373 protein-coding genes, 3 tRNA genes, 5 pseudogenes and 1 CRISPR repeat array (2 of these 382 cut by a window edge) are annotated in these 461373 nt (G+C 41.4%); of the genes and pseudogenes, 151 read left to right on the top strand and 230 right to left on the bottom strand.

The window, feature by feature from the left end; all coding sequences use genetic code 11:
* The 7 genes from ID165_RS04545 to ID165_RS04515 all read right to left on the bottom strand — a co-directional run.
* A protein-coding gene (locus ID165_RS04545) for a glycosyltransferase (protein ID WP_192349197.1) crosses the window boundary here: on the bottom strand, window positions 1–881 show its 5' portion. It extends 265 nt beyond the left edge of the window; 881 of the gene's 1146 nt are visible here — the first part of the coding sequence; its start codon is at window positions 879–881; its stop codon lies beyond the left edge, outside the window.
* The gene (locus ID165_RS04540; RefSeq protein WP_192349196.1) at window positions 874–2106 is read right to left on the bottom strand and encodes a glycosyltransferase; all 1233 of its coding nucleotides are present in this window, start codon (window positions 2104–2106) and stop codon (window positions 874–876) included. The genes ID165_RS04545 and ID165_RS04540 overlap by 8 nt, the downstream gene beginning before the upstream one ends.
* A gap of 203 nt (window positions 2107–2309) precedes the next feature.
* On the bottom strand, window positions 2310–4754 hold the full coding sequence (locus ID165_RS04535) for a polysaccharide biosynthesis tyrosine autokinase (protein ID WP_192349195.1): 2445 nt from the start codon (window positions 4752–4754) through the stop codon (window positions 2310–2312).
* 6 nt (window positions 4755–4760) lie between these two features.
* Window positions 4761–5486, bottom strand: coding sequence for a polysaccharide biosynthesis/export family protein (locus ID165_RS04530; RefSeq protein ID WP_225586982.1), 726 nt, complete (start codon window positions 5484–5486; stop codon window positions 4761–4763).
* 143 nt (window positions 5487–5629) lie between these two features.
* Entirely contained in the window at window positions 5630–13444 is a 7815-nt protein-coding gene (locus ID165_RS26970; RefSeq protein ID WP_192349193.1) for a PKD domain-containing protein, read from the bottom strand.
* A 90-nt stretch (window positions 13445–13534) separates the two neighbouring features.
* The gene (locus ID165_RS04520) at window positions 13535–14839 is read right to left on the bottom strand and encodes a nucleotide sugar dehydrogenase (RefSeq protein ID WP_192349192.1); all 1305 of its coding nucleotides are present in this window, start codon (window positions 14837–14839) and stop codon (window positions 13535–13537) included.
* Between the two features lie 263 nt (window positions 14840–15102).
* Window positions 15103–16755: a capsule assembly Wzi family protein gene (locus ID165_RS04515; protein ID WP_225586981.1), complete on the bottom strand. Its 1653-nt coding sequence runs from the start codon at window positions 16753–16755 to the stop codon at window positions 15103–15105.
* 333 nt (window positions 16756–17088) lie between these two features.
* Between ID165_RS04515 and ID165_RS04510 the strand changes: the two genes are divergently transcribed.
* A complete protein-coding gene (locus ID165_RS04510) occupies window positions 17089–18474 on the top strand; it encodes a polysaccharide lyase family 1 protein (protein ID WP_192349190.1) in 1386 nt (461 codons plus the stop codon).
* A 1-nt stretch (window position 18475) separates the two neighbouring features.
* On the opposite strand, the gene ID165_RS04505 is transcribed toward ID165_RS04510, so the two are convergent.
* From ID165_RS04505 to ID165_RS04385, 25 genes are all read right to left on the bottom strand, one after another.
* On the bottom strand, window positions 18476–19264 hold the full coding sequence (locus tag ID165_RS04505) for a glycosyltransferase (RefSeq protein ID WP_192349189.1): 789 nt from the start codon (window positions 19262–19264) through the stop codon (window positions 18476–18478).
* A gap of 13 nt (window positions 19265–19277) precedes the next feature.
* Window positions 19278–20555, bottom strand: coding sequence for a glycosyl transferase (locus tag ID165_RS04500; RefSeq protein WP_192349188.1), 1278 nt, complete (start codon window positions 20553–20555; stop codon window positions 19278–19280).
* Window positions 20552–21646 carry a glycosyltransferase family 4 protein gene (locus ID165_RS04495; RefSeq protein ID WP_192349187.1) on the bottom strand — a complete coding sequence of 365 codons (1095 nt, stop codon included), beginning with the start codon at window positions 21644–21646 and terminating at the stop codon, window positions 20552–20554. The genes ID165_RS04500 and ID165_RS04495 overlap by 4 nt, the downstream gene beginning before the upstream one ends.
* Window positions 21633–22892: a hypothetical protein gene (locus ID165_RS04490; protein WP_192349186.1), complete on the bottom strand. Its 1260-nt coding sequence runs from the start codon at window positions 22890–22892 to the stop codon at window positions 21633–21635. Before ID165_RS04490 ends, ID165_RS04495 begins: the two co-directional genes overlap by 14 nt.
* 1 nt (window position 22893) lies before the next feature.
* The gene (locus ID165_RS04485; RefSeq protein ID WP_192349185.1) at window positions 22894–24000 is read right to left on the bottom strand and encodes a glycosyltransferase; all 1107 of its coding nucleotides are present in this window, start codon (window positions 23998–24000) and stop codon (window positions 22894–22896) included.
* Between the two features lie 2 nt (window positions 24001–24002).
* Window positions 24003–25061: a hypothetical protein gene (locus ID165_RS04480; protein ID WP_192349184.1), complete on the bottom strand. Its 1059-nt coding sequence runs from the start codon at window positions 25059–25061 to the stop codon at window positions 24003–24005.
* Window positions 25058–25714 (bottom strand): glycosyltransferase family 4 protein, encoded by a 657-nt coding sequence (locus tag ID165_RS04475; RefSeq protein WP_192349183.1) that lies wholly within the window; start codon window positions 25712–25714, stop codon window positions 25058–25060. Before ID165_RS04475 ends, ID165_RS04480 begins: the two co-directional genes overlap by 4 nt.
* A 565-nt stretch (window positions 25715–26279) precedes the next feature.
* Window positions 26280–27194 (bottom strand): glycosyltransferase, encoded by a 915-nt coding sequence (locus ID165_RS04470; RefSeq protein ID WP_192349182.1) that lies wholly within the window; start codon window positions 27192–27194, stop codon window positions 26280–26282.
* A gap of 10 nt (window positions 27195–27204) precedes the next feature.
* Window positions 27205–28674, bottom strand: coding sequence for a hypothetical protein (locus tag ID165_RS04465; RefSeq protein WP_192349181.1), 1470 nt, complete (start codon window positions 28672–28674; stop codon window positions 27205–27207).
* Window positions 28671–30680: an NAD-dependent epimerase/dehydratase family protein gene (locus ID165_RS04460; RefSeq protein ID WP_192349180.1), complete on the bottom strand. Its 2010-nt coding sequence runs from the start codon at window positions 30678–30680 to the stop codon at window positions 28671–28673. The genes ID165_RS04465 and ID165_RS04460 overlap by 4 nt, the downstream gene beginning before the upstream one ends.
* A gap of 10 nt (window positions 30681–30690) precedes the next feature.
* Entirely contained in the window at window positions 30691–31773 is a 1083-nt protein-coding gene (locus tag ID165_RS04455; RefSeq protein WP_192349179.1) for a DegT/DnrJ/EryC1/StrS aminotransferase family protein, read from the bottom strand.
* A 42-nt stretch (window positions 31774–31815) separates the two neighbouring features.
* Window positions 31816–32844, bottom strand: a complete 1029-nt coding sequence (pseI, locus tag ID165_RS04450) for a pseudaminic acid synthase (RefSeq protein WP_192349178.1) — start codon at window positions 32842–32844, stop codon at window positions 31816–31818.
* A 3-nt stretch (window positions 32845–32847) separates the two neighbouring features.
* Window positions 32848–33561, bottom strand: a complete 714-nt coding sequence (locus ID165_RS04445; protein WP_192349177.1) for a PIG-L deacetylase family protein — start codon at window positions 33559–33561, stop codon at window positions 32848–32850.
* On the bottom strand, window positions 33539–34219 hold the full coding sequence (locus ID165_RS04440) for a methionyl-tRNA formyltransferase (RefSeq protein ID WP_192349176.1): 681 nt from the start codon (window positions 34217–34219) through the stop codon (window positions 33539–33541). Before ID165_RS04440 ends, ID165_RS04445 begins: the two co-directional genes overlap by 23 nt.
* Before the next feature lie 190 nt (window positions 34220–34409).
* The gene (locus ID165_RS04435) at window positions 34410–35405 is read right to left on the bottom strand and encodes a GNAT family N-acetyltransferase (protein WP_192349175.1); all 996 of its coding nucleotides are present in this window, start codon (window positions 35403–35405) and stop codon (window positions 34410–34412) included.
* The gene (pseF, locus tag ID165_RS04430; protein WP_225586980.1) at window positions 35380–36090 is read right to left on the bottom strand and encodes a pseudaminic acid cytidylyltransferase; all 711 of its coding nucleotides are present in this window, start codon (window positions 36088–36090) and stop codon (window positions 35380–35382) included. The genes ID165_RS04435 and pseF overlap by 26 nt, the downstream gene beginning before the upstream one ends.
* 43 nt (window positions 36091–36133) lie before the next feature.
* The gene (pseC, locus tag ID165_RS04425) at window positions 36134–37348 is read right to left on the bottom strand and encodes a UDP-4-amino-4,6-dideoxy-N-acetyl-beta-L-altrosamine transaminase (RefSeq protein WP_192349174.1); all 1215 of its coding nucleotides are present in this window, start codon (window positions 37346–37348) and stop codon (window positions 36134–36136) included.
* A 1-nt stretch (window position 37349) separates the two neighbouring features.
* The gene (gene pseB, locus ID165_RS04420) at window positions 37350–38363 is read right to left on the bottom strand and encodes a UDP-N-acetylglucosamine 4,6-dehydratase (inverting) (RefSeq protein ID WP_192349173.1); all 1014 of its coding nucleotides are present in this window, start codon (window positions 38361–38363) and stop codon (window positions 37350–37352) included.
* A gap of 6 nt (window positions 38364–38369) precedes the next feature.
* Complete coding sequence (locus ID165_RS04415) at window positions 38370–40148, bottom strand: ABC transporter ATP-binding protein (RefSeq protein WP_192349172.1); 1779 nt, start codon at window positions 40146–40148, stop codon at window positions 38370–38372.
* An 89-nt stretch (window positions 40149–40237) separates the two neighbouring features.
* On the bottom strand, window positions 40238–40837 hold the full coding sequence (locus ID165_RS04410; RefSeq protein WP_192349171.1) for a DapH/DapD/GlmU-related protein: 600 nt from the start codon (window positions 40835–40837) through the stop codon (window positions 40238–40240).
* A gap of 227 nt (window positions 40838–41064) precedes the next feature.
* Window positions 41065–43713, bottom strand: coding sequence for an SLBB domain-containing protein (locus ID165_RS04405; RefSeq protein ID WP_370539735.1), 2649 nt, complete (start codon window positions 43711–43713; stop codon window positions 41065–41067).
* A 131-nt stretch (window positions 43714–43844) separates the two neighbouring features.
* Window positions 43845–44306, bottom strand: a complete 462-nt coding sequence (locus tag ID165_RS04400; RefSeq protein WP_370539734.1) for an ArsR family transcriptional regulator — start codon at window positions 44304–44306, stop codon at window positions 43845–43847.
* Between the two features lie 167 nt (window positions 44307–44473).
* A complete protein-coding gene (locus ID165_RS04395; RefSeq protein WP_192349169.1) occupies window positions 44474–44848 on the bottom strand; it encodes a hypothetical protein in 375 nt (124 codons plus the stop codon).
* Between the two features lie 5 nt (window positions 44849–44853).
* Window positions 44854–47268 carry a penicillin acylase family protein gene (locus ID165_RS04390; RefSeq protein ID WP_192349168.1) on the bottom strand — a complete coding sequence of 805 codons (2415 nt, stop codon included), beginning with the start codon at window positions 47266–47268 and terminating at the stop codon, window positions 44854–44856.
* 139 nt (window positions 47269–47407) lie between these two features.
* Entirely contained in the window at window positions 47408–47983 is a 576-nt protein-coding gene (locus ID165_RS04385) for a DUF2911 domain-containing protein (protein ID WP_192349167.1), read from the bottom strand.
* Between the two features lie 402 nt (window positions 47984–48385).
* On the opposite strand from ID165_RS04385, the gene ID165_RS04380 reads away from it, so the two are divergent.
* Entirely contained in the window at window positions 48386–49429 is a 1044-nt protein-coding gene (locus tag ID165_RS04380) for an endonuclease/exonuclease/phosphatase family protein (RefSeq protein WP_192349166.1), read from the top strand.
* A gap of 8 nt (window positions 49430–49437) precedes the next feature.
* On the opposite strand, the gene ID165_RS04375 is transcribed toward ID165_RS04380, so the two are convergent.
* Window positions 49438–51693, bottom strand: a complete 2256-nt coding sequence (locus ID165_RS04375; RefSeq protein WP_192349165.1) for an RND family transporter — start codon at window positions 51691–51693, stop codon at window positions 49438–49440.
* Between the two features lie 134 nt (window positions 51694–51827).
* Here ID165_RS04375 and ID165_RS04370 point away from each other — a divergent pair, with 134 nt between their 5' ends.
* Window positions 51828–52622, top strand: coding sequence for a thymidylate synthase (locus tag ID165_RS04370; protein WP_192349164.1), 795 nt, complete (start codon window positions 51828–51830; stop codon window positions 52620–52622).
* Between the two features lie 87 nt (window positions 52623–52709).
* Here the strand turns inward: ID165_RS04370 and ID165_RS04365 are convergent, their stop codons facing one another.
* The 6 genes from ID165_RS04365 to ID165_RS04340 all read right to left on the bottom strand — a co-directional run bounded on the left by ID165_RS04365 (window position 52710) and on the right by ID165_RS04340 (window position 59967).
* Window positions 52710–53255 carry a pyridoxamine 5'-phosphate oxidase family protein gene (locus tag ID165_RS04365; protein WP_192349163.1) on the bottom strand — a complete coding sequence of 182 codons (546 nt, stop codon included), beginning with the start codon at window positions 53253–53255 and terminating at the stop codon, window positions 52710–52712.
* Between the two features lie 320 nt (window positions 53256–53575).
* On the bottom strand, window positions 53576–53794 hold the full coding sequence (locus ID165_RS04360) for a hypothetical protein (RefSeq protein WP_192349162.1): 219 nt from the start codon (window positions 53792–53794) through the stop codon (window positions 53576–53578).
* Between the two features lie 96 nt (window positions 53795–53890).
* Window positions 53891–54601, bottom strand: coding sequence for a hypothetical protein (locus ID165_RS04355; RefSeq protein WP_192349161.1), 711 nt, complete (start codon window positions 54599–54601; stop codon window positions 53891–53893).
* A 347-nt stretch (window positions 54602–54948) separates the two neighbouring features.
* On the bottom strand, window positions 54949–55383 hold the full coding sequence (locus tag ID165_RS04350) for a two-component system response regulator (protein ID WP_192349160.1): 435 nt from the start codon (window positions 55381–55383) through the stop codon (window positions 54949–54951).
* A complete protein-coding gene (locus ID165_RS04345) occupies window positions 55370–57745 on the bottom strand; it encodes an ATP-binding protein (protein ID WP_192349159.1) in 2376 nt (791 codons plus the stop codon). The genes ID165_RS04350 and ID165_RS04345 overlap by 14 nt, the downstream gene beginning before the upstream one ends.
* A gap of 878 nt (window positions 57746–58623) precedes the next feature.
* Window positions 58624–59967 (bottom strand): Gfo/Idh/MocA family protein, encoded by a 1344-nt coding sequence (locus ID165_RS04340; RefSeq protein ID WP_192349158.1) that lies wholly within the window; start codon window positions 59965–59967, stop codon window positions 58624–58626.
* A gap of 429 nt (window positions 59968–60396) precedes the next feature.
* Here ID165_RS04340 and ID165_RS04335 point away from each other — a divergent pair, with 429 nt between their 5' ends.
* From ID165_RS04335 to ID165_RS04310, 6 genes are all read left to right on the top strand, one after another.
* On the top strand, window positions 60397–60756 hold the full coding sequence (locus ID165_RS04335; RefSeq protein ID WP_192349157.1) for a phage portal protein: 360 nt from the start codon (window positions 60397–60399) through the stop codon (window positions 60754–60756).
* 364 nt (window positions 60757–61120) lie between these two features.
* Window positions 61121–62542, top strand: coding sequence for a sodium:alanine symporter family protein (locus ID165_RS04330; protein ID WP_192349156.1), 1422 nt, complete (start codon window positions 61121–61123; stop codon window positions 62540–62542).
* A gap of 455 nt (window positions 62543–62997) precedes the next feature.
* On the top strand, window positions 62998–63252 hold the full coding sequence (locus tag ID165_RS04325) for a hypothetical protein (protein ID WP_192349155.1): 255 nt from the start codon (window positions 62998–63000) through the stop codon (window positions 63250–63252).
* A 22-nt stretch (window positions 63253–63274) separates the two neighbouring features.
* The gene (map, locus tag ID165_RS04320; protein ID WP_192349154.1) at window positions 63275–64033 is read left to right on the top strand and encodes a type I methionyl aminopeptidase; all 759 of its coding nucleotides are present in this window, start codon (window positions 63275–63277) and stop codon (window positions 64031–64033) included.
* 83 nt (window positions 64034–64116) lie between these two features.
* A complete protein-coding gene (locus tag ID165_RS04315; RefSeq protein WP_192349153.1) occupies window positions 64117–65244 on the top strand; it encodes an ATP-binding protein in 1128 nt (375 codons plus the stop codon).
* 167 nt (window positions 65245–65411) lie between these two features.
* Window positions 65412–66251, top strand: a complete 840-nt coding sequence (locus ID165_RS04310) for a hypothetical protein (protein WP_192349152.1) — start codon at window positions 65412–65414, stop codon at window positions 66249–66251.
* Between the two features lie 176 nt (window positions 66252–66427).
* On the opposite strand, the gene ID165_RS04305 is transcribed toward ID165_RS04310, so the two are convergent.
* From ID165_RS04305 to ID165_RS04290, 4 genes are read right to left on the bottom strand one after another with little or no spacing between them, the layout of a single operon-like run.
* Complete coding sequence (locus ID165_RS04305) at window positions 66428–69601, bottom strand: efflux RND transporter permease subunit (RefSeq protein ID WP_192349151.1); 3174 nt, start codon at window positions 69599–69601, stop codon at window positions 66428–66430.
* 33 nt (window positions 69602–69634) lie between these two features.
* Window positions 69635–70747 carry an efflux RND transporter periplasmic adaptor subunit gene (locus ID165_RS04300; protein WP_192349150.1) on the bottom strand — a complete coding sequence of 371 codons (1113 nt, stop codon included), beginning with the start codon at window positions 70745–70747 and terminating at the stop codon, window positions 69635–69637.
* A 27-nt stretch (window positions 70748–70774) separates the two neighbouring features.
* Window positions 70775–72094, bottom strand: a complete 1320-nt coding sequence (locus ID165_RS04295) for a TolC family protein (RefSeq protein ID WP_192349149.1) — start codon at window positions 72092–72094, stop codon at window positions 70775–70777.
* Between the two features lie 43 nt (window positions 72095–72137).
* On the bottom strand, window positions 72138–72716 hold the full coding sequence (locus tag ID165_RS04290) for a TetR/AcrR family transcriptional regulator (RefSeq protein ID WP_192349148.1): 579 nt from the start codon (window positions 72714–72716) through the stop codon (window positions 72138–72140).
* A 363-nt stretch (window positions 72717–73079) separates the two neighbouring features.
* Here ID165_RS04290 and ID165_RS04285 point away from each other — a divergent pair.
* The 3 genes from ID165_RS04285 (at window position 73080) to ID165_RS04275 (ending at window position 75365) form a co-directional block, all read left to right on the top strand.
* A tRNA-Leu gene (locus ID165_RS04285) sits at window positions 73080–73161 on the top strand.
* Between the two features lie 115 nt (window positions 73162–73276).
* Entirely contained in the window at window positions 73277–74125 is an 849-nt protein-coding gene (locus ID165_RS04280) for an alpha/beta hydrolase family protein (RefSeq protein ID WP_192349147.1), read from the top strand.
* A gap of 88 nt (window positions 74126–74213) precedes the next feature.
* On the top strand, window positions 74214–75365 hold the full coding sequence (locus ID165_RS04275) for a 1-acyl-sn-glycerol-3-phosphate acyltransferase (RefSeq protein WP_192349146.1): 1152 nt from the start codon (window positions 74214–74216) through the stop codon (window positions 75363–75365).
* Here ID165_RS04275 and ID165_RS04270 read toward each other — a convergent pair.
* Entirely contained in the window at window positions 75340–76560 is a 1221-nt protein-coding gene (locus tag ID165_RS04270; RefSeq protein ID WP_192349145.1) for a GAF domain-containing sensor histidine kinase, read from the bottom strand. The two genes, ID165_RS04275 and ID165_RS04270, sit on opposite strands and share 26 nt — an antisense overlap.
* Before the next feature lie 61 nt (window positions 76561–76621).
* On the opposite strand from ID165_RS04270, the gene ID165_RS04265 reads away from it, so the two are divergent.
* The 9 genes from ID165_RS04265 to ID165_RS04225 all read left to right on the top strand — a co-directional run bounded on the left by ID165_RS04265 (window position 76622) and on the right by ID165_RS04225 (window position 85388).
* Window positions 76622–77263 (top strand): peptidylprolyl isomerase, encoded by a 642-nt coding sequence (locus ID165_RS04265; protein ID WP_192349144.1) that lies wholly within the window; start codon window positions 76622–76624, stop codon window positions 77261–77263.
* Between the two features lie 46 nt (window positions 77264–77309).
* A complete protein-coding gene (locus ID165_RS04260) occupies window positions 77310–78392 on the top strand; it encodes a Gfo/Idh/MocA family protein (RefSeq protein WP_192349143.1) in 1083 nt (360 codons plus the stop codon).
* A gap of 218 nt (window positions 78393–78610) precedes the next feature.
* Window positions 78611–79369: an SDR family NAD(P)-dependent oxidoreductase gene (locus tag ID165_RS04255; protein WP_192349142.1), complete on the top strand. Its 759-nt coding sequence runs from the start codon at window positions 78611–78613 to the stop codon at window positions 79367–79369.
* Between the two features lie 132 nt (window positions 79370–79501).
* Complete coding sequence (locus tag ID165_RS04250) at window positions 79502–80362, top strand: fumarylacetoacetate hydrolase family protein (RefSeq protein ID WP_192349141.1); 861 nt, start codon at window positions 79502–79504, stop codon at window positions 80360–80362.
* On the top strand, window positions 80359–81186 hold the full coding sequence (locus ID165_RS04245; RefSeq protein ID WP_192349140.1) for an amidohydrolase: 828 nt from the start codon (window positions 80359–80361) through the stop codon (window positions 81184–81186). The genes ID165_RS04250 and ID165_RS04245 overlap by 4 nt, the downstream gene beginning before the upstream one ends.
* A gap of 667 nt (window positions 81187–81853) precedes the next feature.
* Window positions 81854–82618, top strand: coding sequence for an SDR family oxidoreductase (locus ID165_RS04240; protein ID WP_192349139.1), 765 nt, complete (start codon window positions 81854–81856; stop codon window positions 82616–82618).
* A 15-nt stretch (window positions 82619–82633) separates the two neighbouring features.
* Entirely contained in the window at window positions 82634–83941 is a 1308-nt protein-coding gene (gene fucP, locus ID165_RS04235; protein WP_192349138.1) for an L-fucose:H+ symporter permease, read from the top strand.
* Window positions 83942–84121: 180 nt separating this feature from the next.
* Window positions 84122–84463 carry an L-rhamnose mutarotase gene (locus ID165_RS04230; protein ID WP_192349137.1) on the top strand — a complete coding sequence of 114 codons (342 nt, stop codon included), beginning with the start codon at window positions 84122–84124 and terminating at the stop codon, window positions 84461–84463.
* Between the two features lie 10 nt (window positions 84464–84473).
* Window positions 84474–85388 carry an alpha/beta hydrolase gene (locus ID165_RS04225; protein WP_192349136.1) on the top strand — a complete coding sequence of 305 codons (915 nt, stop codon included), beginning with the start codon at window positions 84474–84476 and terminating at the stop codon, window positions 85386–85388.
* A 323-nt stretch (window positions 85389–85711) separates the two neighbouring features.
* Here the strand turns inward: ID165_RS04225 and ID165_RS04220 are convergent, their stop codons facing one another.
* Window positions 85712–86011 carry a GIY-YIG nuclease family protein gene (locus tag ID165_RS04220; RefSeq protein WP_192349135.1) on the bottom strand — a complete coding sequence of 100 codons (300 nt, stop codon included), beginning with the start codon at window positions 86009–86011 and terminating at the stop codon, window positions 85712–85714.
* 285 nt (window positions 86012–86296) lie between these two features.
* Between ID165_RS04220 and ID165_RS04215 the strand changes: the two genes are divergently transcribed.
* Window positions 86297–86986 carry an HAD family hydrolase gene (locus ID165_RS04215; protein ID WP_192349134.1) on the top strand — a complete coding sequence of 230 codons (690 nt, stop codon included), beginning with the start codon at window positions 86297–86299 and terminating at the stop codon, window positions 86984–86986.
* Between the two features lie 815 nt (window positions 86987–87801).
* Here ID165_RS04215 and ID165_RS04210 read toward each other — a convergent pair.
* A complete protein-coding gene (locus ID165_RS04210) occupies window positions 87802–89547 on the bottom strand; it encodes an ABC transporter ATP-binding protein (RefSeq protein ID WP_192349133.1) in 1746 nt (581 codons plus the stop codon).
* Window positions 89548–89751: 204 nt separating this feature from the next.
* Between ID165_RS04210 and xerA the strand changes: the two genes are divergently transcribed.
* From xerA to ID165_RS04130, 17 genes are all read left to right on the top strand, one after another.
* Window positions 89752–90858, top strand: a complete 1107-nt coding sequence (gene xerA / locus ID165_RS04205) for a site-specific tyrosine recombinase/integron integrase (protein ID WP_192349132.1) — start codon at window positions 89752–89754, stop codon at window positions 90856–90858.
* Between the two features lie 125 nt (window positions 90859–90983).
* Window positions 90984–91685: a VIT family protein gene (locus tag ID165_RS04200; protein WP_192349131.1), complete on the top strand. Its 702-nt coding sequence runs from the start codon at window positions 90984–90986 to the stop codon at window positions 91683–91685.
* 17 nt (window positions 91686–91702) lie between these two features.
* A complete protein-coding gene (locus ID165_RS04195; protein WP_192349130.1) occupies window positions 91703–92197 on the top strand; it encodes a hypothetical protein in 495 nt (164 codons plus the stop codon).
* Window position 92198: 1 nt separating this feature from the next.
* Entirely contained in the window at window positions 92199–93101 is a 903-nt protein-coding gene (locus ID165_RS04190; RefSeq protein WP_192349129.1) for a bestrophin family ion channel, read from the top strand.
* Between the two features lie 438 nt (window positions 93102–93539).
* Window positions 93540–94133, top strand: coding sequence for a TetR/AcrR family transcriptional regulator (locus ID165_RS04185; RefSeq protein ID WP_192349128.1), 594 nt, complete (start codon window positions 93540–93542; stop codon window positions 94131–94133).
* Between the two features lie 218 nt (window positions 94134–94351).
* Window positions 94352–95107: an SDR family oxidoreductase gene (locus tag ID165_RS04180; protein WP_192349127.1), complete on the top strand. Its 756-nt coding sequence runs from the start codon at window positions 94352–94354 to the stop codon at window positions 95105–95107.
* Between the two features lie 32 nt (window positions 95108–95139).
* On the top strand, window positions 95140–96240 hold the full coding sequence (locus ID165_RS04175) for a zinc-binding dehydrogenase (protein WP_192349126.1): 1101 nt from the start codon (window positions 95140–95142) through the stop codon (window positions 96238–96240).
* Between the two features lie 121 nt (window positions 96241–96361).
* Window positions 96362–97321: an alpha/beta hydrolase gene (locus tag ID165_RS04170; RefSeq protein ID WP_225586979.1), complete on the top strand. Its 960-nt coding sequence runs from the start codon at window positions 96362–96364 to the stop codon at window positions 97319–97321.
* Between the two features lie 104 nt (window positions 97322–97425).
* Window positions 97426–98184, top strand: coding sequence for an SDR family NAD(P)-dependent oxidoreductase (locus ID165_RS04165; RefSeq protein WP_192349125.1), 759 nt, complete (start codon window positions 97426–97428; stop codon window positions 98182–98184).
* Window positions 98185–98678: 494 nt separating this feature from the next.
* Window positions 98679–98822, top strand: a complete 144-nt coding sequence (locus ID165_RS26595; protein WP_225587184.1) for a hypothetical protein — start codon at window positions 98679–98681, stop codon at window positions 98820–98822.
* Entirely contained in the window at window positions 98756–98944 is a 189-nt protein-coding gene (locus tag ID165_RS04160) for a transposase (protein WP_225587123.1), read from the top strand. Before ID165_RS26595 ends, ID165_RS04160 begins: the two co-directional genes overlap by 67 nt.
* 306 nt (window positions 98945–99250) lie before the next feature.
* Window positions 99251–100279, top strand: a complete 1029-nt coding sequence (locus tag ID165_RS04155; RefSeq protein WP_192349123.1) for an efflux RND transporter periplasmic adaptor subunit — start codon at window positions 99251–99253, stop codon at window positions 100277–100279.
* A 3-nt stretch (window positions 100280–100282) separates the two neighbouring features.
* Complete coding sequence (locus tag ID165_RS04150) at window positions 100283–103354, top strand: efflux RND transporter permease subunit (RefSeq protein ID WP_192349122.1); 3072 nt, start codon at window positions 100283–100285, stop codon at window positions 103352–103354.
* A 17-nt stretch (window positions 103355–103371) separates the two neighbouring features.
* A complete protein-coding gene (locus tag ID165_RS04145) occupies window positions 103372–104145 on the top strand; it encodes a patatin-like phospholipase family protein (protein ID WP_192349121.1) in 774 nt (257 codons plus the stop codon).
* Window positions 104146–104147: 2 nt separating this feature from the next.
* The gene (locus ID165_RS04140; protein ID WP_192349120.1) at window positions 104148–105497 is read left to right on the top strand and encodes a TolC family protein; all 1350 of its coding nucleotides are present in this window, start codon (window positions 104148–104150) and stop codon (window positions 105495–105497) included.
* A gap of 504 nt (window positions 105498–106001) precedes the next feature.
* On the top strand, window positions 106002–106586 hold the full coding sequence (locus ID165_RS04135; protein WP_192349119.1) for an SDR family NAD(P)-dependent oxidoreductase: 585 nt from the start codon (window positions 106002–106004) through the stop codon (window positions 106584–106586).
* A 4-nt stretch (window positions 106587–106590) separates the two neighbouring features.
* Entirely contained in the window at window positions 106591–107160 is a 570-nt protein-coding gene (locus tag ID165_RS04130) for a Crp/Fnr family transcriptional regulator (protein WP_192349118.1), read from the top strand.
* A 342-nt stretch (window positions 107161–107502) separates the two neighbouring features.
* Here ID165_RS04130 and ID165_RS04125 read toward each other — a convergent pair.
* From ID165_RS04125 to ID165_RS27055, 3 genes and pseudogenes are all read right to left on the bottom strand, one after another.
* Window positions 107503–108667, bottom strand: a pseudogene (locus ID165_RS04125) (IS91 family transposase).
* A complete protein-coding gene (locus ID165_RS04120; RefSeq protein WP_255505149.1) occupies window positions 108619–109056 on the bottom strand; it encodes a tyrosine-type recombinase/integrase in 438 nt (145 codons plus the stop codon). The pseudogene ID165_RS04125 and the gene ID165_RS04120 overlap by 49 nt, the downstream one beginning before the upstream one ends.
* A complete protein-coding gene (locus ID165_RS27055) occupies window positions 109016–109249 on the bottom strand; it encodes a tyrosine-type recombinase/integrase (RefSeq protein ID WP_370539733.1) in 234 nt (77 codons plus the stop codon). The genes ID165_RS04120 and ID165_RS27055 overlap by 41 nt, the downstream gene beginning before the upstream one ends.
* Before the next feature lie 485 nt (window positions 109250–109734).
* Between ID165_RS27055 and ID165_RS04115 the strand changes: the two genes are divergently transcribed.
* Both ID165_RS04115 and ID165_RS04110 read left to right on the top strand, forming a co-directional pair.
* Window positions 109735–110076, top strand: coding sequence for a type II toxin-antitoxin system RelE/ParE family toxin (locus tag ID165_RS04115; RefSeq protein WP_192349116.1), 342 nt, complete (start codon window positions 109735–109737; stop codon window positions 110074–110076).
* 4 nt (window positions 110077–110080) lie between these two features.
* On the top strand, window positions 110081–110407 hold the full coding sequence (locus ID165_RS04110; RefSeq protein WP_192349115.1) for a helix-turn-helix domain-containing protein: 327 nt from the start codon (window positions 110081–110083) through the stop codon (window positions 110405–110407).
* A 182-nt stretch (window positions 110408–110589) separates the two neighbouring features.
* Here the strand turns inward: ID165_RS04110 and ID165_RS27050 are convergent, their stop codons facing one another.
* Window positions 110590–110787 carry a group II intron maturase-specific domain-containing protein gene (locus ID165_RS27050; RefSeq protein ID WP_370539732.1) on the bottom strand — a complete coding sequence of 66 codons (198 nt, stop codon included), beginning with the start codon at window positions 110785–110787 and terminating at the stop codon, window positions 110590–110592.
* A 1054-nt stretch (window positions 110788–111841) separates the two neighbouring features.
* Between ID165_RS27050 and ID165_RS27045 the strand changes: the two genes are divergently transcribed.
* The 10 genes from ID165_RS27045 (at window position 111842) to ID165_RS04060 (ending at window position 120057) form a co-directional block, all read left to right on the top strand.
* The gene (locus tag ID165_RS27045) at window positions 111842–112012 is read left to right on the top strand and encodes a hypothetical protein (protein ID WP_370539731.1); all 171 of its coding nucleotides are present in this window, start codon (window positions 111842–111844) and stop codon (window positions 112010–112012) included.
* A gap of 159 nt (window positions 112013–112171) precedes the next feature.
* Window positions 112172–112750, top strand: a complete 579-nt coding sequence (locus ID165_RS04100) for a Crp/Fnr family transcriptional regulator (RefSeq protein ID WP_192349114.1) — start codon at window positions 112172–112174, stop codon at window positions 112748–112750.
* 78 nt (window positions 112751–112828) lie between these two features.
* The gene (locus ID165_RS04095) at window positions 112829–113302 is read left to right on the top strand and encodes a DUF2147 domain-containing protein (protein ID WP_192349113.1); all 474 of its coding nucleotides are present in this window, start codon (window positions 112829–112831) and stop codon (window positions 113300–113302) included.
* Between the two features lie 13 nt (window positions 113303–113315).
* Entirely contained in the window at window positions 113316–114281 is a 966-nt protein-coding gene (locus ID165_RS04090) for an NAD-dependent epimerase/dehydratase family protein (protein ID WP_192349112.1), read from the top strand.
* A gap of 533 nt (window positions 114282–114814) precedes the next feature.
* Entirely contained in the window at window positions 114815–116677 is a 1863-nt protein-coding gene (locus ID165_RS04085) for a M1 family metallopeptidase (protein WP_192349111.1), read from the top strand.
* A 164-nt stretch (window positions 116678–116841) separates the two neighbouring features.
* Window positions 116842–117540: a YafY family protein gene (locus ID165_RS04080; RefSeq protein WP_192349110.1), complete on the top strand. Its 699-nt coding sequence runs from the start codon at window positions 116842–116844 to the stop codon at window positions 117538–117540.
* Between the two features lie 69 nt (window positions 117541–117609).
* Window positions 117610–118032, top strand: coding sequence for a DUF1761 domain-containing protein (locus ID165_RS04075; protein WP_192349109.1), 423 nt, complete (start codon window positions 117610–117612; stop codon window positions 118030–118032).
* The gene (locus tag ID165_RS04070) at window positions 118029–118628 is read left to right on the top strand and encodes a YdeI family protein (RefSeq protein WP_192349108.1); all 600 of its coding nucleotides are present in this window, start codon (window positions 118029–118031) and stop codon (window positions 118626–118628) included. Before ID165_RS04075 ends, ID165_RS04070 begins: the two co-directional genes overlap by 4 nt.
* A 37-nt stretch (window positions 118629–118665) precedes the next feature.
* Window positions 118666–119238 (top strand): Crp/Fnr family transcriptional regulator, encoded by a 573-nt coding sequence (locus ID165_RS04065; RefSeq protein ID WP_192349107.1) that lies wholly within the window; start codon window positions 118666–118668, stop codon window positions 119236–119238.
* An 81-nt stretch (window positions 119239–119319) separates the two neighbouring features.
* On the top strand, window positions 119320–120057 hold the full coding sequence (locus ID165_RS04060) for an SDR family oxidoreductase (protein WP_192349106.1): 738 nt from the start codon (window positions 119320–119322) through the stop codon (window positions 120055–120057).
* Window positions 120058–120137: 80 nt separating this feature from the next.
* On the opposite strand, the gene ID165_RS04055 is transcribed toward ID165_RS04060, so the two are convergent.
* Window positions 120138–120557: a DoxX family protein gene (locus tag ID165_RS04055; RefSeq protein WP_192349105.1), complete on the bottom strand. Its 420-nt coding sequence runs from the start codon at window positions 120555–120557 to the stop codon at window positions 120138–120140.
* Window positions 120558–120610: 53 nt separating this feature from the next.
* Window positions 120611–121219 (bottom strand): FMN-dependent NADH-azoreductase, encoded by a 609-nt coding sequence (locus ID165_RS04050; protein ID WP_192349104.1) that lies wholly within the window; start codon window positions 121217–121219, stop codon window positions 120611–120613.
* Window positions 121220–121327: 108 nt separating this feature from the next.
* Here ID165_RS04050 and ID165_RS04045 point away from each other — a divergent pair, with 108 nt between their 5' ends.
* Window positions 121328–121687 (top strand): helix-turn-helix domain-containing protein, encoded by a 360-nt coding sequence (locus tag ID165_RS04045; RefSeq protein WP_192349103.1) that lies wholly within the window; start codon window positions 121328–121330, stop codon window positions 121685–121687.
* Between the two features lie 627 nt (window positions 121688–122314).
* On the opposite strand, the gene ID165_RS04040 is transcribed toward ID165_RS04045, so the two are convergent.
* Both ID165_RS04040 and ID165_RS04035 read right to left on the bottom strand, forming a co-directional pair.
* A complete protein-coding gene (locus ID165_RS04040; RefSeq protein WP_192349102.1) occupies window positions 122315–122710 on the bottom strand; it encodes a DUF1573 domain-containing protein in 396 nt (131 codons plus the stop codon).
* A 705-nt stretch (window positions 122711–123415) separates the two neighbouring features.
* A complete protein-coding gene (locus ID165_RS04035; RefSeq protein WP_192349101.1) occupies window positions 123416–124870 on the bottom strand; it encodes an ATP-dependent RecD-like DNA helicase in 1455 nt (484 codons plus the stop codon).
* 14 nt (window positions 124871–124884) lie between these two features.
* Between ID165_RS04035 and ID165_RS04030 the strand changes: the two genes are divergently transcribed.
* The 4 genes from ID165_RS04030 (at window position 124885) to coaD (ending at window position 127440) form a co-directional block, all read left to right on the top strand.
* On the top strand, window positions 124885–125394 hold the full coding sequence (locus ID165_RS04030) for an NUDIX hydrolase (protein WP_192349100.1): 510 nt from the start codon (window positions 124885–124887) through the stop codon (window positions 125392–125394).
* A gap of 48 nt (window positions 125395–125442) precedes the next feature.
* Complete coding sequence (locus ID165_RS04025; protein ID WP_192349099.1) at window positions 125443–126024, top strand: hypothetical protein; 582 nt, start codon at window positions 125443–125445, stop codon at window positions 126022–126024.
* 11 nt (window positions 126025–126035) lie between these two features.
* Window positions 126036–126854 carry a DUF3822 family protein gene (locus ID165_RS04020; RefSeq protein WP_192349098.1) on the top strand — a complete coding sequence of 273 codons (819 nt, stop codon included), beginning with the start codon at window positions 126036–126038 and terminating at the stop codon, window positions 126852–126854.
* A 130-nt stretch (window positions 126855–126984) separates the two neighbouring features.
* Window positions 126985–127440, top strand: coding sequence for a pantetheine-phosphate adenylyltransferase (gene coaD / locus ID165_RS04015; protein ID WP_192349097.1), 456 nt, complete (start codon window positions 126985–126987; stop codon window positions 127438–127440).
* Here coaD and ID165_RS04010 read toward each other — a convergent pair.
* Window positions 127428–128114 (bottom strand): NUDIX hydrolase, encoded by a 687-nt coding sequence (locus tag ID165_RS04010; protein ID WP_192349096.1) that lies wholly within the window; start codon window positions 128112–128114, stop codon window positions 127428–127430. The genes coaD and ID165_RS04010 overlap by 13 nt on opposite strands.
* Before the next feature lie 99 nt (window positions 128115–128213).
* Between ID165_RS04010 and pyrE the strand changes: the two genes are divergently transcribed.
* Window positions 128214–128858, top strand: coding sequence for an orotate phosphoribosyltransferase (pyrE, locus tag ID165_RS04005; protein WP_304503152.1), 645 nt, complete (start codon window positions 128214–128216; stop codon window positions 128856–128858).
* 168 nt (window positions 128859–129026) lie between these two features.
* Here pyrE and ID165_RS04000 read toward each other — a convergent pair whose 3' ends face one another.
* Window positions 129027–129539, bottom strand: a complete 513-nt coding sequence (locus tag ID165_RS04000) for a gamma carbonic anhydrase family protein (protein WP_192349095.1) — start codon at window positions 129537–129539, stop codon at window positions 129027–129029.
* Window positions 129540–129800: 261 nt separating this feature from the next.
* Between ID165_RS04000 and ID165_RS03995 the strand changes: the two genes are divergently transcribed.
* The 8 genes from ID165_RS03995 (at window position 129801) to secG (ending at window position 137543) form a co-directional block, all read left to right on the top strand.
* Complete coding sequence (locus tag ID165_RS03995; RefSeq protein ID WP_192349094.1) at window positions 129801–130523, top strand: YceI family protein; 723 nt, start codon at window positions 129801–129803, stop codon at window positions 130521–130523.
* 62 nt (window positions 130524–130585) lie between these two features.
* Window positions 130586–131836: an anthranilate synthase component I family protein gene (locus tag ID165_RS03990; protein ID WP_192349093.1), complete on the top strand. Its 1251-nt coding sequence runs from the start codon at window positions 130586–130588 to the stop codon at window positions 131834–131836.
* Window positions 131826–132929: a DNA polymerase IV gene (dinB, locus tag ID165_RS03985; protein WP_225586977.1), complete on the top strand. Its 1104-nt coding sequence runs from the start codon at window positions 131826–131828 to the stop codon at window positions 132927–132929. Before ID165_RS03990 ends, dinB begins: the two co-directional genes overlap by 11 nt.
* A 194-nt stretch (window positions 132930–133123) precedes the next feature.
* Window positions 133124–134599, top strand: a complete 1476-nt coding sequence (gene miaB / locus ID165_RS03980) for a tRNA (N6-isopentenyl adenosine(37)-C2)-methylthiotransferase MiaB (RefSeq protein ID WP_192349092.1) — start codon at window positions 133124–133126, stop codon at window positions 134597–134599.
* Window positions 134599–135888: a sigma-54-dependent Fis family transcriptional regulator gene (locus ID165_RS03975; RefSeq protein WP_192349091.1), complete on the top strand. Its 1290-nt coding sequence runs from the start codon at window positions 134599–134601 to the stop codon at window positions 135886–135888. Before miaB ends, ID165_RS03975 begins: the two co-directional genes overlap by 1 nt.
* Complete coding sequence (lptE, locus tag ID165_RS03970) at window positions 135872–136411, top strand: LPS assembly lipoprotein LptE (RefSeq protein ID WP_192349090.1); 540 nt, start codon at window positions 135872–135874, stop codon at window positions 136409–136411. The genes ID165_RS03975 and lptE overlap by 17 nt, the downstream gene beginning before the upstream one ends.
* A gap of 31 nt (window positions 136412–136442) precedes the next feature.
* Window positions 136443–137162: a hypothetical protein gene (locus ID165_RS03965; RefSeq protein ID WP_192349089.1), complete on the top strand. Its 720-nt coding sequence runs from the start codon at window positions 136443–136445 to the stop codon at window positions 137160–137162.
* Window positions 137163–137174: 12 nt separating this feature from the next.
* Complete coding sequence (secG, locus tag ID165_RS03960) at window positions 137175–137543, top strand: preprotein translocase subunit SecG (RefSeq protein WP_192349088.1); 369 nt, start codon at window positions 137175–137177, stop codon at window positions 137541–137543.
* 123 nt (window positions 137544–137666) lie between these two features.
* Here the strand turns inward: secG and ID165_RS03955 are convergent, their stop codons facing one another.
* The gene (locus ID165_RS03955; RefSeq protein ID WP_192349087.1) at window positions 137667–138377 is read right to left on the bottom strand and encodes a hypothetical protein; all 711 of its coding nucleotides are present in this window, start codon (window positions 138375–138377) and stop codon (window positions 137667–137669) included.
* Between the two features lie 215 nt (window positions 138378–138592).
* Here ID165_RS03955 and groES point away from each other — a divergent pair, with 215 nt between their 5' ends.
* The 3 genes from groES to ID165_RS03940 all read left to right on the top strand — a co-directional run bounded on the left by groES (window position 138593) and on the right by ID165_RS03940 (window position 141113).
* Window positions 138593–138871 (top strand): co-chaperone GroES, encoded by a 279-nt coding sequence (groES, locus tag ID165_RS03950; RefSeq protein WP_192349086.1) that lies wholly within the window; start codon window positions 138593–138595, stop codon window positions 138869–138871.
* 41 nt (window positions 138872–138912) lie between these two features.
* Entirely contained in the window at window positions 138913–140544 is a 1632-nt protein-coding gene (gene groL, locus ID165_RS03945; RefSeq protein ID WP_192349085.1) for a chaperonin GroEL, read from the top strand.
* A gap of 176 nt (window positions 140545–140720) precedes the next feature.
* Window positions 140721–141113 (top strand): response regulator, encoded by a 393-nt coding sequence (locus tag ID165_RS03940; protein WP_192349084.1) that lies wholly within the window; start codon window positions 140721–140723, stop codon window positions 141111–141113.
* Window positions 141114–141207: 94 nt separating this feature from the next.
* Here ID165_RS03940 and ID165_RS03935 read toward each other — a convergent pair whose 3' ends face one another.
* The 3 genes from ID165_RS03935 to ID165_RS03925 form a co-directional block, all read right to left on the bottom strand.
* Window positions 141208–142716, bottom strand: a complete 1509-nt coding sequence (locus ID165_RS03935) for a S10 family peptidase (RefSeq protein ID WP_192349083.1) — start codon at window positions 142714–142716, stop codon at window positions 141208–141210.
* A 67-nt stretch (window positions 142717–142783) separates the two neighbouring features.
* Window positions 142784–144061 (bottom strand): amidohydrolase family protein, encoded by a 1278-nt coding sequence (locus ID165_RS03930; RefSeq protein WP_192349082.1) that lies wholly within the window; start codon window positions 144059–144061, stop codon window positions 142784–142786.
* Window positions 144062–144111: 50 nt separating this feature from the next.
* Complete coding sequence (locus ID165_RS03925; protein ID WP_192349081.1) at window positions 144112–144519, bottom strand: GNAT family N-acetyltransferase; 408 nt, start codon at window positions 144517–144519, stop codon at window positions 144112–144114.
* A 27-nt stretch (window positions 144520–144546) separates the two neighbouring features.
* On the opposite strand from ID165_RS03925, the gene ID165_RS03920 reads away from it, so the two are divergent.
* A complete protein-coding gene (locus ID165_RS03920) occupies window positions 144547–144807 on the top strand; it encodes a hypothetical protein (protein WP_192349080.1) in 261 nt (86 codons plus the stop codon).
* Window positions 144808–144813: 6 nt separating this feature from the next.
* Here ID165_RS03920 and ID165_RS03915 read toward each other — a convergent pair whose 3' ends face one another.
* The 24 genes and pseudogenes from ID165_RS03915 to ID165_RS03805 form a co-directional block, all read right to left on the bottom strand.
* Complete coding sequence (locus tag ID165_RS03915; RefSeq protein ID WP_192349079.1) at window positions 144814–145101, bottom strand: GNAT family N-acetyltransferase; 288 nt, start codon at window positions 145099–145101, stop codon at window positions 144814–144816.
* 5 nt (window positions 145102–145106) lie between these two features.
* The gene (locus ID165_RS03910; protein ID WP_192349078.1) at window positions 145107–145526 is read right to left on the bottom strand and encodes a VOC family protein; all 420 of its coding nucleotides are present in this window, start codon (window positions 145524–145526) and stop codon (window positions 145107–145109) included.
* Window positions 145527–145753: 227 nt separating this feature from the next.
* Window positions 145754–147079: a DEAD/DEAH box helicase gene (locus tag ID165_RS03905; protein WP_225586976.1), complete on the bottom strand. Its 1326-nt coding sequence runs from the start codon at window positions 147077–147079 to the stop codon at window positions 145754–145756.
* 52 nt (window positions 147080–147131) lie between these two features.
* Window positions 147132–147503 (bottom strand): DUF2116 family Zn-ribbon domain-containing protein, encoded by a 372-nt coding sequence (locus tag ID165_RS03900; protein ID WP_192349077.1) that lies wholly within the window; start codon window positions 147501–147503, stop codon window positions 147132–147134.
* A 205-nt stretch (window positions 147504–147708) separates the two neighbouring features.
* Entirely contained in the window at window positions 147709–147954 is a 246-nt protein-coding gene (locus tag ID165_RS03895) for a hypothetical protein (RefSeq protein WP_192349076.1), read from the bottom strand.
* A 4-nt stretch (window positions 147955–147958) separates the two neighbouring features.
* On the bottom strand, window positions 147959–148693 hold the full coding sequence (locus ID165_RS03890; protein ID WP_225586975.1) for a colicin E3/pyocin S6 family cytotoxin: 735 nt from the start codon (window positions 148691–148693) through the stop codon (window positions 147959–147961).
* Window positions 148694–148733: 40 nt separating this feature from the next.
* Window positions 148734–149141 (bottom strand): hypothetical protein, encoded by a 408-nt coding sequence (locus ID165_RS03885; protein WP_192349075.1) that lies wholly within the window; start codon window positions 149139–149141, stop codon window positions 148734–148736.
* Window positions 149134–149403 (bottom strand): hypothetical protein, encoded by a 270-nt coding sequence (locus tag ID165_RS03880; RefSeq protein WP_192349074.1) that lies wholly within the window; start codon window positions 149401–149403, stop codon window positions 149134–149136. The genes ID165_RS03885 and ID165_RS03880 overlap by 8 nt, the downstream gene beginning before the upstream one ends.
* A gap of 366 nt (window positions 149404–149769) precedes the next feature.
* Entirely contained in the window at window positions 149770–150795 is a 1026-nt protein-coding gene (locus ID165_RS03875; RefSeq protein ID WP_192349073.1) for a DUF4240 domain-containing protein, read from the bottom strand.
* A gap of 9 nt (window positions 150796–150804) precedes the next feature.
* A complete protein-coding gene (locus ID165_RS03870; RefSeq protein WP_225587122.1) occupies window positions 150805–151626 on the bottom strand; it encodes a hypothetical protein in 822 nt (273 codons plus the stop codon).
* 641 nt (window positions 151627–152267) lie between these two features.
* Window positions 152268–152930, bottom strand: a complete 663-nt coding sequence (locus tag ID165_RS03865; RefSeq protein WP_192349072.1) for a hypothetical protein — start codon at window positions 152928–152930, stop codon at window positions 152268–152270.
* Window positions 152931–153144: 214 nt separating this feature from the next.
* The gene (locus ID165_RS03860; RefSeq protein WP_192349071.1) at window positions 153145–153549 is read right to left on the bottom strand and encodes a hypothetical protein; all 405 of its coding nucleotides are present in this window, start codon (window positions 153547–153549) and stop codon (window positions 153145–153147) included.
* A gap of 45 nt (window positions 153550–153594) precedes the next feature.
* Window positions 153595–154350 carry a hypothetical protein gene (locus tag ID165_RS03855; protein WP_192349070.1) on the bottom strand — a complete coding sequence of 252 codons (756 nt, stop codon included), beginning with the start codon at window positions 154348–154350 and terminating at the stop codon, window positions 153595–153597.
* A 323-nt stretch (window positions 154351–154673) separates the two neighbouring features.
* The gene (locus ID165_RS03850; RefSeq protein WP_192349069.1) at window positions 154674–154841 is read right to left on the bottom strand and encodes a hypothetical protein; all 168 of its coding nucleotides are present in this window, start codon (window positions 154839–154841) and stop codon (window positions 154674–154676) included.
* A gap of 33 nt (window positions 154842–154874) precedes the next feature.
* The gene (locus ID165_RS03845; RefSeq protein ID WP_225586974.1) at window positions 154875–155273 is read right to left on the bottom strand and encodes a hypothetical protein; all 399 of its coding nucleotides are present in this window, start codon (window positions 155271–155273) and stop codon (window positions 154875–154877) included.
* Window positions 155274–155468: 195 nt separating this feature from the next.
* A complete protein-coding gene (locus ID165_RS03840) occupies window positions 155469–155924 on the bottom strand; it encodes a hypothetical protein (protein ID WP_192349068.1) in 456 nt (151 codons plus the stop codon).
* 1 nt (window position 155925) lies between these two features.
* Window positions 155926–156645, bottom strand: coding sequence for a hypothetical protein (locus tag ID165_RS03835; protein ID WP_255505140.1), 720 nt, complete (start codon window positions 156643–156645; stop codon window positions 155926–155928).
* Window positions 156646–156654: 9 nt separating this feature from the next.
* Window positions 156655–156798 (bottom strand): annotated as a pseudogene (locus ID165_RS27040) (RHS repeat-associated core domain-containing protein); the annotation flags it as partial.
* Between the two features lie 40 nt (window positions 156799–156838).
* Entirely contained in the window at window positions 156839–157255 is a 417-nt protein-coding gene (locus tag ID165_RS03830) for a hypothetical protein (protein ID WP_192349067.1), read from the bottom strand.
* Window positions 157256–157469: 214 nt separating this feature from the next.
* Entirely contained in the window at window positions 157470–158219 is a 750-nt protein-coding gene (locus ID165_RS03825) for a hypothetical protein (RefSeq protein WP_192349066.1), read from the bottom strand.
* Window positions 158207–162787 (bottom strand): DUF6443 domain-containing protein, encoded by a 4581-nt coding sequence (locus ID165_RS03820; protein WP_225586972.1) that lies wholly within the window; start codon window positions 162785–162787, stop codon window positions 158207–158209. The genes ID165_RS03825 and ID165_RS03820 overlap by 13 nt, the downstream gene beginning before the upstream one ends.
* Window positions 162784–163245, bottom strand: coding sequence for a hypothetical protein (locus ID165_RS03815; RefSeq protein WP_192349065.1), 462 nt, complete (start codon window positions 163243–163245; stop codon window positions 162784–162786). Before ID165_RS03815 ends, ID165_RS03820 begins: the two co-directional genes overlap by 4 nt.
* Window positions 163246–163248: 3 nt before the next feature.
* Window positions 163249–166449, bottom strand: a complete 3201-nt coding sequence (locus ID165_RS03810; protein ID WP_192349064.1) for a hypothetical protein — start codon at window positions 166447–166449, stop codon at window positions 163249–163251.
* A 717-nt stretch (window positions 166450–167166) separates the two neighbouring features.
* Window positions 167167–169830 (bottom strand): PQQ-dependent sugar dehydrogenase, encoded by a 2664-nt coding sequence (locus ID165_RS03805; RefSeq protein WP_192349063.1) that lies wholly within the window; start codon window positions 169828–169830, stop codon window positions 167167–167169.
* Between the two features lie 308 nt (window positions 169831–170138).
* Here ID165_RS03805 and ID165_RS03800 point away from each other — a divergent pair, with 308 nt between their 5' ends.
* Both ID165_RS03800 and ID165_RS03795 read left to right on the top strand, forming a co-directional pair.
* A complete protein-coding gene (locus ID165_RS03800) occupies window positions 170139–171398 on the top strand; it encodes an LVIVD repeat-containing protein (protein WP_192349062.1) in 1260 nt (419 codons plus the stop codon).
* 7 nt (window positions 171399–171405) lie between these two features.
* Window positions 171406–172029, top strand: coding sequence for a hypothetical protein (locus tag ID165_RS03795; RefSeq protein WP_192349061.1), 624 nt, complete (start codon window positions 171406–171408; stop codon window positions 172027–172029).
* A gap of 133 nt (window positions 172030–172162) precedes the next feature.
* On the opposite strand, the gene ID165_RS03790 is transcribed toward ID165_RS03795, so the two are convergent.
* Window positions 172163–174697: a phosphoenolpyruvate carboxylase gene (locus ID165_RS03790; protein WP_192349060.1), complete on the bottom strand. Its 2535-nt coding sequence runs from the start codon at window positions 174695–174697 to the stop codon at window positions 172163–172165.
* A 415-nt stretch (window positions 174698–175112) separates the two neighbouring features.
* Between ID165_RS03790 and ID165_RS03785 the strand changes: the two genes are divergently transcribed.
* Complete coding sequence (locus ID165_RS03785; protein ID WP_192349059.1) at window positions 175113–176252, top strand: lactonase family protein; 1140 nt, start codon at window positions 175113–175115, stop codon at window positions 176250–176252.
* Here ID165_RS03785 and ID165_RS03780 read toward each other — a convergent pair.
* Window positions 176249–177331, bottom strand: a complete 1083-nt coding sequence (locus tag ID165_RS03780; RefSeq protein ID WP_192349058.1) for an o-succinylbenzoate synthase — start codon at window positions 177329–177331, stop codon at window positions 176249–176251. The two genes, ID165_RS03785 and ID165_RS03780, sit on opposite strands and share 4 nt — an antisense overlap.
* Window positions 177332–177400: 69 nt before the next feature.
* Here ID165_RS03780 and ID165_RS03775 point away from each other — a divergent pair, with 69 nt between their 5' ends.
* Window positions 177401–178612, top strand: coding sequence for an S-adenosylmethionine:tRNA ribosyltransferase-isomerase (locus tag ID165_RS03775; protein ID WP_192349057.1), 1212 nt, complete (start codon window positions 177401–177403; stop codon window positions 178610–178612).
* A gap of 14 nt (window positions 178613–178626) precedes the next feature.
* Here the strand turns inward: ID165_RS03775 and ID165_RS03770 are convergent, their stop codons facing one another.
* On the bottom strand, window positions 178627–178899 hold the full coding sequence (locus ID165_RS03770) for a hypothetical protein (RefSeq protein WP_192349056.1): 273 nt from the start codon (window positions 178897–178899) through the stop codon (window positions 178627–178629).
* A 302-nt stretch (window positions 178900–179201) separates the two neighbouring features.
* On the opposite strand from ID165_RS03770, the gene ID165_RS03765 reads away from it, so the two are divergent.
* From ID165_RS03765 to ID165_RS26580, 3 genes are all read left to right on the top strand, one after another.
* A tRNA-Ser gene (locus ID165_RS03765) sits at window positions 179202–179290 on the top strand.
* A 407-nt stretch (window positions 179291–179697) separates the two neighbouring features.
* On the top strand, window positions 179698–180090 hold the full coding sequence (locus ID165_RS26585; RefSeq protein WP_255505139.1) for an Arm DNA-binding domain-containing protein: 393 nt from the start codon (window positions 179698–179700) through the stop codon (window positions 180088–180090).
* A gap of 129 nt (window positions 180091–180219) precedes the next feature.
* Window positions 180220–180492, top strand: a complete 273-nt coding sequence (locus ID165_RS26580; RefSeq protein WP_255505137.1) for a tyrosine-type recombinase/integrase — start codon at window positions 180220–180222, stop codon at window positions 180490–180492.
* A gap of 59 nt (window positions 180493–180551) precedes the next feature.
* On the opposite strand, the gene ID165_RS03755 is transcribed toward ID165_RS26580, so the two are convergent.
* The 3 genes from ID165_RS03755 to ID165_RS03745 all read right to left on the bottom strand — a co-directional run bounded on the left by ID165_RS03755 (window position 180552) and on the right by ID165_RS03745 (window position 183413).
* On the bottom strand, window positions 180552–181526 hold the full coding sequence (locus ID165_RS03755; protein ID WP_192349055.1) for a hypothetical protein: 975 nt from the start codon (window positions 181524–181526) through the stop codon (window positions 180552–180554).
* Window positions 181527–181601: 75 nt separating this feature from the next.
* Window positions 181602–182189, bottom strand: coding sequence for a helix-turn-helix transcriptional regulator (locus tag ID165_RS03750; protein ID WP_225586970.1), 588 nt, complete (start codon window positions 182187–182189; stop codon window positions 181602–181604).
* A gap of 477 nt (window positions 182190–182666) precedes the next feature.
* A complete protein-coding gene (locus tag ID165_RS03745; protein WP_192349054.1) occupies window positions 182667–183413 on the bottom strand; it encodes an NUDIX domain-containing protein in 747 nt (248 codons plus the stop codon).
* Window positions 183414–183543: 130 nt separating this feature from the next.
* Here ID165_RS03745 and ID165_RS03740 point away from each other — a divergent pair, with 130 nt between their 5' ends.
* Window positions 183544–186282 carry a PQQ-dependent sugar dehydrogenase gene (locus ID165_RS03740; protein ID WP_192349053.1) on the top strand — a complete coding sequence of 913 codons (2739 nt, stop codon included), beginning with the start codon at window positions 183544–183546 and terminating at the stop codon, window positions 186280–186282.
* A 29-nt stretch (window positions 186283–186311) separates the two neighbouring features.
* The gene (locus tag ID165_RS03735) at window positions 186312–187346 is read left to right on the top strand and encodes a sugar phosphate isomerase/epimerase (protein WP_192349052.1); all 1035 of its coding nucleotides are present in this window, start codon (window positions 186312–186314) and stop codon (window positions 187344–187346) included.
* 234 nt (window positions 187347–187580) lie between these two features.
* Here the strand turns inward: ID165_RS03735 and ID165_RS03730 are convergent, their stop codons facing one another.
* On the bottom strand, window positions 187581–188231 hold the full coding sequence (locus ID165_RS03730; RefSeq protein ID WP_192349051.1) for a 4'-phosphopantetheinyl transferase superfamily protein: 651 nt from the start codon (window positions 188229–188231) through the stop codon (window positions 187581–187583).
* A gap of 229 nt (window positions 188232–188460) precedes the next feature.
* Here ID165_RS03730 and ID165_RS03725 point away from each other — a divergent pair, with 229 nt between their 5' ends.
* The 13 genes from ID165_RS03725 to ID165_RS03665 all read left to right on the top strand — a co-directional run bounded on the left by ID165_RS03725 (window position 188461) and on the right by ID165_RS03665 (window position 219235).
* Complete coding sequence (locus ID165_RS03725) at window positions 188461–188712, top strand: hypothetical protein (protein WP_192349050.1); 252 nt, start codon at window positions 188461–188463, stop codon at window positions 188710–188712.
* A 447-nt stretch (window positions 188713–189159) separates the two neighbouring features.
* Window positions 189160–189741 (top strand): hypothetical protein, encoded by a 582-nt coding sequence (locus ID165_RS03720; RefSeq protein ID WP_192349049.1) that lies wholly within the window; start codon window positions 189160–189162, stop codon window positions 189739–189741.
* 20 nt (window positions 189742–189761) lie between these two features.
* Window positions 189762–190433 (top strand): hypothetical protein, encoded by a 672-nt coding sequence (locus ID165_RS03715; protein WP_192349048.1) that lies wholly within the window; start codon window positions 189762–189764, stop codon window positions 190431–190433.
* A gap of 11 nt (window positions 190434–190444) precedes the next feature.
* The gene (locus ID165_RS26870; RefSeq protein WP_192349047.1) at window positions 190445–191221 is read left to right on the top strand and encodes a hypothetical protein; all 777 of its coding nucleotides are present in this window, start codon (window positions 190445–190447) and stop codon (window positions 191219–191221) included.
* Between the two features lie 7 nt (window positions 191222–191228).
* Window positions 191229–192776, top strand: coding sequence for a hypothetical protein (locus tag ID165_RS03705; protein ID WP_192349046.1), 1548 nt, complete (start codon window positions 191229–191231; stop codon window positions 192774–192776).
* A gap of 50 nt (window positions 192777–192826) precedes the next feature.
* Window positions 192827–202372 (top strand): DUF6603 domain-containing protein, encoded by a 9546-nt coding sequence (locus ID165_RS03700; RefSeq protein ID WP_192349045.1) that lies wholly within the window; start codon window positions 192827–192829, stop codon window positions 202370–202372.
* Window positions 202362–203867 carry a hypothetical protein gene (locus tag ID165_RS03695; protein ID WP_192349044.1) on the top strand — a complete coding sequence of 502 codons (1506 nt, stop codon included), beginning with the start codon at window positions 202362–202364 and terminating at the stop codon, window positions 203865–203867. Before ID165_RS03700 ends, ID165_RS03695 begins: the two co-directional genes overlap by 11 nt.
* Window positions 203868–203871: 4 nt before the next feature.
* Complete coding sequence (locus tag ID165_RS03690; protein WP_192349043.1) at window positions 203872–204813, top strand: hypothetical protein; 942 nt, start codon at window positions 203872–203874, stop codon at window positions 204811–204813.
* Window positions 204810–208781 (top strand): hypothetical protein, encoded by a 3972-nt coding sequence (locus ID165_RS03685; protein WP_192349042.1) that lies wholly within the window; start codon window positions 204810–204812, stop codon window positions 208779–208781. The genes ID165_RS03690 and ID165_RS03685 overlap by 4 nt, the downstream gene beginning before the upstream one ends.
* 24 nt (window positions 208782–208805) lie before the next feature.
* Complete coding sequence (locus ID165_RS03680; RefSeq protein ID WP_192349041.1) at window positions 208806–210197, top strand: hypothetical protein; 1392 nt, start codon at window positions 208806–208808, stop codon at window positions 210195–210197.
* Window positions 210198–210391: 194 nt separating this feature from the next.
* Window positions 210392–217615, top strand: coding sequence for a type I polyketide synthase (locus ID165_RS03675; protein ID WP_192349040.1), 7224 nt, complete (start codon window positions 210392–210394; stop codon window positions 217613–217615).
* On the top strand, window positions 217593–218417 hold the full coding sequence (locus ID165_RS03670) for an aspartyl/asparaginyl beta-hydroxylase domain-containing protein (RefSeq protein WP_192349039.1): 825 nt from the start codon (window positions 217593–217595) through the stop codon (window positions 218415–218417). The genes ID165_RS03675 and ID165_RS03670 overlap by 23 nt, the downstream gene beginning before the upstream one ends.
* Window positions 218414–219235, top strand: coding sequence for a phosphotransferase family protein (locus ID165_RS03665; protein ID WP_192349038.1), 822 nt, complete (start codon window positions 218414–218416; stop codon window positions 219233–219235). The genes ID165_RS03670 and ID165_RS03665 overlap by 4 nt, the downstream gene beginning before the upstream one ends.
* A 1025-nt stretch (window positions 219236–220260) precedes the next feature.
* On the opposite strand, the pseudogene ID165_RS26570 reads toward ID165_RS03665, so the two are convergent.
* From ID165_RS26570 to ID165_RS03615, 9 genes and pseudogenes are all read right to left on the bottom strand, one after another.
* Window positions 220261–220629: pseudogene (locus ID165_RS26570) on the bottom strand (endonuclease domain-containing protein).
* Window positions 220630–221156: 527 nt separating this feature from the next.
* A complete protein-coding gene (locus tag ID165_RS03650; protein WP_192349035.1) occupies window positions 221157–221483 on the bottom strand; it encodes a hypothetical protein in 327 nt (108 codons plus the stop codon).
* A gap of 5 nt (window positions 221484–221488) precedes the next feature.
* Entirely contained in the window at window positions 221489–221983 is a 495-nt protein-coding gene (locus ID165_RS03645) for a hypothetical protein (protein ID WP_192349034.1), read from the bottom strand.
* A gap of 45 nt (window positions 221984–222028) precedes the next feature.
* Window positions 222029–223507, bottom strand: a complete 1479-nt coding sequence (locus tag ID165_RS03640) for a DUF4403 family protein (RefSeq protein ID WP_192349033.1) — start codon at window positions 223505–223507, stop codon at window positions 222029–222031.
* Between the two features lie 1102 nt (window positions 223508–224609).
* Window positions 224610–225032 (bottom strand): hypothetical protein, encoded by a 423-nt coding sequence (locus ID165_RS26565; protein WP_225586969.1) that lies wholly within the window; start codon window positions 225030–225032, stop codon window positions 224610–224612.
* A 158-nt stretch (window positions 225033–225190) separates the two neighbouring features.
* Window positions 225191–225523 (bottom strand): hypothetical protein, encoded by a 333-nt coding sequence (locus tag ID165_RS03630; protein ID WP_192349032.1) that lies wholly within the window; start codon window positions 225521–225523, stop codon window positions 225191–225193.
* A 328-nt stretch (window positions 225524–225851) separates the two neighbouring features.
* Entirely contained in the window at window positions 225852–226754 is a 903-nt protein-coding gene (locus tag ID165_RS03625; protein WP_192349031.1) for a PD40 domain-containing protein, read from the bottom strand.
* A gap of 217 nt (window positions 226755–226971) precedes the next feature.
* A pseudogene (locus ID165_RS03620) lies at window positions 226972–227532 on the bottom strand (GNAT family N-acetyltransferase).
* Complete coding sequence (locus ID165_RS03615) at window positions 227516–227719, bottom strand: hypothetical protein (protein WP_192349030.1); 204 nt, start codon at window positions 227717–227719, stop codon at window positions 227516–227518. Before ID165_RS03615 ends, ID165_RS03620 begins: the two are co-directional and overlap by 17 nt.
* 470 nt (window positions 227720–228189) lie before the next feature.
* Here ID165_RS03615 and ID165_RS03610 point away from each other — a divergent pair, with 470 nt between their 5' ends.
* Window positions 228190–229338, top strand: coding sequence for a hypothetical protein (locus ID165_RS03610; RefSeq protein WP_192349029.1), 1149 nt, complete (start codon window positions 228190–228192; stop codon window positions 229336–229338).
* 650 nt (window positions 229339–229988) lie between these two features.
* Here the strand turns inward: ID165_RS03610 and ID165_RS03605 are convergent.
* The 3 genes and pseudogenes from ID165_RS03605 to ID165_RS03595 form a co-directional block, all read right to left on the bottom strand.
* Window positions 229989–230909, bottom strand: a complete 921-nt coding sequence (locus ID165_RS03605) for a transposase (protein ID WP_192349028.1) — start codon at window positions 230907–230909, stop codon at window positions 229989–229991.
* A 51-nt stretch (window positions 230910–230960) separates the two neighbouring features.
* A pseudogene (locus ID165_RS27035) lies at window positions 230961–231074 on the bottom strand (hypothetical protein); the annotation flags it as partial.
* A complete protein-coding gene (locus tag ID165_RS03595) occupies window positions 231071–231664 on the bottom strand; it encodes a transposase family protein (protein WP_192349027.1) in 594 nt (197 codons plus the stop codon). The gene ID165_RS03595 and the pseudogene ID165_RS27035, both read right to left, overlap by 4 nt.
* A 60-nt stretch (window positions 231665–231724) precedes the next feature.
* Here ID165_RS03595 and ID165_RS03590 point away from each other — a divergent pair, with 60 nt between their 5' ends.
* The gene (locus ID165_RS03590) at window positions 231725–232189 is read left to right on the top strand and encodes a helix-turn-helix domain-containing protein (protein WP_192349026.1); all 465 of its coding nucleotides are present in this window, start codon (window positions 231725–231727) and stop codon (window positions 232187–232189) included.
* A 111-nt stretch (window positions 232190–232300) separates the two neighbouring features.
* A CRISPR array of direct repeats spans window positions 232301–240560; the repeat unit is 30 nt; unit sequence ATTTCAATTCCTGTATGGTGCGATTGAGAG.
* Window positions 240561–240773: 213 nt separating this feature from the next.
* On the opposite strand, the gene cas2 is transcribed toward ID165_RS03590, so the two are convergent.
* The 8 genes from cas2 to cas6 (ID165_RS03550) all read right to left on the bottom strand — a co-directional run bounded on the left by cas2 (window position 240774) and on the right by cas6 (ID165_RS03550) (window position 248539).
* On the bottom strand, window positions 240774–241037 hold the full coding sequence (gene cas2, locus ID165_RS03585) for a CRISPR-associated endonuclease Cas2 (RefSeq protein WP_192349025.1): 264 nt from the start codon (window positions 241035–241037) through the stop codon (window positions 240774–240776).
* Window positions 241038–241077: 40 nt separating this feature from the next.
* Window positions 241078–242082 carry a type I-B CRISPR-associated endonuclease Cas1b gene (gene cas1b / locus ID165_RS03580; protein ID WP_192349024.1) on the bottom strand — a complete coding sequence of 335 codons (1005 nt, stop codon included), beginning with the start codon at window positions 242080–242082 and terminating at the stop codon, window positions 241078–241080.
* Window positions 242083–242184: 102 nt separating this feature from the next.
* On the bottom strand, window positions 242185–242691 hold the full coding sequence (gene cas4 / locus ID165_RS03575) for a CRISPR-associated protein Cas4 (RefSeq protein WP_192349023.1): 507 nt from the start codon (window positions 242689–242691) through the stop codon (window positions 242185–242187).
* Window positions 242692–242773: 82 nt separating this feature from the next.
* Window positions 242774–243844, bottom strand: a complete 1071-nt coding sequence (locus ID165_RS03570; RefSeq protein WP_192349022.1) for a CRISPR-associated protein Cas7 — start codon at window positions 243842–243844, stop codon at window positions 242774–242776.
* A gap of 18 nt (window positions 243845–243862) precedes the next feature.
* Window positions 243863–245179 (bottom strand): hypothetical protein, encoded by a 1317-nt coding sequence (locus ID165_RS03565; RefSeq protein WP_192349021.1) that lies wholly within the window; start codon window positions 245177–245179, stop codon window positions 243863–243865.
* Window positions 245176–247323: a CRISPR-associated helicase Cas3' gene (gene cas3 / locus ID165_RS03560; RefSeq protein WP_192349020.1), complete on the bottom strand. Its 2148-nt coding sequence runs from the start codon at window positions 247321–247323 to the stop codon at window positions 245176–245178. The genes ID165_RS03565 and cas3 overlap by 4 nt, the downstream gene beginning before the upstream one ends.
* The gene (locus ID165_RS03555) at window positions 247323–247910 is read right to left on the bottom strand and encodes a hypothetical protein (protein ID WP_225586968.1); all 588 of its coding nucleotides are present in this window, start codon (window positions 247908–247910) and stop codon (window positions 247323–247325) included. Before ID165_RS03555 ends, cas3 begins: the two co-directional genes overlap by 1 nt.
* Window positions 247911–247915: 5 nt before the next feature.
* Complete coding sequence (gene cas6, locus ID165_RS03550; protein WP_225586967.1) at window positions 247916–248539, bottom strand: CRISPR-associated endoribonuclease Cas6; 624 nt, start codon at window positions 248537–248539, stop codon at window positions 247916–247918.
* A gap of 209 nt (window positions 248540–248748) precedes the next feature.
* Here cas6 (ID165_RS03550) and ID165_RS03545 point away from each other — a divergent pair, with 209 nt between their 5' ends.
* On the top strand, window positions 248749–249030 hold the full coding sequence (locus ID165_RS03545; protein ID WP_192349018.1) for a hypothetical protein: 282 nt from the start codon (window positions 248749–248751) through the stop codon (window positions 249028–249030).
* Window positions 249031–249250: 220 nt separating this feature from the next.
* Here the strand turns inward: ID165_RS03545 and cas6 (ID165_RS03540) are convergent, their stop codons facing one another.
* The 3 genes from cas6 (ID165_RS03540) to ID165_RS03530 all read right to left on the bottom strand — a co-directional run bounded on the left by cas6 (ID165_RS03540) (window position 249251) and on the right by ID165_RS03530 (window position 253129).
* Complete coding sequence (gene cas6 / locus ID165_RS03540; protein WP_192349017.1) at window positions 249251–250051, bottom strand: CRISPR-associated endoribonuclease Cas6; 801 nt, start codon at window positions 250049–250051, stop codon at window positions 249251–249253.
* A gap of 1029 nt (window positions 250052–251080) precedes the next feature.
* Window positions 251081–251494 (bottom strand): two-component system response regulator, encoded by a 414-nt coding sequence (locus ID165_RS03535; RefSeq protein ID WP_192349016.1) that lies wholly within the window; start codon window positions 251492–251494, stop codon window positions 251081–251083.
* A gap of 243 nt (window positions 251495–251737) precedes the next feature.
* Window positions 251738–253129 (bottom strand): OmpA family protein, encoded by a 1392-nt coding sequence (locus ID165_RS03530; RefSeq protein ID WP_192349015.1) that lies wholly within the window; start codon window positions 253127–253129, stop codon window positions 251738–251740.
* Window positions 253130–254439: 1310 nt separating this feature from the next.
* On the opposite strand from ID165_RS03530, the gene ID165_RS03525 reads away from it, so the two are divergent.
* Entirely contained in the window at window positions 254440–255153 is a 714-nt protein-coding gene (locus ID165_RS03525) for a LytTR family DNA-binding domain-containing protein (protein ID WP_192349014.1), read from the top strand.
* 125 nt (window positions 255154–255278) lie between these two features.
* Here ID165_RS03525 and ID165_RS03520 read toward each other — a convergent pair whose 3' ends face one another.
* Window positions 255279–255866, bottom strand: a complete 588-nt coding sequence (locus ID165_RS03520) for a hypothetical protein (protein ID WP_192349013.1) — start codon at window positions 255864–255866, stop codon at window positions 255279–255281.
* Window positions 255867–256663: 797 nt separating this feature from the next.
* On the opposite strand from ID165_RS03520, the gene ID165_RS03515 reads away from it, so the two are divergent.
* Window positions 256664–257053, top strand: a complete 390-nt coding sequence (locus ID165_RS03515) for a response regulator (protein WP_192349012.1) — start codon at window positions 256664–256666, stop codon at window positions 257051–257053.
* Window positions 257054–257186: 133 nt separating this feature from the next.
* Here ID165_RS03515 and ID165_RS03510 read toward each other — a convergent pair whose 3' ends face one another.
* The 9 genes from ID165_RS03510 to ID165_RS03470 all read right to left on the bottom strand — a co-directional run bounded on the left by ID165_RS03510 (window position 257187) and on the right by ID165_RS03470 (window position 273754).
* Window positions 257187–257525 carry a hypothetical protein gene (locus ID165_RS03510; RefSeq protein ID WP_192349011.1) on the bottom strand — a complete coding sequence of 113 codons (339 nt, stop codon included), beginning with the start codon at window positions 257523–257525 and terminating at the stop codon, window positions 257187–257189.
* Window positions 257526–257574: 49 nt separating this feature from the next.
* Window positions 257575–260922, bottom strand: a complete 3348-nt coding sequence (locus ID165_RS03505; RefSeq protein WP_192349010.1) for an ATP-binding protein — start codon at window positions 260920–260922, stop codon at window positions 257575–257577.
* Window positions 260923–261121: 199 nt separating this feature from the next.
* Window positions 261122–263470 (bottom strand): OmpA family protein, encoded by a 2349-nt coding sequence (locus ID165_RS03500; RefSeq protein WP_192349009.1) that lies wholly within the window; start codon window positions 263468–263470, stop codon window positions 261122–261124.
* Between the two features lie 10 nt (window positions 263471–263480).
* Entirely contained in the window at window positions 263481–264437 is a 957-nt protein-coding gene (locus tag ID165_RS03495; RefSeq protein WP_192349008.1) for a type IX secretion system membrane protein PorP/SprF, read from the bottom strand.
* Window positions 264438–264567: 130 nt separating this feature from the next.
* Window positions 264568–269343: a gliding motility-associated C-terminal domain-containing protein gene (locus ID165_RS03490; protein WP_192349007.1), complete on the bottom strand. Its 4776-nt coding sequence runs from the start codon at window positions 269341–269343 to the stop codon at window positions 264568–264570.
* A 490-nt stretch (window positions 269344–269833) separates the two neighbouring features.
* Window positions 269834–270943, bottom strand: coding sequence for an ATP-binding protein (locus ID165_RS03485; RefSeq protein ID WP_192349006.1), 1110 nt, complete (start codon window positions 270941–270943; stop codon window positions 269834–269836).
* A 408-nt stretch (window positions 270944–271351) separates the two neighbouring features.
* Window positions 271352–271786, bottom strand: coding sequence for a DUF3299 domain-containing protein (locus tag ID165_RS03480; protein WP_192349005.1), 435 nt, complete (start codon window positions 271784–271786; stop codon window positions 271352–271354).
* Complete coding sequence (locus ID165_RS03475) at window positions 271779–273092, bottom strand: FtsX-like permease family protein (RefSeq protein WP_192349004.1); 1314 nt, start codon at window positions 273090–273092, stop codon at window positions 271779–271781. Before ID165_RS03475 ends, ID165_RS03480 begins: the two co-directional genes overlap by 8 nt.
* Window positions 273089–273754, bottom strand: coding sequence for an ABC transporter ATP-binding protein (locus ID165_RS03470; RefSeq protein ID WP_192349003.1), 666 nt, complete (start codon window positions 273752–273754; stop codon window positions 273089–273091). The genes ID165_RS03475 and ID165_RS03470 overlap by 4 nt, the downstream gene beginning before the upstream one ends.
* A 113-nt stretch (window positions 273755–273867) precedes the next feature.
* Here ID165_RS03470 and ID165_RS03465 point away from each other — a divergent pair, with 113 nt between their 5' ends.
* From ID165_RS03465 to ID165_RS03455, 3 genes are all read left to right on the top strand, one after another.
* A complete protein-coding gene (locus ID165_RS03465; RefSeq protein ID WP_192349002.1) occupies window positions 273868–274281 on the top strand; it encodes a MerC domain-containing protein in 414 nt (137 codons plus the stop codon).
* Window positions 274282–274284: 3 nt separating this feature from the next.
* Window positions 274285–275478, top strand: coding sequence for a GTP-binding protein (locus ID165_RS03460; protein WP_192349001.1), 1194 nt, complete (start codon window positions 274285–274287; stop codon window positions 275476–275478).
* Between the two features lie 63 nt (window positions 275479–275541).
* A complete protein-coding gene (locus ID165_RS03455) occupies window positions 275542–276513 on the top strand; it encodes a GTP-binding protein (protein ID WP_192349000.1) in 972 nt (323 codons plus the stop codon).
* Between the two features lie 300 nt (window positions 276514–276813).
* On the opposite strand, the gene ID165_RS03450 is transcribed toward ID165_RS03455, so the two are convergent.
* Window positions 276814–278226 carry an alkaline phosphatase gene (locus tag ID165_RS03450; RefSeq protein WP_192348999.1) on the bottom strand — a complete coding sequence of 471 codons (1413 nt, stop codon included), beginning with the start codon at window positions 278224–278226 and terminating at the stop codon, window positions 276814–276816.
* 259 nt (window positions 278227–278485) lie between these two features.
* Entirely contained in the window at window positions 278486–279166 is a 681-nt protein-coding gene (locus tag ID165_RS03445; protein WP_192348998.1) for an ERCC4 domain-containing protein, read from the bottom strand.
* Window positions 279167–279701: 535 nt separating this feature from the next.
* Here ID165_RS03445 and ID165_RS03440 point away from each other — a divergent pair.
* On the top strand, window positions 279702–280421 hold the full coding sequence (locus ID165_RS03440) for an NAD(P)-dependent oxidoreductase (RefSeq protein WP_192348997.1): 720 nt from the start codon (window positions 279702–279704) through the stop codon (window positions 280419–280421).
* A gap of 86 nt (window positions 280422–280507) precedes the next feature.
* Here the strand turns inward: ID165_RS03440 and ID165_RS03435 are convergent, their stop codons facing one another.
* A complete protein-coding gene (locus tag ID165_RS03435) occupies window positions 280508–280924 on the bottom strand; it encodes a hypothetical protein (RefSeq protein WP_192348996.1) in 417 nt (138 codons plus the stop codon).
* A 309-nt stretch (window positions 280925–281233) separates the two neighbouring features.
* On the opposite strand from ID165_RS03435, the gene ID165_RS03430 reads away from it, so the two are divergent.
* Entirely contained in the window at window positions 281234–281431 is a 198-nt protein-coding gene (locus ID165_RS03430; protein ID WP_192348995.1) for a hypothetical protein, read from the top strand.
* Window positions 281432–281511: 80 nt separating this feature from the next.
* Here ID165_RS03430 and ID165_RS03425 read toward each other — a convergent pair whose 3' ends face one another.
* Both ID165_RS03425 and ID165_RS03420 read right to left on the bottom strand, forming a co-directional pair.
* Complete coding sequence (locus ID165_RS03425) at window positions 281512–283920, bottom strand: ABC transporter permease (protein ID WP_192348994.1); 2409 nt, start codon at window positions 283918–283920, stop codon at window positions 281512–281514.
* Between the two features lie 134 nt (window positions 283921–284054).
* Window positions 284055–286433 (bottom strand): ABC transporter permease, encoded by a 2379-nt coding sequence (locus ID165_RS03420; protein ID WP_192348993.1) that lies wholly within the window; start codon window positions 286431–286433, stop codon window positions 284055–284057.
* A 257-nt stretch (window positions 286434–286690) separates the two neighbouring features.
* Here ID165_RS03420 and ID165_RS03415 point away from each other — a divergent pair, with 257 nt between their 5' ends.
* Together ID165_RS03415 and ID165_RS03410 are read left to right on the top strand one after the other, a co-directional pair.
* Window positions 286691–287851: an FG-GAP-like repeat-containing protein gene (locus ID165_RS03415; RefSeq protein WP_192348992.1), complete on the top strand. Its 1161-nt coding sequence runs from the start codon at window positions 286691–286693 to the stop codon at window positions 287849–287851.
* Window positions 287852–288081: 230 nt separating this feature from the next.
* Window positions 288082–288567, top strand: coding sequence for a hypothetical protein (locus ID165_RS03410; protein WP_192348991.1), 486 nt, complete (start codon window positions 288082–288084; stop codon window positions 288565–288567).
* Window positions 288568–288604: 37 nt separating this feature from the next.
* On the opposite strand, the gene ID165_RS03405 is transcribed toward ID165_RS03410, so the two are convergent.
* Together ID165_RS03405 and ID165_RS03400 are read right to left on the bottom strand one after the other, a co-directional pair.
* Window positions 288605–288775: a hypothetical protein gene (locus tag ID165_RS03405; protein ID WP_192348990.1), complete on the bottom strand. Its 171-nt coding sequence runs from the start codon at window positions 288773–288775 to the stop codon at window positions 288605–288607.
* 158 nt (window positions 288776–288933) lie between these two features.
* A complete protein-coding gene (locus ID165_RS03400) occupies window positions 288934–289167 on the bottom strand; it encodes a hypothetical protein (protein ID WP_192348989.1) in 234 nt (77 codons plus the stop codon).
* A 175-nt stretch (window positions 289168–289342) separates the two neighbouring features.
* On the opposite strand from ID165_RS03400, the gene ID165_RS03395 reads away from it, so the two are divergent.
* The 3 genes from ID165_RS03395 (at window position 289343) to ID165_RS03385 (ending at window position 291635) form a co-directional block, all read left to right on the top strand.
* Entirely contained in the window at window positions 289343–289696 is a 354-nt protein-coding gene (locus ID165_RS03395) for a DUF6152 family protein (protein WP_192348988.1), read from the top strand.
* Window positions 289697–289698: 2 nt separating this feature from the next.
* Complete coding sequence (locus tag ID165_RS03390) at window positions 289699–290175, top strand: DUF6644 family protein (protein ID WP_192348987.1); 477 nt, start codon at window positions 289699–289701, stop codon at window positions 290173–290175.
* Window positions 290176–290504: 329 nt separating this feature from the next.
* Window positions 290505–291635: an ATP-binding protein gene (locus ID165_RS03385; protein ID WP_192348986.1), complete on the top strand. Its 1131-nt coding sequence runs from the start codon at window positions 290505–290507 to the stop codon at window positions 291633–291635.
* Between the two features lie 95 nt (window positions 291636–291730).
* Here ID165_RS03385 and ID165_RS03380 read toward each other — a convergent pair whose 3' ends face one another.
* Both ID165_RS03380 and ID165_RS03375 read right to left on the bottom strand, forming a co-directional pair.
* Window positions 291731–294091, bottom strand: a complete 2361-nt coding sequence (locus ID165_RS03380; RefSeq protein WP_192348985.1) for an ABC transporter permease — start codon at window positions 294089–294091, stop codon at window positions 291731–291733.
* A 129-nt stretch (window positions 294092–294220) separates the two neighbouring features.
* Complete coding sequence (locus ID165_RS03375) at window positions 294221–296596, bottom strand: ABC transporter permease (protein ID WP_192348984.1); 2376 nt, start codon at window positions 296594–296596, stop codon at window positions 294221–294223.
* 255 nt (window positions 296597–296851) lie between these two features.
* Between ID165_RS03375 and ID165_RS03370 the strand changes: the two genes are divergently transcribed.
* Complete coding sequence (locus ID165_RS03370; protein ID WP_192348983.1) at window positions 296852–298012, top strand: FG-GAP-like repeat-containing protein; 1161 nt, start codon at window positions 296852–296854, stop codon at window positions 298010–298012.
* A gap of 260 nt (window positions 298013–298272) precedes the next feature.
* Here ID165_RS03370 and ID165_RS03365 read toward each other — a convergent pair whose 3' ends face one another.
* The 4 genes from ID165_RS03365 to ID165_RS03350 all read right to left on the bottom strand — a co-directional run bounded on the left by ID165_RS03365 (window position 298273) and on the right by ID165_RS03350 (window position 303522).
* Complete coding sequence (locus ID165_RS03365; protein ID WP_192348982.1) at window positions 298273–298683, bottom strand: retropepsin-like aspartic protease; 411 nt, start codon at window positions 298681–298683, stop codon at window positions 298273–298275.
* Between the two features lie 581 nt (window positions 298684–299264).
* Window positions 299265–299657: a DUF4143 domain-containing protein gene (locus ID165_RS03360; RefSeq protein WP_304503151.1), complete on the bottom strand. Its 393-nt coding sequence runs from the start codon at window positions 299655–299657 to the stop codon at window positions 299265–299267.
* 654 nt (window positions 299658–300311) lie between these two features.
* Window positions 300312–302720: an ABC transporter permease gene (locus ID165_RS03355; RefSeq protein ID WP_192348981.1), complete on the bottom strand. Its 2409-nt coding sequence runs from the start codon at window positions 302718–302720 to the stop codon at window positions 300312–300314.
* A 385-nt stretch (window positions 302721–303105) separates the two neighbouring features.
* Complete coding sequence (locus ID165_RS03350; RefSeq protein WP_192348980.1) at window positions 303106–303522, bottom strand: hypothetical protein; 417 nt, start codon at window positions 303520–303522, stop codon at window positions 303106–303108.
* A gap of 481 nt (window positions 303523–304003) precedes the next feature.
* On the opposite strand from ID165_RS03350, the gene ID165_RS03345 reads away from it, so the two are divergent.
* The 3 genes from ID165_RS03345 to ID165_RS03335 all read left to right on the top strand — a co-directional run bounded on the left by ID165_RS03345 (window position 304004) and on the right by ID165_RS03335 (window position 305658).
* Entirely contained in the window at window positions 304004–304603 is a 600-nt protein-coding gene (locus tag ID165_RS03345) for a hypothetical protein (RefSeq protein WP_192348979.1), read from the top strand.
* Window positions 304600–304761, top strand: a complete 162-nt coding sequence (locus ID165_RS03340; protein WP_192348978.1) for a hypothetical protein — start codon at window positions 304600–304602, stop codon at window positions 304759–304761. Before ID165_RS03345 ends, ID165_RS03340 begins: the two co-directional genes overlap by 4 nt.
* Before the next feature lie 222 nt (window positions 304762–304983).
* A complete protein-coding gene (locus ID165_RS03335) occupies window positions 304984–305658 on the top strand; it encodes a hypothetical protein (RefSeq protein ID WP_192348977.1) in 675 nt (224 codons plus the stop codon).
* A gap of 383 nt (window positions 305659–306041) precedes the next feature.
* On the opposite strand, the gene ID165_RS03330 is transcribed toward ID165_RS03335, so the two are convergent.
* The 24 genes from ID165_RS03330 to ID165_RS03225 all read right to left on the bottom strand — a co-directional run bounded on the left by ID165_RS03330 (window position 306042) and on the right by ID165_RS03225 (window position 350586).
* Window positions 306042–308477, bottom strand: a complete 2436-nt coding sequence (locus ID165_RS03330) for an ABC transporter permease (protein ID WP_192348976.1) — start codon at window positions 308475–308477, stop codon at window positions 306042–306044.
* A gap of 1271 nt (window positions 308478–309748) precedes the next feature.
* The gene (locus tag ID165_RS03325) at window positions 309749–312160 is read right to left on the bottom strand and encodes an ABC transporter permease (RefSeq protein ID WP_192348975.1); all 2412 of its coding nucleotides are present in this window, start codon (window positions 312158–312160) and stop codon (window positions 309749–309751) included.
* A 1307-nt stretch (window positions 312161–313467) separates the two neighbouring features.
* On the bottom strand, window positions 313468–315852 hold the full coding sequence (locus ID165_RS03320) for an ABC transporter permease (RefSeq protein ID WP_192348974.1): 2385 nt from the start codon (window positions 315850–315852) through the stop codon (window positions 313468–313470).
* A 747-nt stretch (window positions 315853–316599) separates the two neighbouring features.
* Window positions 316600–317211, bottom strand: coding sequence for an ABC transporter permease (locus tag ID165_RS26560; RefSeq protein WP_225586965.1), 612 nt, complete (start codon window positions 317209–317211; stop codon window positions 316600–316602).
* A 75-nt stretch (window positions 317212–317286) separates the two neighbouring features.
* Window positions 317287–318345, bottom strand: a complete 1059-nt coding sequence (locus ID165_RS26555) for an FtsX-like permease family protein (protein WP_225586964.1) — start codon at window positions 318343–318345, stop codon at window positions 317287–317289.
* Entirely contained in the window at window positions 318332–319018 is a 687-nt protein-coding gene (locus ID165_RS26550) for an ABC transporter permease (RefSeq protein WP_225586963.1), read from the bottom strand. Before ID165_RS26550 ends, ID165_RS26555 begins: the two co-directional genes overlap by 14 nt.
* Before the next feature lie 174 nt (window positions 319019–319192).
* Window positions 319193–321628, bottom strand: a complete 2436-nt coding sequence (locus ID165_RS03310; protein ID WP_192348973.1) for an ABC transporter permease — start codon at window positions 321626–321628, stop codon at window positions 319193–319195.
* Between the two features lie 435 nt (window positions 321629–322063).
* The gene (locus tag ID165_RS03305; protein ID WP_192348972.1) at window positions 322064–324424 is read right to left on the bottom strand and encodes an ABC transporter permease; all 2361 of its coding nucleotides are present in this window, start codon (window positions 324422–324424) and stop codon (window positions 322064–322066) included.
* A 652-nt stretch (window positions 324425–325076) separates the two neighbouring features.
* Window positions 325077–327536, bottom strand: coding sequence for an ABC transporter permease (locus ID165_RS03300; protein ID WP_192348971.1), 2460 nt, complete (start codon window positions 327534–327536; stop codon window positions 325077–325079).
* 263 nt (window positions 327537–327799) lie between these two features.
* Complete coding sequence (locus ID165_RS03295; RefSeq protein WP_192348970.1) at window positions 327800–330208, bottom strand: ABC transporter permease; 2409 nt, start codon at window positions 330206–330208, stop codon at window positions 327800–327802.
* Window positions 330209–330516: 308 nt separating this feature from the next.
* The gene (locus ID165_RS03290) at window positions 330517–331449 is read right to left on the bottom strand and encodes a hypothetical protein (protein WP_192348969.1); all 933 of its coding nucleotides are present in this window, start codon (window positions 331447–331449) and stop codon (window positions 330517–330519) included.
* Between the two features lie 152 nt (window positions 331450–331601).
* Entirely contained in the window at window positions 331602–332330 is a 729-nt protein-coding gene (locus ID165_RS03285) for a hypothetical protein (RefSeq protein ID WP_192348968.1), read from the bottom strand.
* On the bottom strand, window positions 332275–332619 hold the full coding sequence (locus ID165_RS03280; RefSeq protein WP_192348967.1) for a hypothetical protein: 345 nt from the start codon (window positions 332617–332619) through the stop codon (window positions 332275–332277). Before ID165_RS03280 ends, ID165_RS03285 begins: the two co-directional genes overlap by 56 nt.
* 842 nt (window positions 332620–333461) lie before the next feature.
* Complete coding sequence (locus ID165_RS03275) at window positions 333462–334484, bottom strand: cytochrome d ubiquinol oxidase subunit II (RefSeq protein WP_192348966.1); 1023 nt, start codon at window positions 334482–334484, stop codon at window positions 333462–333464.
* Between the two features lie 9 nt (window positions 334485–334493).
* On the bottom strand, window positions 334494–335825 hold the full coding sequence (locus ID165_RS03270) for a cytochrome ubiquinol oxidase subunit I (protein ID WP_192348965.1): 1332 nt from the start codon (window positions 335823–335825) through the stop codon (window positions 334494–334496).
* 394 nt (window positions 335826–336219) lie between these two features.
* Entirely contained in the window at window positions 336220–337890 is a 1671-nt protein-coding gene (locus tag ID165_RS03265; RefSeq protein ID WP_192348964.1) for a ribulokinase, read from the bottom strand.
* Window positions 337887–339389: a sodium:solute symporter gene (locus ID165_RS03260; protein ID WP_192348963.1), complete on the bottom strand. Its 1503-nt coding sequence runs from the start codon at window positions 339387–339389 to the stop codon at window positions 337887–337889. The genes ID165_RS03265 and ID165_RS03260 overlap by 4 nt, the downstream gene beginning before the upstream one ends.
* Window positions 339390–339447: 58 nt before the next feature.
* The gene (locus ID165_RS03255) at window positions 339448–340389 is read right to left on the bottom strand and encodes a dihydrodipicolinate synthase family protein (protein WP_192348962.1); all 942 of its coding nucleotides are present in this window, start codon (window positions 340387–340389) and stop codon (window positions 339448–339450) included.
* Window positions 340386–341858, bottom strand: a complete 1473-nt coding sequence (locus ID165_RS03250) for a DUF3748 domain-containing protein (protein ID WP_192348961.1) — start codon at window positions 341856–341858, stop codon at window positions 340386–340388. The genes ID165_RS03255 and ID165_RS03250 overlap by 4 nt, the downstream gene beginning before the upstream one ends.
* An 86-nt stretch (window positions 341859–341944) precedes the next feature.
* Window positions 341945–343108 (bottom strand): sialidase family protein, encoded by a 1164-nt coding sequence (locus ID165_RS03245; protein ID WP_192348960.1) that lies wholly within the window; start codon window positions 343106–343108, stop codon window positions 341945–341947.
* A gap of 22 nt (window positions 343109–343130) precedes the next feature.
* Entirely contained in the window at window positions 343131–344270 is a 1140-nt protein-coding gene (locus ID165_RS03240) for an exo-alpha-sialidase (RefSeq protein WP_192348959.1), read from the bottom strand.
* A gap of 12 nt (window positions 344271–344282) precedes the next feature.
* Window positions 344283–345911 (bottom strand): RagB/SusD family nutrient uptake outer membrane protein, encoded by a 1629-nt coding sequence (locus tag ID165_RS03235; RefSeq protein WP_192348958.1) that lies wholly within the window; start codon window positions 345909–345911, stop codon window positions 344283–344285.
* Between the two features lie 32 nt (window positions 345912–345943).
* Complete coding sequence (locus tag ID165_RS03230) at window positions 345944–348949, bottom strand: TonB-dependent receptor (RefSeq protein WP_225586962.1); 3006 nt, start codon at window positions 348947–348949, stop codon at window positions 345944–345946.
* Between the two features lie 29 nt (window positions 348950–348978).
* Window positions 348979–350586: a fucose isomerase gene (locus tag ID165_RS03225; protein ID WP_192348957.1), complete on the bottom strand. Its 1608-nt coding sequence runs from the start codon at window positions 350584–350586 to the stop codon at window positions 348979–348981.
* A 223-nt stretch (window positions 350587–350809) separates the two neighbouring features.
* On the opposite strand from ID165_RS03225, the gene ID165_RS03220 reads away from it, so the two are divergent.
* A complete protein-coding gene (locus tag ID165_RS03220) occupies window positions 350810–351679 on the top strand; it encodes an AraC family transcriptional regulator (RefSeq protein ID WP_192348956.1) in 870 nt (289 codons plus the stop codon).
* Between the two features lie 93 nt (window positions 351680–351772).
* Here ID165_RS03220 and ID165_RS03215 read toward each other — a convergent pair whose 3' ends face one another.
* Genes ID165_RS03215 through ID165_RS03205 form a run of 3 tightly spaced genes read right to left on the bottom strand, consistent with a single transcriptional unit; the run spans window position 351773 to window position 354069 of the window.
* Window positions 351773–352243 (bottom strand): DinB family protein, encoded by a 471-nt coding sequence (locus ID165_RS03215; protein WP_192348955.1) that lies wholly within the window; start codon window positions 352241–352243, stop codon window positions 351773–351775.
* Window positions 352244–352255: 12 nt separating this feature from the next.
* Entirely contained in the window at window positions 352256–352999 is a 744-nt protein-coding gene (locus ID165_RS03210) for an SDR family oxidoreductase (protein WP_192348954.1), read from the bottom strand.
* Window positions 353000–353007: 8 nt separating this feature from the next.
* Window positions 353008–354069 (bottom strand): branched-chain amino acid aminotransferase, encoded by a 1062-nt coding sequence (locus ID165_RS03205; protein ID WP_192348953.1) that lies wholly within the window; start codon window positions 354067–354069, stop codon window positions 353008–353010.
* Window positions 354070–354171: 102 nt separating this feature from the next.
* Between ID165_RS03205 and ID165_RS03200 the strand changes: the two genes are divergently transcribed.
* The gene (locus tag ID165_RS03200; protein ID WP_192348952.1) at window positions 354172–355620 is read left to right on the top strand and encodes a PLP-dependent aminotransferase family protein; all 1449 of its coding nucleotides are present in this window, start codon (window positions 354172–354174) and stop codon (window positions 355618–355620) included.
* A gap of 327 nt (window positions 355621–355947) precedes the next feature.
* Here the strand turns inward: ID165_RS03200 and ID165_RS03195 are convergent, their stop codons facing one another.
* The 11 genes from ID165_RS03195 to ID165_RS03145 all read right to left on the bottom strand — a co-directional run bounded on the left by ID165_RS03195 (window position 355948) and on the right by ID165_RS03145 (window position 363780).
* Window positions 355948–356448 (bottom strand): GNAT family N-acetyltransferase, encoded by a 501-nt coding sequence (locus ID165_RS03195; protein WP_192348951.1) that lies wholly within the window; start codon window positions 356446–356448, stop codon window positions 355948–355950.
* Between the two features lie 254 nt (window positions 356449–356702).
* The gene (locus ID165_RS03190; RefSeq protein ID WP_192348950.1) at window positions 356703–357677 is read right to left on the bottom strand and encodes a permease; all 975 of its coding nucleotides are present in this window, start codon (window positions 357675–357677) and stop codon (window positions 356703–356705) included.
* 9 nt (window positions 357678–357686) lie between these two features.
* Window positions 357687–357935, bottom strand: coding sequence for a thioredoxin family protein (locus tag ID165_RS03185; protein WP_192348949.1), 249 nt, complete (start codon window positions 357933–357935; stop codon window positions 357687–357689).
* A 97-nt stretch (window positions 357936–358032) separates the two neighbouring features.
* A complete protein-coding gene (locus ID165_RS03180; protein ID WP_192348948.1) occupies window positions 358033–358623 on the bottom strand; it encodes a sigma-70 family RNA polymerase sigma factor in 591 nt (196 codons plus the stop codon).
* Window positions 358624–358645: 22 nt separating this feature from the next.
* On the bottom strand, window positions 358646–359368 hold the full coding sequence (locus ID165_RS03175) for a metallophosphoesterase (RefSeq protein WP_192348947.1): 723 nt from the start codon (window positions 359366–359368) through the stop codon (window positions 358646–358648).
* 186 nt (window positions 359369–359554) lie between these two features.
* Window positions 359555–360619: an ArsO family NAD(P)H-dependent flavin-containing monooxygenase gene (locus tag ID165_RS03170; RefSeq protein WP_192348946.1), complete on the bottom strand. Its 1065-nt coding sequence runs from the start codon at window positions 360617–360619 to the stop codon at window positions 359555–359557.
* Window positions 360619–361677, bottom strand: a complete 1059-nt coding sequence (gene arsB, locus ID165_RS03165; protein WP_192348945.1) for an ACR3 family arsenite efflux transporter — start codon at window positions 361675–361677, stop codon at window positions 360619–360621. Before arsB ends, ID165_RS03170 begins: the two co-directional genes overlap by 1 nt.
* Window positions 361678–361679: 2 nt before the next feature.
* Window positions 361680–362306 (bottom strand): protein-tyrosine-phosphatase, encoded by a 627-nt coding sequence (locus tag ID165_RS03160; protein WP_192348944.1) that lies wholly within the window; start codon window positions 362304–362306, stop codon window positions 361680–361682.
* Between the two features lie 19 nt (window positions 362307–362325).
* Window positions 362326–362796, bottom strand: coding sequence for a DUF6428 family protein (locus ID165_RS03155; protein WP_192348943.1), 471 nt, complete (start codon window positions 362794–362796; stop codon window positions 362326–362328).
* A 60-nt stretch (window positions 362797–362856) separates the two neighbouring features.
* Entirely contained in the window at window positions 362857–363189 is a 333-nt protein-coding gene (locus ID165_RS03150) for a helix-turn-helix transcriptional regulator (RefSeq protein ID WP_192348942.1), read from the bottom strand.
* 300 nt (window positions 363190–363489) lie between these two features.
* The gene (locus ID165_RS03145) at window positions 363490–363780 is read right to left on the bottom strand and encodes a hypothetical protein (RefSeq protein ID WP_192348941.1); all 291 of its coding nucleotides are present in this window, start codon (window positions 363778–363780) and stop codon (window positions 363490–363492) included.
* 546 nt (window positions 363781–364326) lie between these two features.
* Here ID165_RS03145 and ID165_RS03140 point away from each other — a divergent pair.
* Window positions 364327–365385 carry a linear amide C-N hydrolase gene (locus ID165_RS03140; RefSeq protein WP_192348940.1) on the top strand — a complete coding sequence of 353 codons (1059 nt, stop codon included), beginning with the start codon at window positions 364327–364329 and terminating at the stop codon, window positions 365383–365385.
* Between the two features lie 869 nt (window positions 365386–366254).
* Here the strand turns inward: ID165_RS03140 and ID165_RS03135 are convergent.
* On the bottom strand, window positions 366255–367136 hold the full coding sequence (locus ID165_RS03135; RefSeq protein WP_192348939.1) for an SDR family oxidoreductase: 882 nt from the start codon (window positions 367134–367136) through the stop codon (window positions 366255–366257).
* A gap of 155 nt (window positions 367137–367291) precedes the next feature.
* Here ID165_RS03135 and ID165_RS03130 point away from each other — a divergent pair, with 155 nt between their 5' ends.
* The 7 genes from ID165_RS03130 (at window position 367292) to ID165_RS03100 (ending at window position 370549) form a co-directional block, all read left to right on the top strand.
* Window positions 367292–367657, top strand: a complete 366-nt coding sequence (locus ID165_RS03130; protein ID WP_192348938.1) for a helix-turn-helix domain-containing protein — start codon at window positions 367292–367294, stop codon at window positions 367655–367657.
* A gap of 134 nt (window positions 367658–367791) precedes the next feature.
* Window positions 367792–368109 carry a hypothetical protein gene (locus tag ID165_RS03125; RefSeq protein WP_192348937.1) on the top strand — a complete coding sequence of 106 codons (318 nt, stop codon included), beginning with the start codon at window positions 367792–367794 and terminating at the stop codon, window positions 368107–368109.
* A complete protein-coding gene (locus ID165_RS03120; protein WP_192348936.1) occupies window positions 368110–368550 on the top strand; it encodes a VOC family protein in 441 nt (146 codons plus the stop codon).
* A 49-nt stretch (window positions 368551–368599) separates the two neighbouring features.
* Window positions 368600–369178 (top strand): hypothetical protein, encoded by a 579-nt coding sequence (locus ID165_RS03115; protein WP_192348935.1) that lies wholly within the window; start codon window positions 368600–368602, stop codon window positions 369176–369178.
* 217 nt (window positions 369179–369395) lie between these two features.
* A complete protein-coding gene (locus ID165_RS03110) occupies window positions 369396–369710 on the top strand; it encodes a helix-turn-helix transcriptional regulator (protein ID WP_192348934.1) in 315 nt (104 codons plus the stop codon).
* Between the two features lie 21 nt (window positions 369711–369731).
* Entirely contained in the window at window positions 369732–370178 is a 447-nt protein-coding gene (locus tag ID165_RS03105) for an SRPBCC domain-containing protein (protein ID WP_225586961.1), read from the top strand.
* Window positions 370175–370549: a DoxX family protein gene (locus ID165_RS03100; RefSeq protein ID WP_192348933.1), complete on the top strand. Its 375-nt coding sequence runs from the start codon at window positions 370175–370177 to the stop codon at window positions 370547–370549. The genes ID165_RS03105 and ID165_RS03100 overlap by 4 nt, the downstream gene beginning before the upstream one ends.
* Window positions 370550–370646: 97 nt before the next feature.
* On the opposite strand, the gene ID165_RS03095 is transcribed toward ID165_RS03100, so the two are convergent.
* Window positions 370647–370877: a hypothetical protein gene (locus ID165_RS03095; RefSeq protein ID WP_192348932.1), complete on the bottom strand. Its 231-nt coding sequence runs from the start codon at window positions 370875–370877 to the stop codon at window positions 370647–370649.
* A 362-nt stretch (window positions 370878–371239) separates the two neighbouring features.
* Between ID165_RS03095 and ID165_RS03090 the strand changes: the two genes are divergently transcribed.
* Window positions 371240–371635 (top strand): DUF1398 domain-containing protein, encoded by a 396-nt coding sequence (locus ID165_RS03090; RefSeq protein ID WP_192348931.1) that lies wholly within the window; start codon window positions 371240–371242, stop codon window positions 371633–371635.
* Between the two features lie 327 nt (window positions 371636–371962).
* Here the strand turns inward: ID165_RS03090 and ID165_RS03085 are convergent, their stop codons facing one another.
* Both ID165_RS03085 and ID165_RS03080 read right to left on the bottom strand, forming a co-directional pair.
* Window positions 371963–372301 (bottom strand): hypothetical protein, encoded by a 339-nt coding sequence (locus ID165_RS03085; RefSeq protein WP_192348930.1) that lies wholly within the window; start codon window positions 372299–372301, stop codon window positions 371963–371965.
* A 219-nt stretch (window positions 372302–372520) separates the two neighbouring features.
* Window positions 372521–373702, bottom strand: coding sequence for a dicarboxylate/amino acid:cation symporter (locus ID165_RS03080; RefSeq protein ID WP_192348929.1), 1182 nt, complete (start codon window positions 373700–373702; stop codon window positions 372521–372523).
* 318 nt (window positions 373703–374020) lie between these two features.
* On the opposite strand from ID165_RS03080, the gene ID165_RS03075 reads away from it, so the two are divergent.
* Window positions 374021–374581, top strand: coding sequence for an isochorismatase family protein (locus ID165_RS03075; RefSeq protein WP_192348928.1), 561 nt, complete (start codon window positions 374021–374023; stop codon window positions 374579–374581).
* A gap of 71 nt (window positions 374582–374652) precedes the next feature.
* On the opposite strand, the gene ID165_RS03070 is transcribed toward ID165_RS03075, so the two are convergent.
* Window positions 374653–375648, bottom strand: a complete 996-nt coding sequence (locus ID165_RS03070; protein WP_192348927.1) for a PD40 domain-containing protein — start codon at window positions 375646–375648, stop codon at window positions 374653–374655.
* A gap of 477 nt (window positions 375649–376125) precedes the next feature.
* Window positions 376126–377772 carry a glucose-6-phosphate isomerase gene (pgi, locus tag ID165_RS03065; RefSeq protein ID WP_192348926.1) on the bottom strand — a complete coding sequence of 549 codons (1647 nt, stop codon included), beginning with the start codon at window positions 377770–377772 and terminating at the stop codon, window positions 376126–376128.
* A gap of 226 nt (window positions 377773–377998) precedes the next feature.
* Between pgi and ID165_RS03060 the strand changes: the two genes are divergently transcribed.
* On the top strand, window positions 377999–378766 hold the full coding sequence (locus ID165_RS03060) for a TonB family protein (protein WP_192348925.1): 768 nt from the start codon (window positions 377999–378001) through the stop codon (window positions 378764–378766).
* A 240-nt stretch (window positions 378767–379006) separates the two neighbouring features.
* On the opposite strand, the gene acnA is transcribed toward ID165_RS03060, so the two are convergent.
* Entirely contained in the window at window positions 379007–381784 is a 2778-nt protein-coding gene (gene acnA / locus ID165_RS03055) for an aconitate hydratase AcnA (RefSeq protein ID WP_192348924.1), read from the bottom strand.
* 151 nt (window positions 381785–381935) lie between these two features.
* Here acnA and ID165_RS03050 point away from each other — a divergent pair, with 151 nt between their 5' ends.
* The gene (locus ID165_RS03050) at window positions 381936–382985 is read left to right on the top strand and encodes an endonuclease/exonuclease/phosphatase family protein (RefSeq protein WP_192348923.1); all 1050 of its coding nucleotides are present in this window, start codon (window positions 381936–381938) and stop codon (window positions 382983–382985) included.
* Between the two features lie 166 nt (window positions 382986–383151).
* Here the strand turns inward: ID165_RS03050 and ID165_RS03045 are convergent, their stop codons facing one another.
* Genes ID165_RS03045 through ID165_RS03030 form a run of 4 tightly spaced genes read right to left on the bottom strand, consistent with a single transcriptional unit; the run spans window position 383152 to window position 386110 of the window.
* A complete protein-coding gene (locus ID165_RS03045; RefSeq protein ID WP_192348922.1) occupies window positions 383152–384129 on the bottom strand; it encodes an MlaD family protein in 978 nt (325 codons plus the stop codon).
* Window positions 384126–384878 (bottom strand): ABC transporter ATP-binding protein, encoded by a 753-nt coding sequence (locus ID165_RS03040; RefSeq protein WP_192348921.1) that lies wholly within the window; start codon window positions 384876–384878, stop codon window positions 384126–384128. The genes ID165_RS03045 and ID165_RS03040 overlap by 4 nt, the downstream gene beginning before the upstream one ends.
* 2 nt (window positions 384879–384880) lie before the next feature.
* Window positions 384881–385678, bottom strand: a complete 798-nt coding sequence (locus ID165_RS03035; protein ID WP_192348920.1) for an ABC transporter permease — start codon at window positions 385676–385678, stop codon at window positions 384881–384883.
* Between the two features lie 60 nt (window positions 385679–385738).
* Window positions 385739–386110, bottom strand: coding sequence for a response regulator (locus tag ID165_RS03030; RefSeq protein WP_192348919.1), 372 nt, complete (start codon window positions 386108–386110; stop codon window positions 385739–385741).
* Window positions 386111–386583: 473 nt separating this feature from the next.
* Here ID165_RS03030 and ID165_RS03025 point away from each other — a divergent pair, with 473 nt between their 5' ends.
* Complete coding sequence (locus tag ID165_RS03025) at window positions 386584–387957, top strand: TIGR00341 family protein (protein WP_192348918.1); 1374 nt, start codon at window positions 386584–386586, stop codon at window positions 387955–387957.
* 42 nt (window positions 387958–387999) lie between these two features.
* Window positions 388000–388455, top strand: a complete 456-nt coding sequence (locus ID165_RS03020; RefSeq protein WP_192348917.1) for a YciI family protein — start codon at window positions 388000–388002, stop codon at window positions 388453–388455.
* Between the two features lie 148 nt (window positions 388456–388603).
* Here ID165_RS03020 and ID165_RS03015 read toward each other — a convergent pair whose 3' ends face one another.
* On the bottom strand, window positions 388604–389518 hold the full coding sequence (locus ID165_RS03015; RefSeq protein ID WP_192348916.1) for a glutaminase: 915 nt from the start codon (window positions 389516–389518) through the stop codon (window positions 388604–388606).
* Window positions 389519–389794: 276 nt separating this feature from the next.
* Window positions 389795–391945: a GH92 family glycosyl hydrolase gene (locus tag ID165_RS03010; protein WP_192348915.1), complete on the bottom strand. Its 2151-nt coding sequence runs from the start codon at window positions 391943–391945 to the stop codon at window positions 389795–389797.
* Between the two features lie 243 nt (window positions 391946–392188).
* Here ID165_RS03010 and typA point away from each other — a divergent pair, with 243 nt between their 5' ends.
* Together typA and ID165_RS03000 are read left to right on the top strand one after the other, a co-directional pair.
* Window positions 392189–393994: a translational GTPase TypA gene (typA, locus tag ID165_RS03005; protein WP_192348914.1), complete on the top strand. Its 1806-nt coding sequence runs from the start codon at window positions 392189–392191 to the stop codon at window positions 393992–393994.
* A 155-nt stretch (window positions 393995–394149) separates the two neighbouring features.
* Complete coding sequence (locus tag ID165_RS03000) at window positions 394150–395049, top strand: hypothetical protein (RefSeq protein ID WP_192348913.1); 900 nt, start codon at window positions 394150–394152, stop codon at window positions 395047–395049.
* A 29-nt stretch (window positions 395050–395078) separates the two neighbouring features.
* On the opposite strand, the gene ID165_RS02995 is transcribed toward ID165_RS03000, so the two are convergent.
* The gene (locus tag ID165_RS02995) at window positions 395079–396065 is read right to left on the bottom strand and encodes an aldo/keto reductase (protein ID WP_192348912.1); all 987 of its coding nucleotides are present in this window, start codon (window positions 396063–396065) and stop codon (window positions 395079–395081) included.
* A gap of 169 nt (window positions 396066–396234) precedes the next feature.
* On the opposite strand from ID165_RS02995, the gene ID165_RS02990 reads away from it, so the two are divergent.
* A complete protein-coding gene (locus ID165_RS02990; RefSeq protein WP_192348911.1) occupies window positions 396235–396627 on the top strand; it encodes a Dabb family protein in 393 nt (130 codons plus the stop codon).
* Window positions 396628–396800: 173 nt separating this feature from the next.
* Window positions 396801–398120 (top strand): S41 family peptidase, encoded by a 1320-nt coding sequence (locus ID165_RS02985; RefSeq protein WP_192348910.1) that lies wholly within the window; start codon window positions 396801–396803, stop codon window positions 398118–398120.
* Window positions 398121–398143: 23 nt separating this feature from the next.
* Here ID165_RS02985 and hisIE read toward each other — a convergent pair whose 3' ends face one another.
* The 6 genes from hisIE to ID165_RS02955 form a co-directional block, all read right to left on the bottom strand.
* Entirely contained in the window at window positions 398144–398743 is a 600-nt protein-coding gene (gene hisIE, locus ID165_RS02980; protein ID WP_192348909.1) for a bifunctional phosphoribosyl-AMP cyclohydrolase/phosphoribosyl-ATP diphosphatase HisIE, read from the bottom strand.
* 191 nt (window positions 398744–398934) lie between these two features.
* Window positions 398935–399690, bottom strand: a complete 756-nt coding sequence (hisF, locus tag ID165_RS02975) for an imidazole glycerol phosphate synthase subunit HisF (protein ID WP_192348908.1) — start codon at window positions 399688–399690, stop codon at window positions 398935–398937.
* 217 nt (window positions 399691–399907) lie between these two features.
* Window positions 399908–400627 carry a 1-(5-phosphoribosyl)-5-[(5-phosphoribosylamino)methylideneamino]imidazole-4-carboxamide isomerase gene (gene hisA / locus ID165_RS02970; RefSeq protein WP_192348907.1) on the bottom strand — a complete coding sequence of 240 codons (720 nt, stop codon included), beginning with the start codon at window positions 400625–400627 and terminating at the stop codon, window positions 399908–399910.
* A gap of 100 nt (window positions 400628–400727) precedes the next feature.
* Window positions 400728–401327, bottom strand: coding sequence for an imidazole glycerol phosphate synthase subunit HisH (hisH, locus tag ID165_RS02965; protein WP_192348906.1), 600 nt, complete (start codon window positions 401325–401327; stop codon window positions 400728–400730).
* 127 nt (window positions 401328–401454) lie between these two features.
* Window positions 401455–402237: a phenylalanine 4-monooxygenase gene (locus tag ID165_RS02960; RefSeq protein ID WP_192348905.1), complete on the bottom strand. Its 783-nt coding sequence runs from the start codon at window positions 402235–402237 to the stop codon at window positions 401455–401457.
* A gap of 430 nt (window positions 402238–402667) precedes the next feature.
* The gene (locus ID165_RS02955; protein WP_192348904.1) at window positions 402668–402850 is read right to left on the bottom strand and encodes a hypothetical protein; all 183 of its coding nucleotides are present in this window, start codon (window positions 402848–402850) and stop codon (window positions 402668–402670) included.
* A 281-nt stretch (window positions 402851–403131) separates the two neighbouring features.
* Here ID165_RS02955 and ID165_RS02950 point away from each other — a divergent pair, with 281 nt between their 5' ends.
* The 6 genes from ID165_RS02950 to ID165_RS02925 all read left to right on the top strand — a co-directional run bounded on the left by ID165_RS02950 (window position 403132) and on the right by ID165_RS02925 (window position 409565).
* Window positions 403132–404403, top strand: coding sequence for a hypothetical protein (locus ID165_RS02950; RefSeq protein WP_192348903.1), 1272 nt, complete (start codon window positions 403132–403134; stop codon window positions 404401–404403).
* Complete coding sequence (locus ID165_RS02945; protein WP_192348902.1) at window positions 404396–405388, top strand: glycosyltransferase family 2 protein; 993 nt, start codon at window positions 404396–404398, stop codon at window positions 405386–405388. The genes ID165_RS02950 and ID165_RS02945 overlap by 8 nt, the downstream gene beginning before the upstream one ends.
* Window positions 405389–405497: 109 nt before the next feature.
* On the top strand, window positions 405498–405767 hold the full coding sequence (locus ID165_RS02940; RefSeq protein ID WP_192348901.1) for a hypothetical protein: 270 nt from the start codon (window positions 405498–405500) through the stop codon (window positions 405765–405767).
* A 68-nt stretch (window positions 405768–405835) separates the two neighbouring features.
* Window positions 405836–406978 carry a BF3164 family lipoprotein gene (locus ID165_RS02935; RefSeq protein WP_192348900.1) on the top strand — a complete coding sequence of 381 codons (1143 nt, stop codon included), beginning with the start codon at window positions 405836–405838 and terminating at the stop codon, window positions 406976–406978.
* Between the two features lie 380 nt (window positions 406979–407358).
* Window positions 407359–408435 carry a BF3164 family lipoprotein gene (locus ID165_RS02930; RefSeq protein ID WP_192348899.1) on the top strand — a complete coding sequence of 359 codons (1077 nt, stop codon included), beginning with the start codon at window positions 407359–407361 and terminating at the stop codon, window positions 408433–408435.
* 401 nt (window positions 408436–408836) lie between these two features.
* A complete protein-coding gene (locus ID165_RS02925; RefSeq protein ID WP_370539730.1) occupies window positions 408837–409565 on the top strand; it encodes a lysophospholipid acyltransferase family protein in 729 nt (242 codons plus the stop codon).
* Here the strand turns inward: ID165_RS02925 and ID165_RS02920 are convergent.
* The 8 genes from ID165_RS02920 to ID165_RS02885 form a co-directional block, all read right to left on the bottom strand.
* Window positions 409552–410244 (bottom strand): hypothetical protein, encoded by a 693-nt coding sequence (locus ID165_RS02920; protein ID WP_192348898.1) that lies wholly within the window; start codon window positions 410242–410244, stop codon window positions 409552–409554. The genes ID165_RS02925 and ID165_RS02920 overlap by 14 nt on opposite strands.
* Before the next feature lie 11 nt (window positions 410245–410255).
* A complete protein-coding gene (locus ID165_RS02915; protein ID WP_192348897.1) occupies window positions 410256–411623 on the bottom strand; it encodes a pyridoxal-phosphate dependent enzyme in 1368 nt (455 codons plus the stop codon).
* 527 nt (window positions 411624–412150) lie between these two features.
* Window positions 412151–413791: a putative ABC exporter domain-containing protein gene (locus ID165_RS02910; protein WP_192348896.1), complete on the bottom strand. Its 1641-nt coding sequence runs from the start codon at window positions 413789–413791 to the stop codon at window positions 412151–412153.
* A complete protein-coding gene (locus ID165_RS02905; RefSeq protein ID WP_192348895.1) occupies window positions 413784–414500 on the bottom strand; it encodes an ABC transporter ATP-binding protein in 717 nt (238 codons plus the stop codon). Before ID165_RS02905 ends, ID165_RS02910 begins: the two co-directional genes overlap by 8 nt.
* Before the next feature lie 65 nt (window positions 414501–414565).
* Window positions 414566–415492, bottom strand: coding sequence for an aspartate carbamoyltransferase catalytic subunit (locus ID165_RS02900; RefSeq protein WP_192348894.1), 927 nt, complete (start codon window positions 415490–415492; stop codon window positions 414566–414568).
* A 2-nt stretch (window positions 415493–415494) separates the two neighbouring features.
* Window positions 415495–416043, bottom strand: a complete 549-nt coding sequence (pyrR, locus tag ID165_RS02895) for a bifunctional pyr operon transcriptional regulator/uracil phosphoribosyltransferase PyrR (RefSeq protein ID WP_192348893.1) — start codon at window positions 416041–416043, stop codon at window positions 415495–415497.
* A gap of 34 nt (window positions 416044–416077) precedes the next feature.
* Complete coding sequence (locus tag ID165_RS02890) at window positions 416078–417703, bottom strand: transcriptional regulator (RefSeq protein ID WP_192348892.1); 1626 nt, start codon at window positions 417701–417703, stop codon at window positions 416078–416080.
* 107 nt (window positions 417704–417810) lie between these two features.
* The gene (locus ID165_RS02885; protein WP_192348891.1) at window positions 417811–418209 is read right to left on the bottom strand and encodes an EVE domain-containing protein; all 399 of its coding nucleotides are present in this window, start codon (window positions 418207–418209) and stop codon (window positions 417811–417813) included.
* 273 nt (window positions 418210–418482) lie between these two features.
* Here ID165_RS02885 and ID165_RS02880 point away from each other — a divergent pair, with 273 nt between their 5' ends.
* The 4 genes from ID165_RS02880 (at window position 418483) to ID165_RS02865 (ending at window position 422095) form a co-directional block, all read left to right on the top strand.
* On the top strand, window positions 418483–420147 hold the full coding sequence (locus tag ID165_RS02880; protein WP_192351251.1) for a helix-hairpin-helix domain-containing protein: 1665 nt from the start codon (window positions 418483–418485) through the stop codon (window positions 420145–420147).
* 408 nt (window positions 420148–420555) lie between these two features.
* Window positions 420556–420843 carry a hypothetical protein gene (locus ID165_RS02875; RefSeq protein ID WP_192348890.1) on the top strand — a complete coding sequence of 96 codons (288 nt, stop codon included), beginning with the start codon at window positions 420556–420558 and terminating at the stop codon, window positions 420841–420843.
* Between the two features lie 5 nt (window positions 420844–420848).
* Entirely contained in the window at window positions 420849–421511 is a 663-nt protein-coding gene (locus ID165_RS02870) for a YiiX/YebB-like N1pC/P60 family cysteine hydrolase (protein ID WP_192348889.1), read from the top strand.
* 98 nt (window positions 421512–421609) lie between these two features.
* Window positions 421610–422095, top strand: coding sequence for a hypothetical protein (locus tag ID165_RS02865; RefSeq protein ID WP_225586960.1), 486 nt, complete (start codon window positions 421610–421612; stop codon window positions 422093–422095).
* Window positions 422096–422156: 61 nt separating this feature from the next.
* Here the strand turns inward: ID165_RS02865 and ID165_RS02860 are convergent, their stop codons facing one another.
* The 6 genes from ID165_RS02860 to ID165_RS02835 all read right to left on the bottom strand — a co-directional run bounded on the left by ID165_RS02860 (window position 422157) and on the right by ID165_RS02835 (window position 427887).
* Window positions 422157–422810 carry a hypothetical protein gene (locus tag ID165_RS02860; RefSeq protein WP_192348888.1) on the bottom strand — a complete coding sequence of 218 codons (654 nt, stop codon included), beginning with the start codon at window positions 422808–422810 and terminating at the stop codon, window positions 422157–422159.
* A gap of 5 nt (window positions 422811–422815) precedes the next feature.
* Window positions 422816–423310: an RNA polymerase sigma factor gene (locus tag ID165_RS02855; protein WP_192348887.1), complete on the bottom strand. Its 495-nt coding sequence runs from the start codon at window positions 423308–423310 to the stop codon at window positions 422816–422818.
* 273 nt (window positions 423311–423583) lie between these two features.
* Window positions 423584–426109, bottom strand: coding sequence for an ATP-dependent Clp protease ATP-binding subunit (locus ID165_RS02850; protein ID WP_192348886.1), 2526 nt, complete (start codon window positions 426107–426109; stop codon window positions 423584–423586).
* An 81-nt stretch (window positions 426110–426190) separates the two neighbouring features.
* On the bottom strand, window positions 426191–426817 hold the full coding sequence (locus ID165_RS02845) for a WbqC family protein (protein WP_192348885.1): 627 nt from the start codon (window positions 426815–426817) through the stop codon (window positions 426191–426193).
* Between the two features lies 1 nt (window position 426818).
* Window positions 426819–427448 (bottom strand): L-threonylcarbamoyladenylate synthase, encoded by a 630-nt coding sequence (locus ID165_RS02840; RefSeq protein ID WP_192348884.1) that lies wholly within the window; start codon window positions 427446–427448, stop codon window positions 426819–426821.
* Window positions 427438–427887, bottom strand: coding sequence for a (deoxy)nucleoside triphosphate pyrophosphohydrolase (locus tag ID165_RS02835; RefSeq protein WP_192348883.1), 450 nt, complete (start codon window positions 427885–427887; stop codon window positions 427438–427440). Before ID165_RS02835 ends, ID165_RS02840 begins: the two co-directional genes overlap by 11 nt.
* A gap of 86 nt (window positions 427888–427973) precedes the next feature.
* On the opposite strand from ID165_RS02835, the gene mltG reads away from it, so the two are divergent.
* From mltG to rhuM, 8 genes are all read left to right on the top strand, one after another.
* Entirely contained in the window at window positions 427974–429017 is a 1044-nt protein-coding gene (mltG, locus tag ID165_RS02830) for an endolytic transglycosylase MltG (protein ID WP_192348882.1), read from the top strand.
* Between the two features lie 2 nt (window positions 429018–429019).
* Window positions 429020–429436, top strand: a complete 417-nt coding sequence (locus ID165_RS02825; protein ID WP_192348881.1) for a thioesterase family protein — start codon at window positions 429020–429022, stop codon at window positions 429434–429436.
* A 4-nt stretch (window positions 429437–429440) separates the two neighbouring features.
* Complete coding sequence (locus tag ID165_RS02820) at window positions 429441–430421, top strand: YihY/virulence factor BrkB family protein (RefSeq protein WP_192351247.1); 981 nt, start codon at window positions 429441–429443, stop codon at window positions 430419–430421.
* Window positions 430422–430536: 115 nt separating this feature from the next.
* Complete coding sequence (locus ID165_RS02815) at window positions 430537–432384, top strand: DUF885 family protein (RefSeq protein ID WP_192348880.1); 1848 nt, start codon at window positions 430537–430539, stop codon at window positions 432382–432384.
* Window positions 432385–432504: 120 nt separating this feature from the next.
* Window positions 432505–432589, top strand: a tRNA-Ser gene (locus ID165_RS02810).
* Between the two features lie 368 nt (window positions 432590–432957).
* Entirely contained in the window at window positions 432958–433569 is a 612-nt protein-coding gene (locus ID165_RS26545; protein ID WP_225586959.1) for a phage integrase SAM-like domain and Arm DNA-binding domain-containing protein, read from the top strand.
* Complete coding sequence (locus tag ID165_RS26540) at window positions 433570–434172, top strand: site-specific integrase (RefSeq protein ID WP_225586958.1); 603 nt, start codon at window positions 433570–433572, stop codon at window positions 434170–434172.
* 68 nt (window positions 434173–434240) lie between these two features.
* Window positions 434241–435083 (top strand): virulence protein RhuM/Fic/DOC family protein, encoded by an 843-nt coding sequence (gene rhuM, locus ID165_RS02800; RefSeq protein ID WP_225586957.1) that lies wholly within the window; start codon window positions 434241–434243, stop codon window positions 435081–435083.
* 547 nt (window positions 435084–435630) lie between these two features.
* On the opposite strand, the gene ID165_RS02795 is transcribed toward rhuM, so the two are convergent.
* From ID165_RS02795 to ID165_RS02775, 5 genes are all read right to left on the bottom strand, one after another.
* Window positions 435631–436083, bottom strand: coding sequence for a hypothetical protein (locus ID165_RS02795; RefSeq protein WP_192348879.1), 453 nt, complete (start codon window positions 436081–436083; stop codon window positions 435631–435633).
* Between the two features lie 20 nt (window positions 436084–436103).
* On the bottom strand, window positions 436104–436841 hold the full coding sequence (locus ID165_RS02790; RefSeq protein ID WP_192348878.1) for an SDR family oxidoreductase: 738 nt from the start codon (window positions 436839–436841) through the stop codon (window positions 436104–436106).
* The gene (locus ID165_RS02785) at window positions 436838–437191 is read right to left on the bottom strand and encodes a darcynin family protein (protein ID WP_192348877.1); all 354 of its coding nucleotides are present in this window, start codon (window positions 437189–437191) and stop codon (window positions 436838–436840) included. The genes ID165_RS02790 and ID165_RS02785 overlap by 4 nt, the downstream gene beginning before the upstream one ends.
* Window positions 437192–437335: 144 nt before the next feature.
* Window positions 437336–437911, bottom strand: coding sequence for a Crp/Fnr family transcriptional regulator (locus ID165_RS02780; RefSeq protein WP_192348876.1), 576 nt, complete (start codon window positions 437909–437911; stop codon window positions 437336–437338).
* A 285-nt stretch (window positions 437912–438196) separates the two neighbouring features.
* A complete protein-coding gene (locus tag ID165_RS02775; protein WP_192348875.1) occupies window positions 438197–439081 on the bottom strand; it encodes a LysR family transcriptional regulator in 885 nt (294 codons plus the stop codon).
* 82 nt (window positions 439082–439163) lie between these two features.
* Between ID165_RS02775 and ID165_RS02770 the strand changes: the two genes are divergently transcribed.
* Window positions 439164–439820 carry an FMN-dependent NADH-azoreductase gene (locus ID165_RS02770; RefSeq protein ID WP_192348874.1) on the top strand — a complete coding sequence of 219 codons (657 nt, stop codon included), beginning with the start codon at window positions 439164–439166 and terminating at the stop codon, window positions 439818–439820.
* A gap of 265 nt (window positions 439821–440085) precedes the next feature.
* Here the strand turns inward: ID165_RS02770 and ID165_RS02765 are convergent, their stop codons facing one another.
* The 11 genes from ID165_RS02765 to ID165_RS02715 form a co-directional block, all read right to left on the bottom strand.
* On the bottom strand, window positions 440086–440592 hold the full coding sequence (locus tag ID165_RS02765) for a cupin domain-containing protein (protein WP_192348873.1): 507 nt from the start codon (window positions 440590–440592) through the stop codon (window positions 440086–440088).
* An 83-nt stretch (window positions 440593–440675) separates the two neighbouring features.
* The gene (locus ID165_RS02760; RefSeq protein WP_192348872.1) at window positions 440676–441251 is read right to left on the bottom strand and encodes a Crp/Fnr family transcriptional regulator; all 576 of its coding nucleotides are present in this window, start codon (window positions 441249–441251) and stop codon (window positions 440676–440678) included.
* 381 nt (window positions 441252–441632) lie between these two features.
* Complete coding sequence (locus tag ID165_RS02755; RefSeq protein WP_370539729.1) at window positions 441633–442361, bottom strand: LytR/AlgR family response regulator transcription factor; 729 nt, start codon at window positions 442359–442361, stop codon at window positions 441633–441635.
* 2 nt (window positions 442362–442363) lie between these two features.
* The gene (locus ID165_RS02750; RefSeq protein WP_192348870.1) at window positions 442364–443131 is read right to left on the bottom strand and encodes a sensor histidine kinase; all 768 of its coding nucleotides are present in this window, start codon (window positions 443129–443131) and stop codon (window positions 442364–442366) included.
* Between the two features lie 280 nt (window positions 443132–443411).
* Entirely contained in the window at window positions 443412–444629 is a 1218-nt protein-coding gene (locus tag ID165_RS02745) for an ABC transporter permease (protein WP_192348869.1), read from the bottom strand.
* Between the two features lie 10 nt (window positions 444630–444639).
* Window positions 444640–445380: an ABC transporter ATP-binding protein gene (locus ID165_RS02740; RefSeq protein ID WP_192348868.1), complete on the bottom strand. Its 741-nt coding sequence runs from the start codon at window positions 445378–445380 to the stop codon at window positions 444640–444642.
* A 6-nt stretch (window positions 445381–445386) separates the two neighbouring features.
* On the bottom strand, window positions 445387–446619 hold the full coding sequence (locus tag ID165_RS02735) for an efflux RND transporter periplasmic adaptor subunit (RefSeq protein ID WP_192348867.1): 1233 nt from the start codon (window positions 446617–446619) through the stop codon (window positions 445387–445389).
* 4 nt (window positions 446620–446623) lie between these two features.
* Complete coding sequence (locus ID165_RS02730) at window positions 446624–447955, bottom strand: TolC family protein (RefSeq protein WP_192348866.1); 1332 nt, start codon at window positions 447953–447955, stop codon at window positions 446624–446626.
* A gap of 696 nt (window positions 447956–448651) precedes the next feature.
* Entirely contained in the window at window positions 448652–449080 is a 429-nt protein-coding gene (locus tag ID165_RS02725) for a DUF1330 domain-containing protein (protein WP_192348865.1), read from the bottom strand.
* 243 nt (window positions 449081–449323) lie between these two features.
* Window positions 449324–449659, bottom strand: a complete 336-nt coding sequence (locus tag ID165_RS02720; RefSeq protein WP_192348864.1) for a hypothetical protein — start codon at window positions 449657–449659, stop codon at window positions 449324–449326.
* Window positions 449659–450237 (bottom strand): RNA polymerase sigma factor, encoded by a 579-nt coding sequence (locus ID165_RS02715; protein ID WP_192348863.1) that lies wholly within the window; start codon window positions 450235–450237, stop codon window positions 449659–449661. Before ID165_RS02715 ends, ID165_RS02720 begins: the two co-directional genes overlap by 1 nt.
* Window positions 450238–450328: 91 nt before the next feature.
* On the opposite strand from ID165_RS02715, the gene ID165_RS02710 reads away from it, so the two are divergent.
* Complete coding sequence (locus tag ID165_RS02710) at window positions 450329–450673, top strand: DUF6249 domain-containing protein (protein ID WP_192348862.1); 345 nt, start codon at window positions 450329–450331, stop codon at window positions 450671–450673.
* A gap of 20 nt (window positions 450674–450693) precedes the next feature.
* On the top strand, window positions 450694–452352 hold the full coding sequence (locus ID165_RS02705) for a serine hydrolase (protein ID WP_192348861.1): 1659 nt from the start codon (window positions 450694–450696) through the stop codon (window positions 452350–452352).
* A gap of 376 nt (window positions 452353–452728) precedes the next feature.
* Here the strand turns inward: ID165_RS02705 and ID165_RS02700 are convergent, their stop codons facing one another.
* From ID165_RS02700 to ID165_RS02680, 5 genes are all read right to left on the bottom strand, one after another.
* Window positions 452729–454129: a Gfo/Idh/MocA family protein gene (locus tag ID165_RS02700; RefSeq protein ID WP_192348860.1), complete on the bottom strand. Its 1401-nt coding sequence runs from the start codon at window positions 454127–454129 to the stop codon at window positions 452729–452731.
* Between the two features lie 88 nt (window positions 454130–454217).
* Entirely contained in the window at window positions 454218–454889 is a 672-nt protein-coding gene (locus ID165_RS02695; RefSeq protein ID WP_192348859.1) for an SGNH/GDSL hydrolase family protein, read from the bottom strand.
* 42 nt (window positions 454890–454931) lie between these two features.
* Complete coding sequence (locus ID165_RS02690; RefSeq protein ID WP_192348858.1) at window positions 454932–456785, bottom strand: FAD-dependent oxidoreductase; 1854 nt, start codon at window positions 456783–456785, stop codon at window positions 454932–454934.
* Between the two features lie 70 nt (window positions 456786–456855).
* On the bottom strand, window positions 456856–458550 hold the full coding sequence (locus ID165_RS02685) for a RagB/SusD family nutrient uptake outer membrane protein (RefSeq protein ID WP_192348857.1): 1695 nt from the start codon (window positions 458548–458550) through the stop codon (window positions 456856–456858).
* An 11-nt stretch (window positions 458551–458561) separates the two neighbouring features.
* A protein-coding gene (locus tag ID165_RS02680) for a TonB-dependent receptor (protein ID WP_192348856.1) crosses the window boundary here: on the bottom strand, window positions 458562–461373 show its 3' portion. 578 nt of this gene lie beyond the right edge of the window; the window shows 2812 of its 3390 coding nt (coding positions 579–3390); its start codon lies off the right edge, out of view — the gene reads right to left on this strand; its stop codon occupies window positions 458562–458564.

The following is a 461373-nucleotide window of genomic DNA, read 5'->3' as shown; positions in this document are numbered from 1 at the left end:
GCATAAAGACCAAAAGCTTCAAAACGAGATGGAACCACCACAATGTTCATCTGTGCCGTGGCAGGTAAGACTTCACTTGGAGCTAATTTCCCATAAAAGAGAACTGCCCTCCCAATTCCAAGGTCAGCCACCATTTTCTTTAATCTCAGTTCATCGTCCCCTTCACCATAAATCAAAAGCTGAATCCCTTCACTATCTTTCTTCCATAAAATATAAAAAGCTTCAATCAAGGTATCTACCCCTTTTACATAATTAAGTCGGCACACTGTTCCTATACGAATAACTTCATCAGTCGACTGCATGGACGATAACTGGGATACTTCTAGATCAATCGCTGCTGTATCCAAGGAATTGTAAATAGTACAATGTCTAAAAACTTTCTGATAATTCTTCTCCAAAGAAAATTCATGGCTAGATCCAAACCAAGATTCCTCAGTACTCTTGGAAACTGACAGAAAGGAAGTGCATAATTTTGAAGCAGATCTTAAAATGAAACCCGAAAATCTGCCATGAGATGCTGTTTTTGGTTGATGCACAGTAGCAATTACTTTCTTAACTCCCGCGAGTCGGGCGGCTACAATGGGTAGCGCGCCAGGAGCCATATACTGTACATGAAAAATAATCGGATTCAGAGTGCTAATTACATTAACCAGGCATCTGATAAATTGAACCGCACCCATTGACCTAGACCACTGTAGTAATGTGACTCTGGCTCCTGTCTCTTCAAATTGCTTTACCATCACCGGATCAAATTCAAAGTAACAAATCACATCTACTAGATATGTTTCAAAAACAAGTGCTTTGACCAGACTCAATGTTTGGATTTCAGTGCCTCCAACAAGAAGACAAGGAATCCCTATTCCTACAACTTTTTTAGACAAGGCTTTTCAAATGATTGGCTAAAATCAATGTCTGATTTTTCCGTGTAAAACATGAAGGATCAGAGTCCAGTTTAGTTCTCCAAGTGTCTGTCAAATATTTCTGTACAGCATCAGTCAAATAGACCTTCATCTTATCCACCGAATCAATAATTTCACCCACTTGATGTTTTTTTATTAATGCATCTAGCTCAGAGGAGTCTCCGGGTACACAAATAATGGGCTTTTTTACACCTGCATATTCAAAAAACTTCGTAGTCAATACACCTTCTCTTCCTTGATTAGTAATAAGTAGTAAAGCATGGCTGTTATTCATTACAGACACAACTTCATCTAAGGGAATTCTTGGGAGAAAGTTTACAAAAACTTTATTTTCAGGCGTTAAATACTGAATTATCTTGGAATAATCTACCCCATAAAAATTTACCTGAAAGTCATCAGAAGTTAATTTCCTTTCCCTCCTCAATTCGGTAAGTGCTTGAAACAATACTGTTGGGTTATGGTACCACTCACTTAAGATTCTGCCAAGGTATGATATGGTAAACTTATTTTGCTCTGGCTTCTTATCTGAAGGATTAAAAAACTCATCATCATACCCGTTGAAAACTACTTCCGTCTTTTTACCCAGCTTCTTTGAAAGAATACTTTTATGAAACTCAGATACGGTAATAATAAGATCAGCTCTCCTAGTACAGAGGTATCTTCTAATAAGCATTCTATGTTCATGAAGCTTTACTCTTAACGGGCGCTTCTCGAGCATTTCCTGCTCATAAATATCACGAAAGTCCACTACAAATTTGCAATCCGCCTCTTCGGCTAATTTTTCACCCAATGTAACCCCCCACTGATCAGGAGCTGAGGATAAAATCAAATCAAACTTCTGTTCAGAAATCAGCTTTCTCCCAATCGGTAAGGCTTTCTCATAAAAACCGGCAGGTGAGGAGTATTCAGGCAAGATTAAATGCTTGATTTTATCCTTTAACGATCTATTTTTAAGATATGATTCCTCATCTGGAGTACTGATTCTGATAACTCTTTCTTTAAGATTTTCAGGAAGCGCAATTGACATACCCTCATTTATAACCTTATCTTCTGAAGGAAGATATCTGGTCAAGACCCAAACTTCCATATTCTGGAGAGTCAGGTATTTTGCAAACATAGTAGGTCTCACTCCTCCAACATAAGCTTGAGGTGCAAAGAAAGGACATATAATTAGAATTTTGTTCAAATCACCTACGAAGATAGTCAACTAATTAGGCTTTCAAAATCAGAAACAAAGATCCCGTCGTTGTTTATTCAGAAAGTCTTTTACGATTGCGGAAAGTTGTGCTGAAGACATGGTCTAGAATTGATTTCATACATACCAATCAGGGAGAGGAAGTCTATGTAGGCACGCTGCCCCCTGCCAAAAGGAAGCAAGAAATTCCTATTTTATGAAGGTTTTTTCTTGCCAAGTATACGACTTAGCGTACTTGGTTTATCTTCGTTGTAATACCCATAATCTTTTCCATAGCCGTAGCCATAGCCGTAGCCATAACCGTAGCCATATCGGTGGTCAACCTGAAAATCATTAAGGACGGTATATATTCTTTTAATCCCCTCTTTTTCTCTAAGGCTCTCAACAACTTTGATATTGGCTTTGTCAGAATATTTGTGTCTGAAAACGAAAATATTGATATCCGAATATTTAAAGAGTTCCTTTGTTTCTGAAACCAAGCCTACAGGCGGGCAATCCATCACAACTATATCATAGCTCTCCTTGATCTCTTCCATCATTTGAGCAAAGGAATCCTGTAGAATAAGCTCAGCAGGATTTGGAGGAACCGAACCTGAAAGTAAGATATCCAGGTTTTCAAATCCACTATTCTTCACAGCATTTCTCCAATTCATCTTCTTGCTCAGTACTGTACTGATACCCTCTTTGTTTTCCAATCCAAAATCTTGGGCTATTTTAGGTTTTCTAAGATCAAGACCAAGAAGGATGACTTTCTTACCTGAAAGCGCATATACAGATGCCATATTAATAGCACAGAAAGTCTTACCCTCGCCTGATACTGAGGAAGTGAACAAGATTACTACCTTACTTTTGTCTGGAATCAGGTAAGACATGTCCGATCTCAATGATCTAAATGACTCCGTAACTCCTGACTTGGGACTTTCCAATACAACTCGGGAATGGTCAAGAGTTCCTTTACCAATAATTCCCAGAAAAGGAATCTCCAAATGCTTCTCTAGGAAGCGTGGATCATCTACCCTATTATTAAAATAAGTCTTGATAGTGATAAACATAAATGGTATTCCTAACCCAACAAAGAACCCAATAATAAGATTAAGCGTTTTTTTAGGGAATACAGGAGCCAAGCTAGATCTTGCTGCGTTCAGTATGGAGTTTTTAGGAAAGTTAGATGCTTTAGTGATTTGGGCTTCGTAAAGTTTCTCTTGTAAGTAAACGTATATAGACTCATTGATTTCGAACTGACGTTGAATACCTACCAATCTTCGCTCAGTTTCCGGAAGCTTATTGATTTCCCCATCAATAGAATCTATTCTAGAAGTCAATTGGGAGATGGTCGCTTTAATATTTGAAATTGCCGAATTTACATTTTCAGAAAGTACCTTCCTGGTATTGGCAATCCTAAGGTTAATGTCTATGACAGCAGGATTCTGGTCAGAGTAACTTGCCGAAAGACTAGTCTTTTCAGATTGTAGCTGAATAAGATTGCCTACTAGGGTATTCAGTAAGCTATTATCCATATCAGCAATAGATGGAGCCATTAATGCATCAAAATCCTCCCTATCAAGGTATTCCTTTAACTGATTGTAATAACGGAGCGAAATATCAGCCTTAGCCCGCTCATTTTCAAGCTCTAACAAACTCTCATAAACCCTGGATCCCTCCTCACTTAAGTTAAAAATCTTATTATCTGTTCTGTATTGTTGCAGTCGATTTTCAAAGAATGTAAGAGAATCCGTAATTCCACTAAGTTGATTTTGAATAAACAAAATAGTGGCATCTGAGGCCCTGTTTTTCTCAGCAAGCTCTCTTTCCAAATAGGCATCCATCAGATTATTAAGATAATTCTCACCTCTTTTTCTAATGCCTGAGTGAAGAGAGAGCGATAAAATCGAAGCTTTCTCATCCACTAACTGCACTGAAAGGTCGTTGGCCATATCCAGTGCTAATGAAGGAGTATCAGTTATCCTGAAATAAATTTCCTCTCCTGGCAAGGCTCCTGCATTTTTTACTGCAAATTTAGTGAAGTCATTGACTATCAATGAGTCAAAAAAATATTCTCCATCAAATACTGACTGTTTATTCAGGTTAGTGTTATAGAAGGGATCCGAAGGATTATAAACAGACAGTCCTTCCTCTGCCAATGTTAGTTGATACTTGCTAGAATCAACCACTTTCAATTTAAACAACCCTCCCACAACCTGAGGATGTTTCCAGTCCACGTCAAGCATCACAGGTGTATTTCCATACACTTGGGCTTTTTGAAACACTCCATCTCTAAAATAGGAAACATTAAAATTCAAATCCTTAAGTGCCTCTTCAGCCAAAAAAAAGGACTTTAGAATCCAAACTTCATTTTGAGTATTCACTTTATTATTACCCAAACCTGCAGAACTGAATAAATCGGCGGTTATATCCGGTTTTTCTTCATTTAGAATTATGGTACCGTTGATCAAATAAACAGGCATCGCATACTTATTGAAAAAAAATGCCAGGGCTACACAAACAATTACACTGACAAAGAACCATTTCCAATACTTGGTATAGTTGAGAATAATAGCCCTTAGGTCAAAATCTTCACTAGATTTTGATACAGTAAAAACTGGGTAATTATACGGGGTATTCGACTGATTGGTGGACATTGAAAATTACTTTGAAAGATTTAGCACCAAGGCGGCGAAAGTAAAGAGCGTAATCAATAAGGTAAGGGTTTGGGCAGCATTTTCGCCCGCGCCCACTTCTCTTACTTTAAGTGGCTCAGCATACAGCTGGTCATTTGGTCTGATGAAATAAAAGTCACTGTACAGAAGGTCTCGGTCATTAAGATTCACATCGTAAATCTCACTTCCGTCGGCATATTGTCTGATCAGCTTTATATTATCTCTTTTAGCCAAAACAGTTAGATCTCCAGCATTGGCAATTGCTTCAAAAATAGTCATTCTATCCTGAAGTATCACGTATTTTCCAGGAGCTCTAAATTCTCCTAAAGCACTGTATCTGATACCTCCTAACTTAACTCTAACAAAAAAATCACCCCGAATGTAAGCTTTAAGGTCTTCTCTGATTTGTTCTTTTGCTTCATCCAATGTCAAGTTGCTTACTTTGACCTTTCCTAATAGGGGTATATCAATAAAACCGTTTTTGTCTACAGTATAACCGGTCATGTAATAAACATCCCCTCCGCCCTGTCCAGGCTGCATTCCCATAGTCTGCCCAGTTTCAGCGGTATTAAGGCTAAACCCTTTTCTCAAAATCTCGTCATTGGTAATTACTTTCACATCCACGATGTCATTGAACTGCAATCTGTAATCCACCATATGGTGAGGTATCCTTTTTCCTGATTCCAACGCCTCATTATTACTTTGGTTTTGCAAATAGAGGACTTTTTTATTAGAAATGCAGGAAGTAATGAGTCCTAAAAAACAAAGGAATATAAGTGACCTAAAGACAAAATTTGCCTTATCTAAAGTATTTGTGCTATTCATATTTTTTCAAGTGAGTCTATTGGAGTGCAATATTATCTAATTAAAATAAAAACGCCAGAAGTTTCTCCTTCAAAACCTCCACGGCTTGTATATTTTCCCCGGAAAACATAATTCCCATTCTTTGCAGGTGTATTCCTAAATGTTCCGTCCCACCCCTTATCTTCTAATGATGAGGACTCATAAATCAATTCACCCCATGTAGTGAACACGTAAACTTTTAGAGAAGCCAAGCCACGGAATTTAGGGAAGAAATAATTGTTTTTGCCGTCGCTGCGATCAGGAGTAAAAGCATTGGGAAATATAATATCAAAATTGTCCGTTATTTCAATTTCCAATACCGTCGAGCTCTCACACCCCATTTCATCCCATGTTGTCAATATCACCAGATAGGTTCTTATCTCTGCAAATACATGAATCGGATTAGCTTCAGTCGATGTCGCACCATCGCCAAAATCCCATTCCCATCGAACTGGATTACCGATACTACGGTCCAGAAACTGTACCTCATCCCCTATTCCTACCTGCTGATTTGCCACCGGCTGGCCAGCTACCACCTCTACTTCATATTCAAACTCAGCTACCAGTTCTACATCTGCGATTCTAACCAATATACGATCAGTCGCAGTATAACAGTTTGAATTTTTGTTCTTCATTCTAACTTTATACGTTCCTGTCTCAGATACTTGCCTGATATCCTCCATTCTCATCTGATTATCATTTTTGTCAAAAATTTCATAATCATATGTATCTGGATCGAATCCATCTATGTATAAAGATAAATCTACAGTTTGCGTAGGATCACATACTAGAGACGGATTCCGTGTTTTCAAATTTGGAATAGTCTGTACTGTCACGACAGCTGGAGCAAGCTCTCTGCTACAAGGTCTGTTGATGTCCAATTCTGCATAGTAGGTAATAGGTGAATCAGATAGGCTTAATCCTGTAATGGTAAGAACCCCACTGGCATCCACCTCATAGATTAGGTCGCCATCGGTACTTGTGCCTACAGGAACAATTTCTAATCCCTGCCTATCCTTAAACCAAGAATAGGCAAGCCCAGCACCTTGACCTCCTAGTACTCTGGGAGTAAGGACAGCGGCTTCTCCCTCACATATGGATATGTCATCTACAGCTACTTGGAGTGGATCATTTGTAATAGTCAATGCCGGCTCAGTGTCCTCACATTGGTTTGCGTCTGTAACTGACAACTCGTAGTTTCCAAGTGGTTGATTCTCGATGGTGAACCTATTCCCTTCTAAAACAACTGGAACTTCCCCCGAAACACCTACTGCCTTCACATTATAAGGAGCTGTACCTCCTAAAATAGTACCTATTATCATCCCATTAGGACTGAGACAACTGGCTCCTATGGCTGTAGCCTGCAACTCCAAAGGCGCTGAGGGCCCGCTTACAGCATAATTCCCTACTTCAACCACACATCCGTTAGGATTTCTGGCTTCCAATTTGTAAGAACCAGGTGCAAGTCCGTCAATGATATCATTAGGGTAAGCCTGATAAGCACCTCCATTCAGACTGAATTCGAGCAATTGTCCCCCCGGTACTTCCAGCTTAAGACTTCCTCCTTCACCGAAGCATAGCTCATTAATTGGATTCACCTGCACCTGCGGGTTTCCAAAAACTCCTATACCCACTTTCTTTTCATCTCCTGGGCACAATCCATCTCCTGCCACAGTTACCATAAGCTCAAATGGGGCATTATCGACTGTGGTGCCGGTCATATCAAGATCACCTCGTGCATTGAGAATGAAGGTAACGCCATCTATAACTTCACCATCCGAGATTTCATTTGCAGCTGAAACAGTTCCTTTGTACCAAGTGAATACCGCATTGGAATTAGCAGGATTTACTTGAGGACTAATAGAGATAGGCTTGCCATCGCAGCTAGAATATAGCTGGTCTACAATAATCTCGGTTGGACCGTCCTGTACTGTGACAGGATTACCCAAATTAAATACACAACCTTCATCATCTGTAATGGTGAAGGAATAGTTTCCCTGTCCAAGATTGTCAAAAGTATACGCTGCATCAGAAGTGGTATGGGTAAGCTCTGCTCCATCAGATTGTGTAAGCGTGAGCAAATACGGGGGCTGTCCTCCATTCCATTCAAAACTCAGATAGCCGTCTGTCAATCCACAGGCTGCATCCTTGGAGTCCACCAAATCACCACTTAGTTCAAGTGCAGGATCTATAGTTACGGTAAATGATTGTGTACACACAGCTCCTTGGGCATTTACAGTATACATGCCGGGTGAAAAGTCTGCAGCAGCCAATTCGGTTTCATCATAAGTGATATTACTTATTTCGAAAAGCATTCCAGGCTCTACAGTACCGTCAATAATTATTTTACCATCTCCCGCTTGATAGCAACTTTCCTTAACTCCCGTAAATGTCAAGACAGGGAAATCAAACACCTCAAAAGTCACAGGAATTTCCTCCTGAGTACACTCTACAAAAAGATAATAGGTATACACTCCTGCAGGGAGACCATCAATTTTCAATGTAGAATTTACCCAATTAGCAGGATCAACCACAATGGTGTAGTTGATGTTTGAATTTGTAGGATCGACACCATCACTGATTAGACCGGATTGGTCTGGGCCCTTATACCACACTACATTAGTTCTGGCGACTGGATCATTAAGATCCCCTGGGGTGTGAACAGCCTCAAGGGATATCTGCTCTCCAAAACACGCATCAGCAACAGAATTAATTGCATACACAGGATCAGGAGCAATTTCTATCTCGAAATCAAAAATTGCCTCACAGCCTTCAGTATCTGCGACTGTCAGGTAATACATTCCGGGGGCCAAATCCTTTATTCCTGTAATCGGCCCCGTAATAGCCGTTCCGGTAGGGCTGTCTTTTGTCCATTGATGCGTATAATCTCCCCAGCCTCCAGAAATAACTACATTCATGATCTCTCCGTTGTTTTCTCCGCAACTCGAAGGTATAGGAACATTTGGTGCCATTTCAATAGCTCCAGCAGGACCCTCAATAGTAAAATCCTCAGTAAAAAAACAACTATTAAGTCCATTGGTATCACGTACCGACAGTGAATAGTCTCCAGCAGATAACCCCTCAAATAAAGGATCTGATTGCCAAGAAGCTCCATCAATACTATATTCAAACTTACCACTTCCTCCTGTAACATTTCCTATCATTAGATGACCATTGGAATCTCCAAAGCAAACTATAGGAGATGGATCGAGAACTGCAGCAATCTTATCCAATACTATCACCGAAGACTCAGAATCTTTGATACAGATATTATCCCCACCTACTCTGGCGTAATAAGTAAAATTACCTGACGAAAGCCCTTCAATCGAAAGGCTGTAATCCTGTAAAATAGTGAAAGACTCTTGCCCATCCTGAGCTCCATCTAAAATCTCATTGGTATAGTCAGCATTTTTATACCAGCGGATCCTAATTGGAGTACCGGCAGGGGCATCAATATCCGGACGTAAAACCGCTGTAGCTCCTTCACAGATATCCAGCTCTGAAGGTGCAACATCAATTTCTATCCCATCATTATTGGTTAATATAATAGTAGGCAAAGATTTGGCGCAGCCATTCTCATCTACTACGTTAATATCATAAGTATCCGGTCCCAAGTTACTTACGGTGTAAACTGAGCCAGTCTCGATGAAAGAAAAATTGGAAAGTGGGTCTCCATTGATCGTAATATCATAACCCGGATTACCACCCGATACCTCAAAACTTATTTCACCGTTGGGCGCTCCGCAAGTGGGATCGCTCGAAGAAAGCTCTGCAATTAACAATTCAGGTGTAGAATCAATTGTTCTTTCGATTTCCACCGAGCAGTCAGTGACCTCATTCCTGATCACGATAGTATACGTTCCCGCAGCCAATCCTTCAAAAGAACCGGTAGCTGTGTTGAATGAAGCTGGGTTTCCAACTAAGGAATAGGTATAATCTACAGATCCTCCAGAAGTCAGGTTAAGACTTCCTGAAGATTCATCAAAGCATAAAGGTGAAACTGGATCAAAATCTACTTCTGGAATTGGATTGACAGTCAAAACCACAGGAACAGGATCAAGTGGACACTCATTAAAAATATCAGGTCTTAGATAAAAGGTATAGGTACCTGCGTCTGTGATTTCGCTGACAGTAAGTTGTCCAGTGCTGGCATCTACGGTGAACGTCATGCCCAAGTCCGTATCCTCCCCGGAAAGAATTTCATTAGTATCAGCAGCATTTTCATCCTTGTACCAGCGGAAAATCGGAGATGCATCAGGTGTACCGGGATTATCTATGGAAGGAATAAAACTGTGGGATTCATTTAGGCAGATTTCTTCATCTGTCATAGAGTACACCGGAAGGATCTGGGCAACTAAATCTCTGCTATCCTGCGCTGGACAGGAATTCTGATCCTCGATTAGGATAGTGTAATTGCCTTCCGGGAGATTCTCTACTAAAAAAGTATTCGGAGTGGTCTCGCTTATATCAAACGCCGCGAGCTCATCCCCGTTGATTGTGATTGTATATCCACCATCATCCACAGGGGTGCCACCTGAGACTTGGAATAAAATCGTACCATTATCGAGATTGCAGGAAGGGTCAGTTGAATCGAGAATAGTAAAGACAAGTTCTTCAGGATCTGCCAGTATTTCTTCAATGGTACTTTCGCATCCGGTGCCGGTATTTCTTACATGGATGGTATAGTTCCCTTCGGTAATTCCGGAGTCAAATATTGGACTGCTTTGATAACCGGTGTTTATTTCTTCACCCTCAAGCAAAAATTCAAACTCAGTGATGTTTCCATTAGTCACGTTGACCTCTATAAGGCCATCATCTCCACCGAAGCAAGAGGCAGACTGTGAGCGGACTATTTCAACTACAGGTAGAGGATTTACTACTAGTGTCACCGGTAAAGGCTCAAGTAGACAGTCATTTAAAAGATCCGGTCTTAAATAAAAAGTATAGGTGCCCGAGTCTGTGATTTCGCTGACAGTAAGTTGTCCAGTGCTGGCATCTACGGCGAACGTCATACCTAAGTCCGTATCCTCGCCGGAAAGGATCTCATCAGCTTCCGTGGCATTCTGATCTTTGTACCAGCGGAAGACCGGAGCAGCATCAGGTGTACCGGGATTATCCATGGAAGGAATAAAAATATGGGATTCATTTAAACAGATTTCTATAGCTGTTAATGAGTATTCAGGCAAAATTTGAGGGGTGATTAACTGTGTAGAACTGATTTCGCAGCCCTGAGAATCTCTTACAGTAAGTGTGAGCGTGTATGGATTAAGAACAGAAATCAAACCATTTATCTCAAATATATCCTCTCCAACTTTGTTTACAATAGGAGCTGAAGAGTCAGGATATCCAGAGATGGAAACAAACTCATATCCTCCATTTCCTCCCGCAACCTGCCAGCTCACCAAGCCATTATCCAATTCGCAGGTAGGATCTATAGAATTGACTAATTCAATAGCCAATGTATTTTCTGGTCCTAAGACTTCAAATTCGTATTGCTGCAAACAGTCAGGATCCTGAGATGTACCAACTACCGTATAATTTCCTTTTGGCAGTCCTTCAAAAAGTCCCGTGGGTTGAACTGGCCTAAATTCATCTCCGTTAGAGTCAAAAAGCCTATACTCGGTCAATATTTGATTTCCCCTCCGAAAAGTAATATTTATGCTTCCCATATTTCCCATGCACCAATCATCCAGAATAATAGGAGTATCAAAAGTGACCGCTGGATGCACCGTAACCGAAGCTGCAACTTCAAGATCGCCAATCATGGAACAGAGATTTTGACTACCAGATCTATCCACATCTACTTCTACATAAAAATTATAGGTAAACGGATCACCTGCCTGTGAAACCAAGCCATCGACTATTAAATTTCCGTCAGGCGTAACTTCATAGGTAAATCCGTCAGCTGCAGGAACGGAAGGATTGGATAATATGGGTTGTGTTTTAGCTGCATCTTTATACCAAAGAAATTTTGGTGTTAAGCCATTTAAATAAATAGGATCTACTTCTGCAGAAATCGTAACGGATTCACCTTCGCAAACAATAAATTCATCTTCCTCCACAGTGACTGGTGTACCAGTTTCATCTTCAATAAGAGGGATAGCTAGTTGGTCTTCACAATATCCATTCTCACCATCTTCGAGTGGGTTTCGAATCACCAATACATATTGCCCAACATTTACTCCATCCAATACAAAGGAGGCTCCATCCCCATCATTCACTACTTCTCCGATAACCTCTCCCTTACCCAGATTGGATTCCACACCTGCTTTGTTTGTGTAAAGCCAATAGTGATCAAAGCCCTGAACCAAGTTTCCTACTTCAGCTGTGATCTTACCGTCATTCTGACCATCACAGGTAGGTAGCTCTATCAAGGGTTCATCCAAAAATTCTGGAATTGGATTAATCACTACCACCAATTCCTTCGGTTTCGAAGTCAATCCAAAATTATCAGTTACAGTATAATAAATTTTCGATCTCCCCGTGGCGCCAGTATTTGGAGTGAATATCACCTCCACTCTATCCCTAAGATCCTCAAAATTACCATCGTCCAAATCTTCAATTATTGCTACAAATTCACCTAAGGATGTAGAAATTGGAGACAAATCGCTGTTACATGACACACAAATTGGAGTCAAGCCACATTGAGTATGATCGATATCAGAAGAGAAGGTATTCCATGGAGCAGTTGGATTATCAATGTCTAAACCATCCTCATAGAGTTGGATACATCTAATAAACGCTTTATCAGAACTTTGTAAATCCACATCAATAAAAATCTCCAGCTCTTCATTCACACATGTCCTATAGAACTCATCTGAGGCGACGGGCCTTTGCGCCTCTTCTACCTTAGAAACGTCAACTGCTAAGTTTCTGATTTCATGAAAATTCTTATTCTCACCTGTAGCAGCTGAGAATCCCAATTTTATATTTTCAGGAGCATCAAAATTGTAATGGGTAGGACCTATAACATTGTAAACTGCATCTCCTACTCTCATCTGTACAGTCAAATCATATCCTACGTCAGGACGGGGAGAAAGATTTACATACACTTTTCTGTATTCAGGATTAGCGCATGTCAGTCCTGGGAATGGCCCTGTATCAATTGGAAATTGGTCAGCAATAGGTCGTGGAGCAATATTCACTTCTGCGTAATCAAAAACTCTATAATCGTTACTTTCAGGACCTCTAACCCCAACCGTATGAGGATATCTCATATAGCCTGGTAATTTAGGATTTGGCCCCAAGCCATTAGGCTTATTGGGAGGTGACGATTCCAAGCTTATAAAATTACCCCATTCATCAAGTGCGACCCCAATATATGCCCCTGACAAGCCTGGGTGGGTTGTAGCACCTTCTATCCGAGGTGCATACCCTAAAGACCCACCAAAACCACCTATATTAAAAGGTAAAGAAGGGGGCAAATCACCATATTCTCCGTCAAACATGAAGAACACGATTCCATCAGCACCGTCTCCCCCATAGCTTAAATATTCAAAGGAAACCTGAATACCATATTCTGGAGAAAAAGGCAAATCAAGATAAACATAGCCATCTTTATATTGTTCATTTTCAGTAAGACGTATAGATTGTCCCGTAAGCGCTGAGGCTAAATCCCCAGGGCCATTTCCATCACCGAATAAGGTTACATAAGGTCTTCTAATGTCATTAATACCTCCAATAAACGGTTCGCAATAAGGATATCCTTCTCTGGAAATAGCCACCTGAGCAAAAGAAGAAGAGTGTAAAAGCAGCAAAAGCATAATGCTTATCCATAGGAAAGTAGAAATACACTCTGTAAAACTATACCATCTAACTACTTGGATCATTTATAGCCCATTGAAAAGTCCCTATTATCAAATATAAACATATACGAGACAATGAGGGCTTCTATACTTACTTTTCAATCAAACAATTAATTAAAGTCTTGCATCAATCCGATCCTTTTCCAAAACTCCCTTAACATCAAATACCACTTGACTAGCTGATTTGGATATTGGAAGCTTTAGGAATTCCTTGTGTGCCACGGCAAGTATCACCGAAGAATAGGAAGACAAATCAATCGTATTGCTCTTATCCAACATAGTGATTCCATATTCATGAATTACTTCTTCACGGCTTGCCCATGGATCAAATACATCCACCTCCATATCATAAGTCTGTAACTCCCGATAGATGTCTATAACCCGTGTATTTCGTACATCCGGACAGTCCTCTTTAAAAGTAAATCCCAAAATCAAAACTTTGGAATCGATTACCTTGATGTCCTTACGCATCATCAATTTGACCACTTCAGTAGCGACATGCTTCCCCATGCTGTCGTTCAGTCGGCGTCCTGCCAAGATGATTTCGGGGTGATATCCCATTTCTTGGGCCTTTTGTGCCAAATAGAAGGGATCTACCCCTATGCAATGCCCTCCTACCAATCCCGGTTTGAATTTCAGAAAATTCCACTTGGTACCGGCAGCTTCCAGAACCTCATTCGTATCTATCCCCAGTAAGTTGAAGATTTTTGACAGTTCGTTTACAAAAGCAATGTTGATATCCCGCTGGGAATTCTCTATCACCTTGGCTGCCTCCGCCACTTTGATAGAAGATGCTTTGTGAGTTCCTGCCGTAATGACGGTGCGGTAGAGCTGATCTACAAACTCCGCGATTTCGGGTGTAGAGCCAGAGGTGACTTTCAGAATCTTGGCAACCGTATGCTCCTTGTCTCCCGGATTAATCCGCTCCGGGGAGTAGCCGGCAAAAAAATCTTCATTGAATTTCATTCCTGATACTTTCTCAAGTACAGGCACGCATTCTTCCTCTGTAACACCGGGATATACTGTAGACTCATAGATGACCACATCTCCTTTTTTGAGGTACCGACCAATGTTCTCAGATGCTTTCAGCATTGGAGTCAATACCGGGCGATTATGTTTATCTGTAGGTGTAGGCACCGTAACGATATACACTGTACAATCAGCAAGATAGGAGGATTGAGTAGTTACAAGCAACCCATTTGTATCAGGCATATCAAAATTCTTCACGAGTACAGACTGAAGCAACTCATCGGCAATCTCAAGCGTATTGTCCCTTCCTGCATTCAGTTCCCCTATCCGCTTAGTATCAATATCAAATCCGATTGTAGTGTACTTTTTTGCAAACTCCACTGCCAAAGGAAGTCCAACATACCCTAATCCGATAATGGCAATTTTTACGTCTTTTAATTCTGTATTCATATGGTTTGCTTTCGTAGGATAATCCCTCAAAAAGATAATTTTTGACCTCTATTTCTAATGAATTTTCAGCTTCGCCCTTTCAATTACAGATGCGACATAAATCTGTAATCTAGCAACCTGTTCTTTTAAATTCCCTTTTTTCGCAGGGCAATAATTGGGTGACAGATGAATAACACCACCTTAAACTGAGTAACAATAGTACTCAGTCAATACTGTGCAAAACTAACAGAATTTGAGAGAATTAAAATTGAAGGTGTTGTTTGTTACCTACCGATTTGATAGATCAGATTTACAGTTCCATAGAATGCAAAAGGGTTGTATCCTTTGGGAAATTCGGGGGAGCTATCCTCAGCGCTTTGCCACTGGTAATTATAGCTTTTGATGAATTGGGCTTTGCCGCTTAGTATGAAATTATTCCATTGCTGATCCCACAATAGCCCTATACTGTAATCGATCCAAGGCTTTTTCTCTGAATTCTGTCCAAATGCCCGATAGAAGAAGTCTTGATTATTTGCCAAGCGCTCAAGGACAATCCCCCGTTTATCAAATCCAGAAACCTTTGAAATTTCTAGAGTTTGCACATTGGATCCTACCCCACTTCCCACTCCTAGCGTCTGGCCATAGTTTACAAATCCCCGGGCCTTTCCATGCGTATGCCACGACTGATTTCCAGATAGCCCAAGGTATCTGATATAGCGATTGACTGATTCTGACTGATGAGTCATTTCTCCTCTTACCTGAATAAAATCATTTCCCCTAAACGTATTGAAAAGCTTCTGAAAACCAAACAAATATGCCCTGGCGTGTTCAGGGTTCAGAATAAAATCACGCCAATTTAATGCATGATCTCTTCTCCCATATTCGGCATATATTTCAAAGTTGGCCTTTGTAGCCAGATAGCGTAATGATAAGACTACCTGTTGATCTTGACCATTACTATCATACTCTATAGAATTGCCATTTGTTAAAAATTTCTCTTTTTGAAATCCTTCAAATATTGGAAAGTAGCCGCCAAAATCCTTTACGCGGTATTTATTGTATTGCTGAAATGTTCGGCTAAAACCAAGAAACAAACCCTGTAAGAATTTAGGATTGTAAGTAACTGTCATTCCATTGAGGTATCTCCAGTCACCGTCAAAGGGTTCAAAATATCTCCCATTCAAAAACTCATTTTGGGTGGGTTCCAAACCACTATTCTCCAGCGTTCCCATGATAATCTGTGCTTCAAAATTCCCCACAATTGTTTTAATCGGTCGCCTGGTACTCAAATACAAATGTGGAAAACCCTCTGCATTATCACTAAAAACCAATGAATTGAACTGTCCCTGTCCCCACCAAATGTTCTGGGTAGAAACCCCAAAATTTATTGGACCTGCTATCAGATTGAAACGTGATTGCCCCCACCAAAATCTAGAATATGCATCATCTCCAAATCTCTCCGGGGTGTCTGCGTTATTCCAAAAAAAGAATCTGGATTGAATAACTCTAGCAGGAAAATTTTCCGAAAAACCTTGAAAGGATTTATTTTGAGCATATACGTACTCTGGTTGGAACTGTATTTCCAGAAAATGAAATCTGGCATAAAACCCAGTGCTTAAATAAGTCTGAGCACCCACATTGGGAATCATGCCCTTATTGCCCCAACCATAAGGTCTTTTACTATTAAATTCAGAGCTGGAAATTACAGGCAGAATATTGAATCGCACGTTAGGATTGGATGGATTCTTTCCTGCCAAAAAAGATAAAACAGCTCTGGAGGATGACGTAGAGTCTCTACCATCTATACTAATCGGTCTTATTTGAAATGAATAATCAGGATTAAAAGCCCCCTTTACTTGTTCTCTTCGGAGATATTCCTCAAGTACGGGGGTAGCTGTATTTAGATTTTGCGAAAAACCCATTGAACTCAGCCACATAAATAGAACTAAAAGAATAAGCCTCTTTGATATGGGCAGATGTGGCTTTAAAATGACAGATGTTCTCATTCGCTAAATGGGGTATTCCCCTATCCTTCTTCCTGTTAAAGTTTTGTAAATCCTAAGGTTCTTATAGCTGGCTACTTTGTTACAGAGAACGACAGATATTCTTATTTTGAATTTCCCGAAGCAGCACTAATGCGGCGGGATTTTTGAATAATTTTTATTGTAATGGATAAATCCACACAAAGTGAGTCAATTTTTAACTTAAAACCGATCATAAATTATAAATTAAGGATTTAATAATTTATGATCATCATTAACCCTTCTATAATGAAATCAGTGGTATATCTATTTCTCTTCCAACTGTTTTTCCTTTCTGCCTATGCCCAGCAATTGGCTTTTCCTACTGCCGAAGGCTTTGGCAGATATACTTCCGGAGGAAGAGGGGGAAAAGTTTTAATAGTTGACAATCTAAATGATAGCGGTCCGGGCAGTTTAAGAGAAGCTGTGAATTCTTCAGGCAAACGGACAATTGTCTTTCAGGTTTCGGGTAATATTGAACTTCAGAGTAGATTGACCATTAAGAATGGAAATCTTACTATTGCAGGCCATTCTGCTCCCGGCGATGGGATCACAATTCAAAACTATCCCCTGGTATTAGATGCAGATAATTTAATCATCCGCTATATCAGAGTTAGAGTTGGAGATAAAGCCAAAAAGGAGCTTGATGCTATCACAGGAGTAAAAAGGAAAAACTTGATTATTGATCATTGTTCATTTAGCTGGGGGAATGATGAAGTAGCGTCTTTCTATGACAACGAAAACTTCACTTTGCAATGGTCAATTATATCTGAAGGTCTACATCATTCCTATCATGCTACAGGAAGAGCTCACGGCTATGGAGGTCTATGGGGTGGTAAGAAAGCTTCATTTCATCATAACCTAATGGCCCATCTTTATGCCAGACTTCCCCGGTTCAATGGATCCAGGTATCACAAAAAACCGGATGAAGAACTTGTTGACTTTCGCAACAACGTGCTGTATAATTGGGTGAATTATTCGTCCTATGGCGGAGAAGGGGGCAATCATAATCTGATAAATAACTACTATAAGTATGGACCTGCCACTCAAGAAGATCAAAAGTATAGAATGCTTAGAATTATGGAACCTCAAGGAAAATTCTACATCAATGGCAATTTTATCTATGGGGATCCCTCCGGCTCTCAAGACAACTGGCATGGAGGCAATTGGAAAGGACCTGTGAGAGGCAATGAGGTCGCTAAAGCAAGAATGGGTAAACCATTCCCTCTTTCCGAAATATCACAAGACACACCCCAAGATGCTTTTGAAAAAGTTTTGAAAAAGGCAGGAGCTAGTTATAGAAGAGATTTGATTGATCAAAGGATTGTCAAAGAAATAGAAATGGGCACGGCAACTTACGGTGACAATGGAATGATAGATAGTCAAGAAGATGTAGGAGGATGGCCAACATTAGAAAGCATCCCAAATCCTAAAGATTCTGATTTAGACGGCATTCCGGACAGCTGGGAACTCAGTAATGGTCTAGACCCATCTGACCCTGCCGATTCAAAAAATATTGCCGCTAATACCCACTATTCACACCTGGAATTATATCTTGAAGAATTGCTTAATCCTAAAAATGAACCCGCTACTTTATTGGACAGATTATTTAAAATCCTGAAAGGAACCCCTTGATCTACCGCAAAAATGTTTCATAGAAATTCTTACGCAAAGAATTAGGTATAAGCCTAATACATCCCCTAATTATGTAATTTCTAATAAATTCAAGTTTGTTGATGAACCCTATGTCCAAAAAAGTTTTTTGGACTTGGGTTTCTATCTGAAAGTACCTGATCCCTCCTCTACGGTTAAACAAACGCTCATCAACTCTCATATAAACGAGTGATTTTGGGATATTAGCTATCCTAAATCCGGAATTCAGCAGTCTACCCCAAAGATGGTAATCCTGTTGGAATCTAAAATTGAAATAGCTTCCTACTTTATTGATGTCTGACTTTCTATACATTACTGTGGGATGATTCAGGGGGCATCTTTTCTTCGCAAAGAAAAAAAGTTCTTCTGAATCTGAGGGCAGCTTTCTGTAGTTTGAAATTTTCTCTATGGTCTCCGAGAATTCCGCTATCCAGCTTCCGACAACAGCTATTTCGGGATGAGATTTGAGGAAATTATATTGGTGCTCAAATCGTTCCGGATGACAGATATCATCTGAATCCATTCTCGCCACAAACTCATAAGAACATAATTCTAACCCTTTTTTCAGGCTCATTCCCAAGCCAATATTTTCCCGATTAACAAATAATCTGATGGGTAGTCGCTGGCTCCACTTCTTGACAATATTTTCTAAATCAGCTCCTACTTGCCCATCTTGAATCAATATAATCTCATCCGCAGGCAAAGTTTGCCCTTGAAGGCTATAAAATGCCTGTTCTAAGTAATCCGAATTGTCTTTTTTATAAAAAGACATAAGGCATGAAAATTTATCCATAGAGATTTATCCAATGTAATTTTCTTGTCCCACTGTGGACAGAATCGAAGTATACTTTTCTTCCGTCATTGGAAAATCTTGGATGCAGATCGCAGCGTGTCTCCTCAGAGAATTCTAAACTTTCAAAAAACTCACCTAATCTTACCAATTTATCTTTCTCCAAATCATATAAAAACAATTCTTTCATTCTACTCTTATTTGGGTAGGTATCCGTGACCATCAGTTGGTCAAAAACACTTGGGTGACCATCACCAAACCCTTGGATAGTCTCCCTTAACGGAAATACTTCGCCACTACCGACATCGACTATATAATAACAGTCTCCCTGACCTATGACTCTCATATATACAATCAATTGCTCATTGTCTATCCAACTATAATGACTAACCATTTGATCATCCGCCAATAATCTTACGTCATCCCCATACTGATTCGCTACAAACAAACGATCAAATCGTCTACCGTTGATATAAAGCCTGTGAAGAAACACGAATTGTGACCCATCAGGCGAAATCATGATGTGATTAATCTTTTGCTCTTGCAAAGGAACTGATTTCACATCAAAAGAAGCACTAGTAAACTCGTCTTTACTTAAATCTTCAATATTTACTATGCAATTCTGTTTACTTGTTTCTAAATCAACCCGGAAAACTCCTTCTTCATTAAATTTTAGAGTTTCTGCAGCCTCTGTATGGTTTCTATATCCATAGTCAGGTCTTAATTGATGAAGTTTACTAAAATCAAGACTCAGTGCATATTCCTCTGTGCAATCATAAACAGGCATTGACAGGATGTATTCCATGAAACTCCCGGTAGAGAAGTCTACTACTACAGCATGATACCCAATTTCGCTTTTATAGTCATTGAAGATGAATTTAGTGCTACCAAGCCATTGAAGCCTTGCCCCCTGCTGCCAGTTGTAACTTCTAATTTTCCTTTTAAAAACGCACAAACCTTCCGAAATATTCCATAATCTTACTTCAATTTGATGTAACGGTGACGGTTTTTTTTTTGTGGAATATTTAGAATAGTGGTAAAGAATGAATTTTCCGTCATTCGATTCAGGCGATTTATCATAATAACCGAAAAAAGTCTCTCCCTTACCTTCCTGTATTTCTTCTACACGGTAGTCTGATCCGTACTGGTAGTTCTTTTTATAGATCCTATAATTAATCTGTTGGTAGACTTTTTTTAATGTCTTTTTAGCTTGTGGAAAAGCACTGAGAGATTTGGCCAGCAACCTTTCCCAAGAACTAAATTGAGTACTCATAAATTCTGAATGTAAAATTCCTGATAATTCTTTGACATTTTTTCGGCACTAAACTTTTCTCTAATGAGTAAAGGGCCTTCAGTGGGATCTATTAATTGGAAGTCCAAACTTGCATATTGGTTAATCATATTACTTAATTGCTCCTGAGTATGGAATAGTCCTTGCTCAAATGCAGACCCCTCAATGATTTCCTTATGTGGTTCTATTGCTGACAAAATTACGGAAAGCCCGCAAGCCAGACCCTCAAGTACAGCATTGGGCAATCCCTCAGCCAAGGATGCTGAAATCATTACATCCGAACTCTGCAAATAGTCAATAACATTTGGGATATCTCCGACAAATCTAATATTCTTATTCCCCGCTGCATTTTTTAAATTCCCAATTTCAGGTCCATCCCCTATTACAATCAGCAAAATATCCTCCTTATCCACAACTGAAAAAGCATCGATTATCAGCTTTACATTCTTTCTTTCAATAAGACTTCCTACTACTACAAAAATCCGACTTGAAGAAGGCAGACTCATCTTAGCCCTCTTCTGCGCTTTATTTGAGGCTGGCTTGAACAAATCCAAATCAATTCCATTTTGAATTACATGAGATTCTACTCCAACCGAAATCAGTTGATTTGAAATTGCCCGTGAGCAAGACACTACTGAGAGTTTCCTGAAATATTCCAAGTGTTGCCTTGCCATCAAGGTTCCTTTGATTTTCCCATATTTTTTGGGGTAATCAATCACCGGGAAATTTCTCGATGTGGTGATGCACTTTGCCTTGTCCGTATATTCGGTAAGATACCCATCTGACCGAAGTCCCATAGCCTGAATTATATCAGGATTATAATTTTTTACAACTTTATCAATCGCTCTTCTATTGTAAAATATCCCTTTCACCCTTCCGAAATTCAATGACAAAACAGCTATTCCATTTGAAGTAAATTGCCGGATCATTGAATTCCCAGGTTCTTTGGAAAGAGTCAGGACCATTACTTCATACTGACTGGTATCTAGATACTTGATAAGGTAAAAGAGCTGATTTGTCGGCCCCTTTCGTTCAAGAGTAGATACTATATACAGAATTTTAATTTTTGGCATTTCTAATTGCATAGGATTCAGATAACCACAAACCGAATAAGAGAAAAAATATGGCAAAAGGTGATCTGATAGGATTTAAAACAACCATCGTTAACCCCAGATATACCACGGTCCCCATCACCAAAAAAAGACCCCAGTTATCCTTATTAAAAAATAAATTTATCGACTTGACAAAACTTCCTACCAGCAGTAGTGCCAGCACTACAACGAATGGCCATTTTCCCTGTGCGTAATAAGTTAAGTAACCTGAATCAACTAATCCAACCTTACTAACTGCATTTACAAGTGTGCCGTATTCATAAGGCTCAAGTTTCTGAAATACTTTGGGCCAAATGCGTTCTGATCTTGCCGAAAATGATTTGTCAGAAGCTCCTCCTTCGAGCAATCGAAAAAACCGTCCGAACAAAACATCCATGCCTATGTAGTGATCTATAAGTACGAGGGTGAATATGGCAAAACTTAGAAAGACCAAAGCGGTAAGGGCTTTTTGACGTTTCCCGAAAAAAATCCAACCTAAAAACAAGGTAAGACAAGCCGTCAAAACAGCAGCTCTAGATGTGGTGATAACTACAGTAATGAAACTGATTAAGATAAACAGAGCATCCCAACTTTTTTGTTTACCTATAAATCTTGCCAAAAAATAAGTCATGGCAAGAATAGCAAATACTGACAAACCTGTGGTATTCACGAAAAATCCCGAAGCACGTATCCCATCGGTCACGCGAAAGTGATCATCCACAGCGAAAGGTGTCATATAATTGGTGATCAGAAAAGAACCGGGAATCATCTTTAACCTGCTTGCTATTTGCATCAAACCATAAGTAAGGTTAATTACTATACTGATTTTCAAAAGACTATTTACCAAACCATCCAAACGCTCTACTTTCTCCACCTCTGATACATGGATGTAAAGAAAAAACGGCAACCAAATCAAAGCCATGCGTAAGGAATTTGATATCGCTCCAAGCCCCTCATACCCTGACAATAACCCTAAAACAGGATAGGCTAACTCAAAAATTATAAATGCAAGTACAAATGAATTTAAAACGGCATAATCCTTAATGCGCTTCCTTTCAGCTAAAACTACCAAACATAGAAAAATCAGCGGCAAGGCCATTAGATCTGAAACTCTCAGGTTATTTTTACCTATCAGCGGTAATCCATACGGATATAGGAAAATCAGTGTAACCAAATACCCCACCAAAAGAAAATCAATTACAGTCCTTATTTTTATCCTTAACAGCACTTTAACAATCGCTTTTTACCAACAGATCGACGTATTTCTGAACAGCAGCATCTTTAGAAAACCGCTTTAGGCTATTTCTAATTACATCTCTATCCCATTTCGTATGTAGCACTTGAATAACTTCCTCGGAAAATGTACGGACGTGATGGCCTTCAACTAATTTTCCGTTTTCACCATTTATAATTATATCTTCCGGGCCACTTGGGCAGTTGACACATACTGCTGGAATACCATATTCCATTGCTTCCAGGATTACATTAGGGAAGCCCTCATACCATGAGCCCAACAGCATTACAGAAGCTTTGGCGTAAAACTGAGAAACATTCTTTTGCATTCCTGCAAAGGTGACTTCTTTCTCCAACGCATATTTCCCCCTAAGTTCAAGTAATGATTTCATCTCAGGACCATCTCCTACTATAGTAAAATGAAAATACTGCCCAGCTTTTTTTAATTCATGAGCTACTTCCAATAGGAAACCAACATTCTTCTGAGGTTTTAGTTTGCCAACAAAAAGTAAATTACACTGTCCTTCCTGACCAACTCCTTTTCCATCAACAAATAACTCATTCAAAGACCGTAGCTGATGAAAATTAAAAATGGTCTTAATAGTAGTTCGGCCAGTTCCACGTAAATCTTCCAGTTCTTTCTGCATTCCAGAGGATTGCGCTATAATAGTATCTACATCGAAGTAAAATTTCCTGATTAAAAATTGGCCTACGTACTTGTGCCAAAGCGATGTTTCACGTCTAAACTTCTCTGATAAATTATTGATAGCTCTGGCAGTAATTCGAAATTTAAGCCCATATAATTTACGAATGAGTACAAGGACTACACTCAGTTGAAACGTAAAAACCAAAACTTCCCCGTAGTTACTTTTGACCAAAATATTTTTAATAGAGAAAAAAGATTGACGTGCATGGTTTATTTCCAGATTGATCAGTCTGACTTTTGGATTCAGCCTTTCTTGCAATACTGCCTCGCGCAATTCCAATACCATAAGATCAACGGCAATCCCTCTTTCCACAAATGCATTGGCCAATTCAATGCATATTTTCTCCGCACCACCCAAACGTAGCGAGTTGATGACAAACAAAATAGGCTGACCCATAATTATTCTAACTCTATAGGCTTAAAGAGCAGAATGTAACAAATCGACAGCACTGCAGCTAAAAATCCAAAAACCACAAGATTCAGAATCAATTTAGGGCTCGATTCCTTAAGAGGAACGTACGGAGGCTCAAGTACATTAAAAACGGGGGAGGCTCGTTGAACCCTTATTTTAGCCTGTTCTACTTCTTGGGCCAAACCATTATACACATTAAATTGAATCGAAACCTCATTTTGAAGTTGCTCCTCCCTGACTTGTGAGCTGGATCTGGACAGATTAAAATTTCTGTCTCTAAAATTAGCCAAGTTTAGCTGAGCCTTTTCATAATTCAATTTGGCTTCTTCAAGCCTCTCTTGAATAAATGCCAAGTTACGTTTATCTGCACTTGCCTTATAATCCATAATGTATTCGGAGAGGTAACTATAAGTAAGTTCTGTTAATTTGGCAGCCACTTCAGGGTTTTGCATTTTAACCTGGACCGTTACCAACCCCATCGCCAGATCTACCTCTGCACTCACCCTGCTCCTGATCTGTGAAAGTGCGGAGCTTTCTTTCGGGGCTAACTTTTTAGGGTCTTGTTGAATTTGTTCCTTCTCCACAGTTGGATTTTTGGGAGTATTTCCGCTCTTAAACAGTCCTAAGATATTAGACGGAAATCTTTTGATTTTATCGAAAAGTGTTCGCTCCTGATAATCGACGAAATAATCTTCTAAAAGTAGGCTTTCGTCAATCTCCTTAAAATAAAACTCCTGTTTGATAAGATAAAGTCCAAAAGGTGTACTGTTAACGACATCAGGGTAGAGATTAGGAGGGATTGTACTCCCGCTATTTTCATTCAATTGAATCCCCGCAAGCCCAGCCAAACTTCCCAAGCCACCGGGTAGCTTACCGGATTGTTCTATCACAGGCAGAAGTGTTGTCGTGGAAATATACTCGTTAGGAGATCCTAAAAATTGTATAAAACCCAAAAACAATCCAACTAAAACGCTTATCAATATCAGAATACGATTTATTTTTAGTGCTTTTATGATATCTGAAAAACGAATCTCTTTTTCTTTCATGCGGTTGTCTGAGATTTACTCTCCAATAAGCTTAAAAATTCCTTTTCGTACATTAGAATATTCTTATTAGGATTGTAATTATTTCTAATAAATTTAATAGCCTGGGAGGAGACATTTTCCGATTGCTCCTTATTCTTGATAATTTGTATAAATTTCTCTTTCCAACCCATTACGGTGTTAATTGCCAAATAGCCATTGTCTCCATCGATGATATATTGGTTCAAGGGCACCACATCAGAGGCTAACACAGGCAAACCTACTGACATAGATTCAATTATGATTTTGCTCAATCCTTCATAATCTGTAGCAAGACACAATAAATCAGAATCAAGCATTATCTTTTTCAGCTTTTCTTGCTTCATAAAGGGAAAGATTTGAATTCGCTTTTGCAAATTCAAATCTAAAATCAATTCCTCAATTTCTTCTTTTTTCTCCCCTTCTCCTACAAGAGTCAACTCCCAAGCAATACTAGCGTCAAGTTCCGACAAGGCTTTAATAAGAAGATCATGACGCTTAGCTAACTTTGCCATCCTAGTTGCCATCAGTATTTTAAATATAGGTCGTTGGTTCAACTTCCATTTTTCACCTTCTGAAATAGACGGTTCCACACCAATATCTTTGATGAAATACTTGGAACCTTGGGATAAGTCCAATAGGCTGGTAGACTTTAAGAACATATCATATAGGCCACTTGATATGAAATTTAGGGAATCAGCCTGGTAGAAAATTTGCTGGTATTGTCTTTTAAGTGAAGGCTTCAACTTAATAGATTTCTCCCAATGCATTCCCGCCATCCTGACAACCAGCTTAAAATCAAAATTTTTCTGCCTCTTAAATTTCAGAAACCATAAACATGGTCGCAATAGATAATACGTATGGACAATTTCTATTTTATTCTTTCTTAATATGCTGGGCATCAAAAGAAAGGTAAGGTATTCATTGAACCTCTCTTTTATTTTTTTTCCAATTCCGGATTTTGCAAAAGGAAATCCAACCTCTTTTATATGAATAACAGTGACACCATTGATTTGACTTACTTTTTTCAATGGAGTCTGTTCGTCTCTGGCAACATAAATTACCCTATGATTTAATTCTGCGAATTTAGAAGCTATCAATCGCAAAGATGTCTCTGCCCCACCTTGGCTGGTAGTTTTATAAGGAGATCTATTTGAGTAAAAAAGAAGATTCATATAGGAAATAAGCGGGGCATCTAATACTTTAAAATTTCAAAATAAATTGAGAAATCCCCGAAATAAGCTTTGCCATTATTCCTCGCTTTACAAGAATGAATCGATGCTTTTTGTCAATCAAACTGACGCTACCTGATAATTTACGCAAATATAGTTTTGCAGCATTGTGATTCCCTTTTCTAGTAAAGTAGCGATACATCCAATAATGGGTGTTGATTTTATTGGCGATCTTTTTTTCGTTTCCGATATCGGACCAAACACCCCCCGTATGTTGCCGATAAACTGCTGGCTTGATTTCATTGAAATATTTTCCTTTTCCAAATAAGCCTAATTGCGCGGTGATAAAATTATCACCGTTCATAAAGTAACTAGTCTCTTCAGCCTGTTCTTTAATTATATCCAGATTACGGAAGACCATAGACAAAGTCAGAATATTCGTTTTTCCACCGATCAGGTCTTTTTTGGAATAATCCCTTTTACTATGATCAGGCATTTTGGATTTTTTTATTACTTTCTCATTGTCATCTATCACCATTGCATCATGGTAGGTAATGACGTAATCCGGATTCTTCTCTAAAAAGTCTACCTGTTTTTGAAGTTTTGTTGGATCTGTCCAATAATCATCACCTTCACACATGGCTATGTATTTCCCTGCTGCCCTTGGAAAATTATAAGTGGCAGAGACTGCACGGAGACCTTTAGACCATTGATTTTCCTTCTGGATTATCGGCTTGATAATTTCAGGGTACCGAGCTTGATAAGTTTGTATGATTGCAGTAGTCGCATCTGTGGAGGCATCATCGTGGATAAGAACTTCATACAAAAAGTCTGTTTCTTGGGCTAAAAATCCTTCTATTGCCTGCTCAATAAAATTTGCGTGATTATAAGTCAGGCAACATATGCTCAACAGTACCTCAGAAGAGCTGCTTGGATTCACTTTCATTAGTTGGATATTAGCCTTTATTCATTTTGATAAACTTTTTATAAATTTTCTTGATCGGACTGATTAACTTTTTCTTTGTCTGTTTAAAATCAAGTTTCTGCAAATCAACTCCTTTGTATCTTCCGCTGCGATGAGTGAGCGCCTGGAAATACTTATGTTTTATTCCGTGAGTTTTCATGTAAAAACCATATTCAAGGCATCTTTCGTTGGGTTTGGCAGGCAAATTTTCAGTATCCAGCAACTCAAACAATTCTTCCTTTGTAGCAGGCTGATAAACCACATCTAACCTTGAATACAAAGAATGACTTAGTGAAATGGTAGGAGTGCCACTGTAAGCCGCTTCTACACCCACCGTGGATAGATAGCATATCACCAAATCGGCTTGCTCTATGAGTGTATACGTATCAATAGGAGAATCAGGCTTGATGACATCTATCTGATCCGACTCAAGATTATACCACAATTCTTTCTCTCGTCCACTTTGATTAATCAGGTTTGGATGAAGCCGCAGGTATAATTTAGTATTGGGTCTGTTGGAAAGATGGCGTGCTATTTCAACCAATGAATCCTCCTGCGAATCAAAAAGAACATGTGGGTTTACCTCATCTCCCACGGCAGCATATTCTGAAATACTGGAATTGAAATAAACCACATTGAAATTCTCCGTATTCCAAGAACTTGGCAACAAGCCTACCTTTTGGTCCTTGGCAAATACCGTAAACGAATCATTTTTCCTTACTTTTCTTTCTTCAAAAAAATCGCGGCCAATTTTTTGTTTTGTACTCATAGGAAGAACTGACTTTTCCCAGTTTTCCTCCAGTTCATCTTTCCTCATTTCCCAATCATGCCTATAGGTTGGTCCAAGAGAATAATGGAATTTGTCACATGCCCTATCATGAACCAAAAATTGTTGTTTCTCCCTTTGACAAATACGAAGGATTGGACGATAAGTAGCTACTCTTCCATTTCTGAAAAGCACCAGATCCGGAGCAACCTTATCCAACCATTTTTGAAAGGATGTAGCAACAATCTTAGAGGAATGAATGATTCGGTTGATCACCTCTTTATGTACTAAGGTATCCGGATCAAGATCATTGGTGACCGATATATGAGAAGAGGCAGCGGCTAACCCAACATCAATCCCATCCCATACATATGCTTTTAGCTCCTCCAGATTCTTGAATGTCAATTCCTCATTTAACGATTCTATTTCTTGACCAGAAAGCATGGAATCAGTCGCTACTTGGATTTGAGAATTTATTAATTTGTGGGCTAAATTAATTTTGTGCTGAACACTTTTGCGATACAAACTTTTGGAAACCCCCTTGCTGATTCCATTGTACCATTCTACATAAGGGAGTATTCCTCCTATATGAACATAATAAACTTCATGACCGTTTTCTGCATACTCTTCCGCCAACTCCAGACTTGTTTCCAACTGGGGAGCTTCGTGCCAACTTTCAAAAATTAAGACTTTCATTTTCGCTGATTTGAATCAAAAAATGAAACCAGAGACCTTACTGTAGATTCAAGGTTATATTCGGGAGATATGTCCAATTTACGTTCAATTCGTGAAGAGTCCATTCCAAATTTCAAATCAGCCTCTGAGGGTTTCAACTCCAATTCAACAACTGTCTGATTAGATATATCTTCAACTACACGTTTAACCATTTTAGCGATGTCCATTATATTGTAAATGCCATTAGCACCCAAATTGTAAACTGCTTCTGATGAAGGATTTATTTGCTCAGTGAAGCGGACAATATATCTGACAGCGTCACGCACATCCATAATTTCCAACTCTTGCTTTCCTCCAACTATTACAAGATTTTCACCTCTCACCGCCTTTAGAACCAACTTTGAGAGAAGATCGACCGGAACCAATCCCTTTTTCCCACCAGATATTGCTGCTAATCTTAAGGAGGTGGTAGTAATATGCGGGTACAACTTAGAAATTGATTTTAACATTAATTCAGAGGCATATTTAGCCTGCGAATAGGGCATAGTGGGGGCTACAGGATCAGATTCCTTCCATAATGGTGTAAGAGTCTGACCATATACACTCTGAGAGGATAAATTAATAATATACGGAATCTGATGTCGTGCCAAGCATGTAAATAAGTTGGACGTAAAATCCAAGCTTTCTGCTATTTCAGTTTCAGTACAGTGAGGTCTTGCAAATGCCGAATGGATTACAATGTCTATATTTCCTACCGAGAATTCGCCATTGAAAAGAGCCGAATAATCATAAAACTCAATTCCGGACTTACTAAAAAGCTTCTCTAGCTTTTCGGCACTTCTTCCCATAGCAATTACCCGTACCTCTTGGTTGGAATGTAATTCTTCTACCAAGCTTCTTCCCAAATATCCGGAGGCTCCTGTAACTAGAACCGTCTTAGTCAAGGGAAATATACGTGGACTGACTTGTTGGGCGAGTGACTGAGCGAGTTCATTTCTATCAAACGAGAGTACTTTATCAGTAGTCTGCCGTATCCCAAAACGGTTATTGTTGATTTTAAGGTAAACACTCGAATCTATATTAAGCCAACTTTTTATACAAGCTTCTACCTCATTAAATCCCATCAATGCCCGCATACCTGTAATCCCCGTGAATCGGGGATTCATCTCAAAGATTTTGAGTCCCTTCTTGGTCAATCTTCCTTGTATATTCAGAGGCCCCACCAAGCCTTTCTCTTTGAAAACAGGGAGTAGTTTATCCACTACAGCCCAGATTTGATCGTTTTCATAAGGTAAAATCTCAATAGGAACTCCGTTGCTTAATTTATTAAAGGAAGCCATTTTACCAATTATTTCTCCTTCTTGAGATAATACTAGTTGTATTGAAATCTCGGAAACCTGGGGATTCTGGTTCTTGGCTATTCCATTTATATAAAGTTGATAGTTGGGATCATCAGGCAAGGGCACTGCAAGTTCCTGCACAATATGATCATCGGTTATTTTCACCAGATCTGCTTCACTTCTGATAATCTCCACTCCCATAGACGCAAAACCACTTCGGGGTTTTGCAAGTAGAGGATATTCAGCTTCACCACTTTCAATAAGTCCTTGTAAATTATCTTTATCATAGCATTTAACAAAAACGTCTACAATTGGATTTAACTCCAGACTCATCCTTTCCTTGTCTCTACAAATAGAAATTATTTCTTCACCTGCAGCCAAGATTGCGATATTTTCTTGAGCAAATCTTTTTCTATTCTTAGCGTATATCAGTGCTTCATCATCTCTACCGGGAATAAGTAGATCGATTTGATGTTTTTTGCATTTTTCAATTAGCTTATCTACAAAATCTGATGCATATATAGTAGGCGTGTAATCAAATGTATCACATGCATAAGCCCCATAGGCGAAAGGGTTTGTCCCCAGTCCCACAGTCTTCAATGGTAAACCCGACAAACGACAGGAATTAATAACGGACTCACCTACTCCACTTCCAATACAGGAAATCCCAATAGTATAAAATTTCATTAACTAGATTTTAGTTGTTTTTTGCGTTGAGCATAATCCTGCAAATCAGATCTACTTCTTCTACTGCTAAATCATAATAAAGCGGAAGACAGAGAATTCTAACCGCCATGGCTTCTGTAACAGGCATACTGACTGGTGTCAAATAAGGCAAAATTGCGGCTAGCGACGGATAAAAATATCTTCTGGTATAAATCTCCCTTAACTTTAACTGTTCCATACATTTGAGTAAGGTCTCTTCATTCTCAAATATTACCGGCATGTATGCAAAATTATTTGTTGCAGACTTATGCCAAACAGGAGATACTAAATTGGCCTTATCCAAACGTAACCAATATCGCTCAGTTAGTTTCTTGCGCTGTACAAGGATAGAATCCAGGTAATCCAAATTGGCCAAGCCCATAGCTGCGTGGAATTCAGAATTTTTCCCATTGATCCCTAATTCAGCAAATCTTTCAGGACCTGCAAAACCAAAATTACGCATATACTCCATTTTCTTCAGAAGCGCATTATCCTGAGTCACCAATAGACCACCTTCAATAGAATGATAAAGCTTGGTAGCATGCAAACTACAAATGGACACATCGCCGTAATCAAATATAGACTTGCCTTTCAACCTCACTCCAAAAGCATGTGCCCCGTCATATATTACCTTTAGGTTATGTTTTTGGGCTATTTCAGCAATTCTCTCAACGTCGCATGGATTACCGTAAACATGGGTAGCCAAAATTGCGGTGGTTTTCTCAGTAATCGCAGCTTCAATTTTATCGGCATCAATATTCAGGGATGTTTCTTCAATATCAACAAAGACAGGCTGACAACCTTCCCATACAATGCTAGAAGTGGTGGCAATAAAAGAAAATGGAGTGGTAATAATTTCCCCTTTCAATCCCAAGGCCTTTATGGCTATTTGCAAGGCAATAGTCCCACTTGATACAAATAGCAGATGATTCAACCCTTCCCGCTCTTTTATACGCATTTCCAACTCACTGGCAAGCGGCCCCATATTAGTCAGCCACTGCCGCTTCCAAATGCCTTCCAAATAGGAATCATATACATTTTTAGGAGGTAGAAATGGTTTGGTAACTGATATCATTTGATAAATGGATGCAAGGGTAAATGAAAAAACAATTGAAAATTAATCGAGTGTAAATCTATCACCTTTTTCATAATCTCTGGATGCGTAAGTGTCTAAAAGCTTTTCATAATGCTTTGGATGAAGTCCGAAGCCCGGCCTAATAGATCTTAAATTTTGGGCTGTGATCAACTCCCCGGCTTTAATATCTTCTACGGCATAAAGGGATCTGCTGAAATTCCTTCCGGAAAGCTGCTTTTCCGTAGGTGTGTAATTCACTTCGCCAAGTGCTTTTTCTGCATCCCTTACAGCTCTCACCATTTCCGAAAATTCCTGCTCATCCAATGAAAAAGATGAATCTGGACCTCCAATTGATTTATCGAGTATAAAATGTTTTTCAATTATTTTAGCACCAAAGCAAGTAGCCACTATCGGAACAGTAATTCCAAGCGTATGATCAGAAAGTCCAGTGACAACCCCGTATCTTTCGGCCATATCTTTAATCATGATCATATTGGCTTCCTCGATAGGTGCAGGGTAGCTAGAAGTACATTTCAGTAATGCGATATCCCTGTTTCCTGCTTTATAGCATGCATCAAGTGCCAACTCGATGTCTTCTTTAGTTGCGATTCCTGTAGAAATTATAACTGGCTTTCCCTTGGAAGCAACATACTCGATCAAAGGAATATCCGTGATTTCAAAGGAAGCAATTTTATAAGCTGGTGTATTTAATGTTTCCAAAAAATCTACTGCAGTAGGATCAAATGGTGATGAAAAACACTCCAATCCTTCTTCTTCAGCAACCTCGAAAAGGGTTTTATGCCATTCCCATGGAGTATAGGCCTCGGTGTATAACTCATGTAAATTCCGACCCTCCCAAATAGTGCCTTGGATTAAAAAATCATCTTTATCGCACTTTATAGTCATTGTATCCGCCGTATAAGTCTGTAGTTTAATACAGTTAGCCCCTGCTCGCTTGGCTGCACGAATTGTTTCGATAGCCACTTCAAAGCTCCCATTATGATTTGCAGACAGCTCTGCGATAATGAAAATTTCCGAATCATCCTTAAGATTGAAATTACCAATTCTCATACTCTATATATTTATTGTTCTGACAATTTGAAAAGCCTCTGCGTAATTTTTTCCTACAGCAATACCCCAACGCTGTGCTAGAATTTCCAGTGCCTTTGGAGACCTTGGATGAGGAAAGGGACGGCTTTCAAATTCATAAGATTCCATGGCTTTGATCTTAGCATTTAAATTTTCTCTGGATATAGAAACGAAGAAATTGGGAAAAAAATGTCTAGGATCGGAATTAACTCGCCATTCAGTTCCTGAAGGAGTTTCAAATGTTATAATAGTATTTACTTTTTCATGTTCCATAGGTCTACATGAAGTTACTACAGCCTCAAATGTTCTTTGATGATCGATATTGACATCCCCCCCATGATGCGTAAATATTATTTCAGGACTAAATCCCCTCTTTTCTTTTTCTACCACTTTAATAATATCTAACAGTGCGACAGTATCAAATCTATTATCAGGAAAATCATAGGCAATAACCGAATGGTATCCAATTGCCATTTGTGCATTCTTAATATTCTCCTTATGTATTTTCAACTCTTTCTCCCAATTCTTTGAATGCCTCTCTTCTGAGCGCGAAGTAATGCCTTCTCCAAGGATTACTACATGAGTTGTGATGTTAAATTCCAAAATCAAACGGTTCATGGTACCTCCAAGACCAAGTAATTCATCATCCGGGTGGGCAACTACCACCATAATTCTTTTATTTCTTAATGATTCTAACATCTGCTAAAAGTGTCTGATGAGATTCCTTTTTAACCCTTGAAAATTCTAACCTAAAGTCTCCTATATCTACATATGCTTTAGGATAATTCTCTGCATCTAACATTCGGATATAGTCGTAAATTTGTTCTATACTTTTCAATTTTTTAATATCGCTATCTTCTGGTCTCCTTCGTCGGAAATTTGTTACATCTCCTACTTGAGGGGTAGGTTTAGGGTTATCAATAATAATCTTAGCTATCATTTCCTGTATAATACTGGCAGCATTTAAAAAAATCTCTTCTGCGGTTCCATACAGCATAAGAGGGGATTTGATATATATCGAACCTGCATCAATCCCCTTTTCTACTCTTAGTGCAGATATTTTTGTCTCCTTAAAACCTCTGACAATCAGATTTTGAAGAGGACTACCTCCTCTTCCCATAGGCAAATCTGTCATGTGAAAAACTATGCATTCAAATCTGGAATAAATTTCTTCAGGGATTATATAAGACCAATGAGGGATAAATATCTTCTCAGGATCAAGCTCTTGAAGTAATAAAAGATTAAAATCAGCTTTGGAATTAATTAGTATCCAATCGTAATAAGGAAATAAAACTTTTAGATTTAAAAAAATCTCCTCATGCATTTTTTTCTCTGACAAGAGCACTAATTTATTCATTGTTGAAGTATTTATAAATCTCAACTACTGTACCAGTAAAATTTTAAAGTAATATAGAATTCGGTAATCCTGACAACTAACGGGACTAACTAAAACAGCTTTCTGTCATCTATCTTAGCTCTTCAGTGCCTACCAAAGCAGGCAGGAGGTAAAACATAGAAAATATGACCACTGTCATCATTGTAAATAATTATAATATATTCTTTTGAAAAGTGACAAAAGGTGAATCGACATGAATTTGCTCAAACCCCAGTTTCTGAAAGACCTTTAATGAGGCCACATTTTGCTTTTTTACTTTAGCTTTCACCAAACATGGACTTTCAAATTCTGATATTGCAAGTTCAACCATTTTCTTTCCCAAGCCCTTGCCTCTGAATTGCTGATCAACCGAATAATCAATTTCCCAAGTATCGATATTGTAATCAAACCTAATCTGTCCCAAAGGAAGCTTGCCTTGGTAAAGGATAAAAATTCTAGTGAAAGGAGAATTCAACTTGGATTTCAGCCATTTTAAATGGGATTCCCATTCGATGGGATCATTATTTAAAGCACTCTGTCTAACAGCATGATCGTTGGCCCATTGGAACAGAAGTTTTGCGTCACGTTCAGTCGCTACACTCAAAAAGAAATTATCAACTGATAATTTGGAATGAATAATCACATCAATAAATTTACCATGGAAAACACAATGTTCCTTTAACCTTGCTTCTTTTCTATAACCAACTTCTTCAATAACTTCATATAAATAAGGCCTAAGGTCAAATGCAAATGTGAAAATTTTATGAAGACAAAGATTTGTGAAAGCTATCTGTTCTATTAGTCGGAGATATATTTGCCAGAATTTTTTAAAAAAATGATCTTCCAAAGCAGTATCCATTACAAATGAAATTTCAGCATTTTTATCAGTCCAATTAATATGAACAAGTCCCCCATATCCAATACACTTTTCTTCTTCTAAAAATGAAAAAAGAATTTGATCCGGGTTTTGTTGTTTAAAAAGTCTTGCAACTACCTCGTTAAAATAAGTTTCTTGGTCATCAACAGTCAAAGGTTTGGCTTGACGTAAATGATAAATTTGATCATTCCTCCATTTCATAATGGAAAACTTATCCTCATTCCTTATCGGAACTAAAGAATATTTACCAAGAGAGAATTTTTGCTTATTTAAGACTGTGTAGGAGTTCATATTTTAATTCAGCCAGCTTCCAATCTGTGAGGGTATCAATATCCTGAACCTGCAGTCTATCTATCGTTATCCCGCTTGAGTTCTCACCCATCAACTTCTTATTTGTTTGCAGAGTTTCGGTTATAAACCAATACCACTGGCCGGCATCATGGTAAATTTCCTCCAAATCCTGCGATCTTTTATTGATGTTTTCCGGCCATACCATTACCAACTTATCCGATTCCCATTGCAACCCTCTCCAAATTGGATAACCAAAGGAAACAACTGGAAATACGACATTTAAACGCTCGTTGAGAAGCTTTTCTAGCCCTTTGCCCAGGGTCTGCTGCTGAATAAGAGGAGCTGTAGGATAGATACAACAGGCAGCATAAAAATAGACTCCTGTTTTTTTATATTCCGCCAATACCTCAAGAAGGACATCAACGGTAGTCGCATAATCATCTGAAGTCTCCCGGGATCTGAAAAACGGCACTGTAGCACCATACTTTTTGGCTATATCTGCAATCTCTTTATCATCGGTAGATACCATCACCTCATCGAAAAGCCCTGAGTTGAGTGCAGCTTCAATAGAGTATGCAATAATTGGTTTCCCCAAAAAATCCTTAATATTCTTTCGTGGAATGCGTTTGCTTCCTCCCCTCGCAGGTATTATGCAAAGCTTTTTCTCCGGAGTTGGTTTAGACACTACTTTTAAGATATAATTATAAGTTTAGCTAATTCACTAAGGATTATCTCTCATCAGAATAATAGGACAGTATTGTCTTAATCACAAATTCCTGTTCCTCATTACTGAAATTAGGAAACATTGGCAGACTGATACAATTCCTGTAATAGTCCTCGGCAAAAGGCATATCCCCTTCTTTCCACCCCAGCTCTCTGTAATATGGCATCAAATGTGTCGGAATATAGTGAATCTGGGCATAGATGCACTTTTCTCTCAAATAGTTATACAAGCCTAAACGATCTTTTACTTCCAAAATATATAGATGGTAAGCATGTCCTTCGACTACTCCTGATTGACTAAGGACAAAATTCCTATCCGAAAATGCCTGTTGATACCTTGCAGCAATCTCCCTGCGTAGCTGTATCCCATCATCTGCTCTACCCAGCTGGCTTAATCCCAAAGCAGCTTGGATATCTGTAAGGCGATAGTTATACCCAAGTTCCTGCATTTCCATATACCAGGCAGGATAATCCGTCTGTTCTTCCTGCGCAATACCTTTATCCACCCCTGTAGCAAATGTGCCTGTATTCTGATATTTCGAATTATCCTTGACAATTCCGTGAGTTCTAAGCATCAGCAATTTTTCATACAATTCTTTGGAACTGGTGGTGATCATTCCACCCTCACCAGCGGCAATGTGCTTAACAGGATGAAAAGAAAAGATTGCTAATTCAGCATAGTTTCCATTCCCGCAGGACTGTTGATTTTTAGTACTATCCACAAAAAAACCTCCGGGTGCGTGACATGCATCTTCTATAATCCATAGACCATATTCATCCGCAAGTTTACGGAAAGCTTCAAGATCTACCGCCCTTCCTGCAAAATCCACAGGAATAATTCCACTGTAAGTTCCTTTAGGGCTTTTTTCTAACAACTCCCGGACTTTTAATATATCTATCAGATATGTATCGGGATCTATATCCGCAAAAACAACTTCTCCCCCGCAGTAACGAACACAGTTAGCCGATGCCGCAAAAGTAATCGGCGTGGTAATAACTTTTACCCCGGGTTTGACTCCCAGTGCAATGCAATTGAGATGAAGGGCTGCTGTACCGTTGCTTACCGCAACGGCATAGTCTGCACCTACATAATGAGCAAAAGCATCCTCAAATTCTTTGATTTTTGGCCCTTGGGTGAGGTAGTCAGATTTAAGAGTCTGAATTACAGCTTCTATATCTTCGTCCGTGATGCACTGGCGGCCATAGGGAATTGGCATCATCTTATACTATATGAAAGGAAGAGTCTACGTGTTCTTGAATAAGTTTACGCATACTGTCCACAGTTTCCCATTCGGTATTTTCACCTGAGTTGTATTGAAAACCCTCCTTTACTTTTATTGCAGTGAATTCACTGATAAAATCATCCAACTTCCATTTATGGCTAGCCGGAAGAATTGCGTAATACTTTCCAAGATCGTAGGTGAAATATGAATCAGAGGAAGTGATCATTTCTTCATGTATTTTCTCTCCAGGTCTGATTCCAACAATTGGTTTTTCACAATCAGGACCTATTGCTTCCGCTACATCCATAATTCTATAGGATGGTATTTTAGGAACAAACAATTCTCCACCCCAAGCATGCTGTAATGCATGAATCACCATTTCTACACCTCCCTGTAAGGATATATTGAATCGGGTCATTTGAGGGTCTGTTATCGGCAAAATCCCACTTTCTTTTCTGGAAAGAAAAAAAGGAATAACAGAGCCGTTTGACCCCATTACATTGCCATATCTGACTACAGAGAATCTTATTGGATTTTCTCCTTTAATATTATTTGCTGCAATAAACAGCTTATCGGAAGTCAACTTGGTAGCACCATACAGATTAATAGGAGCGCATGCCTTATCCGTGGACAATGCGACTACGCGCTGGACTCCTGTCATAAAACAAGCGTCAATCACATTTTGAGCACCATACACATTTGTTTTGATGCACTCATCGGGGTTATACTCAGCTATGGGTACATGCTTCATGGCTGCCGCATGAATGACGAAATCTATCCCTTTCATGGCCCTGACCAATCTTTCTTTGTCCCTGACATCACCGATAAAAAACCTTATCATTGGAAATTGATCTGAGGGGAAGTCCAGAGCCATCTGATATTGCTTTTGTTCATCTCTGGAGAAAATAACCAAGCGCTTAGTTTTTGGATACTTTCCCAAAATATGCTTGGTCAGTGCGGTTCCCAAGGAGCCGGTTCCTCCGGTAATTAAAATTGATTTGTCAGTAAACATCTTTTATTAAACTTCTTGTAACTCTACAATCTTGCGAACTTGGTCTGATTTTTCAACTAAGGTCTTGAAATCACCACTCGCTACAATTTCACCTTTGTCTAAAAGAAAAATCTGATCAGCAGCTTTAATAGTCGAAAGCCTATGAGCCACTATAACTATAGTGTATTGGCCTTTCAAAGAATCTATATTATCCTGAATGATTCGCTCTGTCTCAGAGTCAAGTGATGAGGTGGCCTCATCCATGATCAAAATTTCAATATTTTTATAAAGTTCTCTAGCAATTGAAAGACGTTGCTTTTGGCCTCCACTCACCTGAATACCATTGTTTCCCAATAAAGAATCCTCCCGATTTGGCAATTCTAAAACAAAATTATCAATTGATGCTTTTTTTAGTACGTCCCAGAATTTTTGAATATTCTCTTCTGTCTTAGGTGCCCACTGGGTAATATTATTGAATATAGAATCAGAGAAGATCACAGGATCTTGTGTAATATACCCAATGCGACTTTGGTAGCTTTGTTTTTGTAACTTGTTAAGCTCAGTATTATCTAAAAGAATAGAACCCTTTTCAGGTTTAAACAATCCTGCTATAAGATTTACCAGTGTTGTCTTCCCACTTCCACTCTCTCCTATTAAAGCAATAGTAGTCTTGGATTTTATCTTCAAGTCTATATCTTTCAAAACAGCCTTGTCGCCGTAAGAAAAGCTTACCTGCTGAAATTCTATTGAGTCATTTAACGTACTGAATTTCTCATCACCGTCGGTGTCCTGAGAATTATTTAAGATCCTACCAAATTCTATCATATTATGAAGAGAACCGGTTACATTCAAAAAATTGTTCCACTGATTTTGTAATTCTACCAGTGAGTTTAAAGAGCGATAGAAAAACAGTAAACTAAGGATAATTGCACCGATACTTTCTGAAAACACCTTTACCTGAATCAAGATTGTCAAAACAACTACGGTTATTACCATTGGTTCTCTGGCAGCAACAACAAGGGAATTGTAAAAACCAATTTTCTTATTACTATTCTCTATATAATCAATTGAGCTTTTGATTTTTTCAAAAAATTTATCCATTAAACCCGTAGCTTTTAAATACTTAAAAAAAGCCACTTTTTGAATGATAAGCCCTTGATACGCGTGACCTCCCTTAGTTATTTTCTTGGATGTTTCTTTAGTTCGTTTATAAATCCTATTGTAGAGAAGGTTGGATAACCCGCCCCCTACAGCAACCAACAATGCAAACTGGAAATTTGTAATCATGGCCAATGCCAAATAAACAAACACCATAATTCCCGCCTGAATGGTACTGAAGTAAGTTTTGAAAGCAGTAGAAACACGCCCTACCTCTCCTCCAAGGGTATTTTGAACCATTCCGGAATCTATGTTGACGAAAGACTCAAATCGGAAATTTCCTAATTTTTTGACATAATCGGTTCGCAGTTTTTTGATAAACAATTGCTGCGTGATGACATTATAATAGCCTTGGCAGAATTTAAACAACCCTTTCAGAATGAAAAAAAACATGATGGAAAATAGCACCGTCTGAAGCGTCAGCCCCAAACCTACCTGCTCTAATCCATCAACAAGAAATTTCATCCCTCCGATATTTTCTGAGCTTGGACTGCTGCTATTGTCTATCATCTGGAGTAGCGGGATAAACATCGCCAAGCCAAACCCATCTAAAACACCCACTGCCAGGCTTAATCCCAAGGATATGAAGACCCGATATCTAAGATGGGAATAGAAATAGCTAAAATTGCTAAAATATCTCTTAAACATTATTTTAATTATTCCCACATTATTTTAATTCAAAACGTCAAAAGAATATTCTCTGCCGCAAGTACTACCACTGTGCTTAAATAAACAACTTACTTTGCAGGAACGCCTTTAATTACTGTAGATTGAAGATGGTTTTTAGTAACAACAGCACCGGCTCCCACTACAACCTCATCCCCTAATTTCACTCCAGGCAAGACCACTGCTCCTGCTCCTATTCTGCAAAACCTTCCTACTTTGGCTCCGCCAAGAAGCATTGCTTGAGGACCAATTTCAGAGAATTCTCCTACCGAGCAATCATGATGAATCTGCCCCCCACTATTTAATAAAGCACCTTTGCCCATCAATACATTTGGACCAAGAAACGTCAAAGGCATTAAATCTCCTTGACTTTGATTTTCGACGCCCGAAAAATTCAAAGGATGATATTGACCTCCTATCTTAGTCATGAAATTATAAAGATTTCTTCTAGAAATGGGGGCTCCTACCCCCAGACAAAAACCAGGGTCTTTAGCAAGCTGATCCATCAATTCAGATAGGGATGAAAACACCGGTATTTTATAGGCATTAAAACTAACAGCTGTGCATTCTTTATTCTCATCGAAAAAGCAGATAGTTTCTACATCATATCCTGAATTATGCAAAGAATACAATACTTCTTTCCCATGTCCCCCAGCACCTGCAATTATCATTTATTCTCTGTCTCTATCAATGTACAATTAATCCTTTGAGCATATCCTGAGGGCGATACAAACTGCTTAAACCCGAAATACCACTATTTTTAAAAATCACTGCAGTCTAAAATAGCTTTCACATCTTATTATCGTCAGGAATTTTAAGGGCTTGTCGGGACATGCTCTTACACAAATCCCAACAGGCCATTATCAAGGCTGCGGTTATCGACAATAAATTTAAGCGATTAGGGCAGTAGTCTATCAATCAAAATACCCAAGGTGGCCAAACTTGAGGCCAATCCTATCCAACCGGCAGCACTTAATCTATCACGTTTTGGTTTAGTAGGAACCACAATTTCTGCACCTGGCTCTAATGCGGGGTAAATATTAATCCCTATAAAATTTTGCGTACTTCTTACATCACCATTGGCATAGACCACATAGGTTTTAGACTTTCTTGCCTCCTCGGTGAATCCACCGGCTTTGGAGATGTAATTTTTCAAATTGCTCCTTTTATCAAACCTAGTAGTTGTAGGTAACAGTACCTCTCCCACCATCCTTACCGTTTGCAGTTCCTTTGGAATCTGAATCACATCCCCTTCCAACAAAAGAAGGTCATCATCTGAACCTGGATTTTGCATGATTTTAACCAAGTCTATCCCCACCAAATCTTGCTTTTTCATCCGCACTGCATTCAAGGCCGAATCCAATCTCAAAGAATCCATGGCAGAAAAACTGTTAGACATTTTTTTCCTCTCCTCAGCTTCTTTTTTCTTCAAAAGCTCTAACTCACTCCTCGAAATTTTTGTGTCAATTCTTTCAAATAGAATTCTTTCAGCCTCATTGTTATTTCTATTGGTGGAAGAATCAAGATTATTTTTCAATTCTTTTAACAGCTCCAAGCGTTTTTCTTCTTCCGTCAAATCCTCAAAATAAACCGTTCTTCTAACCAAGCTGGCTCCTTTGGGATAGGCAAATTGAGACAACCCACCTGCACGCCTAATCACATCAGAAATACGCTCATTCGCACTGCTTATTGCAAAATCCCCCGGATACATAACTTCACCTTTGACGCTGACCACTTGCTCTTTTTCAAACCCGGGACTGATTCTTATAAATACATGATCAAAGGGTTGGAGAGGCTGGTTTTTTTCTGCCTCTGTCAATTGCAAATCAGCATCGATTGTCAAAGTAGAAATCTCAGCAATTTTACCTGATGCCATGTCCCGAACCCGTCTTGCAATTTCAATGGAGGAATTAGAAGCAGATTCCAAGAGTCCACCCGATCTCAAAATCAAATCTCCCACTGTCATATTTGAAGCAAAAGGATAGGTGCCCGGCATGCTGATTTCACCAGATATTTTCACATAATACTCTTCTTGAATATCATATCTACTAGGAATAAAAAGCAAGTCCTCATTTTTCAATACTATATCCTCTGCCGTGCCATTTAATATTCCTTTCAAATCCAGAGATTCTGCTGCCAAAGTGAGGTCTTCACTAGTCCTATAAAGCGTCGCTCTGTTGGAAAAAGCCTCAGGACGCAATCCATCTGCCTTCTCTATAAGTACTTTTACGGTCAGCGGCTCATCTCCCAATGAATATTCTCCCGGACGATTGACCGAACCACTCACTTGTACCCGATTAGAAAACCTGTCTAGCGCCTCACCAATTAAGATTTCATCACCATCTTTCGGGGAAAATGCTGCAAAATCGCTAGATGCTACATCAATCACTTTTCGTTGATTATTCTCAATTCTCCTGACAGTCACCCTATCTCTATAGGCTAAACTTTTAAAACCACCTGTGTAAGTAAACAATTCATCCAATCCTTCCCCCTGCTTTACTTCGAAAAGCCCTTCTCTTCGCACAGGGCCTATTACTTCTACTCTGGTTTGTACAGGCTGTACTATGATCACATCATTATCCTGAAGCGTAATGTTGGCATCTTGAATTCCCTTAGACAGAAACTCATAAATATCTACCGTAGCCACCAATCGACTATCTCTATAAATCTGGATTTTTCTGAAGGCTCCATCTTCATTTGGTCCACCAGCAGCATAAAGCGCATTGAAAACTGTTGCAAATGAGGGCAAAGTGTAGGTGCCAGGCATGGTAAGTTCACCAACCATCGAAACTTTAATTGACCTGATATTTCCCAGCCTCAGTTGGACAAATGTGTTTGGGTTGCTTCCCGACAAGCCTGAATATATTCTAGATAGGGCTGTGATAATCCTCGCAGTTGCTGCTTCTATACTGGCACCGGCCACCTGGACAGGCCCTACGTTGGGAATTAACACCCTCCCTTCAGGCGAGACGCTTAAATCATAAGATTGCTGGGATGCGCCATAGACATCCAACAGCAATTGATCACCTGATCCTATAACATAGTTCTGGGGTGTAGGAACATTGAGACTGGGACTAAAATCCAATGCCTTATTATGAAAAAGCTTATATCCAAAAATCTTCTTTTGCTTTAAAGTTAGGTCATAATAGGGATCCGATCTCCTTATAGAGTCAAACATATCTTCCTGCTGGAAGCCATTCACTTGCCTCCCATTCCCGAAATTCTGCGAGTTTTTGTTATTATTCGTAGAAGTTCTCGCTTGCAAAGAATTAATTCGATTTCTGAGTTTTGCCGCCTCTACGGCAGGCATTCCCCGCTCTCTGGCTAGTGATTCTATTTGGCCAACAGCAATCCCGCTTGACTCCGCCCGTTTGATCAATTGCTCGATCTGGGCATCGGACAAATCGTCTACCTTGAGATTCTGAATATCTGATAAGCTCTGACTCTGCGCTGCAAAGGCCACCAATAAAAAGATTGCCAGCGCAAGGCAATTTCTAAGATCAATCAACCAAGTATATTTTTTCAATTCAATAATTTTCGTTTTCAATTCAATTTTTGCTAATAACCAGACTGCTAATTTCAGCTTTTTCGCCGATTCTCAAACAATTCCGCACAGCTTCGCCCTTTCAGTCACAAAAGCGCCTATCTCCAAAACCAACAACCAAAGCCCTGAGCAATCTAAGCTCCTACTTCTCTATCAAACAAAACCAGACCCGTGGAACTCATCCTCTCAGCCAGCAATGTCAATACCACTTTTCTATCTATCAACTCCTCTATCTTAGCAGAAAGATTTAGGATATAATTCTCATTCAAATTATCGCCCGTAACCACTACGTCAATTTTACCCGAATCGATACCTCTGGAAAGATCACCTACCAGAATTACTTGGCCTACTTCTCCCATTCGCTCTAATATCTGTTCGAGTAATTTATCCAGCCCCAGATACTTACGGATGATTTCTTGAATATTAGAAAAAAATGGGTGCAGCACATTGGCCTTGTAAGCAATTTTATTCTTATCAGTTTCCTTTACCAAAATCCCAGCCTGAGTCAAATTATTCAACTCTTTGCGTATCGCATTGGTAGATTCCCCAAACTCATCGGCCAATCCTCGCAAATGGCTCTGCGTTTGGGAGTTCACAAAAAACTTAATAAGCAACCTCAATCTTGTCTTAGAGGTAATTAAGGATTCAAGCATAAAAAGTCACCCTAATAGTGAGTAACAAAGGTACTCATTGCATTGAATAGGAAAAACAAATTGTAAGTTTTTGATTAAAAATGACGGCTCACAACTAGTTTCTATTTAAATCAATAACTTTTATAAATATTATCCGGCTTCCGCTTGAACAGTTTCCTCAATAAGCCTCCTGTCCATGCACTAAAAGCCCCAATTAAAAACCCTAAGAATCCCGTGATGACAAAAAGGACCATATCCGACCCCAGCCCCATCAATTCTCCCATTTTCTCAGGTAATGAACTTCCGGAAATAGTGGTGATGTACAAACTCTGACCCAACCAAGCCAGTCCCATTCCAAAACCGCCTGCAAAAAAAGCCCTTCCTCCAGGACTATCGGCAAACGCAGCAAGGATTGCTACAGCTATCATTACAGCCCAATAAGGCATAAATGGGTTGAGCAGTAGCACAAGTATAGCTGTAAGAAAGGTGAGTAAAATAAATTTCATAACTCTTAGTTTAAACTAGTTTGGAACAATATGCCTTCAGTCTGATCAGAAGTTCTGATATCGAAATTCAAATACTCACCATTTGCCCACTTCTGGATAAAATTACTGTAGTATCTACTCCCTGGATTGCCCGATTGTCCTCCGGGATATATTCCGAAAGCCTTTACTTCCGACCCTAGTTCCACTACCATTCTCCAGCTTGCCCCATGTCTTCCGCTAGTAGCATTCAGAATACCCGAGCCTCCACCAGTGTATACATTCTGCACTGAAAATGGTTTAAACTGGGGTACAAGATGCTGGATTGTAGTCCTTTTGTAATTTGCCCACGAAAAATCACCTTCATCCGCTTCCCACCTCTTCATGTCGGAAAGCATCTCTCCGAAACCTTCTCTTGCATGAGTCGTGGCAGTCTCCAGTCCTGCAGTATTTTTCAAATCAAATAATGCTCCATCAGGCTCATTCTTTAAGAAATGAACGGTCTGATAGTAACTCGGTAATACGACCGGCACTGTCTTTTCTGATAATTCTTTCCAAATCTGATTATACATTTTCCTCCACCAAATATAAAATAGGGTCGGTGCTTTTTGATTTGGGTCAGCATAATAATCCCACTCTTTCAATAGAGCCAGATATTTCTTTCCATCAGCGTCATTTGAATATTCTCCTCCGAGCAATTCCAGCATAACCGGTAATGCTTCCGAAGCATGTAGATAATAATCGTCAAATTGAAGCCCTTGCATATCTTCAATGGTAATGTTGCCCATTTCCTCAAGTCGGCGATTCAACCGACGATTTCTATAAAACTCATAGCTATTGTCAAAAACATAATAGGGATAGGTGGAATCTGTAGGGTGCTGATTGGCTGAACTCACAAAACCACGGGGAGGATTCAATGTAGCTGCATTTTGTTCATTTGGGATATAACCCTGCCATTCCATTCGTGGATCAGCCCCGTCCATAAAGAATTTCCCTTGACCTTTCCATTTCAAAGGGAATTTGCCCTGAATACGCATGGCTATATCTCCATCTTTGGATGCAAATACGAAATTCTGGGCAGGCGCAGTGAAATGATCTAAAGCGGCATTGTAATCCTCATAGTTTTTGGCAGAATTCAACAAAAGAAAAGTTTTCTGTTCATTTGAGCCTTCATGTACATTCCATTTCAAGGCAAAATTCACATCCTGACGACCTGAATTAAAGGTCTTATCATAGACTACAGGCCCGTAGTGTGTATAGATTACAGTATCTAGATAAACTTCTTCATTTTTCACCTTTATTTCTTCTATTCTAAATGTAGTCTGCTCCCACTTTTCGCCATAGCGATAAGCTTTTCTTGCATTATCCTGAAAAGTGATTTTATACCAATCCCGCGTATCTCTGGTTGCGTTGGTGACACCCCAAGCGATATTTTCATTAAATCCCGAAATCACCCCCAGGGCACCGGGAAGTGTAGCCCCCTTGACAGAATGCTCAGGTGTGGTCAATTGCATGGAATACCAAAGCGAGGGAAGATTTAAACTCAAATGCGGGTCATTGGCTAAAATCGGATTTCCACTTTTGGTTTTCGAACCTGATACTGCCCAGTTGTTCGAACCTGTACCTTCCTCAGGCTGCGGCAAAGGATCAATCACCAAAGTATCATCAGGGTAGTTAATGCTATCAGGTCTTGAAACCGAAAGCGGCTTAAATCCCCACTTGTGGCCGGGTTCTATTATTGGTTCTACCCCAATTGGATATTCCGGGTAAAGTTTGTCCAGCATCACTTCCCCTAGAATTTTACGTAAGTTAGAATACTCCAAATCCCTGTCGCCAACCAGCATATCTGTCATGTACTTCAACAGAAGAATTGACTTGAAAGCCGACCAGTGTTCCGGTCTATAATTAAGGATTTTGTATTCTACAGGTAATCTGGCATCTGACAACTGATCAATATACTGATTCACGCCGTCTGCATAGGCTTCAAGCAACATGAAAGACACTGAATCATTCTCTTGGATGAATTTCATTCCCATTTCAGCCCCATAAGCCAGTCCTTTTCTCCGGGTCATTCTATCCAGATCCAATGCAATTGGCCCTACAATTTCGGATATTCTTCCTGCTGCGGCCATTGTTTGGAATTCCATTTGCCAAAGTCTGTGTTTCGCAGTGATATATCCCTGGGCTCTATATAAATCAGTTTCGTTAGCTGCAAATACGTGAGGAATCAGATTTTCATCGTAAATCACCTTAACCTCACTGCTTAGATTATTGAGTTCCAATTCATCTACAGCCAATGCGTCTTCAGAAAGGGTGTTCTGCCAAAACCCGTGGTAAGGATCCAGCAAAGGTGCCAACGGTGGAATAGCTCCAAATGGTTGGGAAACCACTAGTGCAAGTGTGATTGACAGAGCCAAAACAACTAAAAAGCCTACATACTTCATGGGGTCAAGTTTAGGTAAGGGTAAGGTGACTAATTTAGCCTAATCCTATAATTATTAAGCAATTTCTGCCTTCCTTTTAAGGTCTATCCAATAAAAAAGCCCCCAAATTATTGAGGGCTTAACAAATGTAAAGTTTTTTCTAATTGATACTGATGGGCAACTTTAGTTTTTCCCAGCGAATCACTATTCCCGGGCTTTCAATGTCCATTGATAAAGACTCTTGGCTGGACTCTTCCCAAATGGGAGTCACATCTACTCTTAGCACATCATTTTTTTCGTCATACTGAAAATGTCCATGTTCCAAATCCCATTCTGAATTGAAAATCACTGTCCACGGACCACTCTCTTTTGGAATTGTAAACAGAGAGTATTTGCCTGCAGGCAGTCTATCTCCTTCTACAGTCATGTCCTCAGCCAACTCCACATAAGAAGCTTCATTGGCACCAGTCCTCCATACCACATTATATGGCACCAAGTCTCCCCACAGTTCTCTGCCTTTCACCGCAGGAGAACCGTATTGTATTTTAAATGTTTTGCCGGCAATCTGCCCTGTCTTTTCCATCAACGGGCTTGGTCTGGACTCCACCGTCTCGGCAGCTTCCTTAGTCTCAACGGCAACTTCGGACTCAGAGGATTCAGAAGTCTTAGATTCACTGCATGAAGTAAACACCATGGCAATCAATGTTGCCGATAAAATAGTTTGGTACGTTTTCATAGTGGTAATTTTCTATCGAAATAACTAATAATTGGCAAATGAGCAAAATTATAGGCTCTCTTTCATCATTTAAGTAACATTCATTTGCTTCAACTTCAAAAATTCTACCTTTACATATAAGGAAAATGAAACATGGAAGTTATTTCTCACTTGGATCGAAGATTGCTCTGGATATAATACGTTCAACAACTTGAAAAGGATCATGATTTATCGTACAATGCTTTGCCTGATCAATTTTAATTCATGAAATCATACATGACCCTAAGAGTCTCACAGTGGGATGATTATCTATCAAGCGAGAGCTCCTGCCCTCAGGGAGACGGATCCCAAAGGTCGGGCAGGCTATCCCGTTTCCTTAGTCACGGGACAGATTATGACCGCTGAAAGACAAATTATAAACAGATGAAAATTATCACTTGGCTTATTTTTGCCACTTCGCTTTTATTGTTTTCCAGCGTTTATATCTCACCTGAGTATTTCCGATACGTGGGATTATTGCCTTTTTTCATTCCGGTCATTTTATTGCTGAATCTATTTTTGCTTGTGATATTGATTCTTTCTTGGAGGAAACTGGCTTTTTTACCATTTCTGGCTTTACTGATCGGCTACAAATTCTTGATAGCTACCTTCCAGATCCATCCCAAAAATGAGGAAGCTAAAGGACTTAAAGTCCTTACCTACAATGCCCACATGTTTTATTACAATCCAAAAAGTGAGGTATCCCCAGACTCAAATGTACTCTCATGGCTACAGGAACAGCCGGCTGATATAAAGGTCTTTCAGGAATTTCTGCAAGACAACACTACCCCTTCCAAGGATGCTGTCAAAATCCTCGGCAAGGATTCAAATTATAAAGTCTCCTACCAAATCACCGATGGAAATCCTAAAAAAATGTCCAATGGGTTGGCTATTTTCTCCAGGTTCCCAATCATCAATGAGGGCAAGGTGTTCAACTCTCAAGGAACAAACGGGGCTATTTTCGCAGATATATTAGTTAATAACGATACGATCAGAATCTACAATGCACATTTGGAATCTATGAGGATTAATTCTGAAGGATTGGAAAATCTTGAAGGTTTCAAGGAAAATTACAGACAAACACTAGGCAAATTGCAAAGAGGCAGTTTGGCACGAAACAAACAACTTAAAGTTCTTTTGGAACATATGAATAACAGTCCCCACCCTTTGATCCTAATGGGTGACTTGAATGAAATCCCTTATTCCTATACGTACTTCAAATTGGGGGAAAATTATGAGAATGCCTTTGAAAACGCAGGAAGAGGCTTTGGGTTCACTTACAATAGAATACTCTTCTTTCTAAGGATTGATCATATTTTCTCCAGCGAAAAACTCAAGGCCGTTCAGTTTAGAACCCACAGAGAAGTAGATTATTCTGACCATTATCCTGTGTCTGCCACTTTTACTTGGGAAGGATTCAGCAAGTAGCAACTACTTTATTCTTCCCGGAATTTTTCCTCCCATATTTTCTTCAAAGGCAAAAGCAAAAGTGGAAGCAGCATCAAATCAGCTAAAAGAGCAAAAACCATCGAGGCAGAAATCAACAATCCTGTAAAGTGGGTCACTCCAAACTGACTGAAAATCAACAAGCCAAATCCTGTGGTCAGAACTAGAGTAGTCAAAACAATTGCTTTTCCTGTTTCCAAATAAGTACGTTTGAGCGCATAGATCAGATTTTTCCCTGAAGCCAGCTCAAACTTCAGCCTACTCATAAAATGGATGCTATCATCCACCGCTATACCAAATGCCACAGTAAACAGAATCGCAGTGGTTAACTTAAACTCAATCCCCAGCACATACATCAGCCCAAGCATCCAAATAAGAGGAATTAAATTTGGGATCAAAAGAAGAAATGATATTCGCCAAGATCTAAACAAAAATCCTGCGATTACCCCCACCAAAAGAAATGCAACCCCCAGACCTTTTGCCATCTGCAACGTCACAGATGAATGCCCTTTGTCTATCAAATAGGCTGTGCCTGTCCATCGTACTTTCAGCAAATCAGGGGTCACCTCTTCCAGCACAAATTCGTCCAACTTCGCACGGAGTGCTGTCATCTTCAGTGAGCCGAGATCAGCTGCTCTAGTACTTATTCTGCCTGATTTTCTATCAGCACTCAACACTTTCGGCTCTCCAGTTTCCAAGGCTGCTTCGAGCCATCGATTCATACGCTGTAGCTGTCCTTTTGAAGGCAATTGAAAAGCCTGCGGATTACCTCGGTTCTGGGCTTGATTGATGGATTTCACCAGTGTCAATGGAGAAACGGTCTGCCCTCCCCCAAATAACTCTTGGATTTTTGATTCTACCTTGTTCAGTTCTCCTAGCACATCATAGTCCAACAGAGAATTTGCCCCTTTTCCTACAGACAGATGGAGCTCCAAAGGGTTTGAACCGCCAAATTGCTCATCAAAAAACGTAAAGTCTTGCTGAATAGGATGATCTAAAGGAAGATTATCAAGAAGGTATCCATTAATCTTCAAGTTCAACCCCAAGAAAACACACAGGAGAGTAACCGCAAGGAATGAAATCCGGATCCCGTTTCTATGTTTTAACTGCCAAGAAAAAATCCTAAGAAGCAGGTTGGATTTTTCAGGCTTTTGATGAATAGGAGAAGTTTTAATCGGGAGTAAATATAACAATCCGGGAGCTAGAAATATAACTGCCAAAAACATCACCAACACCCCCAGACTGGTAGACCATCCAAAATCCTGTAAAGCTGGAATACTGGTGAAATAGAGGGACAAAAATCCCAATGCAGTCGTCATCACGGTCAACCACACAGGTATAGTCAACTCTCTGAAAACGGCATAAATCGCTGTCTCTTTTTCATCTCCCGCCTTCAGCTTTTTAAGCAAGTGAGTGAAAAAATGAATCAAAGCACTTAATCCCACGATCAAAAAAATAGTTGGCTGCATTACCGACATGACATCTAGCGGTTTGCCTAAGTAAATCAGCAGTCCAAATGCCCATGCAACCCCAATGACGAGAACAAAAAATGGAATAAGTACTCCCCACCAAGATCGAAAAATCAAAAAGAGCAAAAGCAGAATTAATAAAATCGAGTACCCAAAAAACAACCCGAATTCATCTTGCATAAGGATAATAAAATCTCCCTGGGTTTGGATTTTACCGGCTACCGCTATGGGCTTTATGCTATATCGAGTGAAGATATCCTTAATTGAATTGTACAATACATCTCCGTCAGATTTTGAAATATTCTGTTCGTTTTTGATCCAGAGCAAAAGAGAGTTTCCGTCTTTCGAAAGCAGCTGGGAGCGGTATTGATCCAGATTTCCGGAAGTTCTTACCTGCGAGCTCATGTCCGACCAGTCCAGTACTTTTCTGCCGGTCACTCCAAATACGCCGATGATTGGTTGCTCCAAGTCCAAAAGAGAAATCACTGTATCGACTTTATCCAACTTCCGAATTTCGGATTGTATAGCATTGGCTTTCGTCAAAAAATCAGGATTAAAAAGCTCCCCTTCACCATTTCCCAGGGCTACAAGCAAATAGTCATTGTCATTTTCAAATTGCTTTTTGAAGCTTTGATAGAAATCAAGGCTCTCGTCATCCTGCGGAAAGAATGTTTCGAAATTGTAATTGAACTGTGGAAGCGGTCGGAAAATCGCCAACAAAACACAAAGCAAAACCGCCAGAACAAGTAAAGTGTAAGCTGTTAATTTTTGAAACATTTATTCATTCACATAAATTTCCATCCCTATTTCCTATCCAAGTATAACAAGAATGAAGCTGCTTTGTGCTAAATCAATTCCATTTATTCTCCGAACTGATTAACTTGCCAAAAGTTGAAAATCAAACCAAGAAGATGAAGCAATACCACGAGTTGATGCGCAAAATCCTGAACGAGGGAGCTGTAAAAGGGGATAGAACAGGTACTGGAACCCGGAGTATTTTCGGTCATCAAATGCGGTTTGATTTATCCCAAGGCTTTCCTGTAGTCACCACTAAGAAGCTTCACCTCCGCTCGATCATCATTGAGCTACTCTGGTTTCTAAGAGGAGAATCCAACATCAACTACCTCAAAGACAACAAAGTATCTATCTGGAATGAGTGGGCTGACGAAAACGGAGACTTGGGACCCGTCTACGGCTATCAGTGGAGACATTGGCCAGATGGCAAAGGTGGTGAAATCGATCAAATCAAAAACCTAATCCACCAAATCAAAACTAAACCTGACAGCCGTAGGCATATCGTTAGCGCTTGGAATGTAGCCGATGTCGACAATATGGCTTTGCCTCCCTGTCACACGATTTTCCAATTCTATGTTGCAGACGGTAAACTGAGTTGCCAACTCTACCAGCGAAGTGCAGATGTATTCTTGGGTGTCCCTTTTAACATCGCCTCCTACGCATTGTTCACTATGATGGTAGCTCAGGTATGCGGATTGGAGGCAGGCGATTTCGTTCATACCTTTGGGGATGCCCATTTGTATTCCAATCATTTAGAACAAGCTGAACTCCAATTAAGCAGGGAGATCAGAGAATTGCCTACAATGAAAATCAATCCCAATGTTACCGATATTTTTGAATTTAAATATGAAGATTTCGAATTGATCAATTACGATCCGCATCCACATATCAAGGCCGCAGTTGCAGTGTGATAAATGCCTTAATTGTGTCTTCTGAAAAAGTTAGATTAGTGAACTTGGTAAGCCATCACTATGGTAAAATTACTCGGAACAATGGTATCAGTTCCGGAGAATTTCCGTTTCGAAGCCGTCAATACTTTGGGTATTCTTGCTTTCCCAGTATTTTTCTATTCCTTCTATCCCCTGTTTTGATGACCAAGCATTCAACGTATTCCGCTCTTCCTTGAAATCCATAAAAGGAACTGCAAAACCACAGGAAGTTTGAACCAAGTGTACATCCATCTCTATAATCTGCCTTGAGCCCGTATTTTCCGGAAACAAACCAATATGCTTCTGAAACTCACTGTCTCTGCGATGGTAAATTTTCGCATTTCCATACAGTCTAAGTATCAACGGCTTTCCTTCGAAGGCACAAAACATAATGGTCATTCTGCTATTTTTCAATAAATGTGCAGCCGTTTCATTTCCACTTCCTGTTAAGTTGAGCCAAATGATCTTATTTTCATCAATGACCCTAAACGAGTCGGTACCCTTGGGGGAAATATTCACACTCCCTTCATCAGCAGCAGTTCCCACAAAGAATATTTTTTGGTCTATAATAAAATCCCTCAATTCAGGAGTTATAAATTCGAGTTTCTTTCCCATGTTTACAGTTAATAGGTAAGGCAGAGACAGCTATTTGAAGACGTATGATCCAATTTAAGGCATTGGTGTCCCATTTAGTTCCTAAAACCGCAAATTTGAGAACCCTAAAAGTTAAAAATAAGATCCGTGTCCAGCCGGCTGCAATCAGTATACTACGAAGACATGTGATTCAGTATTAAAAATCTTTTGAGAACTGAACCAGATCTACTTGAATCGGTTTTTCCATAGGCTTAATCGAGAATATTTCAATTAACGGCCAGTGAAGGTCTCTTCAGCATTAATGTAATACTTACCGGCAAGATACGAAGACTGGCAAATTCTCATAAAACTTCATCATCAAAGCTACCCGAATGCAATCTGCTCCCACTTCTTAATATCAAATATCCTCCTGCTATGCCTAGAGCTATCCTTAGCGCTATATTACGTTTCGTTACGGCAAGAGACAAAACATACGTACCGGCTATAAGGGAAGTCACCCCTTCAGAAAAATGAGTGATTTTTCTTAAACCATACATGACATTGTGTTTTTCATCATTCATAGTAATGTTATTATATCATGGAATTAAAGTTCTTACTCACACTTAATTTAATTATTTCAATCCAGATGAATCAAAGATTATTAAATCGACTTCTCTTTAGCAAGCAATCTCAGTAGTTGACACTTGTACGTTTGGCAAAGGTTTTGAGTTTGGACGAATTTCTATTTCTAATCCTTTAGCCTCAAAGAGACTTCTCAACGTCCGTTCATAGAAGCCAGTGCTCGAACTCCATAAATCCTCTCCGTCCTTATCCACCTCAATATGCTCAATATTTTTCAGAAACTGAGATGACACTAGTTTAGTGATCCACTCAAAGTCAACCGTTTGTATTTTACCGAGACTTACTTTTTTTCCCAAGTGCTTCGCCCAAGTAGCTGCAAACACTACATCCTCTGCAAAGATATTTTCAGGGATTTCCTCTTTCATTCTGCAAGAAGGATTTCTCCATAATTCGATCAAGTCGAAATGCTCTCCATGCACAACAATGAAGTGCTCAACTATTTCCGGCAAGGTTTGTTTCTTAATCAGTGACTTGCCCGGGCTTTTGGAGAAGTTATCAAAACATAGTTCTAAATCAAAACTATCAGCTAAAGTAGGCAAAAGCCAATCGTACCACTTTTTCCCTTTTTTGGTGCTAAATTCAGCGCAATCTATCCCCAATCTCAGATAGTCAACACCTTCAGATTGAAATCTACCTATTTCGAGCATCACTTCCTTTCTATTTCTAACAGGGAACCATACAGTACGTTCTGTTGGGGGTTCAACGGGATTATTAGCTATTTTAGCTGAATTAGAATTTGGGATCATAATGTCAAAAATTTTAGATTGAATAATTGGCTGGTACCGGGAGCCTCTTTCTACACTGCTATCCAAAAAACTACCAAAACGAAAAATCACTTTATAAGCCAAAAAAAGGCTCTTTGAGAACATTAGCTCATAAAAATCAGAGACAATTATTGCTCAATATGTGGAAATCGGTCGTATCCCATCTTCGAATATCCGGAAAAGAATTAAGACAAACCGACTAGACATTCTGCCAAAGCCATGTGCAATCCTGTCATTTTTAGAGCTCTCATGGTTCTTTTAATTACTAACCGAGTTGCAGGAATTTAGAACACCTTAATTTACTGTAAGATCAAAATAAACCTGCTATTTCACATTTTTTGTGCTATCTCAACAAGATTAGAGTAAAAAACACTGATTTTCAATGGATCAAGAGGCTTCGTAATATAATTACAAACACGTCCAAAACTCTTGGCTCTATCCTTATCAGACTCATTGTCAGATGAGCTATGTAGAAAAACACTGATATTTGATTCAGGATCAGCCTCGTCAAGCATATCCAAAAATGTCCAACCATCCACTCCAGGCATGTTTATATCCAGCAATACGGTAGTAATCCAACCATTCGAATCGCGTATATCCGGATCTGAATCGCATTCTAAAACTTGACTAAATGCTACTTTAGAATCCTGAAAAGCTTCGAGCATGTAATTGAAGTCCGAAGGCAGATACTTCTTAAGGAGCTTTTTAGCAATCAATAAGCTTAAGGGATCATCATCTATTACTATAATTCTAACTTTCTTCATCAGGCAATTCAATAGAAAATGTGCTTCCAATATCAGGCAAAGAATCCACTTTCAAATTACCTCCTATCGCGCCTATCCTAACTCTGGACAAATACAAACCCGTTCCCTTAAATTCCCGGAATGGGATGAGGGTTTCATAAAGTTTAAAGATCCTATTGGCATACATCAAAAGATCAATCCCTATCCCATTATCTTTGAAACAAATAGTACATCGACCGGAATCCTTGAAGGCGTTAATTGTCAAATGGAGATTTCGGTTCTTTGATCTAAAACGGATTGCATTCGAGATCAGTTCTTTCATGGTGGATTCTAAATATCTTCTTACCGAAACCACTTCAAGTCCCTCAGGAATGTCCACCTCCACTCTAACAGACAAATTTACTATGTCTTCCCTAAACAAATTCAGAATGTTATCAATTGCCTTTTTGATGTCAATAGTTTCCAGCAGTGGCTTCTTATTATTTTGAATATTGAGAACCGTAGAAACGATTGAGGTGATTTCTGCCAAGTTCTTCACTGTTGACTCAAGATGCTCGAAATATTCTGACATTTCATCAGGGTTTTTCATTAAGTCTATCAGCTGGATGAGTCCCTGAAGATTGGCAACCTGAGAATGTATATTGTGATTGACAATGTTTCCAAACTCAATAAATCTTTCATTTTGCTTAGAAACTTCGTCAAGCAACTTCAAAAGCTTTTCCTTACTCTTCTTGAGCTCTGTGATGTCAATTCCGATAAAGAGTACATTGGGAGCACCATCTGTATTGCTTCCTATTGTACAGCAATCCCATTTTGTAAGTTTGTTATTGGAAAAGGCGTCCTCCCTATCCAAAAGCAGAGGAAAGGATATCCTTGGATTTTCCAGACATTTCGAAATTATCTTCTTTATTTTCTCACTATTTTCTGTAGAATAAAATGAAGGTTCATGTCTGCCTAGCAGCTCCGAGTTTTCGTCAACTCCGGCAAAAATCCGATTGTATGGTTTATTCGAAAAAAGCAAGTTGCCGTCTTTGTCTAGCAATAGAATAAAAATGTTACTGCTATTGACCAGTGACTTGTAAAAATCAACCTGATGTTCTACGTTGGTTTTAAGAATTGAAAGTAAATCATGATTAGCCTTATCCTCTGAAATATCCTGGATAGTACCTACCAACCGCTCACAAATATCTCCTTTAAATACAGGTGCTCCATTGATTCGGATTGTCTTTTCAGCAGCATGGCTTTCTTTATAGGCAATGATTACCGAATGTTCTTTTCTTTCGGCTATTGCCTCACTGAAATCATTTTCAAGTGTTTTTAAGTTTTGAATCTTTTGCCCCAAGTGTAAAGAATCAAAATTAGCTGTTGGAACAGGCTTAATACCAAGGATTTTTGTAGCGTTTTTTGAAAACTGAAATTCCTTATTTTTAAAATTGTACTCCCATCCGCCCGTTTTCGCCAGTGACTCCACCTCCTTAAGAAAATTCCTTTTCCCATAATCCCCCTTCGCCAAATCCACAACTCTACTCTCGTTCTTCAACACAACATAAACATCATCACCATTTCGATGATAAATCATATTCACATACAATATTCGGGGTAGCCCAAAATTAAAGGTGAAAAGACGGGAATACCCGGAAACTTCCGGGTTTTGAATTAAAAGGCGAATGCTGTCTATTAGTTTTAGAACATCTTTATTAGCCTTAAAATGAGGAGTAAACAAAGGGTTGATCAGATCATTGAATAGCGGACACCAATCCTCTTTGATGTTGAGTATTCTATTGTTGGCAGGATTCCAATACAAATAATTGCTAGCTGTATTGGCGTAAAAACCTCCATAATCTCCGACTGAAGACACCTTTCTGACGATGCCCATTTCATCAGAAGAACGGCCAATCAACTCTACGAATCTGCCGGTAGGCTTTTCCAGCAGGTGACTTATCACCCCAGCTTTTTCCACAAGTTTTGAAAGCTGTAAGGGAGACGGTTTGTAAGGGACTTCATCAAAAACACATAATGCCCCTATGACTTTTCTATCATCGGTCATCAATGCTGCACAGGCAAAAAAACCTAACCCGGCAACAGCGTGGGCATAATGATTTTTATATTTTTCACTCTTACCCAAGTTCTCTATTACTAGTAGATCCTTCGTATTGACTAGCAAACCTCTAGAAATAGACTGTTCATTCCCTATTTCATCTATCAACACCCCGTGTCTTGCCTTAAACCACACCCGATCTTTGTCAAAAATTGAAATCGTTGAACCCGATACCCCAAACTCCCGTGCTATCTCGCGAACATTTTCATCAAAAACTACTTCATAAGGAGAATCCAGTATCTCACTAACTTCAATTGGGCCATTTTCTTGGGGGTTATTATGCATTCCAAATTCAATCAAATAGTATCAAAAGGCATGAAAGATCGATAAAAACCAAATCAAAATACCATTCAGTTTACCGACCTATTAATATTCTCATACAAAGTCAATCTCAATTTGACCGTAGTTTTTTCAAATAAGAACAATATATCATGACTTATTTTTTGTTGTATATCAATCACAAAGGTTTTCTGTATTAAGAACAATCAATTAATCACCAAAATAATCAGGTTAATCCCCACTCATCGTCAATATAAACACTATAGCTCAACATATTGATAATTAGTAACTTAATAACTTCTACAGACATCTTACTAATTCTATCTCGTTTATCAAGTTCACCTAGCACAATCTCATAATTCAACTATAAGCCCCTCGTAATCAAGCATGCGGGCTGTTCTTTCAAGCCACATATACATCAAAATCAGCTCTTGGTCTAAAGGCAAAGGATTTATGTCGAGAGTGAGGTATTAAAGAAGTGAAATTACGAAACTCCTTTCTCTAAATATACATATCCAAAAAAAATACGTATTTCTACCCATACTAAATAATAAAGAACAAAATAACATATTTAAAATACAATTAAATATGTTTAAAATTATTTATAGCTTATCAGCACTAAATTTATCCGAACTTAAATTCGGCATCAAAAAATAGGTACGCATACCTTACCCTGCACTAAAAGGGGGGCTCTAAACTCCGGCTTTTCACTTGAAGAATGGATGCTCTCAAGCTAAAGGATAACATAGACAAGGCAATCCACTCCCAGACTGTTCTGTCTATGTACTCCAAGATGCAATAGATCTGATCTTTAGCTCTATCAATCAAAACTACCACAACACAAGTTACCCGAGTCAGTAAGCACTCCTCCAAATTCCGGCAAGTTAAACCTTATCAGGAACCTCAAATCCTGGTCTGTACTTGCGTGTCAACATCTCATCTGCCTCAGAATCATTGACAAAAGTCTCTGACTTCGGATCAAACTCCAGAACTCGATCCAATCGATAAGCAATATTCCCCAAGTGAGCCAAACCAGATGATAAATGCGCTGTCTCCACCGGACCATTCAGGATAGACTTATCATGTTTACGGACAGCTTCGATAAAGTTGGCAAAATGGACATCCGTGCCGCCGGCTCCCCGATCCATACCGGAAGCTGCTTCCCCGCCGTCATTGCCTGATTTGCCGGGAGTTCTGTCATTTCCCAAGAAGGAAGCATACTTATCGTAACCGTCTATTACCATATAGCCCTTATCTCCATAGAATATATTACCTACAGTAGCCCCTCCTTCTGTATTGGTGTACCATGGCCTTACTTCAAATTGGATAATTTTATTTTCCTCGGGGTAATTATAAATCGAAGTCAATACTTCCGGTACCTCCTTACTGTCATTCCAGAGGTATTTGCCTCCCATGGAAGTGATTTTGGTAGGAAAACCGACATCGAGTCCCCACATACAAAGATCTGTTTCATGAATACCTTGGTTTCCCACATCACCATTTCCATAATCCCAATGCCAATGCCAGTTGTAATGCACTAGATTATGTGTGAATGGACGCTTCGGTGCAGGGCCAGTCCATAGGTCATAGTCCAGGCCATCAGGTACAGGCGACAGTCCTTTATCACCAATATCTCCCCGCATTCTAAAAACAAGACCACGGGCCATATATACCCTTCCGATATAACCATCCCGCATCAGTTGAACTGCTTCCTGCACAGCCGGAGAGCTTCGCAGCTGGACTCCATGCTGGACTATTCTATCGTATTTATTTGCCGCTTCTACCATCTTACGGCCTTCATATATATTGTGAGAACCCGGCTTCTCTACATATACATCCTTGCCTGCCTGACAAGCCCAAATTGTTGCCAGTGCATGCCAGTGATTTGGGGTAGCAAGACTTATCACGTCAATGTCCTTATCATCCATCACACGTCTCAGATCCTGCTCCAAGCCCACATCAAGATCATATTTTTCCTTGAAGGTTTTTTGGCCTTCAGTCAGCAGATTCATATCTGGATCACAAAGCGTAGTGACCTGAACGTCTTTCTGAGACATAAAACCTTGAATGTGACTTTTCCCTCTGCCGTTAATACCAAGGACGGCGGCGTTAATCCTGTCATTTGCCCCGAAAGCTGAAGCAGGAATAATTGTAGGTAAAACCAGTGCTGCCGAACTGGCAATAGCCGTTTTTTTAATGAATGTTCTTCTAGATGATTCTTTACTCATTGTTATAAGGTTTTTAGGGTTTATGTTTTCTTACTTTCCATGTTCAAGACCGGTTATCCAATTTCTAAATATTCCGAAAACAGACGATAAAAACCGATAGACAATTCTGAAATACAGTTCCTGAAAATGCGAAAAAATACGCAGTTAACCCTCCTGTTCATCCAAAAAATGCTTATCAAGCCAAATATTCTTCCAAATCAATTGGATTTACCAAGAACAAAGCTGTGGAAAAAACTAGTGATTAATTGAGAAGACCTTTACTTCTCGGCAGATTGGAAACCTTTAGCCGCACTGTAAATTCAAAATTTCATTTGCTTCCTGATAAGGGGCAATCAGGTTGAGTTCTTTAGAGATGGTTTTTCATGAGTTTTTATGCATTTTTATTTTCTGAAATACTTATGAGAGATCTTATTAAAACAAAAATTAAGTATGATTGAGATTGAGAATCTAGACCATATCCTTATCACTATACCCCTCCATTCACGTGAAGAGGCAAGGAGGTTTTACACAGAAACGTTATTGCTCAAAGAAGTCCCGGGAAATCACCCAAATGGAGCTATTTGGGTGCAACTTGGAAATATAGAATTGCATATACGCGAGGAAGAAATTCATCAAAGTAATTCTGCCAGGCATCCGGGATTGGTAGTGAAGGACTTGGATAAAGCCAAAGCTTTCCTTAAAAAAGAGGACATTGATGTCAGCTATTCATCAGCAATCGAAGGACGTGATCGCTGCTTCTTCAGAGATCCTTGGGGTAATAGATTTGAATTAATTGAATTCGCCAAATAAGAAAAATTAAGTTCATTGGACTCTGAGGTCTTTTCTACTACTGGCTATTCTGGTTATTGGCGGCAAATTCACTTTAAAGCTCCCTCATAGATTCTCTTTCATTATCCGCATCTGTCGATTCATGCCGCTTAGCTGATGGATTTTATGCCGAAGTAAGCATAAGGAAGATTAATACTAATTTGATCATCCTATCAAAAAGTATACTTTTTCTACTTTGAACTAATTTTCAAAGACAATCAATCAGGAATTAAGTCCATTTAAAATGATTCTTCTGCTTAAATCGCTGATTTTTTCCTTTCTTCGGGTTCAAAACGAACCCAAATTAAACTTCTCAACAGAAATTCTAAGTTTTTAAAATCAAAATATGAAAGAAATAATAGAAGCTATTAACGCAGTTGTTTGGAGTAATGTGCTCATTTTTCTTTGCCTGGCAGCAGGAGTTTATTTCTCCTTCGCCACCAAATTTCTTCAGGTCACCTATCTGAAAGAAATGATTCAGCTCTTGTTCAAGGGCGAATCATCTGAGGAAGGCGTTTCCTCCTTTCAGGCATTCGCAATTGCCATTTCCGGAAGAGTAGGTACAGGAAATATCGCAGGCGTAGCCACCGCGATTGCAATGGGAGGTCCGGGAGCTATCTTTTGGATGTGGGTGATTGCATTTCTCGGTGCTTCTTCCGCATTTGTAGAATCTACTTTGGGGCAGATCTACAAAGAAGTAAACGATGGTCAATATAGAGGTGGGCCTGCTTACTATATAGAAAAAGGAATAGGCAAAAAATGGTATGCCATGCTTTTCGCTTTTGCCACGATACTGGCAACAGCCATTTTTATGCCTGGCGTGCAGAGTAACAGTATCGCATTGAGTATGGCAAATGCCTTTGATGTTCCCGTGATGTACACAGGTATAGCGGTAACATTTTTTATGGGATTGATCATTCTTGGCGGTGTGAAAAGAATCAGTAAAGTCGCCGAAGTAATAATCCCATTTATGGCAGGTGCTTATATTCTCATGGCGGTACTTATTATTTCCTTAAATATCACGGAAGTACCTGCTGTTTTTGCTCTGATCTTCAAATCAGCATTCAATATGGAAGCTGCTTTCAGCGGGGTATTTGGCATGGCTATAGCCTGGGGTGTCAAAAGGGGGATATACTCCAATGAAGCCGGACAGGGAACTGCACCACACGCAGCAGCAGCAGCTGAAGTAAGCCATCCTGTGAAGCAAGGACTTGTCCAGTCTTTCTCTGTTTATGTAGACACACTTTTCGTCTGCACGGCTACTGCCTTGATGATTCTATTTACAGGACAATTCAATGTGGTCAATCCCGAAGGAGGTTTTTTAGTAGAGAATCTTCCGGGGGTTGCTTATGGACCTGAATACACGCAATTTGCCGTAGCCTCCCAATTTCCTTCCCTTGGTGCTGGTTTTGTTGCTATTTCCCTATTGTTCTTTGCATTTACCACGATTATGGCATATTACTATATTGCAGAGACCAATCTGAGTTACATGATCAGAAAGACAAACAACAAATGGGGCATATGGGTATTGAGATTCGCTATTCTGGGAGCAACCTTCTACGGCACAATCAAAACTGCGGAAATGGCCTGGACCATGGGTGATATTGGCGTAGGATTGATGGCTTGGCTTAATATTATAGCGATTATTCTTCTCCGTAAACCGGCTTTCAAAGCTTTGGCTGATTACAAAAAACAGAAGAAAGAAGGTAAAGACCCGGTATTTATCGCCAAGGATGCAGGGATAGACAATGCTGATTTCTGGAAGTAAGGTTGTTTTAACCAAAAAGTACATGACGATCCGCAAAGGATAAATCATAGCCGCCGTTCGTGTCATCACGGACGGCCTTCTACAACCATTTTTCTGTGAGTAAGATCACGGTGATGGGGAAATTAATTTCTCTTCCAACCAAACCGGCTATGCTTCTCTACATGACTATGCGGTAAAGCTATTCAAACCACATAGAATTTTAGGACTCATAGTTTTGTCCACGATATAGACTTGCTCTCTAGGTAGCTCAGTCAATTTATGGCTTTCCAGCTATTGCTACTCACCACGATACAAGAATATTTACAAAGGATATTGAAGCCAACCTGTAGAACCCTTGAAGGTTTCTTTAGAGTAAAACGATTTCTCAGGCCGGCAATTTTATTGTTGGCATTTTTAGTAGGTTTTGAGAAAATTGATTCTTCGATGAACAATGATTTGCTTGGGTAGCTATAGTTATGCTGTCATGTAACACGGATGATGAAGATATTATGAAAACCGGAAATGGAGAAATATGGCGTAGTGGAGGCTTATATTATTGTGCAGAACAAATACATCTTAATAATGATGACACGTTAATCGTCCACATTCGGGATGTGGACGATTATGCAGGAGGAGATCGAATAACTATTATATTTAAAGAACTAGGCAGGAATGAAAACTGTTGCTACGAAATCAATTGCCGGATTATTGAGCTTAACAAACTAGAATAAAGATTAGCTGAATCAAAAATATATGTCAATCACAAAAGAATCCGAACTAATCGGAATGAAAAAAATCAGTGAGGTGGTGGGAACAACTCTTAAACTGATGACTGAATATGCTAAAGTGGGTATGTCCACCAAAGAACTGGACGAATACGGAGGCGGCATTCTGAAAAGCTACGGTGCTAAATCTGCTCCCTATGTAACGTATGGATTTCCGGGTTATTCCTGTATCAGTGTGAATGAAGTAGCTGCTCATGGGATACCTTCGGAGAAGGTGCTGTTGAAAGAAGGAGATTTGATCAATATTGATGTGTCCGCCGAACTCAACGGATTTTGGTCGGATAACGGAGGTTCCTTTGTACTTGGAAAGGATATTCATAATCATCAACCTCTTGTCGATGCATCCAAGCAGATTCTGCACAAAGCCATCAACGCGATCAAGGGTGGAGTGAAAATTGCCGATATAGGTTACCTGATAGAAACTGAAGCCAGAAAATCAGGTTATAAAGTAATTAAAAACCTAGCAGGACACGGAGTAGGCAGAAGCTTACACGAGGAACCTTCCGATATTCTGAATTATAGGGTGAAATCCAACCGGGAACGGTTTAAGAAAAATACCACAGTCGCCATAGAAACTTTTATCTCCACCCACTCCACTATTGCTGTTGAGCGGAATGATGGTTGGACACTGGTCGGTAATAAAGGCGGATATGTGACCCAGCATGAGCAGACAATTTTGATCACTGATGATACTCCGGTCATTCTGACAGAAGCTAATGGGATTTGAGATTAATAGGCTACAAACTGATTTAATCGAGAATTTACATGTATATTTTCGGTTATAGTCGAGAATTTACATATTTTTAATTCATGATTTCTCGACAGATTGAATCAGAATTACGAAAAAGAATTCATCAAGGAAAGCTTTTGGTGATAATTGGCCCTAGACAGGTGGGGAAGACTACGCTTATGAAGCAAGTCTTAGATTTTCCGAATGACAAAGTATTGTGGCTGAATTGCGACAATCCAGATGACCGGTTGAGTCTGCAGGAATCAACAACTTCTGCTCTTCAGGCACTTATTGGAACATACAAATTAGTAGTTATTGATGAAGCCCAACGAGTTCCGAATATTGGGCTTACGCTGAAAATTATGGCGGATGAATTTCCCCAAGTTCAAGTTATTGCTTCAGGTTCATCAGCTTTAGATCTCACCAATTCAATCAAAGAGCCACTTACTGACCGCAAACGGGAATTCCAACTTTACCCAATTTCTACGCAAGAACTTTGCCTACATACTTCTCCCCGGGAGGAGAAACGGCTCCTAGAGCAGCGGATGATCTTTGGCTTTTATCCTGAAGTGATTAATCATCCAAGCGAAGCTCAAGAAGCACTTCAGGAAATCACAAACAGTTATCTCTACAAAGAGATTTTGAGTCTGGCGGAAATCCGCATGCCTGCAATTTTACAAAAGTTATTGCTAGCCTTGGCACTACAGGTCGGATCCGAAGTCACATTCAACGACCTGGGAAATACGGTTGGAATAGATAAGGAAACAGCAGAAAAGTATATTGACTTGTTGGAAAAAGCATTTGTGATTTTTCGGTTAAACTCATTTAGCCGGAATATGCGTCGCGAGCTCAAAAAAAGCCGGAAAATATACTTTTGGGATAATGGGATACGAAATGCTATTATCAACAATTTCAATTCTCTGGATCTAAGGACAGATAAAGGAGCTCTCTGGGAGAATTTTCTCATCAGTGAGCGGATGAAATATCTAAGCTACCACCGGATTCATTCTAACGTTTATTTCTGGAGAACCACGACAGGAAAAGAACTGGACTGGCTGGAAGAGCGAGAAGGAAAGCTGTTTGCTTTTGAAGCAAAATGGAATCCCGGACGTAGAGCCAAGCTACCGCTGGGGTTTGAAGAAGCCTATCCTGAAACTGAGTTTCAAGTTGTCCATAGAGAAAATTATTTGGATGTGCTGACCCAATAAAGAGAATTCCGACGAACTGAAGTTTGCGCGAAATATATTCTCCTCTCCGCATAGCTAAATGATCTTGATGAAATCCTTAATTTAGGATAAGTGAAGCCCAGAGAACTGGAGACAACAGCTATTAACAGCTATTAAGTGTAAGTAAATAATTTGGTGTTCATTGATAAATGAAGAAAATTTTCACCCTAAGCATTCTACTCATTACAAATCAGCTTCTGTTTGCTCAGGAATTCCCAATTTTTCCCAAAGAAAGAATTGACTTTTATAACTCGAATTTCACAGAGGATAAAGCAATTCAACTTCGAAAAGAGCTAAACGAACTTGAAAATTATTTTGTGAGAAAAGGTCTTTTAGCTGATAAATCCGGGATCAGTTACTACGCTGTATATGAGAGAATAGCCAAAGAAAATGACCTTAATTTTGAAATTGATACAACCTTCGAGTTGTTGGAAACTATTGAATTTCAAGAATATACAGCTTGCTTTTATAAAGTTTTAACTTCCGAACAACTATCCCAAGTGAATTCTAAACACTTAGAAGCTGCGGAGAAGATAGCAAAAGGTAATGATAGTAATATTACTCCGGGAATAGTCGCTCAAAAAATCATTAATAATCTCGATGCAAGTGATTTTGATCTAGAGTTTTACAAAGCGTCATCACTTTTGGCTTTTTACCGTATTGCATCTCCAGTGACATCATTGAACTTTGGGTTACCGGAATTTGGTAAAACTACTGCTTCAAATATTCAAACAATTAAAGTAGAGCTAGATAAGGATAGTAAACTCAAAATTGACAATAACACGTTGACTATGGATGAAGCAAGGCAACGAATTCATGAATTCTTATTAATAGAACCGAATTTAAAAGGAATCGAATTAACCACATTTAGAGACACACCTTATAAATCTTATTTGGAAGTTATTGAAATGTTTAACTTTGTTTATTCTGACTTAAATGAAAACAGGGGTAATGTGTCGAAGAAGATTATAATCAATGACCTTAAATAAAAAAACATAATAGTAGCCAAGTTAATCCCCGTCTAGTCCAGCTTCCGGAGAAGCAGGATAACAATGCTTTGTGCTCTGCGTAATCCTCCGTGCCCTCCGCGGTTAAAAGCAAAATGCCCCCGTTAAGCTCTTCGCTTTCCGGGGGCATTTCAATTATAACTAACTTTTAATCTTACTTAATGATTTTCGTGCTTAGTTGGATCATAGCTGGCTTCCAATTCTGCCAAGCCTTTCTTACCGTACGCTATCTTGGTAATCACCACATACAGCACCGGTACAAAGAAGATCGCAAGGAAGGTAGCGGCAAGCATCCCTCCGATCACCGTAAAACCAATCGTCTGTCTGGCCACAGCACCCGCACCGTTGGATATCGCCAAGGGAACCACTCCCAGGATAAAGGCCAGCGATGTCATGATAATCGGACGAAGCCTTAGCTTCACTGCTTCCAGCGTAGCCTGAATCAATGGCATCCCCACATCCACACGCTCTTTGGCAAATTCCACAATAAGAATTGCATTCTTGGCCGCCAAACCAATCAAGGTAATCAGACCAATCTGTGCATAGACGTTATTATCAAGTTTCGGCAAGAAGTGCAGCGCAATGATCGCCCCAAAGGCTCCCAATGGCAAGGCCAGCAAGACTGAGAATGGAACAGACCAGCTTTCATACAAGGCCGCCAAGAGTAAGGACACAAGAACTATCGCCAAAGCAAAAATCAGGATCGTACTACTCCCCGAAGAAAGTTCCTCTCTACTCAAACCGGAAAAATCATAACCGTACCCGGCAGGCAATGTTTCTGCCGCTACTTCCTCCAAAGCAGCCAGTGCTTGCCCACTACTGAATCCGGGCGCAGCATTTCCATTTATTTCGGCTGAGCGGAATAAGTTATAATGAGAAATTACGGGAGCATTTTCTACTACATCATATTTCACCAAGGCACTCAAGGGAACGGATTCCCCTCCATTGCCCTGCACATAATATTGTTCCAGATTATTGATTCCTGCCCGATAAGCAGTATCCGCCTGTGCCACTACCCTGAAGTTTCTACCATACCTGGTGAAATCGTTGACATAGGTACTTCCCATGTAATTTGACATGGTCGTAAAGATTTCGGTAAGCGGAACGCCTAATTTTTTAGCTTTTTCTCTATCCACAGTCACATGGTAGCCGGGGGTTTTGGCAGTAAAGAAGCTATATGCCATAGCGATTTCAGGACGCTGATTTGCTGCAGCAAGGAACTGTCCCATCGCTTGCTCAAATTCCTTGATATCTCCTGTGGCAGACCGCTGCTCCAGCATAAAACTAAATCCACCGGTACTGCCCAAACCGGGAATTGCAGGCGGTGGAACCACCACAATATTTCCCTCTGTGATAGCCGCAAACTTTTGGTTCAAAGTACCCAAAAGACCTCCCAACTGGAGAGAAGGATCCTTTCGCTCACCCCATGGATCCATCTGGACAAAGAAAGTTGCCGCATTTGGCTTAAATGAAAAGTTGATCACATTCAATCCGCCAATACCGGTGACGTGATTAATCCCATCAGTTTCTTCCAAAATCTTATTCATCTGTTGCATCACCTGCTGCGTTCTGTTGCTTGCAGATCCTTCGGGCAGCTGCAACGTTACAAATAGTCTTCCCTCGTCCTCTGTAGGTAAGAATCCTGTAGGCTTGGTCTGAAATAACCCGAACGTGCCCGCAAAAATACAAACCAGCAAAATCAATACAAGCGGAGCTCTTTTAATACTGGTTTTTACTCCATTGGTATAGCTGTTAGTAGTTCGTTCAAACCATAGATTAAACTTGTAGAAGAACTTATTGAGTCCTTTTCCATGCTCATTTACTTCAGAAGGTTTCAGAAGAAGTGTACACAATGCAGGTGTCAAACTCAACGCCACAAATGCAGAAATCAATACTGAGATCGCAATTGTGATCGCAAACTGCTGGTACATTCTTCCGACAATACCCGGAATAAATCCTACCGGAATAAATACTGCCGCCAGAATCAATGCAATCGCAATTACCGGTGCAGTGATATCTTTCATAGCCAAGCGCGTGGCTTCTTTTGCGGAGATCTTCCTCGAATCTATGTAATGCTGAACAGCCTCCACTACCACAATAGCATCATCCACTACAATACCAATCGCCAACACAAACCCAAAGAGCGTCAGTGTATTGATTGTAAAACCCAGTAGGGGAAAGAATATAAAGGTACCGATGATGGAAACCGGAATCGCAAGGACAGGAACCAAGGTAGCTCTCCAACTCTGCAAGAACAGGAATACGACTATAATCACAAGTATCAATGCCTCCACGAAGGTGTGCATTACTTCGTTGATCGAAACTTCAACCACGGATACTGATTCAAATGGAACCGTATACTTCATGTCTGTTGGGAAGCTTTTCTGTAACTCATCCAACGCTGCATATACACCTTCTGCGGTTTCCAAAGCATTACTTCCCGGTGCTTGATATACCAACAAAATTGCCGCTTCCTCTCCATCCAACGTAGAGTATCTACCGTAGTCGAATTGACCCAATTCGATTCTGGCTACATCCTTTAGGTAAACCAAAGAACCGTCCTCCGGATTAGTTCTTAGGATGATATCATCAAATTCCTCCGCTCTCTCAAGACGCCCGTTCACCGTGATTGGGTATTCAAATGCCTGCGTTTCATACTGAGGCATACTGCCTACAGTTCCTGCCGCTACCTGTAAGTTTTGTTCCTGAATGGCAGCTGTCACCTCTCTGGCTGAAATACCGTATTGTGCCAGTTTATCAGGCTTGAGCCAGACCCGCATACTGAAATCCTGCCCAATTGCCGTAATATCCCCCACACCGTTTACACGGAGTAATGCATCCTTTATGAAAATATTGGCATAGTTGGAAAGAAATTTACTATCATGAGTTCCCTCAGGGGAAGTGATACTCAACACCATCATAATGGATGGGTTTCTCTTTCTTACGGTTACTCCCAATCGACGAACGGCCTCAGGAAGAGAAGGCTCGGCGATGGACACCCTGTTTTGCACATCCAAGGTAGCAATATCGATGTCTGTACCTACTTCAAAGGTGACATTCATCTGCATCTGTCCGGTACTGGTATTGTTGGAGGAGATATAAGCCATCCCCGGAGTACCGTTTACTTGAGTTTCAATTGGCGTAGCCACCGTCTGCTCCACTGTCTGGGCATCTGCACCTGTATAATTGGCCGATACCGATACTACCGGAGGCGTAATGTCAGGATACTGGGTAACGGGGAGATTTAGAATCGCCAAAACACCGACCAGTACGATGACGATCGAAATCACCATTGCCGTTACTGGCCGTTTTATAAATACGTCTGATATCATTAGTAATTAATCAAGTCTTATTGAAAAATCGATTTATTGGGCTGCAGTCTGCTCAGTAATCTGGGCTCCTTCCCGTAGCTTCTGAATACCGGTCACTACGATTTTGGCACCTTCCTGCACACCACTTCTTACTACAATCCCTTCTGCTATCCGAGTACCTAAGATCACATTTTGTTGCTTCACCGTGTTATCCTCCTGCACCACATAGACGAAATATTCCCCCATCTGCTCAGTCACCGCTTTGTAAGGTATCACCAATTGCTCTCCTATATCTTCATTCAGCACCATGAGGTTCACTGTCATTCCGGCGATAAGATCGCGGTCTGGATTAGGAAATTGTACCCGCAAATTAATCGTACCTGATTGTCTCCCTACAGCTCTGTCTATCGTGGTGAATTTACCATTGTAGGGGTAAACTGTGCCGTCGCTGAATTTTATTCTGAACAGTGAATCCGGTGCATTCTCTGCCTTTAACATTTTATTGAACCGTGGAATTTCACGTTCATTGACCACAAAATTCAAAGCCATCGGATCGTTTGAAGACAGGGTGTTCAATAAAGGCTGGCCGGGGGAAACCTGCGTCCCAAGTCTCACCTGAGAAATACCGACTGTACCATCAAAGGGAGCCACCAATACGGAATAATTAAAATCAGTACTAGCCGATTGATATTGGGCTTTGGCCGAACTGACCTGCGCTTTGGCATTCAATACTTCCGTCTGGGCATGATCCAGCGTTTGCTTAGCGATAGCATCCTCAGCATCCAATTTCTTATAGCGTTCATAGTCTTTTTCCATTCTAGCCAGATTTGCCTCAGCACTCTGTACCAATGCATCAGCCTGCTGCACAGTAGCCGCATATTTGCTACGGTCGATTTCATAGAGCTTCTGGCCCTTCCTCACTTCCTGACCGTCCTGTATGTAAATATTGGTAATGTACCCGCCTATTTGCGGACGGATTTCCACCTCATTCAGGGGCACAAGTGTAGCAGGGTATTCGTCAAGTCCCGTTACGGATTTTTTCACCAAGGTATAAGTGGTGACCGCTGTGGCTGCCGGAGCCTGCTGTCCGGTCTGCTGCTTTTGCCCGCAAGAAAAACCAGCTATAATCAAGGCTGAAAAAGCCACTAGTTTGTATGATAAGTTCATGTGATATTAAATTTAATGCTGTTCTAATTAATTGATAGTGCCTAAAGCTTTTTCCAGGTCAAGCTTATCTTCCAGTACCTGGTAAAAAGCATTGATATGATTAATCTGGGCAGTTTGCAGATCAGTCTCAGCTACGACTAAATCCACATAGGCTTTGATACCTTCATCGTATTGCATCTTGATGATATTGTACACTTCTTCAGCCATTTCCATATTCTCTCTGATCAGCTGCCATTCGTAGATACTACTGTTGTAATCCGCCAAAGCGGTGGAGTATTCCGTTTTTATCTGATTTCCCAGATTTTCGATTTCAACGTTTCCCCGCTCTACTTGAAGTTCGGCAGCCTTCACTTTATGAACCCGTTTTCCTCCCTGAAAAATCGGAATAGACAAATTCAATCCCACTGCCGAAATTGGATATGCTGTATTGTATAAATTGGAGAAATCCTGACTGAAGTAATTCCAATTGTATCTGTAATAGGCAGACAGCTGAGGCAAGTAATTCCATTTTTCATACCCTGTTTGGATTTCATTGAGCGTTTGCTGGGTTTTCAAAAGCTGATACTCAATGCGGTTCTCAAGTACTAATGGATCTGCAGCATTCCCTCCGATATTCCCCGCAGCACCTTCCAAGTCAAACTCAATCCTAAAATCCAGACTATCCGGATAACCCATCAATTGCTTCAGATAGTCATATTTGGCATCAAAAGAGTTTGCCACTCTATTTCGGTCACTCTTCACGTTAGTCAGTGCAATCGACGCACGCTGGTAATCTGTCTTGTCCACCAGCCCGGCGTCAAAGCGGCTGTAAGCGTCCTTATATTGCTTCTCCAGACGATCCAGATTTTGGTCAAGGATATTCAATTGCTCCTCGGATAATAAAATAGAGTAAAAAGCTTTACTCACATCCACCACGGTATTGATCCGCGCATCTTCTATCACCTGGTGAAGTTGCTGACGGTAATACTTCGAAGATTTCGAGGCGAAAAGCTGATCTCTATTGAACAAGGTCTGGTCTGCCTGAAGCAAAATATTTGAATTGTAAGGCTGCCCAAAAGTGATCAGCTGATCACCAATAATCTGCTGCTGAAGCTTGATATTATAGGCTCCGGCAGCAGAGGCTGTAATCTGAGGATACCAGTCCGCCAAATTGGATTTGATATTGCGGTCTCCTATTTCCCGGTCTAGCTGTGCCTGTCGGATGATCGGACTCCGCTCCAGAGCAAATTCCACCACCTGATCCAAGGTTAGCACGCCTTGGGGCACAGTACTTTCTTCCTGACTGTAGGCAGCTTTTGACAAGAGTAAAATACTCAAGCTCACCAACAGTAAACGTTTTTTGAACATCTGTGTAATAATTAATTGGTTTAGTTTGAAAAAGGTTTTTGGGTCATACGCTCTTGATACCATCCCAGATCAGCTGGGATATCTCTTCCAGATTCACATTATTTCTGGCTAGCTTGTTTTTGAAATTCATTTTGACTCTCACGATAGATTTTATATTGCCATTGACCAAAATGGATAATACTACGGGATTGATGTCACGGATAGCTCCTTCATCCATGCCTGACTGAAAAAACCCGTGAGCCCATTCATGCCAAGCATTGGGTTTATTTTGAGTCTCCTCCGAATTGAATGGAGAATTCAGAAACTGATCATAGAACCCATGAAATGAAGGGTTTAACTCATAAAAATCGGTTAAATTTTTCCAATAATTATAAAATCGATCTTTAAATACCAGCGTAGTATCGTCCCGATCTGAAACATATTTCTTGATTTCCTCGGCTACATACTCGTAAATCCCAAAGATCAATGCCTCCTTATTTTCAAAATAAGTATAGATGGTACCCGCAGCAACGCCGGCATTTTTTGCAACTTGACTTACAGGGCTAGCATGAAACCCATGCTCCTGAATCAAATCAAGCGCGCTTAGGATGATACACTTCTTTTTATCTAGCAAATTATGCATGGATTTTTAGGATGAATGAACGTTCAATCACCAGACTGTTCCAAAAGTTCCAACATGCTGAAAAAAAATCCAACTATTCTAAGAATGGCATTTATCCTTTATAAGTAGACTCTATGGAACCGTGCACATAGCCGACCATTAAATGGAAGTAAAAATTCTTAGCCCCGGCAGAGAGAATAGCTCAAATTGATCTTTACCGCCGGTTTCATAACTTACGTGCAACGATGCGGATAATCAGAAAAATAAATCAATTGAAAATGAATAAGTTCCACACTCCCAAAGTACTTTCCGACATTTTACATAGGGATTTAATATTATTTTAATCCAATAATTGGTAACATTGCAACCCAATTGAAAACAGCTGCGGATGTGGCGAAATTGGTAGACGCACTAGACTTAGGATCTAGCGCCGCGAGGCATGGGGGTTCGAGTCCCTCTATCCGCACATCAACCTCCCGAACTATCGGGAGGTTTTTTATTTTTGTCAGGGTTACATCTTAGGATAATCTTTTTTATAATCCGTATTTTGTCAACTCTTCTAGCCCACTTAACCCTATTCTATGAAAAATTGCTCACTCCTTCTGGTTTTACTTCTTCCAACATTTGTTTTTGCCCAGGCTAAAGTTGACACTATAGAAGTATTTAGCCAAGCAATGAACAAAACGCTGAAAGCAGCAGTCACTACCCCCCCTTCATATGATGGCACTAAGCAATTTGCCACGCTGTACCTACTGCATGGAGGAAGCGGTGCTTTTAGTGATTGGCATCAAAAGGTTACCCAGCCCGGACTTGTCAGCCGAATGGCTGAAGAACACGAATTGATTATTGTCACTCCTGGCGTAGGGCCACATAGTTATTACTTCGATAGCCCAAAAATGGATTCAGTGCAATATGAGACTTACATCACCGCTGAATTGATTCCCTACATAGACAAAACTTACAAGACCTTGGCTCAAAAAGAATCCAGGGCAATCACCGGCTTATCAATGGGCGGGCATGGTGCCATAATACTCAGCGCAAAGCATCCCGATCTATTCAACGCCGCTACCAGCATGAGTGGCGTAATGAACATCGACACCCGCCTATGGAAAGTTCCTGCAGAATTCAGTACCCTTAGGCAAAGCCAACAACAAGAAATGCTTGGAGAGGATCTTCTGTATGATGCGCCGTTCAGCACTTATACTGCAGTAGGATTAGTTGACAAAATGAAAGAGAACAGAATCGCTTTGCTAATGGACTGTGGTGTGGATGATTTCTTATTGGAAACCAACAGACAAATGCATCAACTACTCCTGGAAAACGGTACCCCCCACGACTACACTGAGCGTCCGGGTGCCCATACTTGGGAGTATTGGACCGACGCACTTCCTTTTCATCTCCTCTTTGTGGTTAAGCACCTCACCAGATAATTCGAGAGAACATTAACTAAGATACATGTAAATTAGCTTAGAATTCTGATCTAAAATTTGCTTTTTGCAGACCATCCAAAAGATAATTATGTCGCAATTTGATACAATCAGGCCTTTTTATGACGCAGAAGCCAACGCTGCAATCCGCAAGATTGTAGATGACCCTATGCTTGAGGCTATGATGAGTTTCACCTTTCCGTCTGATACTAAGGAGCATTGGAAAGACCTGATGGTCCATACGCATTCGCTAAGAGACTTCCAGGTCAACTTTATTTACCCTGGAGTACAGAAAGTCTTGGAAAAAAGCTCGGAAGGTTTGAGTACGGGCGGTTTTGAGCAATTGGAATCCAATACTGCTTACCTATTCATATCAAATCACCGGGATATTATCCTCGACACTTCATTGCTGAATGCATGCCTATATGAAAATGGCCTGGTCCTCACGACTTCTGCTATTGGGGACAATTTGATCCAAAAACCATTCTTGCATACGCTTTCCCGGCTAAACAGAAATTTTGCGATAAAACGTGGACTTCAGGGAAGGGCTCTCCTCGAAAGCTCCCAATTAGCCTCCGCATACATAAAGAAGTCACTTCTTACCGAAAATCGATCGGTATGGACCGCGCAGCGGGAGGGAAGAACCAAAGATGGCAATGACGCTACGCACAGAGGGGTACTGAAAATGCTCACGCTGGCAGAAGAAGCAAATCCCTTTGGCTTTTTTGAAAAAATCAAAGTGGTACCAGTCTCCATTTCCTATGAATACGACCCTACTGATGTCTTGAAGATGCCCGAATGGCTAGCCAAGTCTAGGGATGAAAAGTATGTCAAAGGTGAAAATGAAGACTTTTTGAATCTTCTTCGGGGAATCATCGGCTCCAAAAAAAGAATCCACCTACAAGTAAATGGTATTTTGGAAAAGGAAATCCGGGAAATCTCAACTATGGAACTGAGTCAACCCGACAAACTCAGCAAGCTGGCAGAGTGCATTGACCAAAAAATCTGGACTGGATACAAGCTTTGGCCTAGTAATTACATCGCACATGATTTACTCTATGGAGATAGGGAATATATGGAGTTCTACACAGATGCTGAGAAGATATCCTTTGAAAAAAGAATGAATGAAAAGGTCAACACTAAGAATGAATTTCTAATCAAAAGCTTCTTGGCAATGTATGCCAATCCGGTAAATAATCAAAAAGCGGCCCTTAATCTTAATTCACCTTCATCTCAATCCTAAATCTCGTCCCTTTCCCCAATTCGGAAGCTATTTCCATAGTTCCATCACGCTGTCGGACAAGGTGCCTTACCAAACTCAATCCTAAACCAAATCCCACTTCACCTCCCGTTCCTTGATTCGTAGAGGTTCCTCCCTCTAAAATTTCACTGATTTTTGCATAATCCATCCCCATTCCATTGTCTTCCACGCTAAAGTCTAAAATCAAATCCAACTCCCTTCGTTTCAAATTCATTTCTACCTGAATTTCACCTTGCGGGTTGGTGAATTTGATGGAGTTGGATAGTAAATTACCCAAAATCTGAAGAACATAGAGCTTGGAAAAGCATTCTAGTTGATTCTCTTCACTTAGTCTTACTGTGAATTTGATTTGTTTGACCTTTATCTGGGGAGCCAATAGACGCAAGATTGTTTCTTTGAGCTTGATCAGATTTGTTTCCCCTTCTTTTAAATCACGGATTCTATGTATACTCCTGTCAAATTCCTTTGAAAGAATGTCTTTGGACAAATCGAGCAATGACAAACTGCTCTGCTTAATCATTTCTGAATATTCCCTTATTTCTTCCCTCCCTATGGGACTACTTTCATCCAAAATCAAATCTGACAGCCCTATGATCCCTCCTATCGGGCCACGGATATCATGAACCAGCTTTTTTTGGGACAATTCAGATTCAAGAAGATTATTTTTAAGATTGGCCACCAGATTATTTACCCGCAGTCTATCTACAATCTGCAATGCAATCAATCTCAAAATTGCCTTTACATCCTCAGAAAGATATTTCAGGTTACTATCCATCACACACAACGCCCCCAGATTATATCCTTCCGGTGAAGTCAATGGCACCCCCATATAATAGCGTAGATTAGGTGATCCTTTTACATAGAACTTATTTTTAAAACGCTCATCTATACTTAAATCCTCCACTTCAAAACCCTCATTAGAATAAGTTTGGATGGTGTATTGGCACACCGAATCTTCTCTGGGCATTTGTGTGATGTCCAACCCAAATGAAGACACGCTCCACTGTGTAAAGGAATCTATTAGATTAACCAAAGAGATTTCTGTCCCCGAAATCTTAGCCGCAAGCTCTGTAAGGAAATTCAGGCCTTGCTTTGGCTCATAGTAGTCTATTCCCAAATTACTGAGTGCCAATAGTCTGTCTAATTCATTCTCGTGTAAAGAAGATATTTGATTCATTTCACTACTTTTATTTCTCAGGTTACAAAAAATCTATATTTAGAATTCCTATCCAAACGAAATGAACATTTCTTTTCTGCCTTATATCCAATTAAGCAATTTCAAGGTTCCCTATCCCCTTTCAATAGGAACGGTACTAATTATCAATCTATTAATTTTCCTACAAGGAATAACCTTTGCCCAAACTCCCCCGGAAACAGTACCTGTAGGCCAAATCATCACGCCCTATGGTGAGATTTTGATTCGGCTCGATGACCGAACACCAAATCACAAAGAAAGCTTCATAGCCCTGGCAAATGCAGGTTATTGGGACTCGCTGACATTCAATCGAGTGATCCCAAACTTTGTAGCCCAGGGTGGATGTCCTGATACTGAGGAAGGATTCAACGATCCCGAATACTTACTGAAGCCGGAGTTTGTACCTGAGCTCACTCATGTCTATGGTGCAGTAGGTGCGGGTAGGGATGACAACCCGGGTAAATTATCTGCAAGATGTCAGTTCTATATCGTTCAAAATCCCGATGGATTACATAGGCTGGATGGTGACTACACTGTTTTTGGTCAGGTAATCAAAGGAATGAGTGTGATAGAACAAATCGTCCGTGTGAAGCGCGATAGTACAGACGAACCCATCAAGCCTGTCACCTTATCTGTGAAAGTCATCCAACTTTCGAAGGAGGAAATGATGAAAAAATCCAATTGAGCCGTAGTTCGATTTCAATAAAGATCACAAGACCAATAGTTCCAGAATGTCAACACAAAACAAACCGATCAGAATTCTGGTCGTCGGCTGTGGGAATATGGGAATTGCCCATGCCGCAGCATATCACAAGTTTCCCAAGTTCGAAATCTGTGGACTGGTATCCAGAGGTGATTCCAATAGGAAACTTAATGGGCAGCTTCGAGCCGACTATCCCTTATATTCAGATTTTGGGAAAGCTTTGGCAGAGTCAAAACCTGATGCAGTGTGCATTTCCACTTATCCCGACACCCACGAGGATTTTGCCGTAAGATCATTGGAGGCCGGGTGCCATATTTTCATCGAAAAACCTCTTGCCGACTCCATCGCAGGATGTGAGCGGATTATTGCAAAAGCCCAGGAAGTCAACAAAAAAGTAGTTGTAGGCTATATTTTGAGACATCATCCTTCCTGGATACGATTTATTGCAGAAGCTGAAAAGCTCGGAAAACCGCTTGTGATGCGAATGAATCTCAATCAACAAAGCCAGGGCTACATGTGGGATGTACACCGTAAACTGATGAAAAGCCTCAGCCCAATCGTAGATTGTGGGGTGCATTACATCGATGTGATGTGTCAGATGACGGGATCCAAACCTGTCTCTGTTTCGGCTATCGGTGCCAGACTTACTGAAGATATCGCTGAAGATAATTACAATTACGGCCAACTTCAGATCCGCTTCGAAGACGGCTCGATCGGCTGGTACGAAGCCGGCTGGGGACCTATGATCAGTGAGACAGCTTTTTTTGTGAAGGACGTTTTTGGACCGAAGGGAGCCGTTTCTATTACCGCAAAAGACGCCGGTGCAAGCGGACAATCCGATAATGTGGATTCACATACAAAAACTGAGTCCATCCGAATACACCATGCTGCAATAGATTCTGAAAACAAGTTTACAAAGACTGATGAATGGATCGATCTCGCTGACGAACCCGGTCACCAGGAGCTTTGCAATCGCGAGCAGTTGTATTTTCTGAAAGCCATTGAAGAAAATCTTAATCTGGACCATCACTTGGAAGATGCCCTAAACAGCCTCAAAATTGCCTTTGCCTGCGATGAATCGGTCAAAACCGGTGAAACAGTAATGCTTTGATATAATCAGCTGTAAAGATTCCGGAAGCCATGTCTTCTTTGGTTTATGTGGCTAGAAGACGGGCGAGAGAAGACCCAAGCGGCAATGGCCATGCATTTATCATTGCTTGTAATGCTTTTAAAACCCTTCCGGTAAAAAAGCGACGATACATAAACTAATCTGTACAAAATTCTTTGGCACTAAAAAATGCAGGTGCTACCTTCCATTTTGATTTAAGCATGGAAAATAAAACAGTACTCATTACAGGCGGAGCATCCGGAATCGGACTCGCCATGGTTCAGCTATTCGCATCCAAAAAAACTAAAGTCTATTTCATCGACATCAACCCTGAAGTGGGTGAAAAAGTGGCGCAAGAGGAACGATCAAAAGGCCACGAGGTCACATTTCTTTGCGGAAGCGTAGCTGATCCTGCAGAATCAGAATCCCTAGTCCAATCCATCCCCGGCAAAATCGACACGCTGATCAACAACGCCGGGGTTTCCCATATAGGAAACCTGGAGACAACTTCCACCGAGGATTTTGACAGAGTGTTTCAGGTGAATGTGAAAGGAATGTTCAACTGCACCAAAGCGGCACTGCCAAAACTGAAGGAAAACGGTGGGGGATCCATTCTCAACATGGCCTCTGTAGCGGCTACTATCGGCATTCCGGATCGATTTGCGTACAGCATGACCAAAGGAGCGGCTCTATCCATGACACTCAGCATAGCCAGAGATTATGTAGCAGACGGGATCCGCTGTAACTGCCTGTCACCGGGAAGAGTGCACACACCTTTTGTGGATGGTTTTTTGGCAAAAAACTATCCTGGTAAAGAGCAGGAAATGTTTGAAAAACTTGCCGCAACCCAGCCCATTGGCAGAATGGCCACTCCGGCAGAGATTGCCGAGCTCGCCTATTTTGTGAGTGCGGATACGGGAAGCTTTATCACAGGAACCAATATTCCGATAGACGGAGGATTCTTGGGATTGAAAATGTGATTCGATTTACGAGTTAGGAATTACGATTTACGAGCTCAATGCATTTATTCAACTCAATGACAACCTTGACTCTTGACTCTAACTTCTTGACTTTACTTACTTGATACTATAATCTAATTATTTGATACTACTATGAAACTTATACGATTCGGCGAAGCCGGCAAAGAACAGCCTGGAATCCAGGACGAAAATGGCAAATACCTGGACTGCTCAGCATTTGGCGAGGACTGGAATGAGCAATTTTTCACTGACAACGGTTTGGCCAGACTGGAAGAGTGGCTAAATGCCAATCAGAAGAACTTAAATGAAATTCCGTCCGGCTCCAGACTTGGTTCTCCTATCGCCCGGCCTTCCAAAATCATCTGTATAGGTCTTAATTACCGTCAGCATGCCATAGAATCAGGAATGGCAGTTCCCGAGGTCCCTATTATTTTCATGAAGGCAACTTCTTCGCTTTGTGGACCTTTTGACAATATTTTGATCCCGAAAAACTCGGTAAAAACGGACTGGGAAGTAGAACTGGCAGTGGTCATCGGCAAGCGGGCCAAGTACGTGAGCAAAGAAAATGCGATGGAATATGTGGCCGGCTACTGTGTCCACAATGATGTCAGCGAGCGCGATTTCCAATTGCATCATGGAGGACAGTGGGTCAAAGGCAAAAGTGCGGACAACTTCGCCCCGTTAGGGCCTGTCTTGGTCACCAAAACTGAAATCGAAGATCCGCACAACTTAAGACTCTGGCTGAAACTGAACGGAAAGATGCTTCAGGACAGCAACACCTCTGATCTGGTTTTTGATACTCCTACACTGATCGAGCACCTGAGCCAATACATGACATTATTGCCCGGTGATGTGATTTCCACCGGTACTCCGGCAGGCGTTGGCCTGGGCTTGACCCCTCCTACCTACCTGAAAGAAGGTGACGTGGTAGAACTGGGCATCGAAGGACTTGGCGAAGCCAAGCAAACAGCAATCAACGACCCTGAAGCATGAGACTGGATTCCCACCAGCACTTTTGGAAGTACCATCCCCAGAAACACTCCTGGATCACCGACGATATGAAGGTGATCCGGCGGGACTTTCTTCCCGAGGATCTACTGCCCATTTTAGCGGAGCATCAGATCAATGGTTGCGTAGCCGTGCAGGCGGATGAGAGTTTTCGGGAAACAGCCTACTTGTTGGATCTTGCAGAAGAGCATGAACAAATCAAAGCCGTAGTGGGCTGGGCAGACCTCGCAAGTGATGAGCTGGACAAGGATCTGGATCAGTTTGCTTCGCAAAAAAAGCTGAAAGGCTACAGGGAAATCCTACAGTCCAAAAATGTGGACTATATGCTGCGAAAGGACTTCATCCGGGGCATAGAGAAGATCGGGAAGCGTGGCTATACCTACGACATTTTGATTTTCCACAATCAATTGGAAGCAGCTCTACAATTTGTAAAAAAAGCCCCGGAGCAACCCTTTGTCATCGATCATCTGGCCAAGCCAAATATCAAATTGGGCATTTGGAGAGAATGGAAAAAAGAGTTGTCGCCACTTGCAGAGCGGGAATATATCTTCTGCAAAGTATCCGGAATGGTCACCGAGGCTGATTGGAAAAAGTGGACAGCAAAAGACCTACAGATTTATTTGGACGTAGCTCTTGAGTTATTTGGGCCAAAGCGGCTGATGTTTGGCAGCGACTGGCCAGTCTGCAAGGTGGCGGGAGAATATGAGCAAGTATTGGAAGTAATCGAGCGGTTCACGGATAGGCTTTCCAATTCGGAAAAAGATGCAATTATGGGAAATACAGCTATGGAGTTTTATGGGGTGGTATAATTGTGATTATCTGTATCAGATAGCCATCGGATGATGCCAGTAGCTATATTCTCTTTGCTTTACTGGACGGAAGACCGAAGACGGGTGACCGAAGTACCCTCACGCTAGTGTTTTCCGAATCCTATGATGCTATCATTGCTTTACTGCCGGAAAAGCGAATATACATGTAGAATTATCTTCTACTTTTAATAAGAAAAAAACAGAATGATTCAGGTTATGAAAGTATTTCAAGATTATCGAATTGTCGTGCCACTGGAACGACAATTAAGTTGGTCGAATTTATTAGACTTATCCAATTGAAAAAGTCAGAGGTAATATATTAAGCTGTGAATAAAAATATGAAGGTACATATTAAGCCTGAGGGGCTGACAGAATTATAGCTTTTCGTTATTTTTTGTGAACATCAACCCCAAGGGGGTGATATTATCCGCAGAATTGATAGAATTAGCAGCTATAATTTCACCCTTTCAGGGTTAGGGTTAGCCTATTAAAATTTTTTTTATTGCTATAATAATTTCAACTCCTCGGGCTTGAATAAATTGGAAAAAGAAAAATCTTCTCTGAGTGGGTTAGCTTGCTAGTTTATTTGGCTAACTACAAAAAGTGTCGCCAGTGGCGACAAAATTGTGCTGGAATTATCTTAGTTAACAAAAGAAACTTTTATAAAATGAACCTAAACCTAACCAATAAAGTCATTCTGATATCCGGTGGAGCCAAGGGAATCGGCGGTGCCATTTCCAGAGGATTGATAGCTGAGGGAGCGATTCCTGTGATGATCGATCCTTCAGAAAAAGAAGGAGCCGAAATCCTTGCTTTGGGAGAAGCTTTTCAGATTCCCATCCGGCTGTTCGAAGCTGTGGATTCAGAAAAAACAGTAAAACTTACCCTTGAAAAATACGGAAGAATAGACGGCCTTGTCAACAATGCAGGAGCAAACGACAGTGTGGGACTGGAAAATGGAAACCCGGATGCATTTGAAAAATCCGTGGCCAAAAACCTTAACCATTACTATCATTTGGCACATTTTGCTTTGCCTAATCTGAAGAAATCCAAAGGAAGTATCATCAATATTTCCAGCAAAACAGCGGTGACAGGCCAGGGAGGAACTTCCGGCTACACTGCTGCCAAAGGTGCCCAGCTTTCCCTTACCCGAGACTGGGCGGTGGAACTTCTTCCCTACGAAATCACCGTCAACGCCATCATTCCTGCAGAAGTATACACCCCGCTCTATGAAAACTGGATCAACACATTTCCCAACCCACAGGAGAAGTTAGCTGAGATCACTGCTAAAATCCCTTTGGGAAAACGCATGACCACGCCGGAGGAAATTGCTGCTATGGCTATTTTCCTTCTTTCCGACAAAGCCGCCCATATCACAGGACAGTATCTCTTTGTAGATGGCGGATATACCCATCTTGACCGAGCTTTATAACAAATAACCATCCCCATGACCCAAAAACCTGCCCTAGTCCCCAAGGAACTTCTGCTTCCTTTTATTTTAATCACTTCCCTCTTTGCACTATGGGGCTTCGCAAATGACATCACCAATCCTATGGTGGCCGCATTTAAGCGTGTACTCGAACTGAATAATACGCAAGCTTCCTGGGTGCAAATGGCCTTTTACGGCGGCTATTTCACCATGGCCTTGCCTGCAGCTTTTTTCATCAAGAAGTATTCTTACAAAACAGGAATTCTGCTCGGTCTGGGACTTTATGGCTTCGGGGCATTGCTGTTTTATCCAGCCGCAGCCTGGGAAAGCTATGGTTTTTTCCTTGCCTCTCTATATATTTTGACCTTTGGACTGGCCTTCTTGGAGACTACTGCCAATCCTTATATTTTGTCCATGGGTCCGGAAGCCACGGCAACTCAGCGGTTGAATCTGGCGCAGGCTTTCAATCCCATGGGAGCATTGGCAGGGCTGTTTGTAGCCAAGCAATTTATATTGAATGCACTTCAATCGAATGCAACGGATGCCGATGGGAATATCATTTTCTCTTCGCTGGATGAAGCTGCCAAAGCCGTGATCCGTACGTCCGATCTTCTGGTTATCCGCAATCCTTATGTAATCCTGGGATTGGTGGTGATTGCGATTTTGGTGATTATTGCTTTGGTGAAAATGCCAGAGAGCAAGGAGACAGGAAAGGTAGAATTCACAGCCACTATGGGCCGTCTGTTGAAAAACAGAAACTTTGTGGAAGGCACACTGGCACAGATGTTCTATGTAGGTGCCCAGATCATGGTCTGGACTTACATATACCAGTACGCCGAGGTACTTGGAATCTCCAATGCCGACGCGGTTAATTATGGTTACACCGCTTTGATTGTCTTTTTGGTAGGCCGGTGGATTTGTACATTCTTGCTTCGCTACATCTCCCCTACTAAGTTGCTTAGTATATTTTCCATACTTGCAATTCTCTTCACGGCAGGGGCTATTTTTCTACCCGGAATAAGTGGACTTTATTCTTTGGTGGCAATCTCCTTCGCTATGTCCTTGATGTTTCCGACGATTTACGGAATCGCCCTGGATGGATTGGGAGAGGATTCCAAATTTGCTGCTGCCTATCTAGTCATGGCAATTGTGGGCGGAGCGATCATGCCCACACTACAGGGAATGATCCTGGACATCGGTGGAGTTGGATATGATGATACATTGATTTTAGGGGTTCCCGAAGTCAATTTCTCATTTATTTTACCCCTTTCCTGCTTTGTGATGGTGTTGTTGTTTAGTTTACGAGTGAAATCGTTGAAAAATTGAAAAATCGGAAGATTACTACGCGGCTTTTGGAGCAAGTCTCATGTGCCAATCATATTGCAGTCTCCTGACTGCCAGTTAAAAGAAAAACTCCAACTTTTGCAGTCTGAAGACTGCATTGTAATGTGTCCAAGTCATGAGACTTGAACAAGAGATTTTGAATTATTTGATTAAGATAGAATTATGAAAACCCAAACCTTTGTATTGATCTGTGATCTAAGAGACGATGAGGAGGCAATTCAAGCCTATGTGGAATGCCATAAAGCCGTAGCTCCCGAAATTATAGAAAGTATCCGTGAGGCAGGAATTCTACAAATGAGCATCTATCGCTGGCGACACCGACTGAGCATGATACTGGTAGGAGACGAAAACTTTACTTTCGAAAAGAAAGCCGCCCTGGACAATGCCAACGGGAGAGTACAGGAATGGGAAGCTTTTCTCGGACAATACCAAACCAATCTGCCCGGCACACCCGATAATTGGCGCTGGCAATTAATGGACAAGATTTTTGAATTCAACGCCTAAAATAACACCTATGCAAAAGTACCTTTTAGTAATCAGCCTTATCATGTGTAGCATGATCGTAAATGCCCAAGAAATCGTCCTTCCACTATGGGAGGGAACCCCTCCCCTTCAAAATGACATGGGATTGGAAGAAAAAGCCATAGAAGAAGGAATTATCCGTATAGAAAATGTGCAGATTCCCCAGATCGAAGTTTTTCTGCCAAGCAAGCAAGTGCGCACCGGACAGGCAGTTGTGATTTTCCCCGGAGGAGGATATCATATTTTGGCGTATGATTGGGAAGGAAGAGATTTTGCCAAGTGGCTGAATACACAGGGGATAGTGGGAATAGTGGTCAAATACAGACTTCCGGACTCCAAATCCCTGACTGATGCCAAAGAGGTTCCCCTGCTTGATGCGCAGCGTGCTGTGCGCCTTGTCCGACATCATGCAGAAGAATGGATGATTGATCCCGACAAAATCGGTGTCATGGGCTTCTCCGCCGGAGGACATTTGGCCTCTACAGTCAGCACCCAATATGCCCATGATGTGGAAAGGTCAAAAGACGCAATTGATGCACTTTCTGCCCGTCCTGATTTCTCCATTTTGGCCTATCCGGTTATCTCATTCCGGGATGCGGCTGCCCATTCAGGTTCGAGGAAAAACCTAATCGGAGACAATGCCGACCAAGAATTGATTGACCGCTTTTCCGGAGAACTGAATGTCACTGCGGAAACGCCACAAACATTCCTTGTACATGCCCAGGACGACAGCGGAGTTCCTATAGAAAATAGTTTTCTCTACTACAAAGCCCTGCATGCACATCAGGTTCCCGCTTCCCTCCATATCTATCCCAAAGGCGGTCATGGATTCGGTTTTGGTCTGGGAAAAGGTGCTGTGGCGGGCTGGAGAGACGTGTTGTTGGATTGGCTGGGAGATTTAAAATAGTACCGTCATTGCGAGGAGGTACTACGAAGCAATCTCTGCTTGTTAAACCGGATTGCTTCGTGCCTCGCAATGACGGGAAAGTTATTTCCTTCTTTCAAGATAAAGCACCTACAACTGTAAATTTCTACGTCATTGCGAAGAAGGTATGACCGAAACCTGCCTTACGCAGGCAGGCAATCTATGCTTTGGTTAACGTCATTGCGAGGAGGTACAGCCTGTCCCGCACTTTTGTCAGGAACGAAGCAATCTCGATTTTCATAATAGGATTGCTTCGTACCTCGCAATGACGATAAAAAAAAATGCTATACGACACCAAGGATTAATTACCATTCCCTAATCTCATCCCATAAATCTTTCCAATTGGGGTTCATTGAATTTATCAAATCCTCCTTTCCCTTCCTATTGCCACCTTTAATCTGCTTCTCCCTTACAATTGCCTCATCAATGGAGTGAAAAGATTCAAAAAACACTAGCTTAGTCAAATTGTATTTAGTTGAAAATGAATTAGGATTGAGTTTGTTTCTATGTTCATATACTCTCCTTAAAAGATCATTCGTAACCCCAGTGTACAGTACTGTATGTCTATGATTGGTCATGATGTAAACAGCTCCACCCTTTTGCATAGTTTTAAATTAATAAAAAATAATATCCCTGAGTCGAGGTGCAACGATGCAATTTCAAATCATCCCGATTTATTAGATTGCTTCGTGCCTCGCAATGACGGATTGTATCCCACGTCATTGCGAGGAAGTACGACTGAAGCAATCAAGTGAACGTCATTGCGAGGGAGGTACGACTGAAGCAATCTCTGCTTTGGTAAAACCGGATTGCTTCGTGCCTCGCAATGACGAAAACTGTCCTTAACTTTACAACTCCCGAATATTACACTATTTCAATTTTACAATTCCATGATCAAAGTAATCGCTTTTGATGCCGATGATACCCTATGGGTAAATGAACCCTTTTTTCGTGAGGCGGAGGAGGAATTTGGAAGTCTGATGGAGGATTTCATGCCTAGGCACAGCAGCATAAAAGAACTTTACCGCACAGAAATAGAAAATTTGGGCTTGTATGGCTACGGCATCAAAGGCTTTATGCTATCCATGATCCAGACAGCCCTCCGCATTTCAGGACATAAAATCCCGGTGAAGCTTATCGATAGAATCCTGGAGATCGGCTATGATATGATGCAAAAGCCGGTGGAAATCCTCCCCGGCGTAGAGGAAGTCTTGGCAGAATTACACGACGACTATCGCCTAGTCATGGCCACCAAAGGAGATCTGGTAGATCAGGAGAGAAAACTCAAGAAATCAGGTTTGGATCATTATTTCCATCATATTGAGATTATGAGTGAAAAAAGAGTAGAAGATTTCGCGAAGCTTGTCAGGCATCTCGATGTCTCCCCGGAGGAGTTTCTGATGATGGGAAACAGTCTAAAATCTGATGTTCTTCCGGTATTGGAACTTGGCGGTCATGCCATCCATATTCCATTTCACATTACTTGGGAGCATGAAAAAATCGAACATGAAATCGAACATGACAACTTTTATCAGGCAGAACATATCGCCCAGGTGGTGAAGATGATTAGAAAAATGTAGGATGACGGGTGTTGGGTGATCTCCCTTCGCATCAGCCTCTCCTATTCTATCTTTCGGATCTCAGTTTTCAGATTTGGGATTTGCACCCTACCAAAATCAGGATTCTCCGCTGTTGCTTTCGAAAACTATTCTTTTTAAAACCCATTTAGGGCTTGCTGAAAAAGTCTCAGCTATGCCAGCTTCAAGGCGGCCGAATGAAGATGTATGCTTATACTTCGAATGAGGCCAACGTAGAAGATGGTATGGCTGAGGCTAGCCTAAAAATCACGATTTTAGGATTTTCCAGTGCATGAATAATGACCTATTGTCGTTAAAAAGCTTGCACTTGCTGAAAACCGCTCACATAAAAAAATAGCTTTTAAATTTTTTATCGGCGTTTTTCAGCATGCCCTATTTATTCAGAGATTTAAGTTGCTGAATATCTAACAAATCCTTGGGTCGTGCTGCCCTTCTTTTGCTTACCGGCAAATCATCTAGACTAAATTGGTCAATACTTTCTTTCCATTCAAGGCCCATCTTAATTTTTCTTTAATACAAAATTCTTCCGGTTTGAATCAGTCTTAGCTTCAGTGGGGAACCTTAGAATCCGTCTTGATAACTCAAAAAAGGACATAACTCGCTCGGCTGGACTAAGTTTCAAGAACTCTTCCTGCCTAAGCTTATTACTTTCCTCTTGGGTCATAAACCTGATTTCCATACGCCAATTTAACAAGGATTTTACTCATTCACCTGAGAATTTCTACTTTCTGATTGTACAGCTGATACAAAACAAGAGATTGCCACACTCCTTCGTCGTTCGCAATGACGATCAAACCCTAGATCCTCGCCTGATAAGTATACAGCTGATAATACCTGCCTTGCAGCGCAATAAGTTCATCATGCTGCCCCTGCTCCACGATAGTGCCTTTTTCTACCACCAATATTTGGTCTGCCTGACGGATTGTACTCAGTCTGTGGGCAATTACAAAAGTGGTTCTCCCTTTCATCAACTCCTTCAGACTCGCCTGAATCAATGTTTCAGATTCGGTATCCAAATTAGAGGTTGCCTCATCCAGAATCAGGATTTTGGGATCAGCCAAAATAGCTCTCGCAATCGCTATACGCTGCCTTTGCCCACCGGAGAGCTTCACTCCCCTCTCCCCGATCAAGGTATCCAAGCCATCCTCAAAGCGATCGGTAAACTCCTGCACATGCGCAGCAACTACCGCTTTCTGCAAATCTTCCCCGCTTGCATTGGGTCGCGGAAAAAGGATATTCTCCCTGATCGTGCCTTCAAACAGAAAATCGTCCTGTAGCACCACGCCCAACTTAGCCCGAAAAGAGTCCAGTGTTACCGTCTGCAGGTCGTGCCCATCCAGCGAAATCCTTCCCGAATCCGGGTTCAAAAACGTAGCCGCAAGTCCGGCAATGGTTGTTTTACCGGAACCGGAAGTTCCTACCAATGCAGTCACAGAACCCGCCGGGGCATGGAAACTTACTCCCTTGATCACTTCTTTGCCTTGCTCATAGGCGAATGACACCTTGTCAAATCTGATGTCCCCACTAAAATCGGTTAATGCCAGCGTTCTGGTACGGTCATCCGCTTCCAAGGGAGTATTCATGATTTCCTCCGTACGGTCCAAACCCGCAAAAGCCTCGGTAAGCTGACTGCCTATATTGGACATCTGCACGATCGGAGCAATCATAAATCCCAAGTAAAGTGTGAAGGCAAGAAAATCCCCAAAAGTCATCTCTCCCTGCATAATCATATAGCCCCCCATTCCCATGATTCCCGCCGATGCCAAGCCCAACAGCAAAGCGCCCATAGAAGTCACAAAACTTGTCGCGGTCAGGCTGGCTTTAACATTCTGAAACAGCTCATCTACTCCCCTAGCAAAGGTATTAATCTCCTGCTGCTCTGCATTGAAGCCCTTGATCACCCTGATTCCGCCTAGGGTTTCGGTCAATCTTCCCGTGACCTGTGCATTGATTTTGCCGCGTTCACGGAAAATCGGCCTGATTTTCCCAAAGGCTTTCAGGGAAACCAACCCAAAGATCACCACCGGCAAAAGCACATAGAGCGTCATCATCGGGCTGATACTGATCAGCAGAAAAAGGGAAATAACAGCTGTCAATAAACCGCCTATCATTTGGGCAAATCCGGTTCCGACCAGATTTCTCACACCTTCCACATCGGTCATAATCCTGGACACCAACTCCCCCGTTTTTGCATTATCAAAGAACCGGATCGGGAGCTTGATGATATGTGCCTGAACCTGTGATCGGAGCTTGGAAATCAGATTTTGGGCTTCCACACTGAGGATCTGGGTCAGCGCATAGGAAGTGGATGCCTGCACCACAATTGCCAGCACCACGCCTCCGATCAGCCATTTCAGCATAGTCAAATCATTGGAGGGAATCACGTCATCAATCAAGATTTTACTCGCTCCAGGCAGCACTAGGCTTGCTAGACGGGAGATAATGATCAAAAACAGTCCTAAAAACAAATGCTTTCTCCGGGGCCAAATAATGGTCTTAAAGACCTGCCCCATGGTGACCTTACGCTCAGCTGTTCTAGCCATGAAATAGTAGAGTTAAGTCTGCAAAACCCGATTTGAGTAATTCAGGTTCATAATCAGAAAAAACAACTTGGGAAACAGAAAGAATTCAATTGCTCACTTTGCCGTGGAGAAGCTGACACTCGCCCTTTCCGAAGGCTTCAATAGATGAAATTAGGCATTCTATCAATTTTTCTTAACTTTCATTTTCATTTCATTTTTTTGACCATGAAAACAATTTTTGCCACATCTACAATCTGGAAGAAGAAAGCAGTGGTATTGCTCCAATTCGATTATGACCAAGAGCTTATAGAGTTGGTAAAAACCCTGTCTATGGCAAAATGGAACCCCGAACGAAGAGCTTGGTCGCTCCCCTATTCGGAAGGCATTGTGGAAGAACTTCTCATCTTATTCAAAGGCAAAGCATGGATAGATTATTCCGGTTTCAAAAAAATAAAAGCAGTACAATTACCTGCAAACCTGCCTGAATTGGCACCCAACTTAGACCAAGAAATCAGAAAGTTTATAGCCTGGATGCAGAACAGACGCTATGCCGAATCCACGGTAAAAACCTACAGCCAGAGCCTTAGCCTATTTTTCCGCTATACGGAAAACAAAAAGCCTGAAGAAATCAGCACTGAGGATTTGGAAAATTTCCACCAAAATTATATCCTTAAGAGAAAATACTCAGTTAGCTTTCAATCTCAGGTGATCAATTCGGTAAAGCTGTACTTTTCGAACAAACAAAAACGCAAGCTCGAACCAATAGAGATCGAAAGACCCAAAAAACCCAAACAGCTTCCCCATGTACTCAGCAAAGAAGAGGTGAAAGATATACTCCAAGCGCACAAAAATGTAAAGCATCGGACGATGCTCAGTCTCATCTATGCCTGTGGACTAAGAAGAAGTGAATTATTGAACCTCAAACTGGAAGATGTGGATTCAAAAAGAGGAATGTTAAGAATCAATAAAGGGAAAGGTGCGAAGGACAGGATGGTACCGATCAGTGATAAAATCATCGGGATGCTCAGAGCGTATTACCTAATGGAAAAGCCAGGAAGCTATTTATTTGAAGGGAGTAAAAAGAATACAGCCTATAGTGAAGGAAGTTTGCAAAAAGTATTGAAAACCGCATTGAGTAAAGCCGGGATCAAGAAGCCGGTGACTCTTCATTGGCTAAGACACAGCTACGCCACCCATCTTCTGGAAAGCGGAACGGATCTCAGGTTTATTCAGGAGTTATTGGGGCATAGTTCAAGCAAAACGACTGAAATCTATACCCATGTGAGTCAGAAAAGTCTCCAAAAAGTAAAAAGTCCATTTGATGACCTTTAAAAAAACAATACCAAAAGTGCACATATCCACCCGAAAACGGTTGGATATGTGCACCAAAGGTGCATAAATAAATAAGTTAGGCGTAATTTTAAGACGACCGAAATTAACAAAACAAATAAAAGAAAATGATAACAATTGACAACTACTTAGACAGCCATTACATACACCGTAGCAACTGGTTGAGAGCTGCCGTTCTTGGAGCGAATGACGGTATAATTTCAATTTCAAGTCTGGCAATTGGTGTTGCAGCAGCAAGTGCGACAAGAGAACCTACAGTTTTAGCTACAGTAGCAGGACTTGTAGCGGGAGCATTATCAATGGCGGCTGGTGAATATGTTTCGGTAAGTTCACAAACAGACACCGAAAAGGCAGACATCCAAAGAGAAATAAAAGAACTAAAAGAAATGCCAGAAGCAGAACTAAATATTTTGGCTCAAATCTATGAGAAACGTGGACTAAAAAAGGAAACAGCTATGCAGGTAGCCGTTGAACTTACAGAAAAGGACGCATTAGGAACACATATTAGAGATGAATTAGGAATTAACGAAATTAGTCAAGCAAACCCTATACAAGCTGCATTGGCTTCAGGAGCCTCTTTTACAGTTGGCGGAATACTACCACTTTTAGTTGTCCTCTTTGCCCCAGTGAAAGGTATGGAGTATTGGCTCTATGGCTTTACTATCATTTTCTTAATCATTCTTGGAGCAACTTCAGCTAAAACTGGTGGTTCTAGCATTAGAAAAGCTATCTTACGAATTACTATTTGGGGTACAATTGCAATGGTACTTTCTGCGTTAGTTGGTTATCTATTTGGAGTAAATGTTTAATTTTAAAATACAATAATATGAACGGAGCACATTGGCATTTAGTGGTAAATCATTTACCAATCATTTTCCCCATCGTGGGAGTAATTGTAATGATTACAGGACTTGTTTCAAAATCAGAAGCTGTTAAACGAACAGCATTTATGATTTTTATTCTTAGTGCATTAGCTGCAATAGCAGCTATGTCAACTGGTGAAGGAGCCGAAGAAATCGTGGAAAAAATAAGTGGTGTAACAGAAAACTACATCGAAAATCACGAAGAAACAGCTGAAACCTTTGCCTTGCTATCTTATATTTTAGGTGGCATTTCGTTACTTGGTCTTTGGGCAAGTTTTAAGCAAAAATCTTTTTCGTCCATTATTTCAATAGCAGCATTAGTTTTTGCATTTGTGGTATTATTCTTTGCCAAACAGACAGGTACAACCGGTGGTGAAATAAGACATACAGAAATTAGAAGCGGAAACAATTCACCTGCATTAGAAAAGAATAACGCTGAAAAAGACGAAGACGATTAATATGATAAAAACAGAAAAACAAGGTTTATTTCACTTGCTGAAAATTGCGACACCGTTTATTATAATCACAACGGTTTATACAATTTTAGTGCTTGCTCTTGAAGAATATTTTGGTGACCACATATACAAAATATCAGGACAAATAGGTTCAGTATTTGGACTTGCAGTTGCTTTTTTCTTGGGCTTTAGAATGAATTCCGCTTATGACAGATGGTGGGAAGCAAGAAAAATATTTGGTGAATTGACTAACAATACACGAAGTTTTGTAGCAAAACTTTTTGCCTATTACGGTAATGAGCAACATTTCAAAGAAATCAAACAAAATAATCTAAGTCTTAAAGGACGAAAGGTTATAGAGTTAAGCATTTTATACATTAGACAGCTAAAAAATGAGATGCACAATAACGCTCATCCGACATTTGACAGTCAATCTCTTGAACTTATTTCCGAATTTAAAATCAATGCTGATAATAAAATTTCAAATGAGATTTTACTAGCTATTACCAAAGAAATTGAAGATGATTTTGCACCAATAGCCCGAATTGAAAAAGGAGATTTGATGCAGCACATCAATCGTTTTTATGAAATTCAAGGAAAAGCAGAAAGAATAAAGAACACACCATTTTTAATGATTTATAGTGCATTTACTAAATTAATAGTGAGTTTCTATGTAATCCTAATCCCTTTGTTTATTGGTGACATTGACTTAGGTGGCGAAGAAAGTGGTTTTGAGTTTTTAGCTGTTCCAATAATGGTAATAATAAGTACTGCATTTTTGACAATCAACAAATTGGCAAACTTATTTGGCGAGCCATTTTCGGAAAATAAAACATCTGTATCAATAGATGAAATTTGTAAGACAATTGAACAGAATTGTAAAGAAGTATGCGACAAGTTGAAATAAAAACTACGCCTAACAGCGGTTTGGCGTAATGGCGGATTCAGTGCCTCGTATGACAGTTTTGTGGTAGGTTAAAGTGCAGTTCTTCGATTGAGCTTTTGTGCTAAAAATCCGCCACTACGCCAAGCCGCAAAACGTTAGCGGCAATGGTGGACAGACCCTGCAAGACCCGACCGACCTCTGACAGACGACCACGCCCCGACAACTGCTGACACAGAAAAAAATTAAAAAAAGCCCACCGCACAGGAAAAAATTTTTAGCCAACGCCATTGGCACATTTGCAAACCGCACCAAGCCAACCCACCACCCAAAGTTTGCAAAAGAGCCAATCCCATCCCACAAATACAGGCAACAACAAAAAAAGCAAAAAAAATTTGCACAATCAAAAAACTGTTTATACTTTTGTCGAACAAAATACGATTTTAGTCAAAAAGTATGATAATGGAAAAAGAAGAAATTATTGTTCAGGACATCATAAATGGCGCTAAAAAACTAATTCAGCAATATGGTTTAAACAAAACCACCATGGAGGATATTGCAAAGTCGGCTGGTAAGGGTAAAAGCACTTTATACTATTATTTTAAGGATAAAAACGAGATTTTTAATGCGGTTATAAACCTTGAAATGGATGAATTCTTTCAAACTGTTAAGAAAGCTGTTAATAAAGAAACCAACGAAATTGACATGCTAAAGACTTACATCGTAACCAAAATTAAAACCCTACAAGAAAAAACCAATTTATACCGCTTTGCCATAGAAAATGATTTAGAGGGCAGGTTTAATAAAGATTTCACCAATCTTCGGAATAGATATGATAATGAAGAGAAGAATCTTTTGAGTTCTATTTTAAGAAAGGGTGTAAAAGCTAACTTTTTCACTAAAGAAATTACCATGGAAATTGAAACGTTGAGTGAACTTCTGGTAAGTTGCGTAAGAGGTATTGAAATGGATATTTTAATAAACAATAAATTCAAATCATTGGCAGATAAAGCAGAGTTGTTAGTATCTGTTTTAATCAATGGCATTAAGAGATAGAGCAATTTTTTTTTAACCGTATTTCGACCAAAAAACTTATTTAGTCAAAATGTTTTTTATATTAAAATCCTACTGCCAAATTTGTATTCTACTTCTAATGAATATGAAAAACGAAGAATTAATTAAAACAGAAATTTTGCCAATTTCAAAAAAGCACTTGGAGTATAATTTTTAAATACAGATAACAAAATTTAAAATCAAATAAAAATCAAAAAATTATGAAAAAGAAACTTGAAAACAAAGTTGGAATTGTAACTGGTGGTGCTACCGGAATGGGTCGCGCAAGTGCATTAGCCTTTGCTAAGGAAGGGGCCAAAGTAGTTGTTGCTGATGTCGTAGATGCCAGTGAAACTATCCAATTAATTAAAGCAGAAGGCGGCGAAGCCATTTACATTAAATGTGATGTTTCAAAGGAAATGGATGTGAAGTCCATGGTTGAAAAAACAGTATCTACCTATGGTAAATTAGATTTTGCTTTTAACAATGCAGGTATAGAAGGAAAAGTAGCTCCTATAGCTGAAACTACTTCTGAAGAGTTTGATAGGTTGATGAACATCAATTTAAAAGGTGTTTGGCTATGTATGAAATACGAGATTCCGGAAATGCTAAAAAATGGCAAGGGATCAATTGTAAATACGGCATCAGCTGCAGGGTTGGTAGCCGTTCCTACTCTTCCAATCTATGTGGCATCAAAACATGGTGTAGTAGGGTTGACCAAGACCACTGCAGTTGATTATGCAAAACAAGGATTGAGGGTAAATGCTATTTGCCCTGGAGGTATTAAAACTCCGATGTTTGAACGAACCGTAGGAGGAGATAATGTACTTGAGGCCCAAATTGCAGCACAGCAAGTTATTGGTCGTTTGGGAACTCCCGAAGAAATTGCTAATGCGGCTGTTTTTTTATGTTCGGATGATGCCTCTTTTATAACAGGAATAGCACTACCAGTTGATGGTGGTTGGATAGCACAGTAATTTAAAAATTTAAAAATTTAAAAATATCGGAGATGAAAATATCAATAGTAGAAAAAGTAAAAACGCCATTCGTTACCAAAGAAGCAGAGATAGATTCGCCAATGGAACACGAAGTGTTAATTAATGTAAAAGCATCAGGATTATGTCATTCTGATGCCCACTTGCAACAAAATGATTTTGGTTTATATCCTTTTCCTATAGTAATGGGGCATGAACTTGCTGGTGTTGTAGAAAGTGTGGGAAATAGAGTAACAGAGTTTCAGGTTGGTGACCATGTAGTTGGATGTTTAATTCAATATTGTGGAGAATGTGAATCTTGTTTGTCTGGTCATACACATACCTGCCAGCATCCTGAGAAAACACTCAGAAAACCAGGTGATAAACCAAGATTAAGTATGAAAGATGGTAGCAGTTTAACACAGGCTTTCGGTTTAGGAGGTTTTGCTGAAAAAGCACTCGTCCATCAAAATCAATTGGCTAAAATCCCTAAGGAAATGCCCTTTGCTCAAGCCTGTCTTTTAGGATGTGGTACCGTAACAGGAGCTGGTGCCATAATCAATACTGCCAAAGTTCGTCCAGGAGATTCGGTTGCAATAATTGGGGCGGGTGGCGTAGGCTTAAATGCCGTTTCAGGAGCTAAAATAGCTGGTGCTACAACCATAATTGTGGTAGATATTCAGGATGATAAATTAGAGTTTTCTAAAAAATTTGGAGCCACCCATATCATCAATTCCAAAAATGAAGACCCAATTGCTAAGGTTATGGAAATTACCGGAGTTGGAGTAGATGCTGCTTTTGAAGTTATTGGCTTGCCAGTAACATCCAAACAAGCTCTTTCTATGGCAAAACGAGGAGGCAGTGCTTACCTCATTGGTATGCATACTCCAGGAGTTCAAACAGAAGTTGACGGAACGGTCGATTTTATCATACCAGGCAGAAAACTGGAAGGCGTAATGATGGGGTCTTCCAACTTGAAAAGGGATATTCCTATGTATGCCAACCTTTATTTACAAGGACGGATGAATTTAGATGATCTCATTCATCAGGAAATTAACATCGATGATATTCAAAGAGCTTATGATGAGCTTGATGAAGGAAAAATTATAGGACGTTCGGTGGTTACTTCCTTTTAAGCTATTGAAGACACTCTTAAATAATTTTTATTAGACCAAAGTGGCTGTTGTGGGTACTGAATATGGTATCTTCTATTGGAATTTTGAGCTAACAGTCATTTAAAAGATAAATTAGGAACAAATGAAAGTAACTAAAGAAATGGTTCATCAGGATCTAAAGACCCTTTTTTATCCTCTTAAAATTGTAGCGTACTTATTAACCAAAAAATGGGGAATCAAGCTGATGGATCTTCGAACTAAACTTGTTAAAGGCAAAGGTATCGATGGTTTAGATTGTCAAGAAATATTCATACACAGTAATAATAATGGCCCAAAAATTCGAGTAAGAATATTTAAACCTTTAAATCAAAAAGAAAAGTTACCAGTAATGCTATACTGCCATGGGGGCGGATTGGTTATCGGAACTCCTGAAGAGTATAGAAATTATTATGAATCCTTTATTAAAAAGAGACCCTGTATTATAGTAGCCCCAGATTATAGGAAAGCAGTTAATGACCCTTATCCAGCAGCTTTTAATGATTGCTACGATACCTTATTATGGATAAAAGATAATATTGACAAACTAGGAATTACCAAAGACAAATTTATTATTGCCGGGCACAGTGCCGGTGGAGGATTGGCCGCAGCTGTAACCCTAAAAATCAGAGATACCAAGGATGTAAATGTGGCATTTCAAATGCCTATTTATCCTATGATCGATGATAGGGCTATTACAGAATCAGGCAGGGATATGGATGTTCCTTTATGGAATTCCGATTCCAATAATTTTGCTTGGAAATTATATCTAAGAGATTTATCAAAAAGTGGGGCAAAAATACCTTCCTATGCCGCTCCTGCCAGAAATACCAACTATAGAGACCTGCCACCTGCTATAACTTTTGTAGGTGGCTTAGAACCATTTAGAGATGAAACGATAAACTATGTAGAAAGTTTGAAAAGAGAAAACATCCCGGTAATCTTCAAATTTTATAAAACCTGCTACCATGGTTTTGATATTATTCTAGGTAATAAAGGTGTAGGGAAAGATGCTCTTGATTTTACATACAATTCGTATGCAGAATTTTATGATAAATATATATAGTATAATCGTTTAAAGGGGCAAAAAAGACAACACACTCTACTGTGAATGATCTAAGAGTTGTAGCAACATATATAGTAATATTTTAATAATTAAATATAATTAAAATGAATAGATTAGAAAACAAAGTTGCCCTTATAACAGGCGCATCAAGAGGAATGGGAGAAGCCCATGCTAGAGAATTTATCAACCAAGGAGCTAAAGTCATCTTAGCAGATGTCAGAGAAGAAATGGGTGAAGCTTTAGCCAAAGAACTAGGCGAAAATGCACTTTTTGTGAAGCTGGATGTTACCAATGTGAAAGATTGGGAAAATGCAGTAAAACAGGGCGAAGCCAAATTTGGTAATATCAATGTCTTGGTAAACAATGCAGGGATTTTAGGTCCAGTAGCTGGTGTAATGGAACTTAAATATGAAGACTACCTTAAAGTCATTGATATTAACCAGCACAGCATTCTGTTGGGGATGCAAGCTGTCATCCCTTCAATGTTGAAAGCTGGAGTAGGCTCAATAATCAATGTATCATCCATAGCAGGAATTGTTGCCTGTTTTGGATTCCCAAATATTGCTTATATGGCCAGTAAATTTGCTATTAGAGGCATGACCAAAGCTGTTGCCTTTGAGTATGGACCAAAAAACATACGGGTAAACTCCATGCATCCAGGTTTTGTACTTACACCTATGATGATAGAAGCTACCGATAAAGATGCATCCAAAGAAGGAAGAAGTGCTTTAGATGAAATACCGTTGGGTAGAATTTCAGAAACAAGGGATTTAACAGGTATTGTAGTGTTTCTAGCATCAGAAGAAGCCTCATTTATTACAGGGCAAGAACATATTGTAGATGGCGGTATGACCATACATTAATGTAAAGATTAGAATCTTAATACAGTAATTAACACCCCCCATAATAAATATATGAAACTGTTAGAATAGGTTAATTTTGTTATTAGCTACTATTATTTTTTTCTCGCCTCATCAAAAGTCTTATTACGTTCCCTGTAGATCAGATTTTTGTTAGTTGTAAATTCCAAAAAATAGTTTATTAATATTCGAAATGGCTTATTCTAATAGTTTTTATTGGACACTAGAATAATTTACCCGTTGTAATTCTAATTCTATTATTTATAATACTTTATATAGTATCGGAGAACATTTTATGTTCCAGAATTTGCTATAAATAATCCATCTAAAACGATATCCTTGATGATAGAAAACACAGGACATAGTTATTCTTAACCGTTGTACGGTATAGGCAGCGAGCAAGTGTAATTGATGTGCTACTGAAATATATCGGTACATGGCTGCTTTTTTCAGAAAGTTTAGATTTAGAGTAATAATTTTAACGTCAGGAAAAAACAATGAAAAAATCAAGATTTACAGAAACTCAGATTTTAAAGGTGCTGCAGAGCCAGCAGGGAGGCAGTAAAGGGTGGAGATCTGCCGGGAATACGGTATTTCCGAACAGACATTCTATAACTGGAAAAGCAAATATGGCGGTATGACCCTCTCGGAACTTCAGCGGGTGAAGGAGCTGGAATCGGAAAATGCCCGCCTCAAGCGTATCGTAGCAGATCAGCAGATTTCGATTGATATTTTGAAGGAGATCAACTCAAAAAAGTGGTAACACCTTATCAAAAAGAGCGTTGTATTGCTTATATCGTGGAGAAAAGACCGGATGTAAGTTATGCTAAGGTGTGCCGGATAATGGGACGCTCACCAAGTTCAAAATATTATAAAAAACGTATGCCGGAGAAAGATGAAAAAATAACAAGAATAAAGTTTTGGAGGACAAAGCAGGTATGCTGGTTGAAATTTTAATCAAGGGTATAGTCAAAAAAAAAAAGAATGTGCTTTTCGGAGCATTTTTTTTGAGTCAAAAACCGACTAAAAAACGTATTTAGTCAAATAGTAAAATTAAAAAAACAAAACAATGAATAAAGTAAATTATTTAGCATTAGCGGGAATACTTGTATTAGCAAGTTGCTCACACAAAGAGAAGGAGCAAACCGCAGAAAAAAACAATGTAATCAATGTTCAAACGGAACAGCCCACAAGCTACACAGGGCTTATTCAATCGGGCTATTCGGGTGTGGTAGAAGCCCAAAAAACAACAGCTTTAAGTTTTGCCACAATGGGGACAATTACTGAAATATTTGTTGAGGAGGGGCAAAACGTAAGGAAAGGACAGTTGTTAGCCAAAGTCAATGCTTCCAATGCACAAAACGCCTATCAAGTAGCATTAGCAAGCCAGCAACAGGCAGAAGACGCTTACCGGAGAATGAAGCCAATGAAAGAAAACGGCACATTGCCCGAAATAAAATGGATAGAAGTGGAAACAGGTTTGGCACAGGCAAAAGCAGCCGTAGCCATTGCACAAAAAAGCATCAGCGATTGCTACCTGTATGCACCTGCAAGTGGTGTGATTGGAAAGAAAAATGTACAGGCAGGTATGAATGTAGTACCATCAGTGACAGTACTGGAGTTGCTGAACATACAAACCGTTTACGTCAAAATCCCTGTTTCTGAAAACGAAATAAGCCAATTCAAAAAAGGAGAAAATGCACAAATTACTATCACTGCCATTGATAAAACTGTAACAGGAACAATAAAAGAAATTGGCGTATCGGCGGATATTTTATCACATACCTATCCTGTAAAAATTGAAGTTCAAAACACAACAGGCGATATAAAGCCCGGAATGATTTGTTCCGTTCAAACTACCGCACAAGACAAACGTTCGGGCAGTTTAATTTCAAACAAAGCCTTGCAAAACGATGTATACGGCAATCAATTTATCTATGTTGAGCAAAACGGAAAAGCAGAAAAAATAGCTGTAAAAACCATTGCATTGATTGACAACAAAGTTTTGGTACAGGGCGAAGTTCTGCAAAACGCAAACATCATCATTTCAGGGCAACAGAAATTAAGCAACGGCACACCTATCCAAATCATCAAATAAACTATGGAAAAAAGGAATTTCAATATCATAGAATTGGCTATGAAGCATAAGCAAATAGCCATCATCATCACGGCTATTTTAGTACTGTTTGGCGTATTCTCATTGTTGGTAATGCCAAGAAACGAGTTTCCCGAATTTACCATTCGTCAGGGCTTAATCATAGGTGTTTACCCGGGAGCAAATTCAGCACAGGTAGAAGAACAGTTAGCTACCAAAGTGGAAAGTTTTCTGTACGGATTTGAGGAAGTGAACAGGGAAAAAACCTATTCCATTTCCAAAGAGGGAATGTTGATTGTATTTGTAGAAGTAAACAACAGTGTAAAAGACCCCGATGCCTTTTGGGATAAAATAAAATTTGGGCTGAACAATCTGAAAGCTGAATTACCGCCCCAGGTCTTAGCCCTCATTGCCAACAACGATTTCGGTAACACATCAGCTATTTTGCTGACGGTACAATCGGATAGTAAAACCTATAAAGAACTTGACCGTGAACTGAAAGTGATTGAAACCGAATTGCGAAAAATAAAAGCAGTGTCAAAAGTAAAGCACTTTGGCTTAACGCAGGAACAGATTACCATTTATCCCGACAATGATAAGTTGGCTTATTATAACGTAAAACCAATTAGTGTTTTGGCGGCAGCACAGTTGGAGGGAGCAGTTTATTATGGTGGGGAATTAGACAATGCGGAGCAGATAACCCCCATACACATTCCCACTTCTTACAACACAGAAGAAGACATCAAAAACCAAATCGTTTATACCGACCCCACAGGTAATGTTATCCGTGTAAAAGATGTAGCCCGTGTAGTAAGGGAATATCCAAAGCCCGATGCTTACATTAAAAACAACGGCACAACCAGTCTGCTGATTTCATTGGAAATGCAACCTGGCAACAACATTGTTGCTTTTGGTAAAACCGTAGATGAAACTTTACAAACATTAAAAGGTAAAATTTCGCCCGATGTGCAGGTAGCAAAAATAGCCGATATGCCGCAAGCGGTTGGGCATTCCATTACGCACTTTTTAAAGGAATTTGCCATTGCCATTCTTGCAGTAATTATTGTAACAATGTTGTTGTTACCTTTTCGTGTGGCAGCAGTTGCAGGGGCAACCATTCCAATTTCAATTTTCATAACCATAGGTATTTTATATGCGTTGGGCGTAGAGCTGCACACCGTTTCATTGGCAGGTTTAATTGTGGTATTGGGTATGGTAGTGGACAATGCCATTGTGGTTTTAGACGGACATATTGAAAAATTAGACCACAAGGAAACCCCTTGGAATGCCGCTTGGAAAAGTGCCAAAGAATTGTTTGTCCCTGTATTTTCCGCAACAATGGCTATCATAGCTACTTACGTTCCAATGGTGTTTTTCCTTGACGGAATGGTAGGCGACTTTGTAGGTTCGTTGCCTATCACAATCGGTGTAGCATTAATTGCTTCGTTGCTTATAGCTTGTTTGCTTGTTCCCTATATGAGCTATGTATTTATCAAAAAGGGAATTAAAAAAGAAGAAGGTAAAAAGAAGAAAAAATCATTGTTGGACAGTGTACAGGCAGTGTATGACCGTACATTGGAATGGGCTTTTCGTCTTCCCAAAATCACTATCCTGATAGGTGTTGTTTCAATAGCGTTAGGCGTTGCCATTCTTGCATTAGTGCCACGTCAGTTATTTCCGAAAGTGGATAGAAATCAATTTGCCGTTGAAATATATTTGCCGGAGGGAAGTACTTTAGAGCAAACCGCTTTTGTTTCCGACAGTTTGGAACAAATGCTGATGAAAGACAAACGAGTTGTAAATGTAGCTGCATTTGTTGGTACAAGTTCGCCACGTTTCCACACCACTTATGCACCTAATTTTCCCTCAAAAAATTATGCTCAGTTGGTTGTCAATACGCAAACGGCTGATGATGCACTTGCCATTTTGAACGAATATGAAAGTAATTACAGAAATCTTTTTCCGAATGCTTATGTGCGAATGAAACAATTAGACCTGTTGAGTACCACCGCACCGATTGAAGTGCGTATCAGTGGGGATAATTTAGATAGCATTAAAACATTGGCACAGCAGGTAAAAACCATAATGGAAAAGAACGAAAACATTATTTGGGCAAGAACCGATTACCTCAATCAACGACAAGGCGTAAGCGTTCAGATAAACGATGAAATCGCTAACCGATTAGGTTTAACCAAAGGCGTAGTAGCCACATCATTAGCAGCAGGTTTGTCGGGCTTACCAATCGGTACAATATGGGAGGGCGATTATCCTGTAAGCATAAAACTGATGAACGAACCCAATCAAAAAAACAGTTTTGACGACATTGCCAATCAAAATGTAACATCGCCATTAACAGGGGCAACCGTTCCTGTAAGACAAATAGCAACAAGCATTACCAACGATTGGAGCGAGGGGCAAATTATCCGTAGAAACGGCACAAGAACAATTACCGTTCGTGCTGATGTGAAACGTGGTGTATTGCCTTATAAAGTGTTGTCCGATTTAAAAACAGAAATCAAAAAAATATCCAAGTCAGAGCAAACAACCTTATCGTATGGAGGCGAAGAAGAAAGCGAAGTAGAAAACTATATCCCATTGGCTAAAGCGTTGTTTGCAGGTGTGTTGCTTATCTTCTTTATCCTGTTGTTTCAATTCAAAAATCCAAAATTGGTTTTCTTGGTAATGATGACAATGCCGTTGAGTTTTTTGGGTGCAGCATTAGGATTGGTCATTACAGGTTATCCGTTTGGTTTAACTTCTTTTTTAGGCATTATGAGCCTTATGGGTATTGTTGTCCGCAACGGTATTATCCTGATTGATTATGCAGAAGAATTAAGAAGTAAAAACGGAATGTTGCCTTCCAATGCAGCCATAGCCGCAGGTAAACGCAGAATGCGACCCATTTTCCTAACATCATTTGCGGCAGCAGTTGGCGTTGTGCCAATGATAGTAAGCGGCTCTACCCTTTGGGGGCCTCTTGGAGCGGTGGTTTGTTTCGGGTTGTTGGTATCGATGATACTCACGCTGTATATGATACCTGTACTATACAATCAATTATTAAAAAAGAATTACACGTAAAAATTTAAGGGATGATAGTGAACAATAAAATAGGAATTACACTCTCTGGTGGTGGGTTCAGAGGTATTGCACATTTAGGTGTCTTGCAATATCTGAAAGAACTGGAAATCGAGTTAGATGCGGTTTCAGGAGCAAGTGCAGGAGCATTGGTAGGGGCATTTGTCGCTGAGGGTTATACACCACTTGAAATTTTCAGCTTCGCCAAAGAGGAAAAATTCTTCAGCTATTCTGATATATCAGCAAGGAACGGTGGAATATTCAGCACGGATATATTTGAAAAAATTATAAAAAAGTACATCCCCCACGACAGTTTTGAAGCCTTAAAAGTTCCGTTATATGTTTCCGTTACCGATTTAACAAATGCTAAATCTTTGATATTCAATCAGGGGTCATTGTCTTTTGCAGTAAAAGCTTCCTGTTGTTTTCCATTGGTTTTCCAACCTGTATTGTACAGAGAAGACACCTATCTGTGTGATGGAGGCTTACTGAACAATTTTCCCGTAGAACAGATAAAAGCAACCTGTAATAAAAGTATAGGAATTAATATCAATCCCATTAACAAGGCAGAAGGCAGATTGGGTTATAAGGAAATAGTAGGCAGAATTATTCGCATTACTACGTCAAGTATAAAAGCAGATGCCAGTAGTAACTGTGATGTATATATGCAACCCGATGAAATCAATCGCTTTGGCACATTCGACACCAATAAATCAGACGAAATTTACCAGTTCGGTTATGAATATGCCCAAACATTTGAAAAAGAATTACTAACAATTAAAAAGAAAATGTAACAATGAGAAAAATAATCACAATAGCTGTTGTTATCATATTTTCGGCAACAGCATACAGCCAGACAACATTAACGTTGGAAGAAAGCAAAACACTTGCGCTGAAGAATAACAAAGCATTACAAAACAGTTCGTTGGAAGTAGAAGCAGCACAGCAGGTAAAGAAAAATGCTTACACCAACTATTTCCCGAAAGTGAGTGCCAATGTGTTCGGATTTCAGGCAATCAATCCACTAATTGAATACAAAATGGGAGGTGGCAACCTGCCTGTATATGATGGCAATCCTGCCAACTTGCCCACAGCAACGCAGTTTGCCTATTTCCCCGGAATGGAATTAAGTATGATGCAGCGAACAGCAATAGGTGTTTTGAACATTGCACAACCCATATATGCAGGTGGCAAAATAACCACAGGCAACAAATTGGCAGCCCTTAATGTAGATGTGAAAGAAAAGCAACAACAACTAACCGAAAATGATGTGTTGCTTAAAACCGAACAACAATATTGGCAACTGATTTCCTTGCAGGAAAAACAAAAAACGCTTGAAAAATACGAACTTTTATTAAAAGACATTCGCAAACAGGTAGATGATGCTTTTAAATCGGGTTTGATTATTAAAAACGATGTGCTGAAAGTTCAAATAAAGCAAAGTGAATTAGAAGCGAATAAAAATAAATTGCTCAATGGAAAGAAATTAGCCACAATGCAATTCTGCCAAACCATAGGAATACCGTATGACAGCACATTGATATTACAGGAAGTAATTGATGTAAGCCAAAGCCCCAATCAATATTACACCGATAACCAAACGGCATTAAGCGGTAGAACGGAATATCAGTTGTTGGAAAAATCGGTAGAAGCCACACAATTACAAACTAAAATGAAAACAGGTGACTATATGCCCACCGTTGCAGTTGGATTGGCAGGTTATCATATCAATATGTTGGAAAAAGGAGCGAACAATATTACTAATGGATTAGCTTATGTTTCCCTTTCTATTCCAATATCCGATTGGTGGGGCGGTAGCTATGCCATTAAAGAGCAGAAAATAAAACAACGGATTGCAGAAAACACATTTAAAGACACCAAAGGTTTATTAAACCTGCAAATGGAAAAGGCTTGGACAGACGTAAACGAAGCGTGGAAGCAAATAGCCATTATGAAAGAAACAACCATACAAGCGGAAGAAAATTTAAAAGTAAGCCAAACAGGCTACAATAGCGGTGTAGTAACCCTATCCGATTTGTTGGAAGCACAAGCATTAGTAACCGAAACAGCCGATAAACTGACAGAAGCACAAACGCAATATAAATTGGCAGTTACTACTTATTTGCAGGTAACGGGGCGGAAATAGAAACTGCCGACACACAGGGACAAGCACATTTGCAAGTCGCACAAGCCGACACACAACCAAAACTTGCAAAAGAGCTTGCCCCTTTTCCGACACGATATAAAATTTTTCCTTCCCTTTTTTTTAAATTTTTCCCGACACACAACCCAACATACACAACAACGCTGACAACGACAGACCACGCAGAACCACAGCCGCTAACAAGGGCTTGGTGAAATGCGGGGTGAAGTGTTTCGTATGAACATTATTGCTAAATTTGAATTTCGGTGCTTCGATTGAAGTGTAGTGCTAAAAGTCCCGCACTTCGCCAAGCCCCGAACCGTTAGTGGCAATGGCAGGGCTACCCCAACCAACAGCAGAACCCGACCAATTGAAACAGCAAAATTTTAAATGACAATAGAGCTAAGCTCACCCCACCACGCAAAACTCACTTTTTGCCAAATGACAAATAATTCCATTTTTTATTGAGCCAATTTTGCACCATCAATAATTTAAAAAAAATAAAAAATGGCAAAGACAGTCTTAGTAACAGGTGCTTCGGCAGGAATTGGAAAAGCAACAGCAATTTATTTAGCACAAAACGGTTATAACGTTGACGGTGCAGCACGTTTAATACAATTGGCACTGCCCACTATGCGAAAAAACAACTATGGTAAAATTGTAAACATTTCATCGGTTGGTGGTAAAGTTACCTTGCCAATGGGCGTATGGTATCACGCAAGCAAATTTGCCATCGAAGGATTGAGTGATGCACTTCGCAAAGAAGTAAAATCCTTTGGAATTGATGTAATAGTAATTGAGCCAGGCGGCACAAAATCTGAAATGACAGGACTTGGAACTGAATATATGACAAGAGTTTCGGGGAATTCCGAGTATAGTTCTTTGGCGAAAGGCGTAATCAATATGTATGCAAAAGTAGAGAAAAATGCTGCCGACCCAATTGTCATTGCAAAGCTTGTCAAACAAGGCATTGAAGCAACTCATCCGAAAACAAGGTATGTTGGTGCTTCGGGAGCAAAAATGATGTTATTTTTCAGAAAAATTTTGTCGGATAAACTATTTGACAAAATGATAATGAGCCAAATGAAATAAAACTATGGAAGCACTTTTCAATTATTTATTACAATTCGGAAATTTAAACAAACAGCAAATTGACTTCATTTCAAGCAAGTCAACGGAATTAACACTTCGCAAAGAAGACTATTTTTCAGAAGCAGGCAAAATTGCGAAACAAGTTGGGTTCATTTTGGACGGCATTCTTCGGGTTTGCTATTACAACAACAAAGGCGAAGAAATCACCAAGTATTTTATAAACGAAAACAATTTTGTTGTAGACCTGGACAGCTTTGATAACAAAATTCCTTCTTCAGGATATGTGCAAGCTGTGACGGACTGCAAACTAATTGTATTTCCCAAACAAAATTGGGAAGAAATTGCCAATACCATTGTTAGTTGGGAAAGTATTGTAAATAAAATAGTCAAAAAATCATTAATACAAAAGATAGAGAGAAGAAGTCCCTTGGTTTCGGAAGATGCCACAACCCGCTACTTGGCGTTTATAGAGAAATACCCGCAACTTGCCAATCGTATTCCGCTTTCCTATTTGGCGTCCTACTTGGGGGTTACGCAATCTTCGTTGAGCAGAATTAGGAAAAATATCCGTTAATTTTCCTTCTCCTCTTTTTATTTTTTCAGTAGATAAGAAGCGTAACCAGACACGGCTGACAACGGACGACTGAAAGCCACAGCCACTTTCAACTAGGTTTTCGTTGCGTGCGTAGCACGAACAATGAAACCGCTGTTGCACGGAACCAGAAAGGTTCTTATGGGGATTGAGTAAGGTTTTTCAGGTGTTATTGTAAATGAAATTGACCTAAAAATGGGATGTCAGCTTCCCTTCTGTCTTCAAAAGTTTGATTTTTTATAATTCATATTCCCTTCCAGCCCTGTTTTGAATGGAATTTTTTATGAGTAGGGCATGGCTATCCAGACCCAAGCATTTTGGGATTTAAAAAGTGGCTTTCTTAGGAAGGTATTTGCTTTTTGGTGGTCCTCGTTTGGGGATCCGCTGTATGCTGATAATGGATTCTTTGTCACAGCAAGCACAATACCTTGGATTGTAGGTTTCCAAAACTCTTTTTTCCTTTTCAGGTGGAAGACTTCCAAGTTCCTGATGGATCAGTGGAATGCTCACTGCTTTGGCCGAACTTCCAAGAATGCCAAAGTGCCGGATCCGTACCAATCCTTTGGGTAAGATGTGCATGGAAAACCTTCTGATAAACTCCAGATTATCCAGAGTCATTTCCAGCTTCTGGGCTCCCTGACGGTAATCTTTGTAACTGAAGTTGATTTTTTGTTCGTCTATATCCAGAATACGGTGGTTGGAGATGGCGACCTTGTGGGTGTATCTACCTAGGTATTCCAGCACCGCTTTGGGATGTCCGAACGGCCGTTTGGCGAAGACAACCCATTCTTTTTGGAACAGTGCACTGATCAGTTCCTTATCGGGATTGATTCTGGATTTTAGTGCTTTTACGTACTTGGCCCGGAATATCTTGCTCATAGCCTTCACCGGAAAGAGATATTTGCCTTTGCTTTTGGCTGTTTTCCACTTTCCTTTTTTCGTCAGCCCACCTCCCGGTACGATGCAGTGCAGATGGGGATGAAGGGACACCGTCTGTCCCCATGTCTGTAGAATGGCAATCATCCCGGCTTTTGCACCTAGATGCTTTGGGTCTTTGGCAAAGCATGACACCGTCTGCCAGGCGGCTTCAAACAAGCTATCATAAACCACCTTGGGTTGATGCAACGCCAGTTGGTTTAAGGTATCCGGCAAAGTAAATACCACATGAAAATACGGTACAGGAAGCAGTTCTGCTTCACGTTTGGCGATCCAGTCCTCCCTGTTTTTACCCTGACACTTCGGGCAATGTCTATTCCTGCAGCTATTGTAGCTTATTCGGATGGTGCCGCATTCGGTACATGCATCCATGTCCGCCGAGATCTGCAGTTCGGCAGCGTCTTAGGGCAGAGAGTGTCCGTAGCTGCCAGCCGTTAATATGGGGATGCTTTTCTACCTCAGTCCAGTGTTGCCTAAATACATGAGCCACTTCAAAGTGGGCTTTCACTTTCTGGACAGATAGAGTCTGTCCAGGGGACTGAAGGCACGGCATTTTTCTGTCTGGGCGACATGCAGATAGATCATGGTGGTGTCGATGCATTCGTGTCCCAGCAGATCTTTAATGGTCAGAATATCCAGTCCTTCCTCTAGCAGGTGGGTAGCGTAGGTATGCCGGAGCGTGTGGACGTTCATAGGTTTGAGAATCCCTGCTTTCTTTTTAGCTTCATTTACCGCCCACTGCACCCCTCGCTGGGAGTAACGGCCGTCAAAGTCTCCCCCGGCACGACCGATGATCTGTTCACCTTTACTGTTGAACAGCCACTCAATGGGCTGTTCAGCTTCCAGATAAGTCTTAATTCCACGGATCAGGATGTCTGCTAAAGGAACGTATCGGTCTTTTTTACCTTTGCCATCCTTTAACGTGAAGTATCTTTCGATCAAAGTCCAGGTCGGCAATCCTGAGATTCCTGACCTCAAAGCAGCGGAGTCCACAGCCGTAAAGCAAGGCTATCAGGATGTGGTGTTTGAGCAGTTTGGGAGCTTTGAGAAGCTTTCGCACTTCTTCCTGGCTGAGAACGGCCGGAAGCTTCTTACTCCGCTTGATGGTAGGCAATTCGATCCGTTTGTCCTTCATCCCTTCGATGCGGTATGCGAATCTTAGAGCATAAACAGTAAATTTAAAGTAGGACTCTGAAGGGGTATGATGACTCCGTTTGACCAGATGCAGGTAATCGTTGACCCGGTCAGGGTCCACTTCAGTGGGTAGTTCGTTGAAGTGGATGGCCGGTTTTGCCAGACGTCTCGCATAGTTTGACAGCGTACTTTTGCTTTTTCCGGCAACAACAACTTTTTGTTCAAACTTGGCAAGTAGTTCCGCAAAACCTGCTACATTAGAACAGGCAGTCTGGAGGAGATTTTCTTTTTTTTCATGATTGATATGAGGTTAAGATTGAATTAAAAAGTTACCTCTTTCTGACTGCTCTTGAAACTACCGCAGGTTTAGTGCAACATGGGGTGTGCGTCAGCTTAGAAAACCGAACCGACAGAAATAATCAGGACTTTGGTTTCTAAATATAGAAACTTTGTTTATCTTTGTGACGTTTAACAAGACAATATTGAATGAAGTATTTTGAAACCAAATTTTTAGCAGAAGCAGACGAGTTCATTTCAAAACTTGACTCCAAGACTATCAAGAAAATCTTTTACAATATTGACCTTGCTGAACAAACAAATGACCCAAAACTTTTAAAAAAACTTCAAAATGATATTTGGGAATTTCGGACAAAATACGCAGGACTTCAAATCAGACTTCTTGCATTTTGGGACAAGACTGATAACAAAGAAACTTTGGTAGTAGCGACCCACGGTTTTATAAAAAAGGTTGACAAAGTTCCGAAAAACGAAATTGACCGAGCAGTTAGACTTAAAGACAATTATTTCAACAACAAACAAAAAAAATAAAGATATGGCAACTAAAGAAATCAAAACTTATTCGCTTGCCGAAATGAAGGACAAGTATATCGGCAAAGTTGGTACAGCTGACCGAGACGAATACGAATACGAACTTCGTATGGACGTTTTAGGGAAAATGATAAAGTCTGCAAGACAACAAAGACACTTGACACAAGAAGAACTTGGAAAACTTGTTGGCGTACAGAAAGCTCAAATTTCAAAACTTGAAAGCAGTGCCAATAGTGCGACAATTGACACCATTTTGAAAGTGTTTAAGGCATTAAAAGCAGAAATAAACTTTAACGTAAAACTTGAAGACAACTTTGTTAAACTCGCTTGACAATAGAGAAAGCCGAACGCACAGTCGAGTAGGTAAAGGGGAATTCCACCCCTAAACCTCTCACAGAACCGTATCCCGACACGCTTTGCTATCGGGACAGGCAGTGAACCTCCCAATTCATACGGCTCTTATTATGCAGTCGGTATTAGTCCACTAGACTAACTTGTAACCCAACCTCAGTGCTAGAACAGGTTTGGATAGGAGACAGTAACCTGTCTAAGCCATTTTACTGCTTTGGCCTTGCTTCCTTTGAAGCTTTTGTACTTGTTCAGAATCCATCTGATCATTCGATGGTGCAGGTAATAAAACACAGGCCTTAAACTTCTGCGACTAATTTTTCCGTAATAATCCACCCATCCTCGGATCTTTGGATCCAGCATTGTAGCCAAATCCTGAATACCCCTTTGGTTTTGTTATGAAAATTTAGCTTTCGGAGTTTTCCGTTGATACGTACTTTGGACTTTCGGCTCATCTTACAATCAAACTGCAGATAACTTCCCCCACTTCTCAATTTATAGCTTACACAGCACACATCGAGTAGACGGCCCCGCCAGATCTCTCTGACGAGGTGCGCCTACGCCACGGCGCACAGGTCTCACCACCGTAAGTACGGGTTTCGTACCCTCCCGCATGCCCGGCTCATCGCTAAAATGACCTAAAGAGGTCATTTCTTAACGCTCTGCCCCAGTTCACCGGATTGTAGGTTGTGTTTTGAGGGAATAGGAAAGCATCGATTCGTAGCCTTTTCTTCTCAGGCGTGACAGAGTTATTGTAATAATCAAAATCGGACTTTGATCCGCCGCGGCGGACCATACACCTTTTCTGCCTCCCCTGCTTCCCGGCTCCTTCACTACCATAGCTACCCGCAGCATGCCCCCTCACTAAAATCTTCCACAGGAAGATTTCTTGACGTTCGGCTCTCCTTTGACTCCTTTCTGATACGTCGAAACAAATGCATGGCCCAATCTAATGAAGTTTAGTGCTGAAAAGCCCTTCCTTCGCAAAGCGGCAAAACGTTATGCCTCATGCTAGCAGTCAGGAAAGAACAGGAGTAAAAATTACCATCAATTTGTCAACGAGTGTAATAATTCACCATACTTACCCGTATTGAATTTATAAGTGTAATATTTACCTTTGTTTTATACCTGATTTTGACCGAAATACCCCTTTTAACGACCTCCCTTTACTGCCTCCCAAATTTGAGTTGGAGACTAAAAAAGTGCTGTTAAAGACAATTTCAGCAAAAGGAATGTAACAGAGAACAATGCGTGGGAAGAATATCTCTTATACATGCTGGATATGGTTGAAGTAACCGCAATGAATGGTCTGAAGAGATTAGAACAAATAATTCCGTTGATGGATACCATGTCTGAGAAAATTAAAAGAGACTTACCCAAAGTCTATTCAAAGGATTTGATAGAAGTACTATTTTAATTGCCATATACTAAAAGACAGTTTTTAATAGATGCCGGATTAGGCTCTCCAAAAACTGTTGGTAATTATCTCCATGATTTAGAGGAAAACAAGTATTTAAAATCAATAAAGATTGGCAAAGAAAAATTATACTTGAATTACCAACTCATGAAAATATTGGAAACGAAATAAAAAGCACGAAGGCATAACAGCACCTGCAAGAAATTGGCGGTTCAGTGGTTAAATGAAGTTCAGTTTTTCAATCAAACATTAGTTTTGTTCTTCTAAATCGCCACCTTCGGGTAGCTGCAAAACGTTGTAGACAATTTAAAAGACAACCACTCAATAAAAATGACAGAGCAATTTTTCATATACACCGACAAATTTGTAAACTTTTCTCAAACAGACAGAGAAAGGCTTGAAACGGCAATGAAATTTAGAGAAGTCAGTCCAAAAACAGAATTGGTTTCCTTTGACAAGCAAACAGACGAGTTGTTTTTTCTACTCAAAGGTTGTATCAGGAAATATTACACAAAAGACGGTGAACAAATCACTATTTACATAATGACTGAGAATAACTTTATTGGAGCATTTGACAGTTTCATTACAGGAAAAAAAAGCAATGAAACCATTGAATGTCTTGAACCTTGCGAACTACTGATTTTGAAAAAGGCAGATTTAGACCGGCTTTACAAGAAAATTCCTTTGATGAACGAGTTTGTGAGAAAAATTTTAGAGCAAACGCTCATTCAGTTTCAACAGGCTCTGACTTCTTTCATTTTAGACAGCCCAGAAGAACGATATACAAAATTGCTGTCTCAAAATCCTGAAATCCTGCAACGTGTTCCGCAACATATGCTTGCTACCTATTTGGGAATTACCGCCACATCATTGAGTCGTATCAGAAAAAGAATTTTTGAGAAGGCGTAGCGTTTCTTGTCTTTTGTAAACGTTTTTTACCTCAATCGCCTACCAACTTTGCATTGTAAAATTTAAACAATTCAAAGTATGGACCACATCATTTTCGGATGGAGCAGCCTCAATAAAGGCAAACTCGCCGCATTGCTCATAGGCTTTCTATTTCTAAGCCTGACACTTACTGCCCAATCTTCCAAAACCGCCATTGTAGGCACTTGGCTCAACCAAGAAAAAGCTGCCAAAGTTGAAATCTATCAACAAGGTGAAAAGTTCTTTGGTAAAATCATTTGGCTTAAAGAACCAAAAGAAAGTGGCAAACCCAAAACCGACAACAAGAACCCCGACAAATCAAAACACAACGACCCAATCATAGGATTGGTCATGTTGAAGAATTTTGAGTTTGATGGTAAATCCACCTGGGAAAACGGTACCATTTACGATGCACGAAGTGGAAAGACCTATTCGTGCTATTTGACACTGAAAGCCGACAATACACTTAAAGTTCGTGGCTATGTAGGTATTTCACTATTCGGTCAAACCAACATTTGGACAAAAACCAACTAAAATCTACAAAGCAATGAAGCAAGTATTTGTAACGGGCGGTTCGGGTTTTGTAGGGCAAAATCTAATCCCAATGCTGATAGAAAACGGCTACAAAGTAAAAGCGTTAGCACGTTCGGCACAAGCCATTCAAAAGGTAGAGCAATTAGGGGCTACAGCCGTAAAAGGCGATTTAAATGATAAACAAACTTTGGAAAATGGCGTAAAAGATTGTGCTTCGGTATTTCACTTAGCAGCTTCTGTTGATTTTTTTGCTTCTGAAAAAGAACTCAAAAAACTGCACGTTGATGCCACTGAACTTCTGTTGGAAGTTGCCCAAAATGCCAACGTTCAGAGGTTCGTGTATTTAAGTGCCGCTTCGGTAATTATGAATGGTAAACCAATCGTAAACGCTGACGAAACTTTTGTTTCAGACAACATTATTGACGGCTATTCACGAACAAAACTGCAAGCAGAAAAATTGGTATTGAAAGCAAACAAAAAAAACTTTCAAACCATTGCCGTAAGACCACCATTGGTGTGGGGCAAAGGCGACCCTAATACATTGGTTGGTGTTATGGAAGCTACTAAAAAAGGAAGAATGCAATTTATTGACGGAGGCAAACACCATTTAGTAACCTGCCACGTTTTAAACGTTTGCCACGCTTTAATCTTAGCTGACCAATCAGAGCAAAACGGCAAAACCTATTTTATTACAGACGGTGAAACACCTGTATTCAAAGACTTTATTAAAAAGTATGTGGCTACGCAAGGCGTAACTATTCCTGACAAAACTGTTTCGTTGGCAATGGCAAAACGTGTGGCGACTGTAATGGAATTTGTATGGAAAATAGTTAATTTGAAAGGACACCCGCCACTTTACAAAGGGCTTGTAAATGTATTGGGTGTAGCCTTTATTACAAACGACAGCAAAGCAAGAAAAGAACTCGGCTATAAAACATTTGTAACAATTGAGCAAGGACTTGACCTAATGAGAAAATGAAAAACTGCCGCCAATCGAGTAGGTAAAGGGGAATTCCACCCCTAAAACTCTCACAGAACCACATCCCGACACGCTTTGCTATCGGGACAGGCAGTGAACCTCTCGATTGTTCATGAGAGATTATATGCTATGGTATTCACGAAGCAATTGTTTTTCATTGGTGTTCATGAATGCTTCGTATTTCACCCTCTGGAATAATTTGATATCTTCGATACAGGATGCCCATGCCAGGCACACCCCATGTATAGCTCATTGCAATGAATTCCTCATCGAAATTCATTGCAATTTGCTATCTTTCGTTCACGGCGGAAATCCTTGCGGATTTCCCGCAACCAGCCGTACACAAAAACCATAATGCCCAATTTGGAAAATTTTGTTTTATTCTGAATTTAATAAATCATAACACTTTACTTTTGGCTCTTGTATTCAAAAATCAAGGATAGGGATCTAGCAATAGTAAATGCTATTAATGTTATGATTTTTTACTGCCCATATACGTGTATTTTAATACTAAAGTGCTAAATAATAATTGAATGATATCAATTAAATACTTAACTATCATATTGATTCTTACTAGTCATTTTTGCTTTTCTCAAGCTAGTTTACCCATACCAACCAATTTTAAAGCAGCCTATGAAAGGGACACAAGGGATAAGGCCGGCATTCCTGGTAAAAATTACTGGCAAAATGCAGCTGATTACCATCTTAAGATCAAATTCAATCCTGCCACCCGCTTACTTCAGGGTAGGGTTAGCATAGACTACTCCAACAATAGCCCGGATACCCTGCATCAGGTTGTTTTTAAGTTATTTCCGAATTTATATCAGGCAGGCGCCATCCGTAAAATTCCTGTTTCGCCAGAAGATGTAAGCCAGGGTGTGAAAATCCAATCGATACAAATCAATAACCAGTCACCGGCTCCGGAAAATTTCAGGATTAGAGGTACCAATATGACGGTTAGGGATGCCTATATACTGCCGGGACAAAAAGCTCAGTTTGAAATCACCTATGCTTATGAGTTAAACAAAAATTCTTTTATACGTACAGGGCAAGTGGATTCCGGAGCTTTTGTGATTGCTTACTTTTTCCCACGCATTGCTGTGTATGACGACATAGATGGCTGGGATGACTATCCGTATACCGGTAGAGAAGAATTTTATAATGACTATGGGGATTTCAGAGCTGAAATTACTGTTCCTGACAATTACCAAATTTGGGCCACAGGTGATCTGAAAAATCCTGATTCGGTGTACGAACCTGAATTTGTACAACGCATTCATAAAGCATCTGTAAATGATGAGATAACTGATATCATTACAACCTCGGACCTGCAGAAAGGAAATATAACGCAAAAACATGGATGGAACACATGGATATTTGAGGCCGAAAATGTAAGTGATTTTGCATTTACTGCCAGCAACCATTATATATGGAAAGCCTCCAGTGTTGCGGTTGACACTGTTTCAAAAAGGCGCACTCGGGTAGATGCCGTTTTTAATCCCGATCATGTAGCATACTTGCCGGTGGTAAATTATGCACGTACATCTGTTTCGCTAATTTCCCATCAATTTCCGGGGGTACCTTTTCCATATGCCCACATAACTGTTTTTGAAGGATTGGATGCGATGGAATATCCTATGCTGGTGAATAATCTCCCGTTCGAAGAAAGTGATGCAGTCATGTTTACCATCCATGAAATTTTTCATTCTATTTTCCCTTTTTATGTAGGCAGCAATGAAACGAAATATTCTTTTATGGATGAAGGTTGGGCAACTTTAACAGAGTTTCTGCTTTATCCTTTTTTTGATGTCGCTTATCCTCTTGAATACGATATGAGCGATGTGAATAATACGGCAGGCATGGACCAGGATATCCCCATCATCACTCTTACCCCTCAATTATATGGCAAGGCTAGGTATGCCAATAAAGATCTTAAGCCTGCCCTAGGATTTCTTTATGTGAAAGAAATGCTTGGTGACAACCTGTTTAATACTGCTTTGAAATTTTATATAGATCAATGGAAAGGAAAACACCCTACACCTTATGATTTTTTTAATTGTTTTAATAAAGGGGCTGGGGTAGACTTAAATTGGTTTTGGAAGAATTGGTTTTTTGAGAAGAATGTCCCCGATCTGGCTATCGGTGAAGTAAAACATAACCGGTTAAGTTATACAGTAGTCATTAAAAAAATTGGAGATGCAATTGTACCTGTTCATCTAACTATTATCTATAAAGATGAAACGCAGGAAGTAATTCAAAAAGACATTAGCTGTTGGGCTAAAGGCAACACATCTATACAGCTAGAATTCAATGCAAAAAAACCAGTGAAAAAATTGGTTTTGGGATTAGATTATGATGTAGATGTTAACTTGGAAAACAATATGATCAGCTACTAGTCGCCGTGAAAAGAATAAGCACATCAAATAAGCCGGCCTGAGTCAAATGGCTCAGATTTAGGTTCTCTGACCACTGTACATACATGAGCTACGCCGGGTACACACAGGCGTTATATGACATTTTAAGACGACTACTGCTTAATAAAACTTCTGACATTTGAAGGATGAATGATACCGATACAAAAAGACTTTCCAGACTTGTAGCAGTCTTAACGCAGTTGCAAACAAGACGACTTGTAACCTCTACTAAACTTGCAGAAAAATTTGGAGTCAGCACAAGGACAATTTACAGAGATTTAAAAGCATTGGAACAAGCAGGTGTTCCCATTCTGACAGAAGATGGCAAAGGCTATACGCTGATGGAAGGCTACAAAATTCCACCCATTATGTTCAGCGAAAACCAGGCAAATGCATTAATTCTTGCAGAACAATTAGTATTAAAAAACAGAGACAGCTCCTTAATTAATGATTATGCCGAAGCTATTGACAAGATAAAGGCGGTTTTAAGGCAAAGTGAAAAAGACAAAGCCAATCTACTTTCGTTGAGAACCAAATTTGCAAAGCTTGAAAATTATGAAATCAGCAGTAATATTTTATCTTCTTTGCAAAATTCGATCACCAATTTTCATCTTGTACAATTAGACTATATCAGTGCCGAAAATAAGTTGAGTGAAAGAGTTGTTGAGCCTTTTGCCCTCTTAAGCATATTAGAAGGCTGGTTGATGGTTGCCTATTGTCGCCTAAGAAAAGAATTCAGATATTTTAGGTTGGACAGAATTCAAAAATTACAAATTCAACAAGAAAAATTCACTCCACACAAAATGACGCTACAAGAATTTTTTGAAAAATATCACGACCATTAAATACCCTTGACATACTGTTGTCAATGGGGCATTTTAATTTTGTGGCATTATTAGTTAAAACAAAAAGTTATGCTACAAAAAATTTCTAAAATCAGTTGGTTGGGAGTATTCCTCTCTTTAGTATTTTATTCTTTTCTCGGTTGGTTTTGGTTTACTGTATTATTTCCAAACCAATACGCTTCTTCCTTAGATAAATTAGGTTTGATGCCTGCCAATCCAGACCCAATTTTTTTTTATGGGCCACCTTTGACAATTCTACCAACAATAATTACAACAGCTTTATTGATGGTAGTGTTAAACATAAACACAAGGAAGGCAGCCATTGAATTTGCCCTGGTAATAGGTTTGGGATTTTTGGTCGCCAATACGTTTGACATTGCCATCAACCCCAATATCCCCCACCCAATGTCGTATGGCTTGTTAGTTGGTGGATTTCAATTGGTTGGCATGTTAGGTTCTTGCTTAATTTTGCAAGCAATACGTAAAAAATGAGTGCGTTGGAAATAGAACAATTCTATCCTGAGACCAAACAGCATTGGCGAAAGTGGTTAGCGGAAAATCACAACCGCAAAGATGCTGTTTGGCTTATTTATTACAAAAAAAATGTGGGTAAACCAACAATTAAGTGGAGTGACGCAGTTGATGAAGCCTTATGCTTTGGTTGGATAGACAGTAAAGCAGAAACAATAGATAAAGATGCATTCAGACAATATTTTTGCAAACGAAAGCCCAACAGCACCTGGAGTAAAATCAACAAGCAAAAGATTGAAACTTTAACGGCAAAAGGTTTGATGACTAAAGCAGGCTTTGACGTAATCGAAATAGCAAAACAAAATGGTTCTTGGACAATTTTGGATGAAGTTGAAGAACTGATTATACCATCAGAATTGGAAAAAGCATTTGAAAATTTTCAAAACTCAAAAGACTTTTTTTCTTCGTTAAGCAAAAGCAAGCAAAAGGTTTTACTCCAATGGATAGCACTTGCAAAGACAGACACGACAAGACAAAGAAGAATTTTGGAAATAGCAGAAAGTGCTTCTCAAAAACAACAGCCCAAACAATTTAGACCGAAAAAAAACGGCATATAAACAGCACCAACCCAATGACATTTGCTAATTTCTTACAATGGAAGCACTCATAAATTACCTACTGCAATTCGGACACTTGAACCAACAGCAAACCGAGTTGTTAAAAAGCAAGGCAAAGGCCACAGAACTTAAAAAGGACAACTATTTTTCTGAAGCAGGAAAGACACCCAGAGAAGTTGCTTTTTTGGTGGAAGGTGTTTTCAGGGTTTGCTATTACAACATCAAAGGAGAAGAAATTACAAAATACTTTATTGACGAAAATAATTTTGTCGTGGATATCAATAGCTATAATCAAAACATCCCCTCTTCGGAATATGTGCAGGCAATAACAGATTGCAAATTGTTGATTTTCTCAAAAGAAGTATTAAAAGAATTATCCCTGACAATTATTGTTTGGGATAGTATCATCAACCAGATTACAACTAAAGCATTGGCAGAAAAAGTAAATAAAATCAGCCCTATGCTGGCGGAAAATGCAAAAGTTCGATACCTGTCTTTTCTTGAAAAATTCCCATCACTTGCCAACAGAATTCCATTATCGTATATGGCTTCCTATTTAGGCATTACCCAATCCTCGTTAAGCAGAATTAGAAGGAATATAAATAAATGATTTTGTTTTTTTGCCAAATGGCAAATTCTGCCCATAATTTAATGCAGAGCTTTGTACTTCAATAATTTAAAAAGATATAAAATGAAGACGGCATTGATTACAGGAGCAAACAAAAGCATCGGTTACGAAACTGCAAAACGACTTTCTAAAAATGGTTTCCTTGTTTATTTGGGAAGCCGAAATCCGGAAAACGGCAAAAGAGCCGTTGAACAATTAAGGAGCGAAGGCTATGAAAATCCGGAAGCTATCCAAATTGACATAACAAGCTTGGATTCAATAGTCAATGCTAAGGACAAAATAGAACAGCAAAGCGGGCATTTAGACGTATTAATCAACAATGCAGGTATAAGTGGAGCATTGCCACAAAATGCCTCAAATGCGAATATTGAGGACATTCGTAAAACATTTGACACCAATTTTTTCGGAACCGTTAATGTCGTTCAAACTTTTCTTGGATTGCTAAAAAAATCGGACAGCCCACGAATTGTCAACGTTACTTCAGGACTGTCTTCATTGACTTTACATAGTGACCATAATTGGCAGTTTTATGCTTATAAAGGTGCTTCTTACGGACCATCAAAAACCGCATTGAATGCGTACACAATTGCATTGGCTTATGAATTAAGAGACACTCTTTTTAAGGTTAATGTAGTTGACCCAGGCTTTACTGCAACAGATTTTAACCAACATAGAGGTACGGGAAGTGTAGAAGATGCCGCAGATTTTGTAGCTAAATATGCTTTATTAGATGTCAATGGTGCTACCGGACAGTTCTTCAGCCGGGACATTAAAGAGGAAGGAAGCCAAAGTCCGTGGTAATTTCAAACAGCAGGACAAGAAAAAGCTGTTATAGGGGCTGACGAGCCCTGATCGCCCCTATAACACCAATTCCTAAACCGTTACCGGCATATCGTAAGCAGCCACAAAGTCCGACAATTGAAAAAGCCAACGAAGGAAAGTCCACGTTGTGTTTGACAGTTTTTCGCTGACTTTAAAATAAAATATCCCGACAGACAATCATTCAGACTTACCGACTTCCGGTGCGTCAAATACAACACAATAAGTAGTGCCAAAACAACCAACGGATAAACAATGTTGAGCCTGGGGTCACCAACAACCACATGAGCCATAAACTTAGACACAAAACTAATTGATAGACCCACGTAAGCGGCTTCTTTCGCTAAACGAAAAGGCAAACAAAGCGCAATGGAGGCAAGACCTTTCGCAATTCCCAATTCTGTCCTGAAATAATCGGGAAAATCCAAATGCTGAAACACTTCTTTTAATTCTGGACTTGAAAACGCCATTGTAAGGGACATCCGTCCTGTAGTGACGTAATAAGTGATTTTTGTTGCTTTTTATTTTATGCTTTTTAGGCTATTTCTATGCTCTCAATACCTTTTTCAAAAGCTGTTTCTTTAATTCCATCAATTCTCTGACCTTCTACGCGAAACGTAGTAACGTCTGTAATACCAAGAAATCCGAGTATGAATTTCAGGTAAGGACTCACAAAATCAAACTGTTGAAAGTTGCCTTCGGAATATACACCGCTTGAAGCAATTGCGATATACGCTTTTTTGTTTTTCAAAAAACCTTCCGGCGTTCCGTCTTCATTGTAACGGAAGGTAATCCCCGGCCTTGCAATGTGGTCTAAGAATGCTTTCAAAGTGGAAGGAATTGCGAAATTGTAAAACGGTGCTCCAATAACATAAATGTCAGCTTCCTGCATTTCTGCAATTGCTTCATCCGAAATTTTTATCGCTTTCTCTTGTTCTGGCGTTTGATTTTCAGCAGGCGTAAACCACGAACCAATTTGTAGTGCGTCCAAATGCGGAAACGACTCTTTTGCCAAATCTCTTTCTTTAACAATACTACCGGGATATTTTTCCTGAATTTTTTCAACAATCTCTTTACCCAGCTTTCTGCTGATCGAAACCTCACCTTGTGGGCTTGTAATAATGTGCAATATTTTTTTACTCATCGTTCTCACTTTTTTTGTTTTTACCGAGGCAAAATTAGCTACATTTGCTAACAAATAGTTAGTAGTAAACAAAAGGTTAGTAGTAACATTTGGGTTAGTATAAAAAACATGAACCAGAAAATAGTCTTTTCAGAGGTGCAATGCACTAAACACATCAGCGCGGTTGAGGACGCTTTGTATGTGCTGGGTGGCAGGTGGAAAATAAGGGTAATGATTGCCGTTTTGGGCGGGCATACACGGTTCAACGAATTACAACGAACCATCAAAGGCATTTCGGCAAGAGTGCTTTCAAACGAATTGAAGCAATTGGAGATAAACGGTTTGGTAAAAAGAGTTGTGCAAGCAGACCAGACTCCAGTTATTGTAGAATACATTGCTACGGACTACGCAACGACACTCAAAGACGTGGTTGGTGCATTAGCCGATTGGGGACAAAACCATAAAAAGAAAATCACGGCTAACAAATAACACGAACAGCCAAAAGCCCTGGCGGTAACAACTAGGTTTCCGTCGGCTTGCAAAACCAAGCATGAAACATCTTTTGCTCTGCCTTACCCGATAGCGAAGTGTATCGGGAGAAACGGTTGAGTGTTCATGGAGATTAAGTCAGATTATTGTGTGTCTTTTTAGGACTCGGTGGCAATAAAAATTGAGTTCCATTCGTCTCTAAATTTCAAAAAACATGGAATTCATCATTTTATCAGCCCTTCTGAACCTTGTTTAGGATGGGCTTTTTATGGCTTGACATAAATCTTCTTTCCTCCTCTCTGTCAAAACTTCTACGCATGCCGGCTGTGGTCAAAAAAACTCTCACAAAAAAAGACGGTCTCATAAGTAGATTTCTTGTCAGGCTGAATAAGAAAAAATTAAGATTTACAAAAGAATAATAACAGAAAGTGATTTTAGGAACAAAGTTGGGTCACCCTAAGCGGAGTCGAAGGATCATCGACTCCGGACTCGGACTGACGCAACATTTGAATACTTATTTGAATTCCGTCATTGATAGCGAAGTCGAAGCCTTTTATGTGCTAATTAAGCCCATTTCAACTTCCCGCCACAGCTAGACAAGCTGCTCTATGTGATGTTAGCCTTTGACTATTTTGTCTTGGGCAGAACATTTGAAATCAACGAAACTTTTTCAATCGGCTCCGAAGCATTCGAATAAATTCTCACTACAGAGTTCTGCTTGCCCATTTTACCGGAAGAGTTGAAAGACACTTTGATCTCCGAAGATTTACCAGGTGCTATTGGTTCTTTTGGCCAGCTTGGCACGGTACATCCGCAAGTCGCAGCTACATTTGAGATGATCAATGGAGCTGTTCCGGTATTTGTCAGTTCAAATGTGTGCTCTACCTTTTCCCCCTGGGTGATATCACCAAAATCAATCGATTTTTCTTTAAAAGTGATAGCTGCCCCACTCTGGTCTTGGGCGTTGGCATTAAATGCAAACACCAAGGCAAAGACGGTCAATAGTACTCCTAATTTTTTCATGTGTTTATAATTTTGATTTTCAGAGGTCACAGGGAATCTTTGACGGTTAAAACAATCATTTCCCTGTGTGATTTAATGATGATTTTAACCGTGTCGATTTCATGTGTTTTATTTTATTTTTCAGAGGTCATTACCTTTCCAGTGACAAATGAAACGGCATAGCCTGTCCAGAACTTGATTAGGGAGAATATTGTATGGTTGATAATCTCCCACTGTGTGCCCCCCTTCATGCCTCAGACAGGCTCGATTTCATGAGGCTGCCTATTTGGTTTTCAAATATTCAATTTTTTAAATCAACTTCAAAATAACGGATTTCAAAGATGAAAGATGCCTTCAATCAATATAATTTAGAAAATACCTTGCCAAAAGTGATTTTCCGGTTTGAATTATTTTAACCAGAGTGTACCCCGCAGAAGCCACAGTCATGCGTTTTTCATTTTTTGGCTATCCGGCTTCTTAGCCCAAAATACTGTTTTTCGCTTTGTATCTCCCTGCTATTCTTCCACAAAAGAGATTAAATCATTCCAAAATTCGGTGAACACTAGCACTTAGACCACTTGAGTCTTACGATTAAGCACACAAATAAATCTTGGCAACCGGCATAAATACAGGTAAACTTATTTAACAACCATTAAGCTTAGAAACCTCTTACCACTCGTCTTCACCCAATCTTGGTACTTAATTAGGTGTAACTTCTTACTATCCTTAAAGCTCCGTATCCTCCACCCCCTTCGGCTTCACAAAAAATGTCGGGGCAAAATTCACCAAATACAATTCCTCGGTCGCCCTTGTCATGGCTGTATAAAGCCATCTGGTAAAATCCTTGTCCACTTGATTTTCGGGAAGGTACCCCTGATCTACAAATACTGCTTTCCATTGTCCTCCTTGAGCCTTATGACAAGTCAGCGCATAGGCGAATTTAACTTGCAAGGCATTCAAAAAGGGATCTTTCCTGATCAATTCTCTTCGCTCCACCTTACTGGCCACATCTGCATAATCCTCAGAAACCTGCTGATACAGGCTTCTGTATTGTTCTCTTGTCAGTGAGGGGCTAGGTGAATAAAGCGTGTCCAAAATCACTTTGGCTTCGAAGTGAGGTTCGTCCGGATAATCCAACAGCCGAAGCTCCAATGTAGCAAACCGCAACCCATAAAATTCTTCGAAAGATCTAATCTTCATCACCTCCGCCATATCTCCATTTGCCAGAAAATTTACCTTCTCCGACTCAGCCATGTAAGTGTAATTGTTTTTCACAATCATCAATAAGTCGCCCGAACTGATTTCATCCTCGAAGAAGTGGATGGTTCTTCTGATATAGAGGTTATACTGAACTGCGGCCTTATTTGATCGGGTGATGATGGTGGTATTTTCTGTATCAAACTTGTCATAAGCATACCTCAGGCCATCTTCCAACCGTTCCCCCGTCATCTTGAACATATCTTTGAACTGACTGGTGCTTATTTGAATCTCCTGCTTCTCCTGCTGCAGCTGATGTCTTAGGTTGGTGGCATTGTACAGAATCCCGGATTCCAATCGCTGACGCATCACTTCCGTCAACTCAATGAAGTCTGCGTCTAAGCGGAAATGCCTCAACAAATAATCTGCTTCAAGCGCCGGACTGAACTCACTTCCCACGGGGGGAAGCTGGGCTGTATCTCCTACAAGAATAAGTCGGTTGTTTTGTCCATGGAACGTAAAACTGATCAAATCACCCAGTAAGTTGCCAGACATCCCACCGTCATCAGCCAGCATGGACGATTCATCTATTATAAAAACAGTGTCTTTGTAGTAATTCTTTTGCAGGATAAACCCTCCTCCCAAACTTCCGTCTTCAGCTTTGGGTTTGTAGATAATCTTGTGGATCGTATAAGCGGCACGGCCACTGTAATTGCTCATTACCTTGGCGGCACGTCCGGTGGGAGCCAATAAGAGCGACCTCATGGATAGTTTGGGCAGTACTTTCACCAGAGCTGAAATGACAGAGGTTTTCCCCGTCCCGGCGTAGCCTCGCAAGACAAACGTCGGCTTTTTATCCGGCTCCATAAGAAAAAAATAATCCATTTTGGAGAAAAATGATGCCTGCCCGGATGTAGGCTCAAACGGAAAATATTTACTCAGCAACGCTGATGGTCTCAGCAAGGACCCCTTATCTTTACTCATACAAACGAATGTAAATGCCTAAAGACGAAATCAGCAAGAAAATAGAAGCAAAATTCGGAAATCACCTCAGATCGCGCGTAAACGGCATTCTGATACAAGATGGAAAAATCCTGATGATCAAACATTTGATGGGAAATGGCAAGATCATGTGGTCGGTTCCCGGTGGCGGCATGCATTTTGGACAAAGTGCTCCAGAAAACTTAAAACGTGAATTTTCTGAAGAAACGGGTTTAGATATAGAAGTAAAAGCCTATCTTTTCGTCCACGAATACCTTGCTGTGCCACTTCATGCGATGGAACATTTCTTTCATGTGGAGAAAGTCGGGGGAAATTTAACACTAGGTACTGATCCGGAACTTTATCCTGATTCCCAAATTATAGAGGAAGTACAATGGATGAGCATTGCCGAAATCCGATCATTGCCTAATGAAGCCCTTCATCAAATCTTTTGGAGAATTAAATCCCTTGAGGACTTAGTATTGTTGCGCGGATATTTTAAATTTGAAAATAATTCTCTAAAATAGCACGATTAATAACCTTCAACCTTACCCAGATTCTTAAAAATTTAGCAAATGAATTTATCAAAAGTACTATCCTTGGTCTTCTTCGTAGTGGCAATTGGTCTTGGCTACCTTCTCTGGAAAGGTGTTGAAGACGTCGTGGAGGATGAAAAAAGAATCGCTCTAGTCGAAGCTGCAATCATTGAAAAACTCCAAATGCTTAGAGATGCGGAGTTGGCGTTTCAAGCTTCCAACGGGAGATATGCCGAAAATTGGAATGAGCTTAAATCATTTATCCAAACCGGTAAAATTTGGTTAGTTCAACGATCTGAAACCACGAAACTTCTTGAATACGGTAAAGAAGAAACCACTGTATCCTTCGATACCCTTGGTTCTATACCGGTAATCGATTCTTTATTCAACGAAAGAAAATATCCGGATTTCAATCTTGACGCACTTGCTGTCGTTCCCGGTTCAGGAGGAAAGCAATTTGAATTCTTCGCTGACAAAGTGGAAAGAAACTCTTATGAGATCTCTGTATTTGAGATAAGAGACCCTGCTCCGATTAACCCTAACAGAAGATTGAATAACAACGAAAAAGCATTGAAAGTAGGTTCAAGAACAGATGCCTCTACTGAAGGGAACTGGAAATAAAACCTCCTATTTTGGAAAGTAACCTTAAAGTATTCAAAAGTGATAGGTTTGATGTGGAAGACGCATCAAGCCTGTCACTTTTTTTGTATCCTGATTCCCTTTTCATTTTTGCGAAGGACAAGAACCAGAGAACCATCTGTATTCACGAATACATTAACTTCAACTGGAATTCTTTGGAGCAATTGGTCATTTCCGATCATTTGCTGAAAGTGGATATTCCTGCTAAGATCTATCTTCATCAGCCTTATTTCAGTCTTGTTCCCGGTGTATTATTTCAGCCTAACCAAGAGGTATCTTACTTAAGGTTTGCAGGAGATCAAAAAAGCAATACAAGCTATTTCAATACCCCTTTAGACAGTAATAATCTTCAGGTGCTTTCTTCTATACCCGAGAGGCTAAAAAAATCCCTGGAATCCCGGTTCTCCGAGTTGACATTCCATCATGGGTCAGTCTCTTTCCTTTCCTATTTATTCAAAGAAAGATTCAACCTGATCGGACAAGAAATCCTTGTAAGTCTTTTTGGAAATCAAATCTATACCGCGGCATTTTCAAATCAAGAGCTTGCAGCGTTTAATATCTTTTCCGTGGAATCTAAAGAAGACATTTTGAAATATGTCATGATTCTCATCGAGCAGTTGAAATTTGACCGGAATCATGTACGGATCAGTGTCTTCGGAGCGACAGGAGAAAATGGAATTAACGAAGAATGGGGTAAAGAATACTTCTTTAATTTTCGTCTTTTGGCTCCGCATGTTAACCAAAATTACACACATGGATTCAAGCATTTGAAATCGGTCAATTTATTTGAAACAAATTGGCAATTTGATTGAGTTTATACCCAAACTATCCAAACCACTTATTAAACGCTCATAGCGATGAGTGGTTTGTGTACAGGCGGTTACATCCCGTTTCCTTCGTCACGGGCAGGTTGTAGACTGACCATTGAATCATAAAACAAACATGACAAAAATTGCCATTTTCCCCGGATCATTTGACCCTTACACACTTGGACATCACGATATCGTGATTAGGAGCTTGGATTTATTTGATGAAGTCATTATTGGGATCGGTTACAATTCCACCAAGAAATCCAGGTACTTCGAGATTGATGATATGGTGGCAAAAGTAAAGAGTGTATATGAAAACACACCCAGCGTAAAAGTCATCGTGTACAATGAGCTGACATCCACATTGGCCAAAAAACATAACGCACAGTTTCTGATCAGGGGATTGAGGAACACTACTGATTTTGAATACGAAAACACAATCAGCCAAATGAACCGCTACCTTAATGAGGAACTGGAAACAGTTTTTCTTATCACTTCTCCACGATATGCGGCAATCAGCTCTACCATCATCCGAGAAGTACATCGCTTTGGTGGCGATGTGACAGAATTTCTTCCCTATAATATCTGAGGCTTCAGGTGAGTTTTGATATATTGTTTGAAGAGATATCGCATTGAGGGATAAGAATTGACCAATGCGATTTTGGCATCTCCTTCATAGAACCATCGGATATCTTCTATCCCCTCTTCTTCCTGAGGAGCCATAGTAGAATCATTCACGCAGTCCATTTCAAACCAATACGTCTTTTTCAATATGCTCTTTCTGTCTTGTGTATAGGTATGCCAAGTACTGCAGATCTTTTTACCCGCTTTCACTTTAATTGCACATTCTTCCTCTACTTCACGTACCGCACATTGTTTTGGAGTTTCTCCTTTTTCAAATTTCCCCTTCGGAAAATCCCATTTCCCCAAACGAAAGATAAGCAACATTTTATCCTTCTTGGATACTACACCGCCGGCAGCCTTGATTATAGAGAAGCGGCTTTTCACAAACTTCTTCAAAGCGGCTTTATCTTTACTAACCAGCGTGATCGAATCCAGATTTTTCAACTTTCGGGTACGAAGCATATACAGCAATCTGATAATCAGATCATGGGAAGGCTCATGAACTAGAACATCGTCTTTCCACGAAAAGTGGGCGGTCAAGTCTTCTTGCTGATGATAGACAGACTCGTAAGACTTCGACGGGTTCAGCTCATCGTAACTTATCAAGTCAATAGGTTTGTCATTCACGAAGATTCTCATGGGTGAGGCAATGGTTATACGTAATTGCAATGAGTCAAAAGTGCATATTTTTTTCACTTGCCACAACCTTAGCAAGAGTTAATCTCTTATTTTTGACTCATGGAAATTTTAGATGCGAACGTGGCTGCCGAAGTAGCGGACAAATTATTGGAAATTCAAGCGATCAGATTACAACCTGAAAAACCCTTCACTTGGGCCTCTGGATGGAAATCTCCCATCTATTGCGACAATAGGCTCTCTCTCTCTTTTCCTAAAGTTCGGACGATGATCAAAGAGCAATTGACCAGAAGTATCCAACATTTTTTTCCGAATGTAGAAGCCATCGCCGGTGTAGCTACTGCTGGTATTCCCCAAGGGGCTCTACTGGCAAATGATCTTGATCTTCCGTTTATATATGTACGCTCCAAAGCCAAAGGCCATGGAATGGAAAATATGATCGAAGGCAAAATAATTCCCGGGCAAAAGGTCGTGGTAGTAGAAGACTTGGTCTCTACGGGCGGAAGCTCGCTCAAAGCGACTCAGGACTTAATAGATGCCGGATTTGAGGTGTTGGGAATGGTAGCCATTTTCAGCTACGGCTTTGATGTGGCTGCGCAAAACTTCGAAAAAGCAAGTATAAAGCTTGTTTGCTTAAGTCATTATGAGGCGATGCTTCCCATGGCTGTAGAGAGAAAATACATTACGGACGATACATTGGAATCGCTCTCTGAATGGAGAAAAGACCCCGCTGGCTGGAAGCAGTAAGATCTAATAAAATATGTTGATTATTTTGGACGATGGCGGATGTCAGGTTTCAGATGTTGTGACGTAGGCGCAGGTTTTCCCTCTCTTGATTCTTAGTTCTAGTATCTTGACACTTCTTCGGTCTTCCTTCCTTAACTTCCTCCTGTTTGTTGTCCGCCTCCACTTGTCTCACTTCGGATACCATCCCGCATACATGGGATAGTTCTTTGCAGTTCTTGAGATAACTTCATCCATTTTCCCGCCCGTGCCTTTTACTTTTTTGGCAGGCATACCGGCGTAGATCGAGTTTGCTTCCACGATAGTGTTTGCAAGAACTACCGCCCCTGCGGCAATCACCGCCCCGGAATGAACTACCGCTCCATCCATCACGATTGCCCCCATTCCTACCAATACCCGGTCATGAATGGTGCAGCCGTGTACTACCGCATTGTGTGCAATTGAGACCTGATTGCCTATGTACGTTCCGGCTTTCTGATACGAACAATGGATCACCGCACCATCTTGGATATTGGTTTCATTGCCAATTCTGATCTCATGAACATCTCCACGAATTACCGCATTGAACCATACGGTGCAATTATCTCCCATGATCACATCTCCCACTACAGTAGAATTAGGCGCCAACCAGCACTTATCCCCAAATACCGGTTTTTTCCCATTTACTTCTAAAAGTAATGCCATAGTTACTAAACTTATTGTGCTTCAATTATTACCAATGTAGTGTTAACCAAAACCTATCAGGCTTACACCATCGATTTTGATGAAGTAAGTGTTTTTTACGGTTCTAACAGTAGAACCTGACAGATTTTTCCTGCATTTTTTACGCTTAACTCAACACCAGTTAAAAAACAAAGTTTCACTTTTTCTTTTGAGTAATGAACTTTTTAGCAAACTTTGAGTTTCCATGTCTATACATCTAAATTCGAAACCAAACTCACAACAATGAAAACTATCAAACAAACAGGCTTTATTCTTGCCGCTGCACTAATGACATTCGCCTGTGGCAAGTCTACTGACACGGTAGAAGCTACAGAAGCACAAGAAGTAGCTCAGGCGGAAGGCACTACTTTAACTGTTGATACAGAAGCCAGCACTATCGCTTGGACAGGCTATAAGCCTGCAGGACAGCACAATGGCCTAATCCCTGCTATAGAAGGAACACTTATCACAGAAGGTGAAACTATAGCCGGCGGAAAAATCACATTTGACATCACTAAGCTAGAGATCAAAGACCTGGAAGCAGGTTCTGAAGATTATGGAAAACTTCATGGCCATCTGCAATCAGCAGATTTCTTTGACGCAGAAACTCACCCTACCGCTACTTTTGAAATCACTTCGGTAGAACCATTCTCTCCAAGCGATTCAGTAGCCGATAAGGATGAATTTGAAACTGAGTTTACTCCTTCTTCTGATTCTGAATTGGCACCTGACGCTCCGACCAATTGGATCAGCGGAAACCTCACTATGAGAGGAACTACTAAAAACATCAAGTTTCCGGCAACAGTAACTGTATCTAACGGAACTGCAGCCGTTAAAGCAGGATTCAACATCGACAGAACCGACTGGGGTCTTTCTTATGGTGACGAAGCTTCTGCTACCGACAAGACAAAAGATAAATTCATTTACAACAGTGTGTCTATTGTTTTGGACACAAAAGCCAAATAAGGATTTAACTATTCTGAATTTAAAGAGGAAATCAGCCGATTTCCTCTTTTTTTTGTCTATTAATGCCGACAGCTCCATTCATCTACCCTATTCCGGACAGCATCCGGATCGAAAAACTTTGCCGATGGGCAGATGTACATTTTGATTTTTTTGCCTTTACCAATGGAAATGGGCATCATTACCCTGATGAACCATTTAGCACTGGATTTTTTGCAGGGAATAAGCAACTAACCGAGGCAGAAATATGGGGAGAACCCGCTGACTACAAAAAAGTCGGAATAATCGGCTATGATTTCAAAAATCGGCTGGAAAAACTCAAAAGTGAAAACCCGGCTTTTATTGAACTCCCTGAACTATGCTTTTTCCAGCCCGAGTTATCATTGGAATTTCGTTCAAATGAAATCCATTCGGCATGCGAACTGGATGTGCACTTTTGGAAGGAAATAGACAACACGAAAATCCCTCGTTCCCCAACTACCATTTGTCCTGTCAGCCCCCAGCTTTCTAGGAAAAGCTACCTCGAAACAGTCAAAACTATTCAGGATCACATCGTAGAGGGTACTACCTACGAAAGCAATTTTTGTCAAGCGTATTCAGGAATCTTTGATACTTGGGATCCCATTGGGGCATATTTTATGCTCAACCAACTCTCTCCCATGCCCTTTTCAACCCTCTTCAAGGCAAAATCCCAATGGCTGGTTTCAGCTTCACCGGAAAGGTATTTGAAAAGATCCGGGGATAAAATTATCGCACAGCCTATCAAGGGGACCATCAAACGTGGGAAATCGGAAATCGAGGACATCATCAACAAGGATATTCTTGCCTCCAGTGAAAAGGAGCAGGCAGAAAACCTGATGATCACCGACCTGATGCGCAATGACCTCTCCAAGGTATCCAAGACAGGGGCTGTAGAAGTCAAAGAATTGTTTGGAATTTATCCTCTGCCCAGAGTCTTTCAGATGATCAGCACCATTACTTCTACGCTGAAAGAAGGTGTAAACTTCTCAGCTATCATCCAAGCTACATTTCCGATGGGAAGTATGACGGGCGCTCCAAAAATCCGAACCATGGAAATTATTGAGGAATTGGAAAGTTTTAAGAGAGGGTGGTTTTCGGGCGCCTTCGGAGTGATTGAAGAAAACGGTGATTTTGATTTCTCAGTAATCATCCGTAGCATCATTGCTGATCTGAAGGTAAAAAAACTCTATTTTGGAGTAGGCAGTGCCATCACCTACGATGCGGATGCAGCTCAGGAATACGAGGAATGCAATCTAAAAGCCCAGGCAATTCTAGAAGTGCTCAGTGGAAAATGAAAAAGATATAGCGCCACACCCTATCAGGAAAATCATCCACGTGGATATGGATGCATTTTACGCATCTGTAGAGCAGCTGGATCATCCGGAATGGAGAGGAAAACCACTGGTTGTAGGAGGCAATGCAGCCAGAGGAGTGATCGCTGCGGCAAGTTATGAAGCGAGAAAGTTCGGGGTCTATTCGGCCATGTCTTCCGTGCTGGCTGCCCGCAAATGCCCCCAACTTATTTTTGCCCCGGCCAGATTTGACCGATATAGAGAGATTTCCGGTCAAATCCGGGAGATTTTCTACGAATACACAGACCTAGTGGAGCCCCTATCGCTGGACGAGGCATTTATGGATGTCACGGAAAACAAAAAAGGACTAAAATCTGCCATACTGATAGCCAGGCAAATTCGCCTGAAAATCAAAGAGCGTACAGGATTAAATGCTTCGGCGGGAGTTTCATACAACAAGTTTCTGGCGAAAATAGCCTCAGACCTAAACAAACCCAATGGACAAGCGGTGATCCTTCCTGATGAAGCCGAATTATTTTTGGAAAAGCTGCCGATCAAAAAATTCTTTGGTATTGGGAAAGTAACTGCGGAAAAAATGAGGGGACTGGGAATACATAACGGGAAAGATCTTAAGCAATTTTCCCTGCAATACCTTACCCGAAAGTTCGGGAAATCCGGTATTCATTATTTCAATATTGTTAGGGGAATTCACCTCTCCGAGGTTCAGCCTCACCGTATCCGAAAATCTCTCAGTGCTGAAAACACCTTTGAGAAAGACATTTTGACGATGGAAGAGCTCCTTACTGCCCTAAAACCAATCTGCGATGAACTCATCAAACGAATCAAGAAATCTCGCATCAAAGGACGTACGGTCACTCTAAAAATCAAATTTTCTGACTTCACCCAGCAGACCCGCAGCAAAACACAGGAGCAATATCCCGATGAAGAACATCTTTGGGAAATTGCCCGGGAACTTCTGGCTCAGGATCCCTTCGAAAAATCAATCCGCCTGCTCGGGCTTGGTATTTCCAATTTGAATATTATAGAAGAACATCAGCATTTTGGGGAGCAGCTGAGAATTCCCTTTGAAGGATAAGGGCGTCACTTTTGCCACACATTACAACGCCGTCTCCTGAATTTCAATTCGACCAATCAGTCGACAATTGAGCCAAGGGATTTATTCTCTCAGGGAATATTAGGTATGTTAACAAAATAAAAGAATGAGAGATCCTGCCATTTTGTCCGCATTTTCTTAATTTCGCCATCCGAAAGTAGGAAAGAAGAAGGTACATGAATAATTTAATTGCAGACATAGACATCATCTCAGGAGAAGAAGCACAAGCGTGTGACTTCAAGACTACCGTGGATGAAAATACAGGCAAAACCAAAAAACTCTACATTGAGAGTTATGGCTGCGCCATGAATTTCTCTGATTCAGAAATTGTAGCGGCTATCATGAAGGAAGGGGGATTTGATACAACTTCCGATTTCTATCAGGCAGATGTGATTTTTCTAAACACCTGCTCCATCCGGGAGAAAGCAGAACAGACAGTAAGAAAGCGCCTTACTGATTTCAACAGAGCCAAAAGGAACAAACCTGAAATGACCATAGGCGTGTTGGGATGCATGGCTGAGCGATTGAAGGAAAAGCTTCTCGAAGAAGAAAAAATGGTGGATATCGTAGTAGGCCCTGATGCTTACCGAGATCTTCCAAACCTGATTTCTGTAGCCGAAGATGGACAGAAAGCCGTAAACACGTTTCTTTCCCGTGAGGAAACTTACGCTGACATATCACCTGTGAGACTGAATTCCAATGGTGTATCCGCTTTTATCTCCATCATGCGTGGCTGTGACAACATGTGCTCCTTCTGTGTGGTGCCTTTTACCAGGGGAAGAGAAAGAAGCCGTGATCCCCATTCCATAGTCGAAGAAGCCAAAGATCTTTTTTCCAGAGGATACAAAGAAGTGACCTTACTCGGCCAAAATGTAGATAGCTACAAATGGTCTCCTGAGGAAAACAACAAAGCCAGGCTAAACAAAAAAGAAGAGGAAGTCACCGCGGTAGTGAATTTTTCCAATTTGCTGGAAATGGTTGCCTTGGTAGATCCAAGTCTCCGTGTGCGATTCTCCACCTCCCATCCGAAGGATATCACGGACGATGTCTTGTACACGATAAAGAAGTACGACAATATCTGCAAATACATCCATCTGCCCGCACAAAGTGGCAATTCCCGTGTATTGGAAATGATGAACCGAACCTATGACCGGGAATGGTATCTGGAGAGGGTATCAAAAATCAGAGAAATTCTGGGTGAAGAATGTGGCATATCGTCCGATATGATCACAGGATTCTGCAGCGAAACGGAAGAAGAACATCAAGACACGCTTTCCTTGATGGACATTGTGAAATTCGATTTTTCTTACATGTTCTTCTATTCAGAGAGACCGGGGACTTTGGCAGCCAAAAAATATCCGGATGATATTCCTTTGGAAGTCAAAAAACGAAGACTGGCCGAGGTAATCACCAAGCAAAGTGCACTTTCACATGAGCGAAATAAACTGGATCTTGGAAAGGAGCAACTTATACTGATCGAAGGCACCTCGAAGAAATCAGCAGATGAATTGAAAGGGCGAAATTCCGCAAATAAAGTAGTGATCGTGCCTAATGGAAACTACTCCAAGGGTGATTACTTAAAAGTAAAAATCACAGACTGTACTCCGGCCACGCTATTTGGCGAAGTGATTGAAATAAACCCGCAACATTAATGATTACAAATCCGGAAATACAAAGCGTCAAGCAACGCTTCGGGATCATTGGCAACAGCCCACTCCTGAATCATGCGATTCAGGTAGCTATGCAGGCAGCCCCCACTGATATGACCGTATTGATCACGGGTGAAAGTGGAAGTGGAAAGGAAAGTTTTTCGAAGATCATTCACTCACTCAGCCTTCGTAAGCATGGTAAATTCATTGCGATCAACTGCGGAGCTATTCCTGAAGGGACAATAGATTCAGAGCTTTTCGGCCATGAAAAAGGCTCTTTCACGGGTGCCCACGAATCCCGAAAGGGTTATTTTGAAGTGACGGACGGTGGCTCCATTTTCCTTGATGAGATCGGAGAAATGCCGCTGGGCACCCAAGCAAGACTGCTTCGAGTATTGGAAAATGGTGAATTCATCAAAGTGGGCTCTTCAAAAGTCCTAAAAACTAATGTCCGGGTAATCACGGCCACCAATGTCAAACTTCTCAATGCAGTAGAAAAGGGTAAATTCAGAGAAGATCTTTATTACAGACTCAACACCGTTCCGATTTTTGTCCCTCCCCTGAGAGAGCGTGGAGAAGATATGGTGCTGCTTTTCCGAAAATTCACCTCTGATTTTTCGGAAAAATACAATGTCCGTCCGATTTCCCTGGATGCTGCAGCTCAGGCAGCACTGATGCGCTACTCCTTCCCCGGCAATATCCGTCAGCTAAAAAACATTGCAGAGCAAATCTCACTTTTGGAGAGCGAGCGGGAAGTGGACGCTGCTACATTGGCAAAGTACCTGCCATCGGATAATTCACGCTTGCCGATGACCCTACCGAGTCCGTCAAAAAACAGTGACACCACTGATTTCTCAGAGAGAGATTTGTTGTACAAAGTACTCTTTGACATGAAAAAAGACATGAACGAGTTGAAAAAACTCGTTTTGGAAACCTATCAAAACGGAGGACTAAACCAAAACATCATCCAAAAGCACTCAGGACTTTTCGAAGACTTGGATAGCGGATTCTCTGCCAAAGAAAATACAGAATCCAATTCCGGTTACGTTCCTTTAGTGATCGATTCCAACAAATCAAACTCGGCTAACGAGGATGATTATGAAGATGATGCCATAGAGGATATTATTCACGAGGAAGATGACAATTCGCTTTCACTGGAAAAAAAGGAGAAGGAAATGATTCTAAGGGCTTTGCGCAAGCATAACAACAAGAGGAAATACGCTGCAAGCGATCTGGGAATATCAGAACGCACACTTTACAGAAAAATAAAGCAATATGAGATCGACCAATAAACTTACGCTATATGTACTTGGATTGGTCTTTTTCCTATTCCAGAGTTGTTCTGTCAAATACAGTTTCACAGGAACAAACATCGATTACAACCTCGTTCAGACATTTACCGTCGAAAACTTCTTCAACGATTCAGGCGGAGGGCCTGCAAATATAGAGCAGAGATTCACCGAATCACTGAAAGAATATTACCAGAGAAATACCCAGCTGGAACTGGTAAGATCAAACGGCAACCTGCAACTCATGGGGGCAATCTCCCGATACACCGTCACCCCTCAGGCGGCAGTATCCAGCAGCGACCCCAATCTTCCCGATCGTGCAGGCACCATGCGTCTGACGATAGTCGTGGATGTAGAATACATCAATACCACGAATGAAGAAGAAAATCTGAAAAGAAGTTTTACTTTTTTTCAGGATTATGATCCAAGAACCACCACATTACTTGATGCGGAAGATGAGATGGTAGATGAAATTTTCACTACTATCATTCAAGATATCTTTACCGCGACTGTTGCTAACTGGTAATTTGCCTATATTCAAGCCAAAAGAAATTCACGTGAACGCAGCCCAATTTTTAGAAATAGTCCAAAAAGCAGATTCCTTAGATAGCAGTGAGATGCTACAATTGCAAAAGATCCGGGAGAACTTCCCTTACTTTCAGATCCCGCATGTCCTTGCTGCCCGACACGAATTTCTGAAAGATGGATCGGGAAACATTCCATCACTGGGATATGCGGCGATTACCAGTCCCGATAGAATTTGGCTAAAAGCTTTAATCGAAAAGGTAAAGATTGAGGAGAAAACCGAAGTCCAGGAAGAAATTATCCGGAATACAGACGTTAAAACTGAAGAAAAAGCTTCACCTACTCCTACTCCTCCCGGCGCCAATGCACCGGAAGTCAAATCTGAACCTGTAGAATCAACGCCAAGAAGGAGAAAGCTTCCAAAGGACGATCTAATCGAAACGATCAAAAGAAAAGAAAAAAAAGAAATCCTTGACGAGAAAAAGAAAGAGCAGATTGACTTGATCAAAGCGTTCAGCAAGAAATCAATCAAGATGGCGACCATCAAGGAGATCGAAGCAAACCAGAATACCGAGAACCTTGCAGCTTCCAGTACTCAGATCAATGACAACCTGATATCAGAATCGTACGCCAAGATCCTTGCAAAGCAAGGCAAGAAGCACCTAGCCAAGCAAATTTATGAGAAATTGGTATTGAAGTTTCCGGATAAAAGGACTTACTTTGCGGACTTGATTGAAAAACTGAAAGATTAACATCCATATTATATGTTTACGTTATTGATTACAATTATTCTGATTTTGGCTGTATTGCTAATCTTGGTGATCTTAGGCCAGAATTCTAAAGGTGGAGTCGGTGCGGCATTCGGCGGCAGTGCTTCTCAGATCATGGGGGTGACCCGTACAGGTAATGTACTTGAAAAAGCTACTTGGGTATTGGCAGTTTCTATACTTGTGCTTTCCCTGGCTTCTTCTGCTTTTTATACCGGAGCACAGTCCAACCAGTTCTCTTCTCCTAATATTGAGAATGCCAAGCAGCAAGTGGTAGCGCCTACTTTTGGCGAAGATGACAATAGCCTACTACCTGCAGCTACAGAGGAGTCTCCTATTGAGACTGATACTACTTCCGGAAATTAAGGATATAATTGATAACGCATTTAAAGTCTGCTCCGCCACGGGCAGACTTTTCTTGTTTATACTTCTCTCAACAAACTTTTCCAAAGTTTAAAACTTTGGAAAGTTGATAAAGAACGAATAAGGCTATATAGAAACAGTCTTCAGCAGCAGCCGCTTGCTGATGGGAACCAGAGTTTCCTCAATCGGGAATTCTTGTTGGCTGTGAATCCTCCAAGTAGCAGGATTTGGCAACTCTTTGATCTCCCGTACCAGGTCCATTTTTATTTTTTCAAGCGTATTGACCAAACTACGATGAAACACGCCAATCAGCCACATACTGATGCTTCGGAATTTTTCACCTGCAAAATGAAGTAAACTTGATTGGTAGCGGTAGGCGTGCACTTCCTTCTTTTCTTCCCTTGACAATAATATATACCCCTCTTTATTGTATATAGGAACGATTCCGACCGGTTCGAATTCCAGTTGATCTTCTATATAATCATAAATCGTCTTCCCCTCTTCGATCTGCGAAACCAACTTGGGCAAGGCAAACTCAGTAATCATGGAAAGTTCTTTCATCACACTGTCCTCACTTACGTTGGATTGGTAGTTCAGCTTTCCTTTTTGAAAATCAATTGAATCCAACGTCTTGGGGAAAAGCTCACTGAGTCCGTTACTATTAGACTTCAGTTCGTTCAAATCCCGGTAATGAGCTATCAATTCGCTGAGAGCAGGATAAAGTTTCATCTCATTGAAACGTTTGTTTGTTTCCTGCAAATAGGCCAGCAATTGATACTTTTTATACTCGAAATCAATGTGGCCCTCGGTGATCCAGTTTTTCGGTAGTGTCTTCATAGCAAATAGGTTTGGCAATAATTTACAAAATTCTGACAATTTTGAAGAGCCCTTAGCAAAAATGGCAGTCATCTCTGCCAAAAAAAATCCTAATCCATGCTGAATTCCCCAAGATTGACAGCCGGTTTGTCAGCCTTTCTCTTTATTCCTTCCTTGGCACAAGAAGTGCTATTAGGCAAATACATTTTAATCTAACCTTTAAACGAATTTATATTATGTCAAATGTGAACATCAAACCTCTTGCAGACAGAGTTTTGGTACAACCTGCTGCAGCTGAAGAGAAAACAGCATCCGGCCTTTACATTCCGGATACCGCTAAAGAAAAGCCACAAAAAGGTACCGTAGTGGCAGTAGGAAATGGCAAAAAAGATGAGCCTTTAACTGTAAAAGTTGGAGACACCGTGCTGTACGGAAAATATTCCGGTACAGAATTAAATGTAGAAGGAAGTGATTATCTCATCATGAGAGAGTCTGACATCTTCGCTATCCTTTAATTAATCATCCCTAATTATCGTTAACCAAAATAGTTAAAAAAATGGCTAAGCAATTATTTTTCAATACAAGTGCAAGAGATCAGCTGAAAAAAGGCGTTGATGCGCTTGCAGATGCAGTAAAAGTGACTTTGGGACCAAAAGGTCGTAATGTAATTATAGACAAGAAGTTCGGAGCTCCTACGATCACCAAAGATGGTGTGTCTGTAGCCAAAGAAATCGAACTCGCCGAGCCAATCGAAAATATGGGTGCGCAGCTTGTAAAAGAAGTAGCTTCCAAAACTGCTGACAATGCAGGTGACGGTACTACTACTGCTACTGTACTTGCCCAATCCATCTTCGGCGTGGGTATCAAAAACGTAGCTGCCGGAGCTAATCCAATGGATCTTAAAAGAGGTATTGACAAAGCTGTATCTGCTGTAGTAAAACAACTTCAGGCTGATTCTAAGCAAATTTCTACTTCTAAAGAAATCGCTCAAGTAGCAACTGTATCTGCAAACAATGACGAGGAAATCGGAACCATGATTTCCAACGCAATGGACAAAGTAGGTAAAGACGGTGTCATCACCGTAGAAGAAGCAAAAGGTACAGAAACTGAAGTGAAAACTGTAGAAGGTATGCAGTTTGACAGAGGTTACCTTTCTCCTTACTTCGTGACCAACACAGAGAAAATGGAAGCTGAATTAGAGCAACCATACATTTTGATCTACGACAAGAAGATTTCTTCGATGAAGGAATTGCTTCCGGTTCTTGAGCCGGTAGCGCAATCAGGTAAGCCTTTGGTAATTATCTCTGAAGATGTAGACGGGGAAGCGCTTGCTACCTTGGTAGTAAACAAAATCAGAGGTGCTCTGAAAGTGGCTGCTGTCAAAGCTCCGGGTTTCGGTGACAGAAGAAAAGCAATGTTGGAAGACATCGCCATCCTTACCGGCGGAACGGTTATCTCTGAAGAAAGAGGTTTCAAATTGGAAAATGCAACTGTTGATATGCTCGGTAGAGCTGAGAAAATCAATATTGACAAAGACAATACAACTATTGTGAATGGTTCAGGAGATGCTGCTGCCATCAAAGGCAGAATCTCTGAGATCAAAGCTCAGATCGACAAAACTACTTCTGATTACGACAGGGAGAAATTGCAGGAAAGACTTGCTAAGCTTTCCGGCGGTGTAGCGATCCTTTATATCGGTGCAGCTACTGAAGTAGAAATGAAAGAGAAAAAAGACCGTGTAGATGATGCACTTCACGCTACTAGAGCAGCTGTTCAAGAAGGTGTGGTAGTAGGTGGTGGCGTAGCTCTGGTAAGAGCTGCTGAAGCACTTAATGATCTTAAAGGTCTAAACGAAGATGAGGATACAGGTATCAACATCATCAGACAGGCTATCGAATCTCCATTGAGAACTATCGTTTCCAATGCTGGCGGTGAGCCATCTGTAGTGATCAACAAGATCAGAGAAAACAAGGGTAACTATGGCTATAATGCCAGAACCGATGTTTACGAAGATCTCTTCAAAGCAGGTGTAATAGATCCTACTAAAGTAACTCGTCTGGCTCTTGAGAATGCAGCATCTATAGCAGCACTTCTTTTGACTACAGAATGTGTAGTAGCTGATGTGAAAGAAGATTCTCCTTCAATGCCTCCAATGGGTGGCGGTGGAGGAATGGGCGGCATGATGTAATCATCTCCCATGTCAAGACTAAAGGAGGTTTCCGTCAGGAACCTCCTTTTTTATTAGCTGAATAGTAGAGTTTAAAGGGATTTATAATAAAAAAGGCAGTTAAACTTTTTTCTTCAATCAGTATTAATTGTATTTTGGCTATACTTAACGGCTTCTTTTCTACTCTAAACCTCTAAATGATCCATTTTGACACCATTTTTCTAGTGGATGATGATCCCATAAATAATCTTATCAACAAAAGACTACTAGGAAAAGTTGATCTTGCAGAAAACATAGTTGAATTTCTGGAAGGCGCAGAGGCTTTGGTTAAACTCAATGATATTGACCCGACTCAATCAATCCTTATTTTTTTAGATATCAATATGCCGGTTTTGAATGGCTGGGAATTCTTAGATCGATATCAAGAGCTATATAGCGATAGATCCGATAAGATAGTCATTCTATCTAGCTCCATAGATTATCAGGATAGACTTAAGGCCAAAGAATACCAAGCGGTTTCCGGTTTTCTTGAGAAGCCTTTGACTTTGGAAAAAATAAAAATCCAAATGGAAAAATACGAGCGGGACTAGCTCTTACCTCCTCCATTCACACCATTTTTAACCTATCCATTTTCCCACAGCTTTAGGGTTTTGGTATCATTCCGTCATTTTCGTAAGGATTATCTTATTTTCTCAAGGTGTCTTCAATGAATTTTTTGACATCCTCACGGAAAAGCTTAGCTGAAGGCAAATCGGTGTACATCATATGGCCGGCTTCATAATAAGTCATGATGATCCGATCACTTGCGGACTTGGGAAGCCCCAAATGAGAAATGGAATGCTCAACACCATAAAACACGGTAGCAAGATCATAATACCCATTCATAATCAACACCTTAACATTCGGGTCTTTACTCATGGCATCTGCCATATCAGGAAGCGTAGTGACAGCTCCATCAGTTCCCCAGTACTGATTTCCTCTATGCGACCAGTCCCACTTAAATCCCTCCTTGCTATATGCTGAGGTAGAATAATTCAACTCCTTACTTACCCCCAAAGCTCCATGAAAATAATCCAAAAAACCCATGGTATAAGCAGGTGAAATTGCGTCACTTTGCGGGTCTGTAAATGCACGCATGGACATAGGATCCAGGTTAATTCCTTTGTATCTGGAGTCCAAGCGGCCTACGGTCATTTCCTCCTCCCGCAGCAATTCTTGAAAAAACTCTCCCGCATCCATTTTCAGGCCGGCTCTTTTCCATATAGCTGCTTCTATACCCGTGTAGGTCTGCAGTTTCTGCGCAAGGCTGCTTTCATCACTTTCGGAAAGTTTGTTCCCTTTGAAAAGCGCAGGAGCATACTCATTCTCTGTAAATTCCCTGACCTCTTGTACAAATGTCTCCAAGTCACTTTCCTTATTGTAGGCTTTGCCATGATACCGGGCGGTGGCAGCCATGGTCGGCAAATAGGCGATGTAAGAAATATCCTCAGTCGGTACAAAAAACAACGTTCTTAGATCAAATACCGAAGAAACCATGATCACTCCATTCAGTGCATAGCCTCTGTCAAGAAGGTAACTCATCACACCTGCATTTCTAAAAGTACCATAGCTTTCACCCAGAATATACTTGGGTGAATTTAAGCGATCATGCGCTTTCAGAAACTGCATGATAAATAAACTCACACTTCGGATGTCCTGATCCACGCCCCAGAAATCCTTGCCCGTAGCATCTCCTATCGGTATACTTAATCCCGTTCCTACAGGATCCATCATTACTACATCGGCAATATCCAAAATAGAAAATTCATTGTTAGTCAGCTCATAAGGTGCCGCAGGATTGTAATTGGGATCGTCTACCACAATTCTTTTGGGCCCCATAATCCCCATATGAAGCCAATAGGAAGAACTGCCCGGCCCACCATTGTAAGCGAATACGATGGGTCTGTTCTTTTCAGGATTTTCTTTGAAATAAGCCGTAAACCCAAAGAGTGCTATCGGCTTGTTGTTTTCATCCTTCAGTTCGAAGGTACCTGCTTTTGCATTTAAATTGGTGGTCTTCCCATCGATGACCACTGTGTGTTTGGATTCAAAAGTCTGCGCTTTTGGAAGGGTTTCAGTTGATTCTTCAGGTTTACTCTGACCAATAGCCAGACCTGAAATGAGCATAAAGAGAAATAAAAGTCTGATTTTCATACTAGGGTTGTTTGGAAGTAAGTAATGGGGACTAACATAGGAAGTAATTCGAAACCGGTCATTTCTCCTATTGCTTGACTACTTTCCCTTCTTTCATGACAAATATCACGTCTTTCATCACGTTGATATCCTTCTCCGGATCACCGTCTACGGCTATTATATCAGCCAGTTTTCCCGCTTCTATTGATCCTAGCTTATTTTCAATTCCCAAAAACTGAGCATTAGTTAAGGTGGCCGTCTGGATGGCTTCCAAGTTAGGCATTCCCACTTCAGTCATGTAAATAAATTCACGGTAGTTTTCACCGTGTGGAAATACACCCGCATCAGTTCCGAAAGCGATTTTCACCCCCTTTTTATATGCTCTTCCAAAAGTTTCCTGAATCTGGGCACCTATTCTCTTCGCCTTTTCCGCTACTACGTCCGGATAATACCCGGGGATCTCCGCAAAAGCCGCTGCTGACATACCCGCCGTCACCGTCGGAACGAGCCAAGTACCCTTAGCTTTCATCATATCCATGGTCTCATCAGACATCATGGTACCGTGCTCTATAGATGTCACCCCGGCCTTGACCGCACGCTGCATCCCCTCATCCCCATGGGCATGGGCAGCTACCATAATTCCAAAATCTGATGCAGTCTGTACCACAGCATCCAGTTCATCCTGTGCGAATTGAGGAGCAGATCCATCTCTGGCTACCGATAAAACGCCACCTGTTGCAGTCACTTTGATCAAATCGGCTCCAAACTTCACTTGCTGACGAACAGCCTTTCTAGCATCATAAGGCCCGTTGATGACGCCTTCATCCGGTCCGGGATCACGCATCAACTCTCTTTTCACCCCATTGGTCGGATCAGCATGCCCTCCCGTCGGAGCAATGGATTTGCCCGCGGTATATATTCTGGGCCCCACTACTTTACCGGAATTGATTGCGTTTCTAAGCGCAATATTCACTCCGGATCCGCCCAGATCACGAACCGTAGTAAACCCGGCCATAATGGTCTTTTCGGCAAAGAAAATAGACTTGAATGCTACATCAGCTTCATTTTCACGAAATCCATCTACATACCTGGTGGGACTTGTCTCCCCCTCAATGTGAACATGCATATCCATCAGGCCGGGCATTACCGTACTTGCCTTCAAATCTATAGCTGAATCACCTGACCCGGGATTTTGATACCCGTCGCTGACCGAGACAATTTTATCATTTTCAACAATGATGGTCTGCTCGCTCAGCATGGTCATATTGCGCACATCCAGCAATTTGCCCGCATGGATATATGTCTTTTGCGCAAAGACACTTATAGAAAATAGCAAAGCTATTCCACTTAGTATAATTTTTCTCATAAAGCAACAGTTTGGCTGATAGTTAAAATATGAGGCAGTTTAACAATAAATCACGAAAAAGATACGCCAGTCTTCATCTGAAAACAACGTTCATGTAGTTCAAAGCCGATTTTTTTGTAAAAACCGGTTGCATTCTCTGCCGAGAAGAGAATCAACCGTGCTTCGGGAGCCAAACTTCTCGCAAACTCCAACATCCCCTTACCAATTCCTTCTTTTTGTCTGGACGAAACCACCGCCAGATCTGCTATAAATGTCCGATAGGAAAAATCAGATAAGGCACGAAGAATGCCCAGAACATCCTCCCCCTCTCTGGCAACTATGACAAGATTAGAATTTCGAAGCATCCTTTCCAAATGCTCAGGATCGTACATTGGCCGTCTCTCTCCCAATCCGGAATCTTCCAAAACATGCATAAAATCCTGTATGGGCAAGTTCTTTTCTACTTCGTAGGAAATCATTATCTTAAGCAACAATTAGTTAAAAATATGTCAAGGGGAGCCGGCTTTAGTTCTTCAGCTATTCAGTCTTCAAAAGAGAATAGGAATTTAGGCAAAATTCGCCCAAAATCTATGCGCTCTGACGAAGTGTCCAGAGAGAAAAACATAGACAAAACTGATCTGAAAAGTATCAATGACAGCATCAAATTCAGAATAAACAGATATACCTCCTTCTCCAAAAGCGGATACTTTTTTGTGATAATGGTAATCCTTACTATGATATGGATTCTATGGACTCTCTATTTTTAGAAAGAACTAATTAAGCACATCACGCAATTCCTCCTTTTTCTGAAACATAGCCTTGGCAAATGGACATAGCGGAATCACTTTAATATTTTCGTCCCGTACATAACCCACAAGCTCCTTTAAGAGCTTGAGCCCTATTCCCTGTCCTTTCAGGCTTTCATCCACTTCTGTATGCTCGATGATCATCTTCTTTGGACCTGCCATCACATAGACCATCTCAGCAACCCGCTTGGCTTCTTCTTCCAGAAAGAAGGAACCTTTTTTCCCGTCAAATTCATGTTGGATTTTTCCGCTCATAATTCTCAACTTTTTGTCCTGCCTTTTACTAACTCATCATACACCTCATCAATGGGCTCCCAGAGCTCAAGGCTGTGCCCATCGGGATCCAATATATGTACAAACTTACCATACTCGGTATCCTCTATTTCGTCCAAAATAGTCACACCTTCAGCTTTTAACTTCTGCACCAATTCCACCAGATTTTCTACCCGGTAGTTGATCATAAAATCCTTTTCGGAAGGCTTGAAATATTGGGTATCCTCCTTCATGGGAGACCATTGTGTAAAGCCTTTTTGATGAGGATTATCAGAACCCCTCCACTCGAAAGCAGTGCCGTATTGATCAGTATTTAATCCCAAATGCTTTTGATACCAATCTTTGGTTTGGTTTGGATCTTTTACTTTGAAAAATATCCCTCCTATTCCTGTCACACGCTTTTCCATCTGATTGCCTGGTTTTTCTGAGAGTATTAAGATAAAGAAATTTGTAATTCAAAAATCAAACGTTTGAGTCAAATTAATCAACTCCCCCTTGTCCCCTTTTCTCAAAAAAGGCAAGGGGGAGTTGCATCAATTGAACTTCAGTCCTAAATGGGAATAAACGTCATGCACATCTCAACTATTTTTTAGTATATAATAACTTGATACTGAATACTTGATACTCCAAAACCTCAATTCGCTTCTTCAATCTTCACCTTCACCTTTTTCACCCGTTCATTCTTAAGTTTTGGCAAAAGTTTCCGGACCAAACTACTTTTCACTGCTACATAAGACGCAAAATCCATGATTGTAATCAAGCCGATTTCTGCACTGGTAAGCCCTCCCTTTTTGGTAAGCATCCCCACAATATCTCCCTTGCTGACCTTATCTTTTTTGCCTGCACTTACATACAGACAGGCCCATTCCTGAGCAACAGGCGGAACGAGCTTCTCACCAACCTTGAATTCCTCAATAAATTCATCAATATAATCGGGTTTGGACTCATCATTGGCCAAGAGCATATAGGACAAGCCTTCAGCATGCATCCTTGCTGTCCGCCCATTTCTATGGATAAAGGCATCTTCCTTGGGAGGCAATTGATAATGAACCACATGCTTGATCTCCGGAATATCCAGACCCCGCGATGCCAAATCAGTTGCGATCAACAAATTGGTGACCTTGCTCCGAAACCTGATCAGGTTCTTCTCCCGATCTATCTGCTCCAGACCACCATGCAGTACCGAATGAAAATAATCATAGTCATTCAGCAAAGTGCTCAGCCTGTCCACAGCATCCCGGTGATTGCAAAAAACAATACAGGATTCGTCCTGAAATCCCGCTACCAATCGCATCAGTGTTTCTCCTTTTTCCTTGCTTGAACTGTGCACAACCTTGAGTTCCAGCTTGGATTCAACTACATCCCGAAGGAAATTGATGGTGCGATGATCTACAAATGGCAGAAAATCAGGCATTCGCTTCAGTACCGTCGCTGAGGTAAGTAAATGTCTTTGCTGCCCGTTAAGTGCTCCGAAAATCACTTTCAACTGCTCATGAAAGCCCATTTGCAATGACTTGTCAAATTCGTCCAGTACTACCGTCTGAATCGTCTTAGGGTCAAAGGAGCCCCGCTCTATATGATCTGCCAGTCTTCCGGGGGTACCGATGATCACTGCCGGCGCCTCTCCCAAGCTGTTTGATTCCAATTTGGAAGAATGTCCTCCATAGACCGTACTCACTCTGAAGGAAGTTTTCATTCCCTTGAAAACCTGTTCAATTTGAATTGCCAGTTCCCGGGAAGGCACAATTATCAGCGCCTGCACTTCTCTCAGGTTTTCCTTGAGTGAATTTAAAAGCGGAATCAGAAATGCAACAGTCTTACCCGATCCGGTAGGTGATAAAAGTACGAGATGCGGGTTTTTGGCAGCTCTGGAGATAAATTCCGTTTGCATTTCGTTGAGACTTTCAATCGAAAGGCTTTTGAGATACCGGGCGGTGGATTCTGTTTGTTTTTCTGACACTCCCAAAAGTACCAATTTACTCCGAGCTAAGTATCCAATTCCTTGTTAGTCCCTAAACTTCCTTTCCTTTCACCACCAAATACCAGTCTCCCTCAAGCCCTAAATAGCCGAAGTCATAGCAATAATAATAGATATTGCCCTTTTTGGTTTCGTAGAGATGTGTGAAATATTTAAACTGGAACCCGTCACGGACCAAACGATCTCTGGTGGTTTTGGCCAACTCCTCCCCTGTAGGAATAATGCTTTCCAATATATTCCTGTTCTTTTTCAGGCGATGGTTTACACGGCGGATGTAATTGGTAGAGAAGGATTTTTGCTGATTGTTATGTGTATTCCTACATTGATCATCACAGAATTTCTTGTCGATTCTTCCTTGAATCACAGTACCACAATTCAAACAGTATTTTTTTTTCTCAATTGCCATTGGCTAAAAAGTTTAATCCAATTTAACCAATTAGTTTGAAAATCAAAATTCCAAACTAATTGGTTTGGGATTTTTCACTTACAATCCAACCTCTAGCTGACCTCGTAGCTTGCCATGTGGAGATCTTAACGCTAAGTCCTCATTATTAAACACTTGGTAACAGATTCAATTTACAAGATATAACCTCTCAAAATTTAAACGAAAATTAAGAGTCGTCATAAGCTTCAAGATAGTACTCAAATTTATCTAATTCAAGATTAAAATTTAATCTATCACTTAACTTCTCATATTCTTCCCGACCAATTTTATAAGAATTATATAATAGATAATCAGATTCTGGAACATTAAAACAAGAAGATAACCATTCAAGATCTACTTCTGGAAGAACAATCTCTTCGATTAAATCTTCTTTATCAATATAGTATTTCGAAATAATTCTATTTACTGTCATTTTATCACGGATCTATTTTTCTTCCTGGAACTGGGCTTTTATAAATGGATGGATCATTTGGCCGAGCTGACCCTTTATGCTTTCCATTTTTGTCATATACTTCAACATCCCCATGCTGCGAATCCCATTCAAGGATTTCTCCATCTGAAGTTTTCCATCTAGCTCTACCTCCTTTTGGTTTAATACGATTTGCTCCGGGAAATCCTGGTAATAGTTTAGGTGGTGCAACGTATTCGACATCAGCTTTTCCTAAAACCTTTGGATCAACCCCGAACTTTTCCAGCACATTTGCAATTGAAATAGTTGTCGCTTCTATATGAATCCCTGCCTCATATGCAACATAAGCTGCACCAAATGAAATTCCTGCCCAAGAAACAATAGGATTTAAACCAAGACTTGGTGATAATGTTAATGGCAGAGCTATAGCTTTGTCAATTTTAGGTGCTTCGACAACCACTTCAGGCAAAGAAGCACAACGCTCACAGTTTTGATCAGGTCCTACCTGCCCGGTAGCCACTTCATTCTGAGTAGGATCCTCACTGTCGCTATGATGTGGAGTTCCCTGAACTGTAGCCATGGGCTTCATTCCATCGGGATCAATAAACCGCATCGGATTATTGAAGGCATAATTGTACGGAGAATGCCTACGCATCTGCTCCGCCATCGGGTCCACAACAAACCATCTTCCGATAGCAGGATCGTAGAGTCTGGCTCCGTAGTCATACAGGTTTACTCCCAAGTGGCCCTCCCCTTCAAGCTGGCTCTTCGCTAAAATGATCCTAAGGGATCATTCTTTTACGCTCAGCCCTCTCTTTTCCGTTGTATAAATACGGATTTATTCCCGCCCTGCAAACTGGCCCCTCACTAAAAATGTCCAAAGGACACTTTTTTAACGCTCGGTCCTCACCATACTGGTAACCCAAACCACTGAGTTCTACTCCCCAGGGATCATAATGTGTTTCCTGCACAATCAACGGTCCGGTGCTCATGATGCTGAATTGGTCAAACCATACATCGTCAGAAGTCTCATTGACCAAGTACGTTTCAATGTATCCGTCTTTTGGTACTGCAATCTTTTTGATCAGTTCCTCGTGCCTGTTTCTTGCTTTTATAGACAGGACTAGACTCCCCGCTATCTGGCTCTTCGCTAAAACATTCCACGGAACTGTTTCTTTACGCTCAGCCATCCTGCTCGTACAAGGTAGAGTCCGAATCATATAATGCATACCCCATATAGGCTTCCGGCACGGGCTTCTGCTGCAGGTTCGTGATTACCAAAGCGATCACATTGGCTATGGCGATTTCATTGGGCCCTGCCGCACTGAGATTTCCCCCGAATTCCGTAAGCTGCCGGATCAGCTTCTTATCCATACCTGTACGTGCGAAACTTGTCGGTGACAACCTGATCTTCTTCGGATCCACATATTTCCCAAAGACCCCCAGTTCCACACTGTCTCCCCGTTGTACTTCCTGCGATCTGGAAGGGCCTAGGATTCTGTTTCTCCCTGCGTTTAGCCAGGCGGTGGCATATCTTGAAGAGAGTTTATTGACAGAGAAAAATGAAAATCAGGAATTACAAATTCTATAAAGAGACTGGCTCAAAAGTCAATTGCAGAGTCTGAGATGTGACTTTATGAATTCGATTCAGATGCCTATCCGAATAAAAAAAGACGACGAACCACCTTTTTAAATAGCCACCAGTCCAAACGAATATTGTTTAAATCTGGTAGTTAGATTTATCAGCTCAAACTCTAAGATAAAATCAAGTCTTCGCTTTTGCTACAATCTTTCCTAATGAAAACTTATAGTAATAGCCTATAAATAAGATTTCCAAAGCTTAGAATATCTTTTGGGGATATCCTCTTCATTCCAATCCTTACCCTGCACTTCGTATTCTCCAAAGTCATAATCAATAACCTCAGAAGCATACTCACTTGGTAAAGCTTCTTCGCTATTGCCTCCAAATCTCTTTTTGTAGGCTGTGTCTGCTACCCTTAACAACGGCTCTCCGCTAGCGTCTTGATCAATTCGTTCAAAAATAAAGTTCGGATTATTGATGGCATTTTCAAAAGTCATTCTTCCATATAGTATCAATTTGCATCTGAAGTATAAGAACGAATCATCGTCAACTTTCTTTTCCACTATTTTTTGCACCGCCATCACATTGTAATGATAGGCTCGCATAAGCAATTCTCGTAGAGTACATTCAAAACCAATAATCTCTTCCCTTTCCCTTTTACTTAACTTATCTGTGATTATATCAAGCTGTACATAGAAGTCACCCTGACTATCAGCCCTTGCTTTCTCAATCAATTCCCAGAAAGAGTCATCCAGCATTTTTTCGCTGTCACAAAATCTTGTTTTACTCTTTTGCACGGGAAGTTGATATTGAAATTCTTTTTCAACATAAGACTCTGCTAGCCAGAAACGATCTTGAAACAGGGTGTTTAAGTCACTATAGAACTTACCAATATCAAAGTCATTAATATTTAAAGCCTCAATTTCAGAATATGACTTTAGCAATGCTGAAGACACAATTTCAATTAATTGGCTTTCGTTGGCTTTTGATACTTCATTATGATTAAGTGCTACTTCGAAATTCAAATGTTTTTTTGACTTGGTATATTTTTTACTTAGTATAAAACCTGTTTCAAAATCTTTTGATTGATGAGAGACATCTAAACTTACACAGTTCAATCCGGCAATAATGGATTTCACACCATCTCCATAATTTTTTAAAGAAAGTTTCTCCTTTAAAAAATCTTCTACCCGGTTAAATCGAAGATTCCGCAAGCGACTTGATATATCAATTGATACTGTATGTACTATTCCAAACTCCATATATTTATTTCATTTTAACCCTTTGTTTCCTGCAGGCAAACTCCCATTCCCATAAAGATATTGAGCCAACTTCATTTGCTGAACAAATACTATTTCTGATTTCGGCCCAACATATTCAGGTACAAATTCTACACTCATCGATTTAAGATATACATCAGAATAACGCCATTGCTTTCTACTGGTCTGGTCATATTGAATAGTTTCACCAATTTTCCAAATATCACCCGCATTCAAATATTGAGTACCTGTAGGCAATGAACTTCCCCATGAGTAGACTGGATACAATCCGTTCTTGCTTGCTCTTAAAGTGTACTGAGCTCCTTCACGCTGTCGCTTGTATAAATCAGCTGCAATTGCTCCTGCGAGGATGAATGGTATCGCCACATCGTCAACAACCCCTACTCCCGTTGCATCATCTGCCACTAAAACACCACTTATGGCAAAAGCAGCTATTGTTGTAGACCAATTACGTGCCCCCGTTTTGTTCTCATCAGGGCAGCAGCCTCTCTTGCTGCTGCCCTGTGCGTAATTCCCGTTGAAGGCTCCACTGGAAACAGTCGAATTTCTGGTGCTACTCTCTCCATATCCATCTGACCAAAGAAAATCTCTTTCCGGACCCGCCCGCCCTGTTGCCACTTCATTTTGTGTAGGCTCCTCACTGTCACTGCGCGTAGGACTGCCCTGAACGGTACTTACGGATCTCGGTGCCATGCCATCCGGATCTATAAACCGCATAGGATTATTGAAGGCGTAATTGTACGGAGAATGCCTACGCATCTGCTCCGCCATCGGATCCACAACAAACCATCTTCCGATAGCAGGATTCCCGATACGCTTCGCTATCGGGACAGGCTATACAGCCTAGCTCCGTAGTCATACAGGTTTACTCCCAAGTGGCCGTTTGCCTCCTACCCTGCAAGCTAGCTCCTCTAGATCTCCCCCACGTTCCAATCAAATCCTCTGCATAGCGGTGCCCCAACGTACAAGCCAGATCCCGCCTAGAAATAGGTTAGCCTATCTGTAAGATTTTCAACTATAAAATCAAATTTATCTTTCTGCTTTTGGTTTATTCAAATACCTTCTGATAAATTCTTGCTCAAAATTCTCATAAGCTAAGCTATCATTTAATACTTCAAAATACGAATTACTTAGCCTAAGCCTATACAACTTCCTTTCCTCTTTATTACTTCTTATAACTAATGTAGACTTAGAGTTGTGCACAACTTCCCAATTTCTCATTCGAACCTTTCTTGAGTCCAAAATAAACAATGAATCATTAGTAAGTATATACTCATATTTTATCGGACCGTACGATTCATGATTAACTACCCATTCACGCTCGTTAACATATAGTTCAGAGTAGGTTGAATCAACTTCAATTGACCACCAATTCCCAGTAACTCGATTTGAAGATAATTTCTTGGAACATCCAAGTAAAATCAAAACGAATAAAGCAAAACATAATCTTTTTATCATAGTCCCATTCCTTTAAATATCGTATTTGAAAAATTAACGAATACATTCCAATCGCTAAATCTAAGTGTGCCAATATTACTCCTTCTTTCATCAAAGAAACCTTTTAATCTTAAACCATACGGATTAGATAACCTCTTATTGTTTAATGGATTAAGATGTGGAAAATTTGACTCAAATAAATTATTTCTAGAGAACCCAAATTCTGAGCCTCTAGCCCTTCCCTCAGCATAAAACACAAATCTAGTAAATGTAATATTTTTGCCAGTAAAGATGTCAATAGTAGTATTGTTAAGTACACCAGAATGTCTATATCCTGCACCTAAATCAGCTACCTTTTCAAAATTATCAAAAAAGCTAAAATCTAAAAAATCGCTCAAATTATCTCCTGCTTTGGCATTGGCAAGCATATTTGCCAAACTCCGTAGTCCATCCTGATCATTTCTCGGACCTCGTTTAGTGGTAACTGAAATATTGCTGCCATTCTCAAAATTTACCGTGACTTGTTGTGATGGAATGATATCTCTCCCTTTCATATCAAAAGTACCTCCTGTAGAAAATGTACTGCCTCTTTCGATTAATTCTCCATATCCCCCCTTTACGAATTCAAACATCCCGCTCGACACCTCACTTTGATCCGGCCCCACCTGCCCGGTAGCCACTTCATTTTGGTTTGGATCCTCACTGTCGCTGTGATGTGGAGTCCCCTGAATAAGTTTAACCGGCTGCATGCCGTCTGGATCAATAAAACCCAGAGGATTATTGAAGGCGTAATTTTACGGAGATAACATATGAGATTGTTGACTTACAAATCACATCTCCAAATTAACCTCCTTATTTCCTTTATATGCAATTCAAATTCAAGAATCACCTTAGTTACTCTATGACCACTATCCAATTCTCTTCATTTAGATACATTTCAGATAATATGTATTTATCATAAACCCCCATAGAGATCAGGGAATCAACACCATATATTTTTAGCGAATCAACTTGAAACACAAATAGGTTCAAGCGATCGTTATTGGATTTTTTAATACGAAAAGACCATCCTCTTGTACTTCCCATTTCCATCAGCCTTTTACTTTCATCAGGTTCAATACTATTTTGTATATAGTATTCTGTTTTGTTTAACTCAGATAATGTTGGTACACTATCTAAAAATATCTCCACTGCTACCTCATTAGGACTTTTATTTTCCACTTGCAGTCTCTCATCATAATAATCACATCCAGATAAAATGATAGTAAAAATTAAACCATACAGTATCTTCAATTCCATAGTCAAAATAGGTTATATTCAAAACATATCTTTTTTAATTTTATCTTACTTATCATTTAAATTAATAGACTTAGGCGGATATGCTAACATACTAGAATGTTGATTAGGAAATATTGGATAATTTTTCATATCCCAGTTATTTGGCCTACCAAAATATCTCCATGAAAGCAGATTTGCTGTCCATTCAGTCCATGTACTTTGATGATCAAACGCCCCATTATTGGCTGCATCAGCACTCATTAAACTAGCAGCTACAATTGATCCATAAAAAAAGTTAGCTCCCCATTTTTTAGCTTGAAGAACATGGCCAAATTCGTGCCTCAAGAGATTAATGTTATATTTAGCATTAGGATTTACAAAAATCCCAATTCTTGGAAGAGTGGCTGCTGCTCCCTGGCCAAATGAACCAACTTCCGTAGTAAAGACTCTAACACCTTCAAAATATGTCGATCTATCAGGCTTTGAACCTGTAAATGGTTTAGATGAGACGCTATTATTATGAAAAGTAAAGGGAGAATCTTCATTTTGGTCCTTTACAGTTTGGAAGTTTCCAGCATATTCAACCCCATTTGTAATCATCCCCGAACTGACCGTTCCATACCCTACATCAACCAGAACATCATCCCTTCCTGTCCCCACTTGCCCGGTAGCCACTTCATTTTGGTTAGGATCCTCACTGTCGCTGTGATGTGGAGTCCCCTGAATAAGTTTAACCGGCCGCATGCCGTCTGGATCAATAAAACCCAGAGGATTATTGAAGGCGTAATTGTATGGGGAATGCCTCCGCATCTGCTCTGCCATAGGATCCAGCACGAACCATCTTCCAATAGCAGGATTCCCGACACGCTGCGCTATCGGGACAGGCAGTAGAGTCTGGCTCCGAAGTCATAAAGATTAACTCCCAAGTGGCCCTCCCCTGAAAGCTGGCTCTTCGCTAAAATGATCCTAAGGGATCATTCTTTTACGCTCAGCCCTCTCCTTGCCGTTGTATAAATACGGATTTATTCCCGCCCTGCAAACTGGCCCTTCACTAAAAATGTCCACAGGACATTTTTTTTAACGCTCGGTCCTCACCATACTGGTAACCCAAACCACTGAGTTCTACTCCCCAGGGATTTCCGATATCATTCCTCTTCGTTCCATTCATCGGGACAGGCTCCATGCCTTTCCTGGACAATCAACGGCATTTCAATGATCTTGTAACTAATTTTTGGTTTTCCATTTTGAAATGAAAAAGATGTTGTTCTCTTCTGAATAATGGTCGGTGAAATAGTCGCTCTTATTACATTCACTTCAGCAATATTTTAATAAACAACTTCATTTACTTAAAGGTTTGGGAATTTAATGAGCTTGCCAAAATCTGTCTTCCATATATCAAGCTCAAACAACTCTCCATTCGTGTCAATATTTAAGGAAGCAATTACTTCTATTCCATCTAAATCTGTAAATTGAAACTCACATACCTGTTTCCCTAAAATTCTGTTTTCTATAATTTCTCCATTAGGAAATAGATATAAACTACCCATATCTCCATCATCCATCGGACGCACTAACAATTTGTCTTTCCAATTATTAGGTAATACAATAGATGCCTTCTTTATAAGCAGTTCAAGAAGTCTTTCTTCTTGTATCGTAGGTTTTCTATTAAATTCCATGTATTCTCCCAATATTAAATGTACCATCAGAAAGTTTAAATACTGTGTATTGTATTCTATTCCCTCCAATTTCAATTATTTGATTAAATGGTTTTCCTGTTACTACTTGTGATGATACTGTTTTAAAGTGATTTTGTATAGTTGATTGAACTAAGGATCTATTCAATCCTAACGCATCAGTATGTCGGAAAGCGTGATATATTTGGTTTTCGGTCTTGCCAAATTGAATAGCAATATTTCCTCCCCCCCTTAGCAGCATTACTATTATTTTATATTAACTATTTCATCACCAACGCATTTCACTAATATAATTTCTTCATTAAATTCAATACTTTCAAAGTAATCAGGTAAAGCAAATGTTTCAACTACTAGCAAATCTTTAGTATTAATTTTAATGATTTCGAGTTCTGTAATTACATAAAGAAATCCATTATAAATTTTACTATCATAGAAAAAATAGTCTAAAGAAAGTTGTAGTAGTATTTTCCCTGTTAGAAATTCAAATATCACAAAAACTAGATCAATACCTATTGAACAGCGAAAATCATCAATACCTATTATTTTAGGTTTGATAACGGTACTTTGCCAACTGAATTTATATTCGTTTGTTCCATTTGAAATTACACCAAAAATTCTATCTGCTAATTTGCCCTCAAACAAAATAGGATGTTTCAATTTGTTATAATCAGATTCTGAGATTTCTTTTATTTCAGCATTCATCTTATTTAAAAATTTTAGGAATTATTGTTGAAACAGAAGGTGTAGCACTCATATTTCCGCCCTGATAGAAGAAGCCAACATTAACACTTCCCTTATTTCCAATATTTACACTTCTCATAACAGTGGTTCCATATTGACTAGTCTTAGTTGATATAACTGTTCCACTTTCAAGAGCTTGTCCAAAGACTTTCATTAACTGACTTTCACTTTTAATCCCTAGCGTTGTCAAGTCCTTTAAATTTTGTGCTGACCTAGCAATATTGTGCCCTGAGCCACTTACTACACGTCCAAAGAAGTAATCAAATTTGCTAGGATTTACGGAAAACCCCGTCTTAGCGGCATTAAATAAACTTCTAACATTTTTTAAAACACTCCAAAAGTTTTTAATGTTACTCCAACCTCCAACTCCTCCTGGAAGAAATGGAGGAGTTCCTCCATATGGTTCAATGTCAGTTTTTATATGAAGAGATTCTAACTCTTTACTTTTATCACCACAACAATCGTTATCTTCTTGAGCCCCCTTTTTTGCATTCCGAAAATCCCCGGCATAATCAACCCCCATAGTCAACATGCCAGAACTGACCGTTCCATAGCCTACATCAACCAGAACATCTTCCCTTTCCGGACCCGCCCGCCCCGTTGCCACTTCATTTTGTGTAGACTCCTCACTGTCACTATGCGCAGGACTGCCCTGAACGGTACTTACGGATCTCGGCGCCATGCCATCCGGATCTATAAACCGCATCGGATTATTGAAGGCATAATTGTACGGAGAATGCCTCCGCATACTTTCTGCCATCGGATCAAGTACAAACCATCTCCCTATGGCAGGATCGTATAGCCTAGCTCCGTAGTCATACAGGTTTACTCCCAAGTGGCCCTCCCCTTCAAGCTGGCTCTTCGCTAAAATGATCCTAAGGGATCATTCCTTTACGCTCAGCCCTCTTTTTTCCGTTGTATAAATACGGATTTATTCCCGCCCTGCAAACTGGCCCCTCACTAAAAATGTCCAAAGGACACTTTTTTAACGCCCGGTCCTCACCATACCGGTAACTCAAACCACTGAGTTCTACTCCCCAGGGATCGTAGTGTGTTTCTTGCACAATCAATGGCTCTGTACTCATGATACTGAATTGGTCAAACCATACATCGTCATTGGTCTCATTTACCAGGTACGTTTCAATGTATCCATCCTTGGTAACGGCGATCTTTTTGATCAGTTCCTCGTGCTTATTCCTCGCTTTTTTGGAGAGAACTAGACTCCCCGCCACCTGGCTCTTCGCTAAAACAGTCCACCGGACTGTTTCTTTCCGCTCAGCCCTCCTGCTCATACAAGGTAGAGTCCGAATCATATAAAGCATACCCCATATAGGCTTCCGGCACGGGCTTCTGCTGCAGGTTCGTGATTACCAAAGCGATCACATTGGCTATGGCGATTTCATTGGGGCCCGCCGCACGGAGGTTCTAGCAATATTCGATGAGTTGTTGAACTTTAATTATCCGAATACACACCTAAAAAATAGGGTAAACGGATATCAGTATAAACTAACAACAGGATGGGAACTCATTGCCCAAATATCCTAAACTTTCACTTTTTACATCTACGAGGCTTCCATTATCAAACACAAAATGAAATTTAACCATCCCATGATTTTGATACCAGCAATAAACTATTCCTTCAGAATCTTCAATAATAAAAGAACTTAAATCTATTATTTCAAATCCTAACCCTATTAGAGTCTCTTTTTTATCTAATGGATTATTCAAAAGAACAACCTCTAAATCCGATAAATCCTGAATAATTGAATAATCATCAAAGTCATTCGGATTTGAAATAAAATAGCAATACTTATTAACTATCGACTTCTCTCCATCCACATTAAACAATCTCACATATAAATTAAAGGAATCCAAATTAATTAATTTTGATAAATAGTTGTTATTGTCAGTTAATTTTTCAGTATTATTTCCGAACAATGCCCAAGGATACGCTTTTAGAAAACTTTCATATGAATCATGACGAAGCACTATGAAATTTGTTTTAGTAGAACTTTTATTGTCAACAATATTGATTAATTCAGAATCGCCCGAAGAGTCCAAAACACTTATTGTATAATCATCATAGATTTCACCTGGCGTTATACCAAGAAATTTATGAAAATAATATCCTCTAGTACTGGTTTGAAAAATTCTATACAAAGCCGAATTATACCCTCCATAAAAAAACCTAAACAGCATACCTCCACAGATCGTGATACATATTGCTAAAACAAGAAGTTTAACTAGTTTCCCCATATACTTTTCTTAATAACAGATTGCTGACTTGAATTAAACCCTGCTCCTTGTACATACGAACTCCTATAATCCATAATGCTATTGGGATCACTTGTATAGCCCTTAGAATCGTGATCAAACTTAAATAGACCATGGCCTAATTCATGAACGGAAGCATTAATATATTTCCAAGTATCAACAACTCTTCCTTTAGGCTGCATACTTAGTTCATTATATACAGTAATCGAATGTGGATCACCTAACCTAGCATATCCACCTGCCCCAAAACTATCCCTTGCTAGACTAAAATTCTTAATTGTTATTGTAGCCGTAGGAGATCCCTGCCACCAAGCTTTCAATCTCCCAATTATTGAGTCATCCTGAATTTTTAACTTAGAATTAAATCCATTTTCGACAAGGGTATTTTTTAAAGTTTTGTAATAATCTTCATTATCAAATCCTTTAGGAGTCACCCATTTATTCACGAAAATAGTTGGATCCCCAATTGAATTATTTTGCACATTTCCTCCTGTAGTTTGATAACTCCCATAAAAAGAAGAACTGGAAACAGTTGAATTTCTGGCACTACTCTCTCCATATCCATCTGACCAAAGAAAATCTCTTTCCGGCCCCACCTGCCCGGCAGCCACTTCATTTTGTGTAGGCTCCTCACTGTCACTATGCGCGGGACTGCCCTGAACGGTATTTACGGATCTCGGTGCCATGCCATCCGGATCTATAAACCGCATCGGATTATTGAAGGCGTAATTGTACGGAGAATGCCTACGCATCTGCTCCGCCATAGGATCCAGCACAAACCATCTTCCTATTGCAGGATCATATAATCGAGCTCCATAGTCATAAAGATTAACTCCCAAGTGGCCGTTTGCCTCCTTGCCATTATAAAGATAAGGATTGATTTTAATTCCTGCATACTGGTAACCCAAACCACTCAATTCCACTCCCCAGGGATCATAATGTGTTTCCTGCACAATCAACGGCCCCGTACTCATGATGCTGAATTGGTCAAACCATACATCGTCAGAAGTCTCATTGACCAAGTAAGTTTCAATGTATCCGTCTTTTGGTACTGCAATCTTTTTGATCAGCTCTTCGTGCTTATTCCTCGCTTTTTTGGAAAGAACCACTTTGCCCTGCTCATACAAGGTGGAGTCCGAATCATATAGCGCATAGCCCATATAAGCTTCCGGCACGGGCTTCTGCTGCAGGTTCGTGATTACCAAAGCGATCACATTGGCTATGGCGATTTCATTGGGCCCTGCCGCACTGAGGTTTCCCCCGAATTCTGTCAGTTGACTGATCAGCTTCTTATCCATACCCGTACGTGCAAAACTTGCGGGAGACAGTCTGATTTTCTTCGGATCCACATATTTCCCAAAGACCCCCAGTTCCACACTGTCTCCCTTCTGTACTTCCTGCGATCTGGACGGGCCGAGAATACGGTTTCTTTCTGCATTCAGCCAGGCCGTTGCATAGCCGCCCGGCGTTTTGTTATGTTCCCCCGCACCCTGTCGGGATTCACTGATATTTTGGAAGTACTCTTCCTCTTCGACTGCATTCTCAGGCTCCATAGTGGCTATTCTGCCTCCGGATATCGGGGCACGGATCACCTGGCGCACATTGCCCAAGTGGTCTTTTACAAAGAATTCATATAAAAAAGCGGAGTTTTCGTAACTGGCTCTTCCTTCTTCATGCAGAATATAGGACATCGCACTGTTTTCGAATACCAGTTCACCCAGATAGTCCAGTCTCTTCACTGTCGTCCCATCGGTAGTCACTTGCCGAAGCTTCACTCCCTGTGCATCATACCAATAATCGATTTTCTTGTTGGTGCCGGAGAAAGTAATGGTAACCGGAAGGTTTAGATGGTTGTAGGTGATGGAAGTGATGTCTTTATCCAGATTTTTTGTAAGGCTTCCGTTTACATCGTATTCATAGGCCGCTATACTTCTTTCTTTAAAGTCCTGTGAGGTATGGGTAGTGGAAGGAACGGCATCCGCCACCTGAGTTAATTTATTCCCATTTAAGGTATAAGTATAGGTAAGCTGGTCTACCCAACCATAACTGGAAGAGGTAATCTGATTTCTTCTGTTCATGGTCAGAATATTACCATTAAGATCATAGCTCAAATTATTCACTGTGTATCTATCAGTCCCAGTTGAAGCAGTATATACTGCCTCAAGCAACCTATCAGCTTTATCATAGCTATAGTTATAATTTACTTTGATGTCATTCTGACCCTTCCAGGAAACCTTTGAAATATTCCCGTTCCAATTATTTGTAGTACCCCCCGACTCATAAAACAATTCCAGTGCAAACACCTTTGAGGAAGCATTACTGACCTGCGGGTCGTTGATTTTCTTCAGCCAGCCTCTGATATTATAGGTATAATCTGTCACCGCATCACCTGCTGTCGGATAGCTCTTGGAAGTAAGCTCTCCCAGCTGGTTGTAGGTGTGGGTAGCCAGGGTTACCGTTGTCCCAGAATTGATTTTGTGGGTAATATGGCTTAGGGCTCCTGCCGCATTATAAACATATCCTTTTGTGATGGTATAGCTCCCAGGAGCAGAATTCTGGGTTATAGTCTGAAGGGGATTGTTTTCAAAGTCGTATCTACTTGAAATCCTGACCGTACCTTCCAAGTGGTGGTCAGAAACGGTCTGGATAATCCTTCCCTGCGAATCGTAATAAATGGCTGTTTCATACCTCGTATTATTTCCCAGGTTTTTTATTAAAGTCCCTGTCAATAAGCCGGTGGTTTTGGTACTACTATCATGATATCCAGATGGCTTTACATACGTGAGGGTGGATTTTCTGAATGCGTAATTGTCGTAATAATTGACAGTTAGCACGTCTCCCTCACCATTGCCGTCTGAGGCTCTCGGGAAACCTCCGGCATTGGTGGTTCCCGCTTTGCCTGAAGTGGAATTTATCACGGCATTATTGTTCCCCAAGCCATTAACAAGCGTCTGTAAAGTAGCTCTGTTTCCCGAATAGGTAACCAAACCCGTCATTATCTCCCTACTCAGGGCATCATATTTAGTAAACTGCCATTTTCCTTCTCCCGCAAGTTTTGCATCCCTCCAGGCTACAAGTCGGTCATTATTGTCATATACCATTTCCTCGATCCCTTTACCTGGAAGACGTTTGACTGTCATACGTCCCTTGCTGTCATAAGAATACATGAAGTACATTCCATCGCGCAAACTACTATAAGTAGAGTTTGCCCAATCATTAGTATTATTGCGCAGGGTCTCTACTGCTTGGGGAGGCATCACCACTCTTAACCGACCAAATAGATCATAGACATAATACGTGCACATCCATCCCACATGTCCGGAAGACGGTGAGGCTGAGGACTGCACTTTTTTCAGGATAAGCCTGCCAAGCTTATCGGTATATTCGACTACCCGCTGCTCATTTTCATTAAGGGAAGTTTTTTCATATAGGCTACCCAAAGGATATTCTGCATTGGTTATGGGAAGTCCACTCCCATTCACCGTCCATATTCGGATACCCTGTGAAAGAGTATTGGTTTTTTCGGAAAACTCAAGCTCCCGTGTAGATCCCAGCTTCCAGGGATTGCCCGGATTCCCGATTTTAAGTACACGGTTGAGCGGGGAGGTTTCATAGGATTTCTCTGAAAAACCATTAGGATCAGCATATTGCGCTGTATAATAGGAACTATGAAGTGCGGTGGCTGTAGTCCGAAAGAGCCCAACATTGGTGGAGTTATTCGGAAAGGGAAGATAATTCCTGTATTGTCTACCCAATGCATCATAGCCGATGGAAGTCACTATATCCGACCCGTTTACCGAGGCCTGTATGGACACCTGTTGGTTTGGTCTTCCCAGCCCATCATGGTAGGAAGTCTGTTTATAGGAAGCTTTCTGCGAGGAGTTCCTTAGCGTATAGTCTCCGCTCAGTGAATCCCGGGCGGAATATTCCCGTGTCCAGTTGAGATTTTCGGCATAGCGGTTGACACGCACCGGCATTTTTGAGCTGATACACCCTGTGGAAGTGTATCGGTAGGCTATATAATAGGTTTTGCTTGCAGACAGAGTCGGCGTGGTATAGCTTTGTGTGCTGGCAAGAAGGGTGGTTTGGTTACTATCGTACCACTGATAGGTAAATCCGGCAGGAGCAGGATTTGCAGTCAGGGTTACTGCGCCGTTTGCAGTGAGGGTCGCACCGGGTGCCGAAGGAAGTATCGAAGGGCAAGGATCACCTACACTTCCAGTCACAGTGATAAAAATATAGTCATAGAATGTCCCGCTTACATCCGAATATTCATAATATAGGCTATAGGTACCTGCCGAAGCCCAGGTGAGAAAATTGGAGCTTATTGTGGTGCCTGTAGCCGTTGCACCGTCTATATCCCAAAAATAACTACCCGATGTCGGGGGTGCTATCTGGCTTGAACCACTGTAAAATTTCGCGGTATAGGTTGCCTGCTGTCCGGCAGATGCGCTACTCGGCCCTACTATATCAACGTGGGTAATAGCCTGAGAAAAGGAGGTAGTAATCCCTGCAATAAGCATCAACAAGAAAAATAAGCAGGATCTCATGGCTCAAACCTTTTAAGGTAAAGAGTTTGGGCTTCAGATTGGCCTGAAATTCCCGGAGTAAGCTGAAGCCTACTTCTCTCCAAAGTGATGCCGTATGAAAGTAAGGATTTGTCTTCCAGTTCAATTAGAAGAACCCCATCTTTGCCGAGATCCCATTTGCCATAAACGATCTGGCTGCCTCCATGGGAAACCCATGAGGATTCAAATTGCCCATCTTCATAAAAGATATACATTCTTGACCTCATGCTTTCCAGTTGGTCTTCCCTATGCTTATCCTCTAATGCTTTTTGACTGTTTCGGTTGGCCAACATGGATTTCTCCATCTGCAAAGCCGCATCCATAAGCCATGCACCTGATAATTCTGCTGTAGCTATACTGTCTTTGGATTGGGCAACCAACCCTAGTTGAAACATACCCAAAAGCAGACCTGTTAAAAAAAATGATCGATAAGTCCCCATAGCTTATTTGATAAAGTTGTATTCGTAGTGAGAAAGAATATGCCCGTCATTGTTCAGGATGGTTTCCAGCCTTCCCAATCTGTCGTATTTATAAACAACGGCATGGTTCCTTGCATCCAGCTGAGACCATTGCCCTACTCCGGGCAAATAGGTGTAGGTGTTCATTTCTGCTCCGGGTGGATGTATCCGGATTTCATCGATCAATATATTGGTTCCCGAAATGGAAAGCGATGTGGAGGTCACTTCCCGCTCAATAAGCTTCCAGGAGGTTGTCAGGCTTTCTGTTGCTCCCAGAAAAGTCCATGACTGAGTTCCTGTAGGAACCTTGGCCCAAAAGCTCAACTTAAACTTATTGGAAGTTGATGCTCCTGTCACCGTCCTGGATATGGCTCCTCCCGACAAGCTGTAAGCATTCCTTCCTGTTCTTGCCTCTCCCCAACGAAGTACTGTTTCCTGTCCACTATAATTCCAACCACCTTTCTCATTTGTCTCAAAGGAAGTATAGGCAATTTGTGTAGCCGTTGCATTTTTAACTTCCGCAATGGGGTATGCACCGTTGTATGCCCAAATAAAGGAATTCGGCTGGGCATTGGACTTATTGAAAGTGGTGATGTTTCCACGTGTGTCGTAAGTGGAAAAAGTCAACCTTTGCTGATAGCGGGTATCCCGGGTGACAGCTGAAGTTCCCGAAAGTGCAAGGGGGGTAAAAGACGCCATTGCAAGAGGAGAGGCAATCTCCAAAAAGTACATACTTTCAGGAACATAATAACTTCCCGAAACCTTGAAATAGGTCAACTGCCCACCCACTACCTGAACATTTGAAGCATTAAGATTCTGGATAAGTGTATACTGTTCTACAGGTTTAAGGATATTCTTTAAAGTGAGCTGCTTAAGTATATTTGGATATCCTGTGTAAGTAGTGGAGGGATTAATCACCTGGAAAGGATATCGGTACCGCGTCACTACTACTTCAGGATTTGAACTGACCCTGACTTCCTCTTGGGTAAGCTGAAGATAAGTTGGGTCATAAGACTTCAGTGTGGTAGTGGTGTATGCACCCCCGGTATTGATGATAGATTCAGTACGTGAGCTTTCCAGATAGATCCCTGTTGCTTGTTCCAAGTTTCTCACTTGGTAAGTAAATCCATCCCTGGGCAGTGACCCGGGAACCGGACATGACATAAACAAATACCCCCCTTGATGTGTCCCATCAATGAATTTGACAACTGCTTGGCTGACGGCAATATTTTGGGCTTTTAATTTTGAATACGTAATTACGGTTTGAGCAACATCCGTCCCGGCTGCATTCTTAACGGTTTTTTTGGTGAGCTTTCCCCTTTCCCAAGCACTGGAGTTTCTGTGGGTTTTGTTGGAATAAGGTACTGTCATCAGCATATCCGGGATGTGGATATTGTCGTCAAATTCATAGAGGATTTTACCATTGCTTCCATTGATATTTTCATATTCGCTGACCTTAAGGTAGACTACGGGACTGTCGTCGTATCCGGCACCAATCACTGAATTTGAGAAAAACATTCTGACTCTTTCTGTGCGGTTGCACGGAGTGGTTCCACAGTTCGACCTGCTTATTGACTCAGCGTTAAAATAAAATAAGCCTTGGGTGAAGTTTTTAATTCCTGTCCCTGATTCACCCTCTCCGTATCGATATTCCTTGGAATAGACAGCTGAACCTACGGTATTGCTGATTCTCTTGATCCTTAAACCCCCGCCATATTTTGTCACAGAAGCGTCAACGTATTTGTGGGGTTCATAATAAAACTCTGTATATCCCTTAGTGGGATAGGTAATGCGTTTGAGCATACCTTCTTTTAAAAATGTAGTATCACTTTCCCTGTTGGCACTGCCTATATTGATATTGGAGACAGCCGTAGAAGTATTGGGCTGAAACTGGATGGACTGTTGTGGAATCAGACTTGTATTTGGCTTCCCATTATAAAAACCAAACCAGTCTCTTCTCAGGCTTTTGGTTGCCTGATTCCACGAAAATGAAGTAGTGTGATAGCTGAAGGTATGTTTGTTGATTACAGTGTTTGCTCCGTCCTTTTCTATCAATTCATCCAGTTTGAGCCGTGAAACTCCGGTAAAATAGCTTTTAGTCAACTGGAAGGATTTGATCAATGTAGAATCAGTTCCTGTCTTGCTGTAAATTTCTATCCTGTCCAACGGTTTGAGTCCTGTTAGGTCAGCACGGTTAGCTGTTCCCATCACAAATTTAACCATTCCGGTTTTATACTTTATTTCCTTAATACCCATACCGGTAGTCGATGAACTTGTATTAACTGCCTGCTGTATATATACAGCACTCCTGCAGGGAAGACTTGCTTGATTGTCAGTAGTGCATTGGTCAATCACGGTAATGTTATGCTCAATATCCTCCAGGCTCTGGCTACCGATGGTTTGATAGGTGATTTCTACCTTATCATCTGAGTTTGGTGCAAAAATTTCGACCAGATACCATGCTGTCCTTCCTGAAACAACACTTCCTCCGGCTCCATATGATGTGGTGGTTTCGGTATAGTTGTCGTTGACAGAATTCCTTCCAAACCGATACCTGATACCGCTTTCATCCGTGATGTCAAAATAATTCAAACCTAAAGCAACTGCGAGTTTAATAGGAGCTTCAGGAAAAAGGTAGGGAGCCTGTCCATTTTGCCGTAGATAGAACTTTCCACTTTTTCCGGGGAAAGTGTAGGAAAAAATATCTGCTTCCCGGTCATTCCCGCTCGACACACTAGCCTCCTTGTAAGCCCAATCATCACAGTTCAGTCCTACGGAATAATCATTAGATGAAGTATAGAAATTCTGTTCATCTCTCATTTTCTGGATTTGCCGCGTAATCTGGCCACCGGCAACAACTGACCATCCCAACCCTGCCCAACTTGCCTGATCCGTATATTTTATTCCTGAAGCATGGTAGCTAAGAGTGATAGGCAGAGTGATTGGGCCTGCCTCCACATTATAAAGAGGTATTGAAATATTGGGTATCCCAGTGTACAAATTAACATCATAGTTCCCATATCGCTCTATACCTGAAACATTAGGTGATTTTTGGATGTGCTTCGGGAAATTATTGTTGACCTGTGTCTGAACATCAGATGGTACCTGAGCCCGAACAGTTCCAATACCGCCCCAGAATAAGAACTGAACAATTAGAATTTTCCTAAGTATAATTTTTATAGCCATAACAGACTGTTATTGAATGTCGCTACAAAAACCAAAACTATTTTATTCTAAACAACACCCCGTATTCGGTGTTTAATATTTGATAAATTTCATTATTAAAAATATTATTTGGATTCATAGTAAATAAAAAAAGCCATGAAATTCACAATTTTGTATTCAAACCAAAAAACACAGGCATAAAACCAAGAATATACACACCTTTTTTGTGCATTTAAATTTGTCCCATTTCTTTAATTAAGATAAAATTCCGAAGTAAAATTCTAGGAAAAAATCAATTGCGAATTAAATTAGTTCAAATAAATATTTTTAGTAAAAAACACTAAAAATATTTATTTGAACTTTTATGCTAAGAAAACCCGCAATCCCCTGGTTAAAAAGAAATCAACTATTCGGATAAGTATTTTTTTTGCCATACATCCACATTAAAAAGAACCCTAAAAGGCCACATTATCTGCTATGTAATAATATTCATCCTGTGCCATAATGATATGATTCACTCCCAAAATATCCAAAATCTTTCAGGTTTTCTGGATTCGTTTAGTCAATCGTAAATCCTACAATGAAGAAAGTTTTCCATACGGATTATTATGGGCCATAAATAAAATTTTTCTTATGCATAGTCATTAAGGAATTTGATTGACACTTAACTCGCAACCCTCACTCTTCTTGCGCCATAGACCTATTCCTCTAATAACCCAAATACGGTTTTTATTAAGCTCACCTCCCAAACTTTAATGTGCTCAGATTAAATGTGTTCCAAATCGAGATTGGCTCATCTGTAAGATAAACAAAGTACAAATCTCCATAATAGTCCGTCTCCGGAATGGTTAACGAAAAATCAAACCATCCTTCATTTGGATCCGAAGCAAGCCGGGAATCATTGGTGAGCATCGCCGTTTCGGCGATCAGTCGGCCATCAGGAGACCCTGTCCGCACCTGGATTTTTCCTTTGGTAGTTGCGGGCAGAATGGACAGTGTAATTTTATTAATTTGGTTTAGGTCAATATCCTTCAGCAAAAGCCAGGATTCGGAAGTAGTGAATTGTACAAAGTACTCATCTTCGGGGTTAGCTCTGGCTGCACCTTCCAGGTGATCTGCGCTATATGCTGATACAGCCGTATTTCTCAATTTCAATTGACCGGTAGTCTTAATCCTGGGAATACCGTTTGCTCCCCGATCTTCATAGGACGCCTGTATCAGGTAGAATCCCTCAGGATCATCCACATTTTCAACCTGATACTTTCCTGAAGCAGGCAAACCCGAAACTCCAGTTGGATTGGCGATGCCCAACACAAAATCAATCATCTGTCCTATTTTAATCTCATCCAAGTGGGTATGCCCTGGCATAATCTGCTCGCCCCATACTCCGGCTCCCCCATTTCTGACTTTATCGATCAGGTATATTTTGGCTTTTGGATCGTTTTTGTATTTCTCAGACACTGACGTATAATCCGGACCTACGGACTCATTGCTGATTCCGTGGCAGGCTTTGCATCCCGCTTCATTGATATAAGACTCCCCAACGCTCAAAATCTCTTCCTGATGGCCCGTTTCTATCAGATCATATCCGCCTTCCAGATAAGCTATCGTCATGTTGATTTGAGATGGATCTATTTGCCCATCTTCTTTATCAGATGCCGTAACCGCATAGCTGATCGTCTCCTTTCCAAAATAGAAACTTCGGTTTCCCTGCCAGTCAATAGAAACTGTCGGTGCCTCGTTCCCCACTTTTACTTCCAAAAATGAACTTGAAGTCTCCCCCTTTAGATCAGTTGCCGTTAATTTCACGCTATAAATTCCTGGGGCACCATAAGTATAGGTTGGATTTGTATCAGTGGAAGTGGTTCCGTTCTCCCCAAACTCCCAGTGAAAACTGACTTGATCGTCAGTATCGGGGTCATTTGTTCCTGAAGAGGAAAAATTCACCGTAAAAGGGGCTGCGCCCACAGTTCTATCCGCGGAAATTTTCACATCCGGCCTTCTGTTTCCTTCCGAAAACACGATTCTGTACAGACCCGAATCATCGTTATTTGCACGCCAAAAAGTCCCATACTCCAATACATACAAAGAACCGTCTTTAGCAAACTGCATATCCATAGGTTTTTCAAAGTGAGTCTCGGGCATAAATTGCTCCATGGTATCGTACTCGAAATCCTCTGTCAAGCTAACAGTGAAAATCCAGTTTCTCATCCAGTCATAGATAAACAGTTTCTCATTGTAATACCCCGGAAATCTCACATCAGACTTCTCATAATCTTCACGGTAATACACTTGACCGGCCATGGCATTTCTACCCCCCTGACCGAGCATGGGAAATTGCTCTGACTCTGCATAGGGATAATAGATCAAAGCAGGCTTCGCGACAGGCAATACCCCCATGCCTGTATTATTGGGTGAAGTATTCTTTGGCTCATTTGGGTCAAATTGAAACAAGCTTTCACCGGTGGCAAAGTCATACTTCCAATAGGCCGAATTATTCCCCACAAAATAAGGCCATCCGTAATAGCCGGGGCCTGTCGCAACATTGATTTCATCGTACCCCTTGGGCCCACGGCCTTCTTTGTCTTCTGAACCGTCAGGCCCTACTTCTCCCCAATACAAATTGCCGTTACGACTGTCTATAGAAAATCTGAAAGGGTTACGATTGCCTTTCACATAGATTTCGGGGCGGGTTTTGGGTGTACCCAAAGGGAATAAATTACCTTCAGGAATAGAATATCCTCCTTCCCGATTAGGTTTGATCCGAAGAATCGCACCGCGCAGGTCATTAGTATTGCCCGAACTTCTTTGGGCATCCACATTTTTAGGTTGGTCTTGCCGCTCATCTATTGGATTGAAATTACTTGACTCAAAGGGGGTAGAGTCATCTCCTATTCCCAAGTACAGATTGCCCTGAGCATCAAATTCCAGACCTCCCCCGGAATGGCAACATCCCCGATAAATGTCCACATCCAGAATGATTACCTCAGAGGCCAAATCAAGCTTATTATCTACAAAGTCAAATCTCGAAATCCTGTTTAAAGCTGCTTCGGAAGCCGGGGCATAATAGAGATACAACCAGTTATTAGTGTTGAAATCTGGATCCTTTGCCATTCCCATTAAGCCATCTTCACGCTCAGGGAATACCTCCAACTCTCCTACCACTATAGTATTTCCTGATTCCGCCTGAAAAAGTTTGAGTTTCCCATGCCGTTCGATGATCAATACATCTCCGTTATCCAGCACCTCGATTTCCATGGGTTCATTGAAGTTGCCTGCCAAAGGGATCTTGGTAAATCTTGATTCATCCGGTTTCTCGGTGGCAAAGGGATCTCGTTGCTTTTTGTCACAACTCCAAAAAATCAAACTACAGACTGCAAACGGAAGCAGATACTTTCTCATACGGTTTACTATGGTTTAATAAGAGCGTTAAGGTAAAGAAATCTGAAAATCTAAGGGGGCTGATTATGATCAATGGCATTATTTTCAGCCCAAGAAATTTTCCCTCCTATAAAAAACAGCCCAAGAATCCTGCGAGAAGGAATAACACTTAACGCCCATCGGTTGAATTTGACATCGAACTTAGATCGACCGCAAGGGGTATAGGATGATTTTGAAAAAAATCAAATTTTTCTAACGTCCTCTGTAGCATATTATTGTTCGGTTACGTCTGAATATCACATGCTTTTACACCACTAAAATCGAGCTATATGAAACGTTTCTCCTTTTCCTATCCACTTCTCTTACTATCGATTTTGTTATTATCATCCTGCCATGATGAAGTCAATTCTTCATACACTTACCATACTATGATGCCGGTGTATGTGGAAATGAGCAATGAAAGAGCAAGGATCATCACAACCGAACCTGCCAAACCATTGGACAACCCAGGCAAAATCTACATCTATGGAGATTACCTTTTTATTAATGAGCCTACAAAGGGAATTCACATTCTGGACAATTCCAACCCCTCCAACCCTATCAATTTGAGCTTTATATCCATTGCTGGAAATGTAGACATGGCGGTGAATGGCAATATTCTTTATGCTGATAATTATGTAGATCTACTAGTATTCGACATCAGTAATATCAGCAGTATACAAATGGTAAAACGTATCGAAGATGTTTTTACCCATATGTTCTATCACGAAACAGGTGAAATAATTAGTTTCCGTGACACGGTAATTACCACCGAAAATCCTGGATGGGAAAGAGGTGGATGGCTAGAAGGTGCATGGATGATGGATTCTAGGATGAGCTTTTCAGCCAACCTTTCTGCTGCATCGCAAAGCTACGGTATAGGTGGATCCATGGCTAGGTTTACACTTTCAAATCAACATCTTTATGCAGTAGACGAATCAACCTTGCGTGTATTTAATGTAGAGACTCCTGCCGACCCCACTTTTGTAAAACCAATTGATCTAGGCTGGGGAATTGAAACCATTTTCCCTTTTGAGGACAAGCTATTTATCGGATCAAATGCCGGGATGTATATCTACGATGCCAGCACCCCGAATTCTCCTACCCGTATGTCAGTTTATGAGCATGTTCAGGCTTGCGATCCTGTAGTGGTGAATGAAGATTACGCTTTTGTGACATTGAGAAATGGTAACACCTGCTGGAATGGCGTGAATGAGCTTCAGGTAATTGATATCAAAGACCTCTACCAACCCAAACTCACAAAATCCTACAGTATGCTCAATCCCCATGGATTGGGACTAGCCGGAAACCACCTGTACGTAGCCGAAGGAACTCATGGTCTTAAAAGCTTCGATGTCAGCAACGTAATGACTATTGACCAAAATCAACTCGAGTTTTTGACCAACCAACAATCGGTTGACCTGATCCCCGGACCCAAATCTCTGATTGTGATCGGCCCTGATGGCGTTTGCCAATTTGACTATAGCAACCCATCCAAACTGAAAAAACTCAGCTGTATCCAAGTCAGCAATCCGGTCAACTTATATTGATAAGCTGATGTCAAACGCAATCAAACTCTTACTAATTGGCTTTTTCCTCGTCAGTCTCGAAGGTTTTGCTCAGAAGAAAATATATTTTGGACAGACCGAAATTGGATTTCTGCGTGGCCGAAGTCAAGAGCAATGGGACGGAAATCATGAGAAACGATTTGATGCCAGCTTTATGACTTTTCATGGGGCACAAGTAGTCAAAAACCATGTAATCGGATTTTCCCTCGGACTTGATCAATACGATGAAATTTCCATCCTCCCCATTGCGTTGGGATGGAGAGGTTTTCTGGGAAAAGATGGCAAACCCAGGATTTTTGGAGGATTTGATTTGGGAGGAGGCACAGCGATTTTGGAGAAAAAAGTAAGCGATGAATGGAGTAAAAGCTGGTATGAAGGCGGATTCTTAGTCAGTCCATCGGCAGGGTTGAGCTTTCCCTCCAAAAAAGGCAAATCTGCTCTTTCTTTCAGCTTTGCTTACAAAAGGCAGGAAGTTTCACAATTCCATGGGGTTTTGTCCCGTTCAGGTACCCAGACAGCTACTTCTGACCGTCTTCCTTCCGGATACAGTTCTCTGACAGAAAACAACTTCATATATCGAAGCTTTGTATTCCGGCTGGGACTTATGTATTAAAACTGAAATCCAGTCCGGTTTCCCGAGAAGCAGGACATCAGTGACTCCAAAACCGCCACTGCGTGCATCCTTTCAAACAAAAGCCCGGCTGAATCTAATCAACCGGGCTTTTCAAATAAATTATGAAGCGTACTTACGCTGCATTCCTTGCTGCATTGATAATCCCAAACATACTTCTCAGGATCAACTTTTGAAGCACTTCTGTGGACTTACCTGTTTCAAGTATTTTCTGAATAGCGTACTGCTGCACTGTAATCAAAGGCAATACGATTCGCTCTCTAATTTCAATTGACTTTTTAATGACCTTGTTGTCCCCCATCAGTTCATCCATTGAAGACACTTCTTTGAGTTTCTCTATAGACCTAAGGTACTCGTCGTACATAATCTCCCAGAATTCACCATAATTCTTGTCATGCTTTAGATAAGCAGTAGCCGGATAAAAACACTTGGTCAATGACTGCATGGAATTACCGAGAAGTGCTCTGAAGAATAGACTGTTATTATATAATTCTTTCAAGTCACCCAATTTCCCTCTCTTTTCCAATTCCTCCACCGCAGCTCCTACACCGTAGAAACCAGGAATATTTTGTTTCATCTGAGCCCATGACCCCACAAAAGGAATTGCCCTTAGATCTTCGAATTTCAAGCCTTCACCCTTACCTCTTTTTAAAGGCCTGGAACCGATATTTGTCATCCCAAAGTACTTAAGTGGAGTCACGTGCTCCAAATAAGGCACAAACTTAGGATGGCTTTTGAATTTCTTGTAGGATTCATAGGCTTCTCCTGCCAGCTCGTCGATCAAAGCACGTTGCCCGTTATTTAAATTCTTATCTGCACCACCGTAAAGATGGTTTTCCAAACCTGCACTGAGGAGCTGCTCAAAATTGTAAGTGCACGAAGCAACTTTACCATAATTGGCAGAAATAGTCTGACCCTGGATAGTTATCTGTATTTCAGAGTTTTCTACTTTCTCTCCCAGAGAGGCATAGAAATTATGCATGTTTCCTCCGCCACGTGCAGGGGGCCCTCCTCTACCGTCGAAGAAGACTACTTCTATTCCATTTTCCCTTGATACTCTGGTCATCTCCTCTTTAGCCCTTAAGATAGACCAGTTGGCCTGAAGGTATCCACCGTCTTTTGTTCCGTCAGAGAAGCCAAGCATGATGGTTTGTTTATTTCCCCTGGATGCCAAATGTTTTTTGTATTCAGGAAGATTGTAGAGACTTGTCATGATCTCAGGAGCTTCTGCCAAATCGTCAATTGTCTCAAAAAGCGGCACAATGTCCAAAGGAAGGTTTTCCTTGTCTGCACCCAGCGTCAGTTTTGCCAACTTAAAAACTTCCAACAGGTGCTTTCTGGATTGGCAATTAGAAATGATGTAGCGATTGAGAACCTCTTCCCCACTTTCCTGCTGGACTGAGTCAATTACACCTAATGACTGCAATATTTCTTGATTAAACTCGTCCTGAAATGAAGCTATTTCAGGGAGCTCTGTCAATGACAGGATTTGGGCAATTTGTTCATCCTCCGTGCCTTCTAGTTTCTTGCCCTGAAGCTGAAAAATCTCGTCTATCAATGCATCATGCTTGCGGCTGTCCTGACGCATATCCATGCATGCGAAGTGGAAACCGAATATTTTTACTTTCAGAATAAACTGATCCAATACATCCAGGAAAAGTCCTTCGTGATACTTAATTAAGCCTTCTCTTGCAGAAAGCAAATCAGCAAGCAGTTGGTCTTTGGTCTTATAGACAGGATCATTTTCAAATAAAGTAGCGTAAAGACCCCGTTCGATATTAATCAGGATTTCTTCCACATGCTTGAAAGTCAATCTTCGCCGAACTTTCCGGACATCACGGTAATAGCATTTTAGAACCCACTTTTTCAAGCGTTCTGCCACCTGCTTTGTAATGGTATGTGTTACAAAAGGATTTCCGTCCCTATCTCCCCCCGGCCAAAAGCCGACTTTCAACAAGCCCGGGTTTTCCCAATCATGAAGCGGGATATTCAAGGATCCCAGTAAGCGAACCATAATATCAGAAATACTCTGGTAGAATATATTTTCCAAAAACCAGATCAAGCTCACCGCCTCATCGTAAGGCGTTGGTTTTTCCCGTTTGGTAAACCCTGTTTTGCCCAGTTGCTGAAGAAGGGAATTGATCTTTCCGATGTCATCCGTACGGATTGCATTCTCCAAATCTGTGATAATAGCCAAGACATTGCCTGGATAAAATTGTGTCGGATGGGCAGTTAGCGTAAGACGTACCGAAAAAGTTTTCAATTTCTCGACTAGCTCTTCCCGCTTGTTATCATTGTCCGTACGGTCTATCAAAGCCTTAATTGTTCCTTTCCCATTCAGATCATGGATCTTCTCATAGGCGGCATCCTCTATAGAGTCAAACAAAACAACCTGTCGCTCTACGTATTGGATCATCTGGAAAAGCAAATCAGATTGCTGAGATTCCGTAGAATCAGGCATTAATTCATCGAAAAACCCTGCAATAATTTCCTTTGGGGTCAATCCTTTCTGGAAGCCATTTTGACATGCCGTACCTAAAATCGGAAGCAAGGTTCCTGTGCGGTAAATGTCATTGAAGGGAAGATCCAAAAATAAACTGTTGTAAATCGTGAAGCGCTTGGCTACTTGGGTATCATAGGTTTTGTACATTATTCATCTTCCGTTTTAATGGAAAAGCAAATTAGCGAAAATTCTAAAAACTGAAATAACTATTGAGTATTCATTAACAAATAATCTTATTTTCTTTCTTTTTATTAATCAAATGAGCATTTTCTCGATAAAAAGACAAAATATTGATTTCGGATATTTCCATATCTTTCTGATATGAAATCGAACATTTCGAAGACAGCACACAGTGAGATGTAAGATGGTTATCCGCTGCGTAAGATTCCATAGCCTGCCCCGACTAATCGGGATGACCTATGAAAGATAAATAAAAACACCTGAAATCGGGCATGACGCAAGCGACACACAAGAGGAATGATTATCCAAATGCGAGATTCTCCCGATCTGCCGCGGCGGACGGGACAGGCTATGGGACCATTAAAAACCAAATTATAAACAGATGAAAAAATCACTTGTTCTCTCCCTACTTCTTGCGATCTCATTGGCCTGCACCACAGAAAAAACAACTGAAATGACAGAAACACCCATTACCTATACTTTTTTGGTAGGAACTTATACAGACAAAGAAAGTCAGGGCTTAAACCAACTTGATTTTACTCCTTCGGAAAACAGACTAGAAGTTCGGACAATTTTTCCCGGCATACAAAACCCTTCATTTGTATTGGCTAATTCAGCAGGGGACAAGGTTTTCACTTTAGAAGAAATAGGTGATCTCCCGGGTGGGAATATAATCAGCTTAAGCCGCTCGTCAGAAAATCAATCGCTTTCCAAACTGAGTGAAATATCAAGCTTCGGAGACCATCCCTGTTATCTTGCATTAGCTCCGACAGAAGATTTTTTGACTGTGGCAAATTATAGCGGCGGAAGTTTAAGTGCTTATAAGATCGGAAAAGAAGCAGAATTAACCCACCTACAGACGATCCGGCACGAAGGAAGCAGTGTCAATAAGGAACGTCAAAATGCTCCACATGTTCACAGCACGGTATTCAGCCCGGACGGGAAATTCTTACTGGCAGCAGATCTTGGTACGGATCAGGTCTATGTGTATGATTTTGACAACACCTCAAAAGAACCCCTCAGCTTAAACAACACATTTAAATCCCAACCCGGAGATGGCCCACGACATCTTGTGTTTTCAGCCGATGGAGGTGAGCTATTTATCTTGCAGGAATTAACGGCTGTATTGGAAGTAGTTGATTTTAAAGAGGGAAAACTCACTCCCAAGCAACGGATCTCCCTGATTACGGATAACCCTGAAGGTGATGTAGGAGCTGCCGAGGTACGGATCTCTTCTGACGGTAAAAACATTTATGCATCCAACCGCGGAGATGCCAACAACCTTTCGGTGCTTGCGAAGAAAGACGGCGGAAATTATGAACTGATCCAGCAAGTAAGTTCAGGAGGGGTAATGCCACGTAATTTCAATTTGACAGCTGATGGCAAATACCTAATCTCCGCCAATCAAGCGAGCAATGACATTGTAGTTTTTGAACGGGACGGAGAAACAGGAAAGTTAAACCAAACTTCCTGGAAAGTGGAAATAAACAAGCCTGTGTACCTCTTCAGACTAGGCGATTAAGCAGGTTCCTCCCAAGCAATAGTCGGATTATAATGAATCTGACCCCGATCTATTTCCAAGGGGGATTCCAGATTATTCATATAAAGCTTTCCAGTACCCAGACCTTGGGGAATCTTTGTCTCCAGGCTATCGGCAAGCTGTGCGATGGCGTTCAGTCCAATAGTACTCTCCAAGGCCGAGGTCATCCACCAGCCAATACTTCGAGCCTCCGCAAGCTCAATCCATTCTTTGGTTTCCAATATCCCGCCCAGCAAAGTCGGCTTTACTATGATATACTGTGGCTCAATTTTATCAAGAAGCTCAGCTTTGTCCTTTACACCGATTAGTTCCTCATCCAGTGCTATCGGCAACGGGGTAACTGCACATAGCTGCTTCATTGCATCCCAATTGCCCGCAGCAATAGGCTGCTCAATGCTATGTAAATCGTACTGTGCCAGTTGCTGAAGCTTGCCAAGTGCATCTTTAGTAGAAAAAGCGCCATTGGCATCCACCCGAAGCGTAATCTGATCTTTGGAAAAGCGGGATCTAATATATTCGAGAAGATCCAATTCCTGCCGGAAGTCAATTGCACCTATTTTCATTTTGATGCAGTCAAATCCCTGCGCCAACTTTTCATTGATCTGCTCCAGCATAAAATCCTGCCGCCCCATCCAGATTAGCCCATTGATGGATATAGACTTTTCCCCATTATAAAAACCGCTGCCAAGGATTTTCTTTTTACCTCCATTTATCAAATCCAGAATGGCCGTTTCCAAAGCAAAACGAATGCTGGGCAGCTCAAATGGAATTAATTCCCGTAACTGTCTCAAGACATCCGCTTCATTCTTTTCAAAAGCTATTTCAGACAGCCCTGACATTATTTCGCTGAGAACTTGCTCAAAATCTTCCCTGTCGTCCGGGCTCAACTTCACTAAAGGTGCAGCTTCACCCCAACCCAACAGTCCGGGATTTCCAGTATGGAAAGCTTTGATCCAAAACACATCTTTTGTTTTCAATACTCCTCTGGAGGTGCCTGCATCAAACTTGAAAACCAAAGTTCTTTTTACGTAGTCAAAGTTGATTATGGAAGAATCTGGCATGGATTATAAGAGGTTGTAGAAGGTACTTGAAACGAGTTTGGTTATATTTGCAGGCAGAATCCCCTATTTATGCAGATCCCGGCAATTGATTTAACCGCCTACGAATATACATTACCCCCTGAAAAGATCGCAAAATTCCCTTTGGTAAAGCGGGACTCTTCAAAGCTTTTACACTACAAAGAAGGCAGGATTTCTCATCAAAATTTTAGTAGTATTCCTGATTTGCTCCCGTCAGACACCTTACTGGTATACAATGACACTAAGGTAATTCCGGCCCGGTTGATTTTCCAACGGGAAACAGGAGCACGCATAGAGATTTTTTTACTTCAACCTATTTCTCCCACTACAGTGATTCCTGAGATTATGCTAGCCAAGCATCCTGTAATCTGGGAAACCATGATCGGCAATGCCAAGAAATGGAAGGACGGAGAGATCTTGAAAGGATTAATTCCATTACAGGATGGTACAATTACGCTTCAGGCCAAGCTAATCCACCGGGAGGCACGTCAAGTAGAATTCTCATGGGACAATGAAGAGGTCACTTTTGTGGATGTGGTAGAAGCTAGTGGCGAAGTACCGCTTCCCCCCTACCTGAACCGTAAGCCAATAGAGGAAGACAAATCAAGGTATCAGACAGTCTATTCAGAAAAAGAAGGTGCTGTAGCCGCTCCCACTGCCGGCCTGCATTTCACACCGGAGATTTTTGGACAGTTGAAATCAAAAGGCATCAAACAAACACAAGTCACACTACATGTAAGTGCCGGTACTTTTCAGCCGATCAAAGCAAAGGAAGTCGCTGAGCACCCCATGCACAGTGAGCAGATCCACGTCAGCAGAGAAACAATCGAACGCATCAGCGCGCACCTAGGCAAAGTGGTTACAGTAGGAACTACTTCCGTGCGTACGCTGGAAAGTTTGTATTGGTATGGGGTGAAATTACTCGAAGGAAAAGACGAGGAATTGAAAATCGGGAAACTGTTTCCTTACGAAAACAGGGTAAGTCTACCTACTGCACAAGAATCCTATAAGGCTATTCTTGCATTAATGCATAAAAAGGGTCTTGAAACGATCATGGGCACCACGGAGATATTTATTTTCCCCGGATACAAATTCAAGATTGTTCAAGGGCTAATCACCAATTTTCATCAGTCGGGATCTACACTTATTCTCCTGATTGCAACGATTCTTGGCGAAGACTGGAAACGTGTCTATGCTGAGGCCTTGGCAAATGATTATAGATTTTTGAGCTATGGAGACAGCAGTCTGCTCTGGATAGCCTAAATATTTCCTCCAATTTAAGGGAGTTTCGAAGATGAAGATGCCTGAAAACTAAATATTTCGAATTCAGAATAGTCAATTTCTTTCACCATCACGATCATTGCATTTGCAAATTCCTGCTTACAAGCAAGAACTTCATAGGAATAAAAGAGTTCATCGGTTGTCCTGATTTCTAGAGACCCAAAAAAACGGTAAAGTTCCTCTTGGGAATTGGAACGGATGGCAACGCATCCACTTCTGGATTGGGAGTTCTCAATCAGAAAACTTGCAGTAGATGTTTGGATTATCATAATGTCGGCTTGAGAGTAAAGTACAAATTTAGCCTCCCCATTTTTCTTATATATACCCTGTACAGGGTATTTTTTAGACTTCGGGGGGCTACTGGAAAATTATTTAATTTGATTGTCAGACTATTAGGCAAAAAGATAAAATCATTGGATTCCTATCTGTTAATGATTTGTTAAAATCTGATCAATTGACTTATATTTGCATCGATTTACGGGATGGAATGATGAATAGATCAGCCAATTCGAAAAAAAGCGTCGAAAAGATGTTTTTTTACACGTAGAAAAAGTAAGCCAAATAAACATCTAGAGAGTTGGGTGAGTGGCTTAAACCAGCAGTTTGCTAAACTGTCGTACGTGTCAAAGCGTACCGGGGGTTCGAATCCCCCACTCTCTACTCGTAAACACTTAAAACTAGCGAGTTACAATTTCAAAAATTGTCAACTCGCTTTTTTTATTGGTAAACAAGATCATAAAACATTGATTATCAATATATTATATGTTTTTCAGTATAGATCAGACTAATGAGCGGGCCAGATGAAAAAACTGCCTTTACAGCATTTAATCGTGGTCACCCCCCTATAATTTTCATAATTGCCTGTAATTCCAGTGCGTCATTCGTGGCGTTCGTCTAATCGAAAAAAAAGACGCACTGGTATTGTTATAGATTACTGATTTACAACATGTTCAATAGATGAGCATCTTGTGATTTAGAACTTGTATTCCGAGTTTTGTTCAACCTAACTAATCAAATCATGTTAGAAAAAAGCTTCGGAAGAAAAAAGCTTCGGATTGCTCTTCTTTTTGAAACAATCGAAAAAAACCACCACAGGAGACAAGTATGTGTACTTGCGAATTACAGTTGACGGAATAGCTAAAGACCTGTCAACAAAAAGATTATGGAGCCCAAAACGTTGGAATAACGCCATTGGAAGGGCAAACGGTAATAAAGAAGAGGACCGCACATTAAACGCCTACCTAGATTCTCTCCACCACAAAGTACTTCAAGCGAAAAAACAGCTAATTGATTCAGATAAGGAAGTGACTTCTGAAGCATTAAAAAATGTGCTACTTGGAATCGGAGAAAAGAGAAGGATGATTCTTGAAATTTATCAGGAGCACAACGACCGGGTAGAGGATCTGCTGGATAAAGAATTTGCCTACGGTAAACAACGTAAGGGATATTTTTCTTTTTAGCTGCTACACGGGTCTGGCATACATTGATGTCAAAACCTTGGCAAAAACCAGATATCCACAGGGATTGACGGGGAACAGTGGATCTATACCCATCGTCAAAAAACCGATTCCCCTACTCTACTTCCCTTATTGCCGAAAGCTTTGGAGTTGGTTGAAAAATACCGAAATCATACCCAATGCCAGGACGGGACTCATGTATTGCCTGTTTTAAGCAATCAAAAGATGAATTCGTATTTGAAAGAAATCGCAGATGTCTGTGAGATCAATAAACCGCCCATCTTCCATATCGCACGGCGCACAGTTGAGACAACCATTCCCTTAGCAAACGGTGTACCGATTGAAACCGTATCAAAAATGCTCGGGCACAAATCTCTAAAGCAAACACGTCACCATCTTTTTTGATTCTATTGTAGAATATATCTTACGGACGATTCTTGCATACTACTACGCTTAGCTCCTTCTTATTCAGGGAGAGGAAGGACTATCAGTCCGAATTTCTTGTTCCGGGTATCAAGTACCAAGATGCTGTTTATAAACAACTTGTTACCTGTCATTCCACCAATACCTATACGTTTCATCTGTATGGCCTGTGCATCGCTAACCCCTTCCATGTATGTCACATGCTTTAAGGGAAGTGCTTGTCCGGCAAATTCGATAGTGCCCGAGGTACGAACGGTATTGGCTATAAGTTTACGATCCCAAGAAGTGACTTCGTTTTGCTCTACCAGCGTATCGCAAGAAAGGACTTCAGCGGTTTCCCGGTCGGTTAGAAGTTCATAGGCACTGGATCCCGTATCAAAAAAAATCATGAGATTCTTATCTCCCAGTTGTGCAGGTAGCAGCACACTTCGACGTTCGAAGATCATGTCGGTCAGTATGAGTTGTGGTCTCAGGTTTGCCGGAATTTCTTTTCCTATAAAAAGCTCCATCGCCGGATAATCAATTACGGCAACACGTCCGTCAATGAGGTCTGCACCGATAGTACCGATCACTGTCATACTAGTATTATCTTTCCAGTTGATCTGGGATTTCCCGTGTTCGATCAGGTTGATTTCCTTGGCGAGAACATCAATTTCGCCGAGTCTAAACTGGAAATCGGTGAGCACCACCGTGTCTCCGGAAACAATTGCCTGTGGATATTCCTCCCGAATCTGAAGGACTTTGTCGTGATAAAGGACGGAGTTCGGCGCTCCGAGATCGAACTGCATATAGAAAAGTTTTGGGCAGTCTTTTAATTCGATAGGGATCAACATGGCAGCATAGGGTTCAAACCTGGTTTGCAGGGTGTCACTTAACCATAGGAACTCTATGGTTTTATCCGTGAAATCGAACTGAAGTTGGTTTGGTGGAAGTGTAGGCATTTGTTGGGCAGAGACCAAATTTGGTGTCATTACCCATAAAGCGATCTGGATAATTCGGGATAGGGAATTTTGCATACGTGTTTTGGCAAGTCCTCAAAAGTAGCGGGTTACGTGGCAGATTTCATCCGACATTCACACGTCGTTTAGACGTCAAATCCCCATTTTTAAGCCAGTAACAGCTTTGATACGAAAAAAATAGCCGGTGATAGTAAGGAAGTTCATGATGTATGCCACGAAGACGACCCACAAGTAATTCACGATGATCGTACCGTTACCGTATTTTTGGAGAAAGAAATTCATTGCAAGTGTTACCAAAAGCCCAGTGTGAAAGAGGACAACCCACCGGATTTGCGTCCTCACCATGCCACGGGCAAACGACAACGCTGGCCCATTGAGTCTTTTTTCTTTGCGTAACATGTTTTGAGCTATCAAGAAATGGACATAAGGGATCACCAGGTAGCTAAAGTAGGACAGGCACAGAATCCGTAGAAAGTGGGTAGTATCTGATTGATCCATTGTGCCCGAAACGTTGTCGGGTGGTGTCGAATCGATTTCATCATAAGGAACGTTGAGTGCTTTGGCGATGGCACGCAAGGTGTACATTCGCGGAATACTTTGCCCGTTCTCGATTCGCTGAATAGTACGTACGGAGAGCTGTGCACGTAGAGCGAGTTCCTCCTGTGTAAGGCCGAGGGTGCGGCGGGCAGTGATTATTTTTTCCGGCAGTGTCATGGTCATCTTAAAAATATCAGAAATACGGCATGATTCCGAAGGCTTCTACCTCCATTTGGTTAGAAACTTGTGGTCATTACTTTAGCGCGCTCTTGCATTTTGAACTTGTAAATACTGAATCCACGACAATTGCACTTGTTTTTTCCTGTCTAACTTAGTTTAGGAAAACTAATAATGCAAGCCGTTCTATGTCATAAAAGATATGGTTTATAGCTTTCCCTGTCAAGATAAGTGATAGCTGTAAGCTGCTAACAGACATCCTAAGGAAAACAAATTCCACTGCGAAAAACCGGACATTATTCCGAAAAGTGTGTAATTGAATTTTTGGGGTTGGTTAGAAAATACATCCGTTTACAGGGTTACGGTGCCGGAGTCAAACAATTTTACCCGGCCAGCCCCCTGCGACTTATCCATATCCGCCCCTGAAATAAGCGGAAGATCCCTGATACATCAATTCCGGTACCCTGAAATTTCCGCATAACTTCAGAAAGAGACCCCTCCGTTAAGTGCCTCGTAATACTTTTTGTAATCAAAACGGTATAAATGTGGCGCTCTGTTGGCCCCCCCCACCCGTTTTTCCTCCAATTTGATCAGAAAATCGTATCCGGTCATCATTTTGTGGAAATTACGCCTATCCAACTCGGTATTCAGGATACCCTGAAATAGATTTTGCAATTCATTCATGGTAAATTTTTCCGGCAGCAGATTTCCAACCGGCTGATGGCGAATCTCTCTTCTTAAGGTTTGAAGTGCCACCTCTATCATTTCATTATGATCAAACAGCAATTTTGGGACATCTGCCACATCCCACCAACTACACTCATCGGTGTAAAAATCAGGTTTTGCAACTACCTTTTCTATATCCACTAATGCGTAATAGCCAACAGAAACAGTTCGAGGCAGGTTTTGAAGCTGTAAAATATCCTCTCCAATAGCCTGTTTAACATATTCCAAGGTTTCCTCTTTGGAATAGTATACGTACCGTTGGGTATTTCCGAAAGTATTGAACTGCCTCAAGAACACATTCTTCAGCCCTGTTCTTTCCTCCAGCGTGCGGACAGCTGCTACACTGATGGGTTCACCTACATAAATTCTGCCACCCGGCAGACTCCACTTCTCCGTACCCTTCCATTTTAACAACAACACTTTCAGTCTATTTGCCTGAAAACCCACAATCACAAAGTCAATGGACACTTCCTTTAAAATAGAATCAAACACTAATCCCAACATTCTTTACTTAATTTATAAGATTTATCAAAAAATATTAATGCGTAAATTTTACACATTAATATTTTTTCTCTTTATTGTGTAAAAATAACACAAACAAAACAACTTCATTGCCCCTTTAACCACACTTCGCATGGGAAAAATAGTCAAAATCCTGGTGTTCCTTTTCCTCAGCATACAGGCAATTGCACAAGTGCCGGAAGAAAACAGGTTTCAAAAGGTTGTTTTGGCAGATCAGTTGAATGAACCTTTGGAATTGGCAATTCTTCCGGATGACCGCGTAATTTTTATTGAAAGACACGGATTGGTAAAGCTGTACAATCCCATTAATCAAAAAATCGATCAAATAGGAAAAATAGCAGTAAGCACAACCTATAATCCGGAACCGGGAGGCAGTCCACAGGAGGCTGAGGACGGATTGCTGGGTCTTGGGATCCATCCTGATTTCAATGTTCATCCCTGGGTTTACCTTTATTATTCCCCTGCGGGAAAAGATCCAAAAAACATACTGGCAAGGTATACCATGAAGGATGACAAACTGGATCTAACATCTGTTAAAATCCTGCTTGAAATCCCTACTCAAAGGGATCATTGTTGCCACACAGGCGGATCGATTGATTGGGATTCAGATGGAAATCTATATCTCTCAACGGGGGACAATACAAGCCCGAGAGAATCGGCAGGCTATACGCCTATTGACGAAAGAGAAGAAAGATCAGCTTTTGACGCACAGGGTACTGCCGCAAACACCAATGATCTGCGCGGAAAAATCCTGAGAATACACCCTGAAGCAGACGGAACCTATACGATTCCGAAGGGCAACCTGTTTCCACAGGGCACCCCGGGGACAAAACCGGAGATCTATACGATGGGACATCGTAATCCATACCGGATCTCCGTGGACAAAAAGACAGGTTTCCTGTATTGGGGGGATGTAGGACCGGATGCAGGACAAGACTCCATCGGCCTTGGACCCGCAGCTGAAGATGAGTTTAACCAGGCAAAGGCTGCAGGTAACTTTGGATGGCCTTATTTTGTAGGAAACAACAAAGCTTTTTGGGATTTCAACTTTGCCACTAATCTATCTGGTGAACAATTTGACCCAGAACATCCACGTAACAATTCTCCCAATAATAGCGGAATGATTGATCTTCCTCCGGCTCAAAAGGCAATGATCTTTTATTCCGCCGGAGAATCGCTTCGTTTTCCTTTACTCGGTAGTGGTGGCAGAACGGCCATGGCAGGCCCGGTATTTCATGAATCTGATTTTAAGAAAGCCAAGCGGCTCTTTCCTTCCTACTATGAGGGCAAATGGTTCATTTATGAATGGATGAGAGATTGGATCATGGCAGTCACCTTAAATGAACAGGGAAATTATATCCGAATGGAGCCTTTCCTCCCAAATCTCGAACTGGAGCATCCCATTGACATGGCATTTGGCCCACAGGGAGATCTTTATCTTTTGGAATATGGCCAAGGTTGGTTTATGGCAAATCCCGAGGCTAAACTGGTCAAAATTGAATATAATGACGGAAATCGCAAACCAATAGTAGTGGCCTCTGCTGACAAGTATGCGGGAGCTGTCCCATCCAACGTAAATTTTTCATCGAAAGGGACACTGGATTATGATCAGGACTCCCTGGAATATTCCTGGGAAATCTACTCACCACACGGAGAGACTTTAGCCCTTTTGGAAGACCCTAACCCAACATTTCAGTTTAATGATCCCGGAAAATACCGTGCAAAACTCACAGTAACGGATTCAAAGGGATTGCAATCGAGTCAAGAATTGAATCTAACAGCCGGAAATGAACCCCCAATCGTCACATTAAGATTGCTGGAAGGAAACCAAACCTTCTTCTTTCCGGGAAAAAAAATCACTTACGAAGTTGAGGTATATGACCAAGAGGACGGGTCACTCAAAACCAATCAAATCGCCGAAGAACTAGTTCTGGTAAAAAGTGGATTTCACAACAACGGAGAATCATCAGCCGGTACGCATGCTGCCGGAGCCAATCCGCATAGTCCGCAAGAAGTACTTTCAGGCAGGGTTTTGATAGACAAAAGTGACTGCAATGCCTGCCATATGACCGATAAAAAATCAGTCGGTCCATCCTATCTGGATGTTGCCACCAAGTACAAATCTGATCCGGAAGCTTCTAAAAAACTTTCAGAAAAAATCATAAAGGGCGGGGCAGGAATTTGGGGAGAAATCCCGATGTCACCTCACCCTGCACTAAGTGAAGGGGATGCAAATCAAATGGTACGTTACATACTAAGCTTGGCGGAAAAAACGGAAGAGCCGAAACTACTCCCGACCAGAGGAGAGCTAATACCCAATAACTCCGATGGGTTAAAATCCGATCTTACCGTATTTAAACTAAGCGCTAGCTACACCGATAAGGGTTACAATGGAGTACCCTCCATCACCCGAGCCGCTGCTATTGTCTTGAGAAGCCCTAAGCTTTTGCTAGGTAATGCAGATGAAGTATCTCCTACAATCATGAAATTTAAAATGGGTGAGACCAACCTGTTGATTGTCACCTCCCCTGATACATTTGCAGGATTCAGAGAAATTGATCTTACAGCTATTCAGGCAATTTCCCTTCAGGTTGCCGCACCTGTTGAACAGTTAAATTCTCAAGGAGGAGTCATCGAAGTCCGAACAGGGAGTCCCGAAGGACCATTATTAGGTCAAACTGAATTTATAAAACCATCCAGCGATCCTGATTTGCTTACAGGAAACTCAGAGCCACCTTCCTACCGGGTCCCCATACCAGCCAGGCAGGGAATACATGACCTGTATTTTATATTTAGAAACGACCAATCCAAAGGCGCCTTGTTTGTGCCCTTCTCTGTGACTTTCGAATAAAAATTATTTTCAATCAAAATTATCAAACTATGGAATTATCGAGACGGGATTTTATCAATAGGATGGGTCTTGCAGCCGGTAGCTGTGGCCTTGCCGGTATTTTTCCCAATTTGTTGACTGCAGGAAGTCTAGATCAACGCAAGTTTACATTCGAACTATCCCTTGCCCAGTTTTCATTCGCTTCCGAATTATTTTCCGGAAAAATGACCATGCTTGATTTCCCCCAGCGGGCAGTGAATGAATTTGGGGTCAACACGTTGGAATACGTATCCGGATTCTTTAACAACAAGCATCTAGACCCTGTTTTCATGAAAGAATTGAAGAGCATCTGTAATGATTTGGGAGCAAAAAACCACCTGATTATGGTAGATGCAGAAAACATTGCCTCACTGGACACTGCTGCAAGAAAAAAAGCAGTGGAAGGACATTATAGCTGGGTTGATGCAGCAAAGTACCTGGAATGCAGTGCCATCCGTGTCAATTTAGGGGATACAATGGCAGCCTTAACGGGAAAAGCAGAAGAAGGAACCCCGGAAGAAGTCGCCAAAGCGGCCGCGGATGGGTACAATTCCCTTTTGGAATATGCGGAAAAAGCTGAAATCCATGTTATTGTCGAAAACCATTTTGGGTACTCTACAGATCCTGACTGGTTGATTGGGATTCTTTCCCAGGTACCTTCTTCATTTAAAGGGCTTTTGCCTGATTTTGGGAATTTCTGCCTGGAACGAAGCAAACCAGACGGAGCTGATCTAAAAAGTCTGATCAACACTACCTGCCTTCGTGAATACGACCGATATGAGGGAGTAAAAAAGATGATGCCGTATTCAAAAGGAGTAAGCGCAAAGACACACCGGTTTGATGCGGAAGGCAATGACTTGGATACTGATTTTTTCAAAATGTTTGAATTAATCAAGGCTTCCGGATGGTCGGGTGGATATGTTGGAATTGAATACGAAGGAGGCCTCATGAGAGATTTAGGCGGAGACCACAGCTACCTGCCAAATGAACAGGGGATAAAAGCAACCAAAAAGCTGCTCGAAAAAGTGCTGACAGAATTAGGATAACCACTCTAAACCTAAATTAACTGAGAATTTTGCTCCCGAGTCTCCTTTGATTTTTATATATGCCAATCACTCCAATTTGTTGTATTGGAAAGCACTTCCTCATTGGTTTCTATAATAAACCCTATCACATTATCGTCAGGCAAAAGGTAAGTGCATTCAGTTCCGAAATCAGTTAATTAAAAATAAGAAACCTCCTTATTTTAATTTTACTAAATGTTAAATTAAAAACGCTGTTTATATACAAATTTTTTCAATATAAATATTCTCTGGCTTTATCATTTGATCACATGCTATATGAACAAAATACTTAGGGTCAAAAGGGATATGTTGAATGAACCATTTTTGTGAATGCAGGTAGGCCAATTTTGAATTGTTCAGAGCTATTTCCATTGGCGAAATAGAAAAACCGCGACCATCAGCTTTAATTACAGCCTCTTTCATTGTCCAATGAGCTATTAATTCCGCATCAGTATCATTTGCATTATCAAATGCTTCTAGTTCATTTTCCGTGAAAACCTTTGAAAAATCATTAAGATTCAGCGGACAAACTTTTTCAATATCAATCCCTATTCTCACATTTAGCGCAGAAGCGCAAACAACATAGTTTCCTGCGTGAGATAGATTAAAATCAACATTCGAACCTGGTAGATATGGCCTGCCATTATCATTAAATCTAATAGAATCGAGACGAAAATCACTATATCCAAATCTCTTTAACGAGTGAACAATTAGGTACTTCCCAATCATGAAAGCCTGAGAATCCATTAAAGAATGAAAGCTCTTCACTTTTTCTCTCATTTGATTGGTTAATAGTTCAGAGATACGGGCATAAGCTTCGAACGATAGATCTCCATCATTTCCAGCCACTACAACATGAATTTCCATCTCAACAAAATTAATGATTCTACTACCAATTTAATGAAACAGCTATCTTACTTATAGAGAAAAAATTAAGAATATCCGCAATATTTCCGGTAAGGACGATAATTTTTAATTAAACATTTGCATTGCTATTTAAATTTTATTATAATTATAGTGATTATTAAAATTAGAAATTGGTTTCCAATTTTTTAGATTCAGAAATTTTTCAATTAACCTAAAATCTTTTAATGCAATGTCCTTATCAAAAGAACAACAACAGAATTTTGAAGCTTTCAATAAAAGGCTTGGATTTAAGTCCGGAACGCTGTCTTCCTTCCCATTAGGAAAAAAAGCTACAGAGGGAAGGGTAAGACTTTCCAAGGACCCGGCAAAATCATCGGGACCCCCGAAGATGATAACCGTCAATACTATTGATGAACCTAAAGCCCTGATCAATGCTCCGGATACAGGAAGCGATGACAGGTCGACTATTTCCGTCAATTAACCTGGCGGCGGTAAAATCAATGGCAGACGCCCATGAAAAAAATGACTCAGCGTTAAGGAAAACAACCTGAGTAGTAACGGGTATTTACAAACATCCGCTGTTTATGGGTGAACTTTGTGCGAATCGCAAAACATGTTCTCAAAACTGGCAAACAGGCTGATTCTGAACTTCAAACCGGGATTTCAATACTCCCATAGGTAAGCCTTATAAACCGGTTTAGACCCACCTATTTTAAAAAAGCCAAGTTCTTGCCTATTCCTGAAATCAGGTTTTAGGAGGGGACTCCGACATTCAATTTTTGACGTGGTGAGTAATTTAACTGTATATCCATGATGTTAAAAAGCCAACTGCGTGCCCAATTAACCAATTAATTAGTTTATATCGATTAAATAATTGGTAATCAATTTCATACATATCATTAAACCATCCATTTAACCTTTTAAGATCATGTCACTATCAAAAGAACAGCAACAAAATTTTGAAGCTTTTGCAGCTCGTTTGGGATTCCAGGCAGGAGAGCATACCGCCACCCTTTCAACGGAAGGCTTTATAAAATCAGCAAACAGCAAAAAAAGGGTTTTATCAAAAGATCCGGCTAAAACCACTACACCCCACAAGTTGATTTCTATAGGTCACATTGATGCCCTCAAAGCGGCGATCGGTGCATCTGATGATGAAAACGATAGTCATATCACTTATCCTGCGCCACTCAATCTGGAGGCTAACCAAAAAAGAAGAGATCTAAGCAGTGATCAGATTCATCACCTGAAAAGAATTGCCCATGCCTATATCCATGGCAACCCAAGCAAGATCAGTGAAAGCGATAAAGCTTTAATAAACAACACTTTGTTTCCTACGACCCTGGCTGCTTACTCTGAGCCAGACTACACTGTGAAAACTGGAGAGGTACTGGAGTTACATGCCGGAACAGTAGCCAATTACGGGGTACTTACCGTTGAGCCAGGCGGAGAAATACTGGTATTGGGAGATGCGTCTATGAACTGTCAAGTATTTATTCAACAAAGCTAAACTTATTAACATTAAAAACTATGGCAACAGATAGCACTATAACCTGTACGGTAAAAGACCCTATTAGCCCGGCAAAGGCAAACAATGGCCACGACGGGACAACTCCTACTGACAAAGGGACAGCAGGAACCAATGGTTCAAGTCACTATGACGGAGGTGATTGCACATGGAAGTGTGACCAACCACCCACCGATGGTAAACCAGGGCTTCCCGGTGGCGATGCCACTGACGGCACGCCCGGACAATCGGGACAGCACGGCCCTATTTTCACCAATGTGGTAGACGTACTGGAGGGTCATATCACCATTGTGGTAGGCGCTCAGGACGGTCAGGCAGGAGGTGATGGAGGAAATGGAGGAAATGGTGGCCCCGGAGGAGACGCAGGAGTTGATCCAAATGCCAGCAAAGATAGTAACGCCTGTGCGGCAGCTCAAAATGGACCTCCAGGTGTCGGCGGTAATGGTGGTAATGGTCGTGATGGTGGTAAAGGCGGCAATGGTGGTCAGGTATATCTCTACTACCGCCAGAATAACAACGCAAGTTGGGATGTTGTCACCAATCAAACCTCTGGCGGCGCAGGTGGAGCCGCTGGCAAACAGGGAACCGGATCTACGAACGGTAACCCCGGCAACCCGGGAAATCCAGGCGATCCAGGTGCCGCCCCTATTGTAAACGTCCTCCCAAAATCATAATCAAAACATCCATGAAAGAAGAACAACCACCTCAATCCGTCACAACAGACGAGGGGCAAACTCCTCCCACCATTCTGATTTTAGAGCCCGGGGAGGATAACTCTACACCCAAAAATGGGGTGAATGGAAAAAATGGTGACCCGGGAGATAACGGAGAGGATGGTGACCCGGGAGATGACGGAAAAGAAGGAGGATGGTTTAGCAAAAGCGAATGTGCCACATCGGGAAAAGATGGAACAGATGGAACATGTGGAACTCCAGCCACTTCAGGTGGAAATGCCCCTTCGGCGCCCACCTTTACGCTGACATCGGATGAATTTGAACTACAGCGCGTACTTTACATTTTGAGTACCGCCGGAAACGGGGGTAACGGGGGTACCGGCGGTACTGGGGGTACTGGTGGTAATGGTGGTGACGCAGGAAATAACCCTGACGAATCCTGGTTTGAGAAGCATTGCACCACCCCTGCGTTAGGCGGCCGGGGTGGTGATGGTAAGGATGGAGGAAGCCCGGGAGATGGAGGCCACGGAGGCAATGGAGGTGATATCTATATCTATTACAACACCACCCCTAATCTCGCTCTTTTCAATCTCGACAGCCGTTCCGGAGTTGGGGGTGATCCGGGAAATGGCGGAAAAGGAGGAACAGGAGGAACAGGAGGAGCCAACTCAAAAGCAGCCGGAGGCGGACCAGGCCCGGGTGGGGCTAACGGAAACAGTATGGGTCCCGGAACTCCCGGGAACAATGGAAATCCCGGAATAAAAGTTTTAACAAAGAAAAACCCGTGACCCTATCATGGATATCAACCTACTCCAACAAACCCTGGTGCAACTGGCAGGAGAAGCTGCCAACCCGGAGCTGACTACCAATTCACCACATTTACCCGACACCTGGAAGACCCTGACCACCCAGTCAGTTTCAGCGCCCACGGTTGGTAATATTCAGATCCTGCTGGCTTACGGCAATGTAGGGAGCGATGTGATCGCCTGCATGGCCGTAGGTTTGCCCTGGTCCAACTTGCTCGGTGAGTACCACTTTGGTTTTACCCCGCAAAACAAACAAATGCTGCCTACAAGTGTGATGGGCGATCCGCAGGGAAATTCTACTATCCTTAGCTTGTATGCCGTGGCTTACAATTATCTGAGATCTCCGGCCTGGGATAGCCTGTCCTATTTAAATAACACCGGAGTAGCCGGAAAACCATTGTACATCACCGGAATGGGCCTTGGAGGCCCGTTAGCGCAAATTGTAGCCCTAGACTTCCGGCCCGGTCAAAAAGGACCTGCTAACCAAAACATACCGTTCACTTCCCAGCCTCCATCGTATGCCTTTAGTTCCGGAAATATCGGCACCAAGGACTTTCAAAGTCTCTATAATCAGCGGGTAAGCGAAGCATATCTGGTAACGGCGGGGTCTGCCGCATTACCTGTTGACCTGTTTCCGAGTGAGCCTTCCGGCTCAGCATCGGACTTTGCTCCCTTAGGTGCTTCAGTTCCGGCGACAGCCCCCGTTCCTCAGCTATATTTTACACCATGGGAAGTCAGAGACTCTGTTTTTTATCTGAAGGCTTTAGGGGGAACGCCGCAGACTTTTACCGCTTCGCCCACTTCTATTCCCAATCCGTCTTCCGGGTTTAGCCAGGCATTGGCATTCTCACTCGGAAAAATGACGGCCATGATCTATCAGCAAGCTATGCAACCCAACACCACGGGCTTCCCAGGCACCTCACCATATGTACTGGTTGAAACCATTGATTATGCAGGAAGCCTTATAGCTGGAGTATTTACCAACCCAAACTGTGTGGTCATTGCTTTTAGGGGCTCTGTTACATTCGAGGAGTTTCTTTCGTGGGACGCTGCCACAAGTACAGCCAGCACTCCTTATGGGCAAACGGTAGCAACCGGAGCCAATAATGTTTACTACAAGGACCCCAACAACAGTGGCACCACCCTCGCGGATCAAATAAAAACCCAGGTCGCAAAATACAGCGACAAAAAATTATACCTGACAGGACATGGTTTTGGCGGCGTACTGGCTAACATGGCAGCCGCAGATCTGACCTTTAACCAGACTGAACCTCCCCCCATAAAGGGTATTTATACCTTTGGAGCTAATTATTGGGCAGGAACGGCCTTTTCCTTCACCTTTAATGCCAAGCTTGGGACCGTTAGTTATCAGGTTCTTCGCCCACAGGACAAAATTGCCACGGCACTGAGTAGTCTTCCGCTGTTCAATCCCGTGGATAGCATCGTTGTTCTTAACGGCACATTAAAAGTACCCGGAGACACCAGTCACTCACTGAGTGCATACCTAAGTTTACTTGACCCTAGCAGGGCTATTTAACCGACATCTCATTATGATACTTACACCAAATAAACTGACACCACGTGGTAATGCTATCAACCTCCTCCTTTGAAGAAGATGTAACTGTTCTTCAATCACCGGACTCAAGCTTTTCAGGTCTGGATCCAATACTTGGTAGTCTGGGAGTGCTTACCGGGCTTCTTAAAAAAAATGAAGATGATTCCTACTCATTAATTCCTGAATGGTTCAATAACCCGTATGTGAACACAAAAGCGGGAATTGTTAAGAATCCGGCAGAATTTAACACCTTGTTTGAAGAACTTCTAGGGAAAATAGGAGGAAATTCTTTCGGCATACCCGTTCAAAACCCCAGCCTTTTAGGCAACTGGTTTCCTATCAAATACCAAAAGGATGGCAAAGATGTAAATACGGGTGTATATGCAGTAACCTATCAATCAGGAAGCAGTACCGTCATAGGTGTAGGAGTCTATCATGCCTGGGAATTTGGTAGTCCGCCAACATTGCAGTCCGCAGTGTGGGGGCTGATCCCTTTCGTTGCTATTGATGCAGAGGATAGCAATGACCCGGTAAAAATGACCTTTGTAACAGAAGGCTTCCCGATCGTTTTCGGAGCAGCAGTCAATGGCCCGGATCCCTCTTCTCCACTTATAGATATCAATGGCATTCAGTTCAACGGCGTTAAAGTCAATGCCAATATTGACCTGGCAAAAGAAATAGCCGGAAAACCGCCGTTTGAGCTAGGAGTGGAAATTATTGGCCTGCAGTTGGCCGGTGAAGACAAACCGTCCAACCGGTCACTGTCTGACCTGGAAGCTATCACTGCTGAAAAGATCATGAATACGGCCTCCAGCCTTTTTGTAGGTGGGCTAAGCAAAGTATTCCCTGAACTCAGCGGAAACATTCAGTACTTCCCCCCCCTTTTTGGTTTAAGCTCGCAGGTACCCAAGGTTGAAGGCGCCCCAAATGCCACACTCCCGATACTGAAATGGTATGAGTTGTTCAATGCCGCCAAAGACAATAATGCAGAAACCATTTTCCTGAACTGGTTCAATACCATTGCCGCTGACAACAACACACTAAAAACCTGGCTTTCCTGTCTTTCAGGATTCCTTAAAAAAGAGGTAAATGTCTCCGGTAACGGGTCACGCACCTCCCCTTTCCTGATCTCTCTACTGGATGTGAGCAGCATTGGTACCTTAAGCCTCGCCATGGGAACTGAGGTGGTTGGGGAAAGCACCCGCGTACTGTACCCCGGCATGGCCTTTTCAGGATCACCTATCGAATTTGGTACCTCCGGCATAGTTTTTACCATGCAGGTCGAGAGCGAACTGGCAAGGTTTCAGATTACGGGAGACGCCATTGGGCTCTCTCCTTCCATCAATTTTACCGCAAAGTTCAGCCTCAATAACAAAATAGAAGCTCAACCTCTGGCTGAATTTAACCTCGAAAACAAGGAATATTCCATTGGCTCCCTGGAAGGAGGCATGTCGCTGGGGTCAGACTCCAGTATGATGCCCTGGTTTGGCCTTAATGCAGTAAGCATCGGAAGTACGCATTACGACACACTGAACCTGCTCTCGCCCGGCCAACTGGCCGATGCAGGCGCCGCTGCCCTTAGCGAAGGCCTGCAAAGCCTCCTGGATTTCGGCACGGACAACAAAAAACTTTCTGATAGTATCGGGGCTTTAATTGGTTTACAATCCCCTTCTTCAGCAGGGGCCAATTGGCCGGAAAGCCTCGTACCTCCCTTCTCTCCCACAGGCATGGAGAAGTCCATCACCAACCCGATTGGTGCCTGGGCCAGCTATTACTCCAACGTACTTTCCTACCGGCAGCAGGTCTCCGGAAAAGAAGCTTTCTATTATGTAGTAGAATCCTTTGCCCAACTTCTGCAAGCCTCTACGGACTCCTTACCGATCAGCATCACCGGTTCAGGAACTCAGCAAGACCCCTGGAAAGCCGGGATCTCCGTTAAAGATCAAACCTTACCGGCTTACCTGTTTTGTTTTCAGGAGAGCACGACTGATTATATCAACCTGAATCTAGGCCTCGAACTTGCCCCGGAACTTACGGTGAAAGGCACTGACATTGTAGCCTCTCTGTCCCTGGATGCCGCCACCATCCGGCTACCAAAGGACGGTAATCTGAGCCATACCACGGCCAATTGGCTCTCCGGTGTAGCCGCACGACTCACCCTGCCCAAAGGTTTTGAAACGCCAGCGGTAGGTGGCATGCAGGTAAAGACAGACACGGCTCAGCTATCAGCCACCTGGAACCAAAACGGTGGCTGGTCATGGTCTATGCTGATAAAGGAACCAGCACTGGTGGTAGATGGAACCCCTACCGCTCTGGGGACCGACCTGAATTTTGATGACCAGTCAACTCTAGAGGATCTGGTGAAGCAAAGTGCATCGACCTTTGGCCCTTTCCTGGTTTCAGCATTGGGCACCATGCTCGTACGGACCCAGTCCAAAGCGGGCCTCTTCGTAGCCGGTGCAATGGGCCTGGTCAAAGACCTGTCCACCGCACCGGCATTCCCGAAAAACGGTTTGTCCTGGTCAGGCTTTGAACTTTATCCTTTTACCAGCTTCGACGACCCGTGGGCTGACTTTAACAAACAGATAGACCAGCTTTTTAATACGGACGCTAAAGGTAAAAGTGTGCTTGGTTTGCTCGCCTATACCATGTCCGGAACCGAAGATGCCCCGGCCATTTCCGGAAGCGGCACATTCAACGATCCCTGGATCACCCCCATACCGTTTGGCTTCAACTTACCGGTTTGGTATAACACGGACAAACAAAACCTTGGGCTCGGATTTGGTCGTCAGGACAAATTCAACTATCCCGGTTCAGGCACTGCAGAAATAGCTTTTAATTTGGAACAAAGGCTAAATCTGGTCGAATACTCCATTCAAAATCAGAAATTGGAATTTATTGATGATGTTCCCTCACTGAATTTCATCAGCACACTTTCCAATCCCAATGCCAAATTGGTTGATCTTGGAAGCATAGGTAGTATTGATAAAATTATGCTGGGCCTGACCCTGTCATTAGACAATGGCGAGGTAAAAGTTCAGCCGGTAGTTACTTTGGTCAATGCGCAGCTCGGCACAGACTTTCAGGCTGACCTGGTCACACTGGAACAGTTCCTGAGCGACAGCTTTGCATCAAACCTGCAATCTTCCTTTCTGGCCTTGCTCAATGGTGCTCTGCAGGCTGCTACAAACGTGGAAGCGGTAACCGGCAACAGCGGATTTCAAACCACCTATAGTCTTTTACAATTAATTGGCCTTACGCTGCCCCGGGCCAATGATCAGGCACCCTACGGCATCAATACCAGTGGCTGGAATGCCTTACTGGCCAATCCTGACACTTATTTAAAAAACCAGTTCCAATCTCTGCTGTTAGACCCAGCCCACAGAAAAGAACTGTTTAATTTCTTACAGGAAGTTACCGGCATTACCATCCCTTCCCTTCCTGAGCCTGCATTGCAGTTCCTCTCTGCACTGAATATCTGTGGACCTGCAAATCAGGGCTACCCGCTTCTGCCGGAGGCGGTGCTCCAAGTATTTACCAACCCTGTTCAGGGGCTTACCTCCAGATTTGAGAACTTTTTTACCGACGCCAATGCCGTAAGAAACCTGGCCGCTCAAATAGCTTCCAACTTACCGCCGGCGAACTATGGCCCGCTCACTTTCAGTGCCACGGCAAACGGGGTCATTTCTTTAAGCATTCTGCCTGAAAATGCCATCGCTCTTGGAGAATTTGTAAACCTGTATGGTAACCTGCAGCTCAACATCAGTGATGAAACCCTCACCTTCACCGGAGATATTTATATACCCAAGGTTGGGTTGACGCTGGCTTCATCCCTGGGTCTTCGCATGAACAATGGTGCCTTACAAACTCCCGCATTTGCTGTGCAGCTTATTTGGGGTGATGGACTGAAACCGGCTGCCAGCCCGCTGGACATATATCCTTTTAATTCATCGACTTTCGTTGACCAAGTGTCGGAACTGGCCCCGGCCTACACACTGAATATCCTCCTCAACGCAATATTCGAAGAGGAACTGCTTGGCAAATATGAATTCGTACAAAAAATCTTCGAAGGCCTGGGCATTGGCAAAGATGAAGATGGTATCTGGCGCATGCCGTCGCTCATGGGTATTTTATCCGATCCATTGGGCTGGATACTCTCAGACGAAGTACTGGGCACCAATGGTAATTTCAATGTATCTAAACTGATCGCCCTGCTGGGTAATCTGCCTGAGGTTAACTATAACGATATACAGGTGACACCTACCCCGGGCAAGGGGATGGAACTGACCGGCCTGCCTTACGGATTCAAAGTAGGCATGAACGGAGAAAACAACCTGGCTACTTTCAGTTTTGGAGTAGACACCATCTCTATTGTTAGTGATCAGGCAGCCATCAAGAACCTGAATTTTGGTGTAAGCCTCAACGAAAGCTATCAGCCCGCCTTTTCCGGAGGGTTAGACCTTGAGGCTACGATCCCGTCACTTCAGGATGGATTTTTCACCCATGTGGCTTATGATAAAGAATTTCAGTTCAGCATTTCACAAGGCACTCCTGCTCAACCCACCGGCCTAGGGGTACAGTTATTGCCATTCCAGGGATGGGGCACGCTGGCTGGACAAGCCCTGGCTACCGGAGCGGCAGTAGTGATCAATGATGTGGTGCCCAAATTAATGAACTACCTGCTAATCAAGTATCCAGCCGATACGACCGATGCAGGCAAGTTCTTTGCTGCCATGGACGGCTTCGCGACCAAAACGGATGTAAAAGATCTGGTCAACACTATTGTCAGTGCCTTTTCACAGGCATTAAGTGAGGGTATGAGCGGGGATGAATTACTTGAAAAATTGGAAAAAGTGGCCTTTACATGGGTCAAAGAACGTTTTTCAACAGCAAATGCCAACGACACGGCTACCGCGATAGCAGACCTGCTCAAACTGGCCTTACCGGCGGACGCTCTAACTGTGATAGGCGGGCAGATCCAGTACATACCAAGTGCCAAACTGCCCTTTAAGCTACTTGCCGGGCTGGACGCTACCAACTCGATTGGCTTATGGGCCGGGGCAGAGCTGCCTGATATGAAATTGCTTAAAATGGAGATTGCTCCAACCGGTGTGAGCTACAATCTGGATCAGGGCCATTTTGACATCTCTTTTGGGCTGGACATGGTCGTGCCCATCGAAAACCTGAATGGTCCGGGCCTGAGTATCAATTTCAGCAACGGACAATTTGATTTCGGCTTCGATCCGCTTGCAGATCCAAACAACCTGGCAACCCACTCTTCCCTGAATGTAGAGCTGCTGCCAAACTTCTTTGGAGGCGGTAATGTCGGCGACAAGGTTTCTTCCTGGGTACTCAGCGTGATCAAAGATGTACTGCCGCGCTATGTTTCTCTCCTGGTGCTTAATCAGGATCAGGTCAAGGCATGGTTGGAGGCTCCCCTGATCAAATCCTCCACGATTAGCCCAGTATTGCTCCTCGAAGCCACTCAACTGGTAGAAGATACCGACGGAGTATACGTCCTCAATTCATTCGATAACCTGGCTAAACTAACCCCTACGGAATTTTTAGGAAACTTCCTGTTTACGCTGCTCAAAGAGCAATGGACGTTGCTCACTTTCAGTGAAGAGGGAAAAATCATTATCGGCCCCAAAACCAAGGTGGAAGGCTACTATGGTTTGCTTATACAAGCACCAAACCTCTCCATTGCTGCCATCCCTAACCTTGTTTTCCAATTGGGAGGAAAAAATACCGATTGGATCAGCAACAGTGTAAACGGTACGCCGGAATTTGGAGACAGAGGAATTGGTTTTTATGTTCCTATTGCCAAAAACGGAAATGATTCTTACTCCGTAGACTTTACCCATTTTAACCTGGTATTAAACAATGTAGGCTTCGACATCATCGGTAAAAACGGGCAACCCATTGTGGATCTGAGCCGCTTTAAACTGGGTGCTGTAGATCCGCGTGCCTTGTTCGACCTGCAATTTCAGGGAGACCAGCCCATCAAGATGCAATTCGGGGCGGGTCTGACCATGGATGAAATGGGACTTTCCCTATCTCCGAAAACCATTTCTGAAGGAGGCGGAAATAACCCGATCGCCAAAAACGTGCTTGGATCAGGTGAATCCGACAATGACAATAAAACAACTGATCCCCGGTTCTCAGTTGATGTTGGCTACATCGATAAACTTTGGGTAAACCTGCGCAGCAACACCGGCAACGGTCATGAGGTGGTCATCCCTGTACAAAGAAGTTTCGGTCCACTGTATATTGAAAACATTGGCCTGGGATGGGAAGGAGAAAAAACGCCACCATTGCTTGACTTTATCAGTTCGGGAAGCTTTGAGCTGGCCGGGTTCAAAGCGGCACTTCAAGGTCTGCGTGTGGGCATGCCAGTCACAGCGCCTACCGATTGGAGCAAATACACGATCGATCTGGATGGGTTTGCCGTAGATTACACGGGTGGTATCACCATCAACGCCGGCTTCCTGAAAAGTGAATCAGATGGTATTGTCGAATATACCGGCGTGGCCATCCTCTCCGCAAAAAAATTCTCTTTGGGGGCTTTAGGGTCTTATGCTCAAATAAAGATGCAAAATGGAGATGCCTCAACTTCCATGTTCATTTTCGGAGTCCTTAATGCACCACTGGGAGGTATTCCCGCATTTTTCATTGAAGGTATTGCTGCAGGATTTGCCTATAATAGAAGCCTCGATATTCCAAGTATTGAAAACGTCGCCAACTTCCCATTGGTCAAAGGGGTAGCGGAAGGTTCCTTTACGGAAGGAGAGAATCCTATGGATGCTCTGATTAAACTGAATGATGTCATTCGTCCCCAAGTAGGTCAATACTGGTTTGCCGCCGGCCTTAAGTTCTCCTCCTTTCAGTTGTTAGAAACTACAGCCCTGCTTTTCCTTAGCTTTGGCAAAGACTTTGAATTCAACCTACTGGGAGTCTCTACGGCTACACTTCCTCCCAAAGTTGGTCCCAACCTGGCCCTGGCCTATATGGAGCTGGCCATCAAAGTCACCATCAGTCCGGCAGCGGGATATGTTTCTGCCGAAGCTCAGTTGACCCCAAATTCATTTGTGCTGGCCAAGGATGTTAAATTAACGGGAGGTTTTGCCTTCTACTTATGGTTTAAAGATATCCCGCTTGAAGATGGGGGAATGATCCACGCAGGAGATTTTGTGGTCACCTTAGGGGGGTATCACCCCGCATTCAATAAGCCTGTTTACTATCCGGACGTGCCTCGTCTGGGGATCAACTGGAAGCTGGATTTCTCTGTAGGGAAAGTATCCATTACCGGTGGCGCGTACTTTGCCATCTGCCCTACGGCCATCATGTCGGGAGGTTATCTGAAAATTGCCTTTGATGCGGGCCCTCTCATTGCGGGGTTGGATGCCTATGCCAACTTCCTCATCGAATGGGAACCTTTCTATTTCAATGTCGGCATCGGTGTAACGGTCTATGCCGGCTTCCAGACCACCATTGCGGGTGTTTCCGTTCGGCTGGTGGCTAAGCTGGGTTGTACGCTTGAGCTACAAGGCCCGCCGGTGTATGGCAAAGTGGAAGTAGACTGGTACGTGATCAGTTTCTCCATTCCGATCGGCAATCAGGAAAACCATCCGGGTACGGCAAGCCTGGACTGGTCTGCTTTTGAAGCATCGTTCCTTCCAGCCCCCACATCTTCCTCAGTAACCCCCGTCCAGTCAAACGCCAGAATGGTGATGCTCGCTGATGAAAACGCTCAGCAGAGCGATAACCAGCAGGTGGTCAAGTGGACGGCGCAAACAGGCCTGGAGCAGGACAGTAACGATGGTGAAGAAGGCACAGGTAAGAATGAATGGGTAATAAATCCTATACCCTGGAGGCTCACCGTTGAATCAGCGGTTCCAAGCAGCACGGTGACGGTTACCAACTCAGATACTTCCTTGCAGGGCAGTAGCCAGGTAGGTGTAAGGCCAATGGGAAAAGAAGATCAATTGCTCTCTCTGATGACCATTACTTTAACCGACAATTCAGGAAAAGCAATAAACCTTAAAGCCCGGAATATAAGCCTTTCGGCAAGCAACAACGGAGCCCCGTCGGCCTTGTGGTCGCGATCAGAGTTGAACCGGGAAATTGCCCCTGATCCCAATACCATGCTTATTCCCAATGTGCTGTTCGGACTGGAACTGGATGCCAGCCAATATGTGTATTCAGGGGTTGTGCCTGAGTTTCCGCTGGAAAACCTGGCTTATGTAGTCGGTGACGTCAGGCGATTGTCCTATGATTTTACCCCTAACTATCCGCCAGCAGCACTTTATCCTGCTGAGGACCAGCAAAAGGCCTTTACCATCATCAGGCAGTCCATCATGGATGTGACGGTGATTAATACCCGGAATGACATTTACCGTGCGCTACAGGCCTCTGCCATCAACGCCCCGCTAAACCCTAACCTATCAGTAATGGCTTCATCGGCCAACCTTATACTGCAAGACTTCCCGGTACTCGCCAGAATAGGGATCTATCAGAACAATGGTGAAGTGGAGCCAGGCAAGACTACCCTACTCCAACGTGCACCCCGGTCCCTGGCCGCCGAACCGGCTTGTATCCGAGAGCCTCAACTAATAGCACAACTGCAAACCTATAAGACCATAAGCAAGGATACTCCTGAAGCCGTTCACGTTCCCAAACTGGCCAGAAAGGCTAAAGGACAATGGAAAACCACCCATAAAATTGCCAGTGTAAGCTACCTGACCTCACTTGCGGACTTTGGCAGCACCCAAAGCAAAACGCTGTATGATGGTACCACACTGGTATGGAAGACTGACCCTAAACTGCCACTTGACCTGAAGCTACAGGGAGAGATGCCAAGCCTTATCGCGAGTTTTGATGAATATGGCAGCCTGCTGGGTTTTAACCATTTCAGCGGATCTGAAACTTTTGGGCTTCCTGCCGAAACGGGCCAGATCGTTGTCCAGGGATTTGAAACCAATCCTGAGGCGGCACTCGGCTGGCAAATCAACACCCACCTTTCCAAGATCAACGGCGGATGGTTCCTTGCTGACGGATGTTTGGTACGTGTACAAAACAGCAGACAAATAAAACCCAAAACGGGTCAGATCGGCCATGTAAAAGCCAGCGATCTGGTGGATCAAAACCTTGTAAAAACTTCGGGAAATACAACCAGAAAGGGATGGATCCAGTCGGTTTTCCCAAGGCAAAGCCAGGTGTTTGGCGTAATGCTGAAAGGGAAAGCAGATACCGGATCAATCAGGGTGGCTATTGCTGCGGATGAAGTGCCGGTCAAAACCGGAGAGTTCAAACCCACTACTGTCCAGGCCTACAAGGAAAATACGCTTTTATTATTCGATGCCCCTACCAAGGCTGAAACTTACTATGGGGTGATGATCTCTCTGATCGATCAGGAGGTAGAAGTGCTGGGCATGTATGCTTTGGGTAAAGACAGCGCAGAAAAAAATGAATTGATCCATAAACTTTCCATCGCACAGGGCGGAATTGATTTTGGCGATTCATCTCACAAAACGACCAGTGTTAAATTAATTCAAAAACAACAAATTGATGAGCAATAGTATCATTACCAATCCAGGAACAGTTGGTGCTGGAGACATTCAGTTTTTTGACTCCATACAGCCACCTCTTAAAACGGATGAGTATACACTTACCGCAAAACAAACGATCCAAAATGTAGTGGATTCGGGTGACGACCCGGAGTATGACGCTACCAAAAAGCTTATCATAGACGGTCCCAGGTTTGTTTTGAAGCCCAATAACATTCACTCTCTGTTTCCACCGGCAAACCAGGAGGGAAATTATGCAAACTTCCTCCCCAATATTGTATTTAACGACTTTAGCTTACCCTGGTCCAGAGCTATTAACCCCACGGACACCACCCAAGACGAAGATACTCCCTGGATGGGCTTGCTGACTCTATACGAAGCTGAATACCTGGAAACCAGCAGTACCCGTAAAATAAGCACCCCGCATACGGTCACTACCGGGCAACTCGTCAATCCGGGAGATGGGATCCTCCCTCCAGATCTGGGCAATGATTTCGAAGGAAACGATACTGATAAAGTTACCGTGGTTGATATAGACCTGAAGTACTTTCAAGCCATTGCTCCCAAGCTGGAGGAGTTAAAATATTTGTCTCACGCACGTGCAGTAAATACGGATGGAAAAGTGATTCTGAATATGGACGCAGATGGTTGCTTTTCCTTATGTATCGCTAACAGGGTACCGGGCACAGGTCAGAGAAACATGGCCTTGCTGGTATCCTTCGAGGGTCATCAAAATCACCTTAATGGTGCCGGCACCACGGGGAGCTATACCAAGATCAGGCTGGTTCATCTGGGAAGCTGGGAATTCACAGCAGCCAAGTTTGACCGGGAATTTCTCAATATGATGGAAGCCCTCTGTCAGCCTGGCAACGGAGGCACATCATTGATCCAACTGTCAATTGACAAGGCAACCGAACAAAACGCAATGGCAAAAGAAGCTTTGGATATCGGCTATGTGGCACTTCAAAACCAGATGCGGGTTGGAGAAAATGCCACTTCATGGTACCGGGGCCCGCTGGTACCATCACCTACAAAACGTGAATCATCGCAACTTCGGGACAATGGCAACTACGGCCCATACATCTACTCAGACCACGCCATGCACTACGATCCCGACACAGGTATTTTCAATCATGCCTACAGTGCCGCCTGGCAAATAGGGAGATTGTTGGCACTTTCAGATGCATCATTTGCCCAGGGGATGTTCAACTGGAGGGCAGACTATCTAAGATCCATAGTCAACCAGGTCAAACAGAAAAATACGCTCGCAGCAGCCGCATCCATTCAGGCTGACGGAGAAGGCGTTGGTTCAGTTAACCTGCATTCGGCCACGCGGTCCTTCTTTACAGACGCATTTCAAAAGGTAGCCTGGGACAAACTAAAAAGCAGAAAGCAAAAAATGCTCATTGATCAACTCCCTGCTGTATTCACAGAAGCAGAAAAGAAGGCCATCGAAGAAAATGACGAAGACCCACTCCTGAAATTACACCAAAAAAATAAGCAATAGAGCCATGGCATCACTAACAAATCGTGAAGACCTGCATTCGGATGTAGTAACCCAATTGGCACAAGCGCAGGCCGGCGAATACCCCCCTCCGGTACTCCCTGATAATCTAAAAAACTGGCTGGCGCAGCTAACCCTGCTTTATGGCGTGCCTGTAGAATATATGGTACCCGATATTAGGCTTTTACCCATCGAATCTATCCGGTTCTTCTACCTAGACAGAAACTGGCTGGACCGGATGGTTGACGGAGCTTTGAGCGTGGGTGTACTTTCTTCTGCTGATGCCGTTTTCAACCTTTCTTTCTTTAAACAGATCTATGATGAGGTAGATAAGGCGCAACTGACCCTAAGATCAACTTTGCGGGACGCACCCCCTGCCGACTCCGGCGAAGCAGGTGGCCCTATTACAGGTTTCATTTTTCGCTCACAGGTAGTTGCGGACTTTCCGGGGATAGAGATCAACCCTACACAGGGGGGAAACACCCTACCCATCATCCGCATGGATACCCTCTCGCCCAACACACTGCTATGCATGGTTTCCGGTGTACCGGATAAAGTGGAGTTTATTCAACCGGGCGAAGGCCTCCAGTTTGGGTTATTCCCGAACGACCCGCCACAGGATGGAAGTGATTTTCACTTGTTCCTGAGAGGTCTTGGGGAGGGTGGTTACCCTGCCGGAGTACAAATCGAAGACGGGCATGGCACCAAACTAAGAGGCTACGGTTCGTTCCGCTCAGGGGATGACCAGCCTGCCGGTGTCGTAAATATCAAGGGTTTAGTGGACAATATCACCACAACAATGCCCCCGGGGTCTCTGAAAGATGGTAAGCTGACCTCAGGTGGATTTGCCATTCAAATGACCAAAACCGCACAGAAACAACCCTATGAGTCAGGAAGCAACTTTCCTCCCTGTAATCCTTCTACCAACATTGACCAAGTAAAAAAATGAGCAAGAAATCCTCTGTCTGGCCCGGCCCCTCCCTGTTAATCCCTATCCCCACCGATGTATTGCTCATAGGTCAGGGAGATGTGAATGCACAGACAACATGGGCCAATCTAAAGAATGACTACTATGGTTTATGGCTGTTTGGCAGCACTGCCCAGCCTGCTCCATTCTCTAAAGGTACATGCCCTTCCGTTGGTGCCCATTTGATATGGACACTCCCCAATAGCCTCCGACAAGGACAACAACAAACTACCGAAGGGGCTCCTGTGGACTTCCCCAACGTTCCTAACCGGTGGTTGATCACCAGATTTGGTTATAGCAGCCCCGGAGCAGCTCCTGACAGCACGCCCACTATTGTTCAGAGCGACATCCTGGTGGATGCTGGAGGTGACATTCAAAATGTAAACCAATATCCCTATTATGAAGATACCAATCTGGGGGTTCGCCAAATAGGTACTCATATGCCACTGGACCAGTTCAAAGGCGAGGATTCCGGAACGGCTGAATTAAAGGCCGTGGGTCCCGGAGACATCACCTGGTCAGTAAGTTATGACAATATTCAAAATGTATTTGCCTTACATGACGACCTCCCCGATGAAACACAAACGTATACTTATTCCATCATTGGGTGGTATGCAGACCCTCAAAAGGATCCTTTGTATGGCTTACCGTCCGATACTGACAAAAACTGGCAGTCTTTTCTTGAAAGTCAATTTCAATGGACTTCTGAGGATGTGGAACAAGCTGTAGCCGACTGGCAGGCATGGCAAAAGCAATATGGCCTATCCGGCGCATGGGACCCATCATCGCTGAACCTCCCTGACCGGGCCAAAGCCATGATAGAAGCCTGGCATAACTGGCAGCAGCAAAACGGCATCACAACCGCCACTCCGGATTTACCCACTCAAGGCCTCTATCACTCCATGGTAGCCACTGTGCAGTGGAAAGGAAAAAATAAGTCTTACGGCACAGGAGCTCCCATTGGCTCAGAAGGCAAACAAAAATTACCAACATTGTCGATTGCCAACACTCCTGAGGCGGCAATTTCCACTTACATGGCGACCAAAGCATCGGAAGTGCCCGGTTCTGGCATTACTAAAGAAGACATTCCTAACCTGGCCATTGCTCTGGAAGCATTTCAGCGTGACCTGCTGTTTGACTTGCAGACAGATCCGGAATGGGCCCAAAGCATGATCCATGATGCGAAGTTTGACAAAAAGTACCACGGACAGCAATGGATCGTAGTCAGGTCAGATGGCTCATCAACGAATCCAGCCCTATCCGATGACAACCGTCAGGGGCAACAGTCCATTCCTTTAAATCCGGCACAGACCCAGGCACTCACTCAGTTGAACGCTGACCAGACTGCACTCAATGAGCTCGGATGGGCCATAACTACCCAGCAGCTTGAGCTCTATGCTTTGGCTATGAAAAAGGAGTACCTGATGTATAATCGCGCTACCATTGACCCAAACAATTTAACCCTACTGACTGAAAAAGTAGACAATAGCACCAAAGCAATAAGTAGTGCCCTTACCTTAAACCAGAATCAACAAACTACTTTACAAAATACAATTAAAACCTCCGCCGAAAACCTTCTGGCTGATCTGGGTGACGAATATATCTTAAAGGCCGTAGATCTGGATCCGGTGGCTTCCCCATCAGACCCCGTGGTGCTGGTCAGCGGAGGTGAGCTGGACACCAAGCTTCTCCCTCCGGAGCTGAATGGAGAATCGCAGTTGTTACCCACCCGCTTCACCGGACAGGCCATCACGGCCATCAGCGTAACGTATGCTCCTGTACAACAGGAGCCCATTGCGATCTCCTGGGAAGATCTCCTGGGCAAAATCACTTTGGCAAGTTGGAATGCCTTCCCGAAAGAAGTGCAGGGGCTATGGCTGGAAGTGCTTTTACTGGATACCGGCAATGCTCAACTGATTGCTTCTATCTATTTTGAGAAGGCGGGAAAAACTCCCCAGGGAAATCAGTTGGAAGAACTTACGGCAAAAATTCAAACCCAGCAAACCTCCTGCTGGGCTGATTTTGAAACCAAGCCTCCCACTGAGGCATTGACTGCAGCCTGCGGTTTTGAAGGGTTGTTGCCAGATCCTGTCGGAGTGGCCTACAGGCCTGACAAAAACCCTTGGACGCCCATATTTATGGACTGGAAGATCAAATGGTTTCCTTCCTCCTCTGAGGAGGCTGATGCCTTGAAGGACTGGGAGCTGGGCGAACTGGATTATTCATGGCTGGGATCAGAGCTGAAATCACCTTCTCCTGAAATCGTCTTTGAGGGGAGATCTGTTTTAAATCAAAAAACGACGCAAAATATCCAAACCAAGTTTACCACTTTTAAAAACGATCCTAACTATCAAAATTTACCCCAAAACACCATTGAAAACCTCCAATGGGTAGCCAATAATATTTCTTATATGGATCTTGTGACCCAGTCCATGGCGGGTTTCACGCTCCAGCTCACTACCGTGCTGAACACCATGAAAAACCAACCGCTGGATACCGGTATTCAGGATCTTCTTACGGGAAATTCATATTTCGATCCCGTCGCCGGTTCTACAGGTATCCGGGATGCGGGCCCGTTTTTCCCTATCCGGTCAGGGCATTTTCAGGTGCTGGACCTGTGGCTGGTAGACTCCTACGGGCAGATACTGCCGGGAAAAAGCAATTTATTAGGCCCTGACGATCCCATAGAAAACATCATTTGGTCTCCTGATATGACTACCAGCAGCCCCAACTACAGCGGTAGTGACACCAATAGATTTGGTCAGTTGCCTCCCAGAATCTCGCAGGATACCGTAATGACACCTCGCTTTTTACAGAGCGATAATGATGAAATATTTACCAATTCCTCTGACAGCACCAGCCCTATCTGCGGATGGGTAATGGCCAATTACCTAGATGATGCCTTGATGGTATTTGATGCAGGCGGCAACAGCCAGGGAGAAGTGATCAAGGTGCGAAGGGAAGTAACGGGAGATGACAATACCCTGACTATCCGCTGGGATGCCGCCCCGGGCACCAACACGGCGCTGGGTGCGGGTCCCGATTTACCAAATGCCCACCTTCAGGGTTTCATCGATGCCCTTTTAGCAACAGGAACCAGCAGCAGTGGCGCTCAGGCTTATACCGAACTGATGAATGCGATTGATTCAACATTGTGGTTAAATAACCCGCTGAAGGAAGGAAATAACCTCTCCATACTGCTAGGCAAACCGCTGGCCCTTGTAAGGGGCGAAGTAGAGCTGACCCTGTCTGGCAAACCCGCCTATAACCAAGGGTGGTTCCAGACCGGAGCGTATTATGACGATCAGGGCATTTACAAACCACAGGAGCCTCCATTTATGTCGGTAAAATTTAACGTCCGAATCGGTGACAGCCTCATGAAAAAAAATGGAGTGATGGGCTATTTCGTCAATGATGACTACACGAAATTTTATAAGGTGTATGGATCTACAGGCCAGACACAGGAGTTACAGCAGCTACTCAAAACGGGAGGAGCTTCCCTCTCCCTGGATCAGGTAAAATCTGCTTTAAGTAAATCGCCCCCCCCTTCTTCCGGCTATGTTATTACCGATCACCTGATAGCACTGGCTGCCAATCAAGGCCCCGTAAAGCTTACGTTGATCATGGATCCTACCGGAGATCTGCCGATCATACCAGGGAGCCTGCCCGGAAGTAGCATTTCCCTCCCTAACGGTCCGGTGACCGCAGCCATTGAAAACCTTTCCGCCACATTCAGAACAGGCCCGTTGCTGCTGGACTCCAATCAGCTCAGGATGCCTACACCTGCTGAAGTAAGGGGGGACTGGGCCTGGGTAGCCAGAAAAGATGTCACCGAATGGCAGCAGGATATGACGATTACGGAGCAAACCTCCCAGGCCGCCTTAACACCTCAACCTTTGAGTCTGATGGAAGGCTGGCTAAGCCTTTCCAACTTCAACAAAAACAATTAGTAACCAACTTGAGCAAATTGAACAATGAGCACACTACTTGACTACTCCTTTCTGCCCGATACCGTATTCGTTAACTCGAATGACAACCTAAAACTTGTTATCCAAAACCCTACCTCAGGAAAACCAATACCTTTTAAGGCCGGCCGCGGAGGAGACACGATCACTGTCACTTTTCCGTTTGGTGATAGTCAAGGTGATCTCGTTACCAATTTGAAGTTCGGTACAGGTAATGTTTCCACTCCATTTACCGTCAATAAGGTTGGGGATGACTTCGTCGTTACAGCTACGAAAGATACTACGCTGGATCCGGGAGATACTGTTCAAATTACATTCAACGACATTCCTGTCAATAACTCTACAGGTACGGCATATGTCACTATCAATGAATTTATTGGTATAAACTCCGGTAAAACATCCGTTTCGGTGACCAAAAAGGCACAAGAGTTGGGCGTAATTGTCTGGCTGGATCCTCTAATCGTTGGGTTAGGACAAGAGTCTAACCTTCAATTCAAAAGTGCAGCCAGTACCAGCGTAGTTATATCAGGCTACCCTGACGGAAAAGGTGAAAAAACATTTGAAACGCCTCCCTATTCAGGCAGCGACACTGTTGGCATAGGCTCCGATACGAATGCTCAACGGACTTACACTGCAACAGCCTGGGCCGGTGGCAATCAATCCCCGCCGGAATCCATCACGCTTACGCAAGTCCCGCCTTTGATTACTGTTTTTAGTCCAACGGAAAGCCAATCGGTTGGAGCGGGCGAGGAAGTCACCCTTACCTGGAAAGCCATGTACGAAAGCAGCAATGAAATGAAGTGGCTGCAATCCGTCAGAAGTAATGTGCGCTCCCCTTTTATAACCACGTCGGGAGCCGAGCTTACCAAAATATACAATATCAGGAACCATAATGCCCAGTTTATGCCAGATTCGGTGACTTATTCCATCATCATCAATGGCTTCAAACAACCCGCACAGCACGACTTTGTTGTCAAAGTAAAGCCCGTTCAGCTCTTGTATATCAAATACAAAAACCCTGACCTTACCGGGATCATGTTTGCAATTGACCCTTCGAATTGGGGAGCTTTTGTATCTTCCTTCGGGACTAACGAACTGATGCTAACTATTTACCAGCCAGGCCCCTCAACTGACATTTATTACCTCAGTAAAAACGATACCACCAATCCCATGATACAGTATTTTGATAGTGTGGATGGAGACCTGTCATGGATCACCACCAATCTAAAGTCGCTCACGTTAGATCCCGGAGGCATTTCCATAGATGAAAGTAAAATCAATACAGGAAGCAGCCCGATCCCCAATGATGCCACATCGGTGACCTTAACCGGCGTAGGTAATAATGGCCAATCCGTAAGAAGCGTTCTGAAAATTCCGAAGAGTGTAGCTGAGGAGCAATAGGCAGTCGGCAAAAGCAGTTGCGGTTGGCAAGAGCAGTAGGCAAATTGGGGAGTTAGTTCTGATCTCTGCTCTCTGGTTACTGGTTTCCGATTACCGAACACCAAGTCTCAATACTCAATAGTAGTAAAAATATATGAAATCGAGCATGTCGAAGACGACACACAGTGGGATGATTATAAACCGTGCGAGATTCCATGTGGCCAATAGAAAACAATTATAAACACATGAAAGTGATCAATACAGAAAGAATACTTGTTCAGGATATGGTGATGAATTTCCCGGAGGAACGGGCAGAGGAACAAGTCCTTTTATTTTTAGACGGGCGGGCTACTGAATCCCAAAGTTTCACCTTCAGGGAACTAAAGGAGCAATGCATCCGTGTAGCGCAACATCTGGCCAATAACACAATCAAGGGAGACGTAATTTTGTTGCCCATTGAAGAGCAGGAACATTTCGTTATTGCGTTCTTTGGATGCATACTGGCAGGATGTGTACCTGCCCCTCTCCCTCTCATCCGGCATAAGCGGGACCGTACGGGTATAGAGCGGATACTCAATATCTTGCAGTCGGGAAAGGCAAGTACTGTATTGGTCACTGAGGGGCAAAAGGACATGTTGGATAGCCAGTTAGCTGAACGGCCTGTTGGAGGTTGGTCTGTCGGGGGACAGACCTGGGAAAGTCCATTGAGCAGTGAAGTTTCCCCGGTTGTCAGGGTGCTTTCGCTGGAGCCGATGTATGAAGAGCTGGAGGGTGAGGTGACTTTACCAGATGTTTTAGCTGATGACCTGGCCTACGTGCAGTACACCTCCGGCTCTACGGCCCATCCTAAAGGGGCAATGCTCACGCACAGGCAAGTGCTGCAAAACCTTTCCAAAATGTACCGGGTATTCCAGCGCCGGGAACGCGTGCGGGTGGTTGGCTGGCTGCCGTTTCACCACGATATGGGGCTGGTAGGTCATCTGTTTACAGTACTTTACGAATCCGGCTTTGGGGTATTTTTACCTCCCGCTTCGTTTCTTGCCTCTCCGCACCTTTGGTTACAGGCCATACATGATTATCAGGGTACTGCTGCTGCCGCACCTACTTTTGCACTGGAAATGTGTACCCGAAAAGTTACCGCCTCAAAATCGTGGGATTTCAGCCACTTCAGACATTTGTATGTAGGCTCTGAAACCGTAACGTACAATATACTGCATGATTTTGCGGAGAAGTATGCCGGCTCAGGTTTTAATGCAAATGCTATCAGGCCTGTTTATGGTCTAGCAGAAGCTACCTTGCTGGTTGCCGGAGGTGGTAAAGGGCTGAAAGACCTTGACGATCATTTTATTGACAAACCTGCCGGAACCTACCAAAGAAAATTAACACCGTATGAAATTGATGAAGAAACGGGAACCATTCGGGTACAAGACCCGGAAAGTGGCAAAGTACTCCCGGAAGGCCATGAGGGAGAAATTATCATGGAGGCTCCTTACAATTCCAGTGGGTATCTGGAAACTGAACCCCACGACATTTCCGATAATGATGAATGCATCATTGCCACCGGTGACCTAGGCTTCATTAAGGATGGATTTCTGTACATTACCGGAAGGAGAAAGGAAATTGTAATCGTAAGAGGAGTTAATTACAATGCAGAAGACCTGGAGTATGCCATACGCCAAAATCAGGATTTTTTGCAAAGCAACGATCTCACGGCCTGCGTTGCACACATCAGACCCGATAAGGAAAGGTTACTGGTGTTTCAGGAAATACACCGCCACACATCGCCAAACCTCTACAAGCAGATCGAGGAAAGCATTCAGGCCAACTTAACGGAGAGTTATGGCATAACTGCAGATACCATTCATCTGATAGCACGGGGAATGCTTCCCAAAACTTCCAATCACAAAATATCGAGGCAAAAATGCTTAACATGCTACCTTTCCGGCGAATTGCAAATGTTATATTCCATGGAGGCCAAAGCATCTGTACCGCCGGCTTTGCCCAAAGAGGATCCGGTAGTAGTCGTGGGTATGGCTTGCAGGTTCCCTGGGGGAGCTAACAGCCCTGAGCAGTTTTGGGAACAACTGGTACAAGGGGTGGATGGCATCTCCGAGGTGCCTGAAAGCAGATGGGATAACGATATTTTCTATGATCCGAAAGCCGCAATGCCCGGCCGGATGAATACCCGGTGGGCCGGACTGACCGATGATATTGATCAGTTTGACCCGGGCCTTTTTGGCATTTCTCCTTACGAAGCTCCGGAGATCGACCCTCAGCAACGGATGCTGCTGGAAACATCCTGGAGATTGCTAGAGCATACGGGATGGCAAAAAGAAGACTTGCAAAACTCAAACACAGGAGTGTTTGTAGGCATAGCCAATAATGACTACCTGTACATGAAAATAAAGCTTACACCTGATATGAATGGCTTTAACGCCTATTCGGGTTTGGGCAACTCCAACAGTATAGCCGCCAACAGGCTGTCCTATTTCTATGACCTGAAAGGCCCCAGCCTGGCAGTAGATACGGCCTGCTCTTCCTCACTTACCGCATTTCATTTAGGGGTTCAGGCCATTCATAGAGGTGACTGTACTCAGGCGATAGTTGGAGGAGTGAATGCTATTCTTTCTCCCGGTACCACCATCACGCTCTCACAGTTTGGTATGATGTCGCCGGAAGGCAGGTGCAAAACATTTGATTCCGATGCAGACGGTTACGTTCGCTCAGAGGGATGCGGACTGGTGATGCTGAAAAAGCAATCAGAAGCCTTGAAAGACGGAGACCGGATACTAGCCGTAGTTAAAGGTTCATCCATAGGTCAGGATGGGCATAGTATGGGCATCACCTACCCTAACGGGGCAGCACAGCACAAGCTTATTGCCCGGACACTGGGTGAAGCCGGCCTCGAAGGCAAACAAATCAATTATCTGGAAGCTCATGGCACAGGAACTCCCACCGGTGACCCTGTGGAACTGGAGCAATTAGGAATGCTGTATGGAGTCCCAGCAAAGGACAAATGCTATGTAGGGTCTGTAAAAGCCAATATCGGACATTTGGAAACGGCAGCAGGCATAGCCGGAGTAATCAAGGTATTGCTCATGTTACAGCATCAGCAAATTCCGCCTCAGATCCATGTCAAAAAACTAAATCCACGCATTCACCTTGAAAACACCCGACTTGAGATCCCTACGCAAACCCGGGAATGGAACCCTGAAAATGAAAAAAGAAGAGGAGCCATTAGTTCCTTTGGTTTTGGGGGATCTTTGGCTCATGTTATTCTAGAAGAACCGGATGCTCACCAATTCATTCCAAATACCACTACCGAAGAGGAGAAGCCACTGAAGATGTTCGCCTTCCGGCCATTCCCGATTTCTGCCCATACCCCACAGGGGCTGGTAAAACAGGCTCAACACTGGGTGGAATGGCTGGAGACAAACCCTGAGATGGCCATCAATGACCTCACGTACACCCAGGCAGTAAGCAGGTCGCATCTGAGGTACAGACAATGTTTTCTGGTGCAGGATAAAACCGAAATCAGGAACAAGCTGGAACAGTTCGTCCGAAGCACCTCCCCGGCTGGCACTCCGCTATCCAACGATCAAAAGATAGCTTTTCTCTTCACTGGACAGGGTGAACAATTCATGCGCATGGGGCGGGAATTTTACTATCAAATCCCAATTTTTCGGGAGGCATTTGACCGGTGTGCCGGGGCCATAGAAGATAAAGACCTTCCGATGTCACTTCAAGAGATTGCTTTTGAAGTGACCCATTACGAAGTATGGCATGACAAGTACCTGCAGGTAATCCTTTTTGCCACTCAATATGCACTGGCCACGCTTTGGCAGGAGTGCGGTATCATTCCGCACTTTCTTTTAGGCCATAGTCTGGGAGAATATGCGGCTGCATGTATCGCCGGATGTTTTGAGCCGGAGACAGGCATGAAGATGCTTATGAAGCGCTCAGAATTAGTTGATACGCTTCCTGAAAAAGGAAGGATGGTAACGATATTCGCCGGACATGAAGAAGTTGAAAAAATCCTGAACAAGGAAAAGGCCCAGATAGCGGTAATCAACAGCCCTAAAAAAACAGTAATAGCAGGTGAATCGGCAGAAGTAGCACGAGTTGTAGACCACTTTTCGCGTCAGGGAATTGAATTCTATAATCTGAGAATGAACATAGCCTTCCATTGCCACTTGCTGGAACCTGTCCTGAAACCTTTTCACGAATACATCTCTCAATTTACCTTTACCCGGCCTGTAAAAAGATGGATTTCTTCTGCGACTGGCAAGGAAATGAACGAAGCACCAAATGCAGATCACTGGGTGAATCATTTGCGCCAGACGATTCACTTTTCTTCCGCTGCCGGTCTTTTAGCCAGGGAAGATATCCGCCATTTCTTGGAGATCGGCCCCGGGGCCAGTACGCTGGTGGCCATTAGAGAGTGCCTTAACCGGTCGGATCTGGTGCTGCTCAGGTCATTAAACATCCCCAAAGGAGGACGTACGGAATCCCGTCACTTTTTTGATTCTCTGGCAAAACTTTATCAGGACGGCCGGACTATTCACTGGCAAACGTTACTTCATGGCAAAAAGTACCCGGAAATGATACCGGGAGTAGTATTTAACCATCAGCGCTACTGGGTAAAAGGGCTTGAGGCGGAAAATATTTCAGCATTTGCCGGCCCGATATACAACCCTGATTACAAACCGGCACCTCCTGCCCATGACCGGAAGACCGACTCGACCATCCATTATGATCTCATCTGGGTAAAAAAAGGGAAACTAACGCTACCCGGTGAAATTGAGGATTTGAGGGCCAATATTTCATGGATTATTCTGGGGGAAGATTCTCCTGCCATGCAAGCATTACTGGATAAGATCAGGAAAAGAGGCCACCAGGTATTCTGGGTGGGTATGGATACGAAGTATGCCCATAAGCCTGATGCCGTGCTTTCCTATGGCATGGATACCACGTCCGTTTTTAATGTACTCAACAGAATAGTAACCAGTGAAAGCAGAGCCAATGTAGATGCCTGGAAGGTGGTTTTCTTACCAAAAAACTCCTCAAGCAGCGGCGCTACGCTCGAGACGGATAACCTCAAAGAAGCTGTACAAAAAGACCTTGGCGTTTTTATATCATTTCTAAAAGCACTAAGAAGGGTGGTTATTACTCCACCGCTATGGATTGTTACTGAGGGCACACAGCAGGTGATGCCGGAAGAGGCCATATCCCTCAACTTAACTTCTTCACCGCTGTGGGGTTTTGCAAAAACCCTGTATTTGGAACATCCCGAGTGGCGCGGTGGTATGATCGACCTTGAGCAGGGCATCAACCCAGAAGAAAAAGCTGCTCAAATTATGGGCAAGGTTCTTCGACCCCAAAAAGAAAATTGTATTGCCATCAGGCAAGGAGAACAATATGTGGAGCAATTAATCCCGGCCGAACCGGCACTTCAAGAACCTATAACCTTTCGCAATGATGGTGCTTTCATCATTACCGGAGGCCTGGGGGGCTTAGGCTTGGAAACCGCATCTTGGGTGGTGGATAAAGGAGCGCGGCATGTCGTTTTAATCAGCCGCAGGAGTGTACCCCTCAAGACAGAATGGGCATCAATAGCATTAGATCATCCGCAACATGAACTGGTTCAGCAATTACTGACACTGGAAGAGCAGGGTGCACTAGTTGAGGTGGCCAGCCTGGATGTGAGCAATATTCCAAAACTGGAAGCCCTGTTTGCTTCCCTAGAAGCACGTAAAATACCTGTCCGCGGGATACTGCATGCAGCCGGAGTCAACTGGTTTTCTAAAATCATGGAGCTGGATGAATCGCAGTTTTTTGACACCCTTGATATCAAGGTAGCCGGTACTTGGGCGCTTCATCAGCTCAGCAAGCCGCATGACCTGGATTGCTTTATCTTGTACTCCTCGGTTTCAGCACTCTGGGGTTCGGTCAACCTCAGCCATTATACCGCAGCAAACTTCTTCATGGATGCCGTGAGCCAATACCGCTCTGGAGCAGGTCAAAAAACGCTTAGCATTGATTGGGGTCCGTGGGATGAGGTTGGCATGAGTGCCAAGCCAGCAGAAAGAGAGGTTCTGGATAAAATGGGCTTTAAGCTGATGCCTCCTCAGGAAGCGCTAAACGCTATGGAACTGCAACTGGGTACTGGCCGGCCTCTGTCCCTGATCAGCAAGATCAATTGGGAAAAATACAGGTCGTTCATTGATTTCACTTTGCAGCCTTCTTTGTTTGAACAGGTGGCCAAAACATCAATTAGTGCTGCTCCCGAGGCCTCACGTGACCATCTGGACAGCATCCTGCAGTCCTCACCCACAAAGGCACGGGAGCTTATCGAAGAGGTAGTTCGAACAGAGCTAAGATCGGTCATGCTGATTGAGTCCATAGATGAAATCCCTGATGACAAACGGTTTAACTTCTTGGGTATGGATTCTCTTATGGCTATTTTGATGGCTTCCAAGCTGGAGCAGTATTTTCGGATCAAGCTGCCCAACACGTTGGCTTATAACTATCCACATATCAGGGCGGTTTCCGACCACTTGTTTGAACTGGTCTATAACCCACTAAAGACAGAAGAAGCTGCGGTCGAAGAACCTGTTTTAAAAGAAGTTGTTCCAGCCATTGAGGATGATGCACAAGTCACGGCCGGCAGTTGGTTTAAAGTACTGAAGGAGTCGGAAGGGAAAACCGCGATTACACTCTATTGTTTCTCCTATGCCGGTTCCGGGCCGCTGGCCTTTCAGTCATGGGTAAACGTGACCCATCCGGATATCACGCTCATCGGCATCCAGTCCCCCGGAAGGGACGATCGGGCGGGAGAAAAGCCCTATACCTCAATGACCCAGTTGATCTCTGCCCTTGTTGAGGTATTTGATCCGCCTGAAGGACCTTATGCCTTCTTTGGGCATAGCTTGGGTGCTTTAACTGCTTATGAGTGCTATATAGCACTTCAAAAAGCGGGCAAACGTACACCCGACCATTTATTTTTATCAGGCAGCAATGCCCCGGGAACGGGCAGTGGTAACATGATCCATCAGTTGCCGCAATCCGAATTTATTGATGCCATAATGGAGAAATACGAAGGTACCCATAACCATGGACGCCGGCTGGCCCTAGAAAGAACTACAGACCTGCTGAGAGCAGATATACAGATCCTGGAAACCTATCAAACCTGCAATGGGGCCGTCACTGCACCCTTAACGGTCATTGTGGGCGAATCTGATCCATTAATGTCTCCTGAAAAAGTCAGGAAATGGGCCCTTTTGTCACTTAAGGATTTCAAGATTTTCTACATTCCCGGAGGGCATGACCTAGTCAGTGAGCAGCACGAGGTTTTGGTGCACATGATAGAAGGGCAACTTAGTAATTATTGGTCCGACGAAATTGAAATCGTTTTAAATGAATTATCAAATGAACATTGATGCCCCAGACATCCCTTTACGCAAAGAAGAAAAACAGACCACCCGGGATGCAGAGCCTTGGTACAGTATTTTCGGCGGAAGATACCAAGGGGACCATCCTCCCTTTTACGACCGGGAGCAATTGCCTTGGACAAAAATCCTGGAGGCAAACTGGAAGATCATCCGCGACGAGCTGCTTGGTCTGATCGAAGAAGATCCGGACCGGCTACAGCCGTATAAGATTAACAAATCCATGTCGTTCCCTCCAAAAAAGTGGAAAACTATGGGGCTGATCTTCTGGAATATGAAAAATCACAGGAACTGTAACCGTTGCCCACAGACGATGAAGATCCTCCAATCCTTACCGGGATGTACTTCTGCATCATTGAGCATCTTGGAACCACAATCCAACATCAACCCACACCAGGGTGATACCGATGCGGTGATCAGGTGCCACATGGGGCTATCCATACCGGGCAACTTACCGGAATGTGGCTTCCAGGTAGACAACGAGATCAAAGGATGGGAAGAAGGAAAAACACTCCCTTTTTGTGACGCCAGAACGCATACCGCTTGGAACCACACTTCGCAAAGGAGGTATATCATGATTCTTGACGTGATGCGCCCGGAGTTCAGAAACAGAAAAAATGAGATTTGCGCACATGTATTGGCTTCAGCAGCCGTGCAAATGCTCTATCAAAAATATAACTTTCTAAGAAACAGAAAGCGGTACATCAAGAAAATGATCTACCATGTGGTGCGGACTGTAATGTTTTTATACCTGCCTTTTCAACGCATTTCCCTTAAACACCAGCCGAAATGAAACTCGGTGAATTGATATCAGCAGGAGAACAGTCGGAAATTTTCATGTATGGTCCGGATACTTTGGTAAAGCTGTTTAGAAAAGAGATCAGTAGCCGGCATGTGCAAAGGGAGGCTACCAATACCGCGGCGGCCATGGCTTATGGACTGCCGGTACCTGCTGTAAAAGACCTCATCCGGCTTGAAGGCCGTGAGGGGATCGTGATGGAGCATATCAAGGGGCCAACTATCACCGCCATACTCAGGAAAGCTCCGCATAAAATCAAAATATACGCCCAAAAGTTTGCCCGGCTGCAGGCAGATATGCACAGCATTCCGGTGACGGACTTCCCGAACCAGCGGGAGTTTATGGAAAAAACGATTCTGAGCAGCCAGGGCCGTTTGGGAAGGGATACCACTGAAACAATACTCAAACTATTCCGGGACCTCCCGGACTCCGATAGGCTTTGCCACAACGATTTTCATCAAGAGAATATCATATTTTCTGCAAAAGGCCCGATAATTCTGGATTGGCAGGAAGCACTGAGGGGAAACCCGATCGCTGATGTGGTGCATGCCGTACTGGTACAGGAGCACCCGGTTCCTGCCCCCATCCTTAAAAGCTCCTCCCACTACTTTCAACTTCACAACAAGTACCGGAAGCTGTTTGCCAGGTTCTACCTTCAGGAATATATGAAACTGACCAACACCTCATCTGGTCAGATCCGGAATTGGCTAATACCCGTATCGACTTCAAGGTTATTCACCAAAGTTTCTATAGAGGAAAAAGATTGGACTGAGAAATATATCAGGACAAACATGGATGCTCTGTCAAACTAAATTGATCAATTTTTTGAAGGCATAAAAGGTACCGGGGAATCCACTCGTTATACAATAGCGCAGCGCTTATAAGCGTTAAGCGTTAAGAAGAAAAGGCTGTGCCATCAGAAGAGTAACCCGGATAATTATTGTCAGCTCAGTTTCTTGGGTAATCAGACTGTTGATTTTGGCCTACTTAAACCCGGATCTTGCATTAGGTTTCGTTAAGAGACCATTAATTACAAGAAAATCAGGCTGTTTGGAGACTGAGTCCGCCGCGGCGGATATGGTGAAGTCGAAAACGGCAATGTAATGGCTGATTTTGAAGCAATTATTGGTCCTATTTTATTAAGCAGTATGGGATAAATGGCGGGCTATAAAACGGTAGTTAACTGACTATCCGATTTGATCTGTTTACAATTTGATTTTTAAAAGACAAATGCCCGTTGCCGTCAATATGGATGTCGACACCTGTGACATGCTTGATTTCAAAAGACAAGTCAGATACATACCCGTGACAGTTACATAAGAACCCCAGTGTACAATCCTTTGAGGCACGGCTTTAAGAACTCAGTTACATGGCAGTTACATAAAACAAATCCTGTAGATCGATTTGCCAGGGTCTAGCTCTCTATATTCTAGGGAAGTCTCTTTAGTGAGTCTAGGGCATATTAACACCGTTAGTACCAATAAGGTGTTTGATGGATTCCGGATTTATGCCCTGATGGATGTTCTACCTCCTTCCCCCCTTCTCCTTGAGGAGAAGGCGCTAGTCAGCGGTAAATGACAGCTTTCAGTAAAAAAAGAGATTATGTGTAAGAAAGGGAATAAAATAATAGAAAAAACATACCATGTATTAGATATAGAGTATTTTTTGTATCCCACCCCAACCCCCTTCCCGATATCGCGCTCATCGGGACGAGTCATCCCGCAATACTGCGGGGCAGGTATTTAGGAGAAGGCGATCGGCACTGCTAAAATGAAACGCATGTGTTCCACATAAGGTGAGATGGTGTCGTGGAAACAACTGAATCACTGCCTAGCAATCAGTATTCTGATTTAATACTTGTCATATAGCTTCGTACACATTCGAGTACCTTAGGTAACCCGTTCATTATCTCTTCGTTTTTGAATCTCAGAATACGGATTGTGTACTCCTTAATGACCGGATCCCTGTTGATGTCATGCTCCCGCTGGTCATCGTCATTATGAACCTCGCCATCTAGTTCTATCACCAGCCGCGCAGCTCATGGCAGTAGAAATCGGCTATGTATCTTAAGAACTTGTGCGCCGTGGCGTATCGGATGTTGTCGACGGAACTTATGGCCATCTAACTGTTTGTTTTGGAGGATTTCCCAGAGCTTTCTTTCAGCAGGTATACTGCGTTTTCGAAGCTCTCTAGCTTTTTGGTGCATGGATATTGACGCTCCGTAAAAGAGGTTTGATGGGTAAGTCATTTATTAGTCAGTATAACAAAAAACTGATTTGAAGTGAATGCTTTATTGATAGCAGAGTCTAATGCCCTCTCCTCAAGGAGAGGGTTAGGGTGAGGTTGATTTAAGCCTGGATGTGTGCTAAAAGTTGGTGTAGCCTACCTGCCTCATCGGCCCTTCTCCTTTAGGAAAAGGCGATCGGATCTGCTCCAGGTGAGATAAAGAGTAAGAAGTAGGTTGGTCGTTCCCGAATCGCTTCGCTTCTCGGGATCTTAGATTTCAATAACTAAAAGATTATATGCAAGAAAAGGAATAAAATGATAGAAAAACATACCAAGTATAGAGGAAATTCAATATTTAGGAGGAATTGTGGAAATTTGGGTAAGGGAGTGGCTTATTCCCTTTGATCTTTCAGAATGGGGACAGATGAACCGATATATTCATCCCGACTCAATCCCCATAAGAACCTCACCGTCCCGAATGCTTTCGGGAAGCGGTAGTTATTTTCTTTACCATAATATTTTAATAGAAGATACTATGGTCATATATATGAATATCCATAGAACTATTTCTCCTGAAGTTCCTTTGAATGTAACTTGTAAAACGCTGAATTCAAGCGCTTCCTTTTCTGTTATTTTTAATAGCAAGATTAAAAATGTAGAAATGAATGCAGCAGCAGGAAGACCAACAATTGCACTAAAATGGTCTTTATATAATTGAATATAAATGGGATTTATTTCTCCTTTAAAGACAAATAGAAAAACAAATGTTCCAGAGACAATAAATAATATTGCCACTACCCAAGCAAATACCTTCTTAAATAAATTACGTTCCATTTCTTTTAATTTGAAATTCTTTCTGTTAAAAACCATTTTGATGTTTCCAATTTGAATGTCAAATTTATGACGGATTCTAATCTTGAACTATCAGATTTCATAAATATTTCTTCCTTTCTTTCATAAGGGCTATCTTTGAAATGATTTGGCTTCCTAAATCCATAGGTAATTGTGTCCATATAATATGGAGTTAAGGTTTTCCAATTGCAAGTTGTCCATTTTTCCATAGACCACATACTGCCAGGAATACCCTTTAAAGGGAATTTTGTTCTACTTTTCTGAAATATATAATTTGTAAAATAAAGTTGTCTGAATTTATCATAATCTTCAACTCCGTTTTTCAATGAAAGTAAAGTAGTGTCAGTAATTACTTTTTTATTGCAATATTTTTTTTCTGAGTTATCATTATTTGTCGGAAAGAAAAATATAACTAGGATTACCAAGAATAATACACCAATAACTGCAAAAACACCTATTAAAATTTTAAATAATATTTCCATTTCATTGTCATTTATAATTACCTAAAACATAATGTTGCACCGTATTTATTCTAGTTTAAATATTGTTGTTAGCTTCCCTTTTGCGATTAACAGTAAGTCTAAACTTTCTTGGTCTATATAAAATCCTGGAACTATTAGTTGTTCTAGAGTACCGTTAATTACTAAGTTATCTATCTCAATATTTTTAAGCTTATCGTTTATTAAATCATAATATTTAGAGTAGTCCTCTTGATATGAATACTTTAGCATGTTTTTGAGGTCATTGTAATAGAAGTTGTTAATTAAAAATGGTAAACCATTATTAATCAAAAAACTATTTGTATTTGCTTCAATTCTAAAATCCTCAACAAAAACAAGCTTGTTGGTGGTGTCAATTGTGGGTAGTGCAGTAAAATACATATCTCCTTTAAATCTCTTTGATTTTGCTTTTCCTTTAACATTAGCTTTAATTAATAATAAACTTGTATTGGTTAGCTTTACTCCTTGTAAATCAATGGAATTTAGCTTAATTTTTACGCCATCTTTATTATATTCTTTCCCAACGACTTCTCTTTTTAATATTTCTTCAAGCGAGTTAAAAGTAGTACTTGCAGGAAGATATATGTTAAACAGACCTTCTGTATTTTCGTTTAGAGTAAGGTTTGGTAAAGGACTGTTGAAGTCTGGAGGTTTTTGAGATACAACTTCTAACTTTGAAGCCAAACCTAAAGCAAGACGTAGTTTATTGTCATTTGCATTTAGATTCTCAAAAATAACTTTTTGTGGTTCAGACTTAAGCCAAAAGTCACCAAGTTCCATAGGTTGGCCAACTTGAACCCAATATTTGTTCACTTCGGTTTTGATGTCATATTGTTGAACTAACTCAGCAACTTTTTTATCTATCTCTTGTTGGTAGTCTCTTACAAATTTTTGTAGGGGTTTCTCTAGTTTGTCTTTAATATCAATATTTATTCTTATTAGGTTACCAATTAAGTCTATGTGAAGGTGCGTATTTCCGCTTAGGCTACCTTTTAGATACGTTTCGGCTTTCATCGTGTAATCCTCTTGTATTGCTAACTTTACTCTTAGTTCTATATCAACTGTGGGTGAAGCGTCACCGTGTTCTGTGGTAGTTACTCCCGGGCTTATCGGTGATGAACGGCATCTTCCGTGGTGCCAATACCCAATACAAGCAGTATAACTTCCTCTTGCTCTTATGTCAATTGGAACTTTAAAGATCAATTCATTTCCTTGAGCACTAAATACAACAGGTTTATTTCTGTAAATCTGATATGAAAATCTGGTCGTATTACCTGAGCTTCCACTTCCGCTTTCAATCTGTCCACTTGGCAGTTTTTGATTTATATACTCGTTGATAGAATTAATATCGATTTCAAAAGGAATCGTAATTTCAGAACTCAACCTTTCAGGTCGTTCTGGCAAATTACCTGTAACAGGCTTGTCGGGAATAATTTTTGCAGTTTTGCAACCGAATAGTGTTATTGCTACAAAAAGCAATATTGAAAATTTTCGAATTGATGTCATAACGTTTGGATTTATTTTTGGTCCTTTTTTATAATTACTGCCAACGTGTTATATCCGAAATTGCGGTTATTTCTTATATGTCTCTACAGACAATACCAACTATAATTTGCCTTTATCCTTCTATTTCCGACGGTTATCCGACATTTATCGCTTACAAGTAATTACTATTGCTTTATGACTTGATATTATTTACCCTTAAAATGATCCACCTGAATCCCAATGTTGCCAGCAATAACTACTCCCGGAAGCAGATTTCCTTGAGCATCTGGAACTATCTGCTCCCATCCTCCTCCACATGGAGAAGGCACTTGTTTAGCACTATAATTCAGATATCAGAATCAAAAGGTATTTGATGGTTTCCGGATTTAAGCCCTGTAGGATACAATAGAAATTTTTTGATTACATAAATTTCACAAACTGCATACGTTGATCCAATCATCATTTTGAGTTTGGCAGTGAATGGTCTGAATTAGGCTATTCCTAACCAGTATATGGCGGACTCGTTAGCTTGGCTTTTCTACCTCGTCCCATCCTCCTTCACGAATCGCTTACTCTCGGAATTAAAACCTCGGGACAGGTTCTCCATAGAAGAGGAGGCGATTGTGAGACAACATTTTTCAAACTAGTGCTTCCACTAGATTGAAAGGTTCTCCGGATTTAAGCCCAGATGGGGAAAGAACCAACCGAAATTCAATCTTCCAGTGCTGAGTTATAAATTTTACGGAGTGGATCTATTCGCCATTGAATCGATCAGCAGCAGTACAGTGCTGACATTGATCTGTGAAATTGGCCAGGGCATTTACAACTTTAATTCTGCCAAATAATTTGCATCTTTTTTAAGGCTTGCTCCCACGCTAGGCGTAGTCACAATATTCGTGGTTACTGGGTGGGATTTGTAATTCCATCCTCATATCATTACCAATTTGCAATTGGCTTTCCTACCTCACCCCATCTTCCGATATCGCCTTGCTCATCAGGACAGGCAGTGCAAACTAGGTTTAATTTTATTGTCGTCTGTGTGAATAATTGTCCAATCAATTCCGCTTGGGCAGCCACAAATATTTACAAAGTCATTTTCATCATCTGCTATTATAAAGTGTCCTCAACAAGGAAGTAATTGACTTGCGTAGTAGCCTTTTTTATAATTGTCTTTTAAAGTCCGCATTAAATATAAAGCCGTTGCACTGACTGTCATGTCTAAACTGTCTTTGTCTGCTATAACTTCGTCTCCGATTTTCACAAAAACGTGTCCGTGAGCACAAAGATCAGTTGAGTATAGAACCTTTAGTGTTCTTTCTCCGGATAATTCTTCTGTTTTATAAAATCTGATTTCATAAGAATTTTGAGTTTTGTCAATTGGTTTAAGTCCAGCTTTGTTTTCAAATTCTGTGTTGTCCGAAGTATTAACAGAATCAGATTGAAGGTTGTCCATCTTAGAAATTTGGACATCTGGAATTGTTTTCTGCGAACAAGCAGAGAAATAGAAACCAAGTACGAATATGACTCCTGTAATATTCTTTCTCATAACAATTCTGGCTAGCGAACCCCAAACAACTAATTATCATATGTTTGCAGAACCAGATTATCTTCGGTGAGACCGAATTTATCAATTTACTTCTTTATCCGTTTAACTAATCCCAAACATTCTTATTATCCCGTAATAGATTTATCCCTATTTACCCATCATGCCGCCAGCAATTTTTCGGGTAAAATGGAATTAAGATATTTGGCATATTGCACTCTAATTTCTCTTTGATCCTTACTTTCCTGAATAAGCTGCAAGGCAATTTTTTCAGGGATCTTCTGAACATTGGAGAAATCCATATTCAACATATCATTGAAGGTTCTATTTATATTTTTGGAAAGAACCGATTCTTCAAGATCAAATCTTTCGCATGAATTCCTCAAGAAATAGTAAAATGGATCAATCGAAAACAACCCTGAAGCAAATTTAAAAACTGACCTTATTGCATTCTGTAGCAATGACACATCATAAACCGCTACCTCTTTAGACACTAATTCATTGGGAACTACAGTAAGTTCGGGTTTACATTCCCAGCTTGTCTTTCCTAATATATAAGTCTATATTCTAATAATATTTCAATAAAGGATAAACCCAAATAATTAGGGTTTATTCCGACTCAAAGTATAATGGCAAGAGGCACATACATTTCTGAAAATCTGACACAGCCTCAAATCGAGATGATGCTCATGCTGGATGAGTATCAAATGGACATCTTCACACTGCAAGAGTTGGAGGAATTATCCCCATGCTGCAACCAATCAAGAAGCTATAGAATACTAAAAAATACTGCGGATTTTTCATTAGGATTGGGGTATATGGTCAAAAGGTCAGCTGACGCCTATTGCTTTCGTCAGGATCAATCATATAAAGTACTTCCTTAGAATAATCATGATTTGCATGGCTATAGACAATTTCACCCTGAACTGACCAGCTTGGGTAAACCCCAGGTGATAATGGAGTCTGATTGTTTCCATCCGAATCCATAACATGGATCCTGACATTCTTACTCCAAGCTATCATTTGGCCATCCGCAGACCAGGTAGGACTTCGGTTATCATTGTTGTTTTCCGTCAACATTAACTCATTATCGCCTGTCGTATCCATCGCAAAAATTCTCCAGCCATCCCAATCGCCAGAAGCTTTTGTATAAACTAGTCTACCCCCACTAGGGCTTAGTTCCGGGTCTCTACCTGCCACTATAAAATTCCCGAATATTGGTCTTAAACCTGTAAAATCTTTTTTAATCGACAACAAATTACTCTCCCCCGCAATATTTTCAGCCCTATCAAAAAGAATTTCCGTCCCATTGGAGATCCAATCCGGAAAGAAATAGGAAGAGTATTGTGATAAATCATTCTCTTTAAATGTCATAAGGCTGTCACCATCGGTTTTACACTTCTGCAACACTCCTGATGTGGAGAATACCAACCACTGACCGTCTGGAGACCAAGCTGGGTTAAGATGGGTTCCGCGAAGTACCAACCTTCTGTTATTTCCATTTTTATCGATGATGTACAACCCCGTTGGATAATCCTCCGAGTCTGCTAATTGGGAATTGACATGGTAATAGGCGATATGCTCTCCGTCAGGTGAGAATTTGGGGTACTGATCACGGTCCGAGACATACAGCTCATAATTGACGGGGGAAGGCTCCGGAAACTGGCTGCATGAAATGGCGGATATAGATAAAAGGAATAAAAGAATAGACCCAAAGTTTTTCATGTTTGTCTAACTAAAAATCCTAGTAATTATAATTAAAAACTTACTCACTGCCCAATAAATATCGGTCTAAAAAAACAAACATAATCTAGCGATAATATGAAAAAGACTAGGATTCGAAATTAACATACCTCTTTAGTTCTGCTAATTTTGGGTACGTTAAAATTTTTGCAGGAATTGAGAGATACCTCATCCTCCCTTCTACCCTATTCCCATTGGTTTAGCAGTTCGTTGTTTTTTGCTTGTATTCAGCTTTTGTTAGTCCGTATAAAATCAGTGTATGAAAGACTGTATTTTTACAAACGTGTTCTTTCAATTCTCCTTCCTTGGTCATACCACATTTAATCATCACTTTTCCCGATGCCGGATTTTTTTCCAAGTGTGAGGATGTAAGTTTATTTAATTCTAGTTTGTCAAAGCCAAAATCAATAATAGCCTTTGTAGCTTCTGTGGCGTAACCTTTATTTCAAAAAGGTTCTGCAATCCAATATCCTATTTCCGCACGAAAAAACTTTTGCTCAACTGTCAGCCCAATTCCACCAATGAACTCATTCGAGCTTTTCAGTCTTATTGCAAAAATATAATTTGTCCCATTTTTCAAACCCTGATTTGAAAGGTTAACCCAATAGACAGCATCTTTCTCAGAATATGGATGTGGAAGATTGAGAGTATAATCAGAGATGTTTTTGTTCGCCGCATATTTAACAATCTGAGGAATATCCCCTGCTTGCAATTCTGTCAAAAACAGTCTATCCGTTTCAATGTTAGGTAAGTGTTCCATATAAGTAATTATTGCAATTCTTAATTCTTATTGTCACTGATAGCAACTCTGCTACAATGACCGCTATCGCACCCCAGCTGTAAGACAGCTGAGCTTTCTGGCTCCAATAGGACTTATAAAAACCGGCTACCGATACCACCGTTATAACCGCAAATAGAATAATTAGTGTTTTGTACTTTTTCTCCATAATCACTCAAATTAGTTCTGCTTATAGTGAGGTTTTTCCGGCATGACAGCTAATTTATTTTTGTAGCCGCTTTATGTCGGCTTATTTCCTTGCCTTCGAAGTATTCTGGGTGGTCACCCCGCTAGGTGTAGCCACAATGTTCGTGGTGACTCGGTGTAGTCTGCCTGCCCTAATATCCTTACCGATTTGAAATTGGTTTTTCTACCTCATCCCCTCGTTCTTCCCGATTCTTGGGACAGGGGATTTATGCCCTGATGGATATGATAAAAGTTGGCTGTTCGTCCTCTCCTAAAAGGTCCCTGCAAGAAAAGGGGAAAACGGAACTTTATATACCATGTTAGTATCAGACCCGTCATGTCAGAGGTATTAGAGTGGGAAATATCCGGTAATTATAGATAAATTAAGAATTATGCATTCCTCTTTAACTTAACTTAACAGGCCTGAAATTATCCGTTCCATTAGATTTGGCCATGAAAAATTATACATGTTTAATTCTTACTGCAGCATTGATTGGTTGCGCAAAAGATAAGAACGAAAATCAATCCATTTCAACAAATTACAAATTTGAAGTAACTGATTCAATCAGAGTCAATCACCTAGAAGAATTGACGTTAATTGATAGAGAAGACGGAATGTTCTTGGCAAAACAAGAGGGGCTTTCATCCTATATTATTTTTGACAAAACCGGGAACATTACATCTCATATTGATCTCAAAACAGACGGACCAAATGCGATAAACATGGCCTATTCAGAAGGTTTTTTTGATGGAAATTTTACAATTATGGATTTACATAGAGGATTGATACAGTTTTCAAATGAAGGAGAGATAATCAACAATATCACTATACCTGAGGGGTATATTTATATGCATCCTTACAATAGACCAGCCTTTAAATTGGGGGATAAATTAGCATACTACCGCCCTGAAAGAGATTTAAAAGATTGGGAAGACCAAGAAAAATTCTATAGAAAATATTACAATGAACCAATATTGGAGGTAATAGACCCTATTACAAAAGAAGTAGAGTTGAAAATGGAAATCCCTGAAAATTCAATCTACAAAGACGGCGATTTTCATTTCTTACATCATCCTAAAATCATAAAAAAAGGTAAATTCTGGTATTTATTCCTAATGGCTGAAATGAAGTTTTATGTCTATGAAGAAAAGGAAGAAGATCTGATTTTTAAAGAAAGTGTCAGTCTAAATGTGAAAGATAAAATCCCTTTTCCACAAGTAAATTTACAAAACACAGAGGAATTATTCTCTAAACTAGAAATGGTAGTCCCATCCATGATAGAACAACTGTTTGTGATTGAAGACAAAATAATTCTTATTTACAAAAAGGGGGCAAGCGAAAATATCGTGAAGAATTATGACAGGGAAAATCAAGCTGAGTGGATGGATTTCTTTGAATCCTTACCAAAATTTGCTGCAGTTTATGATTCAGATTACAAATTGCTCCAAGAAGATATTGAATTGCCATCAGGAATAATTTCAACCCCTATTGTAAACAAAGATGGACAAATCCTTGTCCAAAAAAATCAAAGGCTTCTTGGAGAAGAAGATTGGAATACATACTATTTGTTAAAGCTAAATGAAGCTCTGCCAAGCGGGTAAAGGTTCCCAAAATGTACAGGAAGCTTGGAGTGTAAAAATTGGCTTTTCTACCTCCTCCCATCGTCTTTCCCGATTTTCTCCGCTCGGGACAGGCTCCCCGCAATACTGTGGGGCAGACATTTAGGAGAATGCGATTGTAAGGCGTGGTATTAAAGCTAGTGCTTCCACAGGTTTGAGAGATTTTCGTATTTATGTCCGAATGGGTGCTATAAAAGTTGGCGTAGCAGTTCTCTACTAAAAGGTTATTGCAAGAAAAGGGAAAAATCGGAACTTTCCCGGCGCGTAGGCTGGCTACTTCGCTATACGGTGACAGGCCTCGCTAATACAGTCCACCGAACTGTTTTCTAACGTTCGGTCCCAAGGTATTTTAGGGAAAATGGGAGGAAATGTGAAGGAATTGCAGTGTTTTTCAGTCATTCTACAGAATTACCTGTATTACGCTGTGCCATTTTTCAGGCGAAAACAGAAAGTGGGTCACATAATCCTGTTCCGGATTTACAATGTGAGTGATTGGTTTGGTTCTGTATCTTGCTCTTTTGTCTTATGACCGATCAACCCCAAGCAAACGATAACTGAAAAAATACAGGTGGTCAACATTACCGGATTGTCAGTGGTCAAGATCAGGTTCTTCGTCACATTTGGTGAAGGATTCAGCTAGAATTGGCCAGTACTATTTTTCTCAAAAGCTCAAATCCTGCCCTGCCATACATGTTTCTTTTGATGGTTTTGAGTCTATTGACCTGCCCTTCTACTTGCCCGTTGCTTATCGTTGATATGACGGCTTGGTTTACTGCCCCATAATCCTGGTTTATCCCTTTTGCAAACCCTTTGAGTGCTGAACCTTCGGCGCCTGCAATTTTTATCCACTCCGTTAAACTGCCCTCTTCTTTGGCTACAAACAGTTGGCGGAAGGAATGGGCTAAATCAGTGGTGTTTTTGATTTCAGGTGATTTTTGTAGCAATATGTCCAGGTATTTTTGATCTTCTTCTTTCAAAGTCCCGGCCTTTGCCAAGGCGATGAATGCCAGTTTTGACAGGGACCAGGTCTTAACCGGCCTGAGCAACGGGAGCACCTTGTTCCCTCTCGTCTTTGCGGCTTTTCCATCGTTGCCCCGTTTATTCATCCGCTCACAGAACTGGCTATACTTTCCATTAAAACCCTTTTCTGTTATGTGGTTGAAAAGGTTTAAGTAGGTGGTATTGGTCTGGCTAAGCTTTATCAATTCAGATTCAAAATCACAAAAGTTGGTCAGGATCCTGCTCCGGTTTATCTCTCTTGAGACCAGGCACTCAGAGGCAAGGTACTTTCTGATTGTTTTCCTTCCCGCTCCAAGCTGTTTGGCAATAGCTTTGATGCCATAGCCTTCTTTATGAAGCTCCCTGGCTTTTTGAAACTTAAACTGTCTATCCGGGCCGACATTCCCCACCATCCGTGTTTCCCCTTCTGTCGGGGAAGATAAGGCCGGGATATCCCTGGACTCCGATTCCATTTCTTCTATTGCTTTCCCATCTTCGGTTGTAAGTAAGTCCGCCTGTCCGGATCCCATTTCTTCAAAGCACTTTTTGATCACCGGACTGTGCTTTCTCAGGGATCTCTTAAAGGCATCCTTAAGATTAACCAGAAGATGAAACCTATCAGCTACCTGAATGGCATCAGGGGCACCTTTTCTGATACCCAGCGCATAGACACTTGCCCTGTCCCTGGATACGGTGTGAACTTCAGGGTGGCCTTTCAGCCAATCTGCAAGCGTGTCGGCTTCCTGGCCGCAAGCAGACCGATAACTTCTTTATTGATCAGGTCGACAATGATAGTGCCGTAGTTCCTCCCTTTTTTAAAGGCCCAGTCATCTACACCAATGGTTCCCGAAGTCAATGTTCTGACAGAAACAATGATCCCTTTGAGAGTCCTCAAAACAGTAGATGAACTGATGGGATACCCGATTACCTTACAGAGGGCGGCACCTTTATTCCCACCAAGCTCAGTGCCCACTGATCTGACCAGGCCGGCTGATCTGGAAAAACATCTGCCGTAGGGCTTGATCTGATCAACAAACCGTTCTGTAAAGACTTTTCGGGAACATTTCCTGTTTTTACAGAAGAGCTTTCTGACACGTAGGATAACTTTGACTTCCCGGCCTGAAACGGGCAGGTCAGCGAGTGATCTGTCATAAAACCCGTGAACGGATTTACTCCTTTTTCCACAGCATGGGCACGCAGACCGTTTCTGGGCGGATCCCGCTACAATCAACAGACCGGGGTCCTGGCTGATAAGAACCGCCTTTGAAAGTTTGAGGCCTGAAGGGATAATAAAGGAAGGAATGACCATATAAAATGTTTATTAAATACACAAATAAATTATATATTTATACCGATTAAACCTAACATCATGGGCAAGCCTGTATTAAAAATAAGCAGAAAGACTCCGGAAGAAATAACAGAAATTTTGAAAAACAACGCTGATTTTCTGCTGGCAACACGTCTGAATATGGTTTACCATGTGGCAAGGGGCCATTCAAGCAGAGAGGTTGCGTCATGGTACGGGATCAGTTTCAAACAGGTGGTTAACTGGGTCCACCGTTTCGAGCAAAATGGAGTAGAAGGATTGGAAAACAGGTCAGGAAGAGGGAGGAAGTCCTACCTTACAGATCAACAGATGGATAAAATCAGAACCATAGTTCTGGAAAAATCACCGGAAGATTACGGGATCAATGCCAAAAATTGGTCAGGCCCTGGTATTCTTAAAGTGATAAAAGAACAGTTTGAAGTTGATTATAAACCCAGCCAGTCCTACAAATTAATTGAAAAAATGGGGCTGGGATTCAAAAAAGGAAGCGGGGTTACCACAAAATAATAATGTGTATTTTATTAACATTCTTTCACCAAAATTGACGACGAACCCAAGATGGGTCAGAATATACAATTGAGAGACCAGCATACGTGGACGAACGAATTCAAGCGGCCTATTTCAATTCCTGAATGGTGCGATTGAGAGTTTAGTATTATGTCCAGACTGCCGAAATGGCTATATTTCAATTCCTGTATGGTGCGATTGAGAGGGAGTAGGCAACAATCCAGACTCGATCTCTTTTATGATTTCAATTCCTGTATGGTGCGATTGAGAGAGTCGTCAACATCAGCAGCATAATAAGCAGCAGCCTATTTCAATTCCTGTATGGTGCGATTGAGAGTCCGGCCATCCAGCAGGGATAAATGCATCATCGATCATTTCAATTCCTGTATGGTGCGATTGAGAGGATTTCGGGCTACTTCCAGAATCGTGCACAGCACACATTTCAATTCCTGTATGGTGCGATTGAGAGCACGGGTAAAGTAACCTTATCGCCCGATGTCAGTTATTTCAATTCCTGTATGGTGCGATTGAGAGATCCCAAAAACCCTCTCATCAAACTAATCCAGATGCATTTCAATTCCTGTATGGTGCGATTGAGAGCCCTGTGTTGGGAGGCTTGATTTTACTATCCATGATATTTCAATTCCTGTATGGTGCGATTGAGAGCGAGGTTACACGTATTCTAGAATCTATTCTAGCGAGATTTCAATTCCTGTATGGTGCGATTGAGGGCCGGAACTTTATTATGAAGAAGACTTTTTGTATAGTATTTCAATTCCTGTATGGTGCGATTGAGAGTATTCAGGTCTTTCGAATGGGAAAACTTCTACAATATTTCAATTCCTGTATGGTGCGATTGAGAGAAAGGTGGTGGCACGCTATCCATTATACTTAGTTGGATTTCAATTCCTGTATGGTGCGATTGAGAGCATTTGAAAGCCAAAGTGTAAAGAAAAAGACTGATATTTCAATTCCTGTATGGTGCGATTGAGAGAAAAAGGAAATTCCATTTTCGGAGAGTCTCAATCGCATTTCAATTCCTGTATGGTGCGATTGAGAGATACGTAAGCATGCTCCATTCGGATTGCACCATTTTATTTCAATTCCTGTATGGTGCGATTGAGAGAAGAAGCAAAGAAGCAGTTCAAACGGCAATCAATTTATTTCAATTCCTGTATGGTGCGATTGAGAGTATTTAGGAGGGACTTTGGCGGGTGTGTTGTAAGGGATTTCAATTCCTGTATGGTGCGATTGAGAGGACGATAGGGGTTACACCTTAGAAAATGCCCAACATATTTCAATTCCTGTATGGTGCGATTGAGAGAGGGTACGTATACATAGCGAAAGATTCAAGCAATCAATTTCAATTCCTGTATGGTGCGATTGAGAGACATAATATTTCAGATCTTCCACGACCTCTTTCAATATTTCAATTCCTGTATGGTGCGATTGAGAGAAAAACCACCCAAGAAAAATAAGGAGAAGTACTAGTATTTCAATTCCTGTATGGTGCGATTGAGAGTTTGTTGAATTCGTCCAAGTCCTGATAATTGAAATTATTTCAATTCCTGTATGGTGCGATTGAGAGAAGGTGGTGGCACTCTATCCATTACACTTAGCTGGATTTCAATTCCTGTATGGTGCGATTGAGAGCAATGTTGGAATGCTATTGATTGGCGTACTCTTTTTATTTCAATTCCTGTATGGTGCGATTGAGAGCCCATTCGCAATCAAAAGCCACGGTCTGAGCCGATAATTTCAATTCCTGTATGGTGCGATTGAGAGGCCCGTGCAATTTTATGTGATGTTTTCATTTTTTTATTTCAATTCCTGTATGGTGCGATTGAGAGATTCCTGTAGAGTTCGTTGATTATGAACCTTACGCATTTCAATTCCTGTATGGTGCGATTGAGAGATGTGCTTAAAGTGTCCTTTGTTGCCCCTAACGTATTTCAATTCCTGTATGGTGCGATTGAGAGTTTAGTTGAAGGAGGCCCTCCCCCGACTAAAACTTATTTCAATTCCTGTATGGTGCGATTGAGAGGCGAAAGATTCAAGCAATCACGGGTAATTCCTTTCGATTTCAATTCCTGTATGGTGCGATTGAGAGATGGGGATGCAGCGGGAACTTATTTAGGAGAGGCTTATTTCAATTCCTGTATGGTGCGATTGAGAGATTATGATGAATGCAAGACACACAGACTGGACACCTATTTCAATTCCTGTATGGTGCGATTGAGAGACAAACAGCAAAGCAAGCCATACCAGGATGGCGAGCATTTCAATTCCTGTATGGTGCGATTGAGAGCAGCTCACTTCCTACGGGAAATAAGTTCCTTACTTCATTTCAATTCCTGTATGGTGCGATTGAGAGATTCTGGAAGTGGGACTCTTTTAAAAATTGATGGATATTTCAATTCCTGTATGGTGCGATTGAGAGTACAGTAATCGAATAGGTAATAATCATCCAAATGAATTTCAATTCCTGTATGGTGGGATTGAGAGGCTTGATTACATAAACGATCTATCATTTAAATATGATTTCAATTCCTGTATGGTGCGATTGAGAGAGTTGATAGGTTAAAAGATACTGTAAAATCAGCAAATTTCAATTCCTGTATGGTGCGATTGAGAGAGGAGTTAAGCAGGCAGCTAAAGAACTCTGGATCTAATTTCAATTCCTGTATGGTGCGATTGAGAGTGTTTCCCGTAACACCTACTCCTGCCAATCCTGAGGATTTCAATTCCTGTATGGTGCGATTGAGAGGAAATTTAACCTTTATTTCACGATCCCACTTTTTATATTTCAATTCCTGTATGGTGCGATTGAGAGTAAAGCTTAATTCTGTCTTGTGTTGGTTGAGATTTTATTTCAATTCCTGTATGGTGCGATTGAGAGGGACGATAAAAGCTGAAAGATTGATTCTAAAACGCCATTTCAATTCCTGTATGGTGCGATTGAGAGTGCTTTCTATAGGTTTTGCAAAATCTTCGAATCTGAATTTCAATTCCTGTATGGTGCGATTGAGAGCAATGCTATAGAAGCCTGAATTGCTATGTTTCTAATATTTCAATTCCTGTATGGTGCGATTGAGAGGTGACACCGAAAGCCCTTCTCTCTACTCTAATGTCAATTTCAATTCCTGTATGGTGCGATTGAGAGCTTAGTATAAGTTCGAATCTTATTTCTGTATCAAAAATTTCAATTCCTGTATGGTGCGATTGAGAGATATCTTTGACTATTTCCCTAGCGTTAATCTTCACTATTTCAATTCCTGTATGGTGCGATTGAGAGTGAACTTAAAAAAACAGAATCTTACAATCAAATGGGATTTCAATTCCTGTATGGTGCGATTGAGAGAATCCTCAACATCCAAGTAAGCCTGAGGCAATTCAGATTTCAATTCCTGTATGGTGCGATTGAGAGGGCAATACAAAATGCTCTGTAAACTTATCTGTCTTATTTCAATTCCTGTATGGTGCGATTGAGAGTCGTTTTAGTTTTTTCTATTTCTTCATCAATACACTCATTTCAATTCCTGTATGGTGCGATTGAGAGGTAGTTTTCCATCTTTATCCTTAACAGGTTTCTTAAATTTCAATTCCTGTATGGTGCGATTGAGAGCAGCATCCCAGAGGGCTTCAACCCTACCGTAGGAGGATTTCAATTCCTGTATGGTGCGATTGAGAGTCAAAACTAAAACTAGAAATCCAAATGCGTACCGCTATTTCAATTCCTGTATGGTGCGATTGAGAGAATTTATACCCGCATCAAAAATAGGTTTGTCTTTCTATTTCAATTCCTGTATGGTGCGATTGAGAGGAAGTTTCATCAAACTGATTTTCTTCTTTGACTACCATTTCAATTCCTGTATGGTGCGATTGAGAGTTGAATCCAGCGGTGGTAATTGTGAGGTGCAAAGGCATTTCAATTCCTGTATGGTGCGATTGAGAGGGATAGTCAGATCTGATAGAATGGTTTGGTTTCCCTATTTCAATTCCTGTATGGTGCGATTGAGAGCTGGCTCAACACCTATTTTATTCTGAAGGATAATTATATTTCAATTCCTGTATGGTGCGATTGAGAGTTCATGACATTGAAAACCTCATCATTTTTGTGGGCGATTTCAATTCCTGTATGGTGCGATTGAGAGCTGGGAGAAGATCCCGAACTGTTTTATTTCCGCAAGATTTCAATTCCTGTATGGTGCGATTGAGAGCCATGGAAGGCAGCTATGCCTAAGAGAAAGGGATCTATTTCAATTCCTGTATGGTGCGATTGAGAGCTCAGAGCTATATCGATGCTGCTGAGGCTGAATTATATTTCAATTCCTGTATGGTGCGATTGAGAGCACATTCCCGAAAATGAGACTTCGCCCGTCTTCTGAATTTCAATTCCTGTATGGTGCGATTGAGAGACCTACGGAGCGGATCTTGCATCACCAACAACCACAATTTCAATTCCTGTATGGTGCGATTGAGAGAAATATATTAGCCATTTTTTACCGTTTTTCAAATTTATTTCAATTCCTGTATGGTGCGATTGAGAGGTGGATATCCTTCCCTTTGAAGAAATCAAATATCTTATTTCAATTCCTGTATGGTGCGATTGAGAGTATCCTGAAATCCTTCTGCGTCCCAAACCTGAATCTATTTCAATTCCTGTATGGTGCGATTGAGAGTACCGTTAACGCTAAATTGTCCTATCTGGGCGATGTATTTCAATTCCTGTATGGTGCGATTGAGAGCTGGGAGAAGATCCCGAACTGTTTTATTTCCGCAAGATTTCAATTCCTGTATGGTGCGATTGAGAGCCATGGAAGGCAGCTATGCCTAAGAGAAAGGGATCTATTTCAATTCCTGTATGGTGCGATTGAGAGCTCAGAGCTATATCGATGCTGCTGAGGCTGAATTATATTTCAATTCCTGTATGGTGCGATTGAGAGCACATTCCCGAAAATGAGACTTCGCCCGTCTTCTGAATTTCAATTCCTGTATGGTGCGATTGAGAGACCTACGGAGCGGATCTTGCATCACCAACAACCACAATTTCAATTCCTGTATGGTGCGATTGAGAGAAATATATTAGCCATTTTTTACCGTTTTTCAAATTTATTTCAATTCCTGTATGGTGCGATTGAGAGGTGGATATCCTTCCCTTTGAAGAAATCAAATATCTTATTTCAATTCCTGTATGGTGCGATTGAGAGTATCCTGAAATCCTTCTGCGTCCCAAACCTGAATCTATTTCAATTCCTGTATGGTGCGATTGAGAGTACCGTTAACGCTAAATTGTCCTATCTGGGCGATGTATTTCAATTCCTGTATGGTGCGATTGAGAGGATTCAATATTGACAAGGTGTCTAAGTTCTTTTTTAATTTCAATTCCTGTATGGTGCGATTGAGAGTCGCAGCCCCAGAAAGAGCAAGAGCGAAATTGCCACATTTCAATTCCTGTATGGTGCGATTGAGAGAACTGGACAAAGGTTTTCTCATGAACAATATGATCATTTCAATTCCTGTATGGTGCGATTGAGAGTTTTAATAATATCCGAAATCCAATATCTAAGCGTATGATTTCAATTCCTGTATGGTGCGATTGAGAGTTACTTGAATTCTTAAGACATATAAACAACCCTAAGATTTCAATTCCTGTATGGTGCGATTGAGAGCAGAGTGCCAAATGACCATGTAACCTATGATAATGAATTTCAATTCCTGTATGGTGCGATTGAGAGTGAAAGGATTTGTTAGAGCCTGAGTCAACACAGCCAATTTCAATTCCTGTATGGTGCGATTGAGAGGATCTTCCTTTTGAAGATAAAGTACTTGACTGGTCTATTTCAATTCCTGTATGGTGCGATTGAGAGTGAGATCACCCGTTTTAAAAACCACTGTAGCTGGCTATTTCAATTCCTGTATGGTGCGATTGAGAGGGAGAATTCATTTCCCAATTCGGCCACTGCTTCCGTATTTCAATTCCTGTATGGTGCGATTGAGAGTGAATCCATAACAACCATCCTAATCCATAATTCACCATTTCAATTCCTGTATGGTGCGATTGAGAGCATGGAGAAAAACGAGTACAAGAAGTATTAAGCCAATTTCAATTCCTGTATGGTGCGATTGAGAGAGGCAGAACAAATCAAACATTGTAGAGCTGAATACCATTTCAATTCCTGTATGGTGCGATTGAGAGAACGATTACAAAATAATCCCTTACATCACCCGCACCATTTCAATTCCTGTATGGTGCGATTGAGAGCTTCACCGATCCCGTCTCGGATCGTTTTCATTTTCTATTTCAATTCCTGTATGGTGCGATTGAGAGGTCACCGACTTCCTTAGCACCATCCCAGCATTCAAGATTTCAATTCCTGTATGGTGCGATTGAGAGGGTAACAAAGAAAACATGGGAGGAATTTAGAAGCACATTTCAATTCCTGTATGGTGCGATTGAGAGATTGCAGCACACTTACAGCAGGCGGCCATCAACATAATTTCAATTCCTGTATGGTGCGATTGAGAGAGGGCATTGACCAAGGATGGTAACATTGAAGATGCTATTTCAATTCCTGTATGGTGCGATTGAGAGTGCAAAAATACCTGCATAACAAGACTGCTCCGCTGAATTTCAATTCCTGTATGGTGCGATTGAGAGCCATATTCTCGTCTGAGTTTTGGTCGATTTCCTTCAATTTCAATTCCTGTATGGTGCGATTGAGAGCAGATTTTGAATCGCCTGAAGAACGTATTGAATTCATTTCAATTCCTGTATGGTGCGATTGAGAGAACCATGAATTTCGAAGAAGCGCACAAAATACTGAATTTCAATTCCTGTATGGTGCGATTGAGAGACTGTGACTACATATACGCTACTATGGGACTGGGTCATTTCAATTCCTGTATGGTGCGATTGAGAGTTTTGTGTAAAGGAACATTCTTGGTGTAATCATCGTATTTCAATTCCTGTATGGTGCGATTGAGAGCGATAGTTCTGCCCCATGTGCCTTTGGGCTCCGATTATTTCAATTCCTGTATGGTGCGATTGAGAGTCTACCATGAAAAAGTACATATGATCCTAGATGCGAATTTCAATTCCTGTATGGTGCGATTGAGAGCTCCCTGCGTTCCCTGAGAATCAGACTGGCTCCGTCATTTCAATTCCTGTATGGTGCGATTGAGAGCCGTTCAAAAAGGGGAAGAAATAGCTATTCCATCGTATTTCAATTCCTGTATGGTGCGATTGAGAGCTTGGGCATTTTTCATGCAGATGTAGGCGGTGAATTATTTCAATTCCTGTATGGTGCGATTGAGAGTACGGATTTCAAGGGAGATCTTCCCTCCATGAAGTGATTTCAATTCCTGTATGGTGCGATTGAGAGTAGTGTAGTTCAGATCAGTCTGAAACTCGTTTCGCTATTTCAATTCCTGTATGGTGCGATTGAGAGAAAACACAGCCTCTGCATTTGCGGGAGGTGCAATCAATTTCAATTCCTGTATGGTGCGATTGAGAGACGAGACTGTGAATAAGACCGGATCCAAAAAGCCAGATTTCAATTCCTGTATGGTGCGATTGAGAGCTTCGGCCATTCGTTTGCGCTCTCTATACTCCTCTATTTCAATTCCTGTATGGTGCGATTGAGAGAATGGTTAAGAATTTCTTCCTAGTTCTGATTTCACTATTTCAATTCCTGTATGGTGCGATTGAGAGGCCCTAAATATAAAAAGAAAAAGCCACTCATTAGGATTTCAATTCCTGTATGGTGCGATTGAGAGACTTCGGCCGTATCCATTAGCCTTGATGTTGGTCTGATTTCAATTCCTGTATGGTGCGATTGAGAGTTATCACCTTACAATCACTTAATTCGGTTGAGTTACATTTCAATTCCTGTATGGTGCGATTGAGAGGATATTAGCTAAAACTATGTAAAGATTTCCATCCCGATTTCAATTCCTGTATGGTGCGATTGAGAGTCGGAAGCAGAAACTGATCCCTCTGTTTTGAAGATATTTCAATTCCTGTATGGTGCGATTGAGAGTTCGTCTATGTCTTCATGAATAGCATTTGAAGCATATTTCAATTCCTGTATGGTGCGATTGAGAGTATCAATTGACACCTGCAAAAATGAGGGTTATCTAAATTTCAATTCCTGTATGGTGCGATTGAGAGACAGTTCGATAGGTATATATTTTCGTACAATATCGGATTTCAATTCCTGTATGGTGCGATTGAGAGTAAGATTGGCACCGCTAAGATAGGCATGCCTAAGATATTTCAATTCCTGTATGGTGCGATTGAGAGTCGATCCCCCAGGGGTTAAACCAATACTGTAGACTGATTTCAATTCCTGTATGGTGCGATTGAGAGCCGCAGGCTCCGCAATAAAAATAGCTCTTTTTAGCCATTTCAAAAGGGTTTGCACTATAAAAAATAAGATTGAAAGTTGTCGATGTCAGATGCAGGGTTTTTACCCAGAGTTCGACAACCTTCTTCTCGAAGACAAAAAGCGATTTTAGGCCCTTTTACCCAATTTGGAATTTGGACAAGCCGCCTGCAGTAGGTACATCGACAACCCAATCCTTATAAAAATGTATCCAGATCGTTTTTTTCAAGACCCACAATTTCCTTTTCAAGCCATCGTTCATCTCTGCTCTTGAAAATTATAATGCTGTCTTCCTCGACTTTCATGAATTTTTTCGCATTGGCCAGCAGTTCCTTTAATTTGACTTCGGTGATCTCACCTTCAAACACGGAATTCTGGATCCAGTTCAGATATCTCCTGCACAATTTAAGCATCTTCCCTACCCTTCGCTCACCTATATCATAAACCAATACTACATACATACTAATTTTCTTTAGCGTTTCCCCAGAAATGTTTTGATACTCACCACCAAATTTTAAACGGTTTATACGTTTCTATTTCCAAGATATGCTTGCTGAGCTTATAGCATTCCAGTTTGATTAAATGCTTGTAACTAACGTGCTTATTCAAGGTTCTATGCTTGATGGTTTCATTTAGCCTTTCCTCAAACGCCTTGAGAAAGGCTTTTTTTCCCGACTCTTTCAGCGTCACCCGATTAGTCTGAAAATCAAAATCCTTGGATTGGATTTCCCGCTTGTTCAGCACTCTAAAAATAGTCCGATCGACTAAAATAGGCTTAAAAATCTCGGCCAGATCCAATGCCAGAGAATACCTTCTGTAGCCGGGTTCATGCAAGTAACTAATCGTAGGATTCAGTTGGGTATGATAAAGCTGATCCAGACACTGGGTGTAGCATAGCATATTGCCAAATGAGATAAGTGTGTTGATCTCATTAAGCGGAGGACGCATGCTCCTGCTTTCCATCGCATGATCCTTGATGATATGGTCAAAGGCTTCATAATAAGTACTCCGTATATTCCCCTCAATACCCATCAGCGAAGGAATATCAGAAGCAGCGGCGACAAGTTCCGAATAAGATTGAATCCGGTTGAGCTGTTGGTCCAAATCCCGCTCCCTTTTCATATAGTATCTAAGGTTTTTGGTGATGTTGAATGCTGCCCCCTCTACAAATTTTCTGGCGATTTTAAGACGTTTATCTCTATCCAAATAATGGTTAGTTTGGCTGATTTGCATTTTACCTGCCAATAGGTATTCCTTGGGTTGAAAGCTTCCCGTATAATGCTCGTAATAATCAAAAAAATGGATGCTGATCCCGGCTTTCCCCAGAAAGTTGTACAAAGCAGAATTCGTATCCAAGCTGCCAAAGCAATAAAGATCGGAAATCCCTTCTACCGGAAGATACTTTGGAACTCCTTCCCTACCCGATTCATCTACCGGAGTAAACTTCAGCGTATTGTCTTTGCGGCTCAGGCGACCTGGGTTAAATAGATAGTAGGTCTTTTTCATAAAAGTGGTAGCATAATCATTTAAAGTATTATTTTATCAAAACCTATCCTGAATAGCTGAAATTGAGACATTAAATACAAAAACTTCAGATTCATATCGCTTTTATTCCTCCCCGGAATAACAAAAATCATGGTAGCTGCATTTCTTACATATTGGTTTCTTCAGTAAAGGGGGACATTGTTCGTCATGGATGATGGTAGAGCATGACGAGATCCATTCTTCTATCTTAACCTTATCATCCTCTTCCCATTCTACAATTTCCCTTTGCTTCATTTTTGGGTATTCCAATATCGCAGAGGCACCAGGTATCCCGTTTTTAAGCAGAATATACAGGTAGTATTTGACTTGGGCAAAGTGGGCATGCTCTACCTTATCTGATTTCTTCACCTCATGGATTACCTTGTTTTTGGCATCGTAAAAATCGATTTTGATGCCTTCCATTTCCAATTCTGTATATTTTCTGGCACGGTCGAGATAGGTAGTTTCAGCGATTAATTTCCCTTCAGCCACTATCTGGGAAGTATGCTCCATCTGTATGCCATTTGCAAATAGCCAGAGCTTGCGGTGGCAGGTGTGAAGGTAGGCGATATGGGTTCCGGTGATAGGCATCTAATTAATACTAGAAATTAACTTAACAGGTTAACTATAAAAATATAAGAGAAAGTCCTGAATTGACTTTCTCTCTTTCTCATTAAGACTGATTTTCATAATTAAATACCATCATTTTGTCAATTAGTGCTTGTTCGGCACGTTCTAGGGCATCAGCGGTTTCACCTTTGGTCTGAATAAAACCTCCAGCCTGTAAGGAAATGTATGTCTCTACTCCTTTTAGGCTTTCATCCACAATGGGATCAGCCTTTCTGGAATCTTCTTCTGAAAGTTTAGCCCGTATACTGCCTGCTATCAGGTTGGCATTGTCACTGATGGAAATGGCCAGCGTATCCATCAAACTAAAAGTCCGTGACTGATTGGATGTGATGCGCCAGTTGAGAATGGCTTTGGTGAGGCCCGGAATCCATTTTTCCCGAAGTGCTTTTGGAGCTACCAGACAGGGGCCAAATACATTACTGGATTCTATCCAGCCTTCCTCCCTTAGTTTGGTAATCGTCGAATCGGCCATTTCAGGTTCAAGTTGGTTAATGCTGACAGAAAAGAGTCTTCGCAAATCAATCGCTATATCAAATACAAAAAGACCGGTAGCACGCTCAGCAGGATTCAACCATTTCCTTCCCAAACTTCTATCCGTGTTACCTTCCGTTTTCAATACAACGTCAATTTCCTCATCTGAAAGAATATTCCCCTTTTCATCCCTAATGATCACAGCATTGTTGGGACGCTCACTTCTGTCGAAAGATCCGGCTTCTCCACCACTGGAATCAAGACCGGCCAATAGGGGGTGCAATGCCCTCATGGCGGAAATGGACAGGGGACTTCTTCGCTTAAGGGTTCTTTCACCTCCGCCTTTAGAGGCTTTCATCCATCCTCCGAACAACTGGTCGGCGTAGGTAGGGTCACATGTACCATAGACCTCTCCCTCCTTGAGCTTTTTTTGTTTATCCACTTCAAACAGAAAGGTGGTGGGGGACGGAGTTTGCTCAATGGCTTCGCAAAGCGCATCAATCAACGAGCGCTTAACCTGCTGTCCGCTGGAAAAGGGGATTCTCTTGTTGAACTGAACATCATAATAGTACTTTTGACCATTGGCCACATTGAAAACGGTGTGCTCGGCTCTTTTTAATGTTCTTATATAAATAGTGTTCATCTTTTGGTTATTTAGGATTTATGATTTCTTTTGTTGATAAGCGTAATCGAACTTCAAAAGCGTAAGAAAGTAGCCGAATTCCTCGTTGGTCATCAGGTGTACTTCATCTTTTAAGGTTTTGAGCGACTCCAAATCTTCTCCTTCCAAATCCGGGATCATAAGCGTTAAGGATTCTATAAATCCCCTTTTGGATTTGGAGGTGAACATTTCTTTTTCCACCAGCGTGACTCTTGACATTCCTTTTCCGGTATTTCTATACCGCAAAATGACCTCAGCCAATTTGGGGGTATAATCTGTGACTTCTTCTTTGTTTCGTGTTAACATAGCGACTAACCAGGTTTTGTATGCTTGATAATTTATTGTGTCTTCTTCTTTCTTGAAGGATAAGGTCTTGTTCTCAGTCATGTATTTCTTCAGACTGTCAGGCCGCAAAGCCTGCAACCCTATACTTCCCAACTCACAGGCCCTTTTAATGTGCATTCCAAAAAGGCTTTCAAATTGTTTAGGATCCAAGTAAACTCCTCCGAATAGCTGTTTATAAACATCCTTTAGCCGGGATCCCGATTTGAATTGAAACGGTATAAAACCTATCGTTTTGTTTGTTTGGCCAAATCCATAGACATAGCCCATCATTTCGGCATTGGGGAATTGGGTAGATAAACTAAAAAACAATTGGCTCCAATTGACGGTAGCTACTTCCGCCAGACTTGTGTCCACTTTGAATATCTTCTGATTGGTAAGCTCCGAAAAATCAAAATCCTCCCGATATTCCCCAGAATTTAGTGAGTATGTCAACCACTGGCCGCTCCAGGTATTGATCTGATTTCCCCGGAGTTTTCCCAAAGTAGGATCGTTCAAATACTTACGATAAACCTTCCAACCTTCAAAGGTTTGAAGTGTGATGGCAGGATTGTCAAACAGAATAGTGAAGCCTCCCGCTACTCCGATTCCAAGACTGCTGCCTATCCAGGAAAGGTAAACTTCATCTTCATCCACCGGAATGACCACATCGCTGACCAATCCGGAAGTGCTGGCATACTCCTTCGATTCGGAAGCAGGATATCCCAAAGCAAAACTCGCATCCGGAATTTCATTTTCCGCTTTTTCAAATAGATTTTCCAGCTTTTCCATCCTTTCATCTACCGAAAGTAAATGTGGCTTTTGTCCACTTTTCATTTGCACAAAAGGAGAATTGGTTACCCATTGCATGTATTTGGGGTGGTTGTAAAACAATTCCCAGTACTCTTGTTCAAAAAACGCTTTTGGGGAAAGTTCTTTGCCATATTTCTCATTATGTGCATTGAGAAAAGTCCTGCCTATTACTGCCGTGATCATAATATTTGGTTAGTTACGTCAAAGTTGTTTTCCCTTATTTGCTTCACATCCAGGCCAATCTCAAAATCATAGGACTTGTCCGGGATGATAAAGGGCTTGTTTCCTTTTTGTGCTTGGTTCATTCCCCGTACGGCAAAATACCTTACCGGTATCTCCAGTTCCAGTCTCCTTTCGAAATCAGAGTTCTCATATTCTTCAAGATCCCCTTCACAAATACAGGATACTCCGTCTATTTCGAGCAAGTCAAACAGTATCGACTTGCTTCTATGGGTGAGCTTGTCTATGGTAATTTTCCCATCTGATTTGAATACCGAATGCTCTTCTATATTCATAAAATCAATCTCAGGAAACACATAGTCGATTTTTCCCTGCAAATCCCTTTCTTTAAGTACTTGGCTGTCCTCCAAAACATCGTAAGACCTTTGGAGTACTTCCACATCATAGGGCAGGGCATCGTTTTTATTTTCCGGAGGAGCGATTACATAGATTGGTTTGGGTTTTCCTATGGTGTCTTCGGTTCTTTTTCGGTTGACCCGACCAAAACGCTGAATCAACGCATCTATAGGGGCTGTCTCTGTCACCATTAGGTCAAAACTGATATCCAGGCTTACTTCTACGATCTGGGTGGACACCACAATGCAAGCTTCGGTAGAAGTATTAAATTCTCCGATCGGATTTCCGTCCTCATCCAGGCCAAGCAGTAGTTTTTCTTTAAAATTTCTATCGCCTCTTTTGAAGCGGCTATGGAGCAAAAGAATCGGAGTATCAGGATACAATTCTTTTAAATTGAGATAGGCCTCCTGAGCCCTGGCGACCCTATTATAGACCACCAATACTTTCTTATCCTCTTCAATAGCCTGATTAATAAGTGGCAAAACCTCTTCAAATGAATTGATTTTGTATAGGGTATGCCGGTCAAAATCATCCAGTTCTTCAGGGGTGAGTTTTTCCTCCAAAATATCATCACCCAATTCTTCTGTTATTTTCTGATACAGCTTAGTTGGCATAGTGGCGGTACCGATATGTATCGCGCAGTCCAATTGTTTAAGAATCTGAACCAGTTTCAGTACAATGGCTTGCGAAACCCCTGTGTAGGTATGTATTTCATCCAAAATAATATCACAACCTTTTAAGTCTAGCAACATGGCTTCGTAACCCTTCATCCCAAAAGCAATCGCTGCCAATTGATGCGGGGTCAGGATCTTAATCGCCGAACCGAAAAGTGGCTGCAAAACACTCTCTTCTTCCTTTCCATTTTGTCGGACTACCATAGAGGCGGAATGCAAAACCCTGATGTCCAGATCAGGGTTGGACTCTTTCAGATCCTTCGCCACCCGTTTAAACATGGCATTGATGGAAGCCTGAAATGGGAGCGTATAAAAAACCCTTCCTTTTGTCCTTTTGAATAGGTAATCGGTTTTACCTGCCCCTGTACTGGCCACAACAAGGGTGTGTTTCTTTGGTGAAGCGGTTTCTTTATAGGAAAGCGGGTAAAGGGGATGTGTACGGTTAAAAAAACTAAGATTGGGGATCTGAAAAGCCCTTTCAAGATTTTTTTCTGTGCTATTGATCAAAGCAGAGGCAAAGTGATCTGCCCCCATCAGCAATCCTCTCCACTCAGCATATCCTCTGATTTTCGTTTGTTTTTTACAATAAGATATGGCGAAAGACAGGTTTTGGCGGGCAATTTCTTCACCAAACGGGACACATGGAATCCCAAGCTCATTGAGCAGTTTAAAGGCATCAGGTGACCATTGATCCCATTTGCCCACATGGTAGTCGATATACTCATACCCGTTTTCCAAGTCCAACAATCCTTTGTCCCCGGCATCATTTTTAGCAGATTTGTGGTGGGCAATGACCATATCCAATAATGCCGGATAGTCCTCTTCAGAAAATACCGACAAGAAAAGTAATGAACTTATTTCATGCCTGAATACCTTGCTGTTACGCCCATTTCCTTTTACTCTTTTTTGGAACTCAGGATGGGCTTTCCCTATATCGTGAAGAATAGCTCCATTGAAAGCCACAGATTCATCCATTTGCAAATATCTCCCAAATGCCTTAGCGGCATAGGAGACATGCAAAAGATGGTCTTTTAAGGGAGTAAATTCAGGAGCAGACTTAGCGAGTAGGTTTTCCATTAGAAAGAAGATACAGGTTGACCGACTACTTTAATCCAACCGTACATTGGTTCATTACTCACCCGGTGATAGCCTACTAAAAATGATTTGTCATTTTTCTCAAACACCAGCTCGAAGCCCGGAAATCTTTCTTCATCTTCTTCAAAAACTTCTTGGCTTACAGCAATGACATCATCCGGATACATCATATCCTCGTTCCTACACAGGCATACATGTTGCCTTGCTGCTATTGACGCATCCTCTTCGGATTCAAAAGCCAAGTGAAGGATCGGATTTTGCAAAACTCCCCGTATCAAAATAGCCTTCGGTCGGTCAAAAAGAAATTCTCTTCCTTTTCTGGTTGAATTCCAACCCCTGGTTTGAATTACCTCCTGTTGCCCGGAAAGCTGATCATAAGAAAGTCTGTGGCCAACTATTTTCTGAATGCCCGCTATTCCCAATAGTTCGGGAAACAATTTCTTCTCTATTCCCTCTATAATAGAAGGAGTCAAAAACTGCTGGCTGAATGTCTCACTATCCCTTACCGCCGTCCAGGGTTTGATAAACCCAAATGGGCCGGAATATTTTACCACATAATATTTCATCATCTCCATTATTTTAGTGCTCCGAATCCAATACCGGTAGAGTTCCCTATGCCTACATTCCAAGCAAATTTTATCTGTTCTGGATTACCTTCAATGACAATGGGACACATACTTGCTTTACAATCAACACCGTTAAATGTGATTATTTTTGTTTTTGGATTACGGTAGGTTTTGTCAAAAGAGACTTGTACACCCTCTGGATTTAAACCTGCTTTTTTTAATTTTGTCTGCAATGTCTGTGTCATAAACAAGCCACTCTCTTCATCAGAAAAAAGGTAATGCTTCTGCCTATCCCCAGATTTTCTTTTTATAAAAACGGGGCTGTTGAGGTAGAATTTTTGGATGCTTTCTACTTGTGGATCATCAGATATGGTAATTTCTTTGACAGTCATGCCGAAATTTATATCTGGATCTTGCTGGATTCCGCTTATCAAGGATTTTAAAAGGATTGGGTCATAAGTACTGATAGACCACTCCGCTCCGTATTTGAAGTCAAAACCTTCTTTTACGATTTTACCACCCATTAACCACGAAAGGGAGTACAAAGAAATGTCGTCATGGATTTGATTTTCACCAATCCATTTATGAAAAGCGCCAACCAAATGTCTTTGGTAATCGAAAGGAACTTTCATGGTGTTGGGGGATAACTTTATATTTATTCGCATACATTCTCCTATAAGAACTGTAATTTAAAATTTATATTTTTATAACTTTGATAAAAACCCTCTTGGAATTGAAAAATAAGCACTGTTATTTACACCTTAATCGCACTAAAGGGAATTTTATTTGGGGGGCATAGTGTCCCTCAAATTTTGAATTTCCTGAAATAAACTATCTTAAAATGAAACTTGAATATGACCATAGACACCTAAGTATTGCCCAGCTACACAATGAGGGTATCCGATCGCCCAAAGAACTCGAAGAGGTGGTGGAATGGAAGTATTCGCACTGCAACCAAGACGATAGTAGCTTTGAGTTCCCTGTATATATTTTCACTGGGCTCACCGATAAATGTAAGGGAATTAAGGTAGTGCTGACTTTTGACGAATCTGGACGATTTGTGACTTTAGATGCCAAAGCAGCTTTAAGAGATGAATTATTTAAACTCGTTTCTGGAAAATAATTTTTCATTTTGGCTTTATTGTTAAACTTACCAATCTTTGTATCTTTGAATATGTCGGATATAAAATCAATCACTTTACCCAAAAATTTTTCAAACCCTTTCAATAGTCCTGAAAGGGATAAATTATGGGAAAGGATGGACAAAAATGCTAAGCCTATTTCCAAAGCGGATTTGCTTAAGAAGGCAAAAGCCTTGAAAGGTAAAAATCGGCCTTGAGCTATCATTGGTCTCCTCCTTTCACCCCCACACACCCAAATCCCTGACTTCCCAAGTGCCCGAATCCGGCATAATAGCCGATCTCCTGCAACTCCACCGGCGCGGATAGCTCGAATTCATAGCTATATCCAATCAGCTTGGACTGCTGTGGTGTCAGCTGCTTGATGGTCACCCCATTTTTGTATATTTTCCCGGTAACAGTCATATCCAATAGAGGACACTCGTCTGCCAATCCTACCTCCTCCCCTTGGGATAAAACCGAAAATGCCAGACTCTTGGAAAGTAGGTTTTCCAAAATCAGATCAGCATAGCCCTTATCCATAGGACTGAGATAATCCTCTCCACCCGTAGGTCGCTTTCGCCTAACCAGAATAGGCGATAAACACCGATAGTTCATTACTTGCTGAAAAATGGGTGTTGACACACTTTCTATCCGTTGCACCTGATAGGCAGTACCCGAAATTTTATCTCCCAGAAATATTTCCTGATTCATAAACAGCCCCTTTACAAATTCCTCGGCTATTCTATCCACTAGAAAACTCACCTCTACCCTCACCTCCCTGCCATAATGCTCTATCCTACCCGACTCTGTCAGCACTTTAAATCCTCGGAAAAACATCCTTGAAAAAGAGAAAAGGCGAAAAGGCCTTCCATTTGCCCTATACCCCTGATGGTGGAGAAACTCTGCAAATTCCGAGTCTGCCTGATCTACAATCCCATATATCGCTGATGAAAGCTCATACTGATAATTAATGGGGATAAACCTTCCTGCCCCCGTACGCTCTAGCACTATATTAAATCTCATTGAATGGGGTTTTTAATTAACCTATCATGACCTAAAGTAAATGACTGACACAACACAAACTAATTATTGACATTAACTGTCAATAAAATAACAGAATACAGATGAATCCTTTGATTATCAGTTACTTTTCCAAAGATTCAGAAAATCATGAACAGATCTAGTTGTCCATGTCAAAATAAAAATAGTTGGCAGGAGTCTTCTTCTCCGTTAGTTTTTCCAAGTAAGGCAATTAAAAAGAGACAAAAAATACCCTGTACAGGGTATTTTTTGGGTGAAAACCAGAAAGTTATCCACATTTTAGGGTGAAAAGCGAGGAGATTGGTGATTTGGGCGATAAATCTGAAATAAAAATCTGCCACAGCATATCATACATCCTACTTGATGATTTTCATTTAGGCCATAAACAGCAGATCTTAGTGTGCAAATCAATTCCCTCACGGTATAACTGTGCTGAAATCTGCAGTGAACTGAAGGATCTGGAGAAGCAGGTAGATGCGAAAATAAGTGCGGTTATTTCTGAAAACCCAACCCATTTCAGATGCAAGGATTAAACCCGAATTATACATTAGGTTTCGTCATAGCCCTTCCCGCTTAAAATCGGGAAGGGCATTAATTGCAAAAAAAATCAGCCTGTTTGGAGAGTGAGTCCGCTGCGGCGGATATGGTGAACTCGAAAACAGAATGTAATGGCTGCAGTAACTTGTGCGCCGTGGCGTAGAATTGCTAATGCATATTTCAGGTTTAATGAAGGACATCTCCCTATAATTTCCACAATTGCCTTTAATTCCTTTGTGTAATTCCTGTAGTTAGCCTACTCCAAAAAAATGCACTGAGAACGATAATTTTAGAAAAAAGCTTCGGATTGCTCTTCTTTTTGAAACAATCGAAAAAAACACCAAAGGAGGTGATTTTTTCATTGATATTTTTGAGACTCTACCTTCGGTCAACAGGCAAAAGTGTCTCCTTCTGAGACCCTGCGATAACCTTCGTCGCAGAAATGCTTCTCCACACACCGCTGAAGATTAAATCTCATACCACGCTCATTCTCTTAAACACCTTGAACAGCAGATCAGGACTCAATGGTTTATACATAAATTCTCCAATATAATCCAGCGCCAGTGCTCTTTCCTTATCTATGGGGTCTATGGAGCTTGTTCGAATAATAATTTTGTAAGAAGACCTAGTCTTACTATCAAGCTTTTCAAACTCATCCAAAAAGCCCCAGCAGTCCATTATTGGCATATCAACATCCAGTAAAATAAGACTTGGCTTGGCCAAATCACTTCTGACGAGTCGTTTTCGGATAAAAGAAAGCGCCTGCTCCCCATTGTCAAAACAGAGAATCGGCTTTGTAAACTCCATTCTACGCAATAGCCTCTTCTCGACAATTTTCACAACCTCATCATCGTCTATTATTAAAATTTCGGATAAATTAAATTCCATTTCCATATTAATTTAAGAAAAATCCTGAATCTCAGACTACCTTTTAGCACTCAAAAGTATTCCGTTCTATTTCAACCCACAAAGCCCATATTAAATAATCCTAGTTATCAGGACTAGACAAATAGGGCAACTATCTAATCAGAAACCTCTTTTTTTCTCAAATGACAGTCTCAAAACCCATTTCCTACACTCTACACAATAAAAAATCCATTTTACTTTTTCCCTTGACCAATGTAGACTTAATCAAAGATGATTTGTAGAAAAGATCCATAGGTGATCCCCGTGAATTTTCAGCCTATACCTCCGCATTCCTTTGGCTGCCTCCTCCAAGTCATCATACCTATCCAACGCTACAAGAAACCTGCTCTGCCCCTCTGAAGGAGGGATGAGATAAACCTCCCGGGTATAATTGCCACGAAGATAGTTAGCCAAAGAATATGCTAACTGTAAATCCGTAAAACTTCCTGCTATAAGATAGTAAAAAGGGAAACTTTCACCAGCCACATCGATAATTTGACCAACTTTGTGTGATTCTTCGTGCATTACCTTCTCTTTATAATGAGTCTGGGATACAGGCCAAGTCGAGGGCCCCAAGACGGTGATTTTGGTGCCTAAGTCAACCACTACTTCTCCTTCAAAATCAAATTGTGGATAAGAATAAGGCAAATACTGAAAATCTCCTCTAAAAAAGACCACTTCCATCCTGCTGTTAATTGAAAATTCCTCTTCGGAGCAAGTGTCTCCACATTCTAGCAACGGATAGGAACTGCCATAAGACACCGAATTGATCCTGTCACCGTCAATCCCTTTTTCCATCAAATAGGAGACCACGGCTCTTGAGTGCCTTTCCGAAATCCGTTGGTTATAATAACGCCCCCTTCTGGAATCAAAATGGGATTTCAAATCTATCTGCAAATCAGTATGCTGAAGCAAATGCCCCACCAAATCCTCCAGCGAACCACCGGTGGGTTTCAACAAATCCCTGCCTTTATTTTTAAAACCGATTCGATCCAGAAGGATAGGGGTATTAAGTTCCAGTGGCTGCAGACTAATCTCCACGCTATCCCGGTTCCAAACAGGAATAGCACATTGTAACAAACCTATGTAGCCATGTGCAGAAACCGTGAGATCCATTAAGGAATCCACCGAAGGTAAAAACAGCTCAATTTCTCCTTTTTCATCAGTTGAAATACCGGTGGAATTCCCATCCTCATGACCTTTCAAATAAATTTGCGTACCGGGTATAGGCACTCCACTCGCCCGGTCGATGACTCGCATTTTTATCCTGTCAGTATTATCCTGCGGGTTGATCTGCGAGGGTAGATCCGACTCTAGAATGGAGAAGAACTCAGCCAAGCTGTCCATACTTGGAGAAGAAATTTCATAAACAGAAATTTCTTCTGGAATGAAAAAGCCGAAAATAGACTCATATAAATCAAGACTTTCCCAGGAGCCGTCTACCGTCAGGGGAATAAAACCTTCCTTCTTCTTGCCAATAAGAAAAGAGCCTTGCTCAGACATACCCTCCCGAAAAACTCCTGCACTAAGCCCATTCCCTTTGATTTCATGATGAGAATAACAATGGGAGTAGGTCATTAGCCCTACCAATAAAAAAGCAAGCGAAAAGGATTTCATGTGTTTACAATTTGCTTTTCAGAGGTTAAGCCAGTCGCGAAAATCGGGTTGAAATCTTTGTCGATTTCATATGATTAAAATTTGTTTTTCAGAAGTCATATGGAATCTCGCCATGATAATCATCCCGGTGTGCGACGTTCTTCGTCATGCTCGATTTCATGCGTTTATAATTGATTTTTAATGGTCACATGGAATCTCGCATGGCAGAAATCATCCCAGTGTGTGACGTTCTCGTCATGCTCGATTTCATATAATGAAAATCATAATCCTGAAATAAATTACCTGAAAACCCAACCTTCGGACAATTCTGACCAAGGGATAAACAGGATATGTTCTGCGATTCCCCATGCGGAAAAACCAATACATAGTAAAACCCAAGGGATAAAACCACATGCAAGCTTGCATTTGAAGAATTACATCATTCAGTAACAACAAAGCAAAAATTGCTATAAGGTTTACAGGTATAAATAAAACAGAAAAAAAACACCTAGAAGCTGATCATCGACTTATAAAAAATACTGTGCGTTTATTTGTAAATAAAAGGACATTCATTGCCAACTAGAAAGCAAAAATGCTTAATTGTTTAGTGGATAAAAATCATACTATAAAAGCCCGGTTGCCCCTTCAGGCATAGTTACCTAAAATCAGGTATGCTCTGAATTTAGCTTTTCCTAAAACAACAAGTAGCTATAGTCGGTTATAACAAAAATCAGACCTGAATTCTTATGATGTCCACAATGGGTAATCTGCCAGGTTTGACTCATCAGTTACTCACACGACTCTAAAACCTCATATCACAGACAGGCAATCCATGAACCGAAATAATACAATAAAACCGCAAAAAATGAATAATTTCAAGATCTACTTACCGTAACTCGTGAAAGCCCCCGGTGCGCACCCATTAGGGAAGTACAGAATTCTAATGCTAAACACCCATTATTTTCAACACCTGACGTTTAGAAATCAGAACTTCATATCATCTTGAGGAAAACTTCTTTTTGAAAAATTCTGTCTATTTCTGAAAATCAAAGAATCATTTAGTACAACATCAATACAGATTCTCGAGAATAATTAAATGTTATTAATTGTAAACAAAAAGCACAAGTCCTTAATATTATTTAGAATACCTTCGTTTAAAATACATATTAACTAAATGATAACACTCCCAATTCAGATGTTTTGGCAGGAAAAGCTGAAAATTAACTCTTTAAGAACACATCTTGAATATGACATCTCTCACTGATCAGGCTTAGATCTGCATAAAATGAAACTAAAGTTAATGGAAATGAGCTGACATACTGAATAATTAAATGCAGAAAATTTTAATAGTAGAAAATGAATTGGAATTGGCCGAAAATATGGAAGATATTCTTGAGCATTTGGGATATGAGACTGTCCATATTTTAAACAATTCGAAGGACGTATTGGATTATTTACAAAAGGAGACTCCTGATTTGATTTTGATGGATATCTTATTGGACGGACCAATAGATGGAATAGAACTGACCAGACAAATCAGAAAATCGATGGAAATTCCCACTGTTTTCATCACAGCTTATTCAGATCTAGACTTTCTGGAGCGGGTGGCAAATGTGCCCAACGAAGGCTATATCCTTAAGCCTTTCTCAAAAGAGCGTCTACGGTCTAGTCTTTTTTTGGCGTTCAGATCATTTGAAACCAAATCTAAAAACCCTAGAAAGAGTACCTTACAGATCCGTGACAAAGGATACATGGTTTCTGTACAGGAAGATGATATCTTGATTCTAAAAGCAGATGGGCTCTATACGAAAGTGTTTACAAAAGAGAAGCAGTACACGATACGGGATATATTGAAAAATGTGGTGAGCCACCTACCGGATGAGCGATTTATCCGAGTACACAAATCCTACATTATAAATATTTCCCATGTCAAATCATTAAACTCAAAGGAGCTTGTAGTTGAGAGTCATATTATCCCCATCCGCAGGGGGTATTATCAAGAATTGAAAGCAATGATCATTAATCACAAGCAACACGGTTCATAAAAACCATATGATTGGAAGGGGGCAAACAGCTCAGACTGTTCTTTATGCGTTAAAATTAATTTTCACCGTAAGACACTGAGCACTAGAACAAAGGCCTACTGCCAGTAGGCCTTTTTATTTATGTTCTATTTCCTTAACTGTAGATCCCAATACTCCACTATCTCCCGTAGTGCATCCTCCTTGAAAATAATCCAAGCTTGGGTATGCCCGAAAAATTCCAAAATCAGCTGAGTATCTGAGGCAATATCTGTAAAAAGGTGTTTTTCATCAGTTTTGAGTATTATGGAATTAAGTTTTTGATGGATTTTACCCGCAGTGGTATTAAATGTTCTACCGTAATCGTATTTCCTGTGAAAAATAGCAGCGATCTCATTATCCACATAGAATTCATAGTGACTCACGTTTACATCATCCAATTTAGCTGCATATCTATAGACTTTCAGCACGGAGCTGCCACATTCCATTATCACTTTGGTTTTTGCCGCTACCTTTCCACTAAGAGGCCAGATATTAGTTTGGATTTGTAAAGGATCTATTTCAAGAGTTCTAATGGCGAAGTCAGCTGTCTGCTTTTTCAAGACCAAGTCCCTCAGCATCGATACAGGACTAAACATTACCATCTGACCCACATAATAAAATGTGGCAGGTTCACCGTCGACTATTCTTTCCCTTCTTTTGTATCCGGTTATTATTTTTCTGAAATAATTAATCATAGTTTTATTTATCAACTTCTCTTTAGTATAGCCCTGTAAAGGGTCTTCGTCCCATGAAATATATAGTCAAACAAAAAGGGGATGGCCCACAGCTACCGCAGACCCTTCATAACATTTAAAAAGCATCCTCTGTGAATTTGGTCCAAACACCCCTCACATACCCAAGGCCCTTAGCTTCAAAAATCGCTTGCGGTTCATTTATGATCATTTCCACTTTGTTCCCCGATTCGTTACTACCCATCAAAACAAGCGAAAAAATGAGGATTTACACCTCCTTTAAGAGTAAAAAAGCAGACTTTGGTATTGTTTGTAAATAAACTGCCTGCCATCCTATCCGTCCAGCTTGGTTAGTGGTAAAAGCATTCAGAATTGAAAATATTCAGGATTTCAAAAAAATATCCATTCTTATTAGTTGTGTAAGAAAATAATATGCAATATATTTAAAGCAAAGAACGATACCGATTCAGACCCAAATAGCCCTGGTTCATATTTTCACATCATTGACAAGTGTAAATTAATTGGTTTAATTTTTTCGTTATTCTCTGAACACAACTATTAACTTAACGGTCGAATTAAACCCATTTTGTCAGTTGAATAATTGGAATCAGACTAATCGAAAAATTGATAAGTAGCTGTGGAAAAAACATTTTTAATACTGAGCTGTTTTCAGGTGGGAACTTTTGGATTTAGAGTTCTTTGTCCAAGACGCTTGTCAGCACCTCATCCAACCTATTAGAGAAAGTGACAAATCAGACAATAAATCAAACCTATATCTCTCAATCAAACCTATATTCCTTATGAAGAAGAAAATACTTGTTGTAGAAGATAATATGATCAATCGCCTAATGCTGCAGAGATATTTGGAGATTAGCGGCTATAATGTTCATACAGCGTCCAATGGCATAGATGCAATAGATCAACTTAAGGCCAACAACCTTCCTGACCTTATTGTGACGGATTTGGAGATGCCTTATATGAATGGCTATCAGTTTCTAAAAAGATTAAGGGAACACAAACCCACAAGTCAAGTCCCTGTCATAGCAATATCCGCATACGATTTAATCCTGGAAGAGGAGCTGCATGGACATTCTTTTGATCAATATATTTATAAACCATTCTCCCTGATACAGTTGAGGGATGAAATAAACCACTTTGTAAAGAGTGAATACAATATATTAAGTAATTGAAAACTGATAAGAACTTATATATTTAACTGATAATTAGTTTGTGAATTTAATTTAAGGAATGGAAAATTTGGGCCGTACCCAATGGGGATTTGGACTACAGGTTGAGGTGGATTATCCCCCCATTTGTACGTAATCAGTAGATTGGTTTGTTCGCTTTGTTATCACCTATATAGTGATTATACTGTTTATTATTTCCATGATGAACCCAGTCATCTCTTCTCTTCTTTTCTTCCAGTGCATTTTTAATTGTTGTAATCAACAAATCAGGAGTAATGGGTAAAACCAACACCAGTTTAAGCCCCAAGTCAAACTTATTGTTTTCCTCTCGGTTGGTTCCCAGGAAAATAAAAGGCAAATTCTGAAATCTGACCGAATTAAAAAGCATGCCTGCTTGATTAGCCCAGTCAGTGGAGAGGGAAAAAGTGTTAATCAGCACCAAATCTACTGCTTCCGTGGTAATGGGGGGAGCCATTCCCCTATCCTTAGTCTTTACTATCCGGAAGCCACAGTGTTCTAAAATTTCACCGCAATGTTTGAGAGGGCTTAGCCCTTGTTCTACTAGTAGAATTGTGTAATTCATAAGGAAACACTATTGAAAATGTTGTGCCACTATTTTCTTTGCTCTTGAATTGGATTTTTCCTCCCAACTTCAACACCAGTTCGTACACTATGCTCAGGCCGAGCCCCGTACCATTAATGCCGTTTGCATTGGAAGATCTATAAAAGGGATCGAAAATAAACTTTTGTTCACCCTTGGGAACTCCAATACCAAAATCCTGAATCCGCAGTGTTATCCTTCCTTCTCTATTTCTTAAGGTTAGTCGAGGCATTTTGTCCTTACCTACAGAGTACTTAAGGGCATTCTCCACGATGTTCTTGACAATATACGTAAGCCAGGTCCGATCAGATCTCATGGAGACAGGACGTTTGGGAAGATCCAGATGAATACAGGGATTGGCTGCATCAAATGAAAAACTATCCTGCAATGTATCCAAAATAACTTCGGAGATATTGAGGTGGCTTAGATTGACATTAAGTCGCCCATCCGAATTTTGCTCCATTAACAACACATCAGAAACCATATGCGTAAGCCTGCTCAGCTGGGTACTGATTTTCTCCACATGTCGAAGAGACCTAGCCTTTATGTCCTGATCATCCAGCTGCTTTAGAATCATCTCCAGCAAATCCGCACTGCTGAAAATAGTTGCCAATGGAGTTCGGAATTCATGAGAAGTCATGGCAATAAATCTGGACTTGAGTTGATTGAGTTCCTTTTCCTTATCCAGTGTTTCTTTTAACTTAACCAAAATCGACTCTCTTTCCGTAACATCCCTGGATGTGGCCAGAAAAGAATAAAGCTCTCCCTGCTCGTTATAAAGGGGTTTCCAGATCATCTCAATCTGGATAGTCTTGCCTGACACCCTATGGTTAATAGGGATAACAAACTTTGGGTACTTTTCAAAGTCAATTCCCTGATCAAGCTTGTAAGCTACGTATTCGAAAAAGTTCTTTCCCAACAAGACGTTTGGCAAGAAGCCGGTCACTCTCTGGACAGAAGGTGAAACATATAATGTCTTCAGTTCCAGATCGTGTAAGGAAACAATGTCATCTACATTGTCCGAGAGTATTTTATAAAGATTTTCAGATTCCTGGTGAAGACTTTCCGCTTTTACCCGCTGCTTATTCTCATTGACCAAGCTTATAAGATTGGCATAACTTGACATAAATGGCTGCAAGAAATCAATATCCTCCTGGGAGTATATTTTCTCCTTATTGGCAAGCCCCACCATTCCTATAAATTTTTCCCCTTTATAAATAGGTATTCCCAAAAATCTCTTCAAAACCGGGTGACCGAAAGGGAGCACGGCATTCGAAGAATAACCACTATTTAAATTATTGGATATCAAAGACTTGCCGGAAAGCAACACCTCACCGATTAAATTGTCCAGCCCCCTGAATATAAATCCATCTTTTGAGTGCTTATCGATGAAACGTTGGATCTCCTCGCTGCATTCCTTATTTCTGATTGCATTAGAACGGAGGTAAGGCTTGCCGGAATCATCATACAGCACCTCTCCAAGAAATCCATATTCGCTCTTTGTGAAGAAAATAAGAGTGGATAGAAGTTTAGAATAAGTCTCTCTTACTTCAACCTCTATGGAGAAACTTATCTGCGTTTGGTCAAGCGCATGTAAGGCTTCTTCAAGGCGGATACGCTCCAGCTCAGCCAGTTTACGTTTATGAATATTATAGAGAATAATCGTCAGTACAAACCCTCCTTTGTAGGGTAATTTTTGTGAAGACAAGCTATGCCAATTATCCCCATCGTCCTGATGAACCAAAACTTCCAAGTTGTCAATTTCCACTGCATCTTGAATGTATTTTTTGATCGAAATAGCGGGATCAGAATGAAAAACATAATCATCTATATTAAAATCGCTTCTTATAGAAGAACTGTTTTGGGAGATCATAGTTAGGAAGAACTCATTGATATAGAGTATATCCATACTATCCGGCGTACACATAAGTAAGGGAAATGGCAGATTTTCCGATATTGCCTTAAACCTTTCTTCACTCTCTATCAACTCCAGCTCCTTAGTTTTCACAGAAGTGATATCTGAATAGCGTCCATGCAGGCGAAAAGGTCTTCCAAAGCCGTCATATTCCATCCATGACTTATTCTCCACCCAGAGTGTCAGCCCCTGGTCATTCAGGATTTTATATTCCAAATTCAGGTTCCCTGTACTCCAAGCTTCATTGACGCATTGTTCTACCAGTTCTCGATCATCAGGATGTACTATATCAAGCCAATAAGAAGAGTCGTTTATAAATTTATCCCGGCTCAATCCAAGACTGGAAACTTTCTCAGAAATAATACTGAAAGATTTGGTACCGGGGTCACCTATATATAGAACATCTTCCACTGTATTGAAAAGTGATTTGAAAGCCGAGTGACTCTCCCTTAGTCTATCTGCATTTACTTTATTCTGATGAATATCTATGAAGGTTCCAAATAGCTCCTGTTTTTTTCCAGTTGGGCGCTTAACCGCAATTCTTACCCACCGCAATGAATTGGATGAGGTAATTAAGGGTAGATCTAATGATATTTCCAGAATCACGCCATTGACCAAGCTTTCCAGCTCCCTTAAAAAATAATCCTGATAGGTACGTTCTATAAACAAGAAAATAGACCGTCCCAGAGCATGTCTAATTTCAAAACCCGAAAGTCTCTTCCATCCCCCATTCAACGACATTAGATTAAAGCCATAATCCAGGGTAAAGACTACATCTCTGATATTGGCAATAATCCGCTGATAGTTTCTCTTACAGTCCAGATGATTCTTTCTGCTCTCTAATCCATATATGACAGCCCCCAAGCTATCTGCGAAATTTTTTAATAAAGCTATTGAAGTATTTGTGAATTGTGGAGTGGGTTTTCCATGCTCTAGCCCTAATAGCCCCCAGAGCTTTTTATAAGAATAAATGGGGATGAGTAGGCATGAGTTTTCATAATGGTTCTTGGGGATTTCTGAGAAACCCCCATTGTCGGAATCTTTGGTAGCCGCAAGAGCATGAAAATAGCCCTCATTGTGTATTCTTTCGATTACCTGAGTACCATCCCAAAGTGGGTTATTTGATACATACTCATCCAAATAATAAGGTTCACTGTTCTTACTCCATCCCAATTCATAAACCATCTTATATCCCTGGGCATGACTAAGATTCTTAACTATATAAGAGTGCTCCGCCTCACATTTCTCTCCCAATTCGTGTAGGATTTTTTGAAGAGCCTCCCGCAAGCTACCGGGTGAATTAAGAATTTTGAAAGCGCTTGCGGTAGCAGAAATAACCTCGTCAGTATCAACCATATAAATACAACATTATCAATAAACAGATCCTAAACTGCATGGTATTTTTCCAGAAGATCAAATTTTATCTCCCTAAGGTAATTTATTCTGAATAAATCGTAAGATTATCAGTAATGATACCAGTAGCCTCAATGCCGGAGTTTACCATATCCTATTGCTTTTATTACTTTACTGGCAGAAAAGCGGATATATCTGTAAATCAATCTATTTTTTGATTGGGCAAAGACAGAATCCACACATCCTCCCGATCCAATTTCTCTTGATAATACTTCAGTTTAAGGGATGCTTCTTTGTGATTTTCGAATTTTCCCACTGCTACTCTGTATCTATTAACTTTATCAAATGGGGGTAGAATAACTATTTCATCCTGCCCTAACTTCTTTCTTAAAGAAACTGCATATTCATCAGCGGAAACAGCAGAAGCAAAACTACCTGCAATCAGGTAATAAAATCCTCCGGTTTCTCCAGAGAAAGCTGTTTTTGTAGGCTCTTCCTCCCGCTGTTTCTGCATTTCCGAAGCGTCTGATGAGTGTGGAGATACAGTATCAACTGTGTCCCTTTTGTTTTTTGGAGCTACAGACTTCAGCTCTACTTTATTCCCATTATTCATATCCAAAAGAGGATATTCATAAGGTTTAGGCTCAAATCCTCCGTGGTAGAACACTATTTCTGTACGTCTGTTGAGTTGATGTTCAAACTCCGAACATGTCTTTCCACAATCATTCAACGGGTAGCTCTTTCCATAAGACTTTGCCGAAATACGGTCGCTTGAAATTCCAAGCCTGACCAAATAATCAACTACGGACTTCGATCTTCTTTCTGACAGCTTTTGATTATAAGAAACGGTTCCTCTAGAATCAGCATGGGATCTCAGTTCGACATTTAATGCAGGATTATCATGCAGAATAGTGGCCAATTTGAAGACAGATCCACTTTCCTGAGGTCTGATCGTAAACCGGTCAAAGTCATAATGAATATCCTTTAACACCATCGGTGTATTAAGCCTCAGCCGCTGGAGTTCGACCAGAATGGTATCCACTCCAACTATACTCAAATCTCTTACATCATAATTGAGATAATCCTGTCCATACACATTCAGATTTATCAGTGTATCCGCTTCCGTTACAAAAAAACCAGTAGCACCATTCTCTTCAGTGATAAGGGTCTGGAATGTACCTGGATTCTTCTTCTGAAGTTCTACCCCGATATCACGCAGAGGAACGCCGCTCTCTGCGTCCTTTACCATCACGATAATTCTTCTGATCAAGTTGTCGGGAAGCCGTTGGATATAATAAATATCATCCATCCCCATGCCTCCGTCACGGTCTGAGGATAGAAAATGCATAGCCTCTTCGCTCTCATCTATAAAGAAAAAAAAATCATCCTTGTTGGAGTTATAGGGAACTCCCATATTCACCGGTTTCTTGTCTCCGTCACTTGAAATAGGAATGAAGTAGATATCCAAACCTCCGAGACCTCCAAGTCCGTCAGAAGCAAAGTAGAGTGTATCCCTGTGTACAAACGGGCTTCTTTCTATTCCAAATGTATTGATATCAGATCCCAAATTCACAGGAAGGCTCCATTGTCCATCTCCACTGTTCTGCATATAATAGATATCCAACTGCCCGCTTCCACCCTCAAAATCAGCGGCAAAATACAAGCGCCGGCTTTCTGAATTCCAGTATGGATCAGAGACAAAATTTTCAGGGGTATTAGTAATCAATTCCTCTATTCCCGAGTTCTGATCAATCCTGGAAATCTGGGGTATTATTTCTTCCAGTTTTCTGTGGCGCGCAGGCCCTCTTTCCGGCGTATGGGTAATAAATAGATGACTGCTATCCCTGCTTACCGGTCCGGCATGCAGTGGGTAATTGAAATCTGAGGAAGGACGGATATCAGACAATCCCCTCCCGGCAGAGTCATAAGTCCCTTCATATATCTGTATAAAACCATTCCCTGTCCATCCAAACCTATCGGACTTATAGCTTTTAGATTTCATAGTAACTTGGGGTTCTCTGATCCTATCGGACAGAAAATATTTTCGGCTTCCAAAGGCAGTGTAGGCAAACTCAGAAAAAGTTGTGTTTACATCCTTCAAAGGTCTTATTTCTGAGGATGTCTCAGAGTTTAGCAGTGCCTTTGCTTCCCAAGCCGATTTGTACAGCATTTGCCATCTTATTGTGGAAATCTCTTCCTCACGCTTGGACGCCAAAGCCATCAGCGTCTGTTTCGCCTCCTCAAATTTAGAGTTACCTATAAAAATCTCGACCAATTCGTAGTAATTCTCCACCTCCATTTGACCGCCCTGCCTATACCAAATATACCAGAACTCTGCTTCTTTGAATTCGCGCCTTTTTAAATAGGAAGAAGCCAGTCTATAGGCTAGGTAATGTCCGGGGCGTTTATCAAAAGCCTTCTTATAGTTTACGATTGCCTGATCGTACTCAAAAAAAGCATATTGCCGATCAGCTTCTTTTTGAATGGATTTATAAGATACACAACTGCTCAATGAGAGCACACAAAATATATAGGTAAGTAATTTTTTCATTTTATAGCCTCTAAAAATATCGTGGAGATTTCAATCTTGATCTAGGCGAAGTAATTAGGTAGCCCAATGACAATTCATGAGAATTAACTCTTTTCCATTGCCCCGAAACAGGAATCTCAAAAGCATATCCAAACCTGAATTTTCCCCTGATTCGGATTTCTGTCATCAGTATAAAAGCAATATCTTTTTTATAACCAGTGTCGTCCAGCCGGTCAAACAGGTTAAAGCTTCTTCTATATCCCATCCCCAATCCTATGACCTCTTGGTAAAACAGAAAAATATTGGCATCTACCCGTGTCATAGCTTTAAGGTCATCCATAATTAATAAACTGGGATTCAGGTAAAGCTCATCCCCAATTTCCAATATCCCTCCCATATTCAGTGTATAGGAGCGTCTAGGTTTGACTGCCAGATCTACGTTCTCAATTTGAAGAATATTTTCCAGTGCCTGATCTACAGATACTCCTGCAAAGAACAGGTCAGAATAATACAGCAATCCTATTCGTAAATCCGGGTAAACCACATTTCCACCCGTACCGCTCAGAGAGGGGTCCAATACGACTGTAGGATCGTACTTTTCCGACTTAATTCTGTAATTGACGGCTCCAATCCCAGCCCCAAAACTTAAAAAAGAATATTCTCCTGTCTGAAGATGATAAGCTGCATTGAGGTAAATTGATTGGGTACTCTGAAGCCCCAACTGATCAGCGGAGGCCACTACCCCCAATCCAATATTATGCAAGGGCACAAGCCCGTCCGCAGCCACCCCAAACGTCTCGGGAGCCCCCTCAAACCCACTCCATTGCCTTCTGTAATACGATTGGACAAAAATGTCATTTTTGTACCCCGTATAGGCGGGATTTATATAGATAGGGTTAAATAGGTATTGACTGAACTGGGGAACCTGCTGAGATAAGACAGTTGATATCTCAAGAGAAAAAACAAGCATTAAAAAAATCCGTTTCATAATTTTTCGTTTTTGTTTATCGGAAAAGTTGCCTTCAGGCAAATGCGTGAGGACTTGCGGTAAGGTTGCCCACGATCTCCCAAAACCATAGGAAATACCTGAATAAAATCTAAAGCTACCCCCATGTTGATCATCTTTTTAAATGGACAAAACCCGTTTTCTCATAATTTTGGCCGGATTCATCAATCCATTTAAATGAGTAGAAATAGGTTCCTTCCACAAGATTTCCCCCTGTCCATTCATTCCGGTACGGCTGTGAGGTGAAAACCGTCACACCCCATCGGTTGACAAATTCAATAGAATTGTTAGGGAACCTACTTATTCCCGTGATCTCCCATCGGTCATTTATTCCATCACCATTAGGAGTAAAGACATTGGGAAAATGGATAGCAAACTGGGTATGGGTAATCGTACTTTCATTATTTGAATAGTCCGTGTCTTCTTCTTTAGAAATAACAGTTGCTGAATTCACTATAGATTCACCGGCGGAAACGGCCCTAACTTCCACAATAAGTTCGATTTTTTCACCCGGCTGAAGTTTTTCTATTTGCCAGGAGATAAGCCTCCCGGAAGAGCTATAAGTCAGTATCCCGGTTGTATAATTTGCCCTGATATACTCCAGTTCTATAGGAAGAAAATCATTGACTTCTAGGGATGAAGCTTCGACCTGGGAATTGTTTGTGACGGTAAGCTTGTAGCTGAATTCCTTACCTACTTCTACCAATCCTGACGAGACTTCTTTGACAATGCTTACTTCCACCTTTGCATGTGTCAACGGATCAGAAGCATCTGTCACTGTAGCAGCATTGTCCGCACTTACCTGCGTTACATTCACCATCCCTTCGGAAAATTCTGTAAGCAGGAAAACCAGACCGACAGTCACCACCTCACCTACTTCCAACACAGGAATAGAAATCTCTAATGAATCCGACGGAAAAAGATCCAGAGATCCAGGGCCTTGCTTTTCTACAAACTGAAGACCTGCAGGGAAATAATCCTTGACTTTTACATTTCTGATCGGATATTCACCTTCATTTCGGATAATGATACTATAGTGAACCATATCCCCTATACTAAAGTCCTTACCCTCAAGCTCCTTATTGACAAATAACTCGCTGATATTCGGACCCAAAACCTCTCTTTTTACTTCAGCAAACCAAATTTCAGGATGTCCTTCTACTGTCGCCCACACTCTATTTAGAACGGTATCGCCAATAAGTTCGGACAGGTACATTAGCCCCACCTCAAACTCCCAAAGGATACTATCTCCTGACGCCAACTCATCTATATTCCAAGACAAGATTCCATCATTCAACGAAGTGGGAAGTAATACGGAGGACTTAAACTCCAAATATGAACTAAGTGTATCGGTAATAACAAGATCTTTTAAATCTTCGTTGCCTCTATTTTTAAGATATATCTCAAAGCGGAATTTTTCACCAATTCTGATTTGGGCATCCACTATAGATTTCCTAATCTCTAAATCAATCCGCTCAACAGGCATGACTTCCACTTCCTCATTCGTATCGGTATCCTCCTCTTCATCCTCCTCGTTCAGCACCACAACGCTGTTGCTTACACGCCCCGGTTCTTTGGACACGGCTATGCGGACCTTCAGCTCATACGACACCAGCTCTCCTGCCGACAGGCGGGACAGGGCCCAGACCACCTCTCGGCTGGACGGGTCATACACTCCTCCTTCACTTTCGATATATTCAAGATCTGCCGAAAGCACGTCCACCACGCGCAGATCCGACGCATCACTCGGACCGGAGTTCAGCACACTGATCCGGTAACGCACAGTATCCCCGGGATAAGCCAGCTGCGAACTCAGAAGATCCTTCTCAACTGACAGTTCCGATTCACTGCGGACTATCACGGGATCGGATTCGTCCTCCGCTTCCCCGTCCGGGCCACTCAGATAGCCCCAGTTGCGGAGCTCCGTCCCGTCTGACACGGAAGGCAACACCAGCAGACGGAGTTCATAGACCCGGCTCTCGCCGCCCTCCAGACTGTCCAGGCCCCAGCTTACTTTCCCGTCCGAATATGTCCCCGCAGGCGAGGAGGAAACATACGATGTGCCTGCGGGCAGTGGGTCTTCCAGCTTAAGGTTATATGCGGTGCCCCGGCCTGTATTAGCCAACACCAGTTCATACACCAGTTCCTCACCGGCCAGTACTTCAGAACCGCCCAGCAGGTTCTTTTCCAAGCTAAGTTCCGGAACCGTCGGTATGACTTCCACTTCCTCATTCGTATCGGTATCCTCCTCTTCATCCTCCTCGTTCAGCACCACAACGCTGTTGCTTACACGCCCCGGTTCTTTGGACACGGCTATGCGGACCTTCAGCTCATACGACACCAGCTCTCCTGCCGACAGGCGGGACAGGGCCCAGACCACCTCTCGGCTGGACGGGTCATACACTCCTCCTTCACTTTCGATATATTCAAGATCTGCCGAAAGCACGTCCACCACGCGCAGATCCGACGCATCACTCGGACCGGAGTTCAGCACACTGATCCGGTAACGCACAGTATCCCCGGGATAAGCCAGCTGCGAACTCAGAAGATCCTTCTCAACTGACAGTTCCGATTCACTGCGGACTATCACGGGATCGGATTCGTCCTCCGCTTCCCCGTCCGGGCCACTCAGATAGCCCCAGTTGCGGAGCTCCGTCCCGTCTGACACGGAAGGCAACACCAGCAGACGGAGTTCATAGACCCGGCTCTCGCCGCCCTCCAGACTGTCCAGGCCCCAGCTTACTTTCCCGTCCGAATACGTCCCCGCAGGCGAGGAGGAAACATACGATGTGCCTGCGGGCAGCGGGTCTTCCAGCTTAAGGTTATATGCGGTGGAGACTCCATCATTTCGGATCTCTATTGTATAGCCAAGTTCTTCTCCTGCCACGACTTCAAAAGGAGCTGTTCCTATTGGCACTTTCGTTATTGACAGTTTAGGAGCACATTCAATCAATTGGACTGTGACCTCTTGCGGTTCAACACTTTGGCAATTAAGTTCATTTAATGTGACCGCATAATAGGTCATTCCATCCCGCAAACGTGTATTATTTGGAATCGGAACAGTAAGCAATTGATCTGAATACCACCTTAAATTCTGTACATTTTCAGCCTTGATAAGTTCCAGTGTAGGATTTAATTCTAGGCATAGTGTCTGATTACTGTTCTGAAAAACCGGCTTTTCTATCTTCTCCCCAATCGAGAATTCTACTTTTTTAAAGTTAGGAGGCAAAAGAGCACAGGAATTTAAGCTCACTGCTCCAAGATAAAGTGCGTAGTCACCGGGTTCATATCCTTCTATTTGGAGCAAACCATCAGAGGATAGGTGTATTTGGGCAGATTCAGATACTTTATTAATTCCCAAAGGATCATAGTACCAGATGAATTCAAGTTCGGACTCACCGAAATCACTGTTTTCGCCGGTATAAGGTCTTAGTGACATGGCATCTCCATAACAATGAAAGCCACCACCTTCGATCATAAGATCAGACTCAACAGGACGTGCGTTGACAGTTACACTGACAGGATATCTTGCATAAGATTCACAATTTGATCTAAAGACAGAAACCCAGTAGGTGTATTTCCCGGGAACAGTCAGAGTAGGCGTAGTGTATCCATTTCCTGAACTCAATTCGGTTCCACCCACTTCTTGAGAATACCATCTTAAAAACGTGTTTTCTCCAGGAGTCGCGGTCAGTCGTATATTTGTATTTTCACAGGTTTCAAAAGGATCTTCAGGATAAGTCGGAATGGCGAAAATCATTTCTGCTCCATGGACTCTAATATTCTGTACAAAACTCCCCAGTGAAGAATAACTTTTAACCAATACACTCACATAAGATTCCGAATTATCCTGAAGGTCAGCAGGAATTGTAAACTTATAAACCTCACCTTCCTTCTTCTTGTGAACAGAACCGGAATTGAGAAAATACTCCGAGCCAACTCTTCTAGTACCATTAAATAAAGAAAGACTGACAGATGACAGTCCGTCTAACGAACCCGTCCAAGTCGGAAAAGACAGGCTAACAGTGATGCTATCCCCCTTATTACCCACGATCGGAAAAATTAAGTTTTGTCCAATGTATCCCCCATTAAAAGCATTTCGAACAGCTAGAATTTCAGAATAGCTCTGTTGGTTATAATCCACTGCATTGTCAGGGGACTCCACCGTACATGAAGGGCAAATATTACTTGAGATGGTATATGACCCGGCTTTCGTACAATTATCAAGGGGAATCTGTGTATCATCCACTACCACCGAAAACTCAATCTTATTGCTCATACAACCTGTCAGGATATTTGCAGAAGCAACACTATACTGATAGACCCCTCTCGGAAGCTCTTTATTTACAGAGAAGACAGAAGAAGATTCCAGTAAGGTTCCTCCTTCGTCAAACCAGAGGAGTTCATAATCACTGGACTTTTCTTTATCAGGATATTCGGCCAAAATATCAATACCAAAACCCTGTCGGGAAAAATAAGAGACCCCTTGAAGTAAAATGGGTTCTTGTACTTCCTCCAGTAGAATATTGATCTCCATTGCCTGTCCTACAGCGGAGCGACAAGTATTTATACCTTCCACAGTTACAAAAAACTTACTTAGGAAAGTGCTTTTATCCAAAACCAATTCTGTCCCTTGGGATATAAGCGTCGTAAGTTCTTCATCGGCAAACCATGAAAACACAGGAGACACAATTGTGGAGCTGGAAACGCTTAGGCGGATATCTTCTCCATCACAATAGCTGTAATCAGATTCACCCTGAATATCAGATGCAATTGCCGGCACACAATCAGAATTCTCAGATTCCCTGATCTTTGGCCAAGATTCCCAATTAAGCCCCATCACCCAGCTTAAAGAAAGCATAAAATTCAAAACAATAACTAATCTCATAAATTTAAAATTTGGAATCACTCCATAAAAAAAGTTGGTGACTTATGTACAATATCACAACACCAAGCTCAACAGATAAAACTAGGTATATAATTGATTAAAAAATTCTCTGTCAGAGGAAATATAAACATATAGCATATTCATGTAAATGAAATGCAAATAATCTAGGTAAAAACAAACTACATATACTTCACTTCTTAAGAAAATTCTTGAAAAATCATATTTGACAATTTTAAAAGCATATTAAATTAATTAAAAACAATACTTAGTACTGAGTTTTGCTATAAATACAAATAAAATCTGAAAACCGATTGAAAAACTCATTTTTAAGAGGTTTCTCAGGAAACTACCCGAATCATACATTCATGATTGTTTTTTTGCCGGACATAACTTGTCCCGAAAAACGGGATAGCGTTTCCGGAACCCGATTCGGGAGAATCCCGCAACATGGAAGTTATTCCTCTCTATGCCGCTAGAGTTCTGCTCGATTTCAGATTAAAAGAGTAAAAGTAGTTCCCTTCCCAGGTTCAGTCTGCACACGTATCAACCCGTTGTGATTTTCAACAATCCTTTTACACACAGCCAATCCTATACCTGTACCGCTAAATTCAGAGGAAAGCCGTTTGAATGGTTCGAAGGCCTGATCGGCATACTTCTGGTCAAAACCAATTCCATTATCCGTCAAAGTAATAAGATGACCAAACTGCTGTAGGGAAGGATCCTGTCCATCCAATACTGTATATGATAAGGTGATATGAGGTTCTCCGTGATTAAATTTTATTGCATTACTTATAAGATTGCTGAACAATTGATAGATCTGAACAGGGATACCCTTAATTTCCGGCAAGTCGGATACTTCAATCTTCGCCTTTTTTTCAGCTATCAGTACTTCATATTCTGACAGCACTTCCCTTACGATGTGATTCAAGTCCACATCGGAGAATTCTGATTGCTCATGTGATAGTTTCGAAAAAGTAAGGATATCCTTGATAAGCCGTATCATCTTTTCGGCACTGCAGTCTATTTTGTCCAGATACCATCCCACTTCTTTTTTATTATCGATTTCCATTCTGGCAAGCTCTACAAATGCCCTGATTTTGCGAATGGGTTCCTGCAGATCATGGGAAGTAACATAAGCAAATTCTTCCAGCTGCTTATTTTGTAATGCTATGCTTTTGGCATCCTGTTCTTTTCGCTCTTCAGAAAGCTTTCGCTCGGTCAGATCCCGCGTCACTTTGGTAAAACCTATTACCTTATCAAACTCATCGTGTAGGGCCGTGATTATTATATTTCCCCAAAATCTACTTCCGTCCTTGCGCACACGCCAGCCTTCATGAGCCGCTCTCCCATTTGATCTGGCTTCTTCTATTAATTTGGACGGTAGCCCTTGCTCCCGATCTTTCGGAAGATAAAACACACTGAAGTTTTCGCCCAAAATCTCTTTTTCCAAGTATCCTTTGATTTTTTCCGCGCCTTTGTTCCAGTTTTGGACATTACCATCGACATCCAATAAAATAATAGCATAATCCTGTACCTCCTCGATCATCCGTTGTACACGATACTCATTCAGAGTAGCTTGGGTGATGGAATTATTTTTCATAATTATTAGCTTTCAGTACATACGACAGTAAATTACAGGAAATCAATTAAGTTATGGTATCAGTCCATAGTAATAAAATCAAAAAAGCCATTGTCTCATGCCCAGCGTATATTTTGGAAAGGAAAGCTACTGCAGGAGGATCTCACAGATCAGTGTGTTAGCTAAAACACCATGCCACCGTCCGTGTCGTCACGAATGCGATGCTTATAGAAAGCAAGAATGACGTATGCATGTATATTTCTAGCCCAGGGTTTCAAATCCTGGTAAATAATGTCCAAAGGAAATTGTTTCCTACCCTTGATCGTCATCCGAAAGAGGCAGCTAATGTAAGAGTATGGAAAAGTGCGATATACGTGTTTTATCAATCCACAATATCACTATCACGAAGCCCAATACTCCACTACCCCGTCAACGGTAAATGGCGGCACTCTCCAGTATGTAATTGCATTGGTATATATCCACCGCATTCAGCTTAAGAATCCCCCTGAATGTTACTACCTGATCCACCGTCAATCGTGGATGGTTTTTGCCCAGTTTAAGTTCCACGATGGATTCAGGCCCTGCCGCGCCGCAAAAAAAACAGGCAGCAAATGGATTGGCAGAGAGTATATACACGTCATTGCCCCGGTCTATTTCGAGCACATAGCCTTTGATGATCACTTCTTTATTGTTCAGAGCCAAAACTGATGGTCCAAAAGTCGGGAAATAGTAATACGCCTCTACTTCCTCGCTGTATTTGTCCGAAAAGGTCACATCAGAGAGAATGTCCCAGTTGATCTTCGTCTGTGCGAAAATGGAAGTGGAAATTAAACAGCATACTAAAAGAAATGGAATTCTACGCATCAGCAAGGCTTTTTGATAAATCTATTCTAACTACAGTAATGGCAGGAATCAGGGCTGAAAAAAAACCGATACACAAAGTGATCAGCAGCAGATACCCCTCATCCTTAATCAGTTCCATATCGGCAAACTCGTAGCGATAGTCTGACTTTAGCAAAATGGAGACAATAAATAATCCAATCCTGCTAAGAAGTATCCCCAACACAAAACCTGAAAAAGCGACAAGCAATCCTTCCTGAAACACCATACTGAGCAGTTGCAGTCGTGAAGCACCATACGTACGGAGAAGGGCCATCTCGTAGGTACGTCCTTTCAAGCTTAGGTACAAACTGATAAATACACTGATTCCCGAAACCAAAATAACTATGAAGGCAACCATATTGAGTGTAGCAGTAGCTATGCCCATCAGACTGAAGAGCTTCAACAATTCATAGTTTGGCAAAGCGGCTTGCATGTTGGTTTTTTCATTGATCATTCTTGGCAGCTGCACCATCCCCACGGGGTTGCGGAATTTGACCAGCATAGCCGTAATCTCACGCTCCTTCTCATGGGTATGGGAATGTCTTTCATGCTCATCACTAAAAGCAGCGTCAGGGTTGCTCCCCTCGGCATGATGAACATGCTCCTCGTCCTTTGTCACTCCCTCATCTGTATGCTCTGCCTCATGATGCTCCTCCCCCGCGTGGTCTGAATGATTTTCATGGATATCCCAGACACTCTGAAGCCCTGTCAAAATCAACTGATCAATGACTGATCCCGAAGGATAAAATACTCCTTTCACTACATAGGATTGCTCCTCATGCACATGGCTGCCTTCACTCAAGCCGTGTGAGCCCCAAAAAGTATCTCCTACCTTTAAGCCGGTTTTTTCAGCTACTGTAGCTCCTATAGTAACTTCCATGGAACTATCCCATAATCTTCCATCCGTAATCTTCATGGAGTAGACTTCAGGATATTTATCCGTTGTTCCCACGATGCGGAAACTCTCATAACTATCTCCATAAGAAAGTGGAATCCCATACTCTACCAATCTGTTTTTCTGGAGGATTCGAGCCTCTGACAGTTTGATATTCCCAGTGGGAACATCTACCTGGAATATAGCTGAAAGAATGAGCTGGAGAGGACTGCCCTTGGCTCCCACCACCATATCTATACCCCGAATGTTATTATTCATCTGAGCTTGCAAATGCCTGTCGACATGAAACATCAATGAAATGAGCCCCACCCCTAGAGCCAATAAAATCAAGCTTAAACCTGTAGAAAGCGGCTTAGATACTATGTTTTTTATACTTAGGAGGAAAATATTCATTCTTTGATAGTTGAAGTCCGGGTAGTTTGCTTTGCAGAAAGAAGTATGGAATGGCTGAACTCAGGCTTAAGACGTTGATCGTGTGTAATAATAATCAGGCTTGCATCATTCCGCTTGGTCTGGCTCTTTAGCAACTCAATGACTTTAATGCAATTTTTATCATCCAATGCTGATGTAGGTTCATCTGCCAAGATCAATTTGGGTTCATTGATTACTGCCACCGCAATACCGGCACGCTGCTGTTCTCCATGGGAGAGAAGATGTGGACGGACGTTGATTTTGGAAAGTAGTCCAAGTCCGTCCAGCACACCTCTTATCCTCTGGGGATCAGGCTGCTTTTTACCCACACAGCGGATTATCGAAAGATTTTCTCCCAAGGTAAGTGAATGTATAAAATGCGGGTGCTGGAAGACAATTCCAATGGTATCTCCCCTAAAAGTATCCAGCTGCCTACCACTTAGACGGCTGATATCTATCCCATCAATCAGAATTCTCCCTGTTTTTGGTTTCAAAAGACCTGCTATCAAATGCAGATAAGTGGTTTTTCCGATTCCAGACTCCCCAAAAACCAGCAAATCCTGCCCTTCATTTATCTGAATATCAGGGAATTCAAAGCGGTTGTATAAGTCATATTCGAATGAAAGTGATTGTATAGTAAGCATACGAGTGTGTATTGGACGTGTCAAACCTATATACTTCAACGCTTATTTGCAATAATGTTGCATTTAAGTTTGTTAATTTTTATACTTACAACATTATTGCAATTAATAATCGTATGAAAAACACTTTCGCAGGAACCCATTTGGATTTTATCGGCTTTTCCGCCTCTATAGCCTGTGCTATCCATTGCGCTTTATTGCCTTTTTTGATTAGCTCTCTTCCGTTTTTAGGATTGGGGTTCTTGGACAATCCTTGGATAGAATACAGCATTATTTTGCTTAGTCTATCTCTGGCTCTATATGCCCTCTCGCACGGGTATCTACGCCATCATAAGAAAAAGCTGCCCATACTTATAGTCAGCATAGGGTTTCTAATCATAGCTTTTGGGCTGATCCTGAGCCCAGAAGAACTGGAGTTTATCATTACACCTATCGGTGCAGTACTGGTGGGAGTTGCCCACTATGTCAATTGGAGCTATATCAAAAAATCCCAAATCGAATTCCCTGACTGTAAACACCCTTCCCATTAAACTATGCAAAACAGAATTCCAGTGACCGTACTAAGCGGTTTCCTAGGCACCGGAAAAACCACCCTACTCAACCACGTGCTTAACAACCGTGAGGGCTACAAAGTCGCGGTCATAGTCAACGACATGAGTGAGGTAAATGTGGATTCCAAGCTGGTCCAAAACGAGGTCAGATTCTCCAGAACAGAAGAAAAACTCATTGAGATGTCCAATGGATGTATTTGCTGCACGCTTCGGGAAGACCTGATCGAGGAAGTTCAGAAGCTGGCCAAACAAAATAAATTTGACTATTTGCTGATCGAAAGCACCGGCATCTCAGAGCCAATTCCCGTAGCACAGACCTTTTCATTTGAGACAGGGGACAACCTGCTGGATCTCCATAAAATCAGTAGATTAGACACCATGGTGACCGTGGTGGATGCATTCAACTTCTTTAAGGATTTTGGTTCCCAAGAAACCATATTGGACAGAAACATGACCGATGATCCTGAAGATGCCAGATCGATTGTAAATCTGTTGACCGATCAGATCGAATTCGCCAATGTAATCGTGTTGAACAAAAGTGATTTGGTAGCTGAGGAAAACCTAAAACTTCTGGAAGGAATGCTGATCAAACTGAATCCTGAGGCGAAGATCATCCGGACTTCCTATGGACAGGTGGCACCAAAAGAAGTACTCAACACACATCTGTTCGATTATGACAAAGCAGAGCAGGCTGCCGGCTGGCTCAAGGAACTGAACAAAGAGCATGTCCCTGAAACAGAAGAATATGGCATCAGCAGTTTTGTATTCAGAGACCATAGACCTTTCCATCCCGGCAGGTTCTGGAAATTCATCAACCAATCCTGGCCATCAAATATCCTGCGAAGCAAAGGGCTGTTTTGGCTGGCTACGCGTCCTCATCATGCCCTACTCTGGAGCCAGGCAGGCGGCTCATTGAAAGCGGATCTCTTTGGCACCTGGTGGGCGGCCTATTCTGAAAAGGAAAGACTGCGAAACCCCGGATATGTGGAGAACAGGGATTTGATTAGGAAAAAGTGGGACAGTCAATTCGGAGATCGCATGAATGAACTGGTTCTGATCGGGCAAGATTTGGAAAAAGAGTTGTTACTAGAGGAGTTGACCGCATGTCTGGTCACCGAAAAAGAATCGAAAAATTTCTCTATGACCACACAGTTTAAAGATGAGTGGCCTATTTAGGGCATGCTGAAAAACGCCCGTAAAAGATCAAAAGCTACTATTATGAATGATTAACCCTTTCAAATGGAGAAAGTACCCCGTATTAATGTGTATTTACTTACCGGCTTTTTGGGGGCGGGAAAAACGACTGTTTTAAACCGCCTCCTTGAAGCAAGAAAAAATGAGAAAAACATTATTATAGAGAATGAATTCGGAAAAGTATCCATTGATTCGCATCTGGTTGCAGCCCGCTATGAATCTCTTTTTGAGCTGAATAATGGCTGCATCTGTTGCTCATTGGATGAGGAGCTGGTAGACGTACTGGCGGCTATCATCCGTACCGACCCCAAACCCGACAATTTATTTATTGAGGCTTCCGGAGTGGCTGATCCGGGCAGTATTGCAGCACTTTTTACCCAGAAGGAAGTAGCCATGTATTTTGACCTGAAGTCAGTTATGTGTGTAGTGGATGCTTCCTCTCTGGAAGACTGGATCGAAGAAATCCCGGAAGTAGGCCGACAAATCGCCGCAGCAGATGTTATTGTGCTGAACAAGAAATCCCTCGTAACACCAAAATACCTTATAAACCTGGTAGAGCTGCTACTGAATATCAATACACTCGCAAGAATGCTACCCACCGACCAAGGTCAACTTCCGTTGGATATTTTCACCCAAGAAAGAAGTGCGTGGAACCCAAGCAACACACCGGAATGGAGAGAAAAGGCTTCCGAACATCCATTGAAAAGCCTCCTCCTAGAGGTAAACCAACCATTTGACAGGGAAATGCTTCTCAATCAGCTCACCATGGTTCTTTTCATAAGTTATCATCAGATCTACCGCATCAAAGGGCTGGTATGGTTCCAAAATGAAAAAACTCCCTCTATAGTCCAGACTCATGGAAAACAGGTGGAGATTTCCCATTCCGAAAATAACACCGGGGTGGAATCTCCGAAATCACAACTTGTAGTCATCGGCAAAGGTCTTCAGCGCACTGCTCTGGAAAAACTGTTTAAGAGGGCGCTATCCTCCGATCATGCATCAGGAACCCAAGCCTGATAAGCCAGTGTTGTTAAGTGTAAAAAGCACCGGATAAACCTGTCAGGCGGGGTGTAAACTTTGACAAAAATAAAACTTGTCAAGTTATATCAGCGTATTTGGGAATCAGCTTAAACTCACTGTTTTCCAACATGTTGATTAATAACATTTAGTAAATGGGGGGAATATTGAAATATCGATCATATTGCCCCCACCTGTCAGCTTTTGCTAGTAGGGTCTTAAAAGCTTATTTATTTATCAAAAAACAATGATGTAACCCTGACAGGTTATGGTTAGCACTACACTAGCTATAATTCCGGGTTAAAATTTATTCTCAACTCCCGCAGCGTCCAGCATAAGGTAGTGTAGATCGGTATTCTTGATAAAAGGAGTCAACAATTCACTCCCGGGACCAAACATGGCCAATTCCACATAATCCGCAGAATGGTCCATACTGATCCATCCTACCGAGTTTCTCTTCTGCTGGATTTCGCTGAGTAACCTGAATGGCAGATGCCTAGGGTTATACACCCCATCTTCGATCTCAAGTGATGAATAGTAGTTTAAAAGCTCCTGCCCTTCCTCCTTGGACAGCTGATAACCGGTCGCATATTCGACCCGGTCATTCACCTGGGACACAGAACTTTCCTTGCCAATTCCGTTCAAAATCCAATCATTTGTGTGCTTGTAGTCGTTCAGTGAATCGAAGTTGTCATTGACTCCGGATCCATAGATCAAACCCGGATTTGCATTGCCGTGATCGGTGGTTACGATTACTAAGGTACTACCGTCATTTTTCGCAAAATCAATCGCTACTTTCACCGCTTCATCGTGAGCTATCTGGTCGTATATCAAGCCCCCTATATCATTGGCATGCGCTGCCCAATCCACTTTACCCGCCTCTACCTGAAGTACAAATCCCTGCGTGTGGTTCTTCATTTTATCAATCGCCTTCAGCGTCATCTCAGCAAGGGTGGGCACAGCTTCTTTCAGCTCCCGATTATTTTCCCTATCCAGAGAATAGGGTAATGCATCAGCTTGGAACAAACCCAAAATCGGCTTATCCAGCTTCGATGAATTCAATTCACTACGGGTAAGCAGCACTTCGTAGCCCGCAGTTCTATAGGCTTCCAATATATCTTTTTTATCCACTCTGGATTCCGGTGAGAAGTAGCCTTTGCCTCCACCCATCATTACATCAAATCGTTGGGAAAGGTATTTCTCGGCAATCTCTTCCTGACTATTTCTGGATTTGCAGGAAACACAGAACCCGGCAGGAGTGGCATGCGTGATAGGTACTGTAGTCACACAGCCTGCCATCTTTCCCGCCTTCTTGAATTTTTGCCAGATAGGAAGCAATTCTTTACCTTTTGGACTGATGTTCAGGGAACCGTTTCGTATCCTTACACCACTTCCCCAGGAGGAGCTTGCCGCTGCGGAATCCGTCACAACCGAGCTGGCAGAAGCCATATCCATCAATCCACGGGTCACCAAATTTTCCTGATACAGTTGGATCCAATTACTGTTTTTTCCTGTCTTTCTGCTTAAATGAACATCTGCCATATTGAGCGTCCCAATGCTCATTCCATCGCTGACTACGACTATTATATTTTTAGCGGTTTTCTGTCCAAATGCTGATGGTGCAGTAGTCTTTGCACTTGCTCCAAATGGATTAAGAAGAGATGACCCCACCGCCAGCAAGGATCCTCTTTGGAAAAATTTTCTACGGTTCATTATTCGTAATAAAGGGTGAAATTACTTCCAGAAATACGCAAGTATGTCTGTGCTTTCTATAGTACTGAGATTCAAAACTAAACCTGGCAAACCTAAAACGCAACATTATTGCATAAATTCATGTTAAATTAACATTCTATGACTCTGCAGAATCCTGCACATAGCCGAATATTAACTTCATGCCTTCCCCGGAGGAAAAGAACCGAAGTTCAATGGGGATTTTCTGTTTCCCAACAAAGCTACTTCTTCCACCTATCATTTATTTCTTCAAAATTTCAATGAGACTTTCCACAGTCTTTTTTCCTATTCCCGGAACATTCAGCAGCTCTTCTTCACCTGCGGTAAAGACTCCATGGAGATTTTCAAATTTCATCAGGAGTCTTTCTGCTTTATCCGCGCCTATCCCCGGAAATCCTCCCAAAACATGGACTTTTTGGGCTAGAAGAAGGTCATTTTTAGTTTTTGAGACACTGGGTCTGGGGTAGAACCGCTGTTCTTCCAGCCTATCCCGTGTGAGTTGTTTGAAGCTCTGCAACATAACCTTCACCGTTTCCCGTGTGCTTTTGGTACGTAAAACAGGAAGCCTAAATGCCAAGGACAGGGAAAGCAAGATGCCCTGAAGAGCCTGAGGGGAAAAATCCGTATGCTTAAAATCCCTTTTTTTCCCTTCTAGGATGATACAAGAAGGAATTCGGCTTTTGATCAGCTTTCCCGCCTGCCTGAACAACCGACCGTCTTTGATGGAAAGGCAAAAATCAGGTACTGTTTTCCTTTCTACCAAAAAATTCCCGTCAAAGAGATAATCACCTGCTGCCAACCGCTGTCGGTGAATGATCATATTGCCCAATTTCCGGAACTCATATTCCAACGAGGCAGGCTCCCTGTCATCAATAGTGACCTGTAAGGGGAAATAGTAAGAGGACTTCAGCAAATTGGACATTGAACTATAAGGCTTTTATTATCCAATTTAGGAGATATGAAGTGACTTTTCCAGTCTTCCTCAGAAATTGAGTAGGGCTGTCGATTACTGATTTTGGATTATTGCTCCTTGTTAAGGATGTCAAAATTAGTGGAGATGTATATTATTCCATCCCTTGTATCCAAGTCTTTTGGAACAAACCAAATCTCCGTAAATAAAAATTGCAGGTAATATCAGTGGATAAGATGCAAATCAATAAATTAGTTCTTGGCAAACTTGCCTTAGCTAATAAAATCAGAAATAACCCATACGACGGATGACGATGACCTACCATCTCAAACCGCATCCGGTATCAGGAAAAACTTAGAATTATATATTTCACAAGATTGGATGTACTTTGGCGAAACCGGATACTAGAGAGGACAATCTCAGCACATTCAATACTGCGTTGTATAACTATGCTTTTTATTGTCAAAAGGATAGTTTCTGATGAAAAAGAAAGTATTGATGTATCAAAAGCAACTTATTCAGGATCAGACGAAAAACACACATAAAAATGGCAACATTGGTAGTTGGGGCAAGCGGTGCAACAGGAAAACTTCTGGTAGAGCAGTTACTGAAATCAGGGCAACAGATTAAAGTAATTGTCCGCCCCACAAGTACTATTCCTGACTCTTGGAATACCGATCCAGCCATAACCCTAATCAGGTCGAACATCTCAGAAATCGGGTTGGAGAGGATGGTAAAGCACCTTGCCGACTGTGAGTCTGTAGCCTCTTGCCTTGGGCACAGCATGACATGGAAGGGCATTTATGGACATCCCGGAAAACTTGTCACTGATACAGTCCGGTTAGTAGCTGAGGCTGCATTAAAAGAAATACATCAAAAGCCGATTAAATTTATCCTGATGAATACGGCCGGAAACAGAAATAGAGATTTGACTGAACCGGTTTCGTTTGGACAAAAAATTATGATCGGTTTAGTACGATTGCTTTTACCTCCGCATACTGACAATGAAAAAGCTTCCGATTACCTGAGAATTGACATCGGGCAGAATAATCCAGCTATTGAATGGGCAGTGGTCCGTCCAGACACCTTAATCAATGAAGACGAAGTAACTGATTATTCGACATACAGTTCGCCTACAAGAAGCGCCATATTCAACCCGGGAAAAACAAGCCGGATAAATGTCGCACACTTTATGAAAAACCTTATTACAGATGAAAAAACATGGAGCAGATGGAAAGGAAAAATGCCTGTAATTTATAATGCTTAAGATGGATCGAAAACAGCAATGTTACGGCTGCTTTAATCCAATACATCGGATATGTTAGCAATAGAGCCGCTAAAGCATATTCCGGATTAAATACCTTTCCCCTCCAGTTCCCTGATTAATTGATCCTTCATGTGGATCAGTCGCTCTTTGTCTTTAAGTTGCCCTTCCATAGAGTCCACAAGCTTTTTCAGTGCCTCGATTACTTCCTGCTTTTGGCGTACCGCCTCTTTAGTCACCCATTCCTCTTTGGGCTCTTCCACCATATCACGGGCCACAGATAAGTTCGCGTTCAACATTTCCCCTTTCCCCGTCAAAAGCCAGGCAGGATTCACTTCGGGGTACTTTTCCATGAACCGTACAATCCATCTGGTCTGTACATCTTTTTCGGTTCCTACAGCCTTGGAAAGAGTGCCGTTGGCAGATCCTATGGCAGATTCGATAGTTCGGATGCTTATTTTGCTTCGGAAAGCGAATTCTCCAATTCTTGTGACAATTACTGACATTATAGAAAAATAAATTAATTATTGTTGCTTTATAGATACAAATCACGATAATTCTTCTACTTATAGAAATATAATAAAAAGAGTCGATCTTTTAACAATTTGTATCGACCTTATACGCTAAAGCTGTTCCTCCGCCATATTACAAATAGCTTCGCTCAGATGATCCCTGCAGCATTTTTAGGACTACCGGTATTGATTCGGTTTGGCGATCTACAAATAATTCAAATGTCCCTTAAGTATCTACAGTATAGATTCTTTTTGTCCGGATATTCAGTTTGATTTTTCATCTAAACAATACTACGGATATCAATGTATGTCTTGAACGTTTCGAATCTGAACAATCTATCCTTTAGTCATGAAAATCCAAACTTACAGAAAAATGCCTCACAGATTTGTGGGTTACTGATCAAATCACTGGAAATCCGTCGCCGGGTAATTACCTTTATTTCCGGTGAATGGGAATCCGATGAAGAACTTTTCGCAGAGCTCCAAGAATCATTCAATTAGCATAAATTACCGGAGGCTCAGGTCCACTATATTTTGCATCCCTGATATATTTGAAAATGTCACAATTCATACTTCCTTTCCTACTCACTTTTCAGACTCTTCACCGGATTCATAAGTGCGGCTTTGAACGCCTGGGAACTTACCGTCGCCAAGGCAATCAGTACACCAACCAGACCCGAGACTGCAAATACCCACCATTCAATATCTATTCTATAGGCAAAATCCTGAATCCACTGATTCACCACATACCAAGAAACCGGAACTGCAATTACAATCGCAACCAAAACCAGTTTGATAAAGTCCTTGGAGAGAATTGCAACTACAGTCGTCACGGAAGCTCCCAAAACCTTTCGGATTCCTATTTCTTTTATCCGCTGCTCCAACGTGAATGACACCAAACCAAATAGCCCCAAACAGGAAATCAGAATAGAAAGCCCCGTCAGCATGCCTACAATGCTGTTGACTGTCCGGTCGGCCCGATATAATTCCGCGAAGTGATCATCGAGAAACTGATATTCAAACTCCCTCTCCGGCATCTGCGTATTCCAGATGGACTCGATTTGGGCAAGAGCTTCAGGTATGTTCTCACCACTCAATTTTACAGATACCTCTTCAAAGCCCCAGTTGCGCTGATTAAAAATTGTCAACGTTTCTATTTTATGATGCAGAGAATTAAAATTGAAATCCTTCACAACCCCCACCAATCGTCCTGCCGAATCCATTCCGCTAAACCCAAACCGAGAACCTATCAATGACTCTATATCCTTTCCTTCTCCATCCTTCAGAATAAGCTCTTTTGCAAGAGATTCGTTGATCATATAGGTATTTCCGTTATCCCCTTTGCTGTCATTGAAGTTTCTTCCTGCAATCAACTCTATCTTATAAACATCCAAAAAGTCAGGATCCACCACCACTTGTGAGGTAGCAAGGTTTACTGATGGCCCAGCCCCATGAAATGTGATTCCTGTCTGATGAAGGTTGTTTCCCAGTCGCTGACCTGAAGCGGTGACTTCCTGCACCTGCGAACTTCCAAGCAAAGACTGCTTTAGCGTCTCATATCGCTCTGTAAACCGTTGCCCAAATGGGATTATGATTACCTGCTCATGGGAAAAACCCAAGTCTTTTTCCTGCATAAACCTCACCTGACGAGAGGCAAACAAAGTGGAAATAATCAGGAAAATAGCACAGCTGAATTGTACCACAACCAATACATTTCTAAAATCAGCCTTCCTTTTCCCTGTGACTGGAGCGCCTTTCAAAACCTTCACCGGATTAAAATTAGAAAGGTAAAGCGCAGGGTACAAACCAGAAAGGATTCCTACCATTACAGCCCCAAATAGCATTGAGCCTAAAAATATTGGCTCCCTGAATAACGGAAATTCAAGCTGCCGCTGACTGAATTCGTTCATAAATGGAAGAGCAAGGGATACGAAAACTGCAGCCAGTACCATAGCCATTAGGCTTATCATAATTGATTCTCCAATAAACTGTAGGTACAATTGAGACTTGGATGCGCCAGAAGCTTTCCTTACACCTATCTCCATGGCCCGACTCACGGATTTGGCAGAAGATAAATTCACAAAATTGATCCCGGCGATAAAAAGAACGATCAATGCGATGTAAAAGAAGATATTGGTATATGCTCTGTCAAATTTCTTAAAGTTGATATAGTCATGAGTAATCTCCGAGGAACCTGCATGCACATCGCCTATACCTTGTAGATAGAGAGTAAAAGCTTCATCCGCCCCCTCACCCATATGTGATATCATATAATCAGGCAACTTGGCTTCCAAGCTCGGAATGTCTGTTCCGTCGGCTAACTCCAAGTAAGTTGTGAACCAGTTGGGTCCCCAACTTCCAAGATCGTCCGGTGCGAAATGAGAGCTGAATGAGGTTAATCCCTCAAATTGCAAATGGGAATTCTCAGGGATATCCTGAATCACCCCAGTAACAGTATAAGAAACCGTATCCTGATTAGCTTTAGACAAGGTTTTACCTAAAGCCGATTCCTTACCAAAAATTCGTTGAGCACTACTTTCTGTTAGGATTAAACTATTTGGCTGTACTAAAGCAGTGGAAGGGTTTCCTTCCTCTAATTTGAAATCAAAAAGCTGAAAAAAACTGGAATCAGCCCAAAGCGTATTATTTAATGTTATTTGTTCCTGGCCATGGCGAAGGAGCAGTTCATTTTCAGGAGCAAATCTGGTATAATTTATCACTTCTGGAAATTCCTCTTTCAATGTTGGTCCCATCGGCATCATAGTCAATGCTACTTTTTGGGGAGCAACCATACCTTCCCAATTCTGCACCTCATTGAGACGATAGATATTTTTGGTGTGTATGCTATCAAAATCCCGCTCATAATTCACAAATAGCAAAATCAGAATACAAACCGCCATGCCTATGGACAGTCCGGCAATATTCAGAAAGGAGAACAATTTGTTTTTCCTAATATTTCTGAAGGCGATTTTCAGGTAGTTCTTTAGCATCGTTTTATTAAATTAAAATTGGAAAATTGAAAAATCAGGTTAGCCTAATCATTCATTCTAAATTTTTTAATTCTTGGCTCTTAGTTATCGGTTCTACCTACTTGATACCAGATACTCGTTACTAGATGCTATCATCACTCACTCTTCAGCGTATCCACAGGATTCATAAGCGCTGCTTTGAATGCTTCAAATCCTACTGTCAGCATAGCCACCGCAATCCCCAAGAATCCTGAAAGTCCGAAGAACCACCATTGGATTTCAATCTGATAGGCAAATTCCTGCAACCAAATAGTAGATCCATAGTAAGCAATGGGAAATGCCACCATTATGGCGATCAGAATCAATTTCACAAAATCCGAAGAAAGCAAGGCCACAATGCTGGCCACAGAAGCTCCCAAAACCTTGCGAACGCCTACTTCTTTGATTCTGGACTCGGCATTGAAAGCCGCCAAACCAAACAGTCCGATGCAGGACACGAAAATGGAGAGCATAGCTGCAATCGTTGTGATCTGCTTCCACTTTTGCTCCCGCTCATATTTCATTAGGTTATTCTGATCCTCAAAGCTGTAGGAAAATGGCATATAGGGCACAAACTTTCTAAATAATGTCTCAATGGATTTGATTGTCTCGACTGTATTGTTTGGATTCAGTCTGATGAAAAGTGATTGCAGCCCGTAGTTAGGATCTTGCGTCATCACAAGAGGAGCTATTTTCTCCTTGAGGGATGCATAGTGATAGTCTTCCACTACACCGATGATGTTCATCTTCTTATTTTTCCACTCAAAGTCCACCTCTTTGCCCACACCGGAAGTCCAACCCAATTCCTGCAAAAACGCCTCATTCACTATAATCGCATCGCTGGGATCAGTACTGTGCGCGACAGAAAAATTCCTCCCCTCCACTAACGTAATATCGAGCGTGTTTAAGAAATCATCGTCTACGCCTATGTAGCCAAAATCTATCTGCCTATTCCCTACTTTGGCACCTGTTCCATTATAGTTCCCATTAAATCCACCCACGGATTCTACACCCGGAAGGGACTGGATTTCCTGTTTGATTCCACTTATGCCATCATCTATACCGCGAAGACCGCTCAGTTTCATCAGATTATCATCGTTGTATCCCAGATCTACCTTAGTCAGGTAGTTGAACTGACTGAAAATCACAATAGTCCCAACGACGAGGCAAATAGAAATTGTGAACTGAAATACGACCAAGGCTTTGGTCAGGAAGTTCTGCTGCAATAGCTTCGCCCGATTATACAAACTCTTCGATGGGCTGAAGCCTGAAAGCATCAGAGCCGGATAAAATCCTGCCACCAAACCAGTGATTCCAAACAAAGCAACAAAAAGGGTAATCAGCTGGAAATCCAACAAATAAGAAAGCTCCAGTCGCTTATCGGCTAACTCATTGAAAAATGGAAGAGAAAGCTGGGTGAGAATAAATGCCAACACCAGAGCAATGAATGTCATTAAATAAGACTCGGTGAGAAACTGAAAAATCAACTGTCTTCTATGGCTGCCGATTACTTTTCTGATCCCGATTTCTTTTGCCCGCTTGAGAGACCTTGCTACCGCCAGATTCACAAAATTGATGCAGGCAATCGCCAACAAAAACAATCCTATGCCGGATAATATGTAAGAATATACCGGGCTACTTGCTTTCTCCAGTCCATTTCTCCCGCTGCCGATTTCCGAATCCAGATGGATATCCATAAAGGGCTGCAATCCAAAACTTATCTTGCTGTCAAACCCGGGAGAATCCTCACGTTCCTTCGCCGAATTTTGCTCAAAAACCCTATTCATTTTATCCGCAACTTCTTCCAAATCAGCCCGCTCATCCAACTGGACGAAGGTATTCATATAAAATCCCAACCATTCCGTATCTGTCCAGCCATTTACCTCCTGGAAGGCAAAAGAGATCACAGAATCAAACTGAAGCGATGAATTTTGGGGGATGGTTTTGGCCACTCCCGATACAGTGAACGGCTTGAATTCCTCTCTGACCTTAAGCTCTATCACTTTCCCCACGGCATCGGTAGTGTTAAAATAATTCCTTGCCATATCCTCCGTAATCACAATAGAACCAATATCAGTAAGCACAACACTTGGATCTCCATAAAGCAGCGGAAGTGTAAAGACCCCGAAAAATTCCGGATCAGCAAACAAGACATTGGTGCTAAGCAGCTCGTCTCCCTTTCTCATCACGAAAGGCTGGCTTTGGGTGCGGATTACCTCCTTGATCTCGGGAATTCCCTCCTGAAATGTAGGACCATGAATAGCGTTGGTGCTTGCTATGGTATTTGAACCCTCAGCATTGGACATGGTGACCTTTATCCGATAGAGATTTTCACCATTTTCATGAAATCTGTCAAAGCTTGCTTCGTCCTTCACGTAAAGCAGAATCAGCATACAGCAAGCCAAGCCAAGCGATAGTCCGCCGATATTGACAAATGAGAAAACCTTGTTTCTCTGTATGTTCCTCCAGGCTATTTTAAGGTAGTTTCGAAGCATAGTTTTGGATAGAGGTCAGGAAATTCCCTGCGCTAATTCCCACAATTATGCCATAAAAAAATGCTTATTAACGCTCAATTCAGCCTTTCCTAATTTTAGATAAATTAAACTCCGAACATTTTTGTTCGCTCTCGGGCGAAATCTCATCATTCGAATTAAAGCTAAGTTTCAATCCTTATTTCATTTTTCATAAAATATCAAGTCCTTCGGTTTTTCTCCTAAACCCCTTATATTTAAAGAGTACCAGCCAAAAAAACATGTTTTACATCTCCATTGTCTACTTGTTTCTGACCTCTCAAACTCAGAAAGCACCTCTTTTTGAGCCGCAAATTATCGATTCGGAGATTTCCATCGGCTACGGGCTGGCTATCGGCGATGTGGACGGCGATGGCATGGATGATATACTTTTGGCCGATAAAAAGGCTTTTGTCTGGTATAGAAATGGTGACTGGAAAAAGCATGTCATGGCCGAAAACCTTACCGAATCGGACAATGTCTGTATCGCTGCCCAGGATATCAATGGAGACGGAAAAGTAGAAGTCGCAGTTGGGGCGCAATGGAATCCGGGTGAAACTTCGGATACTGAAAGGTCCGGTGCTGTATTTTATCTAATTCCTCCTGATGATCACAATCCGAAATGGGAAGCAAGGCCTCTTCCACATGAACCTACTACACATCGGATGCGCTGGGTAAAGAATGGTAATACCGCTCATCTGATTGTAGTTCCTCTCCATGGCAGAGGAAATGCAAACGGCGAAGGTGCGGGAGTAAAAGTCATTGCTTACAAATTTCCAGAAAACCCTGCTACAGATTGGCACTATGAAGTAATCGATGAAAGCATGCACCTGACCCATAATGTGGATATAACCGGTGAGGCTTCGGATAATTCTATTCTTTTGGCAGGAAAAGAAGGAGTTAATCTATTGACAGAATCCAATTCATCTTGGGAAAAAGAAAAATTAAACCTCCCAACAGACCCAAGTGTGGGGGAATTACGCTTAGGAAATGCATCTGGACAAAATCAATTTCTGGCAACTATCGAACCGATGCATGGTACCACGCTGGTCGCGTATGAAGGTTTTGATCAAAACTTACAATCAAAAGAGCTAAAAAGAACTATCCTTGACACCCAGCTCAAAGACGGTCATGCGCTTGCAGTTGGTGATTTTCTAGGTTTGGGATCGGATCAAATCGCCGTGGGATGGCGCTTACCAAACGAAGCTGGCGAGTTCGGCATCAAACTTTTTATACCCAAAAGCGGCTCGTTCTCAGAATATGAGGAAATGTGGATAGATAAAAACGGAATGGCCTGTGAGGATTTACAGGCTGCGGACCTGGATGGAGACGGCAAGTTGGATCTGATTGCATCAGGCAGATCTACCAAGAATCTCAAGATCTATTGGAATAAAAGTAAGTGAGTTAAGCTGCGGGATCAGAGTCCTCGCTACCCATCATGGAATGAATCAACTTTATTATCGAAAAAAAACCAGAAAAACGTCATTGCGAATACTGAAATTGGAATATGTGAATTAAGGATGAATTAAAACTTGATATTTGTAGCATTGCAATCCTTGAATCTGTCACGTATAAAATAGCCTCTCAAAATCCTATAAGACAAAATTTTCACTTTAACCAAAACCCAAAAACCATGAAAATCAGACTTCTATTTATTCTTGCATTACTTATTGTATCGTTTTCTTGCCAAGAAAATAAGGAGCCGGATTCATTTAATAAAATGGCAGGTAGATGGGAACAAATTTTTGAAGTAAATGGACTCTACGAAAGTTATCACTTTATTGAATTTAAGGAAGATGGTACTTTTCACATGGAGATGAGTGCCAGAACTATGGAGACAGGTGAAAATATGGGATTCAGAGGTATTGCAGACGGCTCCTATCAAGTTCAAGACAACATCGTTATCATGACAGAGGAAGTCCTGTTTAGCCGCGATTATGATGACCCCGCATATGTTGATGACAATACTTTTTTTCCGAAGGAAGCTCTAATACCAAGTGAAAATACTTCCGAGATTTCTTATAAAATTGAAAGTGACTTTTCCGAACTCCGTTTTATCTGTCCAGAAAATTCTTTCGATTGTATGGAATTCACTACTTATGTGAAAGTTACCGATTAGGATTTTTGAAAATGCTTTGGGGTTAAGACCATGGATTCTAGACTGAATTGAATCCATGGTCTGCCAATATCACAATTCCAAAACCGTCAGTGAATACGCTGAAGAAGGAGCAGAGTCTTCCTCCAATTTCCAACTTATGGTCTGGAATTCCATGATCGTCAATATTCCGCTCCTTCAGAGCTTGAATTGTGCTTCTTCCTCTTTTCACCCAGCCCGGTGGGCTGGGCTTTGATAATCCGGGCTTTCAGCCCTTAAATTTTATTCCACTGAAAACTGTGGACTGTTGACCGTGGGCCTTCTACAACTATCTTCGGAATCCGAAATCTTTAGCTCTTGACTCTTGGCTCTAGCTACTTGATACTATCTTCACTCGCTCTTCAAACTCTTCACCGGATTTATCATAGCCGTTTTAATAATCTGAAAACTTAGGATCAAACCGGATATCAGCAAAATAACCACTCCTGAAATCAAAAATGTACCCATCCCTATTTCTATCCTGTTGGCAAACTGCTGGAGCCAACTTTCCAACGCCATGTAGGTAATGGGAACCGTAATCCCAAAGGCTATTAGAACCAGCAGCAGAAATTCCTTGGAAAGCAAATAGGGATCGGATCAAAAAGGAATAAGCAATTAAAACCCCAGCATCTAAATCCTATGGAATACCATTGATAATTCGACAAAACCATCAAACAATTTGTTATCAAAATAGACTGATTACAAGTAACTTACACAGAATTTTTTGTTAATTTTAAGTTATATCAAACTCCAAATGGCCATGATTTACTTAAAAAACACGTCACTTCTACTAATATTTATTCTAAGCGTCTCCTTTGTGTATCTGCATCATGGATGGGCTAACTATGACCAGACAAAGGTTCTGGATTTTGAATCCACCATTGAAGAATCCACTTTTGAGAATCCTCATACAATAGCTAAGATGAACTATCAGGATGAACTCTGGACGGTCATTCTCGCTCCTGCAAGCCGGATGACTGCACGCGGACTATCTGCAGAAATGATCAAAAAAGGTACTTCTGTAAGAATTATCGCATACCCTCATAAAACAGAAAAGGGAGAAATGCGAGCTGAAACCATATACATAGATGGCAAAAAGTACGAGTTGAGATAACCGTGACCGAATACCTTCACTGGCTTGAGAATTCAACTTGGGCGTCTGCAATCCGTCAATCTTTATGGATGTATCCGGCTTTGGAAATTATCCATATTCTGGGTATTGTCCTTCTAGTCGGTGCTGCGTTGTTATTTGATTTCCGCCTATTGGGTTTTTCCAAAAATCTACCCTTGGCAGGTATGTCCCGTTACCTATTACCTTGGTCTCAGCGTGGGTTAATTTTGGTGATTCCTTCGGGATTACTATTATTTATCACCAATGCCGAAACGCTGGGTTTGGATCCAACCTTCTGGTTAAAGGTGTCATTGCTTATTGTGGCAGCACTAAACGCTCTCGTATTTCACAAATTTGTTTACAAAGGTCAAATTGATCCAAATATTTCACACTCCCTTTCCCTACGCTTTAAAATACCTGCACTAATCTCAATTGCCGTTTGGATTGCGGTGATCTCCTGTGGCCGTTTATTGGCTTACTGAACTAACTTCTTGGATCACACTCTGCCCTGGTCTATATCACTGTGGCCTGATCCTCAACCGACCACCTTTCCTTAAACCCTAATTATGCATTAGAAAATCTACTACGGCTTCAAACCGTCTCAAGGTTAATTGGTTGCATAATCTTCATTATTTATTATTCAGCCTTCATAATTCTAAAGGTTGTCAGGGTTGTTTGCATAGTAATTTTCGATTTGAATCAAGAATTATTATAATATTTTTAGGTTTGAATCTAATAATATTATGGTAATTTTAGATTTGATTCTAGAATCATACTTGTTTTTTTAACTGATGACAAAATTCAATTGAAAATGCAGATCAAACGATACCTTGAAAACACTATCAAAAGTCGCTTGTTTAAAGGAAAAGCGATCTTATTGTTCGGGCCACGCCAAGCAGGGAAATCAACGTTGATAGAAACAGTGTTGGGAGAAATTGGTCAGCCATGGATATACTTTACCGGAGATGAGTCGGATACCCGAGAGCTATTATCAAATACAACTTCTACAAAACTTAAGGCTCTGATCGGCGAAAATAAAATCATATTTATTGACGAGGCGCAACGGATTCCAGAAATAGGGCTAACGCTCAAAATCATCACTGATCAGTTGAAAGGAATACAGGTCCTTGCGTCGGGTTCCTCCGCATTCGAACTCGCAAACCGTGTCAACGAGCCACTTACCGGAAGGAAATACGAGTTTATGCTTTTCCCCCTCAGTTTTTCGGAGATGTGCAAACACCATGGATTATTGGAAGAAAGGCGGCTGCTAGACCAGCGTTTACTATTCGGGTATTATCCTGAAATAGTAGTAAAACCCAGAGAGGAAATTGAATTGCTGAAGCTATTGGCTGAAAGTTATCTTTACAGGGATCTGCTAATACTAGAGCAGGTAAAGAAACCCGCATTATTGGAGAAATTGGTCAAGGCTCTGGCTTTACAGGTTGGAAGTGAGGTTTCCTATCAGGAACTTGGACAATTGGTTGGTGCGGATAATAGCACAATAGAAAAATATATCCAATTGCTGGAGAAAGCATATGTGGTATTCGTCATACCTGCTTTTAGCAGAAATGTGCGAAATGAGATCAAAAAAGGAAAGAAAGTTTATTTTTATGATGTTGGGATAAGGAATGCTGTAATCAATAATTTCGGACAATTAAATAACCGGATGGATGTAGGGTCACTGTGGGAAAACTTCTTCATTTCAGAGCGTAAAAAATACCACGAATACCAAAAAACAGGGACAAAATTGTATTTCTGGCGTACAACACAACAACAGGAAATAGACCTTATCGAGGAAACATCAGACAGCTTGCATGCTTTTGAATTAAAATGGTCGGAAAAACACAAAGTTCGCTTTCCCCAGACTTTTACGGCAAACTATCCCGATGCCATTACAAGCATAGTACATCCCAATAATATGGAAGAATACCTGATGGAGTAAATGCTAAACCGATTGTATTGTACACATTCTTCAAACTATTTGCAGAATCCATACTTTGCCTTTACTTATCTCCTTTAGAGAAAACACGTGGTCTTTTAATCACTCCGAAGGCTGTCCACAGGATTGGTAATAGCTGCCCTTAGGGAATTCAGGCTAACTACGATTAAAGAAAGTAGCATCACTGCTATCCCTACTACTACAAATAGCCAAATACTGATGGAAATATGATAAGTGTAACTATCCAGCCAATTGTTCATTTGCCAGTATGCAAACGGTACGGCAATGATAAATGCAATCAGCACAAGCTTCAGAAAGTCCTTGGATACCAGTAGTAGAACCTGTGATACGGTAGCACCCAAAACCTTGCGGACACCGATTTCCCTCGTCCTTTTTTCGATCGTAAAAGAGGCAAGCCCTGCCAATCCAATACAACAGATAAATATTGCTATTCCTGAAAAAACAGTGATGATTTTGCTCACCATATCTTCAGACAAAAACTTTAGCTCAAATTCCTGATCCACAAACCGATATTCGAATGGTACAGCAGGATTGTATTTTCGAAATATTTCTTCCACCGTTTGTAATCCAGCCTGAACCGGAGTCTCTTCTTTTAACCTGATGCTGATTGAGTAGGTAGTTGCAGGATCAAAAAATACCATCATAGGATCTACGGGGTTGAATGGGGAATCCATGACGATGTTGTCTGTCACACCGATTACGTTATAAGTAGATTCACCATACCTCATCTGCATTCCAATCGGCTCGTCCAGCCCCATGGCCTCAACTGCTGCCAAATTCAGGATCAAGGAAGATGAATCACTTGGCATCCCCGTAAAATCTGTTCCTTGCAGCATTTTCACTCCCATAGTTTCTGAGAAGTCAACATCTGCATACATGCCCGCCATAAGCAGGTTGATATCTGTGGGCTTGCCTTCCCAATCAGGCGATGGGGATCTCCACCAGATACTCGTAATGGGCGAAAATGTCCGGGTGGTTGCCTGCACCATTCCTGTTTTGAGAAGCTCATCCTTAATTCCCGAAAAGTTCTTTTGGATGTCATCTGAGGATGAAATCATAATGAGATTATCGGGGTTATATCCTATATCCCTGTTTTTGATATGCTGGATCTGCTGATAAACAATGAGTGTACAGGAAATCAACAAAATCGAAATAACAAACTGCCCAACTACCAGAATGTTCCTGGGCATTACAGCCTTATTTCCAGCCAAGAATGTCCCCTTTAGGATTTTTATAGGATTGAAAGAAGACAGGTAAATGGCGGGATAACTTCCTGCGATCAAGCCGGTGAAAGTCACAACAGCTAGCGATAGTATCCAAAACACCTGCGAACTTAGATCCAGAGATAGAGTCTTGCCCGAAAGCTGGTTGAACCAGGGCATCAACAGGTAAACAGTAAGCACTGACACCATAAAAGCAAGCAAAGTTAATATCATAGACTCAAAAAAGAATTGCAGCATTAACTGCTTTTTGCCCGAGCCCAGGGTTTTGCGTATGCCTACTTCCTTCGCCCTCCTTTCAGACCGGGCAGTGGATAAGTTCATAAAATTGACACAGGCAATCAAAAGAATTATCACCGCAACAATCGAAAAAAGGCGGACATAAGAAATCATACCTCCTGTATTTACCCCATCTTTAAACTCCCCGTATAATCGCCACTTGCTCATCGGGAAGGCAAAATATTCACTGATTTCTTTATCAGGTGGATTGTTCTTGATTTTTATGTCTGTGATTTTATGTGAAAGTTTCTCAGCGTTGGTTCCAGGCTGGATCTGCAAAAAGACATTCCAGGATGAATTTCTCCAGTTCGTCAAAGCCTGTTGTAAGCTCTCATCTGAATAATTGAATAGATGGACGTAATCAAACTGAAAGGTGGAATTACCCGGCAGATCCTTTAGAACGGCAGTGACCGTTACCTCCTTGTTATTATCAATCTTCAGCGTTTGATGCAGTGGATTCACATCTCCAAAAAGTGCTTTTGCCGCAGACTCAGTGAGAATAATAGAACTGGGGTCCGGTAGAGCTGACTGGGCAGTTCCCTGAAGAAATTCCCAGGAAAACATGTCAAAGAAATTTTCGCTTACTGTCATCCCATTTTTACGCTGCTTTATATCTTCATATCCTAAAATATGAGATTCCGCATAGGAGGTCATTACCGCCTTCTCCACCTCAGGGAGTTCCTGCTCTAAACTGGAGGCAAGCGGAAAAACCATGTTTTTATCGGTGAAAATCTGGTTGTTGTAATCCCGATGTGCCATCACTTGGTAGATCTCACCATAGTTTTCATGAAACTTATCGTAAGTAAGTTCATCGTACACCCAAAGCAAGATAAAGATGGTGCAGGTGCAGCCAAGGGATAAGCCAACAATATTTGTCAGGGAGAAAAGCTTATTTCTCGTCAGGTTGCGAAAAGCGATTTTAAAATAGTTTTTCAGCATGGTTTCTCGAATTTGACTGTCTATAAAATGATTCCATAGTTCCCTTTTTCCTCTATCCTCTTGACTCTTTTGATCTTGGTTCTAAGTTTTACCTACCGGACACTATCTACTCTGTACTAGACACTATCATCACTCGCTCTTCAGACTCTTCACTGGATTCATCAGCGCAGATTTTATCGATTGGAAACTCACCGTCATCAAGGCGATCATAACAGTGCCTACGCCAGCTACAAGAAAATACCACCATTCCAGATCTATTTTGTAGGCAAAATTCTCCAGCCACCGATCCATAAAATACCAGCCCACCGGGGATGCTATCAGAATTGAAATCAGAATCAACTTGACGAAGTCTCTGGATAATAATCCCACTATACTCGAAGTGGAAGCGCCCAGCACTTTTCGTACACCGATTTCTTTGGTCCGCTTGGCTGTGGTGAAGGATGCCAGGCCGAATAATCCAAGGCAGGCAATAAAAATAGCCAAACCGGAAAATATACTGATAACCTGCTGCTGCCTGATGTCCTTTTTATAGAGTACATCAAACTTCTGATCCAGAAAACTGTATTCAAAGGGATAATCAGGGGCAATTCTTTGATATGTATTTTCTATGATATTCAAAGCCGAAGGAATATCGTCCCCGCTAAGTTTAATGACAGCTACCCGCCTGTCTTCAGCCGGAGAGATGACCAGTGCATCCATGGTTTCTTTCAGGGATAAAAAATTAAAATCTTCCACCACCCCAATTATATTCCGCCTTGCTTTATCACGAAAGGTGTTTTTGATCCATTTACCTACCGCCTGGTCAGGAGTATATCCTAGCATTTCGGCGCCGGTGCGATTGATCAGTACGGCATCGGTAGTATCTGAAGCATATTTTTCAGAAAAGTCTCTTCCGGAAATGATTTTCAGACCCATTGTTTGCACAAAATCAAAATCCGCAAACTCAGCTCTGGCTTTCCAAATCTGGTCATTATGACCCTCTACCTCAAAATTATGGATATCAAAAAAACCTCCCGGTTCTCCTGACATTAAAGAAACCGAAGCAATAGTACTGTTGCTCAAAAGTTCCTTTTTAAAAGACTCCTTATTGGTGTAAAAGCTGTCATTATCAATAGGCATAATGACCGATTGTTCCTTATCATATCCTAGTTCTTTATCTCTGAGGTAATCCATCTGCTGCATAATAACGATGGTTCCGATGATGAGAAATACCGAAATACAGAACTGGACCACCACGAGGGATTGCCTGAAAAGAAATCCTCCCTTACCCAATCGCAGTTTCCCTTTCAATGCCTGCATAGGTGAAAATCTGGACAGATAAAGCGCAGGATAAGTACCTGCCAACACACCTGCAACCAGGATTACGCCAGCCAGAAACAAGTAAATAGACTGACTTTTCCAGGAAACAGTCAATTCATAGCCCAAGAGATTGTTGTAAAATGGCATCAGCAACTGCAGTAGGCAGAGGGAAAATACACAGGCAATAACTGTCAGTAAAATGGATTCTCCGATGAACTGAAAAGTCAGGTGATTTTGCGCCGCGCCCATGACTTTACGCACGCCTACTTCCTTGGAACGATCCACAGCCTGGATGGTGGAGAGATTCATAAAATTGATACAGGCAATAAGCAGAATCAGGAAAGCGATGGACAGAAAAATGTAAACCACCTTTTTATCCCCGTGCCTCACATTGTCAAAGGAACTGCTGGGCTCAAAATAGATATCCGTTAATGGAGTAAGGCCAAGATCAAATTTTGCTCCATACCTTGCCATTTCATCCCCCATATATTTATCCATAAAGGAAGGAAATCGGCTCTCAAGATCTTCTTTAACTGTGCTTTCATCCAGCAAAACATAGGTAAACAAGTTATTGTTGATCCAAACGTCAAACCATGGCTCCTTTTCATAATTGGAAAGGGGGATGACGAAATCAAAATCCAGATGAGAATTGGAAGGAATATCCTTGGCGATTCCTGTCACGACCAGCTCCAGGTTCTTGTCCACCTCAAGCACCTGCCCAATTGGGTCTCTATCCCCAAAGTATCGCTTAGCTGTAGATTCGGTAAGTACCACACTGGCCGGGTTCTCCAACACACGATGTGGATCTCCTTTAATCAGAGAGAAATCAAACAGTTCGAAAAAATCCTCATCTGCTATGTAAAGCTTCTTTTCATTGAAGGCAATATCATCCACAGTGACCAAGCCATTTGAAACCATTACCCTCACTGCCTGTGTGATTTCCTCTGGAAAATCATTCACCAATGCAGTTGCATAAGGAGGAGACAGATAAGGCACCTTATCTTTGGCAGGATCATAACCCCGCATCACCCGGTAAATACTTTGCTTTTTGGTATGGAACTGATCAAAGCTAAACTGGTCTGTGATGAACAAAAAAATCATCATACAGACAGTAGTACCAATGGTGAGCCCAAGAATATTGATAAAAGAAAACACCTTATTCTTCATCAAATTTCTATAGGCAATTTTTAAGTAGTTTCGGAACATGGCTTGTGATAAAGTTCAGGAAGATGTCAGAGCACGTTTCTACTTTTATGCCATAAAAAAATGCTTCTAATCGCTTATTTCGCACATTTATAATTTTAGAACCGGCAAACACCGAACAGCTTTGTTCGTTCGCGGTCGAAACTCTCTTAAGAAGAACCAAATCTTCTTATCCAGTTCAGCATTTCTCACAATCCAACTCCACTTCAATCTTGCACCTAAAACGATTATATTTGACTGACAACAACCCAGAAAACCATGCTTTTCATTCCTATCTATTACTTGTTTCTAATCTTTCAAACTGAGAAAGAACCTGTTTTTGAATCGCAAATCCTTGATTCCGAAATTTCCATCGGCTACGGATTGGCTATTGGCGACGTGGATGGGGACGGCATGGATGATATACTTTTGGCCGATAAAAAGGCTTTTGTCTGGTATAGAAATGGTGACTGGAAAAAGCATGTCATGGCCGAAAACCTTACCGAATCGGACAATGTCTGTATCGCTGCCCAGGATATCAATGGAGACGGAAAAGTAGAAGTCGCAGTTGGGGCGCAATGGAATCCGGGTGAAACTTCGGATACTGAAAGGTCCGGTGCTGTATTTTATCTAATTCCTCCTGATGATCACAATCCGAAATGGGAAGCAAGGCCTCTTCCACATGAACCTACTACACATCGGATGCGCTGGGTAAAGAATGGTAATACCGCTCATCTGATTGTAGTTCCTCTCCATGGCAGAGGAAATGCAAACGGCGAAGGTGCGGGAGTAAAAGTCATTGCTTACAAATTTCCAGAAAACCCTGCTACAGATTGGCACTATGAAGTAATCGATGAAAGCATGCACCTGACCCATAATGTGGATATAACCGGTGAGGCTTCGGATAATTCTATTCTTTTGGCAGGAAAAGAAGGAGTTAATCTATTGACAGAATCCAATTCTTCTTGGGAAAAAGAAAAATTAAACCTCCCAACAGACCCAAGTGTGGGGGAATTACGCTTAGGAAATGCATCTGGACAAAATCAATTTCTGGCAACTATCGAACCGATGCATGGTACCACGCTGGTCGCGTATGAAGGTTTTGATCAAAACTTACAATCAAAAGAGCTAAAAAGAACTATCCTTGACACCCAGCTCAAAGACGGTCATGCGCTTGCAGTTGGTGATTTTCTAGGTTTGGGATCGGATCAAATCGCCGTGGGATGGCGCTTACCAAACGAAGCTGGCGAGTTCGGCATCAAACTTTTTATACCCAAAAGCGGCTCGTTCTCAGAATATGAGGAAATGTGGATAGATAAAAACGGAATGGCCTGTGAGGATTTACAGGCTGCGGACCTGGATGGAGACGGCAAGTTGGATCTGATCGCGTCCGGCAGATCAACCAAAAACCTGAAGATCTATTGGAACAAAGTCAAATGAGGCAAATTCAAAAGTTAGTGTCCTCATTGACCTAGGTAAATACCATTGACACTGACATTAGCAAGGAAAGAATTTATGACCAGAGCGGACTTCAGTTGTGATCCGGGAGCTATAAAGGTTTAAGCTATTCTTTTCAATAAGGCTATTTGCCCCATAATTTTAATCTACTATACGTCAAAAACACCGTTAGAAAGTACTGGGGAGATGGCCTTTAGAATGAAAAATCTCAATGGAACACCTGCAAGGACGCAAGTTATATGCTAATCCCGGCCGCTTTTCAACAAAATTTCTGCCTTTTCATAATCTATGATAAAGCCATAATTTTTCATCGTTTCAGAACCAATGATACCTGAAACCGTCATGCCTGTTTTATTGCGAATAGAAGTAATTATACTGCCAATGTCCATTGAAATAAAATTGCCATAAATATGTTTTCCTCCGATCATCATGTCAAGATCATAGACATAATCAAACGTGCGCTCCATTCCATTCACGTTAGCAAGCATTTCTTTGGGTCCAATGTTTCGTCTATTAATTGAAATGTTATATTTCTTCACTGCTTTACTATGCAAGAGGTCTATGTCTGATCCTGTATCCAACAGTAAATAAGCAGGCTTGCCGTTTATGGTTACTTTCACGATGGGTTTGGGATGGAGATTGTGGATTTTCACTGATGAATAGCTTACTTGTGCTCTGGATAATACTGGCAAAAAGACAGTTATAGCAAAGATCAGAACTATTGATTTGATAGCATTGTAACACATGATGATTCGGAATAATGTGATCACTTAATGAACTATGAATCAAACCAATGATCCATATCAGAGCACATTACCCTTTTCCACAACGATGCCGGCTAAAAACACCCTGTAAAAGCCATGCATTCGCACTTTGAATCAATCCGGGCTCAAAAAGCGTACAGTTGTGCCCACGGGCGCGCAATTCAACTCTTGGGGACTCCATCCAAAGGAAAGGTTATCATAGCATATAAAACCAATAACGGACTGGAAATGTTGATCTTAGATACAAATCCGGAAAGCCATAAGTCCATAGCGAAGTAGGTCAAAGGAACTCCAATCAAAATCGAAAAACACCAGTGCAATAACTTCTTTGGATAGCTAGGACCGGAAAATTTTACTTCTTTGTAATCTCAATTGTCCAAACCTATCCCTAGCAAAAATAATGGGGAATCAAAAACTCCGTCCACATGGATGCATCGAGGCTTTTCTGTACAGCCTATAATCTGAAAAACTTACTTCACCTTTGGTAAATTACCAATTGAATATAAGGGCAAATTAAGCAGCCAATCCTCTTTTCTGAAATTAGACATCGAGATTCTGATTGCTGCAGTTGGTTTATATTTTTGACAAAAAAGTTTTAAGCTTTTAGCCTTGAGGTTTTCCTCTGCTTTTACTTCTATAGGAATAGCCTGACCATTAAACTGTACCAAAAAATATATTTCAGCAGTAGCCCTTTCCGCAGACCAATAATAGGTAGACATTCCTTTGATTAGGATCAATTGCTGTAGGACAAATTGTTCCGTCAATGCCCCTTTAAACTCTTCAAACAAGTTATTTCCCTCCAGCAAAGTTCTCACATCCACATCCACCATCGCGCACAAAAGACCTACATCCACCACAAACAATTTGAAGGATTAAAAGATTAAAGGTTAATTGCTTGTCTAATCTTCATTATTCTTTTCCCATTCTGCATTCAATATTTCCGGACTGTTGAACATTACTGAATACCAACAACAAGATTGTCACACTCCTCCGTCGTTCGCAATGACGCTCCGAACTGATTTCTGTTCTTGACTCTCGTTTCTTGGTTCTTGGTTCTATAAAATCCCCCCTGCCCCCTTTAATGAAAACCTTTTTTCAAAATGAATTTCGAAGTCCAAGGGGGAGTCGGCCAATGCTTCCGTTCTACGGTCTTGATACTTCTCCTTCGTCATTGCGAGGAGGCACAGCCAGTCCCGACTTTTGTCGGGAACGAAGCAATCTCACCTTGATAAGCACTGTATCTTTTACGACAAGTGCAATAAGCTAAAACGGGATTGCTTCGTGCCTCGCAATGACGTTCCCGACGGATCTTGATTCTTAAACCTTGGTTCTATCATCTTGATGCTTATGTCTTGATACTTGCTACTTCTATAAACAGATTGCCACACTCCTTCGTCGTTCGCAATGACGCTCCGAACTGATCTCTGCTCTTGACTCTTGTTTCCTGACTCTTGATTCTTTGATCTTGACTCTATTACTCTATCTAGCTACGTTGTACTTGATACTTTGTACTCTCATCACTCACTCTTCAAACTCTTCACCGGATTTATCATAGCTGTTTTAACAATCTGAAAACTTAGGATCAAACCGGATATCAGCAAAATAACCACTCCTGAAATCAAAAATGTACCCATCCCTATTTCTATCCTGTTGGCAAACTGCTGGAGCCAACTTTCCAACGCCATGTAGGTAATGGGAACCGTAATCCCAAAGGCTATTAGAACCAGCAGCAGAAATTCCTTGGAAAGCAAATAGGTGATTTCCCATTCAGAGGCTCCGAGCACTTTCCTGATCCCCACTTCCTTGGTGCGCCTGGCAGCAGAAAAAGTAATCAATCCGAACAAGCCCAAGCCGCAGATTATAACGGCCAAAACAGTGAACAGTCCTATAATCTTTCCTGCCTGCTCTTCAGTTTGATAGAGGCTATTCAAGCGCTCATCCATAAATGAATACCTGAAAGAAGCTCCGTTATTTAACTCAGTCCAATAGGATCCTATTTGCTTGAGTGCTTGTTGGGGATTGCCTGGATTCAATTTTACCGATACAAAAAGCTCATAGGAATCTGCTCGGGAAAGAGCAATGGCCAGAGGCTTAACCTCATTCTTGAAATGTTCGAAATTAAAATCCCTGATCACTCCTATCACTTTGATCTTGTCTCCAAAATGGTTTGTGAGGTAGCTATCAATAAGTCCATCTTTCCCTAGCTGCGCTGCTGCCACTTCATTGAGTAGAACCGCAGCAGTATCAGTTGGGAAGGCTTCAGAAACCCCCCTACCCTCCAATACCTCAATATCATACGCATGAAGGAAGTCATAATCCGCATTCATCCAGTGAAACTGAAAATCTTTATCCTCTCCATCTTTCCTGAATAGGCTAGTAGCATCAAAGGTACTGCCGGGGACGGCATAAGAAAATGACACGGCTTGCACTGCTGAAAGTGCAGCAAGCTTTTGCTTAAAAACTTCACGATTTCCCTCAAAAGAATAAGCCCCCGGCATCACTACTACGTTTTCTTTGGCAAAGCCGGGGTTCTTCTCCCGCATATAAGTCAATTGCTCAAAAAGGGTGATAAAGCATATCACCAAGCTTATGCTGACAGCATATTGAAAAACAATAAAAGGCTTTTGGATACCGCTTTTACTTTCGTTTTGTTTGCCACTGCCAATGCCCTTTACGGCCTTAATCGTTTTGACTGAACCTAAGTAAAATGCGGGATAAGCTGATGAAAATAGTATAATAGTCACCAATAAACCCAAAAGTGCAACAACATAATTAGGGGAGCCTAATTCAGCTAAACTTAACGCTGTGCCTACAAAATTATTGAACGGGTGGATCACTAACGGCACCGCACTTAGTGCTAATGTAAATGCGATGGTGCAAAGCACTGTAGCTTCTACAAAGACCTGCTTTGCGAGCTCATTTTTTCCTGCTCCCAAAGTTTTGCGGATACCCACTTCTTTTATTCTACCAGTTGCGCTTGAAATAAATAGATTGATAAAATTGATGATGACCAAGAAAAGGATTAAGAAACCTGTGGTGGAAAACAACAGGATGTATTTCAGGTTTCCATTTCTTACCAAATGAATGTCCAGAATAGGCTCAAGATAATAGCCATATTGGGCTCTATTGTTTTCCAGTTTGGTTATGGATACTCCCAAATGCTTGTTCAGCTGAGGCCATAGAAAATCCTCTTCAATTTGTTTAAATTTTGAATTAAGGGTTTCGATTTTAGTCCCTTCCTTTAGCACCACATAATTCACTATACCTGCAGGAAGCCAAGTCTCTTTACTATATGCATTAGTTATCAGCCCATGAATGGATACGACGGCATCAAACAGCAGATGGGATTTCTCCACAGGGGTTTCCAATATTCCGGTGATCGTATAATCTTCCCCGTCCAATGTAAGTGTTTTGCCTAGTGCCCTTTGGTAAACTACATTTTCTTGATCATCAAACAATTGTAGAATAGTACTTTCAGAGACCACAATTGAATTGGGTTCAGAGAGTGCTGTTTGGGGATTTCCTGCCAAAAGGTTAAAATCAAAAACATTAAAAAACTCCCCATCTGCGTGTAGGGTTCTAATCTCATCCACTATGTTGTCCTCATAGCGAAATGAGTAATCAAAAGGAGCTGTGGTGCTTGTCAGGTGCTCCACTTCGGGAAATTGCTCACGCATCTTTTCAGCCAAGGGTACTGCTGTTTCATGCGAATCATAATCCTGATCCGCCATAAAGTAATTATGTCGGATCATGTAGGTATGTTCTGCCTTGGCATGAAATCTATCATACCTCACCTCATCCGCCACATAGAGGAAAATAAATAGTGCAGTCAAAATCCCTGTGGCCAGTCCTATTATATTTATTCCGGAAAACAGCTTTTTGCCCAGAATGTTTCTCCAAGCGATTTTAAGATAGTTTTTTAGCATTTGAATTGAAAGATTTTAGAATCGAAAGTACTTGTCCGCTATGGCGGATTGGAAGATTTCGGATCCAAAAGATCGAAGGTGATAAAGACGGAAAGTTGTAAGGTTTTAAGATTGGAAAGTTATGTCTTCCCTACCTAGGGCATGCTGAAAAACGCAAGTAATAGATCAAAAACTATCATTTTGAATGATTAACCCATTTTTCATATGACTATAATTGTTTTTCAGTGGCCATATGGAATCCCGCATTGGATATAATCATTTCATGTGTGTCCTTCGACATGCTCGATTTCATGCGAACGGTTTTTCAGCAAGGCGAGTTTATTGACCACAATAGGTCTCTATCCATGCGCAAGAAAATCCCAAAATCAGGATTTTCAAGCTAGCCCTAAATATCTTTTCCCCCCAATTCCCTGATTAATTGATCCTTCATGTGGATCAGTCGCTCTTTGTCTTTAAGCTGCCCTTCCATAGAGTACACAAGTCTTTTAAGCGCTTCAATCACTTCCTGCTTTTGACGCATCCCCTCTTTGGTCACCAATTCCTCTTTGGGCTCTTCTACCATATCGAGAGTCACAGATAGGTTTGGGTTCAACATTTCCCCTTTCCCTGTCAAAAGCCAGATAGGATTCACTTCAGGAAACTTCTTGATAAACAGCGAAATCCATTTGGTCTGGACATCTTTATTGGACCCGATTGCCTTGGACAAAGTCCCGTTGCCAGATCCAATCGCATTTTCAATTTGACGAATGCTGATTCGCTCTTCATGAGCAAAATCACCAATTCTTTTGACAATTTCCGACATAATAGAAAAACTTCTTTTTATAGTTTGATTTATTAGATAAAAATAACCATCTTTAAGGCAGCTATAGAAATATAGCCAAAAAAGACCAAAAAGGCATTTTTGGCAGTCAACGATAATCACTGGATCCCCAGCAGCATCCGGATGGCTCGGAAAACTCCGACAACCACTCATCATTCGGATTGAACTAATTTCTAAATATTTACAGATAATCAGCTTGTTTCTTTATAAGATCAAGCGTAAAGGTCATTTTATGCTTATTCAACTCTTTTCCTGTAGTAGTATTTGTAATCATAGACTCTCCATAAGGTTAAATTTTAGGTTCCCCAAAAATAAGCATTTCTGGCATCCTTCCGCATTCCTGTTAGCAATCAAGGTCATAGACAATAAGCTAAACATGGAGAAATATACCCTCTTTTTAATCCGAAAACCCGCTTAAATCCCACGATGGAAGTAATCTTAAAATCATTTAATTCAATATCCGATGAGCACTTTCTACAAAACCTACCCTTCAAAGTTGAAATGCAAGTCTCATGACCATTGCAAAGAAGTCTTATATGGTCTTTTCATCAGCATGATGACTATCGATTCATGGAAAAACAGGATAATGAGGATCTTCAAAAATGCGTTATCAGGGGCACCGGACTTTAAGGGCTTCACACCTGGAGACCACGCCTATTTTGGTAATGAGTTCCTAAAGCTAATTTATTCAGCGCATTATCTCTACGAAAATTGCTATTTGGAGCCTGTAGATGCCCCCTGCCTAGAAGACCTTGTTCCGCATCGAGAACTGGCTTCTTCACCAAACCTATCAGAGCACATCTATTTATTGCCCAGCAGATTAGACATACAGGAAATAAGAAATCCCTGGATTGTTCTACGGAAATTCTTTCTCAAAAAATCCTTGAAAAAATGGGTAAAAAAATGGAACGAGATGAGGGATTATTCAATATGTTGTTTCACAGGTGCAGAAGAAAACGCTGAAGTTTTTATGGAATATTCGGAAGACTTCATCAGGCTGATAGAGGCCTGTTACATCATTTACACCAGACTATTTGACCACCCAAAAACAAAAACATCATGATACCTACCACCTTTGATTTCGAACCATTTGAACTCTTTGAAAGCTATAGAGAAGATTCCATTAAGAATATACTATGGTGCCTACACAAAAGTTCTGTCATCTATTCTGTCCGGCAAATGGATACTTCTGAAGAAGTGGAAAACACTGCAAAATTTTGAAGCGGAGCATGCTATAAATTATATTTCAAACGCTTACTCTTAACATCAAGAAACGCTCCATGACAAGCCGGTCAATAAACTTATCGAGCTCCACGAGGAAAAAATCGCTTTATATGAGCGCATGCTCAAGGAGAAGGATGAGACCATGTAGAGACTGGAGAAGCTGACCAATGTGGGAAGTCAAAACCTTCCGGAAACCCTATAGACATCCACCTTTTACGTATGCACTTTGTCATCGATTACAACCTCACGCAGAAGTCAAGTCAGGCTATGGATGCGAAAGATCGCTATCCGATCGTCAGATATCCTCTACCCGATGCTATTCCACCTGAGCAGCAGTTCGCTCCTTTGGACTATATCTTACATTTCTTCAAAGACCGCTATACCATTTATGAAGCCCATTACCTCCTTGAGACACTCTCTCTTTCTGTAAAAGGGGAAATCAGGGTTGCCTATTGGGATCCCCAAGAAGGAGCCAATGTTTTTGTCAATGATTTTTCCCGGCTTCTCCATGCAGCATACCTTATCCGAAACGAGCCTTCTGCTGAACCATTAGCTGATCAAGCTAATCGGAAAACAGAAACAGGAACCCGTCGGACAGAAATATTCCCTTTTCTTCCGGAAACAAACAGGTTGATGCAGGAAATTGATCCTTGGCACTTTCTACGTATTATTTTTGAAAAATATCCTCTTCCCGATCTACTGTATGTTATTTGGCATTGGGGATCAGCCAACTCTAAGGAGGCAGAAATCACAAAGAATATTTCCAAAAATCACAATATGGACGATGCCATACTGAACCTTATTTTGGACTGTTGCGGTCAGATCTATGTCCGAAACAGTAAAAAAGATGGTCTTACCGATGTACTTGGGAAATTCAGCATGTTCCGGGAATGAGACCTAGAAGGTTGGTGAAATCCATTTTCAAGTTTGCTGAACTCATCCGTCGTTCGCACTGGTGTACCCAACTGATCTCTGTTCTCTTGTTTCTTACACCTTGGTTCTCATGTCTTGAGTTTTGATACTTCTCCTTCGTCATTGCGAGGAGGTACTACGAAGCAATCTCTTATGAACACTTTATCATGTACAACAAGGGCAATGAGCTAAAAGAGATTGCTTCGTGCCTCGCAATGACGGGATACAAAGGTTCTTTCTGAAGAAATTACTTCCCCGACTCATCGGGGCAGGCTGTGCCTCGCAATGACACTCCCTACCGGTCTTGATTCTTAAATCTTGGTTCTATCATCTTGATGCTTATGTCTTAATGATAACTACTCTCATCACTCACTTTTCAAACTCTTCACCGGATTCATCAAAGCAGCTTTTACAGACTGGAAGCTGATCGTAACCAGAGCCATGAACCAGACTAGAACCACCGGTAACACCAGTAGCCACCAATGAATCTCCACCCGGTAAGCAAAATTTTCCAGCCATTTTTTCATAAAATACCATACGGCCGGAAGTATGATTATACTGGCTATGCCTATAAGCCTGAGAAATTCCCGTGAAAGCAGAGACATGATCGTAAACACCGAAGCTCCCAAAACCTTCCGTACCCCTATTTCTTTTGTGCGCTGCAAAGTCATGTATGAGGATAGCCCAAACAATCCCAAGCACGCTATCAGTATAGCCAAACCTGCAAACAAGCTGAAAACTTTTGCGAATTGCCTGTCAGATTTATACTGGCTATCAAAATAGGCATCAAGAAAAAAGTAATCAAAGGGACTTCCCGGAAAAACCTCGCTCCAACTAGCTTGGATTTGTTTTAATGCATTGGGATAATCAGTTGAAGTGATTTTCAAAGAATAATATTCCCCAGCCCAAGGAGCATTCAGGTACTCTTTCAATGCAAAAACCATGGGTTCCACTTCATTATGCAGAGATTGCTGGTTAAAATCCTTAATCACCCCCAAAATTTCCTTCGTGTGCTGATCGTTTTCGGCTTCATCCCAGATGATTTTTTGTTGGACTGCTTCCTCTGCACTGTTGAAACCTAGCTGACGGATGGCTGTTTCATTGAATATTACAGCCCCTCGATCAGAGGGGATTTCTGTGGAAAAATTGCGCCCCGCAAGAAATGTACTGCCATATAATTCGAAAAAATCCTCATCTACCGCTACGATATTCACCCCCTTCCTGAATTCAGGAGTTGCAGGTGGATAAAAAGACCTTGCCCAGCTAAGCTGTTGCCCGGGAATATTGGAAGACACACTTACACTCTGAACTTCGGGCAGCAGCTGTACTTCATTTTTAAAAAAGGTAAGCTGGCTCTGATAGGTTGAATCTTTAATACCGGGTCCCTTCAGTATAAGTGTTTGCTCCAAATCCAGGCCCATGTCCTGATGCTGCATAAAGTCCAATTGCTCCCGTACACCGAAAGTTCCGGCTATAAGGGCAATGGATGCCGCAAACTGGAATACAACTAATGCTTTTCTGAGCTGAGCCCCCCTGGAGTTTTTTATATCCCCCTTTATCAATTGCACAGGCTGGAAGGACAGTGCTATCGCAGGATACAATCCCGAAATAAATGTCCCGAAAACAAATAAGGAGATGATGCCCAATCCCATTTTTAAATCGAATCCTGTTGCAAAGTGCCCCAGTGTCAGGGCGTGGAAGGGAGTCATCAGGAGATTTGAAATTAGCACGGCCAGCAGTGCCGCCACCAAGTTGATCAAACATGATTCCGCCAAAAACTGTAGCATCAATTGTGCTCTGCTTGACCCCACTACTTTTCGTATCCCGATTTCCCTTACCCGCTCCATAGCTTTGGCAGTGGTCAGGTTTATATAATTGATCCATGCAATCACGAGGATAAAAAATGCAATAAGGGTTAAAAATGATACCGTACGTCGGCTGCCATTTACTTCTGCCTCTGCTTCCAGATTTGAGTCCAAGTGAATCCCCTGGATGGGTTGCAGATCAAATTCTTCGAAATAGCCTTCTCTACGCCATTCGGCTATTGTCTCCCCTCTGTATTTTTCCAGCACCCCATGGATTTTTTGTTTTACTGTCTCTGGTTCGCTTTCCGGTAGGATCTCTATGTAATTATAGAAATTTCCCCAATCCCAGTTCTCATTGAGATTCCAGGGCAGGGAATTGAAGGAGATAATAAAATCAGTTTGCAGGTGGGAATTCTTAGGAACATCTTCAAAAACCCCACTGATAAGCAACTGCGTCTGCCCCATCTCCCCCATATGAAAATTAAGGGATTCTCCCACCGCATCCCCATCGGGGAAATATTTCTTTGACATTGACTCAGACAAGACTACACTTCCCTGCTGCGTAAGCGCCGCCTTGGCATCGCCCCGCAACATCTGATAGGAAAACATGAAGAGGAATGAAGAATCCGCATAATAGATCTTTTCTTCATGAAAACTCCGATCTCCTACCTGAAAAACGGGATCTGACATCAATGGAGCGGTGTGTACAATACGGGCTGCCTGAATCACTTCCGAAATATCCCTTTGAAAGGCCGGTGCCAGTGCAGGAGCGGTCTGAGCCCGTTTTCCCACTATTTCCCCATTCATATAGGCATTACTCGATAAACGGTAAATCGTGGGCTTTCGGAAGTCATCGTAACTTAGCTCAAAATCCACATACCTAAAAATAAGCAGGCAGGCAGCCATTCCGACTGCCAGTCCCATAATATTGATCAGCGAAAACACTTTGTTTCGCCAGAGATTCCTAGATGCGATTTTGAGATAGTGGTAAAACATTTTATATGGATTGAAAGGTTATGAAGTTGGAAAGTGGCAAGGTTTTAAGGTTGGGAAGTCATTTCTCCATATTTCTAATTTCATGTGTTTATAATTGTTTTTCAATGGCCACATGGAATGCCCTACATAATCATTCCTCTGTGTGAGAAACCTTTCTCATGGGCATTTCTTATGTCTTAAATCTTGACTCCATTATCTTGATACTTTCAGGCTATGGTTAAAGGTTAAAAGATTAAAGATTAATTGCTTATCTAATCTTCATTATTCGGCATTCAATATTTCCAGACTGTTGAGCTTTACTGGATACTAACAAAAGAGATTGCCACACTCCTCCATCGTTCGCAATGACGCTCCGAACTCATTTCTGACTCTAGATTCTCGGTTCTCACATCTACCGTCTTGCTACTTCTCCTTCGTCATTGCGAGGAGGCACAGCCAGTCCCGACTTTTGTTGGGAACGAAGCAATCTCCTCTTGACAAGCACTGTATCTTTTACGACAAGTGCAATGAGCTAAAACAGGATTGCTTCGTGCCTCGCAATGACGCTCCGAACTGATCTCTGTTCTTGGTTCTTGGTTCTTGGTTCTTGGTTCATATAAAATACCCCCTGCCCCCTTTAATGAAAATCCTTTTCCAAGATGAATTTCGAAGTCCAAGGGGAGTCGGCCAACGCTTCCGTCTCCGGCCTTGATACTTGATACTCAAATCTTACTACTTCTATAAACAGATTGCCGCACTCCTCCGTCATTCGCAATGACGCTCCGAACTGATTTCTGACTCTAGATTCTCGGTTCTCACATCTACCGTCTTGCTACTTCTCCTTCGTCATTGCGAGGAGGCACAGCCAGTCCCGACTTTTGTCGGGAACGAAGCAATCTCCTCTTGACAAGCACTGTATCTTTTACGACAAGTGCAATGAGCTAAAACAGGATTGCTTCGTGCCTCGCAATGACGCTCCGAACTGATCTCTGTTCTTGGTTCTTGGTTCTTGGTTCATATAAAATCCCCCCTGCCCCCTTTAATGAAAATCCTTTTCCAAGATGAATTTCGAAGTCCAAGGGGAGTCGGCCAACGCTTCCGTCTCCGGCCTTGATACTTGATACTCAAATCTTGCTACTTCTATAAACAGATTGCCGCACTCCTCCGTCATTCGCAATGACGCTCCACTTGAAGCTGATCACTGCAAACTGACTACTATTCACTCACTTTTCAAGTTTTTCCTTTCCATCACTGGCAATGGGTTCACTATTGATGAAAACAAACTTTTAACATCATTCATTTTTCAGGGTTTCTGTAGGATTAACACGAATCGTCTTGAAAGTAAAATAGCTTAGAGCAATCCATGCAATAAAGACCAGAATCAATCCGGAAAAGAGGAAAACCGCAGGATGAATACCCACTTGATAGGTAAAATTACCCAGCCACCATTCCATTATAAACCACGCTAACGGAGTGGCAACAACAGCGGCAATTAATATCAACCGGGTGAAGTCTCCAATTAATAAAACAGTCAGCTGAACGATAGAAGCACCAAGAACTTTCCTGACACTTACTTCTTTCGTACGCTGATTAAACGTGATCATTGCCATTCCAAACAACCCGAAGCAGGCAATGGCAATGGCAATGCCTGTAAATGATCCGAAAATAAGACCAGTGCGGCTTTCTGCTTTATATTGTTTGTTGAGTTGGTCATCCAAAAACGCATATTCAAAATCGAAAGAATCATCAAATTCCGAATAGACTTGTTTGATGTTGGTGATTTTATCTTCAAAGTTGTCGACATCAACACTGATTATCAGATGATTATATGAAGGATAAAGTACAAAAAACAGCGGTTGGACAGGGCTGTGCAGTGATTGAAAATGAAAGTCCTTCATTACACCGATTACTTTCCCTTTTATTTCATTTCCAAAAGCCATCCACCGGATCTCACTTCCCACGGCTTCTGAAAGGTTGAGCTGCTGTACAGCCATTTCGTTAAGTACAAATGAAGCCTCGATATCGGCCCTATTTTCGGGCAGAAAAAAACGGCCATCAACCAACTCTATGTTCAGAGTTTTCATAAAATCGTAATCTACGAACGCATTCGAACTATTCAGACGATTCTCAGGATCATCCGCGGCAAAAATAGTATGCTGGTTATACTGTCCTCCCGGTAAGTTTGAACTTGCAGAAACAGAGTTAACACCTTCTATTTTCAGTATTTCGGACTTCAATGCTTCCATTCGCCCGGAGACAGATTTTTCTTTCAATGGTATGACAAGCACTTCCTCTGTATTAAACCCCAAATTTTTGTTCCTAATATAGTCGAGTTGATTAAAAATGACTATCGCTCCTGAGATCAGTACCATCGAAATGGCAAACTGAAATACGATCAACCCTTTTTGCAAGCTTTTCACGTTGGTCGATTGTTGATATTTCCCTTTTAGAATATCGTAAGGTTTCGCAGATGAAAGATAGAGTGATGGAAATATAGCCGCGCCTATGCCAATGATTATAATAAGACCTCCTAAAACCGGAAAAGCTTCCATGTAGTCCAATGTTGCTGATTGTCCCGTCACTGAATTGTAAAGAGGGAGACTTAATTCAATGATAAGAACGGCAAAAACTACCGAGATAAGGGTTAAAATTAACGATTCACTCATAAATTGAAGGGAAAGTTGACTACGCAATACACCAAGGGTTTTTCTCACTCCTATTTCCTTTGTCCGCTCGGCCGACTTTGCGGTCATGAGATTCATAAAGTTGATGCAAGAAACCAACAGTGTAAGCAATGCCGCAGCTACCATGATATATACATATTCGATATTGCCATTCGCTTCAAGTTCCCAGCGAAGATTTGAGTGGAGATGAATATCGGAAACAGGCTGTAGCTTAAATCCTAAGTCACTGGTTATCAAAGATTGAAACACTTCCTCAGACACATGATCCATATGGTTTTTAGCCCAGTTCATCAATTTACCCTCCAATACTTTTGCATCTGAATTTTCCTTTAATCTGACGTAATTAAAGTGGCCGAAATCATTCCATGTATAATAATCATTATCAGGATCGAAAGACTTTTCACGGACATAGGAAACCAACAGATCGAAGTGGAAATGGCTCTGATCAGGCACATCTTTGAAAACTGCCATAACTTCCAGTAATACTGTATCAGCGTTTACGGCGAGAAATTTTCCGATTGGATCTTCCTCGCCAAAATATTTCTTAGCCGTGGATTCGGATATTAATAGTCCGTTGATACTTTTCAGGGCATTTTTTGCGTTGCCCCGCACAACCGGAATTCGAAACACATCAAAAAAAGTGGAATCAACAGCCAAGACGTTGGTTTCGTCAAACCGTAAGTCCTTTTCAAGATTACGGACCGAAAAGATCCTCCGTGTCAATCCTGCACCCCAAAGCGGAGAGAGGCTAACTGCGTTTTCCACTTCGGGAAAATCATTTACCATGGCCTGGGCCATTGGATGAGGCGTGCGGGTTTGCGGGTTGGTATCTTCCCATGAGATGCGGTACAGGTTCTCGTGCTCCTCATAATACCTATCATATCCCAGCTCATAAACCACATAAGAAGTCATAAGAAAAACACTGGCAATCCCCAGAGCCAATCCGGAAACGTTGATAGCTGTATGAAGCTTGTTTTTGACAAGGCTACGAAATGCGATTTTCAGGTAGTTTTTCCACATATAGACTAATTGTAAGATTGGAATATTGAATTTACTTGTCCGCCATGGCAGATTGAATAATTTAAACAGCTTCTTCTCCGAAGTTTCGGATACTATTAGAACTTACATCATTAATAACTTGATTTTCATCTCCTTGCATAAAGGGAAAAGATAAAACTTTAAAGCAGATGCAAGGCCAGTGGATAGGACTGTCAAATTAATGAAGAACGTACTTTTATACCTTTTGAGGCTTCGGAAGATCAGGAGGAGGTTGTGTCGGAGCATGCCTTTAGAAATTGATTCGGTTAGAATTTGCGAGTTTTGTGCCGGCGAAAAGCTGTATTTCCAGCTAGTATAGGACGCTTATGGGATTCCCTGAGGAATTTTTCGAACAAAATCGTTCGTGAACGGGCAAATATGGTTAACCGTTAATTGGTTGTCTAATCTTCAATCTCCGGTCATCTAAACTCTTTGATCTTGATACTTTCAAACTATGGTTAAGAGTTAATGGGTTAAAGGTTAAAAGATTAAGGGTTAATCGGGTGTCTAATCTTCATTATTCGGCATTCATTATTTATTCTGAAGTTGTCAAGGTTGTTCTCTCAAAATTCCAGTTCTTGCTATAGGAATAGTTAGGAATGTCATAGAGAGATTGCTTCATTCGTCCCTCATTCGCAAAGACGGGAATCCAGACTCTCTTATCTAGAAGCTACATTCTTGAGTTTTAAATCTTGGTTCTATCATCTTGATACTTATGTCTTGATACTTTCTACTTCACATCAACAGATTGCCGCACTCCTTCGCTGTTCACAATGACGCTCCGAACTGATCTCTGCTCTTGGCTCTCGATTTTTGGTTCTTGACTCTTATAAAATCCCCCACCCCCTTTAATGAAAATCTTTTTCCAAGATGAATTTCGAAGTCCAAGGGGGGCTGCCAACTCTTCCGTCTCCTGTCTTGAGACTTCTCCTACGTCATTGCGAGGAGGCACAGCCAGTCCCGACTTTTGTCGGGAACGAAGCAATCTCCTCTTGATAAACATTGTATCTTTTACAACAAGGGTAATAAGCTCAAACAAGATTGCTTCGTGCCTCGCAATGACGCTCCCGACGGAACTTGGTTCTTACATCTTGGTTCTATCATCTTGATACTTTCTACTTCTATAAGCAGATTGCCACACTCGTTCGTCGTTCGCAATGATGCTCCGAACTGGACTCTGTCCTTGGCTTGTGTTTCCTGACTCTAGATTCCCTGTTCTAACATCTTGATTCCAGACTCTTGCTTCCTGTTACTAATATCTAGCTACTTTGTACTTGATACTTGCTTCCCTACTCACTCTTCAAACTCTTCACGGGATTCATCAGTGCTGCTTTGATGGATTGGAAACTTACCGTAAGTAAAGCAACGCCCATCGCACCAACTCCTGCGGCAAGAAAAACCCACCAATGCAATGGTACTCGGTATTCAAATTGTTCCAGCCATCCATGCAAATAAGCATAGGAAATAGGAATAGAAATCACGCAGGAGATAACCACAAGTAGCACAAACTCGCTGGAAAGCATATACCAAAGGTTGATTACAGTCGCTCCTAAAACTTTTCGGATTCCCAATTCCTTTTTGCGTTGCTCAGCGATATAAGATGCCAATCCAGATAAACCCAAACAACTGATAAACACTGCCAATGCAGTAAAGAAGCCAGTTAGCTTTCCTATTCTTTCTTCAAAAGCATATTTTCCTGCAAACTCATCATCTGCAAAACTGTACTCAAATGGAACCGATGGATCATAATCCTTGAAGACATTCCCTATCCCTTCCAAAGCTTTCTCACCACTGACTTCCGGGTTTATTTTGATGTTAATTAATCTTGCCCGGTTGAAAGAATCTAAGTAAAAAGCCGATTGTTTGACAGGTTCGTAAAGGGACTGAGTAACCATATTTTCTACCACTCCGATGATTGTATATGTCCTATCAAAAGCTTGGATAGTTTCGCCGATTGGCTCTTCAAACCCCATATATTCTACTGCAGCTTGATTTAAAATAAACCCAGATGAGTCTGACGCAAAATCCCTGGAGAAATCTCGTCCTTCCACAATTTTCCAATCAACTACTTTTCCAAACTCCGGACTGATAGCACCCGTAATCACTACATCTTGCATGCTTGGATCCTTTCCTCTCCAATTAAAACCACTATTTGTAGTCCAGGTATTGGTAATGGAACTTTGGGACAAAGCAACTTCAGAAACTAGCCCAGTTGAAATCAAGTCCGTTCTCAATGCTTCAAAATGATCTTTGATAGCTGCTGTGTGTATAGGAATAGTTACCAACCCTTCCCTTCCGTAGCCCACAGGTCTGTTTTTAGCAAATTGAATTTGCCGGTAAACTATGATCGTTCCGATGATGAGAGTTACTGATACTGTAAATTGAATGACTACTAAAGCTTTTCTTGGAAGAGTTGCGAATTTTCCGACTTTGAAAGTCCCCTTTAATACAGAGATAGGCTTAAAGGATGAAAAATAGAATGCAGGTAAGCTTCCTGCTATCAATCCGGTCAATATAGTAAAACCAATGCTTGCTGCCCAGAAGAACCAATTGTCCCAAGGCAGTATCATTTTTTTGCCAGAAACCTCATTAAACCATGGTAGAGCCAGCTGAACCAACGCAATTGAAAAACCAAATGCCAGAAAAGTAACTAACAAGGACTCACTGAAAAACTGAGTTATGAGTTGGCTCCTAAAAGAGCCAATGACTTTGCGAATTCCTACTTCCTTTGCCCTTTTTTCAGAGCGGGCGGTACTCAGATTCATAAAATTGATGCATGCAAGAAATAGTACAAATATGCCAATCGTCCCAAATAACCATACAAACTCTATCCTTCCTCCTATACTTACCCCATTTTCAAATTTGGAATAAAGATGCCATTTAGACATCGGATGCAAAAATAGTTCTGGGTTGATCCTATCTGCATCTTCTGGATCTATGTGTGATCGCTTGACATCCTTAATGGAGCTGGAGACTGTGGCAAGATTCACCTGATCAGCCAATTGTACATAAGTCAAAAACCAATTATTCCCCCAACCTACTCTATCAGCCAATTCTTCATCTTTCACCATGAATTCCCAAGGTGCTATAAATCTTAAATCTGAGAAAGATGAGTTTTCCGGTATATCTCTATAAACTCCAGTGACTTCGAGGTCTGATTTATTATTGATCCGCACTACTTCTCCAAGCGGATCTTTGGTTCCGAAAAGCACCTGTGCAGTTGATTCAGAAAGTAGAATAGAATTGATGTCCTGCAAACTTTCCCGCTTACCGGTGAGCATCTCCAGCGAAAGCATCTCTGGCGCATCCACATCCATAAATTTCCCTGAAATTGTAACTGGATTGGCCCCGACCGATAGGACAGAGTTTCTTGTTCCAGAGGACATGACCACATGTTTAAAATTGCTTCCGAATTTGTTGTTGAGTTCGGATCCCACTTGTAAAGGTTGACTTGTTCCTGAGGACACTTTCCCGTCAAAGGTTTGATTAAGCATCACCTGAGCTATTTTATCGTAGTTCTGATGGTAACGATCATAAGAAAGCTCATCAAAAATCCACAACCCAATCAGCATAGCTGTCGCAAGACCGGCAGCCAAACCTCCTACATTGATGAATGTGTAGCTTTTTTTTGTAAGAAGTCCTCTCCAAGCAATTTTCAAGTAGGTATGTAACATATGATTGTATTTTAAAATCGAAAGATTGAAAGCTTTAACCTTCGTTTGTTAACTCTTAATATTTATGGTTTTAGGATTTAGATGTTGTGAAGTTCGCTCTTGATACAGACAAACTATGGTTAAAGGTTAAAAGATTAAGGGTTAATCGGGTGTCTAATCTTCATTATTCGGCATTCATTATTTATTCTGAAGTTGTCAAGGTTGTTCTCTCAAAATTCCAGTTCTTGCTATAGGAATAGTTAGGAATGTCATAGAGAGATTGCTTCATTCGTCCCTCATTCGCAAAGACGGGAATCCAGACTCTCTTATCTAGAAGCTACATTCTTGAGTCTTAAATCTTGGTCCTATCATCTTGATACTTATGTCTTGATACTTTCTACTTCAATAAACAGATTGCCGCACTCCTTCGCTGTTCACAATGACGCTCCGAACTGATCTCTGTTCTTGGCTCTCGATTTTTGGTTCTTGACTCTTATAAAATCCCCTTGCCCCCTTTAATGAAAATCCTTTTTCAAGATGAATTTCGAAGTCCAAGGGGGAGTCGGCCAACGCTTCTGTCTCGGTCTACGGCCTCCCTTCTTGATACTTTCTACTTCAATTAAACAGATTGCCGCACTCCTTCGTCGTTCGCAATGACGCTCCGAACTGATCTCTGTTCTTGGCTCTTGTTTCTTGGTTCTAACATCTTGTTTCTTCACTCTAGATTCTAAATACCAGCTACTTTGTACTTGATACTTTGTACTTTCATCACTCACTCTTCAAGCTATTCACCGGATTCATCATAGCTGCTTTCACCGACTGGAAACTGATCGTTACCAGTGCTACGATTACCGCCAACACACCCGAAATAAGGAAGATCCACCATTGAATAGTGACCTGATAAGCAAAGCCTTCCAGCCATCTATTCATCACATACCAAGCTAGTGGAGTGGCTACAACAATAGCAATCAATACCAGCTTGATAAAATCTTTGGATAGCAAACCTACAATGCTTCCAATGTTTGCCCCCAATACTTTTCTGATTCCGATTTCCTTGGTCCGCTGCTCAGCGGTGTAGGTAGCGAGCCCCAAAAGCCCAAGGCAGGCGATGAAAATCGCCAATACCGAAAATGTGGTAAAGATCTGTCTGAATCTGAAATCTGATTCGTATTGCTTATTGAAATCCTCGTCGAGAAAACTGTAGATAAACAGCCTGTGGGGAGCCAGTTGCTTCCAAACTCCCTCAATCTGAGAAAGCGTGGCAGGCAAGTCTTCACCTTTGACCTTCAAACTCATATACCTACTCGCATAGGCTTCAAAAGGCAAAGTCAACGGCTCTACGGTATTGTGCAGAGAGATATAATTAAAATCCTTTACCACTCCAATCACTTCCCCAGCCCTTCCCCACTGGTCAAACTTTTTCCCGACTATATCCGCAGGATTAGAATAGCCATACTACCTCGCCGCAGCTTCATTGATAACCAAAGCCGATGTGGAATCTGAGGGATAATCTCTGGAATATGATCTTCCGGCTACCACTTCCAGCCCATAATGATCTATAAAGTCCAAGCCAACTTGAAATACCGGCTGTGCCTGTCCTACCATCTCTCCATCGGAAGTCTCCAAGGTCGTGTAAGCGTTAGGGAAATGACTTCCCGGAACACTCCTTGAAAAAGCCACTGAAAGAATGTTGGGATTTTTCTCCAACTCGCTTTCCAAGGACGAAGAGACATTATTGACCTGCCCGTCATAATTGTAGTCCAATACCACCATATGATCCTTATCAAAGCCCATGTCCTTATCCAGCAAGTGACTCATTTGAGTATAGACAATTATCGTCCCGGCAATCAGTGTAATCGATAGGCTGAACTGGAAAACCACCAATCCCTTTCGGAGATTTGCTCCTCTGGCATCTGATTTATTTATTCCTTTGAGAATCATCAGAGGCCTGAAGCCCGACAAGACCAAGGCTGGATATGAGCCTGCCAAAAGGCCAATCACAAGCATGATAACCAGAAAAGCGGGAATGGTCTGCCAGTTGACTATTCGGCTGATTTCGAACACCTTTCCAGTCATATCATTCATCATCGGCATTGCGATGGTCGTCAAAATAATACCGACTACGAATGCCAATACCACGATAATCAGAGATTCTCCCAAAAACTGAAACATCAAATTTCGGCGATCTGCCCCGATAGATTTGCGGATGCCAACTTCCTTGGCCCGCTCCATAGACCGGGCCGTGGATAGGTTCATAAAGTTGATCATCGCAATAGTCAGAATAAAAAGGCCAATGATGGAGAACACGTAGATATTTGTCAAAGAACCGGTATCACCCGGCTGTCTCTGAACGGCTGTCCTCAGGTAGACATCTTTCAAAGACTCAATGACAACAGTATAGTCTGGCCCATTATTTTCACCTGCTCTCCGCGCTATAAATTCCGGGATTCTTGCTTCAAAATTCGCCTTATCAAACTGATCATTTACCAAGAAATAAGTATTAAGTATCCACATACCCCCAGGCATCAAAAATCCCAGGCCTAGACAGCTTGAAAGTACTTAGGGACAATAAGGTATTGAACTTGAAATGAGAATTGGAAGGAAGATCCTTCATGACTCCAGTCACAGTATAATCCCCTGGGTTTGATCTTCCGGCTGCTTCACTTCCTTTCATTGTTTTTCCAAGTGCCTCCTCATTTCCAAAGTATTTTTTGGCAGTTGACTCGGTCAAAACCACACTGAACGGGGCCACTAAAGCCGTCTTGGGGTCTCCTTCCAGCAACTCCCAGCTGAATACATCAAACACCGTGGAGTCCATAAAAAACACCCCCTCTTCCTGCTGCGTCTCCTCCCCTACGGTAAAAAGGATATCCGCTCTTCCTGAAAATTGAACCACTTTTTCAATCTCCGGAAAATCCAGCTGCAACGCAGGTCCAATAGGCGCATTCCCCCAAACCCAAAATGTGGAAAGGTCAGGTTCCACTCCTTCCTGAGCCACACCGTGAATTACTCTAAATATCCTGTCCCCTTTTTCATGGTAGGTATCATAGGAGAGCTCATCCTGCACAAACATAAAAATAAGCACACAGCAGGCCATGCCAATCCCCAAACCAACAATATTAATAAAGGAATAAACCTTCTTTTTCAGAAGATTTCTATAGGCGATTTTTAGGTAGTTTTTAAGCATAATGTTTAAAGGTTGTCAAGTTGGAAGGTTCTAAGGTTGGAACCCCACTTCATTATTCGACATTCGTCATTCATCATTTCAGTCCACAAAGTCCAAAGAGCATGATACCATCTCTCCTCTACACTAATCTTGTAATTCGTATTTCGTCAATCATACTTCGCAATTCACCATTCATTACTCTCCTTTTAGGTTATTTACCGGGTTGATCATGGCAGATTTAAATGCATGATAGCTTATCGTAAGAAGGGCTATGACTACTGCGATAGCTCCCGAAACAAGGAATGTTTGCCAACCTATTTCAATTTTATATTCGTAGTCTTTCAGCCAATTCTCCATCAGGTAGTAAGAAATAGGAATGGCCAAAACCAATGAGATCAGTATTAATGAGACAAAGTTTTGTGTTTGGATTCTAAAGATGCCTTGGACGGAAGCTCCCAACACTTTGCGTATGCTCATCTCTTTGTTCCTCTGCTCAACCATATAGGCAGACAGTGCAAACAATCCCATGCAGGCGATGAGTACCGCCAAAACGGAGAAACTCATCATGATGATTTTGATCCTATGGACATTGCTATACATCTGGGCAAAAGAATCGTCCATGAATTCATAGCGAAATGCCAGATTGGGAGCAAAAGCAGTCCACTTTTCCTCAATGGATTTTAGTAAACCTTGCATATCAGAAGTATTCGTTTTGATGGAAATGATCGTGTTGCTTTTACCCATAAATAGAGCCAGCGGCATGATACGCTGTTTCATATTATCAAACCTGAAATCTTTGACCACTCCAATAATTTCATTTACTTCCCTATACCTCGAAATTTTTTTACCTATGGGATCTTCCAACCCAAGTTCTTTGACCATTTGTTCGTTTACGATGGTGGCTTCCCGGTCTGTAGCTACTGAAGGATCAAAGTTCCTCCCCGCTATCAACTCAATTCCCAGTGTCTGCAAATAGTCCTCATCTACTTGCCAAACTTGCCCCGAGATACTTTGATCAATATTGTCTCTTCCTTCATTGACAAATTGATTCCCGTTCCTTTTGGTATTGGCCAAAGGCAAATAATCAGAGATACTCACAGATTGAACCCCATTGATCCTAACCAGCTCATCTTTAAAAATCTCATCCTTTTCACCCAGCATATTGGTGCCGTATAGCTGAATCACCTGCTCCTTGTCAAAACCTATTTTGGAATTGAGAATATGAGCCATCTGCTCGTTAATAATCAAGGTGCCAATGATTAAGATAATCGAAACAGTGAACTGAAACACGACCATGCTGCTCTGGAATCCCCCGGATTTGCTTCCCAATCTCAATCTCCCCTTCAGGACATGTATGGGTGAAAATCCTGAAAGGTAGAGCGATGGATAAAAACCCGCTAGGCCTCCCACTAGTATTGCTGCCAAGAATAGAACTGGGAGAAAAAATAGATTTGACCATGGCATAGTAAGGTCTATTCCAGTCATCTCTCGGAACAGCGGCATGACCGACTGAGCCAATACAACCCCAAACATAAATGCTATGAGGGTTAAAAGCATGGATTCTGCAAGGAACTGAACCACCAGATTTGCACGGCTTGATCCAACGACTTTACGCAAACCCACCTCTTTGGCGCGGTTGGCCGATTTTGCTGTAGAAAGATTCACAAAATTAATGGAAGCCAAAACCAGGATAAACAAGGCGACAGTCCCAAAAATCCATACGATTTTAATATCGTTTCTAAAGCCAGATTCCTTACCGATATTAGCAGAGTACAAATGGATATCCGTCATGGGCTGTAGATATAGCTCTGCTTTATCTTCCAATCCTTCCGCCATAGTCATCCCCATTGCTAACATTGCCGGTTTGAGGTATTTAACAATCACAGTGGAAGAAAGCGTTTTGTCAAATTCATCTACATCTGTATCTGGTCTAAGCTGTAAGTAAGTTTTGTAATTGGACTGTACCCATCTATCCTGCTCCCCTTGCCCAAATTCAACTCCCTTCATGGTCAAAAAGTATTTGTAGTCCAGGTGAGAGTTAGTAGGAAAATCCCTCATCACAGCAGTAATTCTTCTAGGGTCTTCCCGATTTCCATTGAGATAAATCACACTTCCTACCGGATTTTGGCCTTTAAAAAATTTTTCGGAAATAGATTCAGAAATGACAATAGACTTTGGCTCTGTAAGTGCAGTTTTAGCATCACCGAATACCATTGGAATACTGAAAATATCTAGAATCTCCTGATCGGCATAAGCAAAACCTTCTTCATGGTGCTGCATGTCCTGATCATCAATTTGGATTTCATTGGCTCCTGCCCCATAGAACAACTCATTATCCATGATCCTTCCTGCTTTTTCCACTTCATCAAAATCTGCCTCCACTGTACGGGCCATATTTGCAGAAAAATGAATTCCTCTCTCTGTACCATTACCTAAATTGATACTGTTTACCGCACGATAGATATTAGCTGAATTGGGAACGAACTTATCATAGCTCGACTCATGAAGGATGTAAATCGATATAAGGATACATGCTGAAATGGCAATGCTCAAACCAGCAATATTTATAAATGAAAAACCCTTTGCTTTGAGTAAGTTTCTCCAGGCGATTTTTAGATAATTTTTTAACATGGTTGCAAGATTTTAATTACTTGTCCGCCGTGGCGAGTTGAAAGATTGAAAGGTTCCGAGTTCAAAAGTGCTAAGGTCACTCACTGTGTCAGACTGAGCGAAGTCGAAGTCTCTTCTCATTCGTAACTCTTTTTTCTTAGCTCTAGCTTCTTACTTTTTACTTATTTTTTAACAAACATCATAATTCTCTGCTAAAGGCTCTTGTCTTTAGCTTCTTGACTCTTGTCTCTTATCACGTCATTGCAAGGAGGTACGACGAAGCAATCTCATCTTGATATGCACTGAATCTTTTACAACAAGTGCAATAAGCTAAAACGGGATTGCTTCGTGCCTCGCAATGACGCTCCTGACGAATCTTGATTCTGTGCTCTTGACTCTTGATTCTACCTCTTGCCTCTACTATCTTGCTACTTACGTCTTGCTACTAGATACTTTCTACTCGCTCTTCAGCGTTCTCGCAGGATTGGTCATAGCCGCCTTGATCGATTGAAAACCTACGGTGAACAATGCGATAAGCATAGTGACCGTACCCGTGACTACAAACACCCACCATTCTATTCCCACACTGTATTGGTAATTATCGAGCCATTGATCCATGACGTACCATGCTACCGGAACGGACAGAAGAAATGCGATCCCTACCAGTTTCAGGAAATCCTTGGATAGCAACATGGAGATACTTCCCACACTTGCTCCCAATACTTTTCGTACACCGATTTCCTTGATACGGTTTGCTGCCATATAGGTAGATAGTCCAAACAATCCCAGGCAGGAAATAACAATAGTCAAAATGGTGAAAAGTATAGATAGACTTGCAGTACGCCTGGTATCATTGAATTTTCTGGCATATTGCTCATCTACAAAACTGTATTCGAAAGGAAAATTGGGATTGAAGTCTTCAAAAACTCCCTGAATTGAAGCAATATTCTCAGCGACAGGCTGATCTGCTTTGAGGCGTATATGTACCACACCAAACCAAGAAGAAGGCCCAAATACCATTAAAGGATTGACGGGATCATAGGGAGATTCAAAAATAAAATCCTTAATAATACCTACAACTGTATAGTTGTCATCTCCATCAGATACGATCTGTCCCAGAGGATCTTCCAATCGCATTTTTCTCACAGCCGTTTCATTCAATAAAATGGCAGTCGAATCACTTGGAAACTGATGGATATCGATATCCCTTCCCTCAACCAACTCAGTTCCCATCACTTTCATAAAATCAGCGTCCGTACTGAATCTGATGAAATCAAGTTTTGCGTCTTCGGGAGTACTGCCTTCCCAAGAATAGCCCCAGCCATCACTGTATCGCTGTGTGATCGGGCTCATGGACTTAGTCATCGCCTCTACGGCCCCGCTGTTTAGCAGGGATTGTTTGATGGCGCTGTAGTGCTTATCAATATCACCTTGCATCATTACATAGATAAGGTTGTCTCTATCATAGCCCAGCTCCCTTTTTTGGGCATGGCCGATCTGACGCTGAATGATGATGGTGGAGACTATAAGCACGATGGCAAAGCTGAACTGCAACACCACCAATATTTTCCGTGGATTTACTGCCGAGGCCCCGGATTTGAAAGTTCCTTTCAGCACATTGACAGGGCTGAATGAAGAAAGGAAAAATGAGGGATAACTACCCGCTAGCAAACCTGTCAAAAGGATAAAGCCAATCAGTTGAAACCAGAAAACCACATCGCTGTATGGGATATGAAGCTGCTTATCTACCAACGTATTAAACGATGGAAGCGCAAGCTCTACCACGAGGAGCGCGAAAAACCCAGCGATAAACGCAATAAGTATGCTTTCTCCTATAAACTGTGCAATAAGTGAGGTTTTTCTTGCCCCTACCACCTTTCTCAACCCCACTTCTTTGGCTCTCTTTTCACTGCGGGCGGTACTCAGATTCATAAAGTTGATGCAGCCTATCACCAGAATAAACAATGCGATAAATGCAAACATCCTCACCGTCACTACCCTACCTCCTACAAGCTTTCCATTCTCGCTTTTCCCGTAAAGGTGGATTTGTGAAAGCGGATAGGTAAACACCTCTGTAGTATTTTCCCCATTCGTATGATCCTTGGTTACGTTCACTATTTTTTCATTAAACGCCTCCAGGGAAGCATTCTCTGCTAGCAAGACATAGGTTTCCACGGAATTGTTTCCCCACCATTCGTCATCCCAACCCAGTTTTTTCATATAAGCCCAGGAGAGAAAAAAGTCCGATTGGAACCTCGTGTTATTGGGAATGTTTTCCAGCACTGCGGTTACTGTAAAAATATCAGTACTGTCGATTTTTACTGTTTGTCCTATAGCGTCTTCCTCGCCGAAAAGCTTCTTGGCAAAGTCTTCAGTCACTACCATGTTGTACGGATCATCCAAGGCAGTGGAACTGTTGCCTTGAAGCACCGGAAAATCAAAAACTTCCAAAAACTCAGGATCGACAAAGACTCCTGATTCGTTGGATTTTTTATCTCCTACCGTAAAGAGGAAATTGGCATTATTAATTCTCACAGCCTGCTCCACTTCCGGATAATCCTTCTTAAGTGTTGGTCCCAAAATTTTTGGTGAGGACCCCCACACCCAGAGTTCTCCGCTGAACGTATCTCTATTGTAAGTTTTGTAAATCCGGTCGGACTTTGGATGTTCCCGATCCATACTTACTTCATTCTGCACCCATAACAGGATCAGAATCGCAGAAGCCATTCCAATACTTAACCCGCCTATGTTAATGAAGGCGTATCCTTTGCTTCTGGTAATATTTCTCCAAGCGATTTTAAGGTAGTTTTTGAGCATTTTGTTGGATTTGAAATGATTTGTCCACGGTAACGGATTTTTGTATTGGAAGATTAGGAAGCAAGGAATCGGGAAGTTGGAGAGTTTAAAACCCGTATCCACTTTCGGGGTCTTATAAATCTCTTAGTTCTTGTTTCAATTCTCTTGTCCCCAATCTCTTGACTCAGTATTCTTGGTTCTTGGCTCTGAACTCTTTGGTTCTACCAATTTCAACTTTCCACAAACGTGCCAGTCAAAAAGCGTTCATTTGCGTCTGAATCACATGTTTTTGAATTCAAAGTTCATTACGCTCGGACAGTTTTGTTCGCTCTCGGGCAACTAATACTAGTTATAAAGATGTGAAAAATGACACTTGAGGGTGTAGTTGTATTGGAGTTAGAATCAAGCGTTTGGAAAAAGTGAGTGAGGACACTCACTTTGGCGAAGGATTGGTGAAAGTATCTTTCGGCCCACTGGACTGGCTATGTTGGCTTGTAATCCAGAATAATCATGACAATTTTCGATTTTAATCAAAAATTGTCATGATATTATTTGATTTCATACTTGTGACTGGCAGCTGATGATTAAGGATTAATGGGTTAAGAAGCCTTGATACTATTTTGTTACTAACTACTATCAAACTTCCTGACCTCCAACTCTCAGGCTTCCTACTCTACTCACTTTTCAAACTTTCCACAGGATTCATCAGGGCGGCTTTCACGCTTCTCAGACATATGGTGCCAAACGCAATTACCAGCGTAATCCCGGCTGCCAAGGCATAAATCCACCAAGCTATGTCGATGTGGTAGGCAAAATTACCAAGCCACATATCCATAAAGAAGTAACCTGCAGGAAAGGCTATGATCAGGGAAATTCCGACCAGCTTGATAAAGTCCTTGGCCAGCATTCCCACAATCTGATTTACCGTAGACCCCAATACTTTTCGGATTCCGATTTCTTTGATCCTCTGCTCGGCAGTGAAGGTCACTAAGCCAAACAAGCCTAAACATGCGACGAAAATTGTCATCAAGGAAAGGACGGTTAGGAAAGAACCCATCTTGGCTTCTTGTATGTAAGTCTCATTATACAATTCATCCAAAAAAGCATAATGAAAAGCCTCGCCTGTATTGAAGCCATTCCAGATCGACTGCATGTCGGCAAGCAAAGGCTGAAGTTCTGACTTTTCCACTTTCATAATCAGGCTGTAATACGGATTGTAAACCATCATCAGAGGTTTGATCGGTTCTCTGAGTGATTTTGCCACAAAATCCTTCACCACGCCCACTACCCGTACTTCTTCCCTTCCACCTTGATTATCGGTTCTTTTTTCAAAAACCTGCCCGACCGGATCATCTTCTATCCCCAGTTCCTTGGCAGCTGTCTGATTGATGATTATGTTATTTTCCTCCGAACCGAGATCCAAAGAAAAGTTTCTTCCTGCCAAGATTTCCATACCAAGAGTAGGGATATATTCTTCATCAATCCCATATTGGATCATCCGTAAAGTGCTTGACATGGATTCATCGATTATCAGGTTCTGGCTGTTTGTATCGGTTGGCCCAGATGGTATATAAGCGGATTTTGTTATATTTTTAATCCGTGGATCCCCTTTTAACTTATCCTTGAAAACATCCAGATGCTCCCCCAAGAGTCCTGCGTCGCGCAAGACAATCAATTGCTCTTTATCATAACCCAGATCTTTGTTCTGGATGTAATTCATTTGCTGAGACACCACGATGGTACCGATGATCAATACCACTGAAACTGTGAATTGAAACACTACCAAGCTACTTCTCAATCCGCTTCTATTGCTTCTGATGATTTTTTTCTTCAAGGACTCTATAGGCTTAAATGCCGAAAGGAAAAATGCCGGATACCCGCCGGCCATCAGTGTGACCAAGAGAATGAGTGCCAAAAGAGTTAGGAAAACAACAGGCTGGAACAAAAACCCAAGTGACAGGGATTTATCCGCAAAACCATTGAAAAACGGAAGTGCTAATTTTGCCAGTAAAAGCCCCAAAACCATAGCAATGAAAACCGCAATAAGTGATTCTGACAAAAACTGAAATACAAGATCCTGCTTCCCGGATCCCATGACTTTTCTAACTCCTATTTCTTTTGAGCGCTGAGATGACCCGGCAGTAGAAAGGTTCATAAAATTGATGCAGGCAATCAGCAACATAAACACTGCTATGGCGCAATAGATCAACACTGTCTGTAAGTCGCCGCCAGCCTCAAAGTCTCCCTTTCCTGCAAATTGGTTGTTGAGATGGATATCGGTAAGTGGCTGTAGGTTTAAATACACATGGTTTCCTTTTTCAAAAAACTCGTCAAACCCCATTCCCAACCCTTGCTTCATCTGATCCTCCATGTATTTCCTGGTAAGTGTCGGTATCTTAGTTTCAACTTGATCAGCCGTAGCGCCCTTATTCAGCAGCAAATAGGTGACGTAATTTCCTGACAGCCAACTTTGATTTTTCGCATCCGGATTACCCAGCATAGATGCAAGCATGGCAAAATCGAAATGGGAGTTTTCCGGGATGTTTTTGATTACTCCTGTGACTGTATAGTCCCCTGACAAATCTAAATATTGGCTGGAATAATAGCCTATCCCTTCCAACTTGATCGCCTGATTGATCGCGTTATCCTTACCAAAAAGAGCTGTGGCTTGATCCTCGGTGAGTACTACAGAATTGGGGTTTGAAAGTGCAGTAGCTGGATCTCCGCTGGCAAATGGAAGATCAAATACCTCAAAGAAATTAGGATCAACAAAAGCCGTATTGCCTTTTCGGATCACCTTGTCCCCTATCCTGACTTTAGTATTGGAATGCAGATTCAGAACTCTGGTACTTACTTGTACCTCGGGAATTTCGGCTTTAAAAGTCTCCGCCACAGGAGCCATCACACTGGCTTCGCTGAGCGTCTGCTCCCCTATCTTAGCATCCAGGGTAACTCTGAAGATCCTGTCTGAATCCTTAAAAAAACGATCATAGCTAAATTCTTCGATCACATACAGACTAATAACCAGGCAAGTGGCAATACCCAGTGCCAGTCCCAGAATATTGATAAACGACACCAATTTATTCTTCTTCAGGCTTCTCCAGGCAATTTTCAGATAGGTTTTGAACATCATTGGAATATTGGGAAAATTTTAAGAGTTGGAAGGTGGTAAAGTTCTTAAAGTGGTAAAGTTTTTAAGAAGTCTGTAGTAATTTTTGTCAGACTCAGCGGCCAGTCTACCGAAGGCATGAAAGTCGAAGTCTTTTCCCATTCGTAAATCGTTTTTCTTAGCTCCAGCTTCTCACTTCTCACATTTTACTTTTTACATAAGCATCTTGATTCTAAGCTTTATTATCTAAACACTTATATCTTGTTACTAACTATCTGGTAATCATCTCACTCACTTCTCAAACTCTCCACAGGTTTCATCAGCGCTGATTTCATCGCATGAGCACCTACGGTAACCAAGGCAATCAGCAGCGTCAATACAGCTGCAAAAGCGAAATACGACCAAGAAAGATCCACCCGGTAAGCAAAGCGTTCCAACCAGTTTTTTGCAACAAAATAACTGACCGGTATCGCGATGCCTATCGCAACCAAAACCAAAGCAACGAAGCTTCCTGCCACAAGGAGAAGGATATTCCATTCATTGGCTCCCAAAACTTTTCTAATTCCTATTTCTTTGACCCGCTGCTCCGCCATGAAAGCTGCCAAGCCAAACAGCCCCATGCAGGATATGAGGATTGCCAGTCCGGCAAAATAGTTTGCCAATACCAGTACCCGTTGTTCAGCTGTGTAAAGCATCTCGTAATCCTTGTCCAAAAACCCGTAGTCCATGGCCAAACCGGCAAACTGACTGGAATAGAGATGCTGCAAACCGGCAACGGTTTGCTGTTCCATTCCCTGTTCAATCTTGACGAGAATCGTATTAGCTCTAGGTTCCAGGCGGATAATACAAGGCACAATGGATTCAAAGAGCGACTCAAAATGAAAGTTGTCTGTCACACCGATAACCTCTTTGGGAGAACCCCAAAAGCTTATTATTTTACCCACCGGATCTGCTAGCTGCATGGCATCTATTGCAGCCTGATTGAGCAAAACTTTCCCAGTTTCGTTGGTAAAATCCCTGGAAAAGGACCTCCCCTCTTGGAGTTCAATCCCAAGCGTCTCAATAAAGCCATATCCGATTTCCAGATTGCTGAAGCCTAATTTCTCATCTTCATCACCGGCTTTCCAGTCCACGCCCGACATCCCACCGTGGTTTCCTGTGAGATTGTGGTAGGCATTGGAGGCTTTGATCACTCCAGGAACCTTCTCCACCTCACCAATAAACCCTTCCACTCGATTCTCCCAACCACCACCGATTTCAAAAAAGTTTTCGTCTCCGCCATCGGGCATTTCCAGTTGAAAGCGTAGCACATTTTCCCGCTGATATCCCAGGTTTTTGGTTTGGATATATTCCAACTGTTTGTGAACAATCGCCACAGAAACGATCAGCAAGACTGACAGCGTAAACTGAAATACCACCAAGCCTCTCCTGGCCGAAATCTCTTTCCACGAACCCGGAAGCTTGTTTTTAAAAACAGCAATGGGCTGAATTCCGGAAATGTAAAATGCAGGATAGCTTCCAGCCAAAACCCCGACAAGAAGAGCCGTCATCAGAACCCCGAGCATCAGCATCGGACTGAGGGAAAGCGACAGTTGCTTGCCCGTGATAATGTTAAACTGAGGCATAGCCAGCTGCACCAGCAGGATAGCACACAATGTGGCTATAGAAGTCAGCAACACAGATTCGGTAAGAAACTGTGAAATAAGCGACGACTTGGCTACGCCAAAAGATTTCTTGATTCCGATCTCTTTGGCTCTTTTGGAAGCTTTGGCCGTCGTGAGATTGATAAAGTTGATGGATGCGATTACCAGGATGAAAATCGCGATGATTGAAAATAGCCGAACATATCCAATCCTTCCTCCAGCTTGTTTCCCATTTTCGAAAGTGCCTTGAAGGTATCGGTCCGAAAACTTTTGCAGAAATAGACTCGACTCCGAATTCTCTACTTTTACTTTCAAAAAATCCCGAATCTTGAGATTGACTTGATCCGATGAAGCCCCTGGGGCGAGAACCAAATAGGTATGGGGATCACTGTTTCCCCAGTTCTCCAACTCATGACGGTCCTCGATATAAAGTTCATAGTTGAATAGGATATCACTTGGGTTGGAGGAATTAGCTGGTGGGTTTCTAAACACGGCCTGGACGGTAAAATCCCCACTCAGAGACCCGAATTCCCAAGTTATTCCTTTGCCGATCAGGTTATCCTTCGTCTTAAACAGCTTCTGGGCGAGCTCCTCCGAGATTGCCACCGAATACTTGTCAACAAAAACGCTAGACTTATTCCCGGCGATCAGTTCGAAAGAGAAGATGTTAAAGAAATCAGGCTCTACATATTGGGGCCTGGCTCTAAATGCATTTCCCTCAGCTTTTGTAAGCCCGGTATTTGGAAACCAGGAAGCTGGAATCACGGAAGTGGCAAATTCCACTTCGGGTATTTCCTCTGCTAAAGCCTTCGCCAATCTTCCCTGAGTTGCCTGTAAGGTCAGGATCTGGTCCCCCTCTTTTACATTCTGCAGAACCTGATAAAGCCGGTCTTCGTTTTCGTGGTACCTGTCCACACCGTACTCGTCCAATACCCATAGGCTGATCAGCACCACACCTGCCAATCCGATCGTCAGTCCAATCAGATTGATCAAAAAGGTGGTCTTGTTTCGCTTGAAATTCCTCAGTGAAAGCAGGATATGATGTTTGAGCATTTCTTGTGGATTGAAATATTGGAAAATTTTAGATACTTGTCCGCCAGGGAAGGATTGGAAGATTTTAAAATTGAAAGATTTCGTACTAGCAAGTTGGAAAGTGGCAGGTTTTAAGGTTGGAAAGTCATTCTCCATATCTCTTATATTTTAATACCAATGCTTTGATACTTGATAATAATAAAGAGATTGCCGCACTCCTTCGTCGTTCGCAATGACGCTCCAAACTAATCTTGATTCTAGTCTCTTGACCCTTAGTTATTGATTCTCAAATCTTATGTCTAGATACTTTGTACTTGATACTAGCTACTTCAATTAAACTCCAAATTGATGCTTCCTCCGGAGCTTTGCATAGTTACAGGAACTCCCCCGCCGTTGATTTTACCCAGAATTCTATCCTTTTTCACTTCTCCGCTGAAATTGGAAAGTTTGGAATTGACCCTTCCCCCACTGAGATCAAGGTCTAGCCCCAATCCATCCGGAACTACTGCGGTAATGCTTCCTCCGCTGCTCTTCATCGTAAGTTCTTTCTCCACATTGGAAAGCTGGGCCCGGATAGATCCTCCACTGGTATTTGCGGAAATGCTGCCATTGATCTCTGACAAATTCACACTACCGCCTGAAGTATTTACATTTAGATCTCCCAAAAGTTGATTCACTTTGATGGATCCTCCGCTGGTCTGTACATCGACGTCTCCTTCAAAGTTTTCAAGTCTAAAAGAGCCTCCGGAACTATGTGTATTTACAGAGCCTGAGCTATTGACAACTTGAATACTCCCCCCACTTGTGGCTATTTCCTGCTCACCGTTCAACCCATCCACTGAAATCGATCCTCCGCTGGATTGGAATTTGGAAGACATTTCTGTTGGTACCTGGAGCTTAAATGACAGATTCAATTTGCTTCGACCGCTATTGTTTTTCTTTTTCACAATCACTGAAATGGTATTTCCGCTTTGGCTGATGTCCAGGTTATAGTTGTCCAATTCCCGCTCTACCTCCGCATCTTCCATCTCGATTTCCCTCCCGTTCAACTTCACATACATGTCGACGATCACTTCATTGCCACTTGCGCCGGTGACGGCAACAGAGGCTCCCGAAGTTTCTACGTTGAGATTGCCTGAGCCACTGAGTGTAAACTGCTTGGTGAGGTATGGATCTGCTTTAAAAGCAGTTGCAAAAGCAGCGAACTGCACGGATAGCAAAATAAGGACCAGAGAGGCTGAGGAGAATTTGAAGAGTTTCATGGGTATTGTGATTAGGTTCACCGTTGACAATGAACCTCTTATTTCCATTAGTATGCCAGTAAGAAAAAACAAGAAATCTGGCTGGAAATGGACATTTTTAATTTATCTCTCGTATATCTCGGACAGTTTTGTCCGCTGGTGGGCAAAATATTTTATTCAAAATAAAAATAACCTAATGGCACTTCTCTGCCCAGAAAATAACACAGTACCCGTTTTTTCTCGTCATCCGCGGCAAAATATCGGATATCATGGCCTGTTTCAATCACTTTTGACAAATTGACCTTAAGGTTAAATAGCAATAACCTACTTCGTCCTACACTCATAGGTTGCTGCTTTTCATCTAGTATAAAACCTTCACTACCTAAATAAGACCTAATTATCCATTCATCACCTATATGAACTTCTCCAAAGAACTTCAGTTTTCGTTTCTCATTGTCAAACTCCTTTTCACCGAGGATATGATATTTGATTGTCCCATCTGCATTATATAGGGTAAGAATGTCATGGTTGATATGTGCAAGCGCCATGATGTTATGCTTGTAGGAATAATCAAAAAACGCATTGGTTCTTTCACCGGTCAACTTAGGATGTTCCTCTCCAAACTTTTCAATGATTCCAGTATTAATATCCCATCTGCCCAGGCTAGCCCGAAAGGTACTGGGGCTGAGTACTTCCAAGCCTGTTCCCAACGCAAGACTGTCCGAGACAATATTCATCCCCGACAGAAAAAAATCGTAGGCAAAAGGCTTGGTTACCGTGGGCAGATAGTCTTGGTCCATCAATGCAGAATCGATGTCAAACTTGAACACTTTTATTTTCTCAAAATCAGGCACCCAAAATTCTCTCCCATTCGGTGTGATAGCAAGCCGACCAAAACGCATAATTTGCCCAGGAACTTACCCTATTATCCCTGTGCTTCCCAAATAAAACTAAGCGGTTTTTGTCAAAAAGATGAATTCCTTTTTCATAAGCACCCTTAAAATCCGATACAATCAAGTAATCTCCAAATATGGTAAGCGATAGATCTGACATGATCTGCTCAGTCTCCAGATCAGTTATTTTTGAGCTGACATCAATAACTTCAGCACTGCTTAGTTTAAATCGCTTAATTGATTTGTCTTTACAGCTAACAAAAATCAGTACTAACAATAAGTAGGGGCTGAATCTCATATTTTCTTTAAAATAACTTCGTAAGAGTAAAAAAATAAGAAAAATGTTGGTAACACTCCAAAACAATTAGTTAAAGTTTCCTGACACGAGTCATTTTAGTTTGAATTAGCTAGCCTCCACTTAAAGACATCCAATTGGTGCAATGCTAATGGCCTTCCGGTAGGCAGGCTTGTACTCATCTATTGCAGTCTTCAGACTGCCATTTATAACACATAACCAAACCCAATAAATCAAGCATATTTTTTGAGCATATCAGGCGAGCAGTCTTTTTACAGTCAAGAGGCTGCATTTCAAAAGTCCAAGTCTTAAGACTCAAGCTAGTGTAACGGTACATGAAACAATTACACAGTTGGCGCAAAGTCTTCAAACTTATGCCATGCTAAATGAGGCTGTCTCATAAATCAATTCAAGGGCCTGAGATTTGACTGTATGAAAATTGACTCAGATACCGATCCGAATAAAACAGAGGTTGCCTTACTTATGAGACAGCCTCTGTTTTGTGAAAGTGGTTAATAGAAGTCTGGAGATTTCATTGGTACGGGTCCAAGTCATGAACCTTGAACCACAGACTGCATTTTTAAAAGTTCAAGACTCGACCTAGCGTTACCGTACCTACTACAATTACTTGATAGGGCTTTCAGATTTTCATGTGTTTATAATTGGATTTTTTAAGGTCACATAGCCTGTCCCGTCCGCCGCAACAGATCGGGAGAATCTCACAGGGATGATAATCATCCCAGTGTGTGGCTTTTGAGTCATGCTCGATTTCATCATAAAATTAAATGACAAGCTGCGGCCTCTGCGAAAATCTCTGCATCCATTGCTGTTAATAAAAAAACACCTCACCCATTCGCTTGATTAATCTCTTTGTCCCCCTGAAAACTATATAGCAGATAAAATAGCGATGGCAAAATAAACACACTCCCGATCAGCAAAGCCCAGCCTAACGTTTCTACAGGTTTCCCAACAGCTGCGGAATTAAAAACAGATAGATTCTCTCCCGATTTGGTAATAATCATATCGGGAAAATAATGATAGCCAAAGGCCAGTAGAATCGCCGTAACTACAAACCCGCACAGAAAACGAACCAATAGATTACTACCGCTTCTTAATTGCATCCATAAAACAATCATTGCCAAAGTGGCCAGCACCAGAGTCCCGATTGTAATCCATTCTGTAAGCAGCAACTCTACAAGCGGCACCTCATCTATAAGCGAGGAAGCAAACACAAAGCCACCTGCCAGCACTGTAAATACTATAAACAGCTTGGCTTTTCGTACCACTACCAGTTTGACATCAGCTCTTTTGGCCTCGCCAACCAAAAAAACAGAGGCCAAAAAACCACAGATAGCCACAGTGAAAACACCAACGGAAATACTGAACAGGTTGAACCAAGGAAGAATATATGCCTCATAAAATCCCGCAGCTTCCGGATCTATTTGACCACCAACAGCAGCTCCGAAGATCAGTCCCAAGAAAAATGGGGTAATAAAACTCGAATAGGTGAAAATAAAATTATAGACTTTCTGCATATCATCCTGATACGCATCATAATGCCGAAAAACAAAAGCCGTCCCCCTTCCGATAATCCCGATAAGCATCAATGCCAAGGGAATATGAAGATGTACAGAAAGCATGGTGTATATAGGAGGAAAACCCACAAACAGAATCACGATGGCTATAATCAGCCACATGTGATTTGCTTCCCAGATCGGGCCGATGGTCTTATACGTAGTATCGCGAAGCTTCTCCCTCATAGAGAATGGAGTGAATATCTCAACGATCCCCGCACCGAAATCAGCACCACCGAGAAGAACATACATCAGCAGCGACAGACAAAGAAAAATGATAACTACATAGAGCATAAGTTCAGTTTAAGATTCAGCCGGCACATCCCTTTTTTGATTTAATGACTCAGGTACAGCTTTGATCTGCCTATAAAGCAAAAATGTCACTATGACTGTAAGCGAGAGATAAATCGCGGTAAATATGAAGAATGAATATTGGATTCCCGGAATAGGTGTCACGGCATCTTTGGTAAGCATAATCTCATAGATAATCCATGGCTGTCTCCCCACTTCGGTGACCGTCCATCCGGCTTCCAGGGCGATAAATCCCAGCGGTGTGGCCAAGACAAAAAGCCATAGAAACCACCGTTTGAGCTGCCAGCTTTTCTTTTTCCATAGAGCAATGAAATACAATAAGCTCAGCCCAACCAGGATCATTCCCAATCCCACCATAATCTGAAAAGCAAAATGCGTCACCATGACAGGTGGATGGTGTTCCTCAGGAAACTGATCCAACCCCATGACTTCCGCCTCAAAATCTCCATGGGCAAGGAAACTTAAAGCGCCCGGGATTTTAATGGCATAATTGACTTCCTTCGCTTCTTCATCGGGAATACCACCGATAATCAAGGGAGCGGACTTGCTAGTTTCGAAGTGTGCTTCCATTGCAGCAAGTTTCGCAGGCTGTCGTACGGCTATATCCTTGGCAGAAATATCCCCGGAAATAGGCTGAAGCAGCGCAGCGACTGCTCCAAATAAAATGGCAATGGTAAATGCTTTACGGTGAAAATCTCCACTTTTCCCTTTCAGCATCATAAAAGCATGGATTCCTGCCACCGCAAATCCGGTAGCTGCAAAAGCCGCCAGCGTCATATGCAGTGCCTGGGTAAACCAAGCGTCATTGAACATCGCTGCCACAGGATCTATATTGAGAAACTTTCCATCCACATAGTCAAAACCACTGGGACTATTCATCCATCCGTTCGCAGCTACTACCAATATCCCTGAAGCCAGGCCGCTGATTCCCACCACTACTCCCGTAAACCAGTGAAACCAGGGCTTGAACTTGCCCCAACCGTAAAGAAAGAATCCCAACGCTATCGCCTCGATGAAAAATGCCGTTCCTTCCAATGAAAAAGGCATTCCGAAAATAGGTCCTGCATGCAGCATAAACTCAGGCCAGAGCAACCCCAATTCAAACGACAGTACTGTTCCTGATACCGCGCCGGTCACAAAGAAAATTGCCACCCCCTTGCTCCAGGCTTTGGTCAGATCCCTGTAAATAGGATTGGCGGTTTTAAGGTATTTGTAATGGGAGGTTGCCATGAAAAACGGCATCACCATACCAATGCAAGCAAAAATGATATGAAACCCCAGCGAAAGAGCCATCTGAGACCGGGCAGCTAAAAGATCATCCATAGGATAACAAGCGATTGGTTTTTGAAGGAAAAATCCCCGTGAAAACAATTAAATGTCTAACTCTTTGACGCAGTTATGACCGGATTAGTTCATCAAACTTGGGGTTAATTTCATTAAAAAACAATCTCATTGGCAGTAATGACTGTGCTTTAATTGGTTGTCACTAATCTGTCAAGTATCAAGTTTAACTTGGCAACTGAAACTAGTGTCATGTTAACCAAAACCTGTAAGGTTTACACCATTGGTTTTGATGAATTAATCGAATTCTGCAGTTCCAATTGCAAAACCTGACAAGGTTATCCGGTATATTTTACCATTCACTCAACTCTTGATTCATGATTCTTGGTTCTCTCTGTCAACTTTAGTTTTACCGGATGCCGGTATCCATGATTTCTTACCTTATCACTTTGTTGTACTCCTCTTCCGTTTGCCCCAGTCTGATATAATCAAGGTATTTTTTGGCATAAAAATCCTTTTTCTCCCTATCGGGCTCATAAATCCTACTGAAACCGGGTCCCATCGCACTGATCGCACTGTCCATAGAAGCATAAACCCCGCATGCCACAGCGGCATAAATAGCCGAACCCAAGGCAGGAGTCTGGGTGGATGCCGTGATTTTGATAGTTCTCCCAAGCACATCAGCCATGGTCTGCATCACCAATTCTGATTTATTGGCAACGCCCCCTACTGCGATCACTTCATCTATTCGCAGGCCTTCCTCTTCAAATCTGTCTATGATTCTCTTTGAGCCAAAACATAAGGACTCAACCAGACTTCTGAACAAATGGGCGGCAGTGGTTCCCATATCCAATCCCAGCAATGCTCCCTGCAGCGATTCATCCGCATCAGGAGAACGACGTCCGTTAATCCAATCCAGTGCGACTATATTGCTGTCTCCTTCGGGCAGCTTTAGCGCTTCTTCAGACAGGTGAATCAGCATGGCTTCTTCCATTTCAGCAAGCAATTTCTCTTTTTCAAGACTATCAATATGCTTACTGTTTCGGATCAATTGAATGGATGGAGTGAGAAGCAGTCCTTTGAACCAAGCCAATACATCACCGAAACCGGCTTGCCCGGCCTCCAGGCCAATCAATCCCGCAAGTACAGATCCATCTACCTGACCGCAAATTCCCTTGATCAGTTTCTTATCCATTTCCTGTGGTGAGGCCACTAAAATATCACAGGTAGAAGTGCCTACTACTTTGACCAAGGCATGCTCCCGAATCCCCGCCCCCACAGCACCGGCATGCGCATCAATGGTTCCTACAGCGATAAGAGTATCTTCTGAGAGTCCAAGTTTGGCAGCCCATTCCCCACTGATTTTGCCGGCAGATTCATTGGAAGTATACGTATGAGTAAACAGGTTTTCCCTAAGATCGGCCAATGAATGATCTAGAGACGACAAAAACTCAACGGGAGGCAGACCATCCCAGTCCCCGTGCCAAAGAGCCTTATGACCGGCCGCACATCTGCTTCTTTTGACATGCATTGGAGACTGGCCCGTAAGAATACCCGTGATGTAGTCACAATGCTCCATCCAGGAATAAGCTGCTTTGGCGACTTCTGTGTCCTTGCGGTGAACCGATAGGATTTTGGACCAAAACCATTCGGAAGAATAGATCCCTCCGGAGTATTTGGTAAAATCCTCCCCTCCCCAGCTCCTCGCCAGTTCTGTGATTTCATTCGCTTCTTTGATAGAGGAATGATCTTTCCAGAGCAGCATCATGGCATTGGGATTATCTTCAAAGCCGGAAGTCATGGCCAAAGACACTCCCTTTTCATCCACAGCCATGGGGGATGATCCCGTGGTGTCCACACAAATCCCCTTGATCAGGTGCTTAGTTACTCCGGATTTCCGGACCACTTCTGTAATAGTTTTCTCCAACCCCTCCAAATGATCCAGAGGATGCTGTCTGAATTGACTTTTGGCAGGATCGCAGTAAAGTCCCTGTGCCCACCTTGGAAATAAGAAAACAGAACTCTCCAGAGTTGTTCCATCTTCGGTATTGACCAATACTGCGCGGACTGAGTCTGTTCCGTAGTCCAATCCTATTACGTATTTCATTTTGCTGTGACGTTTTTTGTTTTGGAAAAAAGACCTGTAAGTAGAAAGCCAACGATAAAAATTGTCAGTGTTCCCATCACGATTGTAAGATTGGTATGAAGGGTATTTTTAAATCCTTCCAGAGAAGTTCCTGTGAAGAGCACGGGGGAAAGACTCATCCATCCAATCACAAGCACTCCGCATAATACCCCAATTGCTGCCGCTTTTCCCGGAGCTTTTTTGACCACAAACCCAAGCAGGAAAAGACCGAGTATGCCTCCGCTGAAAATGGAGGATAATGCCCACCATGCATCCAGAGCGCTAGTGACTCCATTGAATGCCAAGCCAACCACTATACTCAGCCCCCCCATCACAAAAGAAGCAATCAACAATACCCGCATGGATTGCTTCTCTGTCGTGTTTTTGTGGATATACCTCCGGTAATGATCCGATAGAAAAACCGTGGCGGAACTATTGATGCTGGTGGAAACCGTACTCATGCCTGCAGCAAATATGGACGCAATCAATAATCCGGTCAGTCCCGTGGGCAGTCCCGATACGATAAAATGGGGAAAGACTTTGTCGGCATTTTCTGCCATTTTCAGATTTTCGGGAAGCAAGTCCGGAAATACCTGGTAATAGGAAAAAAGTGCCGTGCCTATAAAGAAAAACAAGAGAGATACAGGCACATACAAAAGACTGCCAAACCAAGTAGAGCGCTTTGCTTCTTTTTCAGTCCGGGCGGTAATGTATCGCTGGATGTAGCTTTGATCAATCCCGAAATTCTGGAGATTGATAAACAGGCCATACACCAGAATCATCCAAAAGGTAGATTCCACAAAATTGAACTCGAAACTTCCCAAGCTGAATTTATCAGCTTCAGCTGCGATGGTAAACACTTCCCCGGGGCCATTGGGCATGGAAAACATAATAACCAAGAGGCACAGTACTGCTCCACCTATCAACACAATACCCTGAATAGCATCTGTCCAGATCACCGCTTCAATTCCTCCCAGCATGGCATAGACTATCACGCTTATTCCGGTGCAGATGATGATCAATGAAATACTCCAGCCAAACAGCGCATTCATAGGCAGCGCCAGCAGATACATGATGGCTCCCATTCTGGCCAGTTGTGTCAGCAAATAACATACAGACGCATAGGTTCTGGCCCAGGGGCCAAACCGTGTTTCAAGGTAGTAGTAGGCGGATTCACTCTGTAGATTTCTATAGAGTGGAACAAAATAGCGTACCGCTATCCATGCTGCCAAGGGAATGGAAAGACTAAAGACGAAGCCGTTCCAATTGGATAAATAGGCATTTCCGGGAAGAGCAAGGAAGCTAATGCTACTGACAAATGTCGCAAAGATGGACATTCCTATGGCCCAGCTTGGCAGACGTCCTCCCCCGGTAGTGTATTCCAGTGCGGTTCTTTTTCGGAAAGAAAAAGAGATCCCAAACAGTACAATTGCTGCCATATACACCAGAAAAACTACTAAATCTATTATCGGTAAATCCATTACTAAGAGGTATTTTGGGGTTGACAGGAAGCTTGCCTCACTAAGAAACAGGTCTTTTTTAAGAGGATTGAGGCATTAATGAGGATGCTATTTTCTCAAAACGGGATCGGAGTTCGAGTTCTTCAGCTTCTGAAAAGGGATATAAAGGAGGTGCAAACTGAGGCTGACATAATCCAAGAAAAGACATAGCCGTTTTCAAACCCTTCATGTAGCTGGATTTGTAGTGTCCTACCTGATAGATAGTTCTGCTGATCTCCATCACGGCATGCTGACAGGATTTTAGCTTATCAAAATCCCTGTTAAGCGCAGCTTCGTACAGTTCGACATAGAGCTTTGGAAATAAATTGGCACCACCACAGACACCTCCAAAACTTCCCATCAAAACGGTCTCAGCCATCATTTCTTCCGGACCGACCATCAGCACGAAATCCTCTTGGTCTTTGAGTATATGACAGAGCGACTGAAAATAAACTGCATGGGCGGAACTGTCTTTCAACCCAATAATCCTTTCATGGGCGGCCAGCTTGACCACTGTATCCACTTCTATAGTGAGCTTGGTGTGGGAAGGCATATTGTAGAGAAACATCGGTAGGGAGATGGAATCAGCCAGCTGCTTGAAGTAACTGTATAATTCCTTCTGGTCAATATTCACATAGAAAGGCGGAGCGGCTACGACGGCATAGGCCCCTGCCGAAGCGGCAATCTCTGCCAGATCAATACTTTCTTCTATGGAAACGTCGGTAACCCCCACCAACACCGGCACCCTATCTTTTACCAGACTACAGGTCTGCCTGATCAGTTCTTTGCGGGTTCGGTAGCTCAATCCTGAAAACTCACCGGTGGTCCCGAGTATAAAAATGCCGTGAACTCCGCCCGCAATCAAATGTTCGATTAGTTTTTCCACACTTTCAGAATCCAGGGATCCGTCTGCATTCAGCGGGGTTACCATAGGTGGAACAATGCCTCTTAAAGGCTCTTTTGTTTTAGAAAATTGTGTCATAAGTAGTGATCAACCAAAGTTGATAGGTTTAATGTAAAAATTTGGAAAAAAGCCTGATCTCCCTGACCGACTTTTCTATTGTATGCCAACCTGTACTCAGAGTTGGACCAGTTAATATTGCTAAGTGATGTTGTTTGGCTATTGGGGTTGGCTAAAATCTGCATGGTCACTCCATCTTCCACCCGCGTCACATAAATGGCTTCTGCTGCTCCATATGCCAGATATTTTCCATCCGAACTCAAAGAAAAGGAAGTGTCGGCGGAAAAATCATTCGTCGTGACGGGAAGTATATCTCCTCCATTTGGAGAAACGGAAAAGATCTGAGTAATGCCCGCCTCGTCTTTTTGATAGAAGTAAATGGAATTTCCATCCGGAGAACTTCTCAACCACTGCCTTGGCCCCTGTACACCGGGATATTTATTTGTGGTGATGAAAGTCAACCTGCGCTGCTTTACCCCAGCCGGAACGGAAGGCAATTCAGTCCTGCTTCCTGCGTCTACAGTGTCCAAAAGGCCAATAATATTCTCGGGTATATCCGCTATAAATACCTCCGTTACTATCTCTCCTGATGCAGAAATCACATCACCCAAGAAAGCCAACGCTACTTTTTGGGCTTCACCGGTTGGCTTTGTATAGCCGGAATTTCCTACCCAGCATTCCTCGTAGGCCTTAGCTATTTCATCCGATCCGGGCTGGGGGTTGGCTTTTACGTTGGCCAGTAAAATTGCAAACGCATTCCCGTCGAAATTCTCCCCATTTTTCTCACCTTCAACGCGAACCCGGTGGCCGGGCACAAATGCTCCCACAGTTCGAAGATCCTGTATCCTTGGATTTGTCTGTGATTCATTTGCCAGAATTGCGTCGTTGTAGGTAAAACTTACAAACTGCCCTTCTGCACTATAGGAATATGCATGCGTTCCCCCTCTCAGGGCTCCTTTGGTGAATGGAGCAGTCACATCCCGGGCTTCCAGGGGTTGGGCGCTATTGGACTTATCCAGATCAAGCTGCATAGCAAACCGCCGGGTAATTCCATAGGGTATTTCTGCTGACGCATTCATTAAGCCATGAATAAACACCACCTCATTTTTCTTGGGATGAAAACTTACGGCTCCTGTCCCAGGACCATAATCGGCCTGATTCTCCAGCTTATAAGCAGTTTGAATTTCCTTCGAGGCTACATTGACAAGTTGGATAGAACCATTCTCCCCGATTTTGGAATCATCATTTCTATTGTCAAACACCAGGTACTTACCATCGGGTGAAAATGCCTGTCGTTGATTCAGAAAATGTCCTTGCTGACCAAAAGTCAGTTGTATTTCCTTTACTGCAAGTGTATCTGAAAGTTCTCTTTCTTTGTCCACATTTGAATAGTTTAAATAACAGCCTAACACAGATCCCTGCAATAGAATCAGCATCAAGAATCCAACTTCCCGAAACAACAAACCAACGTATTTTCCTGAATGTACCATGCCAAAGGATTTAGTGGTTTCGCTAGGTAGTTGAAGGATTTAGTGAGGAATGGCAGCTTCTGATTCTACCCGAAGCTATCCACCGATTATTTCCACTCTTCTGGATCAAATACAGTAGCTGCTATATATCGGTAGGGCTTGGTATCGGGCTGATTGGAATTATTCCAATAGTATATCATCACCAGCTTTCCATCGGCTCTTTGTATCATTTTGGGATATCCTACATCCCTATTTGCTCCATCTCCGCTCCGCAATATGATTTCATCTCCCCAGGATGTTCCATTGTTTTCGCTAAAGCGTACATGCACACGGGATCCATATTCGCTTCTGTGGATATATCCCAGTGCCAAGCGGCCATCTTTCAGTTGGACCAATGCAGGTGGTGATCCCCCTCTTCCGGTATCGGGAGCAGGATCGACTAACCTATTCCAAGTATTTCCATTGTCTTTGGATATATAGCTTGAAATCAAATTTTGACCGTTCTCCAATCTCGTTCTTATCGTTGTCAACCATACATTTTCCGATAATAGTACCGATGAGGGCATGATATCGAAGCCTCCATGCTCAGAAGTAATCCATGAGACCAAATCCCAGTTCAACCCACCATCTTGGGTTCTTACGAATGCTACCCTGCCCTCTTTTGAATTGGATTTTGCGGTGGTCACAAAAGCACTCAGTACTTGCTTTCCCTCCACATGGTAATCTGTTCTATTTGCTATTCCGGAAGTTCCCATACTTGGAAATACATACGGGCCTTCCCAATGCGCTCCCTTATCCCGCGAATAATAAAAATGACTGGGGCCGTCATGATTATTATGCCTCAAGAAGGTTAACAGAAAATCCTCAGAGGTAAAATCCGGCATAGCTTCTTTCAGCACTACAGGTTTTTCGGCTCTATCCGGATTGATATTATTGTCATGCCCCCAACCTGTCTGCCCCAAGGAATAAGCATCTTGGATTTCCCAAGTCTCACCACCATCCAAGCTTCTGGCATACTGATTCTCTGCAGACTTGGGATCATAGGTATGCAAGCCCGGCTCTGACTGATTGAATGAAGCTTTGACAAAACCTACCAAAATTTCATCGCCCCAACCCCAGATGCCATGATTTGCAGGCCATCCGCCGTATTGACCATCTTCTTGGAACACCACCTTATGTTCAATAAATTTTTCTTTTTGCTGGGCAATTGCCGTGGAAATTCCTGCATATACCAGACAAGCAAGTACTATCCCCTCCTTTAAAAATCTCATTTTTTATGTATTAACTACCTGTTTACAATTTATTGGGATCAATCACAGCGTACTTTACAGACCTTCTATTATAGGTATAGGTGATATGAACAAGGCCATCTGAAGCCTGAATTATAGATGGATAGGCATACCCATCCTCAATTGGCTCATTTTCAAAGGTCATCACCGGTTTCCAGTCTTGCCCATTCTCCGATATCGCAAGATTTAGAATATTCCTTCCGTTAGGCTGGTTTCCTTCTTTGGTAGAATGGTTATAGACCAGCAATTGTCTTCCATCTGCAAGCGTGACTGCGTCTGTGCCTGAATTTGGATTTGGCAAAGTCAAGGCAGTCATTTTCCCCCAGGTTTCTCCCTCATCCTCTGACCATATCTGAGAAAGCACACCTTGTTTGGTTCTGGAAATCGCCTGGATCTTACCATCAGGATAAGTCAGAATGCTTGGTTGAATCGCATCAAATTCAACTCCGTCATGCACAGGACCTATCATCTCCCAAGTGTCGCCCCCATCATCACTAATCTCAAAATATACCATCCAGTCCTGTTCATTTCCGTTGATAATGTATTCCAGACTAGTAGGGTTAATTATCCTTCCGGACTTAAGCTGTACCGGCTTGTTTTTCACGGGACCTATAATATGGCCGATTTCAGGATCTTCTCCCAGTTTGGTAGGCGTAGTCCAGGTTTTGCCGTTATCCGTTGAAGTAGTCAGCATTCCCCACCAGGTGGTCGGGCTGGGACCAACTTTATAAAACAGCATCAGGGGCTTTCCTTCAGGTTGAAATAGCACAGGATTCCAACACGGGTATCGAAGCGTGTCATTTTGTACACCATTGACAATTTCCTCAGGCCAGGTCCATTCTCCATTTACGAGATGGGATATTCTGATTCCCACATCCGGGTTATTTTCATGGGTTCCCCCAAAGAAAGCCGAGACGATACCTTCCGGAGTTTCGATCAAGGTGGAAGCATGAACCTCAGGAGTAGGCCTGTTGTCCAACCCATAAATCAACTCTGATTTCAGCAAAGCCCCTTCTCCCGGTTTGGAAACCGGAGGCAAATAATAGTTGCCGGTGATATCATTTGGGGCTTGCTGTGCTGATGCCATAAGCGGGAAAAGCAAAGTTCCCAAGCCGATTAAAATACTGCGCATGTTGATTTCCATATGTTTATCCTATTAATATCCTGGATTTTGTTCTAATTCCGCTCCAATGTTGGCATCAATGACAACTTGGGGAATAGGCCATAGCCCGTTATAATCTTGAATCGTATTGCGAGAGCTCTCCAATAATCCATGTTGCTTCACCCGTTCTACCAGTTTACCCATCCGAATCAAGGTACGTCTTCTCGGCTCTTCAAAAAGAAGCTCACGGGCTCTTTCGTCAAGAATAAAATCCAAGGAAACATCCCCGGGAGAAATTAAACCTGCATTGGCACGTGCCCGTAAGGCGTTTATATCTTCCGCAGCCTTATCAGTATTTCCATTTCTAAGATATGCTTCGGCGCGAAGGAGATAGGTCTCCGCAAGTCTATAAACATACACATCTTTGGAAGTCCTCCCTGATGTATTGTTCAAATTCCAAGGCTCTCCCTCTATTTTTCTGGGATAGGAATACATGCTCCGAAGAGTATCTTCTGCTGAAGTCTTGGGGGGAACGACTTGCCCAAAGTATTCGGAATTAGGATTATTGTAGTGAAAATCGCGACGCATATTATAAGGTGAATTCCGAATATCATTTGCATCGTTCCAAATTTCATACAGTGAATAAACAGTTCCTCTCACTCTACCTACTCCTCTACCCATCTCATCGGTTGGGACATTTGGAACCCCATTTGGATCCAGAATTCTTACAAAGAACGGCCCAAAATTTCTCACTGCCTGATTGCCGTCTCTGGTGCCGCCTCCACCGACTGTAAAACTCTCAAACTGCCAGACATAGATAGACTCCATATTTCCAGAACTTCTATTGAAATTTCCGTCTTTAAACAGATCTGAAAACACATCCCCAGATTCACTCTGGCTGCTGCCAAATCTTGAGGTCATAAGTCGGTAATCACCGGATTCGATCACTCTTGAAGCACTTTCAATAGCCTTCTCATACTGGCCCAAACTAATATACAACTCGGTCAGCAGGTGGTCTGCCGCTCCCTTACTGATTCTGCCCGGAGCTGTTTGATTTGCAGATGGCAACCACTGTGCAGCAAATTCCAAATCATTTTTGGCAAATTCATATACCTCCTGTCGCCCAGCTCTCACATAATCATATTTTGGCACATTGAGAATGGTATCTACTATAGGAACACCTCCATAGAGATTGGCGAGAAAGTTATGGGCATAGGCTCTGTAAAATCTTGCTTCTGCTATTACTGCATTTTTCTGCGCATCACTTTCCCAAATCCCATTGTTTTCCTCCTTGTTGGCGTAAACAATTACTGTATTGGCCTGAGGAAGCAGGGTTCCATACGCCCAATTCCAATTTCTGCCTACCTCAGGAGTCACAGAGGTCAGGTAAGAAATCCAATTTCTATAGGTGAAGTATTCCGCTCCCGCATCTTCACCTACATCTGTACCGGGAAAATTGGTTATAAAAAAGGTGTTGTCATCCTGGGAATATTCTTCTCTGGCCGCCCATGACAACCCAGTCAAGTAAGTTTCAAATCCTGCAACTGAAACCAGTGTATTGTCAGCGCTCAAAGAAGAAAGTGGTTCTTCGTACAAGAAGTCGTCATTACAAGAAACTAATACTGACATAACACATATCCCTATAGCTGCTAGTCCTGATTTTTTTATTTTTAAGATCTTCATTAGTCTAATCTTTAAAGGTGAATTGGTAAGAATCAGAATGAGACATTCAGCCCAACCAAAAATGTTTTCGGCATAGGATAAAGATTATCACTGCCCTGCTCACTCGTGTATGAACCTCCATTCTCAGGGTCTGTCCCTAGCCAATCTGTGAGCGTGGCTAGATTTTTTCCCGTAACGTAGATCTTCAATCCACTCAGTTTGAGTTTATCCAGCATTGCCCGGTTGAAATCATAAGAGAAGGTCACGTCTCTAAGCCGTACAAAATCCCTACTCATATACCAATTAGTCTGAAGGGGATTGGAATAAACCAGAGAAGGCCTAGTATTAGACTGATTATCAGATGTCCACCAACCTGCATCCAATTGGTTCAAGCTTCTTCCAGGCACCAGTGGGTTGATCAGATTAAAGGGTGCAATCCATCCCTGCATTGCATTAATAAAAATTGAAAGGGAGAAATTGTTGTATGTGAAATTGTTTCTAAGCCCAAATTGGTACTTGGGAATGTTGCCTGAACCAACCACAGTCCGGTCACCAGGAGTGATCACTCCATCGCCATTCAGGTCCTTAACTCTTACAAAACCTGCTTGTGATCCTGCAGGAATATCTTCATCTCCCTGCTGATATATACCATCAAAAGCATAGTCATAGTACGAATTAATAGGTTTTCCGATAAACCAGCTATTGGCTATATTATCATCTTCCCTTCCATCTCCATTCAGATCGGTTTTGAATAAATGAACAATTTCATTTTTGTTGTGGGAGAATGTAAAATCAGTACTCCAATTAAATCGCTCTTTTCTAATATTATCTGTAGAAAGAGATAGCTCAATCCCTCTATTATTCACCTCTCCTACATTGGTGAGGATACTTGTGTATCCGTTCATGATGGGAATATTCCTTCTTACCAGTAAGTTTTTCGTATTGCTGTTGTAGTACTCGATTGTACCGGCGATTCTTCTTTGGAAAAACTCAAAATCCATTGCAAAATTTGCCGTTTTGGTGGTCTCCCATGTCAAATCATCATTTCCCAGCGTGGAAGTGACCACACCTAAACTGCTGCTTCCCCCATCCCCAAACACATATCGTTGGGTAGAAGACAAGGTCAACGATTGATAGGGTTCGATAGCTTGGTTTCCGACTGCTCCATAGGAAGCTCTTAGCTTCAGCATATCCAAGAAATCAAGGTTGCTCATGAAACCTTCATCTGTCACAATCCAGGCCAGAGATCCTGACGGGAACGTTGCGTATTTATTGTTAACGGAGAAAACAGAGCTTCCATCCTTTCTGGCGGTAAGCGTCAACAGGTAGCGGTTTTTGAATTGGTAATTTAGCCTTGCCATATAGGACACCATTTCCACGGCATAAGCGGAGGAGCTTATACGCTGAATCTCACCAAGTCCCAGATTATTAAAACCAAGAACATCAACATTAAATTGCTCTCCTGACGCTAGCGTAGTTTCCGCTTCTACGTGATTTCTACCCAGAAGCAACGTCAGATCAAAATTATGATCCTCTCCAATGCTCTTGGTATAGGTCAAAATATTCTCCAAAACCCAATTGTACTGTCTCTCATTCAACTTACTCGCGGAAGTATTATTGAATGATACATTTTTGTCCTGATGCACAAAGTTGTATTCATGACTCCACTGGTAACTGGGAGAGAAATTGACCCTGTAAGACAATCCTTCTATAAATGGAGCATCGATTTGGGCGAAGAAATTACTAAACAGGTTTTCACCTATTTCCTCATTATCGGAAAGAAGAGAAGTCCTCATCGGATTACCCGCTGCCTGTTCGTCGGGCACAGGGAACTGCGTCGGGGAACCATCATCATAATACATGGTCCCGAGTGGACTCATTCTATAGGCATCCCGTACACTTGCACTCACACCCGATAAATCTCTATGGGAGAACATCGTATTTGTGCCAATTTGCAGCCAAGGCTTGATGGTACTGGTGATGTTTACCCTGAATGTATTTCTCTTTTGATTATCGTTATGAATCAATCCCTTATCATCACTTACAGATGCAGACACAAAGTAATTCATGGCTTTGGTCCTACCTGAAATATTGAGATCTATAGCACTTGACCTACCCTGCTGGGAAATTTCCCTCCAGGGATCAATTGAATTGCCGTTCCGGTAATTTTCAGCCTCTGTGGATGAGATGTAATTTTCGATGGAATTTGGATCTGCTGCCAGTCCGGACTGCGCTCTCCAATCCAATCTTCTTTGCAAATATCTATCTGGACTTAAAAGCTTAAGTTCTGATGCCCACTCAGAAACCCCAGTATATGTATTTAGGCTAATTGATGGAGTCTCTGTTGTTCCGCTTTTGGAAGTGATTAATATCACGCCATTAGCGGCCCTGGATCCATAGATAGCGGTAGAACTTGCATCCTTTAATATCTCCATCGATTTTACATCCCTTGGATTAATGTCATTTAAATTTCCTCCGAAAATAATACCATCCAGTACTATCAAAGGACTATTGGAGCCACTCAACGAATTTTGCCCACGGATCAAAATGTTTCCTACTTGACCCGGTCTTCCTGTTTCATTGAACTGAACTCCCGGAACACCTACCATAGCCTCGGTGACAGTGACATCGTCATTGCTTCCTGATAAATCAGCTGAAGAAATTGATCCGGTTATATTTCTTCTGACTTGGGTGCCATAACCCACTACTACCACTTCTTCGAGACCTGCTATATCCTCTCTCATTACCGGATTGATTTCAGATCTATTTCCGATTTCCTCTTCAATTGATTCAAATCCTATCATTGAAAAGACCAAAATGCCTCCAGTATCAGGGACATTAATTAAATAGTTGCCATCAATATCTGTAACTGCACCGATGGCCGTTCCTTTCAACAACACGTTTACACCGGGTAGTCCCATTGGATCATCTCCAGTTGTCACTTTCCCTTTTACGGCGTGTTGCTGCGCATAAGAGACGTTCGATATGGTAAATGCTCCAAGGAGCAAAATCAACATCAAAATGGAACGCCTCCTGAAATGAGGTAGTCTTGCATTCATTATATTATGGTTTTTTGGGTTAGTATTAGTTAATTGAGCTCTCCACACACGAAGGTTTCAATCCCTAAGGAATTAAAAACCAAGGCTTTTGACTTCATTGCTTCAATTGCCCATTTCTTAGAGTCGGCATAGACGACCTGTATATGATTGGCTTTGTGACGCCCCATCATTTGATCTTTGGAGATTCCCGGGAGCACCGCATGCATAATCGGCCATTCAGAAGTAGTGTTTTCCCATCTTCTTTGGGTTTCTTCTTCCGGAAGCGAAACGACCTCTCCTACACCCAGGTCACACTTTAGGCAGTCATGCTCTATATATATCCTGCTCCACACGATATGGCCGGGTCTGCTGATGCCCTTTAGACTTCCGCCCCCTTTTTTGAAGTACATGGGAGGCTGCCTCTCGCTACTTGCTCCGGAGTAACCTCCTATGAAATGGGCTGGAGGTGCTGCCCCTGAAATCAAAAAGACCCAAACAAATTCCATCTGTCCATTGATCCTATATTCTTCTCCCCAGCGGATATCGTGCAGGGTAGTCTCAGGGGGAAGTCCCAGTTGATTCCAAAGTCTGGTGGTAATCAATGCATCAATACCGGCACATTCATCCACTTCATTAAAATGGGGAATCAGTGATTTGGCATAAAGCTCTCTTCCTTTGTTGTCGAAAACAGGAGGCCTATCCGTATTATTGAGAAGTCCTTCGGCAAGATCACTCGCCGCGACCAGATCCTTCAATCCCTGCTGGTACTGTATACCAATCGTATCACACCCAAATTGATCTGCGATTCTCACGGCAGCGATATACATTTTGCACTGCTCCAGTGTCTGCTCTATAGTCAGTTCAACTTCGGGATTGGATCCCCAGTTGAATTTCATTCCCCGTCCAAGAAGCCAATCGAGAACTTGCTGTGCCTCCGATTGATCTACATCCATCATTTCCGCGTAAAGCGCAGATTGACTTAACCGCTCCTTAAATATCCCCAGTCGGTGGAGCAGCCTATCCGGGACTATTGCATTGAACATTCCCATACAGCCTTCATCAAACACTCCCATGATCGCTTTACTCTTGGCAAAATCCAGGGCGAAAGCTTCTGCCGACTTTCTCGCGGCATCGGAAATTTCCAGAGAGGCATAAGTGCTGACATGGGAGTTGTCCTTAGCGATAGTTCCCGTAGACAACCATTCCGTTAGTTTTCCCTTGAAAAAGTCATCCTGAAAATCCTTACTCCAAAGGGTACTGTAGTCAACCTCAGCTTTAGTCAGCGATCCGTTAAGATTTAACATCCCTACCAGACCGGAAGACATTCCTTCCCAGTTTGCAAGCGTTAAAATTGGTCCTTTATGAGTCATCAATCCCGGAAGAACATGATGTGTGTATTGCCAGACACTTTCTGCGACTATAATCGGCAGGTTAGGGTCGAGATTTTTGAAGACTTCTATTCCCATCTTTTGGGAATCTATAAATCCATGCTGCTTGACAGGATCATACGGGTGTCCCCGCTCAATCCCATAGCCGAATTCCGCCAAAGTTATGGCAAGTTGTTGCTCCATTTTTTCCTGAAATGCCCAACCGACGCGGTTAGCATCCAACCTTAGATCACCACTGGCCACTACCAGTATTTTTTTTGTCTCGTACATTAGTCTTCTCTCGGGTTTACTGCATGAACCTTACAAATATGAGAGAAAACAGAAGTGGCTAATTATCACATTTTGCCAAAAAATTATACTATTCTATCATTCTTGACCTCTGATATTGTTTATTATATCGATTGCGCTCAGAATTTAATTTCAAATCCTATAATATTGGATATCAGTCAAAGCAGAATATCCCCTAGACAGTAGAAAAATTACCCTACCCCCCATGAAGCCGCATTTTCATAAAGTCCCGAGCACTTCTGAAAGCTCTTTCAGTGTAAGACATGATAAAAAGCCAAATTTTGGCACCCTTTGGCATTTTCACCCGGAACTGGAGCTGCATTACATAATCAAGGGAGAAGGAACACAATATATCGGAGATACAGTAAGCAGTTTCTCAGGCGGGGATCTAATCCTACTCGGTGAAAACCTGCCCCATACCTGGCGTTGCTCTGAGCAGTATTTTCGGGGAGATCCCAATGAAGAAGTAGAAGCTTTTGTGCTTCAGTTTTTACCTACCTGTTTTGGAAAAGACTTTCTGGACTTGCCCGAAACCCAGGCTATTTCTGCCCTGTATGAAACTGCCAAAAAAGGAATGATCATCCATGGCAAAACCAAGGAGAAACTTGCTGAGACCTTATACGAAATCGTGAATGCCTCCAGTTTGGAGCGTATCATTCATTTATTGAAAATTCTTCAGATTTTAGGAGCTACTTCAGAATTTGAAACCATCTCGCCGGGCTATGCCAACAGCCACCTTGCCAATGTTTCAGAAATGCACCGACTGGAAAAAATTTATACCTATGTCTTGGCACATTACCGCGAGGAGATCAGTCTGGAGCTGATTTCCTCTATCGCAAATCTGAGCGTCTCCAGCTTTTCCAGATACTTTAAAAAAATGACCAACAAAACCTTTTTCGAATTTCTGATTGAAATACGGATTTCCAATGTGTGCAGGGCGTTGGTAGATGACAAATTGCCCATAGAGGTAATTTGTTATGATTGCGGGTTCAACAATATTTCTAATTTTTACAGGCATTTCAGGAAGGTAACGGGAATGACCCCGTTTGCCTATAAAAAACAATACCTGCCTTAATTATTGAAATCCAATTACACCGGCTATAATTTCCGTCATACCTGACGGTGATACCTCCAACTCTCTTGGTTATTAAGCGTCTTTTTATAACAACTATTGATCAGTACTCAATGCAGCCTTCTTCGCCTTGAAATGGATATAATCAGAACTGATAGGCTCCATTCCCATTTTACGCATCAGCATGGCAAGCTGTCCACGGTGATAGGTGGAATGATTGACCACATGCATTAGCACATCCAAGACTCTGCTTTCAAAGCTAACTCCGGATAAATTTCTATATGAAATTACCTCCTCCAGCTCCCTACTTTCCAGTATCTTTTTGACTTCTTCATTGAGCAGCACGTTTCTCTCTGAAAAGGATTCAATCGGGAAATCATCCCATGGCTTTATCTTCGGTTTGTTCTGATTGATTCTGTCTATCCAGACTTGCTGGGCATTTAAGATATGGTTGGCAAGCCTGCAAATCTCATCGTCCAGCTGATAATCATACGACTTAAACCGCTTATCCAATTCCCTGTTTATCTGATAATTGTACTCGAAAACCTCCTTTAAGTATTCTTTCATAACTATGATCAATTATAATCCTCCACTTACATCAATAAAACTTCCCGTAGTAAATGATGCTTTGCTTGAAAGCAGCCACAGGATAGCTTCCGCTACTTCATTCGCTTCCCCGCCTCTCTTGAGCGGAATCTTTGATTTCAAACGTTCTACCCGATCAGTCTCTCCACCCGAGGCATGTATATCAGTGTAAACCAACCCGGGACGGACAGCATTCACCCTAATACCTTCTGCCGCTACCTCTTTGGCCAATCCAACAGTAAAAGTGTCAATAGCTCCCTTGGAAGCGGCATAATCCACATATTCAAAAGGGGAGCCTGTTTTAGCCGCAATTGAAGAAACATTGACGATTGCTCCTCCCATACCTCCATACTTTATAGACATACGGGTTACCGCTTCTTTTGCACATACTATCGTTCCGATCACATTGGTTTGCATTACCCGCGTAAGACGTTCACTATCCATACTCTCCACGCTCATTTGTGGCTCAAGTATGCCGGCGTTGTTTACCAATCCATGAATGGGCCCGCATTCCCGGTCGATCCTACTAAACATCTGAATTATCTCATCCTGCTTGGAAATATCTGCCTGCATCACGAATGCTTTTGACCCCAAACGTTCAATTTCATTTGCAACTAACTCAGCTCCCTCCTTATGGGTAAGGTAATTCACAACAACCGCATAGCCGGATTTAGCAGCCAGCAAGGCGGTTGCTGCTCCGATTCCACGACTGGCCCCGGTTATTACTATTGTCCTCATTGTATCTACTATATAATTTCATTCCAACCGTAACGGTCCGGAGCAAGCCCTGTTCTGATGTCCTGCAATTGTTTTTTCAAGGTAATAAAAAGACTGTTATTCTGAACCGAAGGGAAATAATCATGACCGTTAATCCCAATCTTTTCTATGGGAGAAATTACTGCCGCAGTCCCTACCCCGAATGCTTCGATTTTCTTTCCCTCTTCAAAAGCCACAATCAACTCCCGGTAACTGATTTTCCGCTCTTCTACAGGAATACCCAAGTCCCGTGCTATGGTCAAGATCGAATCGCGGGTAATCCCTTCCAGAATACTTCCTGACAACGGAGGTGTAACCAGCCTTCCATCAATCACAAACATAAGATTCATCGTGCCGGATTCCTCCATGTATTCATGATGAATTCCATCTGTCCAGATCAATTGATCATATCCCTGTTGATTTGCCAGCTGGGTCGGAAGGATTGCCGCTGCATAATTCCCTCCACATTTGGCATCTCCGGTTCCTCCTTCTACTGCCCGTACAAATCCAGTCTCTACTTTGACGCTGACATTTCCCTCATAGTATTTGCCCATAGGCATACATACCACCATAAAGCGGTATTCTTTGGCTCCCTTTACTCCAAGTCTGGGCTCAGATGCAAATACAAAGGGACGGATATAGAGTGAAGTATCATTGCCCGATGGAATCCAGTCTTTTTCCAAATCAACCAACTGACGGATTCCCTGCATAAAAAGAGTTGCCGGAAGCTCAGGCATCCCCATGCGATTCAACGAACGGTTAATCCGCTGATAGTGCTTATCCATTCTGAATATGCTGATGCCTCCATCGGGCTGACGGTAGGCTTTGAATCCTTCGAAAACCGTCTGTCCATAATGCAGGCAAAGCGCCAAGGGACTTAGGGAAATCTCAGAAAAAGGCACTATTTCGGCATCGGTCCATTCGGAATTGCTATAAATCGCCTGAAGCATATGATCAGTGTGGTTCGGACCAAACACGATATGCTCAAAATCAAAAGCGCCAAGGCCTGAGTTTGGATTTTTTGTAATAGGTAAAGAAGTAAAATCAATCATTGTGCAATAGGTTTTGATGTAGAACAAATCTGAAAAAAGATTAGTAATGAATACAGATACAATTTCACTATTTTTGACAGGTACAGTTTAAATTTCAAATGTATGTCACAGCAGTTTATCTATCAGAGCATAGCGCAGACCCTAGAGCATCAGATCAAAAGGCAGGTGTTTAAGATCGGAGACAAACTCCCTTCCGTCCGTGAAATCTGCAGAGAACAGGGAGTGAGTATGAATACGGCTCTGAATGCCTACTATCAGTTGGAATCAAAAGGCCTGATAGCTTCACGCCCCCAGAGCGGGTATTATGTTGTTTATTCACATCACAAGTTTCCGGAAATACCCGAAATCAGCCAGCCTGTTCAGGACGAAGGGGCGGACAAAACGGAGCAATTGATTGCCGATGTTTTCTCAGTTTTGGGAACGGAAACGAATGTGAACTTTTCGCTCGGAGTTCCAGATCCGAAACTCCTTCCTATTGCAAAAATCAACAAGTCTCTTACCCGGGCAATCCGCGAAATGCCTCATAACGGAATAATGTACGATAGCATCCAAGGGAATCAAAAATTAAGAAACCAGATAGCCAAAGGTTCTATCTCTTGGGAAGGCACCTTGACTGAAGACGATCTGATCACTACTCCCGGATGCATGGGAGCATTATCCTACAGCTTGATGTCTATTACGAAGAAAGGAGATGTACTACTGACAGAAAGCCCGGTCTACTTTGGCGTTTTGCAGCTAGCCCAAAGTCTTGGACTGCAAGTGGTGGAACTTCCTACCCATCCTGATACGGGAATTGATATTGACATACTGGAAGAAACACTAAAAAAGCAAAAGGTAGCAGTCTGTCTCCTCGTCAGCAATTTCAACAACCCCACGGGAAGTTGCATGCCTGATTCACATAAGGAAGCAGTGGTAAGGCTATTGGAAAACCACCACGTTCCATTGATAGAAGATGATTTGTATGGAGATGTCTATTTTGGAAACAAGCGGCCCAAATCCTGTAAAAGCTTTGATAAAAGCGGAAACGTGCTCTGGTGCGGATCAGTATCCAAAACGCTGGTGCCGGGCTATAGAGTTGGCTGGATAGCTCCCGGAAGATTCAAAGAAAAAATCATCAGCACCAAACTCTACCAGTCAGTTTCATCTACCTCCATTGTGCAGGAAGCCGTGGGAAATTTTCTGGAAACCGGCCGATATGAAAACCACTTACGGAAATTACGGCACACCCTCCATGCCAATTCTATCCAATACCTCAAAGCCATTGGAAACTATTTCCCGGAGGGGACCAAAGTAAGCAGACCTACCGGAGGTTTTCTGATTTGGATTCAGCTAGATCCCAAGTTGGATACCGCAATCCTATTTCAGCAGGCCCTAAAGTATAAAATCTCCATCGCACCCGGAAGAATGTTTACCCTACAAAACCAGTACAGCAACTGTATCCGTCTAAGTTATGGGATGACTTGGGATGAGCGGATTGATAAATCTTTGAAAGTATTGGGTATGCTTGCCAAGCAAATGATACTGGGTTTTCAAACCAACACTATAAAATGATCCTGAAGGGATCCAACAATGAATAGCCATGGGTGCATAAATCCATTTATCTCCACGACCCCAAAGGGTGTCGAACCTGTAATCCTGACGATTTTCTATCCCCATGTTGCACTAGGGGCTATCCGCAGTCAGACCACTTTGTGGTCAGTTTGGTTGGATACCAATTCTAAGGCTTGCGAAAAGTAACATACAGTGGCTAGCTGCAGGAGATGTAAGATGGAAAACTGAATTCCATTGCGATGAAGCAATCTATGCCTCACAAAGACAACTCCTATGGCTGTGGTAGTCTCAGCTGTGATTCGCTACTGTAATTGGAACTTCTAAGTTTCACTCCATTCCAATTTTGCTGCTCCTACGCTCCATTAGAACAGTATCGCGCCACACACCTTTCATTTGCCCAATTCTTTCTCTGAAGCCGACTTTTCTAAATCCTGCCCTCTCGTGGATAGTGATGCTGGCTATATTTTCAGGAAAGATTCCTGCCTGCAGTGTCCAGAACCCCTTTTCTTCACTTTCAGCCACCAATTTTTCCAACAGCATGCTCCCGATATGCTGACCTTTAAATTTATTGGAGATATAAATGCTCACTTCCGCTACACCTCCGTACACACATCGCGAAGAAACGGGAGACAATGCAGCCCATCCCGCAATAGTACTGTCCGCTTCGGCCACTAATCTACACGCTTGCAAGTGCCCTTTGTCCCACTCATTCCAGCTAGGCACCTCCGATGCAAAGGTGGCGTTTCCCGTATCAAGTCCCTGCCGGTAAATCCCGGATACTTGTTCCCAATCTTCTTCCCTTAAATTTCGAAATAGTATATTTTCCATTTCAGTTTTGTTTGTATAAATTTTGACTAGCACGGTAATTAACAACCCATAATCTTAACTCATGTGTTTTTTTAATTTCTACGGAAGTAATTTCATACATGCAATATAAATCCGGATTCAGTTCTCCAGTGCCAATTCCAAAATAAAATGATAGCTCGCCTTACCGGGAATCCAGTGTTTGCTATTCAACTACCTCATATTAAAAAAAGGTATCCCGGCATAAATCCGGGATACCCGATTATTCTTCGATTATCTCAAAAAAGCAAATTAAACAGCCATCCTGAAAGAATCATCCCTGTCGCAATTGTAGAGAAAAAGGCTATGATCAACCGCTTTTGCATCACTTTTTTCAGTAACATAGCTTCAGGTAAAGACAAGCCTATAGCCCCCATCATAAAAGCCATCGCGGTTCCCAAAGGAACTCCTTTGCCCACCAGCGATTCCAATACAGGAAGAATACCTACCGCATCTATATACAGTGGTATCGACAGAACTACGGCTAGAGGCACAGCCAGCGGATTTGACTTTGAAATATATTCTTCAAAGAAAGATTCGGGAACGTATCCATGTACCAGTGCGCCGATCACTATCCCGAAAAACACATAAGGTACCAGCTTTCTAATCGTCTGTGATGCGTCCGCATGGATTTGAGGCAACCTCTCCTTAAAGGTCTTATTTCTTGTCTGCGTTTGCCCTACTGGCTTGCCCAGATTTTTCAGCCACTCTGCGATGTGGTGTTCCATCCCAAGCTTTTCGAGGACAATTCCACCGAGGACGCCCAGAACGATCCCCGATATGACATACACCAATGTCACTTTCCACCCGAAAGTGGCCCAGAATAGTGCGATTGCGATTTCATTGACCAGCGGGGAAGTGATCAGAAAGGACAGCGCTATCCCCAGCGGCATCCTTGCCTGCATCATCCCCACAAATAATGGGATGGATGAGCAAGAGCAAAATGGAGTGACTGCACCCAGAATCGAGGCGGCAAGATTCCCAAAACCTGAATGCTTGTGTTTGTCCAGGTAATTCTTCACCTTCTCCATCGGCAGGTAGCTGACTATGGTCCCCATCAGGTAGGTAACCAAGATAACAAGGAGAATAAGTACCGTGAAGGTAACTAGAAAGTAATGAACTGTCACCCCCAAAGAACTTTCCACACTGATTCCCAACAGGTCATACAGCAGATAGCCTGCCCATTCCGATAGAACTCTTTCTAACGATTCCATGGCTGACTATCAAAGAATGGTTACTAATTTTTCATCTTCGGAATATTCAACGTAGCTGTAAACCTTCCCATGGATGACTAGAGATGGAAAGCTCAGTGCGCCATAGCGCATGGTGTCTTTCATTTCGGAGAATTCCTCTACCTCCACCCGAAGGTCGTTTTGTCGGGCTACCCGCTCTACCTGCTCACGGATCGGAGGAAATATAGAGCAGCAAGAAGAATGAAGGATTTTTACAGTAGTTGTTGATAGCGTACTCATAGCTTAGTTTTTTTGGTTGAACTTTACTATGTAGTCTTCAATGACTGGGGAAAAGACACATTTTCTTTGCGTTTTCCTTAAAAAATGGCTTTTCTCACTACCGGCAAATACTTTTTTGAAATGAACTCAAATGGTTTTGGAGAGGCGTACAGGAAATCTTTACACTGCAACTGACAAAATTACCCTGCTGATCATATTCAATATCGCAGCAATCATCAAACAACTCTTTCAACTTCACCCTTCCTCTCTGAATCCGCATTTTGGTAGCGGAAATACTCAGCCCAACCTCCTTGGCAATTTGTGCCTGGGGTATTTTATCGATGTCGGCAAGGAGCAAAGGTTCCGCATACTTTTCAGGCAAAAATCCAATCATCGGAATGAGGTAATCATAAGCAGTAAGCTCACAAGGATCATCTGAGGGCAAATCGAATATCTTCGTTTCTTCCGTATTCTCATGGTTATTGCGTTTATAAAAATCCGAAATAGTATTTCGGCTTACCTGAAAAAGCCAGGCTTTTACATTAGTTATCTGTGTCCCTTTCCGATAGCTTTCCGTCAGTTTCAGCATCACTTCTTGGACAATATCCTCCGCATCCTGCTCATTATTACACTTTCTGAATACATACGCCTTTAAAAAAACGTAAAATTCTGTGACGATGGATCCAATGAGTTGGTTCTTGTCAGTCATATCAGTTTACTTTAATTGCTCCTTATTTCCCCTGCGCCAATGCATCCGCATACTGCTCCGGAAATTCACTGCTCCTCAATGCCTGAACGGATGACTCCACATCATAGGACAGTCTACGGAATTCCGGACGCCAACTAAGAGGATTCTCTGCAGACATCAGTTCTCGGAGATCTGCCAAAACATATCCTGCCCGGAGATCGCCGTCTTTAGGCTTCCCCACCGAACCCACATTGATCACATGTCTCAATCTATCCCCATCCTGTATACGGCGGTGAAATGGCAGATGTGTGTGACCACAAAGCAGTATGTCGGCCTTCCGATCACGCATCATGGCCAATACTTCCTGTTCAGGATAATCCTCTGTCATGTAATCATCGATTGCCTTTGGGCTACCATGCACCATCCAGAGATTTAGGGATTTTCCTTCAAATTCATAGGAATTTGTAATTTCCCCTGGTAACCCGAGAAGGTAATTTTTGGTCTCAGAGCTGATCAGGCTTTGGGTGATGGAACTGTTGGTTCCTGATATTGCCGGAGCTAGTTGCAAAGCCTCCTCATGGTTTCCCATCAGTACGGGAAATTGATTTTTCCGGATCAGGCTGACCACCTCTTCCGGCCAGATATGATAGCCCACCAAATCCCCAAGACAAAATATCCCATCTGGTTTCTCCCGCTTTATATCCTCCAAAACAACCTTAAGGGCGGGCAGATTGGCATGTACATCAGAAAAAAAAGCGATTTTCATGTATTTATGATTGATTTTTATGATTATCCTCGATGATGCTAGGCTCCTCTTAGTGCCTTGGCCTATTTGGCAGAAAGAAGGGAGACCGAAGACCGAAGTCATTGCAACGCTAGAGTTTTCCTAATTCTATGATGCTTTTATTGCTTTACTGGAAGAAAAGCGGATAATCATATTGTTTTTTTGGGGTCATTTAAGATCTTTTAGATAGTCGACTATATCTTTCACTGTCTGACGTGCAGAGCGGCCGACTCCGATCAAGGTAGCCGAGGCGAAGCCTGTCCATCCACCATAACCTACCAACCAGAGGCCGGGAATGTCTTTGCAACGGGTATTTTCAGTAGAAATCCTGCCCCGTGCATCTACCGAAACCAACCCGGAAAGATGATCGGTAGCAAAGCCGAAACCTGTACACCAAAGAATGGCATCAATATCATCCCTACCTCCATTCTCCCAGACTACTGCCGTTTCTTCCAGCACTGAAATTCTTCCTTTGGAAATAAGCACCCCCCTATCCCGGGCTTCCTTGACAGAAGGAGTCATCACGATATTTCCCAAATGGTACCGGGAAGCGTCAAAGGGTTTGCCCAGTTTTTCTGCTTCGTATTTGGCCGTAGCCAGATCAAACAAAACCCGACCATCCACATCGTCAGGTAAATACTCCGGCTGTTCATGTGTTGCCCAGAAGGTTTGAGCCACTTTACTTACCTCAGCGAGCAGCTGTGCTCCGGTATTTCCCTCCCCAACGACCAGCACTCTTTTTCTTTCAAATGCTTTGGAATTTTGATACTCCATTGAGTGCATCTGCAGTCCTTGAAATCGCCTCCTTCCCGACACTTCAGGAATGAAAGGATTTTGCCATGTCCCTGTGGCTGAGATCACCGCTTTGGACTTGATCTGCTCTCTTCCAGCAGTTTGGATTATAAAAACTCCATTCTCGCGGGTAATCTGCGTGACACGAACACCCCGCTTAATAGGAATATCATAACGCTTCTCATAGGCACACAGATAAGCTATTACCTCCTCCCGCACAGGGTATTCTCCCGCAGAATCCGGCATCATATATCCCGGAAGAGAACTGAATTTTGATGGTGAAAACAAGGTCAGCGACTCCCAGGTCTGGGACCAACTGCCTCCGCAGGTTTCCTTATCGTCCAAAATCAGGTAATCCAAACCCGTCCGACGCAGAAAATAGCCGGAGGCAAGTGCACTTTGCCCCCCTCCTATGATAACCAGGTCAACTTCCTTTTGCATCAATCAGCAAGGTTCGGCGTACCGTAATATCTATCTCTCAGCCAAAAGGAAACCCTAACCAGAAGTATCAACGCAGGTACTTCCACCAGAGGACCAATCACTCCGGCAAAAGCCTGCCCCGAGTCAAGTCCAAACACGGCAATGGCAACCGCAATTGCCAGTTCAAAGTTATTTCCGGCAGCGGTAAAAGAGATTGCCGCATTTTTGTCGTAGCTCGCTCCCATGGCTTTGCTGAAGAAAAATCCGATGATAAACATCAAGGTGAAATACACCAACAACGGAATGGCAATCCGCACCACATCCAGCGGGATTTCTACGATCAATTCCCCCTTCAGCGAGAACATTACCACAATGGTAAAGAGCAACGCTATCAACGTAATCGGTGAAATGGAAGGAATAAACACCGTGGTGTACCAATCTTCACCTTTGGCACTGACCAATATCAAGCGGCTAAATAGACCTGCCAGAAATGGAATCCCCAAATAAATGGCAACACTTTCGGCAATGGTTCCGATTGAAATATCCACAATCGCACCCTCAAAACCGAAATATGGCGGAAGCACCGTAATAAACAGCCAGGCATAAAAGCTGTACATAAATACCTGGAAAATACTGTTAAGTGCTACCAACCCGGCACCATATTCACTGCTGCCTTCTGCCAGATCATTCCACACCAACACCATCGCGATACAGCGGGCCAATCCGATCAGGATCAGACCCACCATGTATTCCGGGTAGTCCTGAAGGAATATCAGAGCCAGGGCAAACATCAATACAGGGCCTATGATCCAGTTGAGAATTAAGGAAATACTGAGAATCCGTACATTTTTGAAAACCTTCGGCAAAAGCTTATAGTCAACCTTCGCCAGCGGAGGATACATCATCAGAATCAGGCCTATAGCTATGGAAATATTGGTACTCCCCGAACTAAAGGAATTGATTACCTCTGAACTGGAAGGGAATAAATACCCTATCCCCACCCCAGCGGCCATGGCAAGAAATATCCACCAGGTCAGATTCTTATCCAGAAAGCCAAGTCTCTTTTTAGATGAGGTCATTCTTAAATTTTGATTTGGCTGAAAACATAGAACATCTCAGAGGCAATCTGCAGGGATCTTTCGTCGTAGCGGCTTGTTTCTTCGGGAGTTCCATCATACTTTTTGGGGTCTTCATATCTTACCGGTATCCTGCTCTCGGTTCCCGGGATAAATGGGCAGTTTTCATCAGCATGTGCGCAGGTCATCACTGCAGCAAATCTTTGGGCCTTGTTGATCGGATCATCAAAGAGTTTGGAAAAGGCGGAAATCGGTTCTGCCTCATCGGAGTGAAAGATGAAATACACAGGATTTTCACTTCCTTTTTTGGTCACTCTAAATCCGCTCCTTTTGATGGATTCCACCGCCCGTTCGTTGAATTCCGTCACTTCGACTCCCCCCGAATAGCATTCGGCAGGAACTCCGAAATAATCCGCAGCTGTTTGCGCCCAAATCTGGGAAAACTGGCTCCTCCGGGAATTATGGGTGCAGATAAAGTTTAGGTTGATTTCCTCTCCGGCTTTTAGTTTTTCTTTAATATAGTCTACCAAAACCTGAAGAACTTCCTTTCTATCATCCGATATAGGTAAGGATCTGGCTTTCTCTACAGTTTCGGAAAGCCGGGGCAATAAAATAGCGTTAGTATTATTCATTTTTGAGTGATAGGTTAACTTAACAACATCCTGATCCCGGCGTACAGACATTGGCTTTGGCGGACATATCCGCTAGGTTTAATTTTTCTTTTTTCTGCGGAATGCCGCATTTATCTTTAGCCAGACAGTCGGTCTGCTTGCCTGTGAGTAAAAAATTCACTCCGTCAAACTCCATACCGAATTTACCGATGGTATCCCCTTGGTATTCTACCTCTACTTCCAAGTTCTCCAATCCCAGAACATTCTCGGACAGCTCGATGATTTTGACTAATTTTTCAGGATGTAAGCGATGGTTGTAATCATTGGCGTTCCATAACTGGAAATTCGCCACATTTTCGGTTCTCACTGTTCCGCCGCAGTCGATAAAGTGCTTGGAGATTTTACCTACTTCAGTGACGTGAAAGTGGGTTGGCACCAATGATCCGTCAGGTAATTGAAAGGCAATCTTGTCTAACTTGCCCAGGGCTGTCTTTACTTCTGATAAGTTCATAGCTATGTTTATTTATTGCGATAATACGATTAATAGGTGCAAATTTTTTTAACCTCTTAGCTAGCAGCAGGTGCTATCCGGCGCTTGAAATTGATCAAATACCCCATTGAAAAGCTGCTGGATATGAGTCCACCTTACCGGATTGATGCAGTAGCTTACCGACACTCCTTCTATGGTTCCCTGAATAATTCCCACCTCTTTGAGTTCTCTCAGATGTTGACTGATAGTGGCCTGGGCCAGCCCAAGCTCCTGAACCAGATCCCCGTTGATACAGGTATTGGACTTGAGCAGGTACTGGATGATTGCCACACGTGCAGGATGTGCAAACACTTTGGCAACTTGTGCCAGCTCATTTTGTTCCAGGGTAAATAAATCGGTTTTGGTAACTCCCATGATACTTTAATTCATTGCAATAATACGATATATATTTGTAAACAGAAAATTTTTTCGGATTATGATCAGGGAAATTGCTTTTATTGCTTTACGGACAGAAAAGCGGATATACAAACTTGAGAAAACTCACCCGTGTCTTTTTCTCCTAATTAATAAATCTAAACTCATCGGCGGTTTGCCTCATTTCTCCAGCTTTGGTATGAGAGCAGCTATAGAAAATGACTAACCTACCTTTCAGCCTCTATAGGATATTACCATTAAAATGAAATCTCAATTTTGAGGCTAAAACTTAGGTATAATTCACTTCTCCCCAGAAGGAATTTCAACTTTCTTTACACCAATTCTTTTTCGCTTAGGCCTTGAAGCAGAAGTTGGATAGGAAGGTGTCGATGAGGTTAAAAAAATTCTATCATACTCAAGCTGACATTCCTTCAATTTATTAATATTTCTATAAATTATATCTTCAGGGCCACGCACAACCTTTTCCAGATTTCCATGCTCCATATGGTAGAGCATCACGGAATACGCATTGTCCCAATGGTGATGATTTATTCTGCAAATATCATTAAATGTAAAAAAGGACGGTTCCATAGTTGGGTAAGTAAAAAACCTGCGCTCAATTTAGCAAAAATCTATTAAGTGAATTTGTTTTAAACCCTTTTTCCCAATAAAAAGAAGTATTAGACCAAAAAACATAGATATTTCGCCTACCACAAGCAAAAAAAACTTCTTACTAAAGAATGGCGGCCCGAAATACCACGGCTAGCCACAGCAGGCAATACTTCGCTTACTTCCCGAAACTCCCTGTTGGTGAATGTCATCTTAAATCAGTATTGGCTTATCTGAACTCATCAAATTACAGCGGGTTAATTATGAACTTCGCACTACTATATTTACTTTAGGGAAAGCAAGAGACACATTGTAAGCCTTTAATATAGAGAACCCTATAATTATCCGACAAGAATTATTTGAAAAAAGAAAAGGATGAATAAAAGAAGCAGTAACTACTTATGAACATACCAAAACAAAAAAACAGCACGGAGTACTCAGCTCAGTAAAGTAGATTAGCTAGAAAGATTAAATTTAGATTATGACCTGGGAAATCTCATCAACAGTATAACTTTAACTAATCAGAAAATGAAAAAGACATCAATTCATTTAATCTTAGCGACATTATTTTTATGTTCCTTTTTCACCCTTAATAAAGCTTTCGCTTGTACCAGAGTTGTCTACCAAGGTCCCAATGGAACAATTATCACAGCCCGCTCCATGGACTGGAAGGATGATATTCCTGCAAATCTTTGGATTTTCCCCCGGGGTATAGAAAGAAACGGAGAAGTAGGCACTACTTCGGTAAACTGGAAATCAAAATATGGAAGTGTAATTACCAGCTCTTGGGATATTGTTTCTTCGGACGGTATGAATGAAATGGGGCTTGTTGCCAATATACTGTGGTTGGTTGAGTCACAATATCCGGAATTCGAAAAAGACAAAAGCACACCGGGTATATCCATATCGCTTTGGCTGCAGTATGTATTGGACAATTTTTCCACCGTGGAAGAAGCCGTTGCTGAATTGGGTAAGGAAAAATTTGTGGTAGTCTCTTCCAATATCCCTGGAACGGACAAATTTACTACCGTTCATTTAGCTATTTCTGACAAAACAGGAGACAATGCTATTTTTGAATATATAGACGGAAAGTTGGTCATTCATCATGACATGTCCTATGCAACAATGACGAATTCTCCTGTTTTTGAGGAGCAGTTAGCCATCAATTCATACTGGAAAGGGATTCCGGGGACAATTATGCTACCCGGTACAAACAGGGCTGCTGATAGATTTGTACGGGCATCCTACTACATTGATGCAATTCCCAAAACTGACAATACTCGGATTGCTATCCCCAGCGTTTTCAGCGTTATCAGAAATTGTTCTGTTCCATTGGGAATTTCTTCCGCTACAGAGCCAAACATTTCCTCCACCAGATGGAGAACAGTAGCAGATCAGAAAAACCTAGTTTACTATTTCGACAATGTTATGAATCCCAATGTAGTGTGGGTTGAATTTAGCAAACTTGACTTTAGCGAAAATGGCGGGGTCAGAAAACTGAGCCTGGACAAAGACGGGAACTATTCAGGCGAATCGTCAATGAATTTTAAAAGCACCGAGCCTTTTAAATTTGTAGGATTGGAATAGAGGTACAAATCATACTCTCATTGATTCAACACTCCCTGCGATAGAGCACCTATGGTAGCTCGCTAAATCCCAAAGGAAAATTCCCAGGAGGCATAAAGCGTACTTTGATCTCTTTCCTTCTGAACCATTAACGCCTGATCCCGTAGTTAAATGGGGAAAAAGTAACCCGCTGCTACCCTTTTTGTCTCTCTTATCACAACAATAGTCCTCAAACACTTTAATTGGAGAGAACTAACCGACTTTTATCGTTGGTGCAGCTATAACTGGGCAATGTTCCTCTACAGCCTAAAGACCTATTGCGAAAATCAACAAGGACTTCCGTATCAGGACAGGAAATTCTAGTTGAAGGCAAAAATTTTGGCTGAAGTCGATCAAAAAGGATTACACAATGAGGAATTGACCGCAATCATTAAAGTCACAAGGAAGCAAATTGCCTAATGGCGAATGATGTTGCAAGTGAAGTACGTCCATCAGCCCGGCTCAATCCCAGAGGATAATTGGGACAAAACAATAGTTCTGGCTGTTACCAAGCTATGATGTTGGTAGATGAGAACAAAAAGTTCAATGTCTTCTTCTCCTAGTCCGGCCCCATTGACAGCACTCATTTTATAAAAACCAACTAGAGACTGTCTCAAATGTCAATTTCAGGGTTATTTCACCAACTATTGTTTTGTAACGTAAGCTAGCTAAGGAGAAAAGGACAAATAAAAGGGTGAAGAGGGCTAACCTTTCACCCTTTTCCTTTGACCTTCATCCAAAAGGGATTGATTCAAGCATAACATTTTTGAAATAAAGCGCTTATTAATTAGGGGACAGTCTCGTTTTAGTAGTAAGTCTTATTGCCGCCTAATCAAAAATACCCTAACAGCTTATTTATCCGATGCATAAGCCTTAGCCAGATAGGATTTCAGATCAGTTGGACGTCTGCCCAGTAATAACTCCAAATCAGATTTCTCCACTTCAAATTCACCTTGTTTGATCGCTTCGGCAAAACTGACAAGCATCCTGATAAACTCTTCAGGAATACCTGTTTTTGTAAGGGTGTCTGAATAGGCTTCACTGCTTGGACTTACATAGGCAATGTCCTTGCCTGTCAACTCAGCCAATTCATCCGCAATGGTTTGGAAAGTATAGTTCTCAACATTGTTCATTGCATATTCCTTGTTCTCATGTCCTGCGCCGAGGAGCACGTTGGCAGCTGCTTCAGCCAGATTGTCACGGTCAGCAAATGCAACTTTTCCTTCTCCGGCAGGGAAAAAGATACCGCTGTCCAAAACTTGTTCGCCTACAAACATCGGGATTACTCCCAAGTAGAGGTTATTCCTAAAAATGGTATAATTCAATCCGCTTGACTTGAGGGCTTTATCCGTTTCAATATGTGCTTGGCCCAAAAAAGCCATCGAAGAATCAGCACTTTCATTTTTACGCTCAAAGCTCGTGTACAGTACATGGGTTACTCCCGCTTCTTTGGCAGCATTGATTACATTTTTGTGTTGGGGAGAGCGGTTTGCCAGATCAGTCCCTGAAATCAGCAAGACTTTTTCAGCTCCTCGAAAAGCATCCAGCAGTGAGTCATAGTTATCATAATCCCCTACTTTGATGCTGACACCTTGTGCGGTAAGGTCTTTTGCCTTAGACTTATCCCTTACCAAGCCTGTGATTTGGGATGCTTTAACTCCTTTTTTTACCAGAAAGTCAATGGTGGCTTTCCCGAAGTGGCCCGAAGCCCCTGTGATTACTATTTTGCTCATGATTCTACAGTTTAAATTGTACTATTGATTACTTTAAGAATTTAAGTTACTTTTGGTAACTCAAAGGTAATACCAAGCCAATAGCCACACAAGAAGGCACGGCAGAGTTAGCCAGTTACCTCTGGGTAATTAATACTGAAATTCAATAAGATAAGATGGGAAAAATATTAGAATTATATCAAAATACATTAGACTGCCCGGTTCGTACGGTGTTGGATCGCATTGGTGACAAATGGTCCATGTTGGCAATTCTAATTCTGGGAGAGGAAGAAACGATGCGATTCAATGAATTGCAAAAATCCATGAAGGACATTTCCCAGAAAATGTTGACAGTAACGCTAAGAAAGCTTGAATCGGATGGACTGGTCAACCGAACAATCTTCCCCGAAATTCCACCGAGGGTAGAATACAATCTTACTGAGAGAGGCCGCTCACTTTTGCCCCATATTCATGGCCTCTCTTCTTGGGCCAATGAAAATATTGTAGGGATCAAAGAATCCAGGAAAAAAGTAGCCAACTAAAAAGTCTTATTTCACGTATGCTGTATTCAAGTGCTTTTCAAATATAAAATGAGCAAAGACAATCACGTTCAGATAATAGAGAAATCAACTATTCATATTCACTCCTTTACTACCCAACTCCCTATCTTTTATCAGTGAAAAAATTCATTATACCAGCTATTGCTACTCTTATTTTTATCGCCGGCCTTGTTTCGATGGTACTGCCATTTGTGCCTCTGGGCTGGCTTCTAATAGCGCTTGCATCCTTACTAATGGCGCCTTACCTCAAATTCATGCGAAAGTTCATCGCTTGGCTCGCAAAAAAAGACACTACGGGTTTTGTGGAAAAAGCGGGAGAAAAAGCTTCCAAATTATATGAATGGGCTGGCGATCACAAAAGAGCTGAGAAACTGGAATCAATTATCCAAAACAGCCATAATTCCGAAGACTCAAAAAAAACAGAGCATAAGTGATTGAGTCACAAAGTGGTTTTATCGGTATCTCAAACTGATTTCATTCAGGGAATTCAGCGGTTTGGGGATACCCCCCAATCTGAAAACCACCCGCCTGTGGACGATACTGTAAAGAAAATGGTTCACCATGTGGACTTACCTCTACTGGGTAATCAGATTCTCATGGCAACAGCCGCTCCAAATGAAATAGGCTTTACCGTGAATTTAGGCAATGATATGCACATCAATTTAGAACCTGAAAACAAAGAAGAGGCGGATAGGATTTTCAATGGACTCTCGGCTGGAGGGGAAATCACAATGCCGCTACAGGATATGTTCTGGGGAGCCTATTATGGTAGCTTCGTAGACAAATTCGGGATCAATTGGATGGTGAATCCCCCCCCCTGTCATAGCACAATAAGTAATAGGTGGAGTGTGTGGCTCTGCCCCATATTTTTTTAGTACTCATCATAATTGAACCCATTGATTTTTTGCCCTATTTTTACTCCTAATGAAAGAAGGGTTAATAAAGGATGCCTACGAAGCATTGATCAAAGAGCTACAAACAATAGTGACAATTGCTTATGTTTTTTCTGTGGGAATAGGAATGCTTTTCAACTACCAGAAGTACATCCAATTCAACATAAATATTTTTGATTATGCGGATATTCTGGATTTTCTAATCGCTCCCTTTTCGGATTTTGCTATTCTGTTTTTCATCATCGGTTCCGCATCTCTTCTTGGACTTCTCATATTGCTGGATTCTTACTCCAAGAAAAAGTATCCAAATTTGTACTCCACAATTAATTTTAGAATAGATAAAAAACCTTGGTTCAAGTTATTCCAAGTTATCTCCTACTCGCTGCTATTTGGGTTATATTTATTTCTTGCTGCACAACTGTACGGCAGCTATTACAAAGAACAAGTACTTAAGAGTAAAGCGATTGAGCTCAAATTTGCTGACAACGAGATCAAAAAAGGCATTTTGATAGGCAAAACCAAAGACATACTTTTCCTACTGCACGACAATAAACTTTCAGCCATCCCCATCTCTTCTTTTGTAAAGGAATTTGAAATTATTCAAGACTAGCACTCACTCTGCCTTCGGAACAGGATGTACTTTGTAACATAGCTCACTTTTAGGAAAGTTAGCCATCTATGCTGCCGGTCTGCAGAAAAATTGTCTCTAAACTGCGGCCTCTTATGTAACCCTGGATCCCCACGCAGTTTAATAAATTTTCAAAAAATTAGGCAAAAATTATATAGCCACATAACTACACGTATATTTGTAGTCAAATAGCTACACAATGAATTTAAGACGGGACGTATTTCAGGCAATTGCAGAACCTACCAGAAGGGCGATCCTCCTGCTATTGACCACTCAATCGCTGACAGCAGGAGCTATAGCTTCAAACTTCGACACTGCCAGGCCTACGGTGTCAAAGCATCTGCAGATCCTTAACGAATGCGAATTAATTCGGCAAGAACAGCAGGGAAGAGAAGTTATCTACCATTTGAATCCTATCAAAATGAAGGAAATAGCCGACTTCCTAGCCCCTTTCCGAATGATGTGGGAGGAGAGATTTGACCGATTGGAGAATATGATGAAGAACCATAAATAGCAAAAAACCAAAATAAAAGCCTTGGACGGGCAACAGGAGTTGTTTATTACCAGAGAATTTGACTTACCCATAGCCTTGCTTTTCAAAGCTTATGTGATTCCGGAGCTTGTAGCTGAATGGATGGGAACGAAGGTTATAAAATTAGAAAGCAAAAGACATAGAGCTTACCAATTCGAAACCACTGACCCCAAGGGAAATCTTCATCGATTCAGTGGAGTCATTCATGAATTTGAAGCAGAAAAAAAAATCACCCGAACTTTTGAAATGGAAAACACGCCCTTTCCTGTTCAATTGGAATTTTTGGAGTTCATTCCACTATCAGAAGATAGAAGCAGGCTCATTATGCAAGTCATCTATAAATCTGTTAAGGATCGGGATGAGCACTTGAAAATGCCATTTGAATACGGTATCAATATGGCCCACAACAGACTTCAAGAAATCTGCAATCCTTTAAGCAATAATTCATGACTAAGCGAAATAAAATCATCTATTGGGTAGCTACCTGCTGGCTAGCCCTGGGAATGGTCTCCACAGCAATCGTACAACTGATAAAAATGGAAGACGAAGTAGAGAAGACAAGCTTGCAACTGGGCAACCCTACTTACTTCCTTACCATCATCGGAGTATGGAAGTTGCTTGGAGTCATCGCTATCCTTATCCCCAAATACCCTTTAGTGAAAGAATGGGCCTATGCGGGCTTTGCGTTCCTGATGACAGGAGCAATATTTTCCCATTTAGCGGTGGGCGATTCGGCCGCTGAATATTTTGGATCCGGGCTTCTACTTGTGCTGACCGTTGTATCCTGGTATTTCAGATCTGCAGAAAGAAAGAAGGCATAGTCCAATAAATCTAAACCAATGGAATAATTCAGGTCAAAGTAAGCTGTGGACATGAACGCATCACAAGAGAACTGATCAGTACTTGCTTGACTAAACCCTAATCTTTGTTTTTGTCACGTTCTTCATTGTCGACAGTTTCTCCTTGAACATCGTTTTTCCTATCATTTTCCCGTTCGATCTTCTTAAAGTCCTCCTTTTTGGGAGGCTTGGCATCTCCTGAGTCATTCGGCGTTTTTCTGGTAGTTCCTTTGTCTACCTCTTCTTTTTCTTTTTTTCCAAAAACCGGCATAGGAAAAATTCCAGTTGATTGATTATTGATTATCAGCATAGTGCAATAGTATAATTGTATGAAAAGTACTGAATAGGCTAAAAACAACTATCGTTCCACTGGTAGGAAGAACATATATAGGCTTCATACAGGGTATATATTGAAAACTGAGGGCTATATAAATCTTTACGGGTTGCTAACCACGGTCAAAAAATCCTGAATATGGGGATTTAATGACTTACTTCCCCGCCAAATCCCGATATCGCAAAACCTGACTGGAAGCGAATATCTCACTTGTTATTTTTTGAGATGTCACATTAGCTTTCAACAATCAAACTTTGAACAGGTGAAGATTAGCCTTTACTACACTTAAAAAACTCTAAGTTTTAAGTAGATTAGGAAATCTAACCAATCATCTCAAAATGTTTACACTAGAACAAATAAAACAGGCGCATAGCCAAGTAAAGACTGGCGCAGACTTTCCTTCTTATATCCTAGAACTACAAAAACTAGGTGTGAAATACTATGAGACTTTTGTCTCAGACGGCCACTCTGTTTATTTTGGTGTAAAAGAGTATAGCGTTGTCTCCCCAGCAATGTATAAAACTTTGGATATAGCCTCTAAAAGCAAAAAAGAACAATTTGAAATTGAACTAACTACTCACCAACAAGGTAAGTCAGATTACCAAACCTTCTGTAGCGAAGCAGCAAAGGCCGGTATTGAAAAATGGGTTGTTCTGGTTGATAAAATGACTTGTACCTATTATGATAAACCCGGAAATGAAGTTCTGGAAGAGACTATTACCGGACACACCTAAGTAGCCTCGTCTGGAAAAATTAAGGGGTGCACTATGAAATGGCTAATAGATAAGAGAGACCCCGTTCACTAATCACAATACCCCATGAGTTATTACATCTGCAAATCAGTATAGTAAAATTACATGTATATCCGCTTTTCTACCAGTAGGGAATCAAAAGCGACATAAGATTTGGTAAACCTTTGCGATGAAGACTACTCTTCCCCGCCGCCTTGGCGGGTTCCCCGTCTGACGTCGTGCAGGAGTCTCACAGCCAATATAAAGCAAGGAAAATATGGCTACTGGCATCATTGCGGATCATCATATAATTATTACCCTACTGGAATATTATACTTCTAAATCCCGTATTTCTTCTACCGGGACCCGCTTGATAAATTCATCGTAATACCGGTTATCCTCATCTGAATAAGTGCCGTAAGCATTTAGGATAAACCCTTTTTCACCGGATTCGCTATGAATAAGATAAATCACCGCCATATCTGCCGGATCTGATTCCCCTTCAAACCTGTAGGTCTTTACGATTTTGAGCTGCTCAGGCTGATAGAGTGTTTCAGACCCGTCAAAGCTGGCACCGGCCCGTTGGATATTCAACTCGTTACCGTAACCTCTATCGGGAAGAAGGTTCAATACCTGAGAGTAAGTAGTCATTGATTTGGATGTGCTCATGATTTCTAAGTTTTGGTAAAAGAGACAAAGTACTTTCGCTTACCATTCTTATACAAGTCCAAGACCAACGAGCAAGAAAATCGACGCCCCCCCAAAAACCACACCCTCCCCAGTATTTAGGATACATTTTAGCAAAGCCACGAAATTCTCATGGCATCCACAAAATCATTAAAATGCGGTAAACCCGCCCCTAAATGGGCAGTACTCCAGTAATACTGGTCAAGCTAAAGTATTCTTTTCCTCCTTAGTAATTTTATCCACCACCAGAGCAATTGCTCCGTCTCCGGTAACATTGCAAGCTGTGCCGAAGCTGTCCATCGCAATATAAAGTGCAATCATCAAACCGATCATTTCTTCGCTGAAACCCAGCATAGACTGCAGCACACCAATGGCCGCCATAATCGCACCACCGGGTACACCCGGAGCGGCTACCATCGCGATACCCAGCATAAAAATAAATCCTGCAAACATTCCAAAATCAAATGGTACACCTTCCAAAATCATCAAAGCCATCGCACAGGCAGTAATTTTCATAATGCTTCCAGACAAGTGAATGGTGGCACAAAGAGGAATCACAAACCCTGCGATTTTAGGAGAAACGCCGTTTTTCCCGGCTTGCTCTAAGGTCACAGGAATCGTAGCCGCTGAAGATTGAGTACCCAAAGCCGTGAAATAAGCAGGCATCATATTTCCCAGCAGGCGTAAGGGATTCTTCTTCACAAGAGCTCCTGTGATTACATATTGGAGTAGTAGTAAGAAAATATGCATGGCGAAAATCACCCCAATGATATTGATGAAAACAGAGAGAATTGAATATACCTGGCCACTAAAGGCCATATTTGCAAATATGCCTAGAATGAAAAGCGGAAGAAATGGAATAATTACATTCTCGATCACTTGCATGATAATGGCCTCAAAATCCTTCGCTACTTTCTTAAGGGTAGAGTTTTCCTGATAAGACAGTCCCAGCCCGATCACAAAAGCCAATACCAAAGCCGACATCACATCTATCACTGCCGGGATGGTAATACTGAAATATGGGACTAAATCAGCACCATTTTCCGAGACCTCAGCCGTCTCATTGATGTGGGAAGCGAGAAGTGAAGGAAAAATGGCAGATGAAGTGAAATAACTCATAAAGCCCGAAAAGAGCGTTGAGCCATAAGCAATTGCCGCAGTAATCAGCAATAATTTCCCTGCACCCTTCCCCAAGTCCGAAATCGCCGGCATGATCAAACCCAAAATAATAAGCGGAATAGCGAAGTTGAGGAATTGTCCAAAAAACGCATTGAAGGTAGCAAAAATTCGATTGATGGATTCCGGCAAGTAAAGGCCGAAGACAATGCCCAAAACAATGGCAATAAATACTTTAAATAGTAGATTGGAGAATAATTGCTTCATTTTTTAGCTATAACTTGGGTTTTAAAGGTAATTCTGCGCTTTGTTAGATTTTAAGATCGCTAAGATATAAGGAATGCAGTCTATGAGCCTGATGCTTTTGAAAAAAATGATGTAGGAAGGAAAGTTTCATCAGATTGAGAGAAACACTATTTCATGAAATACTACCTTTGATACTATCAAATGATACTTTCTTGAATTTCCCCTTATGTCATTAACTCTCTAATTTTGATATTAGGAAACCAAGAGCTGCAAAAAGCCAGACAGGTAATTTTCAGATCAAGGTCGCTAACGAAGAGTCGGAATTAATTAAAGAAAATAATGAAAAACAGAAAAGCGCTCTTAGTTATTGATATGCAAAAAGGTTCATTTACTTCAGAGACACCTAGATTTGATACATCAGGAGTTGTGGAGCGAATAAATGAACTGGCAGAAATATTCCGAAAAATGGAAAATCCTGTATTCTATATCCAGCACGACGGAACGGGCAGTGGGAATTTTGAAAAGAATTCAGAGGATTGGGGAATTTTGGATGAGCTAATAGTTGAATCCACCGATGTCAGAATTGATAAATATGCGAACGATGTTTTTTACAAATCTGAATTGCATTCAAAACTGATTCAATTGAATGTAAATGAGTTATTTATTACGGGCTGTGCAACTGATTTTTGCGTAGAATCAACTATTCAATCAGCATTGACGAAGGAATATCAAATTACAGTAGTGGCAGACGGGCATACAACCGGAGAAAGGCCAAATCTAAAAGCAAAACAGGTTATCGACCATTATAATTGGGTCTGGAAAAACATGACACCTATAAATGGGCAAATCAAGGTTGAGAAAACTGAGCATATAAAAACAATTTTCCAGCACACGAGGTGATCATAAAAGCACAGCAAACCGTCCCCCCGGTCTGTACCACAGACTGGAAGATAACAATCGGATTTCTCTCCCTAAAACTTCGGAATTCCCATAAAGTATAGATCAAAGCCGCCAAGACCTCCGGGACGATTGGAGGAGAAGATCATCAGGCGATTGGCAAATCCGGGATGATCCGATACGACAGGACGATATTCATCGTATTCTGAATTGATTCTTGGGCCAAAGTTGACCGGCTCCGACCAGCCATCGCCGGTTTTTTGTGCATAGTATAGGTCAAAACCTCCAAATCCTCCGGGTCGATCCGAAGAAAAGACCAGTAAGTCCCCGTAAACAAAAGGCATGTGATCGTTAGAAGAGGTATTTAAACTCAGTTTTCTCACTGTTTTAGGATTGGAATCGCTCAAAAACTGCAATGGACTTTGCCCTTCGGAAATAGGTGATTCATAGATATCAAATTGCCCGTCTTTGTCGGAAGTGAATAGTAGCATTTCAGGCTTTGCCGGACTTGGTTCCATTCCCTTCAGGAAGTTGGAACCGTAGAAGCTGGGATATATTTCATTAGAAGCTTGATCCAAAATCCGGAAGCTTTGGTCTTCTCCGACACCTGAAGCTGTTTTTTCAGATTCCGAAAAGATAACATACATTCCATTCACTTCCCGACTGAACAAAAGCACTCTATTATTCTCGCTTTCCAGAAAACTGTAGGGACCTTTTTCATGGGCGGATGATTCAGTTTTTCTGACCAAATCCCTAAAAGACTCATAATCCCGGTCAAATAAAATATTGGATGGCTTAACAGTAAGTATGCCCTCTGACCTGTCCCAATAAAAATTTAGATACGATAGGGTGAGATTAAAGTCCCCAGTCTGGCTGTTAGCCCGGTTGGTTGAGAATACCAAGTGTACATCGCCACTGATAAAGGGGATATCGGAATTGATATCATCCAAGGATGAATTGGCTTCCTTGAGATTGACTGGTTCCTGAGGAAATACACCTACATTATATTTATTCCTATTACAAGAAATAAGAATAAATCCCAATCCTAATATAATCAGAGCATTTTTCATCTTATTCCGGTTATCATTTTCAAACCATTGTTATAATTCTGACCAGAAGAACCATTTGGAGCAAAATTTCCACTGCCAAACCAACCATTACTTCCCCCATCCCCAATTCATAAAATACCAGATATAAGACCATTCTATACAGTCGTCCCCTTTTACAACAAAAGTGAGGTCCGGAGCTTTGAACTGTGAAAACACAGCTTAGTTCTTTTGATTGAACTTCTGGAGACGCAGGATAACACAAAATAGAAAAATAAGCGCAGAACATCACTACAAAGAATCTCCGTACCACACTCCGCGCCCACTGTGGTTAAACAGTCATTCATCACCCGTTTTTCTGTGAGTGAGACACTCATGGAGGCTTGCATAGTGGATAAACTTCACAAAAAATCCCGACTCTTCGCAAAATCGGGATTTTGGATTTCTAAAAAACAGCCCCGGTATGTATTCCCACAGACCGGAACTTAATTTAGTCATTTTTTACTCCCTCATTTTTTTATAAGCATTGATCAGTCCATTGGTAGATCCATCGTGGGCGGTGATTTCTTCATTGCCACGCAGCTCAGGCAGGATGCCGTTTGCCAAGACTTTGCCTAGCTCCACTCCCCACTGGTCAAAGCTAAAAATATCCCAAATCACTCCCTGTACAAAGATTTTGTGCTCATACATTGCGATCAATGCACCAAGCGTATAGGGAGTAATCTTCTTTACCAAAATGGAATTGGTTGGTCTATTTCCTTCAAAAACCCGGTGCGGAGCTATTTTCTCAATCTCCTCATCAGACTTACCGGCTGCTTTCATTTCGGCCTTCACCTCTTCCAGAGACTTTCCTTTCATCAATGCTTCGGTTTGAGCAAAGAAATTGGAAAGCAACTTCTGATGATGATCTCCGATAGGATTATGTGAAATAGCAGGAGCGATAAAATCACAAGGTATCAGGTGCGTGCCCTGATGGATCAACTGGTAGAATGCATGCTGACCATTGGTGCCTGGCTCTCCCCAGATAATCGGTCCGGTAGTATAGTTTACTTTTTCTCCTGAGCGACTTACATACTTGCCGTTACTTTCCATATTTCCTTGCTGGAAATAGGCCGCAAATCGGTGCATATATTGATCGTAAGGCAAAATTGCCTCAGAACTCGCTCCAAGGAAATTGGTGTTCCAGACACCTATCAGTGCGAGAACCACAGGAATATTTCGATCAAACTGCGCATGACGGAAATGCTTATCCATCGCATGGGCGCCGGCAAGCAATTTCTCGAAGTTATCGAAACCTATGGTACAGGCTATCGGCAAACCTATTGCAGACCAAAGCGAGTATCTACCGCCAACCCAATCCCAAAATTCAAACATATTATCCGTATCAATGCCAAATTCTGAAACAGACTTGGCATTCGTGGAAAGTGCCACGAAATGCTTGGCAACTGCTGTATCTATTTTGGCATGCTCCAAAAACCAAGCTCTGGCAGTATGCGCATTGGTCATGGTTTCCTGAGTGGTAAAAGTCTTGGATGCGATAAAGAAAAGCGTAGTCTCCGGATCTACTTTTTTCAGCGTTTCGGCGATATGGGTTCCATCTACATTCGATACGAAAAAGCACTCAATATCCGGATTTTGATAAGGTTTCAAAGCTTCCGTCACCATCACAGGACCAAGATCAGATCCTCCGATACCTATATTTACCAGAGATTTGATAGGCTTTCCGGTATAGCCAAGCCATTCTTTGTTCTGTATTTTGTCAGCAAAAGATTTCATCTTTTTCAAGACAGCCGTGACGTCCTCTGTAATATTGTGTCCGTCCAGAAATGCTGCTTCATCAGCCGGATTTCTTAGCGCAGTATGCAATACAGCTCTTCCTTCTGTTACGTTGATTGGCTTGCCGGAGAACATGTCTTCCACAGCTACATGGAGTTTGCACTCTCGCGCCAGATCAAAAAGTGCATCCAGTATATCCTGATTAAGTCTGTTTTTGGAAAAATCGACTAGGATATCTTCCAGAGAAAGACTCAATCTATCAAAGCGTTCTCTTTCATCGAATTGAGAAAGAATAGTCATGTCTTTATGATCTTCGGCAAGCTTCTGTAATCTTGTCCAGGCTGGGGTCGTGGTGGGATTGATTGCGTTCATCGGTTTGTTTTTAATAGGAATGAGCCACAAAAATAAGGTTTATCTTGAGGGATAAAAGTTAATTATACAAAAGCAAAGGTCTGGCAAATAGCAACACCACTAGCTAAATAAAAGCATGGGGTTCAATGAAAATTTCCCAAAAGTCAGCCGGAAAGGATTTAGACATCTGAATTTGCATCTGCTGGGAAGTTTTTGTAAAATTAAACGTTACTAAATAGTGAGTATTATGAATCGATTTAGTCCATCTAAATTTTTGTTCCTTCTCATTTTTTCAATAGGTCTTTCTTTATCGGCATCCCGAGCTCAGGATAAGCAAATAGTCAAACTAAACGAACACTTCTATCCAATCAATGAAAATGATAGCATAAACTATTTCTATAAAGCAATCACCACCTACCTTACAGATAGCACCTCACTAGAACGAATATTCAGCCGGAAAAACCAAATTGTGAAAATCACCCGCTATGGATACAATGAGGAAGGGGATTTTCCGGAAGAAAACATAGAGACTTATGACACAAATGGTAAGATAAACTCCAAGAAAATCAAGAATAGAAACAACGGTTTCTTCCATGCTATTTATTACAATGACGGAGAGCTATTAGGAGACGTCCTACACCGAGGGGCTAATAACTATGAAATCCGAAAGGCGGAAAATGGGGAAATAACCAATTCTGAAGAAAATCCTTTTGAACCTCAACCTGGCTTTGATAAAAACAAATGGGAAAATACATTGATAAAAAACCTGAAGTATCCAACTACTGCGAGACGCAATGGAGAGGAAGGTACGGTGATGTTGGCAATTTATGTAAATGAATTTGGAGAACATACAGAACCAGTCCTAGCTAATCCTGAAAATGTAAGCAAATCTATAGCCAGGGAAGCCCTTCGGGTGGTGAATAAATATGAGGGAGAGATCACTCCCGCAAAGACAATTGAAGGAAACACAGTAGATGCTTGGTTATATATTCCTATCCGTTTTATGCTTGATTGAAAACAGCGCTATTTTTTCTTTGCTCTAATTTCTTACGGTTGTTTCCCTGATTCCCGTAATTCTATTGGGCATCTTACGAACTCAATAACTTCAAAGCAAGACAAACAGCAAAACCCGCCATTGCAGACGGGTTTTGTTAGTTAAAAACCTACACGATAGGCAATGAGATCGCTTCGTGCCTCGCAATGACGTCACCACACCTCAACTTCACCCGCATCACCCGGCATCCCCCCAACTCCTCTAATCCATCAGAAAATCCCTCAATACATAATTCAGGATTCCTCCATGCTTATAGTAAGCGATCTCAACTTCCGAATCCAGTCTGGAAAGAACTTCGATTTTCTTCTCCTCTGATTCAGTTTTTACAATCACTTCGAACCTCTGAGATGGCCTTAAACCTAATTCAATTCCCACAATACTAAATTCTTCTTTTCCTGTTAGACTAAGGCTTTCTGCATTTTGGCCGGGCAAATACTGTAGAGGAAGAACACCCATTCCCACCAGGTTACTTCGGTGAATACGCTCATAGCTCTCTGCAAGCACTGCTTTGATTCCCAGTAAGTTGGTTCCCTTTGCGGCCCAATCGCGGGAGGATCCCGATCCGTATTCCTTCCCTGCCAAGACTACCAAAGGCACATTTGCAGCCTGATACTTCTCAGAAGCTTCAAATACACTCATTTCCTCATTGGTAGGAATGTAAGTAGTAAACCCGCCTTCTTGTGTACTGAGCTGGTTTTTAATCCGCACGTTGGCAAAGGTTCCCCTTACCATCACCTCATCATTTCCTCTTCTGGAGCCGTAGGAATTGAAGTTAGGTCGCTCCACCCCTCTACTATTCAGATATTTACCGGCCGGTGTATCCGGTCTGAAAGATCCCGCAGGCGATATATGGTCTGTTGTGATGGAATCGCCGAGTTTCAAAAGAACTCTGGCATTTATAATATCTCTAGGCTCGGGGACTTCAATAGAAATACCTTTAAAAAACGGAGCCTCTTTGATATACGTACTGCTCTCATCCCATGGGTAGATCTCCCCTTCTCCTGATTGAAGTTCCTTCCAAATTTCATTTCCTTCAAATATTTCTCCGTAGCTTTTCTGGTAATCATCCGGAGTAAGGACTTTTCTGGCCACTTCTGCTATTTCCTCATTAGTAGGCCAAATGTCCTTCAAAAACACCGGCTCAAGGTTAGGATCGTATCCGATCGGCTCATTTAATAAATCCACATCCACACGACCCACTAGCGCATATACAACCACAAGCATCGGTGACATGAGGTAATTCATTTTCACCTGTGGATGTACCCGGGCTTCAAAATTTCTGTTTCCCGACAGTACTGAGGCAACTACCAGGTCATTGTCTTCTACTGCCTGAGCAATATGCCGGGGAAGAGGTCCGGAGTTACCGATACAAGAAGTACATCCATAACCTACAGTATGGAATTTCAAAGCTTCCAAATCTTCTAGCAAATTGGATTTCTCCAGATAGTCTGTTACTACTTTTGAGCCCGGTGCCAAAGAAGTCTTTACCCATGGCTTCACATCCAGACCGCGCTCACGGGCTTTTTTCGCCACCAAACCCGCTCCCAACATCACGGAAGGATTGGAAGTGTTTGTACAGGAAGTAATTGCGGCTATAACTATGGAACCATCGTACAGTTCGAATTTCTCATTGTGCAGACTTACCGAAACGGTCTTTAAGCCATTTTTAATTTTGGTTTTGATCTCTGTTTCGGCAGGGGCTTTGGCATCAGACTGATCCTCCGTCTGACCTCCGCCTTCTTCCATGAACCGGGAAATTTCCTCCCTTTTATCAATCGGAATATATTCTCTACCGTGGACTGAATGTAATAATTCTTCAAATTTCGGTTTGAAGTCTCTTACCAAAATCTTGTCCTGAGGACGCTTCGGACCCGACACGGTTGCTTCCACTGTTCCCAAATCCAATTCCACCACAGAACTGTACTGAATCAAGTCCTCGTCTTTCCTCCATAGCAAGTTCGCTTTGCAATACTCCTCCACAAGTTTGATCTGATCTGCTGAGCGATTGGTTTTTCCCATATAGTCCAATGTCCTATCATCGATTGGAAAATACGAAACAGTACATCCAAACTCCGGAGACATATTGGAAATCGTAGCGCGATCAGGCACAGACAAGTGATCCAACCCAGGCCCAAAGACCTCCACAAACTTACCCACCACACCATGCCTTCTTAGCAGTTCGGTAATAGTCAACACCATATCAGTAGCAGTAGTGCCTGCGGGCAATTCTCCCGTCAGTTTCAGACCCACCACCTCAGGCATAATAAAATAAATCGGCTGACCGAGAATCGCCGCTTCTGCCTCAATGCCTCCTACACCCCAGCCGACTACTCCGATTCCATTTACCATAGGTGTGTGGGAGTCCGTTCCTACCAGCGTATCGGGAAAAACCGATCCATCGCGTCTGATTACCCCTTGAGCCAGATATTCAAGGTTTACTTGGTGGCAAATCCCCATCCCGGGAGGAACTACAGAAAAATTGTCAAATGTCTTTTGGGCCCATTTCAGGAATTTATAACGTTCTGAGTTCCGCTCGTACTCCACCTCGACATTTCTCTGATAGCTATAATTAGTTCCGAAGTAATCCACCTGCACGGAGTGATCTATCACCAAATCCACAGGAATAAGGGGGTTGATTGCACTGGCATTTTTACCTTTTCGCTGTGCCTCAGATCTCAGTGAGGCAATATCCACTACTGCGGGAACTCCCGTAAAATCCTGCATCAAAACTCTGGCTGGCTTGTAAGGAATGTCCTTGTCGGATGGTTGGGGAGACCAATTGATCAGCGTTTCCAAATGATCTTTGGTAATAGCAAAGTCATCGAAATTCCTTAAGGCATTTTCCAATAAGATTCTGATCGAGAAAGGCAAATGCTTTACCGGGTGACCATTTGCTTCAAGCTTCTCCAAACTCCAATAAGTGTGATCTCCTGATGAGGTTTTTAACGTAGTTTTGATTCGGTATGGGTCTTGACTCATAATTAATTAGGGGCTTTGGTTAAAAAAGATTCTTTAATATAACTCAAAATTCCTGCTCAGAATTCCATCTTTGCGAATTGGTTGACAAAGTGCTGCCAAAAGCAGGAAGATTATTCCACTTTAAATTAACTTAAGAAAATCAAATTCTTACATGGCTTACATTCTACTTCGGGTATTAAGTGCTTTTTTTCTATTCGCCACATTTCTGCCATTAGTCAAGCTAGACTATTGGTGGATACGGGTTTTCGACTACCCAAGACTTCAAAAACTGGTCATTACAGTGATATTGCTCAGTTGCTGGACATTTGGTCTGGGGCTGAGTTCAGATCCCGAACCTTATCTCTGGATTTTTGCCTTGGCAATAGCTGCCATTTACCTGATTACCAAAGTGTGGCCCTTCACTTGGCTAGGCGGAAAGATGATAGATACAGTTCCTTATTCTGAGGATGAAGGAATCCATATCCTTGTGGGGAATGTATATCAATACAACAAAAATCACGGAAAAGCAGTAGCTCTTGCCAAATCAATAAATCCTGATTTGATATTTTTTGTAGAGACAGACAAGGCTTGGGAAAAGGGCCTGTCTGAAATAGAAAAGGCATATCCTTCCCAAATAAAAATCCCATTGGACAACACTTATGGACTGCTGCTCTATACCCGGATGGAAATTATCCGTCAGGAAGTAAATTATCTGGTCGATGACAAAATTCCCTCTCTGGAAATAGATGTAAAACTACGAAATGGGAAAATAATTACCATTTATGCGATTCACCCTACCCCTCCTGTACCCGGAGAAAACACAGAAAGCACTGAAAGAGATGCAGAAATCTTAATCGTGGGAAAAAAAGCCAAAAACAATCCAAAGCCTTCCTTGGTAATAGGAGATCTGAACGATGTAGCATGGAGTTATACCACGGAGTTATTTTTAAAAAACTCAGAAATGGCTGATCCGCGCAGAGGAAGGGGGCTTTTCAACACCTTCCATGCCAAGGTGCCTTTATTCCGATGGCCTTTAGACCATATTTTCCTTAGCAAACACTTTGGGCTTGCTGAGCTCAAAGTAGAAAAAGACATAGGTTCTGATCATTTCCCGATATCCTTAAAGGCTGTACTCACTAAACATGAAACTACTGACACCATGAAAGCTAACGGCGAAGAAAAAAAAGAAGCCCGCGAAAAAATCAATCGCGGGCTTAATTGATTAAGAAATTTATCTTTTTGTGATTATCCTCAATGATGACAGTAACCATATTTCCCTTGTTTACTGGACGGAAGACCGAAGTGGCCTTGACCTCCGCTAGTGTTTTCCGAATAGTATGACACCTTTTCTTCCGTTACTGATAGAAAAGCGGATAATCATATATCTTTTAATTGTTCTCCTTTGCTTCAGCTTTTTTCTTACGTTTGAAGCCTTTGTTGAACGGCCAGGTATACTCCAAAGCATCCATGCCACGATTCAGGTTATAGGTAGCCGAATCAGCATTTTGAAGTGTACTTCGCAAACTCTCTGCAAACTCCGGATCGTTCAAAAGCATTCCCACGGAGTTATCGGTTGAGTTGAACTTCTCCGATACCGCACTCAGTTCAGAAGTCATCTTCTGGGCTTCCGCTGCTGCTGTATTCAGACTTTCCATAGTCTGTTTCAAATCACTAACCATGGTGGTGTCAGTAACTAGGTCATTGAATAAGGTTCCCTCCTTATTGAGTTTGGCAGTGAAACTTTGAAGCTCAGCGATCATCCTATTGCTGTTTATGGATGCTTTATTCAAATTTTCTACGATAGCCTTAAAGTTTTCACCAATCAGAGAATCTGTCAATGCAGCCCCTACCATGCCTTCTCCTTCTGCCAGTTTGCTTGTAAGGTTTTTAAGATTGCCTGTGATTTCAACGAGATTTTCATTGTTCACCTGTAAAGTTTCCATCATCTGATCCGTATCCAAAGGCATGACTGATTCCAGCCTGTCCCCATCCTGAACAGGTGGTGCCAGCGTAGTTCCGCCATAGATCACGATGATTTTATTGCCTATTAGTCCATCGGAGCTGATGGTAGCCTTAGAATCCTTTCTAATAAAATCTACGACTCCTTTTTCCACGTTCATTTCTATTTCCACCTGTGAATCTCCATAAAAATTGATTTTACGGACAGTTCCTATTTTCACACCGGAAAACCAGATGTTATTCCCGGTCTGGAGTCCTCCGATATCATCGAATACAGCCTTAAGCTGAATTGCCTTTACAAATTTTTTCTGCTGACCTCCTAGTGTCAATACACCTGTTACCAGAATTGCTATGCCTATGAAGACAAAAATGCCTACCATGACTGATCTTTTATTTTCCCCTCTCATGAGTTGATGAAATTATAATCGTAAAATGATTTTATACGTTTGTCTTCTGCGTTGGGAAAAACCTCCTCGAACGTCCCAACAGCGTCAAACTGTCCCTCCAGCAGCACTGCCATCCGATCCCCTGTATCTTTGGCACAGGTCAAATCGTGTGTAATCACGATGGATGAAGTATTGTACTCTTCCCGTACTTGTTTTATGAGTGTGTTGATCTCTCCGCAGGTAATAGGATCCAATCCTGCCGTAGGCTCATCGTAAAGCATTATCTCAGGCTCCAATATTAACGTACGCGCAACACCGATTCGTTTCTTTTGACCTCCGGAAAGCTCAGAAGGCATCTGATTGATAGACTGGGGCAATCCTACGCTGTCCAACAAACCTTCTATTTTCATGGTAATTTCCTTCTTCGTCAGATTCTTGATGTTTCTTACCAAAGGGAATTCCATATTTTCACGGACAGTCATACTATCATAAAGCGCCGAATTTTGGAAAGAGAACCCAATTCTCAACCGCAATTCATTCAAAGCTCTTGTTTTTAGCGTAGACACCTCTTTGCCCAATACCTTCATGGATCCTGAGTCTTGTTTCAGAAGCCCAACCATAATTTTGATCAGTACAGACTTCCCTGATCCTGATTTCCCCAATACCACCAGGTTTTCCCCTTTATACAGATCAAGATCCACACCTTTCAATACATCCAAGTCTCCAAAAGACTTCTCCAAACCGCGAATTTCTACAACCTTCTCTTCCATAATCAAAATGCTCGGATTGCGTTAACAATCTGAAGAACCAGAAGCTCTTCGATAAATATCAAGAACATGGCCATAACTACCGCAGCATTTGCCGCACGGCCTACACCCTCTGTCCCTTTGGATGAATTGTACCCCTTGTAACAGCCTACTATACCGATAGTAAAGCCAAACAATAAGGCTTTAAGCACCGAGGAAATAATATCCAGAAAACTTATCGCTCCAAAGACCTCTACAAAGAAGGTTACTATACTTACATTCTCATTTGCGTTCACACTGAGAAATGACCCCATCAATGCTACAAAATCCGTAAACATTACCAGCACCGGGATCATAAATGTGGTCGCCAAAACTCTGGTGACTACCAGAAATTTGAAAGGATTGGTAGCGGATACTTCCATAGCATCGATCTGTTCTGTCACCTTCATAGAACCTATCTCCGCCCCTATACTGGATCCGACCTTACCTGCAGCAATCAAAGCCGTGACTAAAGGTCCCATGGCGCGGACTACTGCTATAGAAATAAGGGAAGGAAGCCAAGAGGTAGCTCCGAAGTTGGCCAGAGAAGGCCTGGATTGATTGGTAAAAACGATTCCTACAATGAATCCGGTCAATGCAATCAACGGCAATGACTCCACACCAATGCGGTAGCATTGGTGAATAACTTCCTTAAATTCATACGGCGGCACAAATACTTCCTTGAAGAATCGCCTTACAAAATTCCAAGCGTCTGCCAGTCCCGTAAAAAACTTGTCTATTTTCTTTGAAAGCAGGGGCTTTCTGTCTTCTGCTTTTTCAGTCATACATTCTTTCTGATGGCTCGAAATTAATTAAATTATTCTTAAGGATAGTTCTAATCTGCTTCAAAGTCCAAGGATTGATCTCAGGTCAGATTCACTTAATGGTTTCTCAAAAATCCTACTGATTCTTTTATCCGAATTTACCCTTAGAATTTCTTCGCTCTCCACTGCTCCCGACTGCAAAATCATGATCGAATTTGGACTTACTTTTTCAGCCTCGCGTACAAACTCCCAACCACTCATCTCAGGCAAATTCAAATCCACCAAAAGCAAATCCACCGATTCAGATTTCAGGAAATCCAGAGCCTCGCCAGGTGTGTCGAAATAAACAAATCCAACACCGGAATCAATTTTCAAAAGTCTTTTTTCAATTAGAATTTTTTGGATTTTGTCATCATCAAGAAGCAGAATTTTTTTTATGCTTGAAGATTTCATGTTGTAAATTTTGGCACTTCAGGTTGTGACTTGATTCCGCTAAGATTGGGAAATTCTGTGGCAAAAACTCAATCTTCCCCAAAGACATTTCCGGAGAATTGTATACGAGGCACGCATCGACGATGGGTGATAATTTCAAATTTATTTTTCGATCTGGACCGACATACAAATCATCCTTGGCCAAAGCCAATCTACATAACTGTATTTTTTTAGCCAAGACTAACTTTTTTAGTCTAGCCAAATTACGAGAACACTAAACCATATACAACTACTTTAAAATCAAACAATTGAAATTAACTAGATAAAGTAAAAATTATCGTTGATAACAGTGGTTTGATAGAGAACAAGTAGATTTATCGAAAAGACTCCACCCCCCTCACCATAGATTATTCTGCAACTAAAAATACGTTAGAGTATACCTAAATGACATCCGGATTTTAGTTATTTTGCCATGATTTATTTTTCAGTTGAATATGGAAGAGCCTAAAGTCAGGAAGAAAAACAGCAATCAATTCATTCGATTTCTTTTATACATCAGAGATCGGTTTGACCTTCAGGAGGGAAAGGAAGACGAGCTGGAAACAATTGAGTACATCAGCAAAAATGTAGAATTCAAAGGCGCAAATCTTTGGATTTTGATCTTTGCTATTTTTGTGGCTTCAGTAGGATTGAATGTAAATTCCACTGCGGTCATCATTGGAGCGATGCTCATATCGCCCCTGATGGGTCCCATTATGGGGATCGGGATGGCGGCGGGGATCAATGATTTTGAACTGTTGAAACGCTCTCTGAGAAACTTGGGAGTGGCGGTATTTATAGCCATTCTGACCTCTTCGATTTACTTCTCCTTCACTCCTCTGGACGATGCCCAATCTGAGCTATTGGCCAGAACAGAACCTACCATTTGGGACGTGTTAATTGCGCTCTTCGGAGGACTTGCCGGGATCATTGCCGGCTCCCGAAAAGAAAAAAGCAATGCCATTCCAGGGGTAGCTATTGCCACTGCCCTGATGCCTCCCCTATGTACCGCCGGCTATGGATTGGCGACGATGAATATGTACTACTTCTTTGGGGCTTTTTATCTTTTCTTTATCAACTCGGTATTCATCTCTCTTTCTACTTACCTCATCGTACGCTTCATGAAATATCCCAAGAAGGAATTCCTGGATGAAAAGAAAGAAAAACGGGTACAAACCTATATTACCATATTCACCATCCTTACCATTGTGCCTAGTGTTTACCTTGCCTATGGCATAGTGATGCGATCCATATGGGAAGAGCAGGCAAAGACGTTTTTACAAACAGAATTGATCTATCCCCGCACGCAGGTTATCTCTACCGAATTATCTTATAACACGGATCCCCGGCTAATCAAGATCAATCTAATCGGAGACAGGCTGGCAGATTCTGAAATCGAACTGTTGGAGACACGCGCCACAGCAGGACTGGATAATACCATCCTTCAGATCAACCAAAGCGGGGGGGTGGAAACAGATATGAATTTACTCCGCTCAGACATTCTAAAAGACCTGTATGACAGAAACGAGCAATTGATCCAAAATAAAGATGAAAAGATCACTCTTCTGGAAAATGAAGTGGCAAATTATGGACAGATAAGAGTGCTGGGTAACGAAATAGCAAATGAAGCCAAAATAAACCATCCGAGTCTTCAGAAATTTACGCTCAACAGATCAATGGTAACTGACCTCGAAAACAACACTACCGACACCTTGCTGGTAGCCTATGCAAAATTCAGAACCAAACCGAACGCAACAGAAACTGATAAATTGATGAAGTGGCTAAAGCTGAGAACTAAATCAGACACAGTTGCGGTAATTCTGTATTGATTTATATCGCCATTTGATAAGTTAACTTAAACAAACCTTACTATGAAAAAGCTATTCTTTTTGACGCTGCTCGCCTTTTCTGCCGTCTCTTCTTCTTTTGCCCAAGATAAGAACTATGACGAAACACTAGCTAAGGAACTCGGTGCGGATGATTACGGGATGAGAAAATACGTGATCGCCTTTCTGTACAGAGGAGAGCGGGTCGGTGAATACAGCGATGAGCAGCGAAAAGACATACAGGCAGGACACATGGCAAATATCAATCAATTGGTCGAAGAAGGTCATCTAGTCATGGCAGGACCTTTCTTTGGGAACGAGGACTTGCGCGGTCTATTTATTTTTGCTGTGGAAAACGTGGAAGAGGCCGAGAAACTAACCGCAACGGATCCGGCTGTAAAGGCAGGTGTACTCAGAATGGAGTTGAAAGAATGGTATGGTTCAGCAGCCTTGATGCTGATGGCGGATATGCATTCAAAAATCGCTAAGATCGAGATCTAACGCTTCCATCATTCCGGACTGACCGCAAGTCAATATTTGCCGGTTTAATCAATATCATCATGCATTAGGTTTGGTAACAGGCTGTCCGGATAAAAACAGGGGCAGACTTAAATTGCGAAAATCAGTCTGTTCGGAGATAGAGACAATCTTAAAATAAAGAAAATGCCAATTTATCCGTCAAAAGTTCCAATGCCCTAATTGCTTTCACAGAGTTTCCCTTCTCATTTAGCTCCGGGCTCCATACCGCGACACTAAACTTATGCGGCATCACAGCTGCTACTCCTCCTCCTACCCCACTTTTCCCGGGTAATCCAACCTTAAATGCGAACTCTCCTGCCTCATCATAAAACCCACAGGTCAACATCAGGGCGTTGACACGTCGGGCGTGGCTTTCTGATAAAATTTCCCGATTTGCAAAAATCGAAAAGCCGTCATTTGCCAAAAAAGAGAAGGATTTGGCTAGATCTACGCAACTCATCTCCATAGCGCAGTGGGAAAAATAAACTTCCAGCACTTCATCTATGGGATTATTAAAGTTCTTGAAGGATTTTAGAAAATAAGCTAATGCTGTGTTGCGTTCCCCATGGTTCATTTCCGAATTCTTGACTTCAGGATTTATTTTCACACACGTTTCACCTGCAAGGTCATTGATAAAAGCCGATATTTGATCGATAGGGTGTTCAAATTTGCTGCACAGTGCATCGGTAATCACCAAAGCCCCAGCATTAATAAAGGGATTTCTCGGAATTCCCTTTTCATATTCCAACTGTGCAATAGAGTTGAAGGGATCACCGCTTGGCTCCACATTCACCCTTGTCCAAAGTTTTGAATTGAACACATTAAAAACCATGGTAAGGGTATGGACCTTACTGATACTTTGGATAGAGAATGGTACTTGGTGATCTCCCACGCCATATACATTTCCTTTGAGATCTACCAAAGCTATCCCGAATTGATTCGGATTTACGGCGGCGATTTCAGGAATGTAATCGGCGACCCTCCCTTTTAGATTCTCTTCCTGTACCTCTTGGTACACTTCTTCAATTAGTTGCTGGTAGTTCATTGTAGAAAAGTCCGGAAAATTGATAGAGAATGAAAGGCTTTGGCGAAAATGATTTGAAATAATAGTCGGATGTTAGATGTCGGATGACCAATGCTGCCCAAGTCTTTCTCCTAATTTTCAAATCATGACATCAAATCCTCATCCGTTCTATCTAAATTCATTCAAAAAAATTTCTGATCCCAAGGGTTTTGGACTGGTCTATAGAAGAAACAAGAAAGCTGCAAGCTATCTATGAGGGATAATTTTGATCACAGATTGATGGTCGCAAGTTTCTTTTCAATTCGTTTCCAGCTCTATAATCCCACCTTTTCTAAACAAATCGTGCCCTACATAGTATCCATTTAAAGTCTTTCCATTGACTTTGATTTCCTCTAAGTTTCTCCCTCCAAGGGGATTCAGGATCACCAGATCATTGCCGTTGTCTACCTTCCAGGTCACCTCCTCAAAAAGCGGAACCGTCACCAAATAATCTGCATCAGCCGGCGACATAGGATATAATCCTACCGCAGCGCAAACAAACCAAGACGACATTTCACCTGCATCGTCCATTCCCGAAAGTGCCAAGCCTCCTGGGCCGATCCCATAAAGTTCAGTCATTATTTTATCCAAGATAGCTTGGGACTTCCCCGGTTTATCCACATAGTAATAGGCAAAAGGAGCTTCATGGTCGGGCTGATTTCCCTGACAATACTGCCCAATAAATGTGGAAATATTTCTAGCTATATATTTTGGATTCCATGGCTTGGTGAAAAACTCATCCAGTTTAGCTTCGAATTCACCTTCTCCACCGTACAGCTTTACCAATCCCGGCATATCGTGAGGGACATAAAAGGATACCTGCCATGCATTGGCTTCGCGATACATGTATTCATAATAAGGGTATTCCGGATCGAAAGGCGTGATCCAATCGCCATTTGCCAACTTTCCACGCATAAAATTCACCGAAGGATCAAAGACATTCTTATAGTTTTGGGATCGCGCCATCAAATCCTCAAAGTGCTCCTGATCGTCCAACGTATCCGCCAAAATTGCCAAGGAATAATCATCGTACGCATACTCCAAGGTTTTGGACACGCCAGCCCTTGCTTTCGTTTCCACATTTGGATTTTTTACGTCGGGATCAGAGATATAGCCCTTTTCCATATACTCATCTACAAATGACCGTGGGCCTTCTTTATTATAGGCATTGTTCAGCAGATAAGCATAAGCCTTTCTCACGTCAAAATTACGAATCCCTCTTTTATATGAACCCGTGATAAATGGCGCGCCATGATCTCCATGGAAAAATGTCGGCACAAACCCCGTAATCTCAGCTCTGCTGATGAGGGAAGAAATCACATCTCCGGTAACTTCAGGGGAAAGAATACTCAAAAGCACCAGCTTATTTCTATAGGTATCCCAAAGTGATGGAATTGTATAATACTTGAAGTTTTGACGTTGGGTCTTTCCCGCTTCATCGGTAAACTCCCCATTCACATCACTGCGCAAAGCCGGCCAAAGGAAAGTCCTGTACAGTGAGGTATAAAACATTTCCTTATCCCTTTTAGAATCGCTTTTCACAGAAATCTTGGAAAGCAATTTATTCCATTCCGATACAGCAGACTGTCTGATTTCTTCAAAGGATATGCCGGAAGACTCCTTTTGCAGGTTGTCTTTTGCATTGTCCATACTTACATAGGAAACTCCAATTTTCATTGTCACAGCCCCGGTATCCTGATCAGAAAGTGAAAGGATAGCGTACCCCTCTTTCTCTCCCTTGTTCTCTAATTTCAAATCAGTCACCTCATGACTCAACTCCGCATAAAAATGGATCTTATCCCTTCCCACCTGCTGGAATCCACTTACAGCGTTCTTACTTGCCTTTTCAATCTCCCAATCCGATACATCATTATTTGATTTTCCCAAGCCAAATAAGATTCTTCTATCCGTGGGATTGTCATATTTATACTCATGCATTCCTGTTCTCAAGGTCGAAGTCAACTTCACCTTTACCTTATAATCCTCCAGATATACATCATAATACCCGGGAGAGGCATTTTCTTTAGCATGGAAAAAGGAAGACTGAAAGGGAGCAACAGCCTCTGGGGAAAGGGGCAACACAGCAAGGTTGCAGAGATTCCAGTGACCTTTATTCGTATGGGCAAAGCCGAGAATTGCTGTATCCTCATATTCATAACCGGCTCCCGATCCCCATTTAGTGATCGGACTCAGCTGCACCATAGCATTTGGCAGAGCACTTCCCGGAAATGTCAATCCGGCCCAAACACGCCAATCTTGCGGGGGCGTATAACCGATAATGGCAGGATCAGTGAGCGGGGCTGTCCCTATGAAAGGATTTACCAGATCGGTAGGATTTTCCTGGGAAAAGGAAAAATGAAATGGGGAAAGGATTAGGATTAGGCAAGCAAATATCTTTGTGAATTTCATAGCTTAGGGATCAGATTCTTTAAGTCTTTGCTAAATAGGAAATTGAGGCATATTAAAAATGAAGACACAATTCTACCCAAACTAAGATCCCGTTCAAACAAATTTTTGATTTAAGGAAGCCATTATTCCAGAATGGAAAGCAAATTTACGGCACTACCCATCAATAATTGGGTCAAACTTCACAAAGTCATAACCTTACTACAAAATATTATTTGTACTTTTGCGCCTTCAATCAGGAAAAAAATGCAGAATATTCGGAATATCGCGATTATCGCACACGTTGACCACGGCAAGACTACACTCGTGGACAAAATCATTCACGCTTCTCAGATCTTCAGAGAGAACCAGCAGTTTCAGGATTTGATCCTTGATAACAATGACCTGGAACGTGAAAGAGGAATTACCATTCTTTCAAAGAACGTATCCGTTCGCTACAAAGACGCTAAAATCAACATTATAGATACTCCCGGTCACGCCGATTTTGGCGGTGAAGTAGAGCGAGTCTTGAAAATGGCTGATGGCGTAATCCTTTTAGTAGATGCTTTCGAGGGGCCTATGCCCCAGACCCGATTTGTATTGGGCAAAGCGTTGGATCTTGGATTGACTCCTATCGTAGTAGTAAATAAAGTAGATAAAGAAAACTGTCGTCCTGACGAAGTGCAAGAGTCAGTTTTTGAATTGATGTTCAACTTGGATGCTACCGAAGAGCAACTGGAATTCCAGACGCTTTACGGATCGGCCAAAAATAACTGGATGGGTCCTGATTGGAAAAACCCTACTGATACAATCTTCCCACTTTTGGATGCTATCTTGGAACATATCCCAGCTCCAAAAATCGACGAAGGCACACTTCAGATGCAAATCACCTCTCTGGATTATTCCAGCTTCGTAGGCAGAATTGCTATCGGTCGTGTAAGAAGAGGCACTATTAAGGAAAATCAGCAAATCGCATTGATGAAAGCTGATGGCTCTATCAAAAAAATGAAGGTAAAAGAACTTCATACATTTGAAGGACTGGGTAAACTTAGAGTAACTGAAGTAGGTGCGGGAGATATCTGCGCAGTAACAGGAATCGAAGATTTCGAGATCGGTGATACGATCGCGGATGTGGATAATCCGGAAGCACTTCCTAGAATCTCTATCGATGAGCCTACCATGAATATGCTCTTCACCATCAACAACTCTCCTTTCTTCGGTAAAGAAGGGAAATTTGTGACTTCCCGTCACTTGAGAGACCGTCTGATGAAAGAGACCGAGAAAAACCTTGCACTTCGCGTGGAATCAACTGATTCTGAAGACAAATTCCTTGTCTATGGCCGTGGTATCCTCCACTTGTCAGTTTTAATCGAGACAATGAGAAGAGAAGGCTATGAACTCCAAGTAGGCCAGCCTCAGGTAATCTACAAAGAAATCGATGGAGTGAAATGTGAGCCTATCGAAACATTGGTAGTGGATGTACCTCAGGAAACCGCAGGAAAGGTGATCGAACTGGCTACTCAGCGTAAAGGTGAATTGCTAATCATGGAGCCAAAAGGTGATCTTCAACACTTGGAGTTCAATATACCTTCAAGAGGTTTGATTGGTTTGAGAAACAACATGCTCACTGCTACTCAAGGTGAGGCCATCATGAACCACAGGTTTACTTCCTATGAGCCATTTAAAGGTCCTATACCTGGCCGTACGAACGGCTCATTGATCTCTATGGAAGGCGGACAGTGTACAGCTTATGCCATCGACAAGCTGCAGGATCGCGGTACATTCTTCGTAGATCCGGGAGATGATCTATATGCAGGTCAGGTAATCGGTGAAAATTCCCGTGACAATGATATTGTGGTGAATGTGCAGAAAGGCAAGAAATTGACCAACATGCGTGCTTCAGGTTCTGATGACAACGTGAGAATCGTACCTGCCAAGAAGTTCTCTTTGGAAGAATCCATGGAATACATCCAAAAAGATGAGTACCTAGAGATCACTCCAAAGTCTATTCGAATGAGAAAAATCTATTTGGACGAAGGAGAAAGAAACAGAATGTCGAAGAAAGACGCTTAAGTTAGAGTTGTAGAATCAATATTCTAGAGTCAAGATAATGGATCCCTCAGGCGAAAGTCTGGGGGATTTTTGTTGTTATTTATTCCCCTTTACCTAGCAAACTTTATTTACTAACTCCACGTAATAAAACTATCTTCTCAATAATGTCCAGCATAATGAAATACCTTTTAGTAATTACATCACTACTTATCTCGCTATCTTCGTCTGTATTAGCTCAAACAAAAAATAATGATGTACTATACTTAGCAGAAGGTGCTAAGGAAGTTCAGGTTAAAGAAGTTGGGAATAACTTGATTAAATACACCTTCCCTGAAGAAAACACACTCTATTCCGTAAGTAAATTTCAGGTCAAAAAGATTTTGTTTGCAAGCGGACGTGAGGAGACATTTGAAAGTCCCTTTCATCAAGTAAAGGGATTGGAAGATGCCGAAAAGGTTTACATAACCTATGTACCTCAGGCGACAGAGGGGCTTGAATCAAAAGGAGAATTATTCAGTAAAGCAACCGGAGTGACCGTTTTTTCTACTATGCATAATGTGAAAAATAGATCATTGGACAAAATGAAGGCAGAAGCAGCTATGCTTGGAGCAAACGTAGTATTGATTTCAGATGCCCAATCCCGGGGCAATTACTATGGTAACGAATATACACCAAGCCAATCCACCCAAACTGTACTTTTTGGTCAAGCATTCACTTCTAATCCAATCAATATAACTGAAGTCGGAGAAATGCTAGAAGGAGCGAATTATGTATTTTATCAAACTTTTACGCTAAACAGAAATGACTTCAGTCCAAAAATAAAAATGTCATTGGAATATGATCAGAACAGATTACCAATTATCAATAGAATAGAAGATATAAAGGAGCGGGATGGAAAGCTTTATGTCACAACATCTGGCATCCGGTCAAAAAACAATGAATTGGAAGTAATCAATCTGCATAACGGAACCTTAACACTAATGGAAACACATAAAAATACTGTTTACAACTATATTCTCCAGACTGAAGAAAGTGATTTCATGAAAAGCTATAATTCAATTTTGAGCAAGAATTAGAAAGAATTTGTATTTGAGCCGGTTCAGTTCTACCAAAGATGATGAACCTCTTCTCTGATGTAGTTATCATAAACATTCTTTACAGCATCCATTTGGGCCTTCGTGAGAGGCGGAAGTTGTCCTGCATTTACATTTGCTTCTAGCTGGGAAGTTTTGGAAGCACCGGGAATCACGACACTTACCTCATCATACATAAGGATCCAGCGAAGCGCTATCGCCGCCAAGGCACCCTCGCCTTTAAATACTTCTTGTAGCTCTTCAACAGCGGGAAATGCTATCTCTAGGGGTACTCCTGCAAAAGTCTCTCCTTTATCGAAAGCTTTTCCCTCCCGGTTGAAATAGCGATGATCATCTTTGGAAAAAGTGGTGTCTTCAGTAATCTTTCCCGAAAGTAAACCACTTGCCAATGGCACCCTAATGATTAAGCCCACATTTTTTGCAGCAGCTACACTGAATAACTCTTCGGCGGGTTTTTGCCTAAACATATTGAAAATCACCTGAACACTCGAAACTACCTCGTATTCCATTGCCAGCTTGGCTTCTTCCACTTTCTCTACACTCACCCCCATGGCTGCTACTTTGCCTTCAGACTTTAGCTTTTCAAACAGGCTGAATATTTCGTCACGCTTGTAAACTGATGTAGGAGGACAGTGTAGCTGAATCAAATCCAACCTGTTCAATCCTGTATTTCGCAAGCTATCCTCCACATGACGACGAAGTTTCTCTATGGTGTAAGTTTCATTTATATGCGGCTGGATTCTCCTGCCACACTTGGTGGCTACGTAAATTTTCTCAGATCTTTGTCTTACTGCTTCTCCCACTGCAGCTTCGCTTAGCCCTGCATCATAGACATCAGCGGTATCCACAAAATTCACCCCTTTGTCGAACGCGGCATGAAGAATTTCTTCTGCCACTTTGGGATCAAAAGCCGTACCCCATCCTCCCCCAACCTGCCAGGTACCAAGGCCTATTTCAGAAATTTTCCAACCGGTTTTTCCTAAAGTTCTGTAATTCATACTAATGCTGCTTTATATTCAATTAAAAAAGAGTGACGGTTTAATAGGATGGCTAAAAACACCCGACTATCTAAAAGTAATTTAATTTTTTATCTTTAGAACCACGGATGAAACCGATATTTATCCGTTCAAAAAAACTCACCAAGCCCTCAAACCTAAACAATCACAAATGAAATCAAGAAGACAATTTATCAAAACCATCGGCGTAGCAAGTGCTACCGCTGTCTTACCTATAACCTCAATCGCTAAAGAAATGGCAAAACAAAAAATGATTCACCAAGTTTATTTTTGGCTTCATGATGAAGCAAATACCCAAGAATTCCTCACAGAAGCTGTCCCGATGCTGGGAAGATGCAAGACTGTAGGCAAATTCATCGCAGGCACTCCTGCCGCCACGGAAGACAGGGACGTAGTCGATCATAGCTTCCAAGTAGCCTGTACTGCGTTCTTTGATAGCTTAGAAGATCAATTGATTTATCAATCCGATCCTACCCATCTGGAGTTTATAGAAAAGTATTCCCATATGTGGAAAAAAGTCCAAGTGTACGATATTGCTATCTAATCTACTACTCGCATGAATCAAAACCTGTCAGGTTTACACAGTCCATATTCGAAGAATCATTTGTTCGAACTATCCTTATTGCAAGACCTGACAGGTTTGTTTGGGGCTTTTTACGATAATCTAAGTCTAAAAACTCCCTTAATTCGTAATTTACAACAGCTAAGCCAGATAGTATGAATAAGTCAAAATGGTTCTTCGGTTTATTGATAGTATTTATCTGGTCTTGCGATCCAAAGGATGATGTTGTTCCCGACCCACAATCGGAACAAGTTAGAGGTGCTATTTTTGATTCCATGGAAGAGTGGTACTACTGGAATGACGAGCTCCCTGCATCGATCAACACATCCGAGTACAGCAGCAATGAGGAATTGTTGGATGCTATTATTTACAAACCTCTGGACCGCTTCTCTTACCTTACTACAAAGGAAGAATTCGACAAAGCATTTGTAGGCAAAAATGCCGGTCACGGTTTCGGATTCGCCTTCGATGCCACGGAGAGACTTTATTTGACTTTTGTGTTTGATGAATCTCCGGCGGGATTAGATGGTTGGCAGAGAGGCTGGGAAATCATAGAAATCAACGAAAAACCTATTTCAACATACAAAAATTCATCCGGGGGGTACGACTTCCAACTGGGAACTTCAGATCCCGGGATTACAAATTCTTTTACCTTCAAACTACCGGACGGAACTACCACCACTAGGATCAACGTAAAGGCTGAATACCAGTCAAATTCGGTTTTGCATCAGGAAGTAATAGACCTTCCCGGAAAAAAAGTGGGCTATTGGGTATATCAAAGTTTCAAGGCCACTGCCGGTCAATCACCAACCAAAAGCCTAGAGGTGGATGAATCCATGTCGTTTTTCGAAACAGCCGGTATAGATGCTCTCATCATCGATCTACGGTACAATGGAGGAGGTTCTGTAGCTGTGGCAGAGCAAATCAACAATTATTTGATTCAAGCTTCCCACTCAGATAACCTGATGTATACAAATAAGCTAAATTCACTTAAAACAGACCGGCAGAAAAGTGTAAACTTCAAAAAGGTTGGGAATTTAAACCTTGATAACTTAATCTTCATCACTTCCCGCGGATCGGCTTCAGCATCTGAACTGGTAATCAATTCCCTAAATCCTTATATTACTATCACATTGATCGGTGACGATACCTTTGGCAAGCCAGTTGGCTCCTTTCCACTCTCCAGCTATAATAGAACACTCAGGGAAAATAATGTAGAGCTAGTACCTATTACTTTTGCTACTGCCAATTCCGAAGGAAAAGCGGAGTATTTCGATGGATTCCCCGCTGACTTTTATGTGGGCGATACGCCGCAGTTCAATTGGGGCGATCCGGCTGACCTGCGCTTGGCATCGGCACTGAATGTCATTGAAAACGGCTATGTGGGCGGAAGAATTTTAAATTCTTTCTACAGGCCCAAATGGGAAATGATAGATCAGTTCAAGGGGTTGAAGCAAGAGTTTCCTGCTTTCTAACGAAGCGTGAGATTTCCTAAGAGCTACTTACGGTTATGCCGCTCAATCAGCACATCCATCACTTCATCCAATTCATAACCTTTTGCCTCCAGCAATACTAAATAGTGGTAAAGTAAGTCCGCTGCTTCCCCCATAAACAGCTCCTTGTTGTCATCCTTTGCTTCGATCACGATCTCCACTGCTTCCTCTCCTACTTTTTGCGCTACTTTATTGATGCCTTTGGCAAAAAGTGAAGCAGTATAAGAGGTATCCGTGGGATTGTTTTTACGGTCCTTGATGATTGCCCGCAGCTGATCGATAAAACCTGTTTTGGATGTATTATCCTCTTCAAAACAAGTGTCTGCTCCCGTATGACATACAGGACCGCGGGGATTGGCTTTCACCAAAATAGCATCGCCATCACAGTCCGAAGCCATGCTTACCAACTCCATAAAGTTACCCGAAGTCTCACCTTTGGTCCACAGCCTGTTTTTACTACGGCTGTAAAAAGTCACCATCCCGGATTCCTTGGTTTTGGCCACCGCTTCTTCGTTCATATAGCCCTGCATCAGAACCTTTCCGCTTACCGCATCCTGCACAATCGCCGGCACCAAACCATCCATCTTCTTAAAATCTATGTTCATATCTTTTTAACCTTTGGGGTTTCCAAAACCCCGAAGGTTTTGATTATTACTTACTATTTTATTTCTCTAAAGAGCTCAGAAATCCTTTAGAAAAACTATCAATCATTAGTTAAACCTTCGAGGAAATTTGTCAGTTCCCGATAAATCGGGACAGGCTGTTCCTCCTTCCAAATAACACCTCAAAGGTTATATCACTTTCTAATACTTATCCTTTCACTTCCCAAATATCCTTTCAATTCGGGAATACTTATTTCTTTAAAATGAAAGATACTTGCCGCCAGTGCTGCATCAGCCTTGCCAAAGGTAAACACATCTTTGAAATGTGCCATCGTGCCCGCCCCTCCTGAGGCAATCACCGGAATGGAAAGTGCTGATGAAATCTCAGCCAATAGCTCATTGGAAAAACCTGCCTTGGTGCCGTCATGGTCCATGGAAGTCAGCAATATCTCTCCTGCCCCCCGGTCACACACTTCCTGAGCCCAAGCCTGTGTTTTCAGCAAAGTTGCTTTTCTTCCACCATGCGTATGTACAAAGTCAATTCCGTCCACATTTCTGGTGTCAATGGCGACCACGATACATTGGGAGCCAAATTCAGCTGCCATTTCATTGATGATCTGCGGATCATGAACAGCAGCAGAATTGATAGAAATTTTATCCGCACCGGCATTCAACAGAACTTTTACATCCTCGACAGTGGAAATTCCTCCGCCTACGGTGAAAGGGATATTGATGGCCTTAGCGACTTTGGTTACGAGTTCAGCCAATGTCTTTCGCTTATCCACCGTAGCCGTAATATCCAAAAACACCAACTCGTCAGCTCCTTCGTCGGAGTAGATTTTTGCAAGCTCCACCGGATCCCCGGCATCCCGAAGTTCGACAAAGTTTACACCTTTGACAGTACGGCCTTCTTTTATATCCAGACAGGGAATAATTCGTTTAGTAAGCATTGTTTGAATTCACCTTTATATATTTCATTATTCGATATTCAATATTCATCATTTTAAATTACGAGGTACGATATGGGATTTACGACGTTGATCTGAACCCCAATCGACATTCTGTAACCCAAACATTTTTAAATTGCCTGGATTGAAGAATGGCGTAACACTGGTGAAAACCCCGTAAATCGTAAATCCAAAATCGTATATATCACATTATAATTTTTCAATGGACGAATGAAGCAAGTTCCTCCAGCGTCACTCTTCCCTCATAATACGCTTTCCCTACTATCGTCCCATACACACCGATTTTCTCCAATTCTTCCAAATCTTTGACCGAGGAAACCCCTCCGCTGGCAATCAATTTAACACCCGGAATTTCTTCCAAAATCTCCTTGTATAAGTCAACGGACGGTCCTTGAAGTAACCCGTCTTTTGCCACATCGGTACAGATCACATAGCTGATGCCTTTGGCTACATAGTCTTTGATAAAAGGAATTAAATCGACCGTGGTAGTCTCTTCCCACCCTCCCACAGCAATTTTTTTATTCTTGGCATCCGCTCCAAGGATAATTTTATCAGAACCGTATTTAGCTATCCATGCTTCAAAAAGCGCGGCATTCTTTACCGCAATACTTCCTCCTGTCACTTGCTTGGCTCCCAAAGTAAAGGCTTTCTCAATTTCTTCATCTGCTTGAATACCTCCACCAAAATCAACCTGCAAACTTGTGCCCGCACTGATCCGCTGCAAAACTTCCGCATTCACAATCTTTTTGGCTTTGGCACCGTCGAGATCCACTAAATGTAGACGACGGATACCCACTCCTTCAAAGCGTTTGGCCATTTCCAATGGATCGTCATGGTATTCTTTTTTACTGCTGTAATCGCCCTGACTTAGTCGGACGCATTTGCCTCCGATGAGGTCGATGGCTGGGATAATTTCCATTTTTTGAGATTTTAGAAGCAAGATTCAAGAATCGAGACTTTCATAATTTATTGGTTGAGTTGAATTGAGGCAATTCCCCCTTCTAAAGGGAGCTAGGGGATTATTTAAGAGAAAGAAAATTCTCCAATAACTTCTCGCCGACCAACCCGCTTTTCTCCGGGTGAGCCTGTATGGCATAGTAATTATCCCGATGAAGCATGGCTGAGAAATCATGGATGTAGTGTGTCTGGGCAATAGTCAACCCGCTCAACTCGGCATAGAAGCTATGCACATAGTACACAAATGGTTCAGCGGGAAGATCTTTCAAGAGTGGATTATTTGCCAAGTTCTCCAGCTCATTCCAACCCACATGCGGAACTTTAAATTCCTGGGAATTTTCCGGCACAAAGCGTTTTACTTTCACAGGAAAAATCCCCAAACATTCAGTATCATTTTCCTCTGAATGCTCACACAGTAGTTGCAAGCCCAAACAAACCCCCAAAAACGGTTGCTTGATTTCAGAAATCAATTGGTCAAGCTTTCGCTCCTTTAGGTATCTCATGGCAGAACTTGCCTCTCCCTGACCTGGAAAGATCACTTTATCGGCAGCCCGGATTTTATCGGGATCATCCGTCAGTTCAGCTTCTACACCCAACCGCTCCAGTGCATAGAGTACCGACTGCACATTGCCCGAATTATATTTTATTACTGCTATTTTCATTTTTAAAGACAGAAGACGGAAGACAGGAGACGGAAGTGACATTCTTCTGTCTTAAGCTTCCTGTCTTCGGTCAATTAGTTGTATCTAAGCGACGTCATTGCGAGGAGGCACGACGAAGCAATCTCATTTATTTATCTCTACTCTCTACAAGCATCTCCTCCAGCACTCTCTCGATCTCCGGAAGCGATTCATAAAGTTGCTCATAACTCTCGATCACAAAGTACTTATCCTGAAAGCGATCCTTCCGGTATTCCTGATTCAAAATCCTTCGCACATCGTAAGCAAGATGGGCAGGTTCATTTGAAAGGCTGAATTTAGTCTCTCCTGCCGAACTTAGGATGCCTGCACCGTATATTTTTAACTCCCCCTCCTCTTTTATCAATCCAAATTCAATCGTAAACCAATAAATCCTACTCAACAACTGTATCGCCCAAGCATTATCTATATGCTTTAAGGCTATTCCCGAGAGATTTTCCAGAAAGTCCACATAGGGCTGATTTGTAAGCAGCGGCATATGTGCAAAAGCATCATGAAACATATCAGGTTCCTCCAGATAATCCAGCTGCTCCATCGTACGCAACCAGGTCGAAGACGGAAACCTTCTGTTATTCAACAACCCAAAGAACAAATCATCGTCAATCAACCCCGGCACCACCTGCACTTCCCAGCCTGTGCTTTTCGCCAGAATCTGATTCAGCTCTTCAAAGTTGGCGATTTTATCCGCCGTAAATTTCACCTGCTCCACTCCTTCAAGGTAAGCTTTGGAAGCAGCTTTTGGCAGATTTGGCATTTGACGTTCGAAGAGAATCTTCCAGACTTTAAAATCCTCCTCCGTGTACAATTCATACTCCTGCCTGAGCTTTTGGAGTCTTGGATCCGTAAAGACCCAGTTTTTTTGTTTTGAATTCATGTTCATGGTATTTGGGTATACATTCTTTATTTTCCTTACTATTCTATCCACACTCAAGTTCGTCATTGCGAGTGACGAAGGAGCGAAGCAATCTCTGGTAAGCATTCCACATTGTCATGCTGCTTTCCGCCGTGGTTTGTGTCTCCACAAACCACTCAGTTGTCCTGCTTCTCCAGAAGCTAGACTGACTTTCAATACTTACTGCTTATCCTACATTTTTATGCTGCTTCTGGAGAAGCAGCATAGCTATCAAAGACAGTAAAACAAAAAAGACCCATTCCACAAGGAATAGGCCTCTATTATTTTTTCACCAAAAATCCATAGTCATCCTATCCCTTCATCGAAGATGGTGGTAAGAATGATGTACATAGGTTCTTGGTGTTGGATTCATAGCCTAAATATAGGTGCTCTATTTCTTAAAGACAACAAATCAGACTTTCTTGTTTGCTATGGGAGGTAAACCCAAAGCTTCATAAATAATTTTTTGCTCTATCGGAGTTAGGAGGCCGTTATCGATTGGAAGATTTCGGTTTTTAATCCAGCGGGAAAGTGTCTTGGCAGAAATGCCATATTCATTGGCGATTTGCTGTCTGGTTTTGGCTTTTTGTACCATAAAAAATAAGAGTTGAAATGGGATATTGTTTATAAACTAATAGACCTAAAGTAAACGGAATTCTTGAGTTTTTCAAACTTATTTTATAGATACACGCTCATTTTCATGCAGTTAAAATTAATTTTGTCCGATTTTGTCAAATTTTGTCCGATTTACTAAAACTTTCTTTTTTTACTTTTAATTAATTCTTTTTCCATATGAACATTGTTAAGTTATCTCGAACAAAATCTTTTTTAAAGCTCCAATCAAATTATTGGGCGAACTCTGGTATACTCCTTTGGTTGTTAGCCGGAATTACAGTTCTGGCTTTTATCCCTACATTTTCTAATGATTTCCAACTGGACTGGGACGACACCTGGCAGGTGCTGGAAAACCCGCTCGTCAATACCCCTTCCCTGCAAGATGTTATTTACCATTTCACCCACTTTTGGCAGATGCAGTATTCTCCTGTCAACTCGGTATTCTATCTGCTGATTGCCGGACTCTTTGGCATGGATGCCACTGCTTTTCATACGTTCTGCTTGCTGATCCATTGGGGTAGTACTATTTTAGTCTTTTTGATTGTTAAAAAACTTGTTGCAGTCTTGCTTCCCAAAACAGGAAACAAAAAGGCCACTATTTATGCCTTCTTTACCGCATCGATCTTTGCCATTCATCCGCTACAGGTGGAATCGGTGGCCTGGATCAGCGCCTCCAAAATCGTACTCTATGGCTTTTTTACCCTGATTGCTCTTTACAGCTATATAAAATACATCCGAACCTCACATTGGCTATGGTTAATAGCGACTGTTTTAGCTTATCTACTGGGTTTTGGTTCCAAGGAACAGGCTATTATCCTTCCGCTTAACTTAATCCTTTTCGATTATGTCTTTGGACGATTTGCAGATCTGAACTGGAAGAAATTAGTTACCTCACGGGTTATTCTTGAAAAAACCCCTTTTTTTATGATGGCGCTGGGCTTCTGGTATTTTACATCGCTCAACAGTTACGGAACAATAACTTCAAATGGTTATCCTTTTTACCAGAGGCTGGTGTTTGGCTTCTACAGTATCACCGAGTACATCTTCCGGTTTCTGGCTCCCGTCAAGCTGTACTTCTTTCATCCTTACCCTATTTCACTAGGAGATTCCCTTCCCCTGCATTATTATGGTTACATAGTCCTGGCGGGTATTATAGGCTATTTCGTCTGGGATCATTACAGCAAGGGGAACAAAATTGTAGTAGTTGGATTTTTGTTTTTTCTCATCAATCTACTTCTGGTACTCCATATCATACCATTACCGCGTACTGTAATCACTGCTGATCGCTACATGTACCTTAGCATCATAGGATTAGCATTAATAATGGTATGGCAAACGGATCAGTGGCTCTCTTTCCAAAACAGATCGATATTCCTAGCCTTAGGGTCTTTATGGTTCATTTTCTTGGGTATTCATACTTTTATAAGGAAAGCTGACTGGAAAGACAGTGAAACAGCAAAGGCAAGCGTAATTCAAATCTTGGAGAAGAAATCACAAGAACCCGAACTCTTTAACCTTATCGAAAATGAATGACTTTTTAGTATCCATCGTGGTTCCCTGCTATAACGAGGCTGAAAATATCGCCCCATTACTAACACGTATAGAGTCTTGTCTACATGAGTATCGCTATGAAGTGATCTTGGTCAATGACGGTAGTAGGGATGGAACCCAGCTGGAGATCGAACTGGCCTATTCCGGTAATCCATCTGTCCGATATATCAGCTTTTCTAGAAACTTCGGCCATCAGGCGGCTCTCAAAGCTGGGATAGACCATGCAAAAGGAGACTGTATCGTCACCATAGACGCCGATCTTCAAAAACCGCCTGAAGCGATTCCCGAAATGATAGACCTTTGGCAAAAAGGAAATGACATCGTCACGGCAGTCTGCAAAAATGAAGGACAGTCTTCCCTCTTTAAAAGACTGTCTTCTACAGGGTATTACAGCATTTTATCCTGGTTGGCAGATCATGAAGTCGTACCAAATGGTGCAGATTTTCGACTTTTTGACAGAAAAGTGGCCGATATTATAAGAGAAATCCAAACCCAAAACCTGTACCTCAGAGGAATATTCTCTTGGATAGGATACAAACAGGCTGTCACCTACTACCGGGAGGAAAAAAGAATCTTGGGGGAAACAAAGTACGGGATCTGGAAAATGATCAATCTGGCCAGCAATGGGATCACCTCATTCAGCGTCAAACCCTTACGGTTTGCATTGTCAGTCGGGTTGTTTTTTGCAGGACTGGCTTTCGGCTATGGTGTATATGCGATTACCATCGTATTCTTGGGACTTACTGTGCCAGGCTGGGCATCCTTGGTAGCTAGTATTGTATTCCTGTCCGGAATACAGCTAATGGTACTGGGAGTCATAGGGGAATACATCGGCAAAATGTATATGGAGCTCAAGCAAAGACCCATTTACCTCATTGCAAAAACCAACATCACTCTTCCTTCTGATTCCCAGAGGAAAGGAAGCTATTCTTTGAACCCAGAAGAAAGGAGGCCGATCATTACTTGACAAAATTATGATTTTTCTTCTGCTGTCGAACACAGTAGAAGAAAGCGTAGGTGAATGCGAAAGATTCACACTAAACAAAAAGTTATTCGTATATTAAATTCTTAGAAAAATGAATACCAAATTAAATAAAATCGTGAAAATGGCTGCTGTGGGGATATTCTTTATGGCACTATTAATGAATGTGAAGTTGAGCTTGACAGATCCTTTCATCAATATGGATAATGATGCATTGGCACAGTCTAGTTCATCAGGAACAGGACAAAATTCTTGCTATAATACGGTTACGTATATGGAGGCAAGTCAGGTTCGGTATTGTGGCTCATGTTCCTTTATTAATAATTCTACAAAATCTTGGGTATCAACTTCTGGTAAATGCTAAAATCAATATTCCAAAGTGGCCGTTAATATTTAACGGCCACTCTTAAATTTATAAATAGAATAACCCTTATGATAATAGAACAATTCAAGATAGCATTTAAATATATTCAGATTTTACTGATTGTATCATCATTACTTACAAGCTGTGGGAACCCAAAATTAGACCAACCAACCTTCATGGCTTTTGATAATATAGACTATATTAAGGAATTCCCTGTAAAATTCTCTCTTGGCAAAAAGACAACACCTAATATAGATATCATTGGAATTAGAAGCTTTGCCATTTATGACAGCATACTGATCTTGAATACTACCAAAGAAGATGGACTCTGGTCACTATATTCTCTCCCTAATCATCAATATTTAAATAGCTTTCTAAAAAGAGGTGAAGGTCCGCTAGAATTAATTCAGGGACCAAGTTTAGCGAGCAAAACCAAAATCACTAGAGAAGAGGGACAACTCGTAGCATACCTTTATGATTTTCAAAAAGGAGGAGCATTAAAATTCAATATAGAGGAGTCAATTAATTCAAAAATATTGCAGATTTCCAAGCTAAATACTTCTATACCTCCCTTCCTATTTGAATTTATAATGATAGATAGCTCAACATTTTTCATTAAAGAAATTGGCAATATGGATACGCAACAAATCCGATACCTGTATAAAAATGGATATAGAACTACTCTACCCATTCTCGACAAACTAAATCAGGCTTCCATACTACAGGGAGAAGATTTTAATATTCTATCAGCTTTGACAAAATTAAGTGATATCCATCAAAAGTTTGTCGAAATGCCAATTGGATTAAATTACATCAATTTATACTCACTTGATAGTACCCTTGCTAAAACCATATGTATTGGTGAAAAATTATTTGATATCTCAAATATTCAAAAAGAAAATACATGGGATAGGGTTTATACTTTTTCAGATTTACGTGTATTTGATGACTTTTTTGGAGTGGTATTCATAAATGAAGACATCAAAACCTATCAAACTAATAGAACTCATTTCCCTTCCATTCTGCTATTTAATTGGGAAGGAGAGCCACTAGCCGAACTTAAACTAGAAAACCATATCACATCCTTTGATATAGACTTCATCAACAATGAACTCTATACATTTGATGTTCAATCCGACGAATTCTACAAGTATGATATGAGCACTATATTTCCCGAACTTGAAATTCACATAAAGCAATCTATTAAATAAAGGATTTCCAATCTCTCTTTTTTTGTTTGAACTATATTTAATATGTAGAACATCTCAGGCATTTAGGAAGAATGGGGGCTTTTTCCAAAAATTAATAATCAAGTATAAATTACTCCCCTACCTTGGAAGATGGTTGATTAGATGTCAGGAATTTCTGAGAGACTGGAGCTATTTTCCCCGATGGCTTTACAATTTTCTCAAGTAAATCTTGCTGATGCGGTGAAAACTGATTGTTTTCACCATATTTGAAAAGGCCAAGTTTCACTTGAGACATTTTAGTCTCCCTTCTATCAACCGCTGGGAACGCTTACTCCGCACGTTGTAAGGAGAGATTATTACTTAAATTCCAACCCTTTTTTACTCCTTCTAATTTCGATTATATGAAATCAATTATATTGCTGATTTGGATTATCTTTATATTTGCCTGCACTTCGAAAACCATTGATGGCAACATTTATTTCACTGAGAAAGATTTACCTTCTGTGATAGAATTAGCCGGTGAAAAATATAGTGTTCCTGAACTTCTTAATCCTAAAGGTTTGATGATCAAAGATGGTCTTGCAATTGTTTTTGAAGTAAAAAGCACCACAGATGATAAATTCCATATCATAGACCTAGAAACCCGCCTCCATCTGGCATCCAAAGGAATTGACGGCTTAGGCCCTGGAGAAATCACCGTGATCAGTCAGATAGAGGATGTAGGGGAAGAGAATAAAGTGTGGGTGTATGACCCTGAGATGCGCATATTTTCCAAGTTTGATTTGAGAGATACCGGTAAGCTTGCCGAAGAGCAGGTGAAATCTCCGGAGACTGCCTATTATTTGACTTATACCACTTGGACTAGTGACACCACGCTATTAGGGAATACCGTACATGGCTGGGACAAATATATTCATATAACAATTGAGGGGGATACGCTCGCCTTATTTGGGAACTGGAAAGACATGATCAAAAACAAAGAGCTACCGAATGGATATAAAGAAGATGAGTTGGATGCCAACTTGGTAAGCAATATATTTCAAGGCTCCTTGAAAGGAAGTCCCGATAAGACACACTTTATTAAAAGTGGAATTAGTGCAGATTACATTGATATAATAAATCTCGAAAACTATTCTATTAAGACAGTTTATGGACCTACCCAAGAAATACCCGAATTCAAAATAGGGTATTGGGATGGTTATCAAATGCCGGACTTGGGAGAAAACAGTACCACAAGGTATGCAGATTTGTATGCAGGTAAAGATTCTTTCTTTGTCTTATTTAGAGGAAAACCCTATAGAGAACTTAGTAGTCCCGATAACCTCAATAGAATCTTTGAATTCGACTATAAGGGAAATATATTAAATCATTATCAACTGGACTATCCAGTTTTTGGATTTGCAGTCGATGAAGAAAACAAGGCAATCTACGCAGTAACCGTAGATCGCGAACCGAATCTGGTACGTTTTGATTATTGATTAGCAGTACCCTCCAAAAAAGAGTCTCCTTATAAACTCGGATATTCCAAGCGAAAAAACCGGATTCATATTTTCATATGTATCCGGTTTTCCGCTTTGTGTTCATGTTCTTGCAATTTGGTATATTCTGTTCTAATTAGTTATTCTTTATTTATCGTCATTGCGAGGAGGTACGACAAAGCGATCTTATTTTGTGAAAAAGAGATTGCTTCACTCCTTCGTCATTCGCAATGACGATAAAAAAGATCCATTCCATGGGGAATAGGCCTCTATCCATTTTTACCAAAAAAATCTATCTTTCATGAAGCCTCCTAAAAAAAACGGAGCCCCCGAACGCTCGGAGGCTCCTGCAAGCAAAGAGTGAAGATTAAATTTATACCCAAAATTACCATTTCTCCCGAATGATAAAAATCGTACACGTATTATTTACCCTTTATTCCATTGTACTTTTTTTTATACTGCTCCTGATTTTGGGTCTGTTTATAGTAATTCCGGTAAGCATCAGCCCTGCGGGAGGAAAGCTGTCTTTTTTATTTATCCGGATTTGGGCCAGAATTTGGTCTTTCGGCTCGGGAATACGCTACGAGTTCCACGGAAGAGAACTTATTGACCGCAAGCAGTCCTATATCTACATCTTTAACCATCGCTCATTTTTGGATGCGGCGATAATCCCTCTTGCTATCCCCCAGCAAGTAAGAGCATTGGGGAAGAAGGAATTGTCCAAAATTCCATTCTTTGGCTGGGTGGTGGGCAAAGTAGCCATCTGGGTGGACAGAACAGATGCCGAATCCAGAAGGAAAAGCATAGCTCGGCTGGTCACTTACCTCAATCAGGGAATCTCTACGGTAGTGGCTCCGGAAGGCACACGAAATGATACTGAAGCTACTCTCTTACCATTTAAGTTCGGTGCATTTCGGCTTTCGGTAGAAACAGGGATTCCTATCCTGCCGATAGCCGTGATCGGTGCAAATAAAATCATGAAAAAAGGATCGCTTTTGATCAGCCCCGGCAAGGTTAAAATCTACTATTCCAAACCGATTAATCCTCCTGCACCATCTGATACTACTGCCAACGAACTCTCGGAGAAATGCAGGTCAAGACTGGAAGCCATGCTTCTCACACATGAGTAAGTTCTGATGTTTTTTCCTCCTCACTAAATACATCGCGGGTTAGGTCCTCAAAAATCACATAAATCGCCATAAAGCTCACCGGAAGTGAAACGCAAATCCACAATGCAAATATCACTCCTCCACTTGGGAACAGAAATGGCAAGCCCGCCGGAACAACATTCACCAGCACTAAAATCACTGCCAGCACAAAGAATTGCCAAAAATTACGGGAGACCAGCTTTCTGCTATATTCAAGGGAGTTCCAAAAACTGAAGCCTCCAAAAATCCCAAACAAGACCGCAAACATATAGGAAACTGCCAGATAAATCCCGGGAACAATAAACAGAATAAGTCCGAGTGAAACCAAAACCTGACCTATCAGCCAAATACTAAACATAAGCATCCAGTAGTTGAACCCCATAAAATAATCTCCATAAGTGACTTTCTCTCCACCACTCATCTTATTTGCCACCAAGAAAAATCCTGTATAAAGTGGTGGGGCAAGTGCAAGACTGTATACGAGTGTGAATTGGGGGGCGTAGAGCACAACCATGCCCTGAAGCGAGAGCAAGAGGAGCATGTATGAGGAATTCATCAACGCTTGGCTCTTATACATTTCCCAAGCTTTTGAAAAGACTGCTTTAAGATCAAACTCAATCTCAGCTGATGCAATCAGACTATCTAATTTTTTATTCTGCATGGAGGGATAGCCTATTTTGTGAAAGCCTCCAAGATGTCATGCTTGGTGATGATGTGGATTTGATTCTGCACATCACGTACAAGCACAGCTTTTTCCTTTTCGACCATTGAGGAAAGTACGTCCAATGTACTATCCAGTGCCACAAAATGCATGGAGTCTTCCATCACATCGGCTACGGAAGCATCTTTCAATGATGGGTTGTCGATGATTCTAGCCAAAAGTTTGTTATCAGTCAGGCTACCTACGACTTCTCCATTTTCCATCACAGGAATCTGAGAAACACTGGTTTTGTTCATTAGTCCGATAGCATCCCGCACGGAATCGGTTTTCAACGAAGAAACCAGCGTATAAGCTCCTATTCGCTGCGCTATGATATCTCTTGCAGTGGAAAAAGTCTTGTCTTCCAAGAAACCGTGATTTCTCATCCACTCATCGTTATACACTTTGCCCAGATAGCGGGTACCGTGATCAGGAAGAATAATCACCAGCTGATCTCCTTCTTTTAAGTTGTCCTTTGCCCATTCCAGTGCTCCATGTACAGCCGATCCACAGGACCAACCTACAAACAAGCCTTCTTCCCTAGCCAATCGTCTGGTCATTACCGCAGAATCTTTATCCGTTACTTTGATAAAGTGGTCTATCATATCGAAGTTCACATTCTTTGGGAGAATATCCTCACCGATTCCTTCAGTCAGGTACGGGTAAACTTCCTTCTCATCAAATATGCCTGTTTCCTTGTACTTTTTGAATACGGAACCATACGTATCAATTCCTACAGTTACGATATCCGGATTTTGTTCTTTGAGGTACTGCGCAGTTCCACACATGGAGCCTCCCGTCCCTACACCTGCCGCATAATGTGTGATTTTCCCGTCGGTATCCTTCCATATCTCAGGTCCGGTCGTCTCGTAGTGGGCGGCGGTATTGGATAGGTTATCGTATTGATTTGGGTAAAAAGAATTTGGAATATCCTGATTTAACTTCCTTGCAATGGAATAATAGGATCGTGGATCTTCTGGGGATACGTTTGTCGGACAAACAATCACTTCTGCCCCTACTGCTTTTAAAATATCAATTTTCTCTTTGGACTGCTTATCCGCCATGGTGAAAATACACTTATAGCCTTTTGCCACTGCTGCCAAAGCCAGTCCCATTCCCGTATTCCCACTTGTTCCTTCTATGATGGTTCCTCCGGGTTTCAGTAAACCTGCTTTCTCAGCATCTTCGACCATTTTGATCGCCATACGGTCTTTCATGGAATTACCCGGGTTGAAGTATTCTACCTTCACCAAAACTTCCCCTTTAATGTGTTTGGCCAGTTTATTCAAGCGGATCATCGGTGTATTCCCGATGGTATTGATTATTGAGTTGTAGATCATAGTCGGTTAGATTTGGTAACTTAAACCTGAAATACGCATTAGAAAATCTACTCCGGCTTCAATCTGCTTCAAAATCAGCCGCACTTTTCTCCCGATAGTCATCGGGATCCAAAGTGATTTTCTTGCTGTTTGAAACCTTCCCGAAAAGAATCGGGACATGCTTCTACGAATCCTAATGCGTAATCCAGGTTAAAATTACAGGAATTTTCTTGCTGAATCGATTCCAAGAAAGTTAAAACAGAATAAAATTCGGCTTTTCACAACCGGGACTGAGGACTGAGCGCTGCAAACCGCGACTGAATACTGTCAACTAGGACTCACTTTCCATTCTTATCCACTGCCATCGTTCGTGTCATCACGACCGGCATCTTCAATTTCGCATTTCCGTGAGTGAGGCTCTTATCGAGTCTTTAAATTGATCCGGCTTCCGGAGAAGCTGGATAACATAGAGTAACAGAAAATTGAATTGGAGATTGCTTCTTCTCTCGTACCTCGTTCATCGCAATGACGAATTCCCACAACTTCTATTACACATCCTTAAATTCCAGCCGCTTCAACACATCCAGCGTCACATGCATCAAAATAGCCGCAACAAAAAACATCCCAAAGGTGCCTCCAAAAAGCGCCCATACGAATTGCTTAGAAGCTATAAAAGCGAGAATGCTGAATGCAAGAGAAGGGATAAAACCAAATAGCACTATCCCCCCTATCATAAATGGCTTGATCAATTTTCTATCCCAACCCTCGTCCAAGGATATCTGCGGAATTATATTGATCCCAAAACCAACCAAATACACTTCTATCGTTGCGAATAAGAACACTGGGATGATATACCGGTTTAATCCTGCGATCAAGACAGAAGGTATAATCAGCGCTAAGCAAAATAAGCCAATCTGCAAGATATCGAGCTTGATCATATTCCAAAACTTGGACGCCCAGGAAGCAGGAACCAATATGAAGAAGGGCTTTTTCAGATCTCCTACATTGGCTCTCCCGATCCCTGCAAAAAAATAGATAAATAACATCATTAATAAATACACATAGAGGAAATAGTGCGAAAACCATTCGAATAAAGACAGTACGGCCAGCACTATTCCTATCCCGACCATGATCAGAGAATACAATCCAAAAAGCGGATGGAAATCCTGACGGGAGCTGTGCACATAATTCCTCCAGTAGAAGGCCTTTGCTCCTGTTCCAAAATCGGGAAGTGCAAGCTTCTTTTTAGTGTTGAGACTATACGAACTCTCTCCAACTTGTTTTTTGCCTTTTACTTTTTCAAGCTTTTCTTCATTCGACTTCGTTGCCTCCAGCACATCCTCGTAATAATATCCTGCAAACCGGATAACCAATTTCAAAATAACAAAGTAGGCGATGCCATAGAGAGCGATAAAACCCATCGATAAAATCACATTATCATGGGAAAGATAGCTTGCAATTCCACGGCTCCAACCCACAATAGGGAAGAAATCAAACCATGGAGAACTAATCCATGCAAACATTCCCTGCCAAAACTTCTCAGCCAATAAACCGGGGATAATAATAATCCCTGAGAGTATTGCTGCCAACACAATTACTCCCGTACGGATGTGCTCTATCACATCATACTTCGTATTCAGCGTATAAACCAGAAACTTGATGGGAGAAACAATAAAAAAGAAAAGTGCTACGGATAAGATTAGGAAGATAAAATTCCCAACATTCAAATCATATGTATCAATAGCTTGACTCGATGCATACACCACAAAGATGATTGCTCCGCCCAAGGATGGCAAGATAGATCTTGCCATGTAGTAAATCAGGATATTCTCCGGCTTTACAGGTGCTGTGAAAAGCAGATTGACATCAGCCATCTTAAAAAAACTGACGTTCTTTTTAGTAGCTCTGAACAGCTGGTAAATCAGAAAGGCCAAGGCCAGAACAGTCACTCCCCCAATGATATTTTGCATCGCAAAATTCACTTCCGGAATGCTATTCATGTCCAGTTCAGGCATTTCTTGACTCTGCATATCCTCCCCTCTGTTCCTAAGACGGAGGTAATACATAAATAAGATATAAATCAAAATCCCCGCATACGGTAAGAGTCGAAGGGGATTTTTCAGGATAAGCTTGAGATTATTGATCAGGATGAGGATATCCTTCCTGAATAGTAGTCGGATTTCATTCATCTTTGGTCATTTCTAAAAACAAATCTTCCAGAGACGTCCCTTCTTCCTGTACAAACTGCAGTTTAAGATTTGAAATGGTGTCATTGCCGACTATGCTTCCGTTTTTCAGAATCATGACCCTATCTGCAATAGACTCCACACTGTCAATCAAGTGGGTGCTGACCAAGATTGTCTTCCCTGCTTCTTTTAATTCTCTAAAAATCTTTTTTGTGTTTTTGATTGCCTTAGGATCCAAACCAATCATCGGTTCATCAAAAAACAACACCTGAGGATCGGGAAGAAGTGCACAGCAAATGGACACCTTTTGCCGCATGCCTTTGGACAAGTCTCTCCCAAGTTTGTCTTTTTTGTCTGCCAACTCAAACAGCTCCAAATACTCATCCGCTTTCTCTCTCCACTCTTTTACTCCATATGCTTGCGCCACAAACTGCATGTGTTCGTGAACGGTGAGTAGGTCATAGACATAGGGCGTCTCCGGGATATAGCTAAATAGGCGCTTCGCTTCCACACTTAAATGATCGTGTCCTCCCAAGGTAATTTCCCCGGAGGTTTTGCGCAGTAAGCCTACAATACATTTCATCGTAGTACTTTTCCCCGCACCATTTGGCCCCAGTAATCCTACTACTTCCCCGCCTTGAAGTTCAAAAGAAATATCATTGACAGCATTCTGCTTGTCATAGGTTTTTACCAGATTGCTTACGCTTAGCATAAAAGTGAGTTTGAGATTTAATGGTAAAACAATTTCAAATTTGGAATATCAAACCTCAAATTACCTTACCCTTTGGTTCCTGCAAGTAAATATAAGACAGCCATTCTTATAGCCACCCCATTTTGCACTTGTTCCAGAATTATAGAATGTTCAGAATCAGCCGCATCTGAACTTAATTCAACACCACGGTTGATCGGACCGGGATGCATGATGACGATTTCTTTATCCAGCTGGCTCAGCAGTTTCTTATTAATGCCATAATAAAGTGAATATTCCCTTAGACTCGGAAAATATTTAATTTGCTGTCGTTCGAGTTGGATTCTAAGTACGTTTGCCACATCGCACCATTGCAACGCTTTTTTCACATCCAGTTCTACTTTCACCCCAAGACTTGTTATGTACTTTGGCAGTAGGGTTATCGGCCCGCATACCATCACTTCTGCACCAAGTTTCTGAAGGCAAAAAATATTGGAAAGTGCTACCCGTGAATGCAGAATATCGCCTATGATGGCAACTTTTTTTCCTGCCACATCTCCCAGTTTTTCTTTGATGGAAAATGAATCCAGCAATGCCTGCGTGGGATGTTCGTGTGTCCCATCTCCTGCATTGACTATATTGGCTTTTACATTACGGGAAAGGAAATGCGGTGCTCCGGGGCTGGAATGTCTCATGACCACCATATCCACTTTCATAGATAGAATATTGTTCACTGTATCTACCAGTGTCTCCCCTTTCTTGACCGAGCTATTTGCAGAAGAAAAATTGACTACATCCGCAGAAAGTCTTTTTTCAGCCAGCTCAAAAGAGAGTCTGGTTCTGGTGGAATTTTCAAAAAAGACGTTGGCAATCGTGATATCCCGAAGAGAAGGCACTTTTTTGATCGGGCGATTGATCACTTCTTTGAAATTAGCAGCCGTGTCAAGAATAAGCTGGAGATCATCCTCTTTGAGGTTTTTGATTCCAAGTAGGTGTTTCGTACTGAGTTGTGACATGGTTAAGGGTTAACTTTCTCTGTGATCCAAATTGCGTCTTTTTCATTCCCTTGATCTGCCCATTCCACCAGTACATGCTGGCTTTCCAACGTATGTACACGAACGCCATAATAATCAGGCATAATGGGATAATCTCTAGTCAGTTTGCGGTCTACCAGTACCATAAGTTCGACTTTTTGAGGTCTGCCAAAAGCGATCATCGCATCCATAGCAGCTCGAACAGACCTGCCCTTGTACAGCACGTCATCGACCAAGATCACTTTTTTGCCTTCGACCAGAAAGTTAATTTTCGTTTCATTTGCTTTGAGAGGTAAATCCCTCCGGCGAAAATCATCTCTGTGAAAAGTAGCATCAAGATATCCTGAAGGGACTTTCACTCCGGAAATTTCCTCCAGAAGTTTTACGATTTTGTCCAACAGAATCGGGCCTCTAGGCTGCAAACCCAAAAGTACCGTGTTGTCAAAATCATCGTGATTTTCGATCAGTTGGTGACAGAATCGTCTGAGTATGATCTCAATCTGTCCTTCGTCTAAGACTAGCCTTTTTTGCATGGGGTAGATTTGCGGGTAAATATAAAAATAAAATCTAGTCCGGGAGTTCTTCCGGCTTATACATATCCCCATCCACCACTATTTTGGTAAGAAAGTATGCCTCTCTTGTCTGATCGGCTCCTACTTCATTCAAGTATCGAATACGCTGAGTGCCTGTAAGCAAAAAGTACCTATCATACCAATGTATCATTCTTAAACTCGCCAGATTCGTATCTCGAATCCGCTCATTCTCATTGACTAGTCCCAGTTCGAACTCTAAATTTTCAAAGATTTTTTCTCCCCTTCTGAAAAAACTCAGCTTCATTATATCATCTTCCACATACATGTGATAAAAATCCTCTCCCACCACAGCCACTTCACCGAATGCCTCCGGATAGTCGGTCACCAGTTCATTGTAAGCTGTTGCGTTGTCCCAAAGTACCTGACCTGTCTTCGCTACTTTGGCAAAATGGGCTGAAACATAGCGGTACTCCGGAACCGTCTGATAATTGCCTGACATCGGAAAACGATTAACCAAATATGGGTCATGAATGGCAGGCATGCCCATTCTGCTCCATCTATCGTAACGGTATCCCGTAGGCGAGTACATCCCATTTTGATACCTGGACCGACTGTTGCTCACAGAATATTGGTCGAAGTACACATAGTAAGCAGTGGGGGTTTGGTAAACACTCCGGATGGAAAACAAGTTAGTTATTTCCGGAATTTTTTCACGATCCAGCTCCTTCTTAAGCTCAGCTTCTCTTTTTGCTTTTGACTTTTCGTTGAGGTAATTGTAAAAGTTCGGAAAATCCCCCAATGTGTATAGTTTAAAGTCAAACTCGCCAAACTCATTGATATCCATAATGTACATCCCTTGATAGGTATTTCTCCGCTCCAGCCCAAAAGCACCTATCATTGCCTCCTGATAATTGCCCGTGGAGAGGAGGATTCCGTCCATAATTTCCTGATTCCGATCTCCAAACTGATCTACTTTAACTTCCTGAATGACATTCCCAATCATATCATAAGTGTTGATAAGTATATTACGGCTCCTATGAGAACCTTTCCTACTCAATACTACTTCCAGCGATTGCGTTTGGGGCATCTTCCGAATTTGAAGGATCTGTGTGTCATTCCCATAGATTCCCTGAAGTGTATGGACACTTTTGGAAAGCAAATCATGAATTTGCAAAACCGGCCTGTTATCCGAAGTCCCCATAAAAATTGCTTTTTGATCCTGAACCAAAAACTCCAGCAGTTCCATATTCAACACATTGTCAACGGCAAATTCCAATCCTTCTTTGGTCGCCAAATTCACCTGAAGCACATACTTTGCTGAGTTCGTCGAGTATCCTTTTGTGAAAAGAACAAATAGCTGATTCTTATCCGTATCATAGCCCAACATATCAAATCCATCTTTCACCGGAAATTCTATTAACCCACCTGCTGAATTTAGGGAAGAATCTGAGATGAAATATTGAAACTTCCTTTTCAAATTCAGCCCTTTCTCAGGAAGAGTACGAAAGGAAATCAATCCGGATTCTGAGTCAATCATTTCAAACAACGGATCATTCAACTCAGAAGCCACTTCATAACGCTCTATAAATCTAAGCTGAGCGAATGCCTGCTGCCCGAGGATAAAAAGAAACAAAAGTAGAAGTAGAGCTGATTTTTTCATATAATTATAATTTTTTCTTAAAGGCCATAGGCCCGCCTGTCGCCGAACAGGGAATCTCGCCCGGTTTATACTCATCCCTTTCTGTGTCGATTTCGACATGCTCGATTTCATGAGCCCATTTTAAGAAGTAATTCGAATTCATCTTTACCTACAGGCAATACAGACAGCCTGGCTTGCTTCAGCATAGGCAAATCTGACAGCCTATCCTCAGCCTTGATGGCTGACAAGGGAATACTTTTCTCCAAAGGTCTTTTCACTTTCAATTTTACGGCTGTCCAAGCTTCATCGGTAGGGTCAGGAAACTGCTCCTCACTCACTTCCGCTATTCCTACGATAGCTTTTTCCTTCCCACTGTGGTAAAAAAACACCCAGTCGCCCAACTGCATTTCCCGAAGAAAATTCCTTGCTTGATAATTCCTCACACCATCCCACACATCCTCCTTTTTCGCTACGAAATCATCCCAAGAATAAGATTCCGGCTCAGACTTGACCATCCAATAGTTCATACTTTTGTTAATTGAAAGTTAAAAAGCAATTGATTCACTTAAGGTAAATACATTCTCTCAATTCGATAGCGCCGGAAACGAGAATGAATTCTACTCCATTCCAGCGCTTTGCAAAGAGAAGCCCGTAGAAAATCAATTTTCAATTTTAAGTTAAGCTATAGCCCCTTAAATTGAAACATTATTTCAAGACATTTGTCTAATTACATTCACACAACCCCGGAGATTTTGGATCATAAGACACTTCTGAAAAAAATAAAGCTTAGCATTCAGCTGATGGAACTACACGATGAAAACCCGTTTAAAATCCGCAGCTATCAAAGTGCGCTCATCTCCTTAGAACGTGGAGACGAGGATATCATGGTGCTAAGCGAGGTCGAGCTTGCCAAGATTCAGGGAGTTGGAAAGAGTATAGTGGAAGCAATCCGACAGCTAAAAGAGACAGATACATTTCCACTGCTGGAAGAATTGCTGAGTAAAACTCCTGAGGGAATTCTGGAAGTGCTTCAAATCAAAGGTTTGGGACCAAAGAAGGTAAAAACGCTTTGGGAAGAACTGGGCATCACATCCACTCATGAATTGATGGAAGCCTGTCAATCCGGAAAAGTGGCTAAAATCAAAGGTTTTGGAGAAAAAACCCAAACCACGATCATGCAAAACCTAGAGTTCAAGGCTTCAAATGCCGGCAAATGGCTCTATGCCGATATAGAAGATATGATCGGGCAATTGGAAGAAGCCTTTAAGGTGATGGCTCCAAAAGCAGAACTGGCGGTAGTTGGAGATTTTTCCCGGAAGCTGGAAATTATCACAGAGGCTGAGTTTCTGATTGCTTCAGATGAGTTGACAACTGTAAAAGCCAATCTCAAGGCCATGGAATCCATTGAGTGGATTCTGCTGGAATCAGGCCCCAGAACACTGAGAGGAAAATTAAAGGAAATAGACCTCCGAGTTACCATCTACTTCTGCTCTAAGGAGGATTTTCTATGGAAAAAGCTTTCGCTTATTGCTGCCCCGCTTCACTTAGAATCTCCGGTAGATGAGAAAGAAAGCATTGCCCAAAAACTTCAAAAGAGGAATTACCCAAGCGAAGCTGAGTTTTTCAGCATCAATGGCCTCCAATATATCCCCGCTGAAATGCGTGAGGGCTTTGGAGAAATTGCGCTGGCAAGGGAAAATAAAATCCCTGAATTACTTACAGACAAAGACCTTAAGGGAATTCTTCACAACCATTCTACCTATAGCGACGGAAAACACAGTCTGAGGCAAATGGCCGAATATTGCAGAGAACTGGGCTACGAATACTTGGGAATCTCCGATCATAGCAAAACGGCTTTTTATGCAGGAGGATTGGAAGTAGAAAAAATCCTAAAACAGCATAAGGAAATAGATGAACTGAATAAGGAAATGGCTCCATTCCGAATTTTCAAAGGGATAGAAAGTGATATACTTTCCGATGGAAAACTGGATTATGAAGACAATGTCCTGGCAAGTTTCGACTTTATCGTTTCCTCTGTCCATTCTATCCTGAACATGGATATCAACCGGGCTACGAGCAGGCTGATCACAGCAATTGAGAATCCCTATACCACTATTCTGGGTCATCCTACCGGTAGATTACTTCTGCGTCGTCAAGGCTATCCTATTGATCACAAAGCGATTATTGATGCCTGTGCGGCAAACAATGTCGTGATAGAGATCAATGCAAATCCCTGGAGACTTGATCTGGATTGGAGGTGGGTACGATATGCCATGGATCAGGGAGTCAAGCTTTCTATCAATCCCGATGCACATGAAATGGAGGGCTATGCCGATATGAAATATGGCGTACTTGTCGGCAGAAAAGGGGGACTTACCAAGGAGATGACGCTCAATGCGATGAGCGTGGATGAAATAACAAACTATTTCGGTTCAAGGTTGGAAAAAGTAAAAGCAGAAATTTAGGCAAGGCTTGCTGAAAAAGTCTCAGGCATGCCAGATTCAAGGCGGCCGATTGAAGATGTATGCTTATACCTCGAATGAGGCCAACGCAGAAGATGGTAGGACTGAGGCTAGCTGGAAAATTTTGAGTTTTTTGATGCATGGAGAAAAACCTATTGCCGTCAATAAGCTTGCACTTGCTGAAAAACCGTTCGCATGAAATCGAGCATGTCGAAGGGACACACATGAAATGATTATATCCAATGCGAGATTCCATATAGCCACTGAAAAACAATTATAGTCATATGAAAAATGGGTTAATCCTGCAAAATGATAGCTTTTGACCTACTGCCGGCGTTTTTCAGCATGCCCTAGGTAATGCCGAAAGCGGGAAGTCTTGTATCTTGCGCATAACTATTAGAATCAGATAAAATGAAATGGACAGACCATTCCGAAAAGACACTACTTCAGCGTTCCTTTTTATTCGGGATCACAGGCATTGTCTTATGCACGCTTGCTCTTTTGAATAGCTACTTCCATGTGCTGGATGCTCCGATGGGGCCTTTAAATGGCGTGGGGTTGGCTCTACAGTTAGTAGGGTTGAGCCTGGCGGTTTTGGTGATTCGTAGGCGAAAACTATCCCCTGAGATCAAGGAAAGAGCCCAAAAGATGATTTTGGTTCTGGGAGTAGGATTTCTGTTTTTTATCCTTTCGATCTAGTCCATATGAAAGCAAGACCAATCCTACCTACGGCTTTTTTGGCTTATTTCCTGCTTTTTCAGGTAGCTTGTCAGCCAAAGGCTGATTTCGCTTGGCAGCAAGGGGATATTCTCTTCCAGGATGGAGAGTGTGGAGACTTCTGTGATGCGATTCGTGCAGTGACTTCGGGATATGAGGGGAGGGATTTTTCTCACAATGGATTCCTACTGCAGGAAAATAACGAATGGTTCGTATTGGAGGCTATTTCCAAAGGCGTAACAAAGACTCCTCTCAATAGTTTCCTCAGCCGTCACCTAGACGAAAACCAAAAGCCGAAAGCGGCCGTAGGTAGGCTCAAACCGGAGTTCCGACACCTGATACCAAGGGCACTGACGGAAGCGGAGAAACTACTTGGCCGACCATATGACACAGGGTTCGATCTATCCAATGATTCTTATTACTGTTCGGAACTCATACATTTAACCCTTCAAAAAGCAAACCATGGAAATCCTGTATTTGAAATCCAGCCCATGACATTTAAAGATCCGAATTCAAAGGAGTTCTTTTCGGTCTGGGAAGTATATTTCGAGAAACTGGGAATGGAAATCCCTGAAGGGAAGCCCGGGTTAAATCCGGGGGGAATGTCGTTGGATCCGGCGTTAGAGATGGTTTATGACTTTCAGCAATAATTGATAGACAGTTTATGACACCAGAACTGCCCCCTTCCCCGCTCATCTATTTATATACTTATACCCTATCTCTTTTTTCATTCAGACCAAAACACAGCATGTACAAAAAAGCTCTAATTTTCTTTCTAGTAGGAATGGCACCATTAGGCCAGTTGAAAGCGCAGGAAATATCCAAGACTTCCCAACAGGAATTTAAAATCGTCACTGTGGTAGAATCTATCGTTCCTATGGGGATCGGCAGATCTAGGATTATTGATTCAAAAACCCAAGTTGATGCTTCTGCATTTGCCACCGAAAGAACAGACGGCACAAAAAGTAACCAAAAAGAAATCAGTCGTAAAGACATTAAAATAGATGAGTTGGAAGAAACCAAGTTGCTAAATTTCTTTTCTGCGACCGGGATCAACTTTCAAAACATCGCCTCCAATGATGCTATGATCTCATCAAAGATCAACAGCATGATCACCGAAGGATGGAAGCTTACCTATGTCACCTCGGGAGTAGAAAGTAATGCAGGAGCAGATGATGGTCAAGGAATTTTTATTACCCGTCTGTTTTTCTCAAGGGATTTAACTATAGAATAGAAAGCCTAAAAATGCCGGTCACTTTTACAGGCAGAAAAGCGGATATACATATGAATAAAAGCTAATCATTGATTTCTTTGTATTCGTTGATCTGAACGAGCATTTCTTGTGCCTTCATAATAGGAGTCCATTCGTAGCTACCAAAGAGAAATTTGAACCAGCGCTTATCCCGATTCTCGTATCGGATATTAATAAAGAGCCAAAAAGAAATAGCCGCAAATGCAACTGTAATGACTCCTTGAATTATCCAGAAGATAAGATTCCCTGAACCTATCCAGGCCGAGTTTAAAAAGAAGGTAGTCCAAAAAGGTAGTTGAAGCATCAGAATCCTAGTCACCCACAGGGTAGAACTCACCAGCCCGGCTATTTTCTTCTGAGTCCCCATCACAGGTGCATTGATGTCAACTACCGAAATCAGGATTAGCTGATAAACATATATCCCGACTGCTATTTTATTTACCAAGGATATAAAACCTATCGAAATCAAAAAGAACAGGTTGCCAACTGGGAAAAAATTGATCAGTAAAACATCCAGAAAAAGTACCCAGAGAATTCCTGCTAAAACTGTGAACAGTTTGATCGGACGCATAGAAATCAATGCACTTTTCACCTTCATTTTAGTAATATCTGAGGTGTTTTTCCGATTGAAAACCAGCTGTTCTTTCAGCTTCTCATCGTATGATTTCCAAATTTGTCGTAGTTCGATATCTTGCATAGTTTCTATTGTTGAGCAGTGAATTTCATTTTTAGCTGTTGCTTGATGCGGGAGAGTTTTGTTGCCACATTGCTTTGTGAAAGCCCCAGAATTTCTCCAATCTCTTGATACAAATAGCCATCGAGGTAAAGAAGAATCAATGCCCGATCCACTTCCTTAAGTTCGCAGATCAGAGCTTGTAGCAAATCCCGGCTGTCATTCGCTTCACTTTTATCTTCCTCCAAATAAATGGCAGTTTCAGAAAGTGGCTGAAGAATTTGGCTGCGTTTGCTAGCCTTTCTATAAGCCGAAATAGCCACATTCAAAGCAATTCTATACATCCAGGTGCTCAGCTTGTAATCCGGCTTGAAACCCGGAAAGGCCTTCCAAAGCTGTAAAATGATTTCCTGGATTAGATCCGCCCGATCATCTTCGTTCTTACAATAGGAATTCGCCACTTTGTAGATAATCCCCTTGTTGGATTCTATGCTGGAAAGGAAATATTCTTTTTCTCTAGACAAGGATTCGCCGGTTGGTTTCAAAACTATTTCAAAGGATTAATCGCAGAGCTCCCAAAAAAATCACAGTCTTTAGAAATGAAATTTATAAATGAAAAAATCATTGCTGAAATTTTCAAGTTCATGCAGAAAAACAATAAGTTCTGCTTATACGGAGGAAGTACAACCGCGCTCTCTTCACAAACCTCTGTGCCCACTGTGCTAGAAAGAGACATTCATTAAAAAAGCCCCGAACTCATCGCTCGGGGCTTTCAATTGATTTTTTTCAGCTAACTATTAATCAGCTTTCTCTTTTTTCTTAACTGCAATAGTCAATTCTGTGCCTTCTCCGGAATAATCTGCCGTGATCACATCGCCCTCAGAAAGATCTCCTTTGAGGATTTCCTCGGCAATCGCATCTTCCAGATACTTTTGGATCGCTCTGTTCAACGGCCTTGCGCCATATTGCTGATCATATCCTTTCTCCGCCAAGAATTCCTTCGCTTTTTCGGTCAATTCAATTTTATACCCCAAATCCGTAATTCTTGCAAACAACTTACCCAGACTTATATCTATAATCTTAAAGATATGTTCTCTGGTAAGAGAGTTGAATACCACCACATCATCCAATCTATTTAGGAATTCAGGGCTAAATGCCTTTTTCAAGGCAGACTGAATTGTAGACTTCATTACTTCATCCATGTTGTCGGACTTGGCCTGACTGGCAAAACCGATCCCTGCACCAAAATCCTTCAAATCACGGACTCCGATATTCGACGTCATGATAATGATCGTGTTTCTGAAATCCACTTTTCTACCCAACCCATCTGTAAGGATACCATCATCCAAGACCTGCAGAAGAATGTTGAACACATCAGGGTGAGCTTTTTCGATCTCATCCAGCAAAACTACGGAGTAAGGTTTTCTTCTTACTTTCTCAGTCAGCTGACCGCCTTCTTCATAGCCGACATAGCCCGGAGGTGCTCCTACCAGTCTTGATACAGAGAATTTCTCCATATACTCAGACATGTCTATTCTTATAAGAGAATCATCTTTGTCGAAAAGATAAGTAGCAAGCATCTTGGCCAACTCAGTCTTACCCACTCCCGTAGGTCCCAAGAAAATAAAGGAACCTATCGGTTTTTTAGGATCTTTCAATCCCACTCTAGTTCTCTGAATCGCCTTAGTCAATTTCTTAATCGCCTCATCCTGCCCGATTACTTTACCCGAAAGCTCAGTATTCATACCTAACAATTTCACACCTTCATTCTGCGCTATTCTCTTGGCGGGAACTCCGGTCATCATTGCTATTACTTCAGCCACGTGATCCTCATCTACAGTATATCTCTTAGACTTACTCTCTTCTTCCCACTTGTTTTTGGCTGTTTCCAACTGCTCAAGCAGCTTTTTCTCCTTATCTCTAAGTTGAGCGGCTTCTTCATACTTTTGGGATTTCACCACACGGTTTTTCTCCGTTTTGATATCCTCCACTTCTGCTTCAAGTTTCAGAATTTCTTCAGGAACATGAATATTGTTGATATGGACTCTGGCTCCTGCCTCATCGAGAATATCTATGGCTTTGTCCGGAAGGAATCTATCGGAAATATATCTGTCCGAAAGTTTCACACAGGCAATGATCGCCTCATCGGTATAATTAACATTGTGATGATCCTCGTACTTATCTTTGATATTATTCAAGATCTGAACAGTCTCTTCAGGCGTGGTAGCATCGACCATTACCATTTGGAACCGTCTTGCCAAAGCTCCATCTTTCTCAATATACTGACGATACTCATCTAGAGTAGTCGCTCCGATACATTGGATTTCTCCACGTGCCAAAGCCGGCTTGAACATATTGGATGCATCCAAAGATCCTGATGCTCCCCCTGCTCCCACTATGGTATGCAGCTCATCGATAAAGAGGATGACGTTTGGAGATTTCTCCAGCTCGTTCATCACGGCTTTCATTCTCTCTTCAAATTGCCCTCTATATTTCGTCCCCGCCACCAAGGAAGCCAAATCCAAAGTCACCACACGCTTGTTGAAAAGCACACGGGAAACTTTCTTCTGAATAATCCTAAGTGCCAAACCTTCCGCAATAGCTGTCTTACCCACACCGGGCTCACCGATCAAGATTGGGTTGTTTTTCTTCCTTCTGGAAAGAATCTGAGCTACGCGTTCGATTTCCTTCTCACGGCCGATGATAGGATCAAGCTTATCATCCTCCGCCATTTTGGTCAGATCCCTACCGAAATTATCCAATACCGGAGTTCTGGACTTCTCCGCACCGGGTTTAGATGCTCCCGAGCCACTTCCTGAAGAACCAAAAAGCTTGGATCCATCGTCATCTCCATCTTCAGCCTCAGCTCTGGAGCGAGGAGGAGTATCTGAAGACATTTCCAGCATCTCCTTAACCGAATCGTAGTTGATTTCGAATTTGTTAAGTATTTGAGTAGCTATGTTATCCTCATCCCTCAAGATGGACAGTAGCAAGTGCTCCGTACCGATCAGTTGACTTTTGAAAATTTTTGCCTCCAAATATGTGATTTTCAACACCTTCTCTGACTGTCTTGTCAGAGGTATATTGGCCATATTCTTTACGTTGTGATTTGCGGTGCCTTTTACAGCGCGTTCGATCGCATTGCGCAATTCGTCCATTGGCACTCCCAATTTCTTAAGAATGGAAACAGCAACACCTTCTCCTTCACGAATCATCCCCAGCAAGAGGTGCTCTGTGCCAATGTAATCATGTCCCAGGCGAAGTGCTTCTTCGCGGCTAAGAGAGATCACCTCTTTGACTCTATTCGAAAATTTTGCTTCCATTTAATTCCTATCTGATTGTTTAATAATCCTGAACGTATGTTACCGAATTTGTTTTAAAAACACAATCCTTTTATAGATTGTTCAATGTTTTTTTACAGACTTTAAGATTATGCCCTTAGAGGCAGATCCCTCGCAAAACAACAAATCCAGAACGCTGAGGTTAGGATCAAAGTCTAAGCCAAAAAGTTGGAAATAGGACTCGGGGTTATAGTAATTCCGTTCCGAAAAAGGCACTGAGGGCGTCAATTGCCCTCTTATGTCCTGAGTCCAAGTCTGGCTCTGATCTTTATCCTGCACCCGCAACTTGACATGCAAGCCCAGCAGTCTAAGACATATTGTCAGCATTTCCCAATTTAGCTTCCATAGTTCATCGTAATTCTGCAGAAAAACCTTTTCAAAATACGGAAAATAATACTCATAAAAAGGTGCTTTCCCATAGGCACTCTGAATTCCCCGCAGGTGGACAGCTAACCAGTTTTGGGAATTGTCAATTTTGATATCTTCCTGTGGAAGCCTCGGCCTTCTTCCTTGAATAGGCACGCTCAGTGTCCCAACCTTGTTGGCCAACCGAATTTGGGTCCGGTTGAAAAAAGATTGCCTCCGGTAAGTCTCCCCCGGGAAAAACACCAATTCATCTGCTTCTGCAATCGCGGCAAAGAACTCAAGGTTGGGGAAATAATGCAGGTCAACAGCAATGCTCTTTGCCATGCTATTCTATATCTTCCAATTTTCCCAAGCCTTCTCTGATCACCTCCACCTCATCACCTGTGCAATCCAGTACAGTTGAAGCAATATTCTGCCCGTATCCCCCATCAATCACTACATTGACAAGATGTTGGTATTTCTCAAAAATCAATTCAGGATCAGTACTGTATTCTATCACTTCATCCTCGTCGTTGATAGAAGTAGTTAGGATAGGATGTCCTAGTTCTTCCACCAGCATGCGGGGGACATTATGATCAGGCACTCTAATCCCGAGTGTCTTCTTATTACTGTGTAATATTTTAGGCACTTGATTGCTTGCCTCCAGAATAAACGTAAAAGGGCCGGGCAGCCCCTTTTTCATCATTTTGAATACCGGCTTACTGATCACCTTAGTGAATTGGGAAATATTGCTCAAATCTGCGCAGATTATGGAGAAATTATGCTTCCTGGGGTTAATTCCCTTGATCTTACAGATGCGCTCCACCGCTCTCAAATTCATAATGTCGCAGCCCATACCATAAACGGTATCCGTAGGATAGATCACCACCCCCCCATCGCGAAGTATGGCAGCGATTTGCCTCACCTTATCCGGGTCAGGGTTTTCCTCATATAATCGAATCTTTTCAGCAGCCATATCTTATTTTTCTCTGTTCCCAATCAACTAGTTGTTCCTGAATATTGTTCCAATTCCCAATTAAGTCTTCTACTATAGGCAAATCCGCGGGAGCCCACTTAACAGATTTCAATTCTTCTTTAGTAAGCCATCTTACCTGTTCGTGTTCCAGCAAGTCAATATTTCCGCTTTCCCATGTGCATGCAAAAGGCATCAACCGGAGTACTTTCCCTTCAGTGTAGGAATGCTCATTGGACTTCATTGCGGAGATTATTCTAATAGAAATCGCCAATTCCTCTCTAATCTCCCGTATAAGACAATCCTCTGGACTTTCTTTCCCTTCAATTTTCCCGCCGGGAAATTCCCAAAAACCAGACAGGTGCATAGTCTCCGATCGTAGCGCACAAAGGACTCTTTTATCTGAAAAGATCACAGCGCAAGTGACCAAAATTACTTCCATAAAAATCATTTTTGCACAGAAAGGTATAATTCCCTTGCCTATGGGACAAACTCCTACTTAGATTTTTCCCTATTTTTGGCATCAGTATGCAAAGTGATAAAAGAAAAAACGTCTATCTCGTCCTAGTCATTGCTTTTTCGGTGATGACTATCTCTCTGAGTTTCTATTTCTACCAGGTATTTTTCAGTCCAAATACACTGATGGAAACCGACCAAAACTATATGTTGAAAATCGGAAGCAATGATACCTACAAAACAGTTTCCAATAAACTCTACGAAGATAATGTCGTGAATGACTTGGTGAGTTTCGGTTTTCTTGCCAAAATCTTGGACTATCAGGAGAACGTAAAACCGGGGCTGTACACCATCGAACCCAAGATGACCAATCTCGAATTGGTGAAATTACTTCGTTCGGGAAAACAGACGCCAGTCCGGGTGACATTCAACAACGTAAGAACAAAACAGGATTTGGCAGAAAAAATCACCGCCAATATGGAGATATCAGAAGATCAGTTTCTGGCACTGATTCAGGATTCCGTCTATATCCGGAAATTTGATTTTGACGAAGAAACGATCATGAGCATGTTCGTTCCAAACACCTATGAACTGTGGTGGAATACGACAGCAGAGGCACTTTTTGACAGAATGTATAGGGAGTATAACAGTTTCTGGACGGATGCCAGAAAGGAGAAAGCAAATTTGCTTGGCTTATCCCCAAAAGAAGTGAGTACCTTGGCAAGTATTGTACAGGCCGAGAGCCAAAAAGCAGATGAGCGACCAAGAATCGCCGGTGTATACCTTAACAGACTACAATTGAATATGCCTTTGCAGGCGGATCCTACTCTGGTGTTTGCGTTGGGAGATTTTGAACTGAAAAGAGTACTGAACGTCCACAAAGAAACAGACAGTCCTTATAATACCTACAGGTATGCAGGCCTTCCACCGGGACCCATCAACCTTCCGGATATCAATTCCTTGGATGCCGTATTGAATGCAGAGGAGCATACTTACCTTTACTTCTGTGCGAAGGAGGATTTTTCGGGCTACCATGCTTTTGCCACCTCATTGGCCCAGCATAATGCGAATGCGAGAAGATATCAGGCTGCACTTAATGCCGCTAAGATTTATTGATTATGTACACCGCCGAAACCCAGTTAAGAGTCAGATACGCAGAGACTGATCAGATGAGTTATGTCTACTACGGAAACTATGCGATGTATTTCGAGGTAGCCAGAGTAGAAGCTATGCGTAGTGCAGGATTTTCGTACAGGGAAATGGAAGATGAAGGGATCATGATGCCGGTGCTGGAAAGCCACTTCCACTATATCAAACCCGGAAAATACGATGAGCTGCTCACTATCAAAACAACCATCCCTACCCTACCGGGTGCACGGATTCGATTTGAATATGAGGTATTTAATGAGCACAGAGAACTTATCACCGAAGGCTGGACAACACTTACTTTTCTCAAAAAAGACTCGCATAAGCCAACCAGACCTCCACATAATTTACTAGCTTTATTGAAAGGGTATTTTCAAGAAGTAGGATAAAGTGATCAAAACAAAAATCCTTAGGTTAGAAGTCAAGCTACTTTGGCAAGCTAGAAAGCTCAAGAAAATCCATTTAGGAGACCCGGACAAAAATCTTTTTGATGTCGGGAGGATTTTTTTGATTCAGCTGCAAAAGGACGACATTTTAGAACGTGCCGGTTCTATGGCTTTCAGCTATACGATAGCACTTTTCCCCATGATCTTATTTCTGCTGAATCTTATTCCATACTTGCAGGATATTTTCCCTTACATCACTACTCAAAACATTCTAAAATTCACCCAAGAAATCCTTCCCGAAGAAATCTATACCCAATCCGAAGGAACTATCATGGATATCGTATCCAAACCGAGGCAAAGTCTGCTTTCCCTGGGTTTTTTCTTCGCCTTATTTGCATCCACACAGGGGGTGGTGTCTATGATGAATTCTTTTAATTCAGTTTATCAAACGAAAGATAATAGAGGATTTCTCCAAAGCAGGGGTATAGCTGTCAGTATTGTGCTTATGCTTGCATTGACGGTAATTACCGCAAGTCTGGTAATGATTTTGGGAGGGATAATTATCCGAAGGCTTGACGAATTGCAAGTATTCAATTCAGGTTTTATGATATTCCTCTTTTCCACGCTTAAGTTCCTCATTCTACTGTTCATGTTTTATATCACCACAGCATTCATTTTTCGATTTGCACCGGCTGTACACGATAAATGGAAATTCTTCTCGGTGGGAGCAAAACTCGCCGGATTACTTATCACGCTTGGTTTCTATGGTTTCACTTTTTACCTGAACAATTTCGCAAGCTACAACAGACTCTATGGTTCAATAGGGACGTTGATTGCATTGATGCTTTGGCTACTGATCACATCTATCATCATCATTGTGTGCTTTGAGGTAAATGTGAGTTTGGACTTGGTTGAGGAAAGCAAAAAGCGAAAAAGACCGGAAATCGAGGAGTTGGTACGGGAAGAGAAAAAGAGTTTGGCAGGGTAAGGCAGGTTTGTCCACATCAAGACATCCAACTTAGCACCGCTACAAGAACTGATTTCCTACGACACGAACGATTTTTTTACTTAACTTTAAAAGAAACCTATACCTACCTAACTTTATGAAGATAAGTTTAAAACTACCCTACACTCTTTTGTTGCTATGTTTGATCTGTCTATACAGCTGCGCAGGCTCTGAAGAAGCAAAAGATTCCACAGCTGAAATAAACAGCTGGCTTGATCAGGAATACGAAGAATTACTTCAGATGAGCCCCCTTCAATTGACAACTCAAGGCCGAAAAGATCATTATTCTAAGATCGACGACATGAGTGAAAGCGGCGAAATGAAGATACTCGAATGGATGGAAGCCAGTGTGGCGGAAATGAAGGAAAAATTTGCTTTGGACGAAATTGACCATGAAGCGCAATTATCATGGAAGCTATGGGAATATCAGTATGAGCAGGCAAAATTGGAATACGAATTCAGAAATTCCGGGTATGCTTTCAACCAAATGACAGGCTCACACACTTCACTGCCAAACATATTGATCAATTATCACACCGTGGATTCCTTGGCAGATATGGAAGCCTTGATTTCACGTTACGCCGAATTGGGAAGAGCAATGGATCAACTAGTGGAAAGAGCAAAAATACAAGCAGCGGAAGGATATAAGCCGCCGAAGTTTGCTTATGACTATGTAATCAAACAAGCAGAAGCACTGATCCAAGGCCAGCCTTTTGACAATTCTGAAAAAGACTCTCCGCTGTGGAGTGATGCACTTTCGAAAATCAAAACACTGGAGAAAGACGGGAAGATCACGCCAGAAGAAGGTGATACCCTCAAGTCACAAGCCAAGGAATCACTCCAAACTTCTTTCAAACCTTCGTATGAAAAGTTGATTGCCTGGCTCAAGGAGGAATTACCAACTTTAGAGACGGCACCTACCGGCCTTAGCCGTCATAAGGATGGCGATAAGTATTATACTTTCAGGCTGCAAAGTGCCACCACCACGGATTTATCGGCTGATGAAATCCACGAAATCGGACTTAGGGAAGTAGAAAGAATACAAAAAGAAATGCTGGCCATAAAAGAGCAAGTAGGCTTTGATGGAGATTTAAAGGAGTTCTTCAAATTCGTCAATAGTGATCCTCAATTCTTTTTTCCTAATACAGATGAGGGAAGACAGGCCTACTTAGATCAGTCTACTGCTTTCTTAGACACAATGAATACGAAGACTCCTGAATATTTCGGGTTATTACCCAAGGCTAAACTCGATGTCAAACGTGTGGAAGCCTTTCGGGAACAAGATGGTGCCCCGCAGCATTACTCCCAAGGAACGCCTGACGGAAGCCGAAACGGCACGTATTACGTACACCTATCAGACATGTCGGCAATGCCCAAATCCACTATGGAAGGAGTAGCTTACCATGAAGGAATCCCCGGGCACCATATGCAGATCTCCATACAACAGGAACTCAAGAACATCCCTAAATTCAGGACCCAACTTTTCTTCAATGCCTATGTAGAAGGCTGGGCTTTATACTCTGAAGCATTGGCCAAGGAAATGGGAGGATACAAGAATCCCTATTATGATTTCGGGAGATTGGTCAATGAGATATGGAGGGCAATCCGCTTAGTTACTGATACCGGGCTTCATTCCAAAGGATGGACAGAGGCTGATGCCATCTCCTATTTTGAAAAAAATTCTTCCATTTCGGCTGGAGCGATTCAATCTGAGGTAAGACGATATCTGGTGATGCCGGGACAGGCGACGGGATATAAGATCGGGATGCTAAAGATCCAGGAGTTGCGGGCTAAAGCAGAAAGGGACTTAGGCGACAAGTTTGATTTAAAGGCTTTTCATGACTTAATACTAGGACAAGGAGCTCTTCCTTTGAACCTATTGGAGGAAGAAGTTAACCGCTGGATAAGAAAAACAACAGGAAGCGGGCAATCTAAAACAGAATAATTTAAAATTAATCTCAAAACAATCAGAACGTTAGCATAAAAAGGTCAAAACCATTTTGCAAAAGTTCACATTTATCCTACTTTTGCAATCCTAATCGGGCACAAAACCTGATGGCGACCTAGAGGAATGGCAGAGCGGTCGAATGCGGCGGTCTTGAAAACCGTTGTACCGTGAGGTACCGGGGGTTCGAATCCCTCTTCCTCTGCTGAGTACCTTGTTGAACAAGTCAACAAGCTTCTTGAAAAAAGATTTATAAAGTCACTTCAAGAAAGAATAAAAATACAAAACACTGAAAATCAGTATATTAAAAATCAGTTTTTCGCTTTATTCAACTCAACAGATTCAAAAAAAGCCTGTAAAGAAATTCTTTACAGGCTTTTTTTATGGTCAAAAACCCATAAAATCTTCATAATTGCCTGTAATTCCAGTGCGTCATTCGTGTAGTCCTCTACCTGAAAAAAAAAGACGCACTGGGAATGTCATATTATTTAGATTATCAACATGTTAAACAAGTAAACATTTTGTGATTTAGAGCTTGTATTCCGAATTTTATTCAACCTAACTAATCAAATCATGTTAGAAAAAAGCTCCGGATTGCTCTTCTTTTTGAAACAGTCCAAAAAATCAACAAAAAAAGAGAGGTATGTATACCTCAGAATCACCGTCGATGGGATTTCTAAAGAAATTTCCACAAAGAGACTTTGGCCCCCTTCAAGGTGGAACGCTTCAGCCGGAAGAGCCGAAGGAAACAAAGAGGACAGCAGGATATTAAACTCATTCCTGGATACACTTTCCTATAAAGCACTTCAAGCCAAAAAGCAACTGATTGAATCAGATAGAGAAGTCACCTCAGAAGCTTTGAAGAATGTCCTTCTTGGAATCGGTGAGAAGAAAAAAATGATACTTGAGATTTTCAAAGAGCACAATGAACAGGTGGAAGCGTTGCTGGGAAAAGAATTTGCTCCTGGCACTTTGCAGCGTTACAAAACCTCATTGGATCATACCCGCTCATTTATCCAATGGAAATATGGATCAGATGACATGGACATCCAACTTCTGGATTATGAATTTATTTCAGGGTATTCCTTTTGGCTAAGGTCGGTTCAGAACTGCAGTCACAATACCACTGTGAAATACCTTTCCAATTTTAAAAAGATTGTACTGATCTGCATAAAAAACGGATAGTTGATCAGAAATCCGTTTGTACAGTTCAAGATGGTGAAAAAGGAAGTCAATCGGGACTTTCTATCATGGATTGAAATCCAAAAGATATCTGAAAAACAATTCGCAACGGAACGGCTAAACCATGTCAGGGATATTTTTCTGTTCAGTTGCTATACTGGCCTTGCCTACATTGATGTGAAAAACCTTAGAAAAAATCAAATAGCAACAGGTATTGACGGAGAACAATGGATATATACTCAGAGGCAAAAAACAGATTCTCCTACCCGTTTGCCCTTATTGCCAAAAGCATTACAGTTGATTGAAAAGTACCAAAACCATCCACAATGCCAGGATGGCACTCATTTACTTCCTGTATTGAGCAACCAAAAGATGAATTCCTATCTGAAAGAGATTGCGGATGTATGTGAGATAAATAAACCACTCACCTTTCATATTGCCCGGCACACCTTTGCTACAACCATAACCTTGGCCAATGGAGTCCCTATTGAAACCGTATCAAAAATGCTGGGGCACAAATCCCTCAAGCAGACGCAGCATTATGCCAAAATCCTGGATACTAGGATAAGCTTTGACATGAAGGCACTAAAGGAAAAGCTACAATGAATCCAGACTGCCTCTTTTTTAATGAAGAGCCAGAAACTCAAAAATGAATCTTAAATTGAACAGTAACAATGAATAATAAAATCGAAATATACCAAGGAGAAAATGGCCAAACTCAAATTGAGGTAAAGTTTGAGCAGGAAACAGTATGGCTAAATCAAAAGCAAATGGCTGAGCTTTTTGGTAAGGACGTAAGAACAATAAATGAACATATCAAAACAATTTATAATAGTCATGAATTAGAAAAGGAACCAACTATCCGGAAATTCCGGATAGTTCAACTGGAGGGTAAAAGGAAAATTGAACGAAATATCGATCACTTTAATCTCGACATGATCATATCAGTTGGCTATAGAGTAAATTCAAAAAATGGTATAAAATTTCGTCAATGGGCAACCCAACGACTCAAAGATTTCCTTGTTCAGGGCTATGCTATCAATGAGACAAGGCTTTCTCAGAAACAACAAGAAGTCCAGACCCTTAAAGACGGAATCCGGATCTTAAGCCGGGCAATTGAGCAAAAGGCCCTGGATCAGAATTTGGAATGGCTTAACCACTTTGCCAAAGGTCTTGAGTTGCTCGATGATTATGATCATGAGAACCTTGATAAAAAAGGGTTAACTAAAAGACCAGCAAACTATCCAGAGATAGCAGAATACAAAGAAGTAATTCAATCGATGAAATCAGATTTTGAGTCAAGTGTGTTTGGAAAGGAAAAAGATGAAAGCTTTGAAAGTGCGATTGCACAAATCAGTAAAGGATTTGGTGACGAGGATTTCTACTCAACCCTGGAAGAAAAAGCCGCTACGCTCCTATACCTGATCGTCAAAAATCACGGATTCGTAGATGGCAACAAACGGATTGCAGCCGCTTGCTTCCTTCTCTTTTTGCAGTCAAATATGCTATTGGCATAATGAGGAAGGTGTTTCGATAATCAGCAATGATGCTCTTGCCAGCTTGACTCTTTTTATTGCTTCAAGTAAACCGGAAGAAATGGAAACGGTGAAGAAATTGGTGATCAGTGTTTTGAATAGAAATATTTAGGAAGAACTATCAAGGTTTACTTCAAAAATATAAGCTCTAACTAACTGAGTTCTTAAGCTCTCGGTTAATTTCAAAGTACAGTGTTAAAGCCATCTTCACCACTGTAGTCTATAAAGCTAATTCAACCACTTATGCCCACCTTAAGAACTTCTTTTTATTCCGTTAATTGGTCATAGTTAGGAAAAGTATGTATGACAACAGTACAAAACCATAAATCTAGGTCGATATATCAATATTTCCTTTAAATACAGATACTATAATTTGTTGTTTGAATTAGCCCTCATAATATATAATGGAAAAGCGGCCTATAGCCCCTATCATATCCACTTTTGTTTTTCATACTTCAACGATAAAAAATCTAATTCAAAAGTATTTAAACTGAATTTTAGCTAGTAAATTCTAATTGTATGCATTTTATCATTTACTAATTGCTGACAAATAAGTCCAACAGATGAAAACGCCTTGCAATGGGATTCTAAACCACAAGTAAGATAAACCGTTTCCATCAAAAGTTCCTGTTTGATAGTCGATATGATTTAGGGCTGCATAAATATTTGACGGAAGGATGAGGATGAAAAATGCGATTAACAACCATGCTGTTACCACTCTAAATTTGGGAATTAAAAGACCTATAGCGGCAAAAATTTCAAGAATACCTGTCCCATAGGTAATTAGCGTTTTGTATGGAACAAAATCGGGTAGCATCATAGACATCCCTTTGGTAAATACAAAGTGCGCCACTGCCGTGAATACAAGCATTGCAGACATGGCAATTCTCCCGGACAATGCAAATTCAAATCTCCCGCGTACAACTCTGGTTGTCAAAAGGGAAACAGCAAATACAGCAAGTAAAACAAGTAAAGGTTTCATTTCATTAGGTTAATTTATAGCTAAAGACCGTTTTTCATGATCTTGTCTGAGAGTTTTGGGGAAATTCTATGAATAAAATTCAACAACTTAGTTTTACCTATATAGCTTTCAGTTTTGTTCTTTTTAAAATCCCTGAAAAACTCGTCAGTCAGCTGTTCGGCAGAAATTTTGGATTTACCCCTTCCTTCAGTCATAGGGGTATCAATCAGAGAAGGGACGATTTCAAAAACTTTTGTATCGGTAGTTTCCAACTGATAGCGAAGTGTCTTGGTAAAACTATGAATGGCAGATTTACTGGCACAATACACCGATGCGGATGCTTTTGGGGCAATAAAAAGTCCACTGCTGACATTGACTATGGCACTATTCTGGTTTTTAAGAAGTAAAGGCAGTAAAAACCCGGTAAGTTTAATAGGCACTGTTATATTTGTGGATATTTCATAATCAATTTTATACGAAAGATCTGGTTCATCTACAAAGCTGTAGTTGTATTGGATGCCGGCATTGTTGATTAGGATATTGAGGTCGGGGTGTTCTTGTTCCATCAATAATACAAGTTCATCCAGTGAGCTTTTGTGGGTCAAATCGCCAACGTAGCAATGGATTCCCGGGAGTTCCTCCTTTATTTGTTTTAATTTTTCTTCGTTACGGCCAGTGATAATGACTTTGTTATCAAGTTTCAAAAAACGTTTGGCAAGGGCCAGACCAATTCCTGATGAGCCTCCTGTAATTAAGATGGTGTTACCTGTGACTCTCATAGGGCATCTCTTTTAAATTGCTCGTTGAAATCTTCAAACAAGTTCTCCTGCCCTATAATGATGTCCTTAATTTCAAAATAAGGTATGCTGTAGACTTTAGTATCACGAAGCAATTCTATAAACAATTTATAACCTTCCAATTCTGTGGCATTTAGAATCAAAAAGTCCGAAATGGATGCATGAAAATATTCACTGTCAAAAAATCTCACAGATACGTTCTTACTGACTCTATCGAAAATAGGCACCAGCTCTTTTTCGACAAACTCACTCCTTTGATCTCTGGTTAGGGCAAGCCAATGGGGCTTAGCATTCAATAATACCAAAACGGTATAGGGTTTCTGGATTTCCATAGCAAATAGTTTGGTTCGGGATGGGGTGTTTTTGAAAAGACCATGAATAGCCAAGTTCAACTTTTTCAGTTTGCCTTATCACTACTACTTGGAGCAAATTTGTAGAAGTCAAAAACCAATTGCATTTACATAGGTTGATAAATGCTACTTACCAGAAATTTTTCTCCTAATTCGGCTAAGTTGAGTGGGCGTAATGCCCAGGTAAGAAGCGATATGATACTGAGGAATGAGTTGTTCCAGCTGTGGGAAGTCTTTTTGGAATAGCTGATATCTCTTTTCAGCATCTAGTAATACGATTTCAATTTCCCGTTGCTCTTTCTGTACAAAAAATTGTTCTGCCAATCGTCTGGCACCTCTTTCAAGATCGGGACAGCTTTCATACAGGTTTTGTACTTCTGCAAAATTTGCGACCTGTATGTTACAGTCCACTAATGCCTGTTGAATTATTTGGTTGGGCGATCCAGTTATAAGTGAAGCATAGCCACCAATAAAACAGGGATTGATAAAAAAATGCTTATTGTATTCCACAGCTTCTTTGTTTCTGTAGAATGCCCGGATAATGCCCTCTTCTAAAAACCCAATTTCTGTGGCTACTTTTCCTTCAGTAATAAAGAAGTTTCCTTTTTTCAGCATTTTTGGTCGGAACAAACCGGAAAATTTCTCCAAGCTCTCAGTTGAAACAGGAGTTAATCGTTTAAAGAAAGTAATCAAATCGGTCATTGTCCCTAATTTCTCCAGTTATGATTTTGGCCAATTAGCATACCTAGCAAGGATGAACTTCCCTATTATGGTCTGCTGAAATCGAAGATATTAAAAAATATCAGAGGGTGAAATCTGAAACATTCATGAACATCCTTGGATGTAACCGCTTCTTGAATCCACCTCAGGTTCCCTTTAAGTAGAACCTACCTAAAAACAGCTTATCATAATTTAAACAGAGGTATATGAAAGATGTACTTGATTGGGTGAATACGCTCAGAATAAATACTACCTTGCTTCCAAGCACTAGCCTTTATCTTTTTTCAACTGATCCATAAAAAGATTGATTTCCTTCAGATTACTATTCTTCAACTTAAATGAATAATAGAGTTTCTGCTCTATTCTATTAGAAGACTTAATTGGTGTTTTAATCAATTTTTGACTCAATCCTTTTACACACAAATGTTTAGGCACCACGCTAAATCCACTATTAATACTTAAAACTTCTAATATATCCATATAAGAGGGTAGTATAAATCTAGGAACAATTTTAGGACTAGTACTGAATTGTGACTCCCAATACTTTTTTATTTCATTTTGGTTGTTGTCATAGGTAAACCATGTTTGCTTTTGTAGCCATTTGATTAATTCCAAATCATCTTGTCCCTGATTTTTTGGAAGCGGAATACCTTGAGAACAGACTAACTCTAACTCCTCATTCTTTATAAATTTGAATTGATGGTCATAAATATCATACTTTTTAACCCCAACCAATAATTGAATCTTATCCATTTCAAGGGCTTCAATCAATTCTCTTTCATTTCCAAAATGAGTTACTATATACATATCAAAAGAGTAAATTTCATTAATCAATTCTTCCTTAAAAAAGTCTGTTGTACAACCAATTGTTATTGCAGCGCGTTCTTTTTTTGCTCTTTGACCCGAGTAATACTCTACTTTCTCTAATTCATGTAAAGGATTATTTATTTGTGAATACAAAAAATCTCCATACTCTGTAGGAACTAATTTCCGAGTAGTTCTATCAAACAGCTTTTTCCCGATATGGCTTTCTAGGGCAGCCAAATGTTTACTAACCCCAGGCTGGGTCATGTTCAACTTTTTTGAAGCCTCCGTTAAGTTATTACACTCGTATATGGAAATAAATGTCCTTAGCCACTCTAGATTAATCATAACAATAATTATAAATACTCAAACAATATTAATAAAATTTATTAATTAATTGGCTCTACCTTTGAAAAAAAAGTAGAAGAAAATGACAAAAACACTAGTAATTAGTTACACACCGAGAAAAGGCTCATACACTAAAATCTTACTCGATGAATTTGTGAAACTGGCAAAAGGTAAAACAGAAATAACACATTTGGATTTAGCTGATACTCCACCTCAACTGTTGTTAAAGCAAAATTTAAACTTGATCATGGATTGGAACTTGGGTAAAAGAGACTTTTCGGAAAGTGAAAGGGCACTCCTAGCTAATCACAATAAACTTATCGAAGAAGTTTTAGAAGTTGATAACATTGTTGTGGCTTTCCCTATCTACAACTTCACAATGCCAGCAGCAGTCAAAGCCTGGATTGATGCCATTGTTGTTAGCGATAAAACTTTCTCATTCAGCCCTGAGACTGGATTTAATGGGCTTTGTAATGATAAAAAAGCTCTATCGATAGTCGTTGGTGGATTCGATTATAACAACTCAACTAAGATCAAGGAATTTGCTACTGCTACCTTAAAGCAAAATTTTGATTTTATAGGTGTATCCTCAGAACAGATTTCTGCTTTTGGGGTTGACCAAAACAGAGAGCAGATAAATTCAATACTTGACAAAGCAAAACTTGAAATAAAATCCTTGATTGAAAGATGGTTTCCAAATTCCCCCTACTATAATCATAGGTGTATAGTCAAATTGTAAACCGCAGTCAGCTAAAAAAACAGTGTGAAGAAAGAAAATAAATCGCTCATCATTTTTCTTTCTTCACTTAATTAAAGTAAAGGCAATAGTAACTCCAATTTAAAAACTCATTTTCATTGATTGGATTTTCTAACCAATTGTTCGCACAAGCTACGCTAAACGGATGGCCTTCGAAGCGATTATGTGTCTGAAGTCACATCCCATTTAAAAAGACTAAAACATGTTAACCCTACTGTTTTAAACCACTTTATCAAAAACTGTTAAATTATATTCTTGTTGGGATCATGTTAAATGGGTCGACAGGAAAACTATCATACTTATTATATAATTTGAGGTACTTATCCGCATCAATTGGTACTTCACTGAGTGTCTCATGTAAACCACTGAAGAAACCTTCTCTATTAGATGAAGGATTAAATATCAGTAGGAGTTTTATCACTTCATTGGTGTCATTTCTGAATCCATGAGGCGAAAACCTTGGAGCAAAAGCAACGGCCCCTTCTTCTGCCTGGAAATCTTTTTCGATTGTTTCAAATGTTAACGTCCCCTTTGTAACAATAAAAGTTTCATCCATATACCTATGATAATGCAATTTTGCTCCAATAGACATAGGTGCTAATACAATTTCATAAACCCCTAATTGGTCATTTGAATGTTCACTGGTTAGCTTAAAAGTGAAAGAGTTGTTTCCAATTTCATAGCGCTCACCTTGATTAGGTGAAATAAGGAGGGTCTTATTCTCCAATTTGTCGTTAAAGAAATCTGTTTTCATACTGCTTTTTTTAGAATCTGTTTTATTGAGAAACAAAGATTCTGAATAGTAAGCAGCTAAACATTTACATAGGTTGATAAATGCTATTTACCGGATCTTTTTTTTCTGATGCGGCTTAATTGCGTTGGTGTAATGGCTAAATAAGAAGCTATATGGTATTGAGGGATTTGTTGTTCCAGTTGTGGAAAGGCTTGTTGAAATATTTCATAGCGCTTATCAGCATCCAACAATACAATTTCAATTTCTCTCTGTTCTTTCTGCACAAAAAATTGTTCTGCTAAAATTCTTGCAGCCCTTTCAATGTCAGGGTAGCTTTCGTAGAGTTTTTGTATGTCAGCAAATTTTGCAATCTGTATAGTACAGTCTGTAATTGCCTGTTGAAATATTTGGTTGGGATTTTGGGTGATGAGAGAGGTATAGCCCCCAATAAAGCATGGGTTAATAAAAAAATGTTTGTTGTATTCAATCGCTTTTTCGTTTCTGTAAAAGGCCCGGATAATGCCACTTTCTAAAAAACCAATGTCTTTAGCAATTTGACCGTCAGAAATGAAATTGTCTCCTTTTTTCAAGAATTTAGGAGTAAACAATGCGGAAAATTTATCCCAACTTTCCGGTGAAACAGGTGTAAGCTTATTGAAAAATGTTTTTAAGTCAGTCACCCTCTTTATTTTTGAGTACTACCACTGTTAGCCTGGCCACTTACTGATTTTTATAAGTGCAGCATTGGATTCAATGCACTTGACATTCTGTTTGCAAGATAAATAATCAAAAATTAAAAGTGCTCAGGTTAATCCACAAACCGCTATTGCTCAAATGATCATGTCAATCCCTGAAAAAATACAAGTCAACGCTTCATTATCAATAATATTTACTCCGGTGAAATCTAAAATTGTACGCTGGTTGCCTTTATTAGATCCTACAAATAAATACTGAATTTAACAAAAAAGATACCCTGAATAGGGAAACCCCATTTACAGAAATCCTAAAGTTATTTGAAAATATAATCTAAAAAGGTTTTTAAATATGTTTCAGTAAGGGGATCAAAACGAATTACCCTCTAAAAACTGATCAAACTTTTCCCGGTATTGAGGGGCAATGGTTATCCTCTGGCTTCCAAAAATAATTTGATGACGTTCGACTTCTTGAATCATTTGGAGATTAACAATAAAAGATCGATGGACTCGCATAAACATATTAGCAGGTAGTTCTTCCTCCAGTCTTTTCAACGAAATCAAAGTAATGATTGGCAATACTTTATCAGTAAGATATATCTTTACATAATCCTTCATTCCTTCGAAATACAGAATTTCATTCAGAAAAACCCGAACATGTTTATAGTCTGATTTGACAAAAAGTGATAATTCTTTGGATACAAGAGGTTTTGATTCTTCTTCAGCAGTTTTTTCCATTTTATAGATTAAGTCCCTTGCTTTGGTAACGGCATTCAAAAACTCAGAATAATTAAAAGGTTTTAGGAGATAATCAACTGCATTAACTTTGTAGCCTTCCAAAGCATATTGCTCAAAAGCAGTAGTAAACACAATCCAAATATTTTCCGGCAGAGTTTTGGATAGATCTATCCCTGTCAATTCCGGCATTTGGATATCCAAAAACAAGATATCTACCTTCGGATCACTATGCAGAAAGTCAATAACCTCAAAAGCATTTTTACAGGCCTTCTTTAGATTTAGAAAGCCTGTTTTCCTCACATAAGACTCTAACAGATTTAGAGCCACAGGTTCGTCATCTACTATCAAACAATTGATCATTCTCATTGCTCCAAATCCCTTCTCAACATTAACCTGACTACAAACTGGTCATTTTCAACTCCACTAAAGTAGGTAAAATGATTTCCATATAATAGGAAAAGCCGCTTTCTTAGATTCTCAATCCCGATTCCTGATCCACTCAAATCCTGTTGGTTTTTCGCAAAATTGGAGTTTTTTGCTTCAAAAAGAATGTGACCGTAGTCGATTTTTAGATCAAAAAAAATATTAGATTCAGCTTTAGCACTTACTCCATGTTTAAATGCATTTTCAACAATGGAAATAAACAATAATGGAGGCAATTTAATGTCCGGAATATTTGAAGGGAATTTGACTTGAACCTTCACATTATCCTGTAGCCTAATCTCCATTAATTCAATATATTTTTCAAGAAAGTCAATTTCACCTTTCAGTGAGACAAATTCCTTTTCACTACTTCTTAATAAATAGCGCATCAGCTTACTCAAAGAATGTAAAGATTCTTTTGCTTTATCGGGATCCAAATCCACCAAGGAATAAATATTATTCAGGGAATTAAAAAAAAAATGTGGTTGCAATTGGTATTTAAGGTAATTCAAATCCGATTGAAGTTTGGTATTCACAGTCTCCTTTTCCAAAAGCCTAACTCGGGCAACTTCCCTGGAGGAAAGTATTCCTATGGCAAAAACTACTGGTACAATATTGATTAGAAAATCAATCAGTTTGACAAACTCCATAGGAGGGGCTTCTTTCGGAATGCTATCTACTGCTCTTTCAGAAAAAAACAAAGGCATTAAAACATCGAACTTTATAACAACGATTAAACCCACTAAAAGCAAATTGACTACCCAAAACTTGATTTTATAACCCTTGAAAAGCCATTGATAGACTAGTTTGAGATAATTTGTGTAAAACAATCCAGCTAAAACCAGTAACTGTAAATGGTACCAAGGGTTGATAAATAAATCTCTCCAACTCCAACCAGAATTTGAAAAAAAAACTGAAGGTAATGCAAAAAGGACTATCCAAATCAGGACATGGGTAGTTAATTCGGATCTAACTGGCCTCAAATTTTTACTCATATCTCAAGGAAACAATCGGGTCGGAAGCTGCAGCCTTTCTGGCAGGGTACCAACCAAAAAATACTCCAGTTACCGTACAAACTACAAAAGAAATTATCAAGGAAAAACTACTGATTTCTATCGGCCATCCTAAAGCATTACCAACAATTGTTGAAGCTGAAATTCCAAATAGAACCCCAATCAATCCTCCTCCTACACTGATTAAAACTGATTCAATCAAAAATTGAAGGAGGATAAAGCGACTTTTGGCACCTATTGCCATTCTAAGTCCAATTTCTTTGGTTCTTTCTTTAACTGATACATACATGATATTCATAATTCCGATTCCTCCTACCAATAAAGAAATTCCTGCGATGGCTACCAATAAAACCGTTAACATTTCACTTGTGGAACTGAAAGTATTCAACATTTCCTGTTGGGAGCTTACACTAAAGTCATTATCCTCAGTAACTGGGATTTTGTGGGCTTTTTCCAAAATACCAGTAATTTCATTTACAGCTTCATCAGCATCCTGCTCGCTGATGGAGCTGGCCACAATGGATTGAAGATAATCCTGAGCCAATATTCTTTTCTGAACGGTAGTGTAAGGAGCAAGAATAACATCATCCTGATCTTGTCCAAAAGTATTCTCTCCTTTCTCTTTCAACACACCAATTATCCGAAATGGGATACTTTTAAATCGAATCATTTTCCCGATTGGATCTTCTCCATTTGGAAACAATTCTTCTTGAATAGTCTTACCTATTAAGGCAACTTTTGCTGATGACCTTACATCATCATCCGTAAACATTCCTCCATCCTCCAATTCCCAGTCCCTGATAGGTAGATATTCAGGAGAAACGCCATAGATCGTAGTTGGCCAATTGTTTGCACCTGCAATGGCCTGGCCTGATCCATTTACCAAGGGTGAAACATGTTTCACTTTTTCTGCATTTTCGGAAATAGCTTTTGCATCACTTAGTTTCAGGGATTGCATTTCGGATTGGTCCATAACACCTCCAAACATTTGAGAACCGGGTCTGATGTTGATCATATTCGCTCCCATCGATGAAATACTTTCCTGGATACTTTTTTTAGATCCTTCTCCGATTGCCAACATGGCAATCACCGAAGCCACACCGATAATAATCCCCAGCATGGTCAAAAGAGTTCTTGTTTTGTTTAGCAAAACTGCCCTCCAGGCCACTTTCAACAAATTAGTTAAGCTCATACTATTTTATTTAATTCTCTACAGGAAGTAATTTTAACTCTTTAGAGGCAAACAATCTATTTAGGACTGCTTCATCTCTAATGATATTTCCATCCTTTAAAAGGATGGTCCTTTTGCTAAATCTTGCTATATCATTTTCATGAGTCACAAAGCCTATTGTAATCCCTTTTTCATTGAGGGATTGAAAAAGCTCCATCACCTCATAGGAAGTCCTGGTATCCAAATTCCCTGTAGCCTCATCGGCCAAAAGAATCACTGGCTGATTTACCAACGATCTTGCAATTGCAACCCGCTGTTGTTGTCCTCCTGACAATTGACTGGGGATATGATCCATTCTTGACTCCAACCCTACCAACCTTAAAGCTTCAATTGCCCTTTCTTTTCTTTCCTTTGATGAAACTTTCGGATTATAAATAAGAGGCAGTTCCACATTTTCCAATGCAGAAGTTCTTGCCAATAAATTGTAAGACTGAAATACAAAACCAATTTTCGTATTTCTGATATCAGCCAACTGGTCTTTGGATAAATCCTTAACCTGACTTCCATCCAATTCATAAGTACCGGAAGACGGCTGATCCAAGCAGCCCAAAATATTCAAAAGGGTTGATTTTCCTGATCCACTGGTCCCCATTATTGTCACAAACTCGCCTTTTTTGATTTCCAAACTGACACCCTTTAAAGCTCTGACAACCTCCTCCCCCATTTTAAACTCTCGCTTGAGATCTTTGATTTTTATAATTACATCATTCATGGCTGATTAATTTTCATTTGCCTTTTTATTTTGTGAAGGTGGTTTTGGCATAAAAGGACTTCCTCCGGGACCTGAGGCTTCCATTTGCTCTTCCCTACTTAAATCAGTAATGACTTCATCTCCCAAATCCAGTCCACTAAGAATCTGAACATGGATTCCATCTGACATACCAGTCTGAACAGTTCTTGTTTTTAGCAAACCATTTTTATCCTTGATCCAAACTTTTTCCACATTGGGATTTTGATCTGGAGCTGAGTTAGATGGCATTGAATTACCATCAGGGCTAATTCCTTCTTGGATATAATACTCCTCCATAATCATAGGATCCGGATCAAATGACAATGCTTTTACTTTAATACTTGTTGCATTGGGAAGCTCTTGGGTATAAATCGTAATCGTGGCAGTCAGCCCTGGCTTTAATTTATTTTCAGAATTATCAGCTTCCACAATTACAGTGTAAGTCACTACATTAGAAGTAACAGTAGCTCCTAGTCTTACTTGTTTCACTATCCCTGAAAATTCCTCATTAGGATATGCATCCACAGTAAAAGTAACCCTTTGTCCTTCTGCCACTCCTCCAATATCCGCCTCATCGACATCTGCCTCAACCAGCATTTTTGTTAGATCTTTGGCAATGGTAAACAACGTTGGAGTGTTGAAACTGGCAGCAACTGTTTGGCCTTCTTTGACCTCTTTAGTCAAGATTACTCCATCAATAGGAGAATATATAGTGGCATAGCTCAAATTGGTTTTTGCTTGTTTTAAAGCAGTTTCCCTTTGTTGGGAGACAGATTTTGAATTGTTATACTGGTATTCTGCTTGCTCAAAATCCTGTTTACTGATGACACCCTCATCAAACATTTGCTTTTGCCTGTTGAAATTCTGGGTGTAATATTGAAGTTCATTCAAACTTGCCGCATAGTTGGCCTGCGCACTTGTAACCGATTCGATCAAAAGTGTCTTATCCAACTCGGCAAGGAGCTGACCTTTTTTTACTTCAGAATTATAATCCACATAAATGGATTTAACCTGACCAGATACTTGGGTACCTACCTCAATCTCATCCAAAGGCTCAACGGTTCCTGTTGCGGTAACTACAGTTGCCAAGTTCTCGGAAGTTACAGCAGTAGTTTCAAGTTTGATTCTCGATGAAGAGGAAGAAGACAAAGCATTTATCCCCCAGTAAGCAGCTGCTAAGACCGCTAACGAAAATATTCCGATTTTTACTTTTTTATTCATGGTTTCAAATGTTCAAAGGTTGACCCTGATAGAAGTCTAAGAGATAACTGTAAAGGAGCAAGAGGTACTTAGATTGGAGGTATGACTCCTCAGCGGTGAGGTATTGATTTCGGCTGACTGCCAATTCTGTTGCTGTCAATCCTCCCAAATCATATTGCTTTTCAGCCAATTCAAAGGATACCAGCGCATTGTCTCTTGCTATTTCAGCCGATTGTAATTGGGCTTTGTTTGCAATAGCATTTTGCCAAGCTGTTTCAATTTTGGAAAATAAGGTTTTTTCAGCTCCTATTTTATCCAGTTCATTTGATTGCAACCTAATCCTCGCCTGAGCTACATTGGTTTGGTTTTGCTTTTTTGAAAATATTGGAACCGAAAGATTCACAGAAATCTGTCTACTGAAATTCCCATTGATCTGGTCCACATAATCAGATGACAATGTATTGGTATATCCCGTGCTCAATCTTCCTCCCAATGATAGTGATGGCAAGTAATTGGACTTGGCAATTTTGATATCGGTTTGAATGGCCTCTCCCTCTTTTTCCCAGATTTTCAAATCAGGTAGAAAGTAGGTGGCATTGGAAAAAACATCATACTTATCAGGGATGGTTCTAGCTGTAGCATCTAAGGAAATTATTTCGATTTCAAAATCCACCATGGGGTCCAGTTCCAATAACTGCTTAAGAGCCAATACTTGTTGGTCATATTGGGACTGGGCACTCACCACCAGATAATTACTATTAGCCGCCTGGGTTTCAAGGTCCATCAACTCTTTTCTGGAAATGGCACCATTCTCAAATCTCTTTGTAGACTGCTCCACTTGAAATTGAAAAGACTCTAAATTTTTAATGGCTACTTCTATTCCCTCGTAATTGTATAATGCCCTCAAATAGGCTTCGATTACACTTAATTGTATGCTATTTTGTGATTCTTCCAGATACAACTGGCTTTGATCTTCCAGTATTTTACTTTTTTGAATTTGCAGATTCAGTTCATTCCCTTGATATAGAATCATTTCCATTGATAAACCCATACTATTGGAAAAAACATTCTGATTGACAAATTCACTTGTAATAGGGTCAATGGTCTGTCCATAAACACTACTTCCTGAAACAGTCCCAAATAAACTTGGGAGTTTATTGTTTTTGGATTGGGAGGTACTCAGTTGGTTGTTTTCCACATTGTATTTGGACTTACCTACATTGATATTATTGGCAACAGCATAATCAAGACATTGTTGAAGGTTCCATTTATCCGATGAGACATCCTGCCCAAAAACCTCCAAAGCTTGGCCATAAACCAATAAACTCAGAATTACTATTTGTCTTATGAATTTCATTTCGGTAGCTTTTTATTAATAGCTTACCCAAAACTTTGAAATCCAGACTTCCTTTAAAAATGAAATAGAAGAACCTACCGATAAATCGGATAAACAGGCATATTTTTTCGATGAACGAAAATCAGATTCTTGTATCGTTTTGAAAAAATGAAGTAAAAAAAGATTGATTTAACTTTAAAAATTGTATATAAATCTTTACCAAACCTAATCTCATTCAAAAGAGAAATCCAACTTTCAGAACCAGAATCGTCCAACTTGAAATCGGCAAATCATCCAGAATAAACAAAAGCTGATAAACAAAATTTCCTGATTTCATAATTTCAGGAAATCCACTTTTAACGCCTAACCAGCATTTATTCTCTAAAACCCGTCTCTATACTATTAAGATGATTAACCGCTTAAATATTTAGTGAATTATCAAGTAATTGTATATTGGATGATGTATTATGAAACTATTGCAAAAAAGAAAATTAGACAATTACTAGAATAGCGAATTTTTGAATTTGACGAACAATAACTGCTTGATTTTTGGCCAATTAAACTATGGGAATGAGCTCAAAACTGTGAATAGTTCCAAGTAAAATTAAATTCACCTATATCATAGTAGTTCAATAAACTATCGGTAAATTTCTCTTCAGGCCTAATCATTTTCACTGTTACATGCCTTACTTCCCACCTAGGCTAGAAGCTTGGTTGTCAAATGACTCCCTTTATTTCAAAGGATGGCAACAATCTAGAATCTTCCAACGCCGCCTTTCTGTGCCCGGCAATTTTCAAATAGTCAGAGTTCTGGGCAAATTCCATAAACTTCAACACCGATTCGTGTTTTACAAGTAGTACCGCATCCCATTTCTCTGAATCAGGCCCGATCAGAAAGCTCCCGCTCTTCCCATAATAAATAATCTCACTTCCTGCTTTCTCCAAAAGAGGTAAAGTTCTGTCCAAATATAATTGGTAGGCTTCTTCTCCGCTGATTTTACTTATTGGCTTTAATTCCTCAAGATTGGTGTAGTCCGCATTTACTTTAAATCTTAGTAAATTCAGCATCACTATATTGCCTTTATTATGGAAGTTTTGGTAGAAGATTTTTCCTGCCTCTTTACTTGCATCTATATGTATATCCATAGTGTTTCAATTAATTTTTTAATCAAATTAACAGTGGTTCATAAATACTACTTCCAACACGTCATATTTCCTCTTCTTAATTCTTTCTCTTGGGATATTCTTAATAAGCTGGGAATTATCTCAGGAGAATCTTCAACTTGAATAGTACAAGTTAATTTAGAGAAAAATTTATGCATCATTGAAATTGCATGCTAAAGGTCAATTTCCTTCAACTAAAAAACATACATTGAACAGATTTTCATGTTACAAATTCGTTTTGAGTTTGTTTTTAGCCACAATAATCAACCCCCAGAATAGCGCTGTAAAAATGAGAGGGACTATTCCGATTAAATCTTCAGTCGTCTCCCATTTCAGATTGGACAAAAGCACCAGTAAAACCAGCATTAATACAGTTAAAATAACTTTTCCAGTCCATAATTCGAAACCTTTTGGGCTGTAGTGTGATTCTGGCTGAGCATATCTTGCAACAAGATCCTCTTTTAGAGCAAACCTGAATTCCTCAGAACTTACTGGATTCATTGTTTTCATTCCTTTAACTAGTTCACTTTCGCTGATTGTTTCGGTTCTTTTTTTCATCATCAATACAATTCTGTTGATTCCCCATCCAATAATTTTTCCAATTCATTCTTGAGAGATTTTCGTGATCTCATCAATTTCATCTTTACTGCCGATTTGCCAAGTTCCGTGAGTTTACTGATTTCAGCAATTGATAAATCATCCACATAATACATAGTAACGATCAATTGATCTGTTAAATCAAGCACCTGAAATGCTTTATCGAGAAATTTCCTCTGATCCTGTAGCTGTAGGTCCATCCACTGTCTACCTGGTGCAGCTGGAATCAATTCCAATTCTGGTCGGATTGAAAAAATTTCCTTTCTGGTTTTCAGTTTGTTCAAAGAAGAGCGGTAGACGATCTGATAAAACCACGTAGAAAACCTAGAAAGTCTGTTGAATTCAGCCAGTGAATCCAATGCTTTCAAGAAGGAATCATGGGTTACTTCTTCTGCATCTTCTTTGTTTTTCAATACTCTCATCGCCAAGGAGAATGCCATATCGGAAAATAAATCAACCATTTGCCGGATTGCCTTGGCATCTCCTTGAGCAACCCGCTTAAGTAATGCTATTTCCTCTAATTTGCTGATCTTTTTTCCCATCTCCCGGATTAGACAAAAAATAACAAATTTTGGTCACATGCTGTGACCAAATTCCGAACAAAATTGTCTAAGCTGTATTAACTAAATAAAAATGGAAACGACCACCGTTACGCTCTTTATCTCATTGGCTTTGGTAGTATTTGGTATATGCTATTATTATTTTACCCATAGACATCGGGAAAGAATGTTCTTGCTCTCCAAGGGCCTTCCTCCTGACTACTTCAAAGGCCAAATTAGCTACCTACCCTACCTATTGGTTTTGGCTATAGTGACCTTGTTTCTTTCCATTGGGATTGTCGTCGGTGGTAAATTGGCATCGGCTTCCACTATTGAGCTTAAGGGTAGTCTACTGTTTCTTGCAACTCTTTTCTTTTTTCTAGGACTGGGCCTGCTAACCTCCTATTTGATTTTACGCTTCAACAGACAGAAAAAGTAATAAACTAATCCACTCCAATAATGAAAACTAAACCATTCTACCTAGCCTTCGGCTTGGTACTTCAATTCCTTGTGCCTGCACTTGGACAACAAACCTTCAATGTAATAAAAGCAGACAGCTTAGTTCAGGAATTAATCACCCCTGAGGTTCCGGGTGGAGCCATCCTCATCGCCAAAAATGGAGAAGTCCTTCTAGAACGGTATTTTGGATCCACGAATCTGGAACAAAAGAGTAAAACTGATGAGCTTTCCTTATTCCGAATTGGCTCACTCACCAAACAGTTTACGGCAGTAGGTATTTTAAAATTAGTTCAAGAGCACAAAATCAGATTGGAGGATTCTGTGGGCAAGTTTTTTCCAAATTCTCCGGGATGGTTTCATTCTATTACAATTAAGCAGTTATTAAACCATACCTCTGGAATAAAAAACGTGACAGAATTACCCAACTGGAAAAGTGAAATTGAAAGTAGCAAGTTGTCCATTGAGGATATTCTATCATTGATATGGAAGGAGGATCTCTATTTCACTCCGGGTACCGATTTCCATTACAGTAATTCAAACTACATCGTATTGGGAAGAATTCTGGAAAACGTAAGTGGATTAACTTATTCCCAATTCCTAAGCAATCAAATTTTCGGACCATTGGGAATGAATCATACTTATTATGATGATCAACAAACCGTTTTGCCATTTCGCTCAGAAGGATATTCCAAAGGCACATCGGGATATCAAAACGACACATTTATCAACATGGAACTTCCATTTGCCGCAGGAGGACTCCTGATGAACCTTCAGGATTTTCGGACTTGGAAAAATGCGTTGGATTCAGGTAATGTGATCCCTGATTCCTTGCTAAACCAAGCTAAGACCCCAGCAACTACCAGTAAAGGAATAGAAATCGGCTATGGCATGGGTTGGTCAATAGGAGAAATAAAAGGACAACGTAGCATAAAACATTCAGGCTATATCAATGGATTCAGCTCATTTGAGATTTCACTTCCGTACCAGTCCGTTTTTATGGTGGTTTTCACGAATCTGGAAAACTGGTGGAATTTGGAAAAAAACGTGTCCCTTATAATTGCTGAAGCCCTAGGTGACCCTTTTTTAACAAGTTCATCAACCCAAATTGCTACTAAAGACCTTGAACAATGGATAGGTGATTACAGAGATATAAATCAAGAAACAAGAAGAATTCTACTTCAGGAAGGACATCTCTATATCTGCTATCCTGGGGGATCCAAGACTAGACTACTTTATGAAGGAAATAGGAATTTCCAGTTGGAAAATAGTTTGGTCAGTATCGAATTCAACAACAGTTCCTCCGAAAGCTTTACCTATAGTGACCTGGGAATACCAAGGCAGTTCAAGGCAGTAAATCAATTGCCAAAAGATGAATGGATTTATAAAAGGGTTATCCTAAACGAGGATCAAACCCAGGAATATTTAGGTGTTTACCAATTTGAAAATGGTCCGCAATTTATTATTGAGCAACTAGCAGGTAAAATATATGGGGCAGTAGGCAAGGACAAAAAGGAAATTGTTCCCTTTAATAAGGACCATTTCTTTGCCAAGGAGTTGGATGCAATCCTTAGGTTTTACAGAGATGAAAACCAGCAGGTTATTGGATTGATAAAGATTCAGGGAGACGGGGAAATGAAAGCTCCAAAAAACAACAAATAATTACGGAAAAGAAATATATCCCCATAGGTATGCAGATCTTCCTCCCTCATTGATGGAATCAATTCCAACATGTGTTTCTGGGAGGGAGGTTTAGTTTTATTTAAGTCTAATACCAAGCTTTCGAGCTTAATAAGCAGATTTTTAAAAAAGATTCTTTGTGAAGCCTTTGCTGTTTTTGTTCCTTTGCGGTTATAAAATATTCAATCCAAAAATAGATACGTTTCTCCAATGGTAAGCAAAAATCCTCTCAAAATGGTAATTTCAGTTCTAAAAAATTTGGATGGGAGGTTGAACAAAAAACAATTTACCTGAAGGTAATTCCTCCAGGTAAATTGATTTTAGATGTTTGAAATATTCGTTAGGTCAATTCAAGTAATTAAACTCTATTTGGCCGTGATTCAAGATCAGTAAGATCTGCAATTTTCACAGGTTTTCCTGTTTCTACACTTTTTCTAGCAGCGATACCTATCAATACTGACATAGCTCCATCTCTGGAACCAGCCGAATGCTTTAAAGGATCTGGTGCTTGGGGGTTTGCAAATATTTTATCCTGCAACCTTTTATCTCCTCCGCCATGTCCCCCACTCTCTTTCAATACTTTAATTTGTTCATATCCGCCAAAGTTGTCCATCACATAAATCTCTTCGAAATCTTTCTCTTCATCACTTTGACTCATTTCTTGATCATGTAATTCAGCCTGGGAAAGTTTAGTGTCTTTACTCCATGGAATTCCATCCCAAGCATCTATCCTTCCATTCATACCATTAAAAGCAATCCTCATTCCTTCATATGGAGAATAAGTAGTAAGTGAATAGTTGACCAGAACTCCATTTGCATATTTTATTTGGGCAGACATTTTATCATAGATGTCTATATCTTCACTAAACACACAGTTGTCCCTTATATATCCATCATACTTTTCATTATCGGCATAAAGATCCATAGCGAATTTGTCCTTTGTAATATCCCAATAGAATTTACAGTCTGACTTATAATTACATGATCGACAATTGTCTCCTCTGAATTCTCCGTTCTTTCCGTAATGCTCTAATTCAGCATAAGCTGTCACTTCCACCGGATCGGAATCAAGCCACCAGTTTAGCAAATCAAAATGATGTGTCGCTTTGTGCACCCAAAGGGTTCCGCCAAATTCACGGTACCCATGCCATCTTCTAAAATAAGAAGCTCCGTGATAGACATTTAAATACCAGTGAAAATCAACTGAGGTAATCTTACCCACCCGTGCATTATGTAATAAATCCTTCAGTTTTGTATAGTGGGGGTTGTATCGATAATTAAACCCAATAATTAAACTTTTGCCACTTTCTCTCTCTGCATCCAAAATTGCCTGACATTTTTCTTCATCAGTAGTCATAGGCTTTTCAGAGAAAACGTTGATTCCACTCTTTAATCCTTTGATGATGTATTGATGATGAAAAGCATCCACGGTAGTAACCATCACCAGGTCAGGCTTGGATTCTTTAAGCATGTCCTCAAAATCAAGATATGTTTTGCAATCAACTCCGATGTATTGTTTGGCAAAGCTTAATCTTCCTGGATTGGTATCGCATAATCCCACAAATTCTAAGATTTCACTGTAATTATCCTGCAGCTTTTTACCCCAAAATGTAATCCCTCTGACTCCAGTCCCAACCAAAGTCACCCTGAGTTTACCTTTTTCTCTTATTATTTCAGACAAAACTGGATGCGCTAAAAACATTCCTACAGCAGCAACACCTGAAGTAGCAATAAATTTTCGTCTACTCACTTCTTTCATAATTGATTTACTTTTAATTATTATAACTTAAACAAAACATTAATCTTATTATTTATACAATATCCCCACTTCAATCTTTATATATAGATTATTGCATATAACCATTTAAAAACCCCGCTATGAAACCAGCTTGCAACTCCCTAGCTTCCTCAGAAAAATGAACATGATCAACATATTCACCATAGCCCAATTTTTTAGAAAACCCAAACAAATCTATAATCGGAATATTCCTACTAATACATAAACTATCAGCAATACGATTATACACATCTACATCCTCTGAAAACCTAAAAAATGCCATTCCTATTTTATTATGAATTGAATCAACGACTGGTGTTGTTTTAATCCATATTGGTTTAATCTCATTTTCTTCCAACAAATCAAAGATCTCAACCAAATTCGACTTGTATTTTTCTTGTTTTATTGCAATTTGGTTTGAGACAGGATTCCTTTTAATATCATGTAGACCAGCATTTAACAACAGGTAATCAGGTCTAAATTTCTCATTTTTCAATTTGGATTTTAAATATTCCAAAACCATACTAGAATTGCCCCCATTTGCACCTTGAGGTACATCCAAGTTTTCCTCTGCCAATCCATTATCCTCTTTCCTTCCAAACTCAAATTCATTATCCAGATTTTTTTTTAAATAGGGAGTATAATGTACAGAAATACTATCTCCAATAAGGAAAATCTTTTGTTTCGGATTACCTATAAATAATATATAAAAAGAAAACAAAATAGATATTTTTATATTCATGACATGGTACTTAAACATTAATATTTAACACTATATAAACAACTACCTAAAATGGATTAAATTATAAGCTTCACGGATAAAGTCACCTCTTGTTTCCACGTGTTGAAGAATATTTAAATCCTCATCCTGAACACCCATATTTTTGCAAATTGCAAACCAACGATCCTTCGTATCTGGCTCCAGGATTTTATCAAGATTGGCATCATGCAAAGGGGCTACTTCATAATACTGCCCAACTATATTTTTACCCCGTTGTCCAGGTTTGGACGTGGTATTAAGCTGATGTAAACCTCCCTGTGCCCCCCACCATTGTACAGCTTCAAAATCCGGATCACCAGGTAAAACATCTCCAACATAAATGGTGGCAGAGCCATCCTCATGCAGCTTTTTTTGCAAAACTTTAACTTCGATATCATCAGGATTCTTATTAGAATCAATAGCTAAAGCTGCTGCAAATCCAGCCGCTTGACCAAGTGATGTCCATATAGGCTCAAGTCTTAGCGCACAAAATCCAACATGCGAAGATGAAATTGCTACTGGTACGATTAGATTATGTATTTCAATAGGCAAAAGGACTCCATAAGGAATCTGGTACGGCGGTACGGGATTGTAGAACTCACCCTCATGCATCCCACCTATTAATGGTCCCACATGATGAGTGCCATGGCAGTTATTCCCATAATCTCCCATAGCTATAGAGCTTTTATGATATACAGCTCTTGAATCCTCCCCTACCGGCTCGCTATCCTGCTGAACATAGATATGCTGACCAATCATCCTTCTTGCTTCTCTCACATATAACTGTAAAGGCAAATGATCATTTTCAATGAATTCATCTTTACACCAGCCCCAATTTTTCGCATCAGATCGGTATTTTTCTGGGACTTCGGAATCATTTTGTAAAAAATAAAGGAGGCCTACATTATGATAAAGATGATCATCAAAAATCTCTATTCTCTGTTCTGGAGATCCATCTGGCCATCCTAGATTTTTGCCGGGAAGTGATAACCTCACTATCCCTTTCGACATGTCGTTTATGTCAAATTTATTGTTAGGGTTAACTGGTAAATGTGCTTTGTATATTGCTTTATCAGGTGGGTAACCAAATACCTTGTCCAATATTCCAGTTTCTAAAATGGATAAGACTTCGACAAAGTCATTTCTATCGTACCCCAGAGGTTTCTTGACTTCCACGCGGTTATCAGGATCTTTAGTGGCACAGAACCTGAAATTATACGCCTGCAATTGGTTATCAGTAGTATCAGGCGCCAAAGATTCATTGTAGGCATCCTTTCCTTCCCGCCCTACTGTATAGGATACTCCAGACATCGCCATCAAATCACCTTCATAGGTTGCATCAATAAAGATATCAGCGAGTAGCACCAGGCTTTTACCTTTTGTCTTGAATTCCGCACTTAGAATTCTTGAATTCAAAATCTGAACGTCACTAAGGCTTGCGTCTTTTATTACTTTAATATTCGGATACTCATCCAACATCTCCTGAAATATCAAGAGGTTGACTTTGGGCTCACCAAAAGTCCCTCCAAAGGAATCTTTTACCTGCTGTGAATTTGCCCCATATTGCTCTGAGTAGTATTTCTCAACGCGCTGTGTAAAATCAAGGAAAGTACCAGATAGAGCTTCAAAGGAATGAAAATCTGTGTGCGACAATCCATTGGTCACCATACCACCAATTCGGATTGTAGGTTCAATAAGTACCACGGCCTTATTTGATTTTGAAGCAGAAATTGCCGCGGCTATCCCTGCAGGAGTGGCCCCATAAATACATACATCAGCTTCAATATCACCATTGTTTTCGGAAATCTTCTGATTACAGGAGGCGCAAAGAGAGAGAACAACTATACAAAACGCGTAAACAAATTTTAGTTTATTCATGGAATAACGATTTTGTGAACCCATGATATGTAATTGGTATACAGCCCATGGGCCCTATTACATTATAGGTTTAGTAATTAGGATTTTGAACTAAATTCTCATTGATTAAAATCTCACTTGAGGGGATAGGCCATAAATAGTTCTTAGACTTGTCAAAACTTCGATTGGCCAAAACTTTTACCAGCCCATCATTAAAAAATGGATCTAAATCCGGAGCTCCGTCCTCATCTATTTCAGGTATACCTGGGAAAAACCACAAGCCAGCATTAACAATCTTTTCTTTTAGCTCATCAGGATCTAACATCCCATAATTTCTCTTAGTCAAAACTTTTTCTGCGAGCCTCCATCTAACTAAATCGGTATATCTCAATCCTTCAAAAGCCAATTCCATTCTCCTCTCCATGCGCAATTCTTTTCTCAATTGAGCTTGACTTGAAAATTGAATTGCCGGATAATTGTCTGTTTCAGATACCCCTACCTTGTACGCTCTTGCTCTAACAGAATTCATAGCTTCTATAACGGACTCATCAATTTGATTCAACTCTATTTTGGATTCAGCATACATGAGTAATACATCTGCATATCTGACTATCATAAATGTCGGATCATATCTTCTGTCTAGTAAATCCTCATCTATCCCTTTTTTAGTGACAAGGCCTACGTAGGAAGCGAATTGCGTATTGACTCGATTATCATTATTAATCTGAAACTTGCCAGTATTAAGATTCAGAGTTTGCAGTGAATCAGGATGTGGTTGGTAGATAAAACCAAGATGAGCGGTTCCATGAGGCACTATGGACATATTGCATCTAGGATCTCTATTTTTAAAGGGATCTCTTGGATCAAACAATGGAGACTCGTCAACAGGAAAACCATCTGTACATAGATATGAAAAGAACAAATCATAGGTAGGAGTAAATTCTGATGTCCCCCCTGCATTCCTAACCACATACCTATGCCCATAAGGAATAAATACACCTAAATCCTCCGATCGGGGTATTGCAAACACCTCCTCTTTAGTATGTTTGGTTCTTGTCAGAAAAAGCTCTCCGTAATTTGGATATAGCTCATAGTTACCCAGGTCCATGCATGCTTTTGCAGCTGCAGCTGAAACTTCCCAATCTTCATAAAACATGGCTATCCTTGCTTTCATTGCATATGCAGCACCTTTTGAAGCTCTTTGGGTTTCAGATGCACCATAGGACACCGGTAAGTTTTCACTTGCAAAATCAAAATCCGCATAGATATTAGAAAGAATTTCAGTTTTGGGAGTTCTGGAAAGTGTAAAAGCTTCATCTATATCAAGAACTCCCTCATAATAAGGCACATCTCCAAAATATTGAATCAATCTAGAATACATACAGGCTCTTAAAAACCTTGCTTCTGCGAGATACTTTACCAACCTTTCCTCCACAACGCCTGCTCTTCCCTCTTCCAAGCTATTAATAACAGTATTGGCTCTAGCAATTGCTTTGTATGTATTTCTCCAAATTAAACCTACAAACCCTGTTTCACCATTTATTTGTCCGGATGTAATAGGTGTAAGGTTAAACCTGCTAAACATATCATCAGAGAAGAAATCCGGATTTTCATATTGCTCGAGCAGAATCCAAAAATCATCCCTGTACAAGTCATTCAAAGCCATCGTAATCTCTGTGTCATTCGAATACCAATTCTCAGAAGAGCCCTCTGATAATGGGTTTAAATCAAGATCTGAACAACTCCAAAGACAAATTATCAATAATATTATAAGTGAATTTTTCATTTTTTTCTTGATTAAAATTGAACAGATAGACCAAAAAGTACAGAAGTGGTAATAGGATATCCTGTAGAAGAAACTTCCGGATCCCAACCCTTGGGATAGTTACTGATCGTGAATAGATCATTCAAACTGGAGTAGACTCTCGCGTTATTGATCTTTATTTTCTCTGTTAAGACACCTGGAATTGTATACCCTAGCGTCAGGGCCTTAAGCCTCATATATCTTCCATTGAAAAGCCAATAATCAGACATCTGGGTATTTATCGTTCTACCTGCATTCGAAACCAATGGATATTTTGCGTTTAAGTTTTGCTCATCAGTATTATAATGGCTCCAATAATTTCCGTCCAAAATTGCAGGTATATTACCCCATCCCGCTACAAATGGCTGAACCATATCCTCAGTAATCAGTGAATTCTGCTTTCCTACGCCTTGGATTACTATTCCCAGATCAAAGCTGTTATAAGAAACATTTAAATTGGCTCCATACATGTATCTTGGCAAGGAACCACCAAGTAATACTCTGTCATATTCAGGTGAAATAACTCCATCAGGTTCACCATTTGGCCCGCTTATGTCCACATATTTTATGTCACCGACCTTTACATTTGAATTAAGGACTGCTGATTCATCAAGCTCACTTTGGGTTTGAAACAGTCCATCAGATAAATAGCCATACCATTCATTAAATTCGCCTCCTTCTTTCTTAATCTGAGGTCCTAAAAACTGGATCCCTCCAAGATCACCCATCACAGAGTTAAAATCAGACAAGTTTGCAGATATAGAGTAATTGAATTGACCTACTTTATTTCGATAGCTTATTTGGGTTTCCCATCCTTTGGTAGACATTTTGCCAGTGTTTTGATCCGGATTGTCAAATCCGATAAAATCTGGAATCTCCAAAGGAAGCAGCATATCAGAGGTGGTTTTTTCGTAGTAATCAAACTCAAAACTTAACCTATCCTGAAAAAATGCCATATCTACACCAATATCATATGAAGCAGTAGATTCCCATGAAATGTTTCTTATGGCGTATTGGGTCTGTGCCGCGGTCTGAAGTGTAACTATATTTGTTCCTTGGTTAAACAAGGCATCGTTAAAGCTAATTGTAGCCTGATAAGGGTAATTTCCAATACGTTCATTCCCTAACCTTCCCCAAGAACCTCGTAATTTCAGAAAAGAAAAGACATCACTGTTTTTAAGGAATTCTTCTTCAGTGACAACCCAACCTACAGAAATTGAAGGAAAAGATCCCCATCTATAATTTTCATCAAATCTTGATGAGCCATCTGTCCTATAGTTTGCCTGTACTAAGTATTTGTTATTATAACTATAGGTTAGTCTTCCGAAATAAGAGTTATAAGCGTTTTCGGAAGCCTTTCCACCAGTCCTTAGGATATTGGCATTTGCCAAATCCATGTATGGATATTTATTAAGGCTTAAGTTTTCACTTATTACCGTTAAACTTTCCTGATTTAAAAAGAAGCTTTCAAAACCCAATAACAAACCGATATCATGCTTACCAAATGATTTGGAATAATTCGCAAGGAACTGGGAATTAATCTGCACGCTTTCATTTCTACTTTCCGAAAGATTGGTCAGGTTATTCCCACTGATATAACCTCCTAAGACTGCCGGATCATCCGCTGTATAGTAGGGAATTTGTTTTGTGAAGGCTTTTACTTTTGTTGAGTATAACTGGGGAGAAAGAACTGCTGTAAATTTCAGATCTTCTGTTGGTTTAAAATTGATAGCGGCTTTTGCTGTCAAAAAGGTGGCTTTGGTTTTGTCTTCTCCACCCGCTACTAATCTTGCATATATATTATCTCCCACTTTACCCTCAGCAATTCTTCCATCATCCCACATAGCTGCATAAATTGGAGCCGAAATCCTACTGAAACGATTAATGGTACCTTCGTCAACATTAGGCTTATCAGAAAGGCTGTATCTTACATACATATCCAAGGTTGCATCTAAATACTTATTGATGACAAAATCAGTACTTGTCCTACCTGTGAACCGATTATAATCTAGACCTTGGTAAAGTCCATCAATTTGATCATAACCTAAAGTTGTTTTATTTCTCACGGTTGGTCCACCTGCAGTAAGACTGACCAAATGACTTTGCCTTGGTGCCTTATCTTTAAACATTAAAGACCTCCAATCTGTAATTGGGTATAGATTTGGATTTGAACGATTTAGTTCCTCATAGTTTTCTATTAAATCCTTTGAATATACCGGATACTCTGATCCTGTGTTTTTAAGATCATTCCAAGTAAACTCATTAGAAAATTCCATGTATCGTTGTGCATTTACATATTCAGGGCTGGTAGTTGGCATTTCAAAACCAGTCTCCAATGAGTAACTTAACTGCAACTGCCCCTCTTTGGCTCTTTTGGTAGTAATTACAATTACTCCACTTGCAGCTCTTGCACCATAAATTGAAGCTGAAGCTGCATCTTTTAACACGGATATATTCTCTATATCATTTGGGTTAACATCATTGATACTCCTGATTGGTACTCCATCAACAATTATCAAAGGGTCACTATCCCCAATTGTTGTTATCCCTCTAACCCTGACAGTGGCAGTTGATCCAGGTGCACTATTTGATCTGGTCACCATCAAGCCGGGTACCATACCCTGTAAAGCCTGAGATAGTTGAATCGAATTTCTTTGTTCCAGCGCCTCACTTTGAATAGTTGAAACAGCCCCGGTGAGATCACTTTTCTTTTGAGTGCCATAACCTATCACGACTACTTCTTCAAGGGCAGACAAATTCTCCTTCATCCTAATAGTAAATTCTGTTTGATTTCGAACTTCTACC

It is taken from the genome of Algoriphagus sp. Y33 (assembly GCF_014838715.1).
GTDB lineage: Bacteria > Bacteroidota > Bacteroidia > Cytophagales > Cyclobacteriaceae > Algoriphagus.
The sequence above is the reverse complement of the archived record's forward strand: the minus strand, read 5'-3'. Positions and strand labels throughout refer to the sequence as shown.

Coding starts and splice junctions, on each gene's coding strand:
- ID165_RS03955 (WP_192349087.1), bottom strand. CDS start 138,377: ATGAAGACACTACCGAAAAACTGGATCACCGAGGGCCACATTGATTTC.
- ID165_RS02955 (WP_192348904.1), bottom strand. CDS start 402,850: ATGGTACAAAAAGCCAAAACCAGACAGCAAATCGCCAATGAATATGGC.
- ID165_RS03250 (WP_192348961.1), bottom strand. CDS start 341,858: ATGGTACATTCAGGAAAATACGTTGGTTTGTTGTTTCGGGAAGTTGGA.
- ID165_RS04390 (WP_192349168.1), bottom strand. CDS start 47,268: ATGAAGTATGTAGGCTTTTTAGTTGTTTTGGCTCTGTCAATCACACTT.
- ID165_RS04075 (WP_192349109.1), top strand. CDS start 117,610: ATGCTACAAAAAATTTCTAAAATCAGTTGGTTGGGAGTATTCCTCTCT.
- pseC (WP_192349174.1), bottom strand. CDS start 37,348: ATGATGCCAATTCCCTATGGCCGCCAGTGCATCACGGACGAAGATATA.
- ID165_RS04030 (WP_192349100.1), top strand. CDS start 124,885: ATGCCTAAAGACGAAATCAGCAAGAAAATAGAAGCAAAATTCGGAAAT.
- ID165_RS04535 (WP_192349195.1), bottom strand. CDS start 4,754: ATGTCCACCAATCAGTCGAATACCCCGTATAATTACCCAGTTTTTACT.
- ID165_RS03310 (WP_192348973.1), bottom strand. CDS start 321,628: ATGTTAAAAAATTATCTAAAAATCGCCTGGAGAAACTTACTCAAAGCA.
- ID165_RS03095 (WP_192348932.1), bottom strand. CDS start 370,877: ATGCTGATAATCAATAATCAATCAACTGGAATTTTTCCTATGCCGGTT.
- pgi (WP_192348926.1), bottom strand. CDS start 377,772: ATGAACGCAATCAATCCCACCACGACCCCAGCCTGGACAAGATTACAG.
- groL (WP_192349085.1), top strand. CDS start 138,913: ATGGCTAAGCAATTATTTTTCAATACAAGTGCAAGAGATCAGCTGAAA.
- ID165_RS03875 (WP_192349073.1), bottom strand. CDS start 150,795: ATGGAGTTTGGAATAGTACATACAGTATCAATTGATATATCAAGTCGC.
- ID165_RS04100 (WP_192349114.1), top strand. CDS start 112,172: ATGACAGAGCAATTTTTCATATACACCGACAAATTTGTAAACTTTTCT.
- ID165_RS03665 (WP_192349038.1), top strand. CDS start 218,414: ATGAAACTCGGTGAATTGATATCAGCAGGAGAACAGTCGGAAATTTTC.
- ID165_RS04380 (WP_192349166.1), top strand. CDS start 48,386: ATGAAAATTATCACTTGGCTTATTTTTGCCACTTCGCTTTTATTGTTT.
- ID165_RS03040 (WP_192348921.1), bottom strand. CDS start 384,878: ATGGAAGAGAAGGTTGTAGAAATTCGCGGTTTGGAGAAGTCTTTTGGA.
- ID165_RS03650 (WP_192349035.1), bottom strand. CDS start 221,483: ATGGAACGTAATTTATTTAAGAAGGTATTTGCTTGGGTAGTGGCAATA.
- ID165_RS04440 (WP_192349176.1), bottom strand. CDS start 34,219: ATGAATAAATTAGTGCTCTTGTCAGAGAAAAAAATGCATGAGGAGATT.
- hisA (WP_192348907.1), bottom strand. CDS start 400,627: ATGGAAATTATCCCAGCCATCGACCTCATCGGAGGCAAATGCGTCCGA.
- cas6 (WP_192349017.1), bottom strand. CDS start 250,051: ATGAGATTTAATATAGTGCTAGAGCGTACGGGGGCAGGAAGGTTTATC.
- ID165_RS03595 (WP_192349027.1), bottom strand. CDS start 231,664: ATGGTCATTCCTTCCTTTATTATCCCTTCAGGCCTCAAACTTTCAAAG.
- ID165_RS04275 (WP_192349146.1), top strand. CDS start 74,214: ATGTCGCAATTTGATACAATCAGGCCTTTTTATGACGCAGAAGCCAAC.
- ID165_RS02795 (WP_192348879.1), bottom strand. CDS start 436,083: ATGAAACCTTTACTTGTTTTACTTGCTGTATTTGCTGTTTCCCTTTTG.
- ID165_RS02960 (WP_192348905.1), bottom strand. CDS start 402,237: ATGAATTCAAAACAAAAAAACTGGGTCTTTACGGATCCAAGACTCCAA.
- ID165_RS03000 (WP_192348913.1), top strand. CDS start 394,150: ATGAAATACCTTTTAGTAATTACATCACTACTTATCTCGCTATCTTCG.
- ID165_RS02790 (WP_192348878.1), bottom strand. CDS start 436,841: ATGAGAGTCACAGGTAACACCATCTTAATTACAGGAGGCTCATCAGGA.
- ID165_RS03280 (WP_192348967.1), bottom strand. CDS start 332,619: ATGAGATTCAGCCCCTACTTATTGTTAGTACTGATTTTTGTTAGCTGT.
- ID165_RS03625 (WP_192349031.1), bottom strand. CDS start 226,754: ATGAAAAACTTTGGGTCTATTCTTTTATTCCTTTTATCTATATCCGCC.
- ID165_RS03815 (WP_192349065.1), bottom strand. CDS start 163,245: ATGGGGACTTATCGATCATTTTTTTTAACAGGTCTGCTTTTGGGTATG.
- ID165_RS26595 (WP_225587184.1), top strand. CDS start 98,679: ATGAAAAAATCAAGATTTACAGAAACTCAGATTTTAAAGGTGCTGCAG.
- ID165_RS03740 (WP_192349053.1), top strand. CDS start 183,544: ATGGGAAAAATAGTCAAAATCCTGGTGTTCCTTTTCCTCAGCATACAG.
- hisH (WP_192348906.1), bottom strand. CDS start 401,327: ATGAAAATAGCAGTAATAAAATATAATTCGGGCAATGTGCAGTCGGTA.
- ID165_RS04310 (WP_192349152.1), top strand. CDS start 65,412: ATGAAGAAAATTTTCACCCTAAGCATTCTACTCATTACAAATCAGCTT.
- ID165_RS04095 (WP_192349113.1), top strand. CDS start 112,829: ATGGACCACATCATTTTCGGATGGAGCAGCCTCAATAAAGGCAAACTC.
- ID165_RS02910 (WP_192348896.1), bottom strand. CDS start 413,791: ATGAATGAAATCCGACTACTATTCAGGAAGGATATCCTCATCCTGATC.
- cas2 (WP_192349025.1), bottom strand. CDS start 241,037: ATGTATGTAGTATTGGTTTATGATATAGGTGAGCGAAGGGTAGGGAAG.
- ID165_RS04180 (WP_192349127.1), top strand. CDS start 94,352: ATGAAAAAGAAACTTGAAAACAAAGTTGGAATTGTAACTGGTGGTGCT.
- ID165_RS03385 (WP_192348986.1), top strand. CDS start 290,505: ATGCAGATCAAACGATACCTTGAAAACACTATCAAAAGTCGCTTGTTT.
- ID165_RS04480 (WP_192349184.1), bottom strand. CDS start 25,061: ATGAAAGAAAAAGAGATTCGTTTTTCAGATATCATAAAAGCACTAAAA.
- ID165_RS03780 (WP_192349058.1), bottom strand. CDS start 177,331: ATGCCAGATTCTTCCATAATCAACTTTGACTACGTAAAAAGAACTTTG.
- ID165_RS03735 (WP_192349052.1), top strand. CDS start 186,312: ATGGAATTATCGAGACGGGATTTTATCAATAGGATGGGTCTTGCAGCC.
- ID165_RS02930 (WP_192348899.1), top strand. CDS start 407,359: ATGAAATCAATTATATTGCTGATTTGGATTATCTTTATATTTGCCTGC.
- ID165_RS04520 (WP_192349192.1), bottom strand. CDS start 14,839: ATGAATACAGAATTAAAAGACGTAAAAATTGCCATTATCGGATTAGGG.
- ID165_RS03670 (WP_192349039.1), top strand. CDS start 217,593: ATGAATTATCAAATGAACATTGATGCCCCAGACATCCCTTTACGCAAA.
- ID165_RS26555 (WP_225586964.1), bottom strand. CDS start 318,345: ATGTGGATACTTAATACTTATTTCTTGGTAAATGATCAGTTTGATAAG.
- ID165_RS04280 (WP_192349147.1), top strand. CDS start 73,277: ATGAAAAATTGCTCACTCCTTCTGGTTTTACTTCTTCCAACATTTGTT.
- ID165_RS03180 (WP_192348948.1), bottom strand. CDS start 358,623: ATGACTGACAAGAACCAACTCATTGGATCCATCGTCACAGAATTTTAC.
- ID165_RS03335 (WP_192348977.1), top strand. CDS start 304,984: ATGCACTTTGTCATCGATTACAACCTCACGCAGAAGTCAAGTCAGGCT.
- ID165_RS02845 (WP_192348885.1), bottom strand. CDS start 426,817: ATGGCAAAGAGCATTGCTGTTGACCTGCATTATTTCCCCAACCTTGAG.
- ID165_RS03555 (WP_225586968.1), bottom strand. CDS start 247,910: ATGATGAAATATTATGTGGTAAAATATTCCGGCCCATTTGGGTTTATC.
- ID165_RS04360 (WP_192349162.1), bottom strand. CDS start 53,794: ATGAATGATGAAAAACACAATGTCATGTATGGTTTAAGAAAAATCACT.
- ID165_RS03445 (WP_192348998.1), bottom strand. CDS start 279,166: ATGTCCAATTTGCTGAAGTCCTCTTACTATTTCCCCTTACAGGTCACT.
- ID165_RS03395 (WP_192348988.1), top strand. CDS start 289,343: ATGATTTACTTAAAAAACACGTCACTTCTACTAATATTTATTCTAAGC.
- ID165_RS03265 (WP_192348964.1), bottom strand. CDS start 337,890: ATGAAATACGTAATAGGATTGGACTACGGAACAGACTCAGTCCGCGCA.
- ID165_RS02685 (WP_192348857.1), bottom strand. CDS start 458,550: ATGAAAAATTCACTTATAATATTATTGATAATTTGTCTTTGGAGTTGT.
- typA (WP_192348914.1), top strand. CDS start 392,189: ATGCAGAATATTCGGAATATCGCGATTATCGCACACGTTGACCACGGC.
- ID165_RS03410 (WP_192348991.1), top strand. CDS start 288,082: ATGAAAATCAGACTTCTATTTATTCTTGCATTACTTATTGTATCGTTT.
- ID165_RS03220 (WP_192348956.1), top strand. CDS start 350,810: ATGAAGCCGCATTTTCATAAAGTCCCGAGCACTTCTGAAAGCTCTTTC.
- ID165_RS04255 (WP_192349142.1), top strand. CDS start 78,611: ATGGAAAATAAAACAGTACTCATTACAGGCGGAGCATCCGGAATCGGA.
- miaB (WP_192349092.1), top strand. CDS start 133,124: ATGAATAATTTAATTGCAGACATAGACATCATCTCAGGAGAAGAAGCA.
- pyrE (WP_304503152.1), top strand. CDS start 128,214: ATGGAAATTTTAGATGCGAACGTGGCTGCCGAAGTAGCGGACAAATTA.
- map (WP_192349154.1), top strand. CDS start 63,275: ATGTCAATCACAAAAGAATCCGAACTAATCGGAATGAAAAAAATCAGT.
- ID165_RS03920 (WP_192349080.1), top strand. CDS start 144,547: ATGTCAAGGGGAGCCGGCTTTAGTTCTTCAGCTATTCAGTCTTCAAAA.
- ID165_RS03270 (WP_192348965.1), bottom strand. CDS start 335,825: ATGGATGATCTTTTAGCTGCCCGGTCTCAGATGGCTCTTTCGCTGGGG.
- pseI (WP_192349178.1), bottom strand. CDS start 32,844: ATGAGAATTGGTAATTTCAATCTTAAGGATGATTCGGAAATTTTCATT.
- ID165_RS03025 (WP_192348918.1), top strand. CDS start 386,584: ATGGAAGAGCCTAAAGTCAGGAAGAAAAACAGCAATCAATTCATTCGA.
- ID165_RS02940 (WP_192348901.1), top strand. CDS start 405,498: ATGAATACCAAATTAAATAAAATCGTGAAAATGGCTGCTGTGGGGATA.
- ID165_RS04225 (WP_192349136.1), top strand. CDS start 84,474: ATGCAAAAGTACCTTTTAGTAATCAGCCTTATCATGTGTAGCATGATC.
- ID165_RS02905 (WP_192348895.1), bottom strand. CDS start 414,500: ATGCTAAGCGTAAGCAATCTGGTAAAAACCTATGACAAGCAGAATGCT.
- ID165_RS04495 (WP_192349187.1), bottom strand. CDS start 21,646: ATGCCAAAAATTAAAATTCTGTATATAGTATCTACTCTTGAACGAAAG.
- ID165_RS02900 (WP_192348894.1), bottom strand. CDS start 415,492: ATGTCACAACTCAGTACGAAACACCTACTTGGAATCAAAAACCTCAAA.
- ID165_RS02990 (WP_192348911.1), top strand. CDS start 396,235: ATGAAATCAAGAAGACAATTTATCAAAACCATCGGCGTAGCAAGTGCT.
- ID165_RS03530 (WP_192349015.1), bottom strand. CDS start 253,129: ATGAAATCCTTTTCGCTTGCTTTTTTATTGGTAGGGCTAATGACCTAC.
- ID165_RS03500 (WP_192349009.1), bottom strand. CDS start 263,470: ATGAAAAAATTACTTACCTATATATTTTGTGTGCTCTCATTGAGCAGT.
- ID165_RS03075 (WP_192348928.1), top strand. CDS start 374,021: ATGAAAAACAGAAAAGCGCTCTTAGTTATTGATATGCAAAAAGGTTCA.
- ID165_RS03015 (WP_192348916.1), bottom strand. CDS start 389,518: ATGAACTACCAGCAACTAATTGAAGAAGTGTACCAAGAGGTACAGGAA.
- ID165_RS03450 (WP_192348999.1), bottom strand. CDS start 278,226: ATGAACCGTAGAAAATTTTTCCAAAGAGGATCCTTGCTGGCGGTGGGG.
- ID165_RS03050 (WP_192348923.1), top strand. CDS start 381,936: ATGGCTTACATTCTACTTCGGGTATTAAGTGCTTTTTTTCTATTCGCC.
- ID165_RS03775 (WP_192349057.1), top strand. CDS start 177,401: ATGCAGATCCCGGCAATTGATTTAACCGCCTACGAATATACATTACCC.
- ID165_RS04375 (WP_192349165.1), bottom strand. CDS start 51,693: ATGTTTCAAAAATTAACAGCTTACACTTTACTTGTTCTGGCGGTTTTG.
- ID165_RS04010 (WP_192349096.1), bottom strand. CDS start 128,114: ATGAGAATCTTCGTGAATGACAAACCTATTGACTTGATAAGTTACGAT.
- ID165_RS03925 (WP_192349081.1), bottom strand. CDS start 144,519: ATGATTTCCTACGAAGTAGAAAAGAACTTGCCCATACAGGATTTTATG.
- ID165_RS03885 (WP_192349075.1), bottom strand. CDS start 149,141: ATGGCTGAGCGTAAAGAAACAGTTCCGTGGAATGTTTTAGCGAAGAGC.
- ID165_RS02925 (WP_370539730.1), top strand. CDS start 408,837: ATGATAAAAATCGTACACGTATTATTTACCCTTTATTCCATTGTACTT.
- secG (WP_192349088.1), top strand. CDS start 137,175: ATGTTTACGTTATTGATTACAATTATTCTGATTTTGGCTGTATTGCTA.
- ID165_RS04070 (WP_192349108.1), top strand. CDS start 118,029: ATGAGTGCGTTGGAAATAGAACAATTCTATCCTGAGACCAAACAGCAT.
- ID165_RS03010 (WP_192348915.1), bottom strand. CDS start 391,945: ATGAAATTCACAAAGATATTTGCTTGCCTAATCCTAATCCTTTCCCCA.
- ID165_RS04330 (WP_192349156.1), top strand. CDS start 61,121: ATGAAAGAAATAATAGAAGCTATTAACGCAGTTGTTTGGAGTAATGTG.
- ID165_RS02995 (WP_192348912.1), bottom strand. CDS start 396,065: ATGAATTACAGAACTTTAGGAAAAACCGGTTGGAAAATTTCTGAAATA.
- ID165_RS02915 (WP_192348897.1), bottom strand. CDS start 411,623: ATGATCTACAACTCAATAATCAATACCATCGGGAATACACCGATGATC.
- ID165_RS26970 (WP_192349193.1), bottom strand. CDS start 13,444: ATGATCCAAGTAGTTAGATGGTATAGTTTTACAGAGTGTATTTCTACT.
- ID165_RS04130 (WP_192349118.1), top strand. CDS start 106,591: ATGGAAGCACTTTTCAATTATTTATTACAATTCGGAAATTTAAACAAA.
- ID165_RS03060 (WP_192348925.1), top strand. CDS start 377,999: ATGAATCGATTTAGTCCATCTAAATTTTTGTTCCTTCTCATTTTTTCA.
- ID165_RS03855 (WP_192349070.1), bottom strand. CDS start 154,350: ATGGCAGAGCAGATGCGGAGGCATTCCCCATACAATTACGCCTTCAAT.
- ID165_RS27055 (WP_370539733.1), bottom strand. CDS start 109,249: ATGAAGGACAAACGGATCGAATTGCCTACCATCAAGCGGAGTAAGAAG.
- rhuM (WP_225586957.1), top strand. CDS start 434,241: ATGAATAATAAAATCGAAATATACCAAGGAGAAAATGGCCAAACTCAA.
- ID165_RS02740 (WP_192348868.1), bottom strand. CDS start 445,380: ATGAATGATGTAATTATAAAAATCAAAGATCTCAAGCGAGAGTTTAAA.
- ID165_RS02725 (WP_192348865.1), bottom strand. CDS start 449,080: ATGGATATACATATAGATGCAAGTAAAGAGGCAGGAAAAATCTTCTAC.
- ID165_RS04195 (WP_192349130.1), top strand. CDS start 91,703: ATGAACGGAGCACATTGGCATTTAGTGGTAAATCATTTACCAATCATT.
- ID165_RS04190 (WP_192349129.1), top strand. CDS start 92,199: ATGATAAAAACAGAAAAACAAGGTTTATTTCACTTGCTGAAAATTGCG.
- ID165_RS03715 (WP_192349048.1), top strand. CDS start 189,762: ATGGCAACAGATAGCACTATAACCTGTACGGTAAAAGACCCTATTAGC.
- ID165_RS03895 (WP_192349076.1), bottom strand. CDS start 147,954: ATGACAGTAAATAGAATTATTTCGAAATACTATATTGATAAAGAAGAT.
- ID165_RS03610 (WP_192349029.1), top strand. CDS start 228,190: ATGAAAAATTATACATGTTTAATTCTTACTGCAGCATTGATTGGTTGC.
- ID165_RS04345 (WP_192349159.1), bottom strand. CDS start 57,745: ATGCATAATAACCCCCAAGAAAATGGCCCAATTGAAGTTAGTGAGATA.
- cas4 (WP_192349023.1), bottom strand. CDS start 242,691: ATGCCTATCACCGGAACCCATATCGCCTACCTTCACACCTGCCACCGC.
- ID165_RS03640 (WP_192349033.1), bottom strand. CDS start 223,507: ATGACATCAATTCGAAAATTTTCAATATTGCTTTTTGTAGCAATAACA.
- ID165_RS04150 (WP_192349122.1), top strand. CDS start 100,283: ATGGAAAAAAGGAATTTCAATATCATAGAATTGGCTATGAAGCATAAG.
- ID165_RS04170 (WP_225586979.1), top strand. CDS start 96,362: ATGAAAGTAACTAAAGAAATGGTTCATCAGGATCTAAAGACCCTTTTT.
- ID165_RS03590 (WP_192349026.1), top strand. CDS start 231,725: ATGGGCAAGCCTGTATTAAAAATAAGCAGAAAGACTCCGGAAGAAATA.
- ID165_RS04315 (WP_192349153.1), top strand. CDS start 64,117: ATGATTTCTCGACAGATTGAATCAGAATTACGAAAAAGAATTCATCAA.
- ID165_RS04250 (WP_192349141.1), top strand. CDS start 79,502: ATGAAACTTATACGATTCGGCGAAGCCGGCAAAGAACAGCCTGGAATC.
- ID165_RS03990 (WP_192349093.1), top strand. CDS start 130,586: ATGCCGACAGCTCCATTCATCTACCCTATTCCGGACAGCATCCGGATC.
- ID165_RS02825 (WP_192348881.1), top strand. CDS start 429,020: ATGTACACCGCCGAAACCCAGTTAAGAGTCAGATACGCAGAGACTGAT.
- ID165_RS04080 (WP_192349110.1), top strand. CDS start 116,842: ATGAATGATACCGATACAAAAAGACTTTCCAGACTTGTAGCAGTCTTA.
- ID165_RS03690 (WP_192349043.1), top strand. CDS start 203,872: ATGGCATCACTAACAAATCGTGAAGACCTGCATTCGGATGTAGTAACC.
- ID165_RS03325 (WP_192348975.1), bottom strand. CDS start 312,160: ATGTGGAAAAACTACCTGAAAATCGCATTTCGTAGCCTTGTCAAAAAC.
- ID165_RS04485 (WP_192349185.1), bottom strand. CDS start 24,000: ATGGGTCAGCCTATTTTGTTTGTCATCAACTCGCTACGTTTGGGTGGT.
- ID165_RS02935 (WP_192348900.1), top strand. CDS start 405,836: ATGATAATAGAACAATTCAAGATAGCATTTAAATATATTCAGATTTTA.
- ID165_RS04370 (WP_192349164.1), top strand. CDS start 51,828: ATGAAGCAATACCACGAGTTGATGCGCAAAATCCTGAACGAGGGAGCT.
- ID165_RS04460 (WP_192349180.1), bottom strand. CDS start 30,680: ATGAAATTTTATACTATTGGGATTTCCTGTATTGGAAGTGGAGTAGGT.
- ID165_RS04140 (WP_192349120.1), top strand. CDS start 104,148: ATGAGAAAAATAATCACAATAGCTGTTGTTATCATATTTTCGGCAACA.
- ID165_RS03800 (WP_192349062.1), top strand. CDS start 170,139: ATGAAACGTTTCTCCTTTTCCTATCCACTTCTCTTACTATCGATTTTG.
- ID165_RS03520 (WP_192349013.1), bottom strand. CDS start 255,866: ATGATTAATTATTTCAGAAAAATAATAACCGGATACAAAAGAAGGGAA.
- ID165_RS03260 (WP_192348963.1), bottom strand. CDS start 339,389: ATGGATTTACCGATAATAGATTTAGTAGTTTTTCTGGTGTATATGGCA.
- ID165_RS03380 (WP_192348985.1), bottom strand. CDS start 294,091: ATGCTGAAAAACTATTTTAAAATCGCTTTTCGCAACCTGACGAGAAAT.
- ID165_RS04365 (WP_192349163.1), bottom strand. CDS start 53,255: ATGGGAAAGAAACTCGAATTTATAACTCCTGAATTGAGGGATTTTATT.
- ID165_RS03515 (WP_192349012.1), top strand. CDS start 256,664: ATGAAGAAGAAAATACTTGTTGTAGAAGATAATATGATCAATCGCCTA.
- ID165_RS02690 (WP_192348858.1), bottom strand. CDS start 456,785: ATGAATAAACTAAAATTTGTTTACGCGTTTTGTATAGTTGTTCTCTCT.
- ID165_RS02870 (WP_192348889.1), top strand. CDS start 420,849: ATGAAAGCAAGACCAATCCTACCTACGGCTTTTTTGGCTTATTTCCTG.
- ID165_RS03470 (WP_192349003.1), bottom strand. CDS start 273,754: ATGCTTACTATACAATCACTTTCATTCGAATATGACTTATACAACCGC.
- ID165_RS02735 (WP_192348867.1), bottom strand. CDS start 446,619: ATGAATAAAAAAGTAAAAATCGGAATATTTTCGTTAGCGGTCTTAGCA.
- ID165_RS03465 (WP_192349002.1), top strand. CDS start 273,868: ATGAAAAACACTTTCGCAGGAACCCATTTGGATTTTATCGGCTTTTCC.
- coaD (WP_192349097.1), top strand. CDS start 126,985: ATGACAAAAATTGCCATTTTCCCCGGATCATTTGACCCTTACACACTT.
- ID165_RS04385 (WP_192349167.1), bottom strand. CDS start 47,983: ATGAAAACGTACCAAACTATTTTATCGGCAACATTGATTGCCATGGTG.
- ID165_RS03565 (WP_192349021.1), bottom strand. CDS start 245,179: ATGATCACGGCAGTAATAGGCAGGACTTTTCTCAATGCACATAATGAG.
- ID165_RS04210 (WP_192349133.1), bottom strand. CDS start 89,547: ATGGCTAGAACAGCTGAGCGTAAGGTCACCATGGGGCAGGTCTTTAAG.
- ID165_RS04515 (WP_225586981.1), bottom strand. CDS start 16,755: ATGTGGCTGAGTTCAATGGGTTTTTCGCAAAATCTAAATACAGCTACC.
- ID165_RS03825 (WP_192349066.1), bottom strand. CDS start 158,219: ATGGGGAAACTAGTTAAACTTCTTGTTTTAGCAATATGTATCACGATC.
- ID165_RS03225 (WP_192348957.1), bottom strand. CDS start 350,586: ATGTACGAGACAAAAAAAATACTGGTAGTGGCCAGTGGTGATCTAAGG.
- ID165_RS03930 (WP_192349082.1), bottom strand. CDS start 144,061: ATGAGAAAAATTATACTAAGTGGAATAGCTTTGCTATTTTCTATAAGT.
- ID165_RS03415 (WP_192348992.1), top strand. CDS start 286,691: ATGTTTTACATCTCCATTGTCTACTTGTTTCTGACCTCTCAAACTCAG.
- lptE (WP_192349090.1), top strand. CDS start 135,872: ATGAGATCGACCAATAAACTTACGCTATATGTACTTGGATTGGTCTTT.
- ID165_RS04220 (WP_192349135.1), bottom strand. CDS start 86,011: ATGCAAAAGGGTGGAGCTGTTTACATCATGACCAATCATAGACATACA.
- ID165_RS03085 (WP_192348930.1), bottom strand. CDS start 372,301: ATGAGCACATCCAAATCAATGACTACTTACTCTCAGGTATTGAACCTT.
- ID165_RS03145 (WP_192348941.1), bottom strand. CDS start 363,780: ATGGAACCGTCCTTTTTTACATTTAATGATATTTGCAGAATAAATCAT.
- ID165_RS03820 (WP_225586972.1), bottom strand. CDS start 162,787: ATGAGATCCTGCTTATTTTTCTTGTTGATGCTTATTGCAGGGATTACT.
- ID165_RS03810 (WP_192349064.1), bottom strand. CDS start 166,449: ATGGCTATAAAAATTATACTTAGGAAAATTCTAATTGTTCAGTTCTTA.
- ID165_RS03785 (WP_192349059.1), top strand. CDS start 175,113: ATGAAAAAATCACTTGTTCTCTCCCTACTTCTTGCGATCTCATTGGCC.
- ID165_RS04215 (WP_192349134.1), top strand. CDS start 86,297: ATGATCAAAGTAATCGCTTTTGATGCCGATGATACCCTATGGGTAAAT.
- ID165_RS03700 (WP_192349045.1), top strand. CDS start 192,827: ATGCTATCAACCTCCTCCTTTGAAGAAGATGTAACTGTTCTTCAATCA.
- ID165_RS02720 (WP_192348864.1), bottom strand. CDS start 449,659: ATGATGAAAAAAAGAACCGAAACAATCAGCGAAAGTGAACTAGTTAAA.
- ID165_RS04410 (WP_192349171.1), bottom strand. CDS start 40,837: ATGATAATTGCAGGTGCTGGGGGACATGGGAAAGAAGTATTGTATTCT.
- cas1b (WP_192349024.1), bottom strand. CDS start 242,082: ATGAAAAAGACCTACTATCTATTTAACCCAGGTCGCCTGAGCCGCAAA.
- ID165_RS04290 (WP_192349148.1), bottom strand. CDS start 72,716: ATGCATAATTTGCTAGATAAAAAGAAGTGTATCATCCTAAGCGCGCTT.
- ID165_RS02815 (WP_192348880.1), top strand. CDS start 430,537: ATGAAGATAAGTTTAAAACTACCCTACACTCTTTTGTTGCTATGTTTG.
- ID165_RS03235 (WP_192348958.1), bottom strand. CDS start 345,911: ATGAAGATCTTAAAAATAAAAAAATCAGGACTAGCAGCTATAGGGATA.
- ID165_RS03685 (WP_192349042.1), top strand. CDS start 204,810: ATGAGCAAGAAATCCTCTGTCTGGCCCGGCCCCTCCCTGTTAATCCCT.
- ID165_RS03170 (WP_192348946.1), bottom strand. CDS start 360,619: ATGCAAAAGGAAGTTGACCTGGTTATCATAGGAGGGGGGCAAAGTGCA.
- ID165_RS04295 (WP_192349149.1), bottom strand. CDS start 72,094: ATGTTCAAAAAACGTTTACTGTTGGTGAGCTTGAGTATTTTACTCTTG.
- ID165_RS03205 (WP_192348953.1), bottom strand. CDS start 354,069: ATGATTGATTTTACTTCTTTACCTATTACAAAAAATCCAAACTCAGGC.
- ID165_RS04300 (WP_192349150.1), bottom strand. CDS start 70,747: ATGAACTTATCATACAAACTAGTGGCTTTTTCAGCCTTGATTATAGCT.
- ID165_RS03900 (WP_192349077.1), bottom strand. CDS start 147,503: ATGGCAATTGAGAAAAAAAAATACTGTTTGAATTGTGGTACTGTGATT.
- ID165_RS03510 (WP_192349011.1), bottom strand. CDS start 257,525: ATGGCTCCCCCCATTACCACGGAAGCAGTAGATTTGGTGCTGATTAAC.
- ID165_RS03215 (WP_192348955.1), bottom strand. CDS start 352,243: ATGAAAGAATACTTAAAGGAGGTTTTCGAGTACAATTATCAGATAAAC.
- ID165_RS03570 (WP_192349022.1), bottom strand. CDS start 243,844: ATGAACACTATTTATATAAGAACATTAAAAAGAGCCGAGCACACCGTT.
- ID165_RS04270 (WP_192349145.1), bottom strand. CDS start 76,560: ATGAATCAAATATCTTCTTTACACGAGAATGAATTAGACAGACTATTG.
- ID165_RS03935 (WP_192349083.1), bottom strand. CDS start 142,716: ATGAAAATCAGACTTTTATTTCTCTTTATGCTCATTTCAGGTCTGGCT.
- ID165_RS03160 (WP_192348944.1), bottom strand. CDS start 362,306: ATGAATAATACTAACGCTATTTTATTGCCCCGGCTTTCCGAAACTGTA.
- ID165_RS03790 (WP_192349060.1), bottom strand. CDS start 174,697: ATGTACAAAACCTATGATACCCAAGTAGCCAAGCGCTTCACGATTTAC.
- ID165_RS03495 (WP_192349008.1), bottom strand. CDS start 264,437: ATGAAACGGATTTTTTTAATGCTTGTTTTTTCTCTTGAGATATCAACT.
- ID165_RS04395 (WP_192349169.1), bottom strand. CDS start 44,848: ATGAAATTTATTTTACTCACCTTTCTTACAGCTATACTTGTGCTACTG.
- ID165_RS04415 (WP_192349172.1), bottom strand. CDS start 40,148: ATGTTTAAGAGATATTTTAGCAATTTTAGCTATTTCTATTCCCATCTT.
- ID165_RS04165 (WP_192349125.1), top strand. CDS start 97,426: ATGAATAGATTAGAAAACAAAGTTGCCCTTATAACAGGCGCATCAAGA.
- ID165_RS02745 (WP_192348869.1), bottom strand. CDS start 444,629: ATGAGCTTAACTAATTTGTTGAAAGTGGCCTGGAGGGCAGTTTTGCTA.
- pseB (WP_192349173.1), bottom strand. CDS start 38,363: ATGTTTACTGACAAATCAATTTTAATTACCGGAGGAACCGGCTCCTTG.
- arsB (WP_192348945.1), bottom strand. CDS start 361,677: ATGACCTCATCTAAAAAGAGACTTGGCTTTCTGGATAAGAATCTGACC.
- ID165_RS03070 (WP_192348927.1), bottom strand. CDS start 375,648: ATGAAAAATGCTCTGATTATATTAGGATTGGGATTTATTCTTATTTCT.
- ID165_RS03045 (WP_192348922.1), bottom strand. CDS start 384,129: ATGAGAGGGGAAAATAAAAGATCAGTCATGGTAGGCATTTTTGTCTTC.
- ID165_RS03175 (WP_192348947.1), bottom strand. CDS start 359,368: ATGAAAATCGCTTTTTTTTCTGATGTACATGCCAATCTGCCCGCCCTT.
- ID165_RS03080 (WP_192348929.1), bottom strand. CDS start 373,702: ATGAAGCAATTATTCTCCAATCTACTATTTAAAGTATTTATTGCCATT.
- ID165_RS04500 (WP_192349188.1), bottom strand. CDS start 20,555: ATGAGTACTCAATTTAGTTCTTGGGAAAGGTTGCTGGCCAAATCTCTC.
- ID165_RS02775 (WP_192348875.1), bottom strand. CDS start 439,081: ATGATTAATCTAGAGTGGCTAAGGACATTTATTTCCATATACGAGTGT.
- ID165_RS03030 (WP_192348919.1), bottom strand. CDS start 386,110: ATGAAATCTTCAAGCATAAAAAAAATTCTGCTTCTTGATGATGACAAA.
- ID165_RS03115 (WP_192348935.1), top strand. CDS start 368,600: ATGAAAGAAGGGTTAATAAAGGATGCCTACGAAGCATTGATCAAAGAG.
- ID165_RS02705 (WP_192348861.1), top strand. CDS start 450,694: ATGAAAACTAAACCATTCTACCTAGCCTTCGGCTTGGTACTTCAATTC.
- ID165_RS03185 (WP_192348949.1), bottom strand. CDS start 357,935: ATGAGTACGCTATCAACAACTACTGTAAAAATCCTTCATTCTTCTTGC.
- ID165_RS04265 (WP_192349144.1), top strand. CDS start 76,622: ATGAACATTTCTTTTCTGCCTTATATCCAATTAAGCAATTTCAAGGTT.
- ID165_RS03290 (WP_192348969.1), bottom strand. CDS start 331,449: ATGAAACTCTTCAAATTCTCCTCAGCCTCTCTGGTCCTTATTTTGCTA.
- ID165_RS03275 (WP_192348966.1), bottom strand. CDS start 334,484: ATGCTCTATGTAGTTATCATTTTTCTTTGTCTGTCGCTGCTGATGTAT.
- ID165_RS04435 (WP_192349175.1), bottom strand. CDS start 35,405: ATGAACTCCTACACAGTCTTAAATAAGCAAAAATTCTCTCTTGGTAAA.
- ID165_RS03435 (WP_192348996.1), bottom strand. CDS start 280,924: ATGTCAGTAATTGTCACAAGAATTGGAGAATTCGCTTTCCGAAGCAAA.
- ID165_RS04110 (WP_192349115.1), top strand. CDS start 110,081: ATGGCAACTAAAGAAATCAAAACTTATTCGCTTGCCGAAATGAAGGAC.
- ID165_RS02730 (WP_192348866.1), bottom strand. CDS start 447,955: ATGAAATTCATAAGACAAATAGTAATTCTGAGTTTATTGGTTTATGGC.
- ID165_RS04185 (WP_192349128.1), top strand. CDS start 93,540: ATGGAAAAAGAAGAAATTATTGTTCAGGACATCATAAATGGCGCTAAA.
- ID165_RS02985 (WP_192348910.1), top strand. CDS start 396,801: ATGAATAAGTCAAAATGGTTCTTCGGTTTATTGATAGTATTTATCTGG.
- ID165_RS02695 (WP_192348859.1), bottom strand. CDS start 454,889: ATGAATATAAAAATATCTATTTTGTTTTCTTTTTATATATTATTTATA.
- ID165_RS04305 (WP_192349151.1), bottom strand. CDS start 69,601: ATGATATCAGACGTATTTATAAAACGGCCAGTAACGGCAATGGTGATT.
- ID165_RS03475 (WP_192349004.1), bottom strand. CDS start 273,092: ATGAATATTTTCCTCCTAAGTATAAAAAACATAGTATCTAAGCCGCTT.
- ID165_RS02715 (WP_192348863.1), bottom strand. CDS start 450,237: ATGGGAAAAAAGATCAGCAAATTAGAGGAAATAGCATTACTTAAGCGG.
- ID165_RS02840 (WP_192348884.1), bottom strand. CDS start 427,448: ATGGCTGCTGAAAAGATTCGATTATATGAGGAAAACCCTGACCCGGAT.
- ID165_RS03090 (WP_192348931.1), top strand. CDS start 371,240: ATGTTTACACTAGAACAAATAAAACAGGCGCATAGCCAAGTAAAGACT.
- ID165_RS04350 (WP_192349160.1), bottom strand. CDS start 55,383: ATGAAGAAAGTTAGAATTATAGTAATAGATGATGATCCCTTAAGCTTA.
- ID165_RS26870 (WP_192349047.1), top strand. CDS start 190,445: ATGAAAGAAGAACAACCACCTCAATCCGTCACAACAGACGAGGGGCAA.
- ID165_RS03485 (WP_192349006.1), bottom strand. CDS start 270,943: ATGAAAAATAATTCCATCACCCAAGCTACTCTGAATGAGTATCGTGTA.
- ID165_RS03975 (WP_192349091.1), top strand. CDS start 134,599: ATGATTACAAATCCGGAAATACAAAGCGTCAAGCAACGCTTCGGGATC.
- ID165_RS03830 (WP_192349067.1), bottom strand. CDS start 157,255: ATGAGCAGGAGGGCTGAGCGGAAAGAAACAGTCCGGTGGACTGTTTTA.
- ID165_RS04510 (WP_192349190.1), top strand. CDS start 17,089: ATGAAATCAGTGGTATATCTATTTCTCTTCCAACTGTTTTTCCTTTCT.
- ID165_RS03455 (WP_192349000.1), top strand. CDS start 275,542: ATGGAGAAAGTACCCCGTATTAATGTGTATTTACTTACCGGCTTTTTG.
- ID165_RS04445 (WP_192349177.1), bottom strand. CDS start 33,561: ATGTTAGAATCATTAAGAAATAAAAGAATTATGGTGGTAGTTGCCCAC.
- ID165_RS03750 (WP_225586970.1), bottom strand. CDS start 182,189: ATGACCATGACACTGCCGGAAAAAATAATCACTGCCCGCCGCACCCTC.
- ID165_RS04245 (WP_192349140.1), top strand. CDS start 80,359: ATGAGACTGGATTCCCACCAGCACTTTTGGAAGTACCATCCCCAGAAA.
- acnA (WP_192348924.1), bottom strand. CDS start 381,784: ATGAGTCAAGACCCATACCGAATCAAAACTACGTTAAAAACCTCATCA.
- ID165_RS03840 (WP_192349068.1), bottom strand. CDS start 155,924: ATGAATGCTGAAATAAAAGAAATCTCAGAATCTGATTATAACAAATTG.
- cas6 (WP_225586967.1), bottom strand. CDS start 248,539: ATGAAAGTTCCTTTCGATTACCAAAGACATTTGGTTGGCGCTTTTCAT.
- ID165_RS03545 (WP_192349018.1), top strand. CDS start 248,749: ATGAAACTTGAATATGACCATAGACACCTAAGTATTGCCCAGCTACAC.
- ID165_RS03240 (WP_192348959.1), bottom strand. CDS start 344,270: ATGGAAATCAACATGCGCAGTATTTTAATCGGCTTGGGAACTTTGCTT.
- ID165_RS04000 (WP_192349095.1), bottom strand. CDS start 129,539: ATGGCATTACTTTTAGAAGTAAATGGGAAAAAACCGGTATTTGGGGAT.
- ID165_RS03340 (WP_192348978.1), top strand. CDS start 304,600: ATGATACCTACCACCTTTGATTTCGAACCATTTGAACTCTTTGAAAGC.
- ID165_RS04135 (WP_192349119.1), top strand. CDS start 106,002: ATGGCAAAGACAGTCTTAGTAACAGGTGCTTCGGCAGGAATTGGAAAA.
- ID165_RS03705 (WP_192349046.1), top strand. CDS start 191,229: ATGGATATCAACCTACTCCAACAAACCCTGGTGCAACTGGCAGGAGAA.
- ID165_RS04355 (WP_192349161.1), bottom strand. CDS start 54,601: ATGATCCCAAATTCTAATTCAGCTAAAATAGCTAATAATCCCGTTGAA.
- ID165_RS04090 (WP_192349112.1), top strand. CDS start 113,316: ATGAAGCAAGTATTTGTAACGGGCGGTTCGGGTTTTGTAGGGCAAAAT.
- ID165_RS04045 (WP_192349103.1), top strand. CDS start 121,328: ATGAACCAGAAAATAGTCTTTTCAGAGGTGCAATGCACTAAACACATC.
- ID165_RS04115 (WP_192349116.1), top strand. CDS start 109,735: ATGAAGTATTTTGAAACCAAATTTTTAGCAGAAGCAGACGAGTTCATT.
- ID165_RS03255 (WP_192348962.1), bottom strand. CDS start 340,389: ATGACACAATTTTCTAAAACAAAAGAGCCTTTAAGAGGCATTGTTCCA.
- ID165_RS03535 (WP_192349016.1), bottom strand. CDS start 251,494: ATGGAATTTAATTTATCCGAAATTTTAATAATAGACGATGATGAGGTT.
- mltG (WP_192348882.1), top strand. CDS start 427,974: ATGCAAAGTGATAAAAGAAAAAACGTCTATCTCGTCCTAGTCATTGCT.
- ID165_RS04040 (WP_192349102.1), bottom strand. CDS start 122,710: ATGAAAAAATTAGGAGTACTATTGACCGTCTTTGCCTTGGTGTTTGCA.
- ID165_RS04060 (WP_192349106.1), top strand. CDS start 119,320: ATGAAGACGGCATTGATTACAGGAGCAAACAAAAGCATCGGTTACGAA.
- ID165_RS04065 (WP_192349107.1), top strand. CDS start 118,666: ATGGAAGCACTCATAAATTACCTACTGCAATTCGGACACTTGAACCAA.
- ID165_RS03745 (WP_192349054.1), bottom strand. CDS start 183,413: ATGTTGGGATTAGTGTTTGATTCTATTTTAAAGGAAGTGTCCATTGAC.
- ID165_RS02875 (WP_192348890.1), top strand. CDS start 420,556: ATGAAATGGACAGACCATTCCGAAAAGACACTACTTCAGCGTTCCTTT.
- ID165_RS03730 (WP_192349051.1), bottom strand. CDS start 188,231: ATGGAAATTCATGTTGTAGTGGCTGGAAATGATGGAGATCTATCGTTC.
- ID165_RS04035 (WP_192349101.1), bottom strand. CDS start 124,870: ATGAGTAAAGATAAGGGGTCCTTGCTGAGACCATCAGCGTTGCTGAGT.
- ID165_RS03995 (WP_192349094.1), top strand. CDS start 129,801: ATGAAAACTATCAAACAAACAGGCTTTATTCTTGCCGCTGCACTAATG.
- ID165_RS02945 (WP_192348902.1), top strand. CDS start 404,396: ATGAATGACTTTTTAGTATCCATCGTGGTTCCCTGCTATAACGAGGCT.
- ID165_RS03285 (WP_192348968.1), bottom strand. CDS start 332,330: ATGCGTTTTGGTCGGCTTGCTATCACACCGAATGGGAGAGAATTTTGG.
- ID165_RS26550 (WP_225586963.1), bottom strand. CDS start 319,018: ATGCTTAAAAACTACCTAAAAATCGCCTATAGAAATCTTCTGAAAAAG.
- ID165_RS03375 (WP_192348984.1), bottom strand. CDS start 296,596: ATGTTCCGAAACTACTTAAAAATTGCCTATAGAAATTTGATGAAGAAT.
- ID165_RS03035 (WP_192348920.1), bottom strand. CDS start 385,678: ATGACTGAAAAAGCAGAAGACAGAAAGCCCCTGCTTTCAAAGAAAATA.
- ID165_RS02850 (WP_192348886.1), bottom strand. CDS start 426,109: ATGGAAGCAAAATTTTCGAATAGAGTCAAAGAGGTGATCTCTCTTAGC.
- ID165_RS02780 (WP_192348876.1), bottom strand. CDS start 437,911: ATGACCGATTTGATTACTTTCTTTAAACGATTAACTCCTGTTTCAACT.
- ID165_RS04505 (WP_192349189.1), bottom strand. CDS start 19,264: ATGTCTTTTTATAAAAAAGACAATTCGGATTACTTAGAACAGGCATTT.
- ID165_RS04240 (WP_192349139.1), top strand. CDS start 81,854: ATGAACCTAAACCTAACCAATAAAGTCATTCTGATATCCGGTGGAGCC.
- ID165_RS04175 (WP_192349126.1), top strand. CDS start 95,140: ATGAAAATATCAATAGTAGAAAAAGTAAAAACGCCATTCGTTACCAAA.
- ID165_RS04055 (WP_192349105.1), bottom strand. CDS start 120,557: ATGTCCCTTACAATGGCGTTTTCAAGTCCAGAATTAAAAGAAGTGTTT.
- ID165_RS03440 (WP_192348997.1), top strand. CDS start 279,702: ATGGCAACATTGGTAGTTGGGGCAAGCGGTGCAACAGGAAAACTTCTG.
- ID165_RS02880 (WP_192351251.1), top strand. CDS start 418,483: ATGGAACTACACGATGAAAACCCGTTTAAAATCCGCAGCTATCAAAGT.
- ID165_RS03320 (WP_192348974.1), bottom strand. CDS start 315,852: ATGTTACATACCTACTTGAAAATTGCTTGGAGAGGACTTCTTACAAAA.
- ID165_RS03135 (WP_192348939.1), bottom strand. CDS start 367,136: ATGAGCAAAATAGTAATCACAGGGGCTTCGGGCCACTTCGGGAAAGCC.
- ID165_RS03910 (WP_192349078.1), bottom strand. CDS start 145,526: ATGGAAAAGCGTGTGACAGGAATAGGAGGGATATTTTTCAAAGTAAAA.
- ID165_RS03100 (WP_192348933.1), top strand. CDS start 370,175: ATGACTAAGCGAAATAAAATCATCTATTGGGTAGCTACCTGCTGGCTA.
- ID165_RS03425 (WP_192348994.1), bottom strand. CDS start 283,920: ATGCTAAAGAACTACCTGAAAATCGCCTTCAGAAATATTAGGAAAAAC.
- ID165_RS03505 (WP_192349010.1), bottom strand. CDS start 260,922: ATGGTTGATACTGACGAGGTTATTTCTGCTACCGCAAGCGCTTTCAAA.
- ID165_RS03680 (WP_192349041.1), top strand. CDS start 208,806: ATGAGCACACTACTTGACTACTCCTTTCTGCCCGATACCGTATTCGTT.
- ID165_RS03480 (WP_192349005.1), bottom strand. CDS start 271,786: ATGCGTAGAATTCCATTTCTTTTAGTATGCTGTTTAATTTCCACTTCC.
- ID165_RS02700 (WP_192348860.1), bottom strand. CDS start 454,129: ATGAAAGAAGTGAGTAGACGAAAATTTATTGCTACTTCAGGTGTTGCT.
- ID165_RS02835 (WP_192348883.1), bottom strand. CDS start 427,887: ATGGAAGTAATTTTGGTCACTTGCGCTGTGATCTTTTCAGATAAAAGA.
- ID165_RS02750 (WP_192348870.1), bottom strand. CDS start 443,131: ATGCCTTTGTTTTTTTCTGAAAGAGCAGTAGATAGCATTCCGAAAGAA.
- ID165_RS03795 (WP_192349061.1), top strand. CDS start 171,406: ATGTCAAACGCAATCAAACTCTTACTAATTGGCTTTTTCCTCGTCAGT.
- ID165_RS03330 (WP_192348976.1), bottom strand. CDS start 308,477: ATGTTTTACCACTATCTCAAAATCGCATCTAGGAATCTCTGGCGAAAC.
- ID165_RS03155 (WP_192348943.1), bottom strand. CDS start 362,796: ATGAACTTATCAGAAGTAAAGACAGCCCTGGGCAAGTTAGACAAGATT.
- ID165_RS03245 (WP_192348960.1), bottom strand. CDS start 343,108: ATGAGATTTTTAAAGGAGGGGATAGTACTTGCTTGTCTGGTATATGCA.
- ID165_RS03195 (WP_192348951.1), bottom strand. CDS start 356,448: ATGGAAAATATACTATTTCGAAATTTAAGGGAAGAAGATTGGGAACAA.
- ID165_RS03295 (WP_192348970.1), bottom strand. CDS start 330,208: ATGCTCAAACATCATATCCTGCTTTCACTGAGGAATTTCAAGCGAAAC.
- ID165_RS02765 (WP_192348873.1), bottom strand. CDS start 440,592: ATGAAAACAGATTTCTTTAACGACAAATTGGAGAATAAGACCCTCCTT.
- ID165_RS02785 (WP_192348877.1), bottom strand. CDS start 437,191: ATGGAAATCCAGAAACCCTATACCGTTTTGGTATTATTGAATGCTAAG.
- ID165_RS03110 (WP_192348934.1), top strand. CDS start 369,396: ATGAATTTAAGACGGGACGTATTTCAGGCAATTGCAGAACCTACCAGA.
- ID165_RS03200 (WP_192348952.1), top strand. CDS start 354,172: ATGTCACAGCAGTTTATCTATCAGAGCATAGCGCAGACCCTAGAGCAT.
- ID165_RS26565 (WP_225586969.1), bottom strand. CDS start 225,032: ATGAGAAAGAATATTACAGGAGTCATATTCGTACTTGGTTTCTATTTC.
- hisIE (WP_192348909.1), bottom strand. CDS start 398,743: ATGAACATAGATTTTAAGAAGATGGATGGTTTGGTGCCGGCGATTGTG.
- ID165_RS04340 (WP_192349158.1), bottom strand. CDS start 59,967: ATGAGTAAAGAATCATCTAGAAGAACATTCATTAAAAAAACGGCTATT.
- ID165_RS04230 (WP_192349137.1), top strand. CDS start 84,122: ATGAAAACCCAAACCTTTGTATTGATCTGTGATCTAAGAGACGATGAG.
- ID165_RS04085 (WP_192349111.1), top strand. CDS start 114,815: ATGATATCAATTAAATACTTAACTATCATATTGATTCTTACTAGTCAT.
- ID165_RS04025 (WP_192349099.1), top strand. CDS start 125,443: ATGAATTTATCAAAAGTACTATCCTTGGTCTTCTTCGTAGTGGCAATT.
- groES (WP_192349086.1), top strand. CDS start 138,593: ATGTCAAATGTGAACATCAAACCTCTTGCAGACAGAGTTTTGGTACAA.
- ID165_RS03720 (WP_192349049.1), top strand. CDS start 189,160: ATGTCACTATCAAAAGAACAGCAACAAAATTTTGAAGCTTTTGCAGCT.
- ID165_RS03940 (WP_192349084.1), top strand. CDS start 140,721: ATGATCCATTTTGACACCATTTTTCTAGTGGATGATGATCCCATAAAT.
- ID165_RS04260 (WP_192349143.1), top strand. CDS start 77,310: ATGTCAACACAAAACAAACCGATCAGAATTCTGGTCGTCGGCTGTGGG.
- ID165_RS04200 (WP_192349131.1), top strand. CDS start 90,984: ATGATAACAATTGACAACTACTTAGACAGCCATTACATACACCGTAGC.
- ID165_RS03420 (WP_192348993.1), bottom strand. CDS start 286,433: ATGCTTCGAAACTACCTTAAAATAGCCTGGAGGAACATACAGAGAAAC.
- ID165_RS03615 (WP_192349030.1), bottom strand. CDS start 227,719: ATGGAGAAAAAGTACAAAACACTAATTATTCTATTTGCGGTTATAACG.
- ID165_RS03210 (WP_192348954.1), bottom strand. CDS start 352,999: ATGAGGACAATAGTAATAACCGGGGCCAGTCGTGGAATCGGAGCAGCA.
- ID165_RS03430 (WP_192348995.1), top strand. CDS start 281,234: ATGTATGTCTTGAACGTTTCGAATCTGAACAATCTATCCTTTAGTCAT.
- ID165_RS03230 (WP_225586962.1), bottom strand. CDS start 348,949: ATGAATGCAAGACTACCTCATTTCAGGAGGCGTTCCATTTTGATGTTG.
- ID165_RS03645 (WP_192349034.1), bottom strand. CDS start 221,983: ATGGAAATATTATTTAAAATTTTAATAGGTGTTTTTGCAGTTATTGGT.
- ID165_RS02920 (WP_192348898.1), bottom strand. CDS start 410,244: ATGCAGAATAAAAAATTAGATAGTCTGATTGCATCAGCTGAGATTGAG.
- ID165_RS03490 (WP_192349007.1), bottom strand. CDS start 269,343: ATGAGATTAGTTATTGTTTTGAATTTTATGCTTTCTTTAAGCTGGGTG.
- ID165_RS03370 (WP_192348983.1), top strand. CDS start 296,852: ATGCTTTTCATTCCTATCTATTACTTGTTTCTAATCTTTCAAACTGAG.
- ID165_RS04325 (WP_192349155.1), top strand. CDS start 62,998: ATGCTGTCATGTAACACGGATGATGAAGATATTATGAAAACCGGAAAT.
- ID165_RS02710 (WP_192348862.1), top strand. CDS start 450,329: ATGGAAACGACCACCGTTACGCTCTTTATCTCATTGGCTTTGGTAGTA.
- ID165_RS04470 (WP_192349182.1), bottom strand. CDS start 27,194: ATGAAAGTGAATCCAAGCAGCTCTTCTGAGGTACTGTTGAGCATATGT.
- ID165_RS04335 (WP_192349157.1), top strand. CDS start 60,397: ATGATTGAGATTGAGAATCTAGACCATATCCTTATCACTATACCCCTC.
- ID165_RS03020 (WP_192348917.1), top strand. CDS start 388,000: ATGAAAAAGCTATTCTTTTTGACGCTGCTCGCCTTTTCTGCCGTCTCT.
- ID165_RS03300 (WP_192348971.1), bottom strand. CDS start 327,536: ATGATGTTCAAAACCTATCTGAAAATTGCCTGGAGAAGCCTGAAGAAG.
- ID165_RS03350 (WP_192348980.1), bottom strand. CDS start 303,522: ATGTCGGAAATTGTCAAAAGAATTGGTGATTTTGCTCATGAAGAGCGA.
- ID165_RS02890 (WP_192348892.1), bottom strand. CDS start 417,703: ATGAAAAAATCAGCTCTACTTCTACTTTTGTTTCTTTTTATCCTCGGG.
- ID165_RS04455 (WP_192349179.1), bottom strand. CDS start 31,773: ATGATATCAGTTACCAAACCATTTCTACCTCCTAAAAATGTATATGAT.
- ID165_RS03150 (WP_192348942.1), bottom strand. CDS start 363,189: ATGGGAGTTACCAAAACCGATTTATTTACCCTGGAACAAAATGAGCTG.
- xerA (WP_192349132.1), top strand. CDS start 89,752: ATGAAAACAATTTTTGCCACATCTACAATCTGGAAGAAGAAAGCAGTG.
- ID165_RS03860 (WP_192349071.1), bottom strand. CDS start 153,549: ATGGAATTGAAGATACTGTATGGTTTAATTTTTACTATCATTTTATCT.
- ID165_RS02865 (WP_225586960.1), top strand. CDS start 421,610: ATGTACAAAAAAGCTCTAATTTTCTTTCTAGTAGGAATGGCACCATTA.
- fucP (WP_192349138.1), top strand. CDS start 82,634: ATGACCCAAAAACCTGCCCTAGTCCCCAAGGAACTTCTGCTTCCTTTT.
- ID165_RS03675 (WP_192349040.1), top strand. CDS start 210,392: ATGTGGCCAATAGAAAACAATTATAAACACATGAAAGTGATCAATACA.
- ID165_RS03190 (WP_192348950.1), bottom strand. CDS start 357,677: ATGGAATCGTTAGAAAGAGTTCTATCGGAATGGGCAGGCTATCTGCTG.
- ID165_RS02885 (WP_192348891.1), bottom strand. CDS start 418,209: ATGAACTATTGGATGGTCAAGTCTGAGCCGGAATCTTATTCTTGGGAT.
- ID165_RS03460 (WP_192349001.1), top strand. CDS start 274,285: ATGCAAAACAGAATTCCAGTGACCGTACTAAGCGGTTTCCTAGGCACC.
- cas3 (WP_192349020.1), bottom strand. CDS start 247,323: ATGGAAAACCTACTCGCTAAGTCTGCTCCTGAATTTACTCCCTTAAAA.
- ID165_RS03355 (WP_192348981.1), bottom strand. CDS start 302,720: ATGCTAAAAAACTATCTTAAAATCGCTTGGAGAAACATTCTGGGCAAA.
- hisF (WP_192348908.1), bottom strand. CDS start 399,690: ATGCTTACTAAACGAATTATTCCCTGTCTGGATATAAAAGAAGGCCGT.
- ID165_RS03305 (WP_192348972.1), bottom strand. CDS start 324,424: ATGCTCAAAAACTACCTTAAAATCGCTTGGAGAAATATTACCAGAAGC.
- ID165_RS03755 (WP_192349055.1), bottom strand. CDS start 181,526: ATGCAAAATTCCCTATCCCGAATTATCCAGATCGCTTTATGGGTAATG.
- ID165_RS03805 (WP_192349063.1), bottom strand. CDS start 169,830: ATGAGAAAGTATCTGCTTCCGTTTGCAGTCTGTAGTTTGATTTTTTGG.
- ID165_RS27050 (WP_370539732.1), bottom strand. CDS start 110,787: ATGCTGGATCCAAAGATCCGAGGATGGGTGGATTATTACGGAAAAATT.
- ID165_RS04050 (WP_192349104.1), bottom strand. CDS start 121,219: ATGAGTAAAAAAATATTGCACATTATTACAAGCCCACAAGGTGAGGTT.
- ID165_RS03525 (WP_192349014.1), top strand. CDS start 254,440: ATGCAGAAAATTTTAATAGTAGAAAATGAATTGGAATTGGCCGAAAAT.
- ID165_RS03770 (WP_192349056.1), bottom strand. CDS start 178,899: ATGATAATCCAAACATCTACTGCAAGTTTTCTGATTGAGAACTCCCAA.
- ID165_RS04155 (WP_192349123.1), top strand. CDS start 99,251: ATGAATAAAGTAAATTATTTAGCATTAGCGGGAATACTTGTATTAGCA.
- ID165_RS26545 (WP_225586959.1), top strand. CDS start 432,958: ATGTTAGAAAAAAGCTCCGGATTGCTCTTCTTTTTGAAACAGTCCAAA.
- ID165_RS03695 (WP_192349044.1), top strand. CDS start 202,362: ATGAGCAATAGTATCATTACCAATCCAGGAACAGTTGGTGCTGGAGAC.
- ID165_RS03140 (WP_192348940.1), top strand. CDS start 364,327: ATGAAAAAGACATCAATTCATTTAATCTTAGCGACATTATTTTTATGT.
- pyrR (WP_192348893.1), bottom strand. CDS start 416,043: ATGCAAAAAAGGCTAGTCTTAGACGAAGGACAGATTGAGATCATACTC.
- ID165_RS02860 (WP_192348888.1), bottom strand. CDS start 422,810: ATGCAAGATATCGAACTACGACAAATTTGGAAATCATACGATGAGAAG.
- ID165_RS04465 (WP_192349181.1), bottom strand. CDS start 28,674: ATGAAAGTCTTAATTTTTGAAAGTTGGCACGAAGCTCCCCAGTTGGAA.
- ID165_RS03130 (WP_192348938.1), top strand. CDS start 367,292: ATGGGAAAAATATTAGAATTATATCAAAATACATTAGACTGCCCGGTT.
- ID165_RS02755 (WP_370539729.1), bottom strand. CDS start 442,361: ATGATCAATTGTTTGATAGTAGATGACGAACCTGTGGCTCTAAATCTG.
- ID165_RS03725 (WP_192349050.1), top strand. CDS start 188,461: ATGTCCTTATCAAAAGAACAACAACAGAATTTTGAAGCTTTCAATAAA.
- ID165_RS02770 (WP_192348874.1), top strand. CDS start 439,164: ATGACAAAAACACTAGTAATTAGTTACACACCGAGAAAAGGCTCATAC.
- ID165_RS03345 (WP_192348979.1), top strand. CDS start 304,004: ATGAGCACTTTCTACAAAACCTACCCTTCAAAGTTGAAATGCAAGTCT.
- ID165_RS03915 (WP_192349079.1), bottom strand. CDS start 145,101: ATGAGCGGAAAAATCCAACATGAATTTGACGGGAAAAAAGGTTCCTTC.
- ID165_RS03835 (WP_255505140.1), bottom strand. CDS start 156,645: ATGGCGCCGAGATCCGTAAGTACCGTTCAGGGCAGTCCTGCGCATAGT.